This is a genomic window from Rhizobium sp. 11_C7_N12_5 (assembly GCF_051811145.1).
GTDB classification, from domain to species: domain Bacteria; phylum Pseudomonadota; class Alphaproteobacteria; order Rhizobiales; family Rhizobiaceae; genus Rhizobium; species Rhizobium lusitanum.
In genome coordinates this window covers 287,540-748,912 of sequence record NZ_JBPWPY010000002.1, presented here as the reverse complement: position 1 = coordinate 748,912, position 461,373 = coordinate 287,540, and the positions used below count along the sequence as shown (strand labels likewise).

The following is a 461,373-nucleotide window of genomic DNA, read 5'->3' as shown; positions in this document are numbered from 1 at the left end:
TTTGGAACGATCCAAATTAATGGGTCGTTCAATCTTGTGAGGAGGATTGTCATGAGCCTGACTTTGAACCTGCCGAACTCCGATGGCATCATTCGCGGTTATGAACTGGTGGGAACGCCTGTCGCACGGCCGGCGGCACCCCCGCGCTTCAATCGCATCGCTTACGCCGCCGCCCATGTCGTTTCGGATCCGAGCAAGGAAACCGACCCTTGGGGCCGGCCGGCCATCGACTGGGAGGCAACGATCGCCTTTCGCCGGCATTTGTGGAGCCTCGGCTTCAAGATTGCCGAGGCAATGGATACATCGCAGCGCGGCATGGGACTGGACTGGGCCGGCGCGCAGGAACTGATCCGACGGTCGCTCGATGAGGCAAGGAACGTCGATGGAGCCGATCTCGCCTGCGGCGCCGGAACCGATCATCTCATCGCGTCCGAGGCGCGATCGCTTGATGATGTCATCAGGGCGTACGAAACACAGGTCGAATATGTGGAGAAGCATGGCGGCCGCGCCATCATGATGGCGAGCCGCGCGCTTGCCCGCGTCGCAGCCTCCACTGACGATTACGCCAAGGTCTATGGTCGCATTCTCTCGCAGGCCAGGGACAAGGTCGTCCTGCACTGGCTCGGCGACATGTTCGATCCGCAACTGGCCGGCTATTGGGGCAGCGCCCAATTTGAGCCGGCGCTCGAATGCGTCTTGAGGATCATCGACGAAAACCAAGATAAGGTCGAAGGCATCAAGATCTCGCTTCTCGACAATGCCAAGGAGGTCCAGCTTCGCACCCGGCTTCCGAACGGTGTCCTGTGCTTCACCGGTGACGATTTCAACTATGCGGAGCTGATCGAAGGGGACGGCGAGCGCTACAGCCACGCTCTTCTCGGCATTTTTGACGCCGTCGCCCCATCCGCCTCGAAGGCGCTAGCCGCACTCGCAGCCGGAGACGTAGCGACCTTCAGGTCCGTCATCGAACCCACGGTTCCCCTGTCGCGCAAGATTTTCGAGGCGCCGACGCAATATTACAAGGCGGGCGTGGTGTTTCTTGCCTGGCTGAATGGACATCAGAACCATTTCAGCCTCCCCGCCGGCATGCAATCCGCACGCGGCGTCAATCACTATGCCGAGATCTTCCGACTGGCAGACAAGGCCAATGTCCTCGACAAGCCGGATTTGGCTGTTCGCCGCATGAAGAACTTCGTGGGAGTCTTCGGTAACGAATAAAGCGCCTTCAGTCGGCTCGAGCCCACTTAGCCGGCATCACCGCATCCGTCGGCCTGAGCCAGACGACAGAAACGCGCTTTCCGGTTTGCTTGGCAAGATACATGTCGTTGTCGGCGCGTTTGACGAAGGAAGCTGACGTATCTCCCGGCCTCAAAAGCGTTACGCCGACGGCCGCCCCGACGTCCGTCAAGGCACCACCGATCGCTATCGGCTTGAAGATGCGCTCGATCGCCTCGAACAGCATGTCGCGCGCCTCGTTCAAAAGGGCAGGATCGATTTCGAACAATACGATGAACTCGTCGCCGCCAATGCGAGCTATAAAATCATGTGTTCGGAAACTGTCACGCAAACGGCTTGCAATCGTGCGGATCACTTCATCGCCGGCATCGTGGCCCATGGTGTCATTGACGATCTTGAAACCATTGAGATCGATGAAGGCAAGCGCAAGCAGCCGCTCATTCGATTCCTGCGCCGCAATCCTTTCCTTCAGCACCTCGTCGAAGCAGGCGCGGTTCGGCAGGCCGGAGAGCGCATCGGTACGTGCGGAGGCGCGAAGCGCGAGTTCGATTTCGGACTGATGGCGGACGCGCGCCGATACGTCGAGGATGATTTCCACGTCGAAAGATATGCCGTCGATCACGGTGCGCTGCGCCGATATCAAGGTCGGAATGATGTTGCCGTCCGCATGGCGGATTTCGACCTCTTCCAGCACATACGCACCATCCTCCTGCAGCAGGCGATGCCGGCGGTCGCGGGCCGGGCTGTCAATGGCTGCGCCCTTCGAGACGAGCTTCTTGCCGCGAATATCGTCCCATTTGAGCCCGGTCAGCTTGAGATAGGCGTCATTGACCTTTGCATAGCTCGACGTCTTCGCATCACTGGTCGTGATAGCGATCGCTATTGGCGCGAATTCGAACATCCGCATCAGCATTGAGGCCAGCACTTCCGGCGGCAGGATTTCGGTATCGTCCATTTGAACACCGAGAATAGTACCCAAATCGAAAGAAATGTAGACGAAAGTCCTTAAAATCTCGCTGATATCAAAGAAACATATCTAAACGCGTTCCTCGCAGCCATCGACTTCTTGCCACCGAGCGAGAAATTCGCGCCGACATCTGTTGCCTGACCGCAACAAGCGCAAAACGCGAAACTAAAAGCCAACATAAATCTCGGCAAAACGGGGAAATGAATTGAAAGAAAACAATCACTTCTTGGCGCGCGCCCCACGCACCGTGCGCCGGGCGACATCCTCACCATCGAGGCCCTGCGCCATTTATGGCCTGGATGCACATCATGCAGCATCCAGCCTCGGGCCATTCAGACCTGAATGATCGCTGACCCACATGGAAGAACGGATCGGCGTGTGCTCCCGCCGATCCCTTCCTCGGATATGCGACCCTGTGACGATCAAGTTGCTGACCGGCGCAGGAGGGGCGCCGCCTTCCATCCCAACCCAGGTGCGATAATCGTCACGAAATCATGGAGGATTTGCCGATATTCTTCGTCGTGAAATTCGTACGGCAGTTCCAGCCGGAACTCGCTGACATAGGGCAGGACCGGATCGGCGTGGAGACGTTCGAGAATCTCGTCCGACGAGCCGACCAGGTCGCGCGCGAAAAGCGTTCGGCGTTCCCCCTGCGGTGAAAGCGTTCGCTCGTAGCGGCCGGCGGCATAATCGGTATAGCGCTTGCGCGTGATGGCGTCGGCGCTGTCGAACGGAACGATGACGCGACCGAGCGCCACCCGTCTCGTCTCGCCGCCGGAAGCGCGATAGGTCTCCAGCTGCCGCGATTGCGCCACGAAGAAATCGTCGGTCTCTTCGCCCGTCGTTACATTGCCGATCAGAAGATTAAAGCCGTTCTTGCCGGCCCAGGCCGCGGAACGCAACGAGCCGCCACCATACCAGATGCGATCGATCAGTCCCTTCGCATAGGGCTGGAGACGCGGACGCTGCGGACCGAAGGGCGTCTTGATGAGTGTATGCTGATCGCCGATATAGGCCCCGCGCAGATTGCCGGCAAAGCGCAGCACCCTCTGATGGGAAAAATCGTGGCTTTCCCAATCGCCATCAAAGGCGAGAGGACCAATCAGGTCGGCATGCAAGGGGCGACCCGCGCTCAGCCCGATGTTCAATCGTCCGCGCGACAGGACATCCACGGTCGCGAGATCCTCGGCGAGACGATACGGGCTTTCGTAGCCGATCGGAATGACGGCCGTCCCGAGTTCGATATGGCGCGTCCGCTGCGTTGCCGCCGCAAGAAAAGCGCTTGCCGAGGAGATGCCGGGCTCGAGATGCCGCTGGCGCACCCAGGCGCTGTCGAATCCCCTCTGCTCGCCATGCTCGAGAAGCTGCAAGGTCTGCTCCAGGCCAGCTAAAGGATCCTCATCGGGATAGTTGCCCGGTGTGAGAAAGCCGATGTGGCTGATCGATGGGGCTGGATGGCTCATTCGGCTATCTCCTCAATATTTCGGCAGGCCGGGCGGATTGGTTTCCGACTTCGCGAGGGCTTCCTCGGAGAGATGCCAGTGGTCTAGAATCTTGGCATAGGTGCCGTCGTTGATCAGCCCGTTCGTGGCAGTGGTGAGCGCTGCCGCAAGGCCGCTGCCCTTGCGCGTGGTAATCGCGACGTCCGAACGATCCGGCCAGCCCGCGCTCAAGGTGCCCACGCGTTTGATGTTCTTGTCCCGGGCAGCGATGTAGACGAGCTGGGCATGTGGCTGCACGATGACGTCGGCCCGGTTCGACTGGAGAGCCAGAAGGCTCGCGGCATCGTCGTCGTAATATTGCAATTCGATCGGCTTCAGGCCGGCCTGGACGTCCTCATCGCTCCATTTCAGCAGGATCCGTTCCTGATTGGTGCCTGCGCCGACGATGATCCTGAGGCCGGCAGCATCCTTGGGTTCATTGATCGACGCGACCTTGCTGTCGGTCTTGACGAAGAAGCCGTGCAGACCCTGGCGATAGGTGGAGAAATCGAACTTCTCCTTGCGCTGCTCGGTGACGCCGACATTGGAGATGACAGCATCGTATTTGCCCGAGGTCAGACCGAGCGGCCAGTCGATCCAGGCAACGGGTACGAGTTCCAGCTTCAGGCCGAGCGTATCGGCAATGGCGGAGGCGTAGTCAGGATCGGCACCGACGACGGTCTTGGCATCCGTCGCGTAGGTCGCAAGCGGTGGCCCGCCGGGGGCGACAGCCACGGTGAATGTGCCCGGCGTCACAAACTTGAAGCCCCTGGGAATGGCGGCAATCGCCGCATCGTTCTTTGCCGCACGGACACGTCCGGGCTGTTGTGGACTGAGGTCGAAGTCGTCGGATGCCTTCACCGGGCCAAAGCCGATCAAGGCAGTCGCCACCAAGGCGGCAAGCATGGTTCTGAAGCTGGGATGGATCGTCACGAACTCTGTATCTCCATAACAGATGAATGGGGGGCGGACCGGCGCGGGCCCCACCAACGCCGGTCCGCTCGACCAACATTACGAACCGCTTTTCGGCAGGCCCGCAGGGTTGGTCTTGGATTGATCGACCGCCTCGGCGGTCAGGCTCCAGTGCTTCAACACTTCGCCGTATTTGCCGTCCTTGATCCGATCATTGATAGCGAGCGTGAGGGCGTCGCCGAGACCAGCGCCCTTCTTAGTCGTGACAGCGATTTCAGCCGTGAGCGGCCAACCGCCCGAGACGGTGCCGACGAGCTTCCTTGTGCCGTTGATGGCGGCCTTGTAGGCCTGCGTCGCGTTCGGATTGAACTCGACATCGGCACGACCCGACTGCAGGGCGAGATCGGCGGCGGCGCGATCGTCGTAATACTGCACGTCGATCGGCTTCAAGCCGGCCGCCACGTTCTGCCGGTCCCATTCGAGAATGATCTTCTCCTGGTTGGTGCCGGCTCCGGTGATCACCTTGAGACCCGCGACATCCTTGGGCTCCTTGATCTCGGTGATCTTGCTGTCGGCCTTCACGTAGAACCCGAGCACGTCCCTGCGATAGGTGGAAAAGTCGAATTTCAGCTTGCGCTCCTCGGTAACCGTCACGTTGGAGATCACGGCATCATACTTGCCGGAGGAGACGCCGAGCGGCCAATCCTCCCAGGCAACTGGCACGAGCTCGAGCTGGAGACCAAGGGAATCGGCGAGCAGTTGTGCTATGTCCGGGTCAGCGCCGACAACGGTCTTCGCATCGGTGGCGTAGGTTGCGATTGGTGGATCCCAGGGGTTGATCGCCACCGTGAATTTGCCGGGATTGACGAATTTGAAGCCGGGTGCGATCGCCTTGATTGCCGCTTCATCCTTCTCCGCCCTGACGCGATTTGATGTATCCGGGCTCAGGTTGAATTTTTCGGCCGCACTGGCGACCGCGCCGCTCATCACTACAGCGGTGATGGCCCCGGCAAACACGTACTTTGCTCTATCAAAGAATGCCATACCTCTTCTCCATTTCATCTTAAAGTTGTTGTTTTTGTCGTTATCATCCGAGTGCCCGTCACGGCCCGGCATTTTTCACCAGCTTGTGTCTGCTAGAGAACCTTGGCGAGGAATTCGCGCGTGCGCGGATGCCTCGCATCGTTGATGATCTGCGTCGGCGATCCCGCCTCGATAATGTGGCCGCCTTCCATGAAGACGACGGTATCGGCAACCTCTCGGGCAAAGCCGATCTCGTGGGTGACGATGACCAATGTCGTCCCGGTGCGGGCGAGCTCCTTGATCACGTCGAGCACTTCGCCGACAAGTTCCGGGTCAAGCGCCGAAGTCGGCTCATCGAACAGCAACACCTTCGGGCGAAGCGCCAGGGCGCGGGCGATGGCCACACGCTGCTGCTGGCCGCCGGAAAGCTGGCGGGGATAAGCATCGATCTTGTCGCTGAGGCCGACCCGTGCCAACAGTTCCCGGGCAAAGGCCACGGCCTCGTGCCGGCTCTGACCACGCACCTGGATCGGCGCCTCAATGAGGTTTTCCAGAACGGTCAGATGCGGGAAGAGATTGAAGCTCTGAAAGACCATGCCGATATCGGTCCGGCGCTTCAGGATGTCCTTCTCCTTCAGCTCGTAGAGCACCTCGCCCTTCTGGGTATAGCCGACAAGCTCGCCGTCCACCGAGATGAAGCCATTATCGACACGCTCCAGATGATTGATGGAGCGCAACAGCGTCGACTTTCCCGAGCCGGATGGGCCGATAATGGCGGTCACGCTTCCGGCCGGCAGGCTGAGCTCGATATTGTCGAGCACTTTCAACGTGCCAAAGCTCTTCGATATGCCGTGAATACGCACCGCACCGCCCTTGGCGCGAAGACCCGTTACGCTCCGAAAAGTGGTCAGCGTCCCGGTGTCCACCCCGGCGCTCGTGGCAGCGACAGGCAGCGGGCGGCGGAAGCGCTGGAAGAAAGCCTGGAATGGCAATGGGGTCGGATTGCGCAGCGCGCCGCGGGAAAAATAGCGCTCGATATAGTGCTGGGCGATCGACAGAACCGTCATGATGACGAGATACCAGACCGTCGCCACCATCAGCAGCGGGATGACCTCCAGATTGCGGCGGTAGATGACCTGCACCGTGTAGAAGAGTTCCGGCAGGGCCAGCACGTAGACCATGGATGTGCTCTTGGCGAGACCGATGATCTCGTTGAAGCCTGTGGGAAGGATGGAGCGCATGGCCTGCGGCAGAACGATGCGGAACGCCTGACGTCGGCGCGGCAGGCCAAGCGCGGCCGCGGCTTCCAGCTGCCCCTGGTCGACCGACAGGATGCCGCCGCGAACGATTTCTGCGAAGAAGGCCGATTGGTTCAGTGTCAGCCCGAGGAAGGCCGCCGCAAACGGCGTCAGGAGTTGCGTCGTTGGATAGTCGAACAACACCTTGTCGGTAAAGGGGATGCCGACGGAGATCGTCTCGTAGAGATAGCCGAGATTGTTGAGCACGAGCAGCAGCACGATCATGGGGATCGAGCGCAACAGCCAGATATAGCCCCAGGAGAGACCGGAAAGCAGCGGCGATTTCGACACGCGGGCCAGAGCCAGGGCTGTGCCGAGGATGGAGCCGGAAACGGCCGCGAGTGCGGTCAGAAGCAACGTCCTGCCGAGGCCCACCAGCACCGGCTCGGCAAAGAACCACTCGGCGAACACCCCCCACCCCCAGCGGGGATTGGTGAAGGTGGAATAGAGGACGGCGGCAAGAACGAAGGCGGCAAAGATCGTCCCGGCGGTACGTCCGGGATGCCGTGCCGGCACGATACGATAGCGGGCATAATCAGTCTGCGTCTCGTTTGTTCCGGCGGCGGGATCGATACCCGCAAAATCCGTTGTCAATGCCATGATGCTTGCCCCTTGTGATTATCGTTGCTTCAATCCGCCGTCAGCGTCCGGTGGCGGCCAGCCGCTGCTGCGATCCGGAGGTCTTGGCTGAATAGGATGGCGCCAGATGGCTGACGTCCTTCTCGAAAGGCAGGCTCTTGTAGATTTCAGGATCGACTGACGTATCGAAGAGAGCGGTGTAGCCGTTGTTCAGATAGAGGCCAACGGCCTCCGGTTGGCGGAAACCGGTCGTCAGGTAGATGCGCTTATAGCCTTGCCGCGCGGCCTGCTCCTCAAGCTCGACCAGGAGCTTGCGCGCCAACCCCTGACGCCGGAGGTCATGCCGCGTCCAGATACGCTTGAACTCGGCGGTCCGGTCGTCATAGCGCTTGAATGCCCCGCCGCCGATCGTCTCGCCGTTACGCACGAGAAGCAGGAAATTGCCGTTCGGCGGCGCGAAGGCCTCCGGCGGATAGCGGTTCAATTCGGCGGCTGCGCCGTCGGCGTTGAAATAGTTGCCGTAACGGCTGTCATATTCGAAAATCAATTCGTCGATCAGCGGCTTGGCGCGCGGGTCCAGCGTGGTCGTATAAAGAAACGTGTCGCTCATGTCGTTCGTCACCTGTTGTCATCCGCGAGGAAAGTTTCGGCGAGCCGCACCCAGTAGCGGGCGGCGGGCGCGATGATGGCGTCATTGAAATTGTATTGGGCGCTGTGCAGCGGGGCGCTGTCGCCATTGCCAACGAAGAGGTAGCTTCCGGGTTTGGCCTCCAGCAGGAACGCAAAATCTTCGCTTGCCGTGCGCGGCCGGAAATCCGCTTCGACGGCAGCCGGGCCAAGCGCCTGCACTGCCACGCCGCGGGCAAAAGCAGTCTCGTCGGCATGGTTGACCAGCGCTGGAAAGCCCAGGCGATAGTTGACCTCCGCCACCGCGCCAAAACTTTCCGCCTGCGCGCGGGCAAGCGCGGGGATACGCTCCTGAAGCGTCACGCGCACCTGTTCGCTGAAGGCGCGCATGGTGAGCTTCAACTCCACGCTTTCCGGAATGACGTTCGATGCGGAGCCGGCATGAATCGAGCCCACAGTCGCAACAGCCATGTCCTGCGGGTCGATGTTGCGCGAGACCACGCTCTGCAGAGCCGTGATGAAGGAAGCCGACGCCAGCACGGGGTCGACAGCCCTATGCGGCTCGGCGCCATGACCGCCCTTGCCGACGATCTTGATCACAGCCTGGTCGACGGAGGCCATGGCAGGACCGGCAACGAAGCCGAACTGCCCCTCGGGAACACCGGGCCAATTGTGCAGGCCAAAGACGGCCTCGACCGGAAAGCGATCGAAAAGCCCTTCCGACAGCATCTTGCGGGCGCCCGCGCCGATCTCTTCAGCCGGCTGGAAGATCAGCCGAAGCGTGCCGTTGAACTGGCTGCTTTCGGCGAGATAGCGCGCGGCGGCGAGCAGGATGGACGTGTGTCCGTCATGGCCGCAGGCATGCATGACACCGGGATTGCTGCTCGCATAGTCAAGCCCTGTCGCCTCATCGATCGGCAGGGCATCCATGTCGGCGCGGATGCCGAGACTGCGCTGCCCATTGCCGCGCTTCAGGGTGGCGACGACACCGGTTCCGGCTATGCCGGTGGCGACCTCATAGCCCCAGTCGGTCAGCAGCGATGCCACCCGCTTGGAGGTGCGGTGCTCCTGAAAGGCCAGTTCGGGGTATTGATGGAGATCGTGCCGCAGCGCGATAACCTCGTTGAGATAAGCGGCAATCCCTTTCTCGACGGGATCATTGAGCGAAGCGGTATTGACGATGGCGTTCATGGGGATCGGTCCGGGCTCAGGCGCCAACGGCCTTTGCAGGTTCGATATGATCGGATTGCGCCACATGACGACTCTCGCGGAACGGCAGGCCGAGATGGTCGCGCAGCGTCTCGCCCTTCAGCTCTGGATCGAAATAGCCGCGCCTCGTCAGGATCGGCAGGACATGCTTGGCGAAGTCGTCGAAGCCTTCCCCGATGACCGGGAAGCCGAGGATGAAACCGTCGGCACCTTCCTGATCCACCCAGCGGATGATCTCATCGGCAATGTGTTCGGCAGTCCCGATGAAGGCGGTGCGGGGCGTTGCGGCGTCGAGCGCCACTTCGCGAAGCGTGAGCCCTTTCTCCCGCGCCGTTTTCTTGATGCGATCGGTCGTGGCGCGGAAGTTGTTGCGGCCGATATCGCCGAGATCCGGAAATGGCTCGTCCAGCGGATAGGCGCTGAAATCATGGTGGTCGAAGAAGCGACCGAGATAGGCCAGCGCCTCTTCGACTGTAACGAGATTGCGGATTTCCTGATACTTGGCCTCCGCCTCCTCCTGCGTCGCACCGACGATCGGGCCGATGCCGGGAAAAATGCCGACCTTGGCCGCGCTGCGGCCATGGGCGATCGCGCTCTGCTTGACTTGCTTGTAGAAGACCTTGGCATCCTCAAGCGGGCCGCCATTGGTAAAGACGGCATCGGCGTGCTTGCCGGCAAGCTTGATGCCGGAATCGGACGCACCGGCCTGGAAGACCACGGGCTGTCCTTGCCTGGATCGGCCGATATTCAGCGGTCCTTCGATACGGAAGAAGCGCCCCTTGTGATTCAGGCGATGCAGCTTGGCCTTGTCGGCGTAAACGCCCGTTTCGCGGTTGCGCGGGAAGGCATCGTCATCCCAGGAGTCCCACAGGCCCTTGGTGGCATCGAGATATTCGTCTGCGATCTCATAGCGCAGCTCGTGTTCGGGGTGCTCTCGGCTGTAGTTGCGGCCGGAGCCTTCGAGCGGCGAGGTTACGGCATTCCAGCCGGCGCGGCCGCCGCTGATGAGGTCGAGCGAGGCGAACTGACGGGCAATGGTGAAGGGGTCGCTGTAGGACGTCGAAACCGTGCCGACCAGGCCGAGCTTCGTCGTAAAGGCCGCAAGCGCCGACAGGATGGTCAGCGGCTCGAACCGGTTGAGGAAATGCGGGATCGACTGCTCGTTGATGTAAAGGCCGTCGGCGACGAAGGCGAAGGCGATGCCGGACTCTTCCGCCTTACGGGCCGTCTTGACGAAAAAGTTGAGATTGGTGCTGGCATCAGCTGGGACGCTCGGATGCTTCCAGGCATTCATGTGGCCGCCTGGGCCTTGCAGCATGATACCGAAGGTGACGTGTTTTTGAGCCATGATTGATCCTCCTGGGACAGGCTGTTCAGGCAACGAGGGAAAGCCGCTCTTTGGCGAGCAGTTCAATTGAGGTGAGCCGTTCCGCCGCCGTCAGCGCCGGCGTATCGAGCACGAACTCCTCGACGCCGTAACGGCGGTGCAGCGCATCGAGTTCGTCACGGATCTGCGCGGCCGTGCCATGCAGCACGCTCGGGACCTTTTCTTCCGTGCGATAGTCCGTGACACCGGCTTGACGAGCGAATTCCGCCGCCTGCTCCAGGCTGCCGACATTGACGCTTTGGCCGTTGGGCAGGAAAAGCTTGACGATGCGAAGCTGGCCGACGCGCTCGCGAGCATGGGCCTCGCTTTCAGCGGCAAAGGCTGCGAGCGCCAGGATCGGAACCTTGCCACCTGTCGCACGCCCATATGCCTCGAAGGTCTTATTCAGATTCTCGGGATCGCCGTTCAGATGGCCGGCGAAAACCAGCTTCCAGCCCTTCTCCGCCGCAAGCTCGGCGCTCTCGACGCTGGCGCCGAGCAGGAAGCGTTCCGGCGAGCGCGGCGGAAACGGTGTCGCCAAAGCGCCATCAGAATGGGGATCGGCAGCGAGATAGCCATTCAGGTCGGAGAGCTGCTCGGCAAAACTCGGCTTCCGTTCCGGATCGATGGCGACCTGCAATGCGCGTGTCGACAGCGGAAAGCCGCCTGGCGCCTTGCCGACACCGAGATCGATGCGGCCGGGCGCGAGCGAGGCCAGGAGATTGAATGCCTCGGCGACCTTGTAGGAACTATAGTGTTGCAGCATGACGCCGCCGGAGCCGATGCGGATCTTCGAGGTTCTGGCGAGAAGATAGGCGATCAGCACTTCCGGTGCCGAACTTGCAAGGCTCGCCATGTTGTGATGCTCGGCGACCCAGAAGCGGTGATAGCCGAGTTCTTCGGCTCTGACGGCCAATCGCGTCGTGGCGCCGAGCGCATCGGTGGCGCTGAGCCCCTGCTCGATCGGGCTCTTGTCGAGAAGGCTGAGGAGATAGGACATGCCGTTTCGTTTCATCCATGTTTGCGCCGAATGACGATCATTGGCGCCATAATCTATAAAAAACATAGATTTTGCTGAATTTAAGAAACAGCTTTCTTTTTCTTCATGCGGATGCGGAAAAAATAAGCAGCCGATTAAAGGGGCGGCAAGCGGATTTGCAGAGGTCGACTGGGGCAACATCCATGGGAAGCGAGGCTCCCATCAACCCGCGCTTTTGCTTTCGGAAAGATGCCAACGCTGCAGCGCCGGTCATTTCAGACAAACAATTCCCCTTATAGTCTATAAAAATAGTTTGTTATTTCTATCGATATTCCACCCTTCTTCGCTAGGCTCGGATCATTGAACTCAGGGAGCGCCGGAAAGTATGGTCCGGCCAAAGGGATAAACATGAACCTCAAGAATCTGTTCGCCGCGGCCGTCGTCGGCCTCGCCAGCATTTCAACGGCAACGGCTGCAGCCGCAGCCGACAAGAAAGTCGTCGTCGGCTATCAGACTGATGCTCTGCCTTCTTCCGTCGCCATCGCCAACGGCGATTTCGCCAAGGCAGCCGGATATCAGATCGATTTCCGCAGGTTCAATTCCGGCGCGGAAATCTTTGCGGCTATCGCCTCGGGTGATGTTCAGATCGGCTACGTGGGCTCCAGCCCGTTTGCGGCGGCCGCATCGCGAGGCCTCGAGGTCAAGGCCTTCTACCTGTCGTCGATCTCGGGCGTCGACGAAGCGCTTGTGGTGCGTAACGGCTCGGCCATCAATACGCTCGCCGATCTCAAGGGCAAGAAGCTAGCGGCGGCACCAGTTTCCACCGACCATTACCAGCTGCTCGCCCTTATCAAGTCTCTCGGCCTGACGGAAAAGGACGTGCAGGTCTTCGCCATTCCGCAGCCGGAAATCGTCGCAAGCTACAATCGCGGCGATATCGATGGCGGCTTTGTCTGGGACCCGGCGCTGACCGAGCTGAAGAAGAACGGCAAGGTGCTGGTGACCTCCAAGGATGTGGCAGACAAGGGCGCACCCACCTTTTCCGCCTGGGTGGCAACGTCGAAATTTGCCGCAAGCGATCCGCAATTTCTGAAAGCCTTCGCTTCCGTGATCAACAAGTACTACGCTTCCTTCGCAGCCGACAAAGCGGCATGGGGGCCGGACAGCGACAACACCAAGGCCCTTGCCAGGCTTCTTGGCGGAACGGCGGAACAACAGGCTGCGGCGCTGAAGAACCTCACCTTGCTGACACCAGACGTTCAGGCATCGGCAGCCTGGCTCGGTGGCGGCGACCAGTCGGGAGCCGCAAAGATCCTGAAGGACACCGCCACCTTCCTGAAGGGCCAGGGCAAGGTCTCCGAAGTTCTGCCGAACTACAGCGCCTTCGTCACGCCCGACGCGCTTGTCAGCGCCAGCAACTGATCCTCCCCAACGCCGGTGCGGCGGGCGTGCCGGCGTCGAACGTCCGAGAGAAGACATGCTTCAAGTCGATCATGCCAGCGTATTTTTTGCAGCGCGCGACGGCCGAACCGTTCACGCGCTCGATCGCGTATCCTTCAATATTCCGGAGCGCGGTATCGTCGTTGCGCTGGGTGCATCGGGATGCGGCAAGTCCACCTTGCTGAATGCGATCGCGGGTTTCCTGCCGCTTTCAGAAGGAACAATCACGCTCGACGGCAGATCCGTTTCCCGCCCCGGAGCCGATCGCGGCGTCGTCTTCCAGAAGGATTCGCTGCTCCCCTGGAAATCCGTGGTCGATAACGTGGCTCTTGGTTTGCAGTTTGCGGGGTTGGGACGACGAGAACGCCGAGATCGCGCCTTCGAGTTGCTGCGGCTCGTTAGATTGACCGACTTCGCCAATGCCTTTCCCTACGAACTTTCGGGCGGCATGCGGCAGCGTGTCGGCATTGCCCGTGCGCTCGCCCCCGATCCCGACATATTGCTGATGGACGAGCCCTTCGGCGCGCTCGACAGCTTGACGCGCGAGCAGATGCAGGAGCTGCTGGTCTCGGTTTGGGCTAGAACTGACAAACGTATTTTCTTCATAACCCATTCGATCGAGGAGGCCTTGTTCCTCGGTACCGAGCTGCTGGTCATGTCTCCGCGACCGGGCCGCGTCGTTGCCCGCTTCGAGCTTGATTTCGTGCATCGCTTTGCCGCCAGCGGCGACACGAAGTCGATCCTCGCATCGCCCGAATTTACCAATCTGCGCGAAGAAATTCGCGCTATCCTTCACAATGCGGATGATTTCAGGAGCGCGGCATGAGCGATATCATCGAGGCGCGCCCAATCACGGCTTCTCAGCGGGAGGCGGAACCGAAGCTCGTGCGAATGCCGAGCTTCGGTTCCGCCGACAAGCCGACCATTGCCATCAGCATCGGTGCCGCCATCGCCTGTCTTGGTCTGTGGTGGCTTGTCTCCAGGCTCGGTCTGGTTTCCCATCTCTTCCTGCCGCGGCCCGACGAGGTATGGACGCAGATCGGCGTCGTCTATCGTGACGGCTACGCCGGCGCGTCACTATCCGAGCATATTTTCGCAAGCCTGTTTCGCATCGTCGTCGCCGCGGCAATCGCAATTGTGGTCGGCATCCCCGTCGGTCTGCTGATGGGTCTCAATCGTTGGGCAAAAGGCATCCTTGACACGCCGATCGAGTTCTATTGGCCGTTGCCGCCTTTGTCCTACCTGCCGCTCATGATCATTTGGCTCGGCATAGGCGAGACCTCGAAAATCACGCTTCTGGTTCTCGCCATGTTCGCGCCGATCTGCCTCTCGGCCCAGGCCGGCGTCCGGTCGCTTCCGCTCGAGCGCGTCAACGCGGCCCGTTCGCTCGGCGCCAGCCGGTTGCAGCTCTTCATCTCCATCGTCCTGCCCTCAGCCCTGCCGGAAATCCTGACGGGTGTCAGGATCGCCTTCGGCATCGGCTGGGGCACGCTTGTCGCTGCCGAGCTCATCGCCTCGACCCGCGGCATCGGTTTCATGATCATGTCGGCATCGCAGTTCCTCGCCACCGACGTCGTCTTCGTCGGCATCGGCATCATCGCGATCTGCGCCTTCGCCTTTACGGCTGGCATCCGCATTCTGGAGGCCGTTCTCGTTCCGTGGAAAGGCAAGCTCTAACCGAATGATCTCGGCACGATCAAAGGACTGATCCATGGCAGCCCTCACCGGGGATCTCCCATCCAATCCATACAGACCTGCAGGCCCAGACATGAGCAGCAATAGCGAGTTTCTTTGGTATATTCCCAATGACGTCAAACCCGGCCACCGTGGCGATTCAGCAGTCGAAAACCACAACAGCCTGCAAACGCTGACAGCCCACGCAAAGGCACTGGAAGACCACGGCTGGAAAGGCGCGCTGATCGGCACCGGCTGGAGCCGGCCCGATACGTTTACCGTCGCGACCGCACTTGCCGCAGCCACAACCACCTTTGAACCTCTTATCGCAATCCGTCCTGGTTATTGGCGGCCAGCGCACTTTGCCTCCGCCGCTGCCACGCTCGACCACCTGAGCGGTGGCCGCGTCCGCGTCAACATCGTGTCGGGCAAGGACAATCTTTCCGCCTATGGTGACAGCGAGGGCGACCAGGTGCATCGCTACGCCCGCACCAAGGAATTCATGCGGCTGGTTCGCAGACTCTGGACCGAAGAGAACGTCACCTATGAGGGCGAACATTTTGGTGTCACCGAATCCACAGTAGCACCGCGTATCCAAAGTCGCGGTGATCGTCGACATCCCAAGCTCTATTTCGGTGGCGCCTCGGAGGCAGCCGAGCGGGTTTCCGCCACCGAGGCCGACGTCCAGCTCTTCTGGGGCGAGCCGCTGGACGATGTTCGCGAGCGGATCGAGCGGCTGAAAATATTAAGCAGGCAGTTGGACCGCGACCTCGCTCCGCTGGAATTCGGATTGCGGATCACCACGCTGGTGCGCGACACCACCGAACAGGCTTGGGCCGACGCCGAGACGAAAGTCGCCGAAATGGCAAAGATCAAGGGGGCCGGCTGGAACGATCATCGGCAGTCGATCGCCGTCGGCCAGCGGCGGCTGCTCGATCTGCATGCGCGCGGCGATGTCCTCGATGACAATCTCTATACGGCGCCTGGCAAATTCGGCGGCGGTGGTGCCGGCACCACCTGGCTGGTCGGTTCGGCCGCCGACGTCGCCCGTTCGCTGCTCAAATATCGGGACCTCGGCATCACCCATTTCGTCCTCTCCGACACACCGTATTTGTCGGAGATTGCTCGGCAAGGCGATCAACTCCTACCGCTGCTGCGTGACTGACGCGACGAGACGACATCAATTTTTGGATAGTGCGTTCTGACGGCTGAACTGTCGTCCGACGGACATGGATTTGACCATTTCGGAGAGTGAATTGCTCAGGGAGGTTGTTCAGCGCGGAACATCTCCCCCGAGCAATGTTCCGATTCCTGTACCGGATAGTCGTTGATCGCATGCCGGTCGGGGTTTCATAACGAATGTGATTTATTTATAGTCGAGGCTAAACATTATCACGTTGCTCTTAATCTTCTGGAGGTGAGCCGCCTTGACGAAACTGCCCGCAACCCCGGAAAGCCGACTTGCATCGACAGAAATCGAGTCGCATGCCGAGGCCTTCCAGAAAAGCCGTGAAGACCGACGTACGGAATTGATGGAGGACTACGTCGAACTGATCGCCGATCTGATAGAGCATGCGGGCGAAGCGCGCCAGACCGATATCGCACAGCGTCTTGGGGTCACGCAGCCGACGGTCGCCAAGATGCTCAAGCGTCTGGCAGAGGAAAATCTGATCACCCAACGCCCTTATCGCGGCGTCTTTCTGACAGAAGAGGGACAACGTCTCGCGGCGGCCACCCGTCGCCGCCATGAGGTCGTCGAGGCCGTGCTATGCCGTCTCGGCGTCGATCCCGATACCGCAAGAAACGATGCTGAAGGCATTGAACATCATGTCAGCGAGAAGACGCTCGAGGCATTCGAACGCTTTCTCAAGACTCAACAGGCCGTAGTGCGGCCGCCGATCGCCTGAGTTTGGCAAGCCATGGGGTTGAATTCCCTTCCCTGCCCGTTCCGGCGGGAATGAGCTGAGATGGGTGTGAAAATAGCTTGCCCGCGATCTGCAGGCTTGACCAATCATCCAGTGTCAACGCAAGCTTTACAAATGGTCGCTAAGCAGAACTTGGTGAATTGCCGGTCTTCGTGCTTGATATACTGATTTTATTGCCGGCGCAGGGAATTACAAATGAACGCCCAGAATTTCAGCGCCACCGTATTCGATCTTGCTCCCGTCGCCATGTGGTTGGAAGACTTCAGCGGCGTCAAGGAACAGTTCGAACTCTGGCGCACGGAGGGCGTGACTGACCTGCGCGCCCATCTGCTCGCCGATATCAGGCGCGTCGAGGCATGCTCGCAAAAGATACGGGTCCTTGCGGTCAACGCCAAGACACTGGAATTGTTCGAGGCGCAGTCTTTCGAGGCACTGGTCGGCGGGCTTTCGAACGTCTTCCGGGACGAAATGCTCGAAAGCCATGTGAACGAACTGCTCGCGCTTTGGGAGGGCAAGAGCGAATTCTCCGGCACGGCCGTCAACTACACGCTGGCAGGCCGCAGACTCGACATCCAGCTTCGCGGCATCATTCTGCCGGGACACGAAACGTCATGGAACAGATTGCTGCTGACGACCGAGGACGTGACCGCACGCGAAGAAGCACGGCGACAGGAAGAACGGCAGCGCCGTTACGCGGAAGGGATGTTCGAACATTCGCCGGTATCCTTGTGGGTCGAGGATTTCAGCCGCATCAAGATCCTGCTCGACGAAATCCGCGGCCGCGGCATCGTCGATTTCCAGGTATTTCTCGACGTTCACCCGGAATTCGTCCGGCAATGCATGAGCGAGATCAGCGTGCTTGATGTCAATCAGGCGACGCTCGATCTTTTCTGCGCACCGGATCGCCAAACCCTGCACCAGCGGATCGGTGAAGTGTTCCGTGACGACATGGAAAAACACTTTCGCGGTCAATTGGTGGAATTGTGGAACGGGCACCTGTTCCATCAGCGTGAAGTCCTGAATTATGCCCTTGATGGCTCGGAACGCCACGTTCTCCTCCAGTTTTCCGTCTTTCCGGGCTATGAACGCGACTGGTCGCTGGTTCAGGTCGCCCTGACCGACATCACCGCCCGCAAGAAGGCGGAAGCCTATCTCGAATATCTCGGCAAGCACGATGTTCTGACCAAGCTCTATAACCGCGCCTTCTACACGGAGGAGCTTAATAGGCTGGAACGCAAATCGCTTCGGCCGGTGTCGGCCGTCATCATCGACCTGAACGGACTGAAGGAGGCCAACGACGAGAGCGGGCACGATGCCGGCGACTCCCTGCTGCGTCGCATGGGAGAAGTGCTGAGCAGCGTCGTCTCCCTGCCGAACCATGCCGCTCGGATCGGCGGCGACGAATTTGCCGTTCTCATGCCTGGCGCGGACGAAGTCGCGGCTGCCTCGATGGTCGAGACGATCAATGAGCTGTTGAAAATCAACAATCAGTTCTATTCCAGCGCGCCGTTGAGCGTTGCCGTTGGCGTCGCAACGAGTCAGAGCGGAGAGACCATGGAAGCGATGATCAAGCGCGCGGATCTCGGCATGTATGAGGATAAGAAGACCCACCACGCCGCCGCAGCCGTTCGCAGTGCTCATCGCGCAAAGCATGGCGTCTAGCGTAACGGCGTCGATTTCCCCTCCGCAGTGCTGGCCGAGGGCGCCCATCCCGGAGCCGTCGATCGCTCAGGAACAAAAGCCGCCACGCGTCATTTGGCTTTTTGGAAAAGATGGAGCTCTCAAATGGAAGATCAAACGGCCAACGTTGTCGTCGCCGCTCGAACTGCCCTTAACCAGGCCTCGGCACTTGCCGTTCAGTATGGCTTTTCGATCCTGGGCGCGATCGTTCTCTTGATTGGGGGCTGGATTCTCGCCGGAGCCATCAGCCGCTCGGCCTATCGCGTTATCTCGCGTGTCCGTGGCATCGATGAAACGCTGGCGAGCTTCTTCCAGAACCTCCTGCACTACAGCCTGCTTATACTGGTGTTCATCACCGTCCTTGGTCAGTTCGGCGTTCAGACCGCTTCCATTATCGCCACTCTCGGTGCCGCCGGTCTGGCGATCGGCCTGGCGCTTCAGGGCACGCTTCAAAACATTGCCGCGGGTATCATGCTGTTGGTGCTGCGTCCGTTTCGGGTCGGCGAATATATCGAGACGGTTAACGTCAAGGGATTCATCAGGGACATCGGGCTCTTCGCAACGGAGATGAAGACGGCCGACGGTCTCTATCTCATGGCGCCGAACTCCACGCTCTGGAACACACCCATCATCAATCATAGCCGTGAGCCTAATCGCCGTCAGGAATTGTCGCTCGCTTTTGGCAATGAGGTCGACACGGATCTCGCTCGCAAAACCATTTTCGATGTTCTGAAGGCGGATCAACGCATCCAGACCAAGCCTGCGCCAGTGGTCTATTTCGACGATTTCGCCGCCGATCAAACGGTGATGAAAATCGAATATTGGACCATCACCGCCGTCTGGACGCAAACGCGCCATGACATCATCGCGCATCTCAAATCACGGCTTGCGGCGGCGGATATCCCGATCAAATAGCGAAAGCCCGGCGCAGGCGGCCTGCCAATCAGATCCGCGGTTTTTCGGGTCGGTTGTTTTACGACTGAGCCTGCCGCCGGCAGGGAGTTGAACCAACGGCAGGCTCTAATAGGGCAAATGCGCCCCGTGCAGGATCAAGCGATCTTGCTGTCCCTAAACTGCAGCACGAGATATTTGTTCCCGTCGCACTCAAAATCCGCAGGTGTCGCCAATTCCACGGCGCACGTCCTTGCCTACCACTTGATGCGGTAGTCGAAACGCACATCGCCAGTTGGCGCCATCGTCAGCGGATTCGTGAAGGAAGCGGAGAAATTGAGGTTCGATGCCAGCGGCTGCTGGAACACAACCGTGCTCGAGAAGACGCTGTCGCCATCCATCAGATTGCCGCTCGCCGAGATGGACGTCCCCGTCCAGGGAACGGCAATCGCCACCGCCTGCGTCGCGGTGATCGACGTCGGCCCATTCCTTGCGCCCACATAGTTCACGTTCAGAGACCTCGATGTGCGCATGTCCAGATTGTCTGACACAATCCAATTTCGCGAGCGGCCGAGATAGAGCATGCCACTGCCATTGAGCGCATCCACCCGCAAGGCGACTTCACGCCGCGAGACGGTGGCGAAGCGGCTGCGATCGTCGACCGCTCTTCCCCAGAGGGTTGCAAGCTCGCTGCTGCGCAAGATCGTTCCGCCTGCCGTGCCGCCCAAGCCAAGATCGACACCTGCACTCATTTCCCACGCCATCGGCAGTCGAAAGCCCAGCGTCGTCTTGTAGGTCTGAGGTGCAACCTTTACCGGCGACCAGATCATAAGATCACTGGCATTGGCGGCCTGCGACAGCGCCATCACGCTTGCAAGAACGCCAAGAAAGGCGCGCTGTGCAAAAAAACTCATTCATAAACCCATTTATCTCTGCCCCGGCGCAACGACGCTGAGGGCGCACTAAGACAACAGCCGAACGCGCAGCAGATGCCGCATTCCAGCCTCGGATTGATTTTCTCGGTTAAGCGCCCGGAATCAAAGCGCAGCGGAGCCCATAGCTTAGGCGTCCGGTCGAAGGAACGTCGCCACTGCAAACCAGCAGCACCTTCGCTTAAACGATCCCATCCACCACCACGCTTGTAAACCCCTTGGGCTCATGTTTTTCGCTGCGGTGCACATTTGCCGCACATCATGACAATGCCTGGGATCGCCGATGCTCTCCAGGGCGACTGCGATCGAAAGCTGGCTCCGCCGCTCTATTCCGCCCGAAGCCCGGCCCTCTTCAGCAACGGAAGCACCCGATCGCAAAAATAGGGGAGCTCCTGGGTGTAGTTGACGAACGACAAGGCGATGCCTGCATAGCCTTGCTCGGCAATCGCGATCATCTCGTCCGCGATCCGCTCCGGCTTGCCGATGAGAGGATAGCTGCCGGCCCCGCCGGCGAAGCGCTGTCGATAGCGCTCATAGGCCTCGCGATCATGAGATTGCGAAAACTCCTTCTTGCCGGCCATGTGCTGGTCGACGGCGGCATGATCGGCCATGGTGACGGCATAGCGGGTGTAATAGTCCTCTGCCTCAGCCTGTGTCTCACGGCAGACGACATGGCATACCGTATAGACGCCGACCTGCCTGCCGTTCCTTTCCGCGCGCTCGCCGATATCGGCCACATGCCTTCCGGCCTCGGCGATCTCGGTAAAGGTGGTGAAGAGATAGTCGCAATGGCTGGCAGCGAAATCCCGGCCGGGACCGCCGAATGCGGCATTCATCGTCACGGGGCGCGGCGTCTGCAGGCTCGCCGGCCGGCTGACGGCCTCCTTCAAACTGTAGTAGGTTCCGGCATAATCGAGCGGCTCGTCGGAGGCATAGAGCTTTTCGACGATCTCAAGCCATTCCGCCGCCTGATCGTAGCCCTTCTCGACCAGCGGCACGCCGAACATGCCGAACTCCTTCGGGTTCCAACCGCAGACAATATTGAGCCCTGCCCGCCCCTGGCTGATGTGATCGACCGTCGCAAGCGACTTTGCCGCATAAAGCGGGTGGACGAGCGGTACATGCACCGTCATGAACAGGCCGATCCGCTCGGTTGCGGCCGAAAGTGCCGCGGCCCAGGTGAAGGTTTCGAACGACCATTCCCGCACCCGGTTCTTGCCGCCGAAGCCACGCCAGCGGGCGATCGGCAGGAAGAATTCGAGGCCGGCCCGGTCGGCGATCTGTGCGGCGGTCAGATTGTCCTGCCAGCCAGCCGTCCAACGCTCCGGTACGTCGGTAATCGCCAGGCCGCCATCGGCGTTCGCCGAAAACACGCCAAGCTTCAGCCGGTTCGGTCCCTTCAGCGGATGCGTCTTCATGCTGGCCTCTCCTCCGACCTCATCTTGCAGCGCCCCGGCAGCCGGCAACGATGCGACAAGCAAAGGTGTGACGCGCGCCGAAAAGAATTTCAAGCCTAAAATTTATTGAGCGATGACGACCTGAGACTACACCCTATTGCCGGCCGCTTGGGACCGTGGTGTTACCTGACTTACCAGCCAATTCTGGAAAAGCATCGCGATCTCGTTGGTCTGCTTCTTCTCCGGCATGACGATATAATAGCTGTTCTCGGTCGGCATCGGCAGATCGAACAAAGGTAAAAGCACGCCCGTCTTCAATTCCTCTTCGATCAGATAGGTGGGCAGGAGCGCGACACCGAGCCCGGAAATGGCTGCGGCGATGATCATCGAAAACTGATCGAACCGGGCGCCGGGATAGGCATGCTCCGTCGGCAATCTCTGCAGATCGAACCACTGCGCCCAGAGCTTGGGGCGCGTCGTCAGATGCAGCAGCGGCGCATGCGACAGATCCTCCAGACCGCCGAGATTCAATCGTTCGGCAAGCTGCCGGCCAGCGACTGGCAGAACGGTCTCGTTGCAAAGAAATGTCGCAACAGCGCCAGCCCAGGCCGGCAGACCGTAATGAATAGCGAGGTCGAAACTATCCTCGTCGAAGCTGAAGGGCTTGGAGCGCGATTCCACCGTGATCGCGACATCGCGATGCTCCTCGAGAAAATGGCCGAGGCGTGGCACCAGCCATCGCGTGCCGAAGGTCGGCAAGGTCGCAACCTTCAGCGACAATTTCATCTGGCCTGCCGCGACGGCGCCGATCATCAGACGCTCCGAGCGAAGGAGCAGGTCCTTGACCTCAGGCAGCAGACGAAGCCCGGCTTCCGAAAGCACGACACGCTGCCTCACGCGTTCGAAGAGCTTTAACCCGGTCTGCTGCTCGAGATCGCTGATCTGCCGGCTGACGGCGCTTTGGGTTAGATTCAGTTCTTCGGCGGCACGCGAAAAATTCTGATGCCGCGCCGCACATTCGAACGCCTGCAGATTGACGATATCGGGGACGAGGCGTCGGCGCACGATCATTCCATTTCAGCATCAAGTTAGAATTTTCTCTCACAAGACTGGCCGCCAGACAAGAGTTATCCTGCGAGATAGGAATGATATAGCCTTTCAGGAAGACATCGCCCATGAAGTCTGATCACGTCTCGACCAGCGATATACGCAGCGCCTTTTCGGCCGCCATGTCCGCCATGTATCGCGACGAAGTTCCCGCCTATGGCACGCTCATGGAGCTGGTGGGCCGCGTCAACGACGAAACGCTGGCTGCCCAGCCCAAATTGAAGGAACGCCTGCAGGCGACCGACTATCTCGACCGCATCTCCGAGGAACGACACGGCGCAATTAGGCTCGGGACGGCAGCGGAACTCGCAATGATGGCGCGCGTATTCGCCGTCATGGGCATGTATCCCGTCGGCTACTATGATCTTTCCACAGCAGGCGTGCCCGTGCATTCAACGGCATTCCGGCCCATTGGCGATGCCGAACTGAAGCGCAACCCTTTCCGCGTCTTCACCTCGCTGCTGCGGCTCGATCTCATCGCCGACGAAGACCTGCGTGAGGCATCGGCACAGATTCTCTCGAAGCGCCGAATCTTCACCGAAGACGCCATCGCTCTCACCGAAAAGGCCGAACGCGCCGGCGGCTTGACCATGGCCGATGCCAGCCGTTTCGTGGACGAAGTGCTGGAGACCTTCCGCTGGCACGACGAAGCCAATGTCGATGCCGCCATGTACCATCGCCTCCATGACGCCCATCGCCTGATCGCCGACGTTGTGTCGTTCAAGGGCCCGCATATCAACCATCTGACGCCGCGCACGCTGGATATAGACCAAGTGCAGGCGCTGATGTCCGATTACGGCATCGCGCCGAAGGCGATCGTCGAAGGCCCGCCGACGCGCGCCTGCCCGATCCTGCTGCGCCAGACCTCGTTCAAGGCGCTCGAAGAGCCGGTATCCTTCCGCAATGCCGACGGCGTATGGGAAAGCGGCTCGCACACCGCCCGCTTCGGCGAGATCGAGCAGCGTGGCATCGCGCTGACACCCAAGGGTCGCGCGCTCTATGATCGCCTGCTTGATCAGTCACGCAAGATCGTGCGGCCCGCAGCCGACGGATCGAACGCACGCGACTACGAGGCCGCGCTCGCGCAGAGCTTTGCCGAATTCCCTGACGATTGGGCAGCGATCCGTGGCGAAGAACTTGGCTACTTCGCCTATTCGCTGACGGCCAAGGGGAAGACCGCAGCCGCAAGGGGCGATCTCTCCCTCGAAACCCTGATCGAAGAAGGGTACATCCAGTTCGACCCGATCGTCTACGAGGACTTCCTGCCCGTCAGTGCCGCCGGCATCTTCCAATCCAACCTCGGCGACAGCGCGCAGCAGGAATTCGTTGCCAGCCCGAACCAGAAGCGGTTCGAAACCGACCTCGGAATGAAGGTCTTGAACGAATTCGACCATTATGCCGGCATCGAGCAGGCATCGATCGACGCCTGCCTGCGGGCACTATCCCAACGAGACGCGGCCGAGTGAGATCGCGCAACCTTTACGGTCGCGCCGCAGGCCCGGATCAGAGACAAGTGGAGTTATGAGATGAACATCGCAGCAAAGAACCTTTCCGTCGCGGCCGAGACCGCCGCCATCCTCGAAAAGCTCGGCGTCGACAAGGCGCTCTATACGCAGGGCAACATGCCCTCCTACTCGCCGGTGACTGGCGAAAAGATTGCCGACGTTAAGACCGTTTCGGCAGACGAGGCCGCCCAGCGGATCGAGAAGGCGCACGCCGCGTTCCGTGAATGGCGACTGGTGCCGGCACCCAAGCGCGGCGAACTCGTCCGCCTGCTCGGCGAAGAACTGCGTGCCGCCAAGGACGACCTCGGCCGTCTGGTCTCGATCGAGGCCGGCAAGATCCGTTCCGAGGGTCTCGGCGAAGTGCAGGAAATGATCGACATCTGCGACTTCGCCGTCGGTCTTTCCCGCCAGCTTTACGGCCTGACGATCGCCACCGAGCGCCCGGGCCATCGCATGATGGAAACCTGGCATCCGCTCGGCGTTGTCGGCATCATCTCGGCTTTCAATTTCCCGGTTGCGGTCTGGTCGTGGAATGCGGCTCTGGCGCTGATCTGCGGCGACGCCGTCATCTGGAAGCCCTCGGAAAAGACACCTCTGACGGCGCTGGCCTCGCAGGCAATCCTCGACCGCGCCCTCGCCCGTTTCGGCGATGCGCCGGAAGGCCTGTCCCAGCTTCTGATCGGCGACCGCGCGATCGGCGAAGTTCTGGTCGATCATCCGAAGGTGCCGCTGGTCTCAGCGACCGGCTCGACCCGCATGGGCCGCGATGTCGGGCCGCGGCTTGCCAAGCGCTTCGCCCGCGCCATCCTCGAACTCGGCGGCAACAATGCCGGCATCGTCTGCCCGTCGGCCGATCTCGACATGGCGCTGCGCGCCATCGCCTTTGGCGCCATGGGCACCGCCGGCCAGCGCTGCACGACGCTGCGCCGACTTTTCGTGCATACGAGCGTCTACGACCAACTCGTACCGCGCCTGAAAAAGGCCTATCAGAGCGTTTCGGTCGGCGATCCCCTGCATTCCTCGGCCTTGGTCGGGCCTCTTGTCGACAAGACAGCATTCGACGCCATGCAGAAGGCGATTGCAGAAGCAAAGTCGCATGGCGGCACTATCACCGGCGGCGAGCGCGTCGATGTCGGCCATGCCGATGGCTATTATGCCAAGCCGGCACTGGTCGAGATGCCGAAGCAGGCCGGCCCGGTCTTCGAGGAAACCTTCGCTCCCATTCTCTACGTCATGCCCTATGACGATTTCGATGCTGTTATAGACGAACACAATGCCGTCTCGGCCGGCCTGTCGTCGTCGATCTTCACCCGCGACATGCAGGAATCCGAGCGCTTCCTTGCGGCTGATGGATCCGATTGCGGCATCGCCAACGTCAATATCGGCACGTCTGGTGCCGAAATCGGCGGCGCGTTCGGCGGCGAGAAGGAGACCGGCGGCGGCCGCGAATCCGGATCGGATGCCTGGAGAGCCTACATGCGCCGGGCGACCAATACCGTCAATTATTCCAAGGCCCTGCCGCTGGCGCAGGGCGTTTCCTTCGACATCGAGTAAGACTCATGACGGTCGCCACCAACACCGAGGAGGCGGGTTTTCGGCCCGCTTCGCGCATCGCCTCCATCGGCGTTTCGACGATCCTGCAGATCGGCGCGCGCGCCAATGCGATGAAGCGGGACGGTCTGCCTGTCATCATCCTCGGAGCGGGGGAACCTGATTTCGATACGCCTGATAATGTCAAAGAGGCTGCGAAAGCCGCCATCGATCGCGGCGAAACGAAATACACCGCCCTTGACGGCACGCCGGAGCTGAAGAAGGCGATCGCCGGCAAATTCCTGCGTGAGAACGGCATCGACTACGCCCTCGATGAAATCACCGTGGCGACAGGTGCAAAGCAGATCCTGTTCAATGCCTTCATGGCATCAATCGATCCGGGCGACGAGGTCATCATCCCGACGCCCTACTGGACTTCCTATTCCGATATCGTCGAGATCTGCGGCGGCGTGCCGGTGCTGATCCCATGCGATGCCGAGGCCGGGTTCCGTCTCCAGGCGGATCAACTCGAGAAGGCAATTACCCCGAAGACGCGCTGGCTCCTGCTCAACTCGCCGTCCAATCCGTCGGGTGCGGCCTATTCGGAAGCCGATTACCATCCGCTCATCGAGGTGCTGCTGCACCATTCGCATGTGTGGCTGATGGTCGACGATATGTATGAGCATATCGTCTATGACGGCTTCCGCTTCACGACGCCGGTCGCGATAGAACCGCGCCTCAAGCGTCGGACCTTGACCGTCAACGGCGTTTCCAAGGCCTATGCCATGACCGGCTGGCGCATCGGCTATGCCGGCGGCCCGAAGGCACTGATCAAGGCCATGGCCGTCATCCAGAGCCAGGCGACGTCCTGTCCCTCCTCCGTCAGCCAGGCAGCGGCCGTTGCGGCGCTGAACGGCCCGCAGGATTTTCTGAAAGGTCGCACGGCAAGCTTCCAACGCCGGCGCGATCTGGTGGTCAACCGGCTCAATGGCATCGAAGGCCTGGATTGCCGGCTGCCGGAAGGCGCCTTCTACACGTTCTCGAGCTGCGGCGGCGTGCTGGGGAAAACAACGCCGTCCGGAAAGACGATCGCAACGGATGCGGAGTTCTGCGCCTATCTGCTCGAAGAGGCCCATGTCGCAGTCGTGCCCGGCTCGGCATTCGGACTGTCGCCCTATTTCCGAATTTCCTATGCGACCTCGGAAGCCGATCTTGTAGAGGCTCTCGATCGCATCGAGCGGGCTTGCGCGGCGTTGCGACCGTAGCTTCGTCGCCAAAACGAATGTGGCGCCCGTTGCGGCGCCACTTGTTTAGCAAGCAATGACTTCGGCTTACACCGCTTCTCTCACCCTGAGCTTCTCCAGGCCGTAGACCTGCCCGAAGCGATTGGCGAGAAAGTCGCCGAGATCGATTTCCTCCTGACGAACAAAGCCCTTGGTGGGAAGCTTGCCATGGGAAAGCAGGTCAAGCACGGTCGTAATGCCGGCAGCCGTGGTGATCTGGATGGCGCTCATCTTTTTGCCGGCAACGACACCAGCATAGACCTTATTGGCGTAGGTTTCCTGCATGTACCGCCCGTCGCGCCAGCCGCAGACGGTGACGAAGACGACGACCACATCCTGCATCGTCGCGGGCAGCGCGTTTTCGAACAGATCCTTCAACACATCGCGGCGATTCCTGAGGTTCAGGTCATTCAAGAGCGCCTTGATGATGGCCTGGTGGCCGGGGTAGCGGATCGTGCGGTAGTTCATCGTGCGCACGCGACCGGCCAGCGTCTTGGCGAGCGTTCCGAGGCCGCCGGAGGTGTTGAAAGCCTCATAGGTGATGCCGTCGAGGGAGAATTCCTCTCTCTCTTCCAAGGCCGGCACCGTCACGAGCTTGCCTTCGACGATTGCTTCGCACGGCTCGATATACTCGTTGATCAGGCCGTCCGTGCTCCAGGTCAAATTGTAGTTCAGGGCGTTGGATGGATATTGCGGCAGCGCGCCGACCCGCATGCGCACGCTGTCGAGGCTATCGAAACGCTTGGCGAGATCATTTGCGACGATCGAGATGAAGCCTGGCGCCAGGCCGCATTGCGGGATGAAGGCGGTGCGTGCGCCCTGGGCCAGCTCCTCTACCTTCCTCGTCGTGGCGACATCCTCGGTAAGATCAAGATAGTGAACGCCGGCTTCCAGCGCAGCTTCGGCGACAAAGCCGGTCAAGTGGAAGGGCGCGGCTGACAGCACGGCGAACTTCCCGGTCAGAACGGCCACCAGCCCTTCACTGTCGGCGATATCGACGGCTGCGGTGGAAATTGCAGGATGGTGGTCGATCTTGGCAAGCTGCTCCTGGCTGCGGTCGGCGACAATAACCTTGTAATCGCCGGTCTCGGCCAGCATCAGAGCGATCGCTCCGCCGATCTTGCCTGCGCCGATCACCACTATCTCTTTCATATATTTCCCCTGTGTTTCACTATAGGATTTTTATAAGTGTAGGCAGGAGCTGGACGATTCATAGCGACAGAAAACGCGTTTCGTTGTATAAATCTAAGCAATATGACTATCCATTTGAACAGAATGCAGGATGAGCCATGCAGGTAACAGGGAAGGATCGCGAGCTGCTGTCGTTGCTCGGCCAGAATGCCCGCGTGCCGGTGGCGACACTGGCCAAGAAGCTGTCGCTGTCGCGAACGACAGTTCAGGCTCGGCTCGAGCGGCTTGAGAGGGAAGGCGTAATCGCGGGTTATGGCGTGCGACTGTCGGAGGCCTATCTTTCAGGTCTCATCCGCGCCCACATTCTGATCACCATTGCGCCGAAGGCGCTCTCGGCAGTGACGGCATCGCTGGACGCGATCCATGAGGTGACGACGCTTCACTCCGTCAGCGGTACCTTCGATCTGATCGCCATCGTCGCGGCTCCGTCGATTTCCGAGCTTGACCATCTGATCGATGAGATCGGCAAGATCGACGGCGTCGAGCGGACGCTATCGTCCATCATCCTTTCGACGCGGATTGCGCGCTGAAAGCAAACCCGTGCCTGTGGGATCACACTAGCGAAGCTGGCTCCATATCCGGGCTGGCGGATAGCACCGCCTCCTTCAAGGCGCGCGAATAGGGATGCTGCGGATTGTCGAGAACGGCACGCGCCCCGCCCTCCTCGACGATCTCCCCCTTCTTCATGATGATGATCCGGTCGCTGATGTAATAGGCCGTCGCAAGGTCATGGGTGATATAGATGATCGACAGACCGAGTTCTTTCTTCAGCTGGCTGAAGAGGTTGACGATTGCCATTCTAAGGGACGCATCGACCATGGAAACGGGCTCGTCGGCCACCAGCAGTCTGGGCTGCGGTATGAGCGCGCGCGCGATCGCGGTTCGCTGCAGCTGACCGCCCGACAATTCATGCGGAAACCGGCCCTTCACTTCGGCAAGCGTCAGGCCGATATGGACAAGCGCCCTGTCGGCCATGCGTTCGATATCGGCCTGGCTTGGCCTGATACCATCAGGTGAAAAATTTCGCGCGGTTTCAAAGAGATATCGATCAACCTTCTTAAGCGGATTGAACGCTTCGAACGGATTCTGAAGGACTGGTTGAACTTCGCGCATGAAGGCGCGCCGTTCAACCTTTCCATGAACGGCAACGGGCCGGCCGCGAAAATTCAGGATGCCCGACGTTGGCGCCGTTTGGCCGAGGATCATCGCCGCGATGGTCGATTTCCCGGAGCCGGATTCACCGACGATGGAGAGAATTTCCGGCTCCTCGCCAAGCCTCAAGCTGACGTCGCGGACAGCCGTGACATGCCGGCGGCTCAGCATTCCGCCCTGACGGTAAAGCTTGGTGACATGCGAGAGGGAAAGCAGGTCGCTCAAATCTATGCTCCTGTCACGGCGAAACAGGCGACGCGACGATCCGGCTCGACGTTCACCATCGGCGGCGCTTCGCGGCTGCAGATATCCATGCGCTTGGGACACCGCGGATGAAAACGGCACCCTTCCGGCGGCATGGCGAGATTGGGCGGTCTGCCCTCGAGCGAGGGACGGGTGGAGAGATCGCCGATGCGCGGCAGGCTCGCCACCAGATGCTGCGTATAGGGATGCAGCGGCAGATGAAAGAGCTTGCGCGTCGGCGCCTCCTCGACCAGCCGGCCGGCATAGACGATGCCGATGCGGTCGGAGACGGCAGCATGCACCCCCATGTCATGGGTAACGAACAGGAAGGAGGACCCCATCTCGCGCTGTATCTCCCGGATCATCTGCAGGACATCGCGCTGCACGATGACGTCGAGCGCGGTCGTCGGCTCGTCGGCGATGATGAATTCCGGCGTCAGGATGGTGGCGAGCGCAATCGTCATGCGCTGGCGCATGCCGCCGGACAATTCATGCGGATAGGCATTCAGGAGATCGGCATCGAGTTTCAGGCGCTGCAGATGAGCGCCGACCCGATCAAAGAAGGCACCGCGATCGACTTTCATGTGGCGAAAGGCAAAATCCGTGAACGAATGGCGGATACGCCGGACGGGATTGAGCACGTTCATCGAGCCCTGCATGATATAGGACAGATGCCGCCACCGAAGCGCCGCCCGCTGCTCCGGCGCCATGGCGTAGATATCCTGCGTGCCGCTATTGAAGTGAAATTTCACCGAACCGGAAACCACCCGAAGCGGTGGACGGATGGCGCCGGCAATCGTCTTGATCAATGTCGTCTTGCCGCTGCTGGATTCGCCGGCGACGCCATAAATCTCGCCGCGACCGATCCTCAGGCTGACATCATCGACAGCGCGCACTTCACGATCGACACCATAGAGGAAGGCCCGGTAATATGCCTTGAGGTTGTTGACCTCGACCACAGGCTCCATTCCTAGCCCCCCATCCGGTTCAAGCGACTGCGCGGATCATTGTATTCGTTCATCGACATCGACAGCAGGAAGAGCGCCATGAAAAGCACGATGATGGCGGCGACGGGTGCTGCGACCCACCACCAGGTTCCGGCGATCAGCGCCGAATGGGCGTTGGCCCAATAGATCATCATGCCCATGGTCGGTGTCTCGATATCGGTGAAGCCGAGCACCGAGAGCGTGATCTCCATGCCGATCGACCAGATCATGTTGTTCATGGTCGTGGCGAAGACGATCGGCAGCACATAGGGCAGATGCTCCTGGACAAGGATCTTGGACATGCTCATGCCGGAATAGACGCTCTGCGTGGTAAAGGGGCGCGTCTTCAGGCTGATCGCCACCGAGCGGATCAGGCGCGCGTCATAGGACCAGCCGAGCGAAGCCATGACGATGATGAGCACCGTCCACGTCATTCCGTCCTTCAGCACGAAATAGAACAGGATCAGCACCGGGAACTGCGGAATGACCATGATGCTGTCATTGATCGCCATCAGCACCCGATCGACGATGCCGCCGGCATAGCCCGCCACCAGTCCCACCACCAGCGAGATGATGCGCGACAGGAACGCAACGCCAATACCGAAATAGAGCGTATTGCGGAGCGCCGTCGTGAGCTGCCAGAAGACGTCCTGGCCGCGCGAGGTCGTGCCCAGCCAATATTGCCCGTCGGGCGGCATGTCGGGCGGCAACACATAGATATCTGAAGGACCGTAGGGCGAGAAGTAGGACAGGATCACCAGCCCGACAATGATGGCAAGCAGCAGGAGGCCGGAAAGGAATTCGGTATTCTGGCGGGCAAGGTCGCGAACGATCGTCAGCATGGCCCTACTCCACCTTAATGCGTGGGTCGATCAGCGGACCCAATATGTCGATGATGAAGACTGCGGCAGCGACGCCGACGATCGACAGCGCACTAAGCCCCAGGACGAGACTGTAGTCCCCGGCATGCACGGCCGAGATCAGCAGATTGCCGATGCCCGGATAGCCGAAGACGATTTCGGTGATGACGGTGCCGTTGAAGACCGCTCCGAGCGACATGGCAAGGCCGGTAAACTGCGGCACCATGGCATTGCGGGCGATGTAGGAGCGCAGGATTTTGCGCTTCGGCACGCCGCCGAGTTCGGCGAAGACGACATAGTCCTCGGTGATGATATTGGAGACGAGCGCCCGCATGCCAATGAGCCAGCTGCCAGTCCCGACGAGGATCAGCGACAGCGCCGGCAGGATCGAGTGGCGCAGAATGTCGAGCACCAGCGAAAAGGACAGCCGCAGATCGGTGTTCATCTCATAGCCGCCATTGATCGGCAGGATCGGCCAGAGATAGCCGAAGAGGATGATAAGCACGAAGGCGAGGATATAATAAGGTATCGGCTGCATGGCGATGAAGACGAGACTGACGGCCTTCAGCACCATGCTCTTGCGGTAGTAGCCCGCAAGCGCACCGATCATGTTGCCGAGGATAAAGGTGATGATCACCGAGACGGTCATCAGGCCGATTGTCCAGGGCAGTGCTCTTGCGATGATGGTGGAAACGGGCGTTGGAAATGCCGATAGCGACGGCCCGAGATCACCCGTGGCAAGGCGGCCCCAGAAGTGAAGATATTGCTGCCAGACGGAGCCTTCGAGCCCATAGAGTTCGCGAAGCGACTGGCGCATCAAGTCAACGGCACGGGGATCGGACTGCCCCATCTGCTGTATAGCGCCGATGCTTTCCTCGACGGGATCGATCGGCGTCATATGGGTGATGAAGAAGGTCGCGGAAATGCCAAGGAAGACAACGAGCAGGAACTGACCAAATCGCTTCAATACGAAAACTGGATAGGACGTCATGCCGGCCGTCTTCCTTGCTGCTTGCGCTTCATCTTTTACTGAAAAGATTCGCCGGACGTGCCTAGTGTCCGGCGAAAGGTGCCTGACGCGGCGGCTGCCGCATCAGGGTTGGGAGATCTACGGCTGAGCCGGCTTCAGCTTGACCATCATCAACCGGGAGTTAGCCCAGTTGGGAACGGGGTCGGTGTAGGGGTCCGATATGGTCGGATAGCCCTTCCAGTAGGTCGTATCCATCGAGGTGAAGACGTTATAGGACATCAACGGGATGGTCGGCATTTCCCGGGCAACGAGCTTCAGATAGTCCTTGCCGAGTTCGACGCCCTTCGGATCATCGGCACTGACGCGGCGAACGTTCTCGATGATCTTGTCGAGTTCCGGATTGGACCAGCGCTGCCAATTGCGCGGCGCCTGGTTTTCACCCTTCTTGGCAACGAATTCCGAATGCCAGCTGTCGAGGAAGAAGGACAGATCGGGATCGCCGCCCCAGGTCTCCACGCTCCAGGCGATAGCCACCTGAAAATCGCCTGGCTGGAGCGCGACCTGCCAGAGATTGACGGTCGGAACTGCCTTGGCGTCGATGCCGAAAGCCGCCCATTGCTGGGCGATCAACGTGCCAGCTCGGGTGAAGACAGAGCGCGTATCACCTTCGACCGTCAAGCGGATCTTGAAGGGTTGTCCATCCGGCGTCATCCACTTGCCGCCGACCTTCTTGAAGCCGGCCTTTTCCAGCAGTTCGGCGGCAGCCTGCGGATCGGGCTTCCACCAGCCATAGCCGAAGGCGGCGCTGATGGCGGCCGGATCGGTCGGGATCTGATCCTTATATTTCGGCTGCTTGCGCAGCATATCGGCGATCTGCTGGCCGATCGTCGGATCATAGGGCTTGATCTTGCGCTTGCCAGTATCGATCTCGAAACTCTTCAACCAATCCTGCAGCGGCGCCTGATAGTCCGTCATGGCAATCGCCGTTGGCGGGACGCCGAGGGCGGAGAGCGTCGCGGTGCCACGATAGCTCGCCATATCCACAGCCTTGATATCGATGAGCAAGGCAAGCGCCCAGCGTACATCGGCATTCTGGAACAACGGATCCTGATTGTTGAAGATCACGGCCGGCAAGGTCGGATCGGGATGCGCGAAGGGAAAACCGGGGAACCAGCTGTCGACCGTCTTCGATTTTTCCTTCAGCGTGAACATGCCCTCCGGCGTGTTGTCGTGAATGATATCGAGATTATGCTCGAGCTGAGCGATGGTGCGCTTATCCGGCGGGCCGGGATCAACATAGGTGACGTATTTCGGAGCGGGTTCGCCGAAGCGGGCAAGCGAGGTGCGCTGCCAGTCGTCGCGCTTTTCCCAGGTATACCATTTGCCCTGCGGATCATAGGTTTTCAGCTTGTAGGCGCCAAGCGAGACCGGATTGGCGAAATCATAGCGAACCGGATCGGCAACCTTTTCGAAGACATGCTTCGGCATGATCCAGGCGCCGTTCCAGCGCACTGTGAAAATGGCGTGGAAGCGCGAGTTCGGCTTCTTCAGCTTGAAGACGACGGTATAGGGATCCGGCGCCTCAACGCTTGCGACCTGCACCGAGAAAGCCGCGCTCCAGTTCATGCCCGGATGGTCCATCTGCGTCTTGACGGTGTAGACGACATCGTCGGCTGTGAACTCGACGCCGTCGCTCCAGTACAGGCCCTTGCGCAGCTTCACCGTCATCTGGGTGAAGTCGTCATTATATTGCGGCTTGTCGGCGGCGAGCGAATTGTCCCACGCCGAGCCGCCCAACCCCTTCTCGGGGTCGATGTACCAGAGCGTGTCCATGGTCAACTGCTGCAGGCCGGTCGAAACGCCGCCGCCGCCATTGACCCAGACGTTGAACCAACCGGGATTCTTGACCGTTCCCTCCGGATTTTCGACGATCAGCGTCTCCTTGCGAGGCAAGGCGGTATAATCCTGAGCCTTGGCTGCCGCGATGAGGCCGAACGTGGCCAGTGCGACGCCGAAAGCAAGCTTCTTCCACTGTTGCATGATCTCCTCCCGTTGTTATCGATTGCGCGTTGCGCCCGGACACTGCCGGGCGGACCGCGACTTTCTTCTCCTTACGCTGCCTAGGCCGACCGGGACCGCCTCCTCGCGATCTTGCGGCCGCCAGCTGTCATACCGACAGCCGGATCACCGTGTAGGACAGCGGCTTCAATGTGGCGCGAAGCCGGCCGTCCTCGACTTTCGCATCGCTGGTGCTGGTCGGAACGACCGCATTCGGCCGCGATGCCGTGTTGACCGCCGCCAAGTCCTCATGAACCATCTCATGTTGCTCGACGACGCGGGCGCCGGCAAAGCCCTCCAGCCGGGTGTCGAGGTCGAGTGCACTGTCCGGATGCCGGTTGACGGCGAACAGCGTGACCATATTGGCCGCCACGTCGTGAACCGCGGAGACATCGAGATAGGGCACGTCGTCGGCCTCGTCGCTGTCGTAGGTCGGACCGTCGGCGACCAGGCGCAGCGCATAACCGCGACCGTATTTCGAGGCGAAATAAAGGGGATAATAAATGGTCTGCCGCCATGCCGGGCCGCCATCCTCCGTCATGATCGGCGCGATGACGTTGACGAGTTGGGCGATACAGGCGATGCGCACGCGGTCGGAGCGGCGAATGAAGGTGTTGAGGATGCCGCCGACCTGCAGCACATCCTCGAAATTATAGACATCCTCAAGCAGGTGCGGCGCATCCGGCCATTCGTCGCGCGCCAGGATATCCTTGTCCTGCTGGTTGGAATGGTACCAGACGTTCCATTCGTCGAAGGAGATGCCAATCGTCTTCTTCGAGCGCTTCTTTGCCTTGATATAGTCGATGACGCCGCCGATGGTGACGATGTAGCGGTCAAGCTTTTCAGCCTTGGCGAGATAGTTGAGCGTGTTCTTCTCGCGGTTGGCGAAATACATGTGAAGCGAGATATGGTCGGCGCTGTCGTAGCACTGTTCCAGGACCTGGGCTTCCCAATCGGGATAGGTCTTCATGTCGGAATTCGACGAGCCGCAGACGACCAGTTCCAGCGATTTGTCGAAACCGCGCATGGCTTTTGCCGTTTCATCGGCCAGACGGCCATATTCATAGGCAGACTTATGGCCGACCTGCCATGGGCCGTCCATCTCGTTACCGAGGCACCACAGTTTGACTCCATGGGGATCAGCCCAACCGTGCTTGCGCCGCAGATCCGACCAATAGGTCCCGCCGGGATGATTGCAGTATTCGAGGAAGTTGCGAGCATCATCCAGCCCGCGTGACCCCAGATTGACGGCGAGCATCGGCTTCGTATTGGCCTTCTTGCACCAATCGACGAATTCGTTGACGCCGATCTGGTTGCTCTCGCGCGTCCGCCAGGCAAGATCGAGGCGCACCGGCCGCTCCGAACGAGGTCCGACACCGTCTTCCCAATTATAGGCGGAGACGAAATTGCCGCCGGGATAGCGGCAGTAGGGTGAATTCAGCTCGCGGACCAGTTCGATGACATCTCGGCGAAAGCCGTGCTCATCGGCGGTCGGATGGCCGGGCTCATAGATGCCTCCGTAGATCGCCCTGCCCAGATGCTCCAGAAACGAGCTGTAAAGTCGATCGTCGATGTCGGCAATTCGGAAATCGCGATGGATGACCACGTCCGCCTTCACGGCTATCCTCCCTTATGTATCATATATCTCGTTCTTATACCTTGATCTTGATACAGTTTTATAGGGTCGTCAACGCCATTGAGGGAGCATTCCGCGTAAATAATCGTGTATTCGCAGTCTACGAATGCAGAAATATGATGATAAAACAATTATCTATAAAAAATATGACAAATTCGAGATTCGGCCCGATTGCGCGCTATATATCAGAAAATATGATTTCTTTTCACGTCAGGTCGATGCGCATCAGAATATCTCGGCCATAATTGCCGAAACCACGACCGAAAATGTTGACGCCACCCGTGTGGCGCGCGTCCTCGGCAATGCCGATCCTCAGACGGATTGAAGAATGCTGGCTGATGGCGAGGTCGTCGACGGTCACGTCGGACGCGACGACGCCGTCGATGAAGGTGCCCTTCTTCGAAATTCGCCAGGTCTTGAGCTTGCCGTATTGCGAGCCTTCGAGCTTCCACCAGCCCGGCGTGAAGGCCCCGCGCTTGTCGCCATAATCCCCCGGCGACGTCCAGGTGCCAACGGCAACGCCGTTGACCCAGATCGTGATGTCGGATGGCCAGTCGGGATTGGTGCCCGGCACTTCGGACGACAGCTCCATCGAGAATTCGATGGCATTGACGGCCTTGTTCAAGATCTTGGCATTGTTGGGGAATTTATATTCCACGTGGCCGCGACCGAACCAGAGAAGGCCGGCCTGCATACGCTGCGGATCGAGGAAATAGTCGGGAACGTCGAGAAGCCCGATCACCCCTTCGGTCGAGCACAGGCCGCAGGGCGCATGCGTCTCGCAGCTCGTATAGAGGCCAATCGGCATGGCAACCTCGATCACATCCTCATCATGCTTGAAGGCCGTATCCTCGAAGCTCACAAGGATTTCGTCGTAAAGCGCCGTGCAGATCTTCTGGTAACCCTTGCGCGCCTTGGCCGCCTTGGTTTCGACAAGACCGGCCTCCTCCAGGATCATGATGCCGGTGGCGACGGTCGACTGCGGCAGATCCAGCTCGCGGGCGATCTCGTTGACGTTCATGGCGCCCTTGGCGCAGAGCAGCTTCAACATGTCGACGCGCGCCGGCGCCGAAAGCGCCCGCAAAACCGCGGCATTCTCACCCGCATAAATTGTCAGAAAGCCGCGCTTCATCGAATCCTGAATGCCCCATCAATAAGCTTCATTTATATCAGGATTTTTGATTTCACAAGAGATATCGACGTAAGATCATCGCAGGCGCCTCCCCGCTCGGCATGAGGACACCATTGACAGCCGATATACCGGGACACGCTGGACGAGATTTGCCTTGCGATTTCGAATTACTGCTTGCGTCTTGCCACGTCGTTGACACCATCCAGATCCGGCGCCTGCCCATAGCTCATATTCTTCATCTGCTGGATCACGCGCGCCATTTCCTCGTCATCAAGAATGGGCGGCTCGCCGAGCGTCAGCGCCTGAACATAGAGGCGCGACAGGGTCTCGACCTCTATCGCCAAGGCGAGTGCAGCCGCGGGCGTCTTGCCAAGCGATATCTGGCCATGCTGGCCGAGCAGGCAGGCAAGCCTGTCCTGCAGGGCCTCGATCGCCGCATCCGAGAGCGCCTGGGTGCCGAAAGTGGCGTAGCGTGCGCAGCGGATCGTCGTGCCGCCGGCAACGCCCGTCATGTAGTGAAAGCTCGGAATGGTCTTGTGATGCACCGCAAGCGTGGTCGCATAGACCGAATGGCAATGCAGCACGCAATCGATGTCCTGGCGGGAAGCTAGAATGTCCCGATGAAAGCGCCATTCGGATGATGGCCGGCGCTCACCCTCGTAGCTGCCGTCGAAATACATCTGCACCAGATCATTGGGCCGCATCATGTCGTAAGGCAGGGAAGTCGGCGTGACCAGAAACCCCTTGGGATTGCGCACCGACACGTTGCCGGCCGTTCCCTGATTGATGCCGGAGGCGTTCATCCGGCGGCAGACCGCCACCATGTCCTCGCGCAGGCTATTGTCGTCATATGTCGTCACGATGCTTGCTCCATTGTCTTGACCAGGGCACGCCAGCGCCTCTGGTATGATGAAAGGTCGGGAAGGCCTGATATATCCGGCGCTTCGGCCGCCAGCGTCACGGGCGATGCCCGTGTTTCGTGCGCGGCGAGCATAGCGGCACCCGTCGCCGTTCCCGTCGTGCTGCGGCTGACCAGCACGCGCCGATCCGGCAACAGCGCCGCGACGACGGCGCCATAAAGGGGATCGACGACGAAATTGCCGTCCAGAACCACCGTTTTCGCCGGCGGCAGATCATCCACGCAGGCCGCAGTCAGAAGCGCCGAATAGAGGACAGCAAGCGTGAAGCGGATATTCTCGTCGCGGGCTAGCGGCCCCTCAAGACGGCCGCAGCCTGCCGTGCCGGGAAAGAGCCCGTCATCCGAACCGAATGTCGGCACTGCAAAAGTCCCGGATGCGACGATCTGCTGAAGGGCCGGCAGCGAGGCCGGGCCGGAGGCAGTCGCGGCGACGGCGGCGAACTCGCGCCCGCCCATGGTCAGCATGCCGGGCATCGGATTGCCGAACACATCGGCATTGCATGAGTGCCCCGGACGCTCGACATTGAAATCGACGCCGGTACGATCGGTCAGCGCCACGATCCAGGTTCCCGTCGAGATGACCGTGACGTCGGAGAGATCCGCCGCCTGGTAGCGATAGAAATTGGCCGAGGAGTCGTGCACGCCGCACAGAATGCGGGTCGTCGGCTTAAGATCGGTACGCTTGGCAATGTCCGGCCTTATGGGGCCGAGTGTCTCCCAGGCGCGTCGCATCGGCGGCATGAGCCGCTGCCAGCCGCGATTTGCTACGAGAGCAGACGGCCGCCCGTCGGCCGATGCCCAGAGATGCGATTGCGCGGCCAGGCTCGTCACCTCGCTTGCGAGAACGCCGGACAGGCGGAAGGCCCAATATTGCGGCGTGGCGAGATAGGCGGAGGCTCCAGCAAAAGTCTCGGGCCAGTGCATCTCCTGCCACAGCATCTGCCGCGCGAGATGTGCCGCACCGAGCATGACGGCGCTCGCCCTTTCGCGATGGGAGCCGACAATCTTCCTGTAGTATGCATCGACGTCGGCGGGCGTGGGCTGCTCATAGTCGATCATCGGCAACGCAGCGCCTTGCCTGTCGACCAGCACGCCGCCGGAGCCGTGGGCGCAGGTGACGATCGCGCCGATATCATGCCGGCGGCCGAGCGCGGCCAGGCTGTCGATCAGCCAGTCGTCCAGCCCGTCGAGATCATGATGGCGATAGGGCGGACCGTCCTTTACGACATTCGGCGTCGACAGAGTTTCCAAGACGCGGCCGTCGTCGCTCGCCGCCGATAGCTTCACATTCGTCTTGCCGATATCGAAGACCGCGACAATGCTCATTTCGAACCATAGAAACGTGAGGGCAGCAATCCCATGAGATAGGGGCGTACCGTCTGGGCCATGGCGACGAAGATGAGGGTGCCGCCCCATATCGCCACCGTGAGATAGTTGCTGAGGCCGAACTGGTTGAAGCCTGAGGAAATGACCTGCAGGATGGCAAGCGCCAGCATCAGGCCGCCGGCCGTGCCGAAGCCGCCGAAAGGATCGACGCCGCCAAGGACGGCCGCAAGAATCGTCACCAGCAGATAGGATTGGGCATAATCCGCGCTGGCCGAATTGAAAGTTGCCAGCATGACCAGCGCAGCAAAGAAGCAGATCAGGCTCGACATGACATAGACGCCGACCAGCACGCGACGCGTGTCGATCGCCGAATAGCGCGCGGCCTCGATGTTGGAGCCGATCATGGCGCAGGCGACGCCGAAAGCGGTGCGCCGCAAAATGATGCTGACGATCACCGCCACCACAATCAATAGCAGGAAGATCAGCGGCACGCCGACGATCGTCATCGTGCCAATACGGGCAAACCCGTCCGGTATACCCGAAAGGGCCATGCCGCGGGTCAGATAGATGCTGATGCCGTCGATCAGCGATTTCGTGCCGAGCGTGATGAGGATCGGATGGACGCCGGTATAGGCGATGAGCGTGCCGGTGACGAGGCCGATGAGAAGGCAAAGCGCCAGGCCGGCGACAAGTGCCAGAACGATGACGGCTGCGGCCGAGCCGGCGCTGCTATCGGGCGTGATCAGGCTCTGCATGATGAAGGCCATCAGAAGCGCGCACTGGTTCGTCGTGGCGATGATCGCCAGATTGAGGCCGCCTGTTATCAGGGGCGCCATCATCGCCAGCGACAGCAGCCCCAGCAGCGGCAGTTGATACATGAACGATTGCAGAGTGCCGACCGAGGCAAAGTTCGGAATAAACAGGGAAAAGCCGGCAACCAGCAGTACAAGCAGAACGACAAGCCCCGTATGTGCGCCGGGAATGCCCGCCTTCATGCGCGTCATCAGGTCGGAAAGACCGTTGTTGAGATTATAGAGAAGCGGCGGTTCAGCCATTGGATGGTGCTCCCGCGATGATACGATGGCGGCGGCCCGGCCGCGAGCTGATCACCGTGATCGAGGTCGAAATCAGAATGGTGACGCCGATGACGATCTGGAAGAAATAGGAGGAGACGCCGAGCAGGTTGAGCCCGTTCTGCAGCACGGCCAGGAGCACGATGCCGAGCAGCACGCCAGGCACGGTGCCGATGCCGCCCGTCAGGCTGGCGCCGCCGAGAACAGCGGCGGAGAGCACGGCAAGCTCGGTATTGTACATGGCATTGGGCACGCTTTCGCCGACCCGGTGGGCCTGCAGGAGCCCGGCGATCGCCGCCATCAGCCCGAGATAGCCGTAGGCGACGAATTGCAGGCGGCCGATATTCATGCCGACCCGCCGCGCGGCCTCGGCATTTCCCCCCATGGCATAGAGCTGACGCCCAACCGAAGAGCGGGTCATCCATGCCCATGTAAACAGGGTGACGACCGCCATCGCGACGATCGGAAGCGTCACCCGGACGATATCGCCCGATGCCGTCTCCATCCGCCAGAACACGATGCGATTCGTCCACCAGTCCGGCAGCGTATAGATCGACTTGCCGCCCGAGAAATACATGAGCAGCGAAAAGCTGACGCTCATCATGGCGATCGTGGCGATGATGGACGTGATGCGCACATAGTGGACGAGCAGCGCATTCAGGCAGCCGAGCGCGACACCGATCGCCAGACCGCAGAGGATGACGACAGGCGCGGGAAATCCGAGCTGCGTTGCGAGCAGCGCCGCGCAGTATTGCGCCACGGATGCCGTAGCCGCAAAGGAGATGTCGATGCCGCCGGAAACCAGGACGACGAAAAGCCCCATCGCCATGATCGCCTGCACCGAATAGGTCTCAAGCAGATCGATGATGTTCGCAAGCGTCAGGAAATCACGCGCCGTCAGCGAAAAGACGATCACCACCACGGCAATGACCGCCAGCAGCCACGCTTCCGGGCGGCGCCGCAACTGCACGAGAAAGGACGATCCGGCGGCCATTTGGCTATCCTCATGCATAGATGCGCTCCTTCATGTTGGCCTCGGTGATCTCGCCCGGCACCGCCTCGCCGACGATGCGGCCGGCGCGCATGTGCAGGATACGGTCACAGGTCGCGAAAAGTTCGGACACCTCGTCGGAGATGAGGATGACAGCAACGCCCTGGCGGGCCAGATCGGCGACCACATCGTAGATGCCCTGCTTGTTCTTGATATCGACGCCGACGGTGGGGGAATCGAGGATCAGGACCTTCGGCCGCGTGGCGAGCCACTTCGCCAGAACGACCCGCTGCTGATTGCCTCCCGAAAGCGTCTGCACGGCCCGATCGGCTGACGGGACCTTGATGGCGAGGCGCCGCACCCAATCGTCGGCGAGTTGCCTGCGTGCGTTGCCGGGGATGAGCCCAAGCCGGTTTGCCATGCCCCGCATGACCGCGAGCATGATGTTGTCGCCGATCGATTGCTGCAGGATGACGCCAAGGCTCAAACGATCCTCGGAGACGTAGGCGATGCCGGCGCGCACAGCGTCGCGGTTGGAGCGAAGCGCAAGCTGCCGGCCTTCCAGGCGAATGCTGCCGTGCTCGGCGCGATGCATGCCGAACAGCGTCAAGGCAAGCTCGGTGCGGCCCGACCCCAGCAATCCGGAGATACCCAGCACCTCGCCGCGACGAAGGGTGAAATCGATATCGGCGAATTCGCCGCGACGTGACAGACCGCTGACCTCAAGGACAGGCTCGGCCTTGCCCATATCGCGGGCGACAATCGAGTGATCGATATCGAGCCCGGTCATCAGATGCGCGATCCTCTTCTCGTTCACCTGATCGGCGGGCCAGGTGCCGACCTTGCGGCCGTCGCGCATCACGGTCACCCGCTCGGCGATCTCGACCACCTCGTCAAGCCGGTGGGAAACGAAGACGACGGCAATGCCATCGGCCTTGAGCCGCCCGACGATCCCGAGCAGACGATCGACCTCCGTCCGCGTCAGCGAGGCCGTCGGCTCGTCCATGAAGATCAGCCGCGCCTCGGCGACGAGCCCGCGCGCAATGGCGACGATCTGGCGCTCGGCAACCGAAAGGTCTGATACCACGAGATCGAGGTCGAGGGTAAAGCCGAGCCTTGCGAGGACTGCACTCGCACTCTCGCGCATCCGCTTCCAGCTGACCGGCTTCAAGAGCCGATCGAGATGGTTTTCGACGGCGATGTTTTCTGCAACGGAAAGATTGGGAAACAGGGACAGATCCTGAAAGATCACCTGGATTCCCAGAGCCTTGGCGCGAGCCGGATCAAGCGGAAGAACCGGCTTGCCTTCGATTTCGATGGTGCCGGCCGAGGGCGGATGCACCCCCGCAACGGTCTTGATGAGCGTCGACTTGCCGCAACCGTTCTCGCCGACAAGGCAATGGATCTCGCCTGGGCGAACGTCCCAGTCGATTTCCTCCAATGCACGCACGCCGCCGAACCGTTTGGACAGCCCGGTTAAACGAAGAAACGGAACATCATCGCTCATCGATCCACTCCGATTGTTTGGGTTGGCCGGCGGCGGCACTCAGGCCAACCGCCGGCCCTCGGGAGGAACGCCTAGAGACCGAGCGCGACCAGCCGGTCGATATTCTGCTTATCGAGGGATTCAAGCTTCTGCGCCTGAATGAGCCTCTTGTCCGGATAGACGCGCACCTTGCCGACGCCGGTCAGCTCCATATTGTCGGTCGGTTCCTTGCCGGCCGCCAGGATGGAAGCGAGCTGAACGAAGATCTCGCCAGCCGTCATCGGATTCCAGATGAAGCCGCCGCGGATCGTGCCGGACTTGACGTATTTGACGCCCTGCCCCGGCGAGAAGCCACCGACCAGCGCGATCGACTTGGCTTTTTCACGATCGTCGAGGACGCGGGCAGCGCCGATCGGCCCCTGCGAACCGAATGTCAGGATGCCCTTGAGATCCGGATTGGCGCGAAGCTGATCCTGAGTGGTCTTGATGCTTTCATCCAGGCTTTCGGCAACGCCGAAGCGATCGCCGAGCATCTGCATTTTCGGATATTTCTGCTTCTGATAGGCAATCGCCGCATCGGCCCAGGCGTTGTGGAGCGGAACAGTCAGCGAGCCGACATAGACGATATACTTGCCTTCCCCGCCCATCTCCTTGGCAATCAGGTCCATATGCGCCTGACCATAGCCTTCGATGGTCGTGAGCTCAAAGTCCCAATCCGCTTCCTTCTGGCTCGGGCCTTCGTGGGCCAGCACCTTGATACCAGCTGCCCGCGCGCGGCCGAGAACGGGGTCGAGCGCTGCGGAATCGTTCGGCACGATACCGATGACCGCAACCTTGCGGGCAATCAGGTCTTCGATGGCGCGGACCTGCTGAGCAGCATCCGCCTGTGTCGGCCCGACCATCCAGGCGTTCGTCTTGAATTCTGGCGCGGCCTTCTTGATGCCGACTTCCATGGCATTGAACCACGGGATGCCGCCGATCTTAACCACGACGCCGAGTTGCGGTTCAGCCGCCTGGGCTACGCCGATCGTGCCGCCAAGGGTGCCGACAACGACGGCGCCGCCTATTCCGGTGAGTATGGTTCGCCTTGTAACTTCCATTTTCTTCCTCCCAGTTTCAGTTTGCCCGCCTCCTCAAGCGGGTTCCGCGGTGTCGAACCACGGATCTCGACGGCGCAGCGCAAGCGCCGCGTGACCGGCTTGCCGGCAGAGCCGGTCATGCGCCGCAACAGCAGCGCCCAGGCCTGCTCGGCCATTTCCTCGACAGGCTGACGCACGGTCGTGATCCCGGGCGTCACCAGCCGCATCCATTCCATCTCGTCGAAGCTCGCAAAGGCGATATCGCCTGGCACGGAAAGGCCGATCTCAGCCATGGTGCAGTAGGTCAAAAGCGTCGTGCCCTGATCGAGCGAAAACAGCGCGCCGGGCAGCGGGCGATGGCGCAGACGCTCCTCCAGAAGCTGTGCGCCATGGGCGTCATCGATGCCGATTTCCAGCATCTCGACCCGCATGTGCTTGGCCGACGCACGCACGCCTTCCCAACGCTCGCGTATGTTACTGATCGAAAGACTGGTGCCGACGACGAGGCAATCCTCATAGCCCTGTTGATCGAGATGCGCAGCGATGGCACCGGCCGACGGCCCGTTGTCGACGGCAATCAGATCGAAGCCGGCGGCATCGGGTATGCGGTCGGCAAGGACAACGGGTGCAAAGAAGCCATCCGGCAGGCGCTCGGCAAAGGCGCCATCGCAGGGAATGACGATCAGGCCGGCGGGGCGCCAGGCGCGAATCTTGCGCAGCCGGTCAGCCTCCTCCTCCGCATTGTTGCGCGCTGATACGACGACCAGATCGTAGTCTGCGAGGCGCGCCAGATGCTCCAGCGTGGAAACGAAGGAGGCGAACATCGGATTGGTAAGATCCGGCACAACGACGCCGGCGAGCTGCGCCTTGCGCGAGCGGAGCCGCGACGCGCCGAGATCGACGACGTAACCAAGCTCGCGCACCGCATCATTCACGCGCCGGGCAAAATCGGGAGAAACCGTTGGCTTGCCGTTGAGGACGTTCGAGACCGTCGCGACCGAAACGCCGGCCCTGTCGGCCACCATCTTGATGGAAGGGCTTTGCTGTCTCGACATCTTGCCCTCCCCCACTACGCCCTCGCCAATGATAATATGAAAACTCTGGTGAAACGATTTATTGTAAGCTATACCTGAGCAAGTGCGGTGTCAACATGAACGCTTTCAAGTATAAAACGATTCATGTCTTCCGCACTGCAGCAATTCATTTTGCATCCACGAAACCGGGAGGAAGATCATGAACAAGCTGGGAGTTCACGCGCTGGTATGGGAAGCCGGCTGGAGCAAGGAGGAATGCGCCCGCGCAATCGCCAGTAGTGCCGAGGTGGGCTACGATTTCATCGAGGCACCGGCGCTGGATCCGAGCCTGATCGATCCGGAGTTTACCCGTCGCCAGTTGGAAAAGAACGGCATCGGCATCAACTTCTCGCTCGGCCTCGATTTCGACAGCGACATTTCAAGCGGCGACAAGGGGAAGGGACGGCGCGGCAAGGAAAAGCTCGAGCAGGCCATCGCCGTCTGCCGCGATTGCGGTGGCGAATATATCGGCGGCATCCTGCATTCGGCCTTCGGCAAATATTCCGAGCCGACCACGGCGGCAGGCGTCGCACAATCGGTCGAGATCCTGCGTCAGGTGGCCGAGACAGCGGCGCGAAGCCACATCACGCTCGTCCTCGAAGTGGTCAACCGCTACGAATCCAACGTGCTGAACACCGCCGCGCAGGCCGTCGAGATGTGCAAGCGCATCGGCATGCCAAACGTGAAGGTGCATCTGGACGTGTACCACATGAATATCGAGGAATCGGATATTCAGGCCGCCATTCTCGAGACGGGCGACCATCTCGGATATTTCCACACGGGCGATTCCCATCGTGGCTACATGGGCTCGGGCACGATCGACCTTGCCGGCGTTTTCCGCGCCCTTGTCCGCTCCGGCTACACAGGCCCGATCACCTTCGAATCCTTCTCCTCGCGCGTCGTCGGCCAGCCGCTCGAAGGCATCCTCGGCATCTGGCGCAACCTTTGGGACGATGGCCGCGACCTTGCCGAGCATGCCCTGATGTATACCAAGGCCCAGCTCAAGGCCGCTCAGGAGGCACAGCGCCAAAGCCTGCAGCGCAGCCTCCTGCCTTGATGGCGGGCGTCAACTTACGCTGAACGAGACCCTGCTCGACAGCGGGGTCTCCACTTCGGGTCGCATGCCGCGGCCCACTCCCAATTACAGGTCTCTGTTCGCTTCTGTGCGGACTGAGTAGCTCGCGGCAGTGCCGCGTTTGTCGCCGGGCGACAGGCCGACGCCACGCCTCGATCCGGGTTGCGTTTTAGCCCAAAAATGGGCCGAGCTTGGCGTGCAATATATATAGCTCACGGCCGCTGAAACGCTTAAAAAGACGCGCATCAGCTTTCACCGAAGGATCAATTCGATGACGAAATTTCGCTTCGCCCTTGCGGCGTTGGCAGCGCTTCTTTGCCTTGCCGGTGCTGCAAGCGCCGACGACCTGACGTTCACGCTCAAGAACGGCACCAAATCCGTGCTCACCAATTTCTATACGTCCCCGGTCGGCGTCAATAATTGGGAAGACGATGTCTTCGGCAAGCAGGTACTGAACCCCGGTGAGAGCATGGATATCACCATCGGCGACGGTCGGACTGTCTGCAAGTACGACATGAAGTTCGAGTTCGAGGAAGGTTCCAGCCTCGATACGACGACGGACACCCAGAACCTGTGCGAACTCGGCAGCTATACCATCCACGAATGAGGCAGGCGGGATGCGCCGGCAACCACCGTCTTCGATTGGGGCAAGTCGATCATGCCTCGAAATTACGCAATGAGACGATGGCTTTACCCGTTCTCCGGCGCCTGCCGGAATCATTATCAGCAGACCGATTGGAGACTGCGATGCGGCAAGTGCTTATATTGATTTTTGCGATGACTTTTGCTGCCGTTGCCCATGCCGATCCTCTGGCGGATTTGGCCACTGCACAAAAGGCCGTCATCGAAGCCTGGACCAAGGTGCCGTTCTCACAACAGAACGTCATCTTCGTGGCCGAGCCTTCAACGGGTTACGGGGTTTACAAGAAACGTGACTCAAACGTTTTCAAACCCGGCGAGCCCATCTTCAGCTATGCCGAACCGATCGGCTATGGCTGGAAGCAGCTTCCGGACAGTCTCTATGAACTCCACCTCGTTGCCGACCTCGACATTATCGACGCCAGCGGCGAGGTCGTGTGGAGCAAGAAGGGCTTCTTGGATAGCGACCTTCAAAGCCACAAGCAGAATTTGGAGTTCAAGCTCGACATGACCTTGAACGTCGACGGTGCACCGGCCGGCAAATACAAGCTTCACTATACGCTGTATGACATGACCTCGGGAAAGACGAGTTCCTTCGATCAGGATTTCGAGATCGCTTCGGCCGGCTGATTGCGGTCAATCATCCCCTTTTCCGGCTGTCTCCGCACTGCCGAAAACCATGCCAACCTCACGTATCCGCTGAGATTGATCGGCGACCTAAACTCAAAGACAGAATGGAAGCCCCCTATGAAAAAGATGCTGCTCATCGCCGCTGCGCTCGCAGTCTTTCCAATGCTCGCCAATGCCAAGACGCTCGCCTTTCCGAGCGAAGCGCCCGTTGCCAGCGTCACCATCCCCGACAGCTGGAAGCCGAAGGAAACCGAATCCGGCATCGACGCCAATTCGCCTGATGCCGCCATCTACTTTGCCCTCGATGTTGCCACTGGCGACAATGTCGAGAAGGTCATCGGCGATGCCGTCGATTTCCTCGACAAGAACGGCGTCAAGATCGACGCCGGCACCCGCAAGGATGACGACAGCAACGAAATCAATGGCATGAAGCTGTCGATCCTGAACTGGCAGGGCACCGATGCAGACGGAGCCGTCAACATCAATCTCGGCGTCCTTTCGCCGGCGCCCAACAAGATCCTCGTGCTCACCTATTGGGGCTCCAAGGAAGACCAGGCCAAGCACGAAAAGGAAGTGCTCGGTATCATCGGCTCGATCCAGCCAGCGAAATAACGATCTTCAGCTGGAGACCGCAGGCGCGGCGGCAGCATCGGCCTCCCGTGGGCTCGCCGGAAACGGCGGGCCTATTTATTTGGATACCGAGGGCGCGGCTCGCGCAGCCAGGATACCTTCACTCCGCTTGTATCGGCAGCCGAAATCATGTCATGAAGCAAAGCTGAGCGAACCAAACGTTGCGGAGCGGGACCATGAAGAAGATCGGATTCCTTTCATTCGGCCACTGGACACCCTCGCCCCAATCGAAAACGCGTTCGGCATCCGATACGCTCCTGCAATCCATCGATCTCGCCGTCGCTGCCGAGCAGCTGGGCGCGGACGGCGCCTATTTTCGCGTGCATCATTTTGCCCGCCAGCTCGCTTCGCCGTTTCCGCTGCTGGCGGCCGTCGGGGCCAAGACCAGCCGCATCGAGATCGGCACCGCCGTCATCGACATGCGCTACGAGAACCCGCTCTACATGGCCGAGGATGCAAGCGCAGCTGATCTGATCGCCGGAGGCCGGCTGCAGCTCGGCATCAGCCGCGGCTCGCCTGAACAGGTGATCGATGGATGGCGCCACTTCGGTTACGAGCCGGCCGAGGGCGAGAGCGACGCCGACATGGGCCGGCGGCATGCGGACGTGCTGCTCGACATCCTGCGCGGCGAGGGATTTGCGCAACCCAACCCCCGACCGATGTTTCCCAACCCGCCCGGCCTCCTGCGTCTCGAACCGCATTCGGAGGGCTTGCGCGAACGGATCTGGTGGGGGGCGAGCTCGAACGCGACCGCTGTCTGGGCAGCAAAGCGCGGCATGAACCTGCAAAGCTCAACGCTCAAAAACGATGAGAGCGGGTTGCCATTCCATGTCCAGCAGGCCGATCAGATCCGGGTCTTCCGCGAAGCCTGGAAGGAGGCCGGCCACAAGCGCGAGCCGCGGGTCTCGGTGAGCCGCAGCATCTTCGCACTGGTCAACGATCTCGACCGCGCCTATTTCGGCAGCAGCGGCAAGGACGCGGACCAGATCGGCTTCATCGACGACAAGACACGGACAATCTTCGGACGCAGCTATGCCGCTGAACCGGATCAACTGATCGAAGAACTCAGGAAGGACGAGGCTATAGCAGAGGCCGACACTCTGCTTCTGACCGTCCCCAACCAGCTCGGTGTCGAATACAACGCGCATGTGATCGAGGCGATCCTCACCCACGTCGCGCCCGCTCTCGGCTGGCGTTGATGGCGCCGGCCATTGATATTGCTTGAGTGGATAGCCCAAGCGTCAGGGCCGCCACCGCATCATATCGTCGGGACGAACACCTTCTCCGGAAAGGCTTTCTCCAGCACGTCCAGAAACGCGCGGACCTTGGCGCCGATCAGACGGCGCGAGCTTTGGAGTGCCCAGATTTCCACCGCCGGACCTCTGAGGGTTCCCCAATAAGCGAGCCGGCCCGCCGCAATATCGTCAGCGACAAGAAGCTTCGGCAACAAAGCCACGCCGGCACCCGCCAAAACGGCATCACGAACCATCAAAAGCGATGAAAGACGAAGGACAGGCTCTGGTTTCAGCACCACGTCTGGCTCTGCTCCGGAGCCAAGTCGCCAGACGGCCGTCTGTGAGGATGCACTGAGCAAGACGGCCTTCACGGCAAGCTCTTCGCCGTCTGCCGTTGGCGAGGGGCGCCGCATGCCCGGTGGCGCCACGATCAGGCGTTCGTCATTGAGGAAGCGGCGACCGACGAGCCGTTCGTCCGGTGCCGGATCGATGCGGATGATCAGGTCGTAGCCGTCTTCGACCGGGTCGGCCTTGCGATCCTCGGCGACGATCTCGAGCTGGACCTCGGGATAGGCCAGGGCAAAACGCGCGCCGATGCGACCGAGCGCGACATGGGCGAAGACCACGGGCGCGCTGACACGCAGGCGTCCTCTCGGGGTCGAGGCCCCGAGGACAACCGCCTCGCCGGCCTCGGCGATTTCAGATAGCAGCCCATCGGTGCGCTCGTGGAGCGCCCGTCCCTCATCAGTTAAGCGCAGGCTCTGCGATCCGCGTTCGATCAGCCTGACACCGAGGCTCTGCTCGAGCTCGGCAACCCGACGCGACAGCGTCGCCTTCGGCCTTCCGGTGACGCGGCTGGCGCGACCGAACCCGCCATGGGCAGCGACCAGATTGAAGTCGGACAAAGCCTGCAGATCCATACTCGTGTTCCATAATTGAGACGACCTGTCTTAATATAGCCATCTCCAAATAGAAATTGGAACGGCTATCTTTCTTCTCGAGACATCGGGTCTCTCGCAACATCTTGAGGAGTTTTTAAAATGGCTATTCTTGTTACCGGCAGCACAGGGACCATCGGGTCCCAGGTCCTGGCCCACTTGCAGGGTCACAATGTCGATGTCCGCGCCCTGACGCGCTCGCCTGAAGCTGCACAGCTTCCCTCGGGCGTAACGCCGGTCCGCGGCGATCTGGCCGACCCGGATTCATTGCGCGCCGCGCTGAAAGACGTCAGCACATTGTTCCTGCTCGCCCCGAACGTTGCCGACGAACTGACCCAGGCGATGCTCGCGCTTACCGTCGCCCGCGAGGCCGGCGTCAAAGGCATCGTTTATCTCTCGGTGTTCAAGGGCGAGGCCTATGCCGACGTTCCGCATTTCGCCGGCAAACACACGGTCGAGCGGATGATCGACGCTCTCGATCTCTCGGCCACGGTTCTCCGCCCAGCCTATTTTATCCAGAACGACCTTCGTCAGAGGGATCTGTTGCTGAATGCCGGTGCCTACGGCGTACCTGTGGGGTCGAAGGGCATCTCGATGGTCGATATTCGCGATATCGGCGAGGCGGCTGCGCTCGAACTAATCCGCCGGGAGCAAGCTTCCGCACCGCTCGGCCGCGAGACCTATACGCTGGTCGGTCCGGACAGTTTGACGGGCGAGGACATTTCCGCCATCTGGAGCGAAGCGCTCGGCCGCGTCATCCGCTATGGCGGCGATGATCTTGTTACGATGGAACAGCGTATGAAGACCATGCTGCCCGCCTGGCATGCGCTCGACCTGCGCCTGATGTTCAGCCGCTACCAGACGGATGGCGCGGTCGCCACGGCGGACGACATTCGTCGTCTCACCGGGCTGCTCGGTCGCGCACCACGCTCCTACAGCACCTTTGCCAGAGATGCCGCCGCCCAATGGGCAAAGAACTGACCGCCGTAGACTTCATCGGCCGAAGCGAAATCTCGTGGCCCAACATGGGGCCGCGAACAGGAGCAACGTCCTTCATCCCGATCCGAAACGGCGGGCAACTCCAATCCTATGACGGCAGATCCTCGATCTCGGCTGTCAGCCATTGGCGAAACGCCTTCATCGATGCGGTTTCCGCGCGCGATTTCAATCGTGTGAGCCAATAGCTTCCGGTGACAGCGGTGATCCGGAACGGCTGCACGATCCTGCCCGCCTCGATCTCATGCGAGAACATGACGACGGGGACGAGTGCCACGCCGACACCACGCGCGGCGGCCTCCACCAGTGTCAACGAAGAATCGAACATCCAACCGCGAAGATTGGGCGGCGTGAGGCCTGCCGCCCTGAACCAGAGAGCCCACTCGTCGATCCGGTAGGAGCGCAGCAGCTCGACATCGGCAAGGTCGGCCGGCGTGCGCAAACGCGCGCCGATCGAGGGCGTGCAAACCGCCGACAGCGGCGCATCCATCAGATGGATCGCCTCGGTTCCATGCCATGCCCCATCGCCGAAACGCAGGAAGAAATCGAGCCCATCGAGCACCATGTCAGCACGATTGTTGTTCGTCTTCAGACGCAGATCGACATGCGGATGCTGAGCCTTGAACGAGCTCAGCCGAGGCAAAAGCCAGCCGATCGCAAAGGTGCCGACCACGCCGACTGTCAAGATCTCGTCGAAGTTGCCTTCCTCCAGCTGGCTCAAGGTGGCGCTCATGCGGCGAAATGCATCGGTCAGCACGGGCAGCAAGGCATGGCCCTCGTCGGTCAATGCAAGTCCGCGCGGAAGCCGTTTGAACAGCGTTACCCCGAGCACATCCTCCAGCGCCTTGACCTGATGGCTGACGGCCGTCTGCGTCACCCGAAGCTCAAGGCCGGCCCGCGTGAAGCTGCAATGCCGCGCCGAGGCTTCGAAAACGCGGAGCGCGTTCAGCGGAAGTTGTGAAATGTCCATTATGTCCTAAGCCCAAGTTTTTCTCATGCCTAAGCCCAGAATTGATCGTTTGTCTAGGGCACAAGGGGGCGCCATAGTCTGCGTCGCGAGGTGATTGCAGGGGCCAAATGACCCCCAGGCGGCATCGACTGCAACCCCGACCGTGCCCATCAACCCCGGATCCATGACCTCAGGCCGCAATCGTCTGCGCGGCCTGTCCACCAATATGAGGACATTATCTTGCACATGCATCCCATCTCGCTACCGAAACTCGGCATGATCGCCAGCTGCCTTTTCTATGCGGTCAACGCCCATGCGGCAGACGGCAACGATCAGGATCGGCTGGAGCGAGCCGTCAATGATGCAATCCGGCCGGTCATGACGGAAAACGATGTCCCGGGAATGGCCGTCGCGATCACGATCAAGGGCAAGCATTACTTCTTCAACTATGGCGTCGCCTCGAAGGAGACTGGTCAGAAGGTCACAAACGACACGATCTTCGAGCTCGGCTCGATCAGCAAGACCTTCACCGCGGTTCTCGGATCTTACGCTCAGGTCAGCGGAAAACTGTCACTTTCCGATAAGGCGTCGAAGTATCTGCCCGCGCTTACCGGCGGCAGCTTCGACAAGATCAGTCTTCTGGATCTCGGCACATACACGGCAGGCGGCCTGCCCCTGCAGTTTCCGGATGATGTGACTGATCAGGATAAGATGATCGCCTACTATCGCAACTGGCACCCATCCTATGCACCGGCCACCCATCGGCTCTATTCCAATCCCAGCATCGGCTTGTTCGGTTATCTCGCCGCCGAAGCCATGGGCAAGCCATTCGATGCGCTGATGCAGGAAAAGATCTTCGCGGGCCTCGGCCTCAATCATACCTATGTCCGCGTCCCGCCGGGCGAGATGGGCAATTATGCCTACGGCTATTCGAAGCAGGACAAGCCGATCCGCGTGACGCCAGGCGTCCTGGACACGCAAGCCTATGGCGTAAAGACCACTTCGGCTGACATGGTCGGCGTTCTCGAGGCCAATATGGACGGCTCTCGGCTTGACGAAACCCTTCAGCGCGCGATCGCCGCGACCCATGTCGGCTATTACACGGTAGGAAACACGACACAGGCGCTGGGCTGGGAAATCTACGCCTATCCGACGACGCTCACCCGGCTACTGTCAGGCAATTCATCGGACATGGCGCTGAAGCCACATAAGATAACCCGGCTCGTGCCACCACAACAGCCGCGCAAGGATATCTTGCTCAACAAGACCGGCTCGACCAACGGTTTTGGCGCCTATGCGGCCTTCATTCCGGCCAGACAAATCGGGATCGTCCTGCTGGCGAACAAGAACTATCCGATCCCGGAACGCGTCAAGGCCGCATACAAGATCCTGACAGCAATCGAAAGCCTGCCCGGCTCGAACGGCGCGCAATAGGAGGCGGCACCTTCGGAACGTGTTTGATCCACAAAGGGGCCGGCTCTCGGAGAAACGTCGAGGGCCGGCCGCTTTCGTTCTATGTGTCGATTGCTATCGATTGCCGAAAGACCGGTGCGGGGCAGCATCTGCTTGGGAGGCTTCCACCCCGTTGAAGAATTCCTGCAGGAGCCGGGTAATCCGCTCGGGGGATGTGCCCTTGGCATATTCTTCCTGCATACGGCGTCTCACTAATATTTCCAAGACTGACATTTGCTTCACCTCATCAATCCGGCGCGAGGCAAATGTCGCTCTCAATGGCATGGGAGGCAAGTTACAGTTTCTTCATGGTTTTGATCGACCGAAACCGAAATAAACCGAGGGCGCCATGATCTGCCCTTGATCCCGTGCGAGAGCCGGGATGTCCGATCAGGATCAGCTCATCACTAGAGTTGCCAATTGCCAACGCATCGTAGAATTGAAAGCGGCTAAACGGTCGGTTGTTTGCGTTTCGTTAACTTCCGTGCTTTAGCGCGCACACCCCGGCCTCTGGACGAGGTCGTATGCAAGGAATGAACAATGCCCGTAAAGAAAAGCTCTGCTTCTGATGTTTTCCAACGCAAGATCTCGGATTTTTGCGACCTGAGGCTCGCACCTTTGCTGCAGCCCCGCAGCTTTGAAAACCTCAAGGGCTTCATGATCGGGCTTGTCGTCTTCCAGTCGCGTCCTCCGCTGCGGGCCGGAAGAGTGGACTGGCAGGAAATCGCAACGCTTTGCGGCATGGATGCGGAAATGAGCCCGGAGTTCAAACGCGCGGCTCAACCCGGTTTTGACGCGATTCTTCGGTGGCTGAGAGCGGGCCAAGGCAATAAGGCGGCCATCCCTCATGCCGCTCAAAAAGGGCAATTGCAGAGCGCCGGCAAAGCGGGCATCGTGGCGCGGACGGAGCGTCGAGCAATAGCGCCGCAAAGACCATAAGGCAGCCCTCATTGCGGCCCACCTGGCGTCCGTATCACTCTTTTCCTCGCTCGACAGATCGCAAAAAGCCGTACAGTATAATACCAGTATCGGACAGGACGAAATTTCGCTCCTAGTCGTGCGATCGAAGGGAAGGTTTGCCTTGGCGACTGATATCATCGACCTGGTCAGGAGGGAGTTCGCAGCCGGCGCGCCGGGGATGCCGCTGTACAAGCAGCTCAAGACGGCGATCGAAACCGCCATTCGCAACCACGCCTTCAAGTCCGGCTCGGCTCTGCCAGGCGAACGGTCACTCGCCGAGGCCCTGTCGCTGTCGCGCGTGACAGTCCGCAAGGCACTCGCCATGCTGGAAGAGGAGGGCATGGTGAGCCGGCGGCAAGGCGCACGCAGCGAAATCGGCTCCCGGGTCGAAAAATCGCTTTCCACGCTGACCAGCTTCTCAGAAGATCTGCGGGCGCGCGGAATGGAGCCTGGATGCATCTGGCTTTCCAAGCAGTTAACCCGGCCTTCCCCGGCTGAAATGATGGCGCTCGGCATCTCCGCAAACGCGCAAGTCCTGCGCATGCGCAGGGTACGGACCGCCGATGGCGCACCGATTGCGGTGGAGCACGCGGCCGTGCCCGTACGCTTTCTTCCCTCACCTTCGTCCGTTGGCGATTCCCTCTACGAAGCTCTTGCCCAGCGCGGCTTTCTGCCCCTGCGCGCCGTCCAGAGAATGCGGGCGCGGGCCGCTTCTCCTGAAGATGCACAGCATCTGCGCTGCGAGCCGGGCGCACCGATCCTGACGACGGAACGCCGCTGCTTTCTCGCCGATGGAGAGATCGTCGAATATTGCGAGACGCGCTACAAGGGTGAGGTCTACGACTTCGTCTTCGAGCTCCAGAGATAATACCAGTTTAAAACCGGTTGCTTTCTGGTGACCTTGCTCTATCGTGACCCTTCGAAAGGGGTGCCGAATGCGCAAGGAAGATCTCAATCTAAGTCTTATCGTCTCCTGCCAGCCCGTGCCCGATGGCGCGATGGACGAGGCTGTTTTCGTGGCCGGCTTTGCGCGCGCGGCACTCGCAGCCGGCGCGCGAGCCCTGCGCATCGAATCATCAGCCTATGTCGCCGCAGTCAGATCAGCCGTCGACGCGCCGATCATCGGCATCGTCAAGCGCGATCTCGATGACAGTCCGGTGCGCATCACACCCTTCATCGCCGATGTCGAGGCGCTCGCCGATGCGGGTGCCGATATTATCGCCTTCGACGCCACGGATCGGCCTCGCCCAGCAACTATCGAGGCGCTTCTGGCGGCCATCAAGGCCAGGGGCCTGCTCTCCATGGCCGATTGCTCCTGCCTGGACGATGCGAAACGGGCGCTGGCCGCCGGCGCCGATTTCGTCGGCTCGACCATGTCGGGCTATGTCGGCGGCCCCGAACCGGCGGAGCCGGATATCGCGCTGATCGCCGCCATGCGGCAACTGACACCCTATGTCATTGCCGAAGGCCGCATCCGCACCCCGCAGCAGGCGGCCGACGCCGTGCGCGCCGGCGCCTGTGCTGTTGTCGTCGGATCGGCGATCACGCGCACCGAGCACGTGACATCATGGTTCCACGACGCCGTTTCGACCGCCTTCTCGCAGCGCGACGCGGCGACGCTTGCGATCGATATCGGCGGCACGAAGACACTTACGGCCCTGGTACGCGGCGTGCAGGTGCTGGCCGAGGCAACCATTGCCACCAGTCGGGAAGCGGGTCCCGACGATTGGCTGGCTGCCATCGCCGAACAGGCCAAGCATTGGAGCGGCCGATACGAGCGTGTCGGTATTGCCGTAACCGGCCTTATCGACGAAGGGCGCTGGTCGGCACTCAATCCCGCAACGCTCGCGATCCCCGATGGCTACCCGCTCGTCGCGCAGGCAAGCAAATTGTTCGGCAAACCCGCCTTTGCCGTCAACGATGCCCAGGCCGCAGCCTGGGGCGAGCACAGGTTCGGCGCCGGCGGCAACGAGGATACGGTGTTCCTGACCATATCCACCGGCATCGGCGGCGGTGTCGTCATCAACGGAAGCCCCCTGCTCGGTCTTGCTGGCCATTTCGGCCTGCTACGCAGCCCGACGCTCGGCGAAGCTCCACTCGAGGATGTCGCTTCCGGCCGCTGGATGGCAACCGAGGCCGCTCGTAGCGGACATCAGGCCGAGGCGCCCGAGATCTTCGAGCACGCTCGCAACGGCGCGGCCTGGGCGCAGACGATCGTCGCGCAATCGGCGCTGCGCGTCGCGCTCCTGTGCCGCGACATTCAGATGATGTTTGCCCCGAAACGCATCGTCATCGGCGGCGGCATTGGTCTGTCATCCGGCTATCTCGACGCCATCAGCGCGCATCTCGTGGCGCTCCCGCCGCACCTCGCGCCGCATCTGGTCGCCGCAAGCCTCGGCCCACGCGCCGGCATCATCGGCGCGGCGGATCTTGCCAGCCGCAACGGGTAGACGGACCCAATTCGATTCAAGAAACAACGATAAAGGAAAGGGAACAATGATGAAATTCAAGCACATATCGTCCGCAGTGCTCGCCCTTGTGCTATCAGCGGCAGCGCTTCCGGGCTTGGCGAACGCCAAGGTGGTCGTACTCGGCTGGCCTGGTGGTTCGGAGGAAACGGCACTGCGCGCCACCACCGACCTTTACAACAAGACGGCGGCGGATGCCGACAAGATCGAACTTCTGTTCTTCAATCGCGACGGCTTCTTCGACAAGCTGCAGGCCGATATGGCCGCCGGCTCGAATGCCTTCGATGTCAATCTCGTGGCGACCTATTCGATCGGCCGTTATGCACCCTACATGGAGCCGATCGAACTCAATGCCGACGCGCCGAAGGTTTTCGGCGACGCCGTGCTGAAGACGATGCAGTTCGACGGCAAGCAATATGGTGTGCCGACTGACCTCTCACTGCACTTCATGTACTACCGCAAGGATCTCATCGACGCGCTTATCGCCGACCCTGATGCCAAGGCCAAATATGCCGAGATTTCAAAGAAGTATCTCGGCAAGGAGCTTGCGCCCAAGCAGCCGGATGACTGGACGTGGGATGACTGGGCGGCGACCGCACTCTATTTCAGCAAGCAGGTGAACCGCCAAAGCCCGGTGCGCTACGGCACCGTGCTGCAGATGAAGAACCTCCTCTTCAACATGATGGTGTTCCAATCCCTGCCGCGCTCCTATGGCGGCGACTGGACGGACGCGAGCGGCAACGTCACTGTCGATTCCGATGCCTACAAGACCGGCCTCACGCTCTACAAGACACTCTATGACGCCGGCGCTTCGCCGAAGGATTCACTGAGCTACGAATATGCCGAGACCAATGCCGCCTATAGTTCCGGGCAGGCAGCGACCGCGCTGCAATGGAATGCGGCCGCGGCCGAACTCACCGATGTGAAGAAGTCGCCTGTGGTGGCCGATGTCACCGGCATGGTCGCGCCGCCGGCCGGGCCGAATGGACGCGCCGACCATATCCACGGTCTCGGCCTCGGCCTGAACAAGAACGCCAGGAATAAGGAAGGCGCCATCAAGTTCCTCAAATGGCTGTCCTCGGAGGACGCGGCCCTTGCCTATGCCCGTGCCGGTGGCTCCCCCGCCCTGACGCCTGATGTCGTCACCAAGGTGGCCAAGGAACGTCCTGATCTGGTCAAGCTCGGCGAATTTGCCAGCAAATACGGCTACGTGATGACAGGCGCCACCTCCGCAAAGGCGCTTTCTGTGTACGAACTGCAGGCCAAGGAATTCACCGGCTACTGGTCCGGCCAGCAGAGCCTTGAGGATGCGCTTGCCCACACCAAGGCAGGCATGCAGGATCTGTTGAAAAAATAGGGACAGGGCCGGATGCCGGCTCTACGGCATCCGGCCGCTGCGGCTGACAATATGGCTCTCGTAAAACGCGCCGAAGGCAGGCTCTACCTGGCACCGCTTGTCGGGTTTCTTCTGCTGTTCCTCGGCTTTCCGGCACTTCTCAATCTTCTCTATTCCGTCTCCACGGTCTCATTCGAAACGCTGCGCAGCCCTCAGATCAGTGGCTTCGGCAACTATGCCGCGGCCCTGACGGACGCGGCATTTTGGCAATCGGTATGGTTCTCGCTGCGCTTTGGCATCATCACGGCGGTTTCGGAGTGCCTGCTCGGCCTTTTCCTAGCGATTTTCCTAAAGCCGCTCCTGTCGGCACGGCCGGTACTGATGGCACCCTTGATGCTGCCGCTGATGGTCGCGCCCGCCATGGTCGGCCTGATGTACCGCCTCGTGCTGCATGAATTCGCCGGACCGGTGCCCTATTACCTGTTCGAATGGTTCGGCGACAGCCCGGCCTTCCTCGATTATGCGAATGCCTTTCGCACGCTCATCGTGATCGAAGTGCTGCAATGGACGCCATTCGCCTTCCTGCTTTTTTACGTCGCCTATATCGCCATTCCCGAAGACGTCCACGAGGCGGCCGCCCTCGACGGCGCCACGGGCCTGCAGCGGCTGTGGCGCATCGACCTGCCGCTGATGCTTCCAACGCTGACGGTCGCCTTCTTCATACGCTTCATCGACGGCTTCCGCGTTTTCGACAACGTCTATGCATTGACCGGCAGCGGCGCCGGCGGATCGACGACGTCGCTTTCGATCTACATCTACCAGGCCTTCTTCAAGGAAGGCGCCATCGGCAAGGCGGTAGCGGCCTCCGTCGTGCTGTTCATCAGCTCGCTGCTGGTCCTCTACGGCTTGAACTGGCTGAGCGCCCGAAGGAAAAGATAGGATGCTTAAGTCGCTGCGCTGGATCGTCTATGGCCTCGTGGTTTTTGCCATGAACTTCCCCGTCCTCGTCACCCTTATCACCTCGTTCAAGACGACGCGCGAGATCGCCGGCAATCCCGGCCTATGGATCGAGCAACCGACCCTCGACAATTATCTGAAGGTGCTGACGGAAACCGAGCGCTTCAACATCTTCCTCTATCTCGCCAACAGCACCGCAGCTGCCCTCATCGGCACGACCCTTGCGATCCTGCTCGCCTTCCCTGCGGCCTATGTGATCGCGCGCAGCGAGACCGGCCAAAAGCTCTTGCTTCCGCTCGTCATCAACCTTCGCGCCGTTCCCCTGATCGTCTTCGCGATCCCGCTTTATATGATGTATCAATGGTTCGGCCTGCTCGACACGCAGATCGGCCTCGGCCTCATCTTCACGATCGTCAACATTCCACTGGCTCTGGTGATGCTGGTCAACGCGATATCAGACGTGCCGGTGGAGCTCGACGAGGCCGCGACCGTCGATGGAGCAAGCGTCTTCGACATCATGATCCGTATCATTCGCCCGGTGATCCGCCCGACGCTTGTAACCACCTTCATCTTCGGCTTCATCACCGCCTGGAACGAGTTTCTCTTCGGGCTGATGCTGACGACCAGCCGCGCCGTGCCTATGACCGTCGGCGCCTCCTTCTTCTTTGCCGCCAGCGGCGGCGGCGTGCAGTGGGGCATGGCATCGGCGGTCATGATCCTCGGAGCATTGCCGCCGGCGCTGCTCGGTATCGTGATGTATCGGCAGCTGTCCGGCTCGATGACGGCAGGTGCGGTCAAGGGCTAGGCGCGGCTAGAGCCCGCTTGCCAGCGAGACGAGGATATCGGCGCCCCGCGCGACCTCCTCCATGTCGACATGCTCATCGGCGGCGTGAGCCTGTTCGATCCGGCCGGGACCGAAGATCACGGTCGGCGTTCCCGCGCGCGTAAGCTTGGAGGCATCCGAGCCGAACGGCACGCCGATAGCCTCATGAGGCAGACCCGCCTTAGCGAGAACCGCCGACAGCTCCCGGACGATGCGCGCATCTCGCGAGACTTCCATCGACACGGAATCGACGAACGGAGCCTGCATAAGAATGTCGGCGCCGGCGGCATGACCCCGCGCAAAGGCGTTCACCACGTCAGCGATTTCCTGCCAGGCTTCATCACCGGTCTGATCAGGCAGGGTGCGGAAGTCGAAGGTCAAGGAAGCATGACCCGGCACGGTGTTTGCTCCTTCGCCCGCCTGCATCAGCGTGCAGGTCAGGCTGCGACGGCCAAGCAGCGGATGCGTTCGATCGGTCGCGCGCATGTAGCCACGGAGATGGTGCAGGAGATCGGCAGCAACGGCCAAGGCGTCGACGCTGTCCTCAGGCTTTGACGCGTGCCCTGCCCGCCCCCGCACATCGATGACCCAGCGAATGACACCTTTGCAGGCGCGGACGATGGCAAGGCTGGTCGGCTCGCCGGCAACGCCGAGATCATAGGGCTGGTGAGCACGCACATGGTGCTGAACGCCCCGAAAGGTCGTCTCTTCATCGATCGCGGCAACGAAGGTGAGATCGCAGCCGCAGCCGCGCCTTTTCAGCGCCCGCATAGCCAGCATGAACATGGCGAGGCATCCCTTGTCGTCGACGGAACCTCGGCCATAGAGCCTCGTGCCCTCGATGCGCGGCTGGAAGGGCGACGCCATGCCCTCCACCTGAACCGTATCGGTATGCCCTTCCCAGATCATCGCCGGCGCTCCTGGCCGGCCACGCAGATGGGCGACGACATTGGGGCGTCCAGGCAGGACCTCCTCCATCGCGACCTCGATCCCCTCGCGGCTCAACCAGTCGGCGATGAACGTGGCCAGCTTTGCCTCGCCGAACCAGCCCGCCGGCAAGCTCGGCTGAAGGAAGTCGGGATTGATGCTGGGGATCGACACCATGGCGCTCAACAGGCTCGCAACCTCTTGCGGTTCGATGCGATCATGTCCTGCAGCGGCACTCATCCGGTCGATCCTCTCTATGGCCTATCGCGTGATATCACCGACGCGACATGCCTCGACATGCATCAACCGCCAGCACCCATCTCCTTGGGCGAGCGCAGACGCGGCGAGAGCCGCGCGGAGATGCGGTCGCAGGCGGCTTGCAGGACGCTGAGCGTGGCGGCGTGGCGGCTTTCCCGCGTATGACGATTGATATAGGCGATGATAATCGACGCGATGGCATTGCCATCGGCATCGATGACGGGACAGCAAATGTCCGTAATGCCGACGAAGTCACGGCTGTTATGCAGCTCGTAGCCTCTTCGGCGTATGGCCGTCAGCTGCTTGTCCAGCGCCTTGCGGTCGATCGGTGCGGCTGAGCGCGCCTGGCATTCATCGATGATCCGTTTCGCCGTGGCGGGTGATTGGAAGGCAAGGATCACCTGGCCGGAGGTTGAATCCGTTGCGAGCCGACCGTAACCCAGCCTCAGCGTGAACGACATGTCCTCGCCGCCGGGCACGGCGGCGGTGACGACGGTCAGCCCGTGGCTGATGACGACGAGATGGGGCGACTGCTGGCTTTCCAGCGCGATCGTGGACAGCTCCGGCATCGCCGCCGTCATCAGGTCCTGGGTGCTCGGCGTATGCAGCCCGAGCTTGAAAAGCCGGTCCGTCAGCGAAAAGGCATCCGTCTCGGCATCGCGCTCTATGTATCCGCGTTCCTGCAGGGCAACGAGCATGCGAAAGATCTCATTCTTCGAACGGCCCAAGCCGTCGGCGATCGCCTTCATCGTCAGGGACGTGTCGGCCTCGGCAAGCAGTTCCAGGACTTCCAACCCCTTCGTCAGGGCTGGAGCCGAGTAGGAAAGCTTGCCGCCCTCATTGGAACCATTGCTCATGAATCGAATCCTCCATGGGTCACCAACCATAGGAACTGCAGTAGCGCTTGTCATTCGTTTCATATTCAAACTTGACACCATATATAAAACCGCCATGATACCTCCAGCAAGATAGATGAGCGGACGCCATGACAAATTTCAGTGTGGTAAAATCGGGCGCTTCGGAGCGAAAGCCGCTGACACCGCGTCGCAACAGCATCTTCACCTCAGTCGATCTCGATCGCTCCGGCAAGCAGATCGGCTATTTCTGCGTGCCGCAATCGCCGCATGACGATGCCTGGGGTGTCGTTCAGGTGCCGATCGCCGTCGTCAAGAACGGTACCGGGCCGACGGTGCTGATCGAAGCGGGCAACCATGGCGATGAATATGAAGGGCCGATCGCGCTCGGCGAATTGCTGCGCGAAATCGATCCCGCCGACGTGACCGGACGCATCATCGCGATCCCGGCCATCAACGTGCGTGCCGTCGAGGCCGGCCAGCGGACATCGCCCATCGACGGGCTCAATTTCAACCGCAGTTTTCCCGGCGATTTCAACGGCACGCTGACAAGCCAGATTGCCGCCTATGTCAACGATTGTCTGTTTCCCATCGCGGACTATTTCCTTGATCTCCACTCCGGCGGATCGTCGCTGATGATCCTCCCAAGCGCCATCATCGAGCCGTCTCCGACGACGGAGGGGCATCGGCGCAACATAAGGGCCACCCTCGCCTTCGGCGCACCGACCGTCGTCATGATCGACAATCTCGGCGACACCCGTACGTCGACTGCGGCAGCCAACCAGCAGGGCCTGATCGTCATCGGCAGCGAGATGGCCGGCGGCGGCCTCGTCAGCCAGGAAGCGCTCACCATCTGCCGACGTGGCATCCGCAATATCCTCAAGCATGCGGGCGTGCTGAAAGGCGCGCCGGATGTACCGGCCGGCGCCAATGCGCGGGTACTGAAGGTGCCGGGCACGGAGGGCTACGTACTTTCCGAGGACGACGGCGTGTTCGAGCCGATCAGCGAGCTCGGCACCGCCGTCAAGAAGGGCGAGATCGCGGGCCGGATCCATTTCCTGCGCTCGCCGGCCCGGGAACCCGTCATCCTCCATCATCCGATCGATGGTATCGTTTTCGCCAAGCGCCAGCCCGGCCGGGTCCGCCCCGGCAATTGCTGTTTCGTGCTTGCCAACGAATATCCGGAGGCGTTGAGCAATGAGCTATGAGGATATCAAGGCCGCCGCCCTTCGCATCGCCCCCTTCGTACGCCGCACGCCGACGATCAAGCTCGAGCATTGCGCCGGCTTCGATCTGCGCAACGATTTCCACCTGAAGCTCGAATGCCTGCAGGTGAGCGGCTCCTTCAAGATTCGCGGCGCGGCAAATCGCGTAAGGTCGCTGCCGCCTGAGCGAATTCAGCGGGGCCTCGTGGCGGCCTCCGGCGGCAATCATGGTCTCGCCACCGCCTACATGGCGCATCAGTCCGGCGTTCCGGCAACGATCTTTCTGCCGAGCAATGCCAGTCCCATCAAGGAAGAGAAGCTTCGTCGCTGGGGCGCGGAGGTTCGCCGTGCCGGCAACGTATGGGACGAGGCACAGGAGGCCGCACTTGCCTTTGCCGAACGGCAAGGCGCATTCTGCATGCATCCCTTTGCGGACGAGGCCATCGTTTCAGGCCAGGGAACGGTGGCTTTGGAGATGGTGGAACAATTGCCCGAGGCCGATCTCTACATCGTCGCAATCGGCGGTGGCGGCCTGATCGCCGGTATGTCCCAGGTCATCAAGACGGTCAATCCGAAGGCGCGGATCATCGGCGTCGAGCCTGTCGGCTCGCCAACGCTGCGCGCCTGCTTCGATGCCGGCCGGGTCGTGCGTCTTGCCGAGGTCACCACCAGGGTCGCAACGATGGCCTGCGGCCGCACAGACGAGGGCATCTACGAGATCGCACGGCGCAATGTCGATGATATCGTTCTGGTCGACGACGATGCCATGCAACGTGCCGCTGCACTGCTATGGTTCGAGTTCGGTATCGCTGCGGATTTGAGCGGCGCTGCCTCATTGGCCGCCGTCATGTCGGGAGCCCTCGTGCCGCCACCCGGAGCCCGCATCGCCGGCCTCGTCTGCGGCTCGGGAGTCGATGGCTTTAACGCGTAAAGGTTGAATAATTCTAGCACATTTAGAAAGTGCTGTATAAGAATGAGCGCAAAGCGCCATAGTCGCCGACAGGACGCGTCACTGGGGACGAATGCCTGATCGGCGGAATGTGAAGAAGAGGCGAGACAATCGCCCGCCATGATCACGAAAAGCCTTCAAGGCAGAGGAGAACAGAAACATGCGCGCACTTCTGAAAGCATCCGTCGCCCTGCTCGCGCTTGCGCTTGCAACACCATCGATCGCCAAGGACAAGGTTCTTGGCCTGGCAGCGATCGACCTGCAAAACTCGTTCTTCGTCCGCATGAAGGAAGCCGGCGATGTCGCCAGCAAGGACTATGGCGTAAAGGCCACCTGGCAGAGCGCCGAGGGCAGCCTGGAAAAGCAGGTAGGCATTATCGAGAATTTCGTCAACCAGGGCGTCAGCGCCATTCTGATCGACCCGATCGACAAGAATGCTGTCGTTCCTGCCATCAAGAAGGCGCTGGCTGCCGGCATCCCGGTCATCACCATGGGCAACAAGGTCGAGGCCGGCGGCAACTATTCGACGCTCTATCCCGACTATGACAATATGTCGATGGTCGCCCGTGCCGTCGGCACGTCGCTCGGCGGCGAGGGCGAAGTCGCCTTGCTTGTCGGCTCTCGCGGCAACTTCGTTTCAGATACGCGCGAGAAGGGCTTCGTCGAAACGATGAAGAAGGAGTTTCCGAAGATCAAGATCGTCGGCATCGAGCCGACCGGATGGGATGCCGCCAAGGCAACCAACGCCGCGCAGACATGGCTGACGACCTATCCGGATCTTAAAGCCATCGCATGCATTTCCGACAGCCTTTGCCTTGCCGCCGATTCCGTTGCCAGCTCGATGAACATCAACCTGATCTATGGCGGCTATGACGGCGATGCCGAGATGAAGGATCTGATCGACAACGGCAAGATGGTCATGGATGTGCTCACCGGCGCCTATCGCGTCGGCTATTGGAACATTGCGGTCGCCGCACGTCTTGCCAACGGCGAGAAAATGCCGAACGATCTCTTTATGCCGACTTATTTCGTGACCTCGGACGCGACAGCGGAAAAACTGAAGAAGGCCGGCCTCAATTTCGAGCATATCAACACCGACAAGGAAGCGGTGGAAGCCAAGAACTATACGGAGCAGCTTGGACCGAAGGTTCCGACCTCGGCAATGACCGTCGGGAAATAAGTCCGACGCAGGGCTGCCGGTACGCATCCGTACCGGCGGTCCCCACTCCATGAACATCCTGAATCCTCGCCCCTCCGGGCGATGCGCATCGTGTTCGAGAGGCGGCCGACCATGCTTCAAAACCGGATTTCATCCCTGCTCCGCCGCAACGAGCCGGTGCTGGTGATCGTTCTTGCCATTGCCGTCGTCGTCTTCGGCTGGATCGACCCGCGGTTCCTGACGGCGGGCAACTTCGTGAGCATCGCCCAGCAGAGCGCCGTCATCGCACTCATCGCCTTCGCCATGACGGCCGTTATCATTGCCCGCGGCATCGATATCTCCGTCGGCAGCACGCTGGCGTTTTCCGGTGTGGCCGCCGGTCTCGTCTATGCAGCGACCGGCTCGGCTGCGGCGACACTCCTGACCGCGATCCTGGCCGGCTCCGTCATAGGCCTGCTGAACGGCGTGTTGATCGGCTTTGCCGGCATCTCTCCCTTCATTGCAACGCTCGCGACCATGGCCTTCGCACGCGGGCTTTCGCTCAGCCTTTCGGGCGCATCGAGCATCGCGATCGACAATCCCATCGTTCTCTATGCCGGGCGCGAAAGCCTCGGTCCCATTCCAGCTGCCATCATCGTCGCAGCCGTTTGCCTGCTTGCCTGGTGGTTCGTCCTTGCCCGCACCGTCTATGGCCGCTGGATCTATGCCGTCGGCGGCAATGCCGATGCGGCGCGGGCCTCCATGGTGCCGGTCGGCCTTGTGCGCATCTCGGTTTATCTCATCGCCGGAGCCACCGCCGGGCTCGGCGCCATCCTGACGATCGGCCGTCTCGGCTCGGCCCAGCCGCTGGCCGGCACCGGCCTCGAATTCACCGCCATCACGGCAGCGATCGTCGGCGGCACCAAGCTTTCAGGCGGGCAAGGCTCCATCTGGGGCACCGCGATCGGGGCATTGCTTCTCGGCGTGATCAATACCGGGCTTTCCTTTCTCCAGGTGCCGCAGATCGTCATCTACTACATCACCGGCGCCCTTATTCTCGTTGCGGTGCTGGCCAGCCAGCCGGAGAGCATCACTGCATTCGTCAAAAGCGGCCGGCGCAAAAGCCAGGCGACAAAGGCCGCTCCGCCTCAGAATGGCGCGGCGAAAGCGCCGGCGGGTCGGCGCATAGAGCTGCGCGCCCTCGGCAAGTCATTCCCCGGCGTCAAGGCATTGGACGGCGTTTCATTCGCTATATCGTCGGGCGAGGTCGTAGCGCTCGCCGGCGAGAACGGTGCTGGCAAATCGACGCTGGTAAAGTGCATTTCCGGCGTCTACCGGCCCGATGAAGGCGATATCGCCATCGACGGTCGTCTGGTCGATTTTCATGCACCGAGCGATGCCGAGGGCATCAGCGTTATCCATCAGCATTTCAGCCTTTCGCCCGATCTGACGGTCGCCGAGAACCTCTTCGTCGGCCGCGAGCCGCATACGCGCCTCGGCCTGCTGGACCGTGGCCGCATGCGGCGCGAAGCCGCCGCGATCATGCGGGAGCTGTCGCTCGATATCGACATCGATGCCGAACTGCGGACCCTCTCCGTTGGCCGCCAGCAGATGGTGGAGATCGCCCGCGCCGTCCTGTCCGACGCCTGGCTCTTCATCATGGACGAGCCGACGAGCGCGCTTTCCAATCGCGAGCGGGATCATCTCTATGAGCTTATCGCCAAGCTCAGGCAACGCGGAGCGGGAATTCTCTACATCTCGCACAAGATGGAGGAAATCTTCAGCCAGTGCGACCGCGTGGTCGTGTTGCGCGACGGCAAGTTCATCGGCGAACGGCAGACGCGGCTGACCAACGAAGCGGAGATCGTCTCGATGATGGTCGGCCGCGATCTCGGCGACATCTTCCCCTATCTAAAGGCCGATATTCGCGAAAAAGCGGTGGAGGTGCTGGATGCCTCGAACGGCAAGCTGCTGAAATCCGCCTCGCTCTGCGTCCATCGCGGCGAGATCGTTGCGATTGCCGGACTGATGGGCAGCGGCCGTTCGGAAGTGCTGCGGTTGATCGCCGGTCTAGAAACGCTGCACGGCGGGTCCATCGAGATCTTTGGCAAGGGGCAATCCGGCGGCGACATCAAGGCGGCGAACCGCGCCGGCATCGTCTATATCCCGGAGGACCGGCACCTCGAAGGCTTTGTTGGCACCATGTCCATCCGCGACAACCTTTCGCTCGCCTGGATACGCGGCAATAGCCGCTTCGGCCTGCTGTCGCCGCGCCGGATCAGCCGCTTGGCGGGCGAATTGATTGCCTCCCTCGGTGTGCGGCCGGCACAGCCGGACAAGCGGACAATCGAGCTTTCCGGCGGCAACCAGCAGAAGGTCGTCATCGGCAAATGGCTGGCGACGAAGCCGCAGATCATCCTGCTCGACGAGCCGACGCGCGGCGTTGACGTCGGCGCCAAGTCCGAGCTGCACCACCTTATCGCCGAGCTGAAACGGCAGGGCGCCGCCATCCTGATGGTATCGAGTGAATTGCCCGAAGTGCTCGGCGTCGCCGACCGCATCATTGTCATGCGCGAGGGGCGTTCGGTCGGCGAACTCGGGCGCGGCGCCAGCGAAGAGGACGTGATGGCGCTCGCCTTCAGCGAAACTATTCAGCCCCCGAATATCAATCCGAATGACGCCCAGAGCGCACCGCAACACGTTGCGTGAGGAGGTTTTATGAGCAGACTGCGCATAGCGATCGTCGGCGCTGGCTTCATGGGACGTCTGCATGCTCGCGTGGTGGCCGATAGCGACCTTGCCGAGGTTTCCGCCATCATCGATCCGAATGTCGAACTCGGCCGACAGGCAGCGGATGAATTCGGTGTTCCTCATTTCGCAGATGTGGCGTCCGCGCTCAGCGCCGGCGCGGCGGATGCCTATATCGTCGCCGCACCCGACCGGCTGCATGAGGCCGTCACCTGCGAACTCCTCGAGGCAAGCAAACCAGTCCTTCTCGAAAAGCCGATGGCCCATACGCTCGACGCGGCCAAGACCATTGCAAGAACGGCGAAGAGAAGCGGCGCGCGCCTGCTCGTCGCCCATATTCTTCGCTTCGATCCCCGCTATTGCGAGGCAGCAGTTGCCGTGCGTGAAGGCCGCATCGGCCAGCCGATCCATGCCAGCAGCGGCCGTTTCACCAAGCGCGACGTCGGCCAGCGGATGAACGGCAAGTCGAGCGTCTGTTTCTATCTGGGCATTCATGACATCGACATGCTGCAATGGATCAGCGGCGCCGACGTCACCTCGGTTTACTCGCGCGCAGTCTCCAAGCTCATGCCCTCGCTCGGCATCGCTTCGGAGGACGCGATTTTCTCGACGGTCGAAATGTCGAACGGCATGAGCGGCCAGCTCTATTTCGGCTGGACGCTGCCGGATACCGCTCCGACCGGCATATGGGCGCGCACCGAAGTCGTCGGCACCGATGGCCTGATCGATCTCGATGTCCGCGACCATGGTCTGCGGCTGCTATCGCGCGGCTCCTGGTCTTTGCCTGATAGCCAGCACTGGCCGACGACGAACGGACATATCGTCGGCGATCTCTACGAGGAAGTCAGGCATTTCATTTCGGCGGTCCGATTCGAAAAACCCTTCGTCATGCCGGTCGAGGATGCCTTGAGGGCTGTTGCCGTCAATGACGCCATCCTGCGCAGCGTCGACACCGGCAAGCGCGAAGCGGTGGAAGACTGGCACATTTGAGGCGGGACAGATGATGACAACGACAAACAATCTGCGGCTGAGGCGTATCCTCGATCTTTCACCGGTCATCCTGCTCGCAGTGCTGCTGGCGGTCTTCTCGGCCGCTGATCCGCGCGTGATCTCGACGCAGAGCCTGATCAATATCGTGTCGCAGGCAACACCGGTTGCGGTGCTCGCCCTTGGCGCGCTGATTGTGCTCTTGACCGCCGGCATCGATCTGTCGGCCGGCGTAGGCGTTGCCTTCTGCGCCGTGCTGATCGCGACCTTGATCGATTCCGGGCTCGGCCTGCCTGCTGCCCTGGTGATCGCGCTGGTCGTCATGCTCCTCGTCGGATTGGTGAATGGCCTCGTCATCGCGCTGCTGAGAATCCCGCCCTTCGTGACGACGCTTGCCACCATGGTGGCGCTGCAGGGCGCGACGCTCGGCGTCGCCTCCAAGGGCGTGCTGGTATTGCGTGAGCCGGCCTTGAAGTTCATCGGCATCGAACGCACCCTCGGCATACCGAACGTCATCTTCGCAACGCTCGCCATCATCCTCGTCGCCGCCGTGCTGATGCGCCGCAGCGCCTTCGGGCTAAGAACCTACGCCCTCGGCTCCGATGCCGCGGCGGCAGAACTGGCCGGCATCCCGGTCACGCGACACTTTATCCTCGTCTACTGCGCATCCGGCCTTTTCGTGTTTCTGACGGCTTTCATCATGATCAGCCGGGTTCCCGTCGTCACGCCGAATATCGGCGGAACATCACTGCTGCTGGATGCGATCGCAGCGGCCGTTCTTGGCGGCACCAGCATCTTCGGCGGCCGCGGCACGGTCTGGGGCGCCGTGGTCGGCGCGCTGATCGTCAGCCTTTTGACGACGGCCCTGCGCATCTTCGGTACTGACCCATCGAGCCTGGAGCTCTACAAGGGCGCCATCATCATCGCCGCGCTTCTTGCCGACGCCGCCATGACACACGCGAAGGCTCGCCTCGTGGAGGCTTCACGATGACCTCCTCTCGTGACGATGCCACCATCAAGCACACAACCGGCTTTGCCTTCATGACCTCGCCGGACGCGAAGGCGCTGAGCAAAAGCGGACGGAAACGACAGGTCGCAATATTGCCTGTCGGCGCCGTCGAACAGCACGGCCCGCATCTGCCACTCGGCGTCGATATCTGGCTTGCCCATGCCGTCGCGCTCGCTACGGCTGAAGGCGAAGAGGGTATGCGCGTCTGCGAGCCTTTGGCCTATGGCTCCTCCCATCATCATCGCGCTTTCGCGGGAACGATGAGTCTCAGCCCCGACACATTCATCGCCGTTCTGGTCGATCTCTGCACCTGCCTTTCCGAGGACGGCTTTCTCCCCGTCATCCTCAACGGCCATGGCGGCAACCGCGCTGCCATGCAGGTGGCGATCACCAAGCTCGGGCAGCGCGGCATCACGTCAGCCGGCTTCTCTTATTTCGACCTTATCGCCGACATAGCGGCCGAGGTCCTGCCCGATGCGGCCGGCGGCACCGGCCATGCCTGTGCGCTCGAAACCTCCCTGATGATGCATGTCGTGCCGGCAAGCGTCCGCGAACCGTTGATTCCGGAGGGCACGACACCGCCCTCCTGGCCGGATCCGCATCTGTTTGCCGGCTCTGCCGTTACCGTGTGGAGGCCGTTCGAAACCATCCGGGACAATGGCGTCATCGGCACACCATCGGAAGCATCCCGGCAAGCCGGAGAAACGCTGTTTGCCGCCGCCGTCGAGCGTAGCCGCGCCACGATCCTCAGAATCCAAAAGGACTACGGTCAAAGGAGGCCTTCATGACATTCCATTTCAAATCCTCGATCGACGGTCCGCACCTGCGCGGCATGCCGATCGTCAGCGAGACGGAATCGGGCGCGCGCGTCGGCAAGAACCGGATCGGTTCGGAATGGGTTGCCGGCAGCACCGGCACCTTTCTTGCGGTCGACAGTCCGGCAACGGGCGAGAGACTGGGATATCTGGCGCTGTCGACCCGCGCCGATGTCGGGCGCGCGGTGGCAGCCGCAGAGGCCGCGCGCGAAACCATGCGCAAGATGGGCGTCTTTGCGCGCGCGGCCCTTTGCATGAAGATCGCCGACGAAATCGATCGCCGCGCCGAGGAACTCGCCCGGCTTCTGTGCCTTGAACAGGGCAAGCCTTTCCACGCCGAGGCCAAAGGCGAGATTGCCGCAGCAGCCCTCGGCTTCCGCAATGCTGCCGAGCAGATCAAATGGCTGGAAACGGCTGCCTTCCCGGTCGCAGACGCCAACAAGCGCGCCTTCAGCTTCCTGCAGCCGAAGGGCGTCTTCGCCATCATCACGCCATGGAACTTCCCCGCCGCCCTGCCCTGCCTCTATTATCTCGGCCCGGCCGTCGCGACCGGCAATAGCGTCGTCTGGGTTCCGGCGCCGACGACGTCGCTGATCGCTGTAGCGCTGATGGAATGCATGATCGAGGCCGATGTGCCTGATGGTGTCATAAACCTCGTTCTCGGCGATGGCGCGGAAGTTGGCGATGAGGCCGTCATCCACCCGGGCATACATGCCATCGGCTTCACCGGTAGCTCGGCCACAGGCGCGACAATCGCTCGCCGTGGCGCCGGCAAGCCGCTGCTGCTCGAGATGGGCGGCAATGGTCCGACCATCGTGCTTGCCGACGCCGATATCGACATGGCGGCGGCCGAGATCGGCGCGGGGTGCTTTGCCAATGCAGGGCAGATTTGCACCGCGACCGAGCGGGTTCTCGTGCATAGATCCGTGCATGATCGCTTCGTGGATGGGCTGATGAACGCGGCCGGCAAGGTGCGCATGGGCGATCCCTTCGACCCGTCGACAACGATGGGGCCGCTCAACAATGCGGCATCGCTCGACAAGATGCTGAGCCATATGGCCGATGCGCATGCTCATCAGGCACGCGTCGTGACCGGCGGTGGCATAGCCGTGGGATTGCCGACCAACCTCTATTTCGAGCCGACAGTCGTGACCGGACTGACACGCGAGAGCCTTTTGAACACCGAGGAATCCTTCGGCCCGGTCGCCCCGGTGCTGACGTTCGATACGGATGAGGAGGCTTTGGAGCTCGCGGCCTCCAGCCCATACGGCCTGTCGGCGGCAGTATTCACCAACACGATCAAGAGGGCCTTCTTCTTTACCGAAAGCCTTCGCGTCGGCATCGTCAACGTTAATGAGAAAAGCTGCTATTGGGAGCCGCATATTCCCGCCGGCGGCGCAGCCGGAACGCGGAGCGGGCTTGGCCGCACAGGCGGCCGGCACACACTCATGGAAATGTGCGATCTGAAGACGATGACGATCGATATTTCGCGATAAGCAGGAATGCTGCCGGCCCGGCAACACGCCGGGCCGCAATAAAAAAATGGCCTTCGCACACAGAGCAAACGAAGGCCAGTTGGGGAAAACAGTCAAAAATCAGTCGCGCGGCAGCACGCGCAGGATAGCCTCGATCTCCACGGTGATGCCGTTCGGCAGGGATCCCATGCCGACGGCGGAACGAGCGTGACGGCCCGCCTCACCCAGCACTTCGATGAGCAGATCCGATGCTCCATTGATCACCTTCGGATGATCGGCAAACTCGGGAACCGCATTGACCATACCGAGCAGCTTGATCACCTCGACACGGTTGAGATCGCCGACGGCATCGTGGATGACGCCGAGCAATTGCAGGCCGACGAGGCGCGCATGCTGATAGGCTTCCTCCAAGCTCACATCCTTGCCGACCTTGCCGACGCACCAGGACCCGTCAGGGCGTTGCGGCCCCTGCCCGGCGAGATAGAGCATCTCACCGCACAACTTGGCCGGAATATAATTGCCCGCCGCTTTCGGCGTCTTCGGCAGCGTGAGCCCCAGGGCACTCAGCCGTTCGTAAGCATCCATCGCCATGCGTCCGCCCTCCGCTTTCAATGGACAGCCCCTCGCAGGCTGTCAGCCATCTTCTCGCCTATCATGATGGTGGTGAGATTGGTGTTGGCCTGGCAGTCGAGCGGCATGATCGACGCATCGATGACGCGCAGACCTTCGAAGCCGTTGACGCGGCATTCCGGATCGACGACGCCGGCGCCGGCACGCCCCATGCTGCAGCCACCGATACCATGCTGTGCATCGGAAGATTGCGTCAGCAGGAAATCCTCCACCGCTACATCGCTGGCAGTGTCGAGCCAGGAGAGCGGCAGATCGGAATCACCCAGCAATATGCCTTCGGTGATGGCCTGGATCGGCGCCTGCGCTGCCATCCTGCCGAGATGGCGGTAACCGGCGCGCATGCGCGCCAGATCGAGCGGATGGGACAGCATGTTCTCCTCGACGACGGGCTGATCGAGCGGATTGACCGAGCGGAGGCTGACCGAGCCGCGGCTCTTGGCCTCCATGAGGATCAGATTGATCATTGCCTCGCCGAATTGGGCGCTGTCGGATTCGACGCCGATACCACCGTGGTTCATCGACACGAAGAGAATATCGTCGCGTTGCGCGCCTGGAAGACCCGAGCTCATGCGCACGCAGCAATTGGTATGGCGCGCGTTGACATCGGTCGCCTTAAACTCGCTCTTCAGCTTCAGTTCGATGCGGCAGTAGGGATGATCGAAGAAATTCTCGCCGACCGGCAAGTCAGCGACAACCTCGACGCCGCGTTTTCTAAGCAATGTCGCCGGGCCGATGCCGGAGCGCTGCAGAATGACGGGCGAGTGAATGGAACCGGCCGAGAGAATGACGAGCGGCGCAAGGAATGTCTTCGCCTGACCATTGACGATGGCGCTCACCCCCGTCGCCCTGCGGCCATCAAGAATGACCTTGTCGACGGTCGTCGAGCCGACGATCGTCAGGTTGGCACGGCCGCGCGCCGGCTCCAGATAGGCATCATTGACCGAAACGCGTTTGCCATTGCGGCTATTGATCGGATAGCAGCACACGCCTTCGGCTTCAGGGTCATTCAGGTCATCGTTCCAGCTATGGCCGAGAGCCAGCGCACTGTCGCGCATCGCCCTATCGACATTGCCCCATGTATCGACAGGCGCGCGATAAATCGGTGTCGGCCCGCCGCGACCATGGTAGTCCGCATCGATAGGATCGTCCTCGAGCCGGTTGAAGAATGGAAGCACATCGGTACCGGACCATCCGTTACAGCCGATATCGGCCCAACGGTCGAAGGCATGGAGCAGGCCGCGAATGGCAATCTGACCGTTGACGGCGGTCGAGCCGCCCATGCCCTTGCCGCGCCAATAGACGCGATGCGGCTGCCTTTTCGTCCGGCGCGCCATCAAATCCGGATACATGTAGGCTTCCTGGAAGCGGCGCGGCAAAAGGAGGTTGAACGGGTTCGGACTTTCCATTTCGGCTGGCTGTCCGCTGCTGCGATAGTCGGGGCCGGCCTCCAGCAACAACACCTTCTTGCTTAGGTCTTCCGTCAACCGGCCGGCAAGCACTGCGCCCGCGGCTCCGGCACCGACAATGATGACATCATAAGGCATGCGGTCATTCCCCGTTCTATTTGTGTGATATTTCGCCTGCGCGACGTACTCCCCATTGCAGCCGGCCATAAGGACACCGGCGCATCAAGATCATCACATTTCGGTTTATATGTAAATGAAATTTTGTATATGAAACCATGTACTTTCTCGTCGATTCTCGCCGAAAATCACACGTGCGCGGCAGCGACATCAACCGACCATTTTAGGGTCCATCAGCTCACGACGCTGGATTGCCTCTGCAATGCCGATGCTATCAAGGATTGGCAAAGCCTGCATCTGTCATGTCGGCAATATCGTCGAAACCAACAGGCGGCGCGGATTTGCTCAGCGCCCGCCTTCCGCGTACGTCAGGACACACCGCTTTCATCTGCAGCAAGCGAAGGCTGTTGCGCGGCTGCACGCCGCCGCCGCGGCATATCACCGAAGAGCCCGCCTGGACGCACCAACAGGATGACGCAGAGCATCACGCCGATCGCCACGATCTGCAGGGACGCTGCGCGAGCCTGCTGTTCCGGCGAGACGAGCGCGCTCGTCAGCGCGCCAGACCCTGCCCAGATCGCCCAGACAAGAATGCTGCCGACAACGGCGCCTTTGTTGCTGCCCGAGCCGCCGACGATCAGCATCACCCAGACCTGGAAGGTCAGGATCGGAACGTAATTGTCCGGCGCGATGAAGCCGACGAAATGCGCCTGTAGGGCCCCCGCAAGCCCCATGATGGCTCCGCCAACGGCAAAGGCCTGCACGCGATAAAAGCGCGCGCTCTTGCCGAGAGAAACGGCGGCACGTTCATCTTCGCGGAGCGCCTTCAGCACGCGTCCCCAAGGGCTGTGCGACAGATGCTCGAGAGCCAGGTAGACGACCAGCATCACGATCGCCACGACGCCAAGATTGGCAAAATTGAAGAGCAATGGCGTTTCGGCAAGGCTTGCGAAGGGACGCGGGATGAAGCCGATGCCGAAGGGGCCGCCCGTCAGGCTTTGTGCGTTCAACGCCACGAGCTGGACGACGACAGCAACGCCGAAGGTGGTGATCGCAAGATAGTCCGACTTCAGCCGCAGCGTGGCGACCCCGATGATAGCAGCAGCCAGACCGGCAACGATCATCCCGCCGAGCCAACCGACAGCGATCGGCAGATCGAACCCGCCGAAGCGACCGGCGGCGTCCGGAGTGGTCAGAAGCGCCGACGTATAGGCTCCGATGGCGACAAAGCCGGCAAGGCCGACGTTGAAGAGACCGGTCAGACCCCATTGCAGGTTCAGTCCGAGGGTAATGAAGGAAAAGATCAGCGCCGTCGTCAGGAAGAAGGCGCCATAGCCAAGAATGTCCATCATCGCTCCTTCACTCCGAAAAGGCCAATCGGCCGGATGAACAGCACCGCCATCAGGATGATGAAGGAGACGGCGGCGCGCCATTCGGCGCCGATAAGCTGCACCGCACCGGCCTCGGCAAGGCCGATGATCAGGCCGCCGAGAACAGCGCCCGGCACGCTGCCGATGCCGCCGAGAATGGCGGCTGCGAACATCGGCAGCAGCATGTCGAAACCCATCAGCGGACGGATCTGCACGAGAATGCCGATCATGACGCCGGCAACGCAGGCAAGACCGCCGCCAATCAGCCAGGTGACGCGAACGACCTTGGCGACATCGATGCCGACGACGCGGGCAAGCGCCGGGTTCTGGCTGAGCGCCTGCATGGAGCGGCCGGTCTGCGTCTTCGTGATCAGCAGATGCACGCCGAGAACCAGCAAAGCCGTGACGATCAGAAGCACGATCTGGTCGGGCGTGATGCGAATGCCTAAACCGACAGGCATGGCGATCTGGATGGCACGGCTGAAATAGGTCGGCCGCGAGGTGAAGAGGAATTCGAGCAAGCTGCGCAAGGCCATGGAGGCGCCGAAGCTTGCCATGACGACAATGATCGACTGCCCCTTGGAGCGAAGCCTGGAAAACAGGACCTTATCCAGCGCCAGAGCGAGAAGTCCGGTAAAGCCCATGGCAATTATTACCGCAACGATCAGCGGCCAGCCGAAGGAAAGTGGTCCGATCGGCGCGACCTTGCCGAAGATAGCGCCAATGGCGCTGACAACGGCAAGGGTCGCATAGGTGCCCCAGGCCATAAAATCGCCGTGGGCGAAATTGGAAAAGCGCAGGATCGAGTAGGTCAGTGTCACGCCGATGGCACCAAGGCCGATCATCGAGCCTGTCAGCAGACCATCGACGATGAATTGCAGGTTCATGCCGCACCTCCTGCTTTAGAGACGGTTGGGCGTTGGCCGAGATAGAGCTCGGCGACGACGGGGTCGTTCCACAGCTCGGACGCCACCCCTTCATGCCTGTCCTTGCCTTCGACGAGGACATAGGCGCGGTTGCCGATCGAAAGGGCGGCCTTCGCATTCTGTTCGACGAGGAGAATGGTGACGCCCGACTTGCGGATATCAGTCAGCATCTCGAAGACCATCGAAACGAATTTGGGCGAGAGACCTGCCGATGGCTCGTCGAGTACGAGCAGCTTTGGGCGCACGATGAGGGCACGCGCGACGGCCAGCATCTGCCGCTGACCGCCCGAGAGATTGCCGGCTGCGATGCGGCGATGACGGGCCAAATCCGGGAAGGTTGCGTACATTTCCTCGATACGAACAGGCACCTCTTTCGCCTTCAAGATGCCGCCAGCGACCCTCAGATTGTCATCCACCGACATCAGTGGGAAGACATTTTCCGTCTGCGGCACGAAAGCGAGACCGAGCCGCACCATATTGTGAGCAGGCGCGCTCGTTATATCATTGCCAGAGAGTTCCACTTTGCCGCTTTCGATCGGCACCAGGCCGGCAATCGCCTTGATGAAGCTCGACTTGCCGGCGCCATTGGGGCCGAGGACGACGACGATCTCCTTTTCAGCGACCGTGATGGAGGCGCCGCGTACGATCGGTACGCCCGGCTCGTAGCCGGCGACGAGATCGCGAACGATGAGGACAGGCTCGCTCATGCCGCGCCTCCGAGATAGGCTTCGATGACGCGCGGATCGCGGGCGACCTCGTCCGGCGTGCCCTCGCAAAGAAGCTGGCCGCTCGCCATGACGAGCACGCGGTGGCAAAGGCGCGTGACCATATCGATATTGTGCTCGATCAGAAGAAAAGTGACGCCGCGTTGGTTGATGTCGCGGATGCGGTCGATGATGGTCTCCAGGAGGGTCGCATTGACGCCGGCGGCCGGTTCGTCAAGCAGGATGAGCGCGGGATCGGCCATCATGATGCGGGCAAGCTCCAGAAGCTTGCGCTGACCACCCGAAAGCACCCTGGCCGGCTCATGCGTCAACCGCGTCAGGTGGATGAGGTCGAGCAGTTCCATGGCCTTCGCCTGAGCCGCCTTTTCCTCCGCTGCAACTTTCCAGGGACGCAGGAAATTCGACAGCAGGCGCTCGCCGGCCTGACCCTGCGCCGCCAGCATGACATTGTCGAGCAGGCTCAAATTGGGGAAAGGGCGCGGAATTTGGAACGTCCTGCCGAGGCCACGGCCTATGCGGCGATGCGCGGGCTCGCCTGCGACCGGCGCACCGTTCAAAATGATCTCGCCGCTGCTCGGGGCAACGCTGCCGGCCAGCAGATCGAACATCGTCGTCTTGCCGGCGCCGTTCGGACCAATCAAGCCGAGAATCTCGCCTTGCCGCACATGGAATGAAACGTCGTTGACTGCGGTGACGCCGCCGAAACGTCGCACCACATTCTTGGCCGTCAGAACAGGCCGGGCTTCCTCCCCATGCCGTTCAGTTGTCGTACTCATGAGATCCCTCTGGCCGGAAGCCGGTCGTTGCCGCTCCCTGATTATTTGATTTGTGATCACACTTGCATTGATCACGCTAATCAGCTTTAATCCACTCCGCAAGCCAAAAAAGGGACTTCGAATGCAAAAGGCCACCGCCGAAAAGAGCGATCCGATTGCCGCACAGCTTGCGCCCGTTGGCCGCGAGACCGTCCAGGACCGCGTCTATTCCGAGTTGCGCCGCGCGCTGATCGGCGGGTTGTTCGAGCCCAGCCAGGTACTGACGATCCGGGGGCTCGCCGATGCGCTGATGACCAGCACCATGCCGGTACGTGAAGCTCTCGGCCGGTTGATCACCGAAAAGGCGCTGGAAGCCCTTCCCAACCGTTCGGTGCGTGTACCGCCGATCACGCTCGAGCGCATGGATGACCTGTTGCGCGCCCGCATCCTGATCGAGGGCGAGGCCATTGCGTTGGCCGCAACCCGCATGACCCCGCACCTGATCTCCACCATCGAGAGCATGCTCAGCGAATGGGATGAGATGCGCGCGCTGAAGCACAAGAAGGACGTCGACCGCGAGGTGACGCTCAATCAGGCCTTCCACTTCGAAATCTACCGCGCCTGCGGCTCGGCCGTCTTGATCCCGATGATCGAGAGCCTGTGGCTGCAGTCGGGCCCGTGCATCCGCGTCGCCATCTATGCCTTTTCGGAGGCGGGCGAGGTCGATACCGCTCATTATCACCGCACGATCGTTAAGGCGATGGCTGCACAGAACGCCAGGGAAGCACGCGAAGCGCTGGTCGCCGATATCAGCCGCCCCTTCGTGTTCCTGCGCAACAAGCTGGAAGCCGATTCCAAGAAGGGCATACCCGCATGAGCCAACGCGCCATCAAGATTTCCGAACCGCGCTCCAGCCTGAGCGTTTTCGCACCGATGCTCGACGCCAAAGCGCCCGACAACGCAGCCTTTATCTGGGATTATCTCAGTGAAGCGCGCATCGTTGCCGGCATTCACGCCATGTGGACCGGCCCGGAGATCTCCTGCCCGATCCCGCCCGCACACCTGACGGGCGCCTCCTATGCCGCAGCCCTGCCAGCCGAGAATGCGACGCTGACGCCGCAGCCCGGCGACATCGTGCTGAGCTATGTGCCGCCGCGCATGTGGGGCGGCAATCCCGACGCAATCTTCGACATCGGCCTATTCTACGGACAGGGCGCTCGTCTGCTTTTCCCGATCGGCTGGCTTGCCGGCAGCGTCGTCGCACAGGTCAGGCCCGAGGAGCGCGAGCAGTTCGCCGCGGCCTGCGGCATCATCCGCCGCAACGGCGCCTGCGACGTCACCTTCGAGCGCGCGGAGATCTGAGATGGCAGCCGAAGCCGACGACAGTTTCGAGCTCTTCGACCTCAGGATCGAGGCGGTCGTTCCCGAAGGCAAGCCGATCTATTGCGGCGCCAAACCTGGCGATTATTTCGAGTTGAAGGGCGAGATGCTGTCGCTGCCGCCGGGTCAGGGCTTCTCGATCTACTCGATCTCCGCCGTGTTGCCGCTGCTCGCGGCCAAGCAGCGGCCGACCCACAAGAATGACTGGATGACCTCGGACGCGGAAATCGCCTGCCCCGACCCGAATTGCGCGAGCCGGCTGCGGATCGTCAGAACAGGTAAGCGGCGATTCAGCCATGCCGACACGACGGCCGAGCCGTTGCCTGAAGGAGAATGATCGTAAATGAGTGCCAAGACGTTCGAACTGAGCCCCGGATATTCTATCTCGCGCGTCATCCGCGGCGGCTGGCAGCTGGCCGGAGGACATGGCGCCGTCGATCGCTCCCAAGCCGTCACCGACCTGATCGCCGCCTTCGACGTCGGGATCCGCACCTATGATTGCGCCGACATCTATACCGGGGTCGAGGAGCTGATCGGCGAGGCCCGCGAGCGGCTTCGCAATGAACGTGGCGCAGAAGCGGCAAGAGCCATGAACGTCCATACCAAGCTCGTGCCGGATCTGGAGAAGCTTGCCACGATCAGCCGCGACTATATCCGCGGTATCGTCGACAAATCCTTGCGCAAGCTCAAGACCGAGCAGCTCGATCTCGTGCAGTTCCACTGGTGGGATTATGCACTGCCCGGCTATCTCGACGCGCTCGGCTGGCTCGATGAGGCACGTCGTGAAGGTAAGGTGCGGAATGTCGGCACGACGAATTTCGACACCCCGCATATCGCCGAAATCCTTGAGGCCGGCATCCCCCTGGTCAGCCAGCAGCTGCAATATTCGGTTCTCGACCAGCGACCTCTCAACGGCCTGTCGCAGCTGGCGGCCGAAAAGAACGTGAAATTCCTTTGCTACGGCTCGGTGGCGGGCGGCTTCCTCAGCGACAAATGGCTGGGCCAATCCGAACCCGACATGCCGCTCGAGAACCGGTCACTGGTCAAATACAAGCTGATCATCGACGATTTCGGCGGCTGGGATCTGTTCCAGTCGCTGCTCCGCACGCTGAAGACGATCGGCGGCCGTTATGACGTCGATATCGCCACGATTGCCAGCGCCTGGGTGCTGGAGCAGCCGCAAGTGGCCGCAGTCATCGTCGGCGCCCGCAATCAGGCACACGCGCTTGCCAACGCGAAAATCATGGACATCGCGCTTGACGACGAAGACCGCAGGCAGATCGCTGCGATTATTAGCCAAAGCCGAGGACCTGAAGGCGACGTCTACATGCTGGAGCGGGATCGCAACGGCAGGCACGGTTCGATCATGCACTACAACCTGAATGCGGGGAAGATATGAGCCAGGAATCGCCGCTCTTTCAGAAGGCCCGTGCAGAGGTCCTTGCCTTCCATCGCTTCTTCGAGGAGTGGTATGATGCAGCGACCGCCGATAGCGTCGACTTTGCCCGTTGCGATCGCACTTTTGGCCAGTCCTTCCATATGATCCCGCCGACCGGGCGCCTGTTCAACCGCGCGGAGACCATCGAACTGATCCGCGCAAATCGCGCGACCTATCGCGGCGACTTTACCATCGAAATCACCGATATCAGCGCCGGCTTCGAGACGGCGGATACGATCGTTCTGACCTATGTGGAAGCGCAGTGGCGCGCCGGCAAGCATAGCCGGCGCCAGGCAAGCGCTCTCTTCACCGCAAGTTCATCGGCACCCAACGGCGTCGAATGGCAGCATCTGCATGAAACCTGGCTGCAGATGCCGGACAACTGACAGGTTCGCAAAAACCGCAATGAAAATCGTTGACCGAACAAGGGGAACAAAGATGAAAAAGACGATATTTCAAATCACGACGGCCCTGGCTCTTCTGGCTGCGGCCAGTGCTGCCAATGCTGCCGACTGCAAGGTAACCGTCGGCCTGGTGATGGAACTCACCGGCCCGGCCGGCGAATACGGCCAGGCTGGCGCAAAATCCGTCGAGATGGCCTTCCGCGACATCAATGCCGCCGGCGGCGTGCATGGCTGCGATCTGGTGACGGATACGCGCGACAGCCAGAGCCAGGGCAATGTCGCCGTCGACGCGGCGACGCAGCTCGTGCAGGTCAAGAAGGTGCCAGCCATCATCGGCGGCATTATATCTTCCGTGACCATCCCGATCCTGACCTCGGTGACCGCGCCTGCCAAGATCGTACAGGTATCGCCCGCCGCCTCCTCGCCGACGCTGACGGCACTCGCCCGCGACGGCAAGACCAACGGCATCTTCTTCCGCACCATCACCTCGGATTCACTGCAGGGCATCGCCGCCGCCAAATATGCCATCGACAAGGGCTTCAAGAAGCTGGCGATCATCCACGTTAACAGCGACTTCGGCGTCAACATGGTCGCGGAATTCTCCAAGGCCTATAAGGCGCTCGGCGGTACGATCGTCTCCACCACGCCCTACAATGAGAAGCAGTCGAGCTACGCGTCGGAAGTCACCGCCGGCATGGCCGGCAGCCCTGATGGACTCTATCTGGTCAGCACGCCTGTTGATGGCGCAACGATCGCCCGCACCTGGATCTCCCAGGGTGGCCCGCAGAAATTCCTGCTCAATGACGGCATGAACAGCCCGGACTTCATCGATTCCGTCGGCGCCGACTATCTGAAGGATGCCTATGGCACGTCCTCGGGCACGACACCGACGCCGTCGACCGACTATTTCAACAAGAACTACAAGGATTTCTCGGGCATCGAGCCCTCCAATCCGGCCGCCGACCGCGCCTATGATGCCGGCGCCATCGTCGGACTTGCCCTCGCGATCACCGGCGACGACACGTCCAAGCTCAAGGATGCCATGTTCAAGGTCGTCGATCCGAAGGGAACGCCGATCTACGCCGGCAAGGAGGAATTCACCAAGGGCCTCGGCCTCATCAAGGATGGCAAGCCGATCCGCTACGAAGGCGTCATCGGACCGGTCTCCTTCGATCAGTATGGTGATATCACCGGTCCCTTCCGCCTTTGGAAGATCGTTGACGGCAAGGTGACGACCGACAGCCAAATGACGATGGAGGACGTCTCGGCGCTCAAGGACAAGATCAAGTAAGCCGGCGAAAGGTCATCGGCAAAACTGCGAGGTGCTCCAACCGGGCGCCTCGCCTGGAGAAAACCCTTGAGCAATCCCCTACAGCGGCTGACATATCGGGACAGCTACCAGCGCGTGCTCGACGTCGTCGATTCCCATACCTGCGGCCAGCCGACACGCGTGATCCTTGCCGGACATGGACTGGAAGCAGGCATGTCGCCGCTGGTGGCGCGCGACATGCTCCGCGATGAGCGGGATTGGGTCAGGACCGTCTCGGTCATGGAACCGCGCGGGCATCGCTCGATGTTCTCGGTCGCGCTGATCCATCCGGATCGGCCCGGCGGCGAATTCGGCGTTGTCTTCATGGATGCCGCCGCCTATCCGGACATGTGCGGGCATGCGACGATAGGGACAGCAACGACATTGCTTGAGCTCGGTCTCGTGCAGGCTCCGACACCAGACTTTACCGGCATATTTGAATTCGGCCTGCAAACGCCGGGCGGGCGGGTTCCCCTACGCGCCCGGTTGGAAACAGGCCGATGCAAATCGGTCGCCTTTGTCTTCGAGGGGGCTTATTTTCTGAAGGCGGTCGATCTCAACCTTCCCGACATCGGCGCGGTCGCGGTCGATCTCGCCTATGCCGGACAATGGTACGCTTTCCTGCCGGTCTCGGCCGCGCGGACGACCATCGATGTCGCAAAGATCAAGGCGCTCATCGCGGCGGCATCCGTCGTCAGAGCCGCCCTTGCCGAGCGACTTCCCGACCCGGATGGACGGGCAGAACCGATTATCGGCAATATCGTCTGGACAGATGCGCCGAACCATCCGCAGGCCCAGCATCGCAACGTGCCGATTTCGGCGGCCGGCTCCTTCGACCGCTCGCCGTGCGGCACGGCCACCTGCGCCCGCATGGCGACGCTGGTCGCCAAGGGCGAACTCGGCTTTGGCGAGCGCTTCGTCAAGGAAGGCCTCGTCGGAACGATCTATCACGGTGTCGCAAGGCCCGACTCCGCAAAAGCGGAGCAGCCGACCATAGTGGCAGAGGTGGAGGGTACCGCCTGGATCACCGCAGCAAGCACCCTTCTTGTCGATCCGAGCGATCCGCTCGGCAACGGCTATCTAGCGTAGACTTTGGAAGAACGCTCGCCGATGTCCAGCCATATTGCTCGCCCCATCAACCCAACGCTGTGGACGCTGACGACAGGCCCGGCTCCTGACCTCGCTCACGATGTGCCTTCACGTTGCGACGTACTCGTGATCGGCGGCGGCTTCACGGGCCTGACGGCAGCACTCCATCTTGTCCGCGCCGGCCGCTCCGTCACCGTTCTCGAAGCGGGACAGCTCGGCGCCGGCGCAAGCGGCATGAATGCCGGCTTCGTCGTTCCCAACTTTGCGAAGGCCGACCCGGCCGCTGTCCGTCAGAAACTGCCTCGCGACGAGGCCGATGCTCTTCTATCGCTCGTCGGAGCGGGAGCCGACCAGGTTTATGCGACCATCGCCGAAGAAGAGATCGCCTGTGATGCCGCGCAAACCGGTTGGCTGCAGCCAGCCTATGGCGAAGACATGGCGGATGTCCTGCGACAGCGCGCTCGCGATTGGACGGAACTCGGTCGCCCCGTCGAATTCCTCCAGGCACGCGATATCCATGCCGAAACGGGAATGGACATCTATTCCGGCGGATTGATCGACCACTCCGGCGGCACCATTCATCCGCTGAACTATATTTACGGTCTTGCGCGCGCCGTGACGAGGCGTGGCGGCATCGTCCGCGAGAATAGCAAGGTCGACAGTATCGTCCGAAATGGCCGGGCTTGGCAGGTCGCTTTAGCGGATCGGGAAATCGAGGCAGACAGCGTTCTGCTCGCCACCAACGCCTTCACCGGCGGTGTCGCGGCGCGCATAGGACGCACCGGCGTGCCACTCAGGGTCTATCAGGTGGCGACCAAGCCGCTCGACACCGAGACCGTTGCCCGTATCGCGCCGCATCGGCGCCCGGTCGGCGACACGCGTTCCAACCTTTTCACCTACCGGCTGGATCGTGACAACAGGCTGATCAGTGGCGGCATGGCCATCAATCCGATAGGCGCCTTCGATCGGGTCGGTCGCGCCGTTGTCGACCGTCTTGTGTCCGAACTCCGCCTGCCGCGCCATCCGGGCGTCGAAGTCGTCTGGACCGGCATTGCCATCATGACGCCGGACTTCCTGCCGCGTCTTTATCGTTTCGGTGACGGCTTCTTCGGCGGCATCGGCTGCAACGGTCGGGGGATCGCCATGACGGCTCAGCTGGGTCATGTACTTGCCAGACTGGCACTTGGCGAAGCAGCGGAGTCCCTGCCGATCCCGCTTCAGCCCGCCCGCTCGCTACCTTTTCACAGTTTCACGCCGCTCGTCGCCTCACTTGCCCTGGCGCATGCCCGTTTTGACGACTGGCGGAGGGGCCGCCTGTGACCGGCAGGCGCACTTAACGCGCATGTGCGACATTGCTCCGAACGCAGTTATTATCTATCTATTCTATAGATAAAGAAAACACGAACCGGACCCCTTCACAAAAACGAAATGCCTTTCCTCGAAGCCCGGCTTTGAATGCTGCATCGTGGCGCCGATGAAACCGGAGTCGGCCTATGAACGCGCAATTGCACCATCTCAACTCGACGCATCCGCAGGCAACGTTGCTTGAGACTGAGCAGCAGGCGCTGGCCGTCGCTCGCGATCTTGCCGCGCGTTTTGCCTCCACGGCATCCGATCGCGACAGCGAAAGGCAGCTTCCCTTTGCCGAGATGGATGCGCTGTCGCAATCCGGACTGCTGGCGATCACGGTTCCGGAAGAGTATGGCGGACTGGATGTCTCGAATACCGTGCTGGCGGAGATCACCGCTATCCTCGCGCAGGCCGACGGCTCGATCGGCCAGATTCCGCAGAACCATTTCTATATCCTGGAAGCATTGCGCGTCGACGGCTCGGAGGAGCAGAAGCGTTACTTTTTCGGCCGCGTGCTGGCCGGCGACCGCTTCGGCAACGCCTTGTCGGAACGCGGCACGAAGACGGTCGGACATTATAACACCCGCATCACCCGCGACGGCCCGGGCTACCGCATCAATGGGCGCAAATTCTATTCGACAGGCGTTCTCTTTGCCGATTGGGTCACGGTCTTCGCGCTCGACGAGAACGACAAGCTGGTGATGGCCTTCGTTCCGAAGGGCACCGAGGGCGTTGACGTCATCGACGACTGGGACGGCTTCGGACAGCGTACGACCGGCAGCGGCACCACTGTACTCAACAATGTCTACGTCAATGCCGACTGTGCCGTTTTCCATCACAAAGGCTTCGAGCGGCCGACGACGATCGGCTCGGTTGGCCAGATCATCCATGCCGGCATCGATCTCGGCATTGCCAGGGCCGCATTCGCCGAAACGCTGGATTTCGTGAGAACCAAGTCGCGCCCCTGGATGGACAGTGGCGTCGAGCGCGCATCAGACGATCCGCTGACGATTGCCAGGATCGGACAGATCGCCATTCGATTGGAGGCCGCAACCGCAACTCTCGAGCGCGCCGGCAGAAAGGTCGACGCGGCGCAGGTCGAAACCACGGAAAAGAAGGTCGTGGAGGCAACGCTGGCGGTCGCGGCAGCCAAAGTGCTGACGACGGAAATCGCCATCGAAGCGACGAACACGCTGTTCGAGCTTGCCGGGACCGCATCGGTCAAACTGGACCTCAATCTCGACCGCCACTGGCGCAACGCCCGCACCCATACGCTGCACGACCCGGTCCGCTGGAAATACCACGTCGTCGGCAACTATCACCTGAACGACGTCATCCCGCCGAAGAACGGCGCGCTCTGACGAAGACACAAAGAAAAGCCCCGTAGCCAAGTCGGGCAACGGGCTTTTCGTTGTTCGGTTCATTCATGATCGGCTGTAAAGGCCACGCTTATTTCCGTGGCAGTGTTCGACCTTGGGCATCACCTTTCGCTTTGCGGCGGCGCACGAGCAAAGCTTGTCGGTTATAATCCGCTTAGGCCAACAGCCTTGTTTGCACAGGAGCCGATTCTGCAACCACTTCGCGGCTTTTGTGCCCCGGCGAATTTGCACAATCTCGCCGAGGACATAGCCCGCGGAAAACGGTGACGTTTACAGCTGATCGGACGAATGCGCATGCGCCGCGTCCCATCATCCAAACCGGCATTGCTGATATCGCCCGTGCAGCTCCTTAGTAAATCGCGCCCTCCTGCAAATGACCCCTTCCTGCCTTGCCAGACAAAGATTCTGGAAATATCAATGTTTCGACAGCGGAATGGAAATCTCCGCCGAATTCTGGCGGTCCGTGGTTCTTCCGCGTCTATCGCAAGGGATTCAAGATAGGCTATCGTGAGCCATGTCTTCGGACATGACTGGCTCATCAGCAGAAATTCGAAATCACGTATGAAATATCGTCCTGTCGTTCTCTCTATTTCTCTCGTTATTGCAGTCATCATCATGAGCTCATTTGCCAGCCGCTCTGCCTTGGGGCTGGTCGTTGAAGCCTGCGAGATCAACTCTACCCTGACGGGATCGCCATATCCGTGCCTCAAAGTAGTTCAGGCGCAGGATCCATTGTCCGCCTACGTCGTTCTTCGCGAACCGGCTGACAAAGAGCGAACCATTCTTGCGCCGCTAGCCGATGTGCCCGGTATCGAAGACCCGCGCCTTCTGGCCGCGGGAGCGCCGAACTATTTTGACGCAGCGTGGAAAGAGCGAACAGCCGCAATAAGCCTGCGCGCAGGGAAGGTTTCGCCGCAGGATTTTGCGCTAGCGATAAACCCCGCCAGTTGGCGTACACAAGATCGTCTTCATGTACACATGGGATGCGAGACACCTCGCTTTCGCGCGTTGCTGAAGACCCATGCGGCAGAGATCGGAAGTGTCCGGTTTACAAACTTGAGAACCAATGCCGGTTGGTGGGCAACATTCCATGCGGCCGATGACCTCTCAAATTTGAACCCGTTGACGGCTGTCGCAGACGGTGTTGATGGAGCCCGCTCAAATATGGAAAACGTGGTCGTTGGCGTTTTTGGCTCCACGTTGCCGGACGGGCAGCATGGCTTCTATATTCTGGCGAGAATAATCGGAGCAAACAAATCCCACGGCGGGTCCGCGGAGGATATGATTGATCCTAAATGCCAACTCTAGGGCGGTCATATGGAGATCGCATGTTCCTAGCCGGCATGCCGCAGACTTCGCGCATGGATAAGGGCAACCTCGTATGCGCACACGGTGTGAACCGGTTCTGCACAACGACCCCGTTGAGATCCCCTGCAACAATTTGAAATCGACAGGAAAATCGGAACATAAACGGGGTCATGGGCGACGCCGGCATGATCGCTATTCTCTCCAAAAAATCGGAAAGAAAGCCATCATGTCCAGTCAAAACTCCTCACCCAAGATTACTCTTGTGACCGGCGGTAGCCGCGGTCTCGGCCGGAAAGCGGTCGCCGTACGCTTGATACCGCTGACGTCGGTTCTTTCGACGCCTTCGCCGCCTCTCTGCGCAGCGAATTGGGTCGGCTCGGACACGAAACATACCTGAGGTGAATGCTTTCATCGCGTCGCAGAAAGCTCTCGGGCGCGCCAGAGTACCCGACGATATCGGGCCTGTTATCGCGGCGTTGCTGTCCCCGTCCCAGCGCTATATCCGCAACGGCAACCGAGAGCGTTTTCGCAAGCCTTTCGTTGAAAAGGCTTATGCCCTTCCTCCCAATCGTTGGGCACTAAACTGCCACAGCATTGGTGCACGGATCCATTGCTGACCACAATTCAGTCTTTGACGGCGCCGATCATTTCGCCTTCGTCTTGCAGCCAACAGATTTCGGGCGGGCACAGGCCAACATACGATTGAGGACCTCCTTGCCATTGCATCCGGCAGACGGTCTCCACATCAGTGCCCTCCGGCTGGGCGTTGTATGATCGGGAACTACCGGCACGAGATGTTGAGACAGAATCCCGATGTCTGAAATCGACTTGCTCAAGGCTGCCCGCAACTCATCAACCCTGCCTAGGCAGGATAAAATTCTACTATTTCTATAGAAAAAGAATGACCTGTCTTTCTGCGACTGCGAGGTCGCGTTAGCATCCACACACGATCCGATGAGCCAAACATGGGGATAATCATATGCCGACCGAATTCATCAGCATCACGTTTCCAAACGCGTCGACCGAGATAAGTCCTCTCGAGAACCCCGCACTCGATCCGCAATATCTCGCGCGCTATGCCCGTTCGCTCGACGATTACGGCTTCAACTACACCCTCATCCCCTATGATACCGCGTCTTTCGATCCCTTCACCATTGGTGCAACTGTCGCGGCGCACACGAAGAACATCAAGATCATCATCGCTCTTCGTCCGAATACTATCTATCCGACGGTTGCGGCAAAATCGCTCGCGACGCTCGATCAACTCAGCGGCGGCCGCGTGGTTGTCCATTTCATTGCCGGCGGGAGCGATGAGGAACAGGCCAAGGAAGGCGATTTCCTCGACAAACATCAGCGCTATGAACGGCAGGAGGAGTATATCCGCATCCTGCGTCGCGCCTGGGGGGCGAGCGAACCTTTCGACTTCGATGGGCGGTATTATCAATTCAAGCAGTTTCATAGCCGAGTGCGTCCGGTCAACGGCACCATCCCGGTGTCAGTCGGCGGGTCCTCGGACGAGGCCTACCGCATCGGCGGCGAGCTTGCGGATATCTTCGGACTGTGGGGCGAACCGCTGGCGGAGACCAAGCAGCAAATCGATCGCGTCTACGCCGAAGCGGCACGGGTCGGACGTAAGGATCGCCCGAGGATCTGGGTCACCTTCCGTCCAATTATTGCGGAAACGGATGAGCTTGCCTGGGCCAAGGCTCATCGCACACTCGACTTGCTGAAGGAAAATCGTGCCAAAGGTCTTGGCAAGGTTCCGCCGACCGCCCCTTCGCCGCAGAATGTCGGCTCGCAGCGCCTTCTGGAAATTGCGTCCCGTGGCGATGTGCACGATCGGGCTCTTTGGTACCCGACGGTGACGGCGACGAATGCGCGCGGTGCGTCCACTGCCTTGGTCGGCTCGCCAAGAACGATCGCGGACTCGATCCTCGACTATGTCGATCTCGGCGCCGATCTGATTTCGATCCGCGGTTATGACAATCTGAACGATGCCATCGACTACGGCCGCTATGTCTTGCCACTCGTCAGGGCGGGTCTGGCGGAGCGAGAGGCGCCGCAGCAAGCGGTCGCCTGATCCGTCGTCACAGGCACCAACAAACACCACTCGGATTATGCCAGCAAAGATCAGCCATCGCGCGGTGAGCGCCGCGCGACGGCATTCCTCGCTGCTTCAAAGAGGCTAATGCAAAGTGTCTTATAGCACCATCGATCTGGCGGAAGTAACCAGCAAGCTTGCCGCCGCAGCACCCGCGGCGGACGCCTCGAGCGCCTTTCCCTGGCCCGGCATTGAAGCTGTTCATGCTGCCGGTCTTCTCGAAAGCACGGTGGCGACACGCTTCGGGGGCAAGGGCGCGAGCATTGCCGACGTTGGACGGATCCTTGCGGCGCTTGGCCGGGGTGATCCTTCCGTCGCCTTGATTAGTGCGATGACCATATTCACTCATCTCGGGCAGGCGGCAGCCAGCCGGTGGCCGGAGCCGCTTTACCGACGTTTGTTGGAAGACGCCCGGGATCGTCCGATCCTGTTGAACGCGGCGCGGGTAGAGCCTGACCTTGGCTCCCCCGCTCGCGGCGGACTTCCCGACACATTGGCACGCCGCACCGCCAGTGGGTGGGCGATCTCCGGTCGCAAACGTTTCGTCACGGGTGCTCTCGGCCTGACCCATTTCCTCGTCTGGGCTCGCACCGATGAAACACCGCAACGGGTCGGCACTTTCGTCGTTCCATCGAAACTTTCCGGCATCGAGGTGATCGAGAACTGGAAGAGCCTGGGAATGCGGGCCAGCGGCTCGCACGACGTAGAGTTCAAGGATGTCGAGGTGCCGCTTGAAGATGTCGTCGATCTGGTCGACGTCTCCGTTGGCGCGCAGGACAATCGTGCCCATGCCGCCGCTTCCGTCGCGCTGACCGCCATATATCTCGGAGCGGCAGAAGCTGCCCAGGAGGCGTTCATCCGCTTCGGTCACGAACGGATACCCGCCAATCTCGGCTTTCCGATTGCAAGAACGGACAGGTTCGTTTCCGCGGCCGGCGAGATCGACCTGCTCGTGGGCGGAGCAAGACAAATCCTGTTCAACGCGCTCGACCATTCACTGGATGAACCGGAAGCTCTCATCAGGGCGCGCCTTCTTGCGGCGCGCAACATACGCGACGCGGTTCAACTTGCCGTTCGCACGCTTGGCAATCCCGGCCTCAACGGTGATCTGGGAATCGAGCGGCATTTCCGCGACGTCCAATCGGTTCTCGTGCACGCGCCCCAGGAAGACACCGCGGTTTCGATCCTCGGGCGCTCATCATGCGTCCTGTGGAACCGAAAAAACGAGGAGAAACAGCCCGTCTTCACCGAGGAAAAAACTCCCGATTCAATCTCCGGCTCCCCGCAAATCGAAAACACACGAGAACTCCTGAACGCCATTCCCGGAAGACGAGCATGACGCGCTACATCATTATCGGAGCAGGCGCTGTCGGTGCCAGCCTTGCCGCGCAGTTCGAGCTTTCGGGCCTCGACTATGCCCTTGTCGGCCGTGGTGCCCAGATAAGACATATCATCGATCATGGCCTTGCCTACCAGCGCCCCCCCGGGACGCGGCAAATCCGGCTAAAAGCCTTCGATATTGCCCAGCCACCATCACTGCGGCAAGACGATATCCTGCTGCTGACGGTGAAATCGCAGGACGTTGCGGAAGCTCTTGCCTTCTGGGCCTGGCGGGCAATCGAATATTCGCAGGAGCTGACAGCATCCGATCTGCCAATCGTCACGTTTCAAAATGGCCTGGCAGCGGAAGCAGCCGCTCTCAGACTTTTTCCGAATGTCTACGGCGCCAGCATCCTGACCCCTGCCCGGTTCACCGAGACCGGTCGGGTCGTAGTCGGCGGCGACCCCCAGGTGGCCGTCGTCACCATTGGCCGTTATCCGCATGGAACGGATGAGACGGCTGCCAAACTCGTCGCGGATCTCGACCGGTCCGACTACATTGCCGAGACGACCAGTGATATTCAGCGATGGAAAGCGGCGAAGCTTCTTCACAATGTACGCAATGTGCTGGAGCTCTTCGACGGCGCCGAAGATGAGCGAGCAGCATTCAGTGCGGCCCTTGTCCAGGAGACCGAGACGGTTCTCAAGGCGGCGGGCCATACTTTCGCGTCACACTCGGAGCGTACAGTCAGCGCAGCGCACTGGAAGATCGCCGAAAACTCCGGCATTCGGGCCGGCCAGCAGTCGACCTGGCAGAGTTTCACGCGCGGCGCGTCGAGCGAAGTCGACTACCTAAACGGAGAGATCGTCCTTCTCGGACGCCTGCATGGGATAGTTACGCCCTATAACCGTGCCGCCCAGGAGATTGCCGGATCGGCGGCACGACAAGGTGGCTTCACGGCGCTCCTTCCTTTCGCTAATCTGCGCCGGCTTGCCGAGAACCACCTTTCTTTCTCCACCCTTACCCATTCGAGACCGAAAGCACATCAGACGGGTGGATCCCGGGGTTTTGCGTGAGAAGGCATCCGGACCAACACGATGAAAATAGCCGAGCATATCCTGACCACCGCTGGCGCCCTCTTCTACAGGGAAGGCATCCGCGCCGTGGGCATAGACCGTATCGTCGACGAGGCCAACGTCGCCAAAGCAACGCTCTACAGACACTTTCCCTCCAAGGATCATCTTGTCGCAGCCTATCTCGAGGAGCGTCACGAGCGCGTACTCCTTCAGCTGAGAGAGGTGACTTCCACCGCCACGCTATTGCCGCGGGACCAAATTGCCCTGATTTTCGAGCGCCTGTTCGAAAAGGCCGATAGTCCCGAGTTCCGCGGCTGCGCATTTGCCTTGGCGGTCGCCGAGCACGGCGATTCCGAGCGCGTCGTATCTGTCGCCCGCGAGCATAAGAATGCCGTGCGCAACATCTTCCGCGCCATCATGGCGGCTGCCAAGCGTTCGACGGAACAGAGTGCTGCCCACATGTCGTTGCTTTACGAAGGGGCGCTGGCGACAGTCGCCGTCGGCCGTGATCCCCAAGCCGTTCTGGTGGCGCGTGACTGCGCGCTGTCCGTCTTCGATATGGCTACCGGCCAATCTATTTCCTCTGGAGAGAAACCTTATGACCAAAACCATTGACTATTTTTTCGGGATCGGATCGCCGTGGTCGTACATAGGTCTCGATCCGTTTATCGACCTTGCGGCGCGGTTCGGCGCCAAGGTTCACCCCTACCTTATTCCGCTGATCGTCGAAAACGGAGCCATCTACTCGCGTGAACGGCCGGACGCGCGGCGCGCATATTGGGTGAAGGATCTCCAGCGCTGGGCCGCAATTCGCGGCAAAACACTCGACTTCACCAATCGATCCGCGCTCACTGACCCAACCCCTGCCGGCTTTCTTGTTTTGGCAGCCCAGCTCGAAGGGATGGATTGGGTCGCACTCACCCGGGCGCTGCAACAAGCATTCTGGAGCAACGGTGCGGATATCGGCAACGCCGATGTGCGAAAGGCAATTGCCAATGGTGCGGGGTTTGACGGTGCGGCGCTCGAAGCTCGCGCGGCATTTCCCGACATCTCCGAGTTCTGGAGCAACAATCGCGAAGTTGCAAAGGAGGCGGGCGTCTTCGGCCTTCCGACCTTCCGCTATGAAGGCGAGCTCTATTGGGGGCAGGATAGCCTCCCCTTTCTGGAGCGCCATCTGTCGGGTGAAAAACTGGTGGCCTGACCGAAATCCTCCGGCCGTCTCCAAATCAAAAAGTCAGGGCGGGATGTCGCGCAAAACCACGCACACTTTCGGTATCCTGCCCTAGCGCCAGATCTCGGTTGGGCCGGTTCGCTTGGAAAACTGCGACGAACTCGATGAGGTCGACACCATCAACAGGATCATGGTGCGGTATGTCCTGCCTGAGTGACATCGGTGGCCTGTTGAAACGCCTTGATAGCATGGAGCTTGCAGATGAATTCGTTTCGAACCCATAGCTCCCATTGGGGCGCCTTTTCGGGCCGCTACGAGGACGGGAAGCTCGAAATCCGCGCCCATCCGGCCGACCCGCATCCCTCCCCCTTGCTGGGCAATCTGCCGGCGGTCGCCCATAGCCCCGCGCGCATACGCCGTCCGGCCGTAAGACGCGGCTGGCTTGATGGCAAGAAAGGTAATGCTGAGGATCGCGGCGCGGATGATTATGTGGAAGTCAGCTGGCCACAAGCGCTTGACCTCGTTGCGAAGGAGCTTCGGCGCGTTTACGGAGACTTTGGAGCCCAGGCCATATTCGGCGGTTCCTACGGCTGGTCGAGCGCGGGACGCTTCCATCATGCACAGAGCCAGATCCATCGCTTCTTGAATGTGCTCGGCGGGTATGTGCGATCCGTCAATACTTACAGCTCCGGTGCTGCAATGGTCATCATTCCGCATGTCTTGGGGCCGTACGACCATTTCGACCGCAAGAGCGTCACCTGGGATGCCATCGAGCGGAGCAGCGAGCTGATCGTCGCCTTCGGCGGAATGGCGCTCAAGAACACGGATGTGCATGGCGGCGGCATCAGCGCGCATATCGTACGCCAGACACTCAACGGTGCGCGGGCGCGCGGTGCGCGTTTTGTCCTCGTCAGCCCGTTGAGGGACGATTTTCCCGCTGAGCTGAATGCGCAGTGGCTGCCGATCATACCAGGCACAGATGTCGCACTGATGCTCGGTATCGCGCATGCGCTCGTCAGTGAGGGATTGCACGACCGCGAATTTCTTGATCGCTACACGGTCGGTTACGAGCGTTTCGAGGATTATCTACTCGGCCGGGCCGATGGTGTCGAAAAGAGCCCGGAATGGGCCGCGGGCATCTGCGGCATCGGCGTCGACGATATCAAGAACCTCGCACGTGCCATGGCACACGCAAGGACGCTGATCACCGTCAGCCATTCCCTCCAGCGCGCCGACTATGGCGAGCAGCCTGTGTGGATGGGCATCGTGCTGGCCGCAATGCTCGGGCAGATCGGACTGGAGGGCGGCGGCTACGCCTATTCCCTCGGTGCGTTGGGCAATATCGGCAAGGCCCAGCTTGCCGTTCCACTGCCGACCCTTGGCCAGTTCAAAAATCCGGTGCCGGATTTCATTCCCGTCGCCCGTATCGCCGACATGCTCCTCAATCCCGGCGACGAATTCAATTACAACGGCCATGCGATGCGCTATCCCGATATCCGCCTCGTCTATTGGGCGGGCGGCAACCCCTTTCATCACCATCAGGATCTCAACAGGCTGCGCGCGGCGTTCAAGAGACCAGAGACCATCATCGTGCATGAGACGGCCTGGACGTCCTCCGCGCGTCACGCGGATATCGTGCTGCCTGCGACCACCACGCTTGAGCGTGACGATATCGGCGCGGCGGACCGTGATCCTCTGATGATCGCGATGAAGAAGCTGATCGAGCCGGTTGGGGAAGCGCGAGACGATTATGAGATCTTCTCCGAGATAGCGCGCCGTCTCGGAAAATTCGAAGAGTTCACCGAAAACCGCACCAGCCGGGATTGGCTCGCCTTCCTGTTCGAGACCACGCGCTCGGCGCTAGCAGCCGGTGGACACGAGGCTCCCGATTTCGAGGTGTTCTGGAAACGCGGAGAAATTCGCCTGCCGCTCAAGCCCGACGATGGCGGCCCGGCCCGCGCCTTTCGCAATGATCCGTCCGGATCCCCGCTGCAGACGCCATCCGGAAAGATCGAGATCTTTTCGCAGACGATCGAGGGCTTCGGCTACGACGACTGCCGAGGCCATCCGCGATGGTATCCTCCCAGGGCGGAGACCAAGGCGGACGAGAGCTATCCTCTGCATCTGGTCTGCAACCAGCCACATTCACGGCTACATAGCCAGTTGGACTATGGAGATTTCAGCCGTTCCACCAAAATCAAGGGTCGGGAGCCGGTTCGCATCAACCCCGCCGACGCGGCCGCGCGCGGTATCGCGGATGGCGGGATCGTAAGGTTGTTCAACGCTCGCGGCAGTTGCCTCGCCGCAGCGGTGATAAGCGAGGACGTGCGTAAGGGGGTCATGCAGTTGGCGACAGGCGCATGGTTCGAGCCGGACGACCCGACCGCCGACAACGCAATGTGCATTCACGGCAATCCGAACATCCTTACCCACGATGTTGGGACCTCGCAGTTGGCTCAGGGCTCGACCGGACAGCTTACAAGGGTGGAGGTCGAACGCTTCGTTGGCGAGGCGCCGCCGGTGCGGATATTCGACGGGCCCAAGGTACAAAACCGATCCCAATAGGATCCGTACCGAGACCCTGAACGCCAAGGAGGGTTTTGAACCCGCAGCACCCTCGCGGACACGCCCTGAAAAAAGCTGACCCTTGCGCATGCGAAAATCGGACAAAATAATCTATAAAATTAGTAGAAAAAGAACAACTGGTCTTTCTCCTTTAGGTCTGCCTGCATAGGCTCTGTTTCACGAATTCTCAGAACCCGACCATCAGGATCTCTCCATGACCGAACGCCTTTTTTCGTTGTCCCTCTCTCGGCGTCGTCTGCTGATCACCACTTCCGCCGTGGCAACCGGCGCTCTGGTGACGATGGCAGGCCTCACTCCGGCTCTAAGTGCCGGCGAGCCGACCAATGGCGGGGACATCACCTTCCTCATCGACTCATTGGGCGATACCTGGATCCCGAACAACAGTGCGATCTCCAGTTTTCAAGGCCACATCTGGGGACACGTGACCGACAAGCTTCTCTACGTCGACGCCGACGGCAATGTCAGCCCCTGGATCGCCGAGCGGTGGGAGCAGAACGACAGCGCTACCGAGTTCACCCTCCATCTCAAGACCGGCGTGACGTTCTCCGACGGTACTTCGCTCGATGCGTCGGCCGTCGTCGCCAACCTCGACATCTGGTATGCCGGCCGCAAGAACGAGGGCATCAACCCGATTGGTCTCTTCCCCAAAACCTACGACCATGCCGAGGCGGTTGACGCGACCACGGTGAAGGTCTTCTTCAAAAAGCCGGCGCTCGGCTTCATTCCGACCCTCGGCTATCACGGCTCCATCCTGATCTCCCCCAAGACCATCGCGCAGCCGGCCGCGCAGCAGGCTGACCTCAGCAAAACCTCCGGCAGCGGCTCTTACGTGGTCGATTCCTGGAAGGAAGGCGATTTCGTCAAGCTGGTCAAACGCAAGGATTACAACTGGGGTCCCGCGGCGGTCGGTCATACCGGTCCAGCCTATCTCGACACAATCACCTATAAGCTGGTGTCCGAGCCCTCGCTGCGAGTCGCCGCTGTCCAGTCCGGCCAGGCGGACGTCGCCTACAACGCCTCGCCACAGGAGTTGGAGTCTCTCAAGGCAGAGGGCTTCACCATCGCGACGCCACGTTATCTTGGCTTCGTGAACGGCTGGGCGATCAACACCAAGCTTGCGCCATACGATGACGTGAAGGTACGGCAGGCCCTCCAGGCCGGCATCAATCGCCAGGAAATCATCGACACCGTCTACACGCCGGACTGGAAGCTTGCGACGTCCTTCATCCAGAGCAACGTGCCGGGAGCGACCGACCAAAGCAACCTGCTGGCCTATAACCCCGATAGAGCCGAAAAGCTCCTCGACGAGGCGGGCTGGATAAAGGGTGCCGGCGGCATCCGCACCAAGAATGGCGAGCCGCTGTTGCTGACGCTGTATTCCAACCCCTACCTCGCAACATCGAAATCGGTCGACGAACTCATCGCCCAGCAACTCAGCAAGATTGGCTGGAAAGTCTCAATCCGTGCCTACGATGTCGTCACATTCGGCCAGAAGGTCAAATACGGCGGTCCGGCTGTGCCTGCCTACGAGGTGACGCGCAGCTTCATCGACGCAGGCACCGTCGCCAGTATCCTGACAAACGCCAACAACGGCGAGAACTGGTTTGCGCTCGACGAGAGCGACAAGACGCTCAACGAGCTGCGCGACAAGATCGCCAGCGCTGGTTCTACCGAAACCCGAAAACCGCTCCTGGACGAGTTGCAGAAATACATCCTCGATCAGGGCTACTTCATCCCGCGCACACAGATCGTCCAGCGGATCTACGTTCAGTCTCCCAAGCTCAAGGGCGCGGTCTACAACGGCGTCGCCTACGCCAGCTACTACACGGCCACGAAAAGCGCGTAACCCGCAGTTCGACCGAGCAACGCAAGAAGGTGACCGGCAATGAGCAAAGCCTATCTAAACTACGGTGCAAAGCGCCTCGTGCAGGCGATCGTCGTAATCCTGTTGGCTTATGTCTTCACCTTCGTCGTTGTCAGCATCCTGCCCGGCGACCCCATCACCAATGTCTTGAACAATCCTCAGAATGGGTTCACGCAAGAGGAGATTAAGGAGATCATCGCCGCTCAGGGTCTGGATAGGCCGATCCCGGTGCAGTTATGGACATCCTTTTCCGGCTTCGTGACCGGCGATCTGGGCCTGTCGATGCGGACCAATCGGCCTGTGACGACCCTGATCGCCGAGGTCCTCCCGTCGACGTTGGTCCTTGCTTCCGCAGGCCTCATCGTCGCGCTTCTGCTGGCGGCGGTGATCGCCTATGGCACACAGTTTGTTCCGAAACGGTTGGGCCAGGGCCTGCTGCGAGGCTTCCCGTCATTGTTCCTGTCAGTGCCAAACTTCGTGATCGGCCTGGTGCTGATCCACCTCTTCGGTTTCCAGCTTGGCGTCTTTCGCGTAATTGAGCCCGACAGCGTCTGGGCGACCCTTTTTGCGGCGATCGCCCTCGGTATCCCCATCTCCGCGCAGATCGCCGAAGTACTGATCGCGAACCTCGACCATGAGTCCGGGCAGGAATACGCCGCTGTCGCGCGAGGCCGTGGCCTCGGGCAAATGCGCCTGTTCGCCAAGCACCTGCTTAAGCCGTCCTCGCTCCCGGTCGTCACCGTCATCGCGCTGACTATCGGCGAACTGCTCGGGGGCTCGCTGATCACCGAGACGGTCTTTGGACGCACCGGTCTTGGCAGCTTGGTGCAGCGTTCGGTGAGCACTCAAGACCTGCCCGTCCTTCAGGCGGTCGTCTCGCTGGCAGCGGTGGTCTTCGTGATCGTCAACCTGATCGCCGACCTCGCCTACCCGCTACTCGACCCGCGCGTAAAGCTCCTCGGCGCTCCCGAGCGTCGTCCAACCACGGCTGATGAAGGCGCCGTCAGCGTTTCCAAGGCGGTGACATCATGACCCTCGCCTCTGCCTACTCGACCTCGCGTGTCACGGCGATCAGCCGGCTGACAACCCTCCGTATGCCGCCGGTCGTCGCGCTCTCTTTCGCAATCGTCGCGATCGCGATTGCCTGGTCGGTCGCCCCAAGCCTGTTCACGAGCTACGACCCTATCAACGGCATTCCTGCTCAAAAACTGCTCGGCCCCACCGCGGCGCACTGGTTCGGCACCGATCACCTCGGTCGCGACCTCTTCACCCGTGTCGTCTATGGCACAGCCTCCTCGGTGGCGAGCGCGCTGATCGCCGTAGTCATCGGCGTTGCCGCTGGCGGCCTCATCGGCCTGCTGGCCGGCTTCTTCGGCGGCTGGGTGGACACCGTGTTCGCCCGCCTGGTCGACGTATTGCTTGCAATTCCAAAATTCCTGCTGGCCGTCATCGTCGTCACGGCCATCGGCTTCGACACCACGAACGCCGCTATCGCAACGGGCGTTTCGGCGGTGGCCCTCTTTGCCCGGGTGATGCGCTCCGAGGTCATCAAGACCCGGCAGGCGACGTTCGTCGAGTCTTCCTTTCTGCTGGGCGGGTCGCGCTGGCACATCCTATGGCGCCACGTGCTGCCAAACGCATCGCGCTCGGTGCTGCCGCTGGCAGTGCTGCAGTTCGGCGACTCGATCCTGATAATCGCCAGTCTCGCTTTTCTCGGTTACGGCGACCCGCCGCCCGCCTCCGATTGGGGCCTGCTGATCTCGATCGGCAAGGACTATCTCAAATGGCCGTGGCTCGTTTACGCGCCCGCTTTTGTCACAATCGCGACCGTCCTCTCTGTAAACAGGATCAGCCGATGGCTCCGCAAGACAGACTGACTGAGCTTTTCACTCGCACTGACACCACCGGGTCGGCGCTGCAGCGATCGGCCTCACTGCTCCGGATCGACGGGTTGTCGGTTTCCTACGGACCGCACCAAGTCGTCAGCGACGTCGGATTTGAACTCGGCCGCGGCAAGAGCCTCGCTCTCATCGGCGAGTCGGGCTCGGGCAAATCGACGATTGCCCGAGCCGTGCTGCGACTGCTTCCCACCGGTGGGCGCGCTACCGGCCGCGTCGAGTTCGACGGCCAAGAGGTGCTGGGGCTCTCGGAGCGGCGTTTCCGGCCGTTGCGGGGACGTGCTATCGGGTTCGTCCCGCAAGACCCCGGCAACTCGCTCAACCCGGTGCGGACGATCGGCGCCCAGGCGATGGAGGCTGCCGCGCTCATCGACGAGCCCAATAAAACACTCCGCAAGGCGCTGATCTTGGAGACATTCGCTCAAGTTGGGCTCGACAATCCCCAGCGAGTTTATGACTCCCACCCGCATCAACTGTCCGGCGGCATGCTGCAGCGTGTGCTGATTGGCCTTGCAGTTCTTCCACGGCCGTTGCTGCTGGTCGCAGACGAGCCGACCTCCGCGCTCGACGTCACGATCCAGAAGCGCATCCTCGACTTGCTTTCCAAGTTGCAGCACGAGTTGGAAATCAGCCTGCTCCTCATCACCCACGATCTGGCGATCGCCTCCGAACGGGCGGACTCGCTGGTGGTGCTCAAGGACGGCGTCATCCAGGAAGCCGGCAACACCGCGGCCGTCTTCTCCTCGCCTGCTTCGGCATACGCGAAGAAGCTGCACGCCGACGTTCCGGCCCTCAACCCCGATCGCTATCGTGCACTGCGCGACCCCGCCTTCCGCTTCATCGGGGCCAAGGCTGACAAGGCGCCGAAGATCGAGGTCAGCGGCGTCACGAAGACCTTCACGGTCGACGGCAAGGTATTAACGGCCGTCGATGACGTGTCGTTTGCCGTCCAGGCTGGCACCACACACGCGCTTGTCGGCGAATCAGGTTCGGGCAAGACGACGGCAATCCGGCTGTTGCTTGGGCTCGAGCAACCCGACATCGGAAACATCACCGTCGCCGGCGAACAGCTCAACGGTCGCTCGCACGAGTCGCTGCGCGCGGTATGGCGCCACCTTCAGCTCGTCTACCAGAACCCGTTCACCTCACTGGACCCGACCTGGAAAGTCGAGCAACTGGTGCGCGAACCGCTGGACCGATTCGAGATTGGAACCCGCGAGGAGCGGGCCGCGCAGGTCCGCGAAGCGTTGGCCAATGTCGGGCTCGGCGAGCACCTGCTTGCACGCAAGCCGGAAGCCTTGTCAGGTGGCCAACGCCAGCGCGTGGCCATCGCCCGGTCGCTTGTCCTCAAGCCGGATGTGATCGTGCTCGATGAGCCGACCTCGGCGCTCGACGTCAGCGTCCAGGCCGACATCGTCGAGGTGCTGCTTTCGCTGCAAGCCAAGCTTGGCCTGACCTATGTGTTCGTCTCCCACGATTTGGCCCTGGTGCGCCAACTCGCCCACACCGTCTCGGTGATGCAGCGCGGGCGTATCGTCGAACACGGGACCGTCACCGACATCTTCGAAAACCCCCAGCAGCCCTACACCCGGTCGCTGCTGGAGTCGATTCCGTCCGGCGCCGCTCGCATCGCCCGCGTGCCACACCCGCAACCCCGGCGGATCTTCAACGAGGAAAAAATCGCATGAACGTGATTGCGCCCGCCAGAACGCTGTCCACATCGTTCCGACCGAAGACGCGACTCGGTTTCAACACTCGGGTGTCCTTCAACGATGACGCCGGGCCGGCACAGGGGCTGCGCGACGGGATCGAGCTGTTCAAGGCCGCGGAGCGGTTGGGTTATCAGTCGGGCTGGGCCTACCAGCGACACTTCGACCACTACCTGTCTTCACCGCTTCCGTTCTTCGCCGCGGCCGGCCAGCACACCAAGCATATCACACTCGGCTCGGCTGTTATCCCGATGCGCTACCAGGACCCTATCCTGCTCGCCGAGGCCGCTGGCACGACCGACCTGTTGATCGGTGGGCGCTTGGAGCTGGCCATCTCGACCGGCGCCAATGCGGCCTTCGACGCCGTCTTCGGTACAGTCGACACCGATGCCCGGACGGAGGCCAAGCGCCGCCAGTCGCGCTTCCTCGCCGCGATCACGGGCGAGGTCCTCCACACCGTCGCCGGGGCGGGCCAGGATGTCCCAGAGGGCGCCGAGCTGCGCGTGACGCCGCACAGCCCGACCCTGCGGTCTCGGATTCGGCAGGGCTCCGCCAGCCTGGGCTCCGCGGTGCAGGCTGCCGAGCTCGGGATCGGGCTCATCTCCGGAACCGTACAACACGACCACGCCGAGGGCGAGACCTTCGGAGAGTACCAGGCCCGCAGCATCGAGGCTTTCCGTTCCACCTGGCGCGAGACGTGGGGCACTGAGCCGCCGTCGGTCGCCGTCGCCGCCTCGATCCTGGTCGGCACCACTGCCGAGCTCCGGGAGAAGTACGCCGCCTACGACCTTGAGCGCCGCACCCAGGGAATCGCGGCGTCCCGTCCCAAGGGCGCGCTTGCGCCAGCCAATCAGCCGCCTGGGGCTCAGATTTCCCCGGTCTTCCATGGCTCCCCCGACGAGGTGCTTGAGGCGGTCCTCAACGACCCCGGCCTCGCCGCCGCAGACGAGATTGTGCTCTTCCTTCCGCCCGCCTTCGGTCTCGCCGAGAACGTACGGCTGCTGACCGACCTCGTGAAGACGGTGGCCCCGAGCCTGGGCTGGACGCCTGCCGCGTGACCACGCATAACCCTATGCCTTGACGGGTTCGCTATCTCGCCTTCAACGCGTTGCCCGCAACTCTTTGTGGCGGCTGGCGGGGCATCCCGGCATCGGCCCGATCACGGCAAGCGCTATCGTTGCGGCGGCACCCGATGCATCACTGTTTTCCTCGGGCCGTTCCCTTGCAGCGTGTCCTGGCCTGACACCGCGCTCGCATAGCAGTGGCGGCAAGGAGACGCTTGTGGGCATCAGCGGAGCGACAGCTTTACTCGGCGCCTACTCATTGTCGGGGCCACGGCGGTGATCCGTCGAGCAAGACAGGATAATGCCCATTTAATGTGAGATTCTCTTCATCGCGAATCTCAAATTGCCTGCCAAACGAAATCCAAACGGTCGCATTCTTACGTCCAAGTGCCACGCGACGTCAGGTTTCCAATCAATGGATCGCAACAGGCGAACCTGTCAAAAGCCTGTCATAGGACGATGAAAGCGGTCTGCTGAAGAGGTGTGATCGCGCATTTCGCCGCAATTGCTCCCCTAGATGTCAGGGCTCTTGAGAGCTGCAGTTTGGTCGTTGCCGTCAATCATCCGGTTCCGGCCAAAAGTACCCCATTTGGAAATCAACAAAAATCGAGCGTCATGACAAAATCGCAAAAATCATTCTCCAAGCTGAATCGTTACATCTGTGCCGGACTTGTTCTCGCCGTACTGGCGGTGCCGGCCGTTGCCGCTTCACTTAAGAGTATCATGGGCAGCATGGGCGATAACACGACTTCGGCCAAGGCGGTCCTTGCCAACTTCGACGGCAAAGCCGCCGAGCAGGTCCTGCGGCGCTACGCGGCGGATGCCGAGGCCGCCGACGCCATGTTTACCAACCCGGGCAGCGCCAAAGAGAAGGATCTCCATGCCCGCTTCAGCAAGATGGCCATGATTGCCAACACCGCGAGCCAGCAGGCGCAAGATAAAGCCTCGTTCCGCAAGGCATTCGCGGCGGTGGCAACCGAGTGCAAGTCCTGCCACGCGACTTACAAATAGCCGCTGCAAATTTCTCCGAACAGGACACTCCGTATGAGCGAACAAAGATCAGCCTATAAGCCTTACTCCCAGCCACCCGCCGAACATAGCGGCAAGACTTCATCCGCCAAGGGTGATGTCGTTCGTGCGTGGGACCTTCCCACGCGTCTGTTCAAATGGTCGCTCGTCGCTTTAATCCTGGTGGCCTGGGTCTCGAGCGGTTTCAACGATCCGGATATGACCGTTCACAAGGCGGCCGGTTACGGCGTTCTCGTGCTGGTGGTCTACCGCGCCCTTTGGGGTGTTTTCGGGAGTTCAACGGCTCGTTTTTCCGGTTTCGTGCGTTCTCCGGCCGCCGTATGGACTTACCTGAAGGCACTACGGCTAAACCGTGCGGGGCGCTATCTCGGCCACAATCCCGCGGGTGGTCTGATGGTTATCGGTCTCATCGTCGTTTGCGGTGTGCAAGTTCTGCTTGGGATGTTCTCCAGCGACGGAGTGACCGCTTCAGGGCCATTTGCTGGACTGGTGGGTGATACGGTTTCCAGTTGGGCTGCTTCGATCCATGCTGCGTGGTTCTATTTCGCCATCCTTGCCTTGGCCGGGCTGCATATCGTCGCGAACTTCTACTACCAGTTCGTCAAGCGTGAAAACCTCATCGGCGCCATGATCACCGGCCGCAAAAGGCGCGAAGCCTATGTCGATCATAAGGAAGCGACGGGTGGATCTCTGCCTGTAGCGGCTGTCTGTCTTCTGACAGCCTTTGGCCTGGTTTATGGCACAGTGACGCTGTTTGGCGGCAGTTTCTTCGCCTCAATCTAGGATTTTGGCTGGTCAAACAGGAGGGTCGTGGCGGTGCGACGGCCAGGATCCACCTCAATCTCCATCCGCCCGCCATGCAGCGCCATGATCCGGCGCACAATCTCAAGGCCGATACCCATATGGTCGGCCTTGAGATCGCCAAACGGGGGCTCGGCTGGTGCGTCAAAAATACCAGCATCATCCTTGACCGTCAGACGCGGGCCAGGACCTGCAACGACTTCGATGGTGGTGCCATCAGGGGTATGTTTGGTGGCGTTTTCGATAAGGTTGCGCAGCGCGTCGGCAAGCAGCGGCGCATGGCCTTCGATTGAGCCCGCGCCTAAATTGCTATAGGCGATGGTATGATCGCGGTCGTAGACCAGGGGGGCGATATCGGCGACCACCCAATCGGCTAGCTTTGCCAGGTCGACCTGCTGGAACACCGCACGGTCAGCGCTTTCGAGCCGCCCTAGCGCCGTGATCTGACCGACAAAATCCGCCAGTGCATCCAGATCGGCTTCGATTTTTCGGGCTCGCGGATGTTCGATATTGCCAAGCTCCAGCTTCATCATCGCCAGCGGCGTGCGGATTTCATGCGCAACAGCCGTGGTGAACAGACGCTGCGACTTCATGAGCGCACCAATGCGCGCAAGGCTCCGGTTCACGGCAGCAGCAAGATCGGCAATTTCGCGGGGCATGCTGGTCTGGTTGATCAGATGGCTGGGGTCGAGTGGATCGAGATGGCCGGCCTCTTGCGCCGCTTTTGCAACGGGGCGCAGAGCCTGGCGGATTGACAATAAGGTGCCGCCGAGAACGAAAAACAGCATGATCGCCATCGGGGTGGCGAGATGATCCGCAAACTCACGCCCGATCACCGCCCACATGATGCCATCGCTGTCGTGCAGGATCGCGATCTCGACAAAAATCTTGTCTCCATGGATTTCATAGGTCTTGCCGCCGGCGACGGCGAGCGGTTTGCCGTCGCTCAGCATACGAGACCAGAGGTCCGGCGGATTGACCTCCTGCGGCAGAAGGTGATTGTCGCAGCGCGCATCGCAGTTTGTATAGAGAATCTGACCGGAGGGTGTGCGGATACGGGTGATATAGAAGCCACCCCGGATGCCGTAGCGGTGGAGGTCGTGCGGCAGCTTGTAGGGCGCCTCGTCATGGCGGCGTTCGAAACCCTTCGACAGCTCTGCGGTTTCACGTTCGATCATCAACGTCGCCAACTGCTTGTTGTCGAAATAATAATCGGCAAAGACGAGTGCGGCCTGGATCGCCATGGCGAGCGCCGCAAAAAGCGCGATGCGCAGCGTGATGATGCGGATCAGCGTTGGCGGCCGGACAGACCGATCAACCATCTTGCCGCTTTTCCCGCAGCAAATAGCCGATGCCGCGTATCGTTTCGATGCTGATGGGCAAATCGAACGGGGCGAGGCGGCGGCGCAAGCGCGAAATCGCCAGTTCCACAGCATTGGTCGAGATGTCGTCGCCAAATTCGGAGAGCTTACTTTCGATTATTTGCTTAGGAGTGACCCGACCGGCGTTTCGAAGCAGCAGTTCCAAAACGGACCGTTCGCGCGGTGCGACTGCGAGCGGTTCGCCACCTGCCGCCACGACACCATTTGTGGGATCGAAAGATAGGCCGCCGAGGACAATGGATTCAATGTAGTGCGGCGCTCTGCGGCGCAGAAGGGCGCGGCAGCGCGCGAGCAATTCGATGTGATTGAACGGTTTGACGAGATAGTCATCGGCGCCGCCATCGAGGGCCGCCACGCGATCCTCGATCGAACTGCGCGCGGTGACGACGAGGATGGGCGGGATAAAGCCGTCACGGCGTAGTTCCCGTATGAGATCCAAACCGTCGCCATCGGGTAAGCCCAAGTCCACCAAGAGCAGGTCATAGCTGACAGTTTGTGTTGCCAGGAGTGCGGCGCCAACCGTCGCCGCACTATCCAGGCGCCAACCGGCCCGATGGACACTTTCGGCCAGCAAATCGCGTAGACGCGCACTATCCTCGACTAGTAACAAGCGCATACGCACCTCGATCTGCAATCATAGTGGTCACGCACCGCAACAACACATTGTCAGCACTACTTCCCGCTGGACTAGCGTTCAATCGAGACTGGTGAACCATACGATTTGAACGGGATTTTGCAAGAACACCTAATGCGGATCGGACCCTGCGCGGCGGAAGCTGTTCGCTACCCCGCTTCCCTTTCGCGCACATGAATGCATCCCGATCTACGCTTGGCACGCCGCGCGATATCGCAATATGGACGCTTGACTGGCCGCCTTCCGGCAGGTCTCCGCGACCGACGCACCTTCATCCACTTGGCTCAGGATGAGGGCCTTTTGAGTGTCCGAAATCTGTGATGCCTCCGTCGTCTTCCGTTCCCTCCAATCCCTCGCGTTCGCGCTATTCCGCTTTTCTTGCATAAATCTAATGTCCAACAACCTGATTATCCATCTCCCGCTCGGTAAATATATGCAGCATCGCAACGACGAGGAATTCAAAGATGAAGGGATTTCCGGGTATTGGCTCCGGCCCAGGCATGGGTTTCGCAACCGCCGAGGGGTTTGCCAAAGAGGGCTTCCAGAGCCGGCTCGCTGCTCTCTCTTTCACTGCTGTCGGCATCGAAATGACAGCCGCCGTTGATGCCGCGGTTGTGTTCAACGTGGAGATAGACATGGATTATCGCAAAGTCGGCCCGAGCGGCACGATCGTCACCGCCTATTGTCTCGGTACGATGAAGGCGCTGAATCGGTCGGTGGATGAGGCATGACGGGACCGGGTGCGAATGCGCGGGTCTACCTCGCCTGCGGCGTGACGGCTGCTGGGCTTCGCTTGCGATGACTCGTCTTTTTTCCGCTTCGGCCACCCTGCAACAGAGTGTCCAGCGCGGCTCAAGATAGCTCGTGCCGAATTTGTCAGAACTGGCGGCTCATGTTTCTAATATTGGTCGCGTTGCCGAGCGCGCTGTTCCAGGGCAGCTTCAAACGCTTGAAATAACTTCTTCATCACCTGCCCTTTGTAGGGAAACAGCTCCGCCGAATCCATGCAATGGACGTACATCCCAACATCGGCCTCGAACACCAGCAGGCGGCCGTCGGGCAATTCGGCGCAGTCGATGGCAAAATAGTCCAGTCCGAAACACCGACCGAGTTCGGCGAAGGCGTTTGCGTGGCGGATAGCGAAGTCCTCGTCGAACCTCGTCATCCAGGCGGCTTCCTCAGCGCGCCTGTCCTCGAAATGCGACATGCCGGCGTTCTGGTAATGCACCATCCAATGCTCGGAGACAGCCATATGGCTGGCATAGGCATTGCCGTCGATAAAGGCTATGCGCTGCTTGCGGAACTTGCCGTCCTCGCTGCTGTAATCGATGAATGAAGCAATATAAAATAACGGGTCGGGATGCGCTTCCAAGAAGCCGAGCAACTGCCGGGGGTCAACGATCTTTTCCATGCCGTGGCCGGCATGGGTGTCGAGCGGGCGGACGATGAACGGGTAGCTGGCGATACCGGCGGCAGCCTCCGGGCCCAACACACCGTCGGCGATGTCCTGAAGCACGTTTCTGGGAATTCGCGCAATGGCTGGTGTCACGACGGCAACTGCTTCCCGGAGCGACTCGGCGACGCCGTCGCGAGACAAGCCCATGACAACGCGCGGCGCATTGTTCATTATTGGGCCGCGCCAGTCCCGCAGCAATCTTTCGAGATTGAGTAGCACAGGCAGATTGTCGGTCGATTCGGCAACGGCAACAAAGGCGATGTCATGGTTCGGGATGACATCGAGGTTGGGCGTATTGGCATCGACATAGTGGAGTAGGACGTTGACGTTTGATTCTTCCAGCAGGAGCTCGATCGGCGCGTTAGCCGTGAAGTCGCCTTTTGCGACGAAGACGAGGACGTTGAGGCCGGTGCCACGACCGAATGTCAGCCGGTAGGTCTTCGAAAGCCGAAGCGCAGCCCTTTGGGCGATCGCGGCCTCGCTTTTTTGGCCTACCGAATTCATAATGATCGACAGGTCAAACAAAGCTGCTGCATCGGAATGATCGGCCGTTACCCGGGCAAGGAGGTCGTTCCACAGGGGCACGATGTCACGACCCTCGTAGATCGAGCGGATAATTTTTGCCTTGCCAATGATGTCGACCATGCCTGGCGTTCTTGAGTCAAGCGTCGGCTCGTTCGGCAAGATTTCCATCATTCGCTTTAGCTCGCGGGAAATATTCTCCCGTCTATCCTATTGGCAAATCTCATAAACGCGCTGGTTCCTTTTGAGCATAACCAACTGACAGTCATGGCTATCACCCTTCACTGACGGGACACTGAACTCGGACCAGCTCTTCACGTTTCTGAAACCTGGTCTGCCGCTGAAAAGCGATCCTTTTTTAGGTATGGCTTATGGGCCTCAGGAGCGCATTGAAATGGCAGCGACATAAAGCGGAAGAGATCGTCACGAAGCTCCGTCAGCTCCATGCACTATGATCTGGGCTATATCGATTTGAGCCAGAGGACCTTGCAAACCATCGACAACTCGACCCAGGTCGATACTCGCCGTTCGGTTCACCAGACGACGGGATGCGATTGGCCTGTGTTGACGTTGACAAGTCCTGACGGCACCTCATCGCTCGGCGCGACGAATACCCAGCGCCAGGGCAGGCAAGTCAGGGTGGCGAATATCAGCGTTTCCGGAAAGCCCGGTTTCCAGATCTTGGTAGCGGAAGGCTCGTACATCCACTCGATCTTTTCCGCGGCTGAGTATAGCTGCTGCATTTCTCGATCAAGTTCCTCGGCCGAGCGCGCCGTCATCAGGCCGCCGATCTCGTAGCAAACCTCTGCTACGATCTCACCCCGATGCACCAGCACCCATCCGCCGGCTATTTCCTGCAGGTGATTTACGGCCATCGCCATCGCACGGTCGGAGGAGCCCACCGTCCAGACATTGTGTGAATCATGGGCGACGGAGCAAGCAAGCGCAGTGTCCGGATCCGCCGGACCGCAGCCCAGCCAGAACATCGATGCCAGCTTTCCGTTGCCGCTATAGCGGTCGATGATTGCGAATTTCGTAATCTTCCGCGCCGTGTCCCGCTGGACCTCACCGTTTTCAACCTTCAGTTCCGTGGTCAGAAAGTCCTGATTCCAGTGAAAGGGGCGCAGGAGGGCGGCTTGTACGCTGTGGCGGTCGCTGGGAGCCCGAACGGCAAAATCCGCCGCAGTCAGGAGGCGTCCGATGTTCAGCGTTTCGCTCGCCCATTCCGGCCAGGAAATGTCGGGTTGCGGTCCGAGATATTGCTTGCCTTCGGAAACGAGCAAGCCGTCTGCGTAAACGGCTGAGATGGAAACGGACCCCACATCGTCGAGCAGCACGAGATCCGCATAGCGGCCGGGTGTAATGCTGCCCACCCATGCGTCGATGCGCATATGTCTGGCCGGATTGAGCGTGACGCATTGAATGGCGGTTTCGGGCGGGACGCCGTGCTCGATCGCGGACCGAAGATTGTAGTCGCTCGCGCCTATTCTCAGCGTTTCCGAGGCGCTGCGGTCATCCGTGGTAAAGGCGATATTGCACCAATCGGGAAGGCCGCGCTCAAGGAGGCCCGGCAAGACCTCGGGGAAATTATAGGGGCGGATCTCAATGAAGATGCCACGGTTTATTTTCTCCCAGCCGTCCTCGAAACTCCAGATCTCGTGGTCGGAAGAGATGCCGGACGCGGCGAAGGCACTGGTTTCATGCGCCTCGACAAGACCTGCACCATGCCCCTCGACAACGCCGCGCTGTTCGACCGTTGCGCGGATCATTCCCCATATCCGCTCATAGGCGGGGTTTTGCGGATCCCAGACCGCCGGCCAATCCATGACCTCGTCGAGACTGACCACGGACAGGTCTTCCGTCAGGAAACCGCGCTGCTCCTCATAGCCGTAATGGCCGCCGGTGCTCTCCCATCCGCTCGGAGGCACTGCGGAGCCGGGCTGGATGAAGACCTTGTGTGGTACGCCATGGCTGCGGGCCGTCTTCCAGAATGCCGTATTGTTGGGGCCGTCGACATTTGCGAATTCGTGGCTCGCCTCGCATGTCCAGGTGTTGCCTCTCGGCAGGACAAGGGCTGCCTCATATTCGGGCGTCAGGTGCGTGCTTTCGATGTGCTTGTGCACTTCGCCGAAGCCGGGAACGGCCGACAGGTCCGGATAGTGTACTCGGCCGGCAACCTCTCCCTTGTATTGGCCGGCAGGGCCGACCCAGGCGATGCGCCGTCCCTTGACGACGATCTCCTGGTCAAGAGCCCACATGCGCGTATGAACATTCAGCAGGCGGCCCACGCGGATCGCCAGATCCGCCGGTCTTTTGCCCAAGGCCACCAGGACGAGATCCTGGCGGATGGCGATATCGTCCTTTGCGCTGAGGATGAGGTCGTTTGGAAGGCTCATCGTGCGCGCTCCTTAAAAAGCCCGATGGGCGATAATGATGTAGATGATGAAGATGACATCGAGGGTTACGAGCATCGCGGTGAGTTTCTGCCACTGACGCGTCGCCAGAACGATCAGCGAGTAGACGAAGCAACCGATCGCCAATCCCATCATCAGATCGGTGGTTACGACCGTGATCAGGAGGATCAGGATAGGCGGAATGGCATTCTCCGGCCGCGACGTGTCCAGGTCGCGAATGCCTTCCATCATCAGAACGCCGACCATCACCAGGGCCGGAGCCGTCGCCTGGGCCGGAATGATGCCGATGAGCGGCCAGAAGAAAAGCGAGACGCCGAAGAGAACTGCGACGACGATGCCGGTCAGGCCCGTACGGCCGCCTGCTTCGACGCCCGCCGCCGATTCCACGTAAGCCACGACGGTCGATGTGCCTAAAGCAGCACCGATAATCGAGGCAAAGCCGTCAGCGGCGTAGGCCTGCCGGGCGCTCGGAATGTTGCCGTCCTCATCCATGATCTTGCCGCGGCGCGTCACACCGATCAGCGTGGCTGTCGCGGAGAAGAAATCGGATATGAAGAAGTAGAGCGTGATCGGCAGAACGAGCCAGAAGTGCGTGAAAAACTCATGGAAATCGAAGGCGAAGAAAAGCTCTTTCGGGATGATCGGAAAATCGATGATGCGATCGGGAAAGGCGGTCAGTGGCGCTCCATGCGCTGTGATGAACAGGCCGATCACACTCAGAGCGGCGATAGAGATCAGGAAGGCGGCCGGTATCCGCAATGCGAGCAGCATCGGCGTCGCCAGCACGCCGACGAGCGACAGCATGACGGCCGGTTCGGCGATATTGCCGAAGGAAAGACGGTCGTGGGCCAGAGACACCAAGCCGGCGTTCTTGAGGCCGAGATAGGCGATGAAAAGACCGAGGCCGCATTGTATGCCCAGCCGGATCGGCTCGGGAAAACCGCGGACAATCCGCTCGCGCCATCGGGTGAGCGACAGGATCGTAAACAGGATCCCGCCGATCAGGACCATGGTGAAGGCGGTCTGGTAGGATACTCCCATCTGCAGCACGACAACTTGTGCGAAGATCACGTTGGATCCCATACCCGGGGCGAGCGCGATCGGCAGGTTGGCCCAAAGCGCCATGATCAAGGTTCCCACCATCGAAGCGAGGGCCGTGGCGATGATGAGCGAATGCATATTCATGCCCGCGGCCGACAGGATCGCCGGATTGACCACGATGATGTAGCTCATCGCGCCGAAGGTCGTGAGACCGGCTACGACCTCGCGCGATATCGACGAATTCCGCTCCTCGATGCGAAAATATCGATTGAGGGCCGATAGTTTTGAGCCCTCCTGATCCGAAAAAACATTGCCTGTCATTACCTATCGTTCCCCTGCTTTTGACGTCGCGTTGGCAGCTTTTTGCTGTCTATCGAGCGCGATGAAACTGGATATCGTCATGAAAAGGCGGGCGCCATGACTGCGGCTTCGTGAAGTTGATTGGAACTCAGGAAGATATGCGCATTCGGACACCCGAGAGGCTTCGGTCGCTGCGTAGGGATTACTTTTGAGCGTGGCACGAATGCCCTAACCGCAGTGAGACAGGCGGGTTAGCGTTCACATAGAATGCGATGAGTTAGGCACGAATATTGCTTGTTATCGACATGGAACGCCGTCGCAAACTGGCAAAGGCCGAGGTTCTCACACCAACCCGCAGCCGACCGAGTGCAATTGGGTTCTACGCATCGGATGCGGGCTGTTCTGGAGGAAGGATCGAGTTATGGAGATTTTGAGTCGAGACTATAATTTTCACTTTCATAAGGCGACAAGCGACAACAATCCTGCCGGCACCTATTTCGGCGAACCACGTGTCGAGGTGTCGCTCATTATGAAGGGGTCGGTGCGGTTCATCGTCGACGGCCGTGTGCGTGTTGTGCATGCGCCCTGCGCCACATTGCAGGCGTATCACGTCGATCTCCACGCGCTATCGAACACCGACCAAAAGGTTCAGACAATGTGGTGCCACTTCTCCCCGGATGCGCTGTCGGAGGACGACTGGTCGGTACTGGAAAATTTGCCGGCCGCCCAGCCGATTCCTCCCTTGATGCCATCGCTCTTTGCCGGCGCTCTCTCCTTGCAGCAGGAATCCGATTCCCCGCCCGAGCATGATGTCACCAACCACATGCGCAATTCGCTCGGCCGGACGATCCTTGCGGAATATATCCGAGGCACCCAGCTTGCGGGGCGAACGAGGCCATTGCCGAAGGCGGTTAGCGTGGCAAAAAAGGCGCTCGACAGTGAATATTCACGATCGTGGACGGTTGCAAAGCTCGCGAGCCTCGCCGGGACAAACGCGAACTACCTCATTCATCTTTTCAAGACGTATCTCGGCGTGCCGCCGATGCATTATTTGTGGGAGAGAAGACTGGATGCGGGTATCCACATGCTGCAGTCCACCAGCCTGACAATCGACGAGATATCCCATCGCTGCGGATTCCGGAGCCCGGCGCATTTTTCACGACGGGTCAAGGACAGGAACGGCGCTCCACCAAGCCGTTTCCGATAGTGGCGGCATTCTCTTGCATTCGGCTTTCTGCAAGCAACAGCTTGCGACAAGGCATGGGCGGCTCAGCTATCCGGCGCCGCGAGGGGACACAGGGAGAAGGATGCCGCTCAGCGGATCACCCTATTGCCGCGGCGTCGCCGCCGGCTTCACGCGCGGCTCCCTTTGCATATGAAAATTCACCCCGGCGTACGGCGGATCGCATGCTCCGGGCGTGACATCGTTGTCGACGGCGGGGCATGCCGATGGCCGCTGCTTCCTGTCAGGACGTCGTCTCGACCGGAATACCGATGCCAACAAGCGCCTCGCCGGCGTTCACAGCCAGGGTGGTGAGTTGGTAAAGGACTTCGCCTGGCTTTTCGGCCACGATTGTCGCCAGCACGGTCCCGAACACGTCGCGAATTTCGCCGAGTCTGTCGCCGATGGCGATTGGATCGGACAGGCGTTTCGCGCTGTACCAAAGGCCGGACACGGGTGCGAGCGGCACGCTCATCGTCATGAGCCGCGGGGCAATGACTGGGTTGGTGGCGCCTTCGGTCATGTGCATGTGATGCATAATGCGCCCGATTCCATCCATCATGGCGGTAACGCTGGCCTCGTCCCAAAGACCGTTGCAGCCGATCTCGACAAGCACGCTCGGTATGCCAAGCGCGCCGGCCGCGCTGATCGTGTTGCTCTTCGATTGCGATCCAACCGAAATCGGCAGGCCGAAGGCAGCGGCCAGCGCTTCGGACGGCGCGTGGCCGCCGGGATAGATCGTGAAAGGCGTCAGGCTCTCGCTCATGTCACCGCCGTGCAGGTCGAGATAGGCGTCCGCCTTCGGGAATACCTCGGTCACGAGCCAGTGTGCAAGCCGCTGGCCCGCGCTGCCGTCCGGCTGTCCGGGAAACATGCGGTTCAGGTTGTTGCCGTCTTCCGGCATCACGTAGATGCTGCGCGCCCGGAACCCCGTGACATTGAGAATCGGGAGAACAAGAAGGGTCCCGCAGAGCTTCTGCGGGTCCGTATGCATCAGACGGACAGCAGCCTCGATTGAACAATATTCCGAAGCGTGCACGCCTGCAGTGACGATGAGGCACGGTCCCGGCTTAGCCCCTTCAACAAGGCCGAAGGGAATCTCGATCTCGGGTATCGGACGCAGGAATCCCTGCTCGATGCGTGGGCGCCCGGTCTTAAGTTCAGGTAGGTTTTGCATGCTGGTCTCCTAGCTGGCGGATATGCAGAAATCGATGAGGTGACGGCAGCCTGACGGCGATAGCGGCGGCCCGGCTTGAAGGAATTTTGTCATCCTGGAAGGGCTCTCATTTGTTATAGTTTTATATAACGATTATGTATCAATTGCTGATCTGTCAACGCACGCGACCAAAGAAACATAGCGCGCGCACGCACGCTGTGTTTCTGGATGCTTCGTCATTGACGCGCCTAATATTGTTCTATTACTGTGTAACAATGAAAACGCAGAATCCAATCCGCCTCGTGCTCGACCGCGCCCTGCCGGTGCCCCTCGGCGTCCAATTGCGGGGCTTGATTCAATGGGGAATTTCGTCTGGCGACCTGAAACCGGGCGACCGCCTTCCGTCCGTCCGCGATCTGGCGGACGAGACCGGCGTGGCACCGATGACGATCGTCCAGGTCTACCGCGAGATAAAAGAGGCCGGACTCATCGAGGGGCGGGTGGGCTCTGGCACGTTCGTCGCTCGCCCCGCGGACCCAATCGACCAGCGCCTCCAGGACTTTCACAGGCGTGTGGACGCAGTCCTGGATCAGGGCCTGGCTCTGGGCCTGAGCAACAGCGACATCGCAGGACTGATCGCGACGCGCTTGACCGCGAGGAGCGCCGGCGGGAGAACCTGGCAGCTGGTGATGGTCGGCAACTTTGCCCATACTACCGCAGCCTATGCTCGAGTGGCCACCTCGATACTCGGATCGGGCGTGATGATCGAGCCTGTCACCTTCGACGCACTCACCAAGGACGAAGGCGCGCTTCACCGGGCCGCCGCTGCCGACTTTGTCGTGGCCTCGCTCGTGCTCCAGCGGGAGGTGTCTGCTCTGCTTCCGGGGCAGCGCGTCGTCGCGATCGGCCTGATCCCATCAGAGGATACGCGCCGCGCGCTCGCGTCGATCGATCCCCGCGCCCGGGTTATCGCCGTGTCGCTCTTCCCGGACTTTCTGCCGATTTTGAGCTCCGGCGTCCGCCGGTTCGCACCTCATGTCGCAGTGCTCAATGCGGCGATGGTCGACAGCGATGAGTTGGGGGCGGCGCTCACTGACAACGACGTCGTTGTCTATTCTTCCGGTGCCGAAGCCGTCTTGGAGCTGCTTCCACCAGGCATGCCCGCCATCGAATATCGCCACACCCCCGACCCCGGCGACATCGAGCGGCTTCTTCGCCCCCTGCTCGAAGGCGCTGGCCCCATCGCTCGTCCCCGTACTTCCGGAAAGGAACCCGAAAGCCATGCCGACTGACGTCGAAGCAGTTTCCGACACCCCAGGCTTCCCCAGCGAAGTGGATGTCGTCGTGATCGGAGCAGGTATCGTTGGCGTATCCACTGCCTATGAGCTTGCCCGCAAGGGAGTGTCCGTGGCGCTGATCGACAAGGGTATCGTCGGCGGCGAGCAATCGAGCCGCAATTGGGGATGGGTCCGGCAGCAGAACCGCGACCCGTATGAGTTGGCGCTGGCCATGTACAGCTTACAGCGATGGGAGCAGCTCGGTCCAGAGCTCGGCCGCGACCTCGGTTTCCGCCGTGCCGGCATCCTATACTGCACCCGCCATCAGGCCGACCTGGATCGCTGGGAGAAATGGGGCGCAGCGGCGCGGGAACAGGGATTCCACAGCCAAATCCTCACCGCGTCCGAAATGAAGAAGCGCTCGCCCCTCAGCAGTTCGTCCTGGCTCGGAGGCGTGTGGTCGCCAACCGATGGCAAGGCCGAGCCAAGCTTGGCCGCTCCAGCCATCGCCGAAGGCGCCAAGCAGATCGGCGTCTCGCTGCATCAGAATTGCGCCGCTCGCGGCCTGGAGATTACCAACGGGCGAGTGGCAGGGGTTTGGACCGAACACGGCCTGATCAAGGCGAGCGCGGTTGTTTGCGCCGGTGGTGCCTGGACCTCCCGCTTCTGCCGCCATCACGGTATCGATCTTCCGGCCGCAAACATTGGCGGCACGGCCTTGCAGACGACGGCTGCTCCCGATGTCCTCGGTGCGGGCTGCGCCCACGTTTCGGATCTGGCACTGCGGCGACGCATCGATGGAACCTATACGCTTGCCATTCCTGGCCGCGGGACGGTCAGCATCGCTCCACAAGGCATGCGCTACGCTACCAAATTCTATCAGATGTATCGCAGCAAGATCGCAAAGAAACTCAAATATAGGCTCAATGGCAGTTTCTGGAATGGCCCCGAGGCTTGGGGCGGCTGGGACAATGATCAGGTATCGCCGTTCGAGAAAATACGGATCCTGGACCCGGCGCCGGACGCCCAACTGGTCAAGCAAGCCTTGATAACTGCCGTAAAGGAGTTTCCGGCTCTTGGAGGCATCGGTGTAGCTCGCTCCTGGGGCGGAATGATCGATACGTCGCCGGATCTGATCCCGGTCATATCGAAGGTCGACAAGGTGGCCGGCCTCGTCATCGCTTCCAGTTTCAGTGGCCACGGCTTCGGCATCGGACCAGGCGCCGGACGCCTCGCAAGCGAATTGGCTCTTGACGAAGACCCTTTCGTCGATCCGGCGCCCTACAGATTAAGCCGTTTCAGTGACGGCTCGGCTATCCGACCAGCTGAGATGATGTGAGCCGTTCACCGATCGCGCGATGATAAGGTGCTGCCGATCGGGCATCGGATCCACGGTGAATTTGATGGGAACGCCGCCGAAGTCATTATCGAACATACAGACGCTGGGCAGGCCCAAGACAAAACAACCGGTGGTGCCGCTTAAGGGCAAAGGTCTGGTCTTCGCCCAACCAACACCGATTGCGAGATCGAATTTCGTGGTTGGACCAACGCCGGCAATCTGCGCCGCCCGTCGTATAAGGGTCTATGTGCGGTTCAGAATCCGGCTTCCGTCCATGTAAAGCCGGACGCTCACGCCCCGCCAGGCCAACCCGCCCTGACGGCAAGCACGCTCCCCGGCCCGTGCACGGCGGCAAAGAACAGACCGGCTACAAAGGTAAAGTGGTCGACGAAGAAGCCGAACTCCGCCTGGTTGCCGGCCCAGTGCGACGGGCCATGGAATGAGAATCCGAGGAAGATCACATAAACGGCAGCAACGATCGCCGCCGGGGTGAAGAAGGCGCCAGTCAAGAAGGCAATGACTAGCAGCACTTCGAGGATCGCTGCACACCAGGCCAACAACGGCGAGAACGGGAAGCCGGCGGCGGCGATATAGCTGGCAGTGGCGCCCATATCCATGAATTTGAATGAGACGGCCATCATAAAGACGGCAGCGAAGATTAGGCGGGCGATGAGAATGGCGGCGGTCTGCCAAGCCGATTGAGCGTTTTCCACGATATCCCTCCGGGTTGAAGCGTTTAATGCTCCAAGGACGGCCAACAGAAGGGGGTTCCGACAGAGGCCGGGAAAATTTTTGCCGGGAGCGATCGCCTGCACCGGGGGAGCCCATCTTCACGTCATCTGCCGCTATGGAAAAGACCGCGCCGAAAACAGAGGCCTGCGTGATTTCATTCTCAGATGCAGAGGCGCTGCCATCTCCTTCCAGTTGGAAGGTTACCGTCCGTTTAGAAGAGGTTGGGGTCTGGTCAGTGGCCGCATCAGCCGCATGATGCCGAAGAACGCTGCAACGGCGACAGTGCCGAGTACGGCGGCGACAGACAGAGACCAGGATACGCCGATGTTTTCCATCATGAACGCCAGAATAAACGGTGCGGTCGATGAGATCATCAGACGAATGGCTAAGACTTGTCCCTGCCGCTTTCCGTAGCCCTCACTTCCAAATAGTGCCAGTGGCAAAGTCCCCTGCACGATGCTGTTCAGCCCCGACCCAAGACCGAAGACGACGGCAAACGCCAGTGCGCCCAGCACCGACGGCGCAGTGACTATCAAAACGACAAGAGCTGCCGGCAACAACACAGCGGAGATAAGCGCGAGCGTCAGTTGCGATAGACCACCCCCGAAGACCATGTTGGTGAAGCGGCTCAGCACCTGCGACGGGCCAAAAAGCATGCCGACCATCACGGCCATGGCTCCAAGCCCAAGTCCGGACAGCACGGGAACCATATGGACCAGCAGTGCTGCGTTGACGAAGCTCTCCAAGGCAAACCCCATGACCATCAGGATGAAGGCCGGCGTCCGGATCGACGGCGGAAGGCTTGGTTCGACATGCCTTGGCGCTTCGTTCTTCTCGCGTTTGCGGATTTCGCTGACGCTGTGCGACAACCACGCATGAATGGGAAGGCAGACCAGAAGATTGATCGCCGCGAAGATCAGATAGACGTTTTGCCAGGAGAGATGCGTATGCAACGCCGTCGTGATCGGCCAGAAGATCGTCGAAGCAAAGCCGGCGATCAGCGTCAGATAGGTAATGCTGCGCTGGGCAACCTTCGGCCTGATCTGGACGAGCAATGCGAAAGCCGCCCCATATTGCACCAGGTTGGATGCAGTCTCGATCGCGATCAGCGCGGCAACGAAGGCGACCTTGCCGGGAGCAAACGCGCAGGCGGCAAGCGCCGCAGCCGCGATCGCCGAGCCGGCCGTCATGATCCTGCCGGCGCCAAAGCGATCGATCCACTTGCCCATCGTTGGCGCGGCGAGACCGCCGATCAGGAGAGCCGCTGATAGCGCACCAAAAATCCATTCCGACGACCAGTTCAAATCCCGCGCCATATCCGGCGCGAGGATGCTGAAGCTGTAATAGAGCGTTCCGTAGCCGATGATCTGCGTGAGACCGAGGGCGAGGATTACGGCGATGGGTGGCCGTTCGTTGCTGGTGGTCATAGGGATTTCAGACTCACACGCTGCTCGAGCTTTTCTGCTTCTTCCTTCCGCTCGCTGTAACGATCGGTGAGGTAATCTGATGCGTCACGCGTCAGCCAGGTGAATTTGACCAGTTCCTCGCAGACGTCGACGACCCTGTCGTAAAAGGAGGATGGTTTCATCCGGCCGTCGGCGTCGAACTCCTGGAAGGCCTTGGCGACCGACGATTGGTTCGGGATGGTGATCATCCGCATCCAGCGCCCGAGAATCCGCAACTGATTGACGGCGTTAAACGATTGTGAGCCACCCGACACCTGCATCACTGCCAGCGTCTTGCCCTGCGTTGGCCGCACGGAGCCGACCGAGAGCGGTATCCAGTCGATCTGTGCCTTCATGATGCCAGTCATCGCACCATGGCGTTCCGGGCTGACCCAGACCTGACCCTCGGACCATGCTGACAACTCGCGCAGTTCCTGCACCTTCGGATGGCTGACCGGCGCGCCGTCGGGTAGCGGCAGACCTTCCGGATTGAATATCCGCACCTCGCAGCCGAAGTGCTCGAGCAACCGGCCGGCCTCATGCGCGAGGAAACGGCTGTAGGAGATGGCGCGCAGCGAGCCGTAGAGGATCAGGATGCGGGGCTTGTGCGTGGAGAACGGCGGCCGCAACGTCTCCAAGTCAATGTGGCACAGATGTGCCGGCGAAGCGGCTGGCAGATCAGACAATGCGCTTGCCCTCGGCATCGAGCACCTTCTCGCCGTCTTCCTTGGTGAAGGCGCCCTTGTGCGTTTCCGGCAGGATCTCGAGCACGACCTCCGATGGCCTGGACAGGCGCGTGCCGAGCGGTGTGATCACGAACGGCCGGTTGATCAGGATCGGGTCTTTCAACATTGCATCGAGCAGCTGATCGTCGGTCAAGGCAGGATTGTCGAGACCGAGCTCGGCGTAGGGCGTATCCTTCTGACGAATGGCTTCACGCACGCTGAGACGTGCGTCGGCGATCATCTTGGCGAGCTCTTCACGCGATGGCGGCGTCTTGAGATATTCAATGACGGTCGGGTCGATGCCAGCATTACGGATCATCGCCAACGTATTGCGCGAGGTGCCGCAGGCCGGATTGTGATAGATGGTGACGTTCATAGCTTTGCCTCTGACGATACGGTTGATGACGCACGTGGCTGCAGCAGCCAAGTGAACAGGATAAGGGCTGCGACCGCGCCGGCGATCTCCGCCACCCAGAAGCCCGGAAGATCGACCGGGCGAATGCCGGAGAAGGTATTGGTCAGCGAGCGGGCCAAGGCCACTGCCGGATTGGCGAAAGAGGTCGAGGCGGTGAACCAGTAGGCGGCGGTGATGTAAAGTCCGACCAACCACGGCACCGCCTTCTGTTCGAACTTGATGCCGGCAAGGATGGTCGCCACCAGCCCGAAGGTTGCAACACCTTCCGAGAACCATTGCGCGCCACCGGTGCGAACTCTGCTCGACAGCTCGATCAGCGGCAGGTCGAACATCAGATGCGCAGCCAGCGTGCCGACCACTCCTCCAGCAACCTGTGCCAGGACATACCCGCCAAAATCGCGCTTCGGCAGTACGCGCGACATTGCGAAGACCAGCGATACCGCCGGATTGAAGTGGGCGCCGGAGATCGGTCCGAGCACGGTGATCAGCACGACGAGGATGGCGCCTGTCGCCAAAGTGTTGCCGAGTAGCGCGAGCCCTACGTCCTGTGTCAGCGACGTTGCCATGATGCCCGATCCGACCACGGTCGCGACCAGCATCGCGGTGCCAAGGGTCTCGGCGACCAACCGGCGCGTCAGATCGAACCCGGCCATCAGTTTGCCTCGGCCTGCTTTTGGCTGGCGCCTTCCATCGCGCCGATCTGACGCAGGTGCGTTTCCAATGCGAGCTTGTCGATCGTAGCGAGCGGCAGGTTCACGAACAGCGATATACGGTTTTTCAGATATCTTGCGGCCTGAGCAAAGGCACGAGCCTTCTCGACTTCGTTGCCTTCGACGGCGGCGGGATCCTCGATTCCCCAGTGGGCAGTCATCGGATGGCCGATCCAGACCGGGCAGGCCTCGCCGGCGGCGCTGTCGCAGACCGTGAAGATGAAGTCCATTTCCGGTGCGCCCGGCTTGGCGAACTCGTCCCAGCCCTTCGAACGGAAGCCCGTAGACGGATAGCCCAGTGCTTCGAGTTCCTTCAATGCGTGCGGATTGACCTCGCCCTTCGGCTGGCTGCCGGCCGAATAGGCCTTGAAACGGCCCTTCCCTTCGGTGTTGAGGATCGACTCCGCCAGGATCGAGCGGGCGGAATTGCCGGTGCAGAGAAAGAGAACATTGTAAACGCGGTCGGTGGTCATCGCAGTTTCTCCTCCATTTTAGGAGTGCAGCAGGCCGCGACCTCCGCGGCGGGTGCACAAATTTCCGGGTGACCGGAGCAGCAATCTTCCATCAGGAAGCGGACCAGGCCGCCCAGGGATTCATAGTGGGCGGTGTAGATGATCGAGCGGGATTGTCGTTGCGCGGCAATCAACCCGGAATGCTCGAGCTCCTTGAGATGGAAGGAGATGTTCGACGGGGAGACCTCGACCTTCTCGGCCAAGGCGCCGGCAGCCATGCCCTCCGGACCGGCAACAACGAGCAGGCGCACGATCTGCAGGCGGGTTTCCTGAGAAAGGGCGGCGAAGGCGCCGAGGGCTTGACGCTGGTCCATATTTCAATCATCCTTGAATCATTGAAACGAGGAATACCGCAAATGAATGCGATCGACAACTCGAAAATTCAGCGCACCGATATCAGCCTTGGTTTGCTTCTCGAAACGCTGGCGACAGCGAAGGATCTGCCACTGGTGTTCCACTACGACGGTCGGTCTGTGAAGGGTGGCTATCATGTGACCGAGGTCAAAGCCGGCCAGTTCGCCGCGCTCGACTGCGGCGCCAACCCGGAAGCCTGGACGGAGATTTTCGTGCAGCTTTGGGATATTGACGAGGATGATCGCACCCATATGCCGGCCGGCAAGTTCGCGGCGATCATTCGCAAAGTGTCCGAACATGTGAAACTCGACGGCTCGGCCAAGCTGACCTTTGAGGTGAGCGATGGCGTGCAGCCGATGCAGCTTTACCAGGCAGCCTACCCTAACCTTCGCGCCGGTCAGGTCCATATCGAGCTTGCGGCACGGCCGGCAAGCTGCAAGCCCCGCGATCGCTGGCTTGCTGAGGAAACTGGAAAAGGCGTTAGCTGCTGCGGTCCTTCATCGCAAAAGAGCGCCTGCTGCGGATAAAAGTGAGAAAGACCGTATCGACGGAGCCCAGCTTATGCTCTTGCCCTCAGGGTATCGGTCGTCCCATCGCTTTAATTGGAAGGTCGACAGCCCAGTGTGAATGCCGAGAGCCCAACGAAATTGCGCTCGATTTAGATCCGAGTTTATACAGACGCCTGTACTTGTTTAAAGGCTGCTCATTTCGTGACGTAGGGGAATCTATGTTGAAATAAGCAAAGGTTGGAGGACCGGACCTCATGCATCAGCCCCGCATTGCCATCATTCTCGATGAGAACACGAGCACAGGCGGCACCCGCTACGAAGCGGCGAAGGGATATTTTCAGGCTATTCGGGATGCGGGAGGCCTACCTTTCGGCATCCCCTATCTGCCTGAAGTCGTGGATGTTGTTTTGAACGAGTTTGATGGCCTGGTGTCTGTGGGCGGCCGGTTCGCTTATCCCGACGATTGGTATATCCCCGGCGAAGTCTCCAAAGCCCCACCATCGGAACGCCTCGATGTCGAAAGAGCCATGGTTGAGGGCTACCTTGAGAGGAACAAGCCCGTCCTCGGCATTTGCGCGGGTATGCAGATGCTTGCCTGCCTGAGCGGATGTCGCCTCACACCCGACCTACGCGCATCCGTTCCTGCTGCGTCCGAGCACGACAAGCGAGGGCAACTGCATTTCGTCGATATCCTTCCAGGCTCGCGGCTGGCGGACATTATCGGCACGCTGCGCATTGAGGTGAACACTTTTCACCGCGAAGCGGTCGTGCAACTTTCGCCCGCCGTGATTGCGAGTGCCTGCGCAGAAGACGGTATCGTGGAGGCCATCGAAATCGTATCCAACGCGTTTGCGATTGGCCTTCAATGGCACCAGGAGCTATTTGCCGGAACGGACCATCCGGGAAACCGCGTTTTTCGTGGCTTCGTAGACGCGGCCTCATAAACTGTGGCCGCATCAACGGTTGAGACTGACGCTTTTTGCAACCGCTTGCTGGGCTTCCGCCACATAGCCGATCAAAAGTTCACGGCGCCTTGTAGGCGCCGTGAATATTTTCGTGTCGTTCGAGACTAATCGCACCGCAATCGCTGTGCGATTGGATTAGGCGGCGTGATAAGCCGCAATGACGGCTGCTACCTGATCAGTGTTCATAGCCTGCAGCTGTGTTGTCGTGATCGCTTGCAACTGACCGCTCGACAAGCTTCCGATATCCGTCGTCGACAGACCGGCAAGGGCTGTGGTGGTGATAGCCGCGATATCATCGGTTGAGAAGACCGCAATATCGGCCGTCGACAGCGCACCTATCTGACTTGAAGTCAAGGCTGCGGTCTGTGTCGAGCTCAAAGCCTCGACCTGTGTCGAGCTCAGTGCGCCGACCTGTGCGGTGGACAGACCCGTCACAGACTTTGTGCTGAGAGCACCAATCTGCGTGGTCGAAAGACCGGCGACGTTGTCCGTGGTCAGAGCGCCGACCTGGGCAGCGCTGAGAGTGCCAACCTGAGAGGTGCTGAGCGCACCGACCTGGGTCGAGGTCAGAGCATGGATCTGCGTGGTCTTGAGCGTCGCGACCTGAGCCGTCGTCAAGGCAGCAGCCTGATCAGACGATAGTGTCGCAACGTTGGTCTCCGACAGTCCTCCGAGAGCGGCGGTGTTGATGGCGGCGATATCCGCCGTCGACAGACCAGCGAGTTCTGCGCTGCTCAAGGCACCGATCTGAGTGGAGTTCAGGGCACCGACCTGAGCCGTGCCGAGTGCCGCGACATTGGCCGAGCCGAGTGCGCCGACCTGAGCGGTGGTGAGACCGGTGATCGACTTGGCGCTGAGGGCCGCGGCCTGCGTGGTCGACAGGCCCGCAACATTGTCCGTGGTCAGAGCACCGACCTGGGTCGAACTGAAAGCTCCAACCTGCGAGGTGCTGAGCGCACCGACCTGCGTCGAGGTCAGAGCGTGGATCTGCGTGGTCTTGAGCGTCGCGACCTGAGCCGTGGTCAAAGCGGCAGCCTGATCAGACGACAGGGCTGCGACATTGGCCTCCGACAGTCCTCCGAGAGCGGCGGTGTTGATGGCGGCGATATCCGCCGTCGACAGACCAGCGAGTTCTGCGCTGCTCAAGGCACCGATCTGAGTGGAGTTCAGGGCACCGACCTGAGCCGTGGAGAGTGCCGCGACATTGGCCGAGCCGAGTACACCGACCTGAGCGGTGGTGAGACCGGTGATCGACTTGGCGCTAAGCGCTGCGGCCTGCGTGGTCGACAGGCCCGCAACATTGTCCGTGGTCAAGGCCCCGACCTGGGCAGCGCTGAGAGTGCCGACCTGCGAGGTGCTGAGCGCACCGACCTGGGTCGACGTCAGAGCATGGATCTGCGTGGTCTTGAGCGTCGCGACCTGAGCCGTGGTCAAGGCGGCAGCCTGATCAGACGACAGGGCTGCGACATTGGTCTCCGACAGTCCTCCGAGAGCGGCGGTGTTGATGGCGGCGATATCCGCCGTCGACAGACCAGCAAGCTCAGCGCTGCTCAAGGCACCGATCTGAGTGGAGTTCAGGGCACCGACCTGAGCCGTGCTGAGTGCCGCGACATTGGCCGAGCCGAGTGCGCCGACCTGAGCGGTGGTAAGACCGGTGATCGACTTGGCGCTAAGCGCTGCGGCCTGCGTGGTCGACAGTCCGGCGACATTGTCCGTGGTCAGAGCACCGACCTGGGTTGCGCTGAAAGCTCCAACCTGAGAGGTGCTGAGCGCACCGACCTGGGTCGAGGTCAGGGCGTTGACCTGCGTGGTCTTGAGTGTCGCGACCTGAGCCGTGGTCAAGGCGGCAGCCTGATCAGACGACAGGGCCGCGACATTGGCCGTCGACAGACCGGCAAGCGCCGCGGTGTTGATCGCTGCGATGTCGGCGGTCGAGAAGGTAGCGATGTCAGCCGTCGACAAGGCCCCGATTTGTGCGGAGTTCAACGAACCGACAAGCGTGGGGCTCAAAGCCTCGACCTGTGTCGAGCTTAGGGCACCGACCTGAGCGGTCGACAGACCGGTCACGGACTTTGAGGTGAGAGCACCAATCTGCGTGGTCGAAAGACCGGCGACGTTGTCCGTGGTCAGAGCGCCGACCTGGGCAGCGCTGAGAGTGCCAACCTGAGAGGTGCTGAGCGCACCGACCTGGGTCGAGGTCAGAGCATGGATCTGCGTGGTCTTGAGCGTCGCGACCTGAGCCGTCGTCAAGGCAGCAGCCTGATCAGACGATAGTGTCGCAACGTTGGTCTCCGACAGTCCTCCGAGAGCGGCGGTGTTGATGGCGGCGATATCCGCCGTCGACAGACCAGCGAGTTCTGCGCTGCTCAAGGCACCGATCTGAGTGGAGTTCAGGGCACCGACCTGAGCCGTGCTGAGTGCCGCGACATTGGCCGAGCCGAGTGCGCCGACCTGAGCGGTGGTAAGACCGGTGATCGACTTGGCGCTGAGGGCTGCGGCCTGCGTGGTCGACAGTCCGGCGACATTGTCGGTAGTCAGAGCACCGACCTGGGTCGAACTGAAAGCTCCAACCTGAGAGGTGCTGAGCGCACCGACCTGGGTCGAGGTCAGGGCGTTGACCTGTGTGGTCTTCAGTGTAGCAACCTGCGCCGTGGTCAAGGCGGCAGCCTGATCGGACGACAGGGCTGCGACATTGGCCGTCGACAGACCGGCAAGCGCCGCGGTGTTGATTGCTGCGATGTCGGCGGTCGAGAAGCTGGCGATGTCAGCGCTGCTCAAGGCACCAATTTGTGCGGAGTTCAACGAACCGACAAGCGCGGGGCTCAAAGCCTCGACCTGTGTCGAGCTCAGTGCACCGACCTGAGCGGTGGACAGACCCGTCACAGACTTTGAGGTGAGAGCACCAATCTGCGTGGTCGAAAGACCGGCGACATTGTCCGTGGTCAGTGCACCGACCTGGGCAGCGCTGAGAGTGCCGACCTGAGAGGTGCTGAGCGCACCGACCTGGCTCGACGTCAGAGCATGGATCTGCGTGGTCTTCAGTGTAGCAACCTGTGCCGTCGTCAAGGCAGCTGCCTGGTCGGACGACAAGACCGCGACATTGGCCGTCGACAGTCCTCCGAGAGCGGCGGTGTTGATGGCGGCGATATCCGCCGTCGACAGACCGGCGATTTCGTCGCTGCTCAAAGCGCCGATCTGAGTAGAGTTCAGGGCACCGACCTGAGCCGTGGAGAGTGCCGCGACATTGGCCGAGCCGAGTGCGCCGACCTGAGCGGTGGTGAGACCGGTGATCGACTTGGCGCTGAGGGCCGCGGCCTGCGTGGTCGACAGGCCCGCAACATTGTCGGTAGTCAGAGCACCGACCTGGGTCGAACTGAAAGCTCCAACCTGAGAGGTGCTGAGCGCACCGACCTGGGTCGAGGTCAGAGCGTGGATCTGCGTGGTCTTGAGCGTCGCGACCTGAGCCGTGGTCAAAGCGGCAGCCTGATCAGACGACAGGGCTGCAACATTGGCCTCCGACAGTCCTCCGAGGGCGGCGGTGTTGATGGCGGCGATATCCGCCGTCGACAGACCAGCAAGCTCAGCGCTGCTCAAGGCACCGATCTGAGTGGAGTTCAGGGCACCGACCTGAGCCGTGGAGAGTGCCGCGACATTGGCCGAGCCGAGTACACCGACCTGAGCGGTGGTAAGACCGGTGATCGACTTGGCGCTAAGCGCTGCGGCCTGCGTGGTCGACAGTCCGGCGACATTGTCCGTGGTCAGAGCACCGACCTGGGCAGCGCTGAAAGCTCCAACCTGCGAGGTGCTGAGCGCACCGACCTGGGTCGACGTCAGAGCATGGATCTGCGTGGTCTTGAGCGTAGCAACCTGTGCCGTCGTCAACGCAGCAGCCTGGTCAGACGATAGTGTCGCAACGTTACCCGTTGAGAGACCGGCAAGCGCCGCGGTGTTGATGGCGGCGATATCGGCGGTCGACAGACCGGCAAGCTCAGCGCTGCTCAAGGCACCGATCTGAGTGGAGTTCAGGGCACCGACCTGAGCCGTGGAGAGTGCCGCGACATTGGCCGAGCCAAGTACACCGACCTGAGCGGTGGTGAGACCGGTGATCGACTTGGCGCTAAGCGCTGCGGCCTGCGTGGTCGACAGTCCGGCGACATTGTCCGTGGTCAGAGCACCGACCTGGGTTGCGCTGAAAGCTCCAACCTGAGAGGTGCTGAGCGCACCGACCTGGGTCGAGGTCAGGGCGTTGACCTGCGTGGTCTTGAGTGTCGCGACCTGAGCCGTGGTCAAGGCGGCAGCCTGATCAGACGACAGGGCCGCGACATTGGCCGTCGACAGACCGGCAAGCGCCGCGGTGTTGATCGCTGCGATGTCGGCGGTCGAGAAGGTAGCGATGTCAGCCGTCGACAAGGCCCCGATTTGTGCGGAGTTCAACGAACCGACAAGCGTGGGGCTCAAAGCCTCGACCTGTGTCGAGCTTAGGGCACCGACCTGAGCGGTCGACAGACCGGTCACGGACTTTGAGGTGAGAGCACCAATCTGCGTGGTCGAAAGACCGGCGACGTTGTCGGTCGTGAGGGCACCGACCTGAGCGGCATTCAAGGTGCCGACCTGAGAGGTGCTGAGCGCACCGACCTGGGTCGACGTCAGAGCATGGATCTGCGTGGTCTTGAGCGTAGCAACCTGTGCCGTGGTCAAAGCGGCAGCCTGATCGGACGACAAGACCGCGACATTGGCCGTCGACAGACCGGCAAGAGCGGCAGTCGTGATGGCGGCGATGTCGGCGGTCGAGAAGCTGGCGATATCGTCTGTCGACAAGGCACCGATCTGGGCAGAATTCAACGAACCGATAAGGACGGGGCTCAGCGCCTCGACCTGTGTCGAACTCAGCGCGCCGACCTGAGCGGTGGACAGACCCGTCACAGACTTTGAGGTGAGAGCACCAATCTGCGTGGTCGAAAGACCGGCGACGTTGTCGGTCGTGAGGGCACCGACCTGGGTCGAACTGAAAGTTCCGACCTGCGAGGTGCTGAGCGCACCGACCTGGGTCGATGTCAGAGCATGGATCTGCGTGGTCTTGAGCGTCGCGACCTGGGCCGTGGTCAAGGCAGCAGCCTGATCGGACGACAGGATTGCGATATTGGCCGTTGATAAGCTGCCCAGTGCTGCGGTGTTGATGGCAGCGATGTCAGCGGTCGACAGACCAGCGATCTCGGCGCTGCTCAAAGCACCGATCTGAGCAGAGCTCAGGGCGCCGACCTGAGCGGTCGTCAGGGCGGCAACCTTGTCGGAACCGAGCGCACCGACCTGGGCCGTGGTGAAGCCGGCGACCGACTTGGCGCTAAGCGCTGCAACCTGGGTGGTCGACAGGCCCGCGACATTGTCCGTGGTGAGAGCACCGACCTGGGTCGAACTGAAAGTTCCGACCTGCGAGGTGCTGAGTGCACCGACTTGGGTCGAGGTCAGAGCATGGATCTGAGTGGTTTTCAGCACAGCAACCTGTGCCGTGGTCAAGGCGGCAGCCTGATCGGACGACAAGACCGCGACATTGGCCGTCGACAGACCGGCAAGAGCGGCAGTCGTGATGGCGGCGATGTCGGCGGTCGAGAAGCCGGCAATGTCATCCGTCGACAAGGCGCCGATCTGGGCGGAGCTCAAGACGTGGACCTGTGAGGTGGTCAAAGCCTCAGCCTGCGCCGAGCCAAATCCCCCAATCTGATCCGCGCTAAAGGCGGCGACCTGCTCTGTGCTCAGGTTTTCTATTTTTGTCGTGTCGAGAACCGCCAATTGGCTCAGGCTGAGACCCTTGATCGCGCTGGCGGATACCGCGCTCATCTGATCGGTCGTCAGGGCTGCGACCTCGTCGGTCTGCAGCGCTTTGATCTGTGATGAGGAAAGCGCTTTGATTTGCGTGGTGCTCAATGCTGCCACGTCACTGGTCGTGAGAGATGCGATGACGGTGGTGGAAAGAGATTTGATCTGATTGACGGTCAAAGAAGAAATGATTGAGGTCATTGGTGTGGGGGCCCCTAATGTTAACCTATAGCTGATGCCATTTCTCTGACGTCGACAGCGTAAAAGAGCGCGCCTGTCTCTTGACCGGGGCTTCGGACGCAGGTCGCGCCGAAACCCCGACACCCACGTGGTCAGAGGCGGTTATTGCGCCTGCCACTCAAGTGTCCTGCCGGACGGAAAGAATGTTGTGAGAAACATGGCTCGCGAAAGCCGAAGCGCTGGAAGGGCTTCATGCACGCAGGGTCCGTAACGACCCTGATCCCAACGCCTTCGTATAAACGTCTCGCTAGCGCTGAGCCGTTTGATCAAAATCTTGACTTCAGCACACGCTAATGTTGCGTCATCAGCCCGTGTCTTAACCAGAGAATTAATGGGCCGCCTTTAATTTACGGTTAACGTGGCACAACTTTTACCAGAAGCCACGAAAAACAACCGGGGATATACTTATATTAATCCACAATCCGCGAGAGAGCTTGCGGACATACAAGCTTAATTCCTGTATTCCGCTCGAAGAAATCAATAATTACGGCGAAGTCAAATTAACCTTTGGGAAATACGCATTATTTTTTCAATACAACTAGTTATATCCCGCAATATATGGCATATAACATTAAAATTATGCTATAAATCTCTCATATTTACATAATGCATAAAAAATATCACATTTTAATTGCAAAAAATGCCTTGGTTTAACTGAGTTATACATATCGCGCCGCCCAATAAGATCATTTGTTCGTTATTGATACAATAATTAATTAATAAAATCGAATATTGACCGCACATGCGCGAAATAGTGACAAGCTCAAAGCAAGCTAGCATCGATACACGAGAGCAATGCCACTTCCTCCGGCTTCGAACCCGACCGGAAGACCATTTACTGCTAGGATGCATATGCTCGTTAACAATGCAGTTGCCCCGGATGTTCCGCCTCCGCTCGTAGAGCTCCTGAACAGGGCGCGAAATCAGCACCTATCCCTTTCCGAGTTACTGCAACTCGTTGAGAGCCTCAGCGAGACGGGTCAAGCACGGCTGGCGTCAGAGCTTTACAGAACGTGGATCGCGTTCAACGACACGCATCCGTTGCTGCACGTTGTCTACTTCAATTACTCCGTCATTTTGCGGCAGTTGGGGGATGTGGCTGGAGCGATTCACGCGCTGCGCGCCTGTTTGAAAATTGATCCGCGATTCGGGCAGGCACACATCAACCTTGGTCGGGCACTCGAAGATTGCGGTTCAACCGGCCAGGCAGTCCAGCAATGGTACAGTTACCTGGATGCCACGAATGAAATCACGGCGGAACGAGCAGGTCATCGTTTGATGATGCTGCAGCATGTCGGCCGCGTTCTCGAAAACGCAGGTCATTTCGAAAAGGCAGAAACGGCGCTATGGCAAGCTATCGAGTTGCGGCCGGACAAAACCGAATCAGCTCAGCATTGGACGTCACTGCGGCAGCGCCAATGCAAATGGCCAACATTGGTTGGCTCGGATCATGTTTCAACACGACAATTGCTCGACGCGATGTCTCCGTTGACGCTTGCCTGCCACGTCGACGATCCCTTGTTTCAGCTTGCCAAAGCTTATCGCTACAATAAGCAACTGGTCGGACAACCCGATCTTAAGAACTTCCCACGCAAGCAGCCACGGATGAAAACCGGAACCGAACAGCGCTTGCGTGTCGGCTATGTATCGTCAGATTTGCGGGATCACGCTGTGGGCTTCGCGCTCAGCGAGGTTCTCGAGCTACATGACAAGCGTAGCGTCGAAGTTTTCGCTTATTATTGCGGTGAGCCGCGAACGAACGATGCGACACAGGAACGGATCAAAATCGCCATCGACTCTTGGCGTGATATTACCGGGCTCAGCGATATCGATGCGGCCGCACAGATTGGTGCGGACGAAATCGACATCCTCATCGACGTCAACGGCTATACAAAGCATGCGAGAACGGGAATCTTTGCCTTCCGCCCAGCCCCGGTGATCGTCAATTTCTGCGGCTACCCCGGTTCCATGGGCAGCCCCTATCATCAATATATCATTGCGGACGACCAAATCATTCCGCCCGAAAATGAAATCTATTTCACGGAAAAGGTGCTGCGGATCGCGTGTGATCAACCTGTCGATCGCAAACGGCTCATAGGCTCCCGGCCAAGCCGCCCGGAAGCAGGACTGCCTGAGAATAATTTTATATTTGCCTGCTTTAACGGCATGCAGAAAATCACCGCCGCATGCTTTGCTCGCTGGATGACGATACTTTCGGCAGTTCCCGACAGCGTTTTGTGGTTGCTTGGCGGCGATGACGATGTCAATCAGCGCCTGCGCCAAATAGCAGCGCAACATGGCGTTGCCGCCGAACGCCTAATTTTCGCGCCTAAGGCTGCCAACCCAGACCATCTTGCTCGAATTGGGTTGGCCGACCTCTTCCTCGATACCTTCCCTTACGGCGCTCACTCTACGGCATCAGATGCTCTGACGATGGGCTTGCCGGTTCTTACCTTTCCCGGGAGAGGCTTCGCCGCGCGTTTCTGCGCCAGCATCGTTTCTGCAGCGGGCGTCGGTGAACTGATTTGTCACGGACCGGATGATTATGTGGCGAAGGCCATCGATCTTGCGCGGCAATCTGGTCGGTTAAGGGCGATCAGAGAAGCATTGCAACGCCAGCGAGACACGAGCGCCTTGCGCGACATGCCGGGTACGGCACGGCGCCTTGAACAGTTGTTCTGGCAAATGCAGGGCGAATCTGAGCGTGGTGAAACTCCAACGCCGGATTTGCGTAATCTCGACCTATACTACGAAATCGGGGCGGAGATCGTTTTGGAGAATGTGGAGTTCCAAGACGACCGAACTTACAGGCACCGATACATCGAAAAGTTGATCCAGCGGCACGACTATACACCAGTCTCGCCCGACGGCCGCCTGTGGGCAGAGCTGCCACTCCAAATCCGTAACTAACGCACTCATTTCAAGCAGTGAGAATTGTATGGCCCCTGTTGTACTTGTGACATTTGCCGGCAGGCAGAAGAGAATGGAAATTCTGAACGACTACATCCGCGAAGCGATGGATCGCGGAATAATAGACGAGTGGCATATTTGGGATTTCACGCGTTCACAGAACGACCATGAATGGATCAGCCGCGAATTTGGCCCGGCGCGCTATATGGGATCCGGCGCCCAATATCAGTTGGCGGGAGCCGTTACCAACCAGTCTTGGTTCCGCGCGAGCGCGTCGATCACCAATGATCTTCATATTGCGATCTTGCCACATGATGATAGCGACCACTTTTTCGAAATCGTCATAGGCGGCTGGGACAATCAGTATACGGCTCTGCGCAAACTTCCGCGCAGTGAATTGATGAATTCCGAACGTCCAAATGATTCGGCGACATGGACGAGGTCAACGCCTGGTATTCTCTCTCCGGGTATGCCTAATCAGATCGTTCTCAAAAGTGACGCGGGCGGTGTTCAACTACACGTCAATCACGTGCTCGTCGGCCAATGGCAGGAAATCAATTTGCCATTTGGCGCATCGATCATGGTGCGTGGAGGATGGGGTGCCGGTTTGGAGCTCGGCAACTCCGGCTCACGCATACAGCGTTTCCTCGGCAATCCGGACGAGAGGCCCCCATACTGGCAGGCCTACAATTACTACGCAACCAGGCTGCAGAGGTTTTCGGATACGGTATTTTTGAAGTGTGACGATGACATTGTCTACGTGGACGTCGATAAGCTCGACGGCTTTATAGAATTTAGACGGAGCAACCCGAACTACTTCATCGTTTCGGCCAATGTCGTGAACAATGGAGTGTGTGCGTACTGGCAGCAGGTCGCAGGATCGCTTCCTGATCGGCTCGGCCAATTTGAACATCCGCCGGGAGGATTTGGTGGAAGCTTGTGGCAGAGCGGGAAGCGCGCGACTGAGCTCCATGACTTCTTCTTGCAAAGCCATGACAAGCGACTGCCGTTGCCTGCTCAGGTTGTTGAGTGGAAAGGGCGTCAGTCGATCAATTTTATTTCCTGGCTTGGGAAGGATTTGGTGCATATGGCGCTGCCAAAGGGCGATGATGAGGCCCAGTTGACGATCGATTTACCAGAGCTTCTGGGGCGTCTTACAGCTATCTATTCTGACTTTATGGTGAGCCATCTGAGTTTCGGCCCGCAAGAAAACGGACTTGATGTCGACCGCCTGATCGATGCCTACAGTGCCTTGATGCAGGCAAGGAGAAAATAGCCCCCGCCCCTCTCCCGTGCTTGAACTACCCCAGATCACTCGGCGCGGCATCACAGTTGGTATGTTGGCGGCTTTTAAAATTTCCGCTCCAAAGAATCTCCATGTAATGCGAATCAACGTGAAGCCCGCTAGGGTAAATTTTAAATTAACGGATGCTGCAACTCTTGGGATACTCGCATTCCTAGACGCCGGAACACTCTTTCCGTCTAACGGGACGCTCAAATGGTCGATGCCAAAAGCGGCTTCTGATCATAACAGTTACGCGAACTTCAGGAGCAAGCACATCCACGGCAGTTGCCAAAAGACCCGCGTGCTCCCTTCACACCATCGGTTGCGGAGAGGTGACATTTGAAATCGGTTAATATTGCGGAGCCCACACGCTGATGACCTCAATCATTTCTTCTCTGACCGCCAACCAGATCAGATCTCTTTCCACCACGGTAATCGCGTCTCTGACCACCAATGACGTGGTCGCGCTGAACTCCACGCAGGTCAAGACGCTTTCGTCAGCTCAGATTGCTGCTTTGCGAACCGATGATATCGCAATCCTGACGACCGGGCAGATCAGTGCCATATCCGTTAGCGGGATCAAGGGCCTCAGTCTGAGCCAGTTGGCCGTTCTTGACGCGACCAGGATTGCGAGCCTTGGCACGGCACAAGTCACGGCCCTGAGCACCAATCAAATCGAGGATTTGGATTCTTCACAGATTGAGGCTTTGACATCGTCCCAATTTGGAGCCTTTGGCTCGGCGCAGGTCGCGGCCTTGTCGACCGCCGATATCGCGGAATTATCGACCGCCGATATTGCGGCGATCACTCCAACAGCAATGTCCGGACTGTCGACGGACGATGTCGCCGCGCTTTCTACTGGCCAGCTCGCCGCCCTGAAGACGGGTCAGATCGCAGCCCTGAAGACCAGCCAGGTCAAAGTGCTGACCACCCTCCAGATCACCACGTTGACCGCTGCCCAGATCGGTGCTTTCAGCTCGGTGCAGGTCGCGGCCCTGACCACCGCCGATATTGCAGAATTGACGACCGCCGATATTGCAGCGATCACTTCAACAGCAATGTCCGGACTGTCGGCGGCCAATGTCGCCGCACTTTCTACTGGCCAGTTCGCCGCCCTGAAGACAGGTCAGATCGCAGCCCTGAAAACCAGCCAGGTCAAAGTGCTGACCACCCTCCAGGTCACTAGCTTGACCACTGCCCAGATCGGTGCTTTCGGCTCTGCGCAAGTCGCGGTCCTGACCACCGACAATATTGCAGCCCTCTCGACCAGCCAGATCTCCGCCCTAAGCTCGAGGTCCGTGGCAGGGCTCACCACCGCCCAGATCGACACCTTGAGCTCCAGCCAGATTGAAGCTCTCGGCTCCGCACTTGTCGGAGTCCTCGGCTCGGCGCAGATCGCGGCCCTGACGACTGCAGATATTGCAGAATTGTCGACCACCAGTATTGCAGCGATCACTTCAGCAGCAATGTCCGGACTATCGGCGGCCAACATCGCAGCACTTTCTACTGGCCAAGTCGCCGTCCTGAAGACGGGTCAAATCGCAGCCTTGAAGACCAGCCAGGTCAAAGTGCTGACCACCCTTCAGGTCACTACGTTGACCACTGCCCAGATCGGTGCTTTCGGCTCTGCGCAAGTCGCGGCTCTGACCACCGACAATATTGCAGCCCTCTCGACCAGCCAGATCGCCGCCCTAAGCTCGAGGTCCGTGGCAGGGCTCACCACCGCCCAGATCGACACTTTGAGCTCCAGCCAGATTGGGGCTTTCGGCACAGCACAGGTCAGAGCCTTTGGCTCGGCGCAGGTCGCAGCCCTGACGACCGCAGATATTGCAGAATTGTCGACCGCCAATATCGCAGCCATCAATCGAACGGCATTATCGGGGTTGTCGACAACGGATATCGCGAACCTGAAGAGTGATCAATTGTTGGCGATCACAACTGCTCAGTTGCAAGCGCTGGATTCGGGACAGGTTGGCGCAATCATCGCGGCGTATCATGCGGTCTGATGGGCTTGTCATCTAAGCAGCTCATCAAGGTTATGCAGGATCGGTCGATAAAATGAGCTGCCACCATTCCAATGAGCCCGCGGACGTGCTGATTGGAGCAAGTTGACATCGCCGTCGATGGCACGATCTGCCGGATATCCGCCGCCGTGACCTCCGTGAAGGCGATTGCCCATCGACAAGACTCCGAAATCGTCATGAGCACTATCTGGAATTGTTATCCCTCTGGGCCGAAAATAGGCCCGGAGGGATAAGCCGCTTGGGCAGGGCCCGAAATCGGATCTGCAATCGGACCAACCAAATTCGATCTTTCCAGACAGCAGTATACCCATCGGCGGCCAATCAGCTCTGCAACCAGCACCACGCTCGCAGCCTGCGCCGCATTTGCGGTATAAATACCGGCCGCGAGCGCAATGATTGGCATTTGCTGGGGCCTTTAGAGCGTTTTGTTTCTTTACGCATTCCAGACGGAAAACCGCTTCGCACTTTTCCTGGAAATGCTCTAGTGTCGGGCCTTGCCGGAGCTAACGTTCAATTCTCGTCCACTCCTGTCCGACAGTTTACAGTTTCGTAAAGTAGCCGACGCAGTCTCGAAGGGGCCTCGGCTTGCCGCTAGGCATCCGTGGGATGATGCTGACTGCGGGCAAACGCTGAGGATTGCGCCGGGGCGTCAAGCCGATGACTGTCCGCAGACGGCCGCCTCCATCGGCTCTCCAAAATCTCCAGCACGTACCGAACGCGACGGCAATATTCGGCGGCCCGCAAAAGGTGAGTGGGCAAGCGCTTCAGACCAAAGAACTTGGCCCGGTTGTAGTCCGCCCTTTTTCCGATCTGGCTGTTGCGGCTGTGGTTCATCAAGCTCACGACGTTGCGGCGGACGCTCAAGACATTCGCGCCGTGGTGCCAGCCTCTTTCCAGCGCGACATCGAAGGGAAAGCTCATAGTGCGCAGCAACGGCAAAACCTTGGCTGCGCCTCGGCTGGTGATGACGTAACAGGCGGCCGAACCTTGCGGCCCATGCAGGCAACGGCCCATCTCGTCACCAAACACGCTTGTCGCGATACCGAGAAAGCCGCTACTTCGATGATTGAAGAGTTTGACGACGTCCGCATTTGGAACAGCCTCAAGGATAGCGATCGTCCTTTCCACCAGATCGGCCGGGATGTCGATGTCGTCCTCCATGACCAGAGCCGCATCGAAATCGCTCTCGAGAAAAATGGAGATGCATCCGATATGGCTGCGGTAGCAGCCATATTCGCCCGGGAGGAGCGCTCGCCCGCCGTGCCGAGCAAAGCCTTTCCAATCAATGTTCCGAAAATCCTTCTGTGACAGCTCGCGCCCATCCGTGGCGGCCACCCTGATGACGTCTATGCCGCATTCACCGGCTTTGGAATGCACGACAGCCCAACGATCGACCGACCTGTCCAGATTGATGACGTACACCCCCAGTTTCATCACATCTCGCTAACCTGCTTGGCCGGGTTGTTCACAAGAGACACTCCCCCTGCCTCGACCTTTTCTGTCCCGGGCAGTGAAGCTTCCATCCGCGCACTCGTGAGATGGCCAAGCAATCGAGCGAGCCGTGCCGATAACCGCATGGTCTCGATAAAGATCCGATAGGGCATTACCGTCAAATAGTGCCCTCGTGACCTGTGATAGGTTCGGCGCCGTCCCTGGATCTGCGAAGGCAGGCCCAATTGCTGATTGACCGGGATGGGAACGACGAAGGCCGATTTCAGTTGGGCGAAGAACTCAAGATCGAGCGCCAAGTCGAACGGCAGCTGCATCGGCAGGAGCCTGTCGACAAACCAATCTGCAGCCCGACGATTGATAATGTAGGCACCGGAACCCTTCTCCCGGGTTAATGCTACCGCCAGATCTCTACCTTCCGTCAGCCGGGAGAAGCGGAACTTTCGCCCGTCGCTGACCGTGGAAAGGCGCAAAATATCCCATTTTTCGGTCTGTGCGAGCGCTGCATCCAGCAACTCCACGAAGTCATCCGGAAACTCGAGATCATCTTCCAGAATAAGAGCAAACTTGCTGTTCGAGGCAAGAAGACGTCTCGCACATTCGATATGACTCAAGTAGCAGCCGACCTCCGCAGGATTTCGCCTGCGGCCATGCTTGAAACGAAAGGCAAACTCGTCGAAGCCCTGTATCGGAAATTCGATGGCCCGGCCGTCAACCGCCGCCACTCGTTCGAAGTGCAAGCCGATGCTCCCTAACTTCTGTTGCATCGCAACCAGCCGATCGGTTGCCCGATCGAGGTTAATCAGAAATATCTTAAGTGACACTTCCCCAAGCTTCGCACCGATCATGCCAGATTCACTCCAACTAGCGGCATTACCGCCGCATCGGAAGCGACCATGTTCAGCCCGACTTACGGGACACTTACGAAATCCTGGCGAAAAGATGGAATCTGGCCTCACCCGGTGGCCAACCCCATCCCATAATTCCTGTCCACGAGAGCGGCCCCAAGTGTCACCATTTCTCCAGCAGCATTGCAACCGAAGCATTTCAGGCTGGTGACAGTAACGCGCTCTAAGTTAACGCGTGGTCTGATGGTCGAAGCTTCGTCTCAGAAGGAAGGAGTTGCGCTGTCGAGGTCATTTCCATGCACGCAGCTTGCGGGAAAGCGGCCGACCTTCTTTGAGACAAAGCGCACAGGCATATGATTCAATCGATGAACATTGTCCCCGCCGGGATTTCCGGCACGACATCGCCTTTGATCCGCCGGTTTACGCAATCGCCGCCCGCTGCGGACTTTAAAGCGCCGCTCGCGCCACAATCAGACCCTTTCCCAAACGGCAGGTTGCCTGGCTCGAACGCTCCGGATGGCGTGACGAACCGGAGATTCGAATGCTTCGCCGGGCTCATAAGGCGAAAACCGCTGCTGATCCGGCGCGCCATGCGAGACGTCCGCGAGTCACGTGCAGCGGTCAATAAGAGTCCGGACCGCTTGAATGGTCTCGAAGCCCAAAGGCAGCAGGCCTATTGCCGGACCATTGTTGCCTTACGGCGCTCCGTTCTCACGGTTTCAAGATAGATAGGACATGCCATGCGTGTATTATTGGTCGAAGACAATGCAAAACTTGCCGCGGTGACCCATGATGCCATGCGCGCTTATGGCTTCACCGTCGACCACGTCTCCAACGCACATGATGCCGAAGAGGCCGCCGCAACGGTCGACTACGACTCCATCATACTGGACCTTGGTCTGCCCGATCGCGATGGCCTGACCCTGATCGAGCCGCTGCGAAGGACGGCACCGTCGGCGCCGCTTCTGATTCTAACCGCCCGCGATGCGTCGAGCTCGATTATCGATGCGCTCGACAGCGGCGCCGACGACTATCTTTGCAAGCCATTTGTCATGGGAGTGCTGATTTCTCGCCTGCGCGCGATTATGCGCCGTGGCCAACCCCGCCATGGTACCATCCTGCAGCACGGTGACATTACCTTCGATCCAAGCCAATACTCCGCCTCCGTCGGCAAGACACAGCTTGCCCTCAGCCGCCGCGAGTTTGCCGCGCTGCATCTTTTTTTGCGGCGCCCCAATCATGTGCTGTCGAAGGCGGAGGTCGAAGAGGCAATCTATGGCTTCGGCGACGAACTGAGCTCCAACGCCATTGAGGTTTTGCTGCATCGGTTACGCAAAAAGCTTCAAGGCGCTGGGTCGGTCCTCTACATCCATAACATGCGCGGCATCGGCTATATGCTTGTGGAAAAGCGTCCTTGAAGATGTGGCGTCTGACACTTCTGCAGCGGTTGATCCTGGCAATGTCGATTGTTGCCTTCGTCGCGATCGGTGCAAGCGTAGTATTTCTGTACATCCGCTTTCAAGCCTCGAATGATACATTCCGCGAGGAGACGCTTTCAACGTTTGCAGAGGATCTGCGGCGGGAACTGGCGGTAGACCCGAAACTTTCGAGCTCCCGTGCAACGACGGCCAAGGCGCGCATCCGTGCGCTGCACGGTCAGTATGCCGTTTTGGGGCGTGACGGGCGTATCATCGATTCTTCCGGCCTGCAGGAGTCATTGATTCCTTATATTGGTGATCGAGCACAATATTTTGAACTTCCACCGCATGACGACCAGAAAACGCTGTTCGGCATATCCATTCCAATTGCGTTGCCTGGCTCTGCAGGGGCCATACAGGTTGCCTTCCCTAAAACGCACGTCACCTTCGACAGTGTCCTGGAAGAGTTCGTCCGCGATATTGCCTGGATCTGGATCCCGTTCGTGATGGTGCTGTTGGCGACAAACATCGCTGTCCTGGGCTTTGCGCTAAGACCATTGCGCAAAGCGGCACAAGAGGCCGCACAAATCGGCCCGTCAAGCATTGCGACACGACTAACGGAGAGCGGTATGCCCAACGACGTTCTGGCGTTGGTCAAATCGGTAAATGCTGCCCTCGACCGGCTTCAAGGCGGATTTCTTTCTCTGGAACGCTTCTCTGGGCAATTGGCCCATGAACTGCGCACGCCGCTCGCCATCGCCAAGACCCGTTTATCCTTGTCACAGGATCAGATCGCACGCGCGGTAGAGAGGGATTTCGAAGACGTCGAACGCGTCATAACGCAACTGGTTGATCGGGTACGCGTGCGGACACTCCATTATGAAGCTGCCGACATCGTGGATCTGGGAGGAGTAGCCACCGACGTGGCCCGCTATCTGGCGCCCATGATCGTGGGAGCCGGCCGGAACATCGAGCTGAAGATCGAGAACGGACCCGTTCTCGTCAGCGGTGCCAAGGACTTCATATTTCGAGCGCTTCGCAATCTGGTCGAGAACGCGCTGCATCACAGTCCTGAGAATGGAATGATCACTATCACAGTCTTCAACGTCGGCATCAGTGTGGCCGACCAAGGTCCCGGCTTCACGAAAGGAAGACTAAGTGAAGAGATCGGACTGTTGGGAAAGACGGATCGTGAAGATGGCTTAGGCCTCGGTCTTTCCATTGTCGGGGAGACAATGGCCGCGCATGATGGACGGATCGTGCTGGCGAACTTGCCGTCTGGCGGAGCAGTCGCAACCATGGCCTTCTAGTTGCCGATACCTTCTCCATTGAATTGGAGCGTCCCGGCTTTCGCATCGCCGAAGTCCAATGCCAAGCCGGGGACAATGAACGTCAAATTGGGCGGTTGCCACGGCAACTTATCGAAGCCCACCTTCACGAGGAGTGCCGCCTGGTATATTTGCGCGAAAGCAAAGGTCGAGCTTCAATTGACTAAACGAGCGGAATGATGATGGTTCGGAAACGTACGCAGCGCCGATCGGCAGGGGAATTTGCAAGGTAGCAGCATGAACGTTCGCATCCAATCCTCCCGTCCGAGCCCATCTTTTGCAAGAGTATGGGTCTATACCGCAGATGTGCTCTGGCTCTTTGTCATGTCAGCATCCCTGGTCGAAAGCTACGCTTATCGCTACGCCGGCACGCTGCTGTTGATATTGTCGCTTATTCTGTATGCGAGATCCAAGCCAAGACCATCGATAGATTGGCAGGGTTGGCTCTGCCTAGCATGGGGAACCTACGCATTTTTGCGATATGTTCTACAGTTCGCGCTTCAAGCCGACCACCCGGTTGGCGACCATGATGTGCTTTTCTTCATGCCCTTGGTGTTTCCACCGCTGGCGTTCGTACTATTCCGGTGCTGGTCTCACCTCGAAAGGCTTGTTGCTGTCTATTTTGGCATTGCACTCATAGCTCTGCTCTTGAGCCTACGCCTCAACGCCATTCTTGAGGGTGAGACAGTTATCCCCCTGATACAGCATAATCAAATACATGGAGCGGTTTGCTGCGGTGTGATTCTCATTGGCGCCATCTTTTGGCTTCTACACTATCTTACCGAGGATACGTGCAATCGCACGATCAAGATCTATGCTTCCGTCGTGTCTCCTTGTATCTGCGCCCTCTGCCTTCTCGGGATATATGGGGCGAAATCGAAAGGTGTTTGGCTTTCGCTTCTTCCGGTATTACCCATAGTCGGTTTTATCGCTATGCGTGCTTTCAAGCATCGGTTGGTGGTCCCGGTCGCGCTCCTCCTTGTGGCGTTGCTCGGCGGCGGTTTGTATATCGTCAGGCACAATGTCGTCCACACCGCCGGACCGACGATTGCCGCGACTATCACCATGCTCAAGGACGCCGGCTCGACCGAGCAGATCGGCAGCGCAGTCTCTCATTCGATAGATAGCGGCGCCACGCCGATTGGCATGAACCAGCGCCTTCAGCTCTGGGCAAATGCTTGGGAATTGTTTTCCACCGCACCCATCTTCGGTTGGGGGAGTGAGTGGCTGGAGCTTTGGCCGCATACCTATTATCCAAATGCGGGATATACGTTCATGCACAACGGCTATCTTGAAATCCTCATTCGATATGGGCTCTTCGGAGCGGCGTTCTTAGGCGTCATGCTGGCGTGCTTTTGCTTTAACGTCCGGCGCGCGGCCAGCCTGAGGATTATCCCCAATCATGCGATGCATGCCTACTTTCTGATCATCCTTTTTTTCAGCTTCACCATCCTCAGCAACTCGAATAACCGGCTCGCCAGCGGGGAAAGCCTGTCGATTTTGACTGCCGCCTTTGCATTGGCATGTCGGTTAAAAATTCGAACATACGGGGGCACCGCGCCTTTGGGCGCATCCGGAGAGGTAGTCCCTATCGCTTGAAGGGCGCAGAGCCACCTTTCCGACAAAATCAAACCTCGCTTTCGCCGCTGTTCTATAAGCCTGTCGTAAGTCAAGGTTTTCATGGTCAGTTCCACGAGTACAAAGAGTCGTGGGCGCTTGAAACCTTATGCATCACATTGTTTGGCGGCCCGGAGCCGGTTGGCTTCAACCCAGTCAGTTCCGTCTGCAAGGCGCACGCCATTGAGCGGGTTCAACGACGACATGTGTCCTGCTCTAAGCGAACAATGGTCGAGGCGGATGAATTCGTCACAACCAGAAACGATGCATGCCCCCTTCAGCCAGGATCCGCCGGTCCGTAAAGACGCGCAGGAGGATGCAAGCCCGCCTGCTCTGTCGATCATTATCCCGACGTTCAACGAAGTGGACAATATCCGCCCCTTGGTGGGGCGCCTTCATGAAACGCTTGTTGGGATTGAATGGGAGGTCATTTTCGTTGACGACGATTCCGCAGATCATACCATTGATATCATTCGCAGGATATCGCTGCAGGACCGTCGCGTGCGGGGAATAAGACGCGTCAACCGGCGTGGTCTGGCGGGTGCATGCCTGGAAGGGATTCTTTCCAGTTCCGCTCCCATTGTCGCCGTTATGGATGCCGATCTCCAACACGACGAAACCTGCTTGCCCAAGATGTTTCGCATGATAAGCACCACATCGGCAGATCTGGTCGTTGCAACGCGATATGGCGAGCCACCCCAGCATGTTGACGGCTTCACCAGATTGCGCCAGCCCGGAAGCATATTGGCAACCGGAATTGCACAAAGACTGCTCCCGACACCCACCAGCGATCCGATGAGTGGCTTTTTCATGGTCAAGCGTGGGATTGTCGAAGCTGCAGCACCAAGGCTCTCGCTACACGGCTTCAAGATATTGCTGGATATCCTGACGTCTTCACCCTCCCCCCCGACCATCGCGGAAGTGAATTACGACTTCCGTCCGCGACTGCATGGCGAGAGCAAGCTCGATGCAATGATCGTCATGGAATACCTTGGATTGATCGTCGCAAAGCTAACTGGTGATCTCATAACGCCACGTTTTCTGATGTTCTGCATCGTGGGATCAATCGGCTTGGCTGTCCATCTGGCCGTGCTACGGCTCCTTCTGCTAGACGACCTCTCCTTTCCGGTTGCGCAGACATTCGCGATGATGAGCGCCGTTCTGTCCAACTATACGCTGAACAACGCGCTGACGTATCGAGACAGACGCCGACGTGGATGGCGCTACCTAACCGGCCTTGCAGTGTTCTCCTTGCTTTGCAGTTTTGGGGTTTTCGCCGGCGTCGGTCTATCGACGCTCATCTACGATCAGGAACCCTATTGGTGGTTGGATGGTATCGGGGGAGCTGTCATCGGCGCCGTATGGAACTATGTCACAAGCTCGGCGATTACCTGGCGTGCAAGATAAGAAAACCTTCCGGGAACTGCCTCCGCTATCCAAGATCATAACTATCCTCATCGCTCTAACTGTCTTCAGATTATGGGCGATGGCACACTTCGATCTTGTTCCGGATGAGGCCTACTACTGGCTGTGGTCGCGCGTGCCCTCTGCGGGCTATTACGACCATCCGCCGATGATTGCCTGGTGGATTTGGATCTCGACCCATCTGCTCGGAGACACCCTTCTGGGTGTTCGCGCGCTGGCGGTCGGTTCGGTTTTTGTAACCTCGATTGCCGTTTACGGGACTGCCCGCGAGCTCTTCGATGACCCGAAGATTGCCGGCGTTGCGGCCATATGGCTGAACGCCATGCTTTTGATGAGCCTTGCGGCGATGTTTGCAACGCCGGATGCGCCCTCCACTATGTTCTGGGCGCTAACGCTGTGGGCCATCGCGCGGCTTCGCAGCGTCGAGCTGCCAAGACTGTGGCTCTTGATCGGCTTGCTGGTCGGCCTGGGATGTGTCGCAAAATACACAAATCTCTTTATGGTTCCGGGAATTCTGCTTTGGTTGGCGTTGGATCCCAAGGCACGCAGGTGGCGGTTCAGCCTATGGACGCTAATGGGAGGTGTTGTTGCGCTCCTGACATTCAGTCCCGTCTTGATTTGGAACGCGAGCCACGGCTGGATCTCATTTGCCAAACAGTTCGGCCGCATAGCAGATCGGCATCCCGGCTTTTCATACTTTGGCGAGTTCATCGTTGCCCAATTCGGCCTGCTCAATCCGCTGGTCGCGATTTTTGCCACGCTTGCGATCTACCGGTGGCTGCGAGTTCCCAAATCGCACCTATCCAAGTCGGTTACCTTCCTGATTTTACTCAATGGGCCGCTCGTTGTTTACATGATATTCCACGCGCTGCATGACCGCGTGCATGCAAACTGGCCGGCCCCGGCATACCCCGCCATCGCAATCCTCGCCGCAGTTGCGGGAGCCCGAGTTACTGGTCGCAAGCATCTGAGACGACTGTCATACTGGGTTTCTCCGGTGGGTATCGGGCTCTCGTCGCTATTGCTGCTCTACTTCGCAACGCCGTGGGGAAAGACCTTCCCGCTGCATAGTCCGGCAGACACCCTTTTGGGCTGGCAGGAATTTTCTGCACGGTTGGAGACGATGCGCAAGAATTCTGGCACAGAATGGATAGCAACAACCGATTACGGGTTGACGGGGGAGCTGGCCTTCGAGCTCAGGGACGGTCGTCCCGTCATGCAGATCGTCGATCGGCAGCGGTTCTTCTTTGAAACTCCTGATCAATCCTTGATCAACAAACCTGCGTTGCTGGTGATATCGGCCAACGCAGGCCAAGTCGAGCGCTACGCAAGTTGCTTTGACGCATCCACGCAATTGGGCACCCTGACGCGTCAGGCCGGCAATCGTGTCATTCAGGACTATTTGGTTCTGAAAGTTCAGGGCGCTCCAGAAGGCATGCCGTCGGACGGTTGCGATAGAAAGCCTTAGAGCGCTTTGTTTCTTTACGCATTCCAGACGGAAAACCGCTTCGCACTTTTCCTGGAAATGCTCTAGCATTACAGTTGCATATTTCTATAAACTCTGAATCTATGGGTCTCCATGATTCGGAGGTCATGGATGATGGGTGCATCAATCGAGACGACGCTGGAACTTTGGGCATCGTCGCTGCGTGACGTCAAGGCTCGTATGCGGCGACTGTTTACGCAGGAGCGAGTTGCAGCATCCGCGAACCTTTTCCTGGACGGCTTGCTGGGTGACGAGCGGCGAAAGACAGGTTGGATGCGCGCTGAGGCGGCCGGGGATCCCGGTCCGTGGCGGCAGCAAGCCATTTTGGGTCGCGGACGCTGGGACGCGGATGGACTTCGCGACATCGTGCGAGAGTATGTTGTGGAAAACCTCGCCGCCGATGATGCGGTCCTGGTCATCGATGAGACGGGCTTCCTCAAGCAGGGCAAGACATCGTGCGGTGTTTCGCGTCAATATACAGGTTCGGCAGGCAAGATAGCGAACTGCCAGATCGGTGTGTTCGCCGCCTATGTGTCCGTTCGCGGTCATGCCTTTATCGATCGAGCCCTGTACTTGCCCAAGAGCTGGACCGGTGATCCGGCAAGGCTTGCAGCCACCCATGTTCCTGAGGCTATAGCCTTCGCTACCAAGCCAGGCCTGGCTGTCGATATGATACGGCGTGCGCTGGCAGCCGATGTGCCGTTTTCATGGGTGGCTGCAGATGCGGTCTATGGCGTCGGGGACGTTGAAGGGACCCTGCGCGGAGCCTGCAAAGGCTACGTTCTTGGGGTTAAATCGGACCACCATTTCGGCTCCTGGTCGGGCAAGCCTCCGGTCGCCGGCACAGCTCAGGAGATCGCCCGTGACCTCGATCCAAAAGCATGGCAGCGTCTTTCCGCCGGTGATGGCACCAAAGGCGCGCGGCTTCATGACTGGGCCTACTGCGAACTCGCCGATCTCCATGCCGACGAATATAACGAGACGGAAACGGGCCTTTGGACCCGTGGCCTCCTGATCCGGCGCAATATCAGCGACGGCGATCTCGCATTCTTCACCACATGGTGCCCGGCCGGAACGGGCATCCAGACGCTCGTTTCCGTTGAAGGCCATCGCTGGGCCATCGAAGATAGCTTCGAGACCGCCAAGAACGAGCTCGGACTCGATCACAACGAAACCCGGTCATGGCATGGCTGGCATCGCCACGTCTCCCTGGTCATGCTCGCCTTCGCCATGATGGCGGTGATCCGGTATCGCGCCAATGACGTGACGCCCCAAAAAAGACCGCGGATGCCGCCCATCAGGATTTAATCCGCTGGTCTATCCAGGAAGTCCGGCGCATCGCCACAAGGCTTGCCCAGCGTCGCATAAAGCCCGCCTACGTCATCGCGTGGTCATGCTGGAGGCGCGCCCATCAGGCTGCCGCTCGACGAGCGCATTTGAAAGCAAAAATGCAACTGTAATGCTAGGTGACCGACTCATAAGATCGGAGCCAAATTCGAATTGAGGCTAGCTGGACGGATGCGAGGAAGTTGTCGTCGCGTTTGTCGTATCGGGTTGCGACTGCTCTGAAGTGTTTGAGTTTGTTGAAGAACCGCTCGACCGCGTTGCGCTGTTTGTAGAGCCATGGGCTGAAGACGGGAATATTGACCCTGTTTGGCATAGGGCGAATACATCCCCATGCGCCACGGGTTTTGAGGTTTTGGCGCAACGCGTCGCTGTCGTAGGCACGATCAGCCAGAAGGATATTTCCGGCCCGAACAGTCTCGAACATATCGGCAGCCGAACGTCCATCATGCGCTTGGCCTGGCGTCAGCTTCAGCAAGATTGGACGGCCATCAGCATCGACAAGTGCATGGATTTTGGTTGTCAGTCCGCCACGCGAGCGACCCATGCAACCGGATCGCTCTTCTTTTTTTGGCCGTTGGCAGCATGTTGATGTACGCGGATTGACGAGCTGTCGATCATCTGGATGTCGCCATCGTAAGCTTCTGATATTGCGTTGAGAATACGCTCCCAGTGCCCAGCATGGCGCCACCGGTTGAAGCGATTTACGCAGGTGGTATAGGGACCATATCGAGCCGGGATATCCGCCCAGGGCGCACCCGTTCTCAGTCGCCAGAAGATACCATTCAGCACCCGCCGATCATCAACCCTCGCCTTGCCGCGTACCTTCGTTGGAAGAAGCGGTTCAATCACCGACCATTCGAAATCCGTCAAATCAAAGCGAGCCATCACTGCCTCCAAATCAACGGAAGCAGTGAATCACAATCCATTAAAAACAAAAACTATTTTATGGGTATGTGACCTAGTTCAATAGCGGCGTTACACGGAGTTGCCTATCAGCGCACCGACACCCGCGGTAACGGCCATCGCGATAGCACCCCAGAAAGCGACGCGGACTGTGGGTTTTACTATCTGGGCGCCTCCAGCCCCAGCGCCAATGGCGCCCAACAGCGCGAGAACGACAAGCGACACACCGAACACGGCGGGAACGAGTATATCCTTCGGGGCAAGCTATCCATTCGACGTCCTTTACGCGGCTGCCGCCGCAGCTCACCGGCGTTTACTACCGCACCGCCGTTACGGCCTTGCGTCACGTTACCCCCGTCCTACTGAAACGCATTGGCCGGCACACGGCAACAAGCTTTTTCGACCAACGGGACCGTTCCGACAGCTGAGCTGTCCTCGGCCGTCCTGCGGGATAGTTCGGCGAGCAGAACATCGATGAGACGAGCTGCACTCTCTTCCCATCCGGGGCAGATGATGGCCCTATCAATGTGCCACTTGTCGCCAAACCGACCGGCGGATCGCATGCGGATTTCTCCGGCAAAGTGCCGGCGGGGATTTCTCCGCTCAGAGACACATAGTCTGGTGCGATCAGTCGGAAACCGATGGTAGCGATAAAGTGGATCACCCGCGGCTTGTGTCATGCTAAAAGATTCGCGCAGATCAATCGCCGACCTGATAACTTTACGATGCCCTTCGATACTTTGATCATTGCATCGTTCCCTGGAACAAGGCAGCATATTCTTCCTTGGCGCAGCAGCAGATCAATAGATTTTCGTATTTCTTCTAATCGCTACTTATGCCGAGGGGTGCAGGGCAAAGGGGCTGACACCATAATGGTGACGCGTGCGCAGCAAATTGGCGTCGTTATCGGCCTGGCCTTCGTCACAGCATTGACGATCCTGCGGGCAAGCGATCCTCCGTTGCTAAGGCTCGCCCGCGATTTGACATTTGACCAGTATCAGCGCCTGGTGCCCCGAACTTTTGAGAACCAGCCTGTCCGGGTCATCGACATAGACGAAGCGTCACTGCGCGAGTTCGGTCAATGGCCTTGGCCGAGAAACCGGATTGCCGCCCTTGTGGACAGGCTTTCCGATATGGGCGCGTCGGCTATCGCTTTCGATATCCTCTTCGCCGAGCCCGACCGCCTGTCGCCTCGCAATGTCGTTCGCGATGTCACCGGCATTGATCCCTCACTGCTGGGCAAGCTACCGGATAATGATGAGATTTTTTCCCGATCGCTGTCGGGAAGGCCGATGGTGCTGGGTTTCGGCCTCTCCAACCAGGGAAACTATCTGCCATCGGTGAAGGCAGGCTTTGCCTATACCGGCGAAAGTCCATTCGGTGCGCCGCCCGCAATCAAGGCCGCGACGCCGCTGCAGCCGCAATTGGAAGCCAATGCCGCCGGCCTCGGTCATATCAGCCTCAATCCGGGTGCATCATCAGCAGTGGTGCGCGCAGTTCCGCTTTTCCTCAGCGACGGCAAGCAGCTCTACCCCAATCTAGCGCTCGAAGCGCTCCGTGTCGCACAGGGAGCCTCCACCTACGTACTCGACGCCGCGCCGGACAGGCCGAATACATTGACCCGGGTCAAGATCGGGGATTTCGTGGTGCCGGTAACGGCGGCGGGAGAGCTGTGGCTCTATGTCAGCCCCGACACCACAAAACGGTATATTTCGGCAAGCAAGGTACTCGCGACCGGAGACGCCTCCGCCGATATCAGAACCGCTATCGAAGGCAGTATCGTTTTCGTCGGAACCTCTGCTTCCGGGCTCCAGGATGTCCGCACGACGGCCCTTGGTGAAAACGTGCCGGGTGTCTCCATCCATGCGCAGATCGTCGAGCAGATCCTTTCAGGCCGCTTCCTTTCCCGGCCGGATTGGGCAGACGGGATGGAAATCCTGTCCATCGCCGTGTTGGGCGGCCTTCTGGTGATCCTCACCACCTTCGTCAATCCGGCCGTCGCACTTGCGTGCGGCCTGCTGATTACCTCTTTCGCCCTTGTGGCCTCCTGGCTTGCCTTTCTTTATGGGGGGCTTCTCTTCGACCCGCTGGCACCGATCGTCGCCGGATCGATCACGCATTTCGCTGCGACGGGATTCCGCTTTCTCGTGATCGATCGGGAACGGCGCGACGTGCGGCGAGCTTTTGGCCACTATCTCTCACCATCGCTGCTCCATCGCATCGAGCATACGCGCAATGCCCTGCGCCTTGGAGGAGACGAGCGCGAGCTGACCGTCATGTTCGTCGATGTGCGAAACTTCACCCAGATCAGCGAGGAGATGACACCGAGCGCCGTCGTCGCGTTTCTGAACACGCTGCTCGATGCGCTGAGCCACCATGTCATCGTCAACGAAGGCACGCTCGACAAATTCATCGGAGACTCGATCATGGCCTTCTGGAACGCTCCCGTCGATGTCTCCGACCATGCCGGCAAGGCCGTACGTGCAGCCCTGGGCATGCGGGAAACGCTCGCCCGCCTCAACAACAGCGATGCATTCGGTTTCGGAGACGCGCGGCAGGTCGGAATAGGGATCGGCATACATACGGGGCTTGCATGCGTCGGCAATATGGGCGCCGAGACACGCTTCAACTACACCGCGGTCGGCGATGCCGTGAATATTGCCGCGCGTATCGAATCTACCTGCAAGGACATCAATTTCGACATTCTGGTATCCGAACCGACAGCACGCCTGCTGCCCGATTGCGCCCTGCTCGAGGCGGGAGCGTTGATGCTGAAGGGTAAGAGTATGCGAACCAAACTTTTTGCGGTGGTCGGTGATGCGCGCCTGGCAAAATCTGCTGATTTCGTCGAACTTGAGGCCATGCACAGGCGACTTGTCGCTGCCCTGCGAACACGGTCGACGAGCAGCCGCAAACTTGTCGGCGCCGCAAAACTCAAGGCGCAGGTCGTGACGACAGGACTGTTGCAGGAGTTTTACGGCCAGATTTCGCGCCGTGCCGGACACTTCGTCGACGAGCCCGCAGACAAGGCGGCCGATATTTAGCTGATTTGCAGCCGTCGTCCGCAATTCCGCCTGTGCTACCGACGGTGGTGCCCGCCGTCGTGATCGCCATGATCGCCGTCATGGCCATCGCTGTCTCGGTCGCCCGGATTGTGATCACCCCATCCGTGGTCGCCTCTGCCATGATGATGATCGTGATGATGATCGCCGTCATCGTCGTGCTTTTGCGGTTTGTCGGGCGTGCTTGGCGGATTTGGAACATTCGGCGTGCTGGGAGTTTCCTGCGGAGCAGCAGGCGCCTCGGTGCCTGGCGATTCCGGCGTGTGGGATACGCTGGGTGTATCGGGCTGTGCCGGAGCAGGATTGTTTGCCGGAACGCTGCGTGGAGATACGCCGTTGGGCCGATCTTTCATCGCCGTCGACAGACCGCAGTTGCCGCCAAAACCCATTCGTCCCGAAAGTTGTTGATCCCCGGACAGAAACGGCAAAGCTCGCTGGTTGCCGAGCGTCTTGAGAATGTCGCGGTTGACCCGGCGGGGATCGCTTATCTGACCATTGCGTTTAGCGACAACGCAGTCGCATTGCTGCTTCAACTGCCTGCAGCCACCCGCGCCGCAAAACTGCGCGGCGCCATTCAGAAGAACGACCGCCGTCGTGCCGTTAGCCCCGACATAAAAATCAAATACCGTCCCGCGCACCCCGATCGTTCCGGCGGGCGTCACGATTTGATAGGCTGAAGAGTTTGAATGTCCGCTCATCCAGCGGAAAGTGCCCTTTGCGGCATTTATCGTAAGCTTTTTGACTGAGCCCGAGTCATCGAAAACGAATTTGTCGATGATAACCGACGAACCCGCTCCGACAGCCAGTCTCGTGCCGTCTCGAAATGTGAACTGTCCAAGGCCCGAAAGGGAGGTACGAATTTGCTCGTCCCGGTGGACGGGGTCGTCGACCGCCAGCGGACCGCCTGCGCCCGTAACTTCGGTATTAATCAGCACAGCCTGGCCGACCTTCTCGGCGGCTTTCGAAGACAACGGTGCGAGCAGCATGACGCTCAGCACAACGGTCGCGGCGTGGCGCAGATACAACATCCCACCCTCCAGGCTTATCTATGTTTTAGCATAGGCAATTCTGGAATGCTCATCATCCTTTCTGAGTATAAAGGGCGTAGACTGAGTTATTGCCAGATCGGCTTTGGCCAAAAATCGCGTGTATTTCACCGCTGGTATTCTCACTGAATCTTCTCGACGAACGGTCTACACACCCTATCCGATGGCGTGACATGCCAAAATTCTTCAGCAACGCCCGCCTGAGGAGACCTGTACTTAGCGTTTTGTCAGAACAGGGCATCAAAATTCCGATGTACCACTGATGACACTTTCTTCAATGATCCATATGCTCCCAGCGCCCTATAGGCCTTTCTTCGTTGAAGCAGATGTATCAAGCGAGAGTTCATGAGGGACCGATTTGCGAAAGCGATTTGCGCCGTCATGGAAATCGTCTCATGGATTGACCGGCACGGAAAGGATACGAGATGCGCGCGCCGTCAGGTTCTGTTACGGGACTTTGCTCCGCCTCCGCCACCATGTTCGCGGTAGGGATGGCGTTCCTTGGCTACTGGGGTGTGTATGAGCCCGGGCACTGGCGCAGCTTCGACTATGTCGTCGTGATTTTGGCGCTCATCGGATTTGCAGCGCTTGGCTCGGTGCCTTGGATTGTCACGACCCCTGTTGCCGAAGAGGGCGAGGAGAAGGTCGTAGCCGCCAGGCGAGCGTTGGCGCTGGGAGTCGTCTTGATCTGGCTGTCCGTTCTCGTCGCGGTATTTGCCTAGTCTCGGCCGCTGGTGCACGGATCGGGCCTTAAGGGGAATGGCGACCTTTGAAACGGCTGATTATGCAATCGACCCTACGACGGACGGATTTCGGGCGCGCGCAGTCAAGCATTCGGTTGAGGGCGGCGCAGCCGATGGCGATTTCGGTCTGCTCACCAGTCAGCGACCGTGCCCGCAGACGGCAACCGATGACGGACTTGTATCGCCCTATCGCCGTCTCGGGCAGCCAACGCTTTCCGTAGCCGCGGGAACCCTGCCATTTCATCTGGCCGCCTCTGCTGATAGCAGCGATATGCCGGGATATGCCGGTCCCTTTGTCCGACACGTCCGTCGTCGATTGGTTGACCACGTTGGCGCGAGGCGGAATGACGATGGCCGCCGCCCCGCTATCATCGATAACTGCGTCGTATGCCGGTTTTCCGTCATAGGCACCGTCGAACAGTAAATTGTCCGATCGGATTGCCAATCTGATCGAGTAGTGGCTCAACTTGAGAAACGTCACGGAATAATATTGATCTATTTCATAGTAAAAAATTCGAATTATTCTTAATTATATAATAAATTCAATATGCTCTATCATTTTAACCATCGAAAATTGCAATAAAATTGCACTGATGCGGTTCAATCGGCTATCTAAATTAAATCAGATCCAGACGAATAAATGGACAGATTGCAAACTTTTAGAATTCCCGGATAACGACACATTCCTTAAATATTAGTAAATTATAATCGGAAATTGAGACAATAATTTCCCGCCACGGATACATATAGGTGAAGACTATCAAGTCTTTTTTCCTGTGATCTTTGGTCGTTAGTTAAGTTTGTTGGGAGGGTTTGATGAACATCGCGTTCAAATCTACGACTTTGTCTCTGGAAAATACAGAAAGACGCACAATTCTTGTTGCAGGAGGCGCAGGGTTTCTTGGTTCGCACCTTTGCGACCACCTATTACATGCCGGTCACAAAGTCATTTGTGTAGATAATTTCTCGACCGGACGGATGGAAAATTTATGGCATCTGCTGCGCTTCGACACGTTTAGTTTCATCCGCCACGACATCATCTCGTCGTTCGATGTGCCGGTGGACGAGATCTACAATCTAGCCTGCCCGGCCTCGCCGCCGCACTATCAGGCAGACCCAATCCATACGATGAAAACATGCGTTTTCGGATCGCTGAATCTTCTGGAGCTCGCCGCGCGTCATCAAGCGCGGATATTCCAGGCTTCCACTTCGGAAGTCTATGGAGATCCGCAGGTGCACCCGCAACCGGAGAGTTACTGGGGTAACGTCAATTCCTTCGGTCCACGCTCCTGCTATGACGAAGGCAAGCGTTCTGCAGAGACGCTTTTCCGCGACTTTCACGTAAGGTATGGCGTCGATATCCGGATTGCGCGCATCTTCAATACCTATGGGCCGCGCATGCGCCCTGACGACGGCCGCGTTGTCTCCAATTTCATCGTCCAAGCCCTCAAGGGGCAGGATATTACCGTCTATGGCGACGGCTCGCAGACACGCTCCTTCTGCTACGTCGATGATCTGATCAAGGGCTTCGTCCGGTTGATGGGTGACCAGTCGGCTATTCATACCCCGGTCAATCTTGGCAATCCGGTCGAATTTACCGTGCGCGAGCTTGCCGAACAGATTGTCACGATGACGGGATCCTCGTCGAAAATTGTCTACAAGACACTGCCGATCGACGATCCCCGCCAGCGTCGCCCCGATATCACGGTTGCGAAACGGGAATTGGGCTGGGAGCCGTCGGTTGCGTTGACAGATGGCCTGAAGTCCACCGTTTCCTATTTCGAACGTCAACTGGTTCGGCCCAGCGGCGAGCTTGTCGAGGTTGCGTGATGTCCAGACGCAGAGTACTCGTTGTGGGTGGCGCCGGCTTCATCGGCAGCCACACCGCCAAGCTCCTGTACAAGCAAGGCTTCGAGCCGATTGTCTATGACAATCTTTCGACGGGCCATCTGTCGTCGGTGCGCTGGGGGCCTTTCATCGAGGGGGATATTCTCGACACGCAGTCTCTTGCCGAGACGATCGAGACCTATCGCCCTGTAGCGGTCATACATTTCGCTGCTTCGGCTTATGTCGGCGAGTCTGTCGAAAACCCGGCAAAATACTACGCTAACAACGTGAACGGCACGCATTCATTGCTGGAGGCCTGCCGGCGCGCGGGTGCGGACAAACTGATCTTTTCGTCGAGCTGCGCGGTCTACGGCACTCCTGATCATCTGCCGATCCGCGAATGCGAGACCAGACGCCCGATAAATCCCTATGGCCGGACGAAGCTGATCGCGGAGCACATGCTCGCCGATTATTCGGCGGCTTATGGGCTGCACTATGTGGCGCTGCGCTACTTCAATGCTTCCGGAGCGGATCCGGAACGGGAACTCGGTGAATGGCATGATCCGGAGACACATCTCATCCCCCGCGCACTGCTGGCGGCATCCGGCTCCATCGACGTTCTTGAAGTTTACGGTGATGACTATAACACGCCAGATGGCACATGCATCCGCGATTACATTCATGTCGTCGATCTTGCGCGGGCCCATGTGCTGGCGGTTGAATATCTGCTGGCCGGCGGCGCCGACCTTGCCGTTAATCTGGGCACCGGACACGGAACCTCCATCAAGGAAATTGTGAATGCGATCGGACGCGTTTGCGGGTACCCGGTCCCTGTCGCAATGCGTGCCCGTCGGGCAGGCGATCCACCCGCACTTTATGCAGCTTCGGACCTTGCCGCCGAGAAGCTCGGCTTCCGGGCTCTCTATTCGGATATAGAGACGATCATTCGAACTGCTGCCCCCTTCTTCGGACTGGAGGTGCGGCAATGAACCCTTACAAGACACAGGTTCAAGCCCCGCAGGACGAACCCTTGATGACGCCGGTCCTGCAAGGCTATCGACGCGCCGAATATTTGGTCGGCGCCGCATTATGGGCTGCTGCGCTCGTCTATTTCTGGCGTTGGTGGTTCGAACCAGCACATTATGTGGACCTCTCCGGCTCCATTCTGGTGACCCTGGTGTTGGCTTGGGTCACAATCATTCCCGCCTATTTTATCGTGGTATTCTATCGTGCCCGGAAGCCACACGGGCGCTTGCGCCTGCCCGCCGGCAGCCGCGTCGCCATGGTGGTGACGAAGGCACCATCGGAGCCTTTTGCCGTGGTGGCGCGGACTTTGCGCGCCATGCTGGAGCAAGAGGTGCCGCACGACACCTGGCTTGCCGACGAAGATCCTTCGCCCGCGACGCTCGATTGGTGCCATAGGCATGGCGTTCATGTTTCCACCCGCAAGGGGCGTGAAGACTATCACCGTCAGACATGGCCGCGGCGCACCCGATGCAAGGAAGGCAACCTCGCCTTCTTCTACGATCATTACGGTTATGAAGGCTATGACTTCGTCGTCCAGCTCGATGCCGATCATGTGCCCGAACAAGGGTATCTTTTCCAGATGCTGCGCCCGTTCGCCGATCCGGCGGTCGGTTATGTGTCCGCGCCCAGCATTTGCGATTACAACGCACGTGAAAGCTGGTCGGCGCGTGGGCGCCTCTACGCGGAAGCCAGTATGCATGGATCGCTCCAGGCTGGTTTCAATGGCGGGCTCTCGCCGCTTTGCATCGGCTCGCACTATGCCATTCGCACCGTCGCCCTGCAGAACATCGGCGGCCTTGGCCCTGAACTGGCCGAGGATCATTCGACCACGCTGATGATGAATGCCCACGGCTGGCGCGGCGTTCATGCGCTCGATGCCGTGGCCCATGGCGACGGTCCGCGCACCTTCGCCGATCTCATTACGCAAGAGTTCCAATGGTCGCGCAGCCTGATGATGATCTTGCTGCAATATTCGCCGAAGCTGATCGGACGACTGCCGCTGCGCCTCAAGGCCCAGTTCCTGTTTTCCCAGCTCTGGTATTCTCTTTTTTCGCTGTTCATGGGGCTGATGTTTATCCTGCCCGTGATTGCGCTTTTCCGCGGAAGGAGTTTCGTTGACGTCTCCTACCCCGGTTTTCTGCTGCACTTCGTACCGCAGTCGGTCCTGCTGATCCTGTTCGCCTATCGCTGGCGCAGCACCGGCACGTTCAGGCCGGTGGACGCCAAGATCCTCAGCTGGGAAATGACGCTGTTTCTGTTCGCCCGCTGGCCGTGGGCGCTCGCCGGAGGCCTGGCAGCCGTTCGCGACTGGGCAACGGGATCTTTCGTGGATTTTCGCGTCACGCCGAAGGGCACGTCCGAAGTTGATCCGCTGCCTCTGCGAATCCTGGCGGCTTACGGTCTGCTGTCGCTGATTTCCATCCTCCCGGTACTATCCGTCGCTACAGCGGAAGAAACCGGCGGCTTTTACATCTTCGCCACGCTGAATGCCGCCATCTACACGCTGCTCCTGCTCGTCATCATCCTACAGCACACGCGCGAAAACACCGTGTGCGTGAGCAGGCGTTTCTATCGTCCGGTGCTCGCCAGCAGTCTGCTTGCCCTGATCGCCTTGCCATGTGTGGGCACCATCGAACATGGCCATGACGGCATCCGGTCGCTGGCCTGGAATACGGACGGCTACATGCTGTTCGAAGATCGCTTCTCAGTAGCGGGCGCCGGAATCGGCGGACGCGGATTGCACAGGCTGACGTTCAATCCGCGCTGGCGGCTGAGCGACACCGACAACAACGGTTCATGACAAGAAGGACGCCATTGGCGCGAACTCAGATGAAAATAGCTGTTATTGGAACTGGATATGTAGGCTTGGTCAGCGGCACATGCTTTGCCGAATGGGGCAACAATGTCGTCTGCATGGACAAGAACGCTCAAAAGATTGCCGGCCTCCGACAAGGCAGGATGCCGATCTATGAGCCCGGCCTCGACGACCTGGTCAAACGAAACTACGCCGCGGGACGGCTGGACTTCACCTGCGACCTGGCCGAAGCAGTCAAAGGAGCCGCCATCGTCTTCATAGCCGTCGGCACGCCGACACGCGCCGGTCACGAGGATGCCGATCTTTCCTTCGTCTATATGGCAGCGCGCGAGCTCGCGTCGCTCATTGCCGACGACACGGTTGTGGTGGTGAAATCGACGGTGCCTGTCGGAACCGGGGATGTGGTGCAGAGGATCATCGGCTCGGTCCGCAAGGCCGACACCTTCTCCATTGCCTCCAATCCGGAATTCCTGCGCGAAGGCGTCGCCGTCAGTGATTTCCTCGCACCGGATCGCGTCGTCATTGGTGTCGAAGACGAGCGGGCAGGCAAGCGCCTCATCGAACTGTATGAGAGCATGGTCACGCTACAGAATACGCCCGTTATCATCACCATGCGGCGCACTGCCGAACTGATCAAATATGCCGCGAACGCATTTCTGGCCACCAAGATCACTTTCATCAACGAGCTGGCCGATCTGTGCGAACAGGTGGGCAGCAATGTGAGCGACCTGGCGCTCGGCATGGGGCTCGACAAACGCATTGGCGCGAGCTTCCTCACAGCCGGGCCCGGCTATGGTGGCTCCTGCTTTCCGAAGGATACCCTGGCGCTTCTGCGGACGGCGGAGGATTACGGGGTAACACTTGGTATCGTAGAGGAAACCGTTGCTGCCAATGACGCACGCAAGCGGCGCATGGCGCTAAAGGTAGCAGAGGCATTTGGCGGAGACATAGACGGTCTGACCATCGCTGTCCTTGGCCTCACCTTCAAACCCGACACCGACGACATGCGTGATGCACCTTCGGTGCCGCTCATCGAAGCGCTGCAGCGTATGGGAGGCCGCATCCGGGCCTACGATCCCGTCGGCATCGAGAATGCTGCAAAGGTTCTCGACGGAGTCGACTTCTTTGAAGATCCCTATGAATGCGCATGGAATGCCGATGCCGCCGTCATCGTGACGGAGTGGGAGACCATCAAGAAAATCGACCTGGTTCAGCTCAAACATCACCTGCGCCAGCCGGTCCTCATAGACCTGAGAAACGCCTTGGACGCGGACGCCGCCGAAGAACTCGGATTTCACATTTCGGCCGTGGGCCGGCCTGCCAGCACCGACGGCAGCCTACAGGAAATCGTCAAGCGACGAGACAGACGGCAGGCAGTCAAAACAGAAACGGTAGAGCTCGTCTCAATTGCAATGCGGGGGAAATAAGATGAAGCCATCAAACAACAAGACCACCTTTGCCCGTGTAACAGCGACGGCATTCGCTATCGCCATGGGAATTGCAGGGTGGAGCAATGCTACCGCCGCCGTTGCAGGCACAAAACTGCCTGAAGGTACAAGGCTCATGACGGCGTTCGAACTCTACACGCTCTATCGTGACAAAACCTGGCAGTGGCCCGATGGCGCCGGGCGAATGCAGAATACCGATCGCCGGTTTTCCGCCTGGGTCGACGGAACAGGAGGCCAATCCTGGGCTGAAGGTCGGTGGATCGTGACGGATACAGGCCTCTTGTGCTTCGAGGCGGCCTGGCATGCGACAAACGGCAAGTTTCCAGCCAAAACCTGCTTCATTCATCGAATTCAGGATGGGACTATCTACCAGAAGCGTGAGGCAGGCGGGGCCTGGTACGTGTTTCGCCATGCTGTAGCCAAACAAACCGATGAGGCGGCGAAATTAATCGCCGACGATCTGGTCTCGCAGCGACTAGAGGTGGTGAAAGCCACCTTAGACGCGCACAAGACCGAATAAGGAGGAGTCAATCCAATGAGAACCCTAACCAAACTAACGGCAGCTATGCTTGGCACCGTCGCGCTCTGCGGCGTGGTCTACGCGGCCGGCGATGTTCTTGACGCACGGGCCGAGAGCCTGTTCCACGACAAGAGGCCGATCATCACACCGCAATCGCTTGCTTCCGGTGCCTATGATCCAAATGGGGACTTTACCAATGACCCCGACCCCAAGATCGAGCATCTCTTCCTCCCTTGGGAGGATGTCGATCTCTCAACCCTGAGCACGGCAAATGACTATGCACGCAAGCGCGGCCGTTCATTGCTGATTACGGTTGAGCCCTGGTCCTGGGCCCGCGACTGGCGCGTGGCACCGGACGATCTTCTCAACGGAATTCTGGCGGGTCGCTACGATGCCAACATGGCAGCGATATGCTCCACGGCAGCCAAGCTCGACAGGCCCGTCACCATCCGCTGGGCGCAGGAAATGGATGAAAAGAACGGGCAATTCACCTGGGCCTACTGGAAGCCGGACGGCTATATAAAAGCATATCGGCACGCCATCACCGTATGCCGCCAATATCTTCCGTCGGCCAAGTACATGTGGTCGCCAATGGGAAAAGAGGGGCTCGAAGCCTACTATCCCGGCAATCAATATGTTGATGTCATCGGGCTTTCGGTGTTCGGCTACCAGCCGTTCGATCAACGCAAGCTCGGACGGGATTCGACGTTCGTGGAAGCAACCAAGCCCGGCTACAACCGCGTCAAGGCCTTCAAGAAGCCGATCGTTATTGCCGAGTTGGGTTATCAGGGAAATGAGGCCTATGTTCACGCATGGGCTGAGGAAGCCGCCAAACCGCACGCCGAATTTCCCGACCTGACAGCAGTCGTCTATTTCAACGACCGTGAAGTCTATCCCTGGCCGGATGGCCTGGGTCGGCCGGACTGGCGCGTTGCCAGCCCTCTGTTGAACTGACTGCCGCGGCGAACAGTTGAAGGAGAAACAAAATGTTTTCGTTCCGTTTCGTCATCTTAAACGCCGCGATCTCGATGTTGTTGCTGACCGGCCCGGCAAACGCCGCAACACAACATCAAATCGATAGACTGACCGCACGCGCGGCCAGTCAAGCAGATCCGATGAGCGCCGCCGCTCTAAAAAGACTCTATTCGGGGCGCTCCTGGATCTGGAAGGATGGTGCAGGGTTCTTCTCCCGTAACCACAACCATTTTACCGCCTGGTCGCACAAGGGTTCCCAAAAATCCTATGCAAAAGGCACCTGGTATGTGACCGATCGCGGCAAGCTCTGCATGAGTGCCTTATGGTACAGCGGAAAAACTGCTGCACGCAATGTTTCCTGCTTTCTGCATCGTGAGAAAGCCGGGATAATCTATCAGAAACGAGCGTCAGGCGGAAAATGGTATGTGTTCCGTCATAATCCAATCAAGCATGATGACGAGGTTCTGAAACTGCGACGGGGCGATAATGTCCGCAAACATCTGCCCGGTTGAAGTTGAATACTCAAATAGGGGCCATCGCTAGGATGGATGGACAGCCTGCTCGCTATCAGTTCTGTCCGAGTACCATCCGAGAAGCAACCCCTATTCTCTTTCGAGAGCAGTCTGAGGGAGCGCTGGGCTTACCTCAAAAAGCACTGCGATTGTGACAATGCGATGTTCTGCCGAAGCCGCTAGGCGTGCAAACATACGGCGCACCCTTAAAGTATTCCTCGGAAGAAATTTTGGTCGTCTTTGCCAGTGAACTTCCACTATAGAAGACGACATTATTCTTTTCGTATTTCTTCATATACAGTTGAATGGTCTTCTGCTTTGCATGCGCAAGTTCAGACGCGTTCGCATTGGCAGACAGAGCTAACGGGAAGGCAATCAGAAAAATTGCTGATATGGAACGTTTAATCCAATGACGATTGCGGCGTGCATTACAGAAATTTCGATTGGAATTCATAAGCTCCCCCTCGGTTAATCGCTTTTCTTCACCAATCCTGACAAAAATCATTGATGCGAACGCCATAAATACCCTGAACAAATTAATGAATTCGCCTGATTTCTTGTGTAAGCCTCAAGCTGGAAGCAATCGCAGCCGCCTGCCTCGACAGTTGCCGCGACTTCCACTGCAGTGACAGCTTTGGCATCGGTGACCACCACCAGCGCGCCTTCATCGGCCCGCCGGCGGGGAAATCGCCGACCCGATGCCACCGCCCCACTGGTCCTTACAGCAAGTTTTTCGATAAATCTCCTCATTTTCTCCGCTTCTCGAAAGTCTTGCACAGCGGGCGAACCGGCCAAACGCGGAAACGTTCAGCATGCTCAGCCGAGAGTTCGCCACAAGGGGCGGCCTGAATGAGCAGGTTCTGTCGGATCTCGAGACGAAAGCCAGAGATCGCCGCAACGCCGATATCGAGTTCCCAACACTCGGACAGCATCCCCTCTGCCATCCGTAAAATGCCGTCATCGCGGCTGGATCGGCCGTTCTTGATGAGGTAAGCAGGACCATCAAATTAGCGATTGAATTCGTCAGTTTGATAGAAGCAAGACACCTCCAGGCGGATTTCACGCTTGCCGTGTAAATCAAAATGATCTGAAAATGAAGTATGATCCGTTAGACCACGTTGCGGCACATTTTTTGCGGGATTTACAACCTAGACGGGTTGCTTCTCGCAACGAACGCGACCTGTTGCGGCTGATCTGGAAATCTCCCGGGATTGAGCGTTCTGACCTGACCGAACCGCTCGACCTTACCCAGCAATCTCTGCACAGGATTGTCGCGCGGCTTCACGACCGAGGAATGATTGCTTTTTCCCCGTCAGAGAACCGACGCCCTGGACCACCCAGTCCGGAGCTAAGCCTGCAAAAGGATTGGTGTTTGACGCTCGGCATCTCCATAAATGTCGGTTCGATCGGCCTCTGCCTCATGGGATTCGGAGAGCCTTTGGAGAACACGGAAATTCCACAGGCTGGATCCTCGCTGTCCGAGGAGATGGACCGAATTGGCGCGGCGGTCAAAGACATTCTCGCCCGCCGAAGCGCCAATCGGCGGGATGTCCTCGGCGTTGGTCTTGCCGTCGCCGGTCACCGTATGCTGGAGTCGGCGTTTAATTGCCCCCTGCCGCTCGCCCATTGGTCACTGATCGACCTGGCTCCTTTGCTTGGAGCAAAACTCGGCTTGCCGATCTGGGCGGACAATGTCGCCAGAACAGCAGCTTTAGCGGAGGCAATCTTCGGTGTCGGCCGCGAGGTTGCGGATTTCGCTTATATTGCCCATCTTCATGGCTACGGCGGCGGCCTGGTTTCCGGAGGCATGCCATTTCGCGGCAGTTTCGGAAACGCGGGCGAATTTTCCGTTCTCTTTGGGCAGCAGGATTACGAGGAGCGTCCTGCTCCTAGCCTTTTGCTTCGGCATCTTCACGCCAACGGCCGCCCGGACTTGACGCTGAAGGACTTGAAAAGCGAAGATTTGGCGCAATGGCAGGGTGTTGCGGAGTGGGTAGACCGCGTCGCACCGGCGCATAATCGCACCGTCAACGCGCTCTGCGCGGTATTTGACCCCGCCTTGATCGTCCTTGGCGGTGAACTCCCGCATTCACTGGCAAGAATGCTTATCGAACGGACTGAAATTAATAATCTACCTCGGCATGGCGCCTTACGCGACGTCCCCAAGCTTGCCGTGGCGGAGGTAATTGATGCCCCTGGCGCAATCGGAGCGGCCTTGATCCCTCTATTCGAGACCGTCTTGTGATAGGCAAGCATCGTCTTCCAGGTATCCACGCCGGAAATCGCCAGTTGTAGCAGCGCAAGAAATGATGAGTATTTAATTTTTCTAATTTAAAGAATAGGCGACAAAGGCAACAAGATTTGATAGATTTACGATAGCCGGTTGCGGTTTGGCGTGTAGATAAAAATTTGCCGGGCGTCTTTGCACCGCTAGCCGGATTATGGCGTAGGAGGAGAGACGCTATGGCGACATTCCATGTCATGGCCGGTGCGAGCGGTGAATTTACGCGCCCGGAAGTCCGGAAGATAGGTGTCGCGGATCTTGTCGATGCGCTGAAGTCGGGGCTTAATGACTTTGGAGAGAAGCCATCTCATTACGTTTTTCTCTGTCTTATGTATCCGATCGCGGGCATTTTTCTGGCCATGTGGAGTTCCGGCGCTGACCTGCTGCCGCTGCTTTATCCCTTGATATCAGGCTTTGCGCTCATTGGTCCGATTGCGGCCCTCGGCCTTTATGAAATCAGTCGACGCCGCGAGCAGGGATTGGATAGCTCATGGCATCACGCCCTGGAGGTCCGTCACTCGCCGGCGCTGCCGTCGATCATTGCGGTAGGCCTCATGCTGTTGGCGCTTTTCGTCGCCTGGCTGATTATCGCACAGCGCATCTACACCATGACCTTCGACGAGGCAGGCCTCACCTCGATCTCGACCTTCCTGTCAGACGTGCTGACGACCCCGCGAGGCCTCTCACTTATGCTTTGGGGAAATCTGGCCGGTTTCATTTTCGCAATAATAGTGCTGGCGACGACGGTAGTGACCTTCCCGCTGATGCTGGATCGGGATGTCGGCGCAATTGCAGCCGTGGACGCGAGCATACGCGCTACGCTTAGCAATCCAGGACCAGTTGCACTTTGGGGGTTGATTGTCGCGGCGCTGCTCGTCGTCGGCACTATCCCGATTTTTGCCGGCCTTGCGGTCGTCATGCCAATCCTCGGGCATTCGACCTGGCACCTGTATCGAAAATTGATTGCACCCGTCTATCCGAACCGCATGCCTTGAATTCACAAAGGAAATTTACCCAGAGATCATCGTCCGAGCCGTTGCGATCTGCATGATGGGAGTCGTGTTGGTTGGGTTAGCGATGAAGAGAATGAGGATTGCCATGTCTTACCGTTTTCTTCCGATCTGTCTGCTTTTCGCCATTGCCATCCCGCTTGACGCTACGGCGCAGGAGGGCGACGCCACCGCAGGGGCCACCGTTTTCAAGAAATGCGCCATTTGCCACATAGCCGAAACCGACCAGAACAAGGTCGGCCCTTCGCTGAACGGTCTGTTCGGCAGAACCGCTGGAACACATCCAAATTTCGCCTATTCGCCGGCGATGCAGGAGGCGGGCAAGGCCGGCCTCGTATGGAACGAGACGTCGCTCCGCGATTATTTGCACGACCCCAAGGCGAAAGTGAAGGGCACGAAAATGACTTTCGTCGGGTTGAAGGACGATACCGAGATTACCAATCTGATCGCCTATCTGAAGCAGTACTCCAAATAGCGAAATGCCAAGCGTGGACGAGCTGTTTCCCGCGTTGCCGGTTGGATCGGGGGGCTCGGCTCAGCAACCTGACGCCGCCGATCCGTTCCCGCGGCGCCGATATGCCCCGGGCGTTTTGCCGGGATGAACCGCTGCCGTTACCGCAATTGCTCGCCTGACTTGTTCATGAGATAATACTAAAACGCTTCGCGATGGGATTGTGGAAATATTCGCTGCCGGGTCACGGAGGAGACGATGGCTGTCGTAGTGATTCTCGTTCTGCTGGTGGTGGGATCGATTGCGTTCCATCTGCTTAGCCCATGGTGGTGGACGCCGATCGCGTCGAACTGGAGCTACATCGACAATACGATTGTCATCACGTTCTGGATCACCGGCTTTGTTTTCACGGCTGTCGTGTTGTTCATAGCCTATTGCGTCCTCCGCTTCAGACACCGCGCCGGAAATCAGGCGGCATACCAGCCCGAAAACAAGCGGTTGGAATGGTGGCTCGCGGCGGGGACTGCGATCGGGGTGGCTGCAATGCTCGCGCCGGGGCTCTTCGTGTGGAAACAGTTCGTTACGGTCCCGGCCGATGCCAGCGAGGTTGAAGTCGTCGCTCAGCAATGGCAATGGAGCTTCCGGCTGCCGGGCGCCGACGGGCGGCTCGGTCGGGCGGACACGCGCGATGTGACCCCGGACAATCCGCTCGGCTTGAACAAGAGCGATCCCGCCGGAATGGACGACGTCATCGTCGAAGGCGGTGAACTGCATTTGCCCGCAGACAAGCCGGTAAAAATGCTTCTGCGCTCGATCGACGTCGTGCACGATTTCTACGTGCCGGAATTCCGGGCCAAGATGGACATGATCCCTGGTACGGTCACCTATTATTGGTTCACGCCGACACGGACAGGAACATTCGAGGTTCTCTGTGCAGAATTGTGCGGCGTCGGTCATCCGCAGATGCGCGGCACCGTTATCGTCGATACCGAGACCGCCTATCAAGCCTGGCTGCAGCAGCAACCGACTTTCTCGAAATCACTGGCGTCGGCGGAAAAGTCGGCGGCCAAATAAATGCCATGCGTACTTGAGGGGAAAAGCCGCATCGGAGGGAACAGGGAGGATGGAATATGGTCGACATTGGATCCGGCGCTGGGCAGGTCATCCAGCCCGCTGAAGTCGAGGACGTGGAGCTTTATCATCCGAAAAGCTGGTGGACGAAATATGTCTTCAGCCAAGATGCCAAGATCATCGCCATTCAGTATTCCTTGACCGCTATCTCGATCGGCATGGTGGCGTTGGTGCTGTCCTGGCTGATGCGGCTGCAACTCGGGTTTCCCGGCTACTTTTCGTTTATCGACGCGGAACATTATTATCAGTTCATCACCATGCACGGCATGATCATGGTGATCTACCTGCTGACGGCACTGTTCCTCGGCGGTTTCGGCAACTATCTCATCCCCTTGATGCTCGGCGCCCGCGACATGGTGTTCCCCTATGCGAACATGCTGAGCTATTGGCTCTATCTGCTCGCAGTCATCGTCCTGGTCGTCGGCTTCTTTGCGCCCGGCGGGCCGACGGGCGCCGGCTGGACGCTGTATCCGCCGCAGGCTCTTTTATCGGGGACGCCGGGAGGGCGTGATTGGGGCATCATCCTGATGCTGTCATCGCTGATCCTGTTCATCATCGGCTTCACCATGGGTGGGCTGAATTATGTCGTCACCGTGCTGCAAGGACGCACCCGGGGCATGACGCTGATGAGAATGCCATTGACAGTATGGGGTATATTCACTGCGACCGTCATGGCGCTGCTTGCCTTCCCGGCCCTCTTCGTCGCCGCTGTCATGATGTTGTTCGACCGGTTGCTGGGTACCAGTTTCTTCATGCCCGCCATCGTCGAGATGGGCGAACAGTTGAAGCAAGGGGGCGGCAGTCCCATCCTGTTCCAACATCTGTTCTGGTTCTTCGGCCACCCTGAAGTCTATATCGTCGCACTTCCTGCCTTTGGCATCGTCTCGGATCTGATCAGCACCCATGCGCGCAAGAACATCTTCGGCTACCGGATGATGGTCTGGGCGATCGTCATCATCGCAGCACTAAGCTTCGTCGTATGGGCACATCATATGTATGTGAGCGGCATGAATCCGAACTTCGGGTTCTTTTTCGCGACCACGACGTTGATCATTGCCATCCCGACGGCGCTCAAGGTCTACAACTGGGTGCTGACGCTTTGGCGCGGCGATATCCATCTGACATTGCCGATGCTGTTTGCCCTGGCCTTCATCGTCACATTCATCAATGGCGGATTGACCGGTCTATTTCTCGGCAATGTCGTTGTGGACGTGCCGCTTTCGGATACCATGTTCGTCGTTGCCCATTTCCATATGGTGATGGGGGTCGCACCGATCCTGGTGATCTTCGGCGCAATCCACCATTGGTATCCGAAAGTCACGGGTCGCATGCTGAACGTGGTGATGGGTCATATCCACTTCTGGATCACCTTTCTCGGCGCCTATGCGATCTTCTTCCCGATGCACTATCTCGGCCTGATGGGCGTGCCGCGCCGCTATTACGAGCTGGGCGAAACTGCTTTCATTCCACCATCGGCGCACACGCTGAACATGTTCATCACCGTCGCCGCGCTGGTCGTCGGCGCCGCTCAAATTCTGTTCCTGTTCAACCTCGCCTGGAGCCTTCGCTGGGGCAGGCCAGCGGGCGGCAACCCGTGGCGGGCAACGACATTGGAATGGCAAACGCCGCAAACGCCGCCGGTTCACGGAAATTGGGGCAAGGAGCTGCCCATCGTCTATCGTTGGCCATATGATTATAGCGTTCCCGGAGCGGACCAGGACTTCCTGCCGCAAAACCAGCCGGCTTTGGGCGAGCCGTCCGAGAGAGTGTCGCCATGAGCGCCATTCTCATTTTTCTGGCCGGGGTCGCCGGCATCATTGCCTGGTGGATGGCAAGGCAGCGGCTGACCTCCAAGCCCTGGCTGGAAGTGGGTCTGGCAGGCGATGCGCCGGAGATGCAGGGATCATCGGCGACAATAGCGAAACTCGGGCTCGGCATTTTTCTTGCCGTCATCGGTGCGCTGTTCACGCTCCTTATCAGCGCCTATCTCAGCCGCATGGGCGGCGCCGACTGGTGGGCCATCCCGATCCCGCGGCTGCTATGGGTGAATACGGCGGCCCTCGCCGCCAGCAGCGTGGCGCTGCAATGGGCGAAAACCGAAGCCCGCCTTGATCGCGGCGAGATGCTGAACACAGCTCTTGCGGTGGCGTTCGTGCTGGCCGTTCTTTTTCTCGCCGGGCAGGTTTTGGCGTGGCGACAACTGGTGTCGGCAGGCTATCTGCTCGCCGACAACCCATCAAACAGCTTCTTCTACATGATCACCGGATTGCATGGTCTGCACATTCTGGGCGGGCTTTTCGTACTCGGACGGACCGTAATTCGCGCCCGGATCAGTCCTGTGCTGACTGGAGTTCGCCTGAGCGTGGATCTATGCGCCATCTATTGGCATTTCATGCTCGCTGTCTGGCTGATCCTTTTTGCGCTCTTTGCCGGCTGGGCGAATAGTTTCGTCGATCTCTGCCGTCAATTGGTCACCTGAGGAGTTTCGATGATGACCGAATCCATGGAAAGACCGGTAAGTGATCCGCATCTGCGGTCCGCGGGACTGCGAGGCGTTGCCGCTGATCTGTCATCGGACCAGCGGGCGTTCAAGAACGTCTCCTGGGGCAAGGCGATGATGTGGATCTTTCTCCTGAGCGACACCTTCATTTTCGGGTGTTTTCTGCTGGCCTACATGACGGCGCGCATGTCGACCACCGTTGCTTGGCCCAATCCGAGCGAGGTCTTCGCCCTGACGATCGGAGGCAAGGAAATTCCGCTGATCCTGATCGCCATCATGACTTTCGTCCTCATCAGCAGCAGCGGCACAATGGCCATGGCCGTCAACTTCGGATACCGCCACGATCGCCGCAAGACTGCCGCGCTGATGTTGGCGACGGCAGCCCTCGGCGCGACATTCGTCGGAATGCAGGCATTCGAATGGACCAAACTGATCAGGGAAGGCGTTCGTCCCTGGGAGAACCCTTGGGGGGCGGCGCAATTCGGGTCGTCCTTCTTCATGATCACGGGCTTTCACGGCACCCATGTTTCGATCGGGGTCCTGTTCCTCCTGATCATGGCACGCAAGGTGTGGCGGGGGGACTTCGATCAGGAAAGGCGGGGATTTTTCACCAGCCGGAAGGGTCATTACGAGATCGTGGAGATAACGGGGCTTTACTGGCACTTCGTGGATCTGGTCTGGGTATTCATCTTTGCATTCTTCTATCTGTGGTGAGGATGGCATCATGGCACAACAACAGGCGCATTCGGGACAACAGCATCCGATAAGACTTTATATGGTCGTTTGGGGGCTGCTTTTCGTCCTCAGCACCTTCTCCTACCTCGTCGACTACCTCGGCATCCAGAGCTATCTCAGATGGTCTCTGATCCTCCTCTTCATGGTCCTGAAGGCAGGGCTGATCGTTGCGATTTTTATGCACATGGCCTGGGAGCGGCTGGCGTTGATCTACGCCATCCTGCTCCCCCCAGTTCTCGTGCTTGTCTTCGCCGCATTGATGGTGTCGGAATCGCATTACACGTTGCTCACCCGACTGGCCTTTTTTGGGGGCGGTCCGTAACATGACAGACGATCCAACACACCCGTGACTGCCCCTAAAAAACAGTCTTGAATCCGATTTGTTCAGCTTTGGAAATCCCCGGAGTCCCCGTGACCTACGCGGCCACGTTGGACGCGGCCGACATCAAATCTTGCGCCGCCGGCACGCCGAACATCTGCCGACCGTTGTCGGCAACCTCCGTGAAGCACCACCTGACGACGCCATTGCGATCGAGCAGGAATTCGCCGACGAGCTGGCCTTCGCCGCCGGCGATCATCTGCCGGTCGTCCTCGGTGAATTCGTAGCCGTCGGCCTTGTCGAGATACTCGGTCGCAGCCATCACGCCCATCGGCTCGGGAAGTTCCTTCGGCATGTCGATCTTCATCGACGTCAGCACATCCATTCCCACCTTGTGCGGCCACGCGGTTTCAGATTCGGTGAATTCAACATTCGGCAGTCCGAAGGCCCTGTGCGAGATACGGTCCGGATCGGATGCGGCCAACAGGTTGGGCAACGGATGATAGCGGAAATACAGACGTGCGCGCTCGATCGGCGTGTTGACAACGGTCAGGCTGTCGATGCCCAGCTCACGCAGGTCGCCGGCAAGGCTCGCCATGGACGTGATCTGGCGCCGGCAAAACGGGCAATGAAGCCCGCGAAACAGGCCGACCAGCACGGGCCTTTGCCCGCGAAACTCGTCGATTGAGACCTTCCCCTGGCGGGTAATTGCGTCAAGTACGACGTTGGGCGCGTGATCGCCCGGCTGCAGGGGCCTATCAGTGAAGCTGTCCGGCATGTCATCCTCCCTCTCCGAGCGCCGCCTGTTCAAATGATCTTGGAAACGGCGCTCCAGCTCTTCCAATCGAGGCGAAATCATTCGCCGCGGGTGATGCCGCCCGAACGCAATGGCTCTCGACGGCGGTCTTGAGCATGATGTCGAACTCTACGAAGCGGTTTCGCACGCCACCATGCGCTATTTCTTTCATTCCAGATCCGATGAGGATTTCGGGGTCCATTCGATCCCAAGGTCCCGTCGGCTCTAGTCGAGAAACGGCAACACGACCAACGCGCCCGGGTCGAGCTGATGTCGGCTGCACACCTCCTGCGCTAGGGCAAAATACCGCTCGGCCTCGGCCATGTCGTCGTGTTCGAGATTCAATGTCGCCAGGCCATCATAGCATGGAAACAACAGTTGCGGCTCGCCAATTTCACGAGCCAGGTCGAGGGCCTCCTCGTAATACCTGCGGGCTAGATCCGGCCGGCCGTGGCATTGGTGGATTTGCCCGAGCACGATCAACGGCACTGCGAGATGGTCGCGCTGATCAAGAGCGCGGTCGATCTCGATCGCTTTCTCGGCTGCGGGGATGCCCTCCCCGGCGCAATTGTCGGTGAAGGTGCAGCAGGCAACGGCAAGATTGGCGAAGAGGCGGGCCTGGAAGCCGAGATCGCCAATGCGGATGGCGACCTCCAATCCGCGCCGGCACACGGCGATCGCTTGCTTGGGGTCCACGATCGTGTAGAGCACGCCGAGATTGGAATAGGCACGGCAGGCGGCGCTCAGCAGACCTGCAGCCTCGGCAACCACAAGGCTTTTCTCGACGGCTGCCACGGCGTCGCGATGACGGCCAAGTCTGGCCAGCGCCACGCCTTTGGTGTTCAACGCCTCGGCACCGGCCCGTGCTGCCTCGAGGCCCACGGGGCTCGAGGCCTCTGCGGATACGGCGCCGAGGCAAATCAAGGCTTCGTCCGCCCACTGCGCCGCAACCGCCTGGTCTCCCATCCGGAAGGCGAGGTGGCCGCGCTCCTGCAGCAGATGCGCGCGCTCGATCGGCTCGTCGGTGCCGTCGAGCAGGCCGGCAGCCTCGGCGAACAAGGCATCCGCCAGGTCGCGTCGACCGGTGTCGAGGTTGAGACGTCCGAGCTTGCGCAAGATCCGGGCGGCAGCGGCCCGGTCACCGGCAGCACGATGGACGGCCAGCGCAAGGCCGTAGTGATCACGAGCAGCATCGCGCTCGCCGTTGGGGCCGCAGAGATCGGCCAGCCGCTCGTCGAGCGCCGCTTGTTCGGGCATCCTCTCCGGTTGCTCGGGGAAGGCGGCGAGCGCCTGGCGATAGAGTCGCATCGCATCGTCATTCGCATAGATCTTGCGGGCCAGATCGCCGGCCGCCATCAGATAACCGGCGCCCTTGCGCGTTTGAGCGGCCTTGCAGAAATGATGGCCGAGCTGCGCCAGGTCTTCCAGCCGGTCCGGTGCCCTACCGTGCAAACGCTCCAGGCTGCTGCCGATGCGACCGTGCAGTTCCTTGCGGCGTTCGAGCAAGAGGTTGTGGTAGATGACATCGTGCAGCAGCGTCTGCGTGAAGCGATAGCCGGGCGACGATTGCGCCGAGGTCTCGGCTACCTCATCGATAATCTCGGCCTGGCAAAGGAAATCGAGCCTGGTGTCGAGCGATGCCGGGTCCGCCGCGATGGCGCCGAGGAGCTTTTTGTCGAAGCGCGGGCCGATCGCCGACGCCTGCTGCGCCAGCCGCCGCACCGCGGGCGGCAAGCGGTCCACGCGGGTCAGCAACATCGCCTGCAGGCTCATTGGGATCTCGTTGCCGATATCGGCGGCTGTCGCGCTCCAGCTTTTGCCATCGAAACGCAAGGCTTCGGTTTCGATCAATCCGCGGACGATTTCCTCGATGAACAGCGGGTTACCGCCAGCCCGATCGAGAATCCGCTTGCGCGTTGCGGCCGGGATGCCGTTCGCCCCACGGAAGAAGGCCTTCAGCAGTCCTTCGCCATCCTGATGGCGCAAGGGAGCAAGGCGCAGGAATGTCAGGCTGGTGCGGTTCGATTCAAGCCCGTCGCTTTCAAGCGTCGGCCGACAGGTCGTCAGCATCATCAGCCGGCTGCGTTCCAGCCGGTCGAGCATGAATCGCAACGCCACCAGCGATGCCGCGTCGGCCCAATGCATGTCCTCCACGATCAGCAGCAGCGGGCTGCGGGACAGGCGCCGCTCGAAAATCGTCCTTGTCGCATAGAGGATCTGCCGCCGCAGCTGTTCGGGCTCGACATGCTTGAGTGTGCCGCTCGGGTCGCCTAAGCCCAACACGTGGAAGAACAGAGGCGTCAGCCGGGCGACATCCTCCACGCCGAAGCCGAGTTCTCCAAGACCGGCCGCGAGCAGCTCTTCGGTTCTCGCCGCCGTGTCCCGTTCTGCAATGCCGTACGCGCTGCGCAGAACAGCGGCCAAGGCGCCATAGGATTGTTCGCCGAGAGGGGAGCAGATCGCGCGCCGCACCACGACCGCCTGAAAGCGCTCGTCCTGTGCCGCCGCCTCGACGAAATCGTCGACAAGCCGCGATTTGCCGATACCGGCCTCACCGATCAAGCGGACGAGTTGGGCGTTGCCGTTGCACGCAAGATCGAGGCAGCCGAGCATCCGCGCAAGCTCCGAGTCCCGCCCGATCATCGGCGCCTGGAGGCCATAGCTTTCGAGGCCGCGTGCCGTGTTCGGCGCCTCCAGGGGTGCAAGCAGGCGGTGGACGAGCACGTTGCCGCTCTTGCCCCGCAGGACTTGAGACCCGAGGCTTTCGAATGCGAAGCCATGACGGGCGAGGCGGTGCGTCAGGGGGCCGACGAGGATTTCATCCGGTCCAGCCATGGATTGCAGTCGCTGGGCCGTGTTCACCGTATCGCCCGTCACGGAATAGGAACGGGCGTTGGCGGCGCCGAAGCCGCCGGTCACCACTGGCCCGGTGTTGATCCCCACATGCAGGCGCAACGGTACGCCGGCGCGAGACTGCCAGCGATCCCCGACGCGTCCCGCCCGCACGATCATGTCGAGGCCGGCGCGCAGCGCCCGTTCCGGATCGTCTTCATGAGCAACCGGCGCGCCGAACAGGGCAAGCAATGCATCGCCGACGAACTTGTCAACGAAGCCGCCGTAGCTTTCGACCGCCTCGGTCAGCTCGTCGAAGAGTTCGTTCTGCAGAGCTCGCATGACCTCGGGGTCGAGCCTCTCGCTCAGCGTGGTGAAACCGCAGAGATCCGCAAAGAGAACGGTGAGCGGGCGCCGGTCGGCTTCCGTGTCGGACGCCGCCCGTTGCGGGGGACCAACGGACGAGGTAGGAATTGCGACCTCGGCAGGAACCACGGATTGCGCGCGTGCACCACCGGCAACGGCGTTGCCGCATTTCGGGCAGAAGGCAAAGTCCGGCAGGCAAGCTTGGCCGCAGCTGGCGCAAGAGATCGGCTGCCTTGCCCCGCATTTCGGGCAAAACGCAAAGCCGCTCTCAATCGCAAAACCGCAGGCGGAGCAGTCCATCGAAGCCAATCTCCCGAAGACCCACCGAGCGCCGGCTCAATTCCTCGGCGCCTCGGGCTGGCCTACGTCTGCATCGAGAATGAACCTCCAGCGTCGGGCTGGCAAGGATCCTGTGATGTTGTTGTGCGTGCGCGACCTGAAGGACATGATGGCCGAGCGCTGCATCGGCGTCGATCATTCGGATCCATCCCTGGGTCGTGCACTTTGCATCCCTGCTGCGAATGTGGGGGGCGGGCGTGGAGACGCGGTTGCCGAGGTGATCGCCAGTGAAGGCATGCCGGCGAAGCTGACGCGTCACGGCATCTGCGACGAATACAGCTTGATGGCGCCGCCACCCCATCTATATGCCCAGTATGAACAGGACGCCAAGGACATCCGGCAACGTGCCGCTCGACATCTTGAGAGAGCTGCGTAAAGTCGGCAAAACTTGGCAAGCACTGCATTTGATGAAGTCCGGCAAGGCTCTGGCAAACAGATTGCCGCCGCCCGGTTCATAATAGGCTCCATGGAACTGGAGCGCCCAGAGGAGGAAGAATGCTCTCTCATCTCAATGACTCATCATTGTTCCGGCAAGCTGCCTTGGTCGGCGGCGAGTGGATCGAAGCCGATCCGCTGGTTCGAGCTGATGATGGAAAACCAGGATGATCTCGGACGCATCCTGACAGCCGAACAAGGCAAGCCGCTCGCAGAGGCCAAGGGCGAGATCGCCTATGGGGCGAGCTTCATCGAATGGTTTGCCGAAGAGGCGCGCCGCGTCTATGGCGATATCATTCCCGGCCACCAGAAGGACAAGCGCATTCTTGTCATGAAGCAGCCGATCGGCGTCGTTGCCGCCATCACCCCCTGGAACTTCCCGAACGCCATGATCACCCGCAAGGCCGGTCCGGCCTTTGCCGCCGGCTGCGCCATGGTGCTGAAGCCGGCCTCGCAGACGCCGTTCTCGGCGATCGCCATCGCCATCCTTGCTGAGCGTGCCGGCCTGCCGAAGGGCCTCTTCAGCGTGCTCACGGGTTCGGCGCGTGCCATCGGCGCGGAGATGACTTCAAGCCCCGTTGTGCGCAAGCTGACCTTCACCGGCTCGACCGAAGTCGGTGCCGAGCTCTACAAGCAGAGCGCGCCGACCATCAAGAAACTCGGGCTGGAGTTGGGCGGCAACGCGCCTTTCATTGTCTTTGACGACGCCGATCTCGATGCCGCCGTCGAAGGCGCGCTGATTGCCAAGTTCCGCAACAATGGCCAGACCTGCGTTTGCGCCAACCGCCTCTATGTTCAGGACGGCGTCTACGACGCCTTTGCCGACAAGCTCTCGAAGGCCGTCGCCACGCTGAAGACCGGCAACGGTTTCGACGAAGGCATCAATCTCGGCCCGCTGATCGACGAGGCGGCTCTCACCAAGGTCGAGGAGCATGTCGCCGATGCGCTCGCCAAGGGCGGCCGCATCGTTGCCGGCGGCCATCGGCACCAGCTCGGCGGACGCTTCTATGAGGCGACCGTACTTGCCGACGTCACGCCGGCCATGGCCGTCGCGAAGGAAGAAACCTTCGGGCCGGTCGCTCCCCTCTTCCGCTTCAAGGACGAGGCCGATGTGATCACCCAGGCCAACGATACCGAGTTCGGTCTCGCCTCCTATTTCTACGCCAAGGACCTTGCCCGTGTCTTCCGGGTCGCCGAGGCACTGGAATACGGCATGGTCGGCGTCAATACCGGGCTGATCTCGACTGCCGAGGCCCCCTTCGGCGGCGTCAAGCTCTCCGGCCTGGGCCGCGAGGGCTCCCGCTACGGCATCGAGGAATTCATCGAAATCAAATATGTCTGCCTCGGCGGCATCGCCTGAATCTAAGGCTGGCTAATCTTCACCCGCAATACGGCTCGAAATAGCTTCCAACCGCCGGGATCGTGGCACTTTTGGATGCTTTTTCACAACGAACCGGGCTCGGTCCTTTTAGGGCAGGCTCGCCATTTTACTCGGGCACTGCTTGAGCCGCTCGACGAGCCAGCGGCCGGCAGGCCCTGGCGGTGCGGATGTCGGATAGACGGCAGACATCGGCAAGTTGAGACTGCCCTGCGGCACGTCCTCGATCGACAGCTCCACCAAACGGCCTTCGCGATATCGCGCTGAACGGTATGCAGCGGCATGCCGCCCCAACCCAGCCCATTGAGAAGAAAAGCGTTCTTGGCGAAAAGGTCGGCGAGGCGCCATGTCGCTGACGACATGACGCCGAACTCGCGACCCGCCGACAGCTCTGATCTATCGGTGAGAACGAGGTGGACGCATCGTCGATCCGAAGGATTTGGCCACTATCCGGGACGATGTGCCGGGTCGTTTCCGAAAAGGCAATCAGTCGTTAAACTTTTATGTAAATTATAAAACACTAATCAATGCGGGCATTCTATTTTGAGCGTGTCTGGCCGATACAAGTTCGGCGGCATCATGATTGTGCCTAGGCGCCCTTAAGCAGGGTTGCCTCAGTCGGCTGCACTTTTGACCGGATAATCTCAAAAGAGGTCCAGGTGTTTTCCATGCCTCTATCAGGCTATTTTCGCGCAGCCACAGCCGTGCGCGTGCACGACACTCTGTATATGTTCGTTGACGGAACCATTGTCGCTCGCGCGGACAATTGGCGACCGCTCGGCAAAACCCACGATAAGCGCCGTGCCTTCGGTCACTCCTCATATCGCGGCGAATTGGTACCGGTCTATGACTTGGCGGTCATGCTGGGCCGGGAGCCCTCGAACAGTTGTCAGATCGTCATCGTGAAAATGAAGGAAGGATATGTTGCGTTTGTGGTTGACGAATATATCGGAAGCATTTCGGCCGTCGACGACACCATCCGTCTTTCGCACCTCGACATTTTCCACCGCGTGCAAGAGGCGGCGTGAGGCCGCCTCGGCAACTACCGACGCGCAGGCGGCCGAGCGGTGGGCTCTGATATCCGCGACTTGAGCGGAGATGAGCTTGGCTAGCGCCAGGCACCATCAATCGGGAGCTCTGTCAAACACGAAGGGTCTGGCTTCGGGCAGATCCAACTTGGCGTGTTACCCTCTGGGGCGGCGATAGGACGCGCCTATATGCCGATCCGGCAACCGGTCGCCTTCGCTAAAGAGTTTTCGCCGAAGCGCGCCTTCCGCATAGGCTGTCTTGTAGATACCGCGATCCTGCAGGGCCGGCACGACGATATCGATGAAATCCTCGAAGCTTTCCGGCACTACGGTGCGGGTAAGATTGAAGCCATCGATTTCGCCCTCGTCGATCCATGCCGAGAGCTCGTCGGCGACCGTTGCGGCATCGCCGACAACAACCGGATAGCGACCACCGATGGCGAGCTCTTGCAGCAGCTGCCGCTTCGTCCAGCCGCGCTGCTGCGCGATTTGCGTAGCCGACTGGCTGGCGTTGGACGCTCCGTAGGCGATGGTCTCATCAAGATCGTAGCGCGAGAAATCGATGCCCGTGCTCGCCGAAAAATGTGCAAGACCCGCCTCCGGATTGGCGTAGCGCACATACTCGGCATGTTTTTCCTGCGCCGCGGCGGCAGAATGGTCGGTTATGACGGTCATGCCGAGAAATATCTTCACGTCGTCAGGCTTTCGTCCGGCAGCTGCGACCGCTTCGCGCAATGTGCGGGTGGTTGCGCGCGCCGCATTCTTGTCGGTCGCGGTGATGAAGATGCATTCGGCATGACGGGCGGCAAACTGCCGACCGCGACCGGAGGTACCGGCCTGATAGAGAATCGGGGTGCGCTGCACCGACGGCTCGGCGAGGTGATAGCCTTGTGAGCGATAGAATTGCCCTTGATGGTCTATCGGATGGACCTTTGTCGGGTCGGCATAGACACGCTTCTGCTTATCCGCCAGAACCGCATCGTCCTCCCAGCTACCCTCCCAGAGCTTGTAGAGGACGGTGAGATAGTCATCGGCGCGATCATAGCGGCTGTCATGCTCGACTTGGGCGTCCAGGCCCAGTCCTCGCGCTGCACTATCGAGATAGCCGGTAACGATATTCCAGCCTATGCGCCCATTCGTCAGGTGATCGAGCGTCGACATGCGTCTGGCAAAGATATAGGGCGCATCGGCGCTGGCATTGACGGTAACGCCGAAACCGAGATGTTGCGTCACCGCCGCCATCGCGGAAACGAGCAACAATGGATCGTTGACCGGCAGCTGGATGGACTCGCGCAATGTCAGATCGACCGAGCTCTGGTAGACGTCATATACGCCGAGTATGTCGGCGAGGAATATGCCGTCGAAGAGGCCGCGCTCCAAGGTCGTGGCGAGCGAGGTCCAGTAATTCAATGTCTTATAGTGATCGGAGTGATCCCGTGGGTGAGCCCATAATCCGTGATTGATGTGACCAACGCAGTTCATGTTGAAGGCGTTGAGCAGGATCTGTTTCTTCTTGGTCACCATATTGTCCGTCATTCCGATCTGGATCGCCGCATGGCGCGGGTCTCTTCTCGGCAATCGCTAGCGTCTTGAGGAGCGGCTCGCTTTATGTCTTGTTGGCTGGTGCCAATTGCCCGAGTTTGCCGGTAAGGAGAGCGTTGCATAAGTTTTGGCATCAACGGCTTTCGAATAAAGATATCCTTGCGCCAGCTTGCATCCCATCTCTTTCAACAGCGCAGCGTCCACAGATGTCTCGACACCTTCTGCGATCACATCGATATCCATACGTCGTGCGATGCCGACCATTCCTTCGACGATTGCAGCAGCACCGTTGTCACTCTGCATTAGCTTGGTGAATGATCGGTCGATCTTGATGATGTCAACCTTGACCTTCAACAGGTGTGAAAGCGCCGCATATCCCGTCCCGAAGTCGTCGAGAGCAATCTTGAAGCCTATCGCCCTCAGATCGATGATGGCGTTGCGAATAGATTCCGCCCTTTGTTCGAGATAGACGGTCTCCGTCACTTCGACGATTACTTTTTGCGGCTCAAGCCCGGCCCGATCAGCGAAACGCAATAGTCGTTCCTTGAGAACGCCTGCCTGAAAATCGGCCGCGGTTACGTTGATGGCAATGTGGCCGATGTCAATGCCTCCCCTGCGCCAGCCGACGAGATCGGACACCATCTGATCAAGCATGCGACTCGTGATTTCCGAGGCGATATGAGCATCATGCATCGCCTCAAAGAATTCGGCGGCTGATGCGTGGCTTCCGTCAGGCCGTCTGATGCGACAGAGCGCCTCTGCGCCGACAAACGTCCCGGTCTCCAGGTCCACGACAGGCTGATAAAACGGTACGATTCTGTTCTCTGCGAGAGCGAGCGTAACATCACGGATCGCGTCAAAGCGGGCGGTGATTGCCGTTGCAACCGTATCGTCGAAGATCTGAAACAGTCCCTTCGCGACGTCCTTGGCATGATAAAGTGCAATGTCCGCTTGATGTCGCGTAACATCCATTCTCATGCCTGCCTGGCACAAGGCTCCGCCGGCGGTCGCGAGCGGCAGCACGGTGTGCCCGCCGCAGCATGCCGGCGCCTTGAGAACCTGGAGGCATGCTTCAGCTACCTGCCTGAGGTCGTTGGCGTTACGGGCCCGGCATATAATTGCGAACTCATCGCCTCCGACGCGGAACAGACGGTGGGCAACGCCTCGCAATCTTACTGCCACTTCCTTGATCAAATCGTCGCCGGCGCGATGGCCAAAGGTGTCGTTCGTAAATTTCAGATTATCGAGATCAAGCAGTATGAGGCCCAGCCCGTCTCGGGTGGTCTGGCTCGCATGGCGATCGAAGGCCGCTCTGTTCGGCAGGCCGGTCAAAACATCGTGGTAGGCAAGCCGATGCCGCTCCATCGCTCGAGTATGACGCTCTATGGCAATGGCACAGAGATGAACCGAGGCTTCAACGAGCTTCTCTTCCATCTTGGATGGGCCGCGTGCCTCCTCATAATAAAAGGCAAAGGTGCCAACAACGGCTCCATCACTCTTCTTTATCGGGCTCGACCAGCACGCTCTATAGCCGAGCGGTTCGATCAAATCCCTGAACGCCTCCCACTTTTCATCCAGGAAAACGTCATGGACCGCCACTGGTCGCCCAAGATATGCGGCTGTTCCACAGGAGCCTACATTTGGGCCGATTTCGACACCGTCGAGGGCGCGCGTATAGGCCGCCGGAAGCTTCGGACCGGCGAGCGGACGAACCACACCGTCCTCCACGAGCAAGACCGAACAAGCGATACCAGGAACCTGCTCTTCGATCAGGCGGCACAGACGGTCAAGCGTGGTATCCAGTCGCCGACCGGAAGCAATCATCTCAAGTATTTGGTTCTGCAGCTTGACGAGCATCGGGGGCGTTCCTCCACACAATCCAATACAGCCAAAGCCTTAAGCCGCTGTAGATCGAGAGGTTAGTATTCTACCTATCCGTTCGTTTCTCAGCGTTCGTGCGACAAGGTACAGGAGAGATCTAGACGCCCAAATGTTCGGCAATGCAAGCAGCAGCAACGGATCCGGCACTGCCGGGCAGGACCCTCGACGATCGATAGAGTCCAATGCTCGATGCGCGGATACATCCCGCTGTTTTATCTCCGTTGACATTTGCTAAGCTAAGCTTACTATTAGCGTGCTGAATTTGATTAACCTCCAGTCCAGCAGAAGGCGGCCCAGTTATTTCCCTAAACTGGACCGCTTTTGCTTTTTATTGGATGCCTCCCTGCCCTACCCGGCAACGCTGCACCCGTGCGCGAGAACTGATCTCGGCGGCGACCGTCTTTGAAGCGTCAATGGTGCTTGAAAGCCGACTCGGAGAGCAGGGGGAAGTGAGCTGGATCTTTGGCTCCATCGGCTCAACGCCGAGATCGTGGCGGTCTCTGCCGACCATAGCCCTAGCCAAGCTGACCAGCGAGCCCTTGCCGTTCAAGGGCAATGATTTTTCCGAAACAGACATTCGAGCGGCAACAGAAAACAACCGCTGGCATCCTGCCATCGGAACACATCACGACTGCGGCGCGTGCGACGCCCATCGAACGCTTGCCGGCTCCGCGGTTCTCTATTTTGATGCGCGAAATACGGCGATTCAGGCTAGCGCAACAAATCCCGCATACTTCTCTGCGATAGCCTTGCTTAGAATGGAAGAATAGACCGCGTGATTTTGGTCGCTGGTCGAAACGCGACCATAGGACGGTTTCTCAAAGGTCGATATCGGCAACAGGGCCAGTGGCGTTGAGACAGGAGTGAGGTGGGAGCCCTGCCCGGCGCGCAACGTCGTCAGGAGACCGAACATCTCGCCGGTGATGCTGGGGCGGGACAATATCGCCATACGATACTGCCCGGACGAATTCGTGACGAGATAGATATGCCCCGATAGATGCGGAACCGATACCGAGCCCTGCTGTGAAAATGAGGCGTCGCTGCGCTCGCGCTCCCTGAAACTCAGGCGCGTGCTTTCGCTATCCCAGGCGATCTCGGTGCAATAGGCAAAAATCGCATTCTGATCCCCGAAGGATGGCCGAAGCGTGAGATAGACCCCCTCGAGCCATGAAACCGAAGCACGCGAATAGGCACCAAGCTCTTCCGGGGCATGCCCGGACTTCTCGTTGCCCGATGCCGGCTGCGCTCCTGCCGGCTCGCGCAAAACAACGCCCATCGCTTGCTCCAGGCGAATGATGGTCGCAAGCGTGAAAGGGCGATGTCCGGAAAGAGCCTTCTCCAATGTCGAAAGACTGATGCGTGCATCGTTGGCCAGGCGCTGCCTGGAAATGCGCCGTCGGGCAATTTCTTCGCGAACCCGCGCCGCCACGGCACTATTTTGACTGTCCGACAAATACGGGTCGCCCTGGACCATTCGTTCATTTCCTGATTGCGTAATTTTCTTCACAATTCCACACATACCCGCCACCGACAATACCGTTTACGGCAAGATGCGGACGAAACAGGGCAAAGCTTACGCTGGCAAGAAAATAGCCTTTATTCACAATGGCTTCTGTCATTCCACAGCGAATAAGGAGCCTGTCATGTCAGCCTCGCTAAGCATTTCATCTCGCCGACACCGGGAGACTGTCCTCACAAGATTCGGCCAGCTATTATGGTTCAGCCATGCGATCCTGCTGCCGGTGCTTGCGGTCATCTTCGCGCTGCTGCACCCCTTAGAGTCACATGCTCAGCCGGCAGCATTCGTCACGCCGAACGAGGTGGGTGCAGGCAGCCTGCTCCTTCAGGCGACGCAAGCCGGGCAGTATGTCGAGGCGCCGCGGCTTGCGACCGATGTCGACATCGACGTCAATGGTCCGACGGCGCGGGCGGTTCTGACGCAGGCTTTCGAAAACCCGAGCGACAAGTGGGTCGAAGCCCTCTATGTCTTCCCGCTTCCGGAAGATAGTGCCGTTTATTCCCTCAAGATGATCGTCGGCAATCGGGTTGTTGTCGCCGACATCAAGGAAAAGCAGGCGGCGCGCGCCGTCTACGAGCAAGCCCGCAGGCAGGGCAAGAAGGCGGCTCTCGTGGAGCAGCAGCGACCGAACGTGTTCACCAACACGGTCGCAAACATAGGTCCCCATGAAAAGGTCGTCGTCCAGATCGAATATCAACAGGCGGTGCGCCTGACGGATGGCCGCTTTTCCCTGCGGGTTCCGCTGGTCGTTGCGCCGCGTTACTCCCCGCAGGATGCCTCTGCCATCACACAGCATGCTGACCTGAAAGCCGGCTGGGGACGGACGGAGAACAGCCCATCGCGCAACTCCGCCGATACGCCCGTCTCTGCGCCGTTGATGGCACCGGGCAGCAACCGCACCAATTCTGTCACGCTGAAGATCAATCTCAATGCCGGTTTTCCGGTTGACGATGTCAAAAGCCTCTACCACACGGTCAAGATCGATAGGCTGAACGATACTGCGCGGCGGATCGTTCTTGACGGTGACGCGACGGCCGACCGCGACTTCGTGCTCGAATGGAACGCCATCGCGAGTAATGTGCCGAGCGTCGGCCTGTTTCGCGAGCATGTCGGCAAGGATGATTACGTGCTCGCCTACGTGACGCCGCCGGCAGTGACGACACCGCAAAAGGCCGGCCGAGAAGTGGTCTTCGTCATCGACAATTCCGGCTCCATGGGCGGTACCTCCATCGAGCAGGCAAGGGCGAGCCTCGACTACGCTCTGTCCCGGCTCGAAACGAATGATCGTTTCAACGTCATTCGTTTCGACAATACGATGACCAAGTTCTTCCCGGATTCGGTCATGGCGACGGCTGACAATGTCGCCGCGGCACGCCGCTTCGTTACCGGCCTGGAGGCTGCCGGCGGAACGGAAATGTTGCCGCCGCTCCATGCCGCGCTCGATGACAGCCATCAGGCGGGCGGATTGCGTCAGGTCGTTTTCCTCACCGATGGCGAGGTCAACAATGAGCAGCAGCTTCTCGATGCGATCGCTGCATCGCGCGGACGCTCGCGCATTTTCATGGTCGGCATCGGCTCCGCGCCCAACACCTATCTGATGAGCCGTGCCGCTGAACTTGGTCGCGGCAGCTTCACCCACATCGGATCAGTGGCCGAGGTGAACGAACGCATGCGCGCACTCTTTGACAAGCTGGAGAACCCTGCCGTCACCGATATAGCGGCGGTCTTTCCGGAAAAGAATGTCAGCCTGTCGCCGAGCCTCCTTCCCGATATCTATCACGGTGAACCGCTTGTCTTGGCTGCCCGTGTGGGGAAGGCAGAGGGCACTTTGACCGTCAGCGGGATGGTTGGCGATCGTCCGTGGACACTTTCGCTGCCGCTTGACCAGGCAAGCAGTGCCAAGGGCATTTCCAAGATCTGGGCGCGTCGCCAGATCGATGATGCGGAGGTCAATCAGACCCTTGGCAAGATCACGCAGGCAGACGCCGACAAGCGCATCCTTCAACTGGCCCTGGAGCATCACCTGGTCACGCGCCTGACCAGCCTTGTTGCGGTCGATACCAAGCGTCTGCGCCCGACAAACGCACCGCTGGCTGAGGCCAACATTCCATTGCAGCTTCCCGCCGGCTGGGATTACAAGACGCTTCTCGGCATCGGGACTACCCGCGATGCGAACGTGGACACCAAGCGCCATCAGGCCGCCGACAAGCCACGCAGCCTCGACGGCGATGCGGACATCGAGGCGATCTCGGCACCGGCTTCGGCGAATGTTCCGCTGCCACAGACCGCAACGCCCGCGACGCTTCTCATTCTTCAAGGGTTGTTTACTCTGTTGCTCGGCGCTTCGCTTCTGGCCTGCGCGTCACGAAGGAGCAAAGCATGAACACCGGTACTCGCCAAGCCTTGGGGAGCGCGCCAGCGCGCTCCCTTTCCGCCTTCGCAGCATGCATCCTCATCGCGACAGGTCTGTTCCTCGCGGCCCAGGGAGGATGGATATATGCCAAGGCGGGTATTGCGCAGATCCTGCTGGAGCGCGCCTTTGCGCAAACCCTCACGTCAGGTTCGCCGGTCAAACCCTGGAGCTGGGCCGACACCTGGCCCGTGGCTCGCATCAAGGTTCCACGGCTTGGAGCTTCCGCGATAGCGCTCAAGGGTGCAAGCGGCCAGGCGCTGGCCTTCGGTCCCGGCCATCTCGACAATACGCCGGAGGCGGGCGAGGAGGGCACGGCGGTCTACGCCGCACATCGTGACACGCATTTCGCCTTCCTGAAAAACATAAAGGAGAACGATCGCATCCGCATCACGCGCAGTGACGGTCAGGTTTTCACGTTCCGCGTCACCCGCATGGCCGTCGCGCGTTGGGATGAAGCTGAGATCGACCCGAACGCGCGCGGCGTTCATCTCGTTCTCACGACGTGCTTTCCCTTCGATGCCATGACATCGGGTCCGCTGCGCTATCTGGTTTATGCCGATCTTGACCATACTGCCGCGCCGTCTGTCGACTAGAGAAAGGCCGTGCACGGGTCGAGGCGACGCCGTATGTCGCAATCAAATGCTCGCGGACTTTGTCTCGACGATCGAGTTCGCGATTAACCGCGCCTCGATACCTATCTGGCGTAGGAGGCCCGTTGTGGCGGCATTGAAGCCACAGAAATACAAGCCATCCTTTGCCGGGTGTAGCTCGCTCCTTGCCGGCTTGCCCCCATCTGGAAGTCGTTCAGCCAGGTCGGGCAATAGCGTGTCGAGAGACGGCGTGTAGCCCGTCGCCTGCACAATCGCATCGAATTCCGCGGATTGGCCGTTCGTGAAGAGCACGCTCGAACCGTCCGATATTTCGATGCTGGGGAACACCTTTATCCGGCCATCTCTCATCTTTGCAATCGTACCGATGTCGATCAAGGGCGTTCGGCCTCGCTCTATCATCGTGGTCAGAGGTCCCTGCTTGGAGCGCGTGAGCCCCATTCCCTCGATATCGCGGTAGCGCAAATGCAGAAGAGGCGCATTGACTGCATCGACCAATCTGTACGGCAGGTGTTGTTGAGCAATGGCGATTGTCGCGGTCGACACGCCGAACATTTCCCTCGGAACGATATTGACCGGACCGCGAACCGACATGGCGACCTCAAGACCCGCTTCGGCGCATTCGAGCGCGATCTCTCCCGCCGAGTTTCCAAAGCCGACCACCAGTATTCGACCTGCGTTGAGGTCAAACGCATTCCGGTATTCACAAGAGTGGATGATATTCCCCTTGAACGTGTCCTGGCCAGTCCAGTGTGGTCGGACTGGCGAGTTTGACAGTCCGGTAGCGATTATGACGGTTCTCGCTTCGAGTACATCGCCGTCCGCGGTCTCGACGATCCAATTCGCTTTCTTGCGAACGCATGTGACCATCTTTCCAGCAATTACGTGAAGGTCATTCGCACGCGCGTAGTCCTCGAGGTAGTCGATGATCTGCAGTCGTGACGGATACTTTGGAAAACCCGTCGGCATCGGCCTTCCCGGAAGTGCCGAGTGCCTTTTTTCCGTATGTAGATGGAGCCGATCGTAGTGCCTTCGCCACGAAGCTGCGAGCTTGTCAGCGGCTTCAAGGACGACCGAAGGACAGCTCTTTGCGCGAAGTGCCGAGGCACATGCCAGCCCCGCCGGGCCTGCACCGATGATGATTGTCTCCTCGATAGCCATGCACAGTTCCTCCGTATGAGTCCTTGCACTCATCGTCGGAGGCTACATCATCGTCTGAGTACCAGACAGGGGTTCCCATGACCGCCGCGCAATGTGCTCTCCCGGTGCGGATCGCCGGCAAGGTCCACGGCATCAGCTATCGCGGCTGGACACGACGCCAATGATCATGGCGGTGACAGAGAGGATTCCATTGCTGCGCCCAAAGACAAGACTTGTTCGTCCGCAAAGCGTCGGCCGACGATTTGAAGCCCGACCGGCAAGCCGTTGGACGCGCGTCCGGCAGGCAGCGATAGAGCGGGAGGCTGGGGCAGCAGGTTGAATAGACAGGTCATATCAAGGCCCGCGAAGCTGCCGTCCGGCAATGTCGCGACATAGTCGTCGTCGCATTCGTTCAATGGTGGAGCGGTGATCGAGCAGGTCGGACACAGCAGCGCGTCGTAGCTTTCGAAAAGCTTTGCCATATCCCGCCACATCGAGGTGCGGAGCAGCTCCACTCGCTTGTAGTCCCGGTCAAAAGACGCGTAGTCAGCGCAGGGCCAATCCCTTGACGCGTTTGCACTTATCCGAGGGATCGGCGCATCATCGAACGAGCAATCAGATTTTGATGCAGCACGCCGCAAACATATGAACGGCGGAACCCGAAGCACTAGGTCACATACCCATAAAATAGTTTTTGTTTTTAATGGATTGTGATTCACTGCTTCCGTTGATTTGGAGGCAGTGATGGCTCGCTTTGATTTGACGGATTTCGAATGGTCGGTGATTGAACCGCTTCTTCCAACGAAGGTGCGCGGCAAGGCGAGGGTTGATGATCGGCGGGTGCTGAATGGTATCTTCTGGCGACTGAGAACGGGTGCGCCCTGGGCGGATATCCCGGCTCGATATGGTCCCTATACCACCTGCGTAAATCGCTTCAACCGGTGGCGCCATGCTGGGCACTGGGAGCGTATTCTCAACGCAATATCAGAAGCTTACGATGGCGACATCCAGATGATCGACAGCTCGTCAATCCGCGTACATCAACATGCTGCCAACGGCCAAAAAAAGAAGAGCGATCCGGTTGCATGGGTCGCTCGCGTGGCGGACTGACAACCAAAATCCATGCACTTGTCGATGCTGATGGCCGTCCAATCTTGCTGAAGCTGACGCCAGGCCAAGCGCATGATGGACGTTCGGCTGCCGATATGTTCGAGACTGTTCGGGCCGGAAATATCCTTCTGGCTGATCGTGCCTACGACAGCGACGCGTTGCGCCAAAACCTCAAAACCCGTGGCGCATGGGGATGTATTCGCCCTATGCCAAACAGGGTCAATATTCCCGTCTTCAGCCCATGGCTCTACAAACAGCGCAACGCGGTCGAGCGGTTCTTCAACAAACTCAAACACTTCAGAGCAGTCGCAACCCGATACGACAAACGCGACGACAACTTCCTCGCATCCGTCCAGCTAGCCTCAATTCGAATTTGGCTCCGATCTTATGAGTCGGTCACCTAGAGGGTAAATGCATCGCCCGTCTCCTGCCAACCGCAAAGCAGCGCGAACAACTCCTCGCGATCCTTTTGGTCGAGGCGCGGCAATCCCGGAACGCGGACTGGGCCGACATCAAGGCCGGAATAGGTGACCGCCTCCTTGACGACCGTGACGTTGGCGCCGTTGCGGAACTTCGTGCGCATGCGCTCGAAGGGCTCGAGCTTGTTGACGATCGCGCGCGCACCGGCGAAATCGCCTTTGGCCAAAGCCGCATGAACTGCGAGCGACAGTCGCGGCGCGACGTTGACGAGGCCGGAGGTGAAGCCGCGCGCTCCCGCCGCCGTAAAGCTCGGCGCCCAGCTTTCGGCGAGGCCGCAAACGAAGAGCGCGCCGTTCGGATCGGAAGCTGCAATCGCCCTTGAAAGCAGCATGAGATCCGTCGTGGCGAATTTGATGCCGACGATGTTGCCGTGACCGGCCAGGCGAACCATGTCGTCGACGCTGAAGCCGTCGGCACGGACATAGGCGACCAGCGGCAGCGGCGAGGCTTCCGCCAGGTTGCGAAAATAGTCGATCTGCGAAGCAGGGGCGGCGAAAGGGTCCACCGGCTGATGAGACATGACGGCGGTGGCGCCGATCGCGGCCGCGTCCTTGGCCATGCGGATCGCCTCGTGCAGGGAGCGGCCGATCGCCGCCGTCACCGGCGCCTTGCCGTCGACGCCCGATATGGCAGCTTCGTGGACGCGGCGGATCTCTTCCGGCGTCAGCGCATAGAACTCGCCGGTATTTCCAGCCGCGACGATATTGTGAATGCCGGCGACGGCAACCCGCTCATAGACCTTGGCGGTCACGCGTGGCTCCACCTCGCCGTTTCCATCATAGGCCGTCACGGGGACTCCAGACACACCGGTCAGCGCCTGGCGCATGATTGCAATACTCATGGTCCTACCCTTTACCTCTTCATCGTCAATCGAAGCTCTAAGGGGGCGTCAACCGCCTCACCTTCCTCGCTTCGAACATCCCATCAAACGCCCTGGAACATACGGGCGCGTGCATTCAAAATATGCCTCTTCATGGCGTCATGGGCCTCGGCCTCCTGCCGTGCGAAAATCGCCTCCACGATCACCGCATGCTCGTCCTGCACGCTGCGGATCTGCTCCGGCGTGCGCTTGAGGCTCAGACTGCGCGTCACAGAGTGCCCGATGGCGAAATGCGGCTTGAACCATTCGCGAACGGTAATGTGAAACTGATTGCCGGTCGCGATCGCAATGGCATCGTGCAGCCCCTGATCCTCCTCGGCACCAAGCCTGCCTTCACCAAGACATTGCTCAAGCTTCTGGAGCGCCGCTGTGATGCGCTCTTTATCGGCAGGCTGCCAATTGCGCGCGGCAAGCTCGGCTGCCTCCGCTTCAAGCCCTGCCCGGAATTCGAAGAAGCGCTGGACATCCGCGAGCGACCCCACAGGCACCATGTTCAACACCGACGAATCCGGTCGTTGTCGAACGTAGGAACCTGATCCCTTACGAGAGACGATCAGGCCGTCGGCACGCAGACGCTCCAGCGCATCGCGCACCACGGGCCTTGACGCGCCGAAGGTTTCGGCAAGCTTGGCCTCGGACGGCAAGCGCTCGTTCACCGGAAATTTGCCATCGGCGATCATGGCGACGATCCTCTCGTAGATGATGTCGCCAAAACGGGTCGGGCCCGCGCTGGAATCGTTGGCGACCGAGAGTGTCATTATCGTCCTTCTTGATGTTGCCGGATGGCAAGCAATAGCGCACTTCCTGCGCGTTAGGGCTATATAATCTGTAAATATCTGTCAACTCTTGTAATTATCTGAGAACGAACTTATGGTCGTGCCGCTGCGCCAGGACGGTGCATTGCGACGGGTTGGGAGCTTGTCGCGCCGGTTCAGACAAAGTCGGGCCGGCGTTCAACGGGAGGGATTCGATGCGCGATAAGATATTGTCTCGCGGTGTGAGCAGGCGTGCTGTTCTTGGAGGCATGGCGGGTATGGCAGCCTTGTCTTTAGCTGGCCGCGTCAGCGCCGCCGATGGCGGTGAAGCTCCGGCACTGGCTGATCTGGTCAAGGCAGGCAAACTGCCGCCACTCGCCGACCGGCTGCCGAAAAAGCCCATGGTCGTCACCCCTTACGAAAAGGTCGGAACCTATGGTGGCACGCTGCGGCGCGGCCTCAGGGGCTCGTCTGATCATAACGGCATTCTGCGCATGGTGGGCAACCAGAGCCTGGTGCGCTGGAACCTCGATTTCACCGAAGTCCTGCCCAATCTTGCCGAACGCTGGGACGTCAATGCCGACGCCTCGCAGTTCACCTTCCACCTGATCCAGGGTGTCCGCTGGTCGGACGGCCATCCGTTTACCGCCGACGACGTCGTTTTCGCGATCGAGGATTGCGTCAAGAACACAGATCTTTACAGCGCGACGCCGGCACAACTCTCCGTCGCCGGCAAGGCCGTTGATGTCACGAAGATCGATGATTATACGGTGAAATTCACCTTTGCGGCGCCAAATGCGCTCTATCTGGAAAACCTGGCGACCCCGCTTGGCCAGCATCCGACACTGTTTCCCAAGCACTATTGCAGCCAGTTCCTGCCGAAATACAATCCGAATGTCGCTGACGACGCCAAGAAGGCAGGTTCCAACAGCTGGCCCGAACTTTTCCGCGCCCGCTGCGGCGATATCGAGATCCCGTCGCGCTGGGGCAATCCGGACAAGCCGACGCTCGATCCCTGGGTCGTCAAGGAACCTTATACCGGCGGCGCCACACGCGTCGTCATGACCCGCAACCCGTACTTCTGGCAGGTCGATACATCAGGCAACCAGCTTCCCTATGTCGATGAGATCAACTTCGGCATCTCACAGGATGTGGAATCGCTGATGTTGAACGTCATCTCCGGCAAGATCGATATTCAGGAGCGTCATATCAGTGTGCTCGCGAACAAGCCGACGCTGTCGCAAAACATGAAGAAGGGCGACTATCGCCTTCTAACCTTGATCCCTTCGACCTCGCAGCAGTGCCAGATCTACTTCAACATCACCCACAAAGATCCGGCCATGCGCAAGATGTTTGCCGACAAATCGGTCCGGCAGGCGCTCTCGCTCGGCATCAATCGGCAGGAGATAATCGACATCGTCTATTTCGGCCAGAGCCAGGGCTATCAGGCCGGCCCCCGGCCTGAGCATCCCTGGTACAATGAAAAGCTGGCACGTCAATTCACCGACTACGATCCCGACAAGGCCGGCGCCATGCTGGATCAGGCCGGCTACGGCAAGAAGGATGCGAACGGCTTTCGCCTGCGGCCCGACGGCCAGAAGATCTTCTTTGCCGTCGACGTCATTCCGACCCTCTATCCCGACCTTGTCGACGCGCTGGAACTCGTCAAGGCGCATTGGGCGCAGATCGGCGTCGACATGAAGGTCAATACGATCGAGCGGGCGCTGTATTACACGCGCGGCGACGACAATGCCCATGACGCCCAGGTCTGGCCAGGACCCGGTGGTCTCGATCCGATGCTCGATCCGCGCGATTTCTTCGCCTTCCATCCGCAAGGCTCGCGCTACGCCATTCCTTGGTCGGTCTGGTACACCTCGAACGGCAAGCAAGGCGAAGAACCGCCGGAAAGCCAGAAGAAGCGCATGAAGCTCTTCGACGAAGCGCGCTCGACGGCTGATCTCAATAAGCGCGGCGCCGTCATGAAGCAGATCTTCGACATCGCCGCAGATGAATTCGAAACCGTTGGGCTTTGCCTTGCCGTCGGCGGCTTCGGCATCATCCGCAACAATCTGCGCAACGTTCCGGAAAAGCAGCCGGACAGCTGGTCATGGCCCAATCCGGGACCTGCCATGCCACAGCAGTTCTTCTTCACCAGCTGATCGGACTGATCAAGCGCCGCCTTCCGTGGGCGGCGCTTTCCTTCGTGCGGCGCTGCCTGCGACCGCGCTCAATGCGAGAGATTGCTATGCTCGTCTTCATCGGAAAACGCCTTTTGTGGATGATCCCATCCCTTTTTGCCATCAGCTTCCTCGCCTTCGTGCTGATCCAGCTGCCGCCCGGCGATTATGTGACGACCTATATCGCCACCCTCGCCTCTTCGAACGAGGTCGTCGACCAGAACACGGCAGCACAGCTGCGCGAACGCTTCGGTCTCGATCAGCCGATGCTCGTTCAATATCTGAAATGGATGTGGGGCATTCTTTCGCGCGGCGATTTCGGTATTTCGTTCGAATGGCAGCAGCCCGTCTCCGGCCTCATCTGGGAGCGCATGGCGCTGACGCTCATACTGGCGCTCGCCGCCCTGATCGCCACCTGGGCGATCGCGCTACCGATCGGCGTCTATTCCGCAGTCAAGAAATACTCGATCGGCGATTACCTCTTCACCGCCTTCACCTTTCTCGGCCTTGCCATCCCGTCTTTCCTGCTGGCGCTGGTGCTGATGTATGTCGCCGCGGTGGAATTCGGCCAGGATGTGGGCGGCCTGTTTTCCTCCGAATACGAGACCGCGCCCTGGAGCATCGCCAAGATGCTGGATCTGCTGTCGCATCTCTGGCTGCCCGTCATCATTCTCGCCGTCTCGTCGACCGCAAGCCTCATCCGCGTCATGCGCGCCAACATGCTCGATGAGCTGCCGAAGCCCTATGTGACGACGGCGCGGGCAAAGGGCCTGTCGGAGTTCAGGCTTCTGGTGAAATATCCCCTGCGCATCGCGCTCAACCCATTCATCTCGACGATCGCCTGGCTGCTGCCCAATCTCATCTCGGGGTCCGTCGTCGTCGCAATCGTCCTTAACCTGCCGACGGCAGCACCGCTGCTGCTACAGGCCCTGATGGCACAGGACATGTACCTCGCCGGCGCCTTCGTGCTGTTGATCTGCGCGTTGACGCTGGTCGGGTCGCTGATCAGCGACATCCTGCTTGCTCTCGTCGATCCCCGCATACGGTTGGAGTAGGAGCAGCCCATGGCCGACATCGCCGTCACAAACCTCCGCCCTGATCGTGCTGCGGTGGCATCGCAATGGCAGCTGATCTGGTGGGCATTCCGCCGCCACCGGCTCGCCATGGTCGCTCTCATCGTCACAGTACTGATGTACATCGTCGCCCTCGTGCCAGGGTTTTTCGCCATCAACGATCCCACTCTGCAGAATGCGCGGGCAACCTTCCATCCGCCGCAGAGGGTGCATTTCATCGACACCGACAACGGCTTCTCCCTCGGCCTGCATTACTATCCGCTGAAGCTTACCCGCGATCCGGAAACGCTCGCGGCGATCTTCAAGGAGGATACGACCAAGCGGGTCTCCATCAGCCTGTTTGGACGCGGCTACGACTATTCGGTGCTGGGCCTCTTTACGACAAACATCCATCTGCTCGCATCCTCCGACAAATCGACGCCTCTGCTGCTGTTCGGAGCAGACCGGCTCGGGCGTGACGTCTTCAGCCGCACGATACAGGGCGCGCAGATTTCGCTGTCGATCGGCCTTGTCGGTGTATTTTTCTCGCTGTTGCTCGGCATCGTTCTCGGCGGCATCTCAGGTTATTACGGCGGAAAGCTCGATTTCTTCATCCAACGCCTTATCGACTTCGTGCTGTCGCTGCCGACGATCCCGATCTGGCTCGCCATGGCTGCCGCACTGCCGCAGGGCTGGCCGGCCGCACTTCAATATATGATGATCACCATCATCCTGTCGCTGACGGGCTGGGCGCAGCTTGCCCGCGTCGTGCGTGGCCGTTTCCTGTCGCTGCGCACCGAGGAATTCGTGGCAGCCGCCAGACTGGACGGCGCGAGCGAAGGACGCATCATCTTCCGCCACATGCTGCCGAGCTTCGCCAGCCATATCATCGCCTCCATCACGCTTGCCGTGCCGGCGATGATCCTCGCCGAAACATCCCTCTCCTTCCTGGGGCTCGGCCTGCAGCCGCCGACCATTTCCTGGGGCGTGTTGCTGCGCGAGGCGCAGAACATCCGCTCGATTGCCACGGCGCCATGGCTGTTCCTGCCCGGCGTCGCCGTCGTCGTCGCCGTCATGGCGCTGAACCTTCTTGGCGATGGCCTGCGCGACGCGGCCGATCCCTACAACAAATGAGGCGGGTATGACCGATATCGTTTCCATGGCCACCACCCGCCCGCTGCTGCAGGTCAGGAACCTAACCGTCGACTTCCCTTTGCGAACAGGCACCTTTCGCGCAGTCGACAACCTCTCCTTCGCCATTGAACCGGGCAAGACACTGTGCGTCGTCGGCGAAAGCGGCTCCGGCAAGTCGGTAACCGCACGCTCGATCCTGCAGATCGTCGATGCTCCGGGGCGCATCAGCAACGGCTCGATCATCCTGAATACCGCGAACGGCACCTCCATCGATCTCGTCAAGCTCAATCCGCGCGGCCGCGAGATCAGGGCAATCCGCGGGCGCGACATCGCCATGATCTTCCAGGAGCCGATGGCCTCGCTCTCGCCGGTCCACACGGTCGGCGACCAGATCATGGAAGCGCTTCGCCTGCATACGAGAATGAGCAAGAAGGAGGCCCGCGCCGAGGCGATCTCGCTGCTGAAACAGGTGGAAATCCCGGCACCGGAAAAGGCCATCGACCGCTATGCCTTCCAATATTCCGGCGGCATGCGCCAGCGCGCGATGATCGCCATGGCGCTCGCCTGCAAGCCGCAGCTTCTGATCGCCGACGAGCCCACGACTGCGCTCGACGTGACGACCCAGGCCGAGATCCTCGACCTGATCGCCCGCCTGCAAAAAGCCTATGGCATGGCCGTGCTGTTCATCACCCATGACATGGGCGTCGTTGCCCAGATCGCCGACGATGTGCTCGTCATGCATAATGGCCTCGTCAAGGAGTACGGCCCGGTCGAACAGATTTTCCATGCGCCGAAGGACGACTATACGCGCATGCTGATCGGCTCCGTCTTGAAGCTCGAGGAGAAGGCCGAAATCCGGCTGGCGCGGCCACCGCTCGACCGGACCGTCGCCCCCATTCTCGAACTGCGCAACGTATCGATGGCCTTCGGCGAAGTCCGCGCCCTGAACGACGTCTCGATATCGCTTCTGCCGCGCGAAACGCTCGGGATCGTTGGCGAGAGCGGTTCCGGCAAGACGACGATGGGGCGCTCGATCATGCGCCTCATCGACCCCAGCGCCGGAGAAATCCTCTATCGTCGTACGGATGGCGAAGTCATCGATCTGGCAACGGCCAGGGGATCCGCGCTTGCGGCGGCGCGACGCGAATTGCGCATGGTCTTCCAGGACCCGTTCGGCTCGCTCAATCCGCGCATGACAGTCGCGCAGATCATCGGCGAACCGCTGCTCGTCAACGGCATTGCCCGCGGCCGGGCGCTCGATGAGCGGGTCTGCCACCTGATGGAGCAGGTCGGTCTCGACCCGAAGACGCGCGAGCGCTATCCGCATGCCTTCTCCGGCGGGCAGCGCCAGCGCATCGGTATCGCCCGCGCAATTACGCTCAACCCCCGCATCATCGTCGCCGACGAGGCGACGTCGGCGCTCGATGTCTCCGTCCGTTCGCAGGTGCTCGATCTGCTGATGCGGCTGCAGGATGAGCTCGGCCTCGCCTATATCTTCATCAGCCACGATATCGGCGTCATCCGTTACATGTGCGACCGCGTCGGGGTGATGTACAAAGGCCGCCTTGTTGAGGTCGGCGATGCCGAGAAGGTCTGCAACGCCCCGGAACACGCCTACACCCAGGCACTGATATCGGCCATCCCCCGCCCCGATCCGCGCGATCGGGATCGCTCAGGACGCTTCCGCTATGTCGAGCCGGAAGTCCTGAAAAATGGAAGCTTGGCGTGATGATGATCAGTCGGGCACCGGATCGCCACGGCGACGATTTCCAAACCTGCGGCACGTCCCACGCCGCATCCATAAGCATCGATAGAAGGAAATAGAGATGAAAATCGATCGCATGCGGGTGTTCATGACCCGCGACAAGGACCGCCCGCGCGTCATCGTCGCGCTCGACACGGATGATGGGCTGACGGGCTGGGGCGAATGCTACAATCACGGCCCTGACAAGGCGCTTCCGCCGCTGCTCGACTATCTCTATGCCTTCATCGCCGGTCAGGATCCGACCCGCATCGACTATCTCGTCAACCTGTTGATCCAGCAAAGCCGGTTCCCGCCCGGCGCGCTGGGCTTGGCCGCGATCTCCGCGCTGGACCATTGCCTGTGGGATCTTTCGGCCAAGGCCGTCAACGTTCCGGTCTACAAGCTGCTCGGCGGCGCGGTGCGTGATCGCATCAAGGTCTATGCCGGCGTCTATACCGCACCGGATGCGCCGGCGGCGCGGGACGAATTCGACCGCCTGAACGCCGAATGGGGCTTTACCGCCTTCAAGCTCAGCCCGTGGCGCATCGACATGCATGCCCATCGCTGGGGCAATGTCGTCAAGGCTTCGGCCGACTACTTCCGCTCGCTTCGCGAAACGGTGCGCGACGATTACGAGATCGCCTTCGACGCCCATGCGAAGATCTTCGAGCCGGTTGCCGCGCGCCAGCTCGGCAATGCGCTGGCCCCTTACGATCCGCTCTTCTACGAAGAGCCGCTGCGTCCTGAAAACATCGAAATGTGGGGTGAGCTGAAACAGGGGCTCAACTGCGTGTTGGCGACGGGCGAGTCGCTCTATAATCGCAACGAGTTCCTGCGCCTGCTGCAGGTGAAGGGTGCGGATCTCATCCAGCCCGATATCTGCGTCGTCGGCGGCATCAGCGAGATGCGGCGCATCGCAACGCTTGCCGAGGCTCACTTCGTCGGCGTCGCCCCGCACAATCCGATGGGGCCGCTGGCAACCGCCGTCAACGTCCACTTCTCGGCCGCCGCCCAGAACTTCAAGATCCTCGAATACCGACTGCCGAAGGGGCAAGCCTATGTCTATGGCGGCAACGATATCGAAAAGCGCCAGGGCGAGACCCGCTATGTCGTCGATCCCTATCTGCCGAAGGACGGCTACCTCGAGCTGCGCCCCGACAGGCCCGGCTGGGGCGTCGACATGGACGAGAAGGCGATGGAGGAAGAGGGCTATATTCACTGGCAGCGGCGCGTGCCCAAGCGCCCGGACGGCTCCTACGCTTTCGCCTGACCGTTCGTCGGAGAGCGGCTCTTCGGATGCAGTGACGACAATTCGCTCACCTTAAACGAGACGGGCGGCTCTATGGCCGCCCGTCTCAGTCAACAAGCAGTGCAGCCACTGCGATTACTTGACCCGTGCGGCACCTGGACTGCCAAGGTCGTGCGACTTCGGCGTGCTTGGCGCCATGCGCCCGATCACGAGAACCAACAGAGCCGCCGCAAACAGACAGGCGGCAAGGAAGAACATCGGCGCAATGGTACTCCCGGTGGAATCCTTGATCCAGGGAACGACGTTCTGGGCGACGAAACCGCCGAGATTGCCGACGGAGTTGATGGCGGCGAGGCCTGCCGCGGCACCTGCGCCCTGCAGGAAGCGCGACGGCAGGCTCCAGAACACCGGCTGACCTGCGAAGATGCCGGCTGCTGCAATGCACAGGAAGGTGAACTGCAATGTATGGTCGGGGACAACAGCTGAGAGAACCAGGCACGCGGCGCCGACGAGAGCAGGAATGACGATGAACGGCGTCTTCGAGGTCGCCTTGTCAGCCGCAGCTGGCACGGCATAGAGCGCAATGGCAACGAGGAGCCAGGGGATGATGTTCAGGAAGCCGTTGGTCGTGTTGCTGACGCCGAAATTCTTGACGATGGTCGGCAGCCAGTAGCTTAGCCCATAGGCGGCCAGCGGGAAACCGACATAGCAAAGAGCCATCAGCAGCACGCGGGGATTGATGAGCGCGCGGAAACCGTCGGAAGCGTTTTGCTCCATGCCTGAATTTTCCGCCGCGAGCCTGTCCTTGAGCCAGGTCTTTTCCGCATCGCTCAAAAACGAAGCCTTCAGAGGCAGATCGGGCAGATAGAAAAACGTGATGATGCCGGCAATGATGGCGGGAATGCCGGTGACGAGGAAAACCCATTGCCATCCGGCGAGGCCATAGAGCCCATTCAGATCCAGGAGGACGCCGCCGAGCGGCGCGCCGATCGCATTGGCGAATGCGCTGAAGATCATGAAAAGGCCGACCATGGTGCCGCGATAGGCCGAGGGATACCAGAGGGTCAGCAGATAGAGCACGCCGGGAAAGAAGCCCGCTTCGCAGGCGCCGAGCAGGAAGCGCAGGATGTAAAACATGGTCGCGTTCTGCGTATAGGCCAAGGCGACCGTGACGATCCCCCAGGACACCAGAATGCGGGCGAACCATTTGCTGGCACCGTACCTGTCGAGAAGCAGGTTGCTCGGGACTTCGAACAAGAAATAACCGATGAAGAACAGCGACGCGCCAAGGCCATAGGCATATTCGCTCATCCCAAGGTCACCGACCATTTCCAGCTTTGCGTAGCTGACATTCTGGCGATCGATGTAGGCGATCAGATAGAGGATCCCCAGAAAGGGCATGAGCCTCCAGGTAATCTTGGAGATAAGCTGCTTCTCATCAACCACGTCTCTTCCTCCCTGCAAGACGATATCGAGGGATGTAGATAGTGCAACTCAGCGTTTATCAATGCAGGTTTCGGCGAAAAGTCGGCAAGAGCGCTATGGAAGCATTGGCCGCCAACAGGCGGCAGCCCATGCTTTGCCATCCGAAAGAAGTCCACCGAGAGTACCACGCTCATGAAGCGGCGAACGCATCATGGTTCCATCGTCCATACCGGCAGGAAAGCCTAAGCGACGCGCTCGAACTGCGTGCGGATATGCTCGATATAGTGCTGGCCGGGCGAAGGTGCCTTCACCATGGCGGCCACAGCCTTTTGCGGCACACCGGTGAACTGGCGCTCCTCGCCATTCTTGAAGCGAATGAAAAGGCGCCCGTCATCGGGGCGGAAGAAGACGGATTTAATGATCTTTGACGAAACTGGAAGCTCTTGCATGGGTCACCTACCTTTGTTTCGCTTTGTTGCACAAAAACTGAAAACATTGAGTGAAATGACCTAGTTAACGAAAGATAGAATTGCTTCGACGGATTTTATACATTGCGGTTTACCCGCCCTATTCCCCCTTCGGCAAGGCGTCATCCGCATAGAGCGCCGCAAACTCGGCGCTCGGCGGTATAGGCTTGATGATGTCGATCAGCACACCATTCGGATCGGCGGTAATGAAATGGCGTTGACCGAAAGCTTCGTCGCGTATGGCAAGAAGGATCGGCAGGCCGGCTTCGCGTGTGCGCTCATAAACAGCGTCCACATCTTCCACTTCGAAATTAAGCAATAGCCCGGCGACCCGACCACGCCCTTCCGCCGGGATCGTCTCGTGCCGCCCGTCCAGGATGGCAAGGTTGATACCACTGTCCTGCGCTGACTGCAGATGCACATACCAGTGGCTGGCGAAATTTTGCTGGAAACCGAAATGCTCGATGTAGAAGGCTGCGGTCTCCTCAACGCGCTCCGTCATGATGACAGGATAATAGCTCGTCACCTTCATGCTTCCCATCTCCCTTAAAATAACATACAGTCTGCCTGTATTTCAGCAAATAACATACAGGCTGCATGCATGCAAGACTATCGCTCCAATCGGGAAAGAACCGAGAAGACCAAGGCGGCGCTGATCGCAGCCGCGCGGACGCTCTTCGTGGAAAAGGGCTATGCCGAAACATCGACGCCGGAGATCGTCACCGCGGCCGGCATCACCCGCGGCGCGCTCTATCATCATTTCGAAGACAAGCGCGCGCTGTTTCGCGCCGTCGTGCGGGAGGAAGCCCTTGCGGTGACTCGTGAGATAGAGCGGGCCGCCCCGAAGCGCCTCGCGCCGCTCGACGCGCTGATTGCCGGCGGCAACGCTTATCTCGACGCGATGCGGGTTGTCGGCCGCACCAGGCTTCTCCTGATCGAGGGACCGACCGTGCTTGGCTTTGTGGAAATGAAGCAGCTGGACGAGGAAACCACCGCCCTCACCTTGAAACATGGCCTTGAAGCCGCGCTCGGCCCGGGGAACGGCTCGCGCATTCCCGTCGATGCATTGGCAGACATTCTTTCTGCCGCGTTTGATCGTGCGGCCCTCGCCGTGGATGCCGGCGGGGACGCGGCGCGCTATCGTGCCGCCATTGCCCATATGATCGAGCATATAACTGGCTGACTTTACTCGCGTCGGCCGTCCCATCGGATACCACAGTGCCGGGTGGATATAAGCTGTCTCAGAGGGTCGGAAACTGATCGTGACAAGAAGGCGCTGGTTGCGCGCATATTATTTAAGCATGCCGATTGCTTGACACATTTTTAGCCCCCACCTATGATTTTTACCAAATGATCAAAAAGCAGGGGATCAAAAAAATGACCAATGAAATCATACTGTCACGTCGTGCCGTCATCGCTTCGGGCATCGCGCTGGGGGTAAGCGCGCTTGCGCCGGCCGCTCGTGCCGCCGCGCCGCTCAAAGTGGCCGGCATTCATGCCTCTCCCGTCGAAAACGCCTGGAATTCCTGTCTTCACAAGGCGCTCCAGGACGCGGCCAAGGAGGGTGTTATCGAATACGTCTTTTCCGAAGGCGTTTCGGGCACCGATTATCCTCGCGCCATGCGCGAATATGCCGAGCAGGGCAACAAGCTGATTATCGGCGAGGCTTATGCGGTGGAGAAGGAAGCACGCCAGGTCGCCGCAGACTACCCGGACACGGCCTTCGTGCTTGGATCGAGCGGCGAAGCGGCCGGCAGCAACTTCGGCGTCTTCGGCACATGGAACCATGACGGTGCCTATCTCGCCGGCATGCTGGCGGGCAAGATGACCAAATCCAACGTCGTCGGCTCCGTCGGCGCGATCCCGATCCCCGAGGTCAACATGCTGATCAACGCCTTTGCAGCAGGCGTCAAGGCGGTCAATCCCGACTGCAAGCATCTGGTCTCCTTCATTGGCACCTTCTTCGATCCACCCAAGGCGCGCGAGGCAGGCCTTGCGCAGATCGATGCGGGCGCCGACGTTCTCTTCGGCGAGCGCATCGGCACAGCCGACGCCGCCAAGGAGCGCCACATCAAATCCGTGGGGTCGCTCATCGACTACACGCCGCGCTATCCGGACACGGTTTTCGCCAACGCCATGTGGTACTTCCGTCCCATTCTCAATGCCGCCATCGCCGATGCCGCCGCCGGCAAGCCGGTCGGCCGCAGCTACACGGCCTATGGCCTTATGAAGGAAGGCGGCAGCGATATCGTCTACGTCAAGGGTGTCGCGCCGGCGGACGCCGAAGCCGCGATGGAGAAGGTCCGCACCGACATCAAGGCCGGCACTTTTGAAGTGCCGAAGATGATGGATCAGCCGAAGTAATTCGGCCTGGTCATGAGCAGCCCGTCATCGGCCGACGCCACGGACCTCGCCGACGCCATCAAATCCGGCAAGCTCACCTGCACGGAAGCCATGCAGGCCTCTCTTGCCGCTTGCGCAGTCCATGAGGATCTCGGTGCCATAGCCTATCTCGACGCCGGGATGGGTCTTGCTGCCGCGCAAGTGATGGATGGAGAAGCGTTGGAGCGGCCCGAGCGTTTTGCGGCGCGATCATTCGCGGGCGTGCCGACCATCGCCAAGGATCTCGGTGGCCCCTTTGCAGGGCTGCAGGTGACGGCCGGCTCACGTCTTTTCGAGCGTAAAGGCAGTGAGGCCGACAGCGATCTGGCAAGACGATTTCGCGAGGCTGGCCTCTGCGCGTTCGGGCTGAGCACCAGCCCCGAGTTCGGCTTATCGCTCGCCTCCGAGCCGGCCATGGGTCCGATCTGCCGAAATCCGTTGGATCCGAGCCGCACCGCAGGCGGTTCCTCCGGCGGTGCGGCGGCCGCCGTTGCCGCCGGCATCGTGGCGATTGCCCATGCCACGGACGCGGGCGGATCGATCCGCGTGCCTGCCGCGTGCTGCGGCTTGGTTGGCCTGAAGCCGACCCGGGGTGCTATGCCCGCCGGCCCGGCCTTCGGCAATCATCTCGGCGGCATTGCCAGCGAGCTTGCCATCACCCGTTCCGTACGCGATACAGCCCGAATCTTCGCTGCCCTGCGCGGCATGACGAAGGGACCCTTTGCCGACATCGCGGAGCCTGCCGCCAAGCCGGGGAGCCTTCGCATCGGTCTGCTCGCAGATACCGGCGAGCGTTACCCGACCGCGGCCGATCGGCTGGAGGCGGTCGAAGCGGCCGCCGGCTTCCTCGAAAAGCAGGGGCACCGGCTTGTCCCGCTCGCCTGGGCTGATGTCGACGAAGCGGTCGCAGCCGGCGCCCGCGCCTTCGGCCACATCGTTTCCGTCAATATCGCTGGCCTGATGGACGACCTCAAACTGGATATTCTGGCGACAGAGGCAATGACGCAGGCCTTCATCATGCGCGGACGCGCCATGCCGGCGACGGCACTTTGGAGCGCCCTCAATGGCGCGGTAAGAGCAAGCCGCACATTGTGGGACCTCTTCGAGAAGGTCGATGTCATCGTCATGCCGATGCTGGCTAAGGCAGCTCCACCGATAGGATCCTTTCCAACGGATCATGGCGATACGGACCTGCATCTCGAGCGGATGACGGCTTTCGCGCCGCTTGCGTCGCTTGCCAACGTCTCCGGCTTTCCGGCCATTACGCTTCCCTTCGGCGCCGATGCCAATGGCCTGCCATTGCCGATCCAGCTCGTGGCGCCGATGGGCGAAGACGCGCTGCTTCTCTCGCTTGCGGCTCAGCTTGAAGCCGATGGGCGCTGGCAACACCGCCATCCGATCGCGGGGCTGGCCGCATGAACACGCCTGTTCTGACGATCGAAGGTGTCAGCAAACGGTTCGGCAATACCGTTGCCAATGACAATATCTCGCTGACGCTCGCCAAAGGCGAAATTGTCGCCCTGCTCGGGGAGAACGGTGCCGGCAAGACGACACTGATGAGCATTCTCTTCGGCCATTATGTGCCGGACTCCGGGCGCATCCTTGTCGATGGCGCCGAGCTGCCGCGCGGCAAGCCTCGCGCCGCAATTCGCGCCGGGGTCGGCATGGTGCACCAGCATTTTTCACTCGCACCCAATCTGACCGTGCTCGAAAACGTCATGACCGGCACGGAGACGCTCTGGTCCCTGCGATCGCAGACCGGAGCCGCGCGCAAGAAACTGATGGCGATTGCCGAGCGCTTCGGCCTGAAGGTCGATCCGGACGCACGCCTCGGTGACCTCTCGGTCGGCGAGCAACAGCGAGTGGAAATCCTGAAGGCGCTCTATAACGATGCGCGTATCCTGATCCTCGACGAACCGACGGCAGTGCTCACACAAATCGAAGCGGAACGGCTGTTCGCAACGCTGAAGGAGATGGCAGCACAGGGCCTGTCATTGATCTTCATCTCGCATAAGCTCGATGAAGTCATGGCGACAGCCGATCGTATCGTCGTCCTGCGTGGCGGCAAGGTTGAGGCCGAACGACGGGCGACCGAGACCAACAAGGCGGAGCTTGCGGAACTCATGGTCGGCCACCGGGTCACTCGGCCAACCCGCGAAGCGAGCACGCCGGGCGAAATTGCGCTGGAGGCGCGCGATATCACCGTGAAGATCGGCGATGTCGAGCGATTGAAGAAGATCAGTTTCCGCCTGCGCGCCGGCGAGATTCTCGGCATTATCGGCGTATCCGGCAATGGCCAGGCGGCGCTGGGACAAATCTTGTCCGGCACGCTGGCCCGCACAGCAGGCGAGCTTCTGCTCTTTGGCGAGCCCATCGATAATCCAGATGTGGCCGAGATCATTGGCGCCGGCATCGGGCGTATTCCCGAAGACCGAAACCGGGACGGCGCGATCGGCGAAATGGCGATCTGGGAAAATGCCGTGCTGGAGCGCCTGCCATCTTTCTCGAAGCACGGGCTGGTCGACCGCAGGGCCGGCATGGCCTTTGCGCAGGAGATCATCGATACATTCGATGTGCGCGTCGGCAACCCGGCGAGCCGCACCCGGCTTCTGTCCGGCGGCAACATGCAGAAGCTGATCCTCGGCCGCAATCTACATGAACGGCCGCGCGTCCTTGTCGCCGCCCAGCCGGCACGCGGCCTGGACGAAGGGGCGGTGGCGGCCGTTCACGGCCGCATATTGGAGGCGCGCCGGCAGGGCACGGCCGTGCTTCTGATTTCTGAGGACCTGGATGAAGTCATTGCCCTGGCCGACCGCATTCAGGCGATCGTCGGCGGCAAGCTCTCAGCGCCCATCGATGCGGACGAGGCGAATGCGCGCGCGTTGGGGTTGATGATGGCCGGAGAATGGAAAAGCGGGAGCGAGGCCGGCCATGCGGTTTGAACGGCGCGAACATCGCCCTCTTTACATGATGGTCCTCGCGCCGTTGCTGGCGATCGTCGCGGCTCTGGCGCTGGCGGGGATACTCATCGCCATTGCCGGCGCGCCCGTTCTCGAAGCCTATTGGCGCATCCTGATGGGTGCCTTCGGCTCGCGGCTTTCCGCGACCGAGACGTTGACACGCGCGACGCCGCTGATCCTGACGGGGCTGGCGGCCGCAGTCGCCTTTCGCGCCCGCCTTTGGAATATCGGCGCCGAGGGACAGTTCTATTTCGGCGCGATCGCGGTCGCAGCCTTTGGCTCGAAACTGCTCGCCAGCCTGCCGGCTCCGATCCTGATTCCGCTGCTTCTGGTCATCGGCGCCATTGCCGGCATGGTATTGATCCTCATTCCCCTGTGGCTGAGACTTCGCTTTTCCGTCGATGAGGTCGTTACCAGCCTCATTCTCAATTTCATCGCCGTGCTTTTCGTGTCCATGCTGATCGATGGCGTGCTGAAGGATCCGACCGCTTTCGGCTGGCCGCAATCCCAGGCCGTCGTCGATCATGCCATGCTGCCGAAACTGATCGCCCGCTCCCGCCTGCATATCGGTTTTGCGATCGCCATCGCGCTTGCAGCACTCGTCTATTTCATCCAGTCACGCACCGTCTTCGGCATGCAGTCTCGTGCCGCCGGCCTCAATCCGTCGGGTGCCGTCTTTGCCGGCGTCCGGCTTGGATCGACGCTGGTCAAGGTCGCCTGCCTTTCGGGCGGCCTCGCGGGCCTTGCCGGCGCGATCGAGGTGCTGGGCGTCAAGGGTTATGTCACGACGGATCTGTCGCCGGGTTTCGGCTATGCCGGTATTGTCGTCGCCATGCTTGCCAATCTCAATCCGCTCGGCGTGGTGCTGGCCGCGATCTTCACGGCGATGATGTTCGTGGGCGCCGATGGGATGAGCCGCAGCCTCGGCATTCCCACCTATATCGCTGACGTCACGGTTGCCTTGTCGCTGCTGACCATGCTGATCGCGCTGTTCTTCACGCAATACAGGATCCGCCGATGAGCACGCTGGTCGACATCATCGCTTCCGCCGGGCTCTGGGCAGCCGTACTGCGCATAGCCACGCCGCTGATCTTCGGCACGCTCGGAGCGCTCCTGTGCGAGCGCGCCGGCGTCCTCAATCTCGGCATCGAGGGCATCATGACCTTCGGCGCAATGATCGGCTGGCTCTCGGTCTATCACGGCGCCGATCTCTGGACCGGACTTCTGATCGCCGCGCTCGCCGGCGGCATTTTCGGCCTGCTGCATTCGGCGCTGACGGTGACGCTCGGCCTGTCGCAGCATGTGTCCGGCCTTGGTGTGACGCTCTTCGCCTCCAGCTTCAGCTATTATGTCTTCCGGCTGATCGTGCCGGTCGCCGGGACGCCGCCGACGATCACGCCGTTCCAGCCGATCGCTATTCCGGGGCTCTCGACCCTGCCCTTCATCGGCCCTGCCCTTTTCACGCAGACCGCGCCGACTTATCTTGCGATCCTCCTGGCGCTCGTAATGGCCTACATCATCTTTCGCACGCCGGTCGGGCTTGCCATCCGGATGACAGGCGAAAATCCGCATGCCGCCGAAGCCCAGGGCGTCAACCCGATGAAAGTTCGCTACGGCGCCGTTGTTGCCGGCAGCGCCTTGATGGGAATGGGCGGTGCATTCCTGACACTTTCGGCCTTCAACAGCTTCTTTCCAACCATGGTGCAGGGGCGCGGCTGGATCTGCATCGCGCTCGTCGTCTTTGCGTCGTGGCGGCCGGGTCGAGCGCTGTTCGGAGCGCTGCTTTTCGCCTTCTTCGATGCCTTCCAGCTACGCTTGCAGACTGCAGTGCAGGGCGTGCCTTACCAGATCTTTTTGATGACACCCTATATCCTATCCATCGTTGCGCTCGCCGTCATGAGCCGGCGCGCCCGTGTGCCGCAGGCACTGATGCAGCCCTACCGCCGCGGCGAAAGATAATCCGAGGAGCTTTTCATGTTCGACCTGATCATTCGCAAAGCCAATCTGCCAGATGGCCGCAAGGGCTTCGATATCGCGGTGAAGGATGGCAAGATCGCCACCATCGAAGCCTCGATTGCCGCCGAGGCGAAGGACGAGATCGATGCGACCAATCGGCTGGTGAGCCCGCCCTTCATCGATCCGCATTTCCATATGGACGCGACCCTGTCGCTCGGCCTGCCGCGCATGAATGTGTCAGGCACGCTTCTGGAAGGCATCGCCCTCTGGGGAGAGTTGCGTCCGATCGTCACGAAGGAAGAGCTTGTTGAGCGCGCTCTGCGCTATTGCGACCTTGCCGTGACGCAAGGTCTGCTCTTCATCCGCAGCCATGTCGATACCTCCGACCCGAAGCTGGTGACGGCCGAGGCGCTGCTCGAGGTCAAGGAGAAGGTGAAGCCCTATATCGACCTGCAACTCGTCGCCTTCCCGCAGGATGGCTATTATCGCGCCAAGGACGGTGTGGCGTCGCTGGCGCGCGCCCTCGACATGGGCGTCGACATCGTCGGCGGCATCCCGCACTTCGAGCGCACAATGGACGAAGGCAAGGCCTCGGTGGAAGCGCTTTGCAGGATTGCCGCCGACCGCGGCCTTCCCGTCGATATGCATTGCGACGAAACCGACGATCCGATGTCACGCCACATCGAGACGCTGGCGGCCGAAACCATTCGCTTCGGCCTACAGGGCCGGGTCGCCGGCTCGCATCTGACCTCGATGCATTCGATGGACAATTACTATGTCTCCAAACTCATCCCGCTGATGGCGGAAGCGAGGATCAACGTCATCCCCAATCCGTTGATCAACATCATGCTGCAGGGCCGGCACGACACCTATCCGAAGCGCCGCGGCATGACGCGCGTGCGCGAACTGATGGACGCCGGCCTCAACGTTTCCTTCGGCCATGATTGCGTGATGGATCCCTGGTACTCGATGGGCTCGGGCGACATGCTGGAAGTCGGTCACATGGCGATCCATGTGGCCCAGATGGCCGGCATCGAGGACAAGAAGAAAATCTTCGACGCGCTGACTGTGAACTCCGCCAAAACGCTCGGCCTCGAAGGCTACGGGCTGGAAAAGGGCTGCAACGCCGATCTCGTGATGCTGCAGGCGGTCGACACGGTGGAGGCGCTGCGCCTGAAGCCCAATCGTCTGGCCGTCATCAAGGGCGGCAAGGTGATCGCCCGCTCGGCGCCACGCATTGGCGAACTCTTCCTCGACGGCAGACCGTCGCGGATCGACGGCGGGCTCGACTACGTGCCCGTTCAGAAGTAGCGCGCTAGCCGCATCGCGGCAGGCGTGGGAAACCTTACTTTCCGACGCGCCTCCTGCTGCTCACAAATCGGATCGCCGAAATCCCTGGCCGAATTCGTATAGTCGGCGCTGGTATTCGCATGCTTATTCACAAAGTGAAACTCAGCCATGACCAACTGACCAAACTTTGCTTTACAACTAACATGTCAGCGTGATACGCCTGATCTCACAAGATCGGGAGGATTGGATGAGAGAGAGTTTTGGCCTGTCGGCCGCCTTGGCAACGCCCTTTGACGCCGATGGCGAGATTGCCGTTTCGGGCGTGATCGCGCAGGCCAGGCACTGCCTTTCCAATGGTTGCAAGAGCGTCACCCTTTTCGGCACAACCGGCGAAGGCGCCTCGATCGGCATGCAAGAGCGCCAGCAGGTGCTGGCTGCGATGATGGCTGCAGGCATCGCTCCCTCGCAGATCGTCATGGGTGTGTTGGTCGATGCAGCCGAGGATGCTGCCGCGCAGGCAAGGGAGGCTCTTGCACATGGTGTCCGCAACATTCTTTTGGCACCCCCCTCCTATTTCAAGAACGTCAGCGACGATGGGCTTTTCAAGTGGTTCGCGGCCGTCTTCGCCATGCTGGGCACACATGCACGCGACGTGATCGTCTACAACATTCCTTCCGTGACGATGGTGCCGCTCTCCATTTCTCTCGTCGGCCGTCTGCGCGCCGCCTTTCCGGATACCGTCGTCGGCGTCAAGGATTCCTCCGGCGACTGGCCCTATACCGAAACACTGCTGAAGACCCATGGCGCTCTCATTATTCTCATTGGCGATGAGCGGCATCTAGCCCGCGGGGTACGTCTCGGCGGACAGGGCGCCATCTCCGGCATGGCGAACCTGCTTCCCCGCGAAGTGCAGGCCATGGCGGAAAAGGGTATCGATGATGCCAATGTCGAACGTTTCGTTGGGGAGTTGCTGCACTATCCCGTCATCCCGTCCATCAAGGCGATCCTCGCCCGCATGACGGGTGACGAAAGCTGGCTTGCCGTGCGCCCGCCCCTTGTGCCAATGAGCAAGGACGATTGTGACAAGCTCTTTGCTGTCTTCGGCGCCTTGTTTCGCGCTAAGGCCGCCTAGCCGAACTGCCCGGAGCCGCCGATGGATGGAACTGGCGAACAGCCGACGTTGAGAGAGAAGGCCTATGAGAGCTTCACGCGCCATCTGCTGGCGCGCGACGTTCGGCCGGGCCAGTTCATCTCGCAGCGACGGCTCGTCGAGCTGACGGGACTGACGCTCGGAGCGATCCGCGAGCTGATCCCCCGACTGGAGGCGGAAGGGTTGATCAAGACGGTTCCACAGCGCGGGCTGCAGATCGCCCACATCGATCTCGACCTCATCCGCGAGGCCTTCCAGCTTCGCATCTTCCTGGAGAAGGAAGCGGTCGCACTTTTCACCTATTCGGCTTCGGACGAGACGATTGCCAAGCTTATGAAGGAACATCGCGACATCGCCGACGCCATCCGGGCCGGCGACGCGTCGCCGGAGCTCGAATTGCATGCGCAGTCGGTCGATTGGGGCATGCACGACGCCTTCATCGACGCACTCGGCAATACCATCATTTCGAACGCCTACCGGGTCAATTCCATCAAGATGCGCCTGATCAGCCAGGACAGGTTCCGCATCAACGGACATGTGGGCCCCGTGATGCACGAACATCTGAAAGTGCTCGAAGCGATCCAGCGACGCTCGGCCGAGGAGGCGGTTGCCGCTCTCGCTTCCCACATCAACGGAGCACGGGACCGCGCATTGAAGATTTGAATAAACAAGGCCGCAAATGAGGAGATTTTCGGCCAAAGGAGGAGGAACAGGATGTCATCATCATTTTTCAATCCGACGCGTCGCGGCTTCATGGCCGGCACGGCTGCCCTTGGAGCGGCAAGCCTTCTGGGCGTGCGCTCCGCATCGGCGGCCGTCGACTGGAAGCGCTTTTCCGGCACGACGCTCGAAGTCAACCTGATCAAAAGCCCGCGCAGCGACACGATCCTCAAATATCTGAGCGAGTTCGAAGCGCTGACGGGGATCAAGGTCAACGCCGAGGCGACGCCTGAGCAGCAGCAGCGCCAGAAGACGACGATCGAACTCAGCACCGGCAAGCCAAGCTTCGACGTCGTCCATCTGAGCTATCACGTCCAGAAACGGCAGTTCGAAAAAGGCGGCTGGCTTGCCGATATCAGCGGCTTCCTGAAGGACCCGTCGCTGACCGATCCGTCGCTCACGGAAAGCGATTTTGCCGAGGCCGGCCTGAAATTCGCCAAGGACCCCGCCGGCGTCATGCGCTCCTTGCCCTTCTCGGTGGACTACTGGATCGTCTACTGGAACAAGACCCTGTTCGAAAAGAAGGGCCTTGCCTATCCCGAAACCTTCGAGGACATGGCGAAAGCCGCGGAGGCGCTGACCGATAAGTCGACCAATACCTACGGTTTCGTCGCCCGCGGCCTGAAGAATGCCAATGCGCCGGTCTGGACGACCTTCATGCTCGGCTATGGCGCAACGCCGCTCTCGGCCGACGGCAAGTTGCAGACGACATCGCAGGGAGCAGTGGACGCTGCGACGCTCTATCAGCGCCTGATGACGAAATCGGCTCCTCCCGGCGTTTCCGGCTTCAACTGGGCCGAGGCACAGTCGGCCTTCCTGCAGGGCAAGATCGGCATGTGGCTCGATGGCGTCGGCTTCGCGCCGCCGATCGAAAATCCGGAAAAGTCCCGCGTGGTCGGCCAGGTCGGCTACGGCGTCATGCCGAAGGGACCGAGCGCGCAGGCTGCGGCAACCACCGGCGACGGTATCGGCGTGACCGCCGCCAGCCAGAAAAAGGAAGCCGCCTATCTCTTCTGCCAATGGGCGATCTCCCATGACATGGGCGCACGCCTGCTGCAGGCCGGCGCCGGCGTTCCGTTCCGCCAGTCCATTCTGGAGGATCAGAAGGTCCGCGAGGGCGTCAAGATGCCTGGCCCATGGCTGGACGCTGTCGCCGGCTCCGCCAAGGTCTCGCAGCTCGCCCTGCCCGTCATCATTCCGGTCACGGAATTTCGCGACATCTATGGCGTGGCGCTGACCAACATGATCGGCGGCGCCGACCCGGCAAGCGAACTGAAAACGGCAACGGCGCAATTCGAGCCGGTACTGGCACGAAGCGAGGGATAATGGCCTCCGTGAGCATCGAAGATACGAGGGCGACGAAGGCTGAGAAGAGGAGCAAGCCGAAAAGGCTTGTTCCAAATTATTGGCCCTTCGTCATTCCCGCACTGATCGTGATCGCCGCCGTCATCGTCTTCCCCTGGGTCTTCACCCTGTGGATGAGCGTGAACAAGTGGACGCTCGGCCAATCGCAGAGCTTCATCGGCTGGGACAACTACGTCCGGCTGGCGACCGATCTGCGCTTTTGGGAATCGCTCTGGCACACGGTCCTCTATACCGTACTCTCCGTCGTCGCTCCGCTGATATTCGGAACGCTGGCGGCCCTGATCTTCGATACGAATTTTCCGCTGCGCGGCTTCCTGCGCGGCGTCTTCGTCATGCCGATGATGGCGACGCCGGTCGCCGTGGCGCTGGTCTGGACGATGATGTTTCATCCGCAGCTCGGCGTGCTCAACTACCTGCTGTCGCTTGTGGGCATTGGGCCGCAGGAATGGATCTACAATCAGGTGAGCGTCATTCCTTCGCTCGTTCTGGTCGAGGTCTGGCAATGGACGCCGCTGGTCATGCTGATCGTGCTCGGGGGTCTCGCCTCCGTGCCGCGCGAACCCTATGAGAGCGCCGAGATCGACGGCGCCAACGCCTGGCAGAAGTTCCGCTATCTGACGCTGCCGATGATATCACCCTTCCTGATGATCGCCGTCATCATCCGCGGCATCGATGCGATCAAGAGCTTCGACATCATCTATGCAATGACGCAAGGCGGCCCGGGAACGGCGTCCGAGACCATCAACATCTATCTCTACAACACCGCCTTTGCCTATTACGACATCGGCTACGGCTCGGCCATGGCGGTGGTGTTCTTCATCGTCATCGTCGCGCTCTCCTTCATGCTTCTGATGATGCGCCAGCGCACAAAATGGACCGACGCGGAGGGGCATTGACATGAAACGCTCGACACTCAACCGCATCGGCCTACTCTTCGTGGCCCTGGTCATGGTTTCGCCGGTCGTCCTGTTCTTCCTCTGGATGATCTCGCTGTCGCTGAAATACGAGATCGACAACGGCGCCTATCCGCCGATCCTCATCCCGGATCGCTTCGCCTGGTCGAACTACGTCCAGGTATTCCAGGAAAACAACTTCTTCCTCTACTTCTGGAACTCGGTATTGGTGACGGGTGCGGCCACCCTGCTCGCGCTCATCATCGGCGTGCCGGCAGGCTATGGCATCGCGCGGCTGAAGGCGGAAAAATCCGCGATCGTCATCATGATCGCCCGCATGACGCCGGGCCTTTCCTTCCTCATTCCGCTGTTTCTGCTATTCCAATGGCTCAATCTGTTGGGAACGCTCTGGCCGCAAATCATCATCCATCTCGTCGTCACCGTACCGATCGTCGTCTGGATCATGATCGGCTATTTCGAGACCACCCCGATGGAATTGGAGGAGGCCGCAAGCATCGATGGCGCCACCCCCTGGCAGGTCTTTCGCCTCATCGCCTTGCCGATCGCGCGGCCCGGCATCGTCGTTGCCTTCATCCTCTCGGTCATCTTCTCCTGGAACAACTTCGTCTTCGGCATCGTGCTTGCCAGCCGCGAAACCCGGACGCTGCCTGTCGCCGTCTACAACATGCTCTCCTTCGAACAGGTGAGCTGGGGACCGCTTGCGGCCGCCGCCTTGATCGTGACGCTGCCGGTCCTTGTCCTCACAATGTTCGCACAACGGCAGATCATCGCGGGCCTGACCGCCGGTGCCGTCAAATGACCTACCTTCCTTTTGACAGCATTCCGTTCCTGGCATCCGCAGACATAGGGAGCGGGAAGCGGCCTTGACGTCCTCATCTGTTTTCGATCCGCCGGCGGGCGCCCCGAAGCATGTCCTCTGTGTCGGCGCCGCGGTTCTCGACACCCTCTTTCGCGTCCACACGCTTCCAACCGGCCAGGGTAAGGTGCTGCCGTATGATATGCTGCAGATTGCCGAGGGCATGGCCTCGAGTGCTGCTTATGCAGTCGCACGCCTCGGCGGCAAGGCGAGCCTATGGGGAGCCGTCGGCAATGACGAGACCGGCGAACGGATCATTCGCGAACTCGCGAGTGCCGGGATTGTCACCGGAGGCATGCTGTGCGTCGAAGGCACCCGCTCCGCTGTCTCGACAATTCTGATCGATGACGACGGGGAAAGGCTGATCGTCCCTTTCTACGATCCGAAACTGCACCACATGACGAAAGCCTTCACGCCGGAAGATTTGGCCGACGTCGATGCCGTCCTCGTCGATGTCCGCTGGCCGGCATTGGCGCTGAGGGTTTTGAAAGCGGCAAGAAGCATGGGTAAGCCAGCCATCCTCGACGGCGATGTCGCGCCGGATGGCATCATCGAGCGGTTGGCGCCTGAAGCCACTCACATCGTCTTTTCCGAACCCGCAGCACAACGCCTCACCGGAATCGAAGATTTCGCTGAGATGGTGCGTCTGTTGAAGCGAAGGTTCGGCCATTCCTTCATCTGCGTCACGGCGGGTGCGGCCGGCAGCTTCTGGTGCGACGATCACAGCAATGACGTCAGACACAGCCCGACAATTCCCATAAGGGCGGTCGACACGCTGGCCGCCGGCGACATCTTCCACGGCGCCTTCGCTCTTGCCATCGCCGAGGGGAAAACGCCCGCGGAGGCCATCCAGCTTTCTTCCATAGCTGCGGCTATCAAATGCGAGGCATTTGGAGGGCGATCAGGGGCGCCGACCCGCACTGATGTCATCGCGCGCTTGGGCTCACATGAGGCATCAAGCCTCTAGTAGATCGCAACGCTCACTTCTTGAGATAGAGCTCCGCCACCCCTTGTTTATGGAGTGACACCGATGCACGCGTGGATTATATAAATCCTGCGACTCAAGCAGGAGGATCGCCAGATGAGAAATTTCAGCACCCACTAGCGCTGAACGGCGACGCCGAATTCGGGCTGCTGTTCAGTCCCTTCTTGTCCTTTCATATCCTCCTCAGTGCCCATGGAGGGCATTCATGCTTCGTCGCTTCTTTTCCTATTATGCGCGCTATAGAAAGCTGTTTTTCCTCGACTTCGGCTGCGCCGTGCTTGCCGGCCTGCTGGAACTCGGCTTTCCTTTGGCGGTCAAGCTTTTCATCGATCAGCTGCTGCCAAGCCGTGACTGGGGCCTGATCTTCGGCACCGCCGCGCTGCTGCTTGTCGTCTACGCGATGAACACCGGCCTCTCGGCAGTGGTCAATTATTGGGGCCATGCGCTCGGCATTTCGATCGAGTCCGATATGCGCCGCCAAGCCTTCGACCATATCCAGAAGCTCTCCTTCCGCTATTTCGACAACAACCGCACCGGTCACCTGATCACCCACGTCACCAAGGATCTCGAGGAAGTTGGCGAAATCGCCCATCACGGCCCCGAGGACCTGTTCATCGCGATCATGACCTTCGTCGGCGCCTTCCTGCTGATGTTCAGCGTGCACTGGAAGCTCGCGCTGCTGACGACGACCATCGTGCCGTTCATGACCTGGCTGGTCAGCCGCTACGGCTCCAAGATGACCGTGAATTCGCGCAGCCTGTTCGGCAAGGTCGGCAACTTCAATACGCGGATGCAGGAAACCGTAGGCGGCATCCGCGTGGTCAAGGCTTTCGCCAATGAGAGATACGAAAGCCAGCTGTTTGCCAGCGACAACGAGGATTACAAGGCGACCAAGCTCGATGGCTATGCCTATATGACGGCGAGCATTGCGCTCAGCTATTTCAGCACGCGCCTGGTGCAGCTCGTCGTCATGATGGCAGGAACCTGGTTTGTCATATCGGGAGAGCTGAGCTATGGCGGCTTCGTCAGTTTCCTGTTGCTGATCAACGTCTTCTTCCGCCCGATCGACAAGATCACGTCTGTTATCGAGACCTATCCCAAAGGCATTGCCGGCTTCAAACGCTTCCTCTCCTTGATCGACACGGAACCGGACCTTGCCGACAGACCAAATGCGATTGCGGTTGACCATCTGAAGGGCGATATCGCCTATAGCAGCGTCGCCTTCGGCTATTCCGATCAGACCACGATCTTCAAGGATCTCAATCTGACGATCGCGGCTGGCGAGACCGTGGCATTCGTCGGCGCCTCCGGCACTGGCAAGACGACCATCTGCTCGCTGCTGCCACGCTTTTACGACGTGACGGCTGGCAGCATCACCATCGATGGCGTCGATATCCGCGACATGACCCAGGCCTCGCTGCGCAGCCAGATCGGCATCGTGCAGCAGGACGTCTTCCTGTTCGGCTCGACCATTCGCGAGAATATTGCCTATGGAAGGCTCGGCGCGACAGACGAGGACATCATGAAGGCGTTGCAGCGCGCTTCGCTCGACGAGTTCGTCCGGTCCTTGCCCGCTGGGCTCGATACGCCGACGGGCGAGCGCGGCGTCAAACTTTCGGGCGGACAGAAGCAGCGCCTGGCGATTGCCCGCATATTCCTCAAGGATCCGCCCATCCTGATCCTCGATGAGGCGACCTCGGCGCTGGATACGGCGACGGAATATGCGATCCAGCAGGCGCTTTTGGAGCTGGCGAAAGGCCGCACGACGCTGGTCGTCGCGCACCGGCTGTCGACCATCCGCAATGCGGACCGCATCATCGTCATGGGCGACAATGGGATTATCGAGCAGGGCTCGCATGATGAGCTACTGGCCCGTCGCGGCGCCTATGCCCGACTGCATAACGCGCAGTTTGGCCTCTATGCCTGATTTGTCGATGTAACCTGGAGCCGAGGCTTTATGCCTCGGCGACCGTCACGCCCAAGCAGGCCGTGTGAGACCGAGATGATCGCGTAGCGTCGTACCTTCGTATTCGCGGCGGAAGAGGCCTCTGTCCTGCAGGATCGGCACAACCTCGCGCGTGAAATCCTCAAGGCCGGCCGGGAAGAATGGCGGCATGACGTTGAAACCGTCCGCAGCGCCGCTTTCGAACCATAGCTGCATGCGGTCAGCGATCTCTTCGGCCGTGCCGAGCACGATGTGATGGCCGCGGCCGGCCGCAACGCGCAGCGCCAGTTCGCGGATCGTCAGCTTTTCGCGGCGGGCAAGCTCGGTCAAAAGCTCGGCGCGGCTGCGCAGCTGATCCGAGATCGGCAGGTCGGGCAGCGGGCCATCAAGATCATACTCGGCCAGACTATGGCCAATCCGTTCTTCCAGCAGCGGCATGGCGCTCTTGATGTCAGTCCAGCGGTTTAGCACGTCGAGCTTTTCACGCGCTTCGGCAACGGTCCTGCCGATGACAGGCAGGAAGCCCGGCATGACGGCGACGTCATCGGGGCTGCGCCCAAAGCCGACCACCCTGCTCTTCAGGCTCTTGTAGAAGGCCTGCGCCTCGTCGAGGCTCTGCTGGGCGGTGAAGACGATATCGGCAGTGCGGGCGGCAAGATCCTGGCCTGGACCCGAGGATCCGGCCTGGATCAGGATCGGATGGCCCTGCGGCGAGCGCGGGATGTTGAGAGGACCCTTGACCGAATAATATTTGCCGGCGTGATCGAGCATGCGCACCTTGGCGGGGTCGGCATAGACGCCGCTTTCCTTGTCCTTCGGAAAGGCATCGTCTGCCCAGCTGTCCCAGAGGCCACGCACGACGTCGACGAACTCTTCGGCCACCGCATAGCGCTCGTCATGCTCCGGGTGGCTCTTGGAGAAATTGGCGGCCGTGCGCGCATAGGACGTCGTCACGATATTCCAGGCGGCGCGACCATGGCTCAGATGATCGATCGAGGCAAAGGCGCGAGCCAGATGGTAGGGTTCGCCGTAGGTGGTCGACGCGGTCGCCGCAAGGCCGATCTTGTCAGTGACCATGGCGAGCGAGGCAAGCAGGGTCAGCGGCTCGAAACGGGCGATCATCGACGGATGGGCATCGAGGCCGCTCGTCAGGCCGTCGGCCAGGAACAGCATGTCGAACTTGGCAGCCTCGGCAATCTGCGCGACCCGGCGCAGGAGATCGAAGTTCTCGCTGCCGGCTTCCGCCTCCGGGTGGCGCCAGCCGGACACGTGATGGCCAGCACCTTGCAGGAAAAGGCCGAGATGGATCTTGCGTGTCGTGCTCATGGATACATGCCTTGCGTTTCTTGGAAGAAGATCAATTCAGACTGTGGGCCAAAAGCGCGATAAGGCGATGAAGATCGTCCTCGCTGCGCATCGTCCTCACAAGATCGGGAATAGCCGATACGGACGGATGGTTATCGGTCGCATCGCGGAATTTCTCGGTCGCATCGCTCAAGCCCGGCAAGCCCTTGAACTCGCGGACCAGACGGCTTCCGTCCTTGAGCTTGATCTCGGCAATCACGAAACGTGTCTTCGGATCGCTCGACATGCGCGGGGCCGCCTCATCGTGCCGGCGGCGAACACGCCGCGCGATCGCAATCAGGTCGTCGCGCACCGGCGTCTCACCGAAATGGCTGATCTTCAGCGCACCATCAACCAATGCCGTGGCAAAGACGTATTCGGCGCTGAAGCGGGCATCGATGCCAGTGGTAGGGGTTGTGACGACCAGCGCCGCATCACCGCCCGGCGGAAAGGTGAGGACGACTTCGTCGATCAATCCGGCATCCAGTTTTTCCCCATGAAGCTGAAGACCGATCATGCCGACGGGATGGCTTGCGGTGCAGCATGGGAACGCCTTGAGCGTCAGACCCGGAGCGACGATCTGCCATGGCGAACCCCATCCCTCCACCGCCATCCGCGGCCGCTCTTCGCCAAACGCGAAGGCCGAAAAGAAGCCGATCGGATTGTCGAGGAAATCCCTGGCGCCGCCAAAGCCGGCCTTGGCAAACCTGGCCGACAGCAGGCCCGAGCGAGCCGCCATGCCGGCGTGATAGGGCTTGGCATCATGGCCGAACTGCAGGCGCAGGCCGCTCGAATGGGTGGCGGCAAGTCCCAGTGCGGTGGCAGTCTCGGCGACCGAGTAGCCAAGTACGTGGGCAACGGCCGCCGCAGCGCCGATGGTGCCGAGCGTCGCGGTCGCGTGGAAACCGTTCTCGTAATGGCGCATCCCGAGCGAGAGGCCGAGGCGCGCCATGGCTTCCAGACCAACGATATAGCCGGCGATCAATCGGTCGGCCGACAGGCGCTCTTCCGATGCCAGCGCAAGCAGCACAGGCACGATGACCGTCGTCGGATGACCTCGGACGCTGGCATGCACATCATCATAATCGAGCACATGGCCGGCATGGGCATTGATCAACGCCGCCGTCAGCGCATCGGTGCGACGCCCCTGCCCGATAATGACGGCCTCGCCCGCACCCGCCGGCAGCTGCTCCAGCAGGATGCGCGTCGTGCGATCGGATGCGCCGCCGAAAGCGCAGGCCAGCCAATCGACGATCGCCTTGCGTGCCGCCGCAACGGCGGCTCCATCGCTCAGCGGTTCGGCTGATACGATGGCCTCGGCGAAAGCTGTGGTCAGCGGAAAGGTCTTTTCCATCATCGATCCCTTCAGATGCCTTCGCCGTCTTCCAGCGAGGCACGCCCGCCGGCAAGTCCGTTGACGAAACGGCGGATACGCGCATTCGTGGACTTCTGGAAGATATCCTCCGGAGACCCCTGATCAACGATCAGGCCGTTCTCGGTGAAAACAACGACATCACTGATCTCTTCGGCAAAGCGCATTTCATGCGTGACGAGGATGCTGGTCATGCCCTCCTTGACGAGATCGCGAATGACGGCAAGCACCTCACCGACGGTTTCAGGATCGAGCGCGGAGGTTACCTCGTCGAACAGGACGAGATCCGGCCGCATCGCAAGAGCCCGCGCGATCGCCACGCGCTGCTGCTGCCCGCCGGAAAGCTGCCCCGGAAACATCTGCGCCTTTTCGGATAGGCGCACGCGCGCCAGAAGATCCCTGGCGTGACGTTCGGCCTCTGCCCGATCGACGCCGAGGATGCGGATCGGCGCGATCGTGATGTTGTCGAGCACGGACAGATGCGGGAAGAGATTGTACTGCTGGAAGACGATCCCGATCTTCTGCCGCAGCTTGATGCGCTCGGCCTCGTTGCGCATCTGATCGACGCGCATGCCGTTGACCGTAATGTGTCCGGTCTGTGGCGCAACCAGCGCGTTGATGCAGCGCAGGATCGTCGATTTGCCGGATCCGGACGGACCGATGATCGAAACAGTCTGTCCCCGGGCGACCGTCAGGTCGATGCCTTTCAGGACCTCGGTGGATCCAAAGGCGAGATGCACGTTGGCCAGTTCGACGATCGGATTGGTCTGAGCTTGGCTCATGCCGGCTCCTTATGCTTTGAGGCGACGCTCGAGGCGGCGCGTCAGGCTGGAAATGGGATAGCAGAGGGCAAAGAAAGCCGTCATCACTACTAAATAGGCGAGTACGGTAAAATCCAACCGGCGCACGGCAGTACTGGCGTCTGTCGCGGCATGCAGCAACTCATGCACGCCGACCAGCGAGGCGAGCGCGCTCGCCATCGTGATCGAGGCAAAGAGGTTCATCCAGGGTGGCAGCGAGCGGCGGGCGCATTGCGGCAGGATGATCCAGCGCAGCGCCTGCAGCCGGGAAAAGCCGAGCCCCTTTGACGCTTCCCATTGCGTCGTCGGGATCGATTGGATGGCCCCGCGCGTGATCTCGGCGACATAGGCGCTGGCCGGAATGGCAAGTCCGATCACCGCCTTTAGCCAGTCGGGAAAGGGCAGGTAGTGGCCGAACACGACGATTTCGAAAGGAAAGATATAGGTCGTAGCAAAGATCAGCACCAAGTGCGGCGCGTTGCGGAAGACCTGCACATAGAGAACGACCGGATAGCGGACGATCTTCAGCGGCGTCAGCTCGAGAATGCCGAGCGCCACGCCCAATAAGGTCCCACCCGCCATGGCGAGTAGGCTGATGAGGATATTCATCAGGAAGCCGCTGCCGAGGTAGGGCAGCCATTCGATCAGCACATGCAGCAGCGAGAGATCGGCAAGCAGCCAAACGACAGCCGCCACGACCAGAGCGCCAAACGCCCAGACCAACCAGTTGCTCGAAGGAGCGGAGGAGAGTTTTGCGACGCTCATGTGCCGACCCCGAAGCCCGGCACAGCGAGCCGCTTCTCGACCCAGCTCCCGATCCTGGCTACCGCAAGATTGATGGCGCTGAAGAACAGCAGAATGACGATCATCAGCTCGACGACGTTGTCGCGCTGCGTCCAGACCATGATCGAGGCATAGGTGATCTCGCTCACCGCGATCGCATTGCCGACGGTGGTCAGCTTCACCAGATTGATCATGTTGTTGACGATTGCCGGCAGCGAGGCCCTGACGGCAAGCGGTATGGCCACGAAGCGCAGGATCTGCAGGCGGGTGAAGCCGATCGCGCGGGCTGCCTCCACCGTCTGCTCCGGCACCGCCTCGATGCCGGCGCGAAGCGCATCGGCATGAAGCGCTGCCACATGCAGCCCAACGACCGCGACCACCCAGAAGAACGGCGTCAAAGGATTATGCTGCGCACCGCCGAGCCCATTGGAAACGAGCGTGTTCAGCACGAGAAAGCTGAACATCAGCTGCACCAGTGTCGGCGTATTGCGGGTGACTTCGATGAAAGCTCTGACCGGCGCGGACAAGGCCTTGCGGCCGGACGTCAGCATGGCGGCAAAAATCAGGCCAAAAAGCAGGCTGATCGGAATGAGCAGCACAATCAGATAAAGCGTGGTGATGAAACCACCACGCCAGATCTGCGATTCATAGCCGCTGGCCAGGAACTCGTAGTGGAGCCCAATCTTGCCAGTCCAGTCGATGAAGGTCTGAAGAATCGATTTCCCCATGCAATCAGCTCCTCAAGCGACCGACAAGGTCACTTGGCCTCGAGCTTCTTGTGTTCTTCTTCCAGGAAGGTCGTGTTGAGCAGGCGGTTCGCCTTGGCATAGTCGAGAAGCTTGCCGTTGGCATGCAGCTCAAGGATTGCCTTGTCGAGCGCAGCGCTCGTATCGCCTTCGCCCTTGCGCAGCCAGATCACCGAATCCGACGGAACGAGCTCAGTGGGGAACAGGATCTTGTAGTCCTTCCAGTCTTCCGGACGATCCTGAAGAAGCAGGCCGACCGTCGCACCGACATGCACGGCCGCAACGCAATTGCCGCCCTGCAGCGCCAGAAGCGATTCCGGCTGGCTTGGCAGCGCCTTCACTTCGGCGCCGTATTGTTCGATCAGCGGCTGGGTGTAGTTCGAGCCCTGAGAAACACAGACCGGCTTGCCCTTCAGGTCGCTCCAGTCCTTCAAACCGCTGTCCTTGCGGCCAACGGCGGCGCCGCCGCTTCGGTCATAGGGCGTCGGCACGTAATCAAGGATCTTGGCGCGCTCTTCCGTGTACTGCATGTTGGCAATCAGGATGTCAACCTTGCCCTGCTGCAGAAACTGCACCCGGTTCGGCGGCGTCACCGTCACCGTTTCCAGCTTGACGCCGAGCTTGTCGGCGAGCGCCTTGGCGATGTCGAGGTTATACCCCTTCTGCTCCTGGCTTGCCGGATCGATATAGCCGAAAGGCGCACCTGACAGGATGACGCCGACCGTCAGCGCGCCGCGCCCCTTGATGCGATCGAGCGTCGCATCAGCGTGGGCGATCGTGGTAAAAAGCGCGCCGCAGGAAAGAGCAGCGGCAAAAATGGCAGCAGATGTTCGCTTGGCAAAATTCATGAATGTCAGGCTCCTTGTCTGCGCGGAACCTAGAGAGGGCGAGCGCACCACGCGAGGAATCAAATGCTATTTATAGAGGGATCGGCGCAACAATTGCCTATATAAACCATAGATTTTAACATGCTTCATTTGCCATTACACCGGCGCCGATAACGACAGCCAACGCGATCATTGAAAATCAAAGACACTGAGGCCCGCCGCCATTTCGTCGAGGCCAAGCGGGCGCGTCACAGGTGGTTCGGCTCTCGCCAGACAGCCCTGACGCTCACACAATCGACAGGCCGGACCGATCGTCACCGGTGTCGAACCGAGCGCCTTGCCATAGATGACCTCATCGCGATGGGCAATGTCGCAGCCGATGAGAAGTGCCGTGCGGCGCACCCTTTCGCCAAAGTCCGCCTGAGGACCTTCAACGGTGCGCGATATCGTCAGAAAGCCTGCACCATCGGGCATTTCCGTCGCCTCGACCAGTATCTGCCCTGACTGGGCGAAGGCGGCGTGAATATTGAGCTTGGGACAGCCTCCGCCGAAACGAGCCTGCGGAAAGCCCTGCGCACCCGCCTTGCGCAGGCGATGGCCGGCGCTGTCGATTTCCATCAGGAAGAAGGCGACGCCCGAGGCGCCGGGGCGCTGCAAGGTCGTCAGACGCGTGGCGGCCTGCTCGTAGGAAACCCCGAAGCGGGTGCCGAGCCCATCGATGTCATAATGCAGGCGCTGCGCTGCCGAAAGATAGGCGCCATAAGGCATCAGCAGAGCATGCGAAGCATAGCGCGCCAGCTCGAAACGGGCGATCCGCTTGGCTTCAGGCGTCGAGAGAGCGAGCGAGTCCAGTTCAGCGGCAATCTCGTCACGCAATGCCAGCAGGGAGACCTCGGTTGCGATCTCCCGTAGCTGGTCGAAAGGCGACAAGCGCTCGGAAAGAAACAGGCGCATCGAATGGCGGTCGTAACGCCGGCGCAGGCCCGGCATGGCGCGCACCGGCAGCAGGCGCACCGCAATGCCGTGCTCGCTTTTCAGCCACGTTTTCAGGGCGCCCGCCATGTCGTCGCCGGGCGCAAGACGTGAGTGGAACGCTTCTGAGGCATCCTCGATGCGGGCAAAGAAATTTGGCCGCCCCTGCAACCGGTCGTGCACCTCGTCGAGCGGCAGACGCGGGCCGGCGACATCAGCAACCCGGCCTTCGCGGGCCAGGAGTTCGGCGAGATCGGACAGCCTGGCCGCCTGCTCGCGATAGGCGCGATAGAGCCGGATCATACCGTTTGCCGCGTTTGGCGCGGCCTCAGCAAGCTCGATCAGCTCCTGATCGGCGGGGATCTCGCCGACCAGCAGCGGATCGGCAAAGATCTCGCGCAATTGCCCGGCATTACCGCCCTGCTCGCCCTGTAATTCGTCAAGGTCGATCTTGTAGACACCAGACAGCTTCAAAAGCAGCTGCACGGTCAGCGGCCGCTGATTGCGCTCGATGAGATTGAGATAGGACGGCGAAATATCCAGCGCCTGCGCCATGGTCGTCTGCGTCAGGCCGAGACCCATGCGGATGCGCCGAACCCGCGGCCCGGCAAAGATCTTGCGCTCAGCCATTTGTCATTCCCTTTACAAATTTTCGCTTCGCCTAAATTTTACAAAATTTACAACTTTACTGACGGCCGCCGTCAACAATAGCACATCATAACCCTTTTATCTAATGCGTTCTTCTCGTTCTTCTGGTGTCTGGCGCTACTATCTTGTAAAAATAGTCACGCAATCCACATCGATCAAACGATCAGCAGAACAGCCTTGGGAGATTCGCATGACAGATTTTTACAAACTGGTTCCGAACGCGCCTGGCGGACGCTTCGATGGTGTTGAGCGGCCCTATACGGTCGAGGATGTGAAGCGGCTGCGCGGATCGATCACCATTCGCCATTCCCTAGCAGAGATGGGAGCGAACCGCTTGTGGCAGCTCATTCATGAAGAGGATTTCGTCAACGCGCTCGGCGCGCTCTCGGGCAATCAGGCCATGCAGATGGTCCGCGCCGGGCTGAAGGCGATCTATCTCTCGGGCTGGCAGGTCGCAGCCGATGCCAATACTGCCTCGGCCATGTATCCCGACCAGTCCCTCTACCCCGCCAATGCAGGCCCGGAACTGGCCAAGCGTATCAATCGGACCCTGCAACGGGCAGACCAGATCGAGACCGCCGAGGGCAAGGGTCTTTCTGTCGACACCTGGTTCGCACCGATCGTTGCCGATGCCGAGGCAGGCTTCGGTGGTCCCCTCAACGCCTTCGAGATCATGAAGGCCTATATCGAGGCGGGTGCTGCCGGCGTCCATTTCGAGGATCAGCTGGCGTCGGAGAAGAAATGCGGCCATCTCGGCGGCAAGGTTCTCATTCCAACGGCAGCCCATATACGCAATCTCGACGCCGCTCGCCTGGCTGCCGACGTCATGGGCGTGCCGACATTGGTCGTTGCGCGTACCGACGCTGAGGCCGCCAAGCTTCTGACTTCGGATATCGACGAGCGCGATCAGCCCTTCGTCGACTACGATGCCGGCCGCACGGTCGAAGGCTTCTATCAGGTCAGGAACGGCATCGACCCCTGCATCGCCCGCGCCGTCGCCTACGCACCGCATTGCGATCTCATCTGGTGCGAGACGTCGAAGCCGGATCTCGAGCAGGCGCGCAGGTTCGCCGAAGGGGTGCATCGCGCCCATCCGGGCAAGCTTCTCGCCTATAATTGCTCGCCGTCCTTCAACTGGAAGAAAAACCTGGACGACGCAACGATCGCCAAGTTCCAACGCGAACTCGGCGCGATGGGCTACAAATTCCAGTTCATCACGCTTGCCGGCTTCCACCAGCTGAACTTCGGCATGTTCGAACTCGCCCGCGGCTACAAGGCCCGCCAGATGGCCGCCTATTCCGAACTGCAGCAGGCCGAATTCGCCGCCGAGGCCAATGGCTACACCGCAACCAAGCATCAGCGAGAAGTGGGCACCGGTTATTTCGATGCGGTGTCGCTGGCAATCACCGGCGGCCAGTCATCGACCACGGCCATGCACGGATCGACCGAACACGCCCAGTTCAAGCCGGCAGCAGAGTAATATTGAGCTCAACAGGAGGAGAATGACATGCCATCCATAGCACGCGTTCGCGAGAGAGCCGAGGAGCAATCTCTCACCATGAATGCCGACCAGCAGGCCGTTATCCGCATGCTGGCCAACGAGCTGCATCGCCTCAACCAGGCGGTCATGAATGCGGTCGACGCCGGCGTCTCCGTTGAGCTGGTTCGCTCGGCCCGCCACCATGGCGGCGATGGCAACTGGGGTGACCTGCTGATCCCCGTCGTCGTCGCCAACGCGGCACGGCCGGCTTAGGCAGGAGCATCGGTCAACCATCTGCGGGCTGTGACCTCATCCGAGGGCCGGCCCGCCTACCATTGGCGCCCTATACGGTTGCGCCCGGATTGAAATCATCGAATGCCTGCGCCGTGAATTCAGCCGTTGCGCCGGAAGCGATAAGAGCGGCAAGCAAGATCCTGGCCTGACCGGGTCTCAACGTCGAGGAATGGATAGCTCCGGCTTCGACAAGATCATGTCCGCCACCGCCGCCGCCATAGCTCGACATCAGCAGGCCATCCGGCACCCGGCTCGACACGACAACGGGAACGCCGGCGCTCTCGCAACGCTTGACGGCTTCGACCAGGCGGGAATTGGCATTGCCCGAGCCGAGGGCCGCAAGCACGATGCCGTCGGCCCCTGCCCTCAGGCTCGCATCCACGTGCACGGAATCGCAACCCGGATAGATCGCTACCATGTCGACGCGAACTTTGCCGAGCGATGTCGCCAAGCGCGGACTTGCCGGATTGTCGATTGGTCGCGCCTGCCGGAAAGCATCCACGACATCGGAGGAATATTTATAGAGCCCCCAGGCCGGCAGCAGCCTGCCGCCAAAACAGACGAGTACGCCGCGCCCCATATTGGCCTGATCGGCGGCGGCCGCAATGGCGGCTGTGAGATTGGCAGGCCCGTCAGCTTTGGGATGGTCCGCCGTGAATTGCGCGCCGGTGAACAGGACGGGCTTGTTCAACTCATGCTGCAAATGGACGAGCAGCGCCGTTTCCTCCATCGCATCGGTGCCGTGCAGGACGACGATGCCGCTCACATCGGCGTCGTCAAGCAAATCGCCGACCCTGTCGCTGATCTCCTGCATGTCGGCGAGCGTGAGGCTCGCCGAATCCTTCGCCATCAGCTCGATGGGCCTCAGCATCACCGGCATGTCGGGCAGCAGCGACAGCAGGCTTTCTCCCGTCAGAGACGGCTTGCTGGCGCCGTTGTCGGCACGCTCGCTTGCGATGGTGCCGCCGGTGGCAATGACCGCCACCAGCGGATTGGTCTTTCCTGCGGTCACGCCTCACCCCGCTCGACCGCCAGCTGCTGGATACGGTCGCGCAGCAGATACCATCCGATCACCAGGGCCGGGGCGATCAGGACAAGCGAGGCGATCGTCCAGGTGCCAACCGGATAATCCAGCGCCATCAGCACCAGCACGGCAAACAGGAATACGAGGGCCAAAATGCCGGTATAGGGCGCACCGAACATGCGGAAATCCGGCCGCGCCATCTCGCCGCGCTGCGAAAGCTTCCACAGCTTGAGCTGACACAACACGATGACGCCCCATGCGCAGATGATGCCCAGAGCCGAAAGGTTCAGCGCGATCTCGAAAGCCGACGACGGAACGACGGCATTGAGCGCGACGCCGATGACGGTGACGGCGGCGGTGACCGCGATGCCGCCATAGGGCACGCCGGCCTTGTTCATCTTGGCAAGCGCTGCCGGCGCCGAACCGGAGACGGCCATCGAATGCAGGATGCGGCCGGTCGAATAGAGGCCGGCGTTCAGCGAGGAAAGCACGGCCGTCAGTACGACGAGATTCATGATGATATCGGCACCTTCGACACCGATGGCGCCGAAGAAGGTGACGAAGGGGCTCTCGCCTGCCTTATAGGCCGTATAGGGCAGAAGCAGCGATAGGAGCAGCACCGAACCGACGTAGAAGACGAGAAGGCGGGCGACCACCGTGCGGATCGCACGCGGCATGACCTTGCGCGGATCCTCCGTCTCGCCCGCAGTCGTGCCGATCAGTTCGATCGAGGCATAGGCGAAGACCACGCCCTGGATGATGACGAAGGCCGGCAGAATGCCGCTCGGGAAGAAGCCTCCGCTATCGCGGATGATGCTGAAGCCTGCCGAATGACCGGCAATCGGGGTTCCGGAGACGACGAAATAGATGCCGACGATCAGGAAGCTGACGAGCGCCAGGACCTTGACCAGGCTGAACCAGAATTCCAGCTCGCCGAAGACCTTGACCGACAAAAGGTTCATGAACAGCACGACCATCAGTGCAATCAGCGCAAATACCCATTGGTCGATGCCGGCCAGCCAGGGCACATAATGCTTGAAGAAATTCATATAGAGGGCAACGGCCGTAACATCGGCAACCGAGGTCATGGCCCAGTTCAGCCAATACATCCAGCCGACCGCAAATGCCATCTTCTCGCCGTAGAACTCGCGGGCATAGGAAACGAAGGAGCCGGAGCTCGGACGGTGCATGATCAATTCACCGAGCGCACGCAGCACCAGGAAAGCGAAGAAGCCGCAGATCGCATAGACGAAGATCAGGGCCGGACCGGCCGCGGCGAGCCGGCCGCCAGCACCGAGGAAAAGCCCTGTGCCGATCGCGCCGCCGATGGCGATCATCTGGATCTGCCGCGGCTTCAGCGCCTTGTGGTAGCCGAGATCTTCATCGACCGGTGGCCGGCGGTCCGCCGGCACATTCTGAATAGGTTCGACTGACATTGCTCCTCCCTTGAGCCATTTTTTCCGTAGACAGTTCCGGGTCTCGTACCCGACAGGATGCCTTTCAGTTGATCAGACCATCGATCGGCAGGTTATGATCGCCAGCCTTCCTGTAATGCTGTATGACAGATTTTTCCTCATAGACATTTTGTGGGGCGGAGGTCAAGTCGCGCACTGGCTTATTGACGTTGTTTGCCGCAGCAGATAACAGCTCCTTAAATCTGTCATACAGCTTGACAGATTTAGCTCGATCTACGCCATAGGAGGATAATGTGGACACGACGCGAAGCGAGTATGATTTGCTGGGTTCGAAGGATATTCCGGCCACTGTCTATTGGGGGGTGCATACCGCCAGAGCCTTGGAAAACTTCCAGGTGACGGGCACGCCGATCGGACGTTACACGCATCTCATCCGTGGCCTTGCCTTCGTCAAGGAGGCCGCCGCCCTTGCCAATCACGAGCTTGGCCTGCTCGACAAAGAAAGGCTCGACGCCATCGTGCGGGCCTGCCGCGAGATTCGTGCCGGCGAGCTTCATGAGCAATTCGTGGTGGATGTCATCCAGGGCGGCGCTGGCACATCGACCAACATGAATGCCAACGAGGTCATTGCCAACCGGGCGCTCGAACTGCTCGGCCACGCCAAAGGCGACTATGCCCGCCTTCATCCGAACGATCACGTCAATCTCAGCCAGTCGACCAACGACGCCTATCCGACGGCGGTCAATGTCGCGCTGATCGAAGCGATCGACGGGCTTGCGGCGGCGATGCAGATGCTGCAGGAGGCTTTCGAACGCAAGGCCAAGGAATTCGACAGCATCCTGAAGGTCGGTCGCACCCAATTGCAGGATGCCGTGCCGATGACGCTCGGCCAGGAGTTCCGGACCTTTGCCGTGATGCTTGGCGAAGACAGATCCCGCCTCATCGAATCCGCTGCCCTTCTGCACGAAGTCAACCTCGGCGCGACCGCCATCGGCACCGGCCTCAATGCGCCGGCCGGCTATGCAGCACTTGCCTGCGCTCATCTCGCGCGATTGACCGGACGTCCACTTGTGACAGCTAGCGACCTGATCGAAGCCACGCAGGATCCCGGCGCATTCGTCCATCTGTCGGGTGTGCTGAAGCGCGTGGCCGTCAAATTGTCGAAGACCTGCAATGATTTGCGTCTGCTGTCTTCCGGCCCTCGAGCTGGCATCGGCGAGATCAACCTGCCGGCCATGCAGGCCGGATCGAGCATCATGCCGGGCAAGATCAATCCGGTGATCCCGGAGATGGTCAATCAGGTCGCCTTCTCGGTGATCGGCAACGACATCACCGTGACCATGGCTGCAGAGGCAGGTCAGCTGCAGCTCAATGCCTTCGAACCGATCATCGTGCGCTCGCTGTCGGAGAGCATCACGCATCTGACGGCGGCCTGCCATATCCTTGCCGAACGTTGCGTCGACGGCATCACCGCCAATCCCGCCATCATGGCACAGCGTCTGCAGGAATCGCTCGGCCTTGCGACAGCGCTCAACCCACTAATCGGCTATCAGGCGGCGACACAGGTTGCCCGTGAGGCGCTGGCAACCGGCCGTACCGTGCCGGAAATCGTGCTGCAGCATGGCCATTTGACCGCCGAGCAACTTTTCGAGGCGCTCCGGCCGGAAAGGCTCGCCAACCTGCCCATTGTGGTCAACGCTGCGGCTGATCCTCGCCGATGATGGTCGTCACCACGCGCTCGACCTGACCGAGATGGGCCTCCATCGCTGCGATGGCCGCCTGCTCCGAGCCCGCCACGATCGCCTCGACGATCTGGCGGTGCTCGACATTCGAGGCCACACGCCGCTGCGCCATCATGTTGACCAGTTCCGATTGGCGCATCAGCGCGTCGCGGGCATCCGCAACGATCTTTGCAAACACGGCATTACCGGAGGCCTCTGCGATCATGCTGTGAAATTCAGAGTCGAGCTGCACCCATTTATAGGGGTCTTCCTGCCTGTCCATCTCGTCGCATAGTCCCAGCAATCGCGCCAATTGCGCGTCCGTGCGCCGCAGCGCCGCCCAACCGGCCGCCGGCACCTCGATGAAAGGCCGCGCCTCGATCAGATCACGCGCCGAATAGCCGCCATAGTGCAACTCCGGACTGGGCGTGGACGTGACCACGAAGGTGCCGCTGCCGGTGCGGGTTTGCGTGAAGCCCAAGGTCTGCAGCGAGCGGAGCGCCTCGCGGACGATGGGGCGGCTCACCCCATAGTGTCCGGCAAGCTGCGACTCGGCGGGCAGCCGCGTCCCGACCGCCAACCGTCCCGATGTAATTGCCGAACGAATATCGTCGAACACCGCCTCAGCGGCGTTCTTCCGACTGATCGGCCTTGTATAAGATAACCAATCAGCCACCTCACTCATGACACCCAACCTTTATAAACATTCCATGCTTGTCAACAAACGAGGCTTGGAAAGACAGCCCCTGTCCCGGCGCGCCAGCCTCAACCCGAACTGTCGCCGGCATAGACGCGTTTCAGAAAGCCGACAAAGGTTTTCAGCTCCTCTTTGGAGAAGCGCCCGGTGAATTTCCGCTCGTGGGCCGCGATCAGATCGCGGCACGCTGCAAGGATCTCCTGACCCTCGCCCGTCAGGATCAGCTGCTGGCGACGGCGGTCGACGGGAGACGGGCGGCGCGCAACCAGGTTGCGATCCTCCAACCTATTGACGAGCGACATCATCGTCGCACGATCCATGCCGAGAGTTGCCGCTATATCGATCTGGCTCGCCCCCTCGTTCTGCGCGATCAGTTCCAGCACGGCGACCTGCTTCTGCGTCAGGCCAAGGTCTTCCATGGCTCGCGAGAAATCATGATAAAGCGCAACATTGGCCATGCGCAGGTGAAATCCGAGGATGTCCTCCAAGGAGCTGGTGTCAATCCGGCGCATGTCGTCAGCGCCATCCTGCCTCTGCGCCTTTTCCCCACGATTTCCGACCGCCATCACTCCTCCCTGCCCGGCACAGTCAATGCGCCTGGCAGTCTTAGAAGCACAATTCCATGCCGGCAGCAAATTTCCCTTGAGGAGAGCAGGTAAAATATTGTATGTGTTGCATACAAATTTCGCTATGGGAGTGGCGAGGTGGAGGAGCAAATGCAACAGGTCTCGCAGCACATAGGTGAGGCAATCGGCGCGGTGGGGTTGGAGACCGACGATCCGCTTGTCTTTCGGGCCAAAGTCAGCCCGAACCGGCCGGCGGTGATCGAGGTGGCGACAGGCCGGCATTTGAGCTATGGCGAGCTGAATGAACTGGCCTCACGCTGCGCCGGGTGGCTGGCAAAGGTCCTGCCGGGCGGCGAGGATCATCCGCGCATCGCTTATCTTGGCCGCAACTCGATTGCCGAAATCATCGCATGCCTCGGTTGCCAGCGCCTCGGCGCGGTCTTCGTGCCGCTCAATTGGCGTTTGAGCGCAACCGAACTTCAGCAGATCCTCGCCGATTGCCGCCCGCACATGCTGATCGTGGATCGGGAATTCAGCGAAATCGCCGGCGAAACCGGTCCCCTCCTGCCACCACAGCTGATCGTGGAGGGTGAGGCTGGGTTTCTTGCTCGTCTGCAGGGCGCGCGCCCTCGTGCCGGCGGGCGAATTGCGGCGGATACGCCTTGCATCATCCTCTACACGTCAGGCACGACCGGCACTCCGAAGGGCGTGATCATCACCAGGCGCAACGCCTTCTTCTCGGCAATCAATTTCGCGCTGGTCGGAGAAGTGACGTCGCAATCCGTCACCCTCTGCGACCTGCCGCTCTTCCACACGATCGGCATCATCGCGATCGCACGAACGACGCTTCTCATGGGCGGACGGCTGGTCATCTCGGACCGCTTCCAGCCTGAGCGAACCCTCTCTGTCCTCGGCGATACGGCCCTCGGCATAACGCATTATTTCGCCATTCCCCAGATGGCCTCGGCATTGCGCGCATCGCCCCATTGGAATCCCGCTGCCTTGAAGGCTCTGAAAGCGATCTTCATCGGCGGCGCTCCGCTTTCGCCGGCCCTGATTGAGTCTTTCCTCGAAGACGGCGTTGCCCTCGTCAACGGCTATGGCATGAGCGAGGCCGGCACCGTCCTGCACATGCCGCTCGACAAGGACCTGATATCGGCCCATCCCGGCAGCGTCGGCTTCGCCGCCCCGCTCACCGAGATCCGCCTCATGGCATCGGATGGAACCGATGCCGCCGATGGCGACGTCGGCGAGATCTGGCTGCGCGGGCCGGCTGTGACGCCGGGCTACTGGAACAAGCCGAAGGAAACGGCCAGCGCCTTCGTCGACGGATGGTATCGAACCGGCGATCTCGGCAGGCGCGACGAAACCGGTCTGCTTTACATACCCGACCGGCTGAAAGACATGTATATCAGCGGCGGCGAGAATGTCTTCCCGGCCGAGGTCGAAGCTGTCATCGCAACGCATCCGGCCGTGCGTGATGTCGCCGTCATCGGCATCCCCGATCCGCGATGGGGCGAGAGCGGCGTGGCCTTCGTCGTACCGGCCTCCCCCGAAGTGCTTGCCGAGGACATCCTCAGCCATTGCGCAGCCCGCCTTGCTACCTACAAGCGCCCGCTACGCGTCATCTTCCTTGAAGCCATTCCGCGCACCGCATCCGGCAAGGCGCAAAAGCATATCCTCAGACAATCACATACCGACACCGATCCGAAGCCGTTTTGACGGTCGGCAGGCATGACTGAAACACTAAAGATGAGCAGGAGAGACAGATGACGGAAATTGAGAAGACCACGGCCGATCCGGTGCTTGTCGAATTCGACAATGGCATCGCCTTCGTGACGTTGAATCGCCCCGATAAACGCAACGCGATGAATCCTGCGCTCAACACGCGCATGCTCGAAGTCCTGGACGATCTTGAAGGCGATGAGCGGTGCGGCGTTCTGGTCCTGCGCGGAGCAGGCTCATCCTGGTCGGCCGGCATGGATCTCAAGGAATACTTCCGCGACAATGACGGCAAGCCGCGCGATGCGACGCTGAAGAGCCGCCGGCAATCCGGCGGCTGGTGGAGCCGGCTGATGTATTTTGAAAAGCCGACGATCGCCATGGTCAACGGCTGGTGCTTCGGGGGCGCCTTCACGCCGCTGGTCGCCTGCGATCTCGCGATATCAGCCGACGAAGCAACCTTCGGCCTCTCCGAAATCAACTGGGGCATCCTGCCCGGCGGCAACGTTACCCGCGCCGTTGCCGAAGTAATGAACCACCGCGACTCCCTCTACTACATCATGACCGGAGAAACCTTTGGCGGACAGAAGGCCCGCGACATGGGCCTCGTCAACGAATCCGTGCCGCTGGAACAGCTCGAAATCCGCGTGCGCGCTATTTGCGCTATCCTCCTCGAGAAGAACCCGGTCGTGCTCAAGGCCGCCAAGGACACGTTCAAGCGCGTGCGCAATCTGCCCTGGGATCTGGCCGATGATTACATCTATGCCAAGCTCGAGCAGATGCTGTTTCTCGACAAAACGGGAGGACGCGACGAGGGCCTCAAGCAGTTCCTCGACGACAAGGCCTATCGGCCGGGTCTTGGTGCCTACAAGCGGTAGCCGTTGTCGGCGCGAATACATGGATTGATGCTATAATTCGCGGCGGCCAGCGGGAACTGGCCGCCGCAACGTCGTTTGATCAGAAGGGATAGTGCTGCGCGGAATCTTCGATGGTGATCCAGCGCAGATCGGTGAATTCGGCGATCGCAGCCTTACCGCCGAAGCGGCCGTAGCCGCTGCCCTTGACGCCGCCGAACGGCATCTGCGCTTCATCGTTTAAAGTCGGGCCGTTGATATGGCAAATACCGGACTGAATGCGTCCGGCAACGGCAAGCGCGCGCTGTACGTCGCGGCTGAAGACGGCCGACGACAGGCCGTATTCGGTGTCGTTGGCAATCCGTACCGCCTCATCCTCGCTTGCCACACGAATGATCGGCTTCACCGGCCCAAAGGATTCTTCCGCATAGACGCGCATATCCGGTGTGACGAAATCGAGCAACGTCGCCTCCACCACCGTTCCGCTGCGCTTGCCGCCGGCTATCAGTTTGGCTCCCTTGGCCTGTGCGTCGGCGATCAGCTCCTCCATCTTCTTGGCTGCATCGAGGCTGATCAGCGAACCCAGCACCACATGGCCGCGCGGATCGCCCGCCGGCAGCGCGCTGGCGCGCGCCGCAAGCTTGGCGACGAAGGCGTCGGCGATCGCCTGATGCACGATGATGCGCTCGGTCGACATGCAGATCTGGCCTTGGTGCATGAAGGCGCCGAAGATTGCCGCGTTGACGGCACCATCGATATCGGCATCCTCCAGCACCACCAGCGGCGCCTTGCCGCCGAGTTCCAGCAGAGCCGGTTTCAGATGCTTGCCGCTGAGTTCAGCGATGATCTTGCCCACCTTGGTCGAGCCGGTGAAATTGACACGGCGCACTGCGGGATGCGCGATCAGTGCCTCGACGATCCGGGGCGCATCCTCGGGCGCATTGGTGATGACGTTGATGACGCCAGCCGGCAGGCCTGCTTCCGTCAGGGCCGTCGCGATCAGCCGCTGCGTGCCGGGGCATTGTTCGGAAGCCTTCAGGATCACCGTGTTGCCACAGGCGATCGGCATGGCAATGGCCCGCGTCGCCAGGATGACAGGCGCATTCCAGGGCGCGATCGCCAGGCAAACGCCGGCCGCCTGGCGGATGCCCATGGCGAGCGTGCCGGGCTTGTCGGAAGGAATGATCTCGCCGCCGATCTGCGTCGTCATGGCGGCCGCTTCGCGCAGGATATTGGCGGCAAGCATGACGTTGAAGCCGGCCCAAGGCGCGGTCGCTCCCGTCTCCTCCATCATCAGCGTCGTGAACTCGCCGACCTTGGCATCCATGATATCGGCCGCTTTTGCCAGGATCGCGCGGCGCTGGCCGGGGCCGGTGCTCGCCCAGGCTGGGAAGGCGTTGGATGCGGCTTCGATCGCAGCCGCCACGTCCTCGAGGCCGACCGCCGGCGCCCGGCTTGCCAGCTTTTCGGTAAAGGGGTCCAGACGGTCATAGGTCCGGCCGCTGGCGGCCGGCCTGTCGACGCCGTTAATGAGAAGGGAAATGTTCATCTCTTGTCTCCTGATGCGAATAATATCTAGAAGCCGAGCACGTCGGCATTGATGGAGGCTTCAAGCCCGCCATCGGTGGGGAGATTGGCGCCATTGATCCAGCGCGCACCGTCCGAGCACAAGAACAGGATGGCAGGGGCGATGTCGGCTGAGGTACCCGCCCGGCCGACGCGCGTGATATCGCTGTCGACGCGGGCGTCGCCAAGCACGGCGCGGAACTGCTTGAGGATCCGCGTTTCGACGGGACCAGGGCTGACGGCGTTGACGCGAATGCCGCGATCCTTGAAGAGCGCTTGATGTGCGGCCCGCATGGTCCAGAGCAGCAGCAGCTCCTTGGACAGCGGATAGCCCTCTTCGTTCTTCAAACCATGCTCCGCGACGAGACCGGCGACATCAGGAAAGCCTTCGATTGCCGTCAGCTTCTTTGCTCGCTCCAGATTGGCGCGCCAGCCATAGCCCGCGATCGAGGCGACATTGACGATCGCCCCGCCCTCGCGCAGGCGGGGTGCGACCGCCTCGGAAAGCGTACGCAAACCGTAGAAATTGACTGCAAGCGTTGCCGCGACGCCGGTGCTTCCGGAAAGCCCTGCGACATTGGCCAGAGCATCGACGCGGTTGGGCAATTGGCGGACGATGTCCGCTACGCCTTCGGCGGTCGAGATATCGCCCTTGATGAAGGAACTGATGCCCGACGACGGCTCGCGGACATCGACGCCGATAATGTCAGCGCCCATCTGCCCCGCAAGTTCGGCGGTGCGCGCGCCGATACCCGAAGCGACCCCAGTGACGAGGATGGTCTTGCCGAAAAGCATGATTTCACCTTTCTCATGAAATGCGACGACGGACGTCGCCGCTACTGTTTGGCCTTGAAGAGATCTGAAAACGTCAGCCGGTAGCCGACGGGCAGCAGTTGCAGATCGAACCGTCGCTCGATCGCGCCCCAGAGGCCCTGTGGCAGATAGAGGGAGAAGAGCAGCGCTGCGGCCCCGAGGCCAACCAGATACCAGACCCCCGTTCCGCCGAAGACGGTCTCGATGACGAAAAAGAGCACAGCGCCGAGGATTGCCCCCTCGAATTTGCCGATGCCGCCGACGAGCACCATAAAGATCATATAAGCGGTCCACTGCACGCTGAAATAGGTCTTCGGCTGGAAGGTGGTGGCCGTTGCCAGCCAGAGGCCGCCGGCGACGGCGATGCCGAAGGCAGCCAGCACAAAGAGCAATCTCTTGGTGGCCGCAACCCGCACGCCGACGGAGGTTGCCGCATCCTCGTTGTCACGGATCGCCTGCATCGCAGCGCCGGCGCGGCTGCGCATGAGGGCAAAGAGGGCGCCGAGCAGGGCAATCATCGCGGCAAGCGCCAGCCAGTAGATCGTCACCCGCCGCGTGCCGCTGTCATAGGCGTTCAGTGCAATGAGCGAGGTGCCCGTTTCCCCCTGGATGAGCCGGTCGAGATTGACGAGCAGATGGGCGAGCTCGGCGATCACCCACATGCCTATCGCAAACTCCCCGCCCTTCAGCCGCAGCATGAACCATGAAAGCGGAACCGAAAGAATGCCGGTGACGATCGCGGCGACGAAGAGCGAAACGAAGGGATCGAGCCCTGCATCAGCCAGGCGGATGGTGAAATAAGCGCCGAGACCGAAGAAGACCTGCTGGCCGACGGAAACGAGGCCGCCGAAGCCCGCCAGGGCATTCCACATGGCGGCGAGGATCACGTAGATGAAGAGAGCCGTCATCCGGTCGATGACACCGGCTCCCATGAAGGCAGGCGAGGCCGCCAGCAGGATCGCCACGACTGTCATCACAGCCAATGTCAGGCGGGACGAAGCCGTCCAGCGTTCGACGGATATTCCGGGTGCGATCACGGTCATGTCGGGCTCCGAAGAAGAGCGCGGATCCTGCCGAGTCCGGGCATGCCGAACTGATGGAGCCGAACGAAGAGGACGAGCAGGAAGGCGATGTGGCCGCCGATCAGGAAGCCTTGCGGATGAATCTGGGCGCCGATCGATTGCGCCAGACCGAGAACGATGCCGCCGAGCAGGGTTCCCCATAGCGAGCCGGCGCCACCGATGACAGCCGCTTCGAAGGCAAACAGCAATTGCGGCCCGCCCGAATAGGGATTGAAGGTCGCCCGCATCGCCAGGAATGCGCCGGCGATGCCGACCGTGACCATGGTGATCGCGGTCGCAACCGCGTTGACCCTACGGGCATCGATACCGACAAGCCCTGCGGTATCCGGATCTTCCGCCGTGGCCCGGATCGAACGGCCGAGCGCGAAACGGCTGAGGAAGAACTGAAGGCCACCGAGGATGACGATGGCGGTCACCATCATCAGCACGGCAAGCTTGCCGACGAAGATATGGCCGGGCAATTGCCAGGAGGCATAGGAGAGATTGCCGATGAACGGCGCGAGTGAGCGCGTGTCGGCTCCGAACTGTTCGAACAGCAGATTGTCGATCACGATCGACAGACCGAAGGTCGTCAGGATCGGCAGCAGCGTGCCGCCGCGCGCGCTGCGCTCCAGCACGAACCTCTGCAACAGCCAGCCAAGCATGGCCATGACGGGCAGTACGATCAGCAGGCCGGCAAAGGGTGGGATCGCGAGTTTGGACGCCAGCAGCCAAAGACCGTAGGCGGCAACGACGGCAAGACTGCCATGCGCGAGATTGATGATGCGCATGACCGAGAACATAAAGGACAGTCCGCAGGCGATGACGGCGTAGTAGCCGCCGAGCAGGACGCCTTGAAGCAAGGTGTTGATCACGACGCGCTCCTTTCAGCGGTTGCCCGATGCAGTCCGAAATAGGCCCGGGTGACATCCTCGCGCGTCACGCCGGCTGCCGGCCTGTCGAGCACGATGCGGCCTTCGAGCATGCAGATGACACGGCTTGCGACGCTCATTGCCCGCGTCAGATCCTGTTCGACGAGAATAATCGTCGTGCCCGACGACAACAGGCTTTGCAGCTGCTGATAGACGCGGTCGACCACCAGCGGCGACAGGCCGAGCGATACTTCGTCAAGCAGCAGAATGTCGGGATTGCTCATCAGCGCCCGGCCGATCGCGGTCGCCTGCTGCTCACCCCCGGAGAGATGTCCGGTCTTGGCATGGCGGCGCGGCTTCAGGTTCGGAAAGGCGTCGAAGACCCGCTCGACCGTCCACTCCCCCTTGCGGCCGGCGCTTTTGCCGAGCAGCAGATTTTCCTCCACCGTCATCTGCGAAAACAGCCGCCGTCCCTCCGGCACCAGGGCAATGCCCCTGACGATGCGCTTGTGTGAGGGAACGGCGGTGACATCCTCGCCGTCGAGAAGGATCTGGCCGCCGGCCGGAAGATGAGCACCGGCGATGGAGCGCAGCAATGTCGTCTTGCCGGCGCCATTGGCACCCACGAGCGCGAGCACGTCGCCCTTGGCAAGGTCGAAGCTCACGCCGCGCACCGCCTGCAACAGACCATGGCGAACATCCAGATCTCGAATGGAAAGCGTGCTCATACGGGCGCTCCTCCAAGATAGGCGCGCACGACTTCGGCATCGCTCATGACAGTCTTCGGATTGCCGTCGGCAATAATCTTGCCGGCATCCATGCAGATCAACCGTTCGACGACCTGCAGCAAGATATGGACGATATGCTCGATCCAGACGATGCCGATGCCGCGGCGGCGCAATTCGAGAATGGTCTCCACCAGCTCACTCGCCTCGCCATCGGTCAGCCCGCCGCCGATCTCGTCGAGCAGCAGCAGCCGTGGGCCGGTCGCAAGCGCCCTGGCAAGCTCCAGGCGCTTGCGATCGAGCAGGCCAAGCGTATCGGCGCGGCGATTGGCAACGCCGAGCATGCCGCAAAGCCGCAGGGAATCGACGACGCGTCCATAGGCCTCGTCGCGACCGGATGTCTTGCCGTGCGAAGCAGCGACAAAGACGTTCTCGAACGTCGTCATGCCGCTGAAGGGCTTCGGGATCTGGTGTGTCCTGACGAGACCGGAGCGGCAGCGGTCGGCCGCCGTCAGCGCCGTGACGTTCTGTCCGCCGAAGGTGATGGTTCCGGCATTCGGTGGAAATGCACCGGCCAGCACGCTGAGAAGCGTCGTCTTGCCAGCCCCGTTCGGGCCGACGATGCCAACGGCATCGCCATCGCCCATTGAAAAATCGAGATTTTCCAGAACCACAAGCGCCCCGAAGCGCTTGTGGATCCCCTTGGCCGCCAGAAAGTCCTGTCCCGGCCGCTGTTGCTCTTTGACCTGCACGATGCCGTTACCCGTTGTAAGCGATGAGTTTGGCGCCGACGGGCACGTTCGGATCGGTAGCGTGCTCGGTCACGACATAGTCGAGTGCGAATTTCGAGCCGGCCGGCGCCTTGACCCATTGCGTGCCGATGATCGGCCCCGGAGAGACGTTGGCGACTGGGCCGCTGGTGAAATCCACCTTGCCGGCGATCGTCGTGGTCTTCAGCGTGCTCATCGCCTTGGCAACCGCTGCCTTGCTCTTGACGTCGGACGCTGCCTTCAGCACATCGAAGCCGGCGTCGAGCAGCGACAGGCTGGCGCCGAGCTGCTGCGTCCACTGCTTGCCGCTTGCCGCCTCATAGCCATCGGCCAGCTCATTGCCGGAAACACCCGTCAGCGACGACTTGTAAGGAAAGGCCTTGTGCCAATAGGCGGCGCTGCTGACGTTCATGCCGAGGTCGCCCAGCGCCTCAATGTCAGATGGAAAGAGGCCTGTTTTGGCAACCTGGCAGATCTTGATCTGCTGGGTAAGACCCTGCTGCGCCGCCTGCCGCCAGAAGGCTGCGAAATCCGGCGGGATCGGGAAGCTGTTGAAGATCTCCACGCCCTCCTGCCGGAAGAGCGCGATCTGCGAGGAGAAGTCGGTCGTTCCGGTTTCATAGGCACCGGGGTCGACGATGGTGAAGCCCGCCTTGGCAAGCGCCGGTGCCAGATTGGCGCGGATCGCGTTGCCGTCGGCATCGTTCGGATACATGACGCCGACCTTCTTGTTGGTCTCGATGAGGTTCCACTGCGAAATATAGGTCTTGAGGAATTCACCGACGCCGAAGCCGAAGTGATAGGTCCACTTGAACGGCGACGGCGCGCCGGGCTTGGCGCCACGGCCGAAATACCAGGCCTCCCACGGCATGACCGTCGACAGGCAGGGCACGCCCGCCGCCTCGCAGGCATCGGCGACTGGATTGATCGTCTCCGGCGTCGAGACCGCCAGCATCAGATCGACAGCCTGATTGTTGATCAGGTCCTTCGCCAATTGCCCGGCGCGCGACGGATCGGATTGCGTGTCGCGATCGAGGATTTCCACCTTCCACGTCTTGCCGCCGGCCTGCAATCCGCCTGCCAGCGCCTTGCGCGCCAACTCCAGAACGTAGCCGTCCGTCTCACCGAAGCCACCAAGCGGTCCCGTGCGGGGGCTGATGAAGCCGACCTTCAGCGTATCGTCGGCGGCAAATGCCGACCGTCCGCCGAAGGCCAGCGCGGCGGTGCCCGCTGCCGTGGCGGTCATGAATCTGCGACGCGTCAGTGCGGCGCCGGATATAGGTCTGTTGAAATTACCAGTCATGAAATAGTCCTCCCTTTTTTGTCGGAGCCCTCTTACTCCGCATGCCTTTGTCTTTGCCGACCTGCCGTCTTGCGACCGTTCAGATCGGATACTCCCGTTTGCCGGATGCAAGCGTGATCCAGCGCAACTCGGTGAATTCATCGATGGCCGCCTTGCCGCCGAAGCGGCCGTAGCCGCTCGATTTGACACCGCCGAACGGCATTTGCGGCTCATCCGCGACAGTTGCCTCGTTGATGTGGCAAATGCCGGTCTCGATGCGCCTTGCGACTGAAAGTGCCTGATTGATGTCGCGGCTGAACACCGCCGATGACAGGCCATATTCATTGTCGTTGGCGACCGTCACAGCCTCATCGACGCTGTCGACCCGGATGATGGCGGCGAGCGGTCCGAAACTCTCCTCGCGGTAAATCCGCATCGCCGGCGTCACGTGATCGATGATCGTGGCATCGATCTGCGTGCCCCGCGCCTGGCCGCCACAAACCACGACTGCACCCTTCTGCATCGCATCCTCCACCAGCGCACGAACACGTCTGGCGGCCTCCGCGCTGATCATCGTGCCGAGCGGTGTATTGCCGTCGAGTGGATTGCCGGCAACGAGCGTCTCGGCCTTCACCCTGAACTTCTCGACGAATTCGTCGGCAATCTCCTCCATGAGGATGATGCGCTCGGTCGACATGCAGATCTGGCCCTGGTTCATGAAGGCGCCGAAGGCGGCGGCGCGCACCGCCTCGTCGATATCGGCGTCGGCGAGCACGATGAACGGCGCCTTGCCGCCAAGCTCCAGCAGGCAACGCTTAAGGTGGCGTGCTGAAGCCTCGGCAACGAGGCGCCCGACACGCGTCGAGCCGGTGAAATTGATCCGGCGCACGGCCGGATGTGCAATCAAGGCTTCAACAATCGCGGCCGCATCCTTCGGCGCGTTGGTGATGACGTTGACGACACCGGGCGGGAAGCCTGCCTCACGCAGGACCTCGCCGATCAGGCAATGAGTCCTGGGGCAGAGTTCGGATGCCTTCAGAATGACGGTATTGCCGCAGGCTAGCGGCATGGCGATGGCGCGCACGCCAAGGATGATCGGCGCATTCCACGGGGCGATCCCGAGGCAGACCCCGGCCGGCTGACGCACCGCCATGGCAAGGCTGCCCGGCTCGCTGGAAGGAATGATCTCGCCGGCGACCTGTGTCGTCATGGCAGCTGCCTCGCGCAGCATGTCGGCGCCGAGACCGCAATTAATCCTCGCCCAAAGCGCGGTCGCGCCGGTCTCGCCGACCATTGCTTCGACAAAGTCGGCTGCGCGAGCGGTCAGAATGTCCGCAGCTTTGTTCAGAAGCGTGCGCCGTTCGCCCGGCCCGGTCTGCGACCACACGGGAAAGGCGGCCGCTGCGGCGCAGGCGGCGCGGGCAGCGTCTGCCGCCGAAGCGGCCGGCGCGATGGTCGCGACATCGCCGGTCGCCGGATCGACGCGCTCGAAGGTGGATGCATCAGACGCATCCAGCGTTTCGTCATCGATCAGCAGTTTTGCCACGAACATGCGATCATCCGCTCTTTGGCAGGCCATGCCTGCAGTCATCCAAAATGGGAGAAAGCGCGCATGGTCGAGCGCCGCCGGGATGCAGCCGCAACAACCATATCTTTTGCGTGGAGACCTCCTCCCAAAGGCTCATGAGAAGAGATTACGTCGTTGCGACGAGGATTGAATGCGATTTTCTGGGTTAATATTGCAAATATCTGGCAATCATGCCACGTTCTCGTCATGCCATGCGAAGGAGGACTCGTTGGTTTTCGACAGCGGCATCCATCTTCATGCGCGCGGAGATTGGCACGAGCCCTCGCTGACACCTCGCACGATCCGTTTCCAAAAGGGCCTCTACGCCCAATTCCACCACCTTTTCCTGCTGCAGGTGGGGACAGCAAAACTTATTCTCGAGGGCGAAGACCAAAGGGCTTTTCTTGGGCCGACCATTGCTTATCTGCCGCCGCAGTCGCACTGCGAGCTGCATATGGCGGCCGGTGCTGCCGGTTTCATCATCGGCGCCTCGCCGCAGATCGTGGTCGACGCGATCGGAGACCGGGCGGAATCCTACGCGCTCAGAATCTTCAGCGAACAGCCCTGGTTCATGGCCGCGCCGGATGCCGATGCCGTCGGTGAGGCGCAGCCGCTCGTCGCCGGCTTCGTTCGGGAGCTTGGCGATCCCTCCCGGGCGTCATGGATGGCGATCTCGGCCTATATGCGCCTGATCCTGATGGCGCTTTGGCGGGCAGGCGGCGCGGAAACAGCCGAACAGCGCGGGCGCGGCGGCGGCGCATCGATCCTGCAGAGATATCGGCAATTGGTGGAGACCTGGTTCCGCCAGCATCGGCCGATGACGGACTATGCCCGCGAACTCGGCGTGACCACCGATCGCCTGCATTCCATCTGCCGCAGCGCGCTTGGCCGCTCCCCCGTGCAGCTGCTGCACGAGCGGGTGGTGCAGGAAGCGAAATTGCGGCTGGAGCGCTCGGCCCGCACAGTCCAGGAGATTTCCGACGGCCTCGGCTTTCGTGACCCCACCTATTTCAGCCACTTCTTCAAGAAGAAGACGGGCTTCTCGCCGGCAACCTATCGCGACTTCGCCCGCAGGAGCGAAGTCGCGGAAAGCCATGTCCTGTCGTCGGGCTATGCAGATTGGCCGTAACGACAGCCTGTCGTCAGACGATCAGCCCCTTCATCGGCAGGACATGATCGGACCCGGGAAAGACGTCGCGGGTCAATACAACAGGCGAAGCACCGAGCAGATCGACGGCGATGCCCTTGATCACCGCGCGCAGGTCGGTCGTGGCGGCAAGATCGCGGCCATCGCGCAATTGCGCCTGCTTGAGGCCGGGCCAGTCGGCGATCACCCGGCCGCCCTTGATGGCACCACCGGCGAGAAAGGCAGTCGTGCCGGTGCCATGATCCGTACCCTCGGTGCCATTCACCTGCGCCGTGCGGCCGAACTCGGTCGCAACGACGATCGCGGTATCCTTCCAGGAGGGGCCGAGTTCTTGCTGGAACGCCGCCAACGCATTGTCGAGACCCACAAGCAGCTTGTTCAGCCGATCCACCTCGCCGGCATGGGTGTCCCATCCTTCGAAGGCGAGTGCGGCAACACGCGGGCCATCATCCTGCGCCAGCAGGCGCGCGGCGCCCCTCGCCATCTGCTCCATCCCGGTGGGATCGCCTGGGCCGCCTCGTGCCTTCACGTCGAGGCCGGCTGCGATCTTGCCGGCGGAGATGCCCTCCGCGAGGATCTTCGCGAACAAGGGATCGGTGTGGCTGTAGAGATCCATAAGGCGCGGCGGCAGGTCCTCGCTGACGGGTTGCAAGTTGGACGGCGACCAGCCCAGCACCGGCGCCTTGCCACGAATGACTAGCGGTGCGTTCGCGCCGACCGACAATCCACGGATGGCAGATGAACCGGGCGAGACCTTGCCCCCTTTGGGAAGGCCTTCCAGCATGCGGTTCAACCAGCCGGAATCGACGCGGCCTGGAGTTTCATAACCGGATTCCAGCACATCCTGACCGTCAAAATGCGAGCGGTCGCGATAGGGTGTCGCGCTCGCATGAACGACGACCGCCTGCCCTGCGCGGTAAAGGCCATTAAAGTTCGGCATCGACGGATGCAGCGCAAAGAAGCTGTCGAGCGGAAGCGCAGCATGAGGACCGCTCGTCGTCATGGCGATCGCCTGGCGAAGCGCTTGATAGTCCGGATCGCCGACGGGCGGGACGGCCGTCAGGCCATCGAGCGCACCACGCAGGATGATGGTGATGAAGCGCGGATCGCGGCCGCCGGCGGCATGGGCGAAGCGGGGAATGAAGGCCCAGGCGAACAAGGCGCCGGAAGCACCAAGAACGGCACGGCGGGTGGGAGTCATGAGTTCGCAAGTCATGGTCAGCGCCTTTGAAATTCGGGGGAAAGATAGGCGATCGCAAAGCCCTGGTTCCGGGTTTCCGCACGCGATACCGCCTGCAGCGTTTCATTTGAGAGAAGCGGGCCGAGACTGTCCGAAACGAAGCGCCTTGGATCTCCTTGCGGCGATGCCGCATTGGCGATCATATTGGCGACATCCATCCGCATGCTAAGGCTCTCGCTGGAAGCCCAGACATCGGCAGTGTCTGCAAAGCCGTTCGGGCCGGCCGGCGCCCAAAACGGTTGGCCCATGGCGGTCAGGGTGCCGAGAATGACATTCGGCTTCGGCGTCTCGCCGCTGGCCCTCAGAAGAGCGGCCATGAATTCCAGCGGTGAGCGGACCTTGGCAAGCGCCGGGTTCCAAGCCTCTTCAGAGCCGAGCAGGGCGCGATAGACCGCGGAGAGATCACCATCCGTCTTGGTGAAGGTTGCCGCAACCGTCTGCACGAGCGCCGGCGGCGGCACGTCGGCGATAAAATGCCGGACGAGCTTGGTGGCGATATGCTGCGCGGTTGCCGGATGGCGGGCAAGGTCACGCAGCGCCTCCCGCCCCTGCCCGACGCCGTTGTCGGCATAGGTCAAGCCGAGCAACGTCTGGTCGCCCGGCTCGTGGGCAGCCGCGTTGAAGACGAACGTGCCAGGCGTGCCGAGCTTCCCCTCCGCCCGCGCCACCGTCCAGCCGGTGATGATCTTCGCAAGCGTCGTCACGTCGGTCTGCGTGTAGCCACCATTGACGCCCAGCGTATGCAACTCCAGCGTCTCGCGGGCAAGATTTTCGTTGAGGCCACGCTTCTTGTTGGCATTGGCCTTCGAATTCGGCCCGATCGACTGCTGGTTGTCGAGATAGCCGAGCATGGCCGGATGGGTTTCGACCGCAAGCAGCATGTCTGAGAACCGCCCGAAGACATGTGGACGGATAACCTCCCGCTCGAACGCACCGGCAAGAATGTGGCATTCCTCGCTCTTGGAGATCGCGACGGCGAAATGGTTTGCCCAGAACATGGCCAGCCGTTCGCCGAAACCGATCAGCGGCTGCCGGATGGTGCCGTTGAAACGTGCATCCGCCTCCGCCAGCAGGATCTGCTGCGGAAGATAGGGGGCCGAAGGCTTCTCCAGCTTCTCGACCGCCTTGGTCATTGTCGCTGCCATCTCCTGGGCGCCGGGCTGGGCGCTCGTCGAGCCGGGGAGTTGAGGACCCTGCTGCGGGGCTGGCGCCGGTTTGTCCTGCTGCGGTGTAACGGCCGCAACGGCCTGCTGCCGGGCTTCCTTTCGCTGCTCCTGGAAAGCGTAGAGAGCAACGAGAAGATCGGCTGTGGACTGCAATTGCGGCCCGACCGGAACCGGGACGAAGCGTTCGGTGATCTCTTCAAGCAAAGCGCCGCGCGGATCCGACAGGATCGACGCGATGCCGTTATGGTCCGCTCCTAGCCCGAACCGGGAAAGAGCGAGCGCGGCATAAACATCATTCGATTGCTGAGCCATGTTCCTGCCAACTCCTGCATCAGACATGCTCCTTAAACGCGAGCATCTTTCCGATCCGTCGGTGGGCAAGTGTGATCATTTTGTGGCGGCGGCTTTGGGAACGCCGCGGCGGATCAGGCTTTCGGCAAGAGCGCGGCGTTCGTCATAGGAAAGCGTTGCCGCGAAATCGACGGCGCGTTCCTCGAGCTTCGTCCGCAGGGCGATGTCGGCATTGCGCGCTCGCGCCAAGGCGGCCGACAGTGCCTCCGTATCCAATGTCGGTTGCCCTAGAATGGACGCAGCATCTATTTTGGCCTGCTGCGCCTCGAGAATGGTCGGGCGCTGGTCTTTCCGCGCTTCGTTCAGCGCCGCGCGCAGCGCTTTCCTCTGCGACGAAGGCAGTTGCTCGCCTGCCAAAGGCATCATGGCGGCGCGTGCCTGCGAGTTGCGGATCCATGTCAGTCCTCCGCCTGCCAATGCTCCGATCAGGAAGGTGTTCAGCACCAGCAGAGATATGACCAATATTCGAAAGCTGCGGTCTGTCATTGGCTGTCCTGCCTTATCGCCGCATCCGGCCCGACATCGCCGAACATGGTGGCGGTCCCATCCGATGCGATGACGGTGTCCGACGTGAGGCTGGGCGCCAAAATGGCGATGGCGATACTGCCGGCGAGAGCGCCCGCAATGCCGATGCCGACAAGACCGATGCCGGCGGAACCGAAGCGAAACAAGTTCCTCATCCTCGAGCGGTGGACAAATTTTGCGACTATCCGGCCGTCCAAGCCTTCGTGGCCAGCTTTGAGGACGTATGTGTCGAGCAGCGAATCGAGGTCCGCTGCACGTTCGAGCATGCCGGCTGCCTCGGCACTCCTGGCATGGGCGCGTGCGGCCGCGCGCTCATCTTGCGGCCATCGGCCGATGTCGCCGCCATAGGCGTCGACCATTTCAGCGAACCGCTCGGCACTCATCGGACCCGCCATATGTTCAGCCATCGCTCTGTTCCTTCAATAACAGCAACTGCAAGGAGCGCCTTCCACGCGCAAGCAGGCTTTCCAGCGCATCCACGCTAACGTCCATGATCGCCGCCGCCTCCGCATTCGACAGCCCCTGATAGTAGACCAGGACGATCGCCTCGCGCTGCCGGGGAGCAATCATCTGCATGGCCCGCTCCACGCGCCGCGATGGGTCATCCTCGCTCATCAAGCCGGCGTCCGGCGCCGGACCCTCATATTCGAGGTCGGGCGGGTGCTCGGCAAACACATCCTTGCGCCGACGCAGGTGATCGTAGCAGAGGTTGATCGCCACGCGATGGACCCAAGTGCTGAAGAGGGCATCGCGCTGGCGCCAGCCTCCGGCGTTCCGCCACACACGCAGAAATGTTTCCTGCGCGATATCCTCGGCTTCGGCGGCATCGCCAAGCATGCGGGTGGCCACGGACAGAATCCGCGGCAGCTGCCGCGCGACCATCAGGCGCATCGCCGGAACGTCACCGGCAGCGATGCGACCGAGCAGATCCTCGTCCGGATCGCCACTCCTGGGCACGCGATCCCATTTCATCGACAATCGCCGTCGTCCCGGTTTCGTGAGATGATCGCATAGCACCCCCGTTCCCTGCATTTGACAAGGGTACTTAGCCTATCCGTCAGTCCCGGCGAGCGACGCCAATCCGATCGAAACGTCTCCGACAGCGTGTCTTCCCTTCGATATCGAGCATAGGTTCTCAATGGTTGAACGCTTCGCGCGACGAAATCCGTCGCTCTGATATCATCGATTTTTGCTTTTCCGTTTGCGAGCGCGGCACCTCTGTCGCGGGCAGCACTGAGAACAAGGCGGCTTTCCAGAGAATCGGAGATCGTGCGGCGTCAGGCCCTCGTCCATAAGAGGATGGGCTGCAGGAATGCCTCATTCATAGGGGAAGTTCTTTAAAAGCCGGCCCGCTTGGACAGGGAAGCCCCAACGTCTCTTGTTCAAGCGGGCGGCCCGTTCGCATGATCGGATGCGAAAGGTCACTTTCGATCAGAGGGACAGCAGTTCGTCCGTCTGCTCCTGGTCAGTGGACGCATAAAGGCCGCCGAAATCAGGCATCTGCGGCTGCTGTTGCGCCTTCATGGCCGATTCGAACTGGCTCTGCGTCAGCGATCCCGAACCGGAGGTATCGAGACTCTTGAATAGCGCTGTTGCCTGATCCTCGCTCACGTCGGACGGGCGAGTTGCAACGAACTCGGTTTCGCTGACACTGCCGTCGCCATTGGTATCCATGGAGGAGAACATGCTGGAGAGCTGGTCGTCACTCGACTGGCTGCCCTGAGGCGGCGGAGGAGGAGGCTGCTGGCCCGACTGCATGGCGCTTGCCAGCTGCGATTCGGTAAGCGAGCCGGTGTTCTTCGTGTCGAAGCTTTTGAACAACTGCGTTGCCTGGTCCTCGCTGACATCGGACGGACGAGCGGCAACGAATTCCGCCTCGCTGATATTGCCATCGCCATCGGTATCCATGGCGCGCATCATATCGCTTTGCTTGCTGCTCTGGCTGCTGGTCGCGGAAGACTGCTGAGTGCTCGACGTCGCGCTGGTGGAATCACTCTCCGAGTCTGACGTGGAGCTGTCACTGCCGTTGCCAGACTGCAAGTTGAGGATGATATTCATCAGCTGGGCAACCAGCTGCTCGGCCGAAGCGATCTGAGATTGGTCGGTTGATGACGACGAACTCGTGCTGGAAGAACTGCTGGATGAGCTGCCGGACAGTATGGACGCGACCGAATCGTCCGATGAGGACGACGTCGACTGGGATGTCCGATATGGATAGTAGTTATTTGATAAGACTGAGGTAATGCTCGTCATGGGGCCTCCGAATACGAGCGTTGAGAGGGACTTGAATGCTTTACGCGTATGCGACTTGAACAGGATGTCATGCCGGATCGCGTGACTGCGGCGGCCTGACTTCGACATCGATATGGGCGGATGGGATTGCCGAATGCTGGAGATCAAACTCGCCATGCCCCTGCGATCGGGCGAATGGGCCGTTTCCGGGAGTAATGAATTCAAGGATGTCCAAGGCGAGCGATCGCCATCATGGCGCTATCGGCATCTGCACATTTTTCGATTTTGCACTTCCCAACACGCCCAAACTGCACAAGGAAACTTGCGCGTGGCTTATAGGAGCTTGACGAATACGCCTCAGTACGTTTTCCTTCGTCGATTTTTAGGGAATATCTAAGCTTTGCTGCGTTGTGGCTGTTGCTGGTATAAGGGAGGACCAGTACCGAAACGGCGTTGATGGAGCGACATATAAAAAAGGGGCACAGCTTGAATATTGGCTTATGTGGAGAACCGAATGAGGCGCACTAAGGAGGAGGCGGCAGAAACCCGGAGCGAAATCCTACATTCCGCGAAGGCTCTGTTTCTCGACAAGGGATACGAAAATGTCAGCCTGGAGGAGATAGCCGCAGCAGCCGGTGTTACGCGGGGAGCGGTTCATTGGCATTTCAAGAACAAGCAGGGATTGATGTTCGCGATCCGGGATGAGGCACAGCAGCCATTCCAGGAATTGGCGGAGCGGATGTCGAAGGAATTGCCGCCAAATCCGCTCGATCTTGTGGCGGATGCGATTGCAACGGTGTTCGAGGATATTCAGTACGATCCGCGCAAACGCAGCATGCTGAAGGTTATGATGCATCTCGACATGGCGTTCTGCGATGGAACCACGAACCGCGCGAGTTCCTTCCGGCACGATATGCACGAACACTTCGCGAGAATATTTACCTTGATGGATGCGAACACGAAGCTACCCGCACCCTGGACGCCGGATACGGCTGCCTCCTCACTGACCGCCGTCATCGGCGGGTTGATCACGGAATGGACGCTCGACAGGGGCGATTTCCAGCTCGTCCCTTGCGGACAGATGTTTATCAAGATGGTATTGAAAACCTGGTTCCCGTCGGTCCAGACGCGCGGGATGGCGACATTGGCCCTTTAAATCAAGAAGGATCCGGAGGGAAAGCCGGATCCTTCCTCTTTGATCGGAGGTCAACCGATCAGTGTAAGAAGCCCGACGGATTGGAAACATCAGGCTTCTATTACCTGGCACGAGGCCAGGTAACTTAGGATTAGAAGCTGCGCTCGAAGCGCAGAATACCGGCCCACTGATCCTGGTTCACAGAATCGAAATCGGTATAGGAGACTTCCGGCTCGATAAGCAGGTTCTTGACCGGGTTGAACTTGAGGTTCGTGGTCGCAGCAAAGATCTTCGAGTCGGTGTAGGCGAGCTGGAGGTTCCACTTCAGCTTTTCGTTGATCGGAACGCCAACGCCGCCCCAAACTGCCCAGTCACCCCAGCCGCACTTCGACGGATCGTTAACGGGGCAAGCAGAACGATCAAGGTTAGTGCCGGCATACTTGTTGAGCTTGTCGCCGTCCGTGTTCCAGCCACCCATCAAGAAGGCCGAGAACATACCGAAGTCGGCATCGACGCGAGCCTTGACAGCGCCTTCTTCGACGATGGAGTCATAACCACCGACGACCTTGAAGCCCCATGCGCCAGACTTGAAGCCGGCACCGGCAACAACGTCGGGAGCGTAGTGGTTGGACTTGTCGTCCGTCCACCAGCTGGAGCCGTAGGAAGCGCCCGAGCCGCTGGAGTTGCTGTCTTCGACGGAGACCATAGCCGTGAAGCCGTTGCCTGCATCGTAGTTGTAGGTCAACTGGTTCAGTTCGTACGGGCCGTCATAGATCACGTCGTCGTTGATGACGTCGCCAGCATAACCAATGTAGGAGTTGTACTGCGAGTCGGCCTTACCGACGAGGAAGCCGCCGAGGCTGATGTTGGCAAACAGCAGCTTCGTGGAGGTGGAGTTGCCATCGCTCCAATCCCAACGGATAACCGTATTGGTCTTCAGCGGACCGTATTCGGTGTCGGTCGCGGTGTCGAGGCTGAGCTCGGCACGAGTGTGCCACAGCGTACCGACCTTGCTGTTCGGGTTGTAAGCATCGTACCATTCGCCTTCGGTACGGACACGGCCGCCGACCTTGAGGCAGGTTTCGGTGCCCGGAATGAAGAAGTAGCCAGCACCGTAGGCGTCGCAGATGCGAACGTATTCGAGCGGCTCCGGTTCAGCGGCAACGATAGCGTCGGCCGCATGAGCGCCGGATACTGCCGCCAGCGCAGCAGCCGAGCCGAGAAGAAGACTTTTCAGGTTCATATTAAACTCCTGGTTGTAATATGCATTTCTAGTTTTCCGCGAGTGCAGAGCTGGAATATCACCTCGAAAGCCGGTCGGTCTAAACGCGACCAAGTAGCCCGGCAAATACGCACCTGATGTTGGCTTGAGTCCCCTCTCACCTCCATAATTGATCTCGCGGCAACGGTCATGAAATGCCCCTACCGATCCGGCCGAATACTCGACCGTAAGACAGCTTATGTCCTGCATCCGATTTACAAACGGACAGTATGTTTGTCAATTATGTGAAACCGACCGTAACGTTAGTCTTGGCATCTGTTGCTTAAATGCAACTGCGGGCAGCGGGACAGGCGTGGACCCATTCATTGATGGCGGAAAGGCGCGTTTTTGGGGCCGGCGGAAGTGCCCACGGCCGAGCGCGGCATCGACATCGGTGGCCAATCCGGAAGCCCCGCGACCTAACCCGCCATTTTCGCACGCCCCCGGCAATCATCCCGGCTTCCGTCAACAACGTTCGGAAACTCTCCAGAAACAAAATTCAATAATTCGGTACACACAGAAATGTTGAATCTCCCTAGATTCTTGCGACTCGCGCGCTACCGGAAAGGGCCCAACAGCGAATGACCGAGAATCGGCTGATCTTCATAGCGACACCCTGTTTCGGCGGACTTGTTGCCAAGGATTATATGCAATCCATCTTTTCCCTGATGCAGGTCGGCGCGCAGGCCGGCATACAATTGACGCTTGCACTCCTCGGCAATGATGCGCTGATCACCCGCAGCCGCAACACGCTGGTATCCTCCTTCCTGAACGACACGGCGGCGACGCATATGCTGTTCATCGACGCGGACATCAGTTTCGAGCCCGAGCAGGTAATGCGGCTGCTGAATGCGGACAAGGATGTCGTCGCGGCCATGTACCCCATCAAGGATTACGACTGGGATAGTGCGGCGCGCGCAACCACGCGCACCGGCGAGTCACTCAATGCCGCAGCTCTGCATTATGTCGGCACGCCGCTGGTCGGCCAGAGCAGCGAACGCGATGGTGATTTTGTCAGTGCTATCTATGCGGGCACCGGCATGCTGCTCATCAAACGTGAAGTCATCAAGACGATGACCGCAGCCTATCCCGATCTGCGCTACAGCGCCATCCATGCCTATCCCGGCACCAAACGTTCGCCTGCGACTCAATACGCTCTCTTCGAATGCATGATCGAGGAAGGGACGGGCATTTATTTGAGCGAGGATTTCGCCTTCTGCCATCGCTGGCGGGCGCTTGGCGGCAAGATCTGGCTCGATACCGCCAGCAAGCTTACCCATACCGGCGCTCATCGCTTCGTTGGCAACACGGCGCCCCGCTACTAAGGCGGGTCTATGCCGGAGCGGCCGGAGGAAGATCACAGACAGCGACCGCGATCTTGGCTGCGGGGTTGACAGAGACGGAGGGGAGAGCATAGCCTCCCGATATTCACCAGGGGGGTCCCGACAAGGGGCTGAGATACTGCTGGACAATACGGCTTTGCCTGTTGTGGCGCAGTGACCCGTTGAACCTGATCCAGTTCATACTGGCGTAGGGACGGTGCAAGCGCTCGAAGGCTTCGGATTCACGCGTGGAATCCACAGCCGGCGTCTTTTCATCATTCCGGCTGATTGACTGGGTCTCCAAATGCAACTTGGAGCCTCAAACCATGACCATTGCCGCAAAAAACCTCACCCCAACCGTCACCACCGGCCCGCTGCCGGCATCCCGGAAGATCTACATTCCGGGAGACATCCATTCCGACATCCGCGTGCCGATGCGCGAGATCAGCGTTCATCCGACGGCAGGCGAGCCGCCCGTCGTCGTCTACGATTCCTCCGGCCCCTATACTGTCGAGGGGGCCGAAATCCGCATCGAGCAGGGACTTGCCGGGCTCCGTCGTGACTGGGTGCTCGCTCGTGGCGATGTCGAAGCCTATGAGGGCCGCCATGTGCGCCCTGAGGACAACGGCTTCGTCAGTGCCGATCGGCTGACCCCCGAATTTCCCGGGCGCCGCCAGCCGCTGCGCGCCAGGGACGGCAAGGCTGTCACGCAGCTTGCCTATGCGCGGGCCGGCATCATCACCCCGGAGATGGAATTCATCGCCATTCGCGAAAATCTCGGCCGCAAGGCAAAGGCCGAAGCCTTGGTCCGCGACGGCGAGAGCTTCGGCGCGCATATTCCCGATCATGTAACACCGGAATTCGTCCGGCAGGAAGTCGCCGCCGGACGGGCGATCATTCCCGCCAACATCAATCACCCGGAGGCAGAGCCGATGATCATCGGCCGGAACTTCCTGGTGAAGATCAATGCCAATATCGGCAACTCCGCCGTTACCTCCTCGATGGCGGAAGAGGTCGAGAAGATGGTCTGGGCCGCCCGCTGGGGTGCCGATACCGTCATGGATCTCTCCACCGGCCGCAACATCCACAATATCCGCGAGTGGATCATCCGCAATTCGCCGCTGCCGATCGGCACCGTGCCGCTCTATCAGGCGCTGGAGAAGGTCGAAGGCGTTGCCGAGAACCTGACCTGGGAGGTCTATCGCGACACGTTGATCGAACAGGCCGAACAGGGCGTCGACTATTTCACCATCCATGCCGGCGTGCGGCTTCACTACATCCCGCTGACAGTCAATCGCGTCACCGGCATCGTCTCGCGCGGCGGCTCGATCATGGCCAAATGGTGTCTCCATCATCACCGCGAGAGCTTCCTCTACGAGCATTTCGAGGAGATCTGCGATATCTGCCGCGCCTATGACGTCTCCTTCTCGCTGGGTGACGGCCTTCGCCCCGGCTCGATCGCCGATGCCAACGATGCGGCGCAATTTGCCGAGCTCGAGACGCTCGGTGAGCTGACGAAGATCGCCTGGGCCAAGGATTGCCAGGTGATGATCGAAGGGCCCGGCCATGTGCCGATGCACAAGATCAAGGAAAACATGGACAAGCAGCTCGCGGTCTGCGGCGAGGCGCCCTTCTACACGCTCGGGCCGCTGACGACCGATATCGCGCCGGGTTACGACCACATCACCTCTGGGATAGGCGCTGCCATGATCGGCTGGTTCGGCACGGCGATGCTCTGCTACGTCACGCCGAAAGAGCATCTCGGCCTGCCGGATCGCAACGACGTCAAGACCGGCGTCATCACCTACAAGATCGCCGCTCATGCCGCCGATCTCGCCAAGGGACATCCAGCGGCGCAACTGCGCGACGATGCCCTGTCGCGGGCGCGATTCGAATTCCGCTGGGAAGACCAGTTCAACCTTTCGCTCGATCCCGACACCGCCCGCAGCTTCCACGACGAGACCTTGCCGAAGGAAGCCCACAAGGTGGCGCATTTCTGCTCGATGTGCGGCCCGAAATTCTGCTCCATGCGGATCTCGCACGACATCCGCGCCGAGGCCCAGAAGGAGGGACTGGACGCGATGGCGGCAAAGTATCGCGAAGGCGGCGATCTCTACATGCCGATCGATAAGCCAGCGCATCCGGCCGAATGAGATGCGTATCCTTGTCAAAGGGGCCGGCGTCGCCGGCCTCACGGTCGCGCATGAATTGCGCGTTCGCGGCGCAGAAGTGACGATCTTCGACCCCCGCCCGAACTTCGATCATGCCGCTTCCTGGCTCGCCGGCGGCATGCTGGCGCCATGGTGCGAGCGGGAAAGCGCCGATGAGGCCGTGCTTACGCTCGGCCGCGATGCCGCCGACCGATGGAATGCGATCCTGCCGGGTAACGTCGTGCGCAATGGGACGCTCGTCGTCGCGCCGACGCGCGATCACGGCGAACTAAAGCGATTCGCCAGCCGCACGGCCGGCTATCGCTGGGTGGAGGAGAGCGATATCGCGACACTCGAGCCAGCCCTTGCCGGACGTTTCAGACAGGGGCTGTTCTTTCCTGAGGAAGCCCATCTCGATCCGCGCCGGGCGTTGCATTCGTTGAAAGAAGGATTATTGGCGAAGGGCGTCGCCTTTACCTGTGACGATGTGAACGAGGACGAGTTCTCCGAGATCGTCGATTGCACGGGCGCCGCCCGTATCGGACACGCCCCGGATCTGCGCGGCGTACGCGGCGAAATGCTCTATCTGCGCACGGAAGAAATCGCGCTTGCCCGGCCTATCCGCCTGCTGCATCCACGCTTTCCCGTCTATATCGTTCCTCGCGGCAACGGCCTTTTCATGCTCGGCGCGACCATGATCGAGACCGAATTCGATGGACCGGTCAGCGCACGCTCGCTGATGGAACTGCTGAATGCTGCCTACGCGCTGCATCCTGCCTTTGCGGACGCCGCCGTCATCGAAACCGGCGCCGGTATCCGCCCCGCCTTCCCCGACAATCTTCCGCGCGTGACGCGGGAAGGCAAAGTCGTCGTGATCAATGGTTTCTATCGCCACGGTTTCCTGCTCGCGCCGGCAATGGCGGCGGAGGCTGCCGATCTCGTCCTTTCCGAACAGACAAAGCAAAGGAGTTCCCGATGCGCCTGATCATCAATGGCGAAGCCCAGACGATCGCCGCAGCCACACTTTCGCAACTTCTGGCTGCACTCGACTATGAGGGCGACTGGCTGGCGACCGCCGTCAACGGCGAAGTCGTCCATCGAGAGGACCGCGATGACCATGCATTGAACGACAACGACAGGATCGAGATCCTGACGCCAATGCAGGGAGGCTGAACCATGCTTGATCTTTATGGAACCCCAATAGAGTCACGCCTTCTTCTCGGCACCGCGCGTTATCCCTCGCCCATCGTCCTCGCAGAAGCGGTCAAGCGATCGGGGACAGGGATCCTCACCGTGTCGCTGCGCCGCGAAACGGCCGGCGGGCGCAATGGCGGCGCTTTCTTCGACATGATCCGTGAGCTCGGCACTCGCGTTCTTCCCAATACCGCCGGCTGTCATGGCGCATCCGAGGCCGTGCTGACGGCGAAGATGGCGCGCGAGGTGTTTCAGACCAACTGGATCAAGCTGGAGGTGATCGGCAACCACGACACGCTGCAGCCGGACGTGTTTGCGCTCGTCGAAGCAGCTCGCATTCTCTCCGGCGAAGGTTTCGAGGTCTTTCCCTACACGACGGACGATCTGGTGGTGGCCGAACGGCTGCTCGAAGCTGGATGCAAGGTGCTGATGCCCTGGTGCGCGCCGATCGGAACGGCGGCGGGACCGCTCAATCTTTCCGCCCTTCGCTCGATGCGGGCGCATTTTCCCGATATTCCATTGATCGTGGACGCCGGTATCGGCCGGCCCTCCCACGCTGCCATCGTCATGGAGCTCGGCTTCGATGCCGTGCTGCTGAACACAGCAGTTGCCGGCGCCGGCGATCCCGCTGCCATGGCGGAAGCCTTTGCGAAGGCGATCGATGCCGGCAGGCAAGCATTCGGCGCAGGCATGCTGGAGCCGCGCGACATGGCGGTGCCGTCGACGCCCGTGATCGGAAAGGCGGTTTTCGCATGACGCTCGATCCGTTCTACCTGATCGTCGATAGTGCCGCCTGGATCGAAAGGCTGGTGCCGCTCGGCGTCAAGCTGGTGCAACTGCGCATAAAGGATCGTCCGCCGGCGGAGATACGCGCCGACATCCGGCAGGCAAAGGCCGTCTGCGCGGCACATGGATGCCAATTGATCGTCAACGACTATTGGAAACTCGCCATCGAGGAAGGCTGCGATTTCATCCATCTGGGTCAAGAGGATCTGGCGGCGGCCGATCTTGGCGCGATCCGCGCGGCCGGCTTGAAACTGGGCCTATCGACGCATGACGAGGCGGAGCTGGCGACAGCACTTGCGGCGCATCCTGATTACATCGCGCTCGGTCCGATCTATCCCACCGTGCTCAAGGCGATGGCCTGGGCGCCGCAAGGTCTGGAACGCATCGGCCAATGGAAGGCCAAATTGCGCGAGATCCCTCTTGTCGCGATCGGCGGGCTGACCGTCGCGCGCATTGCCGGCGTGTTCGAAAATGGCGCCGATAGCGCCGCCGTCGTCACCGACATCACACGCAATCCCGATCCCGAATCACGGACGCTCGAATGGATTAGGGCAACGCACGATCGCATTCCAACCAATTAATGCGGCGCGAGATCACAGCGCCGACACCGGTTTTCAAAGGCTTAGCGCCGATGAACGGCGCATTCATAAAACATTCAGGTGAACATAATCATGCTTAGAACGTTAGATAAATGACTCGCGCATTCGCTGAGCATGAAGACTGCTTTGGAGGTAGTCATGATAAAGAAAACAATTCTTACGGTTTTGCTGGCCGCTACGGTCGTAGGCGGCGCACTCGCGCCCGTCAGCAACGCACAGGCGCAGTATTATGACGGGCGCCCGCCCTATCGGGGCGACTGGCGTGGACATGACGATTGGCGCCGCCATCATCACCATGGCAATGGTGGTGCAATCGCAGGCGGCGTCGCCGCAGGTCTCCTCGGCGGCCTGATCGTCGGTGGCGCACTTGCCAACCGCGGCCCGGTTTACGAGGCACCTCCGCCGAGATGCTGGCTGGAGAACCGCGAGGTTCAAAACCAGTATGACGACGGTTGGCACTACGAGCGCGTCCGCGTCTGCAATTAAGCAATCAACTGGGCATCGGCTCCAGGCTGGTGCCCGGCTTGATAAACCAACTTGGATTGCCGGCGGCCGAAACCGCCGGCAAACTGTTTCTATAGCCTTACGGACGCAAGCCGTTTGCAGACCTAAAGGCCATGTGTTCCCGGATAGGGGCTGCGCTCGGGAAAGGCGCGGCCGGCAAGACTTTCCGGTTCCGGCTGCCAGATTTCCACGCGAAGCGGATAACACGGCGCCAAATCGCTCGAATGGCCGCTGCCGCAATCGCCGCCCGGACACGCCGATAGTGCGCCGAGAAGATCGATCTCCGCAAAGAATTCAATGAAATCGCCAGGACGCACCGGGCTCGCCTTCATAAAATATTGGTGCGTGTCGCGCGTAAAGCCCGTGCACATGAAGACGTTCAGCACGTCATGGACATGGGCCTCCGCCTCGCGGACAGGAATGTTCATTTCAGAGGCGAGCGCTCGCGACAGGTTTGAATGGCAGCAGTGGTGATAGTCGTCGCCTTTCAGCAGACGGTTGGTATAGGGATCGCAGCGCGTGCCGATGACATCGTGGATGCCGGCGCCATCGGCGTCCCAGCCATACCAGCCGAGCGTGTCATAGGTGATCGTCGCCATCGGCCGCAGATAGGGCAGAGTGCTCCACAGCCGGTCGCCGACGCCGACATGCGTGGCATGAAGCGCGCGGGTCTTGCCGCTGAAGAAGCGTTCGGAGAGGTCGGCGGCGTTCCAGAGATTGAGGTCGCCGACCTGCGAACCCTCCGTGCTGACGATGCGAAAGAAATGCCCTTTCGGCACGCGGAAGCTGCCGGCTTCGCGCGGCGGCACGATGATTTCCGCGATCTTGCTCATGCTTCGCCTTGCGGCATGCAGCACATCCAGACCGGCCGGCGGCAGCGTTTCATTCGGATAGACGACAACCGGCGGCTTGCTGCGCCGTTCTTCGGCGTCGGAGGGAGCGGGCATGTCGATAGTCCTGTGCATCACAATCCTTCATCCTTTACCGATTCACCTACCTGCTTCATTCCGCGAGCGAGGCAACGGTTTCGGCTGCACTCTAGCGAGATCAGCCCATTGCACAACGTCGATTGTCCTTGCGCTCTGGCTAAGTTTTACTTAGCCATAACCTATGCGTCATATCCCTCTCGCCTCCCTTCGCGCCTTAGAGGCGGCCGTGCGTCATGAGAGTTTCGTCAAGGCGGCCGCAGAGCTCAATCTGACGGCGGCCGGCGTCAGCCAGCATGTGCGGTCGATGGAGAACTGGCTCGGCGTTTCGCTGTTCATGCGTCATGCCCGCGGCGTGACGCTGACGGCAGCGGGCCGCGAATTCGGAGCGGCGGTGGCAAACGGCCTTGGACATATCGATATCGCCGCCAGGCAATTGAAGCTCGAGGCCCATGACCGGCCGGTCAGCGTCGCCTGCATCGCGTCCGTCGCCACCCGCTGGCTGATCCCGCAATTGCCGGCATTCAGGAGAGAGCATCCGGATATTCGCATCAACATCGTCTATGCGCTTGATGCAATGACGCCGGAGGCTGCAAGCGTCGATCTGCTGATCCGCCACGGGACGAGACCAGGAGCGGCCGCTATCGCGCTATTGAGCGGCGAGACGCGGCCGACCTGCTCGGCAGAGTTCGAGCTTCGTCATGGGCCAATCACGGCACCAACCGACCTGATCGACGCGGACCTTCTGCATGACGAAACCACAAGCTCCTGGGCGCGCTGGTTCGCGCTTGCCGGTATCCGCGCGCCTCCGAAACCCGGACCAATCTTTGCCGATTTCAGCCTGATGATCGGATCGGTTATCGGTGGGCAGGGCATCGGCCTCTGCCCGACCGCGCTGATTACCGACGAGCTGGCCAATGGAACACTCGTCACGCTCTTCGACACACCTTCGGACATGGACAAATCCTATTGGCTCATCGAAGCCAACCGCCTTTCCGCTGAAGCAGAAATCTTTCGCGACTGGCTCATTGCAGTAAGCCCGACATCCCGAAACAGTCAGGGCACCTGAGGCTCGTGCACAACGGGGCAGCGAAGCGATCGACGAGGCGCCCTTGCCGTTTCAAAGGCTTTCCGCCGTGACGGTCAGAAAGCGTACCGGCTCGGCATCGATATCGGTATCGATCAGGCCGAGGCGCTTCAACGTCAGGTCGATGGCGCGGCGCGCCTGCACTTCCGGGGCCTGATCGAGAACGATCGTCATCAAGCCTTCCTTCAGGTAGCCGCGCGTCGCATCCGAAAGTTCATGGCCGACCCAGAAGACCGATTGCTTACGGCGGCGGCGAAGAACCGTCGCGATTGCGGCGTTGTCGCCGCCGGCGCTGTAAAGACCGGCAATATCGGGATAGCGATCGAGGGCGCTGGACAACAGTTCCATCGTCTTCATCTCGTCATCCTCGTCGAACATGACTTCGGCAAAGCAATGGGATGGGTTCGCATTCGCAAGCAGATAGTCGGAAAAGCCGCGGATGCGCGCCTTGTGGTTCTCGTAGGCCCCGCTGTGACAGAGGGCGACGAAGGTGCCCGCGCACCCGGCCTGCATGCGCGCCATATAAAAGGCGGCGGTGCGTCCGGCCGCCTCGTTGTCGATGCCGACATAGGCAAGTTCCGGTGCCGGCCGCGTCATGATCTGCACGACAGGGATGCCGCCGGCGGCCGCCTTGCGGACGCTGCCGACCACATCGGGGTGATCGGGCGCGACGACGATGAGCGCCGAACGGCGGGCTTGCGGGGTGGCGATATGGCGTGAAAAATCGGCTGGGTCATTTTCACGCGCAAAGGTCCGCTGGATGAGAATATCCTTGTCGAGCAAGGCGGCGATGCGTTCGAAGGCGCGATTGAGCCTGGAGTAGAAATAGGTTTCCGGCCGAAGCAGCACAACTTCGATGCGCACCAGCCCGTGCCTTGTGCCGGCAGGCGGTGTGCGATAGCCAAGCCGTTTGGCTGCAATGAATATTTTCTCCGCCGTCTCAGGCAGCACATTGCCGCGCCCGTTCAGCGCTCGCTCCACCGTGGCAGCACCGACACCGGCAGCGGCAGCCACATCCTTCAGCGTAACTTTCGCCACGTCTCCCCCATCTTCTCCCATAGTCCATGATCAGATCTGATCATAGATTCGCGGCCGCCGAAAGAGGGCTTCGGCTTCAGCCAAAGCGGGCCACAAGGAAATCGATCGCGCTCCGCAACATCGCGGTGGGACGGCGATCCGGCGCATAGACCAGATGCATCGGTGTCGGCTTGTACGACCATTGCGGCAGCACAGGCTCCAGCCTGCCCGCATCGAGATCGGCTGCCAGGAGCAGCTCCGGCTGCAGGGCGATACCGGCGCCATGCAGGGCGGCGATGCGGAGAGCCGCCCCCTGGTTCGTGGTGAACCTGCTGCTGGTAGCGATCTCGCGCGTTTCGCCCCCGGGACCGACCAAATGCCATCGACCTTGGGTGCGCCAATAGGAATGGCCAAGGCACATATGGTTGGCGAGCTCCTCGGGCCTTTCCGGCCTGCCGCAGCGGTCGAGATAGTCGGGCGATGCCGCGAGAATCCGGCGATAGGGTTTTAGCGGGCGTGCGACCAGATTGGTATTCGTCAGGGCTCCGATATGAATGCCAAGTTCATAGCCCTCGCCGATCAAATCATGAGGGTTGTTGTCGAGCGCCAGATCGACGCTGACTTCAAGATTCTGACGCAGGTACTCGACGAGAGCCGGGACGAGACTTTGGGTCCCGAAACTGACCGGCGCGACGAGCCGCAACCGGCCACGCGGCGCCGATTGCAATTCCGACGCCGATGCCTCGGCCAGATCGACCTCCGTCAACACCGTCTTGCATCGCTCATAATAGAGCTTGCCGACCTCGGTCAGCTGGTGGCGGCGCGTGGTGCGATGGAGCAATCGTGCGCCGAGGCGCTGTTCGATCGTCCTGATATGCTTGGCGACCATGGTGGCCGATACCTGGCTGGTCTCCGCCGCAGCTGCGAAGCTCCCATGCTCGACGACCCTGACGAACATCGCCATACCAGCCAACTTATCCACGATTACATACCTATAGGTTCGGAATGAAGCGAATGGCAGCGTATTTATCGATTTCTGGTTTTGCAAGATAGTCGGAGATGCCTAATCTCAGGCTATCTTCTATCAAGGAGCCGTCATGCCCATCTTGCGCTTGGAAATGCATCCCGGACGCACACAGGACCAGAAGCGTGCCTTCGTTCGCGAAGCGACCAAGGTCGTCGTCGAAACGCTCGTTTGCCCGCCGGAATCGGTGGAAATCATCATTACCGAGATTTCGAAGGAATCCTGGGCGACGGCGGGCAAACTGAAATCGGATGGCTGAGAAGGTCCGATCTGATCATCATTGGGCCTGACGACCAAATCGGCCGTCAGGCCTCGTTCGTCGTCAAGCTCCGACGCCCCCAGCCCTCGGCCCAATCCATCAGACGGGCCAATTCCTGCTTGAGGGCATGCGAACGGATGATATCGGCGGCGTGGTCGATATTGGTGCGCGGATTGTAAAATGCGCCGATCTCCTCGCCGCTGTCCCGTCTTGCAGCCTCCAGGCGGGACTTTACTTCCTCCACTTCGGCCTTCACCGCAAAGTACCGCTTCATGACCTCAATGAGGTCGCGGTCGCTTGCATTCATTTCCATGCATACTCCACCTTACTAATTTTAGCCCTTCGCAATGATCCGATTCGAGTGGCGAAATCTAGATCCTTGTTTAGCCGGCGAGATGGTTGCGATGGATGAGGCAGGATCGCAGCGCGGCAAGCAGCGGAATTGCGGTGCGAACTACGACCAGTTTTCCTTGACCGACTGCATCACCACATTGGTCGATGTGCTCGCCACGAAAGGCAGGCTGGAAATCTTCTCGCCCAAGACGATACGGTAGCGACGAATATCTGATGTCCGCACTTTCAGAAGATAATCGAAGCGGCCGGCGATCATATGGCACTCCTCGATTTCCTTGATCTTCTTGACTGCATTGTTGAAGCTGAGCAAAGCTTGCTCGCGCGTATCCGTCAGCTTCACTTCGGCAAAGGCGACATGGTCGAGGCCGAGCTTGATTGGATTGAGCACCGCCTTGAAGCCATCGATATAGCCGGAATCGATCAGTTTCTTCAGTCGTGCCTGGCAAGGGGTCTTGGAAAGACCGACCCGCTCGGAAAGCTCGGTGATCGACATGCGGCCGTCTTCGACCAGTGCATCGAGAATCTTTTGATCGAACTGGTCTATTTCACTGGATTTTATCATTTTTGTAGGCATTCCTATTTGAAATACGGGCTATTGAAGTCCAATATGACTAGAAAGCCGCAGTTTCAAGGCGGAACGCCTTTCCAGAATGAAGTATGTTTGCATCGAAGCAACGGGAGAGCTGCAGAAGGCGAAATTGCTCGCGCCTGCCAGGCTACCGGGACCCTTGCACCTTGAGGTTATCATGACTGTCACTGCCACACTCGCCGCCGAAGAACCATCGCCAGACGCCGCCCCATTCGCGCAGTTCGCACCCCCTATCCAGCAGCAAAGCCCGCTTCGAAAGGCGATCACGGCCGCCTACCGCCGCCCGGAAACCGAATGCCTCCCTATGCTGGTCGAGGCTGCCACTCTGCCGGAGCCCGTCCGCGAGGCTGCGAAGAAGACGGCGAGGACACTGATCGAAGCGCTCCGCGCCAAGCACAAGGGCGATGGCGTCGAAGGCCTGGTGCATGAATATTCGCTATCGAGCCAGGAAGGCGTGGCGCTGATGTGCCTTGCCGAGGCGCTGTTGCGCATTCCCGATACCGCGACGCGTGACGCCCTGATCCGCGACAAGATTGCCGGGGGTAACTGGAAGTCGCATCTGGGCGGCGGTCGCTCCATTTTCGTCAATGCCGCGACCTGGGGCCTGGTGGTGACCGGCAAGCTTACGTCGACAGTCAACGACGGCGGGCTGTCGGCATCGCTGACGCGGCTGATCGCGCGCTGCGGCGAGCCTGTCATCCGGCGCGGCGTCGACATGGCCATGCGTATGATGGGCGAGCAATTCGTCACCGGCGAAACGATCGACGAGGCGCTGCGGCGCGCCCGCACGCTGGAGGCGAAGGGCTTCCGCTACTCCTACGACATGCTCGGTGAGGCCGCGACGACGCATGCCGATGCCGAGCGCTATTATCGCGACTATGAAACCGCGATCCATGCGATCGGCAAGGCTTCGGCCGGCCGCGGCATTTACGAAGGGCCGGGCATCTCCATCAAGCTTTCAGCCCTGCATCCCCGCTATTCGCGCTCGCAGGCCGACAGGGTCATGGGCGAGCTGCTGCCGAAGGTGAAAGCGCTCGCCCTCCTCTCCAAGCGATACAATATCGGCTTGAATATCGATGCCGAAGAGGCCGACCGGCTGGAGCTATCGCTCGATCTGCTGGAGGCGCTTTGCCTTGATCCCGATCTTGCTGGCTGGGATGGAATGGGCTTCGTCGTGCAGGCCTATGGCAAGCGCTGCCCCTTCGTCCTCGATTTCATCATCGATCTCGCCCGCCGCTCAGGCCATCGGCTGATGGTCCGCCTCGTCAAGGGCGCCTATTGGGACGCCGAGATCAAGCGTGCCCAGCTGGATGGCCTCGAAGGCTTCCCGGTCTACACCCGCAAGGTCTACACCGACGTCTCCTACATCGCCTGCGCCAAGAAGCTGCTCGCGGCAACCGATGTAGTCTTCCCGCAATTCGCCACGCACAATGCGCAGACGCTGGCGACGATCTATCAGATGGCCGGAAACGATTTCTCCGTCGGCAAATATGAGTTCCAATGCCTGCATGGCATGGGTGAACCGCTCTATGAGGAAGTGGTCGGCGCCGAAAACCTCGGCCGCCCGTGCCGGATCTACGCGCCCGTCGGCACGCATGAAACGCTGCTCGCCTACCTTGTCCGGCGCCTGCTGGAAAACGGCGCCAACTCCTCCTTCGTCAACAAGATCGCCGATCCCGCCGTTCCCGTCTCCGAACTGATCGCCGATCCTGTCGAACGCGTGCGCGCAATGCCCATCATGGGCGCCCAGCACGACAAGATCGCCCTGCCCGCCGACCTGTTTGACGGTGCTCGAAAGAATTCTGTCGGCATAGATCTTTCAAACGAAGCGGCGCTTTCCGATCTGTCTATTGAACTGCACTCCTCCGCTGCCAGGGAATGGATTGCAAAGCCGTCGCTCGCTGATGGCTCTGAACGCGGCGAGAAGCGCCCAATCCTCAACCCCGCCGACCATTCCGATATCGTCGGTCAGGTTGCCGAGCTTAATCCTGAGGACGCGGCCGAGGTGATGCGCCTTGCAGCCGGCGCTGCTGCCTCATGGGCCGCCGTCAGCCCGGATGCGCGGGCAACGATGCTGGAGCGTGCCGCCGAGCTGATGCAAGGCGAGATGCCGTTGCTTGTAGGCTTGGCGATCCGCGAGGCGGGCAAGTCGGCTGCGAACGCCGTCGGCGAAGTCCGGGAAGCCATCGACTTCCTTCGCTATTATGCCGCGCAAGCGCGCGAGGTGTTGAAGCCCGACAGCGTCCCGCTCGGTCCGGTCGTCTGCATCAGCCCCTGGAACTTCCCGCTGGCGATCTTCACCGGCCAGGTTGCTGCTGCACTGGTCGCCGGCAACCCGGTCGTCGCCAAGCCGGCCGGCAATACACCGCTGATTGCCGCCCAGGGTATTCGCATCCTGCACGAAGCCGGTATTCCGCACGACGTTCTTCAATTCGCGCCGGGCAGCGGCAGGATGGGCTCGGCTCTCGTCGGTGCGCCGGAGACTGCCGGCGTCATGTTCACCGGTTCGACTGAAGTCGCCCGGCTCATTCAGGCGCAGCTTTCCGAACGGCTGTCGAAATTCAACAAGCCGATCCCGCTGATCGCCGAGACCGGTGGCCAGAACGGCATGATCGTCGACTCCTCGGCGCTCGCCGAACAGGTGGTCGGCGATGTGATCGCTTCTGCCTTCGACAGCGCCGGACAGCGCTGCTCGGCTCTGCGCGTGCTGTGCCTGCAGGAGGAAATCGCAGATCGCACGCTGACCATGCTGCGAGGCGCGCTTCGCGAACTGTCCGTTGGCCGAACCGACAGGCTCGCCATCGATATCGGCCCTGTCATCGACGACAGCGCCAAGCGCGGCATCGATGAACATATCGAACGCATGCGCAAGCTCGGCTGCGCCGTCGAGCAACTCGACCTTCCCGCAAGTGCCGACAAGGGCACATTCGTCGCCCCGACGATCATCGAGCTGAAGAAGCTGAGCGACCTCAAGAAAGAGGTGTTCGGACCTGTCCTCCACATCATTCGCTACAAGCGCAAGGGGCTCGACAAGCTGATCGACGATGTCAATGCATCCGGCTACGGCCTGACTTTCGGCCTGCATACGCGGCTCGACGACATGATCGCCCATGTCACCGGGCGCGTGCGGGCGGGCAATCTCTATGTCAACCGCAACATCATCGGCGCCGTTGTCGGCGTCCAGCCCTTTGGCGGCCGCGGCCTTTCCGGCACAGGCCCGAAAGCGGGTGGACCTATGTATCTGCGCAGGCTCGTCGCCTCTTCGACAGAACCCTTGCGCGACGCCACTGTACAAGTCGATCCGGCCGCCCTGGAATTTCTCGCCTGGCTTGAGAGCAAGGGAGCAGCAAAGCAGGCGCGCGCCGTCGCCGGCCAATCATCATTGGGCTTCAACGCCGAGCTGACAGGCCCCGTCGGCGAATTGAACCTCTATGCGCTGCATCCCCGCGGCAGGATCCTGCTTATTCCCCAGACCGCACTTGGCCTGCATGTCCAGATCGCTGCCGCGCTTGCGACTGGCAATTCGATCGCCATCGACGCTTTATCCGGCCTGCAGGACGAGCTTCAGAACCTGCCGGCCGCCGTCACAAGCCGCATCTCCTGGACAAAGGACTGGGCTGCGGACGGACCTTTCGCCGGCGCGCTCATCGAAGGTAATGCCGAGCGCATCGCACAGGCCGTCAAGACCATCGCCACACTGCCCGGCCCGCTGGTGCTGACGCAGGGCGCCTCGAGCGAGGAAATCGCCAACAGCACGGACGCTTATTGCCTGAACTGGCTATTGGAAGAAGTGACGACCTCGATCAACACCGCCGCAGCCGGCGGCAATGCAAGCCTGATGACCATCGGATAACGTCTTTCGTAACCTTGATGCATGCGGCAGTCGAACCCTTGCCGAGGGTTGGCTGCCGCCTTTTTTATTGATCTGCCTTCGATCGTAAACCCTCCCAAACTCGCCCCGGCGCAATCGCCGCCACGCGCTCTTCTTGCGCCTCGAGCGCCATGAACCGGTGCGCTCAAAAATATTTGAGAAAAGCTTTTCTCATCTTGACTCTCATAGTGAGAAAAGCTTTTCTCATGAAAAATCGAACGGGAGAAAACATCTGGAAAACCAGCGTGCGAGAGGCGGCCGGGCAACGATTCACGATGTTGCAGCGGCTGCGGGCGTGAGCATTTCCACGGCATCGAAAGCCCTGAACAATACCGGTCGCATGGGTGACGACACTCGCGAGCGGGTCAAACGCATCGCCGCCGAGATCGGCTTTCGCCCGAACGCATTGGCAAAGGGACTGCTCAGCAATCGCACCTTCACGATCGGTCTTCTGACCAACGATACATATGGCCGCTTCACGCTGCCTGTTATGGCCGGCATCACGGAAGCGCTCGTCGATCACGGAGTTTCGGTCTTCCTCTGCACGATCGAGGACGATCCGGCGCTCGGAAAGGTTCATGTGGACGCCATGCTGGACAAGCACGTCGACGGCATCATCGCCTCGGGGAAGCGGATCGACCGCCGCCTGCCGGTGGATCTTTCCAACCTGCCCGTGCCCGTCGTCTATGCCTTTACCGAGGGTGCGCCCGATAGCGTCACCTTCTGCGCCGATGACTTTCAGGGCGCGGCCCTTGCCGTCGAGTGGCTGAAGGGTCTTGGCCGCCACCGGATCGCCCATGTGACCGGCCCGGAGAGCTTCGTCTCGGTGCGCGAGCGTGCCCGGGCCTATCGCGAGCTTGCCGGCGACACGCTGCCGGTCATGTACGGCTCCTGGTCGGAGGCGTGGGGACATGAGGCGGTGGAGCAACTGTGGAGCACAGCCGGCGCAAAGCCGGATGGTATTTTTTGCGGCAACGACCAGATCGCCCGCGCGGTCGTGGATGCGCTGCGCGAGCGCAGCGTGCGGGTGCCGGAGGATGTCTCGGTGGTCGGCTTCGACAATTGGGAGATCGTCGCGGCGCAAACGCGGCCGCCGCTGACGACGGTCGACATGAATCTCAAGGCGCTCGGCAGAGAAGCCGGGCTGACGGTTCTGGCGCTGGCGGAGGGACGCACCGTCGAACCGGGGATCAGAACATTGCCCTGCGAACTCGTCGTGCGGCAGTCGTGCGGGGGAGACCCCAATCTTTAATTGAGGAAAAGGGGCACACGGGAGTTGCCCCATGGGAGGAGAAACATGATGAAGCGCTTTCTGGCCGCAACCGGCCTCATATCCCTATGCCTTGCATCCGCCGCATCCGCCGAAAACATCTCCATGTGGGTGCGCAGCGGCATCGGCGATTCCTTCAAGAAGGTCGTCGAGGCCTATAATGCCGGCCACGACGACAAGGTCGCGCTGACGGAAGTGCCGTTCTCGGAACTCGTGCAGAAATACGCAACCGCCATCGCCGGCGGCCAGGCCCCTGACGCGTTGTCGATGGACCTGATCTATACGCCGGCCTTTGCCGCCGCAGGCCAGCTCGCGGACCTCACTGATTGGGCCAAGAGCCTGCCCTACTTCAACTCGCTCTCGCCCTCACATGTGAAGCTCGGCACCTATGACGGCCATGTCTACGGCCTGCCGCTGTCGGTCGAGACCTCGGTCTTCGCCTGGAACAAGGATCTCTACAAGAAGGCCGGCCTCGACCCGGAAAAGGCGCCGGCCACCTGGGAGGAGATCGAGCAGAATGCCGAAAAGATCCGCGCGCTCGGTGGCGATACCTACGGCTTCTATTTCTCCGGCGGCGGTTGTGGCGGCTGCATGATCTTCACTTTCACCCCACTCGTCTGGGGTGCGGGCGCCGACATTCTTTCGGCAGACGGCAAGACCGCCACGCTCGACACGCCGCAAATGCGCAAGGCGGTCGGCATCTACCGCGACATGGTCAAGAAGGATCTGGTGCCGGCGGGAGCCGCCAGCGACATTGGCGCCAATTTCCTTAGCATCAGCAACGGCAGGATCGGCCAGCAAAGCATCGGCGCCTTTTCGATCGGCACGCTGATCACGCAATATCCCGATATCCATTTCGGCGTGACGCTGATCCCCGGCGTCGACGGCAAGCCGTCTTCCTTTGCCGGCGGCGACAATTTCGTCATCTCCAAGGGTACCAAGAAGCTCGATGCGGTGAAAAAATTCCTCGAATACACCTATTCGCTCGAGGGACAGAAGATCATGGCGAAGTACGGCAGCCTACCGACGCGTGGCGATATCGCCGATCAGGTGCTACAAGGCCTCGATCCGCGCATGCAGGTGGGCCTCAAGGCCATATCGGTCGCCAAGACGCCCTATACGCTGCAGTTCAACGATCTGATCAACAGCGCCAACGGACCCTGGGCTGGCTTCACCAATGCCGCCATCTTCGGAAGCGACGTCGACGGCGCCTTTTCCAGCGCCCAATCGGAGATGCAGTCGATCATCGACAACGCCCAGTAACATAAACGCGTGAACACCGGGAAGCCTTGGGGCTTCCCGGTCCTTCCATCGCAACATCGGGAGCATTCCATGGCTGGTCCTGGAGCTACAGCAACCGCGCGGCTTCGCAAGCGGCGAAGGCGTGCCGGCTGGCACGGATTTCTCTACATCGCGCCGGCCATGGCGCTCGTCATCGTCTTCTTCATTCTGCCCGTCATCTTCACCGTTTGGATGAGCCTGCATAACTGGCCGCTGCTCGGCAATCCCCGCTGGATCGGCTTCGGCAACTATACGCGCATGGTCTCCGACATACGTTTCATGGCGGCGCTACGGTTTACCGCCTATTACACCGTCATCGTCACCATCGCGATTTTCGCCATAGCCTTTCCGCTGGCGCTCTATGTGGAGAAGCAGCGGCCCTTCGTCGGCTTCTACCGCACCATCATCTTCCTTCCCGTCGTTGTCGGGCTTGCGACGGCCTCGCTGCTCTGGGTCTGGCTCGCCAATGTCGACAGCGGCTTTTTCGCGCCGGTGGCGCTGGCGCTCGGTCTGGCCGACAAGAGGCCGAACCTGCTGGCCGACTTCGACATGGCCTTCGCCACGATCATCGTCATGGTCGTTTGGAAAATCGCCGGTTTCACCATGATCATCCTTCTCACCGGCCTGCAGGCAATCCCCTCCGAACTCACCGAAGCCGCCCGCATCGATGGCGCAAAACGCTGGCAGCGCTTCCGGCATCTGACCCTGCCGCTGATGCGCCGCACCATCGCGCTCGCGCTGATCATTTCCATCACCGGCTCGGTGCTCGCCTTCGACCAGTTCTACATCATGACCAGCGGCGGGCCGCAAAACCGAATGATTTCCGTTGTTTACTACATTTTCAACCAGTCCTTCGTGTCCTTCAATCTCGGCTATGGCGCCGCACTCTCCATCGCACTGCTCGTCATTCTCGTGCTGATCAGCATCGTCCAGCTCTGGCTGCTGCGCGTCGGGGAGGATCGGCCATGATCAGCGCAAAGGAGCGCCGCGCAAGGCGCAAGCTTTGGGGCGGTGTCGGCTATCACGGCATCGGCGTCATCATCGTCATCTTCTTCTTCGCACCCTTTGCGATCGCGCTCCTGTCTTCGTTCCGGCACGGTAGCGAGGCGAGCCTTCCGCCGCTGCCACCCTGGCCGACGACGGGCTTCAGCTTCGATGCCTATCGTTCGCTCGATGGCTTCGGCGCCGGCATCGTGCAGCACACGCTGAATTCGCTCTTCGTCTCGCTCGGCACGGTGCTGCTGACCGTCATCGTCAGCCTGCTCGCCGGCTACGGCTTCTCGCGCTATCAATTCCCCTTCAAGGGTGCGCTGTTCATATTGGTCATCGCAACGCTGATGATCCCCTTTCAGTCGATCCTGACGCCGCTTTTCATCATCCTGGCGAAGCTTGGCCTCAACAATTCGCTGATCGGGCTGACGCTGGTCTACGTGACGCTGCAACTGCCCTTCTCGGTCTTCATGATGCGCAACGCCTTTGACGCGGTGCCCAAGGAAATCGAAGAGGCAGCCCGCATCGACGGCGCGCGCGACCTCAGGCTTCTCTTCCGCGTGCTGTTTCCGCTGGTGCTGCCTGGTGTGGCAACGGTTGCGATCTTCGCCTTCCTGAATGCCTGGAACGAGTTCCTGGCAGCGCTGATCCTTCTCTCCAGCAACGAGAAATTCACCCTGCCGGTGCTGATGATCGCCGTCAGAACCGGGCGCCTCGGCGCCGTCAATTGGGGGGCGGTCCAGGCCGGCATCGCTGTCATGACCATCCCCTGCGTCATCGTCTTCCTGCTTCTGCAACGCTACTACATGCGCGGCCTGATGGCCGGCGCGGTGAAATGACCCCTTCAAACAAATGGATGAAAGCCATGTCAGACAAGCAAAGCCGCCAGTTCCGCCCCCTGCCCGTTCCGAATGTCGAGCTCGCCGGTCTGTTCGGTGAGCGCCAGGATGCAATCTGCAATTCGACCGCAGCCACCCTGCTCGACCGCTGCGTCGAGGCCGGCATGATCCGCGCTATCGATGTCGACCAGCCGAGCCCGGGCATCATCATTCCCTTACAGACATGGTCGGGCTCGACGCAGATGTTCTGGGACAGCGATCTCGGCAAATCGATCGAGACCATCGCCTATTCGCTCTACCGCCAGCCCAATCCGGAACTGGAGGCGCGCGCGGACGCCATCATCGACATGTATGGCAAGATGCAGGACGAGGACGGCTATCTGAATGCCTGGTTCCAGCGCGTCCAGCCCGGTCGCCGCTGGACCAATCTGCGCGATCATCACGAGCTCTATTGCGCCGGCCATCTGATCGAAGCGGCCGTCGCCTATTATCAGGCGACGGGCAAGCGCAAGCTGCTCGACATCATGAGCCGCTTTGCCGACTACATGCTCACGGTCTTCGGCCACGGCGAAGGGCAGCTTCGCGGTTATTGCGGCCATGAGGAGGTGGAGCTCGCGCTCGTCAAGCTCGCCCGCGTTACGGCTGAGAAGAAGTATCTCGATCTTGCCAAATACTTCATCGACGAGCGCGGTCAGGAACCGCATTTCTTCACCGAGGAAGCGCTGCGCGACGGGCGCGACCCCAAGAAATTCGTACAGAAGACCTATGAGTACAATCAGGCCCATCAGCCGGTCCGCAACCAGACCAAGGTTGTGGGGCATGCCGTGCGCGCCATGTATCTCTATTCCGGCATGGCCGATATCGCCACGGAGTATAACGACGACACGCTGACCTCGGCGCTGGAAACGCTGTGGGACGATCTGACGACCAAGCAGATGTATGTCACCGGCGGCATCGGCCCGGCCGCCGCCAACGAAGGCTTTACCGACTATTACGACCTGCCGAACGAGAGCGCCTATGCCGAGACCTGCGCCTCTGTCGGCCTCGTCTTCTGGGCCAACCGCATGCTCGGGCGCGGCCCGAACCGCCGCTATGCAGACATCATGGAGCAGGCGCTCTATAACGGCGCGATGGCCGGATTGTCGCTCGACGGCAAGACCTTCTTCTATGAAAACCCGCTGGAGAGCGCCGGCAAGCATCACCGCTGGACCTGGCATCATTGCCCCTGCTGCCCGCCCAACATCGCCCGCCTGCTCGCTTCGGTCGGCTCCTACATGTATGCCGCCGCAGACAACGAGATCGCAGTGCATCTCTATGGCGAGAGCAAGGCCCGCGTGCCGCTGGCGAGCGGCGTGACAGCGACGCTTGTCCAGACGACGCGCTATCCTTGGGATGGGGCCATCCATTTCGAGGTCAACCCCGATCGCAACGCAGATTTCGCACTGTCGCTACGCATACCGGAGTGGGCCGAAGGCGCAACGCTTGCCGTCAACGGCAAGTCCGTCGATCTCCCGGCCGTTACCATCGACGGCTATGCCCGTATCGAACGCGAATGGCAGGCGGGCGACAAGGTCGACCTCAACATTCCGCTGATCCCGCGTACCCTGTTCGCCAATCCGAGGGTTCGCCAGGATGCCGGGCGCGCTGCCCTGATGCGCGGCCCGCTCGTCTATTGCGTCGAGACCACGGATAACGGTCACGATCTCAACGGCATTTCGCTCGCCGGCGATCCGGCATCCGCAAAGACGGCGGAAATCGCCGCCCTCGAAGGCGCCGTTGCGCTCGATATTCCGGTCACGCGTGATGAGGCTGACTGGGGATCGGATCTTTATCGGACGACACCGCCGAAGAGCCGCGCCGCCACTGCGCGCTTCGTTCCCTATCATCTCTGGGACAATCGTGAGCCGGGCGAAATGCTGGTCTGGATCCGCGCCGGTCAGAGCCATGGGGCCTGACATGACAAAGAACGGCATGAGGCTCACCGGCGTCCGCAAGAGCTTCGGCGGGCTGGAGGTCATTCACGGCATCGATCTCGATGTGCCGGAGGGCGCCTTCGTGGTCTTCGTCGGACCGTCCGGCTGCGGCAAGTCCACCCTGCTGCGGATGATTGCCGGGCTGGAGGAAGTCACCGACGGCGAGATCGCCATCAAGGGTCGCGATGTCACCGATCTCGATCCCTCCGAGCGCGGCATCGCCATGGTTTTCCAGTCCTACGCGCTCTATCCGCATATGAGCGTGCGCGACAATCTCGGTTTCGGGCTGAAAATGGCCCGGGCCGATGCGGCCGAGATCGAACAGCGGGTGGGCTCCGCCGCCGCGATCCTCAAGATCGACCATCTGCTCGATCGACGTCCGGGCCAGCTCTCGGGCGGCCAGCGCCAGCGCGTCGCCATTGGCCGGGCGATCGTGCGCAAGCCGGAGGTCTTCCTGTTCGATGAACCGCTGTCCAATCTCGATGCCGAACTTCGGGTATCCATGCGCATCGAGATTGCCCGGCTGCACCGCGAGCTCGGCAATACGATGATCTATGTTACCCACGATCAGACCGAGGCCATGACGCTCGCCGACAAGATCGTCGTCTTGAAGGACGGCCGGATCGAACAGGTGGGCAGTCCGCGCGAGATCTATGAGGATCCCGCCAACAGCTTCGTCGCCGGCTTCATCGGTTCGCCACGCATGAACATGATCGAAGCCATATGGTCTGGCGAAGGGATGGCGAAGGTCGGCAACGGCAACATCAAGGTCGATCTCGCACAGCACAGGCCGGCTCCCGGCGAAAGCCTGCTGCTCGGCATGCGCCCGGAACATTTGATCGTGGCATCCGATCGGGAGGATGCCGTACGGGTCACGGTCGACGTCACCGAATATCTGGGCGGCACCCGCTATCTCTATTGCCAGACGGAAGATGGCCAATCACTGATCGCCGAATATCGTGATGGGCCTGATATCGAGCGCGGCGATACGCTCTATCTGCGCTGCCCATCCGAGCGGCGGCGCTATTTCGACAAGCAGGGCGGGCGACTTCGCTAAGCCGCATATTTCCATCGCATCGGCACGCTAATCATTTGACGAACAAGGATGATTTGAGGAAAGTTGCTGATGGAGATTTCATGCCGTGCGCCTGTCCTGTCCAGGACGATGCGCGATATCAAGCCGGAAGGGTCTTATGGCGAAGACATATGATTTCATCATTGCCGGCGGCGGTTCGGCTGCCTGCGTCGCAGCCATGCGGCTTATACGCGATTTCGGCTTCTCCGTGCTCATCATCGAACGCGGCCCGCGCAACACTGCCAAGCTGATGGCCTTTCCCGCCGGCTACATGAAATATCTCGCCCGCGACGATTTCCTCGAAATGCATCATACGGTCGCCCAGCCGCAGCTTGGCGGACGCGGCCCGATCGTTCCCGTCGCCAAGGCGCTCGGCGGCGGCAGTGCCGTCAACGCCATGGTCTACATGCGCGGCCAAAAGGAAGACTACGACCACTGGGCCGCCCATCTCGGTAACGGTACGGAATGGTCCTATGCGGACATGCTGCCGCATTTCAAAGGCATCGAGGGCAATACCCGCTTCAACGACGACTATCACGGTATTGCCGGCAACCTACGCGTCTCTGAACCCGGTTATACGTGCGATACGACCCAGGATTTCCTGCTCGCAGCCCAGGGCCTCGGCCATCCCTACAATCCGGATTTCAACGGCGCCAGGCAAAACGGCGTCGGCATCATGCAGCACACCTATGGATTATGGGGCGGCAAGACGGAACGTTCCGATGCCAAGAAGGCCTTCCTCGATCCGCTTGCCGGCGATGAGCGGCTGGATATCGTCACCGACGCCCGCGTCGATCGCATCGTCATCGAAAGCGGCCGCGCGACTGGCGTCAGTTACACGCAGAATGGCCAAACGCACACGGTCAGGGCCGCCCGCGAAGTTCTCCTCGCAGCCGGCACCTATAACAGCGCCAAGCTGATGATGCTCTCCGGCATCGGACCGGCCGATCACCTCCGCAACCATGGTATCGACGTCGTGCGTGATCTTCCAGGCGTCGGCGCCAATCTGCAGGATCATCACGAGGTCCCGGTCATTGCCACCACCAAGGGCAAATCCGGTTATTTCGGCGAGGACAAGGGCTGGCCGATGTTGCGCAACGGCCTGCAATATCTCCTGTTCAACTCCGGCCCGGTCACGACGACGGGCATCGAATCCTGCCTGTTCTACGACCCCGATGGCGGCGAACGGCCGACGATCCAGCTCTACTGCGCGCCGATCGTCTATCTCGACCGCGATGTCTCCTCGGCAAAGCCGACCTACGGCGTCACCTTCACCTCGTGTCTGCTGCGGCCGAAAGCGCGCGGCAGCGTCAGGCTGCGCTCGGCCGATCCGGCGGATCAGCCCTTGGTCGACTGCAATTTCTTCGGCGATCCCGACGATCTGCGGCTGACGCTCGCCTCGCTGAAGGTCGCCCGTCAGCTATTGGAAACCGAACCGTTCAAATCGAAGATATCAGATGAGATCCTGCCCGGACGGGCGCTACAGGACGAAGAGTCGCTGGCCAAATTCGCCGGCCAGACGGTCAAGACCAACTACCATCCCTCCGGCAGCCTGCGCATGGGGCCAGAGAGCGATCCGATGTCAGTGGTCGACGGAACGCTGCGCGTGCGCGGCATCGAAGGTCTCAGGGTCATCGATTGCTCGATCATTCCTTTTATCCCCTCGGGCAATACCAATGCACCTGCCATGGCGATTGGCTCGAAGGCAGCTGAGATGATCGCGAGGGGTTATTGAACTTGGCGCGATACTAGAATTCCCACGGCGATATCAGTTCAAGGCCTGCAGTCTCAAATTCAGATAAATTGCGAGTCGCCAGGCGTCCGCCATTTACGCGCGCTATGGCAGCGATCATGCCATCCGCCGTCGACATCGGCCGCCCTTGTCGTTTCGCGACTCCTATGATCTCTCCATAAACCAACGCAGCCTCTTCGGTGAGGCCGAAAAGCCGATCGGCAAACCGGCGGCGCCATTCGGACAATCGTTGCGCCAGCCGTGCCGCACGTTGATCCGGTAAGATCTTCTGAATACCGAAGGCGATTTCGCCGATAACCGCGGTTGAGAGCGCAACCTCCGCATCATACCGACCAAGCCACGAGATCACAGCCGCATCAGGCAGCTTTCGGAACGCTTCCGAGACGACATTGGTATCGAGAAATATCACAGATCTATTCCGTGATTAGCTTGCCGTCCTTCGCGGATGACGGCCTCCAGATCGATATCCTCGCCATCGCTCATAGCCATACGAGCATAAAAAGACGATGCGGGTTCACGGCCGGCCTCGCGAATTTCGTAGGATTCCAGCGCGCGTTCGACGATATCGGCAATGGTGCGGTTCTCGCGCCGGGCAAGCCGATGAGCGAGGTCCCGTGCCTTGGCGCTACGAACAGATAGTTGAGGTTCAGCCATATTGGTCTCCTATCCCACCAATATAAGCCCCCTCTTATCTAGCCATCAAGATGGCATCCGATGGCTAGATGGCAACACCTAATTGATGTGTCATGCCGGCTCGAACAACGGCTCGATCACCATTTCCGGCACAAGAACGAGGCCCTTGTCGGTGATGCGGATTTCCGGAATGACGGAAAGGGGGATGAGGTTGAAGCCCATATAGGCGATGGTGCAGCCGGCCTTCTCCCATTCGACCTTCAGCGCCTTCACCTCTTCCGCAACCTCATGCACGCGCTTGTCGGAGAGCAGCCCGGCGATCGGCAGCGGCACCATCGCCGTTACCTTGCCGTCCATGACGACGCAGACGCCGCCCTGCACGGCCTCGATCGCATCGAGAGCGACCTTCATATCCGCCTCGTTGGTGCCGGCGATGATGATATTGTGGCTGTCATGGCCGACGGAGGAGGCAACCGCCCCCTTCTTCAGGCCAAAGCTGTTCAGGAGACCATGGGCCACGTTGCCCGAGGACTTGCCGTGACGCTCGACCACCGTGACGAAGCAGAGCCCGTGACGGTCGAAATGCGTCTGCCAGTCGTTTGCCGGCTCGAGCTCGACCGTGACATGCCCGAGCGTGATGCCCGGCAACTCGGTCTTGATCGTGTGGGCGATCACCGCTCCGGTCGGCAGCTCCGGCGTCAGCTTCAGCGCCTTCGGCAGCTTCACCGTGTGATAGGCCGCTTCCGGATAGCGGTAGGGATTGGACAGCGCCGCATCAAGAACCGGGGTGATCTTGCGGTCTTCGACCACCAGCTCCCCGCCATACCAGGTGCTGACCGGCTTCAGGTCATCGGTCAACAGCACCAGATCGGCGCGGCGGCCGCCGCCGAGACCGCCGATTTCGCTTTCCATGCCGAAGCGGGTCGCGCCGTGCAGGGAGCCCATCGCCCAGGCCTGCTCTGGCGTCATGCCGGCCTTGACGGCCTCTCGCGTTACCCAATCGAGACCGAAGAGCAGAAGGTCTTCGGCATCGCGGTCGTCGGTGCAGACGGCGATGCGCTTATGCGACGCGCCGAGCTCGGTGATGGTCTTGATGGCATGCGGCAGGCTGTGCCAGGGCGTTGTCGGCGGACCGCCGCGCAGGAACAGCCAGATGCCGGCCTCCAGCAGGTCGTCGGCGATTTCCCGGTCGATGGCTTCGTGCGTATCCGTCACGCCGGATGCCGCATAGGCGGCGACGAATTCGCGGCCATAGACATGACCCGAGACCGGCCGTCCTCGCTCGAGCGCCGCCGCCAGGATCGCATGGCTGCGCTCGTCGCCCATCGCCACCTGCACGAAATCCATCTTTTCGCCGAGCGCCAAGGCTTCCGGCCATTTGTCGAAGAGATCGGCGATCTTTTGCGGTGTCAGATCGCCGCCCGCCGTCTCCAGCTGCGGCGAGGTCGCAGGCACCGTGCTCGGCACCGTCAGGAAGATCGACAGGGGCGCATGGCGTGCATCCTCCAGCATCGCCTCGACACCGGCGACATCCATCACATTGCCGATCTCATGGCTGTCGCAGAAGATGGTCGTCGTCCCGTTCAAGAGAGCGGCCTCGGCATAGGCGCAGGCCGTCACCATGCTGGACTCGATATGGATATGCGGATCGACCAGGCCGGGCGCGATGATCCCTCCCCTGGCGTCATAGAGCTTGGCGCCGCTGCCCCGGTAACTGCCGGCCGGCTTGACGGCGGCGATACGGCCGCCCGCAACCCAGATTTCCTTGTCAGGCAGGATGCGCTCCGAATAGGTCGACAATACGCGCGTACCCTCGATCACCAGATCGGGCTCGCGGCGGGCCGAGGCAACATCGGCAAGCGTACGCGTCATGGTCGAAAGCGGCTTGACGGAAAAACGTGTGAGCGTCATCGGATATCCAATTCGAGATCAGTGATAATCGGGTATGCCCGGCATGGTGCGGAAGCCTTCGATGGCACGGAAACGCCGCACCCAACGGCGCAGGGCCGGATAGTCGTCGTGATCGATACCATAGTCGCGGCTGAGCGCGAAGGATGGAAACAACGTCAGATCCGCAAGCGTCGGGCCGTCGCCGACGAACCATTCGCGGCCATCGAACTGGCGCAGCGTCATGTGGTCGTCCATGATGCGGAAGGCCTTGCGCGCGCCGACATAAAGGGCTGTTTCATCGCCCGGCGTATCGAACAGGGATTTCAGCCGTGCGGCCACGGCGGCCGCAAGTGCTGTCGCCGAAAAATGCAGCCACGTCACAGTCGCGCCGAAGGCGGGCGCATCCTCCGGCAGCCAGAGGCGCGAGGGATCGTAGGCCTTGGCGAGATAGGCAAGGATAGCCTCAGTGCCATGCAGCACGAGGTCGCCGTCGCTCAGGACAGGCATCGTTCCCAGGGGATTGAGCGCCAGCATGGCCGGCTTCGTCTCTTCGTGCCCGGGAAACATATCGACGGCGACCGTCGTATAGGTGAGCTTCAGCATCGAAAGCAGCAGGCGGACGCGATAGCTTCCCTCGTCCATCTCGTAATTATAGAGCGTGATGCCGGCCATCAGGCGACCTCCGCTTTCTGCTCGAGGTCGAAACGCAACCTCTCGGCCCAGACAGCATAGTGCTTCTGCTTGGCGCCGGCATGCACGGCAGGCGCACCGGCAATAACGATATGCAGGGCGGTCTTGTTCGGCGAGATGTTTTGCAGCGCCACCAGTAAGCGATCATCGCCCACCTCGAGCAGGCCGAGATTGGCGCCCAGGTCGCTGAAGCCGCTCCTGGGCAATGCAGCAGCGACATCGTCCGGGCAGCGTTCGATATAGAGGCTGCGCACCGGGGTCACCTCGGTTACGCCGTCGATGTCAGGCAGCGCAGCCTCCCGCGCGGCCGTCGCCCAGACGATCCCGTATTTCTCCTCGGCCGCATAGGTCGGCACCTTGATGGTCTGCGGCACATCAAGGGTCGGATGCGCCGGGATATAACGACATTGCCCGGCGGTATCGTACTGCCAGCCGTGATAGAGGCAGGCGATGTGATCGCCGCGAACGAAACCGAAGCTCATGCGCATACCGCGATGCGGACAGCGATCCTCCCAGACATGAGCCTTGCCGCTATTGTCGCGCCAGACGACGATCTCGCTGCCATCGACCACGGCGCCGGCCGAGGTTCCAGCCTCGATCGACGCCGAAAGCGCCACCGGCACCCATCCTGCTTCCAGTTTCATAAGCCACTCCGCTCGATATCGAGAATAACGCAATCGTAGGGCCCGAGGCTGCAGGCCATTTCGAATGCGTCGACAAGATCATTCTGGCCCCTTACGGCAAGCGTCGCGGATCGCGCATCGCAGGCCCCGACCTCGATGTCCAGATCCAGCCGGCGCGCACGATGCCGGGCAAACTCGACGAAACTGTCGCACACCATCCGCCCCCGAAAGACAAAACGCGCCGCCTCGATCATGCCGCAGACAGTCCGCTCGTTCTATCCATGCCCACATTACGCATCAAAAATGCCCACTTTGCATAAAAAATAAACATGCTTCAGTTTTAGGCATTCTAGCCGCGCTGCCTTTTGAAATTCAAGAGGCTTTGCGGAGCGGATCGATATCGACCAACAGACATCGGACAGATCACCGCGCGGCAACTGGCATAATTGTTGCGTCGATTACACCCGGGCGCCGTTGCGCACCTAATCAAAAGAGGGGTCCCATGATCGACTTGCGTTCGCTTTCCCGTCGCGGATTTTTAAATATGAGCGCCGCTGGTGCGGCGTCCTTGATGCTGCCTGCAGGCCTTGCCGGCCAGGCCTATGCCGCAGCCTCTTTCCCGGCGATCAAGGAAGAAGATGCGGTCGTCGGCTTCGGTCATGTCGGCCCGATTTCGGACGAAGGCTGGACTTGGGCGCATCACCAGGGCCTGCTCGCGGTAAAGGCGGCCTATCCGAAGCTGAAAAAGATCCTCGAAGTCGAAAACATCCCCTACTCCGCCGATGCGACCCGCACCTATCGTCAGTTCGTCAACGAAGGCGCCAACATCATTTTCGATACCTCCTCGAACGGCGACTTCCTGCATGCCGTCGTCAAGCAGGCACCCGCCGTCGCCTTCCTCGAATGCGACGGCCGCGTCGATATGGATAATCTCGGCTGGTACTATCTGGCCCATTGGTATCCGACCTACGTCATCGGCGTTGCCGCCGGTCATCTGTCGAAGTCCGGCAAGCTCGGCTATGTCGCCTCCTTCCCGGTCGCCTCGGTGTTTGCCTCGACCAACGCCTTTCTGATGGGCGCGCGCTCGGTCAATCCGAATGCGACGCTGCAGACCATAGCCATCAATTCCTGGTTTGATCCGCAGGCGGCAACGCAGGCCGGCACGGCGCTGATCGACAATGGCTGCGATTTCCTCTTCGGCATCATGGACGAAGCCGGCTATCTGCAGGTCGCCGAAAAACGCGGCGTCTGGGCGGCCATGTGGAACACCGACATCCGCCGCTACGGCCCGAACTCCTACGTCTCGTCCGTCCTCATCGATTTCAGCAAGTATTATGTCGATCAGGTCGGCAAGCGGCTAGCCGGCACCTGGACTCCGACCAATACGCTCTTTGCCATGGGTTCCGGCGTCGACCGCGACAAATGGGGCGAAAAGGTTCCGGCCGATGTTGCCGCTGCTGCCGATGCGGTGCGTGACAAGATCGTCGGCGGCTGGTCGCCCTTTGCCGGTGAAATCAAGGATTCGACCGGCAAGGTCCGCATCGCCGCCGGGCAGACGATGACCGATAACGACCTCTATAATTGGGATTGGTCCGTCGAGGGCGTTACCGGGCTCAGCGTCTGAACAAGCCAATTGCGAATTACGCCTCGGCCGATCTGCGGCCGAGGCCTATCCCATGACTGTCTGGTATGCATTTGATGACCGAAACAGCGACACCCTTTTCCGCTCCCGCGGGCACACCGCCACTGGTCCAGCTCAAGGGCATCGCCAAGTATTTTCCAGGCGTCATCGCCAACGAGAATGTCGATCTCGAGGTTTTACCCGGCGAGATCCATGCGCTGCTTGGCGAAAACGGCGCCGGCAAATCGACGCTGATGAACATCCTCACCGGCATCTATCAGCCCGACGCCGGCGAGATCATCATCGATGGCTATGCCAAGCATTTTGCGACGCCCCTTCAGGCGATCGCCGCCGGCATCGGCATGGTGCATCAGCATTTCAAGCTGGTGCAGGCCTTCACCGTCGCCGAGAACATCCATCTCGGCTGGTCGGAGACGCCGCGGCGCGCCTCCGCACAGGTGCTGGAAGCGCGCACGGCATCCCTCGCGGAAAAATTCAATCTTCAAACCCGCCCCGGCGCGCGCATCAGCGATCTTTCGACGGGTGAGCAGCAGCGTGTCGAGATCCTGAGAGTGCTCGCGCGTCAGGCGCGTGTTCTCATTCTCGACGAGCCGACCGCCGTGCTGACGCCGGCAGAAGCCCGCGAACTCTTCAGGGCACTGCGCGAATTCGTCTCCCATGGCAACGCCATCATCTTCATCAGCCACAAGCTTGATGAGGTCATGGAGATTTCCGATCGCATCAGCGTTCTGCGCGGCGGACGCAAGGTCGCGACCGAAAGGACGGCCGATTGCAATGCCCGCATGCTTGCCAAGCTGATGGTCGGCCGCGATATCGTGCTTGCCGACATGCGCCAGCGCGCCGCCGGCGCCGCGCCGATCTCTGCGAAACCCGTGCTGAGCCTGGAAAGCGTATCTGCACAGAATGACGCCGGTACCGAGGCGCTGCATGATGTTTCGCTTGCGGTTCATGCCGGGGAAATCCTCGGCATTGCCGGTGTCGCCGGAAACGGCCAGCGCGAATTGAGCCAGGTGCTATCAGGCATGCGGCAGATCGGCAACGGGCGCATCCTTATCGATGGGCGTCCAGTCGAGCACAGCAATGCGGCTGTTTTCGCTGACAATGGCATCGGCCATATACCGGAAGACAGGCTGCATAGCGGCCTTGCCCCTGCGCTCAGCATAACCGTCAACGCCGTGATGCGCGAGTACAAGAAGTCGCCGGTATCAGCCGGCGCGGTCTATCGTCCGGGCGGAGCGACCGCACTTGCCAAGGAGATTGCGGCGGCTGCGGATGTGACCATTCCCGACTTCAACATGCCGGTCCGCAATCTTTCCGGCGGCAACCAGCAGCGCCTCGTCGCCCGACGTGAGATGCGTATCGCCAACAAGGTTCTGATCGCTGCCTATCCAAGCCGCGGCCTCGACGTCGGCGCCATCAACACGATGCTGCGCTACATCGTGGAGCTACGCGATGCCGGCGCAGGGATCGTGCTGATCTCGGAGGAACTGGAAGAACTCCTCAATCTCTCCGACCGCATCGCCGTGCTCTACGAAGGCAGGATCATGGGAATAGTCGACAACGACAGGACCGACATCGACCAGATCGGCCTGCTGATGGGTGGACGCGCCCTTGCGCGCGAGGTTGCCTGACATGAGCATGTCCTGGCGTCTTCACCGCCTACCCTCCGCCTCGCCCGCCAAGGCATTTGCCGCCCGCATCGTCGCTATCCTGCTGGCGCTCGTGTTTGCCGGGCTGGTTTTGGCGGTCACCGGCGCAAAGCCGCTCGAGCTGGCTTCCGAGGTGATCGATTCGAGCCTCGGCTCCAGTTTCGGCCTTCAGGATCTCGGTGTTCTGCTGGTCCCTCTCATCCTGACGGGACTGTCCGTCGCCGTCGGCCAGCAAATTGGCATCTGGAATATCGGTGCCGAAGGTCAGTTCTATGCCGGTGCATTCGGTGCTGCCGTGGTCGGCCTCTTCGTGCCCGGCCCGCCTGTCGTGATCCTGCCGTTGATGTTTCTTGGCGGCCTCCTCGGCGGCCTTGTCTGGATCCTTATCCCGACGCTGGCGCGCGCCTATGCCGGCGTCAATGAGCTGATCACTACGCTGCTGCTCAATTTCGTCGCTGTGCTTCTGGTGTTCTACGTCTCGACCAGCGCCTGGCGCGACCGCACGGCGAATTCGGCAACCGGGCGATTGTCGGCCGAAATACCGGAGCTTTGGGGCTCCATCCATTGGGGCTTTCCTGTCGCCATCCTTGCCGCCATCATCGTCGCCGGCCTGCTGGCTTTCTCGCGCTGGGGCTACGAAGTGCGCCTCGTCGGCTCCAACCCGGCTGCGGCCCATTATGCCGGCATACCGGCGCGGCGCCACCTGATCACGGTCATGCTTCTGTCCGGTGCCATAGCGGGGCTTGCCGGCATGCTGGAGATCGCCGGCACGGTGCATCGCCTGCAGGGCGGTATTTCCAACAATTACGGCTATCTCGGCATCATGGTCGCGGTGCTGGCGCGCAACTCCGCCATTGGCGTTATCTTTTCAGCGGCGTTGATGGCCTTCATCCTGAATTCCGGCATCGTCCTGCAAACCCAGGGGCTGACGACGTCGGCGGTGCTCGCGATCACCGGGCTCATCCTGTTCCTGACGGCGATCGGCGATGAGCTCGCCCATTATCACATCGCCCGCGACAAGGCTTGAAAGGACAAGAGACCATGGATCTTCTCACCGGCCTCCTGACCACAGCCTTTCTCGCAGGCGGCGTGCTGGCGCTGGCTGCTCTCGGCGAAGTGCTGGCCGAACGGGTCGGCGTCGTCAATCTCGGCGTCGAGGGACTGATGGCAATGGGGGCGCTGACGGGCGTTGCCGCAACGACGATCTATCCCTCGCCGACGCTCGGTTTTCTCGCGGCCTTGATCGTCGGCGCATTCTTCGGCGCGATCTTCGCCGTAGCCACCGTTCTCCTGCGTGCCAACCAGGTGCTATGCGGCCTGGCGCTGACTTTGATGGGCAACGGCATTGCCTCCAGCATCGGCCGCGCCTATTCTGGCATGCCGGTGCGCGCCACCTTTTCCGGTATCGAAATCCCGCTCCTCAGCGATCTTCCTATCCTCGGCAAGGCCTTCTTCTCGCAGAACATCCTCGTCTATCTGATCTATATCATCCTGCCGGTAGCGCTGAGCTACCTCATGTTCCGCACCCGCCACGGCCTCAATCTGCGCGCCGTCGGCGAAAATCCGGCGGCGGCGGACGCGGCCGGCATTTCGGTCAACCTCATCCGCTGCGCCTACGTCATGGCCGGCTCAGCCCTTGCCGCCGGCGCGGGTGCCTACCTGACGCTTGCTTTCGTGCCGTCCTGGTCCGACGGGGTGGTCGCCGGTCGCGGCTGGATCGCGGTGGCGCTGGTGATCTTTGCCGGCTACCGGCCGATCCCGGCCGTTCTGTCGGGCTTGCTGTTCGGCCTCATCACCGCGCTCGGCTTCGTCGGCCAGGCGCGCGGCTGGCCGATCGCACCCGCCTTCCTGTCCATGTTGCCCTATCTCGGCACGATGGCCTTCATCATCGTGCCGGTTCTGGCATGGCAGCGCATGCGCCGTATCATGGCCGCCCCGGCCGCCATCGGCCTGCCCTATTATCGCGATGTCCGCTAAGGTGCATCGACGGACAAGAAAAAGGAGCCTCGCATGAGCCAATGTTTGGACAAGGCAGCCCTCGATCAATGGTATGCGCTGGAAACGGAAAACGAGATTCCCTTCGGAACCTCGGTGAACCGTCTTCTCGGCACCGACCTTACCGTGACGCGATCGAATGACGGGACACTGGTCGTAAATGCCGAGGGACGCGCCGAGCCATTGCCGCTGATCCACCGCTTCGGCCTCGTCTGGACGACGCTCGGCACGCCGGCCGGCGGGTTGTTCGACTTGCCCGAAGCCGATGAGCCGGATCGCCGCGTGGTCAATTGCGGCACGGTGGCGGTGCGGGCCTCGGGGCTCCGGATCGTGGAAAATTTCCTCGACCTGGCGCATTTCCCCTTCGTGCACACCGATATTCTCGGCGCCGAGCCGCACACCGAAGTGGCGCAGTACAATGTCGAGATCCGCCGCGACGTCGACGAGGTCTGGGCGACCAATTGCCAGTTCTTCCAGCCGCAGGCGGCACTTTCGGCCAGCGAAGGCATCATGACGGATTATATCTATCGGGTGATGACGCCGTTTGCGACGCTGCTCTACAAGACCTGCCCGAACGCCGCCAATCGTTGGGACGTCATCTGCCTTTTCGTGCAGCCGCTGGATCCGGATCGTTGCCGCGCCCATCCGGTCATGTTCCTGATCGACGACGTCTCGACGACGACGGAACTGGTACATTTCCAGCAACTTATCTTCCTGCAGGACCGCATCATTCTTGAAAACCAGCGCCCGGTGCTGCTACCGCTGGAGCCGCGGGCGGAAATCCCGACTCGCGCCGACGCCACGTCGATCGCCTATCGGCGCTGGCTGAAGGAAAAGGGCATTACCTACGGCACCACCATGATGGCTGCCTGAAATAGAGAACAGCGATGGATTTGCGTGGCAAGACCCTGAGCGCATCGGGCTTTCATTCACCCGTGCGCGGCAAGATCGACATTCTGGATGATGTGCTGATCGAGATCGATGTAGCCGGCGCGATCAAAGCGATCCATCGTTACGGTGACCCCAACTATCGGACCATTCGCGACGCCCGCGAAGCCACCGGTGAATTGGTGACGCTGCCGAACGGCTCCTATCTTCTGCCAGGTTTCGTCGACCTGCATGTGCATGCGCCGCAATACCCGCAGCTTGGCGACGCGCTTGACGTTCCGCTGGAAGCCTGGCTGCAGAAACACACGTTCCCGCTGGAGGCACGCTATGAGGACCTTGTCTTCGCACGCCATGTCTATGGCCTGCTGGTCGACGACCTCCTTGCCAACGGCACGACGACGGCGTTGTATTTCGCCACCATACACCAGCAGGCGACCCGGGCGCTGGTCGATATCTGCCTCGAAAGGGGCCAGCGCGCCCTGATCGGCAAGGTGGCCATGGACAATCCGCAGGAATGCCCCGACTACTATCGCGACGCCTCGAGCGATGCGGCGCTGGAAGGCACTCGCGCACTCATCGATTATGTGCGCGGCCATCCCGACAATGGCGAAAGCCGCGTCCTGCCTGTGGTAACGCCGCGCTTCATTCCCTCCTGCACGGATGCAACGCTCGAAGGGCTCGGCGCGATTGCCCGGGAATGCGGCTGCCATGTGCAGACCCATTGTTCGGAGAGCGATTGGGAGCATGGCTACGTGCTTACCCGGCACGGCATGACGGATACCGAGAGCCTGGACCGCTTCGGCCTGCTTCGGCGCGGCACGGTATTGGCGCATGCGAACTTCCTGACCGCTGGGGATATGGAGACGATCAAGGCGCGCGAAGCAGCCGTTGCGCATTGTCCGCTTTCGAACGCCTATTTTGCCAATGCGGTCTTTCCGTTGCGGGCGGCGCTGGAAAAGGGCCTGCATGTCGGCCTCGGCACGGATATTTCCGGCGGGCCCAGCGCGTCGATGCTGGAGAATGCCCGCGGCGCGATCCTCGTCTCGAGGATGCTGCAAAGCGGTGTCGATCCGAACGTGCCGGCCGAAAGCCGCTCCACATTCGGACCGGCGCAGATCGATTTTCGCGATGCCTTTCATATCGCAACGGCCGGCGGCGGCGCGGCACTCGATCTGCCGGTCGGGCAGTTTACGCCCGGCTATCAGTTCGATGCCATCGTCATCGACACCGCCCACGAGAAGGGCACGGTGCGGCTGTTCGAGGATCGCGATGCCGGAGAAGGCATCCTGCAGAAGATCATTTACACCGCCTCGCGGCCGAATATTGCGGCCACCTGGGTCGGCGGCCGCAGCGTCTAGCCCGGTTTGCGCGCAGCCTTGCTCAAGCAGCCTTGCTGATGCGCACCGGAATGGACTTGTAGGAAGGCGTGCCGCTTTCCTTGTCCTGATAGTCAAGCGGGATCAGGCAATTGGCTTCCGGATAATAGGCAGCGACGGAACCCTCCGAGATATCGTAGGAAATCGCCGTCAGCTTTAACAGCCGCTTGCCGCCGGAAGGCAGCGCCGTCTCGATCTCGACGAGATCGCCATGCTCCAATCCCTTGGCCTCAAGGTCCTTGTCGTTCATGAACAGGACATCACGACGGCCGAACACGCCGCGATAACGGTCGTCGAGGCCGTAGATCGTGGTGTTGTACTGATCATGGCTGCGGATCGTCGCGAGCTTGAGGATACTTGAATCCGAAAGCGAGATGTCCTCATTAAGGCCGGAAAACAGCTTGAACTCGGCCTTGCCGGAAGGCGTCTTCCAGACGCGCTCCGTCGCCGGGAGCGGCAGGCGAAAGCCGCCGGGCACGCGGATGCGCTCATTGTAACGGGCGAAATCAGGATAAACGATTTCGATCTTGTCGCGGATCAGGTCATAGTCGGTGACCAGTTCCATCCACGCGACCTTGCTTTCCGGCAAGGTAGCCTGCGCCATGGCCGCAACGATGGCTGGCTCTGAACGTAGCTCCCCCGATGCCGGCTTCAGCCTGCCGCGCGAGGCATGCACCATCGACATCGAGTCCTCGATGGTCACCGATTGCGGGCCGGCGGCCTGAACGTCCTCTTCGGTGCGGCCAAGCACTGGCAGCAGGAAGGATTCCTTGCCGATCAGAAGATTGGAACGGTTAAGCTTGGTGTTCATGTGAACAGCAAGGTCCAGCCTGCGCATACCCTCGGCGCACATCTCGGGATCCGGAAGCGCGATCGAAAAATTGCCGCCGAGGCTGAGCAGCACCTTCGAGCGACCTTCGGCCATCGCCTGCATGGCGGCAACCGCATCATGGCCGTGATGGGCCGGGGACTTGAAACCGAAGGCGCGCTCGATGCCCTCAATCAGCGCGGCATCCGGCTTCTCGGTGATCCCGACGGTACGATTGCCCTGCACGTTGGAGTGTCCGCGCAGCGGGCAGATGCCGGCGCCAGGTTTACCGAAATTGCCGCGCAGCAGCAGAAGATTGGCGATCTGCTGCACATTCGCAGTGCCCTTGGCATGCTGGGTGATACCCATGCCGTAGGCGACGATCGTTGCCTTGGATTTGGCATAGGCGGCGGCGACCTGCTCCAGATCGGCGCGGGAAAGACCCGATACGCGCTCTATATCAGCCCATTCCGTCTGCTTGATATCGGCAACCAGCGCGTCGAAACCGCTGGTATGCTCGGCAATGAACGCATGATCGAGCACGTCTTCCGAAGTCTCGGCAAGTGCCAGAACGCCCTTCATGATACCCTTGAGCGCAGCGGCATCGCCGCCGATCTTCACCTGGTAGTAGGAGGAGGCGATCCGGGTCGATCCGAAGGTTCCCATTTCGATCGGGCTCTGCGGGTCGGCGAAGCGCTCCAGCGCCCGCTCCTTCAGCGGATTGAACACGATGATCGGCACGCCGCGGCGCGAGCACTCGTGCAGTGTGCCCATCATGCGCGGATGGTTGGTGCCGGGATTGTGCCCCATCGAAATGATCAGGTCGCACTGATCAAAATCGTCGAGCGATACCGTGCCCTTGCCCATGCCGATCGATTGCGGCAGACCGACACTGGTGGCCTCATGGCACATGTTCGAGCAATCGGGGAAATTGTTGGTGCCGTATTCCCTCGCGAAGATCTGGAAGAGGAAAGCCGCCTCGTTGGAGGCGCGGCCCGACGTGTAGAATTCGACCATATCCGGATTGGGCATGCTGCGCATGACTTCGCCGATGCGGGTGAAGGCATCTTCCCAAGCAATCGGCTTATAAGTGTCGCTTGCGCGATCGTAGACCATCGGATGCGTCAGCCGACCGGAATTCTCCAGATCATAGTCGCTCCAAGTCAGGAGTTCGCTGACCGTATGCTCGGCGAAGAAATCCGGCGTCACGCGCTTGTTTGTCGCTTCCCAAGTGACTGCTTTCGCACCATTTTCGCAGAATTGGAAGGTGGAGGTATGCTCCTTGTCGGGCCATGCACAGCCGGGGCAATCGAAACCCGTCGGCTTGTTGGTGCGCAGGAGCAGGCCGGGCGCCTCGGTGACTTCCATCTGGTCACGGACCGCCTTGGCGGTGGCCTTGAGCGCTCCCCAGCCGCCGGCCGGGCTGTTGTAGGCACGGATCCCAGGGACTTCACGCTTATGCGCCATTGCACGCTCCTTTGGTTATCCCGCGGCTTCCTCCCAAAGGTCGGGCCTTAACGAATAAGCGCGAGCCAAGAGGGAGTAAAGTCCAATCAGTGGGCACTCGATCAGACAAGCGCGGCGCGATGCGACGATGGCATGCCTCCGGCATTCGAGATCGGCATCTGAGGTCAGCAAGAAACTCAATTCTTGAACACCAGGCAAGTGCCGCCCTGTTGCCGGACCTGCGTGCAAACGGCATCCGCCTCGGCACGCGTCTGCCTGCCGATACGCGCGGCAAAGCGGATGCGCCGGCCGAAATCCGCATTACGCTGACGCACGATCAGCGGCTTTTCCGCGTTCAAGGGAGACTGCAACTTTCGGACATTTGTCGCGAAAAGGTTGCGGGCGGCATTAACCTGGAAATGCTCTGCCAATTGAGCGCCCCAGGGTGCCCATGGCCGCTCTTGCTCCAAGGCGACCTGCTTCAGCCGCCGACTTCCAGCAAGGGCAACACAGGATTGAACAAAGGGCTTGCCCTTGTCCAAGTCCGGCGCGGCGACGTCGGGCGGTCCATCGCGCCACTCCTCGACCGTATGCGCGGTGATCGCGCTCACATAGCTGCGCGTCTCATAGGGAAGATCGCCGGAATTCAGAAAATTCGCCAGGCCCGCCTCGCCGGCATTGTAGGCGGCGGCGGCCAGCCCGAGATTGCCGAACCGGTTGCGCAATTCGTCGAGATAGGAAGCTGCCTTGCCCAGCGCTTCGAGCGCATCATAGCTGTCGCGGACGCCGCGAAGCTTTGCCGTCCCAGGCATGAACTGGGCAATGCCTTGAGCGCCTTTCGGGCTGACGGCATCCGGCCGAAACGTGCTCTCGCGCCAGACCAGCCGAGCCAGATAATCCGGCGGCAGACGGTTGATGCGGGCGAAGTAATCGATAGCCGCACAGAGATCCCTGTTATAACTTTCCTTGCGAATGCAGAGCGTCTCGCCCGTGCGCGTGATCATCGGGCCGGAGACGCAGGCCGGTGGCGCAACGCTCCATTCCGGCTGCGCGCTCGCAGGGCGAAGGGCCGAAGCCACGACGACACATATAATGGCAAAGGCGACCACGCCGCCGACAAAGCCTGCTCGATGCTGCCTGCCTGCCATCCGTGCGATATCCGTCCAAGCCAGTTCGATCGCATAATTGCGATCTCTTCATAGCATCGATGGGCTGCAGCGAAAACCTTTGACGGCGTGATGTTGCTGCCGGCGATTATCCGGCGAGACGTCCGCCGCGCATGGGCTCCGGCGCACCCGTCGTGCCGGGGAAGCTGATCGGCAAGCCGCGCAGCACACGCACGGCCAGAAATGCAAAACATTCCGCTTCAACGGCATCGCCACGCCACCCGAGGTCTTCGGCAAAGATCGGCTCTACACCGGCGCGGCTTTGCATCATCGACATGATCGTCGGATTGTGACGGCCGCCGCCACTGACGACAACCTTCTTCGGCCGGCGCGGCAACAGATCGAGCGCCTTGCCCACGGCGCCCGCCGTGAAGGCCGAAAGCGTTGCAGCACCATCTTCAGGGCTGAGCCCATCCGCCATCGAAGCACCGAAATCGAAACGATCCAGCGACTTCGGATAGGGTTTGCTGAGATAGGGGTGCTGCAGCAACTTCTCGAGCCGCGCCTCGTCCACTTTGCCAGCCCGACCGAGCGCGCCGTCGCGGTCCATCTCGCCGAGACCATGGGACTTGATGAAATCATTGAGCGGTGCATTGGCAGGGCCGGTGTCGAAGGCGACGAAATTGCCCTCGCCGTCCCACCACGTGATATTGGCGACGCCGCCAAGATTGAGGATAGCGGTCTCGCCAGCCGCGCCCGCGCCGCGCAGCAAGGCGGTGTGGTAGACGGCGGCAAGCGGCGCACCCTGGCCACCGGCGCGCATATCGGCCGAGCGGAAATCATAGGCGACCTTGGTGCCGAGGATGGACCGCATCAACTCGCCATCGCCGAGCTGGCGCGTCTGCCCCAGCCGATCTTTCTGTGGTGCCCGATGCAGCACGGTCTGGCCGTGGAACCCGACAACGCCGATGTCTGCCATGGTCATGCCGTTGCTCTCGACCAATTGCCTGACAGCCTCCGACTGCGCCCGCGTCAGGGCCTCTTCCGCCTCCTTGAAGATCGCCGGCTCGGGGCCGTCGAAATTCCATGCCCGCGCTTGCCGCAGCGTCTCCTCCAGAAGCGTCCGGATCCAGTCGGGATAGGGAGCCAGAACATAGGGGCCGAATTCCTCGATCCGCTCGCCATCCGTCTTCAGCATGGCAACATCGATATTGCCGTCGAGAACGGTTCCGGTCATCAGACCGACTGCCCATATTGGTTCCATGATCAGGCTCCTAAGCTGCGTTGACGCGATCGCCGACAGTTTGACGAAGCGTCAGGATGCCACTGTCGAAATGGCGTGTCGGATGAATGCGGTTGGTGAGCAAGGTCCAGGCCCTGCCCTTGTCGAAATCGATCCAGAGGCCGGTGCCGGTGAACCCTGTGTGGCCGATCGTCTCCGGCGAGCACAGCGTCCCACCGGACCAACCGTCATGGGCGCGCTCCCAGCCATGCGTGCGTGTGGCCGAAAGCGGTGCGCGCATCAATGCGATCGAGCGGGCTGATGCGCCGCTGCCATCGAGCAAGCCCCCGGCAAAATCGAGGATTGCCGCTGCCGTTCCGAATAGCCCGGCATGGCCCGCACCCCGAAGAGCGGAGCAATTATCGTCATGGACTTCGCCCGACAAGACGCGATGACGCCACGTGCAGTCTTCCGTCGCGGCCGCCTGATCGGGCTCGGCGGAAAAGGCAAAGCCCCGCCCCGGGTCCATGGCGCGGATCGTCTGGCCGGTCAGGCGTTCGAGCGCGAAGCCGAGAAGAATGAAATTGATATCGGAATAGACGGGTGGGCCGGCCCGCCATTCGCGCTGCAGGATGAAAGCGCGCAATAGGTCCGGATCGTGGCCGTAGGTATAGATCGGCTCGACCGCCGGAAAAGGCGTCTGATGACCGAGGCATTGGCGAAAGGTCACCTTTCGCTCCCATGCCTCGGCGCTGTACTGACGCAGATCGGGCAGAAGTGTCGTCAGCGGCGCATCGAGATCGATGGTGCCGGCCTCCGCCAGCGCCAGGATGCGCGATGTGGTGAAAATGACCTTGGTGAGCGATGCGAGATCGAACCATGTATCGACCAGCATGGGCCTGACGCTCGGGACCTTCTGCGCCGAACCGACGGCACGTACCAGCCGGTTGCCGTCGAGATCGACCATGCCCAGAACGCCGCCCGGAATGCGCGTTGACGCGACGGCCTGTTCGAGCGGCGAAAAGGCCCGATCGAAACGCTCCTCAAACTGCATACCCTCTCCCGTCATATCTCGCCTTCCCGCCGGCTTGCTTCAGGCTTCCGCCAGAGCGATGTGATCCGGCGCGAACCGGCGCCATTCCGGTGTTGCCGGCTCGAAACCGAGAGGACGCACCAGCGAAGGAACCTGACGCGTGTCGAGCGCGAAATTCTCCTTTCGCCGCGCGACCGTCGGGACTGCCGAGATCAACCGCCTGGTATAGGAATGCTTTGGCTGCGACAAGATCGAGGCCGCATCGCCGATCTCGACGATCTGGCCGGCATAGAGCACGGCGATGCGATGGGCGATCCGCTCCACCACTGCCATGTCATGCGAGATGAACAGATAGGCGAGCCCATATTCGCGCTGGAGCTCTATCAACAGGTTCAAGACCTGCGCCTGAACGGAGACGTCGAGTGCGGAAACCGCCTCGTCGAGCACCAGCACGGACGGGTTCAGCATCAGAGCGCGCGCGATGCACAGTCTCTGGCGCTGGCCACCGGAAAACTCGTGCGGGTAGCGTTCAAGGGCATTTTCCGGCAAACCGACACGCTTCAGCAGCATGACCATCCGCTCCCGCGTGCCTCCCGACAGACGGCCACCGGCCGCGATCACCGGTTCGGCGAGAATGCTGTCGACCCGAAGTCTCGGGTTGAGCGAGGCGTAAGGATTCTGGAAGACCATCTGCACCGCGCTCGTGCGGTCGGCAGCCTTGCCGCCACTAGTCGTGAACGTGCCGCGCGTCGACTTGACCAATCCAAGGACCGCCCGCGCGGTCGTGGATTTGCCGGAGCCGCTCTCGCCGACGATCGCCAGCGTCTCGCCCGGCATCAGATCGAAGCCGACCCCTTCCACGGCATGAACCGCGCCGGTCGCACGACGCAGGAAGCTGCTCGACACCGCGAAACGGACGGTCAAGCCATCGACCTTCAGCGCCGGTTTGGTCTGAGATTCATCGCGCTGAAAATCCGTGCGCGCGGCACTCCCGGCAGCGAAATGCGGAACCGAATGCAGCAGATGCTGTGTATAGGGATGGATGGGATTATCGAGGATCTGGTTAAGTTCGCCCTGCTCGACCGCCTCTCCGGCCTGCATAACCATGACCTTGTCGGCAATGCCGGCGACGAGGCCGATATCGTGGGTGATGAAGATCATCGACATGCCGGTCTCGCGCTTCAGCTCGGCGAGCAACGCCATGATCTGCGCCTGCACGGTCACGTCGAGCGCGGTCGTCGGCTCGTCGGCGATCAGCAGGCGCGGATTGCAGGCAAGTGCCGTCGCGATCATCACACGCTGAAGCATGCCGCCGGAAAGCTGGTTCGGACAATAGGTCAGGCGTCGCGCGGCATCGGGAATGCGCACACGATCCAAGGCATCCTTGGCGGCGGCCGTCGCTTGGCGGCCGGTCAGACCGCGATGCAGCCGAAACGATTCCTCGATCTGCGTGCCGATCGTCAGCACTGGATTAAGGGACGTCATCGGTTCCTGGAAGATCATGCCGATCTCGGCGCCGCGGATCTTCGTCAGCTGTGCCTCGCCGGCCGTGGTCAGGTCGAGAACGCTGTTATCCGCACGTTTCAGCCGGATCGAGCCGCCAGTAATGCGACCGCCGCCGAAATCGACGAGGCGATTGATCGAAAGCGCCGTGACGGATTTGCCCGACCCACTCTCACCGACGATCGCCAGCGTCTCGCCGGCTTCGAGCTCGAAGCTGACTCCGCGAACGATGGGATTTGCTTCCGGGTTGCGTCCGAAACCGACGCGCAGATCCGAGACCGACAGCAGTGGGCTCATACGGTGGACCTCCGCATTTTCGGATCGAGAATATCGCGCAGGGCATCGCCGAGCAGGTTGAAGCCGAGAATAGAGATCATAATGGTTATGCCGGGGAAGATCAGCAGCCAGGGCGCTGTTTCCATAAGGTTGCGGCTGTCACTCAGCATCAGCCCGAGCGAGGAGGCCGGCGGCTGCGTTCCCAAACCGAGAAAGCTCAGGCCCGCTTCGGTCAACAGCGACCAGGCGAGCGCCAGCGTCACCTGCACCGTCAGCGGCGCAACAAGATTGAGCAACAAATGCCGCGTCAGGATGTAAGACCTGCTGCTGCCGAAGGTGCGGGCGGCATCGACGAAGTCGCGTCCCTTCAAAGACAGCGCCGGACCGCGCACGACGCGGGTAAAGATAGGCGTGTAGACGATCGCGATCGCCGCGACGCTGGTCCAGGTGCCCGGCCCGACGATGGCGATAATCAGGAGCGCTAGAAGGATCGCCGGGAAGGCCAGAAGCACGTCCATCGTCCGCATAATCACGCCGTCCCAGCGCTTTCCGGACCAGGCTGCGGTCAAACCGAGCACGGTGCCGATCAGGCTTGCGGCGGCCACGGACAGGAAGGCGACGGTGAAGGATTCTCCGATGCCGTTCATCAGCCGGCTTGCGACATCGCGGCCGAAGAGATCGGTGCCCATCCAATAGGTGAGATTGGGGGCATGCAGGCGGTCGATCCGGTTCTGCATCAATGGATCGTGCGGGGTAAGCCCCAGCATGCCGAGAATGGCAAGCACGATATAGATGAGAACGATGATGCCGCCGATCCGGCCGCTCATATGTCCCAAAATGGCCTTGACGATCCGCATCAACCCTCTCCCAGACGGACGCGCGGATCGAGCGCGACATAGGCGAGATCGACGAGCAGGTTGACGATCATGAAGTTGAAGGCGATGAACAGCACGCTACCCTGCACCAGGGCATAATCGCGCTGCAGGATGGCGTCGAGCACCATGCGGCCGAGTCCGGGCAGAGCATAGATCTGCTCGACGAGAACCGCGCCGCCGAGAAGATAGCCGAACTCGACGCCACTGAGCGTCACCACCGGGATCAGCGCATTCGGCAACGCATGCCGCCAGATGACGCCACGCGCCGGCACGCCGCGACTGCGGGCCGTGCGGACATAATCATCACTCAGAACATCGAGCATGGCCGAGCGTACGACGCGCGTGACCGAGGCGGCGAAGGCGAAGCCAAGCGTCAATGCCGGCAGGATCATCTGGCCGAGATTGCCGAGCGGATCCTGCCAGATGGGCGTGAACTCCCCCATGGTCGGCAAGACACCGAAACCGGCCGACAAGGCATAGATCAGCAGAAGCCCGAGAACGAAATTCGGCGTCGATTGCCCGATCATGGCGACGATGCGCACGGCAAGATCGGAGAACCTCTCGTTTCGTGTCGCGGCAAAGACGCCCGCCGGCAGGCCGATGGCAAGCGCGATCACCATGGAGAGCAACGCAAGTTCGAGCGTCAGCGGGAAACGCTCGAGGATGATGTCGAGCACCGGCTTGCCGTAGGTGACGGAAATGCCGAGATTGCCCTGGAATATGCCCAGGAGCCAATGCCAATACTGAACAGGCCAGGACTGGTCGATGCCGAAATAGGTGGCAAGGGCCTGCCGCTGCTCCGGCGTCAGCAGGCCCGCATTGGTTCCGAGCATCGCCGTGATCGCGTCACCCGGCACCAGCCGGATGGCGACGAAGACGAGGATGGATACGCCCAGCATGATCAGCGGGAATGTCATGAGCCGGCGCGTCAGGTATCCCATGGCACTTCCTCTAAATCTCGACTGCCGTCACTTGATCGAGACTTTGGCGAGGCCGAACAGCGAGCCCGTCGGCGTCGGCACAAAGCCCTGAACATTCTTCTGTTCAGCCGTGTAGCCATAAGCCGTGTAGAGCCAGATCCAGGGCGAGACTTCGGCGATGTGCTTCTCGAATTCGGCAAAGATCGCTTTGCGCTTGGCCGGGTCGGTTTCGACGCGCCCCTTCTGCATCAGGCTATCGAGCGTGTCGTCGATGTAATTGGCGACCTTCTGCAGATTGCCGGTCTTCGTCCAGTACCGGTTGTACATGGAGTAAGGATCGGCGCTGCCGCCGTTGAGCGCGACCGCCATGTCGAAATTGCCCTTCAGCCAGGTATCGACATAGACGTTGAGCTCCATCACCTTGATATCGAGCTTGATGCCGATTTCGGCGAGCTGCGACTGGATGACCTGCGCTTCGGCTGTCGCCGTCGGCGGCTCGCCGGTGGCGGCGATCACGGTCGCGGAGAAGCCATTGGCAAAACCGGCATCGGCCATCAGCTTCTTTGCCTTCGCTACGTCGCGTGTATAGCAGAAAAGCTGGCCGGGATCGGTGGCGTAGAGCGGCATCGTCAGCGGCCCGGTCACCTTGCCCTCGCCGAGCGCGGCCGTATCCATCACGTCCTTGCGGTCGATGGCGCAAGAGATCGCCTGGCGCACCGCAAGCTGATCCATCGGCTTGCGGGAGGGATTGAGCTGCAGGACATTGTAGGAAAGCACCGGCGTGCGGGTGAGCTGCAGCTTCGGCTCCTTAGGCACCAGTGTCGCCACGAGCGGATCGTTCAGGAGAGCGAAATCGATTTGGCCGGTGCGCAGCGAGGCGAGGATGGCCGTTTCATCGGGCAGTACGCTGATGTTGATGCCGTCGACGCCGATGGCGCCGCCTGCCCAATCCTTGTTGGCGCTCAACACTTCCTTGGAATTCGGAACCCAGCTGTCGAGCTTGAAGGGGCCGGAACCGATCGCCTTCGTGCCGATGGTGCCGGCGGCAATTTCGCTCGCCGGAACAACCGCCGCATTGAGGCTGGTCATCGCCGTCAGGATCGGAACGTCAGGCTGCGACAGGTTGAACACAACGGTATTGGCGTCGGGCGTATCGATGCTCGCGATCGACAAGAAGTTGGCGCGGGCGACGGCGCCGGTCGCCTGGTCGAGGATGCGCTGGAAGGAAGCCTTCACGTCGGCCGAGGTCACCGGGGCGCCATTCTGGAACTTCGCCTTGGCGTTGAGCTTGAAAGTCAGCTGCTTGCCGTCGGGTGAAAACTGCCAGCTGTCGGCAATGCCGGGCACGATCTGCAGACTGCCATCGAGGCGAACGAGCGGCTCATAGATCAGTTCCAGCAGCCGGATGGAGGAAAAGGCCGTCTGCTTGTGCGGGTCGAGCCCGGTCGCATCCTGCGACCACGCCATGCGCAGCGTCGCTGCCTCAACCGGCATCGCGACCACCGCCATGCCAAGCCCCGCCGCCAGCACGACCCCCGAAATCAGTTTCCTTGCAAAATGCCCTTCCATTCCCAGCCCTCCGATTTTTTCAAATGTCCCCGGCCGATTTTGGCCAATTGATTGCTATCGCGGCGCGCCGCGATCTTCCCTTAAGCAGTCCTAGCGTTGATGGCCTTGCGCAAGAATCCATCAGCGTTTTGCAATGCCGCGCGGGCTTCTTCAATGCCCATCCCGGTTATTTCCATGAGAATGGCAAGCTTGACGTCATTGCCTGTCAGATCGAGAACGCGGCGTGCCTCCTGCTGCGAGCAGCCGGTCGCCTGCATGACGATGCGCGCGGCGCGCGCCACCAGCTTCTTGTTGCTCGCGCTGACGTCGACCATCAGATTCTGATAGCTCTTGCCGATGCGGATCATGCTTGCCGTCGTCAGCATGTTAAGAATGAGCTTCTGCGCTGTGCCGGACTTCAGGCGCGTCGAGCCTGTCAGGATTTCCGGACCGACAACCGGAGAAATCGCCAGATCGGCGATGCCGGCAATAATGGAATTGGGATTGCAGGACAGGGCGACCGTAAAGGCGCCGATGCTCTTCGCATAGTTCAAGCCGCCGATGACATAGGGCGTGCGACCGCTGACGGCGATGCCGACAACGACATCGGCTGCCGTCAGATTGATGTCCCGCAGCGCCTGGCGTCCCTGCTCGGGATCATCCTCGGCTCCCTCGATCGAGCGCCGCAGCGCATCCGGCCCGCCTGCAATCAGGCCGATGACCATCTCCGGCGGCACGCTGAAGGTCGGCGGGCATTCGGAGGCGTCGAGCACGCCGAGCCGGCCGCTGGTCCCTGCCCCCATGTAGATCAGCCGGCCACCCTTCTGGAAGGCGGCGACGATCTGGTTGACGGCGGCGGCGATGGCCGGAATGACCTTTTCGACGGCGACCGGCACCGTCTGATCCTCATAATTGATCTCGCGCAGGATATCGAAGGTCGGCAGCAGATCGATATGCATCGTATTCGGATTGCGGCCTTCGGAAACCAACTGCTCCAGTTCGGATATCAACTTCTGCTCTGTCATGGGCCTGTTCTCGAACTAACGCTTCGACATCAATAGGTCAGGAGATGACAAGCCCGACCAATGAAGCATCGGACCCGCCTCAGCAAAATTCGGTTTTTCAACAAAACGGAAGACTGAAATCAGCCAGGATGCAGCCGGCCTTTTCGGCTTCGTTCTGCGCCCATTCCCTGTTTACCTTTATTAACACTATGTCCGTTTATTCCTTCAGTCAATCACAAAAGGAATAAAATATTCCATTTTTTCGCGCGAAAAACCGCTGCGCCAACCTTCCCGTCAACGCTGGCGGATTGCCCTTCTGGCAAGGATGATGGCGCCCGAGACCGCATCGCCATCGATGGGCTTGAGGCTGCGGCGCACATCCGGCGCAAGCCAGGGCTCGAGCGGACTCGCCAAGCCGCCAAGCAGGCAGACGCGCGGCGCACCCTTCTCGAACAGGGTGCGAACCAATGTGTCGATATGCCCTGCCGCGCTTTGCACGATGCGCCGCGCCACGGCATCGCCCTGGTCGGCATGACGCAGAACCATCGGCGCAAGTGTCGCATAGTCGGTGGCGGATGCGCGATCCATCCAGGCCACCGCTTCCATGGTATCGTTCTGGAATCGCTGCATGATCTCGGCCAGCAATGCCGTCTTCTGCTCGCGGCCATCATGGGCGCGAAGCGCGAACTGCACCGCATTCAGCCCGAGGTAAGCGCCACTACCCTCGTCCGAGATCGGAAAACCATAACCACCGACCCGCAATTGCCGGCCCTCGACGAGACCGAGCCCGATCGACCCCGTGCCGGCAATGACGATTGCCCCATCCCGGCCGGAATGGGCGCCGAGGCAGGCTCCCTCGCCGTCGCTGACGAAGTCGATGCTGGCAAAGGGATGTTCTATGGCCCTGAGGGCTGCAAGCGCGCCCTTGCGGCTGATGCCGGCCAGCCCGACGCCTGCATGGATACGCTTGATATGCACGGCGCTCAGACCCGCCTCTTCGATTGCGGCATCGAAGGCCCTGACGATGGAAGCCCAGGCTTCCTCGACACCGAGCCGCGTCGTCGCGGGACCGGACAATCCCTGCCCCAGTATCGTGCCGGCGGTATCCTCGATGCGAGCGCGGCAACCGGTGCCGCCGCCATCGACGCCGAGGAAATAAGGAGAGGTTTCTGCTGCAGCGGTCATGACGTCAGCCGTTCGATATCGGCGCCGCAGAGGCGAAGCTTGCGATCAAGCTGCTCATAGCCGCGATCGAGATGATAGACGCGATTGACGATGGTTTCGCCTTTCGACACGAGCGCCGCCAGCACCAGCGAAACGGAGGCGCGAAGATCCGTCGCCATCACCTGCGCCCCCTTGAGCGGCGCACCACCCCGCACCAGGGCCGTTGTGCCCTGCAGGGTGATGTTGGCTCCCAGCCGCATCAGCTCCGGCACATGCATGAAGCGATTTTCAAACACCGTCTCGCGGATCAGCGAGGCGCCCTCGGCGCAGCAGGCAAGAGCCATGAATTGCGCCTGCAGATCGGTCGGGAAGCCCGGATAGGGTTCGGTGGTGAGGTCGGCGCCCTTGAGCGGACGGTCTCTGGAGACGACCAAGCCGCGATCGCTCGGCCAGACACTGACGCCCATGGCCTCCAGCGCCTGTACGACCGAGGCAAGATTTTCCAACCGGGCATGGATGAGCTCGAGCTGTCCACCGGTGATGGCGGCGGCCACGGCATAGGTTCCCGCCTCGATACGGTCGGGGATGCCGTGGTGTTTGGCGGGACGCCAGCTGGTGTCGCCATCGATGAGGATGCGATGCGTGCCCGCCCCTTCGATCCGCGCACCCATGGCGCTGAGGCAGGCGGCGAGATCGGCAACTTCCGGCTCACGCGCGGCGTTCAAAATCTCCGTTTCACCCTTGGCTGCGCAGGCGGCCATCATGGCCGTCTCCGTCGCGCCGACGGACGGCGAGCTCAGCACGATGCGGGCACCCTTCAGCCCATTGGCAGCCGAAGCGACGATTAGGCCGCTTTCGATCGCGATATCGGCTCCCAGGGTCGCAAGCGCCTTGATATGCATATCGACAGGTCGGGCACCGATGGCGCAACCACCGGGAAGGGAGACGCATGCTTGACCGAAACGGGCAAGCAGCGGCGCCAACACCAGGACGGTCGCTCGCATGCGCCGCACCGTATCGTAGGAGGTCTCCTTCGAGACGATGGCGCTCGGATCGATCGTCGTGCCGTGCGCCGCACGCGTGATCTTCGCCCCATGAAGGGCAATGACGCCAAGCATGTTCTCGACATCGCTGACGACAGGCAGGTTGGTCAGCTCGAGTGGATGCGGGCTCAAAAGGGCAGCCGCGATCTGCGGCAGGGCCGCATTCTTGGCGCCCGAAATCGTCACGGCGCCCTGCAACCTTTTGCCGCCAGAGATGCGAAGTCTATCCATGATCAGAACCCGTTGAAGAGAGGTGCGACGTCCCAGAGACTCCGCCGCCTGCTTCCTGCAGAAGATTATTCGACCATTCCAACCTGTCAACGGAAATTGGAATTTTTTATTCCAATTCTCTATGGTAACCTCTATCGCTCAAAGCATGGTTGCCCGGCTTCATCCGAATGCTATTTTTGGTCTGCTCGTGATGATGCGTGAATCGGCCCCGACGGCCCGAAGGGACAGATGTCTATCTTGAAGAAAATCAGTGCGCAGCTCGAGACCATGGCGCCTGCCGATCGCCAGATCGGGCAATTCATCGTCGAAAATCCCGACCAGATGTTGCGCCTCTCATCGGCGGCGCTTGCGGTCGAGACAGGCCGCAGCCAGTCGAGCGTCGTCAAGTTCAGCCAGAAGCTTGGCTATGCCGGCTACCAGGAACTGAAGCTTGCCGTCAGCGAGGCGAAAGCCCAGGAATGGCCAGCCCCGGCCGGCATGATCCACGGCACGATCGAAGTGGGTGACGGCTATCTCACGATCCTGCAGAAGCTGTTGGGCAGTAAATTGCAAGCCATGCAGCAGACCATCTCGGTCAACAATGAGGGCGATATCGACAAGGCGCTCGAAGCCCTTCACGATGCACGGCGCATCCATCTGGCCGGCGTCGGCGCCTCATCGCTGGTCGCCCGCGACTTTTCCTACAAGCTGATGAAGCTCGGCCGCAACGTCCTGCATGACAGCGACAGCCACGTGCAGATGGCCAATGCGTCGACGCTCGGCCCGGACGATCTGCTCTTCGCCCTTTCCTATTCCGGCACCAGCATCGAGACGCTGCGGATCGCCGAGCTCGCAAGCCAGCGCAAGGCGACCGTCATTGCCGTCACCGGACTTCAGGACAACCCGCTTGCCCGCGTTGCCGATATCCGCCTTCACACCGTCGGCGACGAGGATCGCGTCCGCTCCTCGTCGATCACGGCGCGCGATGCCCAGCTGATGTTGACGGATTTGCTGTTCATTCTGCTGGTGCAAAAGCAGCCCGATGCCCACGACTATGTCCACAACAGCGAAACCGCCGTTTCCGTGCTGAAGGCCAAACGCCTTTCGTAGAGACCGGTAAACAAGCTGTGACGGCTGCCACTCTGTACTGCAGGGATTTCCGGACGTAGCTTGCGAGCCCTTTCGCAACGCACCCGGAGACAATCTCATGGACCTTGGCCTCAAGGATAAAGTCGTTCTGATCACAGGCGGCTCTAAGGGCATCGGCTACGCCTGCGCCGAACTCTTCCTGTCGGAAGGCGCGCGTGTCGCCATATGTTCGCGCGCGCAAGCCAACATCGACAAGGCGCTTTCGAAGCTCTCCGGAGCGCAAGGCTATGCCGCCGACCTGATATCCGATGAGCAGGCACTCGCGGTCGTCGACAAGGTCGAGGCCGAAATCGGCCCCATCGATATTCTCGTCAACAGCGCAGGGGCTGCGGCGCGCACGCCGGCAGACGAACTGACCCCTGCGATCTGGCGCGCCGCGATGGATGCGAAGTATTTTTCCTATATCAACGTGATCGATCCCGTCATCAAACGCATGGGTACGCGTGGCTCGGGCGCCGTCATCAATATCATCGGCAATGGCGGCAAGATCGCCTCGCCCTTCCATCTGGCCGGCGGGTCGGCCAATGCCGCCCTGATGCTCGCAAGCGTCGGGCTCGCCAACGCCTATGCCGGCAAAGGCGTGCGTGTCGTCGGCCTCAATCCCGGCCTGACAGAAACGGATCGCGTCGCCGAAGGCCTGAAGGCGGCGGCGAAAGCTACCGGCTCGACAGAGGAGGAGGCGCTCGCCGACGCGCTGCGGCGCATCCCGATCGGCCGCATGGCAGATCCTACCGACATTGCCAATGTCGTTGCCTTCCTGAGCTCGACCAAGGCAAGTTACGTTACCGGCGTCGTCATCAGCATGGACGGCGCACAAGTGCCGATCGTTGTCTGAGCTTGCAATCGGCGGCGTTAAGCCGCCGACTTCCAGTCCAGGCCGATATCGAGCGTCGGCGCGCTATGTGTCAGCCATCCGACGGAAATGAGATCGACACCGGAGGCCGCGATTGCTGCAGCGGTTGCCGGCGTGATGCGGCCCGACGCTTCGGTAATGGCTCGTCCGGCGACAATATCGACCGCCTCGCGCAGCTGATCCGGCGCCATATTGTCGAGCAGCACGGCATCCACACCTTCGGCCATGGCTTCGCGAAGCTGTTCCAGCGTATCGACCTCGACTTCGATCTTGACCATATGGCCGACGCCCGCCTTGGCTCGACGGATCGCCTCGACGACACCGCCCGCAATGGCAACATGATTGTCCTTGATCAGCACAGCGTCATAGAGCGCGAAGCGATGGTTCATGCCGCCGCCAGCGCGGACTGCATATTTCTCCAGCGCCCTCAGGCCCGGCGTCGTCTTGCGGGTGCAGACGATCGAAGCCTTGGTGCCCGCGATCGCCTCGACGATGCCGCCCGTCACGGACGCTATACCCGAGAGATGGCCGAGGAAATTCAAGGCGGTGCGTTCCGCCGTCAGCAGGCCGCGCGATGGCCCCTCGATCGTTGCAATCACCTCGCCTGCCTCTACCTTCGTGCCGTCAGGCACGTGGCGGGTCATGGTGATGCCGGGATCGACGAGCTGGAAGGCGAGTTCGGACGCATCGAGGCCGGCGACCACACCCGGCTGGCGCGTCACCATTGCCACGCGGGACCGATGCGTCGCGAGGATCACGGCAGCGGACGTGACATCGCCGGCAAGGCCGAGATCCTCAAGCAGGGCATTGCGCACCAACGGCTCGACGATGAGGCGCGGAAGGGGAACGAGGGTCATGTCAGGCGCTCCTGGCGAAGGAATAGGGAATGACGGATCTCGCGATGTCCAAGGCATCGGACAGACGCATCATGCGACGCTGCACATGCTGCAGCTTCAGCGGAAAATCCGTGCGGGCGTGGGCACCGCGCGATTCCCTCCTGAGGCTGGCGAAGACGGCGATCAGCAGCGCGACGAGGGCCGGATCGGCCGCCGGACCCTCACTGTCGAACAACGGCAGGAGGGCTGCGATCGCGCCATGAATCGCGCCAGCATTGCGCAGTACGCCGAGATGGCGCGAGACAACAGGCCGAACAAGCGACGGATCGGGTGCCACGAGACGCGCATGATCGTGCAGCAGCCTTGTCGGGCCTGCATCGATGCCGGCGATATCATGCGCCGCTCGCATGCCCATCACGGCAGCTTCCAGCAGGGAATTGCTGGCAAGGCGGTTGGCCCCGTGCAGGCCGGTGGATGCCGCCTCGCCAACGACCCATAGGCCGGGCACGGAACTGCGGCCATTCTCGTCCGTCGCCACGCCACCCATATGATAGTGGACAGCCGGACGCACCGGAATGAGATCACGCGATGGATCGACGCCGGCCTCGCCGCAAAGCGCGTCGATGACAGGGAAACGCGCCGCGAAGCGGTTGCCGAGCGCCTCACGGGCATCGAGAAAAACCCGGCCTCCGCGCGCGATTTCCGCGCTGATGGCGCGCGCAACGACATCGCGGGCGGCCAACTCGGCGCCATCGACCTCAGCCATGAAGCGCTCGTTATTCTCATTGACGAGCAAGGCACCCTCGCCACGAACCGCCTCGCTGACGAGCGCCAGCGGTCGCCTGCGGCTGTCGAGCGCCGTCGGATGGAACTGCACGAATTCCATGTCGGCCAGAAACGCGCCGGCCCGCGCGGCAAGCGCGATCCCCTGCCCGAAATTGCCGACAGGATTGGTCGTGGCCTCGTAGAGGCCGCCTATGCCGCCCGTCGCGAGCACGACGCGGCAGGATGGCAGGATGACGGTACCCTTCTCCGTAGCACACAGCAGACCGGCGATATGGTCGCCGTCCAGCAACAGCCGTCGCGCCTCATAGCCTTCAAGCACCCTGATCGACGGCGCGCGGGCGACCGCCTCTGTAAGCGCACGGACTATGGCCGCACCCGAGCCGTCGCCTTTCGCATGCACGATACGGCGACGTGAATGAGCCGCTTCGAGGCCCAATGATAGGACGCCGGCGCCATTGCGATCGAACTGAACGCCGGCCCGCTCCAGCGCGGCGATGGCAGCGGGCGCTTCGGCGACGATGCTCGCAGCCACCTTCAAATCGCAAAGCCCGTCGCCGGCGGCAAGCGTATCGGCCAGGTGCAACGCAGCACTATCGTCGTCACCCATGCTGGCAGCGATACCGCCCTGCGCCCAGGCGCTCGACGTTTCCCCGCCGAGCGCGGCGCGCGTTACGATCACGGTGGGTTCCGGGGCCAAGGTCAGCGCTGTCATCAGCCCGGCAAGACCACTGCCGACGATAACGATGCGACCGCTCAGTTCTTCAAGAATCTCGCTCATATCGCCAGCATCCTTTCCACCGCGCGGCGGGCGGCGACCGCGATCGCCGGATTGATCGTCACTTCATGCTGCCCCTCTTCCAACGCCTTACGGATATTCCCGAGCGTGATGCGCTTCATATGCGGGCAGAGATTGCAGGGCCGGATGAACTCCACATCGGGATGACGCACGGCGACATTGTCGCTCATCGAACATTCCGTCAGCAGCACGACGCGCGCGGGGCGCCTTTTGCCGACATAGTCGGACATGACGGCAGTCGAGCCGGCAAAATCCGCTTCCATGACAACATCCGGCGGACATTCGGGATGCGCAAGCACCGTGACGCCAGGATAATTTTCACGCAGTTGGCGCACGTCATCGGCGGTGAAGAGTTCATGGACCTCGCAGTGTCCATGCCAGGCGATGAGCTGAACATTGGTTTCGCGCGCGACGTTGCGCGCCAGATATTCGTCCGGAAGCATCAGCACTTTCGGCACGCCGAGCGATTCCACCACCTGTTTGGCATTGCCCGAAGTGCAGCAGATATCGGATGCCGCCTTCACGGCAGCCGAGGTGTTGACATAGGTGACGACGGGAACGCCCGGATGTGCCTGTCGCAGCAAGGCGATATCCTCAGGCGTGATCGAATCCGCCAGCGAACAACCCGCGTCCATATCGGGGATCAGCACCGTCTTTTCCGGGTTCAGCAGCTTGGCGGTCTCGGCCATGAAGTGCACGCCGGCAAGGACGATGATGTCGGCGTCGACCTCGATGGCCTTGCGCGCCAGCGCCAGGCTGTCGCCGACAATATCGGCAACGCCGTGGAAGATCTCCGGCGTCTGGTAGTTGTGGGCGAGAATGACGGCGTTGTGCCGCCGCTTCAGCTCGAGGATGGCCTCGACATCATCCTGAAACGTCAGCCATTCGGCTTTCGGGATGACGCGGCTGACACGATCATAGAGGGAGGATGCGGATACGGGAAGATTCATGACCGGCTCCTTGTTATACTCATTTTGAGCATATTATGCGCAAATAGATATTCTCGATATGAGCATATGTCAATTGCGGGAGAGCGGTAATTTCGTTCCGGCGAATTCGCGTTCTTCGAGGATGGCGTGACGGAAGCGGAAGAGCTTCGCCGGGCGGCCGCCGGTCTCGCTTTCGGAGCCGCCGGTCTCTTCCACCAAGTCCTGCTGTTCGATCAGCCGTCGGAAATTCTGCTTGTGCAGCGTCAGGCCTGCCAGCGCCTCGACTGTTCGCTGCAATTGCAGAAGCGTGAAGTTCTCAGGCATGAGCTCGAAGACGACCGGGCGGTACTTGATCTTGGCCCGCAGCCGCGCCATGCCGGTGGCGAGGATACGACGGTGATCGGCAAACATCGGCCGTCCGAAAGTTCGCGACTGCTCGCAGCCCGCCTCGGCGACGATACCGGCCTCGTAGAGCAGCTCATAGCGCTGCAGAACGAGATCTTCGTTCCATGCGGCCCCGTTTAATCCAAAGGCGAAATCGATACGGCGCCGGCGTTGATCACGCCTCGCAGCGTCACCATCGACCCAGAGCGCAACGCGGGCGGCGATGTCATCGAGGACCGCCGGCCGACCTTTGCGATGGTCTTCCCAAGGGAAATATTCGTACCAGCCATGCCATCCCGGCAGGCCGCCGCCGGGGGCTGCCTGTTCGCGCACCAGGCCGAGATAGCTGATCGAGATCGTTCGTCCGCCGAGGATCTCGTTGTTTCGGTCACGATCGGCGAAGGTATAAAGCTGCTCCAGATAGCCGACGGGATGAGCCGTCTGCTCCCTGATCCACTCACGAAGCCCGCTTTGCAGCGTGCGATGCCCAAGCTCGAACGGACCGGACGGCAAAGCTTCGCCCGACCGCACCGTCATCACCCTGGGATCATTGCCCGTGACAGCCGTCAGGACCGCGATCAGCTCGGCATGCGCAAGTCCGATGGTCAAGCAAACTCCATGATCTGTTTCATCACATGCTTTCTCGCATGAAGCGAGGCGCAAGCCAATGCGCGCGCTTGCGCGCTCCACATGTCCAAGCAATCCTGAGATGACCGATGGCGTTTAACGGCTCACATAATCCGGATATTGCTCGCAGATCAGATCGATGATCGATAATGTGCCGGAGAGATGCTTGCGCAAGGCGGCAACGGCCGCCTCCGGATCGCCCAAGCGAACGGCATCGACGACGGCCTGATGATCGACGATGATCTGCTCCAGTTTGCCCGGCATCGGCAGATTGAGCATCCGCAGCCGGTCGATATGTGCGCCCTGACGCCGAACTGTCGCCCACAGGCCGAGAATGTCTGCCCTCTCGTAAAGTACCCGATGAAAATCCTTGTCGAGCATATCAAAGAGATCGTAGGTCTCCGGCGACACGACACGTTTTTGGCGAGACAGAACCGTCTCCAGAGCCGCTGACGTCTCATCCGGCGCTTCCAGCGTCAGCCGGCGGATCGCCTCAAGCTCGATCGACAGTCGCAGGAAATGCGCTTCGGTGGCATTACGAATATCGATCCGCGAAACGACGGTTGCATATTGCGGATAGACCTCGACCAGCCCCTCCTCTTCCAACCGAATCAAGGCATCGCGCACGGGCGTCTGGCTGACGTTAAATTCGCTCTGCAGCGAGATGCGCGATAGCACCGTCGTCGGTGGCAGGCTCATGGAAAGAATACGTGACCGCAGGATTTCCAGGATCTGCGGCGCGACCTGACGGGAGCGGTCCAGGGCGAATTCTTTCGGGTTGAGCTTCACTGGCAGCCTTTCTGATCGAGAGCGTCGAACCATTAAGCACAGTTTAGGGCTTGATGCACTGATACATTAGTGCTTTAGTCCAACCAAGCCAACTCCATTTCTCAAGGGTTGGATCAATGGGAGGAGTAGATGAGAGGATTTCTTCGCTGTCTGACCGCGGTCGGCGTGATGCTTGCCGGCACTTTTTCAGCCGGCGCCGCTGAAAAGACCGACATTTCGATCACGCGCCAGCCGGGCATTCTTTATCTCGCCAGCCACGTCATGGAGACGCAGAAGCTGATCGAGAAACACGCGGCGGCCGATGGCCTGCCCGGCGTCACGGTGGAATGGCGCACCTTCAGCGGCGGCGGCGCGCAGACCGATGCACTGCTTTCCGGCAGCGTCGACATCGTCAATACCGGCACCGGCAACCTCCTGCTGCTTTGGGATCGCACCAGGGGCAAGGTCAAGGGCATCGTCACCAATTCGGCCCAGCCGGTCATCATGGTCTCGCGCGATCCGCGGGTTCAGTCGCTGAAGGATATCCAGCAGGGCGACAAGATCGCCGTGCCGACGGTCGGCGTTTCGACGCAGGCTATCCTGTTGCAGATGGCTGCCGCGCAGATGTATGGCGACGACCAGGTGCACAAATTCGATGCCAATACGGTACAGCTCGGCCATCCCGATGCCATGGCAGCGCTTGCCAACCAGACGCATGAGGTGAAGAACCACTTCTCCGCCCCACCCTTCCAGTATCTGGAGCTGAAGCAGCCGGGCGTTCATAAGGTCATCGATTCCCGCGACATCATCGGCGGCGAGCTGACCCAGGGCACCTTCTTCACCACGACCCAGTTTGCCAGCGCCAACCCGACGATCATCAAGGCGGTGCGCGAAGCGACGGCGGAAGCGATCGATTTCATCAAAAAGGACCCGAAATCGGCGGTGGAAGCCTATAAGACGGTCAGCGGCGACAAAACTGGTGTCGACGACCTGCTGGCGATCCTCAATGAGCCGCACATGATGGAATTCCGCATGGACCCACAGGGAACCATGAAGTTCGCGGCCCATCTCTGCAAGACCGGCACACTGAAGACGATGCCCAAGGCCTGGACCGACTACTACCTGCCGGAAGCAGCCGATCTCAACGGCAACTGACGCCTGCGGGCGGCGCGAATGCCGCCTTCAAGCCATTTCGTGGAGGAGCCCTCATGCTTCAGACAAAAATTGCCGCCGACAAGCCCACAACAGAAACGGCAACCGCAAAGCCGCTGTTGAATGTCGATAAGGTGACGCTGCGCTACAAGACGCCGAATCTCCTCATCACCGCGACGGAAAACGTCAGCTTCTCGGTTGCCCAGTCCGATCGCTTCGTTCTCCTCGGACCCTCGGGCTGCGGAAAATCGACCCTGCTGAAGGCCATCGGCGGCTATATGACGCCAACGGCGGGCCGGATCGAAATCAAGGGACAGCCGGTCAAGAAGCCCGGCGCCGACCGCATGATGGTCTTCCAGGAATTCGACCAGTTGCTGCCGTGGAAGACAGTGCTCGAAAACGTCATGTTTCCGCTGACGACGGCACGCCGCCTGCCACGCAGGGAAGCCGAGGCCATCGCCCGCGACTATATCGAGAAGGTAAAGCTCACCCGGGCGGTGGACACTTATCCGCATATGCTTTCCGGCGGCATGAAGCAGCGCGTCGCAATCGCCCGCGGCATGGCCATGCAGCCCGATATCCTGCTGATGGACGAGCCCTTTGCCGCACTCGATGCGCTGACCCGCCGCCAGATGCAGGATGAGCTGCTGCAGCTCTGGGAAGATACCCGCTTCACCGTCATCTTCGTCACCCATTCGATCGCCGAGGCGATCAAGATCTCCAACCGCATCCTGCTGCTGTCGCCGCATCCCGGCCGCGTCAAGGCCGAAGTGCGCGATGTGGAATCGGTCCGCAATGACGCCGCGGCCGCCGCAAAGCTGGAGCAGGAAATCCATCACATGCTGTTTGCCGAACAGGGACACAGGGAGTGAGACCATGAGCGCACCGCAGATCATCCTTGCCCCCGAGACAGCCGAAACGGTCGGCCATATCGCCGCCGTCGAACAGAAGCTCGGCCCGCTGGAGCTCCTCTGGCAATCCGGTCTCTTTCGCAAATCACTGCTGATCGTCGCCCTTGCCATCATCTGGGAGACCTATGCCCGGCATCTCGACAATCCCCTCCTGTTCCCGACGCTCAGCGACACGCTGACGGCGCTCTACGATCGGTTCGCCGACGGCGTCCTGCCAGCCCGCATCTGGACCACCTTGAAGGTGCTGGTGACGGGTTACGTCTCGGGAACGGTGCTTGCCGCCATCCTCACGGTCGTCGCGATCAATACCCGCATCGGCACCGATTTTCTTGAAACCATGACGGCGATGTTCAACCCGCTGCCGGCAATTTCGCTGCTGCCGCTCGCCCTCATCTGGTTCGGTCTCGGACCGGCAAGCCTCGTCTTCGTACTCATACATTCGGTACTTTGGGCTGTCGCGCTCAACACTCATGCCGGTTTCCTCGGCGTCTCGCGCACGCTGCGTATGGTCGGCGCCAATTATGGGCTGACCGGACTTTCCTATGTCTTCCGCATATTGATCCCGGCCGCCTTCCCCTCGATCCTGACCGGACTAAAGATCGGGTGGGCCTTTTCGTGGCGTACGCTGATTGCCGCCGAACTTGTGTTCGGCGTCTCCTCCGGCCAGGGCGGCCTTGGCTGGTTCATCTTCGAAAACCGCAATCTTCTCGACATACCCTCGGTCTTCGCCGGCCTGCTGACTGTGATCGTCATCGGGCTTATTGTCGAGAACCTGGTCTTCCAGACGATCGAGCGTCGGACCCTGCAAAAATGGGGCATGAAGGAATGATGCGGCGCATCGACTTATCGCTTCCACCAACATTCGGATACGAGGCTGGAATACAATGAGCAGCAGGAAAATACCGTCGGAACTGCGCAGCGCCAGATGGTTCGCCCCGGACGATCTCAGAAGTTCGGGGCATCGTTCGCGCACCATGCAGATGGGTTATGCGCCCGAAGAATGGACCGACAAGCCGGTCATCGCCATCCTAAATACCTGGTCCGATGCCAACCCTTGCCACGCTCATTTCAAGCATCGCGTCGAGGATGTGAAACGCGGCATCCTGCAGGCCGGCGGCTTTCCGTTGGAACTGCCCGCCCTGTCGCTGTCGGAAAGCTATGTGAAGCCAACGACCATGCTCTATCGCAACATGCTGGCGATGGAAGCTGAAGAGCTGCTGCGCTCGCATCCGGTCGACGGCACTGTCTTGATGGGCGGCTGCGACAAGACTACGCCCGGCCTCGTCATGGGCGCGCTCTCCGCGGGGCTGCCAATGATCTACCTGCCGGCCGGCCCGATGTTGCGCGGCAATTACCGCGGCGAATATCTGGGCTCCGGCTCGGATGCCTGGAAATTCTGGGACGAGCGCCGCGCCGGCACCATTTCGGAGAAGGAATGGGTCGACGTCGAAGCCGGTATCGCCCGCTCCTACGGCCACTGCATGACCATGGGCACGGCAAGCACCATGACGGCGATCGCCGAGGCGCTCGGCCTGACATTGCCCGGCGCCAGCTCCATTCCGGCACCGGATGCCAACCATATCCGCATGTCCTCGGCCGTCGGCCGTCGCATCGTCGAGATGGTATGGGAAGATCTCATTCCCTCCAAGATCGTCACGGAAGCCGCGGTTAACAATGCCGTCGCGGTGGCAATGGCGACGGGCTGTTCCACCAATGCCGTCGTCCATTTGATCGCCATGGCGCGGCGGGCCGGCGTCAATCTCTCGCTTGACGATCTCGACACGGCTGGCCGCACCACGCCGGTGCTCGCCAACATCAGGCCGACCGGCAAGACCTATCTGATGGAGGATTTCTATTACGCCGGCGGCCTCAGAGCGCTGATGGCGAAGCTCTCTTCCAAGCTCGACCTGTCGGCACTCACCGTATCCGGCGTTACGCTCGGCGAAACGCTGGAAGGTGCCAAATGCTACAATGACGACGTCATCCGCTCGCTCGACAATCCGGTCTATCATGAAGGCTCGCTCGCGGTGCTGAAGGGCAACCTTGCTCCAACAGGCGCCGTCATCAAGCCGGCCGCCTGCGATCCGCGCTTCCACAAGCATCAGGGGCCGGCGCTGGTGTTCGACAGCTATCCGGAGATGAAAGCGGCGGTGGACGATGAAAATCTCGACATCACGCCAGACCACGTCATGGTGCTGCGCGGTGCTGGCCCACAGGGCGGGCCGGGCATGCCGGAATGGGGCATGCTGCCGATCCCCAAGGCGCTCTTGAAGCAGGGTCATCGCGACATGCTCCGCCTCTCCGACGCCCGTATGAGCGGCACCAGCTACGGCGCCTGCATCCTGCATGTATCCCCGGAATCCCATGTCGGCGGCCCGCTGGCCTTGCTGCGCAACGACGATATCGTTCGTCTCGATCTCGAAGCGCGGCGCATCGACATGCTTGTCGACGAAGGCGAATTGCAACGGCGGCGCAAAGCATGGGTCAAGCCGGCCGAGAAATTCGGCCGCGGCTATGGCTGGATGTTCTCGCGCCATGTGGCGCAGGCCGATACGGGCTGCGACTTCGACTTCCTGGAAACCAGCTTCGGCCCGACACCGGGCGAACCCGACATCTATTGATCGCAAAGGATATTCTGTATGAGCAACTACGTGCTGAGCAACGAGACGCGCAACAAGCTGATGGGGGTCGCAACACCGACGATCGCCACGGCCCTCTTCAAGCGCGGCTTGCGCAACCAGTTCATCCAGGATGTCCGGCCGCTCTCGCCGAAGAAGGCGAACATGGTCGGCCAGGCCTTCACCCTGCGCTATATTCCGGCGCGCGAAGACCTCAACACGCTCGAAGTCTTCCGTAATCCGGAACATCCGCAGCGTGCCGCCGTCGAACAGTGCCCGCCCGGCGCCGTTCTGGTCATGGACAGCCGCAAGGATGCTCGCGCCGCATCGGCGGGCTCGATCCTGATCTCGCGCCTGCAGGTGCGCGGCGTGGCCGGCGTCGTCACCGACGGCGGTTTCCGCGACAGCCCGGAAATCGCCGCACTCAATATCCCCTCCTATCATCACCGCCCCTCAGCGCCGACAAATCTGACGCTGCATCAGGCCATCGAGATCAACGGTCCGATCGGCTGCGGCGACGTCGCCGTTTTCCCCGGCGACGTTCTTGTCGGCGACAATGAAGGCGTCATCGTCATTCCCGCACATCTGGCAGATGAAATAGCAGACGAGACCGTGGAGATGACGGCTTACGAGGACTTCGTGACCGAGGAGGTCATGAACGGCGCCACCATCATCGGTCTCTACCCAGCAACCAGCGACGCCCCGAAGCTCAAATTCGCCGAATGGCGAAAGAAAAAGGGCCGCTGACGGCGGCCCTCACGCAACAGCGTAGCCACGGGAATGTCCGTTACTCCTCGATTCCGGCTGCGCTTCTCGCCAGCATGCACAGGAAATCCACGTCGTCGCCGATCAGGGCGTCGATAATGCCGTCCTTGACGCAATGCCGGATCATGGGAAGCAGGTCCCTGCCGCCTTGCCAGAAAACGGCGAGTTTTTCCGGTAGCGGCAGGCTCAATCGCACAGCGATCCCAGCCTCCTGCAGGGCCTCGGCATCGGCTCGATGAAAGCGATTGAGCTCCAGCGACACGCCATCTATCCCGCCTGATCGCATGGAGGCGACGATATCGACCGGACGATGATGAAGGATCGCTTCCGTCTGCAGGCGGGGCTCGATCTCCTTCACCCGCCGCAGATCGAGGTGATCGAAGGAGGAGATGGCGACGTGCTCGAAGGCATCCATGTCCCTCAGCGTCCCGATCATGATGTCGGCCAGCCTGTCGGGCCGCTCCTGCTCCTTCATCTCGATGGCGAGGCGCGTGTCCGTCCGCTTCGCCCAGGAGACCACCTCGGCGAACGCCGGCGCGCGCGTGCCGGCAAAACGCGCATCGAATTTCGCGCCCGCATCGAGCGTCAGAATATGGTCGAGATCATGATCGGCGACGAAGCCTCGGCCGCTCGTGGTGCGATCCAGCGTCTTGTCGTGCATCACGACGATCTTGTCGTCGCGCGTCAGCATCAGGTCGATCTCGGATTCGTTGGCGCCGGCGTCCACCCCTTTCTGGAAGGCAAGGATGGTATTTTCCGGGAAATGTCGGCTGAAGCCGCGATGGGCTGCGATGCGCAGCAGGCCGTGACGAGCGGCATGAAGAGGTAGAGGCAATGGAAGTCTCCTTGGATTATCGAATGTTTTCAGCAAAAGCTTAGTGCAGCGTCGGGTCGAAGGCGTCGCGCAGATAGTCGCCGATCAGGCTGATCGACAGCGACAGCAGGAAGATCACGATGCCCGGCAGCGTCGAAATCCACCATTCGGTCATGATGTAATCGCGCCCTGCGCCGACCATGCTGCCGAGGCTGACGAGCGGCGGCTGGATACCGAGGCCCAGGAAGCTCAGCGCCGATTCCTGCATCAGGATTTCGGGCAAGATCACTGTGAGATTGACGAGAACCACCGAGAGGATATTCGGCAAGACATGCAGGAAGGCGATGCGGGGTGTGCCGGCGCCGTTGCGCTTCAGGGCAGCGACATAGCCCCGCTCCAGTTCCAGGCCGGCCATGGTGCGAACCAGCCGGGCGTAACGCTCCCAGCCGTAGAGGCCGAGCAGCGCCATGAAAAGCCAGAGGTTGTCGCCGAAGAAGGCGAGAACGGCGAGCGCGATGATCAGAAACGGCATCGATGCCTGGAAGTCCACCGCGACCCGGATCAGCATGTCGGCAAAGCCGCGGCGAAACGCGGCGAGCAGTCCGAGCGTCGTTCCGAGCGCCAGGCTGATCACTGAGGCGCCGAGCGCGATCAGCAGGCTGGTCCGCACGCCATAGAAGACACGGCTTAGAATATCGCGGCCAAGCTCGTCCGTGCCGAGAACGTGCTTGAATGTGCCGCCGAACAGGAGCGGCGGCGCCTTGCGGGCATGGAGATCGATCTGCGCAAAGCCATAGGGCGCAAGCGCATTGGCAAAGATCGCAACCAGAATGAACGTGACAAGCACGATCGCGCAAACCGCCGTCGTGAGATCGAGACGCGGGCTACGCGACGCTTTCTCGGACTTGATCTTGGGGAGCGCATCGGCGCCGGTCGCGGCGTTCGTCATGATGATGACCTTTCGAAGTGGCCGATCAGGCCGATGCCCGATGCCGCAGGCGCGGATCGGCGAGAATGTAGAGACAATCGATGAGGAGATTGGCGCTCACCATCGTCGCCGTGATGAGGATGACGATGGTCTGCACGATGTTGAGGTCGCGCTGCGCCACCGACGAAACGAGAAAGCGGCCGACGCCGGGCCAGGCATACACGGTCTCGACAACAGCCGCGCCGCCGATCATGCCGCCGACGAGAAAGCCGAGCATGGTCAGGAGCGGCAGGGCCGCATTCGGCATGACATGCTGCCAGAGCACCGCGCTCTCGCCGATCCGCTTGGCGCGGGCGGCCAGGATATAGCGCTGGCCCAGCACTTCCAGCACGCTCGAACGAACGAAGCGGGCGATGATGCCGGCATTGTAAAGACCGATCACCAGAACAGGCATGACCAGATGCGCCGCCGTCGATCCGCCGCCGCTTGGCAGCAGCCGCAGCGACACGGCGAACAACTGAATAAGCAGGATTGCGATCAGAAAATTCGGCAGGGAATGCATCAGCACCGCCAGCATCATCACGAAACGGTCGATCAGACCGCCGCGATTGCGCGCGGCCAGAATGCCAAGCGGCACGCCGGCGCCAAAAGCCAATATCAGCGCCGCGCCCATCAACTCCAGCGTCGCCGGCACCTTCGAAAGGACCAGCGTCAAGGCATCCTGCCCGTTCAGCAGCGACTTGCCGAAATCCCCGCGCAATAGATGGCCGAGATAGGAGAAATACTGGATGTAGAGCGGTTGATCGAGACCCCATTGCTGCCGCATCAGCGCCACCACTTCCGGCGGCGTCTCGACGGGCAACAGCGAATGCAGGGGATCGCCGCTGATACGCAGGATGATGAAGGTAAAGGTGATCGCCAAGAAGAGCGTGACGAGGGCCCTGAAGAGCGCACGCAGAATGGATTGAAGCATGGCCCGTTCCTTCAGAGCGTTTCGAGAACGGCGGCTGCCTGCCGCATCTTGTGGCGACGTCCGCGCGGAACGGCAGACAGAAGCTTTGCCGTGTAGGGATGATCTGGGTTTGCGAAGACCTCCTCGGTCGGGCCGGTCTCGACGATCTGCCCAGCCTCCATGATCGCTACGCGATGCGAGACATGGCGGACCACCCGCACGTCGTGGCTGATGAAGAGCAGCGACAGGCCGCGGGCGCGCTGCAGATCGAGCAGGAGATTGAGAACCTGAGCCTGCACCGAGACATCGAGCGCCGAGACCGGCTCGTCGCAGAGCAGGATCTTCGGCTCGACGATTAGAGCACGCGCGATGGCCACGCGCTGGCGCTGGCCGCCCGAAAGCTGATGCGGGAACTTCTGCAGGGCGGAGACCGGCAGGCTGACGGCCTTGAAGGTCTCGGCGGCGCGGTCGGACCGGCTCGACGGATGACCGATGCGGTGGATCGCCAGTGTCTCCAGCATCTGGTGGCCGACGCTGCGCCGCGGATCGAGCGCGCCCAGCGTATCCTGTGAAATCACCTGCAAATGCCTGGCCAGCCCGCGCCGGTTCGGCTTCATTAAGTCGTCAAAGGATTGGCCGAACAATTCGATGGCGCCTGATGTCGGCATCCGGTCACCGCAGAGAAGGGAGGCGAGCGTGGATTTGCCGCAACCGGACTCCCCGACCAGACCCAGCGTCTCGCCGGGCTTCAATTCCAGGCTCACATCCTTGATCGCGTGAAATCCCTGGGCTCGCCCAGGCCAGAGGGAGAAGCCGGGCGAATAGGAAAATTGCAGATTGCGGGCGGCGAGCGCGAGGCCGGCTTCATCCCCATTCGATGGGATTGTTTTCTCAAGCGTCATGGGAGCTCCATGGATTGAAGCAGGCAAGCGAAGCCCTGCCGGCGATCAGCGGCGGAACGGCCGTCGCGCAATGGGTCTCGACCCGCGGGCAACGTGGAGCGAAGGCGCAGGCCAAAGGCTTGGCATCGTGCAGCTTCAGCTCGCCTGGAATATCGGCGAGCTTCTCGAGCGGCTTGCCGCGGCCCGGCATCGCCTCCAGCAGCAACCGCGTATAGGGATGGCGCGGATTGTCGTAGAGATCGTCCGTCCGGTTGATCTCGACCAGCGAGCCCGCATACATGACCGCGATACGGTCGCAGACCTCGGAAACCAGATCGAGATCGTGGCTGATGAAGATCATCGGGATGCCGCGCTCGCGCACTGCCTTGACCAGCAATGCCACGACCTGCGCCTGAACGGTGACGTCAAGCGCGGTGGTCGGCTCGTCGGCAATGATCAGCCGCGGCTGCATGGCAAGCGCCATGGCAATCATCACGCGCTGGCACATGCCACCGGAAAATTGCGCGGGATAGGCATTGTAACGCGTTTCCGGCTGCGGAATGGCGACCTCCGCCAGCAGCCGCAGCGCCTCGGCCCTGGCTTCGCTTGCGGACAGGCCGGCGCTGACAGCCGCTTCGGCGATCTGGGAGCCGATCGTGCGGACCGGATCGAGACAGGAGACGGGCTCCTGAAAGATCAGGCCGATGGGCGGCAGCTTTGCGCGCGCCATCCCGCTAAGCTCCGCAGCATCGTACATGGCATCTTCGAAGGAAATATAGCCGGTGGCACTCGCCGTCGGACCCAAGAGGCCTGCAAGGGCAAGACAAGTCATGCTCTTGCCCGACCCGCTCTCCCCAACGATGCCGAGGATTTCACCCTCGGCAAGGTCAAAGGAGACATTGTTGATCGGATGAACCCGGCCCGCGCCCATTCTGAACGAGACACTCAGATTGTCGACCGAAAGAATGGGCGTTGCCATCGCGACGATGCTCAGCTCTTCTGCTCTTCGAAGGCAAGGCTGCCGGCACCAAGATCCATCTGGAAGGCCGGCAGCGGCTGCCACTTGATGCCTTTGCGGATACCGAAGAAGACGGCATTCTGGTGCAGGACAGTCACACCCGGATCCTGCCACTCGATCAGATGCAGCATGTCGCGGAAGATCTTGGCACGTTCGGCCGGATCGACGGCCTGCTCCATCTTCGCGCCCAGGGCGTCGAAATCCGCATTTTGCCAGATCTTGAACGAGTTCAACGAGCCGGCCGAGCTGAACTGCGTGAAGAAGGAAATATAGGGGTCGGGGACCTGCCCGGTGCTCGACCAGTTGCCAGTGGCCCGGGTCGACGAGTTTTCGAACAGCTTGCCGCTTTCGACGAACTTCATCTTGGCGTTGACGCCGACGGCCTGCCACATGGCGACGACGGCCTGCGTAACGGGATTTTCCGCCGTATAATAATTGTTCTGCGAGCGAATCTCGATTTCTTCGCCGTTATAGCCGGCATCCTTCAGGAGCTGCATCGCCTGATCCGGATCGTACTTGTAAGCCGGATAGTCCTTGAGATAGACGGGACCGTAGAGTTCGAACTGCAGGCCGTTCGGCACTCTGGTGCGGCCGTTCCAGATCGTATCGACGATCGCCTGACGGTCGATAGCGAGAATGAGTGCCTGGCGTACGCGCGGGTCCTTGAGCGCCGGATTGTTCTTGTCGAAAAACAGGATGCGGTGATTGGGAACCGGACCGCCGACGATCTCATGGCCGGCGCTGGCGGTCACGACCGCAAGCTGATCCGGCGGCAGGTCCGTCGCGATGTCGTAGTCGCCGGCGAGCAGTCCGGCGATGCGCGAGGAGACTTCCGGGACGATGCGCAATGTCACGCGCTTGGCGGCCGGCTTGCCGCGATAAGCCTGATCATGCGACGCGAGGATCACATTTTCATTGGTCGCATAGCTCTCGACCTTGTAGGGGCCGGCGCCGACCGGCTTCTGGCGCCATGTGGTCCAGTTGCCGCCGTTCTTCTGCCAGGCGTCCTTGCTGATGACGACGGCGGCATAGGATGCCAGGCGCTGCAGGAAGATCGGATCCTGGAATTTCGTGATGAAGCGAACCGTCAGCGGATCGACCACCTCGACATGATCGAGGCTGGTGAAATTGGTGCGATAGACGGGGTAGCCCGGCGCATCCTTGTTCAGGAGCCGCTCGGGGCCGAAAGAGAAGGCGACATCCTCAGCCGTCATCTCGCGGCCGTCGTGGAAGATCACGCCCGGACGCAGCTTCATTTCCAAAATGGTCGGCGAGACCCAGGTCCAGGATACCCCAAGATTGGGCTTCACCGAGAAGTCGCCGCGCATGTCGAGCGCAAGAACCGTCTCGTGAATGGAATAATTGTTGCGGAAGGCGACGTTGCTGGCCGCATCGACAGGCTCTTGCGATACCGGATTCTGCTGAACCGCGATGCGAAGCTCGGGTCTTTTGTCATCGCCATCCCCAGCGGAAGCAGACAGTGCCGGCACGAAGACGGAGAGTCCTGCCGCCGCTCCCATGAAAAGCGTCGTGCGGCGGGTAATGGCCATATTGAGGCCGGTGAGCAGGGTATCGGACATCGGCACGCTCTCCTGTTAAGGGCTTGCACAAACGTTTGCGCAAATAAGAAAGGACCACTTGCGCTCAAAACTGTCGTTTCAACTACGCAAGGGAGAATGGCCGCAAACTAGGGGAGCACGATGACGCACGTATGACAAGTTCAGGCGGTACGAAGCGCATCGGGCGCTTTGTAATGCGTGCTTCCAGTGGAAGATTCGACAGCTCAACCAGAAGGTCAAGCGAGGCTTCGCACAGCGAATCCGTCGGTTGTGCCACTGTCGTAAGCGGCGGCGCCCAATAGGCTGTGTCGGGCACGTTGTCATAGCCTACAACGGATATATCGGCGGGAATCCGCAGCCCGATGTCGCGCAGAAATGCAACGACCTCGATCGCAAGGCCATCGCTCCCACAGATGAGGGCCGTCGGATGCGTCATGGGCGAAGCCAGGATGCTCTTGAACGCGTCACGATCGCTATCATTCCTCTCGAAGGAGATGACATCGCCGACGATGGCACCCGCGCTGCCGCCAACCACGTCCTGATAGATCGACAGGCGATCACGAAGCGCGCTGCGGCTCACGCGGTAGACGAAGGAGATGCGGCTGTGTCCCAATCCCGTCAGATGGTCGAACAGCAGGGTCATGCCATGACGGTCGTCCGTCACGACTGCAGGCAACGGACCGGTCAACCCCGCGCCTAGCGTCACATGCGCCTTGCCCATGCGATCCAGATGATCGCAAAGGGCCTGCTGACCGGGGAGATCGCTGACCATGATCACGCCGTCGAAGAAATCCTCCTGGAACAGGCGTAGCTGGCCGGCGACCTCGCCAGCCTCCGCCTTCGCCTGCGCGACCAGCAGTTCCACCCCTCGCCGCTGAGCCGCCGCCTGAAGGCGGCTTGTCAGATGCGGCTGATAGTGACCCGAAAGACTGTTGACGATGGCACCGAACACACCGGTTCTGTGCGTTCTGAGCGATGTCGCCAGCCGGTTGACGACATAACCGACACTGTTTGCCGTCGCCCTGACGCGTTCCTGTGTCTCCAGGCTGATGCGGCTATCGGCATGACCGTTGAGGACGCGGGAAACCGTCGTAGCGGAAACGCCGGCCAGCCGCGCAACCTCAAGAATACCGATTCTCCTGGGTGTTTTCATATCGCCTTGCACAACCTCTTCCGCCCCGGGCGTGACAATGGCGAAAGGTCGATATCGGGGCAAGCGGCGGAGACGACAATAGCGTTGCGAGCTTCGATATCTCTGTCGCCGCCTATTCTTCCCTCACCAGTTTCAGAACGAGCTGCTGGAGATTGCCGCCGTCGCTGAATTCGACCTTGTCGAAGTCGACGTTGCGCTGCCGCTCTTTCTTGGAAATCTCGCCAAGCCGCTTCGTCAACTCCACGCGAATCCTGCTGCATTTCGGGTCGTCGGGCACGGAGAAGTCGACGCTCATGGTCTCGATTTCCTTGACCATATCCTTGATGAACCCACCATGCACCCGCTCATGCGCCTCGACGCCGGCAATGAACTTCTGCCAGCTTCTGCGCGTCGAGGCCGGCAGTCGTGCCGAGGGTTTCGGCAATGTGTAGGTGATGATCACCTTGGGAATGTTGACGGTGATCATGCAGGCGCCATCCGGCTGCGGCTCGTATTTGCGGGTCCAGGTGAGCTTGAAATCGGTATGGGCGATCGCCCGCACCTTGGGGCCGAGCAACGGACCCCGCTCGCCGATCGAATCATAAAGTTCGGCGCCGGACGTTCCAGTAATTGCATAGGTCTTGATGATCTCGACAGGCTGCCAATCGGCATAGGCAGGCATGGGCAGAAAAGCGATGCATAAGGCCATCGCGGACAATCGAATAGCTGATCTCACAAACTTCCCCGTGCACGCTGCTCTCAAGCGCGGCAAGCTAGCCGGTGACCCCGGCTATTTCAATGAGTGTCAGGCCTCAGAATGCAGAGGTCGACTGCAGCACCTCTTCGGCGTCCTGACGCTCCATATCGAAAACCTTCTTGCCGACCGCAAAGCTGAAGCCGTTGCGGGCGAAGGCGGACAATTCCTTTGACTTGCGCCTCTCATCCAGATCACCGCGTCGAAAGGGGCCGAAGCCGCGCTTTCTGGCAAAGATCACGGCCGCGTGGAGATCGTCGACCTCCTCCACTGCGGCGACGACCGTTTCACTATGTATCCCCTTGGACGCGAGCTTGAAGGCGATGGCTTTCTTCGATTTGCCGGAGCGAGCTGCGGAGCGCGTGCTGATCTCGGCGTAAACGACATCATCGAGTACTTTCAGCTCATAGGCGAATTTGACGGCAAAATCGGCAAGCGCTTTGATCTGCGCATCACTGATACCCTCGAATTTCTGTTTCGCCTTTCTGGCGATCGCATCGAACAGCTGCTTCTCGGTCATCATCCGGCGTTCGAGGCGATAGATCGTGGAGTTGCGCGCCCAGGAGAGCATGCGGCTTGTCGGCGTTTCATCCATGAAGGAAGACATTCGGCGAAAGAGGAATCATCACGGAGAATTTTACGCAAGCCAAGTCGTCCAGGCAATGAATGCGCTTGGTTATCATGGGATGATTGGCTATTGTATTGCTGTGGCCTCGACGCTGGAGTGTCGGGCGCCATACGTCATCGACGGTGGAGGCCGTCTCAACCACGACATCGCTATGGATATCGGAGCCCCCGGCTCTGCCGCTCGCTTTTGCGAATCGGGTGCCGTCGCTCCGTCAGAGGAGACAGGAATGGATTATCGCAAGCTCGGCCCAAGCGGGGCCGTCGTAACCGCCTACTGCCTTGGCACCATGACTTTCGGCGCGGAAGCGGACGAAGCCGCATCGCACAAACTGCTGGACGATTACTTCGCCTGGGGCGGAAATTTCATCGACACCGCGACGTCTATAGCGCCGGCAAGTCGGAAGAGATCATCGGGCGCTGGCTCAAGGCGCGTCCGACCGAGGCACGACAGACCGTCGTCGCCACCAAGGGCCGTTTTCCGATGGGCAACGGCCCGAACGACATCGGCCTCTCGCGCCGGCACCTCGGGCAGGCTCTGGACGACTCGCTGCGCCGTCTCGGCATCGACCACATCGATCTCTATCAGATGCATGCCTGGGATGCCTTGACCCCGATCGAGGAGACGCTGCGCTTTCTCGACGATGCGGTGCGCGCCGGCAAGATCGGGTATTACGGCTTCTCCAACTATGTCGGCTGGCACATCGCCAAGGCCGTCGAGATCGCCAAGGCGCACGGATACACGCGGCCGGTCACGCTGCAGCCGCAATATAATCTGCTCGTACGCGATATCGAGCTTGAGATCGTCGACGCATGCCTGGATGCCGGCATGGGCATGCTGCCCTGGTCACCGCTGGGCGGGGGCTGGCTGACCGGCAAATACAGGCGCGACGAGGCGCCGACCGGTGCTACCCGGCTTGGCGAGAACCCCAATCGCGGCAGCGAATCCTATGCACCGCGCAACGCGCAGGAGCGGACCTGGGCAATCATCGCTGCCGTGGAAGAGATCGCCAAGGCACGCGGCGTCACCATGGCGCAGGTCGCACTGGCCTGGACGGCTGCGCGGCCGGCGGTGACCTCCGTCATCCTCGGTGCCCGCACGCGGGAGCAGCTTGCAGACAATCTCGGCGCTGGCGAGCTGAAGCTGTCGGAGGCGGAGATGGATAGGCTGAACGAGATCAGCGCACCGCAACCCGCCGCCTATCCCTATGGCGAGAGCGGCAGGAACCAGCGCCATCGCAAGATCGAAGGCGGCCGGTAAAATATAGTTTGGCGGCGAAGAGAGATCGTTCTTCGCCGCCAGCTTTTTCCTTGTCCCAGTCTCGGGCAAGCACAAGGGCTGCCGGTCAGACCAGCGGCGGATTGAGCCTGGCAAAGCCCTCCTGCCGTCGATATGGGAAATAAGGATAGGGCGCGGCCACGGCGCTGACCCGGTCCAGCTTTTCGATTTGCTGCTTGGAAAGCGCCCAGCCGACCGCACCGAGATTTTGTCGCAGCTGCTCTTCGTTGCGCGCGCCGATGATGACGCTCGCAACGGTCGGCCGGCTCAGCAACCAGTTGATTGCGATCTGCGGCACGCTCTTGCCGGTTTCGGCAGCGATCTCATCCAGAGCATCGACGATATCGAACAGCTTTTCGTCATCGACCGGCGGCCCGAAGGATGCTGTTTCGTGCAGACGGCTTTTCTCCGGCAGCGGCTGACCACGGCGGATCTTGCCCGTGAGCCTGCCCCACGCGAGCGGGCTCCAGACCAGCGCGCCGACATTCTGATCCGCGCCGAGCGGCATCAGCTCCCATTCATAGTCGCGGCCTGCAAGCGAATAGTAGACCTGATGGGCGACATGGCGCGCATATGAATGCCTGTCGGAGACGGAAAGCGATTTCATCAGCTCCCAGCCGGCAAAATTCGAAGCGCCGATATAGCGGATCTTGCCCGCCTTCACGAGACCGTCAAGGGTGGAAAGCGTCTCCTCGATGGGCGTCGAGGCATCGAAGGCGTGCAACTGCAGCAGGTCGATATAGTCAGTGCCGAGACGATGCAACGCAGCGTCGACCGATTTGATCAACCGGGAACGCGAAGCGCCCCAATCACCCGGTCCATCCCCCATCGGCAGTGCAGTCTTGGTCGAAATCAACACGGCGTCGCGCCGGCCCCGGATCGCCTGACCGAGCACCTCTTCGGAGGCGCCGGCCGAATAGACATCGGCGGTGTCGAAGAGATTGACGCCCGCCTCGAGGCAGATATCGACGAGACGCCGCGCCTCCGTCGCGTCCGTCGAACCCCAGGCACTGAAGAGCGGCCCGCTGCCGGCAAATGTGCCGGCTCCGAAACTGAGCACGGGCACTCTCAAGCCGGAAGCACCAAGATTTCTGTAATCCATCGTCTGTCTCCTTTGGTTCTCCTCATAGATAGACGCTTCGGCAGTGATGATATAGATTGTCGGAAAGAAACTAATTTGTGATTTCAATTCATCATGAGCCGTCAGGACATCAATCGTTCCGGTGAAATGGAGGTCTTCGTCCGCGCCGTCGAGCTCGGCGGCTTCACCGCCGCCGCTAAGGCCTGCGGCATGACCCCTTCAGCCGTGAGCAAACTCGTCGCGAGGCTAGAGAAGCGTCTCGGCGCGCGTCTCATCAATCGCTCAACGAGGCGCCTGCAGCTGACGCCCGAGGGTTGCGGCTTCTATGAGCGCAGCGTGACGATCCTCGCCGATATTGGCGAGGCCGAACGCCATGCTTCGGCAGGCGAGCAGGTTGTAGGGCATATCCGCATCAACACCAGCGGCTCCTTCGGCAATCATGTGCTCGCTCCACTCGTTCCCGCCTTCATGGCGCTATATCCTGATGTCTCGCTCGAGGTCTTTCATACCGATCGGATCGTGGATCTGATGGAAGAGCGGGCAGATGTCGCAATCCGCGCCGGCCCGCTGAAGAGTTCCAGCCTCACCGCCCGCAAGCTCGGCGCGACGCGTAAGATGATCGTTGCATCGCCGGATTATCTACGGCGGCATGGTGTGCCGCGCTCACCCGCAGAGCTTGAAAGGCACTGCCGCATCGGCTTTTCCTATTCGCGGGCGATCGAAGACTGGCCCCTTCAGTCCGGCAGCCAAATGATGACACTTCCGGCGACGCGCAACCTGCTGGTTGGCGACGGCGAAGCCATGCGCCACCTTGCGCTTGCGGGCGCCGGGATTGCGCGCCTCGCCGCCTTCACGGTCAAGGCCGATCTTGATGCCGGCCGGCTGCTTCCGGTGTTGGAAGAGCTCAACCCGGGCGATGTCGAGGAATTCTACGCCGTCTATATCGGCCAGGGTGGCCCCCTGCCGGCGCGGGTGCGGGCGCTCCTGGAGTTCCTGCGCGAGAATGTCAGGCTATGAAAAGGCGATGCGGCCCCTGAGGTCGCATCGCATCGATTGGTAGTCGCGCCAACGTGGCGACTTAGGCAGTCGGCTGCCGGGTCTTGCGCAGATAGGGCAATACCGTATCGAACGAGCCGAACCGGCTGATGGCGTCCTCGTTGGAAACGGCGGCGGTGATGATGACATCTTCGCCCTGCTGCCAGTTTGCCGGCGTCGCGACCTGGTGCTTGGTCGTCAGCTGGATGGAGTCGATGGCGCGGAGAATTTCGCCGAAATTGCGCCCGGTCGTCATCGGGTAGGTAAGGATCAATTTGATCTTCTTGTCCGGGCCGATGACGAAGACCGAGCGAACAGTGGCGTTGTCGGCGGGGGTGCGCCCCTCGGAGCTTTCGCCGGCACCGGCCGGCAACATGTCATAGAGCTTGGCGACTTTGAGGTCCTTGTCGCCGATCAGCGGATATTCGACCTCGAAGCCGGTCGCCGTCTTGATATCGCTCTTCCACTTTTCATGACTTTCGACCGGATCGACGGAAATGCCGATGACCTTGACGCCGCGCTTGGCGAATTCCCGCTCCAGGCCTGCCATCGCTCCGAGTTCGGTCGTGCAGACGGGCGTGAAGTTCTTCGGGTGGGAGAACAGAACAGCCCAGCCGCTGCCGATCCAGTCGTGGAAGTGAATTTCCCCTTGCGTCGTCTCTGCGGTGAAATCGGGAGCAATATCGTTGATACGCAAGCTCATTACCCTACCTCCAAAATGTGATCCTCGTCGCATGCCTTGGATTGCGAGCAAAGGAAACGGTCAAAAAGTCGACCGCACAATGGCGTCGAATGGCTCTCATGGGAAGCCCCTCTTTCAAGGGAGCGCCGTGATTGCAAGCGGAAGTCCTTGCGGCCGGCGATGCCTCGTGCGCGCCTTCAGCATTTCCAGAAACCCGTAGCCGCTTGGCCATCGTCCAAACCCGCTGGCGATATTGATGTGCCCGGCAAGGCCGATGTTGCGGACATCGGAATTCCAGAGCCGGCCGAACATGGTCAGGCGGTCGAGCCTCATATAGATGTCGTTGAGGCTGCCGATCGTGATACTAGGGAAAGGCAGCGCCTCCGTCGGCATCGTGCCGAAGGAAAGATGGCCGGCGTGAAGCGTCTCGGTTGCGGGAATATCGCAAGGAGCGACGAGAAGTGCTCCTTTGACCCTTCGCGCAGCCGGGCGACCGGCCAATCTCGCGGTCAGCAGGCAGCCCAGGCTATGGGCAACGATATAGGCTTCGCCGGCCTCTTCCAGCGCCGCCTCGAGGCTTTCCATCCAATTGCCGAGATTGGGATGGTCCCAATCGTCTTGCTCCACGAGCCGAACATCAGGATGATCCTGCAGCCAATAGCGTTGCCAATGCCCCTCGCCCGATCCGAACAATCCGGGCACGATCAGCACTCTGCTCATGATACCCTCGCAGCCGATTTCAGCGAGAACCGCAATCCGCGACACAAAACCAAGGGCGTGTCCCTTCAATACCAGGGCGCCAGCGTGGAGCACCAATAATAGAGCTCATACTCGCGCGCGGAAGGCTCCCGGCCGTCGCTTGCGATCGGCGCCCCTTGTACGGGCACAAGCCCATCCCTCTTTCTATCCAACGGAAAGAAGCCGAAAATCGTCTTCAGGCGACTGATGATACTAGATCTCATGCAACCCTCCATCTCGTTGAATTCCAGGCTTAGCGCTTGCAGATCGAACCGCCTTTCAGGCACTATTCCGCGGCAACAAGCACCCTCACCGGATGCGGAAAGAAGGCGGCAAGCTCGCCGACGACTTCATTGATCCGGTTGGCGAGCGGCTCCGAGGAAACCTTGTAATCGGTGAAATCGCGATCCGAGGCATAGACCGCAGTCGGCAGCGTATGGGCCATGAAGAAGCCGAAGAGCGGCCGTAGTTGGTGCTCCACCATCAGCGCATGCCGGTCGCCTCCGCCCGTCGCCGTGATGATGATCGGCTTGGCGCGCAGTTCATGAGGATCGATAAGGTCGATGAGATGCTTGAAGAGCCCCGGATAGGATCCCTTGAAGGTCGGCGAACCGATGATCAGCGCATCCGACGAGACGATATCGTCGATGACGCTCTTGGCTTGATCGTCAAGATCCTTGCGCCATTGCGCTGCGCCGAGCGAGGGACCGACATCGTGCAGGTCGTAGACCTTGCTGGCAAACCCATATCGGTCGCTCGCCAGACCGGCGACGGTCCGAACCAGCGCGTAGGTCTTTGATGGCCGATTGAAGCTGCCGGCGATGCCGACGAGTTTAGGGGCGCTCATTCTTATTCCTTTCCGAACGTCGGGCACGCTTTCGATAATGCGAATATTGTCCACAAAATTGATAGATTAAAAGAAACGACGATCTCTCGTTGGTCGCAAAACCGAAAATCTCTTCCCTGCTTGTAGGGGCTGCCCGTCCCGGGTGATCCAAAATGCGCGATGCCCAGCCATTTCACTCATATCGCCGAAAAACTTGTCGCGCGGGGCTGGGCGAAAAAACAAAGCACGCTATCTGAGGCACATGAGCGTGGAGGAATATAATATCAGGTCTGTGGAGGAGACAGCCCGGCACAAAGGAAGAGGTTTGCGATGCCCAATTCGGTTCTGAATGCCCTAGGACAGCCGCTTTACTACAGCGATACGTCGACGGGTTTCTTTTCGGCCACCGGCTCCGGCCCTACGCTCCACGGCACCGCCGGAAATGATTCCATGTGGGGTGACAACACCGTCAACGTGACGATGATGGGTGGCACCGGCGACGATATCTACTATCTCTATTCAAGCATCAACCACGCCTACGAGGCGCCCAATGCCGGTGTCGATACCATCAACACCTGGATGGACTACACCCTGCCGGACAATTTCGAAAATCTCACGGTGACCGGCAACAACCGCCATGCCTATGGCAATAGCGCCGACAACATCATCACAGGCGGCAGCGGCAGCCAGACCATCGACGGCGGCGCCGGCAACGACGTGCTGACAGGCGGCGGCGGTGCCGATACCTTCATCGTCACCAAGGGCAACGGCAGCGATCTCATTACCGACTTCAGCGCTGACGACAAGGTGCGCCTCAACCAATACGGTCTGACTTCCTTCGATCAGGTCGTCAGCCATACCAGCCAGGATGGCGCCAACCTGCATCTCGATCTCGGTAACGGCGAAAGCCTGGTCTTCGCCAACAAGACGGTTGCCGATCTGCACGAAAATCAGTTCCAGCTCGGATTGGACAGATCCTTGCTGACGCAAACCTTTTCAGACGATTTCAACGCGCTCTCGCTGCATGAGGGAACACAGGGCACCTGGGACGCGAAATATTCCTGGGCACCGGACAAGGGCAGCAGCCTGAACGACGAGCTGCAATGGTACATCAACCCGTCCTATGCGCCGACGGCATCGGCAAATCCGTTTTCAATTTCATCCGACGGTGTTCTCACCATCACCGCGAAACCGACGCCCGACGCATTGAAGACAATCACCGAGAACCATAACTACACGTCCGGCGTACTGACCACCCATTCCTCCTTCTCCCAGACCTACGGGTATTTCGAAATGCGCGCCGAGATGCCGCATGACCAGGGCGTCTGGCCGGCCTTCTGGCTGCTGCCGGAGGATGGCTCCTGGCCGCCGGAACTCGACGTGGCGGAAATGCGTGGCCAGAACCCGAATACGGTCAACGTCACGGTTCATTCGAATGCCACCGGCGAGCACACGATGACGTCCATTCCAGTGGAAGTGCCGAGCACCGACGGCTTCCACAATTACGGCGTGCTCTGGGACAAGGATCAGATCACCTGGTATTTCGACGACGTCGCCGTCGCCCATGCCGCCACGCCCGCCGATATGCATGGTCCGATGTATATGCTTGTCGATCTCGCCGTCGGAGGCCTGGCGGGCACGCCGTCGGACGGGCTCCAGCACGGATCCGAAATGAAGATCGACTACATCAAGGCCTATTCGCTGGACGACCATGCAGCGCAACTCGCCGCCTCGGCCCAAACAGCCCATACGTCGGATTGGCATATCTGAGAAGATCAAGGGTGCCTCACGGCGGCACCCTAATCCTCCTTGAATGCCCGCCGGATCTGATCGGTCATCGGCTTCGTCAGATAGGCCAGAATGCTTCTTTGGCCTGTCTGCATGAAAGCCTCCACCGGCATGCCGGGCAGCGGCGTCAGTTTCCCCAGCCGGTCCCATTCCTGTTTCGGCGCCCTTGCCCGCACGATATAATAGCTCTGGCCCGAACGCTGATCGATCGCCAGATCCGCCGAGACCGTCTCCACATGCCCGTTCAGCTCCGGCGTAATCCGCTGATTGAAGGCGGGAAATCGCAATGAGACCGGCTGCCCGACAGCGATCTGATCGATATCCTGCGGCGCGAGCTTCAGCTCGGCCACGAGCGCATCCTTGTCGGGGACGATCTGCAGGATCGCTTCGGCCGGCGAGATGACCGCGCCTTCGGCATGGATGCCCAGCTGATCGACGATGCCCGCCTGCGGCGCCCTGATGTCGATCCGCTTCAGATCGTCCTCGGCGGCGACCAGGCGTTCCGAAAACTGGCCGGTATCACTCTCCGCCTGGCGCAATTGATCGGAGACCTGCGAGCTCTGATCGGCATCGATCTGAAGGATCTGCAGTTCGGTTTCCGCGATCTTGCCCCTGGTCTGGGCAATCGACGATACGAGATTGCCGAGATCGCCGTTCAGCGAGGCGCTTTCCCGCTGCAGAGAATAGACCTTCGTCGCCGAAATGATGCCCTGGTTGAGCAGCCCCTCGAGGCTGCCAAGCTCCTTGCCGATCAGCGCAATCTCGCTCCGCTTGCCCTGCTCCTGCGCCGTAAGCCCCTCGATCTCCTGCTTCAGCTGCTGAATTCGTTCGCGCAGCTGCGATTTCTGGCCCTCGCGTGAAGCCTCCCGGTCTCGAAAAAGCCGCCGCTCACCGTCCAGAATGGCCCCGACATCCTCGTTGCCGACAGCAGTGAGCAGATCGGCCGGAAAGGCGATCTCATCCTTGCCGTCGCGCTCGGCGACCAGACGCGCCGTGCGCGCGGACAGTTCGCTGAGGCGCTTGCGGATGATGGCGAGATTGGCTCTGGTTTGCGTATCGTCTAGCCGCAGGAGCACCTGGCCTGCACCGACATGATCGCCGTTCTTCACGAAGATCGCGCTCGCGATACCGCCCTTCAGATGCTTCACCGGCTTCACGTAGCTGTCTACGACCAGGCTGCCGGAAGCAATCACCGCGCCGGAAATCTTCGTTGCGGCCGCAAGGCCGCCCATGACGCCGAACAATAGCAGGATGGCGGCCACCACGAGCAGCGACAGACGGCGGATGGCGCGTTCGGTTGAAGGTGATGCGCTGTCGTTCATCCTCATACTTCTCCGCCAGCAATCGCAAGGGCTGCCGTCTCGACCTGCTTGGGCGGGGCGCCGAGTATCTCCTTCTTCGGCCCGAATGCCTGCATCTGGCCGCCGGCAACGATCATCACCTTGTCGGCGGCGGCAAGCGCACTCGGCCTGTGAGCGATGACGATGGCGATGCCGCCCCGCTCCCGCACGCCCGTCAGCGCGGCGGTCAGGCCCGTCTCTCCTTCGGCATCCAGGTTAGAATTCGGCTCGTCCAGGACCACCAGGAATGGATCCCCGTAAAGCGCGCGCGCCAATGCGATGCGCTGCCTCTGGCCGGCCGAAAGCCGTGAGCCGCCCTCGCCGATCACCGTATCGAATCCATCGGGAAGCTTGACGATCATGTTGTAGACGCCAGCAGCCTTTGCAGCTGAGATGACCGGCTCGGGCTCCATATTCTTATCGAAACGGGAAATGTTGTCCGCAATCGAGCCGTCGAAGAGAGTGACATCCTGCGGCAGATAGCCGATATGCCGGCCAAGTTCGTTCGGCTCCCATTGCGATAGCGCTGCCTTGTCGAGCCTGATGGTGCCGATCGCAGCTGGCCAGAGACCCGTGATCGCGCGCGCCAGCGAAGACTTGCCCGATGCACTCGGACCGATGACGCCCAGCACCGTTCCCGCCGGTACTTTGAACGAGACGTTGCGCAGGATGAGATCGCGGCCGCCCGGAGAGGCAACACTGATATTCTCGACGCTGAGTTCGCGCGCCGGTGCCGGGAGGGTGAGAGCATGCTGCTCGGCAGGTGCGACATCGAGGAGCGTCGCAAGCCGCGTCCAGCCCTGGCGCGCGGCAACGAAACCCTTCCATTGACCGATCGCAAGCTCGACGGGTGCCAGCGCCCGCGTCACCAGGATCGAGCTCGCGATGATGATACCGCCCGTCGCCTCCTGACGGATGACAAGGATCGCGCCGACCGCCAGCACCGCGGATTGAAGCATCATGCGCGCCATCTTTGCCGCGATCGTCAGCGCTCCGACGATGGAGCCGGCAGCCGCCTGATGCTTCAGGTAATCGTCATTCATGACAACCCATTTCTCGGTCAGCCGGCCGGCAAAACCCATTGATATCGCCGCCTCCCAGTTCCGCCGTGCCGCCTGGGCAAAGCCGAGACGCAGGGCGGAGGACTTGGCGGCATCCAAGGCCGGCCGTCGCGACAATATTTCCGCGAGCAAGGTTATGCCGACGAGCAGGATGGCGCCGCATAGGGCCGTGACGCCGATCCAGACGTGGAACAGGAAGCAGAGGATCAGGTAGAAAGGCATCCAAGGCAGGTCGAAAAGCGCCGTCGAGCCGCTGCCGGACAGAAACGAGCGGATCTGCTCGAGATCGCGAACCGATTGCAACCCGTCATCCGATGTCTGCCTTTGAGTCGGCAGGAACAGAAGCGAGCGGAAGACCTTTCGGTTCAACCGCTCATCCAGCGACGTGCCGATGCGCGCAAGCAGCATCGAACGCAGCAGTTCCAACACTCCCTGGAAGAGGAACAGGGTTGCGACGATGATGACGAGTCCCGATAGCGTCGGCAGGCTGCGGCTGGGAATAACCCGGTCGTAGACCTGCAGCATGAAGAAGGAGCCGGTCAGCGCCAGCACGTTGATACCAACACTCGCAAGCGCAATGCTGAAGAAGGCCTTGCGCAGAGACGACAACATCAGCGAGGCGAATGTTTGCGGCGGTTCTTTCGGGACGGCAGGCACTTCGCTTTGATCCTCAATATCGGCCGTCGCGTGCGGCAGGGGTTTGCGCGACGTTCGTCGGCACCGCCTCCCGCTCGGCGCCTCGAACCTGTAAATTGGCCGGCGATGACTTCGTCACCATTTCCGCTTCGCGCCTAACCTTCGGCGATTCCACGCAATTTAGGAAGTCGAAATCTGCCCCGGCTTCAGTCTCGGTGAACTCAATCTTAGCATTGAGCCCCTTGTCCTTTTACGGGACAGCTGTGCCATCAGATGGGGCAGGAACATCTGCCGGCAAGATGAGCCGGCCTTCATATCAGGATTGGCAGGCGGTTTCTTGCAGCCGCCTGCCATATCGACACCTAGTCGAATTTCTCGGTCGCGTCCGCCTTGCCCTTGACCCAGTAGCCGGATGCCTTGATCCAGCTCAGCGGATAGCCGCGTTCTTCGACGAAATAGGTCCGCAGCGCACGCGTCACCGAGGCTTCAGCGGCAATCCAGACGAAGGTGCCGGGCGCAAGCTCGACCGATTGGAGAACGGCCATCAGCGCAGACGCGTCGGTCGCCTCCGACAGGGGCCGATGCGCCCAATGAGTCTCCAGCTGGGCGTCGGTTTGAAAGATCTGGTGCTCGGCAGCGTCCGCAACCGCCATGATGGCCGTGATCCGCACATCGCTGCCTGCCTCCTCTATGCGACGGCCGATGGCCGGCAACGCCGTCTCGTCGCCGACGAGCAGCCAATTCTTGACGTCGTCGGAGATTACCGCAGAGCCGCGGGGACCGCCGATCTCCAGGCTGTCACCGGGGCGGGCGCCGAGTGCCCATTGAGTGACAGGTCCTGCTTCATGAATGGCAAAATCAATGACGAGCGTGCGGGCATCGGTATCGTAGCGGCGAGGCGTATAGTCGCGCCGCACCATCTCTTCGCCAGGGCCCGGCACGAGAACCTTGATGTGATCGTCGGGCGCCAGGCTGACAAAATCGGCAAGGTCTTCCCCGGCAAGCTCGATGCGCAGCATGCCGGGCGTCATCTTTTCGACGTTGGAGACGGTCAGGGTACGCCGCTTCAGCTCATGGCGCACACGCTCGATCTTCGGAACCGAACTATTCGGATTTGAGGTTTGGGGGTTATCCATCTGTGTCCCTTCGAGGCTCTTAAACCTTGATCCGCAGGACATAGCCGCGCAGACCGAAGCCGCAGAGCCGTTCGATCATACGCGTTGAGTGACGTTAACGCTTACGTGGCCGGGCGACACCCGGCCATTTCGGGTTCCTCTATAGGAGAAGAACGCGCGGCGCGCAATAAAAAGCTTCAAACGAAACTCAAGTTTATGACGTCGGAAACACGCGGCCATCGAACATTTTTCGCGCTGTCCTGACCGTTCCCGCCCCATTGACGGCCGCCCTCGTCGAGGTCCAGGAAAACCTCCATCAGGCCCGCCGGATGTTCGATAAGAGATCGCATCGGCCAGGCAGTATTTGCCTTCGTCCGTCAGGCGCAGCGGATAGTCGCCGAGGTCGAAGCTGATGAGATCGTAGACGCCGAGCGCCTTTGCCGCCTTTTCCGATTCCGCCCGTTGCGCTGCCTTGACCCGCTCCAGCGTCATGCCCGGCTGCTTCCGGAGCTTTGCCGACTCGCCGCGCTCGTCGAGGGACAGGCAGACGACGGTGACCTTATAGCCCGCTCCGCATGCAGCGCGATACGAAGTCAGCAGCATGCGCGCTGATAACAAGTGCCGTCTTTTCTTCCGACATGGGAAACTCCTTCCGAACGACAGCGATTTCACGCCGCGCGGCGCAGTTTGCCAATTCGGACCTCGTGCCCTGGCGATAAGTTTTGGCTATAGCGACCCGCTCTGTCGAACGTATTCAGCCTTCCCGACCGCACTCGAAAGATCCGGGCCGGCACGACCTCATCAAAGTCGTGCCGGCCCTTTCGATTACTGGAGAGCCTTTTCCATCACCCGCGCCAGACGCTCGGCGAAAGCGCGCGGATCGGCCGGCTTGTCACCATCAAGCACGCGCGCCTGATCGAGCAGCAGGAATGCCGCATCGTCGCGCAGCGACGGTGCATCGACCTTGGCGGCGATAGCCTTGACGACCGGGTGATCCATATTGATTTCCAGGATCGGCTTGGCGCCGGACTGCAAGCGGCCGGCCCCCTGCAGGATCTTCTCGAGCTGCCGGTCGTAACCCTGTTCGGAGGCGACCAGGCAGACAGCGCTTTCGATCAGGCGATCGGACGCGCGCACGTCCGACACCTCATCGGCAAGCTTTTCCCTGGCGAAATCGATGAAGGCCTGCACTTCGGCGGGAGCGCTTGCGCTTTCCGCCTTGTCTTCGTCCAGCTTCTTGAACTGCGCGAGATCGGCGGAGCCCTGGGTGATCGACTTGAAGCTCTTGCCCTCGAATTCCGGCGCGTTCGTCACCCAGAAGCTGTCGACGGAATCCGTCAGCAACAGCACTTCGATGCCGCGGGCGCGGAAACCTTCGAGCTGAGGCGATGCCTTCAGCTGATCCAGGCTGCCGCCGACGAGATAGTAGATCGACTGCTGGCCTTCCTTGGCGTCCTTGACGTAATCGGCAAGCGAACGGTAGCCATCGCCGGAGGCGGTGGTGCGGAAGCGCGACAGCGCCAGCAGTTGCGTGCGCCGCTCGAAATCCTCGTAGAGGCCTTCCTTGATCAGGCTGCCGAAATTTTCCCAGAGCTTCAGGAAAGCATCCTGGTCGCTTTCAGCCAGCTTCTCGATCGCCGTGATGATACGGTTGGTGACACCCTTGCGGATCGCCGACAGGATCGCGCTTTCCTGGATCATCTCGCGCGAGACGTTGAGCGGGAGGTCGTTCGTATCGACAAGACCGCGCACGAAGCGGAGATAGCGCGGCAACAATTCCGCCTCGTCGGTGATGAAGACCCGCTTCACATAGAGCTTCATGCGGCCTTTGCGATCCGGATCGGAGAGATCGAATGGCTGCGAGCCCGGCACGAAGGCGAGGGCGGAATATTCGTGGCGGCCTTCGGCGCGGAAATGCACCGTCAGCGCCGGCTCGTCATACTGGCCGGAAACGCCGCGATAGAAATCCGTATATTCCTCGCTGGTGATGTCGTTCTTCGACTTGGTCCAAAGCGCGGTGCCGTCGGTCAGCTGCGTGGGCTCGGCGCCGGGCGCCTCGACGATCTTGATCGGCACCGGCACATGGCCCGACTGCTCCTTGACGATGCGCTCCACCGTCCAGCGCGATGCATAGCTCTTGGCATCGTCCATCAGATGCAGCGTGATGCGCGTGCCGCGAGCGGGAGCCTCGGCCACATCGATCGGGGCGACGCTGTAGCCACCCTTGCCGTCGGATGACCAGAGCCAGGCTTCCTCCGCGCCGGCGCGGCGGGAGGCGACGTCAACCCGGTCGGCGACCATGAAACAGGAATAGAAGCCGACGCCGAACTGGCCGATGAGCTGGGCGCCTTCGCCCTGCTTGTTGGCCTCGATGCGCTCCATGAAGGCGCGCGTGCCCGAGCGGGCGATCGTTCCGAGCGCCTCGATCAGCTCGTCGCGGCTCATGCCGATGCCGTTGTCCTCGACGACGAGCTTGTTGCCGTCGGCATCGAGCGTCAGCAGGATGCGGCTGTCGGGGTCGTTGGCGAGCAGCGCGGGCTCGGCGATTGCCTCATAGCGCAGCTTTTCGCAGGCATCGGCCGCGTTCGAGATCAGCTCGCGCAGGAAGACGTCCTTATCCGAATAAACCGAGTGAACCATCATATGCAGAAGGCGGGCAACGTCAGCCTCAAAGACGTGGCTCTCAGCGGTGTTTTCTGCGGTGGTTGTCATGTGCGTCTAGTCTCCTGGGAATATTGAAAGTCGCGCCGAACAGGTGGCGGAAGATGAGGCAAATTTCAAGCGGGCGTTGTCGCTTCATGCGCTAGCGGCCAGATGATTTTCGCTCTCATCCGACACAACCGTCCATCCGGCAAATGTTCCGGCCGCGCGACCCGCAACGTCGCCTGCCAGCCGGTCGCGGCTCCTGCCGTACCGATACCCGCGGGATCGTCGACACATGCCTTGCGACCGCGGCCGTGGGTGTAGCGAACACCCCATCGCGATTGTAAATCAACGGTTATTTTCATTTATTGTATCGGAGCGGCTGCCGGTTAAAATCGTCGGCCATAAATGCAGCCTTGCCTTTGCCTTGTTTCAGCCCTATGTTAATAATGTCGATCTTGCTTGATGATCTTTGTTAACGCGGAAGCGTAGCCGAATTTTCTTTCAATTTTGGTCGTGATACTGCGGCAAATGGTTTGTCGCGGAGCGAAATTCTATGTCTAATTGAAAGGAAATTGTCATGAGCTCTGGAACTGTAAAGTGGTTCAATAGCGCCAAGGGTTTTGGCTTCATTCAACCTGAAGACGGCGCAACGGATGTGTTTGTTCACATTTCCGCTGTGGAGCGCGCAGGTATGAATTCTCTCGCCGAAGGCCAGAAGGTCGATTACGAACTGGTTCGCGATCGCAAGACCGGCAAGAGTTCTGCCGACAATCTCAAAGCTATCTGATTGTCATTCGTCATGCTGACCACGGATGTACCGGCAGCAAGGATCGAACTGGCAGGGAAAGGTCGGGTAATGCCCGGCCTTTTGTATTTCTGCGGCCCATCAGCGAGGGGATGCCATGAGCAGAATGAAGTTTTCGGCTGGAGACGTAGTGGTCTTGAAAGCGGATCTCACTCGGCTGAAAGCAGCCCCAAGGACATGCCGCATCATAAGCATGCTCCCCTCCGACTCCGCCGAGGCATATTATCAGGTTCGCTTCACGCATGAGAGCTTTGAACGCCGCATCTCGGAGGCGGACATCGAGCAGCTTTGCGCGGATCCAGTTGCCGACAGCCAAAACTCCACATCCGCAAGACCGGAGCCTTGGCTGAAACCCCTTACTGCGGGAGGCAAAAAACAAGCCTTCAGATAGGGCGCGGAGCGACATGCTGTGCGCTACGGAAAGGTATGATTTGCAAGTTTTTGTAAAAGACAATGATATTGATCAAGCATTGCGCGTACTGAAGAAGAAGATGATCCGTGAAGGCATTTTTCGCGAAATAAAAGTGCGTTCAGCCTTTGTGAAGCCATCCGAGCAGCGTGTTCAAGAGAAAGCGCAAGCCATTCGCCGGCACCGCAAGCTGATGCGCAAGAAGCTACAAAGAGACGGTCTGCTGCCCAAGAGCACCCGAAGCCGGACCCAAAGTCGTTAATCTTCGACAACCCTCCCCAATTTACTGCTGTGCGCGAAGGAGCGATCATGACAGCCACCAAGGACCAATTCTTCAAGAAGGCTGCGTCTCTCACCAACGACAAAGCCGCGACCACCACCAGCATGGCAAAATCCATCGTGGCGGCGGAAAACTCCGCCCGGGAAAAGAAAACCGAGGCGCTGCGAACTCTTCGCCTGCAACAAGAAGCCACGGAAGAACCGAAAACGGCCACCTTGGTAAAGGAAAGAAAAAAGCCCATCCGGCGTGGCCGGGCGTGACATTGCGGGAGAATATCGCCTAACCATTAAGGGACAAGGCAATCTCGCCTGCGCGCGCTAGAAGCCCAGGCGTTCACGTCTTTCCATGTCCTTGACATTAAGAATGGCGCAATAGGCCTTTGCTTCCTTCTCAGTCAGAACGTTCAGTATCCAATGCGTGGGCTCCGCAGCCCTTCCCGTGAAGACATCGTACACTGTCCAGGTACAATCACGCTCCTCACGAACGCTGTATCTGAATGTAAGCTTCGACATGGGCCACCGAGAAGGATGGGGCGGAGCAATTTCCGTGTCGCATCGATCTCAAGTAGTTTATCAGCCATTTAAGTTTCGGAGAAGACGGATACTCATCATCTCCTTAGCTGCATCGAAAAAACGTCCGGAAACTCCCTATGGACGCCTAATAAATCGAAATAAATTTCTCTAGTACTTGCATTCGACGGAATGACACCCCACATCTACAAAGTAACATTGCTGGTGAGCGCTAACGAAATTTGACGCTCGCGATGTTTTAGTCGTTTTCCTCTTTTGACCACGGATGTACTGGCATTGGTGCGAGGGCGATGTGAGGAAGGTCGGCGCGGTTTCGCTCCGGCCTTTTTTGTTGCCGGCAGCTCCAGGAGGCAACATGAGTGCATTTAGAGTCAATCGGTCAGAGCAGCGCTTGTCCAGAGCCGAAAAAGCGGCGATTGCCACGAATGATTCAGCACGGACCATCATTCAAAACGAAGTCGTTGCGCGTGAAAGCAAGACGGAGCGCCTTCGCCAGGCAAGATTGGCCAAGGAAGTGTCGGACCCATCCGTTGAGAAGCCGAAGCAAAAACAGGGGCGCAAGCTGAAAGGCTAGTAGACCGTCAACGTCCGAATTGGAAAAGACGACCGCGACACTCTTCTAAGCATTTGATTGGCTACGAACGTCAACCCCATTCACTGGCGTTGCAAGTCCGGGACATTCCGCAGAGCAGTCGGAATATGCTCGCCCTATATTCGGAACCCGAGAGCGCTGGGCGCTCACCGCCATAGGCTTGACTTATTGCACTCAATATGAGAACATAAAGTGAACATATGGAGATGTCCATGACCAAAGCTGAACAAGTCATTGAGCGTGCCATGACCTTTGTCGCGGTCTCGAAGGCGCTTCGGGAGCGCGAGCAGAAGCGGCTCGCCAATTGGAAACGCCGCGTCGACATCAGCCGGCCGCTACCACCCTTGCCGCGTGCCGTTCAGCTTTCATTGAAACTTGATAGCTGAAGCGGCAGGCGTGGTAACAGCACCCGGCCGGCTGTGAAGCGCCCGCCGGAAGGCGGGCGCTTCACTCTTCGGGGGATCTTTAAGCCTTGAAGAACGCCAGCAGATCCGCATTGATGATATCCGCATGCGTGGTCGCCATGCCGTGCGGAAAGCCTTTGTAGACTTTCAGCGTGCCGTTCTTCAGCAGCTTGATGGACAAAAGGGCCGCGTCCGCAATCGGGACGATCTGGTCATCATCGCCATGCATGACCAGCGTCGGCACCTCGATCTTCTTCAGATCCTCAGTGAAGTCCGTTTCCGAGAAGGCCTTGATGCAGTCGTAATGCGCCTTGGCGCCCCCCATCATGCCCTGACGCCACCAATTATCGATGACGCCCTGCGAAACCACCGCACCGGGGCGATTGAAGCCGTAAAACGGTCCTGACGGAACGTCGCGGAAGAATTGCGCGCGATTGGCGGCAAGCGCCGCGCGGAAGCCATCGAATACCTCCAGCGGCAGGCCACCGGGATTCTTGTCGGACTTGACCATGATCGGCGGCACGGCGCCAATCAGCACCGCCTTGGAAACCCGGCCATGACCGCCATACTGCGCCACGTAGCGGGCGACTTCGCCACCGCCGGTCGAATGGCCGACGTGAATGGCGCCTTTCAGGTCGAGATGCTCGGCGAGTGCGGCCACGTCGGCAGCATAGGTATCCATCTCGTTTCCGGTCGCCGTCTGGCTCGAGCGCCCGTGGCCGCGGCGATCATGGGCGATAACGCGGTAGCCCTGATTGAGGAAAAAGAGCATCTGGGCGTCCCAATCGTCCGAGCTCAGCGGCCATCCGTGATGGAAGACGATCGGCTGGCCTGTTCCCCAATCCTTGTAGAAGATCTGAGTTCCGTCCTTGGTGGTGATCGTGCTGCTGCTCATTGTGTCCTTACCTTTCGAAGATTGCTTTGCAGAGGCTTGTGCAGGTTGAGCGAAGGGCATGACGGCGGCGGCGGCAAGGCCTAGTCCGGCGGTCATAACGCCACGACGGGTAGCTTGATTGATCGACTGGCTCATTTCAATCTCCACTTATAATATATTGCGCGATTTATTATCGCAATATCATTATGCATAGAGCACTCGCCGCGCGTTGTCTACAAAAAATTTATCTTACGATTATATCGTGCGATAAATAATTATAGGATACTCCACGAAACCCAATCGGGCCGCATACGATTGTACGCCAAGACTATTGCGCGGGTTTGTCGACGAAATGCGAAATCGCGAATTCCGCCACTCTCCCATTCGACTTCCTGGCATCCTCGAGCCAGAATGGGAAAATCTGCCACTGGTGAATCATGCCAGGCCAGATTTCCAGGGCCACGTCTCCGCCCGCCTGCCGCACCTTGTCCGCCAGCCGCACACTGTCATCCAGCAGCGTCTCCCGCGAACCCACCTGGATCAGCAGGGGTGGAAAGCCGGCCAAATTGGCATAGAGCGGCGATATCTCGGGATCGACCGGTGATCGGTCGGCAACATAGGCATTGTGGATGATGGTCAATTCCTCCTTGCCCATGAACGGGTCACGGGAAGCGTTTGCAACCAGTGACGCCCCCGTCGCGGCGAAATCGGTCACCGGGCTCATGGCAACCACTGCCGCGGGAAGCGCTCCTTTGAGGCGAAGCTGGTTCAGGATAATCTCGATGGCCAGGGTTCCGCCGACCGACTCTCCCGCAATGACAATGTTTCCGGCCTTGTATCCTGACGACAGGAGCCAACGATAGGCCGCCACCGCATCGTTGATCTGCGAGGGAAAACCGTGTTCGGGCGCGAGACGATAGTCGATGAGCAGCACATCGGCAGACGCCCCCTTGGCAAGCGAGGCGGCAATATTGCGGTGTGTCCGCAGCGAGCCGCTATAAAAGCCCCCTCCATGCAGATAGAGAATGGCACGCCTGCCGATTCCATAGTGCAGCCGTGCCGGCCAGATCAGATCGCCGGCAACGCCGTTGGCGTCAACCCGGCGAATCTGCACCCGTGTCGGATCCGGCGTCGCTGCCATCAGATTCTCGAAGTCGGCACGCCGCTGCAACAGGTCCTTGTCGGCCATGGCACCGCTGTCGCGCAGCGCTTTGATCAGCTTCTCGATCTGCTCGCCCGATGCCTTCGTCTGCTGCCCGACCTCAAGCGCGTGAGCTTCTGATGCCGGCAGCATCGGCGAGAAAACCGCGGCGACCAGAATGTTCATCGCCATGGCAAAACGGGGAATGCAGCGAAATGATCGGAACTTGTTCATCAGAATAGCCTCTCGCCCACCACAAGGCCGCACACGACATCGTGATGCCACGGTCGCAGAAATGCTGTTCCTGTCAAGCATGAGAGGCTACCTGAAATCAGGATCCTGTTCGCCCGATTGGGCATCGTCACCTCGATGGGATTGTCGCTACGATCAAAAGTCAGATCGTGTCCTTATCGACGTTCCATTTCAGCGAGGTGACATCGCTTGCGCACAGGATCGGCGCTCAACCGGCCTGATGCCGGCGAGCCGCGAGACGAGCCATGATGGCCTCCCGGGCCGTCCGCGAGCCGGCAAGCCGCCGTTTCGTCTCGATCAACACATCGGCCGGCGCCTCCTCCGGCGATCCGGAGTGAAACGGCGGTGCGGGCGCGTATTCCAGCGAAAGCTGGATGGCTTCCGCCTCCGCCTGATCGCGCAGGGCCGCAACGATGGTCAGTCCGAAATCGATGCCCGCCGTCACGCCGCCCGCGGTGAAAAGGTTGCCGTCCCGGACGACTCGTCCAGGGGTCGCGATGGCGCCGAATTCCGCCAGGAAATCGCGCGCATTCCAATGGGTCGTCGCCTTCCTGCCCTTGAGCAGACCGGCGGCGCCAAGAACGAGAGAACCTGTGCACACCGAGGTTATGAAGCGTGCCTGGGCCGCCTGCGCGCGGATAAAGGAGAGAACCGTCTCGTCTTCCAGCAGCGCATTGACGCCGCTGCCCCCCGGCACGCAGATCACATCGAGGGACGGGCACGCCGCAAAGCTCGTCGTCGGCTGCAGCACCAGCTTGGTGGCGGAGACGATCGGAGACGTATCCTTCCAGACGAGGTGAACCTCCGCACCTTCCATCGACGCAAATATCTCGTAAGGGGCGGTCAGGTCGAGTTGCTGGACGCCCGGAAAGGCGAGCAGGCCGAAGCGAACGGTCATGGTGGATCTCCTATGGTTGACTTCGACCAGCCTATGCGATCACAATCTGGCGTATTTGCCAAACTCCCGTCATTTTGTGCCAATCATGCGCCACATCGAGATACTTGCCTTTGACAATGCCCAGCTGCTCGACATAGCCGGTCCGCTGCAGGTTTTCACCAGTGCCAATGAGGCGGCAATCGAAAGCGGATTGCCAAGGCCCTATGAGGCAGTCGCAGTCGCGACGGACGCGCAGACCAGGACCAGTTCAGGCCTTGTGCTGACGACTGCGCCACTCAGCGACGTTGGCGGCCCGCTCGACACCTTGATCATCGCCGGCGGCTGGGGCGTCAACAAGGCATGCGAAGATCAGGCCCTGGTCGAGTGGGTGCGCAGGCGGTCGGCAAGCACCCGGCGAACCGCCTCCGTCTGCAGCGGCGCCTTTCTTCTTGCCGAAGCGGGACTTCTGGACGGGCGACGCGCGGCGACCCATTGGAACCGCTGCGAGGAATTCTCAAAGCGCTTCCCGCAAGTGAAACTGGAGCCGGATCCGATCTTCGTCCGGGACGGCGACCTATGGAGCTCGGCGGGCGTGAGCGCCGGCATCGATCTGGCCCTCGCTTTGGTCGAAGACGACCTCGGCCGGAAACTGGCACTTTCCGTCGCCCGCGAGCTCGTCGTCTTCCTGAAGCGGCCGGGCGGCCAGGCGCAATTCAGTTCAGCATTGCGACTGCAGGAAAGCGGCGAGCGCTTCGACCAACTGCATGCCTGGATCATGAGCAATCTGCGCGCGGACCTCTCTCTGCCCGTTCTCGCCGAACGGGCGAATATGAGTGCGCGCAGCTTTTCCCGGCATTACCTCAAGGCGACCGGACGCACGCCCGCAAGGGCTGTGGAGGATATCCGCACCGAGGCGGTGCGGCGTCTGCTGGAAGAGGGCCTTACGGTTCACCAGGCGCGCATCCGTTGCGGCTTCAGCTCGGAGGAAACCATGCGGCGCAATTTCCTGAGAAAATTCGGAACCACGCCACAGGAGTTTCGCGATCATTTCGCCTAGATCAACCTGCATTCCAGGTCGCGGCCGGCGAAATCCGCAGAGCGCTGTTGTCGCTTTTCTATTATCGTCCTTGGGATCGTCCGAAGCGGTAATCCATAATATCCGCAAACGCGGTCTTTCGTGACACGGCAAAGCTGTCATAGGTTGACCGAACCAAATTCAGGATAAGGCTGTAGGCAATGGCAACGCACCGTTTTACCCCCACCGTCTATCACAACGTCATCGGCTCCCTGCCGCCGGCCTTGCATGTCGCCGATGGCGATACCGTCATTACCGAAACGCTCGACGCTGCCGGCTATGACAAGCATGATATTCGCCATGCCTCGGGTCCCAACCCGATGAACGGCCCGATCTTCGTCGAGGGTGCGGAACCGGGCGATTCCCTCAAAGTCGAAATCCTGACGATGGTGCCGACGCGCGATACGGGATTCACCCGCAGCGTCGTTGCAGGCAACGTCGTCGATCCGCAGGATGTGCGGGCACTGCCGGCCAGCGAAAAGGTGATCTGGCAGATCGACCGCGAAGCCCTGACAACGAGACTTTCCGAGCCGGTGGCCGGCCTTGAGGCCCTGACGCTGCCGCTTTCGCCGATGATCGGCTGCTTCGGTGTTGCGCCGGCGCTCGGCCAGGCCATATCGACCGCCACCAGCGGCGAATTCGGCGGCAACATGGACTATCGGCTGCTGGGGCCGGGCACGACCATCTGGTTTCCCGTATCGGCGCCAGGCGCACTTTTCTTCCTGGGCGATTGCCACGCCGTGCAGGGAGACGGCGAGATCGTCGGCACGGGAATCGAAACCACCTTCGAGGTGACGGTACGGCTGAGCGTCGAAAAGAAAAAGACGATAGTCTGGCCGCGCGGCGAGACGGTGGACGACATTTTCACCATCGGCAATGCCCGGCCGCTCGACCAGGCCCTGCAGCACGCAACCAGTGAAATGCTGCGCTGGCTCGGCTCCGACTACGGCCTCGATAAGACTGCCGCCAGCCACCTGCTCGGCCAAGTCGTGCGCTACGATGTCGGCAATGTCTTCGATCCGGCCTATACGATGGCCTGCCGCGTTTCGAAATCCTGGCTGAGGCGCCGCTAAATCCCAGATCGGGCGTCAGCTCGCATCCTCTGATTGGTCGCGCCGCTGGCGCGACACGTTGCTTTCCTGCCGTTCGCGCGCCATGTGGCTGACGGCGGCGCGCAGTTGCGGATGCCGCGACATGAACAGGTTGAAATCACGGCGCTCCAGCACGAAAAGCTGACAGAAATCGACGGCAACGACATCGGCGGTACGGCGCGCGCCGGTCAACAGGGCCATTTCGCCGAAGAATGAACCGGCGCCGAGCGGAACCTCATCGTCCTCAAGCTGCACTTCGACGGCGCCGGACGCGATGAAGAACATGCTGTCGCCGCGATCGCCCGTGCGAATGACGCGATCGCCCGGCGAAGCCGATCTCGGCCGGAAGAGCAGCAGAAGCTCCTCATGCGCATTGTCATCCAGCTCGGCAAACATCGGAAAGGTCTCGATCAGTTCCTCGATCTCGAGACTATGCTGCCGATCCCTTTCCTCCCGCTGCTTGTTGATGGCGGTCAGTTCGCGACGCAGCCCATCTTGCTTGGCCATGCCGTATTTGCTCGCGAACGACGGCCATCGGGAAAACGTCCATTTCTCCAGCTTCTCGACGGCGAAGAAGGCCAGCGGATTGAGCGTAATCGACAGGATCGCTCCTGCAAGAATGAGATCCTGTCCTTCCCGGGACAACAGACCGAGCGAAACGCCGAGCCCGGCCAGGATGAAGGAAAATTCGCCGATCTGCGCAAGGCCGGCTGCAACCGCAAAGCCCATGCTCGCCGGGTAACGCAGCAACAGCACCAGGCCGAAAGCAATCAGTGACTTGCCGATCATGATGAGCGCAAGCACGCCGACGATCATCAGCGGTTCGCGCACCAGGATAGTCGGATCGAAGAGCATGCCGACAGACACGAAGAACAGCACGGAAAAGGCATTTTGCAATGGCAGGGAGTCGGCCGCAGCCCGATGGCTGAGATGCGATTCACTCATCACGAGCCCGGCAAAGAAGGCTCCAAGCGCGAAGGAAACGCCGAATATTTCCGCCGCCCCGAAGGCGATGCCGAGCGCGATCGCCAGAACCGACAGCGTGAACAATTCGCGCGAGCCTGTGCGGGCGACCGACGTCAACAGCCAGGGTACGACGCGCGGACCGATGAAGATCGCTACAAGAGTAAATGCCGCCACCTTGACCAGCGTCATGCCGATCGTCAGCCAGATCGAGCCGGAAGCCGCATGGTCGCCGGCATTCACATGGCCGCCCATGGCGCCGGCAAAGGCCGGCAGCAGGACAAGTGCGAGCACCATCGCCAGATCTTCGACAATCAGCCAGCCGACAGCCACGCGCCCGTTGGTCGAATTCACCAGATTGCGCTCTTCCAGCGCTTTCAACAGTACAACGGTGCTGGCAACGGCAAGGCTTAGCCCGAGGACCACGCCTGCGCCGATGCCCCAGCCCCAGAGGGACGTCAAGCCGATGCCTAAAAGCGTTGCGATCGCGATCTGACCGATGGCACCGGGGATGGCGACCCCGCGCACCGCCAGCAGATCAGCGGCCGAAAAATGCAGGCCGACGCCGAACATCAGCAGGATGACGCCGATTTCCGCCAATTGCGATGCGAGTGAAACATCGGCGACAAAGCCCGGTGTGGATGAGCCGATAATGACGCCGGCAACCAGATAGCCGACCAACGGCGGCAGATGTAGCCTGTCGGCGAGATAGCCGAAAATGGCCGCGAACACGAACCCGCCGGCAATCAGTGCGATCAATGCGACGTCGTGCGGCACGGCTATCCTTCCCGTTTCACGGCGTTAAAGCCTGTTCCTCTCTTTTCAGGCTAACTAGCATCGCTTTTGCCTACCCGTCTACGGGGTCGTGCGAAACCGGAGGAAAACGTCGCCTCGCCCATGCAAGGCGACGAGGTAAACAGACGCTTACTGATCCAGGATGATCTGCAGCTTGACATCCGTTGGTCTGGCCTCGACGGCACGATCGAACGCCTCGATGGAGTCTTCAAAGGCGAATGTCTCCGAGATCAGCGGCTTCAGATCGACACGGCCGGACGCGATCAGTGCGATGGAGCGCTCATATTGATGCGCATAGCGGAAGACCGTTTCGATACGGATTTCCTTGGTCGATGCCGTCGAAACATCGAAATCGACCGGATCGACCGGCAGGCCGACGGCGACGATGACGCCGCCCGGGCGCGGCAGCGCCATGACTGTTTCCCAGGCCTTCTGCGAACCGGAGCACTCGAAGACGACGTCGGCGCCCCAACCATCCGTAAGGCGGCTGACTTCCTCGACCAGATTGTTTTCGCGAATATTGACAGGGATGACGCCCTGATATTGGGCGGCGATGTCGAGCTTCGGCTGGGCGAGATCGGCAACGATCGCCCGTGCGCAGCCGCCGGCAAGAGCCGCGATCGCGACCATGGTGCCGATCGGGCCGGCGCCGAGGATGACGGCGGTGTCACCGGGGGTAATTCTCGCCTTGGTCGCCGCCTGCATGCCGACCGCAAAGGGTTCGACCATCGCGCCCTCGGCAAAGCTGACATTATCAGGCAGTTTGAAGGTATAATTGGCCGGATGCACGACAAAGGGCGTCAACACGCCATGGACGGGCGGCGTTGCCCAGAAGATGACGGCGGGATCGACATTGTACATGCCGAGACGGCTCGCTTTGGAATTGGGATCGGGGATCCCCGGCTCCATGCAGACGCGGTCGCCGATCTTCAGATGCGTCACGCCAGCACCGACTTCGACGACAGTGCCGGCGGCTTCATGGCCAAGCACCATCGGCTCGTTGACGACGAAGGGGCCAATCTTGCCGTGCGTGTAATAGTGGACGTCGGATCCGCAGACGCCGACCGTATGGATCTTGATCTTGACTTGACCCGGCCCGACCTCCTGCGGAAGGTCTATATCGCGGATTGCCAGTTCATGCTGGCGTTCCAGCACCAAAGCGCGCATCTTACTCATCGCATTTTTCCTCTTTTCGAAGCAAACGGCGCCTGCTTGCGCAAGGCCCAAACTCTTGTTCTTCCAGCGTCCAACCGGTGTCGCGAAACGAGCTTGCGCCAATGCCGGAGAAGACGCGTTGTGCTGGTGCCCAATAGAATGGCGGTATACTACCCCATTATATTAGAATGAACTTATTATTTAACGCCCTATTGCCAATATTGACTGGAGTTCCATTTCTTGCCTTTGTAATGATTGAGGAAAAGGAGGGGCTCATTATGGCAGTATATGATTGGACCGGTCAGCGCGCCCGCCGGATGAAAATGTTGCGTGCAGCAAGCTTTGCAATGCTTCTTATCATCCTGATGGCGATACCCGCCGTGCTGTTGCATTATAATCTCATTCAGTATCCCCATTGAGCAGCACATGTCGTTCATAGCGGAGATTTTCAAGCCGCCTTTTTCGCGCCCGCCTTCTGCTTGCGCGCAACGTTGTCGCCGGCCCTGCGGTCGAGCGGCAGGCAATCCAGCACGGCAAAGAGAGCGATGATGCCGAGCAACACGAAGGCGAGGCGGAATTCGATGGCGACGATGCCGCCTACGCCAAGCGGTGCACTGACAGCCTGACCGATGCGAATGCCGATGGCACCGACAGCGATGCCCATGCCCATGGTCAGCTGAAAGACGGTGCTGAACAGCGTGTTGGCGCCTGTCATCTTCTGCGGCGGAATGTCGGCGAAGGCAATCGTATTCAATGCCGTGAAATGCATCGAGCGGCACATGCCCCCGATGAACAGCACCGGTACGACGAGCCAGACCGGCGTATCGGGCGAAAACAACGCACAGGCTGCAATGAAGACGGCATTCAGGATGCCGTTGACGATCAACACCGGTTTAAAGCCGAAACGCCGCAAAATCGGCGTCGTCCCCGGCTTCATCGCCAGGTTGCCGGCAAAGACCGCCAAGGTCAGCATGCCGGCATGAAAGGCGCTGAGCCCGAAGCCGACCTGGAACATCAGCGGCAACAGAAAGGGCACCGCACCGATAGCGGTACGAAACAGTGATCCGCCGGAGATCGTGACCGCGAAGGTCGGCAGCTTCAGCCCTGAGAGATCGATGAGCGGATGCTCCGTCCTCAGGAAATGAAACGCGGCTACGGTGAGCAAAACCAGCCCGGCGACCACATAGGCCGAGGCTTCCAGCCATATGAGGTCGGGACGGCCGACCAGCTCCAGCCCGTACATCAGGCTTGCCAGACCGATGCTGCTGACGACGAAGCCGATCCAGTCGAAAGGCGGCCGCGCAGCATTCTTGGTTTCCGGAATGAGAATAAGCGCGAAGGCAAACGCCAATATGCCGAGCGGCAAGTTGAGAAAGAAGATCCAGCGCCAGTTCGCATGGTCGGTGATGAAGCCGCCGAGTGGCGGTCCAAGAACGGGCGCCACCAGCGCCGGCCAGGTGATCGTCGCAATCGCCGAGATCAGCTTGTCCTTCGGGGTATTGTTCAAAACCACGAGCCGGCCCACCGGCACCATCATCGCGCCGCCGATCCCCTGCAGGATGCGCATAGCGACGAAGGAGCCGACACCGTTGGCAAAACCGCACAAAACGGAAGCGAGCGTGAAGACGACGACGGCCGTGGTGAATACCAGTCGCGCGCCGAAACGGTCGCTGATCCAGCCGCTGATGGGGATGAAGACGCCGAGCGTCAGAAGATAGGCACTCATGCCTATATTGAGATCCACCGGTCGGGCGCCAAAGGAAACGGCCATCTGCGGCAGCGCGGTTGCAATGACCGTACCATCCAGGTTTTCCATGAAGAAAGCACCGGCCACGAGCAACGCAATCGAGACCGACCGTGAGCCTGCCGCCTGCATTTCCTTCTCCCGCCCATGCGTGGACATGTCGTTCATCAACCAGTTACTCCGAATCCGCCTCGCATCCCCCTTTATTTAATCGGTTCGGCATCGTTTCCGATAGATCGAAATCGTCCCATCATTCGATTGGTCAATCACGTTTCGCTTAGTGGGTGGCGCAGAATTTGATTGCCGTGCTGCCACCTTCCGCCATGCGGCTGGGCCGGAAATCATGACGATCCGCCAATGCGCCTTGGTGAACGGACCGGTCAATCCGGTGCCAGTAGGCATTTGCGCACAAGACATGGTAGGGTTTTTTATCGGAAATGCCGCGCCAAGAACGACAGGATCGATATCAAAACAATATGAAACAGCCTCGAACAAGCCGAGACATCAGCATAGAGCCCGCAAAACATATCATCGGCTGAAGATTAGCTTCGCAATCGCGTATCAAAGGAATGAGAGCTCCGCATAATGAAACATGGCCTTGATGCAAAGACCACTGCGGCAACACCGGAGGCGAAACTGATCGTAACGCAGTCACCATTCGATGCCTTTGTGCGAAAATACGGTACGATCCCCCGTCGCGGCGTCTTCGGCTATTTCGTCCACGAGCTTGGTCGCCGCATCGTCGGTGGAAGTTACCCGGTAGGCGCCACGCTGCCGAACGAGCCCGATCTGGTGGAACAATTCGGCATCAGCCGCACCGTCATTCGCGAAGCGATGAAATGCCTTGCCGGCAAGGGGCTGGTGGAGATCAAGACCCGCGTCGGCACCCGCGTCAAGGAGCGCTCCAACTGGCATCACCTCGATACCGACGTCATGGTCTGGTACTACGAGACCGGACCTTCGGTGGAAATCATGCGCTCCATCAAGGATTTGCGGCTGGCGCTGGAGCCGGAGGCTACCGCGCGTGCCGCCACACGCCGCACGGACGAAGACGTCACGGCAATCAGTTCCGCTTACGGGGAAATGGTTTCCACCATCGGCGACATCAATACCAATGCCGACGCTGATCTGCGCTTCCATACCGCGATCTTCGCCGCCACGCACAACATGATCTATTCACAGCTGATCGACCTGATTGCGGTTGGGATCTACGCCAATCGCACGCTTTCGGACCATGATGAAGTGGCGGAGGGTCAGAAGCGTTCCCTGCCCTACCACAAGGCCATCCTTGACGCGATCGTCGCCCGCGATTCCGACGCCGCGATCAAGGCATCACGGAGCCTGTTGGAGTCCTGGCGCATCAGCCACTACGATTTCTGACGCAGCACGTCGCAAGCGTCACGATGAATGCCGGCGGAGGGAAGCGTGGCCCGTTGCCGGTCGCGCTCCGTCAATGCGTCATCGCATCCTGGGCATCCGCCTTGGGCACCGATCGGCGGCCGGCATCATGGGCAACGGGAATGAGCCAGACGGTTGCGAACGTCGTGATGGCGACGATGACGACGCCCCAGAAACTCCAGTGAAGCGCGGCGTCGAAAACGTTCCTGATCGCCGGATCGCCGACAAGATCGGAAAGGCCAGTCGGCTGGTTCAGAATATCGTGAAGCCTCGTTGCCAGTTCGCCGCTGCCGAAATGAGCGATACCGATATTCATGATCGCGCCGAGCGCCGTGGCGCCAAGCGTGTTGCCGAGGCTGCGCGAGAAGATGATCGAGGCCGTGGCGCTGCCGCGCATAGACCATTCGACGCTTTCCTGCACGAGCACGACGCTGGTGAGACTGATGAGACCCATGCCGAAGCCCATCAGAAACGAGCCTACGCCGGCGATGATCGGGCTGCTTTCCGGGGTCAGGAACAAAAGAAACAGCGCACCGAACGGAAACATGAAGCTTCCGGCACGCAAGGTCCGGCGGATGCCGAACATGCGAAAGAACCGGCTCGCAAGCATGACCGCCAGCGGCCAGCCGACGATCAGCATGGTCAAGGTGAATCCGGCTTCGAGCGGTGATCGGCCGAGAACACCCTGAACGTAGATCGGCAGAACTGTCGTCAGGCCGATCAAGGCCATGCCGGCAAGCAGGGTTGCCGCATTACTGGTCGCCACCAGCCGCCGGCTCCACAGCGCGATCGAGATGATCGGCTCAGGCGCCCGCCGCTCCTGCCATATGAACAGGACGCCGCTGACCACAAAGACGATCGCTAGCAAACCAAGGACGGCAAAACCGGAACCGGTTTCCGTCAGAATGACCAGCAGCGATACGATCGATATCGAAAACAGGATCGTCCCGAGATAGTCGATCTTCGCCTCGCGCGGGGTGATGCGCTCATGCAGGAAGCATACGAAGCCGGCGATGGACAGGACGCCTAACGGCAGGTTGATCCAGAAAATCCATGCCCAGGAGAGATGATCGACGATGATGCCACCGGCAAGCGGACCGATGACCGCCGAAACAGCCCAGACGCTGGCAAGGGCACCCTGCACCTTGGCACGCTCTTCCAGCTTGTAGAGATCGCCGACAACCGTCATCGTCACGGGCTGAATGGCGCCGGCGCCAAGCCCTTGAAGCAGCCGGAACGCGATCAGCGAGGCCATCGACCAGGCAAAACCCGCAAGCGTAGATCCCACGAGAAAGATCAGGATGCCAACGATAAGCATGGGCTTGCGGCCGAACATATCGGAAAGCTTGCCATAGATAACCGTCGTGGTGGACTGCGCCAGGAGAAAAGCGGAGAAGACCCAGCTGTAATAGGTGAAGCCGCCGAGCTGGCCGACGATGCGCGGCATGGCGGTCGCGACAATCGTCGCTTCCACTGCGACCATGAAGGTCGCAAGCATGATCGAGACGATGACCAACGGACGTCTCGAACGATCGACCGTGCTGGACATGGTATTCCTTTCTGACTGCCGCGCCCGATGTCGAATACGCACAGGCCGTCGAGGCGACCATGATCGAGCGTTTCATTTTTGGAATCGACGCCGGAAGACGAGGCGACTGGGGGGATTTTTGCCTAGATTGCTATGATAAGCATTGCATACTGATACAGGTCGATGTCAACTGTTTAAACGCAACTGCAGATCGCGCAGATTGACTGGAATCCGTCTGTTGTCACGTCCGCAAATAAGCCCTCAGCTAAATTTATTTCCGTTGATTTGTTCATTTTATGAACTTATTGTCGGAAAAACACGCTGAAATCCAGGCGGAACGTCGAATTGCTTACTTCTTCCCAGCAACAGCTTCTGCGCGTGATCAGTCAATCCGGACCACTGAGTCGAACAGATCTTGCGACATCTATGGGTCTTAGCAAGGCCGCCATGAGCGGAATTGCCCGCGATCTGATCTCACTTGGCGTCCTGCACGAAACGGAGACGATCTACGGCCAGGGCCGCCCCTCGATCCTGCTCGATCTGCATCCCGAAGGCGCCTTCTTCGTCGGCATTTCACTGCTCGAAGACCCGGCAGCGATGGTGCTTAGCGATTTCAACGGCAGTATCGTCGCGCGCCAGACCATGCCGCGGTCGCGCGATCCGGATGTTATCGCCGAGTTGATAGCAGAGACGCTGCCGAAGCTGCTGGCAGAACGCGAGGATGCTGTCCGCAAGCTTTACGGCATCGGCATCGCCCTCTCAGGCTTTGTCGACGAGAAGCAGGCAAACTGCGTTCAATCAACGCTGCTTGGCTGGAAGGATGTGCCGCTTGCGAGCATCGTCAGGCAGAAGACCGGTATCGACACCTTCATCGAAAACGACGCCAAGGCGGTCGCCGTCAGCGAGAAGCTGTTCGGCAGCACACGCGACGTCCAGAATTTCAGCGTCGTCTCTTTCGACGACGGCATCGGCTGCGCCCATTTCGTCGGCGGCAAGCTTTATCGCGGCAATCATGGCGGCGCCGGCGAGATTGCCCATTGCACCATCGAACCCAATGGCTCGCCCTGCCGGTGCGGCAAGCGCGGCTGCCTCGATACCGTCGCCTCGATGAAGGCAATCAAGGAAATGGCGAAAGCGGAAGGCCTTGCGTGCAGTTCCCTTGACGATCTGGAAAACGAGGCCTCGCTCGGCAACGCGGCCGCCATCCGCATCCTGCATCGGGCCGGAAATGCACTCGGTCTGGCCATCGCCCATCTGATCCAGTTCAACGATCCCGGCATGATCCTGATCACCCATGTCGAGGGACGCTTCGATGGTCTCTTCGGCACTGTCATGCGGCAGGCGGCCGAGGCGAACGTGTTGCCGCGCTATGCCGGCCAGACGCCGATCCGCAACCAGCGCGTCGATGGCGATGTCTGGGCGCGTGGCGCCGCCAGCATTGCCGCCCATAATTTCCTGATTGGTCCCAGCCCGAATTGAGGTTCCCATGCGCATTGCCGTCGGAGGCATTCACATCGAGTGCAGCACCTATAATCCCGTATTGAACGAGGAAAGGGATTTTCGCGTTCTGCGTGGCGAGGAGCTGACGGCCGCGCCCTATTTCGCTTTCCTTAGGGATTACGACGGCGAATTCCTGCCGACCATCCATGCCAGGGCAATCGCCGGCGGTCCTGTCGCACGCCATACATACGAGGCCTTCAAGGCGGAGTTTCTGGAGCGTCTCAAACCCCTGCTGCCGCTCGACGGGCTCTATCTTGCCATGCATGGCGCCATGTATGTCGAAGGCATGGAAGATGCCGAAGGCGACTGGATCAGCGCGGCACGTGCCGTCGTCGGCGACGATTGCATGATCTCGGCCAGCTATGACCTGCACGGCAACGTCACCCAGCGCATCATCGATGCGCTCGACATGTATTCCACCTATCGCACCGCGCCGCATATTGATGTCGAGGAGACCATGCGTCGCGCCGTGAAGATGCTGACGGAGAGCCTGAAGACCGGCGTGAAGCCGATCCTGCTTTGGGCACCGATCCCTGTGGTACTGCCGGGCGAACGCACCAGCACGGTCGATGAGCCGGCCAAGAGCCTCTACGATCTACTGCCCGGGATAGACGCCATCGATGGCGTCTGGGATGCCTCGCTGATGGTCGGCTATGTCTGGGCCGACGAACCGCGGGCCACCGCCGCGGCCATCATGACCGGCACGGATCGCCAAGTTCTTGAGCGCGAAGCGAAGCGCCTGGCTCAGGCCTATTGGGATGTGCGTGAGGACTTCGTTTTCGGTTGCAAGACCGGAACGATCGGGGAATGCGTCGCCAAGGCGATTGCCAGCGAGACGGTGCCCGTGGTGCTTGCCGAATCCGGCGATAATCCCACAGGCGGCGGCGTCGGCGACCGCGCTGATGTCCTTGCTGAACTTATCGCCAATAACGCAAAGGGCGTCATTTTCGCCGGCATTGCCGACAAGGCTGCCACGGAAGCCTGCTATGTGGCAGGCGTCGGCGCCACCCTCGATCTTTCGGTCGGCGCATCGCTCGACACGAAGGGCAGCAAGCCCGTGAAAGGCAGCTTCACCGTTAAATTTCTACTTGAGACCGCAGACCCGATCGACGCCCAGGCGGTTGTTTCCATCGGCGGTATCGACCTAGTGCTGTCGGCAAAGCGCCGGCCCTATCACAACCTCTCCGATTTCACGCGCCTCGGCCTCGATCCGCACAAGGCCAGGATCATCGTCGTGAAGTCCGGCTATCTCTCGCCGGAATTGGCGCCGATCGCCAATCCGAACCTGATGGCGCTTTCGCCGGGGGTCGTTGATCAGTTCGTCGAACGCCTGCCGCGGCTGCGCAAGCAGAAGCCAACCTACCCCTTCGACAAGGATTTCGATTTCACGCCCGAGACGGTAGTCTCGGCGCGCGCTATCAGTCGCTGAGCTCCAAAGCCGGCAGCGGTAGGTCGGGCAAAACTCTTCCGGAATAGCACGCGGGCGGCACCGTTTTACGGTCCGCTTTTGTGCGTCACGCACAAACATTGTGCATTGCATAAATTGCACAAAAAAGAGCTTGACGGCAGGGTTGCGTTGAACTTCTATTGAACCAATTCGAAATTGGTTCACTCCCCACTATGGCAATCAGCAGCCTTCCGGAGAATTCGATCTACGCCCTGGAAAAGCTCAGAGGGCTTTTGAATTCGGCCGATCTGCCGGCAGACGGGAAGTTGCCGACGGAACGGGTTCTGTCGGAGACATTGGGCGTCAGCCGTCGTGCCATCCGGCGAGCGTTGGAGGTGCTGGAGGCCGAAGGCCGCGTCTGGCGGCGCCAGGGCTCGGGAACCTATGCGGGGCAGCGCCCGGACGGCTGGAGCGAGCATGTCAGTTCGCTTGTCGCCCGCACGGATCTCATGGAGGTCATGGAGGTTCGTCTGCGCATCGAGCCGCAGCTGGCCCAGCTGGCGGCCATGCGCGCCAAGCCCGATGACATCGATCGCATGTATGAGCTGACCAAGAAAATCACCGCCAGCGACGATGCCGACAGTCGCGAGCTCTGGGATGGCGCGCTGCACCGGCTGATCGCCGAGAGTGCCGGCAATCAGTTCTTTCTGACCATCTTCGACGTCATCAACCATGTCCGCCAGGACGAGGCATGGCAAACCATTCGCGAATTGGCCCGCAGCATCAACAAGACGCGCCCGATCTCCTATGCCCAGCACATGGCGATCATCGATGCGATTGCGGCGCGCGACCCGATGAAGGCCGCCGAAGCCATGCGTAAGCACCTTCTAATGCTTCAGGAAAGCTTGATCCGCATCACGTCGCTCGATGCGCGACAAGCACAGGAACCGCTGACCGAAGAGGTAGGCTGACCAAAAGCTCTGCCCGCACCAGACAACGACCGGAGAGGAAACCGGTCGAGACTGCAAAAAACGAAAATCATAATTCATAATCAGGAGAACAAGATGAAGATCGCCAAATTCCTGACATCGCTTGCCGCCGGCGCATTGATCGCGCTGCCGGCTTTCGCTGTCGAGCTGAAGATCGGCCTGCAGGACGATGCCGACGTGCTGGATCCGGCCCAGTCGCGCACATTCGTCGGCCGTATCGTCTATACCGCCCTTTGCGACAAGCTGGTCGACGTGACGCCGGATTTGCAGTTCGTGCCGCAGCTCGCCACATCCTGGAAATGGTCGGCTGATGGCAAGCAGCTGATCATGGAACTGCGTCAAGGCGTAAAATTCCAGGACGAGACGCCGTTCAACGCGCAAGCGGTGGTCGATAACATCCAGCGCTACCAAACGATGCCGGAATCGCGCCGCAAGAGCGAGCTCTCCTCCGTCGCCAAGGTCGAGGCATCGGGCGAATACGAAGTCACCTTTACCCTGAAAGCGCCCGATGTCACTCTGCTTGCCCAGCTCTCCGACCGCTCCGGCATGATGGTCTCGCCGACCGCGGCAAAGGCGACCGGCGCCAAATTCGGCGATCATCCCGTTTGCTCCGGTCCGTTCAAATTCGTCGAGCGTGTGCAGCAAGACCGCATCGTACTCGAAAAATTCCAGGACTACTGGAACAAGAACACCATCTTCATCGACAAGGTGACCTATCTGCCGATCCCCGACACGACGGTTCGCCTCGCAAACCTACGCTCCGGCGATCTCGACATGATCGAGCGCGTCGCCGCATCCGATGTCGGCACGGTGAAGGGTGATCCCAATCTCGTTTATGCCGATGCAATCGGCACGGGGTGGCTCGGCGTCTATGCCAATGTCGGCAATGGTGCGCGCGCAGACAATCCGCTGGGCAAGTATAAGCGCCTGCGCCAGGCCTTCTCGCTGGCGATCGACCGCGAAGCCGCCATGCAGATCGTCTTCGACGGCACCGGGCTTGCCGGCAATCAGCCCTTTGCACCGAACAGCCCCTGGTACGATAAGGACATTCCGGTTCCTGCCCGCGACATCGACAAGGCCAAGGCATTGGTCAAGGCCGCCGGTTTCGATCGCATCCCCGTCGAACTCGCCGTCGCCAACAATCCGGTCTCGATGCAAATGATGCAAATCATTCAGTCGATGGTTGCCGAAGCCGGTTTCGACGTAACCTTGAAAACCACCGAATTCGCAACGCTGCTTGATGCGCAGTCGAGCGGCAACTACCAGCTCAGCCGCTCCGACTGGTCCGGCCGCTCCGATCCCGACGGCAATATCCAGCAATTCGTGACGACGGGTGCCGGCCTCAACGATTCCAAATACACCAATCCTGAGGTCGACAAGCTGCTGCTCGAGGCACGCCAGTCGCAGGACACTGCGGTGCGCAAGCAAAAATACGATGCGGCCGAAGCCATCCTCAACGAGGATCTGCCGATCATCTTTCTCGGTCATCAGGCCTGGATCTGGGCCTACAACAAGAAAGTGACCGGCTTCGCGCCCGCCCCGGACGGTATGATCCGTCTTGCCGGCGTGAAGAAGAGCAACTGAGCCAAAAACGCCATGCGGGCGCTCTCCCCGCATGGCATTTCCGGCATTCGATATGCGCGGCGAGGATCTGCCCATGTATAGCTATATCGGAAAGAGGTTGCTCGTCGCCATACCGACGCTGCTGATCATTTCGATCTTCGTCTTCTCCCTGCAGAAGCTCCTTCCGGGCGATCCGGTGCTGGCCATGGCAGGCGAGGAGCGCGATCCGCAGGTTCTTGAGCTGCTTCGCGAAAAATACCGGCTGAATGACCCTGTCATCTACCAATATGGCTATTGGCTGCAGGGCGTCGCGAAGGGCGATCTCGGCGTTTCGCTGCGCACCAATCAGCCGGTCTTGACGCTCATCGCGGAAAAGCTGCCGGTCACCATCCAGCTCGCCGTCATGTCGATGATCTTCGCCTTCGCCATCGGCATTCCCATGGGCATCCTCGCAGCGGTGAAGAAGAATACGCTTATCGATTTTCTCGCCAATATCGTCGCCCTCTGCGGCTTGTCCGTGCCGAATTTCTGGCTCGGGATCATGCTGATCCTGCTGATTTCGGTGAAGCTTCACTGGCTGCCCGCCTCCGGATACCAGCCGTTCTTCGAGGATCCCTGGCGCTCGATCCAGACCATGCTGATGCCCGCCTTCGTGCTCGGCAATGCGCTCGCGGCCACGCTGATGCGGCACACCCGCTCTTCGATGCTGAGCGTGCTCAGCGCCGACTATATCCGCACGGCCCGCGCGAAAGGTCTTTCCGAAGCCGCCGTCGTTTTGCAGCACACCTTCCGCAACGCCATATTGCCCATCGTCACCGTCAGCGCGCTGCTATTCGGCGAGCTGCTGGCCGGCGCGGTTTTGACCGAGCAGATCTTCACCATCCCAGGCTTCGGCAAGCTGATCGTCGATGCCGTCTTCAACCGGGATTACGCGGTGGTCCAGGGAGTCGTGCTTTGCACGGCTATCGGCTTCATCGCCATGAACCTCATCGCCGACATTCTCTATGTCCTCCTCAACCCGCGCATGAGGGCAGCGCTATGAGTACGATCGTACAGACGGCCGTAGCCGCGCCCTCGGCCAAGCGCGCTCCCAACCGCGCCTGGCGCAAGTTGAAGGCCAATAAGGGAGCATTGGTCGGGCTCGCCATCATCCTCTTCTTTGCCGTGCTCGCCGCGCTGGCGCCGATCCTGCCGATCGCCGATCCCATTGCCACCAGCTGGTCGGCGATCCGCAAGGCGCCATCAACAGCCCATTGGTTCGGCACCGACGATATCGGCCGGGACATTCTGTCCCGCATGATCTGGGGCGCGCAAGCATCGTTGATGGCAGGCATCTTTTCTGTCGCCATTGCGGTCGCCATCGGCGTGCCCTTCGGCCTGATCTCCGGCTACTACGGTGGCTGGATCGACCAGATCATCTCGCGCATCACCGAAGCCTTTCTGGCCATGCCGTTCCTGATCACAGCCATTGCTCTTGCCGCCTTTCTCGGACCGAGCCTCACCAATGCGATGATCGCGATCGGCCTTTCGGCAACGCCTGTCTTCGTACGGCTAACACGCGGTCAGGTGCTCGCGGTCAAGACGGAGGAATATGTCGAAGGCGCCCGCTCGATCGGCCTGCGCCACTTCAGCATCATCACCCGCTATATCCTGCCGAACGTCTTTGCGCCCATCCTGGTGCAGGCAACACTCACCATCGCGACCGCCATCATCGCCGAGGCCAGCCTCTCCTTCCTCGGGCTCGGCCAGCAACCGCCGGCTCCGAGCTGGGGCTCGATGCTCAACGTCGCCAAGAATTATCTGGAACAGGCGCCCTGGATGGCCATGTGGCCGGGGGCCGCCATCTTTCTCGTCGTGATCGGCTTCAACCTCCTCGGCGACGGCCTGCGCGATGCGCTCGACCCGCGCGAAGCATGAATAAACTGAAAGGATGCCCCCAATGACCGCATTCACCACACGCCCCGAGATCCTCGGCACTTTCGGCGTCGTTACGTCAACGCACTGGATCGCCTCGGCCGTCGGCATGAGCATTCTCGAAAAGGGGGGCAACGCCTTCGACGCCGCCGTCGCGACCGGCTTCGTGCTGCAGATCGTCGAGCCGCATCTTTGCGGACCGGGCGGCGATATGCCGGCTATCCTCTATTCGAAGAAAAAGGACAAGGTCGAGGTCATCTGCGCCCAGGGACCGGCGCCGGCCGGAGCGACGATCGAGCACTATACGAGCGAGGGGTTGAAGCTGATCCCTGGCGATGGCCTGCTCGCCACCGTCATCCCCGGCTCCTTCGACGGCTGGATGCTGATGCTGCGCGACTATGGCAGGCTTACGGTCCGCGATGTTCTCGAGCCGGCAATCCGCTATGCCGAGAACGGCCACCCCATCCTGCCCCGCGTTTCCGCCACCATCGCGGGACTTGCCGATTTCTATCGCAAGGAATGGCCGACTTCCTATGAGGCCTGGCTTCCCGGAGGCTCCGCCCCGGAACCTTGGTCCAACTTCAAGAACCCGGTTCTTGCCGAAACCTGGAAACGTGTCGTCGCGGAGGCGGAGGTGAAGAGCGGCCGCGAAGCGCAGATCGAGGCGGCACGCGATGCCTTTTATCGCGGCTTCGTCGCGGAGGCGATCGACAGCTATGTCGGCAAGGCCGAAGTGATGGATGCGAGCGGCCAGCGCCACAAGGGCGTCCTGACGGCTGATGACATGGCCAATTGGTCCGCCACCGTCGAGGAGCCGCAGACCTACGACTATCATGGCTGGACCGTCGCCAAGATCGGCCCGTGGGGCCAGGGACCGGTCTTCCTGCAGACTTTGTCGCTGCTCAAGGGTTTCGACCTCGCTGGCATGGATCCGGCCGGCGCGGACTTCGTCCACACGATCACGGAGGCCATGAAACTCGCCTTTGCCGATCGCGAGGTCTATTACGGCGATCCCAATTTCACGACCGTACCGCTCGATACCCTGCTATCGGACGCCTATGCCGATGAGCGCCGCAAGCTCATTTCCCCGGAGGCCTCGCTTGCGTTGCGCCCGGGCAAGCTGCCGGGCTTCGAAGACCAATACGATCTCACCATGAAGATGCTCGAAACTCCGGAAGCCAAGGGCGGCGCGGTCTACGAGCCCACCATGTCGCACCTGACCGAAAAGCGCGGCGATACCGTGCATATCGACGTGATCGACCGTGAGGGCAACATGGTCTCCGTCACCCCTTCCGGTGGCTGGCTGCAGTCCTCGCCGATCATTCCCGGTCTCGGCTTCTGCCTGAATTCGCGTGCGCAAATGTTCTGGCTGAAGCCGGGCCTGCCCTCTTCGCTTGCTCCGGGCAAGCGGCCGCGCACGACGCTGACGCCGACGCTTGCGCTGCACGAGGGCCGGCCGACGCTCGCCTTCGGCACGCCGGGCGGCGATCAGCAGGAGCAATGGCAGCTTTCCTTCTTCCTGCGCTATGTTCACCACGGACTGAACCTGCAGGAAGCGATCGATAAGCCGCTGTTTCACAGCACGCATTTCCCCAGCTCCTTCTATCCGCGCACCCGCGAGCCCGGCGGCCTGACGGCGGAGGCCAATTTCAATACCGAAGTGCTCGATGCCCTCCGCAGGAAGGGCCATCAGCTGACCGTCGCACCCGAATGGACCGTGGGGCGGCTCACCGCAGCACGGCGAGATAAAGATGGCCTCTTGCGCGCTGCAGCAACACCGCGTTTGATGCAAGCCTATGCCATTGGGAGATAGAGCCGATGACCTGGTCGATCGTTGCCCGTGAGCCGGAAACCGGCCATCTCGCCATTGCCGTCGCCACCCGCTTTTTCGCGGTCGGCAGCATCGTGCCGCATATTCGCGGCGGCATCGGCGCCGTCGCGACGCAGGCCTTCGCAAGCCCGCTCTACGGCATCGACGGACTTGCGATGCTCGCCGCCGGTCATACACCGACCGAGATTCTGCAAGCGCTGAGTGCCCGCGACGAAGGCCGCGAGCAACGCCAGTTCCATCTGATCGACAGCAAGGGCAACAACGCCGCCTTCACCGGCGCCAAGTGCATCGACTGGGCAGGCCATCTTGTCGATGACAATGTCTCGGTTGCCGGCAATATGCTGGCGGGTCCACAGGTGATTGCCGAGACGCTTGCGACCTACAGGAAGACCAAGGGAAAGCCGCTGGCCGAGCGGTTGCTCGAAGCCATGCGCGCCGGCGAGAATGCCGGTGGCGACAAGCGCGGCAAGCAATCGGCCGCGCTCGTGATTTACCGCGATCAGGATTATGCCTGGCTGAACATCCGCGTCGACGACAGCGCCGACCCGCTCACCGAACTCGAACGGCTCTATGCCGTCGCGCAGGAGCGCTATCTGCACGTCGCCGAAACCATGCCGACACGGCAGAACCCCAGCGGGATGACCGACCGCCGCGAGATCGACGAGAGGATTGCTGCTCTTGAAGCCGCAAGGATCGCCGAGGGTCGTCCTTCGGCCTCCTTCGCCACCGCGCCGGTACCATCATGAACAGCGTCGATTGATGCCCGGCCAGTGCGCAAGATCATAAAAAGGGGACGCCATGACAACCGTTACAACGCAGCAAACCAAACCGGATGCACAGCCTGTTCTCTCCGTCTCCAATCTGACGACCTCGTTTCTCGTCGATGGCCAATGGCGTCAGGTGGTCAAGAACATCTCCTTCGACGTCATGCCGGGAGAGACGGTTGCGATTGTCGGCGAAAGCGGCTCCGGCAAGAGCGTCACCTCGCTTTCGATCATGCGCCTGCTTGCCAGGGGCAGCAGCCGTATCGAAGGTTCCGTCAGGCTCAACGGCCGCGATATCCTTACTCTTCCGGAGCGGGAGATGCGCAGGGTCAGAGGCAAGGACATCGCCATGATCTTTCAGGAGCCGATGACCAGCCTCAACCCGATCTTCACCATCGGCCGGCAGATTTCCGAAGCGCTCACCTGCCACGGCGATATCTCCAAGGCAGAAGCCAGGGCAGAGACGATCCGCCTGCTGGAGAAGGTGCGCATCCCCAACGCAATCTCGCGCTTTGACGAATATCCTCATCAGTTTTCCGGCGGCATGCGCCAGCGCGTGATGATCGCCATGGCGCTCGCCAGCCGCCCGAAACTATTGATCGCCGACGAGCCGACGACGGCTCTCGACGTCACCATTCAGGGGCAGATCCTCGACCTCATCAAGGTGCTGCAGGAGGAGGAAGGCATGTCCGTTCTCTTCATCACCCACGACATGGGTGTCGTTGCCGAGATTTCCGACCGCACCATCGTCATGTATCGCGGCGAGGCGGTGGAAACCGGCAAGACCGACGACATCTTCCATCGCGGCCAGCATCCCTATACCCGCGCGCTGTTGTCGGCCGTGCCGCGGCTCGGCTCGATGAAGGATCAGGCCCAGCCGCTGCGTTTCCCCATCGTCGATATCAGCACCGGCGAGCGCAGCGAACCCAAGGCGCTTGCCGACACCGTCGATCGCGGCAAGACGCCGGTTCTCGAGGTCAAGAACCTCGTCACCCGGTTCGATCTTCGCGGTGGGCTGCTGGGGCGCCCGACCGGCGCCATCCACGCAGTTGAAAACGTCTCCTTCGATCTTGCCCAAGGAGAAACACTGTCGCTGGTGGGAGAATCCGGTTGCGGCAAGTCGACGACCGGGCGCTCCATCATGCGCCTCATCAATCCCAAATCCGGTGACGTTCGTCTCGACGGCTATGACGTGATGAAGCTCGGCGCGCTCGATCTGCGCCGCATGCGCCGCAGCATCCAGATGATTTTCCAGGACCCCTTCGCCAGCCTCAACCCGCGCATGACGATCGGAGCGGCGGTCGCCGAACCCTTCATCGAGCATCGTCTCGGTTCACGCGCGGAAGCCCGCGAAAAGGCCGCCGATCTTCTGGAGCGCGTCGGCCTCAAGGCTGATATGATGGGCCGTTACCCCCACGAATTCTCGGGCGGCCAGCGCCAGCGCATCTGTATCGCCCGCGCACTCGCCCTCGATCCGAAGGTGATCGTTGCCGACGAAAGTGTCTCGGCGCTCGACGTGTCGATCAAGGCGCAGGTCTGCAATCTGCTGATGGACCTGCAACAGAGCCTCAATCTATCCTATCTTTTCATCTCGCATGATATGGCCGTGGTCGAGCGCGTCAGCCATCGCGTTGCGGTGATGTATCTCGGCGAAATCGTCGAGATCGGCCCGCGTGCCTCGGTGTTCGAAAACCCGCAGCATCCCTATACGAGGAAGCTGATGGCGGCAGTGCCCGTGCCGGATCCGTCGCGTCGCGGCATCAAGCGCAATCTGGGCGTCGACGAGTTGAAGAGCCCTGTGCGGCCGGTCGGATACATCACGCCGACGCGACACTACCGTGAAGTGTCGAACGGCCATCTGGTCCGGATGGAGGAGGCCGCCTGAGCAGGATTTTGACCTTGACGGCCGTCAAATCCAGGCAAATATCGGCATCCTATTTTCCATCTCACTTGGAGTGAACGAAATGACCGACAACGTGCTCGATATTCCGGTAAAGAAGATCGACGGCAGTGATACGACGCTCGCCGATTATCGCGGTAAGGTCATCATGGTCGTCAACGTCGCCTCCAAATGCGGGCTGACGGTGCAATATGAGGGGCTGGAAAAGCTTTACGAGGACAAGCGCGACGAAGGCTTCGTCATTGCAGGCTTCCCGGCCAATGATTTCAAGGGCCAGGAACCCGGCACGAACGAGGACATTCTGAGCTTCTGCACGCTGACCTATGACGTGCAGTTCCCGATGTTTTCCAAGATCGCTGTCACGGGCGAAGAGCGGCATCCGCTCTACGACGGCTTGATCGCCTCCGGCGTCGAAACGACCGGCGACGGCCCGATGCGCGAACGCCTGGCGAAACACGGCCTTGAGACCGGCCAGGACGGCGGCATCGTCTGGAACTTCGAAAAGTTCCTGATAGGCCGCGACGGCAAGGTCGCCGCCCGCTTTGCACCTGATGTTACGGCCGACGATCCGCGCTTGCTCTCCGTTTTGGAAAAGGAGCTGGCGCGCGCCGGCTGAAGCAACTCGCGCGTTTCCAAAATAAGGCATTACCTCAATAGGCTGCACCTTTTCCAAGGCTGCAGCATGAGGCCTGCTCAGCCGTATGACGTAATTGCCTCCCCTCCCGCCCGAGAGTATGTTTCGGCTTCCGTATATATCTGGACGGAACGCTGCATCAATTCTGATGGGAGGATGTCATGCGCGAACCTGATATGCAGAAACTCGATGCCCTAGTCGGACGCCTGGTCGGCGATCTCGGCGCGGCGGTTTCGGGTGTGTTGGTAACGCTCGGAGATCATCTGGGCCTGTTCAAGGCCATGGCGGACGGAACACCGATGACTTCGGCTGAGTTAGCCGACAAAGTCGGCGTGAAAGAGCGCTATGTGCGCGAATGGCTTTCGGCTCAGGCGGCGGCCGATTATGTCAGCTATGACGACAAGACCGAGCGCTTCCACCTGACGCCGGAACAGGCGATGGTGTTTGCGGAGGAAAACAGTCCCGCCTTCTTCACCGGCGCCTTCGATGTCGTTCAATCCATGTGGCTTGACGAACCGAAGATCGCCAATGCCTTCAGGACCGGCAGCGGCCTCGGCTGGCATGAGCACAGCGCCTGCCTGTTCCGCGGCACGGAGCGTTTCTTCCGGCCGGGCTACAACAGCCATCTCGTCTCGGAATGGATACCGGCGCTGAAGGGTTTAGAGGAAAAGCTTCAAGCCGGCGCCGCCGTCGCCGATGTCGGCTGTGGCCATGGCGCCTCGACCATCCTGATGGCGGAAGCCTATCCAAACTCGACCTTCTTCGGCTTCGACTATCATCTTCCCTCCATCGAGCGAGCGAAAGCTGCGGCGAAGGAAGCGGGCGTCGACGGTCGCATCACCTTCGAACAGGCGAGTGCCAAGGACTTCCCGGCTGCCGGCTATGATCTCGTGACGATGTTCGATTGCCTGCACGACATGGGCGATCCTGTCGGCGCCGGCAAACATGTCAAGGACAGCCTTACCGACGACGGCACCTGGATGATCGTCGAGCCTTTTGCGCATGATTGCCTGAAGGACAATCTCAACCCGGTCGGCCGCGTCTTCTACGGCGCATCGACGATGATCTGCACGCCGGCCTCGCTGTCGCAGGAAGTCGGGCTGGGTTTAGGCGCGCAAGCCGGCGAGTTGAAACTGCGCAAGGTCGCTATGGATGCGGGCTATTCGCATTTCCGAAAGGCGACCGAAACGCCGTTCAATATGGTCTTCGAAGTCAAGGCATGAAAATGGCGCCGCGCGCTCCGCAGAACGCGCGGCGCCATCTGATCTTTTATAGACGCTGCCCGTCTTCGCCGAACAGCGACGCGAGCGCCGGCTGGAAATAGACCGGCTGCTCGCTTTCGAGCGCAACCTCCTCGTCGGCATCGATGCGCACCGATATGGTCTCGTTGCCGACCTGGCCCCAGATCAGATTGTCCGAGCCCATCGGCTCGACGATGCTGAAGGTCGCCGGCAGATTCGAGGCACGATCGCTGGCGAGCGTGAACTGCATCTGTTCCGGCCGCACGCCGAGCGTTGCCGTACGGCCCTCCCCGGGCGTGCCGGAAAACTGGTAGCCGTTGAGATCGATCGTGCGGCCATCGGTCAGCACGAAGGCAGGCAAGCCGTTGTTGCTCGTCACCTTCCCCGACAGGAAGTTCATGGAGGGCGAGCCGACGAAGCCCGCCACGAAGCGATTGACAGGGCGACGATAGATTTCCTTCGGCGTGGCGAACTGCTGGATGACGCCGCCGCTCATGACAGCGATACGATCGGCCAGCGTCAGCGCCTCGATCTGGTCGTGCGTGACGTAGATCATGGTGGAGCCGAGGCCGCTATGCAGGCGCTTCAGCTCGACGCGCAGTTCGGTTCGAAGCTTGGCATCGAGGTTGGACAGCGGCTCGTCGAACAGGAAGACATCGACGTCGCGCACCAGGGCGCGGCCGATGGCGACGCGCTGGCGCTGGCCGCCGGACAATTCTCCCGGCCGCCGCTTGCGCAGGGGGTCGATCTGCAGGATCTGCACGGCGCGGTCGACGCGCTTGGCAATCTCCTCCTTCGCCATGCCGGCGATGCGCAGCCCGAAGGAGAGATTTCCTTCGACCGTCATCGTCGGATAGAGCGCATAGGATTGAAACACCATGCCGATACCGCGATCCTTCGGCTCCTCCCAGGTGACGTTCTTGTCGCCGATCCAGATCTGGCCATCGCTGATATCGGTGAGGCCGGCAATGGCATTGAGCAGGGTCGACTTGCCGCAGCCGGACGGACCGAGCAGAACGATGAACTCGCCCGACCTCACCTCGAGATTGAGCGATTTCAGGACGCCGACGCTGCCGAAACCGATTGCAAGTTCGCGAATGGAAACATTGGCCATGAACTATCCCTTGACTGCGCCGGCGGTGATACCCCGCACGAACCAACGACCCGAACCGAAATAGACGATCAACGGAACCAGGGCGGTCAGAATGGTTGCCGCCATGTTGACGTTGTAGAGTTTCTCGCCCTGGGTGGAGTTGACGATATTGTTGAGCTGCACGGTCATGGGGAAGTTTTCCCGGCCGGCGAAGACGACGCCGAACAGGAAGTCGTTCCAGATACCGGTGACCTGCAGGATCCCCGCCACCACAAGGATCGGAATGGACATGGGGATCATCAGCCGGAAGAAGATCTGCCATAGCCCCGCGCCGTCGATGCGGGCAGCCTTGAACAGCTCCATCGGCAGGCTGGAATAATAATTGCGGAACAGCAGCGTCAGAACAGGCAGGCCGAACACCGTATGGGTGATGATGATGCAGGGCAGCGTCGAATAGATGCCGACATCGCGATAGATGAGAACCAGCGGATAGATGAAGACCTGGTAGGGAATGAAGGCCCCCAGCAGGAGGATGGCGAAAAGGACATTCGAGCCCCTCACCCGCCAGAAGGAAAGCGCATAGCCGGTCAGCGACGAGATGAAGATCGACAGGATCATGCTCGGAATCAGGATCTTTACCGAGTTCCAGAAGCCGACGCTGATACCGCCGCATTCAAGGCCGGTGCAGGCCGTGCTCCACGCCTGCACCCAGGCCTCCGTCGTCCACATCAGCGGGAAGGCAAAGATATTGCCCTGCCGGATCTCCGGCATGGATTTGAACGAGGTGACGAGCATCACATAAAGCGGCAGCAGGAAGAACATTGCCGCCATGACGAGAAAGGCGTAGAGGCCGATGCGCCCGGGAGTAAAGTGCTGCGGTTTGCGCCCGGTCGGGCCCTGCATGGCGGCTGCGACGGAAGATGGCATCGTCATCAGTTCCCCCTCGGTTTTTCACGGAAATATTCGTAGTAGAGCCAGGGCGTCACCACGATGACCACGGTGACGAACATGACGGTCGACGCCGCTGTGGCAAGGCCGATATTGCCGCGGCCGAACAGGTAATCCATGATGAATTTCCCGGGCACCTCGGTCGAAATTCCCGGGCCGCCGCCGGTGGTCGCCAGAACCAGCTCATAGACCCTGACCACGGCGATCGCCAGAAGAACGCTGGCGGTGATAATGGTCGGTCTCAGAATCGGTATGACGATGTGGAGATAGACGCGCCAGCTCGGGATGCCGTCGATGCGCGTCGCCTTCCACAGCTCGCGGTCGACGCCGCGCAATCCCGCCAGCATGATCGCCATTACGAGGCCCGTCGATTGCCATATGCCGGCAAGCACGATGACGTAGAGCGCCAGATTGCTCTGGACGATCCAGTCGAAGCGGAACCAGGTGAAGCCGATGCTGTCGGCAACCTTCTGCAGGCCGAGCGTCGGATTCATGATCCACTGCCAGACAAGGCCTGTCACGATGAAGGACATGGCGAAGGGATAGAGGAAGATCGTCCGGAACGTATTTTCGAAGCGAACCTTCTGGTCCAGCGCCACGGCAAGAAGGAAGCCGAGGATCAGGCAGCCGGCAATGAACAGAAAGCCGAAAAGCACGACGTTCTGCAGCGATATCTGCCAGCGTGCGGTGTCAAACAGCCGCTCGTACTGCTTGGTGCCGACAAAGATGTTGACCGGCAGCACCTTGCTGTCTGTGAAAGATATCCAGATGTTCCAGACAACCGTCACGACATAGGCGAGAAGGACGATGACGAAAGCAGGGAAAAGGGCGATATAGGGCGAAAAACGCATTCTCCTGCGGGTGGCGCCCGTCTTTACGACGGTCACACCGACAGTGGCGGCGCTTGTTTCAGGTGTGCTCATGACGCTCCTCCTCAGCATTCATGAAAACCGGCGGCAGGCCGGCCCTGCCGCCGCATGGATGTCGACTGAAGCTTACTTCGCCTGTTCTATGACCTTGGCAAACTGGTCGGCGAACTGATCGGGCGTCATGCTCGGTGTCGTCCAGTACTGGGCGACGAGGTCCTGTTCGGTCTGAACGATATCCTGCGATGTCAGCACGTCGGAGGTCAGGATCTGACGGCTCGGATCCTTGAGCGCGTTCAGACCCTTCTGAGCGCAGGCATCGAGCTTCGACGTATCGACGTCGAGACGAACCGGTACCGAGCCCTTCTTGGAGTTGAAGGCGAGCTGACCTTCCTTGGACATGATGACCGTTGCCAGCAGGGTCTGAGCGTCGACCGCCGCCTTGTCCTTCAGGACCGGGAAGACGAAGATGTCGCCGCCCATCATGAAGTTCGATTCGCCCGGCCCGAGGATGCAGCCGAAATCCTTGTCGGCGACGAGGCCTGCATGGATGAATTCGCCCTTGGCCCAGTCGCCCATAAACTGGATGCCGGCCTTGCCGTCGATCAGCATGCCGGTCGCGACGTTCCAGTCGCGGTTCGGGCTGCCCGGATCCTGGTAGTTGCGCAGCTTGGCGAAGACCTCGGCGACATGTTTGAACTTGTCGGACTTGACCGCATCCTTATCGAGATCCTTCCAGACCTTGCCGTAGAGATCCTTGCCGCCCTCACCGAGAAGGATGGCGTTGAACATCAACTGGAGCTGCCAGGGCTGGCCGCCAACGGCGACCGGGATCAGCCCGGCGGCCTTGATCTTGTCGAGCGCGGCAAACATTTCATCCCAGGTTTTCGGCTCCTCGGTCACGCCCGCCTTGGCGAAAACGGGCTTGGAATAGAACAGCCAGTTTTGGCCGTGGTCATTGATCGGCGCGCCATAGATATGGTCCTGGAACTGAATCGCCTGATAGAAGGCGGGCGTCAGGACGGATTTCCAATCCTGCTCCTTGGCCAGATCATCAAGCGGTCGCAGCAGGCCCTGCTGGGCCAGGTCGTTCATCTGCGTGCCGGTGTTGAACTGCATGGCCGTCGGCGGGTTGCCGCCGATGATGCGGTTGATGCCGATCGGGCGAGCGGTCGAGCCGGATCCGGCAATCGCGGTATCCACCCATTCGCCGCCGGCAGCGTTGAAGGCCTTGGCCAGTTCCTTCACGGCGGCGGCTTCGCCCCCGGATGTCCACCAATGCAAGACTTCGGCTTTCTTGCCGTCGGCCAGAGCGCCGGTCACGCTTGCCGCGACCAGCGCCGTGGCGCCGACCAATGCCATCATCAATTTACGCATACGTTCCTCCTCCTTTGATAACGTTCTCCAAACGCCCGTGCTCAGCCGCCGCCATCTTCAGACATCGGATGCCGAATTTCACGGTCCTCCAAAACCGTACCGCCGGGCCTCCATTCCCTGCGGCGAGTGGCCAATGCTCCCTTACGCATCGTCCCTTCGTCAAGCCCACAGTCCGAAAGGACTGCATTTTCCCAACCTATAGCGCAGCCTATGCGAAACGTCCCTCATTAATTGTGCGATCTATCGGATCCGGACGACCACAGCTGCTGTGGATTGCAACCACGCCGCGTGACTGGGCCGACCGCTCGAATGCCGTCATGACTTCCAGGGCGTGGAAGGCAAGTTCCGACGATACCCGATGCTGGCGTCCCGAGCGAAGGGAATCAACCATTTCAGCCGCGCCCAAACCGCGCAGCCCGAGATGGCCGGGCACACCCTCGGTATAGGGATGGTCGACCGGAACCTCCTCCCAGGCATCAGTGCCTTCGCGGAATATCTCGACCTTGCCGGTAAAGTTGTTCGGATCCGGCGTCACCATGGTTCCCTCCGAGCCATAAAGCTCGATCTGGTTGTGCTTGTGCTTGATGACATCGAAGCTGGTCGCGATGGTCACCGTCGCGCCGCTATGGAACTCCATGACGCCAGTCAGATGCGTCGGCACCAGTACCTTGATCGTCTCGCCGCGATGCGGATCGGTCTTCACCATGCGCTCGATGCGAGTGATCTTTGCGGTGCCGAAAACCTCGCGCACGGGGCCGAGCAAGGCAATGAGGTTGGTCACGTAATAGGGACCGACATCCAGCATCGGCCCACCGCCACGGCCGTAGAAGAAGGCCGGATTGGGATGCCAATGCTCATGGCCGGGCAAGAGCAGCATGGCGGTGGCCGAGATCGTCTTGCCGATGCGGCCTTCATCCAGCAGCCGCCGTGTCAATTGATGACCGCCGCCGAGGAAGGTGTCGGGCGCGCAACCGAGCCGCAGGTCACCGGCACGGGCGATCGACATGAGTTCCTCGGCCTCCGCCATGGAAACGCCTAGCGGCTTTTCGGAATAGACATGCTTGCCGGCAAGAAGCGCCTTCTTGCTGATGGCATAATGCGAGACTGGCGTCGTCAAATTGATGATCAGGCCGATTTCCGGATCGGCCAACATCGTATCCAGCGCCACGGCCTCAATACCGAACTGCGCAGCCAGCTTCTGCGCCGATGAATCATAGAGATCGTAGATCGATTTCACACGGATAAAATCGAACATATGCAGGGTTGCGACATAGGTGGCGCTGATATTGCCGGCGCCGACGATGCCGACTTTCATGGGCTCATTGCTCATTGGGATTGCCTCTAGGAAATGATGATGTCGAGTTCGGCGGCGGCGGCGCGCAGATAGCTCATGCCGCGTCGCATCTCCTCGTCGAATTCCGGTGTCGCTTCACGGAAATGCGTCCAGTGAGACGCTCCCGGCGCATCCTCCAGCTCCAGCGTGATCGGACCGGAATAGCCGATCGCCTGCAGTGCCGCGAAAATCGCCTTCCAGTCGATCTTGCCGCGCCCCGGCCGCCAGTGGGCATTGGTATGGCCCTCATTGTCGGAGAAATGGGTGTTGAAGATGCGGTCGCCGAGTGCCAGCACGACGTAGTGCGGCATGTCGCCGGCCGGAAAGAGGTGGCTCGGATCGAAATTCAGGCCGAGGTTGGGAGCGCCTGTGCGCTCGATCAGACGCTGCATGCCTTGGCCAGAGCTGACCCAGCGATAGGGATGCGGCTCGATCGCCACGCGCAGGCCCGCCGAAGCAGCGATTTCGCAAGCCTTGGCAAAACCATCGATGACCACATCATATTCGCCCGTCCAGTCCCATTGCGGCTCGACCGCCGCTGTCCACTCCTGCGAAATCGGCCGTTGCAAGATCGGCTTGACGTCGGACTGAAAGGGATAGGGCGTCATGCTGGTGACGATGGGCGTGCCGATCTCCGCCGCCACATCCATTCCGCGCTTGTAGCCATCGAGATCGACGCTTGAAGTCGCCGCTTCCGCCACGCGGCTGAAGGGCAGATTGAAGAAGAAGTTGGTGAGCACCAGCCCCTCGCCACCGGCGATCTGCTTCAGCTCGCGAATGGTCTCCTGCGTGTAATAGGCCAGCATGTCGACCGACCATGCGGTGAGCTCGAAGCCCTTGCAGCCGGTGCGGGCAAGTCGCCGCAGCGGTGCCGCGTAAGGCGGGTTCCAGTTGAACGTCCAGATTGGCGATCCGAAAAAAAGCGCGCCTTGGCTCACGTCATCCTCCCTTGGAATGTGGCTGCCCGCCTGCGGCAGGGCTTCCGTGCCCTCGTCGATATTTTTGCCAATCGGAGCCTCAAACCCCTCCGAATGACAATTCGTAACGTTACGATTGTTGGATAATCATGATGCTGTCAAGCGATCATTTTCTTGGCAACAGGCGCGGCATTTCCTATAAATGCGCGAAATTGTAACGTTACGAATATCTTCTACGGCTCGGCTGATGTTCCCGACTGCTGCGCATATCAGGCAGAGAGTAGCTGACTATTGTGATCGACGAATTCGGCCTGAACGATTTCGCGTAGCTCAGCGGGATCGTCACCGGCGATCGCCAGGGTTAGAAAGGCGGCCAACCGCTCGCCGATCGCATGATTGGAGTAATAGAAAGTACTGAGCGGTGGATTGAAGAAATCGGGCAATGCCGTGCCGCCATAGGTGATCAGCGCGAAATCCTGCCCACCCTGTCGGCCTGCGTCCCGCAAGCCGGCCAGGAAGCCCAGAGCCGCCTCCTCGCTCGCGACGAAGGCGGCGGTCGCTTCCGGATTTTGCGTGACGACGCGCTTTGCCAATTCGCGACCATTATCCGGCGTTCCCGCCGTGAAGTGGATCTGTTCGCCCGTAACATCGAGATGCCGCTCGGCAAAGGCCTTGCGCCATCCCCGGACGAACTGGAGGCTATAGGTGAATTGACTGCTGGGCGCGATCAGCAACGGCTTGCGATGGCCGGCATCCAGAAGCAGGCGCGCGGCGTGCGCGCCGATCACCTCATGATCGAGGTCTATGCTCGGATGGACGCTCAACAATTCGGTGCGGCCGAAAGTAACAAAAGGCATGCCGACCTCAAGCAGATATTTGACGCGGTCGTCCTGCGGCGTCGTATGCGTGATGATGATGCCGTCGACGGACCCTTCCTCGACGATATCGCGCACCGTCGCGAAGGGATCATCCGCCTGCAGTTGCGGCACGATGGTGGTCCGGTATCCCCGCGCCTTCATGTAGCGCGACGCACCCTCGATCAGCGAGGCGACGACAATATTCACCTCGCCCTCACGCCCGAATGGCAGCACGATGCCGATGGCGTGGGTCTTGCCGGTGCGCAGATTGATACCGCCAAGATTGGGGCGATAACCAAGCTCGCTCGCCGCTCGCTTGACCAGCTCGATCGTCTCGCGATTGACCTCGGGTCCCTCTTTCAAAGCCCGGCTGACGGTTGTGACCGAAAGGCCGAGAGCAGTCGCGACCGTTCGCAAGGTCACGCGCTGGCCAGCTTCGCGCCGCAAGCCGCGCCCTAGTCCCCATCCATGCACTTTCGACAAATCTTTCTGCTCCGTCATATCAGCCTGACAATGCCCGCCGGCGAATGGCGACGCAAGCGCGGAGCCGCGCTCATCGCAACGGAAAGACCAGCAGGCCCCGCCGGCGCATATGCTCGACAGCAAATTGCTTAATGCAACTTTTTGTAATTGACATTCATAAAAGCAATTTTAAAGTGCAAATCATTGCTCGCTACTTTTGAAAGAATAGCTCATGGACAAATATACCAAAACTGTTTTGACAATCATTGCCGTCGCGCTTGCAGCGATCGCCATCCAAAACACGATCACGCCGGCACAAGCCGTCGGTGGCGGTTGTGGTTTGGAGACTTATAGGCCCTGCTACGTAAAGCTCGTAAACTAACAAAACCCATCGTTCGCAGCCCGAGCTCGCTGACCGGATTCTCCGGATCTGCCGTTTGGGCCGATATCGGCGGATCCGAAACTGCGGATCGACATCGCAGATAGTGGCAATGGCATGCCCGGAAGTGCTCCCGGGCAGCCTCTTTGCTACCCAATCGTTTATGAACTAGCGATTTTTCGTGCAGTCTGAATGGCCGTGCGGGCACCGGCCCGCAACTGCGCCGTTTCCGCGCCGGCGATGACCAGATCGAGGCCAAGTTTCAGATATTGCCCGGCGCGATCGCCATCGCCGCCGAAGGCGCAGATCACCTTGCCATGGGCGCGGCAACGTGCAAGCACCGTCGACAGCGCCTGATCGATCGCCGCACTTTCCGGCGCCAATCGCGCACCGTTCGAAAGCGCGATGGAAAGATCGGATGGGCCGACAAAAATGCCATCGATACCATCGACAGCAAGTATCTCGTCGATGGCGTCGAGCGCCATGCGGGTTTCCACCATAGCGATGGTGACGGTCAGACTATTGGCGCTCTGCAGATAGTCTTCCGCTGAAATGCCGAAATGATTGAGCGCAAGCGAAGGCCCCCAGCTACGCTCGCCGAGCGGCGGATATTTCGTCGCCTTCACCAGAGCGCGAGCGTCATCGGCGGAATTGATCATCGGCGCGATGATGGCGGAGGCACCCGCATCCAGAAGCCGCGAGGCGGAGGCGAAATCGCCGACCGGGATGCGGGCGATCGCCGGCTTGCCGGCGAGCCTTACATGCGCAATGCCGTTGGCGGCCGACGCCATGTCCCACATGCCATGCTGCATATCCAGCACAACGGTATCGAAGTCTTCCTGCGCCAGGTGATTGACGAACAGCGGGTCGGGTGTGCCGATCCAGGCAGAGATCATACCGCCATTCTCGCGACGCTTCAGGCGCCCGGCAAAGCCGTTAATGTCAGTCGTCATATTGATTTTCCTCACCTAATCGAGCGCAAGCCCTATCTTTCGAGATGGCCTTCGACAATCAAATCAAGGCCGCCACTACCGCCGACAATACTCAATTCCGACGCCCGGGCCACTCGAAAGTGACCATCCGACGCAAGCGCGTCAAAAAAGCCGACCCTAGCGTGATTGCCACCGCACGGCGGGCCGCTTCATCCCGAACCTGACAGATGAACATGACAAATATCCGGATATTTTCGCTGCTTGGCTGGCCGATAGCACGATCGGTTGATGACAAGATGTTTGAAAATCACAACGCGGCAAGGCCATGGCTTCCATGACGGAAAAAACACCGTAAAACACTATCGACGCCGCGCCATGCGCGCGGATGCACACAAGGCAGACAGAGGACGTCGACGACATGCAGCAGCGAGACTTTTTCAAGCCCGGCCGTTCGGTCACCGTTTCGGACAAGGGCATGGCCGCCACCTCCCATCCGCTGGCAACACTCGCCGCCGTCGACATCCTGCGTGCCGGCGGCAATGCCGTCGACGCCGCGGTCGCTGCGGTCGCGCTGCAGTCGGTCATCGATCCCCACATGACCGGCATCGGCGGCGACTGCTTCGCCCTCTATAGTGCCGCCGGCGGCATGCCGGTCGCGCTCAACGGCTCCGGCCGCGCGCCACAAAAGGCAAAACTCGACTATTTCCTCGAACAGGGCTTCACCGCCATTCCCGACGACAGCCCACATGCCGTCACCATTCCCGGCGCGATCGATGCATGGTGCCGGCTGATCGGCACCTACGGCAGGCTGGATATGGGCCGCGTACTGGCTCCGGCCATCGCCGCCGCGGAAGACGGCTATTGCATCACGCCGCGTGTCGAACTCGACTGGCATCGTTACAGCGACCGCGTCGCCAAATATCAGGATTCGGCCGCCTACTTCCTGCCGAACGGCCGGGCGCCGAGAACGGGTGAACGCGTCACCAATCCCGCCCTCGCCGCGACGCTGAAGGCCATCGCCAGGGATGGCCGCAACGCCTTCTATCGCGGCCCGGTGGCCGAGGAGATCACCGCGCTTCTGAAATCGCTGGGCGGCCTGCACGAGGAAAGCGATTTCGCCGACTACAAGGCGTTCGAGACCAAGCCGATCTCCGGCAAGTTCCGCGGCCGCGATCTTCTGGAATGCCCTCCGAACGGTCAGGGCCTTGCGGCGTTGCTGATCACCCGCATCCTCGACGGTTTCGATCTTCGCGACCCGAAGCTTTCCGAAGCCGATCGCATCCACCTGCATGCCGAAGCGACCAAGGCGGGCTATGCCATGCGCGATCAACTGATCTGCGATCCCGATTATCTGACCTTCGACATAGACGAACTGCTGTCGGAGCACTCGGTCGCGGCCATGCGGGCAAAGATCAGCCTCGAGCGCGCCGCCGATGCCAAAATCTGGGATGGGCCGACGCATCGCGACACCGTCTACGTCTCCGTCGTCGATCGCGATGGCAACACCATTTCACTGATCAATTCGGTCTTCATGGCCTTCGGCAGCGGCATCTATGCCCCGCGCTCGGGTGTCCTGCTGCAAAACCGCGGCGCCGGCTTCGTCGTCAAGCAGGGCCATCCAAACGCCATCGGCCCCGGCAAACTGCCCTTCCACACGATCATCCCGGCGATGCTGATGGAAAACGGCAAGGTGCTCATGAGCTTCGGCATCATGGGCGGGCAATATCAGGCGGCTGGCCATGCCCATATGCTGACCCAGATCCTCGACCGCGATCTCGATCCGCAGCAGGCAAGCGACCAGCCACGCAGCTTCTGCTTCGGCGGCAAGCTGTCGCTGGAGCCGACGATATCGGAAGAAACCAAGCGAAATCTCGAACGCCGCGGCCATGTCGTCGAATGGGCGGACGAGCCGATCGGCGGTGCGCAAGCGATCATGATCGATCACGAGCGCGGCATCCTGCTCGGCGGATCCGACCACCGCAAGGATGGCATCGCGCTTGGCTATTGACTTCGAATATTGACGGAGCAAGAGGTGGGGCCTATATTATGACTACACTAGTCATATAGGTGACCTATGAGAGAAATTCAGTTGAAGGATGCGAAGGCAACACTTTCCGCCGTTGTCGATGACGCTCTCAGCGGCAATGCGGCCGTCATCACCCGCCATGGCGAACGCACCGCCGTCATCATTTCCTATGACGAATATCAAAAGCTGAAGCAGGTTCCGTCCTTTGGTTGGTTGCTAACCAATGCACCGCTGGAAGATGACGACCTGCCCGTGCGCAAGCCGGGCCGACTGCTGCGCGATAACGATATCTGATGTATCTTCTGGATACGAACATCATTTCCGCGACATCGCCGCTGCGTGCGCAAGATTTACTGTCACAAACGGTTCGGGCATGGGTTGCGGCCCATGCCGATCGGCTTTTCCTATCCGCGATAACCGTCGCTGAAATAGAAACTGGGATCGCGAAGGCCCATCGAACAGGTGCCAGCCAGAAAGCCAGTCTGCTTGGCGAATGGCTCGCGCTCGTCCTCCATCTCTATGGCGAACGTATCCTGGCGTTCGACGCGGCAACGGCCCGCATCGCCGGTCGCCTGTTCGACCAAGCGGTCGGGCGTGGCGGAAACCCTGGGTTCGAAGATGCAGCCATCGCCGCAACGGCGCTGCGGCATGATTACACGGTTCTCACCCGGAACCTGAGACACTTCGAGTTAATGGATGTTCGCTCGCTCGATCCGTTCGCCAATCCACCGGAACTATAAGGTCCTCAGATAATCCCGCCGCTGCCGCCAACCGAGGTCGGTCGTTCGCCGGCAACCTTGCGGCGATAGCCGCTTGCCCTGTAGGTCGCGACGGGATCGATGGCGCCGCCGGCGCGACGGCGGGCTTCGGCGAGGATCGGCTCGACATCGGCGCGATAGGCGCGCTTCAGCGTTTCCGACGCCATCAGCGCGTCGTTGGCATCCTGATAGTCCGCCAGCGCATTTCGGTCGACGATCAGCGCCTGCGCATAAGCGCGGCGGATCTCGTTGGCGCTGGAAATCAGGCTCTCGATCGGATCGGTGACATTGTGCGATTGGTCGATCATGTGCGCCGGATTGAAATCGTTGACGCCGCGCCGTTCGGCATCGACCAACTCGTTGAAGACGAGGAACAGGCGGTAGGGCTCGATGGCGCCGGCGTCGAGATCGTCATCGCCATATTTGGAATCGTTGAAGTGGAAGCCGCCAAGCTTGCCGAACTGAATGAGGCGCGCGACGATCATTTCGATGTTGGTGTTCGGCGCGTGATGGCCGAGGTCGACAAGGCAGTGGGCTTTCGGGCCCAGTGTCTGCGCGATCAGGTAGTTGGTGCCCCAATCCTGCACGATCGTGGAATAGAAGGCCGGCTCGTACATCTTGTGTTCGGAAAACAACCGCCAGTCATCAGGCAGCGCCTTGTAGATATCCGCCATGGACGCGAGATAGCGCTCGAATGCCCTCGTGAAATTGCTCTGTCCGGGAAAGTTCGAACCGTCGCCGATCCAGACGGTCAGCGCCTTCGAGCCGATCGCCTTGCCGATCTCGATACATTCGATGTTGTGCTCGACGGCCTGGGCGCGGGTTGCGGCATCGACATGGCTGAGCGAACCGAACTTATAGGAATGCGCCTGGCCGGGCGCATCGGAGAAAGTGTTGGAATTCATGGCATCGAAGCCGAGGCCGAGCGCATCGCCCTTCGCCTTCAATTCGCGGGGATCCGCCTTGTCCCAAGGGATATGCAGCGAGACCTTGGGCGTTGCGCGCGTCAATTGCTGAATGACGGCGCAATCGTCGAGCTTGTCGAAAATGCCGCGTGGCTCGCCGGTGCCAGGGAAGCGGGCAAAGCGCGTGCCGCCGGTGCCGACACCCCAGGACGGGACGGCGACGAAGAATTCCGAGACCTTCGTCGTCACGGTTTCGATATCGACGCCACGGCGGGCGAGTGTGGCGCCCAGCGCCTCGTAATCGGATTTGAGCGCAGCGGCGCGCTTGTCGTTTTCGGCAGCGACCAGATCAGGCGCAATTCTAAACTCGGCCATTCTTTCCTCCCAGATACGTCATTCGAAATGTTACAGCGTTTCGATCGTGCGGCCTCCTCTTCTCCCCAGCGGGGAGAAGATGCCCAACGGGCAGATGAGGGGGACAAGGAGCGTGGCGACGAGTATCTTGAGCACCAGCGAAAGATAAAACTGCGTTTTGCCGCGCCCCCTCATCCGACCCTTCGGGCCACCTTCTCCCCGTCGGGGAGAAGGGAGAGCGTATCCATCACCGCGTGAAGCTTTGCGCGTTGCCGGCGTCGACGTTGATGATATTGCCTGTCGACTTGGCGGAAAGGTCCGAAGCCAGGAAGTAGATCGCCTCGGCAATGTCCTCCGGAAAGACGTTGAGCTTCAGCATCGAGCGCTTGCGGTAATGTTCCTCGAGTTCGTCCACCTCGATCTTCGAAGAGGCCGCCCGCTGTTCGCGCCATTCGCCGTTCCAGATCTTCGAACCGCGCAGGACGGCATCCGGGTTGACCGTGTTGACGCGAATGCCGGCTTCGGCACCTTCCAGCGCCAGGCAACGTGCGAGATGGATCTCGGCGGCCTTGGCCGTGCAATAGGCCGCCGCATTCGGCGATGAAGCAAGGCCATTCTTCGAGGCGACGAACACGACATTGCCGCCGAGGTTCTGCCGACGGAACAGCCGGAAAGCCTCCCGTGAAACGAGGAAGTAGCCTGTCGCGAGGATGTCGATATTACGGTTCCACATCGAAAGCTCGGTGGTTTCGATCGGCGCCGAGGAGGCGATGCCGGCGTTGGATACCAGAATGTCGATGCCGCCGAATTCGACGCAGGCCTCGGCAAAGGAGGAAATGACAGCGTCTTCCTTGGTGACATCGAGCTTGACGCTGCGCACCGTATCGGCACCGAATTTCTTGGCGAAATCCTCGTGCGTCCCCTCAAGTGCCGCGTGATCGATATCCGCCAGCACCACGCAGGCGCCCTCGCCGGCCAGACGCGCCGCCGTGGCGCGACCGATACCGCCGGCACCGCCGGTGACGAAGGCAACCTTGCCGGCAAGGCTCTTCGGCTTCGGCATGCGCTGCAGCTTTGCCTCTTCCAGCAGCCAGTATTCGATATCGAAAGCTTCCTGCTCCGGCAGGCCCTGATATTCGGACACGGTGGAGGCGCCGCGCATGACGTTGATGGCGTTGACATAGAATTCGCCGGCGATACGGGCGGTCGCCTTGTCACGGGCAAAGGACAGCAGGCCGACGCCCGGCACCAGGAAGATCACCGGATTGGGATCACGCATGGCGGGCGAGTTGTCGTGCTTGCAGTCGTTGTAATAGCGGGCGTAATCGGCGCGGTAGTCTTCCAGCGCCTTGTCGAGACCGGCGATAACGGCATCGACATCGGGCTTGGCCGGATCGAAATCGACGATCAGCGGGCGGATCTTCGTGCGCAGGAAATGGTCCGGGCAGCTCGTGCCGAGCGCACCGAGCGGCCGCAAATTCCTGGAGTTGACGAATTCGAGCACGGCAGCCTGATCGTCGAAGTCGCCGAGCTTACGCTCCGCCTTGCCGATCCGGCCGCGAATTTCCGGCATCAGCCGCGCAGCGATCGCACGCCGTTCGGCCTGTGGCAGGCTCTGGACGGCCGCACCGCCGAAGATCGTCTTCCCTTCGGTCTTGGCGGCAAACCATTCGATGGCCTTGTTGATGATCTGAAGCGTCAGCTCGTAGCAGGCTTTGGCGTCATTGTCCCAGGTGAACAGGCCGTGGCTTTCGAGCACGACGCCCTTGGCATTCGGATGCGCCTTGACGAAGGCTTCGAGATCGAGGCCGAGCTGGAAGCCGGGACGGCGCCATGGCAGCCAGCCGATCTCCTCGCCGAAGATCTCCCGTGTCAGTTCGCGCGAATTCTTCGAGGCGGCGATGGCGATGATGGCATCGGGGTGCATGTGGTCGACATGGGTGAACGGCACGAAGCCATGCAGCGGCGTATCGATGGAGGCAGCGCGCGCATTGAGATTGAAGGTGCAATGCGGCAGGAAGCCGACCATGCGATCCTCATCGGCGACGCCTTGATAGATGGCCTTCAGACTATCGAGCTTTTGCTGGTAGAGCGTGGCAAACCCATCGAGCTTGATGGTGCCGACATCACCGCCGGAGCCCTTGACCCAGAGAACCCTCACCTTCTCGCCGGTCAGCGGATCGGTTTCCATGACCTTGGCCGACGTGTTGCCGCCACCGTAGTTGGTGATACGCTTGTCGGCGCCAAGCAGGTTGGACCGGTAAAGCAGTTTGCCCGGCTCATCGAGGCCGGCCGCATATGCATCATCCCAACGGTTCTTCAGAAGCTGAACGTCAGCCGCCATGTCATCCTCCCTTGAAATCAAGTCTTGCAAGCGGAACCGGAACATGCAGGTACCACTCTTTGTGAGCAGGGTATCGCTCACACACAGTCACCTTGTCAATCGAAAACGATCATATTCGATAATGCTGCGATGCAATATGAAAGTTTATGATCGTTTATGATTGACACTTTGTCATATTTGCGAAATAACCGCCAACAAGGAGGAGCCGATGCACGAACGTGAACGCCATCGCATTATTCTGAGCGCCGTACAGGAAAAGCCTGTGGTGACCATTCAGGATATTTCCGAGCTGACAGAAGCTTCGGAAGCGACGATACGCCGTGATATCGCAGCCCTGCATGTCCAAGGGAAGATCCGCCGCGTCCGTGGTGGCGCAGAATCGATCCACCCTCCGCAGCTCGGCAATCTGGCCGGCCGCCCCTTCCGTGTCTCAGAAGCGGTCAATATCGATAAGAAACGCGCAATTGCGCGCAAGGCCGCTGAATTGTGCAATCCGGGCGACGCCATCATCATCAATGGCGGCACGACCACCTTTCAGCTGGTGCATTACATTTCGGGTTTCCGGCTGCAGGTGATGACCAATTCCTTCGCCATCGCCGAACATCTGGTCAAGCATTCGAAAAATACGGTGACGGTTCCGGGCGGCGCGATCTATCGCGAGCAGAGCCTGATTCTCTCGCCCTTCGACAACGACACGACACGCAATTTCTACGCACGACGCATGTTCATCGGCGCGCAGGGCGTCGGCCCGCTCGGCATCATGGAGGCCGACGGGCTGCTGATCCAGAGCGAGCAGAAGCTGATGCGCCAGGCCGACGAACTCATCCTCATGGTCGATTCGAGCAAATTCCGTCAGCGCTCCAGCCTGATCCTTTGCCCGCTCGAGCAAGTAACGACGATCATCACCGATGACGGCATTTCGGCAGACACCGTGCGGATGATCGAGGATGCAGGCGTATCGCTGATTATTACAAGCGTTTCGGCTGAGGCCGAGGAGGAAGATTCCCCGTCGGTCGCATAAGGGACGCGGCTGTGGCGGGGTGAGCATGGCCTATCAACTTGGGAGGAAGAAACATGAACATAGCAAAGAAACTGGCGATCGGCGTCGCACTCGCTGCGGCATTGATGGCCGGCACGGCAAGCGCGAAAGACATCAAGATCGGTCTTGTGGTGAAGTCGCTGGGCAACGGCTTCTTCGAGGCCGCCAACAAGGGCGCCCAGGAAGCAGCCAAGGACCTCGGCGGCGTGCAGGTGATCTACACCGGCCCGACCTCGACCACGGCCGAAGGCCAGATCGAAGTGATCAACTCGCTGATCGCGCAGGGTGTCGATGCGATCGCCATTTCCGCCAACGATCCGGACGCTGTCGTCCCTGCCCTGAAGAAGGCAACACAACGCGGCATCAAGGTCATCTCCTGGGATTCCGGCGTCGCGCCGGCCGGCCGCATCCTGCAGCTGAACCCCTCTTCGAACGCGCTGATCGGCAAGATGTGCCTGACGCTCGCCAAGGATCATCTTGACGGCGGCAAGGGCGACTTCGCCATCCTGTCGGCCACGACGACCTCGACCAACCAGAACATCTGGATCGGCGAGATGAAGAAGCAGCTCAAGGACTTCCCGGGCCTTAACCTGGTAACCACTGTTTACGGCGACGACCTTTCGGACAAGAGCTATCGCGAAGCCCAGGGCCTCCTGACCTCGCATCCGGAAGTCAAGGTCATCGTCGCTCCGACCACCGTCGGCGTGCTGGCCGCGTCACAGGCCGTCAAGGATGCCGGCAAGATCGGCAAGGTCTACGTGACCGGTCTCGGCCTGCCGTCGGAAATGGCCGGCGCCATCAAGTCGGGCGCGACGAAGGAATTCGCGATCTGGAACCCGATCGACCTTGGTTATTCGGCAACGCAGATCGCTTACCGCCTCGTCAAGGGTGAGACCGACGGCAAGCCGGGCAGCGAGATCAATGCCGGTCGCATGGGCAAGATCAAGGTTGGCGAAAACGGCGAAGCCGCCATGGCCGATCCGTTCGTCTACAACGCCACGAATATCGATCAGTTCTCCAAGGTTTTCTGATCGAAGATCTTATCCGCAGCTCTCCGGCGGCGTCAGCCGCCGGACCTGGTTTCATTGATCCGGTACATTGCTGATGACCACAGTCCTTCAACGATCCCTAGCGGACACACCAGCCGCGAACAGTCAGGCCATCCTGGAAATGCGCGGCATTTCTCAGATCTTCCCGGGCGTCAAAGCGCTGGATGGCGTCAGCATTTCTCTCTACCCCGGCAAGGTCACCGCCCTGATCGGCGAAAACGGCGCCGGCAAATCGACCCTCGTCAAGATCCTGACGGGGATCTACCGCCCGAACGAAGGCGAGATCCTCATCGACGGCGAGCCGACGACCTTTGTCAATGCCCAGGCCGCCATCGATGCCGGCGTTACCGCCATTCATCAGGAGACCGTGCTCTTCGACGAACTGACGGTTGCCGAGAACATCTTTCTCGGACATGCGCCGCGCACGTCCTGGCGCACCATCGACTGGAAGACGATGAACAGCCGCTCCAGGCAACTGCTGGAATCGCTGGAAAGCGCCATCGATCCCTCCACCCGTCTGAAAGATCTTTCCATCGCGCAGCGCCACCTCGTCGCGATCGCGCGCGCACTCTCGATCGATGCCCGCATCGTCATCATGGACGAGCCCACCGCCGCCCTTTCCCGCAAGGAGATCGACGATCTCTTCCGCATCGTCGAGGGGTTGAAGGCCAAGGGTAAGGCCATATTGTTCATCAGCCACAAGTTCGACGAACTCTATGAAATCGCCGACAATTTCGCCGTCTTCCGTGACGGCCGCGCCGTCGGGCACGGCACGCTCAAGGAAACGCCGCAGGACGAGATCGTCCGCATGATGGTCGGCCGAGACGTCAAGGACGCTTTCCCGAAAGTCTCGGTGACGATTGGCGATACGGTGCTGGACGTCGCAAATTATTGCCACCGCACAGAATTTCGCGACATCTCCTTCAAGCTCCGCCGCGGCGAGATCCTTGGCGTCTACGGCCTGATCGGAGCCGGACGCTCCGAACTCTGTCAGTCCCTTTTCGGCATTACCAAACCGCTTTCCGGACGATTGACGCTCAATGGGCAGGAAATCCACGTCCGTTCGCCGCAGGACGCCATTCGCGCCGGTATCGTCTATGTGCCGGAAGAACGCGGACGCCACGGTCTGGCACTGCCGATGCCGATCTATCAGAACATGTCGCTGCCCTCACTCGGACGCACCTCGCGCAAGGGCTTCCTGAAGGCCGCCAACGAATTCGCGCTGGCGCGCAAATATGCCGAGCGCCTCGATCTTCGCGCCGCAGCCCTTTCCGTTCCGGTCGGCACGCTCTCCGGCGGCAACCAGCAGAAGGTGGTCATCGGCAAGTGGCTGGCGACGCAGCCGAAGATCATCATTCTCGACGAACCGACAAAAGGCATCGACATCGGCTCGAAAGCGGCCGTGCACGGCTTCATCAGCGAACTAGCGGCAGAAGGCCTCAGCATCATCATGATTTCCTCCGAGCTGCCAGAGATCATCGGCATGGCGGATCGCGTGCTGGTCATGAAAGAGGGCTTGTCGGCCGGCCTGTTCGAGCGCGAAGGGCTGACACCGGAAGCGCTGGTGCGCGCCGCCACGGGCAACGCATAGGGAGGACGGGATGCCACGCATCCTCAAAAGACGCGAAACGCTGCTTGCCATCATCATTGCCGTGATGATCGCGGGCTTCGCGACACGCGCGGCCGGTTTTGCCGAGCCCGCCAATCTCGCCAATATCTTCAATGATACGTCGATCCTCATCATCCTCGCTTTGGCGCAGATGACGGTCATCCTGACGAAATCGATAGATCTGTCGGTTGCCGCCAATCTTGCCTTTACCGGCATGGCGGTGGCGATGCTGAACGCTGCCTATCCCGATCTGCCGCTGATCGTCCTCGTGATCACGGCGATCGTCATGGGCGCGGCTCTCGGCGCCATCAACGGCTATCTCGTCTGGGCGCTGGAGATCCCGCCGATCGTCGTCACGCTCGGCACACTCACCATCTATCGCGGCATGGCCTTCGTGCTGTCGGGTGGCGCCTGGGTCAACGCCCACCAGTTCACGCCGAATTTCCTCAGCGTGCCGCGCACACCGTTGCTCGGCCTGCCCGTGCTCGCCTGGATCGGCATCGCCATCGTGCTGATCATGTATTTCGTGCTGCGCTACACGCGGTTCGGCCGCTCCACCTATGCCAGCGGCGGCAATCCGGTGGCGGCGGTCTATGCCGGCATCGACGTCGGCTGGACGCGTTTCCTCGCCTTTGTCCTCTCAGGGTCGCTTGCCGGCCTCAGCGGCTATCTCTGGGTGTCGCGCTATGCGGTCGCCTATGTCGATATCGCCAGCGGCTTCGAACTGGACAGCGTCGCGGCCTGCGTCATCGGCGGCATTTCGATTGCCGGCGGCGTCGGCTCGGTGGCGGGCGCCGTACTCGGCGCTCTCTTCCTCGGCGTCATCAAGAACGCCCTTCCGGTCATCGGCATTTCGCCGTTCACGCAGATGGCGATATCAGGCACCGTCATCATCCTTGCGGTCGTCTTCAACGCCCGGCGCGAGCGCAATCGCGGCCGTATCATCCTGCAGGATCAGGCGGCGAAGGACACCGCCAGCCATGGAGCAAGCGCATGAGCACCGTTTCTCAATCAAAGACGGAAAAGCGCGCCATTCCGGACCGGTTGGGAACACCGCTCAAACGCATTCTGGCAAGCTGGGAAACGCTGCTGTTCGGCGTCGCAGTCGCGATCTTCATCTTCAATTCGCTGGCCTCGCCCTATTTCCTCGATCCCTACAATCTCTCTGACGCGACGTTCAATTTCACCGAAAAGGCGATGATCGCCTTTGCCATGGCGCTGTTGGTCATTGCCGGTGAGATCGACCTTTCGGTCGCCGCCATCATCGCGCTCGCCTCGACGGCCATGGGCGCTGCGGCGCAGGCCGGCGTCGATACTGTCGGCCTCGTCGCCATCGGGCTTGGGGTCGGGTTGCTCTGCGGCCTGTTCAACGGCTTCCTCGTCTCCGGGATGAAGCTGCCGTCGATCGTCGTCACCATCGGCACGATGAGCCTCTTCCGCGGCATCTCCTACATCGTTCTCGGCGACCAGGCCTATGGCAACTACCCAGACAGCTTCGCCTATTTCGGCCAGGGCTATGTCGTCTGGGTCTTCTCCTTCGAATTCGTTCTCTTCATCGTGCTGGCGATCGTCTTCGCGATCCTGCTGCATGCGACGAATTTCGGCAGGCAAGTCTATACGATTGGTAACAATGATTTTGCCGCGCGCTTCTCCGGCATCCCTGTCGAGCGGGTCAAATTCATCCTGTTTCTCCTGACCGGTCTCATGAGCGGCATCGCAGCAGTGTGCCTGACCTCGCGGCTTGGCTCGACCCGCCCGTCGATCGCGCTCGGCTGGGAGCTCGAAGTAGTGACCATGGTTGTGCTTGGCGGGGTCTCGATCCTCGGTGGCTCAGGCACGATCGGCGGGGTCGTCATCGCCGCCTTCGTCATGGGCCTCGTCACCTTCGGCCTCGGCCTGCTCAACGTCCCGGGCATCGTCATGTCGATCTTCATCGGCCTCCTTCTCATCATCACCATCGCACTGCCGATCGTCGCAAGACGCATCAAGACCATGAGTTCCAGATGACCGCAGCTCTCGAACGCCACGCCTTCAAGATGAAGCTCAATCCCGGCATGGAGGCGGAATACAAAAGACGCCATGACGAGATCTGGCCCGAACTCGTGGTGCTGCTGCATGAGGCCGGCGCCAGCGACTATTCCATCCATCTCGATCGTGAGACGAACACGCTCTTCGGCGTGCTGACGCGACCGAAGGATCACACGATGGCGAGCCTGCCAGACCATCCCATCATGAAGAAATGGTGGGCGCACATGGCCGATATCATGGCGACCAATCCCGACAATTCGCCGATTCAGAGCGATCTCGTTACGGTCTTCCATCTGCCATGACCGCCGTATCAGCCTATCGCCATATCGCAGTGATCGACATCGGCAAGACCAATGCCAAGGTCGTGGTGCTCGATGCTGAGACCGGGGGCGAAATCGCCGTCGTCAAAACGAGCAACGGCGTGCTGAAGACCGGCCTCTATCCGCATTACGATATCGAGAGACTTTGGGATTTCATCATCAGTGCGCTGAAGGGCTTTGCAACGACGCCAGGCTTCGATGCCATATCGATCACCACCCACGGAGCCTCGGCGGTGCTGCTCGATGTCGATGGCGGCCTTGCCTTGCCGGTTCTCGATTATGAGCACACCTATCCGCAAGCCATACAGGACGCCTATGGGCAATTGCGCCCGGCCTTTACGGAAACCTTCTCGCCAAGCCTCTCCGGTGGCCTGAATGTCGGCGCGCAGATCCACTATCAGAAAAGCGTCTTTCCCGAAGACTTCGCCCACGTCGCGACGATCCTGACCTATCCGCAATATTGGGCGTATCGCCTGACGGGCATCGCTGCCAGCGAGGTGACCTCGCTCGGCTGCCACACGGATCTCTGGAACCCGACGACCGGAACCTATTCTTCCCTGGTCGATACGCTTGGCATTCGCACTTTGATGGCGCCGGTTCGCTCGGCTTTCGACGCGCTTGGGCCGGTACTGCCGGCACTTGCAGCTGATATCGGCCTTGCGGCGCCGGCCCCGGTCTATTGCGGCATCCATGATTCCAATGCTTCCCTACTGCCGCATCTGGTCGAGAACGAGGCACCTTTCGCCGTGGTGTCGACGGGAACCTGGGTGATCAACTTCGCCGTCGGCGGCGATCTCGAACATCTCGACCCGGCACGCGATGCGCTTGCCAATGTCGACGCTTATGGCCGCGCCGTGCCCTCGTCCCGCTTCATGGGCGGCCGCGAGTTCGAGATTTTGGCTGCAGACATCGGCGAAGCACCTCCCGAGGCGATCGAAGTCGCTCTTGAGACGGTGATCGGAAATGGCCTCATGCTGCTGCCGAACATTGTTGAGGGATCGGGACCGTTCCCTGACAGGAAGATGCAGTGGATCGGGGATGCCTCAACAAGCAATGCCGAACGTCTTGCAGCCGTCAGCCTCTATCTTGCCCTGATGACGGAAGCCTGCCTCGGCCTGATCGGCGCCAAGGGGCCGATCTTCGTCGAGGGACCTTTTGCCCTTAATCGCGCCTATCTCGTCGCGCTGTCCGCCCTGACGAGGACTGACGTCATCGCTGTGGCGGGCTCGACGGGGACCAGCCAGGGTGCGGCCTTGCTCACCGGCATCCGACCGCCGGCTGCGACGGAAAATCCGCCAGTCCACACCGACCTGCCGGGTTTGATTCGCTATCGGCAGACCTGGCGCGAGGCTTTGGCCGGGTAGGTTTGGTCAATCCGCGCCGAGTGACGGGTGGTCGGGACTGGGAACAACCCCCGACTGCAAGACTACAACAACCATCCCTCGCCGAAAATTTCCGAAAAGTCGCTAAAATTGTCTTCGCGACGGTTATTTTCTTGCGGAATCGTCGCAATATTCCTACAGAAAATACTCTTATGAGCGCTCTCGAGGTCAAAAATGTCCGAAAGCGGTCGTCAGCTTCGATGTCAGTTCTGTTCTCTTTAAGAGCACGCCTTACGGCAGTTTGCGCGTCGAGACAGGCCATTGGGCGGGTTCAAAGGGCGCTGCCGCGCCCATCCAAGGAGAGATAAAATGAGTCTGAAGACATTGACGGCCGCGACCTTCGTCGCTTCGCTGGCCTTTGCGCCTCTCGCGCACGCGGACATCACGATCGGCCTCATCGCGCCACTGACCGGCCCGGTCGCCGCTTACGGCGAACAGGTCAAGAACGGCGCGCAAACCGCTATCGAGGAAATCAACAAGAGCGGCGGCGTTCTCGGCCAGAAGCTGGTCTTGAAGCTCGGCGACGATGCCGGCGACCCGAAGCAGGGCGTATCGGTCGCCAACGGCTTCGTCGGTGACAGCATCCGCTTCGTCGTCGGCCCGGTCACGTCGGGCGTTGCCATTCCGGTTTCGGATGCGCTTGCCGAAAACGGCATCCTGATGGTGACGCCGACCGCGACCGCTCCGGACCTGACCAATCGCGGCCTGACCAACATCCTGCGCACGTGCGGCCGCGATGACCAGCAGGCAACCGTTGCGGCAGACTACGTCGTGAAGAACTTCAAGGACAAGAAGATCGCCATCCTCAACGACAAGGGCGCCTACGGCAAGGGCCTCGCGGACGCCTTCAAGGCTACCCTGAACAAGGGCGGCGTGACCGAGGTGCTGGACGATTCCCTGACGCCAGGTGAAAAGGACTACAGCGCCCTGACGTCGAAGCTGAAGCAGGCCGGTGTCGAGGTGATCTACTTCGGTGGCTATCATCCGGAAGCGGGTCTGCTGGCTCGCCAGCTGCATGACATCTCCGTCAAGGCGCAGATCATCGGCGGCGACGGACTTTCCAACACCGAATATTGGGCGATCGCCAATGACGCCGCTGCCGGCACGATCTTCACCAATGCGGCCGACGCCCTGAAGAACCCGGCTTCGCAGAGCGCCGTTGCCGCACTCAAGGCACGCAACATTCCGGCTGAAGCCTTCACCCTCAACGCCTATGCCGCCGTGCAAGTGTTGAAGGCCGGCATCGAGAAGGCCGGCAAGCCAGACGACGCCGAAGCCGCCGGCGCTGCATTGAAGAAGGGCGAGCCTGTCGATACCGCCATCGGCAAGGTCACCTATGGCGAAACCGGCGACCTCACCTCGCAGAGCTTCTCGCTCTACAAATGGGAAGGCGGTAAGATCGTTTCGGCCGAATAAGCCGTCGGATCGACGCTCTCAAAATCTCGCCGGGCCACATGCTGGCCCGGCTTTTTTATGCCTAATTCACACTATGCTGGCTAGAGCGGTTACGCGTTTCACGGAATCGCCTGACCGCTCTATGCTATTGTTTTTACGCAATTCCGGACGGAAAACCGCTACGCACTTTTCCTGGAATTGCTCTAACAAACAGTGCGGAACCGCTCGATGCAGCTGGCCAGCACCTCCTCACCCGGCCGCTTCCACCAATTGTCTTGCGAGAAGATTTCGACCTCCTGCAGGCCGAAATAGCCGGCTTTCTCGATCTCCGCGCGAATGCCCTTTAGATCGATGACGCCATCGCCCATCATGCCGCGATCCAACAACAGATCCGTGGTCGGGACCAGCCAGTCGCAGATATGGTGCGCCAGGATCCTGCCGCCGGCACCGGCGCGCGCGATCTGCTCGTAAAGCTTCGGATCCCACCAGACATGATAGACATCGATGGCGACACCGATCCCCTCGCCCAGCAGGTCGCAGATATCGAGCGCCTGCTCCAGCGTGTTCACGCAGGCGCGGTCGGCGGCATACATCGGATGCAGCGGCTCGATTGCCAAGGGAATGCCGGCGCCGCGGGCATGCGGCAGGATCGCCGCGATACCGTCGACCACCATCTCGCGGGCATGACCGATATCCCTCGAACCCTCCGGCAAACCGCCGACGACGAGGACAAGACAATCGGCATTGAGCGCGGCGGCCTCATCGATTGCGCGCTTGTTGTCGTCGATCGCCGCAGCCCGCCCATTGGCGTCCGCAGCGGGAAACATGCCGCCGCGGCAAAGGCCTGTCACCTTGAGCTTGTTGTCGGCCACAATCCTTGCGGCCTCCGCGAGGCCGATCTTGTGCACTTGATCGCGCCAGGGGGCGATCGCGACGATACCCTGCTTCAGGCAGGCCTCGACCGCCTGGCGCATGTCGTATTGCTGGCGCACCGTCGCCAGATTGATGGACAGACCCTCTACGGCCATTGCGATGATCCTCTTGTCCGTTAGTCGATGCCGACGGTGGCGAGGATCGTCTTCATCCGGCGCACCGCCAGATCCGGATCCTTCAAAACACGTGCCTCCTCCGCCAGCCGGAACAGTTCCGAAAGATGCAGAATGGAACGCGTGCTCTGCTGGCCGCCGAGCATCTGGAAGTGATCCTGGAAGCCGTTGAGATAGGCGAGGAAGACGACGCCGGTCTTGTAGAAGCGCGTCGGCGCCTTGAAGATATGCCGCGACAGCGGAACGGTCGGTGCCAGGATCTTATGAAAGGCATCGAGATCGTTCTGGGCGAGTTTCGCCAAGGCCACGCTCGCCGCCGGCGCGATGGCATCGAAGATGCCGAGGAGGGCATGCGAATAGCCTTGGTTGTCGCCGGCGATCAGTTCGGCATAGTTGAAATCGTCGCCCGTATACATCTTCACCGACGGGTCGAGCCGGCGGCGCATGACGATTTCCTTCTCGGCCGACAGCAGCGAGATCTTCACGCCATCGACCTTGGCGGCGTTCTGATTGATGATCGCGACCGCTGTCTCCATCGCCTGCAGATCGTCGGGCGATCCCCAATAGCCTGACAGCGCCGGATCGAACATCGAACCGAGCCAATGGATGATCACAGGCTCCTTTACCTGCCCGAGGATACGGTCGTAGACCCGGATATAATCGTCCGGACTTTTGGCCGCCGCGGCAAGCGCGCGGCTCGCCATCAGAATGATGCGGCCGCCCTGCCCTTCCACATAGGCAATCTGCTCCTCATAGGCGCGAATGACATCGTCGATCGTCACATCCGGGCCGGGCGGCACGTGATCGGTGCCGGCGCCATAGGCGATCAGCGCATCCGGCCGATTGCGGGCGGCCGATTGCGCATGCACAATCAGCTCCTTGGCGCCGGTCCAATCGAGACCCATGCCCCGCTGTGCTGTATCCATGGCCTCCGCCACGCCGAAACCGAGATCCCATAGGTATTCCCGGAAGGCGATGGTGCGTTCCCAGTCGATGTTGCGGTCGAGCCAGGGATCGTTGTCTGCCAAGGGGTCGACGACGACGTGGGCGGCAGCGTAGGCGACGCGGTTGAAATGATGACCGCCGGCCGGCTTTACCGGAGCGCTCAACGGCGCGCTGGTGAGCGTGAAGTCGGCAAGGCCGCCGCCGACCGTCGGCAAACGAAGGCTTCTCGTCATGAGGCCGATCTCCTACAGCGCTGTCAGTGCGGGCACATCGACCCAGCGACGCTCGGTCCAGCTCTTCTGCGCCAGCTCCGCCAGCTGCACGCCCTTGGCGCCTTCGCGAAGGGTGAACTTCCACGGCGCGTCCTCGGCGACATGGCGCAGGAAACCTTCCCATTGCACCTTGAAGCCATTGTCGAAGACCTGGGTGTCTGGCACCTCGTCCCAGGTGTCGAAGAAATTGATCGTTTGCGGCTGGTCCGGATTCCAGACCGGCTTGGGCGTGTTGACGCGATGCTGCGTCCAGCACCGCATCAGGCCGCAGACGGCGGAACCATGGGTGCCGTCGACCTGGAAGGTAACGAGATCATCACGCCGCACACGCACCGCCCAGGAGGAATTGATATGGGCGACAATGCCGCCTTCAAGTTCGAACGTGGCATAGGCCGCATCGTCTGCATCCGCGACATAGGTCTTGCCACTCTCATTGACGCGGCTCGGAATATGTGTGGCGCCGAGGCAGCTGACGGCCTTGACCTCACCGAACAGGTTGTCGAGCACGTAGCGCCAATGGGGCAGCATATCGAGGATCATGCCGCCGCCGTCGGCCTTGCGATAGTTCCACGACGGGCGCTGCGCCTGCACGCCCCAATCCCCTTCGAAGACCCAATAGCCGAACTCGCCGCGCACGGAGAGGATCTTGCCGAAGAAGCCGCTGTCGCGCAGCATGGCGATCTTGCGCAGGCCCGGCAGGAACAGCTTGTCCTGCACCACGCCGTTCTTGACCCCGCGCCGCTCCGCCGAAGCGGCGACCGAAAGCGCCTCGGCAAGCGTCTCGGAGATCGGCTTTTCGCAATAGACGTGCTTGCCGGCGGCAATTGCCCGCTCCAGCAGGTCGACGCGCATCTGCGTCGAGCCGGCATCGAAAAAGATCGTATTGTCGGGATCGGCCAAGGCGCTGTCGAGATCGGTCGTCGTTTTGGAAAGCCCATGCTTGCGGGCGATCGCCTCGATCTTCTCGGCATTGCGGCCGACGAGGATCGGCTCGGGCATCAGCTTATCGCCGTTGGCCAGCAAGACGCCGCCCTGTTCGCGGATTGCCAGAATGGAGCGCACCAGATGCTGATTATAGCCCATGCGTCCGGTGATGCCGTGCATGATGATACCGATCGGCTTCGTCACCATAAGTCATTCCTCCCGTAAATAACTATATAGTTACATAACTGACATGGCGAAGCGAGGCTGTCAACGGTCATCGTCGATGGCCGCGGCGGCAATCACCCGCAATTGCTGAGCTTGTCGCGAGAGGGCGCCTAGGGGCGCAGATAGGCGAAGATGACGTCGACGATGTGCTCGCCCCAGGCGTCGATTTCCGCCTTGTCGGAAAGATTGCGCCGGAAGATCGTCGATAGCGTCCAGCGGTTCGTCAGGAAGAACGAGCCGAGCGCTGCGATGCTCATATAGATCTTGACGGGATCGCAGCCGGGGCGGAAATCGCCGGCTGCCGCACCCCGGTCGAGCAGGTCGGAAATCTCTGAAACCAGGGGCGAATGCAGCTCGAAAATACGCGCCGAACGCTTCAGGAAGCGGGCCTTGTGCATGTTTTCCGTGCTGAGAATACCAAGGAATTCAGGGTGATCCAAGAAATATTGCCATGTGAAAACAACAAGCTCCCGCATGCCTTCCACAGGCGATCGATGCGAAAGGTCAAGCCTTGCCTCAGCCGAGCGGATGGCGATGTAGCTGCCTTCGAGAACGGCGACGTAAAGAGCGTCCTTGCCGCCGAAATAGTGGTAGAGCATCCGCTTGTTGATCTTGGCGCGCTCGGCGATCGCATCGACGCGCGCGCCGCCATAGCCGCGTTCGGCGAATTCCTTGGTCGCAGCGGCCAGGATCGCCTTGCTCGTGCGTTCCGCATCCCTGAGACGGGGCCGTTCCGGCGTTGCGCGCGATGACGCCTGATCGATATTCGCAAGGTCTGCGTTCTTTGCGCGGCGCTTCACGGTTCTGGCTTCCGACATCATGGCTCCCGGCGGCATCGTTCAAGGCTTGTGCGGCCATTCCTGACGCCGATAAGTAACCGATCATCTCATAAGTTGACAGTCCCTCGCGAATCGCTGGTCATAGTAACCAGATGGTTATATCGATTTAAATGTGGATATGTGTCAGACAAGACCCTCCCTGTGGCATGAATTTCCCTGACAAATGAATGGGCTGACCTTGCTTTCGACACCGGTCCGGCCCAAGAGAGCGGATAGGAATTGGCACCGGACGGCTTATGGCTGAGAAGCAGATCGCAATCATCGGCGGCGGCCCCGCAGGGCTCATGGCGGCAGAAGCCCTGTCTCTGTCGGGCCATCGCGTCACTGTCTATGACAGCATGCCGACGGTCGCGCGCAAATTCCTGCTGGCCGGCAAATCCGGCCTCAATATCACGCATTCGGAAGCCTATGGCCTTTTCGCCGACCGCTTTGGCGCGGCCTCGCCCCGGCTGCGCGCGGCACTCGATGGCTTCAAGCCCGACGATATCAGAACCTGGGCGGCGGGGCTGGGAACGGAGACCTTCATCGGCTCTTCCGGCCGCGTCTTCCCGAAGACCATGAAGGCGTCGCCATTGCTGCGCGCCTGGCTCGCCCGCCTGGAGGCGCAAGGTGCGCGTATCATGACACGGCACCGCTGGTCTGGCTTTGCAGACGGCGGTCTGGCATTCGAGACACCGCAGGGGCGCAGCATCGTCCATTATGATGCCGTTCTGCTCGCGCTCGGCGGTGCCAGCTATCCTCGGCTGGGTTCGGATGCGGCCTGGACCGGTTGGCTTCGAGGCAAAGCCATCGACATTGCCGATTTCCAGCCCGCCAATTGCGGTTTCGACGTCGCCTGGAGTGGGCCATTCAAGGAACGTTTTGCCGGCATGCCGCTCAAAGCCGTGACGGCAACATCCGAGGCGGGGACCTTCCCAGGCGAATTCGTCGTCTCGCAGGCGGGTATAGAAGGCAGTCTCGTCTATGCCCATGCCGCCACCTTGCGCGATCGCCTAACAAGCGAAGGCAAAGCCGCGCTCATCATCGATCTGGCGCCCGGCCGAACGGCGGCACGGCTGTCGCGCGATCTGGCTCGACAGGATCCGAAAGCCAGCCTTTCCAATCGCCTGCGCAAGGGCGCGGGGATCGAAGGCGTCAAGGTCGGCCTTCTGCGGGAGCTTGCCGATCCGGCGACCCTTTCGCATCCGGAAAGTCTGGCGCGCCTGATCAAGGCCTTGCCGATTCCGCTTTTGAGACCAAGACCCATTGCCGAGTCCATCTCGTCTGCCGGTGGCATCCGTTGGGGCGAACTCGATGACGGCTATATGCTGAAGAAGCTCCCTGGTATCTTCGTCGCCGGGGAAATGATCGATTGGGAAGCGCCGACAGGCGGCTATCTCCTGTCGGCTTGCTTTGCCACCGGCCGCGCGGCGGCCAAGGGCATCGACGCCTGGCTCAAGCGTTGAGCGATAAGGTCTGAGCTTCTCAGCCGATACGCCCGTTCGCCATCAGCCATGCCACCGATTCCTGAACAGCTTCGAGCGATGTATATCGCGGCTCGTAGCCGAGAAGTCGCTGTGCCTTGGCGATCGAGCAGTTCGGACTGCGGGCGATATGCTCCCATGTCGCCTGCGCATCTTCCGGAGTCCGATCTCTCGCCCATGTCTCATAGGGCAGGAATTCAAGCTTCGGTTCGTGACCAAACCAGCGCGACATCGCCTCAGCATAGCCTCGAAGCGTCACCGCACCGCCCGAGACGGCATGGAAGCTCTCCCCGGTCGAAGCCCGCCAATTGGCGATCGCCCCCATGAACATCTGCGCGACATCATCGGCATGGACATGGTGAACAGTCTCCAGGCCGAAATTCGGCAAGACGAGCGTTTCGCCCAGCGCCAGCGTCGAAAATGCCGACAGATTGAAATGGCCGGCCGGATTAAGGGGAGCCCAGCCAGGGCCGACAATATGGCCCGGATGGATCAGCGTCGCGGGAAAGCCCTTGCGGCGCGCCTCATCCAGCAGATGCGCCTCGATGGCTGCCTTCTGGATTCCATAGTCCCCGAAGGGTCGCTTCGGTGTCTCCTCCAGCGTCGGAACGACCATCGAGAAGCCGTGCGTCCAGATCGTGCCCGTATGCAGGAAATGGCTCACATGACCGGTCAGCGCGTCCGTCAGGTGCCTGGCGCTGTCGAGCGTGAAGCAGATCATGTCGATGACGATATCCGCCTTCAAAGCGCGGATCGCCGGACCAAAACTGCCGTCCTTTTCCATGGCGGAGCGGTCCATCGTCAACATTTCGACGTCGTCCCAGGCCCGGTTCGGCGAATAGGGCTTTGCCTGACCACGGCTGATCGCCACCACGTCATACCCTGCCTCGACCAGCCGGGGCACGAGATAGGTGCCGACATGGCCGGTTGCGCCGATTACCACTGCACGCGTCATGATGTCCTCCCAAAGTCAAAAGCCGGATCCTATCGAAATTCAAAAAGTGATCCGCCCTTGAGAATAGGAGCGCACACCGATTTGTCACCCTCCGAGAGGAAAGGAAGCGGGGATTTTCTTACGGCCGCGCCGATGCGCTGCTTTGGCCCTTCCCGTTCATCGTCGCCGTCCTCCGAACGGATAAGATCAGGACTGCGCTGAACGGTTCGTCCATAAGAATGATTTCCGGATTTGCGGCAATCGCGCGAGCCAGGCCGACACGATTACAGCTAATTTGGGAATTCTTCCTCAATATTATAATACTTGAACGTGAAGCCCCGCAGAAACAGCCGTATTCTCGCGACTAATTGCCGAGCGACATAAAAGTAGAAGAGACCACCGCTGCCAGCGTCACGCTCGCCGGCGAGGCAGAGCGGTTGCGCGAATTGGTGACGCATTTCGAATTGAGCGAAGTGCCGTCTGGCCCCCAATCCCGCCGCGCTGCTGCGTAAGCAACGCCGCCTGCTATCGACTGTAAGTAGGCGATTCTCGTTCGAACGCTTCGCAATCCTGGGGTTCATGGTTTCCAACTCGAACTTCGGGCCTTTGGCCTGCCCAATCGGGGCGCTCCGGATTCAATGTCTAATCCATTGATATTGTATTGTTATTACAATATCCGGACACTGTGGCGCTATCCGTTCTCATCCTCAGAACGGATATAGACCTGCAGCGTATAGCCGATATGCTCCGTCATCAGCGCCTTGGCGCGCTCGAGATCGCGGTCGAGGGCCGCTTCCATCAGCGCCGTGTGATGCTCGATCGCCATCGCATCCTGCAGGGCTGCGGCTGCCTTCTCATAGCCGATCGTCAGGCCGGCGGCGGCGCGCTGGGTCGGCGCCAGACCAAGGAAACGATGGTGGCGGCGAAGCTGGTCGGTGATGGTGGCCTGGAAGCGCAAAAGCCAGTTCGATGTCGCCGCGCTGACAAGCGCTGCATGAAAGGCCGTATGCTTCTCGTCCCATTCGTCAGCCATCTCGTCCGAAGCGGCGTCGGGCACGATCTTGCAGCGCGACAGGCGATAATGCGCGGTGACGACGGCCGATTCCCAATCCGGACCGCCCTTTTCGATCGATTCCAACAGCAGCGGCAGTTCGATGACCATGCGCGCCCGCATCAGGTCCTCCAGCTCCGCGCGCGATACGGGGGCGACCGCAAAGCCGCGATTGCTGACGGCCGTTACCAGCTTTTCGGCCTCCAGCCGCGACAGCGCCTCGCGAAGCGGAGTCCAGCCGACGCCATAGGCATCGCGCAGGGCGGCAAGCCGCAGGGATGCGCCGGGCCTCAGCCTGGTGTTGAGAATGTCGCGCCGCAACAGCCAATAGGCCGCCTCCGTCTTGCTCAACGCGTCCTTGTCCTGCATGACGCCCATCCCAATCCTCACATTCCCCGGATTATATATAAAACAGCTGTATCGAGAAATTATATATTAAAGTCGCCCGTGGTGCATATCATATATCGCAAATTGACAGGCTTGCAGCAGTCGCTATGATCCCGCCCAAGAAAGCCGAAAAACACGGCTCCTTGACACATGCGGGAGGGAAATATGCTGAAATCTACGTCCAAATGGCTGTCCAGCCTCGTGGTTGCCGGTGCCTTCATGGCAGGCGTCGCCTCGGCGTCGGCAGAACCCATCAAGATCGCAATCGCCAACTTCGGCGAGCATCCGCAGCTCAATGCCTCGATCGCCGGCTTCAAAAAGGCGCTCGCCGAGAATGGCTTCGTCGAAGGCAAGGATGTCGTCTATTCCGAAAGCAACACGAGCTTCGACGCCTCGCTTGTGCCGCAGATGATCGCCAAGCTGCAGTCCGAACATCCGAAGCTGATGTACACGGTCACGACGCCGGTCTCGCAGATCGCCAAGAAGGCGCTCGCAGGCTCCGGCATTCCGATCGTCTTTTCGGCCGTGACCGATCCGGTCGCCGCCAAGCTCGTCCCCTCCTGGGATGCCGGCGGCGAAGGCATCACCGGCGCCAGCGACCTGCAGGACATCGCCGCCATCATGACCTTCACCAGGAAACTGCTTCCGAATGCCAAGCGCTTCGGCGTCCCCTACAATCCGGGCGAGGCCAATGACGTTGCCCTTCTCGAAAAGGTCAAGCAGGCCGCACCGGCAGCCGGCTTCGAAGTGGTTCCCGTCGGCGTCGACAACGTCAACGACATCCAGCAGCGCATCGCATCGCTCGCCGGCAAGGCAGACGTGATCTACACGCCCGCCTCCAATCTCCTGCAGCCGGCAATCACCGCCGTTTCTTCCGCTGCCCGTCAGGCCCAGATCCCGATCGTCAATTCCGACGACGCCGCGGTTCGCAATGGCATCGTGCCCGCGAGCTTCGCCGTCAACTACGAGCAGGTCGGCGAAAATGCAGGCAAGATCGCGGCCCAGATCCTCAAGGGTGCCGATCCGAAGACGATCAAGCCTTCGCTTCCGGCCTATGCCGACCATGCGCCGCTGATCAACAAGACAGTGCTGAAGGCATTCGGCGCCGAAGTGCCGGCATCGCTTGCCGATTGCAATTGCTTCACCAAGTGATCGGCGTCATCGTCTAACGATCATTCGATCCATGGCGGCGTCACGAACGCCGCCATTTTCCAAGCCTACACTGCAGGGGAGGCACGGATGCTGGACATCAAATCCGCGCGCAAGGTTTTCTACAGGGGCCAGCCGGACGAGAAAGTCGCGCTCGACGGACTGACACTCTCCCTCAAATCCGGTGAATTCGGCGTCGTCATCGGCTCGAACGGCGCGGGCAAGAGCAGCATGCTCAACGCGATCTCGGGCGCGCTCAGCCTCGATTCCGGAGAGATACTCATCAACGGCGACGACGTCACCGACATGCCGGTGCACAAGCGCGCCGCGCGCCTTGCCCGTGTGTTCCAGGATCCGATGAAAGGAACCGCCGCCAGCATGACGGTCGGCGAGAACATGCTTCTCGCCGAACTGCGCGGCAAGAAACGCGGGTTGCGACCCGGACTGAACGCCTCCCGCCTCGCGACCTACAAGGAGCGCCTCTCCGTTCTCGGCCTCGGCCTCGAGAACCGGCTTGATACCAAGGTGGAGCTGCTTTCGGGCGGCCAGCGGCAATCGCTCTCCCTCATCATGGCAGTCGGCGGCTCCCCCGATGTGCTGCTGCTCGATGAACATACGGCAGCGCTTGATCCCCGCACCGCCGACATCGTCATGCAGGCGACGGTGCGCACCGTCGAGGCGCTGAAGCTGACGACCCTGATGGTGACGCACAACATGCAACACGCCGTCGATTTCGGCGACAGTATCATCATGCTCGACGCCGGGCGCGTCCATCTCGAAATTACCGGCGAAGGAAAGCGGCGCATCACGGTGCCCGAACTGATCGGCCATTTCGCCGTCAAGACCGACCGCATGCTGCTGGTGAGCTGAGATCATGGATTTCATTCAGACAACCTTTTCGAGCTTCGTCTCGCTCATCCCGGTCACGCTGGCGCAGAGCTTCATCCTGAGCTTCGTCGTCCTCGGTATCATGATCCCCTTCCGCATGCTGACCTTTCCGGACCTGACCAGCGAGGGCGCCTTTCCGCTTGGCGGCTGCATCAGCGGCATTCTGCTTGCAGCCGGCGTCACACCGCCGCTCGCCATCGTCGTGGCCTTCGCCGTCGGCCTTGCCGCCGGCTGCTGCACGGCGTTCATCCACCTGCGCTTCCGCATCCATACGCTGCTTGCCGGCATCCTGATGTCGACCATGCTTTACAGCATCAACCTCGCCATCATGGGCAAATCGAACCTTTCCGTCTTCGGCTCGCCGACCGTGTTCGACTGGGTGCCGTTCACGGAGGCCGGCTTTCCCGCCAGCAAGATCGTCGTTGCCGGTTTCATCGCTCTCGTCGTGCTGATTGCACTCAATCTCTACTTCAAGACGGAAAAGGGCACGGCCATGCGCGCCGTCGGCTCCAATCCCGACATGGCCGAGGCACAGGGCATCAATGTCTGGGCCGCGACCATCGGCGGCGTCGGCATCGCCAGCGCCTTTTCCGCAACAGGCGGCGCACTGATGGTGCAGTCGCAGGGATTTGCCGACGTCAACATGGGGATCGGCATCCTGATCAACGGCCTTGCCGCGCTGATGATCGGCGAAGCCTTCACCGGTAAGCAGAGCGTACTGCGTCAGCTGCTGGCCCCCTTCGTGGGGTCGATCATCTATTATCAGCTCGTGTCGCTCTGCCTTGCAGCCGGCATGCCGCCGCCGAACCTGAAGCTCGCCACCGGCCTGTTCGTGCTTGCCATGCTGGCGCTGCCGAGCATCCGCCGCAGCCGCGGGGGAGCGCCCGCGCGGGAAACCATTCGCGAATAAATCAAGAGGCAATATCATGGACAGCCTTCCCGATCTCGCCGCCGTCGAGGCCCTGGACGAGGCCGATCCGCTGCGTGTCTTCCGCGGCCGTTTTGCCCTGCCGGCCGGTGTCATCTACCTTGATGGCAATTCGCTCGGCGCGGCATCGCACGAGGTCTTTGCCGAAGTGCGCCAGGCGGCCATGGAAGAATGGGGCAACGGCCTGATCCGCAGCTGGAACAGCGCCGGATGGTTTCATCTGCCGCTCGAGCTCGGCGATCGCATCGGCCGGCTGATCGGCGCCGCCGAAGGCCAGACTGTCGTGACCGACTCCACGTCGATCAACATCTACAAGGCGCTTCATACGGCTTTGACGATGCGGCCGGACCGCAACGTCATCGTTGCCGAAGGCGACAGTTTCCCGACCGACCTCTATATGGCCGAGGGCGTGGCCTCGACCCGTCCTGGGGTTACGCTCCGTCTCGAGGGTCGCGATGCCGATACCATCGAGGAATTGATCGACGAGAGCGTCGCCGTCGTCCTCATCAATCATGTCAACTACAAGAGCGGCGAGCTGCGCGATATGGCGGCACTGACGAAGCGCATCCAGGCGGCCGGCGCACTCGTCATCTGGGACCTGTGCCACAGCGCCGGCGCCCTGCCGGTCGATCTCGATGGCGCGGGCGCCGATTTCGCCGTCGGCTGCTCCTATAAATATCTGAACGGCGGCCCCGGCGCGCCGGCCTTCATCTATGCGGCCCGCCGCCACCATGCATCTATCGTCCAGCCGCTCAGCGGCTGGTGGGGCCATGCTCGTCCCTTTGCCTTCGAGCGAAGCTTCGACGGCGACGTCGGCATCAAGCGCTTCCTCTGCGGCACGCAGCCCATTCTGTCGTTGCGGGCGCTAAAGGGTGCTCTTTCGATGTGGGACGAAGTGGACATGAATGCTCTGCGCCGAAAAAGCATAGCGCTCACCGATCTCTTCATCCGGCTGGTCGAAGCGAAGTGCGGCCGATATGGCGTCGTATTAGACACCACGCGCGACAGCGAAAGGCGTGGCAGCCAGGTCTCCTTCACCCACGGCAATGGCTATGAGGTCATGCAGGCGCTGATCGAGCGTGGCGTCATCGGCGATTTCCGCGCGCCATCAACGCTGCGCTTCGGTTTCACGCCGCTTTATGTCAGCTATCGCGATGTGTGGCTGGCAGCTTCGGTGCTGGAAGAGATTCTGAGCAGCGGATCCTGGCAGGATGCACGCTTTGCCGTGCGCTCGGCTGTAACCTGATCCATTGTTGCCGATCGCCGGAACGGAGGAGCCATAGATGAGCTATTTCAAGGTCACCGATTGGGATAGTGCCTATACCAACGGCGCCTACATCGTCGACGGCGATCGGTGGCCGGATGCATGGGTCGAGCCCGCTCGATCCTTCCGTGACAACCTGGCAACAGCCGGAGGTGCCAGACTAGACCTCGTCTACGGTCCCGCCGAGCGCAATCGCTTCGATCTCTTCCTGCCCGAAGGACATCCGAAGGGATTGGTCGTCTTCGTTCATGGCGGCTACTGGCTGCAACTGGACAAAAGCTACTGGTCGCATCTGGCAGCAGGTCCGATTGCTGCAGGCTACGCAGTCGCCATCCCGTCCTACACGCTCTGCCCTGCAATCCACATTGGCGGGATCGGCAGGGAAGTCGCAGCGGCGATCACAACGGCGGCAGGCATCATCGATGGCCCCGTGATCCTGACGGGACATTCGGCCGGCGGTCAGCTCGTGGCCCGCATGATGACGACGACATCGCCGCTGGACGAGACGATCCTCAAACGCATCCGCCATGTCCTCGCGATTTCCGGCCTGCATGATCTGCGCCCGATCATGAAGCGGAGCATGAACGCGCAGCTTCGCATCGATATGGCGGAGGCACAAAGCGAGAGCCCCGCGCTCCTGGAACCCTTAAGCAATATCCGCCTCACGTGCTGGGTCGGCGGTGCGGAGCGTGCCGAATTCGTGCGTCAGAATGCGCTGCTTGCCAATATCTGGACCGGGCTTGGCGCTGCAACGGAAGTGGTAATCGAGCCCGATCGGAATCACTATACGGTACTCGACGGCCTCACCGATGTCTCTCATCCACTGACGCGAGCCTTGCTCGCGGATTGAAGCTTGCAGTCAATGAAACATGCCCTCGGCGCGCATCGTCCGCGCCGAGGGTTGGCAGATATCACTCGTTGACGGGCGCATTCATGGCCCAGGTGACGCCGAAGGGATCGCGGAGCTGGCCCCAGCGATCACCCCAGAACATCACCTGCGGCTCGATGATGACCTCCAAGCCTGCATCGACAGCACGCTTCCACCAGGCATCGAAGTCCTCGACGACCAGCTGCATCACGAACGACTGCGGCTTTTCCAGTGCGTGGCCATACTCGGGAAAGGCATCGCCGAGCATGACCGAGCTGCCGTTGATGTAGAGATGGATGTGCATCGTCCGGCCCTTCTCGTCGACCGGGAACATGAAGGCTTCTTCGGCACCGAAGGCACGCTTGTAGAAATCGGCTGCCTTTACAGCGCCATCCACCGTCAGATAGGCCACGACGCCGCCGTGAACCGGCACGCGGGGCTGCGAGGATTGCGTCTGTTCTGCTGTATCGGTCATGTTCGTCTCCTTGCGAACGGGTTTGCATGTCACGCCCTTGCGGTGGGCCGCCCCAAGGACGTCGACCGAAAAGACTTCCCGACAAAAGGAGTTCGATCTTTTAAATTATCTTTTCGGAAGCACGGGGCATCCTGTCCGAGGATCACCCATGCGCCGGCTTTCGGGCGCGAAGCGCCTTGGCGGGATAGATCTCGCTGAAGATGCGTGCCTCCGCCTCCTCGCGCCGCATCGGCCGGCCGAGCAGGAAGCCCTGTACTTCGCTATAGCCCTCGGCGCGCAATTTCGCCAACTGCTCCTCGGTCTCGATGCCTTCCGCCAGCGTCACGGCATTGAAGCCCGAGGCAATGCCGACGACGGCACGCACGATCGCCAGATTGCCGGGATCGGTCTCCATGCCGGCGACGAAGCTGCGGTCGAGCTTGATCTTGTCGAAAGAGAAGGAGCGCAGGTAGCTGAGCGATGAGTAGCCGGTGCCGAAATCGTCAATGGCGATGCGGATGCCGAGTTCCTTCAGGGCGCGCAGCAGCGACAGGCTTTGCTCGACTTCAGAAAGCAGGACGGATTCGGTAACCTCGATCTCCAGCCGCTCGGGGAGAAGGCCGGTCTCGTCCAAAACCGAGACGACGGTCGCGAGCAGGCTCGCATGACGGAACTGATAGACGGAAAGGTTGATGGCGATTTTCAGATCGCCTGGCCATTGCCTCGCGGTCCGGCAGGCCTCCCGCAATACCCAGTCGCCGATCGGCACGATCATGCCGGTTTCCTCGGCAACGGGGATGAACTCGGCCGGCGCAATGAGCCCACGCGTGGGATGGTGCCAGCGGATCAAAGCCTCGAAACCCGACAACCCGTCATTGTCCAGCCGAATGATCGGCTGATAATAGAGCTCGAATTCGTTCCTCTGCAGGGCTTCGCGAAGCTCCAGGGTGAGTTGATAGCGCCGCTCCGCCTCAAGCCGCATATCAGTCTGATAGAAGCGATAGGTCGATCGGCCACTGCCTTTTGCCGCATAGAGCGCCAGATCGGCGTCCCGCATCAAGACGTCGGCATCGCCGCCATGTTCCGGCGCCATCGCGATGCCGATGCTGCAGGTCACGTGCTCGCGGACGCCATCGAGATCGAAAGGCACGGAGAGCGATAGCAGCAGCAGGTCGGCAAAGCGCTGGGCCCGCCCGGCATCCGTCATCTTCAGGACCAAGGCGAACTCATCACCACCGAGGCGGGCGACAAGATCGTTCTTCTCGGCAAGCTGCAGGAGACGCTGGGCGACCTGGCGCAACAGCATGTCGCCGGCGGCATGGCCCTTGCTGTCGTTGATATCCTTGAAATGATCGACATCGATGTAGAGAAGCGCAATCGGCTTCTCCGGTGTCGCGGCAGCCACCTGCTTGACGATGCTCTCTGAAAAGAAAGCACGATTCGGAAGGCCGGTCAGGGAATCGTGCATGGCAAGATGCGCAAGCTTCGCCTCGACATTGCGCTCCTCCGTGACATCCTGCGAGATGCCGAGAAGGTAGCGCGGCGCCTGTCCTTTGGGCGCTGGCAGTATCCGCTTGGCGGTCTTCACGATGCGCGGAACTCCATCCCGTGCGTGGATAGTTTCTTCGAAGCCGACGGTCGTCGCCGCGTCGAAGGCAAGCCTGTCCTGTTCGCGAAGGATCGCCGTCTGCTCGTCGGAAAATATAGCTTCGTCCGGCCTGCCGATCACGTCCTTCGCCCGCAGCCCGACAATGCCTCCGCAGGCCTCGTTGAACAGGATATAGCGGCCGCCCTTCGCCATATCCTTGACGAAAACGCCGACTGGCAGATTGTCGACGATGCTGTCGAGCAGCGACTGCGTGGCATCGACCTGTCGCCGGGCAGCGTTGACCTCGGTGCGATCCTGAACGATCGCCAGGATCGCCGCCTTGCCGTCGAAGTAAATTTCACGCCCATAGGTCAAAACCTCGAACGTCTGGCCATCGACTTTCAGATGCGTCCAGCGCTGCGCCGTTTCCATGTCGGTGCGCTGGTGAACCGCTTCGAGCATGCGCTCGCGCTCCTCCGCCGGCCGGATATCGAGCACGGTCATGACCGAAAAGGCAGCGTGGCTGTAGCCATAGAGATCGCGAGCGGCGTCATTGACGATCAGGAATTTCAACGTCTTGGGATCATAGACCCACATTGGCGAGGGATGCGTCTTGAAAAGCGACCGAAAATCGTCGTTCGGGGCGTCGGGCCAAACGGAATTCATGGACGGATCGACCTTGCAAATTCGAGTTGAACTACCAGAGAATTGGAAAGTCATATTCTAAAAAGTTAAATAAAATCAAAATGGTAGCTCGCCTAAACTTTGAGCAAAAGCCTACCGAATATGCAACCACGCGCTTTGCTTTTCTACCCTCACGGCCACGCAGTCCAACAGCGGACAAGCGTGATGCTTACAGGCCAGCCTTGCCGATGGCGTGAATGACGCCATGCAGTTCCGCCAGCCCCTTCAGGCGGCCGATCAAAGAGTACCCCGGGTTGGTCGGCTTATCGATATCGTCGCCGATGAGATGCCCGTGATCCGGCCGCATCGGGATCAGATGATCATCGCGACCCTCGGCGCGTCGGCGCGCCTCCTCGGCCAAAAGCGTTCGCAGGATGGCGTGCATGTCGCTGCACCCCTCCAGATGGGAAGCCTCGACGAAGGAACCGTCGGCCTCGATCGCGACATCGCGCAAATGGGCGAAATTGGTGCGTGGGGCAAATTCCCGCGCGATATCAAGCACATCATTGTCGGCGCGGGACCCGAGCGATCCGACGCAGAGCGTCAAGCCGTTGGCCGGATGGTCGACGCTGCCAAGGATGCGGCGCAGATCCGCCGCCGTTGAAACGACGCGTGGCAGGCCGAAAAGCGAAATGGGCGGATCGTCCGGGTGGATTGCGAGCCTCGCGCCAAGCTCGGCTGCAACGGGCGCAACCTCCTGCAGAAACATCTCGAGATTGGATTGAAGATCCCGAGCCGTCATTCCCTCGAAGAGGGCGATGGCCGAGCGGATCGCCTCGCGACCGTAGCTGTCCTCACCGCCCGGAAGCCCGGCGATGATGTTGTTTTCCAGCCGTTGCACCGCCTCCTCGGAAAGGCCCTTCAGCCGCTTCTCGGCGCTTTGCACCAGCTCCGGCGCATAATCCGCCTCGGCACTCTTCCTGCGCAGGACGAAGACGTCATAGGCGATGAATTCCACCATGTCGAAACGCAGCGCAAGCGCGGTGGTCGGCATTTCAAAGCGCAGATCCGTCCGCGTCCAATCGACCACCGGCATGAAATTATAGCAGATCGTCTTGATGCCGGACCGGGCGAGATTGACCAGGCTGTCCTTCCAGATGCCGATCGCGGCCCTGGCTCCGGCGCCGCCAAGCTTGATGGCGCTGGGCACGGGGATCGATTCACATACGCTCCAGCGCAGGCCCGCCGCCTCCACCAGGGCCTTTCGCGCTTCGATTTCAGCCGGCGTCCAGGAGCGTGAATAGGCGACCTCATGCAGCGCCGTGACAATGCCCGTCGCCCCGGCCTGACGAGCATGCTGAAGCGGAACAAGATCCTTCGGCCCAAACCAACGCCAACAGCTCTCCATGCGACACCTCCTCCATTTGTTGGTCAAAATATCGCCATATTCGCAAATGTCCACTCAGAACACATCTTTTGCCGCGCTTGACAGTCCTTATTGACCAACAATATGTTTCCGGCCATGGAGGACGAATCGTGGTGGAGACCGCTGACATCGAGGATAGAGGCTCGGCAGTGGACCAGGTGGTCGATGCGCTGCGGCGACTGATGCGCGAGCGCAATCTCGGCCTTGGGGATGCATTGCCCTCTGAGGCGGAGCTCGCCTCGATGTTCAACAGCAGCCGCAATACGGTCCGCGAGGCAATCCGCATCCTCAAGGCCTACGGCATTGTCGAAAGCCGCCAGAAGGTCGGCGCCGTCATCACCGACCGGCGTCAACAGGCACTGATGGATCAGTTCTCCTTCGCCATCGACATATCGGCGGAAAGCTTCCTCGATATCCAGGGTTTTCGCCGCCTGATCGAGGTCAATCTCTGCGATCTTCTGTTCTCAAGCATCGATGATGCCGCCATCGAAACGCTGCGATCGATCAACGACTCAATGAAAGCTGCACCGGAACTTTCGCAGGCCGCCGCGCTGGATTTCAAGTTCCACGCCACTCTCGTCGGCTTTGCCGGCAATCAAACGCTGTCACAAGTCTATGGTATTCTGCAGCCATTGTTGCAAAGGCTGATGGAGGCGGGCAAGCGGTCCCGCGAAGCCGTCGACAACGCTTATGACGAACATAGCGACATCATCGAGGCGTTGATAAAACGGGATCGAATCGCCTACGCCTATCACATGAACCGCCACCTGCAGGCCGGGCTGCAATTCATCGCGCCGAACGCCGTTTGAGACGCCCATTTCTTCACGGATCCATGACATGAAAAGACAGACGCTCGACACCGGCTGGACCATCTCGCGCCTTCGCGCACCCTCCACCGCGCCGTCCCTGCCGAATACGATCCCGGCCGCTGTGCCTGGCAACGTGCATCTCGACCTTATGGCCGCCCAGCTGATCACCGACCCCTATCTCGACGTCAATGAGATCTCGCAGGACTGGATCGGCCGCGCCGCCTGGCGCTATCGCCTCGCCTTCGATTGGGAGAGCGAAGAGGCCGAGCGTATCGATCTCTCCTGCCTCGGCCTCGATACGGCGGCGCGCCTGGAACTGAATGGCACCGTGCTCGGCGAGACCCGCAACATGCATCGCAGCTATCGCTTCGACATCGGCGACAACCTCAAGAGCGGCCGCAACGAACTAATCATCGATTTCCAATCGGCCTACGAGCATGGCGAAGCCGTGCGCAAGCAGCTCGGCAGCGCCGCCGATATACCCACAAATTATCCCGGCCCCGGCAATCTCATCCGCAAGATGGCCTGCAATTTCGGCTGGGATTGGGGTCCGACCGTCGTCACCTCGGGCATCTGGCAGCCCATCGCCATCGAGAGCTGGTCGAAGGCACGCCTCGGCAGCATCCGCCCGGAAATTACGCTGCAAGGCGGCCAGGGCGTCGCCCGCCTGCATGTCGAGATCGAATGGGCCGCGAAGGGTACGGATAGCGTGGCCCTGGTGCTGTCGGTCGGCGGCAAGCGCTCGGAAGTTCGCGTCGCGCAGGGAGAGACCCACGCGCAGATCGAATGCCGCATCGACAATCCGCAGGTCTGGTGGCCGCACGGGCTCGGCGACCAGCCGCTCTACGACCTCGATCTTCAGCTTCAGGGCTCCGATGGCGCGGTGCTGGACGGCTGGAAGCGTCGTGTCGGCTTCCGCTCCGTGCGGCTCGACACGACGCCGGATGAGATCGGCTCGGCCTTTACCCTCGTCGTCAACGACGTACCGGTCTTTGCCCGCGGCGCCAACTGGATTCCGGACGACTGCTTCCTGCCGCGCGTGACGCGGGAGCGCTATCGCGAGCGGATCGCCCAAGCCCGCGATGCCAACATGAACCTCCTGCGCGTCTGGGGCGGCGGCATCTACGAGACCGATACCTTCTACGAGGAGTGCGACGCCGCCGGCATCATGGTCTGGCAGGATTTCCTGTTTGCCTGCGCCACCTATCCCGAAGAAGAGCCCGTCTACAGCGAGATCGAAGCCGAAGCGCGCGAGGCAATCACCCGGCTGATGCCCTATGCCTCGCTGGTGATCTGGAACGGCAATAACGAGAATATCTGGGGCTATTTCGACTGGGGTTGGCAGGATGTGCTCGGCAATCGTCCCTGGGGCGCCGGCTATTATCTCGACCTCCTGCCGAAACTGGTGGCCGAGATCGATCCGACACGGCCCTATTGGGCGGGAAGCCCCTATTCCGGCTCGATGGAAATCGCGCCGAATGCCGATGAGCACGGCTGCAAGCACATCTGGGATGTCTGGAACGAGGTGGGCTACGACACCTACCGCAACTACATCCCGCGCTTCTGCTCCGAATTCGGATGGCAGGCACCTTCAACCTTCGCGACATTGACGCAATCCGTGCGCGAGAAGGATCGCGCGCCGGCTTCCCCCGGCGTCCTGCACCATCAGAAAGCGACCACCGGCAACGACAAGCTGCTGAAAGGCTTGGATGGTTGGTTCCCCCATCCGGAAAATTTCGACGACTGGCTGTTCGTCACACAGCTCAATCAGGCGCGCGCCATTGGCTTCGGCATCGACCACATGCGCTCGCACCGGCCGACCTGCATGGGCACGATCGTCTGGCAGCTCAACGATTGCTGGCCGGTGACCTCCTGGGCGGCGATCGACGGCGCGGGGCGCAAAAAGCCGCTCTGGTACGCGCTGCGCCACAGCTATGCCCCGCATCTTCTTACCATCCAGCCGCGCGGCGACGGCCTTGCCGCCGTTGCCGTGAACGATGCGACGCTATTCTGGCGCGTGCCCTTCACCGTCGAACGTTTCGATGTTAACGGCAAGCTGCTTGCACACCACTCCGTCTGGCGCGTTCTGTGCGACCGTTTCGAGAATACCGACATTCCGATCCCCAGCGACGTGGCGACGCCTGATGATCCCCGGCGGGAATTCCTGCGTGCCCGTTTGGGTGACGCCGAAGCGTGGTGGTTCTTCGAGAAGGACATGGAGCTGCATTATCCGCAGCCGCGCTTCGATATCCAGAGCGTGCAGACGGCCGATGGAGTTGCAGTCACCATTACGGCACAGACGCTGCTGCGCGACCTCTGCCTGTTCGTCGATCGCATCAGCCCGAATGCCGAGGTCGACGATATGCTCGTCAATCTGATGCCGGGGGAAAGCAGGACTTTCCACGTCAGCGGCATTTCGAAGGAAGCCTTCGACAACGCCGAGCTTTCAACCATCGTGCGCACTGCCAATCAGGTCGCGGAGACGCCGACGCATCGATGAAAGTGACAGCGTTTCCAGTCGAATGACCCGGCGCCCTTGCCGGGTCGAGTCATATGTTTTCCGTGAGCCAGCAGGCAGCTGTCACGAAAGATTGCTGTCGCGAATGGCAAAAATGCCGCCTATGATCGGGCTCAGCCTTGTGATCTAGTACCCCCATCCGATCCATGAATCAGCGAGACCTAGCTTATGTCCTCGGACTTCAATCGCAGCTTTCAGACGCCCCGTCGCGAAGAACTCGGTCTTACCACGCTTACCAATAGTGCCGGCCTTTCGGTTTCAGCGCTGCCGAACGGCACGCTGTTTTCAATCGATTTTGCCGACCAGCAGGGCGGCGTCATGATCAACCAGGTGCTTGGATCGCCCGTCTATGGCGGCATCGGCCGTCTTTATCTGCGCGTCGGCGGCGCCAAGCCGGAAACGGCCGAGATCGTCGGCCCGAAGGCCGCGGTGCGTTTCGGCCATGCCGAGAGCGGCCTTTGCTGGAGCGGCGAGACGGCCGGCGTCAAGCACACGGTCAGCCTGCGGCTGCACCCGAGCGAGGCCGCATGGTTCTGGCGGGTATCGCTCGAAAACACCACCGGCACGACGCTCGCGGCCGATCTCGTTCTCCTTCAGGACGTCGGCCTTGGCGATCGCGGCTTCCTGATGAACAGCGAGGCCTACGCGTCGCAATATATCGATCACCATATCGCCAACCATGCCGTCTTCGGACCAGTGGTCATGAACCGGCAGAACCTCAAACAGGGCGGCAAACGCAACCCCTGGCTGGCGCAAGGCTGCCTCGAGGGTGCAGCGGCTTTTGCCACCGACGCGATCCAGCTCCTCGTGCCGTCCAAGGACAATGACGGCGTCATGGTGCCGGACTTCGGCATCAGCCTGCCGAGCATGCGCCGACAGCACGAGGTCGCCTGCCCGGCGATCCAGTCGAAGCCGCTTTCTCTGGCACCAGGCGCGGCAGCTACAACGTCCTTCTTCGGTCTCTTCGTTGCCGACCATCCGGCCGCCTCGAGCGATGCCGACCTTGCGCGCCTCGATAACCTGCCAAAATTGCGGGATGAACTGGCCAAGGACGCGATTGTCGCTGCGCCGCCGGCCCGCAGCCTTGTGCAGGACGCGCCTTTCGCCGTCAGCGACACCCTCGAGCAGGCCGACATCGATGCGCTTTATCCCAAGCGCATGCTCGAGGAGCATGTCGACGGGAAGCTCATTTCCTTCTTCGTGCCGGATGGGCCGCACAACAGGCACGTCGTGCTCAGCGAAAAGGAACGTGTCGTGGCGCGCCGTCACGGCGCCATTATCCGCAGCGGGCAGAACATGCTGCTCGACGACCAGACCTTGGCGGCGACCTGCTGGATGCAGGGCATCTTTGCCGCGCAGCTGACCATCGGCAACACTTCCTTCCACAAGCTCTTCTCCGTCTCCCGCGACCCCTACAATCTGACGCGGTCGAGCGGCCTGCGCATTCTCGTCGATCTCGGCGACGGTTGGCGCCTGCTCGGCGTGCCCGCTGCCTTCGAGATGGGGCTGAGCGACACCAGCTGGATCTATCGGCTGTCCCACCGCACCATCACTGTGTCGGCAATCGCCTCCGGCGACGATCCGGCCATGCAGTGGAGCGTTTCGGTCGAAGGGGCCGCCTGCCGCTTCCTGGTATTCGGCCATATCGTACTCGGCGAACGCGATTATGAAGCAGTCGCCGATATCGCCATCGATACCGAGAACAAACGAATTTCCTTCCGCCCGCAGCCCTCGTGGCTGTGGGACCGCTACCCGCAGGCAGCCTATCACCTCGTCACCCCGACGCCGGATGCCTTCGAGGCCATCGGCGGCGACGAACTGCTCTATGACGATGGCAACTCCCGCAACGGCCCGTTCATCGCGCTGAAATCGCATCCCACGCAGGAATTGCGCTTTGCCGTCACCGGTTCGATGGCTGATGCGGCTGCCGGCGAGACCTTTTCGGCGCGCTACGCCTCGGGTGTGAAGAGCGAAGAGATGCTGGCGCCTGCGCAACGGTTCTGGAGCCATGTGACGCGCAACGCACGCATCGAAGGCGACGATCCGGATGTAACAGCCCAGGCCGTCATGCTGCCCTGGATCGCCCATGATGCGATCGTGCACTTGAGCGTGCCGCATGGACTTGAGCAATATACCGGCGCTGCCTGGGGAACGCGTGACGTCTGCCAGGGTCCGGTGGAATTCCTGCTTGCCTATGAGCATGACGAGGAAACCCGGCAGGTTCTGAGCACCGTCTTTTCCGAGCAGTATCGGGATCGGGGCGACTGGCCGCAATGGTTCATGCTGGAGCCCTACGCCAATATCCGCGCCGGCGAGGCCCATGGCGATATTGTCGTCTGGCCGCTGAAGGCGTTGTGCGACTATATCGAGGCGACGGGCAATATCGCTTTCCTTGCCGAAACCGTGCCGTGGCGTGCCGACGACACCTTGCTGCTGACCTCGGAGCGTGCGACGATTTCCGATCACGTCGAAAAGCTGCTCGAAACCGTGCGCAGCCGCTTCGTGAAGGGCACAAGCCTTATCCGCTACGGCGATGGCGACTGGAACGACAGCCTGCAGCCGGCCGACCCGCACCTGCGCGACTGGATGGTCAGCAGCTGGACCGTTTCGCTGCTTTACGAGCAGTTAGTGCGCTATGCCAAGATCCTGACGCTCGCCAGCCGCAGCGATGAGGCGCAGGCACTGCAGGAGACTGCAGCCGCCATGCGCAGCGATTTCAACCGGCTCCTGATGCGCGACGGCATCGTCGCTGGCTACGGCGTATTCGATCCGAGCCATGATGGCGTCGAACTGCTGCTGCACCCGCAGGATACCCGGACCGGCCTGCATTATTCGCTGATTGCGATGACGCAGCCGATGATCGGCGGCCTGTTCACGCCGGAGCAGCGCCATGCCCACATGAAGATCATTCGCGAGAACCTGCTGTTCCCGGATGGCGTCAGACTGATGGAAAAGCCGGCGACTTATGCCGGTGGACCCGAAACGCTGTTCCGGCGCGCCGAATCCTCGTCCTTCTTCGGGCGTGAGATCGGGCTGATGTATGTGCATGCACATCTGCGCTACTGCGAAGCCTTGGCGCTTGATGACGATGCCGAAGCGGTATGGGCCGCCCTGGCGCTCGCCAATCCAATCGCCGTCAGCGGCCGGCTCGACCATGCGTCACTGCGCCAGCGCAACACCTATTTCAGCAGCAGCGACGCCGCCTTCGACGATCGCTATCATGCTTCGTCCGACTGGGCGCGCGTCAAGGCGGGCGATATTGCTGTCGATGGCGGCTGGCGCACCTACTCGAGCGGCCCGGGCCTCTATACCAAGAGCCTGATCGGCAATGTCTTCGGCTTCAAGCGGGACTTCGGCCAGCGCATCCGCAAGCCGCTTTTGCCGGCTTCGGTTGGTGCGTGCGAGGTCAAGCTGGATTTCAAGGCTTGAACCGATAAACACATGAGGGAGCCGCTGGCGCGGCTCCCTCATTTTTAGAATTCAAGCTGCCTCATCCCAGACAGGTGCTAGGCCGTCGGGACTGACGATGCGGCCATCCGGGCGGCTAAGCGCGTGGATTGCCGCCATTTCATCCTGCGTCAGGGCAAAATCAAAGATAGCGGCATTTTCCATCGCGCGACTTTCCGACACGGTCTTCGATAGGACGACCAGACCCTGTTGCACGATCCAGCGCAGGACGATCTGGGCAACCGACTTTCCATGCCGGCTGGCGATCTCCTTCAGCGGCGTGTCAGACAGTACCTTCCCGTCGGCCATGGCATAGTAGGCGGTCACCGACATGCCCAGGCTTCTTGCCGTCTCGATGACAGCGGACTGATCGAGATAGGGGTGATACTCGACCTGATTGGTGACGAGCGGCAGTTCGCTCAACGCTGCCGCCTCGCGCATCAGCACCCGATTGAAGTTCGAGACGCCGATATGGCGCACCTTCCCTGCCCTGGCGACGTCGTTCAGCGCGCCGATCTGTTCGGCAAGCGGCACTGTAGCGTTCGGCCAGTGAAGAAGCAGGAGATCGACGTAATCGGTCTTCAGCTTCTTCAGGCTTTCGTCGACCGAGGCGACGAAAGCCACGTGGCGATAATTTTCGACCCAGACCTTCGTCGTCAGGAACAGATCGGCGCGGGCGATGCCGGAGTGCCGGATGCCGTCGCCGACTTCGGCCTCGTTGCCGTAGATCTGGGCGGTGTCGATGTGGCGATAGCCGTTGCGGAGCACATGCGCCACCATGCGTTCGGTGTCAGGCCCCGGCACACGGAAGGTGCCGAAGCCGAGAGCGGGGATGGAGGCGCCGTTGGCGCTGACGATTTGCATGGATTGTCCTTTCGATTGCAAAGTTTGATCAGGCAGCGGAGGAGACGGCCTGCGCCGTGGAGGCCGAGCGGCGGTCGAGCGCGCCGCTCCAGAGAGTGAAAAGCAAGGCAGCGACGACCAGGATCGCGCCGACCCAGGGCGTGGCACCGAGGCCAAGCGAAGATTCCACCACCAGGCCGCCGACCCACGCACCCGCGGCAATGCCGAGATTGAAGGCGGCAATATTGAGGGCAGAGGCCACATCGACGGCGGCAGGGCGAACCTCCCGGGCAAGCTGGACGACATAGAGCTGCAGCCCAGGCACATTGGCGAAGGACAGGAAGCCGAGAGCGGCCAGCGTCGGGATGGCAAGCCAGGGCGAGACAGCCGTGAAGCTGAACAGGACGAGCACCACAGCCTGGGCAATGAACAGCCAGGTCAGCGCGCGCACCGGATTGCCGTTGGCGAGGCGCCCGCCGACGACATTGCCGATGGCAATGGCGACGCCATAGAGTACCAGGATGAGGCTGACGGCGGAGGCTTCAAAGCCGGTCACGTCCTGCAGGATGGAAGCCAGGAACGTGAAGGCAACGAAAGTGCCGCCATAGCCCAGCGCCGTCATGGCGAAGACGATCAGCAAGCGGCCGCTTGCAAGCACGCGGATCTGCTCACCGATGCCGGCCGCCGGTGCCTTCTTCAGGTTCGACGGCAGCAGCAGCGCGATGGCGGCGAAGGCGATGACACCGAGAGCTGCGACGGCGGCAAAGGTGGCGCGCCAGCCGAAGGTCTGGCCGATGAAGGTGCCGAGGGGAACGCCTGTCACGATCGCAACCGTCAACCCCATGAACATCATGGCAATTGCCGAGGCACGGCGGTTTTCCGGCACGAGATCGGCCGCGATGGTCGAGCCGACGGAGAAGAACACGCCGTGGGCGAAGGCGGAAAGCACGCGCGCGACGAGCAGCGGCGCATATCCCGGGCTCAAGGCGGCCATGCCGTTGCCGACGATGAACAGCGCCATCAGGCCAAGCAGCAGCGGCTTGCGCTCGATGCGGCCGGTGAGCGCCGTCAGGATCGGTGCGCCGAAGGTGACGCCGAGCGCATAGACGCTGACGATGAGGCCGGCAAGCGGCAGGTTGATGTGGAGGTCGTTCGCCACAGTGGGGAGTAGACCGACGATGACGAATTCGGTTGTCCCGATCGCATAGGCAGCGATCGTCAACGCGAAGAGAGCGAGAGGCATGAGATCACCCGATCCAAAAGGCAGGCCGGAGAATTCCGGCTGCACAGGTTCTTGTTCGGGAGAGAATATGGGGCCAAGACATTCAAGCGATAATCGCCTATATAAACGCAACACTTGTGAATTCAATTCAAAGCCAGGAGGAAGAAGTGGACAATCGCGCCGGCGAGATGGATGTCTTCGTTCAGGTGGCGACCCTTCGCAACTTCTCGGCGGCCGGGCGGAAACTGCGCCTGTCTCCGTCCGCCGTCAGCAAGCTCATCACCCGGCTGGAAGAGCGGCTGAACACACGTCTTCTGGTGCGCACCACCCGCTCCCTGCAACTGACGCCGGAGGGAGAGATCTATCTGGAAAAGGCGCAGGCGATCCTTACGGATATTCAGGAAGCGGAGAGGATCGTGGCAGCCGGCGGGGCGGCCGTGCCACGCGGATTGCTGCGGGTCAGCGCCTCCGTCGCCTTTGGGGTAAGCTGCCTTGTGCCACTTATTCCCGATTTCCTGAGACGCTACCCCGAGATCGAACTGGACATCTCGCTCACCGACAACGTCATCGATATCGTCGGCGAGCGCGCCGACGTCGCCATTCGCTCAGGGCTATTGCGGGATAGCTCGCTGAAGGCCCGCAAGCTTCTAGAAAGCCGCCGCGTCGTCGTCGCATCGCCGGCCTATATCGAACGGAAGGGTCTTCCGAAGACGCCGGAAGAACTCGACCATCATAATTGCCTCACCTTCAATTTCCGTCCCACTGCCGAAGGCTGGCCTTTTCGCGATCCACACACCGGCGCGCAATTTGTGAAAATCGTTGAGGGCAATCTTCAAGCCAACAACGGCCCGACCGTGCGCAGCCTCTGCCTGGAGGGAATGGGGCTTGCCCGCATCGGCCAATTTCATGTGCAGCCGGACATTGATGCCGGGCGGCTGGTGACGGTGCTTGAGGACTTCAATCCGGAGGATATCGAAAACATCCATGCCGTCTATGCCGGCCATGAGCATCTGGCGGCCCGCATCCGCGCCTTTATCGACTTTCTGGTTAACCGAATCGGCTAAACCGAATCAGGACACTCCAGAGCGGAGAGCAGGATTTGGAAACGGAACTCTATCTCCCGATCAAGTCATTTCTCGAGACGGCGGGCTACGCCGTAAAGGGCGAGATCGGCGGCTGCGATCTCGTCGGGCTCAATGACGGCGAGCCGCCCGTCGTCGTCATCTGCGAGCTGAAGCTCACTTTCAATCTCGAACTGATCCTGCAGGCGGTCGATCGTGCCGCGGCCAGTGACGAAGTCTGGATTGCCGCCCGGGTCTCGGCGAAGGGCAAGGGCCGGGAAAGCGACCGGCGCTTCCGCGATCTCTGCAGGCGGCTGGGCTTCGGCATGCTGGCGGTGTCCGACAGCGGCACCGTCGACATCGTCGTCAGCCCTGTCTCGCCGATGCCGCGCAAGAATGCGCGCCGCAGATCACGGCTTGTTGACGAACATCGCCGGCGAAAGGGCGATCCGGCACTTGGCGGCAGCACGCGCAAACCGATCATGACTGCCTATCGTCAGCAGGCCCTTGCCTGCGCCGCAGCGATCGAAAACGGCGTGCAGAAACCGAAGGATATGCGTGCCGCAGCACCAAAGGCGCCGCAAATTCTGAGAGATAACGTCTACGGCTGGTTCGAACGCGTCGATCGCGGCATCTATGCGCTGACGGAAGTCGGTGCGGAGGCGCTTAAACGATGGCCGGCGCCACAGCCCTGAATATGGAGAAATTCGGGCCGCCAAACATTAAATTCATGTAATATCTTAAAATTTTGCAATAATAACATGATCAATATTTAATTTGTAAAAGTCAATTGGCGGATCATATTACATGACAGCGCCAATTCAATTTTATACTTTGCTTCCCCACAGTAAATGCGGGAAACAAGGGCTCCCGGAAAGAATTGACGCGAACCCATTCGACGCCTGTCCCGGAGATGGACAAGACGCCAATTCGCCAACAATCTCGCAAGGGACTTTTGCCATGTCATCTCTTCTTCGCAAACATCGCACCGCCGCCATTGTCGGAGCCGCCATCATTGTCGGCGCGGGCGCATTGCCTTTTGCCTTCGGCACCTCCGCAACCCCAGCAGCCGCAGCCGAGCCTGCCGGCATCATCGCGCCCGGCGGTTCCTTTGCCCCGATCGTCGACGCGGACAAGCCCGCTGTCGTCACCGTCACCACAACCATGAAGGCGACGGACACGAGCGTCGACAGTGGCGACTCGCCGATGGACGAGCAGTTCCGCCAGTTCTTCGAAAACCAGGGTGTCCCCTTCCCGAAACAGGCGCCGCACCAACAGCAGAACCAGCACGCCATGGCGCTCGGCTCCGGCTTCGTCATCAGCCCTGACGGCATCATCGTCACCAACAACCACGTCATCCAGAACGCAGTCGACATCAAGGTGACGCTCGACGACGGCACCGAACTGCCGGCCAAGCTGCTGGGCGCCGACGCCAAATCGGACCTTGCCGTCCTGAAGATCAAGGCGCCGAAGCCGCTGGCAACCATTGCCTGGGGCGATTCCGACAAGTTGAAGCTCGGTGACCAGATCCTGGCCATCGGCAATCCCTTCGGTATCGGTACAACAGTCACCGCCGGCATCGTCTCGGCCCGTGGTCGCGACCTGCACAGTGGCCCCTATGACGATTTCATCCAGATCGATGCCCCGATCAACCACGGCAATTCCGGCGGCCCGCTTGTCGACCGCGAAGGCAATGTGGTCGGCATCAACACCGCCATCTATTCGCCGAATGGCGGCAGTGTCGGCGTCGGCTTCGCCATTCCTTCCGACGAAGCCAAGACGATCGTCGCCAAGTTGGAAAAGAATGGCTCGATCGATCACGGTTATCTCGGCGTCGCGATCCAACCCGTAACCTCGGATGTCGCCAACGCCATGGGCCTGTCACAGACGCAGGGTGCGCTCGTCGCCAGCGTCAATGACGGAACCCCCGCTGCCCGTGCCGGCATCAAGAGCGGCGACATCGTCACTGCCGTCGGCAACGAGACCGTCAAGACGCCGAAGGATCTGTCGCGGCTCGTCGCCGATCTGTCCCCGGGCGACCAGCGTTCGGTCACCCTGTGGCGCAACGGCAAGAGCATGGATGTCAATGTCACCATCGGCGGCAACGACGACAGCAAGCAGGCCGCCAATGACAATGGCGATGGCAAGGTTCAGCCTTCCAACCAGCCGAGCATCGGCGTCGGCCTTGCCAACCTCACCCCCGATCTACGCCAGCAGTTGAACCTGCCGCACGGCGTCGAGGGTGCGGTCGTTGCCAGCGTCAACCCGGACAAGCCGGCCGCCGCAGCCGGCATCCAGACCGGCGACATCATCGTCTCGGTCAACGACCAGCCGGTTCGCAACGCCCACGAGGTGCAGACCGCCGTTGCACAGGCAAGCAAGGATGGCCGCAAATCCGTCCTGCTCCTCATCGAGCGTGATGGCGACAAGACGTTCGTAGCGGTACCGTTCTCGGCCGCCTGACGCCTGAACCGATAGTACAAAGCGGCCCGTCTCCCATTCCGGGAGGCGGGCCGCTTGCGTTCAGATGACCAGCAACCCCTGCCGTTCGGCAAGACCAATCCTCGCCAGGGTTCCGGCGTTGAAAGGGAGAAAATCCGTCTCGATGCCGTCGCTGAAGATGACGCCGTGCTCCGCCATTTCGGATACGACGGTCATCCCAATCTCGGCGGCGATCTGTCCCGAAACCAGGGAGACACCCGTCGTCCGGCTGGGAAAGGGTTCCCGCACGAAGTAATGCAGGAACTCGGCATCCCAGGGAAACGTAGCGTCGGCAAGCGCAGCCGGCAACTCCATGCCGAAACTGGCGGCCGCTCCCGCCCAGCCCGCGTAGAGGCTCTTCAGCCATCCGGTCGAGCCCATGCCGGTCGAGACGATGATGCCGCTCGACGATTGCCTTTCGCGTCTCTCGCCGATTTGGAGATCGTAACGAGCTGAAACGTGGCTGCGCGGACCGATAAAGAGGTCGTTGACGGCATAGAGGACCTCGCCGGTATTGAGCGAGGCCTTCGCCATGCTGACACGCTTAAGCGATCGGCGCTGCGCCAAAGCTTCCGGCACGACCTTGCGGACGTCCGCCACACGGAACGGCAGCAGCACGCCGTCCCAGCGCTTCGGATCCGGGTTGACGCCGAGCACATGCTGCCCGTCGAGATATTTCAGCGTGTTGGCGACCAGACCGTCCTGCCCCAGCACGACGACGATATCATCGACGGCGAAGATGAAATTGCCGAGATAGCGCCGATTGAGCGTCTGCACCCGGGCAACTTCGCGCAGGCTGGCTTCGACCTCGTGCACGGCTTCCCGGTAATGCAGCTGCTCCGCCAGATAATCGCCGAAATCCGCACCGAGATGCTCGACATAGAACTGCGCCTGCTGGACGGTGTTGAACCGCACAACCAGTTCATCGAGACGCGTGTCGCGCACGATCAGCACGATCTTTCTATCGTCATACTTCCCGTACTCCGAGGTCGGCATTGGCTTACCCCCTCGCTTGCGGCTGCATGATTTCGCGCAGGAGATCAGGCGAGACATTGAGCTGGCCGATCTTGGCGGCATTATCGGCGAGATCGCGGAAGGCGAGCGCCATCAGCTGGCCGGGGTCCATGCCGACAGACGCCAAGGCTTGCAGCACCTTTGGATCGGCGTCGCCGAACGACTTCATCATGACGGCGAGACCATAAGCCTTGGCATCCGCCTCTTCGCGCGCATTGGTCGAGGCGAGAGCGACAAGCGCCTTGTTCTGCTCTTCCAGGGCGATCTTGCCGGTCATCTCCTCGCGGCGGATCTGCAGCTGCCGCTCCTGAACCGAACGTTCCGCATCCATCTGCGCCTCGCGGACCTGACGCTTCTTGTTTTCGACGGCTATCTCGGTGGAGAGCTCGTTCTCCTTGATCGTACGCTCCTGCTCGACGGCGGCGTTGCGACGCGCATAAATCGCCTCGTCGGCACTGCGCAGCAGCGCTTCGCGTGCGCTTGCCTCCAAAGCCTTGGCGGTCTCCGGCTTCGGCTTTACCGCCAGGATGGACAGGCTGAGGAGTTCAAGGCCGAGCGCCTGCAGCGCCGGATGACCATGAAGCGTGGTGGCGACGCGCCCGACGAGCAATTCACTGGCCGCCAAAGCCTCCTTCAGCGTCAAGGCCTGCACCTCGGCACGCATCGCCACCTGAACCTGGTCGATCAACCGCTGCGACAGCTTCTGCGGATCCTCCGAACCGTAGGTACCCTTGGCATTGAGCGAGAAATCAAGCAGCTCCGCTGTTCGCTTCGGATCGGCAATGCGGTAGGTGATCTGGCCCTGGATCGTCACTTCCTGAAAGTCGGACGTCACCTCCGGAAAAATAAACGGTTCGTTGACGCTCGCCGTCGGCACCACGACCAGCGACGTCGAAGGCGCGAAATACCAGAAGGAAAGCCCTGCGCCCTCCCGCTGGGGCCGACCATCGCGATACTGGATCACATGCTGGGTCGGCTGCGCCTTGATGAAACGAAATCCGAACATGACTGCCTCCTGAGCGAACACGACGGCCTTCCCAGCCGCCACGTCGCGAAGAAACACCACTTAGTGTCAAATGTCAACTAAGTTAGTTGAAACTTTACACTAAGATGAAGGCGCGCTATATTCGGGAGCATGAATAGCCCCGAAGACCTTTATCAAAGGCCGATCGTTTCGGTCGATCTTGCCATTTTTGCCCTGGTACCTGCTGGGCTCGAGGTCCTGCTGGCATGTCGCGGCACGGATCCTTTTGCCGGCGATTGGGCGCTGCCGGGCGGGTGGATCCATGTCGACAAGGACCGCGACCTCGAAGCGGCGGCGCGGCGTGTCCTGGCCGACAAAGCGGGAATCACGGCGCCCTATCTCGAACAAGTCGGCGTTTTCGGCGATGCGTTGCGCGATCCGCGCGGCTGGAGCTTGAGCGTAACCTACATGGCGTTGATTTCGCCGGATGCGTTCACCTTGCGGCACGGGGGTAACGTGACTGATGTTGCCTGGCGGCCGATCAGCGGCGACGCGGTTATGGAGCCCCTTGCATTTGACCACGCCACCATTCTGAGGGCGGCGACCGCAAGGCTGCGAAGCAAGGTCGAATATTCGACGCTGCCGGTCCACCTTCTGCCGGAAGCCTTCACATTGGGCGAATTACAGGCCGTCTACGAGCGCCTTTTGGGCCGCAGTCTCGACAAATCGGCCTTCCGCAAACGCATGGCGGAAGCAGATTTCATCGAGCCAATAGAAGGAGAAATGCGCCGTGCCAGCAATCGCCCGGCCCAACTCTATCGGCTGAAGCAGGCACGCTCGACCGTCTTCTTCGATCGAACGATCTAGGAAGCCGCATTTCCACAGAAGAGACACTTCGGCTTTGACACGTGATTGTTTTTGTCCAAACTCTGCCTTTGTGATGGTACAAAGACGTCGTGGGCAGATAGGAACGACCCGATGGGGGACCTTTTTGTCTGCCGGAAAATTCAACGGCAAAGGGCTTCTGCCCTTGGGACAGGACGAAGCGGCGGCAGGAGTTGGAGTGACTGATCCATACGACATTCTCGGCGTTGCGCGCGATGCGGGCGAAGAGCAGATCAAGGCGGCCTATCGCAAACGGGCGAAGGCGGCACACCCCGATTCCGGCGGCGATACCGAGACCTTCTCGCAATTGCAGAAGGCCTATGAGCTGCTTCTGGATCCCGTGCGCCGAAAAGTCTTCGACGATACCGGCTATGATGTCGAATTGACCGATGCCGTCGATCTGCAGGCGCTGGTCGCCATCGAGAAGCTTATTACCGATATGGTTCTGGACGAACGCGAGCCCGGGACCTTCGATCCGGTTGCCAAAATGCGGGCGGCTCTTCTCGAAGAGATCCGCAAGGCGCATTTCAGCAAGAGCGAACTGGAGCGGCATTCCAATCGGATCAACCTTCATCTCGACCGTCTTGGAAAACGCCCCGGCAAGGACGTTGTCGGCCACATGCTGCGCGCCCGCATTAAGGCGATTGCCACCGCGATCAGTGAGACCGAATCAAAGATCGGCGCCAACGAACGCGCCTGCGACATGCTCGACGGCTATCTCTATGTCATGGACGAATCTCATGACGAGGCGGAATTAGCGCCCGATATCGAATGGGACGAAGTGCCTAAGGTCCGCTCCGCCGCCCAGTGATTGCGCCATTGATCATGGCTCGCATGCGGGGACATGGATAAGCCCGTCCAAGCTGATCTTTGCGGTCGATCGAAGCCACCTTGAGACGGTCGGTTTGCTCGCCCTTATCTCGATCGCCGACTCTTTTCAGCAACGCTATGTTGCAATGCAACAATCGTCCCTAGACAAATCGAAGGGCTGGCCTAGATCAAGCCTCAAGTGAGCCGTTCGATTCCATCAAAGATGACGACACGGCGATCGGCCGACGCCGGAAGACGCCTGCGCCGGTTGAAAATTTAAAACGTGGAGTATGCGATTGCTGGCTTCCCAAGCGGATGACATCGTCTTTGAACATCTGAGCGAAAACCGATCGCGGGCCGCATTGAGGGGTGCATTCTGGTCGGCACTGGACACGTTGATCCCGACGGCGCTCAACAGTCTCGTCTTCGTCGTCACGTCGCGATTTCTTCTGCCGCAAGATTTCGGTCTCGTTGCGCTCGCCTTCGCCATCGTCAGTTTCACCGCCGGCTTTGGGCCTACAGCCTTCGGCGAAGCGCTGATCCAGCAGAAGTCGATCCGGCGCAGCCATCTCGACACGGTCTTCTGGCTCTCCTTCCTTTCGGCGGCCATTCTCTATGCCGCGCTGTTTTTCCTCTCACCGACCGTTGCCCATTGGGTCGGCCACGACGAGATCGTCAGCCTGCTGATGATCATCGGATTGAAGATCTTCTTCGACATGATGATCATCGTTCCCAACGCCTTGATCGGCAGGACGATGTCCTTTCATCTGGCGGCGGCGCGTACCGCGATCGCCACCTGCGTGTCCGCAACCATCTGCCTGTCGCTGATCTTCGCCGGCTTCGGCCTCTGGGCGCTTGCGATCGCCCAGATCGCGGCGCCGGCCGCAGCCTGTGTCGCGGCTTTCTGGGGCGCCAAATGGCTGCCCGGTGTCCGGATCAAGCTCTCGAGCCTGCGCGAGTTGCTGCATTACGGCATATTCGCCTCCGGCAACCGGTTCCTGCAGACCATGAACCTCGATCAGCTGATCATCGGCACGTTGGTGAGCCCGGCAGCGCTCGGTATCTATAATTTCGCCAGACGCCTGTACGAGATGCTGAACAACGTGGTCGCCGGCGGCTTGACCTCGGTGAGCCATGTCCTGCTCTCTTCCCTGCAGCACGATCAGAACAAGGTCCGCGAAGCCTTCCTCATGGCCACCTTCGGCTGCTCGCTGATTTCCTTTCCGGCTTTCATGGGGCTCGCAGCCGTTGCCGACGATGCCATCCCGCTGATCTTCGGCCCGCATTGGGCGGCTGCCATCTGGCCGGTGCGCTTCTTCTGCGTGATCGGCCTGATGGCCGGCATCGGCGTGATCCAGGCATCCCTGATCACAAGCCAGGGTAAATCCGATTGGTGGTTCTACTACCAGCTAGTGCGCAACATCGTCACCATCCTGACCGTGCTTCTTCTTTATAAATATGGCGTTACCACCATCGTCTTTGCGCTGATGGTCGAAGTGCTGATGCTGTGGCCTGCGACGCTGTGGATGGTCTCCCGGTTGATCGGCCTGAGCATCCCGCAATATTTCGGCCAGTTCATCAGACCGATCGCCGCCTATCTCGGCATGCTTGTCGCGGTACTGGCGATATCGTCGGCCATGCGCGACTGGTCCATAGCCTCGCGTCTGGTCTGCGAAATCCTGATCGGCGGCATCACCTACTCAGCTCTGATCCTCCTCCTGTGCAGGGAAAGGATCCTCTTCCTGGTGCGCACGACGCTGCAAGGTCGTCGCGCAAAAGCTCAATAACTGCCGTCGCGGACAACGGATCGAAACAAGGCAGCAAATGCCACTTCGACCCCCGCCATGGCAGCACCAATTGTCAGAAAGGGCGCGTTTATGACGCTGGTTACCTTCATCATCCCGGTTCGTCATCAGGCCAATTCGAACGATTGGCCTTCGTTGAAGAGGAGGCTGTCGCAAACGATAGCCTCGATTTCCGGACAAACCAACGGCGACTGGCGCGCCGTGATCGTTGCCAATGAGGGTGCCGATCTGCCTGACCTGCCGCCGAAATTCTCGGCAGAGCGCGTAACCTTCCCGCCAAATCAGCTGCACGATATCAACGGCGCCGACCGCGAAAAAGTCTACGACGCATTCCGTCTGGACAAGGGTCGCCGGGTGTTGGCCGGAATGCTTTCCGCCCGCGACACGCGCTTCTTCATGATCGTCGACGACGATGATTTCGTCAGCGCCAACATCGTCGAGTTCGCCGCAAAGAACGCCGATGCCAATGGCTGGAAGATCGACCGCGGTTATCTATGGAACGAAGGCGGTCGGCTGCTGCTGCATCACAACGATTTCGCCAATTTCTGCGGGACGTCGCTGATCATCCGCTCGGATCTATACCGGCTGCCGGCAACCTTCGAAGACGCCGATATCGATTACATCAAGTCGATGCTCGGCAGCCATGTGCGCATCGGCAAGATGCTGGCCGATCAAGGTCATCCGCTGGGATCGCTCCCCTTTCGCGGCGCGATCTACCGGGTCGGACACAGCGGCGCTCATAGCAAGTCCTCCAATCTGATCCGGACCCATTTTCTGAACTCATCGGTGCTTCGCCATCCACGCCAGTTCCTGGGAAATCTCACCCGTGTCCGCCCGCTAGATCGCAACCTGCGAAGTGAATTCTTCGGCGTCCGCGCAGCCGGATAAGGCACACGCGTCGCTTTCGCTCAACGAGGTCTCGATCAATGCCGGCTGATGCAACAAGACATAGATACGCCGCCCTGGACGCCATGCGCGGCCTGGCGGCATTCGCCGTTGTCGTCTACCATCTCGACAGGCCCTATGCGCCATCAGCCTATATCGCGGTCGATTTCTTCTTCGTTCTCAGCGGATTTGTGATCGCCAGAGCCTATGGCGAAAAGCTTGCCGGTGGCATGACCGTCCTGGCCTTCATGAAGGCTCGATATATACGCCTCTATCCGCTCTTTTTGATCGGCAGCGTCTTTGGCCTTGTTCAATTGTTGTTGCACTGGCAGGCCGCAGGCGTCGGGCGCGCCGATCTCTTCGCAAGCATCTTGTCGACCGTCTTCATGCTGCCTTCGCCGAGCTTCCTGACCCGTTCGGCCGGAGACCTCTGGCCGCTCTATCCGCTGAATGGGCCGGCCTGGTCGCTGTTCTGGGAGCTGCTGGCAAATCTGGTATTCGCGCTCGTGCTTTTCAGATTGAAAACGCGAACACTTATCGCCATTGCCGCTGTTTCCCTGGCGGCGCTGATCGCTTCGGTCTTCGTTCACAGGTCGCTTGACCTCGGCTGGGAATGGCATTCGGTTGATGGCGGCCTCGCCCGCGTGTTTTTCTCATTCACCCTTGGCATGATCATCTACAGGCTCCGAAGCCTTTCCGGGCTCGGGCGAACAGCAAATACCTACTTCGCCGTCCTGCCGATCGCGGCGATTTGCATTCTGTTGTTCCTGCCCACCTCTTCGCTGAAATATGCGCTGATATTCTGCATCCTGATCTCGCCGCTCATCGTCCTTGCCGGCACGATGCTTGAGCTTCCGGCCAGTTTGCAGCGGATCGGCGTTTTCCTCGGCTATCTCTCCTATCCGATCTATATGTGCCATCGCGGCTTCACCGAGATCTACGGCCATGTTTTCCGTGCGATTCAGTCGCAGCCCCTTGCCTATATTGTTCTCTATCTCGCGTTGATTTCCATCATAGCATTTGCCTCGGCGCAGCTTGCCACTCTGCTCGTCAAATATGCATCATCCTGGAAAAGCGAGACCAAGGGAGTAAGCGCCAGCACGCCCGGCGAATAGCTCTTGGCAAAGTCAGGTGTGAACGGCGGCAAGCGCGATGGCATCGGCGACTTCATCGCGCCGCTCTGAAAGATTGGCGGTCGCAACGCGCAAGTGGCTGCTGGGCAGGATGGAGAACTTGGCGCCCGGATGCACGGCTATGCCCCGCGCCGCAAGCGTCACCATCGCGAAGGGTTCGGACGAGACTGGTATCCAGGCGCACAACCCTTCTCCGTGCAACGCTTTCACACCGCGCTCGCCGAGCGCATCGATCAGACCGGCGCGGCGCTCGCGGTAGGTTTTGCGGGCATGGTCCAGGCACGCCTCAGTCGCCGCATCCCGCAGCAGCCAGGCGGCAGCCGCCTGCAGGATACGGCTGGTCCAGCCGGAACTAAAGCTGCGATAGGACTGGATCTGGTCGATGATCGCGCGCGAGCTCGAGAGCACCGCAAGGCGCAGATCCGGCCCGTGTGTTTTCGAAAATGAGAGAATATGGATGACGCGGTCGGGGAAAAGATGTCCCATGGAATGACGCGGAGCCGTCGAGATATCGGCTACACCATCGTCTTCCACGATCAGCGTGTCCTTATCGCGAAGGACGCCGGCAAGACTTGCCATGCGCGCGGGGCTGACACTTTGGCCGGTGACGGAATGTATGCGCGGCTGAAAGACGAAGGCGACCGGCCGGTACTTCAGCGCCTCCTCCAGCGAGGACGGCAGCGGCCCTTCCTCATCGCATTTTACCGGAATGATGCGGGCGCCACGATCCTCCAGAATATCCAGCAGCCGCATGCCTGTGGGATCTTCGATGGCGACCGAGGCGCCGGGCATGACGAGAGCGTTGATCAAAGTATACACGGCGTTATAGCCGCCATTGGTCGCCAGGAAGGCTTCGGGCTCATAGGGCCAGGCCTTCCTCACCTCCTCCTCCAGCTCCGGCAGGATACGGCTGCGCTCGTAACTGTTGAGGTTCTCGGCCGAGGCGCCATAGGCCATCGCCGCCTCCAGCTTCGGCAGCAGTCGGACATCGGGAACGGCTGCGGTCAGGTTCAATGCGCCGTCGCCATAGTCACCCACGCTCGCAAGACGCACCGGCTTGGCGACGAAACGATCGCCACTGACCCATGTGCCGTTCCTACCGCGCCCACTGATGATCTTCTGGCGCCTGAGCTCGCTCCAGGCCTCCGACAGCGTCGCTGGACTGATGCCGAGCGCAAAGGCCAGATCGCGGATCGGCGGCAATTTGGTGCCGACAGGCAGCGCGCCCGCGCGGATCAGCGCACTGGTTTCGATCGCAATGCCGCGAATCGTCCGATCGTTCAATTTTTCGGCAAACCACTTCGCGTCCCGATTTTCGCCCATTTCCGCGCCATCTTTTAATGTTCAATAACGTAATAACATTTGATTGACCCATATTGAACATTTACTCATCTGGAAAACAAGTTTTCTCGTGAGTGAATATCCATGCCCCTTACTCTCCGCCTTGCCCTCCGTGACTGGGACTACATGACACCGTTGGTCCTGGGTGACGTCTCCTCCCCCAAGCTCGATCTCAAGGTCGACCGAGTCGGCACGCTCATCTCGCATGTCGGCAAGAGCGATGCCTATGACGTGGCTGAAACCTCCTTCAGCCGCTATACACAATTGCGCATCGACGGCGACGAGAGCGTCGTCGGCATCCCGAATTTCATCATGCGCGGTTTCCGCCACCGCTGCGTCATCACCACCAAGGACAGTCCGATCACGACCTTTGGGCAATTGGCCGGCAAGCGCATCGGCGTCACCGGCTGGCGCGACTCGGGCAATACCTGGACGCGCGCAGCGCTCCGCCGTGAAGGCGTCGGTGTCGAGGACGCCATGTGGTATGCCGGTCGCCTCACCGAAGCTCATCCAATCGTCGACCGTCTCGATGGCTTCGGCCGTCCCGGCCGTATCGAGCCAGCCCCCCGCGAGAGGCCGATGGTCGACCTTCTGAAAGAAGGCGGGCTCGACGCGATCTTCACGCCCTTCATGCCGGACGGCTATTTCGCCGGCGGCTCCGCTTTCCGCCAGGTCCTTTCGGATTTCCGCAGCGCCGAGCGTCGCTACTTCGATGAAGTGGGCTATGTACCGGGTATGCACCTGATCGGATTGAAGGCCGAAATCGTCGCCGAACATCCCTGGGTGATTGGCGAGCTGAGTGCGTTGATCGATGAATCGCAGCGCGTGTGGCTGAGCAAGCGGCGGAAATATGCCGACACGACGCCCTTCATGCTCGACGAACTGCTGAAATCGGCGGCCGAGCTGCCGGAGGGCTGGAATGCGAGCGGCTTTGCGGCCAATCGCAAGATGATCACAGATTTCGCCGGCGAGTTGCATGTGCAGGGGATCCTGCCGCGACTGATGACGCCGGAAGAACTCTTTCCGTTCGACGTCGACGGCAGCCGGACGAGCGCGGCGTAACCATCGACTGAGACTGAAAAATGCAAAGCAAAAAAGGGGAACACATATGTCGCTGAAGAAAATGACCTACCTTGCCGTGGCAAGCCTGATGATCTCGGGTTCCGCCTTTGCAGAGGACGCGAGCTTGCCGAAACTCTCGGTCAACGCGGACCTGCATGCCAAGCTGCCGGAAGCTCTACGGACCTCCGGCAAGATGATCTCCGTCAATAATGGTTCATTCCCTCCCTATGAAATCGTAACCGGCACCAAGCTCACCGGCGCCAGTGCCGATCTGACCGATGCTATCGGCGAGATCCTCGGGGTCAAAATCGAGCATGAGAGCGTCAGCGGCCTGCCCGCCATCCTCGCAGGCATCAATTCCGGCCGCTATCAGTTTGCCTTCGGTCCGATCGGCGATTTCAAGAGCCGCGAGGAAGCCAATGATTTCGTCGACTGGGTGCAGGAATTCGTTGTCTTCGCCGTCCAGAAGGGCAATCCAAAGGCCATTACCTCGCTCGACAGCGCCTGTGGCCAACGCATCGCCGTCATGGCTGGCGGATCGGCCGAAAAGGTGATCCAGGCCCAGGCCGAGAAATGCAAGACCGATGGCAAGGGCGCGATCGAGATCCAGTCCTTCACCGATCAGCCAAGCTCGATCCTCGCCGTCCGCTCCAAGCGCTCCGATGCCTTCTTCTCGTCGCAGGCACCGCTCACCTATTTCGTATCGCAGGCAAACGGCCAGCTGGAACTGACCGGCGTCGGCCAGAAGAACGGCTTCGAAGACCTCTATCAGGGCGCCGTGGTGCCGAAGGGCTCGCCGCTCGGGCCCGTTCTCAAGGATGCCGTCAAGCTTCTGATTGATAATGGCACCTATGCCGCCATCATGAAGAAATGGGGCCTTGAGAACAACATGATCAAGGAACCGGGTATCAATCTTGGCGGGACGTTGCCGAAATGAGCACGAACACCGGAGACATCGCATCGCCGTCCGGCGATGCGGCTGAGCGGGATGTAGCGAATGCCCATAAACCGTTCCCGAAGGGCCGCGTTGCGGCCTGGATCGTCACGCTTGCGATCGCCGCCTATTTCGCCTGGTCGGTCGCCAACAACGAGAATTTCGGCTGGCACGTCGTCGGCCAGTATTTCTTCGATCCCGTCGTCATCAGCGGCCTTTATGTCTCGCTTGGCCTGACTGTCGTCGCCATGGCGTTCGGCATCGTCCTCGGCCTGCTGCTGGCGGTCGCCCGCTTGTCTAAGGATGGGCTCGCAAGCTCGCTCGCCTCCCTGTTCATCTGGTTCTTCCGCGGCACGCCGCTGCTCGTGCAGCTGATCTTCTGGTATAATCTCTCGACGCTTTTTCCGACGCTGTCGATCGGCATTCCCTTCGGCCCAACCTTCGTCAGCTGGGACACGAATTCCGTCATCAGCCCGATGACGGCGGCCATCGCCGGTCTCGCGCTCAATGAAGCTGCCTATATGGCGGAGATCATCCGCGGCGGCCTTCTCTCGGTCGACAGGGGCCAGTTCGAAACGGCCGAAGCCTTCGGCATGACCCGGGCCCGCGCGCTCCGCCGCATCATTATCCCGCAGGCGATGCGCTCCATCGTGCCGCCAACGGGCAATCAGCTCATCAGCATGATCAAGGCGACCTCGCTCGTCAGCGTCATCGCCATGGCCGACCTGCTCTATTCCGTGCAGTCGATCTACAACCGCACCTTCGAAGTCGTCCCGATGCTGCTTGTAGCCGTCCTCTGGTACCTGCTGATCACGTCGGTGCTGAACATCGGCCAGAGCTATATCGAGCGCTACTATAGCCGCAGCGACCGCCGCACCGGCACTGCCACAGCAGCAAAGGATGACACTCCGATGCTGATTCCGGCACAGGAGGCGGGCCAATGAACGCCAACGTCAACCTGCCGCCGCTCGTGCGCGCCCGCAATGTCCACAAGTCCTTCGAGCATCTCGAAGTGCTGAAGGGCATCGACCTCGATGTCGCGCCAGGCGAGGTGGTCGTCATCCTCGGCCCTTCCGGCTCCGGCAAATCCACCTTCCTGCGCTGCATCAACCATCTGGAATCGATCAATCGCGGTTCGATCGAAGTGGATGGAGAACAGATCGGCTACCGCATGCACAAGGGCCGCCTCGTGCAGCTCTCCAACCACGCGATTGCGCTGCAGCGGCGCAAGATCGGCATGGTGTTCCAGCAGTTCAACCTCTATCCGCATATGACGGCCCTGCAGAACATCATCGAAGCACCGGTCGGCATCCACGGCGAAAGCCGGAAGCAGGCGACGGACAATGCGCGGGCACTGCTCGACCGTGTCGGCCTTTCAGCCAAGGCCGACAACTATCCGCGACAGCTATCCGGCGGCCAGCAGCAGCGCGTGGCAATTGCAAGAGCGCTGGCGATCAAGCCGAAGCTGATGCTGTTCGATGAGCCGACCTCGGCGCTCGATCCGGAACTCGTCGGCGAAGTGCTGGCAACCATGCGCGATCTCGCCAGCCAGGGCCTGACGATGATCGTCGTCACCCACGAGATCGGCTTTGCCCGCGAAGCTGCCGACCGGGTCGTCTTCATGGATGGCGGCAAGATCGTCGAGCAGGGCAAGCCGGAGGATGTCATTGGCAATCCGCAGCATCCCCGCACCAGAAGCTTCCTGTCGCGCTTTATCTAGCGCGACGGCATTCGATCCCCTTTAAAGCCGCCCCGCCGAGGCTGGACGGCGGCTCTAGCGAACCATTGGAACAGCCATGACCCTCGACAACGATTTCGCCCGCCTGTCGGATTTCGAGCCGATGAAGGCCGAATTGATCGGCATCCGGCAGCACTTTCACGCCAATCCCGAGCTTTCCTTCGAGGAGGCGGAAACCGCCTGCTTCGTCGCCGAAAAACTGGAAGCCTGGGGTTACGAGGTGACGCGCAATGTCGGCGGCCATGGTGTCGTCGCCCGGCTGACGGCCGGGGCCGGCAAGAAGAGCATCGCCATCCGCGCCGACATGGACGCCCTGCCCATCACCGAGCAGACGGGTCGCCCCTATGCCAGCAGGACGCCGGGAAAGATGCACGCCTGCGGCCATGACGGCCATACGACCATGCTGCTGGGCGCTGCCGAATATCTCGCCCGCACCCGCCGCTTCAACGGGACGGTGAACCTGATCTTCCAACCAGCCGAGGAAGCAGGCGCCTTAAGCGGCGCTCCGGCGATGATCAAAGACGGGCTGTTCGAGCGCTTTCCTTTCGACGCCATCTTCGGCCTGCACAATCATCCCGGCGCGCCGGAAGGCACCTGGCTGATACGTTCGGGACCGCTGATGGCGGCGGCGGATACGGCCGAGATCACCATAACCGGCAAGGGGGGCCATGCCTCTCGCCCGCACCTGACCATCGATCCGGTCGTAGTCGCCTGCAACCTCGTCGTCAGCCTGCAGTCGGTCGTCTCCCGCAGCATCGACCCGACGCAGACGGCCGTCGTCACCGTCGGCTCCATCCATGCCGGCGAAGCGTCAAATGTCATTCCCGAGAGTGCCAGGATGCTGCTCAGCATCCGCTCTTTCGATCCGAAGATACGCGAGCTCCTCGAAGCCCGAATCCGCAAGCTGGCGCAATCCGTTGCCGAAGGCTATGGCGCCAGCGTCGAGGTCGACTATGCCCACGGCCATCCCGTCGTCGTCAATTCCGAGAAGGAAACCGAATTCGCGCGCATGGTGGCAGAAGAGCTCGTGGGCGCCGACAAGGTCGCCACATGCAGCCTCATTCCCGGCAGCGAGGATTTCTCCCACTATCTGGAACACAAGCCCGGCAGCTTCCTGCGCCTCGGCAACGGCGTCAATTCCGCAATCCTGCACAGCGCCAAATATGACTTCGCCGATGAAAGCCTCACCGTCGGCGCCGCCATGTGGGCGCGACTGACCGAGCGCTATCTCGACGCCTAGGCAACATTGCGAACCTGCCCAGACTCTCGCAGCGGATCGGCCCTGACCATTGGTCGGGGCTGATCGATATCCAGATGCGAGATGATGGAAAAAGTGTCGGCAACAGGCGCCGTCAGAGGGACACCGTCATGTCAAAGCGATCCCTCGAAACCCGTCACTTATCCAGGGATCCGAGACTATCGGACGTGGCCGGTGCCGTGTTCTCAGGGGTCTCCGTCTGCAGCCCGGTCTTCAGCTGCGAGTCATGAGACTGCATCAGCCGCCATTCGCTTTCCAGACGATCAATCACATCCGTAGGAATCTCATTTCTTACGTTTTCGAACTCTTGCATCACGACCTCCATTGCCATGCGATAATGGCATGACATGGAAGAGATTCTTTGTAAATCAATGCATTAAAAAATTTAAACGATTAAAATTACTTTAATCGTTTGAAATCCTTTCGCTTGTGGACAACGGCTCTATCCTGATCGAACTTCAGTCAATTCCATTCATAAAGCCGCTCATTTCAGAGCAGAATCATTCGCCTTGTCCGCCGCAAAGGCGCCATTGCTGTTACGAAGCGCCGATGGCTGCCTTCGAGCGTCGAACTCGAAATCCTGTGCGCGCCAGATCGAATCGTGCTGCTCGCGCATGGCATCGGCCGATTGGCGAACGACCTCGGAAATCCGCGTGAGCTGCTTGGCCAAGGGGCTCGTCTTGCGCCAGATCATGCCGATCGTTCGTGACGGTTGCGGACTTTGGAAACGCACGGCCGACACCGATGCCGAGCGTGTCTCCACCGCCACCGCCATCTCCGGTATCAACGTGACGCCGATGCCGGCGCTGACCATCTGCACCAGCGTCGAGAGCGAACTGCCGTCCATAAGCTCTCGTGGGAGCGCCGACTGTATATTACAGAAAGATAGGGCCTGATCGCGAAAGCAATGGCCTTCCTCCAACAGCAGCAAGCGCATTTCGCGCAGCGCTTCCCGATTGGGCACCGGCTTGCCTTCGTCCTCGCTCGGTCGCACCAGCACAAAGTTTTCCGCAAACAGCGCGACCTCTGTCAAGGTCGGTTCGGAAACAGGCAGCGCGACGATGGCCGTGTCGAGCCGGCCTTCCGCCAGTTCCTCGACCAGCTTCGACGTCAGCGTCTCGCGCACATGAATGTCCAGGCCGTCATACAGGCTGGTGAGATTGCCGATGATGGTGGGCAGCAGATAGGGCGCGACCGTTGGGATCACGCCGATCCGCAGCCTCCCGACTGGCTGGTTATGGGAAGCGCGCGCCAGATCCCCCAGTTCGTCCACCGAGCGCAGAATATTGCGAACGCGCACGGCGAATGCCTCTCCAAAATTGGTCAACCGAACCTGGCGCGCGCCCCTCTCGAAGAGGTCGGTGCCGAGCTGCTCCTCCAGTTCCTTGATCTGCATCGACAAGGCGGGCTGGGAGATTGCACAGACATCGGCCGCGCGCCCGAAGTGACCATGCTTTGCCAGGGCTTCGAAATAGCGAAGCTGCTTGAGGGTGAGATTTGTCATAACTTTACCTTATCGCACCGATCAGGAAATCCAACTTAAATTAATGGAACGGCTTGGCTATAGTGCGCAAGGCGAATACGAGATGTCGCCGCATGTCATACCAAGCTCACATTGGGAGCATTGACTGCAAGAGCTCATCGATGCCCGGGTCGGTCGAAAACCTGGGCGTCGGGATTGGTCTGCTTCCGGACGGTCCGCTTCGCGGGAGGTCAGAATAACGAGAGATTCCATGCGCATGACATGTCGTCATCGCGCCGAACACGAAACCCAATTGCTGCCCAAGAGGTGACGACACCTCCACCGGGCGGCGCAGTTCAAGCCATCATAAGGGAGAAAATTATGGATACAAAAGTTGAAAACGCTGGCAAATGTCCGTTTCCGCACGGCAACACAAGCGTCTCGGCCAGATCGAATCGCGACTGGTGGCCGAACCAGCTGAACCTTAGGATTCTCCATCAGGGCTCTTCCCTGTCGAACCCGCTGGACAAGGCGTTCAATTATGCCGAGGAATTCAAGAAGCTCGACCTGAATGCGCTCAAGCAGGACCTCTTCGCCCTGATGACGGATTCGCAGGATTGGTGGCCGGCCGATTTCGGCCATTACGGCCCGCTCTTCATCCGCATGGCCTGGCACAGCGCCGGCACCTACCGCACCGGCGACGGCCGCGGCGGCGCCTCCTCCGGCACGCAGCGCTTCGCACCGCTCAACAGCTGGCCGGATAACGTCAACCTCGACAAGGCCCGCCGCCTGCTCTGGCCGATCAAGCAGAAATACGGCAACCGCATCTCCTGGGCCGACCTCATGATCCTTACCGGCAACTGCGCGCTGGAATCCATGGGCTTCAAGACCTTCGGTTTCGGCGGCGGCCGCGATGACGTCTGGGAACCGGAAGAAGACATTTATTGGGGTGCGGAAGACACTTGGCTCGGCGACAAGCGCTACAGCGGCGACCGTGACCTCGAAAATCCGCTCGCAGCGGTGCAGATGGGCCTCATCTACGTCAATCCGGAAGGCCCGAACGGCAACCCTGATCCGCTCGCGGCTGCCCGCGACATCCGCGAGACCTTTGCCCGCATGGCGATGAACGACGAGGAAACCGTCGCCCTCATCGCCGGCGGTCATACCTTCGGCAAGACGCATGGTGCCGGTGATGCCGCTCATGTCGGCCCCGAGCCGGAAGCTGCCGGCATAGAAGAACAGGGCCTCGGCTGGAAGAGCAGCTTCCGTAGCGGCAAGGGCGGCGACGCGATTGGCAGCGGTCTGGAAGTGACCTGGACCTCAACTCCGACCAAGTGGAGCAACAACTTCTTCTGGAACCTGTTCGGCTACGACTGGGAATTGACGAAGAGCCCGGCCGGTGCGCACCAGTGGACCCCGAAGCATGGCGCAGGCGCCAACTCGGTGCCGGACGCACACGACAGCTCCAAGCGTCACGCCCCGGCCATGCTGACCACGGACCTCGCCCTGCGCTTCGACCCCGCCTACGAGAAGATCTCCCGGCGCTTCTTCGAGAACCCGGATCAATTCGCGGACGCTTTCGCCCGCGCCTGGTTCAAGCTGACGCATCGCGACATGGGTCCGCGCGCCCGCTATCTCGGCCCGGAAGTTCCGACGGAAGAGCTCATCTGGCAGGATCCGGTCCCGGCCGCTAATCATGCCCTGATCGACGCCAACGATATCGACGCGCTCAAGGGCGAGATTGCTGCATCGGGCCTCACCATCCCGCAGCTGGTTTCGACCGCTTGGGCTTCGGCTTCGACCTTCCGCGGTTCCGATAAGCGCGGCGGTGCAAACGGTGCCCGTATTCGCCTTGCGCCGCAAAAGGATTGGGAGGCCAACCAGCCGGCCCAGCTTGCATCCGTGCTCCAGATGCTGGAAGGCATCCAGAAGAAGTTCAACGATGCGCACGCCGGCGGCAAGCAGGTCTCGCTCGCCGATCTGATCGTCCTCGGCGGGTCCGTCGCCATCGAACAGGCTGCGAAGAAGGCCGGGCACGATGTGGTCGTGCCCTTTACGCCGGGCCGGACCGACGCATCGCAGGAACAGACGGATGTCGAAGCCTTTGCCATTCTCGAGCCGATCGCGGACGGGTTCCGCAACTATCAGAGGGGCGTATACACCGTTTCCTCCGAAGAGCTGCTGATCGACAAGGCGCAGTTGCTGACGCTGACGGCACCTGAAATGACCGTCCTCGTCGGCGGCCTGCGCGCACTGAACGCCAATGTCGGACAGACCCAGCATGGCGTCTTCACCAAGCGCCCCGAGGCATTGACCAACGACTTCTTCGTAAACCTGCTCGACATGAGCACGGAGTGGAAGGCGGTTTCGGATGCCAAGGACGTATTCGAAGGACGCGACCGCGCAACCGGCGACGTGAAGTGGACCGGCACCCGCGTCGATCTCGTCTTCGGCTCCAACTCGCAGCTGCGCGCGATCGCCGAGGTCTACGGACAGGGCGATGCCCAGCAGAAATTCGTGCGGGACTTCGTGGCAGCCTGGACCAAGGTGATGAACGCTGATCGCTTCGACATCGCCTGATGTGAAGTAGAAGCATGCTCGGACGCGGCCAAGTTCAGGTCGCGTCCGAATATCGCATCGTGACTATCTTCGAAATTATCCCGGCAGATCGATTTCCTCGCGGCACATCCACGGCTTCAAACCATGAAGCGGACTGGAATGTTATGTTTTGGTACCCGCCAGATCAGCCCGGTACGGCAGCAGCGTCCTGGCGTCTGCCTCTTTCAATCCACGCATTCAACCGCGCGCGCGCTGGCTGTTCGACCAGATGGTAGCTGGCTGCCGCGCAGCAAATAGCCAGGACCAACGCGATAGGCTTCGGCAGCAGATCTTGTAGCATGGCGATATGGAACGGCTGTTGCCATAAATAGAGCGAGAAGGACATTCGCCCGATTTGCCGGATGACGGAGCCTTTGAACAGCGCTCGGGAAAGACGGGTAGAGTCCCCGATTGCGCAAACAGCGATCGCCAATAGCAAAGTTTTTGCACCGAAGAACAGCCACGCGACATCGCCGAACAGGCGCGCAACCAGACCACCGAAAAGTGCCAACGGCATTATCCACCTTATCGCCGGCCTTTTGAGGCGCTCACCAAATAGCAGGAAGACTGCCGCCGAAATCAGCATGGGCGCCGCAGCCACGTCGGTTGGCCAGAAGACGATAAACGGATCCCGCCCATAGATGTCATATTGCACAATGCCGTTAGCGAGCGCCGCAAGGCCCAATGCAAGAATGGTGAGCCCGATGAACCGAACAGCGGCTCCGCGAAGCAGCAAGGCCATGAGGGCAAGCAACACATAGCTATGCTCCTCGACGCATAATGACCAGATATGATCAAAAACCGGTATGAAGGTGCGACTTTCGATGATGACGTAGTTCAATGTGAAAGTGAGCGCGGACAAGACGCCGGTGACGCCGGGTGCCAGCGGCGTTTGGGAAAGGAGGACAGCGCTTGCAAGCACGAAGGCCAACAAAGCGGGATAGACCCGGCTGAAACGACGGAGGAAGAAAAGCCGCAGGGGCATTTTCCTTACAAAGAGAATTTCAGCCATGAGGCGGCCTGAAAGGACGAAGAAAAGGTCAACGCCAGCCGATCCGAGATCGGGAAGATAGCTGTCACCGCCAAAGTGCCCGATGAGCACCAGCAAGACAGCAAGTCCGCGCCAGCCGTCAAGTGCCGGAATATGAAGTTGCTTTTGAATTTCGGACATCAAAGGCTGCCGGATTGTTCATCTCTAGCGCCACCTTAAGATGTCCATATTAATAGATTTGGCATGCTCCACTATCCAAGATAAGCAAAATACCTCCTGGGAGAGAGTCTTCTCATTGCACAAATCCCGGACAGGCTTGGCTTACAAGGGCATAGCAACCTATTTCGCTGACTTTGATTGCAGGCAATGAGTGTCGAGATCATTGCCTGCAGTCTTAGCCGATCAGAGCAGGGCAGTTTGGCCTATACGACGGCGAAAGCAGCCATGCGCGAGGACGCATCGGCACGATTGCGTCGCCGGTGCCAATCATCAGGTCAGCCGGCTGGGCGCAATTGCAGGCGCGAAACGCCGGCCGCGACATTCAGCCCGGTTCCTGCCTCGGCACTCAGCGGCTGCAGCGCGAAATTCTTCGAGTTGCCGCCGACGAGGGCGTTGGCACCGAGACCGAGACCGACGGAAGCGCCGGCGGAAGCGCCGACATAGGTGCCGGCCAAAGCGCCTTCACCGACGCGGGTTGGTGCGGTATTGACGACGATCCAGCTGAGATACGTCTTGCGGGTGACCCCGATGTCGATACCAAGCTTGCCGATCGTACCCGTGTAGCGTTCGACCTTGCCTGTTCGCTGCTTGAAGGTGCAACTGATGTCCTTGCTGGATCCGATAATCATGCCGACGCCGCCCGCAACCTCGCAGGACAGCGTTCCAAGACGCTGCTTTGGCTCGGAGGCAACCTGCACTGGCTGCTTTTTGGGATGATGCGTGCTGGCGGCCGAAGCCACCGAGCCAAGAGCAACGGAAATGACCGCTGCCGCGATGATGATCTTTTTCATGACTTATCCTTTGGCGGTTTGAGCGCCGCGGTCAGCCCGGCCCGCGGCCCGGAGGTCGATGCACCGATCTCGGACCGGCCGGGCGGTCCTCGATCTGTGTGGAGGACGATATGGTTGATGATCCGAAGCCCGGCATATTCGCCGGCAATCGAGAGCGCCCGCTCACGCGCCTCATCGGATGGCGCGTCGCCCGACAGAACAATCGCGCCCTCTACGGCGCTAACGTCGATATGCGCATCTTCCAGCCCATCGGCATAGGCAATCAAGCAGCGGATGGCCGCGCAGGTCGCGCAGCTATCCGACGAAATCGTCAGCGATGAGAGCCTGGCTAGAAAGAGCATCGGAAAGCCTCGGCGAGATCGAAAGAGTGGATGTTGGCGCGCTTGTCAGCGCAGCGCGTTCCTGACAGCGTCCTTGGCCTTGCCGAACTTGGTCTGGATCTTCCCTTCGACCTTTTCGACAGCGCCTTCGGCCCTCAGCCGATCGTTACCGATCAGCTTTCCGGCGACCTCCTTGATCGATCCGCTTGCTTCCTTGGCTGCACCTTTGACACGGTTCTTATCCATTGTCTTGCCTCCTTGGTTTTTCAAAAGAAGAGGCATCGGTTTTCAACCGAGGCCGTAACAATGAAGTAGGGCGGCATGGTATGCGCTTGCAGAGCAGGAACTACTATTTGTACTAGTAGAAAATAGCCTTTTTGACGCTTGCAATGCCGATTCTTCGGTCCAGCGCCCAGACCGAAGCGGAATGACCTCGCATCAGGTCGATTTTCCAGTCTTCATGGGCATCGACATGCCTGTGAAGCCACGTTCCCTCGCCCATATGACGACAGCGGAGCGCCGGTTTACGCCGATCTTCGCGTAGAGAGACGCAACATGGTTGCGGATCGTGTTCCTGGAGAGGTGCAGCGTTTCGCTCATCTCGGCGTCGCTCTGGCCGCGGCAGATCAAAGCGAGAACTTCCCTTTCCCGTTCGCTGAGATCGAGGAGTTGCGCCGAGGGACCCTTGCCGTTCGAGACCTGCCGCAAAGTCGCGAGGCGATCGACAATGGAACGACTGAACCACGATGTATCGGTCATCACGCTCTCGATAGCCTCAATCAGCTCCGCTTCGCTGCGGCTGCGCTCGGTGACATCCTGCAACGACCAGATGACACATTGCTGGTCGCTGATCTCGACACGCTCGGCAGAGACAAGGCAGTCGGCCATCGAGCCGTCCTTCTGCTTCATGCGCAAAACCTCGTCGCGAAGCGGCATGTTATCGACAAGCTTCTTTTCCATGGCGCGGCGGGCTGCGACATCATCCCACAGGCGCAACTCGCTTGCGGTTTTTCCAATAATCTCCTGGAGGCTGTAGCCCGAGAGTTGGGCAAAGGCATCGTTGACTTCGGTGAAGACGAAATCGCCCAATCGAGAAATGGCCGCCGGCGCCGGCGAGAGCCTGAATGACTTGGAGAACCGCTCCTCGCTTTGGCGAAGTGCGTTCTGGGCCTTTCGCCGTGCATCGAGATCGGCGAAAGTGAACAACATGCACGGCTCCTCGCCGACAGCGATGGGCTCGCCCGCTATGATGACCAGCCTATCGCCGCCACTCGGAAGCGGGATCAGGGCTTCACGCTGACGGATCAGCCGGCCTTCCACCAGCTTCGCCAACGCATCCTCGCCCGTATCGCAATTGGCAAACAGGCCCATCTCATCGACAGTTTTTCCAATGACGTCTTCCTTGGCATAATTCGTCATCTCGACGAAACCCTGGTTGACGCGGATGAAACGAAGATCATCGAGACGGCAGATCAGACCGGGTGCCGGGTTGGCATTGAAGGCCCGCTCGAAACGCTCTTCCGCCTCGAAAAGCGGCGTCTCGTCACGAATGACGAGCGCAAGCACATCCGGGCGGACTCCGGCATCCGCAATGATCAGGCTGCGGACGGTGTGGACCCAGACGAGATCCAGATCGGCGGCGGGCGATATTTCGACTGTGACCTCATCGACCGTCTCGCCGCACACCAGCCGCTCGATCGGATATTGGCCCTCGTCAAGCAGATGATTGTTGCGGTAGCGCAGCGTGAAGGCCTGCCGGTAGCCGGCGGCATCGCCACCCAGCTCCTCAATCGTCGAGACCCTGTGCATCCGCAATGCGGCGCTGTTTGCCCAGGAAATAGCGCCTTCAGGGTCGATCAGGATGATGCCGTCGCTCAATCCGGCGACAAGTTCGCGCAATACGTTTCGATTGACGTTCGGCGGCTGCGGCCCATCGCTCATGAGGATCCTCATCTTGCTACTGGCAATTTAGATAGGGAGGCCAGCCGAGAAGAGAAGCTACCATGCGCTCGCAAGAGCAAGCACGGAAAATTACGAAAGCCTGCGGCTCATCATCGAGTAATCGATGCAGGCCGAAGGCGCCGCATTTTGCAGAAATAGCGGCAGAGCGAGGGAATGGACCGGGATTGTCAGCGCATCGAGCGTCGCCGTCTGCTCGGGTGAGAGCTGAACATCAAGCGCGCCGACGTCATCATCGAGCTGTTCCAAGGTATGCACACCGATAATGGTTGACGATACACCGGGCCGCGCCAATGCCCAGGCGAGGGCCACCCGGGCAGTAGTTGTGTCGAGCTCGGCCGCAATGCGGAGCAGAGCGTCGACGATTTCAAGACGCTGCGCATCGGGTTGCCGTGCCAATGGCGATGCGCGATCGGACATGAGGTTTCCGATGTTCTTGCGAGTGTATTTTCCGCTAATGAGCCCGCCATTCAGCGGCGAATGCGAGACGACGCCGAGCCCCATTCCACGTGCCATGGGAATGAGCTCGCTCTCAAACAGCCTGGCGGCCAGCGAATATTCGATCTGCAGACCGACGAATGGCGCCCAGCCATGAAATTGCGCGATCAGCTGCGCGTGCGCGACTTTCCAGGCCGGCGTATCGGAAATGCCGAAATAGCGCAATTTCCCCGATTGAATGAGGTCATTCAATCCTGCCAACACCTCGTCGAGGGGCGCCTGCATGTCCCAATTGTCAAGCCAATAAAGATCGAGATAGTCCGTGCGCAACCGCCGCAAGGTTTGTTCGCATGCCTCTATGATGGCTTCGCGACCCAGCCCCACGCCCTGCTGATCGACGCCGAACTTGGCAGCCATGACGAGCCGGTCGCGTTTGATCGAGTTCCTTGCGAGGTAATTGCCGACAACCGTCTGGGCATCCGGTTTTGCGTCACCCCTGCCCGTATCGAGATAGTTGCCGCCGAGATCGAGATAGTGATCGAGGATCGCCGCGGGCTTCTTGACGCGCGACTGCCAAGCGAAGCCTTCGCCGAAAGTCATGGTTCCCAACGCAAGCGGACTGACACGCAAGCTCGAACGGCCGAACGCGGCATAGTCATCAAGATGCATTCTTTGTCCCCCGACCCACCTGGAAGCCAATACTCAGCCTCCCTTACATATCTAATGTTACGGGAAAACAGGAATTAGACGGCAATTCACGATTTTACTATTCGGGAATCCGGATAATGGGCCGGACTCCTCCAACAAGTCGGATGGAAACGGAAGACCACGCCTCTTTTCGGGCGTCAAACTATGCCAAGGTGATGCCGCAACGCGCAAGTGTCTGCCATTCATGAACAGCGGACATGACTGCAATCGGAATTGCCCATCTTAACGCGGCGACTAGCCTCGGCTAGTCTTTCGTCCGATAATGGCAACTGCGCGCAGCGCTTATCGGTAGATGATAAACAAGGCGGACGAAACATGAAGACCATTGGCTATGCTTGCACCTCAGCGGATGCTCCGCTCGAGCCTTACAGCTTCGAACGACGTGCGCCGCTCGCAAACGACGTGGTAATGGAAATCACCTATGCCGGGATCTGCCATTCGGATATCCATATGGCGCATAATGACTGGGGCTTCACGCTCTATCCGCTGGTTCCGGGTCATGAAATCGTTGGCCGTGTCATCGAGATCGGCAGCGACGTCACCAAGTTCAAGGTCGGCGATCACGGCGCGGTCGGCTGCATGGTCGACAGCTGCCAGCATTGCGACCAGTGCCGCCGCGGCGAGGAGCAGTTTTGCCGCGAAGGCAACACCGGCACCTACAGCGTCCCAGACCGTATCGACGGTTCGATCACCAAGGGTGGCTACTCCAAGCATATCGTGGTGCGCGAAGAATTCGTCTGCACCGTGCCCGAGGGCATGGACCTGTCCCGCACCGCGCCGATCCTGTGCGCCGGCATCACCACCTATTCGCCGCTGCGCACCTGGAACGTCGGCCCGCATAGCCGCGTCGGCGTCATCGGCATGGGCGGTCTCGGCCACATGGCCGTCAAACTCGCCGCGGCGATGGGTGCAAGGGTAACAATGATCTCGCGCTCGCCCGACAAGGAAAAGGTCGCCCGCGAAATCGGCGCCGACGACTTCCTGATCTCGACCAATGCCGGGGCGATGCAAGCCGCGGCCAACGCCTTCGACCTGATCATCGATACCGTCCCGGTCAAGCACGATCTCGATGCCTACATGCCTCTGCTCGACGTCGACGGGACGCTTGTTATCGTCGGCCAGGTCGGCCCCTGGGGCGAGGTAAACGGCCTGCCTTTCCTGATGGGCCGACGTCGCGTCGCGGGCTCGCCGATCGGCGGCATGCGCGAAACGCAGGAAGTGATCGATTTCTGCGCGCGCAAGGGCATTCTTCCGGAGTGCCGGATCATCCGTCCGGAGCAGGTCAACGAAGCCTTCGCGACCCTGCAGCGGGCCGATATTCCCTTCCGCTTCGTGATCGACATGGCGTCTCTGTCGGTTCCGGAAGCAGCCTGACAGGGCGCCTCGGCGCAGCGAGCTTGGACTCTCATCCTTAAATCCCGGCCGCGTCATGGCGGCCGGGTTTGGTCATATTCGTTGATGACGGGATCAGCCTCGGTAACGCAACGCGTCGACCAACAGGGAGAACGCCGCCGAAGGCTGCCGGCGGCTCGGATAGTAGAGATGATAGCCGGAAAACGGCGTGCACCAATCGTCCAGGACGCGCACGAGCCGCCCAGCCGCCACATCCGCGGCGACATGATCTTCCATCACAAAGCCCAGCCCCAATCCCGCTCTCACGGCACGCACGATCATGCCGACATTGTTGAAGACAAGCTGACCGTCGACGCGGACGCGAACCTCGCGCCCGTCCTTTTCCAGCTCCCAGGCATAGAGGCCGCCGGCAGTGAGCAAACGCAGATTGATGCAGTTGTGATCAGCCAGATCGTTTGGCGTCTCCGGCGCAGGATGCCTGGCGAGATAGGCCGGGGAGCCGACGACGACCATGCGGATGTCGGGACTGATCTTGACCGCGATCATGTCCTTGGCGAGAGCTTCCCCAAGCCGGACCCCGGCGTCGAACCGATCGGCGACGATATCCCGCAGACCGGAATCGATGCTAAGCTCGACGCGGATATCGGGATATTGCGACAAAAGCCTTTCAAGCGCCGGCCATAGAACAGTCGTGGCGGCATGCTCCGCCGTGGTGATGCGGATGGTACCGGCGGGTTTTTCGCGCAGTTCGCGTAGAGAGGCGAGTTCGGCGCCGATGCTTTCCAGCGCGGGCCGAAGCGTGGCAAGCAGCCGCTCACCGGCTTCGGTCAGGGCCACGTTTCGGGTCGTGCGCGTCAACAGGCGCACGCCCAGCCGCGCCTCCAAACGCCGCACCGTATGGCTGAGGGAGGATTGCGACGTGCCGAGCCTGGCGGCGGCACGCGTAAAGCTCTTCTCTTCGGCCACGACAGCAAAGGCGTTCAGGTCGACCAGCTCCTCTCGCTGCATTTATGAACTCCTGATATAATTTTATGCCATTGATATCGTATGGTTCCTGCAATGCGACAAGTCTAAAGTCCCTTGAATAACGGCGATCACGCCGTAGTTTTTTATCGAGGAGTTCGAAGCCATGGACATCAAACGCAGCGGTTCCCAACCATCGGCCAAGGGACCGGAAGAGTATTTCACCGGCACGGTTCGCCTCGACGCGCCCTTCAGCGGCCGCGGCAATCTCAGTGGCGCAACCGTGACTTTCGAGCCGGGCGCCCGCACGGCATGGCACACGCATCCTTTCGGCCAGACCCTGCTCGTCGTCTCCGGTCTCGGACGTGTCCAGCGCGAAGGCGGTCCGGTCGAGGAAATCCGCCCTGGCGACATCGTCTGGTTCCCGCCAGGTGAAAAGCATTGGCACGGCGCGGCGCCCGATTGCGCCATGAGCCACATCGCGATCGCCGAGAAGGAAAACGGCTCGCCGGTAACCTGGATGGAGAAGGTGAGCGACAAGGACTATCTTGGGAAGCCGCAATCATGAAACCCCATGTCATCTGCCATATGATCTCGTCGCTTGACGGCGGGCTGCACCCCAGCCGCTGGACCGAGAGCCCAGACGGCAGCCGTGTGGATTGGACGGCACTGTACCAGTCGTGCCACGAGAAACTGGAAGGCGACGCCTGGATGGTCGGCCGCGTGACGATGGCGGAAATGAGCAAAGGCAATCCGCATCCGCCGCACGAGCACGAGCACGACAAGGTCGACCGATCCCGCCATTTCGCCAATCGGGAGGCTGCCAATTATGCGATTGCAGTCGATACGTCAGGCAAATTGCATTTCACCAAAAATGAAATCGACGGCGATCACGTCGTCGTCCTTCTTGGTGGCGACGTGCCGGACAGCCATCTTGCCGAACTGGCGGGAGACGGCATTTCCTACATCGTCTCCACACAGCCGCAGCTCGATCTTCCCGCCATGCTCGACACTCTCAATCGCGAGCTTGGCATCAAGCGCCTTCTGCTGGAGGGCGGCGCCGGCATCAACGGTTCCTTCCTCGCGGAAGGTCTGGTCGACGAAATCAGCCTGCTCGTTGCACCCGCTCTCGACGGACGCGCCGCGAGCCAGAGTTTCGTCGAATTCGGTGAAGAAGGCCTGGCGGGCAAGGTGGCACTTTCGCTCAAGAGCTGCGAAACGCTTGACCACGGCGTGATCTATCTGCGCTACACCGTCGCGCCGCGCTGAGGCTGGTCAAGGAGCACTTTGCCCAAGGCTATGCAGTCAGGTTTGGAAGGAGGCCGCCGGCGGCGGCCTCGGAAATCAACCTCAAGCTCAGCGGCCAGTCGTCTTCATCAGCTGTTCGGGATAGCGTTCGCCTTCAATGGCGATCTCTGCGGCAGCCCGCTGGATTTCGGCCAGGTCATCGGCACTCAGCTCGCGAGGCAGCATCTAACGATTAGACGGCATAATCGGCATAGAGTTATATTCATGATTCATGAGTGGGGAACGCCGAGCGCAAAATGCATGCGCGCCCTGCTGCAAATGCTGGTCGCCATGAAGCGTAAGCTCGCCTCAGACGAGCTTTGCGACGATATCCTCCAGGGCCAGCGCCGCCCCCAGCAGCCGCTCGTCCTGTTCCTTCGGAGCGGACAGCAAGAATCCCACGGGCATGCCGGCGCTGCCGGTGCCGCAAGGCAGCGATACGCCGCACCAATCGAGGAAGTTGCCGATCAAGGTATTGCGCAATGTCTTGAAGTTGACCTTGACGAACAGTTCGTCATCCGCCTCAAGCGGCGCAAGCGCGGGCGCGACATGGGCGACAGTCGGATAAGCGATGAACTCATTCGGCCCGATCATGCCGGCCACGTCCTTGATCAGCTGCTCACGCACCTGCAATATTTCCAGATAGCCGACCAGCGTGATCTTCTCGCCTAGGCGCGTGCGGGCCACGACACGCCGATCCATGGCTTCAGCCTCAGGCCCGGCCAACCGGCGATGATGCAGCGCGAAAGCCTCGGCGGTCACCAACGGGCCATGATCGGCCATCACTTGAAAGAGCCTGTCGAAAGCGGGGAAAGCGGCGCGCCGGACCTTGACGCCGGCAGCGCTCAGCCGGGCAAGCGTCGCCTCGAACGCCTCCGCCACGCCGTCCTCGACATCGTCCATGACGACAGTGGTCGGCACGACGACTGAAAGTCCGGCAGGATTCGCGCGGATGATGTCGGGTGCCGCACGGCCACGCATCGCCGCATCGACCCAGACGGCGTCCTGAACGCTGCGACACAGGGGGCCGAGCGAGTCGAGGCTGGTTGCCAGGGGAAAGACCCCCGCCATGCTGTAGCGGCCGCGACTTGCCTTATAGCCGACAAGGCCATTGAAGGCCGAGGGAATGCGCACCGAACCGCCGGTATCCGTGCCGATCGACACCGGCACCAGCCCGGAAGCGACGGCGACAGCGGAACCGGAGGAAGACCCGCCCGGTATCCGCGCGACATCCGTGGCCCGTGGATTAAGCGGCGTGCCATAATGTGGATTGAGGCCGAGGCCGGAAAAGGCAAACTCGCTCATGTTGACCCGGCCTATCGCGACCATGCCGGCTGCTTTCAGCGCCTTTACGACATCCGCATCCTCTCGCGCCGGCGCGGCATCCGCGAGCACGATCGATCCTGCCGTCGTGGGCAGGCCCCGAATAGCAAAAAGATCCTTCCAGGCCACCGGAATACCATCCAGCAACCCGCGTGAGCGCCCTTCCCGCAATCTCCTTGACGACGCAGTGGCTTCCTCGCGCGCACGCTCCTCGAGCAGGCGCGTAAAAATCGCCTGATCCTTGTGCGTACGGATCGCGTCCAGGCTCTCTTCAACCAGCGTGACAGGATCGAGACTGCCGGACTGGATCAGGACCGACAATTGCGCGATCGACTTGCCGAGATGTGTCTGTGTCATGACGCCTGCTCTCCTCTGCCGCCGACAAGCTGCATCCAGCGACGAACAAGATAGTTGTGCTCATCCATTGTCGTATTCCAAACTGCAATGCAATTGGCGCGCTGCCAATAGGACCCGCCGCTGCGCACCGAGCCCGCCTTTATCCTGATCTGCCCATCCGGTCCCGGCAGGTCTTCGGTCGCGGCGACCCCGTCATACCAGTATCCCCATTCCGCCGGCGTCATGAACTGACGCGAACGTTGCGGCGTTGAGATGTAATAGCCCTGCCGTGCGACGACGGCGCCCGGCCAGCCAGATATCCACCAGTTCAGATAGTCGTAGGCGACATCGAGAAGGCGACCGCTGAGATGTTTCGACAGGCATAAACCACCATGCCAGGCGCGATAGCCCTCGGCGGGCACAGCCTGCTCGACCGGCACGCCCCTGGAATTCAGGATGCCGATACCCGGCGACCACATGCTTTGAACGCTGGTCTCACCGGCGATCATCAGCCGGGCGGCGTCTTCGGCCGTCTTCCAGAAGTCACGGAAGAAACCGGCCTTCTTGCGCTCTTCCAGCAAGTCGATCAGCTGATCGATCTCCTGCACCGACATATTGCCGATATCGTCGAAAGACATCAGGCCGGCGGCTTGTGCGGCGAGCGCCGCATCGAAAATGCCGATGGCGGGCTCGTCCACCAAGGCCACGCGCCCGGCCCATCTCTCGTCAAAGAGTGCGCTCCAGGAATGCATGCCGACGTCATCGTGCGCCTGATCGGTTCGATAGGCGAAGCTGTCAAAATTATGGGTGGTCGGAAGCATGGAGATGAAGCGCGAAGGCGTGTCGCCCAAGGCGAGATTCGGCTGAACGAAGAGCTTGCGGGCGGGCACATCGCCGAGCCCCAGCCGCGGGTTGGGTCCGATATGGCCGGTCTTCGTCAGATCGTTGATCTCGTCCCACAAGACGATGCGCTGTGTGTCGATCGGCTGGATGGCGCGCCAATGCCAGACGATATCGAGATTATGAAAGCACTGATCGTAGATGTCGTATGTTTCCGGCTCCCGCGCCGCCTTGTACTGCGTCGTCAGGAAGTCGTTATTGTCGAAGGTCACGTCGATGCCGAGATCGGTCTGCGCGCGAAGCCGCAGTTCCTCCAGCAGCGAGATCGCGGTACCGAGAACGCGCAGACGCGGCCGCCCCGCCAGATGCAGGGCTGGAGCAGGCACGGTCTTTGCCATGGGTTGATGCTTGTTCATGAAGGGATCGATTATCCTATTGCGCCGCCATTGCCAAAGAAGATGCGGCAGATGGCGTCTGCGGCACGCGTGCCAATGTGAAAGCCTCGAAGGAGCGCTTGACCACGGCGCCATCGATCCCATCCAGGATGAAGACCAGACGTGACGTACGGTCGCCGGAGGGCCATGTGTCCATGTGAACCGGCGCGTGGACCAGATGCTGAACCCCATGCACCGCGACGGGACGCTCTTCGCCCTTGAGGTTGAGGATGCCCTTCACGCGCAGCACGCGCTCCCCGTGCCGGGTGAGCAGCATGGTCAGCCAAAGGCCGAAAGCGGTCCAATCGACAGGCCGGTCGACCATGAGCGAGACGGAGGAAATCGCCGCCTGATGGGGCACGCCCTCTGCCGAAACGAGCTGCAGCGGCTCCTCGCAATAAAAGCCGCTTTGCGACAGGCAGCTATCTGGCGAGACGCTGCCGCGCATGTCCGCAAGCGAGGACAGATCGAGATCGAGATCGGCTGCCATCAGGAGCGGGGCATCGGGATTGAGGATGCGAAGGCGCTCTTCAAGTGCCTGTCGGTCGCAATCCGCCGCGAGATCGGTCTTGGTCATCACAAGTCGGTCGGCGATCGCCGCCTGCCGGTTGGATTCGATATAGGTCTCCAGCTGGCGCAATCCGTTGACGGCATCGACAGTCGTGATCACGTTGCCGGCGCGGAAATGATGCCTGAGCACCGGATCGGCCTTGATTGTGGAGAGCACCGGAAAGGGGTCGGCAAGGCCGGTGCTTTCGATGATGACGCGGCGGAACGGCGGCAACAGCCCGCGCTCGCGTTTGGAATAGAGGTCCTTGAGTGCCGTGGCGAGCTCGCCGCGGACGGTGCAGCAAACACAGCCGGAGCGCAGCAGCACCATGTCGCCATCGACGCGTTCGACGAGATCGTGGTCCAGCCCGATCTCGCCGAATTCGTTGATCAGCACGGCCGTATCGGCAAATGCCGCATCCGCCAGGATGCGCTTCAACAGCGTCGTCTTGCCGGAGCCGAGGAAGCCGGTGAGAAGATTGACCGGTAGGAAGCCATCGGGCTCAATCACCATGCCGCACCTCCATCCTTGCAACGAATGCGATATCAAGGGGATCACACGGTCGGCCGACGAGCCTTTCGGCCGCCGGCCAGAGATGCCCGAGGTCTTCGATGATCTCGCTCGAGCCCGTTCTCGTGGATAGGACGAAGGACGCGCCCTGCCAATCGGAGAGAACGAGGCCGAAGCCGGAGAGCATTTCGTTGGCCGCACGGACGCGCTCGGCGCGTTCACGCCGCCGCTCCGGGCTGGCGTGATTGCGCGTGAAGACGCCCGGCCGGGCCGCAGCATCGGTCCAATGCTCATTGCCACCGAGAACACCGCACAGTGAGCACATGATGATCGTTCCTTCCGAAAACGGCTTCGCCCTGTCGAGATTAGCCGGCTATTTGGCGCGCGGGAAGCGGGCAGCGAAGTCGTCGGCGATCTCATTCATCGTCACGAACTTCACGCCCGGATGCTTGATCATATGCGCATAAAGCCGCTCCAGCATCATCAGCACCTGCGGCCTGCCGGCCACGTCCGGATGGATGGTGATCGGGAAGACGGCATAGTCCATTTCGCGATAGACCCAATCGAACTGATCGCGCCACATCTGCTCGATATCGTGCGGATTGACGAAGCCGTGGCTGTTGGGAGCCTTCTTGATGAACATCATCGGCGGCAGATCGTCGAGATACCAGGAAGCCGGGATCTCGATCAGATCGGTCTCCTTGCCCCTCTTCAGCGGCACCATCCATTCAGAGGGCTTGCGGGAATAGTCGATCTTCGTCCAGCTGTCTCCGACCCGCACATAATAGGGCGTGAAGTCTTTGTGCATCAGCGAGTGATCGTACTTGATGCCGCGCTCCAGCAACAGCTCGTTGGTGACGTTGGAGAATTCCCACCAGGGCGCGACATAACCTGTGGGACGCTTGCCTGAAAGCTTGGTCACGAGCTCGATGCACTTGTCGAGGATCTCGGTTTCCTGCTCGCGCGTCATGGCGATCGGGTTTTCATGGCTGTAGCCGTGAATGCCGATTTCATGGCCGGCGTCGGCCACCGCTTGCATCTGCTCGGGAAAGGTCTCGATCGAATGGCCGGGGATAAACCACGTGGTCTTGATGCCGAACCGCTCGAAGAGCTTCACCAGCCGCGGGCTGCCGACCTCGCCGGCAAACAGGCCGCGCGAGATATCGTCAGGCGAATCCTCGCCGCCATAGGAGCCGAGCCAGCCGGCCACGGCATCGACGTCGACACCAAAACTGCACAAGATTTCCTTCGCCATGGGATGACCTCCTTTGATCAGGTTTTCTATAATCAGTGAGCTGGAATGACGGTCGCGTCGGCCGGATCCCAGGTAAGCATGACCTCGGCCCCCACGGGGAAGGCGCCGGGCCTGTATTTGTCGATATGTGCTTCCAGGGCGAGACCCCGGCCATCGGGCAGGCTGACGCCGATCTGCGAGATATGGCCGACGACATCGAAGCGGTCGACGCGCGCGCCGACGACATTGCCGCCGAAAGCGCCGGCGAGGCTTTCTCGCGCCGAGGTCTCGGCCGCATGCACTTCGATCGCTTCCGACGGAATAACGATATTGACCTTGCTGGAAAGGCCACCGTTGGCCTGACCTGAGAGCATGCCGAACGATGTGGAGACGAGCGTATTATCGGCTTGAGCGCCGGCGACTTCGCCTTCGAAGATGGTATTGCGGCCGATGAACTGCGCTACGAATGGCGTGTCGGGGCGCGTGTAGAGCTGATGCGGCGGGCTGATCTGCTCCACCCTGCCCTGGTTCATCACGACGATCCGGTCGGACAGCGCCAGCGCCTCCGACTGGGCATGCGTGACGAACACGAAGGTCACGCCGAGCCTCTTCTGCAAGAGCTTAAGCTCGTTCTGGATCGCTTTGCGCAGATTGGCATCAAGGGCGCCGAGGGGTTCATCGAGAAGCAAGACGTCGGGCTCGACCACCAATCCACGTGCAAGCGCGATGCGCTGGCGCTGGCCGCCGGAGAGCTTGTCCGGCTTGCGCTCGGCAATATCCTCAAGCCCGAGCGTGGCGAGGATGCGGTCGACCCGCGCATCCCGCTCGCCCTTCACCACGCCTTTGACCTCGAGACCGTATCCGACGTTGCGCCGGACGGTCATATGCGGGAACAGCGCATAGTTCTGGAAGATCATCGATGTCGGCCGCTTCTGCGGCCGTACATCGTTCATTCGCTCGCCCTTGATCATCATGTCGCCGGAGGAAATGCTCTCGAAGCCGGCAATCATGCGAAGCGTCGTCGTCTTGCCGCAGCCCGACGGCCCCAGAAAGGCGATGAACTCCCCCTTTTTGATCGCAAGGTTGAAGTCGATGACGGCGGGAGTGCCATTGTCATAGACCTTGCCGGCATTGATGAGTTCCAAGTCATAAATCATGAGAGATCTCCGAGCGTGGGCAGAGAGGCCGGATTGGCCTCCCCGCGGGGCAAGAGGCAGATGGCCGAAGCCTGTGCCAGACCCAGATCAGGCATTGAGGAATTCATCCCATTTCTGGACGAGATGGTCGTATTCGTCCGGCCACTGGTGCCAATAGGCCACGTTCTTTGCGCGCTCCGAGAGCGAGCCGCCGTCGCGCAGGTCGCCTTCCTTGATGCCGCGCTCTGCAGCGCCCACCCATGGCTTGCCCTCGTACCAGAAGGCGTATTTTTCCGGCGCCATGACCTTCTGGATATTGGTCGAGGGCGAGTAGTAGCCCTGCTCCGATACGGTGATGCCCGGCTCGCCCGACAGCCAGTAGTCGGCATAGGCGATCACGGCTTCCTTGTTGGGCGTGCCCGATATCATCGAAGGGCCGATCGCCCAGCCGCGATAGCCTTCCTTCGGCACCGCATATTTGCACGCCTTGCCCTGGGCCTTGACGGCCATGACCGCCGGCTGCCAGGCGTCGCAGACGACCATCTCGCCCGATGCCATAAGGTTCACCAACTCACCGAAATCACCCCAAAGCGCCCGGAACTGCCCGTCCTTCTTCTTGGAGACGAGGAATTTCGCCGCTTCGTCGATTTCGGCGGCGGTCGGGTTGCCCGGGTTCTTGACGCTCGAAAGCCCGAGCGTGTTCATGGCCATGATGGCCTGGCCGAAGGCGATCAGCGGATCGGTATTGAGGCCCGACTTGCCTTTCCACTTCGGATCGAAGATCGCCGACCAGCTATTGGCCTCTTCGGCCGACAGCACGTCGGGATTGTAGCCGATGGAATCGTAGTTATAGACGGCCGGCACCATGTTCAGCGTGGTCTTGGCATCGTCGGCCCAGATCTGGCCGACGATCTGCTGTTTCGGCCCCCACTTGTCGGATGGCGTCGTGAAGGTGTCACGAATATTGGCCCAATTTTTCAGCGAGGCGGCCGGGATCGCTTCGACATTGTTGGTCATCACGATCGACGGCAGGCGTTCGCCGATGATCTCCCAGCAATCGTAGTCCTTGGAGCCAGAGAGGATCTTCGTCTGCGCATCCGGGAACGTCGCTGCCGTGCCGGAGGTTTGACCGACGCCGCTTTCCTTGCGGAAATCGGCGAGGATTCGTTCCTGAACGGTGACGGAAAGACCGATGGTGCGCAGCTGCTCCTTGGCAAGGCCACTTGCCTGTGCGTAAGCCATCCGCGACGATAGGAGTGGCGTGCCGCCCCCGATCGCCAGCGCCATCATGCCGGCCGATTGTTTCAACAGAGAGCGCCTGTTCATTTCCATTTTGGACATCTCATGTTCTCCTGTGCTGATTGCTGTTCCCTGAGCCCTTGGCGGGCCTGCTTTATTGCCGTATCGCGTGGCGCCCGGCCGCTGCCGGAGCGCCGGCGATCAGTACCGCCCCACCAGGAGGCCACCATCCACGACCAGAACCTGGCCGGTCATGTATCTCGCGCCCTTCGACGCGAGGAATGCGATCACATCGGCGATATCTTCCGGCTCGCCGAGCCGGCCCATGGGGATGAATTCGGCTGCCTTCTCGGCACCCGCAGGGCCGAGTGAATTCTCTTCCGAGAGCAGTTGCGCAGTGCGGATATAGCCCGGGGCAATGCCGTTGACCCTGACGCCGTCTTTCGCCAGCTCGACGGCAAGCCCTCGCACCAGCCCAACAACGCCGGACTTGGCGGCGGAATAATGGACATGCTCGTCCCATCCGTAGGCGACGCCCATGATGGAGGAGAGTGCGATGATGCTTCCAGATTTACGGGTGCGCATGCCGGGCGTCGCAGCACGCACCAGCTTGAAGATGCCCTTCAGGTCGACATCCATCGTCAGGTCCCACTTGTCGTCGCTGAGCTTGGCGAGCGGGGTGCGATGGGCGATGCCGGCATTGGCGACGATGACATCGATCTTGCCGAAACGCGCTTCGACATCGGCGACAAGCTGGTTGGCAGCGTCCGTCGAGCGGACATCGTAGAGGTGGAATTCAGCCGAACCGCCGGCGGTGAGAATGTCGCGAACGGTCGCCTCGCCCTCGTTTTCGAGGATATCGGTGACGACGACATAATCGCCGAGCGCGGCAAAAGCCTTGGCTGTCGCCTGGCCGATGCCGATGCCTGCGCCGGTGATGATGACAACCCGCTTTTGTAAACTGTCCATCTGCTTCTCTCCTTCAGAGCATCACGTCGCCGGAATTAGGCCCTAGCGTCTGACCGACGAAGAGGCTTGCGGCCGGCGATGCCAGGAACGCCACGGTCGCGGCCACCTCTTCAGGCTCGCCGAAGCGGCCGAGCGGCAGCTCGCGTTTCTTGCGCTCGCGCCATTCCTCGGAAAGCCCCAGTACCAGCGGCGTGTTGATCGGCCCCGGCGCCACAGCATTGACCCGCACGCCACAGCTGGAAACCTCGCGGGCAAGCGCCTTTGTCATGCCGATGATTGCCGCCTTGGCGCCGGAGTAATGGACGAGCTCGATGCCGCCGATCTGCCCGAGCTGCGAGGCGACGTTGACGATCACCCCCTCGCCGCGTCGAAGCATTGCCGGCATGACCGCCTTGGTCATCAGGAAGGTGCCGCGAACGTGCACGGCAAACATCCGGTCGAAATCCTCAAGCTCGAGATCCTCGAAAGCGGCCTGATGCGCAATGCCTGCATTGTTGACGAGAAGGTCGACGTCGCCGTGCGAGGCCTCGGCGGCAGCATGGATCGCCGCCACATCCTCGGGCCGGGCGACGTCGCCGGCGATCGCGGTCGCCATACCGCCTGCCGATATGATTTCCGAAGCGACGACCTGAGCCCGGTCGCCGGAGAGATCATTGACCAAAACCGCATAGCCGTCAGCCGCAAGCCGGAGCGCGATAGCCCGACCAATACCCGAGCCGGCGCCGGTGACGATTGCAGAAGCCCTATGCGTCATCATGCGTCCTCCTGGATGCGGATGCGCTTGGCGCGGCGAACCGACAGCCCCATCAGGATCGCGTAGGTGCCGAGAAGCGCGAAGGAAAACAGCGTCGTCAGCACACCGAAGGCAAAGACGTTCGGATGAACCTCGACGGAGAAGGTGCCGTAGATGGCGAGCGGCAGCGTCAATTCCCGGCCGGAGGCAAACAAGGTCCGCGAGAACTCGTCATAGGACAGCGTGAAGGCAAAGAGCATGGCCGAAAGCACGCCGGGGAAGATCAGCGGGAAGGTCACCTTGCGGAAGGTGCGCGCCGGGGTGACGCCAAGCGACCAGGACGCCTCCTCCATGCTGGGATCGAACCTGTTGAAGATCGCCAGCATGACCAGGAAAGCGAAGGGGAAAGTATAGACGACATGCAGGACGAAGGCCGTGCTCCACCAATGCCGGTCGATGCCGAAAGCATTGGCGACGAGCGCCATGCCGAGACCGACCAGCACGCCCGGCACCATCATGCCGAGAACGATCAGATAGAAGACGACGCCCGAGCCGCGGAACTTGCGGCGGAAGGCCTGGGCGGACATGACGCCGAGCACCGTGGAGACGATCATGGTCATCAGCGCGAGGGATAGCGAACGGATCAGCGCCTGATCGATCGGCAGGGGCGCGATGCGCGAGGGCGGCGTCAACCCGAAGAGATGACGATACCAATAGGTTGACCATTCGATGATCGGGAATTGCGGGCCGCCCTCCGGGCCAGTCTGGAACGACAGGATCGCCAGGACCGCGAGCGGCCCATAAAGGAAGATGAGAAAGAGCGCCGTATAAACACCCAGGCCGAGTTTGATGCCGCCAGCGTTCATGATCAAAGCTCCTTTCTGAGGTCGACGACCCTGAGCAATGCGGCAATGACCGCGCCCATGACGATGGTCAGGATGACGCCCGCGACCGCCGCAAAAGCCCATTTCAGCGAGCCGACCTGGGTGACGATGATATTGCCGAGCAGATTGACCTTTCGGCCGGACAGCGCGGCGGCCGTCGCGAATTCGCCGAGAACCATCACGGAGACGAAGATCGAGCCGACCACTACGCCCGGCATGGACAGCGGCAGAATGATCGTGCGGAAGATGCGCCAGAAGCCGGCACCCAGATCCTGTGCAGCCTCGATGACCGAGGCGTCGATGCGGCCCATCATGAACGCGATCGGCCCGACCATGAAGACGCAATAGATTTGCGTCATACCGATGATCACGGATAGCTCCGAAAACAAGAGCACTTCGATGGGCTGCTGCACGATGCCGAGCTTCATCAGGATCATGTTGATCGCCCCCTCGGTACCGAGCATCGGCCGCCAGGCGAGAACGCGGATCAGGAACGATGTCCAGAACGGAATGACGCAGAGGACGAGAAGCACGGTCTGCAGCGTCTTGTTCTTGACGAGCAGGCCGACGAAGAGCGCCGCCGGATAGCCGACGACGAGGGTCGATATCAGCACGAGCAGCCAGATGCGGATCGTCGTCCAGAGAGCCCCGAGATATGTGGGGCTGGTCAGGAAGGTGACCCAGCTCTGCAAGGTCAGCGTCGGCTCGATCTTGAAGGTCGTCTGCGTCCAGAAGGAAACATAGACCATCATCAGGATCGGCAGGACCAGAAAGGCGAGCATCCAGATCATGCCCGGCGCCAGCAGCCAGAATGTCTTGTTCGATGCCCTGCGCACAGTTGCGCTTTCCTCTGCGGCGTCCTCGCTTGTCGCAACCATGGTCATCTCTCGCTCTCCTTGGCGGGTCCGGGGGAAGGTTTCGGGATGCTCAGATCAACCGAAGACAAGGGCATCCTCCTTCTTCCAGACGAGCGCATAGCGATCCTTTTCGACGAAGGCCGGTGGCCGGGCGTGGCTGAGATGGGACTCGACCTCGAAGACGTGCCCGCCATCGAGCGAGAAGAAGGAATTGACCGCCGCGCCCGAATATTCGCTGGCGATGAAATCGCCCTCGATACGGACCTCATCGTCCGACAGCCGGGCATCGCGAGGACGGATCGCAACGCGGTCGTAGCGGATGGCATAGGCCGGTTGCGGCGCCTTCCGGCGCGACGCGTTCAGCGGAAAGCGGCCGGCGGGACCGACGAAGGCATCCTCGACGACAGCACCGGCAAACAGATTGTAGCAATTGAGATAGCGGGCGACGGCTGCCGAGGCCGGGCTGTTGTAGACGACATCGGAGGCAGCGGCCTGCGCGATGCGGCCGCGATCGAGAACAAGCACGAGATCCCCCATCGCCAGGGCCTCGGATTCGCTGCCCGTCACATGCAGGAAAGTCACGCCGCAGCGCTCCCTGATAATCTTGAGCTCACTTCGCATGCGGCCGCGCAAGTTGGCGTCGAGCGCGCCGAGCGGCTCGTCGAGCAGCACCATCTTCGGCTCCGTCACCAGTGTGCGCGCCAAGGCGACGCGCTGGCGCTGACCGCCGGAAATCTGCGTGACGGCGCGATCGTCAAAGCCCTTGAGACCGACCAGCGCCAACATGTCCTGAACCCTCGAGGCCAAGGCGCGCGGATCGGTGACCGGATCGACCTTGCGATTGCGCAGGCCGAAAGCGACGTTTTCGGCAACGGACAGATGCGGAAACAGCGCGAAGTTCTGGAAAACGAAACCGATGCCGCGATCATGTGGCTGAACACCATCAAGGCGCTTGCCATGAAAGAGGATCGAGCCGGAATCCGGCTCCTCGAAACCGGCGATGACACGCAGCAATGTCGTCTTGCCCGACCCGCTCGGTCCGAGCAGCGAAATATAGGCATCGTCGGGCAGAGAAAAATCCACCGCATCCAGCGCGGGCGCCGCGCCATAGGACTTGGTGACTTGCTTGATCTGAAGAACGGTCGACACCGATTTCCTGCCAGTTTCAAGGCAAGGACCATCCTTTAGGCAAAGAGCCGCCATCGCCGGATCAGCATTGATCCGGACACCAGACGTCCGTCTGCTTTCGCGCATGATCACATGCGCGTCAAAGAGATGTTCCTTGGCGTTTCAACGAGTTCCACCTGCGGCGCTTCTGATGAGCGCCTTGATGATGAAAGCATCGCATAAATGATTTTTGTATTCAATAGACTTTTTTTCAAAAGTCTGATTGCCCGGCAACAAATATCAAAACCTCAACCGACATCCAGAGCACTAGCCGCGAGAAACTCCCGTCGAAAGGCCCCAAAGTGTCGTCACCATATGATCGAAGCAAAGGCAGCCAGGTCAGTGCTTCCTACGGAAATAACTCACAAAAATGCGTATTGCATCCCGCACACTTACCCTCGCCGCGCATCGGCGCCGGCTTACGGAATGGTATTAGTTGAATTTCGTATTCAATAGTCATTTATTTTTGCGCTATATTGACGCTACAAAAAGCGTAAGAGTGAGGCATCGGAACGACATGAGTCCATTGCATCAGATGACCGAAAACGGTGCGCGGCCCAGCGCGCAGAAGCGCTACGAGATCGCGGAGGATGTACTGCGCGGCAATATCGAGGACAGCACACTGCCGCCCGGCGTCGTGCTGCTCGAGGGCCCGATCGCGGACATCCTGCAGATTTCGCGCGCGCCCGTGCAAAGGGCGCTCCAGACGCTGGAAAGCGAGGGGCTGGTCCATCGCTTCAACGGGCGCGGCTATCTCGTCGGCCCCGCCGGCCAGGGCATCGAACCGAACCGCATTGATATCAAGACGCTCGGGCTTACGATTCCGCGCCATGCCGACGAGGCGCTGCAAAGTCGTGCCTCCTGGGAGCGGATCTACAACACGGTCGAAGCGGATGTGGCCGGGTGCGTCGTCTTCGGCCAATATCGCATCATCGAGATCGAACTGGCCGATCATTTCAATGTCAGCCGCACCGTAGTGCGCGATGTGCTGACCCGGCTGCGCGAACGTGGCCTCGTGCGCAAGAACCAGTCTTCCCATTGGATCGCCGGGCCGCTGACGGCGCAGATGATCAAGGATCACTTCGTCTTGCGCGGCATGCTCGAGCCCCAGGCACTGGTTGCAGGCGCCGACCACGTCGATCGTGGGCGATTGAACGACCTGTTCCTGCGGCTTTCCGATCTGGAGCGGCACGAGCCCGCCGATCATCTCGCGGCTCTGGAAGCCATCTATGCCGATTTCATCGACGTCTGCATTCTTGCAACGCCGAATGAGCGGCTGAAGGAATCGATCCGCAACAATCTGCTGCCGGTGACGGCGACCGAACGGTTGCTGCGGCGGCTCGGCCTGCCCGGCGACCCGGCCATCATCACCGAGCTGCGCCTGGTGGCGGAGCTCTTGCTGCGGGGTGCCGTGAAGGCGGCAGCCGCAATGATGGAGAATCATCTGGAGGCCGCCGTCAACCGAACGATCGCGCAGATGAAGATCGTCGCAATCATTCCCGGCCCAAGCGTGACGGCTGCCTATCTGACGCGCGTTCTCGAATAGAAACCGGCGGAGCCGGCTGCGTGCTACCTACGCATCCAAGACGCCTATCACTGGGAAGTCTTCACCACAGATGCCGGCCAGGGATTACGGCCTTCCCGAAGCCACGTCAGCGTATCGGCCCAGAAGCCGCTCGCGTGGCTATCGTGAAACAGGGCGAAATGGCCGATTGCTTCGCGGCCAAAATCGGCAGGTTTCAGCAGCACGACCCCGTGTTGCGCGCCGGTATAATAGGTCAGCGCGCGGCGCACCGCCGGCACGGTGCCAAGCTCGTCATCCGAAACCGCGATCGCCAGGATCGGAGCCTTGACGGCCGCCATCCGGCAAAGCGCATCTTTCCGCTCGTTTCGCGGATGGTTCAATTCGAACCGGCGCCGGCGAAAACTCCACTCGTTCGCCACATTGCGGGGCAGGTCCTCCAGCCAACCAAGCCGGCGACCGGGAAAATAGCCGCAGAAGGCCGTAATCGCAGGCATGGCGACATGCCATTTGACGAGCAGACCCAGCCGCCGGCGCGGCGCGTAATCACCCCACCAGGCATATTGGGCGCCCACGGTCAGCATTCTCTCGATCATCGCGGCACTTTCGGCCAGTCCCGGCAGAAAACCGCCGATACTATGGCCGACCACCATGAGCGGGCCGCCGCGCCGATAGCCGGCCATCAGCCGCAGCGCAGCGTCAAAATCCTGCTCGCCCCAGTCCCGCCAACGATAGCCGACGCCCTTGAGGCTTTGCGGACGCGATTGGCCGATGCCGCGGTAGTCGAAGGTCAGCACATCGAAGCCATGCCTCGCCAGAAACTGCGCATAGCGATGATAGTAGCGTGCAAGAACGCCCGTTGCCGGATTGATGATCACGCTGCCCGCGGGGGTATTCGTCTCCGCGCGCCAAAGATGGCCGCCAAGGACCACACCGTCCCGACAGGAGATGGAAATTGGCCGACCGCTGATGGTCGATGGATGGATTGCCTCTTCACTCATGCCCGACAGCATGGGATGATCGCCGCGTTATGTATATTCACTACTCGGTATACTTTTGACAATGAAAGCCCAGCCCCCGCCGACACGTGATCGTATTCTTCAGGCCGCTGCGAAGCTGTTTTATCATGACGGCATCCGGGCCGTCAGCGTCGATGCGATCGCCGAGAAAGCAGGCGTGACCAAGCGCACCCTTTACTATCACTTTAGAAGCAAGGACGATCTCATCGCAGCCCATCTGGAAGCGCGTGATCAGCCGAATCTTGCTTTGTTCAAACGCTGGTTCGAGGAAACGGAAGGCAACGTGGCCACGAAAGTCGCCGGCCTCTTTCGCCAGCTTGCCCGCTCTGCGCGCAATGGAAAATGGAAAGGCTGCGGCTTTCTGCGCACGTCGGTCGAGCTGGTCAACCTTCCCGGCCATCCGGCCTTGGTTGCGGCGCGCACCCACAAGAA

The 461,373-nt window shown here is 60.6% G+C and carries 404 protein-coding genes, 9 pseudogenes and 1 riboswitch (1 of these 414 running past the window's edge); of the genes and pseudogenes, 215 read left to right on the top strand and 198 right to left on the bottom strand.

Features of this window, described 5'->3' with window-relative positions; all coding sequences use genetic code 11:
* The first annotated feature begins 51 nt into the window (after positions 1-51).
* Positions 52-1,218: a dihydrodipicolinate synthase family protein gene (locus AB8B29_RS22555; protein ID WP_037197707.1), complete on the top strand. Its 1,167-nt coding sequence runs from the start codon at positions 52-54 to the stop codon at positions 1,216-1,218.
* Positions 1,219-1,225: 7 nt separating this feature from the next.
* Here AB8B29_RS22555 and AB8B29_RS22550 read toward each other — a convergent pair whose 3' ends face one another.
* The 9 genes from AB8B29_RS22550 to AB8B29_RS22510 all read right to left on the bottom strand — a co-directional run bounded on the left by AB8B29_RS22550 (position 1,226) and on the right by AB8B29_RS22510 (position 11,698).
* On the bottom strand, positions 1,226-2,191 hold the full coding sequence (locus tag AB8B29_RS22550) for a GGDEF domain-containing protein (RefSeq protein ID WP_439006718.1): 966 nt from the start codon (positions 2,189-2,191) through the stop codon (positions 1,226-1,228).
* Positions 2,192-2,625: 434 nt separating this feature from the next.
* Complete coding sequence (locus tag AB8B29_RS22545; RefSeq protein WP_037197706.1) at positions 2,626-3,666, bottom strand: LLM class flavin-dependent oxidoreductase; 1,041 nt, start codon at positions 3,664-3,666, stop codon at positions 2,626-2,628.
* A 12-nt stretch (positions 3,667-3,678) separates the two neighbouring features.
* A complete protein-coding gene (locus tag AB8B29_RS22540; protein WP_425350020.1) occupies positions 3,679-4,590 on the bottom strand; it encodes an ABC transporter substrate-binding protein in 912 nt (303 codons plus the stop codon).
* Between the two features lie 105 nt (positions 4,591-4,695).
* Complete coding sequence (locus AB8B29_RS22535; RefSeq protein WP_037197705.1) at positions 4,696-5,640, bottom strand: ABC transporter substrate-binding protein; 945 nt, start codon at positions 5,638-5,640, stop codon at positions 4,696-4,698.
* Between the two features lie 92 nt (positions 5,641-5,732).
* The gene (locus AB8B29_RS22530) at positions 5,733-7,517 is read right to left on the bottom strand and encodes an amino acid ABC transporter permease/ATP-binding protein (RefSeq protein WP_081938743.1); all 1,785 of its coding nucleotides are present in this window, start codon (positions 7,515-7,517) and stop codon (positions 5,733-5,735) included.
* Between the two features lie 40 nt (positions 7,518-7,557).
* Complete coding sequence (locus AB8B29_RS22525; protein WP_037197704.1) at positions 7,558-8,118, bottom strand: GNAT family N-acetyltransferase; 561 nt, start codon at positions 8,116-8,118, stop codon at positions 7,558-7,560.
* A complete protein-coding gene (locus AB8B29_RS22520) occupies positions 8,115-9,314 on the bottom strand; it encodes a M20 aminoacylase family protein (protein WP_037197755.1) in 1,200 nt (399 codons plus the stop codon). The genes AB8B29_RS22525 and AB8B29_RS22520 overlap by 4 nt, the downstream gene beginning before the upstream one ends.
* 16 nt (positions 9,315-9,330) lie before the next feature.
* A complete protein-coding gene (locus AB8B29_RS22515; protein WP_037197703.1) occupies positions 9,331-10,680 on the bottom strand; it encodes an LLM class flavin-dependent oxidoreductase in 1,350 nt (449 codons plus the stop codon).
* Between the two features lie 25 nt (positions 10,681-10,705).
* Positions 10,706-11,698, bottom strand: coding sequence for an LLM class flavin-dependent oxidoreductase (locus AB8B29_RS22510; protein ID WP_037197753.1), 993 nt, complete (start codon positions 11,696-11,698; stop codon positions 10,706-10,708).
* Between the two features lie 387 nt (positions 11,699-12,085).
* Between AB8B29_RS22510 and tauA the strand changes: the two genes are divergently transcribed.
* The 7 genes from tauA to AB8B29_RS22475 all read left to right on the top strand — a co-directional run bounded on the left by tauA (position 12,086) and on the right by AB8B29_RS22475 (position 19,311).
* Positions 12,086-13,099: a taurine ABC transporter substrate-binding protein gene (gene tauA, locus AB8B29_RS22505; RefSeq protein ID WP_037197702.1), complete on the top strand. Its 1,014-nt coding sequence runs from the start codon at positions 12,086-12,088 to the stop codon at positions 13,097-13,099.
* A 55-nt stretch (positions 13,100-13,154) separates the two neighbouring features.
* Complete coding sequence (locus AB8B29_RS22500; RefSeq protein ID WP_037197701.1) at positions 13,155-13,943, top strand: taurine ABC transporter ATP-binding protein; 789 nt, start codon at positions 13,155-13,157, stop codon at positions 13,941-13,943.
* Positions 13,940-14,794 carry an ABC transporter permease subunit gene (locus AB8B29_RS22495; RefSeq protein WP_037197700.1) on the top strand — a complete coding sequence of 285 codons (855 nt, stop codon included), beginning with the start codon at positions 13,940-13,942 and terminating at the stop codon, positions 14,792-14,794. The genes AB8B29_RS22500 and AB8B29_RS22495 overlap by 4 nt, the downstream gene beginning before the upstream one ends.
* Before the next feature lie 91 nt (positions 14,795-14,885).
* Positions 14,886-15,956 (top strand): LLM class flavin-dependent oxidoreductase, encoded by a 1,071-nt coding sequence (locus AB8B29_RS22490; RefSeq protein WP_037197699.1) that lies wholly within the window; start codon positions 14,886-14,888, stop codon positions 15,954-15,956.
* A gap of 262 nt (positions 15,957-16,218) precedes the next feature.
* Positions 16,219-16,698, top strand: a complete 480-nt coding sequence (mntR, locus tag AB8B29_RS22485) for a manganese-binding transcriptional regulator MntR (protein WP_037197698.1) — start codon at positions 16,219-16,221, stop codon at positions 16,696-16,698.
* A gap of 213 nt (positions 16,699-16,911) precedes the next feature.
* Positions 16,912-18,378: a sensor domain-containing diguanylate cyclase gene (locus tag AB8B29_RS22480; protein WP_051963619.1), complete on the top strand. Its 1,467-nt coding sequence runs from the start codon at positions 16,912-16,914 to the stop codon at positions 18,376-18,378.
* Between the two features lie 123 nt (positions 18,379-18,501).
* Complete coding sequence (locus AB8B29_RS22475) at positions 18,502-19,311, top strand: mechanosensitive ion channel family protein (protein ID WP_037197697.1); 810 nt, start codon at positions 18,502-18,504, stop codon at positions 19,309-19,311.
* Between the two features lie 233 nt (positions 19,312-19,544).
* Here the strand turns inward: AB8B29_RS22475 and AB8B29_RS22470 are convergent, their stop codons facing one another.
* From AB8B29_RS22470 to AB8B29_RS22460, 3 genes are all read right to left on the bottom strand, one after another.
* On the bottom strand, positions 19,545-20,201 hold the full coding sequence (locus AB8B29_RS22470; protein ID WP_037197696.1) for a hypothetical protein: 657 nt from the start codon (positions 20,199-20,201) through the stop codon (positions 19,545-19,547).
* A 344-nt stretch (positions 20,202-20,545) separates the two neighbouring features.
* A complete protein-coding gene (locus AB8B29_RS22465; RefSeq protein WP_037197695.1) occupies positions 20,546-21,637 on the bottom strand; it encodes an LLM class flavin-dependent oxidoreductase in 1,092 nt (363 codons plus the stop codon).
* A gap of 126 nt (positions 21,638-21,763) precedes the next feature.
* Positions 21,764-22,687, bottom strand: coding sequence for a LysR family transcriptional regulator (locus AB8B29_RS22460; protein WP_037197693.1), 924 nt, complete (start codon positions 22,685-22,687; stop codon positions 21,764-21,766).
* A gap of 104 nt (positions 22,688-22,791) precedes the next feature.
* Between AB8B29_RS22460 and hglS the strand changes: the two genes are divergently transcribed.
* Genes hglS through AB8B29_RS22445 form a run of 3 tightly spaced genes read left to right on the top strand, consistent with a single transcriptional unit; the run spans position 22,792 to position 27,023 of the window.
* Positions 22,792-24,189: a 2-oxoadipate dioxygenase/decarboxylase HglS gene (gene hglS, locus AB8B29_RS22455; RefSeq protein ID WP_037197692.1), complete on the top strand. Its 1,398-nt coding sequence runs from the start codon at positions 22,792-22,794 to the stop codon at positions 24,187-24,189.
* Positions 24,190-24,249: 60 nt separating this feature from the next.
* On the top strand, positions 24,250-25,782 hold the full coding sequence (gene amaB / locus AB8B29_RS22450) for an L-piperidine-6-carboxylate dehydrogenase (RefSeq protein WP_037197691.1): 1,533 nt from the start codon (positions 24,250-24,252) through the stop codon (positions 25,780-25,782).
* 5 nt (positions 25,783-25,787) lie between these two features.
* Positions 25,788-27,023 (top strand): pyridoxal phosphate-dependent aminotransferase, encoded by a 1,236-nt coding sequence (locus AB8B29_RS22445; RefSeq protein WP_037197690.1) that lies wholly within the window; start codon positions 25,788-25,790, stop codon positions 27,021-27,023.
* Positions 27,024-27,089: 66 nt separating this feature from the next.
* On the opposite strand, the gene AB8B29_RS22440 is transcribed toward AB8B29_RS22445, so the two are convergent.
* Positions 27,090-28,193 (bottom strand): saccharopine dehydrogenase family protein, encoded by a 1,104-nt coding sequence (locus AB8B29_RS22440; RefSeq protein ID WP_037197689.1) that lies wholly within the window; start codon positions 28,191-28,193, stop codon positions 27,090-27,092.
* Between the two features lie 137 nt (positions 28,194-28,330).
* Between AB8B29_RS22440 and AB8B29_RS22435 the strand changes: the two genes are divergently transcribed.
* Entirely contained in the window at positions 28,331-28,762 is a 432-nt protein-coding gene (locus tag AB8B29_RS22435) for an Lrp/AsnC family transcriptional regulator (protein WP_037197688.1), read from the top strand.
* Between the two features lie 22 nt (positions 28,763-28,784).
* On the opposite strand, the gene AB8B29_RS22430 is transcribed toward AB8B29_RS22435, so the two are convergent.
* From AB8B29_RS22430 to AB8B29_RS22365, 14 genes are all read right to left on the bottom strand, one after another.
* On the bottom strand, positions 28,785-29,609 hold the full coding sequence (locus AB8B29_RS22430) for an ABC transporter ATP-binding protein (RefSeq protein ID WP_037197686.1): 825 nt from the start codon (positions 29,607-29,609) through the stop codon (positions 28,785-28,787).
* A gap of 2 nt (positions 29,610-29,611) precedes the next feature.
* Positions 29,612-30,595, bottom strand: coding sequence for an ABC transporter ATP-binding protein (locus AB8B29_RS22425; protein ID WP_037197683.1), 984 nt, complete (start codon positions 30,593-30,595; stop codon positions 29,612-29,614).
* A 2-nt stretch (positions 30,596-30,597) separates the two neighbouring features.
* Positions 30,598-31,455: an ABC transporter permease gene (locus AB8B29_RS22420; RefSeq protein WP_037197682.1), complete on the bottom strand. Its 858-nt coding sequence runs from the start codon at positions 31,453-31,455 to the stop codon at positions 30,598-30,600.
* 4 nt (positions 31,456-31,459) lie between these two features.
* Entirely contained in the window at positions 31,460-32,464 is a 1,005-nt protein-coding gene (locus tag AB8B29_RS22415) for an ABC transporter permease (RefSeq protein ID WP_037197680.1), read from the bottom strand.
* Positions 32,465-32,581: 117 nt separating this feature from the next.
* A complete protein-coding gene (locus tag AB8B29_RS22410) occupies positions 32,582-34,483 on the bottom strand; it encodes an ABC transporter substrate-binding protein (protein WP_037197679.1) in 1,902 nt (633 codons plus the stop codon).
* Positions 34,484-34,610: 127 nt separating this feature from the next.
* The gene (gene arfA, locus AB8B29_RS22405; protein WP_037197677.1) at positions 34,611-36,119 is read right to left on the bottom strand and encodes an arabinosylfuranosidase ArfA; all 1,509 of its coding nucleotides are present in this window, start codon (positions 36,117-36,119) and stop codon (positions 34,611-34,613) included.
* 223 nt (positions 36,120-36,342) lie between these two features.
* Complete coding sequence (locus AB8B29_RS22400) at positions 36,343-37,269, bottom strand: ArsR/SmtB family transcription factor (RefSeq protein WP_037197676.1); 927 nt, start codon at positions 37,267-37,269, stop codon at positions 36,343-36,345.
* Positions 37,270-37,436: 167 nt separating this feature from the next.
* Positions 37,437-38,093, bottom strand: coding sequence for a class II aldolase/adducin family protein (locus AB8B29_RS22395; RefSeq protein ID WP_051963631.1), 657 nt, complete (start codon positions 38,091-38,093; stop codon positions 37,437-37,439).
* A 32-nt stretch (positions 38,094-38,125) separates the two neighbouring features.
* Positions 38,126-39,514, bottom strand: a complete 1,389-nt coding sequence (locus tag AB8B29_RS22390; RefSeq protein WP_037197671.1) for an FGGY-family carbohydrate kinase — start codon at positions 39,512-39,514, stop codon at positions 38,126-38,128.
* Positions 39,511-40,569 (bottom strand): ABC transporter permease, encoded by a 1,059-nt coding sequence (locus AB8B29_RS22385; protein ID WP_113102457.1) that lies wholly within the window; start codon positions 40,567-40,569, stop codon positions 39,511-39,513. Before AB8B29_RS22385 ends, AB8B29_RS22390 begins: the two co-directional genes overlap by 4 nt.
* A complete protein-coding gene (locus tag AB8B29_RS22380; protein ID WP_037197670.1) occupies positions 40,562-41,581 on the bottom strand; it encodes an ABC transporter permease in 1,020 nt (339 codons plus the stop codon). Before AB8B29_RS22380 ends, AB8B29_RS22385 begins: the two co-directional genes overlap by 8 nt.
* Positions 41,582-41,591: 10 nt before the next feature.
* Complete coding sequence (locus AB8B29_RS22375) at positions 41,592-43,085, bottom strand: sugar ABC transporter ATP-binding protein (RefSeq protein ID WP_037197669.1); 1,494 nt, start codon at positions 43,083-43,085, stop codon at positions 41,592-41,594.
* A 71-nt stretch (positions 43,086-43,156) separates the two neighbouring features.
* On the bottom strand, positions 43,157-44,164 hold the full coding sequence (locus tag AB8B29_RS22370) for a substrate-binding domain-containing protein (RefSeq protein ID WP_037197668.1): 1,008 nt from the start codon (positions 44,162-44,164) through the stop codon (positions 43,157-43,159).
* Positions 44,128-45,198 (bottom strand): LacI family DNA-binding transcriptional regulator, encoded by a 1,071-nt coding sequence (locus tag AB8B29_RS22365; RefSeq protein WP_051963616.1) that lies wholly within the window; start codon positions 45,196-45,198, stop codon positions 44,128-44,130. Before AB8B29_RS22365 ends, AB8B29_RS22370 begins: the two co-directional genes overlap by 37 nt.
* Positions 45,199-45,376: 178 nt before the next feature.
* Between AB8B29_RS22365 and AB8B29_RS22360 the strand changes: the two genes are divergently transcribed.
* The 5 genes from AB8B29_RS22360 to AB8B29_RS22340 all read left to right on the top strand — a co-directional run bounded on the left by AB8B29_RS22360 (position 45,377) and on the right by AB8B29_RS22340 (position 49,389).
* Positions 45,377-46,273 (top strand): sugar phosphate isomerase/epimerase family protein, encoded by an 897-nt coding sequence (locus AB8B29_RS22360; protein ID WP_037197666.1) that lies wholly within the window; start codon positions 45,377-45,379, stop codon positions 46,271-46,273.
* 289 nt (positions 46,274-46,562) lie between these two features.
* Positions 46,563-46,898, top strand: a complete 336-nt coding sequence (locus tag AB8B29_RS22355; protein ID WP_037197664.1) for a hypothetical protein — start codon at positions 46,563-46,565, stop codon at positions 46,896-46,898.
* 140 nt (positions 46,899-47,038) lie between these two features.
* Positions 47,039-47,560 (top strand): hypothetical protein, encoded by a 522-nt coding sequence (locus AB8B29_RS22350; RefSeq protein WP_037197663.1) that lies wholly within the window; start codon positions 47,039-47,041, stop codon positions 47,558-47,560.
* A gap of 117 nt (positions 47,561-47,677) precedes the next feature.
* Complete coding sequence (locus tag AB8B29_RS22345) at positions 47,678-48,172, top strand: hypothetical protein (RefSeq protein ID WP_037197662.1); 495 nt, start codon at positions 47,678-47,680, stop codon at positions 48,170-48,172.
* A gap of 194 nt (positions 48,173-48,366) precedes the next feature.
* Positions 48,367-49,389 (top strand): LLM class flavin-dependent oxidoreductase, encoded by a 1,023-nt coding sequence (locus AB8B29_RS22340; protein ID WP_439006717.1) that lies wholly within the window; start codon positions 48,367-48,369, stop codon positions 49,387-49,389.
* A 59-nt stretch (positions 49,390-49,448) separates the two neighbouring features.
* Here AB8B29_RS22340 and AB8B29_RS22335 read toward each other — a convergent pair whose 3' ends face one another.
* Positions 49,449-50,345 (bottom strand): LysR family transcriptional regulator, encoded by an 897-nt coding sequence (locus AB8B29_RS22335; RefSeq protein ID WP_037197660.1) that lies wholly within the window; start codon positions 50,343-50,345, stop codon positions 49,449-49,451.
* Between the two features lie 120 nt (positions 50,346-50,465).
* Between AB8B29_RS22335 and AB8B29_RS22330 the strand changes: the two genes are divergently transcribed.
* Positions 50,466-51,344, top strand: a complete 879-nt coding sequence (locus AB8B29_RS22330) for an NmrA/HSCARG family protein (protein ID WP_037197658.1) — start codon at positions 50,466-50,468, stop codon at positions 51,342-51,344.
* 106 nt (positions 51,345-51,450) lie between these two features.
* On the opposite strand, the gene AB8B29_RS22325 is transcribed toward AB8B29_RS22330, so the two are convergent.
* Positions 51,451-52,329, bottom strand: coding sequence for a LysR family transcriptional regulator (locus AB8B29_RS22325; protein WP_037197657.1), 879 nt, complete (start codon positions 52,327-52,329; stop codon positions 51,451-51,453).
* 255 nt (positions 52,330-52,584) lie between these two features.
* On the opposite strand from AB8B29_RS22325, the gene ampC reads away from it, so the two are divergent.
* From ampC to AB8B29_RS22290, 7 genes are all read left to right on the top strand, one after another.
* Positions 52,585-53,742: a class C beta-lactamase gene (ampC, locus tag AB8B29_RS22320; RefSeq protein WP_425350019.1), complete on the top strand. Its 1,158-nt coding sequence runs from the start codon at positions 52,585-52,587 to the stop codon at positions 53,740-53,742.
* Positions 53,743-54,300: 558 nt separating this feature from the next.
* Positions 54,301-54,699, top strand: coding sequence for a hypothetical protein (locus AB8B29_RS22315; protein ID WP_037197652.1), 399 nt, complete (start codon positions 54,301-54,303; stop codon positions 54,697-54,699).
* A gap of 199 nt (positions 54,700-54,898) precedes the next feature.
* Positions 54,899-55,588 (top strand): GntR family transcriptional regulator, encoded by a 690-nt coding sequence (locus AB8B29_RS22310; protein ID WP_037197748.1) that lies wholly within the window; start codon positions 54,899-54,901, stop codon positions 55,586-55,588.
* Positions 55,589-55,655: 67 nt separating this feature from the next.
* Positions 55,656-57,170, top strand: a complete 1,515-nt coding sequence (locus tag AB8B29_RS22305) for a putative N-acetylmannosamine-6-phosphate 2-epimerase (protein WP_037197651.1) — start codon at positions 55,656-55,658, stop codon at positions 57,168-57,170.
* 49 nt (positions 57,171-57,219) lie between these two features.
* The gene (locus AB8B29_RS22300) at positions 57,220-58,545 is read left to right on the top strand and encodes an extracellular solute-binding protein (RefSeq protein ID WP_037197747.1); all 1,326 of its coding nucleotides are present in this window, start codon (positions 57,220-57,222) and stop codon (positions 58,543-58,545) included.
* 51 nt (positions 58,546-58,596) lie between these two features.
* Entirely contained in the window at positions 58,597-59,463 is an 867-nt protein-coding gene (locus tag AB8B29_RS22295; RefSeq protein WP_037197746.1) for a carbohydrate ABC transporter permease, read from the top strand.
* Position 59,464: 1 nt separating this feature from the next.
* The gene (locus tag AB8B29_RS22290) at positions 59,465-60,286 is read left to right on the top strand and encodes a carbohydrate ABC transporter permease (protein ID WP_037197650.1); all 822 of its coding nucleotides are present in this window, start codon (positions 59,465-59,467) and stop codon (positions 60,284-60,286) included.
* 6 nt (positions 60,287-60,292) lie between these two features.
* Here the strand turns inward: AB8B29_RS22290 and AB8B29_RS22285 are convergent, their stop codons facing one another.
* Together AB8B29_RS22285 and AB8B29_RS22280 are read right to left on the bottom strand one after the other, a co-directional pair.
* Positions 60,293-61,471 (bottom strand): M20 family metallopeptidase, encoded by a 1,179-nt coding sequence (locus tag AB8B29_RS22285; RefSeq protein ID WP_037197648.1) that lies wholly within the window; start codon positions 61,469-61,471, stop codon positions 60,293-60,295.
* A gap of 62 nt (positions 61,472-61,533) precedes the next feature.
* Positions 61,534-62,346, bottom strand: coding sequence for an IclR family transcriptional regulator (locus AB8B29_RS22280; protein ID WP_051963613.1), 813 nt, complete (start codon positions 62,344-62,346; stop codon positions 61,534-61,536).
* A 128-nt stretch (positions 62,347-62,474) separates the two neighbouring features.
* Between AB8B29_RS22280 and AB8B29_RS22275 the strand changes: the two genes are divergently transcribed.
* The 8 genes from AB8B29_RS22275 to AB8B29_RS22240 all read left to right on the top strand — a co-directional run bounded on the left by AB8B29_RS22275 (position 62,475) and on the right by AB8B29_RS22240 (position 72,690).
* Positions 62,475-63,551 carry a succinylglutamate desuccinylase/aspartoacylase family protein gene (locus AB8B29_RS22275; RefSeq protein WP_051963611.1) on the top strand — a complete coding sequence of 359 codons (1,077 nt, stop codon included), beginning with the start codon at positions 62,475-62,477 and terminating at the stop codon, positions 63,549-63,551.
* Entirely contained in the window at positions 63,541-64,479 is a 939-nt protein-coding gene (locus AB8B29_RS22270) for a threonine ammonia-lyase (protein WP_037197647.1), read from the top strand. Before AB8B29_RS22275 ends, AB8B29_RS22270 begins: the two co-directional genes overlap by 11 nt.
* 178 nt (positions 64,480-64,657) lie before the next feature.
* Positions 64,658-65,677: a sugar ABC transporter substrate-binding protein gene (locus AB8B29_RS22265; RefSeq protein ID WP_037197646.1), complete on the top strand. Its 1,020-nt coding sequence runs from the start codon at positions 64,658-64,660 to the stop codon at positions 65,675-65,677.
* Positions 65,678-65,788: 111 nt separating this feature from the next.
* Positions 65,789-68,344 carry an ATP-binding cassette domain-containing protein gene (locus AB8B29_RS22260; RefSeq protein WP_051963627.1) on the top strand — a complete coding sequence of 852 codons (2,556 nt, stop codon included), beginning with the start codon at positions 65,789-65,791 and terminating at the stop codon, positions 68,342-68,344.
* A 9-nt stretch (positions 68,345-68,353) separates the two neighbouring features.
* Positions 68,354-69,373, top strand: a complete 1,020-nt coding sequence (locus AB8B29_RS22255; protein ID WP_037197645.1) for a Gfo/Idh/MocA family protein — start codon at positions 68,354-68,356, stop codon at positions 69,371-69,373.
* A 10-nt stretch (positions 69,374-69,383) separates the two neighbouring features.
* Positions 69,384-70,361, top strand: a complete 978-nt coding sequence (locus tag AB8B29_RS22250; RefSeq protein WP_197072767.1) for an ABC transporter permease — start codon at positions 69,384-69,386, stop codon at positions 70,359-70,361.
* Positions 70,358-71,167, top strand: a complete 810-nt coding sequence (locus tag AB8B29_RS22245; protein WP_051963608.1) for a creatininase family protein — start codon at positions 70,358-70,360, stop codon at positions 71,165-71,167. Before AB8B29_RS22250 ends, AB8B29_RS22245 begins: the two co-directional genes overlap by 4 nt.
* The gene (locus tag AB8B29_RS22240) at positions 71,164-72,690 is read left to right on the top strand and encodes an aldehyde dehydrogenase family protein (RefSeq protein WP_037197643.1); all 1,527 of its coding nucleotides are present in this window, start codon (positions 71,164-71,166) and stop codon (positions 72,688-72,690) included. Before AB8B29_RS22245 ends, AB8B29_RS22240 begins: the two co-directional genes overlap by 4 nt.
* A gap of 99 nt (positions 72,691-72,789) precedes the next feature.
* Here AB8B29_RS22240 and AB8B29_RS22235 read toward each other — a convergent pair whose 3' ends face one another.
* The 6 genes from AB8B29_RS22235 to AB8B29_RS22210 form a co-directional block, all read right to left on the bottom strand.
* Positions 72,790-73,254 carry a RidA family protein gene (locus AB8B29_RS22235; RefSeq protein WP_051963622.1) on the bottom strand — a complete coding sequence of 155 codons (465 nt, stop codon included), beginning with the start codon at positions 73,252-73,254 and terminating at the stop codon, positions 72,790-72,792.
* Positions 73,255-73,277: 23 nt separating this feature from the next.
* Positions 73,278-74,843 carry a GMC family oxidoreductase gene (locus tag AB8B29_RS22230; RefSeq protein ID WP_037197641.1) on the bottom strand — a complete coding sequence of 522 codons (1,566 nt, stop codon included), beginning with the start codon at positions 74,841-74,843 and terminating at the stop codon, positions 73,278-73,280.
* Between the two features lie 347 nt (positions 74,844-75,190).
* Complete coding sequence (locus AB8B29_RS22225) at positions 75,191-76,174, bottom strand: branched-chain amino acid ABC transporter permease (protein ID WP_037197639.1); 984 nt, start codon at positions 76,172-76,174, stop codon at positions 75,191-75,193.
* On the bottom strand, positions 76,171-77,079 hold the full coding sequence (locus AB8B29_RS22220) for a branched-chain amino acid ABC transporter permease (RefSeq protein WP_037197637.1): 909 nt from the start codon (positions 77,077-77,079) through the stop codon (positions 76,171-76,173). Before AB8B29_RS22220 ends, AB8B29_RS22225 begins: the two co-directional genes overlap by 4 nt.
* Positions 77,076-77,825 carry an ABC transporter ATP-binding protein gene (locus tag AB8B29_RS22215; protein ID WP_092575212.1) on the bottom strand — a complete coding sequence of 250 codons (750 nt, stop codon included), beginning with the start codon at positions 77,823-77,825 and terminating at the stop codon, positions 77,076-77,078. Before AB8B29_RS22215 ends, AB8B29_RS22220 begins: the two co-directional genes overlap by 4 nt.
* Positions 77,822-78,619, bottom strand: coding sequence for an ABC transporter ATP-binding protein (locus AB8B29_RS22210; protein WP_439006716.1), 798 nt, complete (start codon positions 78,617-78,619; stop codon positions 77,822-77,824). The genes AB8B29_RS22215 and AB8B29_RS22210 overlap by 4 nt, the downstream gene beginning before the upstream one ends.
* 121 nt (positions 78,620-78,740) lie before the next feature.
* Here AB8B29_RS22210 and AB8B29_RS22205 point away from each other — a divergent pair, with 121 nt between their 5' ends.
* From AB8B29_RS22205 to AB8B29_RS22090, 24 genes and pseudogenes are all read left to right on the top strand, one after another.
* Positions 78,741-79,475, top strand: a complete 735-nt coding sequence (locus tag AB8B29_RS22205; protein ID WP_092575211.1) for a GntR family transcriptional regulator — start codon at positions 78,741-78,743, stop codon at positions 79,473-79,475.
* Positions 79,472-79,960, top strand: coding sequence for a DUF3830 family protein (locus AB8B29_RS22200; RefSeq protein ID WP_037197633.1), 489 nt, complete (start codon positions 79,472-79,474; stop codon positions 79,958-79,960). The genes AB8B29_RS22205 and AB8B29_RS22200 overlap by 4 nt, the downstream gene beginning before the upstream one ends.
* A 1-nt stretch (position 79,961) precedes the next feature.
* On the top strand, positions 79,962-80,315 hold the full coding sequence (locus tag AB8B29_RS22195) for a TIGR04076 family protein (RefSeq protein WP_037197632.1): 354 nt from the start codon (positions 79,962-79,964) through the stop codon (positions 80,313-80,315).
* A gap of 6 nt (positions 80,316-80,321) precedes the next feature.
* Positions 80,322-81,377, top strand: coding sequence for an aldo/keto reductase (locus AB8B29_RS22190; RefSeq protein ID WP_037197631.1), 1,056 nt, complete (start codon positions 80,322-80,324; stop codon positions 81,375-81,377).
* On the top strand, positions 81,374-81,802 hold the full coding sequence (locus AB8B29_RS22185; RefSeq protein WP_037197630.1) for a hypothetical protein: 429 nt from the start codon (positions 81,374-81,376) through the stop codon (positions 81,800-81,802). The genes AB8B29_RS22190 and AB8B29_RS22185 overlap by 4 nt, the downstream gene beginning before the upstream one ends.
* A gap of 52 nt (positions 81,803-81,854) precedes the next feature.
* Entirely contained in the window at positions 81,855-83,111 is a 1,257-nt protein-coding gene (locus AB8B29_RS22180; RefSeq protein WP_439006715.1) for an ABC transporter substrate-binding protein, read from the top strand.
* Between the two features lie 66 nt (positions 83,112-83,177).
* Positions 83,178-84,218, top strand: coding sequence for a proline racemase family protein (locus AB8B29_RS22175; RefSeq protein WP_439006714.1), 1,041 nt, complete (start codon positions 83,178-83,180; stop codon positions 84,216-84,218).
* Positions 84,219-84,239: 21 nt separating this feature from the next.
* Complete coding sequence (locus AB8B29_RS22170) at positions 84,240-85,538, top strand: NAD(P)/FAD-dependent oxidoreductase (RefSeq protein WP_037197625.1); 1,299 nt, start codon at positions 84,240-84,242, stop codon at positions 85,536-85,538.
* A 173-nt stretch (positions 85,539-85,711) separates the two neighbouring features.
* Positions 85,712-86,929, top strand: a complete 1,218-nt coding sequence (locus AB8B29_RS22165) for an SfnB family sulfur acquisition oxidoreductase (protein ID WP_037197624.1) — start codon at positions 85,712-85,714, stop codon at positions 86,927-86,929.
* A 525-nt stretch (positions 86,930-87,454) separates the two neighbouring features.
* Entirely contained in the window at positions 87,455-88,255 is an 801-nt protein-coding gene (locus AB8B29_RS22160) for a CDP-diacylglycerol diphosphatase (protein WP_245297560.1), read from the top strand.
* Positions 88,256-89,234: 979 nt separating this feature from the next.
* Positions 89,235-90,335, top strand: coding sequence for an LLM class flavin-dependent oxidoreductase (locus tag AB8B29_RS22155; RefSeq protein ID WP_037197622.1), 1,101 nt, complete (start codon positions 89,235-89,237; stop codon positions 90,333-90,335).
* A 115-nt stretch (positions 90,336-90,450) separates the two neighbouring features.
* Positions 90,451-91,695, top strand: coding sequence for an acyl-CoA dehydrogenase family protein (locus tag AB8B29_RS22150; protein ID WP_037197621.1), 1,245 nt, complete (start codon positions 90,451-90,453; stop codon positions 91,693-91,695).
* Positions 91,692-92,753 carry a ketopantoate reductase family protein gene (locus AB8B29_RS22145; protein WP_037197620.1) on the top strand — a complete coding sequence of 354 codons (1,062 nt, stop codon included), beginning with the start codon at positions 91,692-91,694 and terminating at the stop codon, positions 92,751-92,753. Before AB8B29_RS22150 ends, AB8B29_RS22145 begins: the two co-directional genes overlap by 4 nt.
* 21 nt (positions 92,754-92,774) lie before the next feature.
* Positions 92,775-93,368 (top strand): TetR/AcrR family transcriptional regulator, encoded by a 594-nt coding sequence (locus AB8B29_RS22140; RefSeq protein ID WP_037197618.1) that lies wholly within the window; start codon positions 92,775-92,777, stop codon positions 93,366-93,368.
* Positions 93,352-93,954 (top strand): 2-hydroxychromene-2-carboxylate isomerase, encoded by a 603-nt coding sequence (locus tag AB8B29_RS22135; RefSeq protein WP_037197617.1) that lies wholly within the window; start codon positions 93,352-93,354, stop codon positions 93,952-93,954. Before AB8B29_RS22140 ends, AB8B29_RS22135 begins: the two co-directional genes overlap by 17 nt.
* A gap of 231 nt (positions 93,955-94,185) precedes the next feature.
* Positions 94,186-96,489 (top strand): molybdopterin-dependent oxidoreductase, encoded by a 2,304-nt coding sequence (locus AB8B29_RS22130; protein ID WP_037197616.1) that lies wholly within the window; start codon positions 94,186-94,188, stop codon positions 96,487-96,489.
* Positions 96,490-96,703: 214 nt separating this feature from the next.
* Positions 96,704-98,356 (top strand): ABC transporter substrate-binding protein, encoded by a 1,653-nt coding sequence (locus AB8B29_RS22125; protein WP_092575209.1) that lies wholly within the window; start codon positions 96,704-96,706, stop codon positions 98,354-98,356.
* 39 nt (positions 98,357-98,395) lie between these two features.
* The gene (locus tag AB8B29_RS22120) at positions 98,396-99,406 is read left to right on the top strand and encodes an ABC transporter permease (protein WP_037197612.1); all 1,011 of its coding nucleotides are present in this window, start codon (positions 98,396-98,398) and stop codon (positions 99,404-99,406) included.
* Positions 99,403-100,251 carry an ABC transporter permease gene (locus tag AB8B29_RS22115; RefSeq protein WP_037197611.1) on the top strand — a complete coding sequence of 283 codons (849 nt, stop codon included), beginning with the start codon at positions 99,403-99,405 and terminating at the stop codon, positions 100,249-100,251. Before AB8B29_RS22120 ends, AB8B29_RS22115 begins: the two co-directional genes overlap by 4 nt.
* Positions 100,230-101,960, top strand: coding sequence for a dipeptide ABC transporter ATP-binding protein (locus AB8B29_RS22110; protein ID WP_037197610.1), 1,731 nt, complete (start codon positions 100,230-100,232; stop codon positions 101,958-101,960). Before AB8B29_RS22115 ends, AB8B29_RS22110 begins: the two co-directional genes overlap by 22 nt.
* Positions 101,957-103,039 carry an LLM class flavin-dependent oxidoreductase gene (locus AB8B29_RS22105; RefSeq protein ID WP_037197609.1) on the top strand — a complete coding sequence of 361 codons (1,083 nt, stop codon included), beginning with the start codon at positions 101,957-101,959 and terminating at the stop codon, positions 103,037-103,039. Before AB8B29_RS22110 ends, AB8B29_RS22105 begins: the two co-directional genes overlap by 4 nt.
* A gap of 70 nt (positions 103,040-103,109) precedes the next feature.
* A pseudogene (locus tag AB8B29_RS22100) lies at positions 103,110-103,348 on the top strand (transposase); the annotation flags it as partial.
* Between the two features lie 240 nt (positions 103,349-103,588).
* Entirely contained in the window at positions 103,589-104,056 is a 468-nt protein-coding gene (locus AB8B29_RS22095; RefSeq protein ID WP_092575208.1) for a cytochrome c, read from the top strand.
* Positions 104,057-104,089: 33 nt separating this feature from the next.
* Positions 104,090-104,857: a cytochrome b/b6 domain-containing protein gene (locus AB8B29_RS22090; RefSeq protein WP_051963606.1), complete on the top strand. Its 768-nt coding sequence runs from the start codon at positions 104,090-104,092 to the stop codon at positions 104,855-104,857.
* On the opposite strand, the gene AB8B29_RS22085 is transcribed toward AB8B29_RS22090, so the two are convergent.
* Both AB8B29_RS22085 and AB8B29_RS22080 read right to left on the bottom strand, forming a co-directional pair.
* Positions 104,854-106,197, bottom strand: a complete 1,344-nt coding sequence (locus AB8B29_RS22085) for a sensor histidine kinase (protein WP_037197606.1) — start codon at positions 106,195-106,197, stop codon at positions 104,854-104,856. The two genes, AB8B29_RS22090 and AB8B29_RS22085, sit on opposite strands and share 4 nt — an antisense overlap.
* The gene (locus tag AB8B29_RS22080; protein ID WP_037197604.1) at positions 106,190-106,873 is read right to left on the bottom strand and encodes a response regulator transcription factor; all 684 of its coding nucleotides are present in this window, start codon (positions 106,871-106,873) and stop codon (positions 106,190-106,192) included. The genes AB8B29_RS22085 and AB8B29_RS22080 overlap by 8 nt, the downstream gene beginning before the upstream one ends.
* 605 nt (positions 106,874-107,478) lie before the next feature.
* On the opposite strand from AB8B29_RS22080, the pseudogene AB8B29_RS22075 reads away from it, so the two are divergent.
* Positions 107,479-107,619: pseudogene (locus AB8B29_RS22075) on the top strand (aldo/keto reductase); the annotation flags it as partial.
* Between the two features lie 170 nt (positions 107,620-107,789).
* Here the strand turns inward: AB8B29_RS22075 and AB8B29_RS22070 are convergent.
* The 3 genes from AB8B29_RS22070 to AB8B29_RS22060 all read right to left on the bottom strand — a co-directional run bounded on the left by AB8B29_RS22070 (position 107,790) and on the right by AB8B29_RS22060 (position 112,645).
* Positions 107,790-108,992 (bottom strand): glutathione synthase, encoded by a 1,203-nt coding sequence (locus AB8B29_RS22070; protein ID WP_037197736.1) that lies wholly within the window; start codon positions 108,990-108,992, stop codon positions 107,790-107,792.
* Between the two features lie 410 nt (positions 108,993-109,402).
* A complete protein-coding gene (locus AB8B29_RS22065) occupies positions 109,403-111,265 on the bottom strand; it encodes an adenine deaminase (protein WP_037197602.1) in 1,863 nt (620 codons plus the stop codon).
* A 12-nt stretch (positions 111,266-111,277) separates the two neighbouring features.
* Positions 111,278-112,645 (bottom strand): NCS2 family permease, encoded by a 1,368-nt coding sequence (locus AB8B29_RS22060; RefSeq protein WP_052212470.1) that lies wholly within the window; start codon positions 112,643-112,645, stop codon positions 111,278-111,280.
* 400 nt (positions 112,646-113,045) lie between these two features.
* On the opposite strand from AB8B29_RS22060, the gene AB8B29_RS22055 reads away from it, so the two are divergent.
* Complete coding sequence (locus AB8B29_RS22055) at positions 113,046-113,831, top strand: AraC family transcriptional regulator (RefSeq protein ID WP_047639972.1); 786 nt, start codon at positions 113,046-113,048, stop codon at positions 113,829-113,831.
* A 259-nt stretch (positions 113,832-114,090) separates the two neighbouring features.
* Here the strand turns inward: AB8B29_RS22055 and AB8B29_RS22050 are convergent, their stop codons facing one another.
* Entirely contained in the window at positions 114,091-115,023 is a 933-nt protein-coding gene (locus AB8B29_RS22050) for a M14 family metallopeptidase (RefSeq protein ID WP_037197600.1), read from the bottom strand.
* A gap of 254 nt (positions 115,024-115,277) precedes the next feature.
* Between AB8B29_RS22050 and AB8B29_RS22045 the strand changes: the two genes are divergently transcribed.
* The 3 genes and pseudogenes from AB8B29_RS22045 to AB8B29_RS22035 all read left to right on the top strand — a co-directional run.
* The gene (locus AB8B29_RS22045; protein WP_162693776.1) at positions 115,278-116,294 is read left to right on the top strand and encodes a GntR family transcriptional regulator; all 1,017 of its coding nucleotides are present in this window, start codon (positions 115,278-115,280) and stop codon (positions 116,292-116,294) included.
* Positions 116,284-117,618, top strand: a complete 1,335-nt coding sequence (locus AB8B29_RS22040; protein WP_112442869.1) for an NAD(P)/FAD-dependent oxidoreductase — start codon at positions 116,284-116,286, stop codon at positions 117,616-117,618. Before AB8B29_RS22045 ends, AB8B29_RS22040 begins: the two co-directional genes overlap by 11 nt.
* A 97-nt stretch (positions 117,619-117,715) precedes the next feature.
* Positions 117,716-117,891: pseudogene (locus AB8B29_RS22035) on the top strand (non-homologous end-joining DNA ligase); the annotation flags it as partial.
* Positions 117,892-117,908: 17 nt separating this feature from the next.
* Here AB8B29_RS22035 and AB8B29_RS22030 read toward each other — a convergent pair.
* The 7 genes from AB8B29_RS22030 to AB8B29_RS22000 form a co-directional block, all read right to left on the bottom strand.
* On the bottom strand, positions 117,909-118,331 hold the full coding sequence (locus AB8B29_RS22030) for a DoxX family protein (protein WP_174157098.1): 423 nt from the start codon (positions 118,329-118,331) through the stop codon (positions 117,909-117,911).
* Between the two features lie 219 nt (positions 118,332-118,550).
* Complete coding sequence (arsK, locus tag AB8B29_RS22025) at positions 118,551-119,777, bottom strand: arsenite efflux MFS transporter ArsK (protein WP_112442870.1); 1,227 nt, start codon at positions 119,775-119,777, stop codon at positions 118,551-118,553.
* Positions 119,774-120,499, bottom strand: a complete 726-nt coding sequence (arsH, locus tag AB8B29_RS22020) for an arsenical resistance protein ArsH (RefSeq protein WP_162693777.1) — start codon at positions 120,497-120,499, stop codon at positions 119,774-119,776. The genes arsK and arsH overlap by 4 nt, the downstream gene beginning before the upstream one ends.
* Positions 120,474-120,896: an arsenate reductase (glutaredoxin) gene (gene arsC, locus AB8B29_RS22015; protein ID WP_037197596.1), complete on the bottom strand. Its 423-nt coding sequence runs from the start codon at positions 120,894-120,896 to the stop codon at positions 120,474-120,476. Before arsC ends, arsH begins: the two co-directional genes overlap by 26 nt.
* Positions 120,893-121,588, bottom strand: a complete 696-nt coding sequence (locus tag AB8B29_RS22010; protein ID WP_047558920.1) for an MIP/aquaporin family protein — start codon at positions 121,586-121,588, stop codon at positions 120,893-120,895. Before AB8B29_RS22010 ends, arsC begins: the two co-directional genes overlap by 4 nt.
* Positions 121,588-122,118 (bottom strand): arsenate reductase ArsC, encoded by a 531-nt coding sequence (locus AB8B29_RS22005; RefSeq protein WP_047558917.1) that lies wholly within the window; start codon positions 122,116-122,118, stop codon positions 121,588-121,590. Before AB8B29_RS22005 ends, AB8B29_RS22010 begins: the two co-directional genes overlap by 1 nt.
* Positions 122,115-122,471, bottom strand: a complete 357-nt coding sequence (locus AB8B29_RS22000) for an ArsR/SmtB family transcription factor (RefSeq protein ID WP_113109022.1) — start codon at positions 122,469-122,471, stop codon at positions 122,115-122,117. Before AB8B29_RS22000 ends, AB8B29_RS22005 begins: the two co-directional genes overlap by 4 nt.
* Before the next feature lie 42 nt (positions 122,472-122,513).
* On the opposite strand from AB8B29_RS22000, the gene AB8B29_RS21995 reads away from it, so the two are divergent.
* Together AB8B29_RS21995 and AB8B29_RS21990 are read left to right on the top strand one after the other, a co-directional pair.
* Positions 122,514-123,038, top strand: coding sequence for a DUF6428 family protein (locus tag AB8B29_RS21995; RefSeq protein ID WP_113109023.1), 525 nt, complete (start codon positions 122,514-122,516; stop codon positions 123,036-123,038).
* A gap of 236 nt (positions 123,039-123,274) precedes the next feature.
* Complete coding sequence (locus AB8B29_RS21990) at positions 123,275-123,964, top strand: gamma-glutamyl-gamma-aminobutyrate hydrolase family protein (RefSeq protein WP_113109024.1); 690 nt, start codon at positions 123,275-123,277, stop codon at positions 123,962-123,964.
* A gap of 156 nt (positions 123,965-124,120) precedes the next feature.
* On the opposite strand, the gene AB8B29_RS21985 is transcribed toward AB8B29_RS21990, so the two are convergent.
* On the bottom strand, positions 124,121-130,000 hold the full coding sequence (locus AB8B29_RS21985; protein WP_439006713.1) for a beta strand repeat-containing protein: 5,880 nt from the start codon (positions 129,998-130,000) through the stop codon (positions 124,121-124,123).
* Between the two features lie 891 nt (positions 130,001-130,891).
* Here AB8B29_RS21985 and AB8B29_RS21980 point away from each other — a divergent pair.
* The 3 genes from AB8B29_RS21980 (at position 130,892) to AB8B29_RS21970 (ending at position 136,240) form a co-directional block, all read left to right on the top strand.
* Positions 130,892-132,949, top strand: coding sequence for an O-linked N-acetylglucosamine transferase, SPINDLY family protein (locus AB8B29_RS21980; RefSeq protein WP_047640994.1), 2,058 nt, complete (start codon positions 130,892-130,894; stop codon positions 132,947-132,949).
* A 28-nt stretch (positions 132,950-132,977) separates the two neighbouring features.
* Positions 132,978-134,225 carry a hypothetical protein gene (locus tag AB8B29_RS21975; RefSeq protein ID WP_047640989.1) on the top strand — a complete coding sequence of 416 codons (1,248 nt, stop codon included), beginning with the start codon at positions 132,978-132,980 and terminating at the stop codon, positions 134,223-134,225.
* A gap of 383 nt (positions 134,226-134,608) precedes the next feature.
* Positions 134,609-136,240 carry a hypothetical protein gene (locus tag AB8B29_RS21970; RefSeq protein ID WP_113108547.1) on the top strand — a complete coding sequence of 544 codons (1,632 nt, stop codon included), beginning with the start codon at positions 134,609-134,611 and terminating at the stop codon, positions 136,238-136,240.
* A gap of 609 nt (positions 136,241-136,849) precedes the next feature.
* On the opposite strand, the gene AB8B29_RS21965 is transcribed toward AB8B29_RS21970, so the two are convergent.
* The 3 genes from AB8B29_RS21965 to AB8B29_RS21955 all read right to left on the bottom strand — a co-directional run bounded on the left by AB8B29_RS21965 (position 136,850) and on the right by AB8B29_RS21955 (position 139,147).
* Complete coding sequence (locus tag AB8B29_RS21965) at positions 136,850-137,692, bottom strand: glycosyltransferase family 25 protein (RefSeq protein ID WP_112442700.1); 843 nt, start codon at positions 137,690-137,692, stop codon at positions 136,850-136,852.
* A complete protein-coding gene (locus tag AB8B29_RS21960; RefSeq protein WP_064745837.1) occupies positions 137,692-138,555 on the bottom strand; it encodes a glycosyltransferase family 25 protein in 864 nt (287 codons plus the stop codon). Before AB8B29_RS21960 ends, AB8B29_RS21965 begins: the two co-directional genes overlap by 1 nt.
* A gap of 358 nt (positions 138,556-138,913) precedes the next feature.
* Positions 138,914-139,147 (bottom strand): hypothetical protein, encoded by a 234-nt coding sequence (locus tag AB8B29_RS21955; RefSeq protein WP_047640988.1) that lies wholly within the window; start codon positions 139,145-139,147, stop codon positions 138,914-138,916.
* A gap of 148 nt (positions 139,148-139,295) precedes the next feature.
* Between AB8B29_RS21955 and AB8B29_RS21950 the strand changes: the two genes are divergently transcribed.
* The 6 genes from AB8B29_RS21950 to AB8B29_RS21925 all read left to right on the top strand — a co-directional run bounded on the left by AB8B29_RS21950 (position 139,296) and on the right by AB8B29_RS21925 (position 147,137).
* Complete coding sequence (locus AB8B29_RS21950; RefSeq protein WP_037200454.1) at positions 139,296-139,973, top strand: response regulator transcription factor; 678 nt, start codon at positions 139,296-139,298, stop codon at positions 139,971-139,973.
* A gap of 2 nt (positions 139,974-139,975) precedes the next feature.
* The gene (locus tag AB8B29_RS21945; protein WP_112442698.1) at positions 139,976-141,283 is read left to right on the top strand and encodes an ATP-binding protein; all 1,308 of its coding nucleotides are present in this window, start codon (positions 139,976-139,978) and stop codon (positions 141,281-141,283) included.
* 255 nt (positions 141,284-141,538) lie between these two features.
* The gene (locus tag AB8B29_RS21940; RefSeq protein ID WP_112442696.1) at positions 141,539-142,900 is read left to right on the top strand and encodes an O-antigen ligase family protein; all 1,362 of its coding nucleotides are present in this window, start codon (positions 141,539-141,541) and stop codon (positions 142,898-142,900) included.
* A 201-nt stretch (positions 142,901-143,101) separates the two neighbouring features.
* The gene (locus AB8B29_RS21935) at positions 143,102-144,325 is read left to right on the top strand and encodes a glycosyltransferase family 2 protein (RefSeq protein ID WP_244655261.1); all 1,224 of its coding nucleotides are present in this window, start codon (positions 143,102-143,104) and stop codon (positions 144,323-144,325) included.
* Positions 144,315-145,811 carry an ArnT family glycosyltransferase gene (locus AB8B29_RS21930; RefSeq protein WP_162693767.1) on the top strand — a complete coding sequence of 499 codons (1,497 nt, stop codon included), beginning with the start codon at positions 144,315-144,317 and terminating at the stop codon, positions 145,809-145,811. Before AB8B29_RS21935 ends, AB8B29_RS21930 begins: the two co-directional genes overlap by 11 nt.
* Positions 145,812-145,922: 111 nt before the next feature.
* A complete protein-coding gene (locus tag AB8B29_RS21925; RefSeq protein ID WP_439006094.1) occupies positions 145,923-147,137 on the top strand; it encodes an IS701 family transposase in 1,215 nt (404 codons plus the stop codon).
* Between the two features lie 154 nt (positions 147,138-147,291).
* Here the strand turns inward: AB8B29_RS21925 and AB8B29_RS21920 are convergent.
* A protein-coding gene (locus AB8B29_RS21920) for an IS5 family transposase (RefSeq protein WP_236772135.1) occupies positions 147,292-148,061 on the bottom strand; the annotation gives its coding sequence in 2 pieces (ribosomal slippage) (positions 147,292-147,744 and positions 147,747-148,061; 768 coding nt in all).
* Positions 148,062-148,151: 90 nt separating this feature from the next.
* Positions 148,152-148,343 (bottom strand): annotated as a pseudogene (locus AB8B29_RS21915) (VIT1/CCC1 transporter family protein); the annotation flags it as partial.
* Between the two features lie 608 nt (positions 148,344-148,951).
* Between AB8B29_RS21915 and AB8B29_RS21910 the strand changes: the two are divergent.
* Positions 148,952-151,123, top strand: a complete 2,172-nt coding sequence (locus tag AB8B29_RS21910; protein WP_174157170.1) for a CHASE2 domain-containing protein — start codon at positions 148,952-148,954, stop codon at positions 151,121-151,123.
* A gap of 35 nt (positions 151,124-151,158) precedes the next feature.
* Here AB8B29_RS21910 and AB8B29_RS21905 read toward each other — a convergent pair whose 3' ends face one another.
* Positions 151,159-152,169: a FecR family protein gene (locus AB8B29_RS21905; protein WP_092573557.1), complete on the bottom strand. Its 1,011-nt coding sequence runs from the start codon at positions 152,167-152,169 to the stop codon at positions 151,159-151,161.
* A 443-nt stretch (positions 152,170-152,612) separates the two neighbouring features.
* On the opposite strand from AB8B29_RS21905, the gene AB8B29_RS21900 reads away from it, so the two are divergent.
* A complete protein-coding gene (locus AB8B29_RS21900) occupies positions 152,613-152,909 on the top strand; it encodes a hypothetical protein (protein WP_092573558.1) in 297 nt (98 codons plus the stop codon).
* Between the two features lie 28 nt (positions 152,910-152,937).
* On the opposite strand, the pseudogene AB8B29_RS21895 reads toward AB8B29_RS21900, so the two are convergent.
* Positions 152,938-153,409 (bottom strand): annotated as a pseudogene (locus AB8B29_RS21895) (transposase); the annotation flags it as partial.
* A gap of 337 nt (positions 153,410-153,746) precedes the next feature.
* Here AB8B29_RS21895 and AB8B29_RS21890 point away from each other — a divergent pair.
* The 7 genes from AB8B29_RS21890 (at position 153,747) to AB8B29_RS21860 (ending at position 161,054) form a co-directional block, all read left to right on the top strand.
* Positions 153,747-154,760 carry a UDP-glucuronic acid decarboxylase family protein gene (locus AB8B29_RS21890; protein ID WP_092573559.1) on the top strand — a complete coding sequence of 338 codons (1,014 nt, stop codon included), beginning with the start codon at positions 153,747-153,749 and terminating at the stop codon, positions 154,758-154,760.
* A complete protein-coding gene (gene galE, locus AB8B29_RS21885; protein ID WP_047638545.1) occupies positions 154,760-155,746 on the top strand; it encodes a UDP-glucose 4-epimerase GalE in 987 nt (328 codons plus the stop codon). The genes AB8B29_RS21890 and galE overlap by 1 nt, the downstream gene beginning before the upstream one ends.
* On the top strand, positions 155,743-157,584 hold the full coding sequence (locus tag AB8B29_RS21880) for a glycosyltransferase family 2 protein (protein ID WP_092573560.1): 1,842 nt from the start codon (positions 155,743-155,745) through the stop codon (positions 157,582-157,584). The genes galE and AB8B29_RS21880 overlap by 4 nt, the downstream gene beginning before the upstream one ends.
* A 29-nt stretch (positions 157,585-157,613) precedes the next feature.
* Positions 157,614-159,026 carry a UDP-glucose dehydrogenase family protein gene (locus tag AB8B29_RS21875; RefSeq protein WP_092573561.1) on the top strand — a complete coding sequence of 471 codons (1,413 nt, stop codon included), beginning with the start codon at positions 157,614-157,616 and terminating at the stop codon, positions 159,024-159,026.
* 64 nt (positions 159,027-159,090) lie between these two features.
* The gene (locus AB8B29_RS21870; protein WP_376774271.1) at positions 159,091-159,567 is read left to right on the top strand and encodes a DUF995 domain-containing protein; all 477 of its coding nucleotides are present in this window, start codon (positions 159,091-159,093) and stop codon (positions 159,565-159,567) included.
* A gap of 15 nt (positions 159,568-159,582) precedes the next feature.
* Positions 159,583-160,521, top strand: coding sequence for a glycoside hydrolase family 26 protein (locus AB8B29_RS21865; RefSeq protein ID WP_047554906.1), 939 nt, complete (start codon positions 159,583-159,585; stop codon positions 160,519-160,521).
* A gap of 32 nt (positions 160,522-160,553) precedes the next feature.
* On the top strand, positions 160,554-161,054 hold the full coding sequence (locus tag AB8B29_RS21860) for a DUF995 domain-containing protein (RefSeq protein ID WP_047554901.1): 501 nt from the start codon (positions 160,554-160,556) through the stop codon (positions 161,052-161,054).
* A 133-nt stretch (positions 161,055-161,187) separates the two neighbouring features.
* Here the strand turns inward: AB8B29_RS21860 and AB8B29_RS21855 are convergent, their stop codons facing one another.
* Together AB8B29_RS21855 and AB8B29_RS21850 are read right to left on the bottom strand one after the other, a co-directional pair.
* Positions 161,188-161,559 (bottom strand): hypothetical protein, encoded by a 372-nt coding sequence (locus tag AB8B29_RS21855; protein WP_244655269.1) that lies wholly within the window; start codon positions 161,557-161,559, stop codon positions 161,188-161,190.
* A complete protein-coding gene (locus tag AB8B29_RS21850) occupies positions 161,556-161,804 on the bottom strand; it encodes a hypothetical protein (protein WP_141694059.1) in 249 nt (82 codons plus the stop codon). Before AB8B29_RS21850 ends, AB8B29_RS21855 begins: the two co-directional genes overlap by 4 nt.
* Before the next feature lie 2 nt (positions 161,805-161,806).
* Here AB8B29_RS21850 and AB8B29_RS21845 point away from each other — a divergent pair.
* The 9 genes and pseudogenes from AB8B29_RS21845 to AB8B29_RS21805 all read left to right on the top strand — a co-directional run.
* Positions 161,807-161,935, top strand: a pseudogene (locus AB8B29_RS21845) (pyrroline-5-carboxylate reductase); the annotation flags it as partial.
* A gap of 212 nt (positions 161,936-162,147) precedes the next feature.
* Positions 162,148-163,299, top strand: coding sequence for an ROK family transcriptional regulator (locus AB8B29_RS21840; protein ID WP_092573562.1), 1,152 nt, complete (start codon positions 162,148-162,150; stop codon positions 163,297-163,299).
* 218 nt (positions 163,300-163,517) lie between these two features.
* Positions 163,518-164,333 carry a DUF2189 domain-containing protein gene (locus tag AB8B29_RS21835; protein ID WP_047554895.1) on the top strand — a complete coding sequence of 272 codons (816 nt, stop codon included), beginning with the start codon at positions 163,518-163,520 and terminating at the stop codon, positions 164,331-164,333.
* 103 nt (positions 164,334-164,436) lie between these two features.
* Positions 164,437-164,823 (top strand): c-type cytochrome, encoded by a 387-nt coding sequence (locus AB8B29_RS21830; protein WP_037200477.1) that lies wholly within the window; start codon positions 164,437-164,439, stop codon positions 164,821-164,823.
* Between the two features lie 234 nt (positions 164,824-165,057).
* Positions 165,058-165,873: a cytochrome c oxidase subunit II gene (locus AB8B29_RS21825; protein ID WP_037200479.1), complete on the top strand. Its 816-nt coding sequence runs from the start codon at positions 165,058-165,060 to the stop codon at positions 165,871-165,873.
* Positions 165,874-165,929: 56 nt separating this feature from the next.
* A complete protein-coding gene (locus AB8B29_RS21820; RefSeq protein WP_037200480.1) occupies positions 165,930-167,708 on the top strand; it encodes a cbb3-type cytochrome c oxidase subunit I in 1,779 nt (592 codons plus the stop codon).
* On the top strand, positions 167,705-168,409 hold the full coding sequence (locus tag AB8B29_RS21815) for a cytochrome c oxidase subunit 3 (protein ID WP_047554892.1): 705 nt from the start codon (positions 167,705-167,707) through the stop codon (positions 168,407-168,409). Before AB8B29_RS21820 ends, AB8B29_RS21815 begins: the two co-directional genes overlap by 4 nt.
* 12 nt (positions 168,410-168,421) lie before the next feature.
* Positions 168,422-169,144 carry a heme-copper oxidase subunit III family protein gene (locus tag AB8B29_RS21810; RefSeq protein WP_037200512.1) on the top strand — a complete coding sequence of 241 codons (723 nt, stop codon included), beginning with the start codon at positions 168,422-168,424 and terminating at the stop codon, positions 169,142-169,144.
* A 10-nt stretch (positions 169,145-169,154) separates the two neighbouring features.
* Positions 169,155-169,487: a cytochrome C oxidase subunit IV family protein gene (locus AB8B29_RS21805; RefSeq protein ID WP_092573563.1), complete on the top strand. Its 333-nt coding sequence runs from the start codon at positions 169,155-169,157 to the stop codon at positions 169,485-169,487.
* 94 nt (positions 169,488-169,581) lie between these two features.
* Here the strand turns inward: AB8B29_RS21805 and AB8B29_RS21800 are convergent, their stop codons facing one another.
* Entirely contained in the window at positions 169,582-170,262 is a 681-nt protein-coding gene (locus tag AB8B29_RS21800; RefSeq protein ID WP_037200486.1) for a peroxiredoxin-like family protein, read from the bottom strand.
* 243 nt (positions 170,263-170,505) lie between these two features.
* Positions 170,506-173,778 (bottom strand): adenylate/guanylate cyclase domain-containing protein, encoded by a 3,273-nt coding sequence (locus AB8B29_RS21795; RefSeq protein ID WP_092573564.1) that lies wholly within the window; start codon positions 173,776-173,778, stop codon positions 170,506-170,508.
* Positions 173,779-173,857: 79 nt separating this feature from the next.
* Here AB8B29_RS21795 and AB8B29_RS21790 point away from each other — a divergent pair, with 79 nt between their 5' ends.
* Positions 173,858-174,193, top strand: coding sequence for a hypothetical protein (locus tag AB8B29_RS21790; RefSeq protein WP_047638534.1), 336 nt, complete (start codon positions 173,858-173,860; stop codon positions 174,191-174,193).
* A 12-nt stretch (positions 174,194-174,205) separates the two neighbouring features.
* Positions 174,206-175,612, top strand: a complete 1,407-nt coding sequence (locus AB8B29_RS21785; protein ID WP_376774269.1) for an NAD-dependent succinate-semialdehyde dehydrogenase — start codon at positions 174,206-174,208, stop codon at positions 175,610-175,612.
* 108 nt (positions 175,613-175,720) lie between these two features.
* Here AB8B29_RS21785 and AB8B29_RS21780 read toward each other — a convergent pair.
* Positions 175,721-176,049: pseudogene (locus AB8B29_RS21780) on the bottom strand (LysR substrate-binding domain-containing protein); the annotation flags it as partial.
* 249 nt (positions 176,050-176,298) lie between these two features.
* Here AB8B29_RS21780 and AB8B29_RS21775 point away from each other — a divergent pair.
* Entirely contained in the window at positions 176,299-176,658 is a 360-nt protein-coding gene (locus AB8B29_RS21775) for a chemotaxis protein CheW (protein WP_037200491.1), read from the top strand.
* 156 nt (positions 176,659-176,814) lie between these two features.
* Here the strand turns inward: AB8B29_RS21775 and AB8B29_RS21770 are convergent, their stop codons facing one another.
* From AB8B29_RS21770 to AB8B29_RS21760, 3 genes are all read right to left on the bottom strand, one after another.
* A complete protein-coding gene (locus AB8B29_RS21770) occupies positions 176,815-178,194 on the bottom strand; it encodes an LLM class flavin-dependent oxidoreductase (protein ID WP_439006712.1) in 1,380 nt (459 codons plus the stop codon).
* A 45-nt stretch (positions 178,195-178,239) separates the two neighbouring features.
* Positions 178,240-180,057: a sensor domain-containing phosphodiesterase gene (locus tag AB8B29_RS21765; protein WP_052224164.1), complete on the bottom strand. Its 1,818-nt coding sequence runs from the start codon at positions 180,055-180,057 to the stop codon at positions 178,240-178,242.
* Between the two features lie 730 nt (positions 180,058-180,787).
* Positions 180,788-181,555, bottom strand: coding sequence for a helix-turn-helix domain-containing protein (locus AB8B29_RS21760; protein ID WP_047638533.1), 768 nt, complete (start codon positions 181,553-181,555; stop codon positions 180,788-180,790).
* A 169-nt stretch (positions 181,556-181,724) separates the two neighbouring features.
* Between AB8B29_RS21760 and AB8B29_RS21755 the strand changes: the two genes are divergently transcribed.
* Both AB8B29_RS21755 and AB8B29_RS21750 read left to right on the top strand, forming a co-directional pair.
* Positions 181,725-183,983, top strand: a complete 2,259-nt coding sequence (locus AB8B29_RS21755) for a marine proteobacterial sortase target protein (protein WP_047638532.1) — start codon at positions 181,725-181,727, stop codon at positions 183,981-183,983.
* Positions 183,980-184,606, top strand: a complete 627-nt coding sequence (locus tag AB8B29_RS21750) for a class GN sortase (protein WP_081999524.1) — start codon at positions 183,980-183,982, stop codon at positions 184,604-184,606. Before AB8B29_RS21755 ends, AB8B29_RS21750 begins: the two co-directional genes overlap by 4 nt.
* Before the next feature lie 42 nt (positions 184,607-184,648).
* Here the strand turns inward: AB8B29_RS21750 and AB8B29_RS21745 are convergent, their stop codons facing one another.
* A complete protein-coding gene (locus tag AB8B29_RS21745; RefSeq protein ID WP_092573566.1) occupies positions 184,649-185,782 on the bottom strand; it encodes a flavin-containing monooxygenase in 1,134 nt (377 codons plus the stop codon).
* Positions 185,783-185,946: 164 nt separating this feature from the next.
* Positions 185,947-186,276 (bottom strand): amidase family protein, encoded by a 330-nt coding sequence (locus AB8B29_RS21740; protein ID WP_376774267.1) that lies wholly within the window; start codon positions 186,274-186,276, stop codon positions 185,947-185,949.
* A 229-nt stretch (positions 186,277-186,505) separates the two neighbouring features.
* Between AB8B29_RS21740 and AB8B29_RS21735 the strand changes: the two genes are divergently transcribed.
* A protein-coding gene (locus tag AB8B29_RS21735) for an IS5 family transposase (RefSeq protein WP_423742918.1) occupies positions 186,506-187,275 on the top strand; the annotation gives its coding sequence in 2 pieces (ribosomal slippage) (positions 186,506-186,845 and positions 186,845-187,275; 771 coding nt in all).
* Here AB8B29_RS21735 and AB8B29_RS21730 read toward each other — a convergent pair.
* Both AB8B29_RS21730 and AB8B29_RS21725 read right to left on the bottom strand, forming a co-directional pair.
* On the bottom strand, positions 187,272-188,192 hold the full coding sequence (locus tag AB8B29_RS21730; protein ID WP_092573568.1) for a dihydrodipicolinate synthase family protein: 921 nt from the start codon (positions 188,190-188,192) through the stop codon (positions 187,272-187,274). The genes AB8B29_RS21735 and AB8B29_RS21730 overlap by 4 nt on opposite strands.
* A gap of 83 nt (positions 188,193-188,275) precedes the next feature.
* Positions 188,276-188,989 carry a FadR/GntR family transcriptional regulator gene (locus AB8B29_RS21725; RefSeq protein ID WP_047638529.1) on the bottom strand — a complete coding sequence of 238 codons (714 nt, stop codon included), beginning with the start codon at positions 188,987-188,989 and terminating at the stop codon, positions 188,276-188,278.
* A 212-nt stretch (positions 188,990-189,201) separates the two neighbouring features.
* Here AB8B29_RS21725 and AB8B29_RS21720 point away from each other — a divergent pair, with 212 nt between their 5' ends.
* The 5 genes from AB8B29_RS21720 (at position 189,202) to AB8B29_RS21700 (ending at position 196,363) form a co-directional block, all read left to right on the top strand.
* Complete coding sequence (locus AB8B29_RS21720; RefSeq protein ID WP_047638528.1) at positions 189,202-191,145, top strand: ABC transporter substrate-binding protein; 1,944 nt, start codon at positions 189,202-189,204, stop codon at positions 191,143-191,145.
* Between the two features lie 86 nt (positions 191,146-191,231).
* Positions 191,232-192,218, top strand: a complete 987-nt coding sequence (locus tag AB8B29_RS21715; protein WP_112440394.1) for an ABC transporter permease — start codon at positions 191,232-191,234, stop codon at positions 192,216-192,218.
* Positions 192,219-192,227: 9 nt separating this feature from the next.
* A complete protein-coding gene (locus tag AB8B29_RS21710) occupies positions 192,228-193,349 on the top strand; it encodes an ABC transporter permease (RefSeq protein WP_047554862.1) in 1,122 nt (373 codons plus the stop codon).
* 7 nt (positions 193,350-193,356) lie between these two features.
* Positions 193,357-195,078 carry an ABC transporter ATP-binding protein gene (locus tag AB8B29_RS21705; protein ID WP_092573569.1) on the top strand — a complete coding sequence of 574 codons (1,722 nt, stop codon included), beginning with the start codon at positions 193,357-193,359 and terminating at the stop codon, positions 195,076-195,078.
* Between the two features lie 97 nt (positions 195,079-195,175).
* A complete protein-coding gene (locus tag AB8B29_RS21700; protein ID WP_037192145.1) occupies positions 195,176-196,363 on the top strand; it encodes a galactarate dehydratase in 1,188 nt (395 codons plus the stop codon).
* Positions 196,364-196,477: 114 nt separating this feature from the next.
* On the opposite strand, the gene AB8B29_RS21695 is transcribed toward AB8B29_RS21700, so the two are convergent.
* The 3 genes from AB8B29_RS21695 to AB8B29_RS21685 all read right to left on the bottom strand — a co-directional run bounded on the left by AB8B29_RS21695 (position 196,478) and on the right by AB8B29_RS21685 (position 198,766).
* Positions 196,478-197,788 (bottom strand): MFS transporter, encoded by a 1,311-nt coding sequence (locus AB8B29_RS21695; RefSeq protein WP_037192147.1) that lies wholly within the window; start codon positions 197,786-197,788, stop codon positions 196,478-196,480.
* A gap of 221 nt (positions 197,789-198,009) precedes the next feature.
* Complete coding sequence (locus tag AB8B29_RS21690; protein WP_034506791.1) at positions 198,010-198,216, bottom strand: KTSC domain-containing protein; 207 nt, start codon at positions 198,214-198,216, stop codon at positions 198,010-198,012.
* 118 nt (positions 198,217-198,334) lie between these two features.
* On the bottom strand, positions 198,335-198,766 hold the full coding sequence (locus tag AB8B29_RS21685) for a VOC family protein (protein ID WP_037192151.1): 432 nt from the start codon (positions 198,764-198,766) through the stop codon (positions 198,335-198,337).
* A gap of 69 nt (positions 198,767-198,835) precedes the next feature.
* On the opposite strand from AB8B29_RS21685, the gene AB8B29_RS21680 reads away from it, so the two are divergent.
* The 14 genes from AB8B29_RS21680 to AB8B29_RS21615 all read left to right on the top strand — a co-directional run bounded on the left by AB8B29_RS21680 (position 198,836) and on the right by AB8B29_RS21615 (position 214,739).
* Entirely contained in the window at positions 198,836-199,417 is a 582-nt protein-coding gene (locus AB8B29_RS21680) for a TetR/AcrR family transcriptional regulator (RefSeq protein WP_037192153.1), read from the top strand.
* A 194-nt stretch (positions 199,418-199,611) separates the two neighbouring features.
* Positions 199,612-200,598: a BMP family protein gene (locus AB8B29_RS21675; protein WP_037193134.1), complete on the top strand. Its 987-nt coding sequence runs from the start codon at positions 199,612-199,614 to the stop codon at positions 200,596-200,598.
* 12 nt (positions 200,599-200,610) lie between these two features.
* Positions 200,611-202,035: an amidase gene (locus AB8B29_RS21670; protein ID WP_439006711.1), complete on the top strand. Its 1,425-nt coding sequence runs from the start codon at positions 200,611-200,613 to the stop codon at positions 202,033-202,035.
* The gene (locus AB8B29_RS21665; protein WP_439006710.1) at positions 202,032-203,558 is read left to right on the top strand and encodes an ABC transporter ATP-binding protein; all 1,527 of its coding nucleotides are present in this window, start codon (positions 202,032-202,034) and stop codon (positions 203,556-203,558) included. Before AB8B29_RS21670 ends, AB8B29_RS21665 begins: the two co-directional genes overlap by 4 nt.
* Positions 203,548-204,597 carry an ABC transporter permease gene (locus AB8B29_RS21660; RefSeq protein ID WP_037192159.1) on the top strand — a complete coding sequence of 350 codons (1,050 nt, stop codon included), beginning with the start codon at positions 203,548-203,550 and terminating at the stop codon, positions 204,595-204,597. Before AB8B29_RS21665 ends, AB8B29_RS21660 begins: the two co-directional genes overlap by 11 nt.
* Positions 204,594-205,535: an ABC transporter permease gene (locus AB8B29_RS21655; protein WP_037192161.1), complete on the top strand. Its 942-nt coding sequence runs from the start codon at positions 204,594-204,596 to the stop codon at positions 205,533-205,535. The genes AB8B29_RS21660 and AB8B29_RS21655 overlap by 4 nt, the downstream gene beginning before the upstream one ends.
* Before the next feature lie 15 nt (positions 205,536-205,550).
* Complete coding sequence (locus AB8B29_RS21650) at positions 205,551-206,843, top strand: amidohydrolase family protein (protein WP_037192163.1); 1,293 nt, start codon at positions 205,551-205,553, stop codon at positions 206,841-206,843.
* A 226-nt stretch (positions 206,844-207,069) separates the two neighbouring features.
* Positions 207,070-207,954, top strand: a complete 885-nt coding sequence (locus AB8B29_RS21645) for a dihydrodipicolinate synthase family protein (protein WP_037192166.1) — start codon at positions 207,070-207,072, stop codon at positions 207,952-207,954.
* A 21-nt stretch (positions 207,955-207,975) separates the two neighbouring features.
* Positions 207,976-208,635, top strand: coding sequence for a GntR family transcriptional regulator (locus tag AB8B29_RS21640; RefSeq protein ID WP_037192168.1), 660 nt, complete (start codon positions 207,976-207,978; stop codon positions 208,633-208,635).
* 51 nt (positions 208,636-208,686) lie between these two features.
* Complete coding sequence (locus AB8B29_RS21635; protein ID WP_037192170.1) at positions 208,687-210,018, top strand: ABC transporter substrate-binding protein; 1,332 nt, start codon at positions 208,687-208,689, stop codon at positions 210,016-210,018.
* Positions 210,018-210,953: a carbohydrate ABC transporter permease gene (locus tag AB8B29_RS21630; protein WP_037192172.1), complete on the top strand. Its 936-nt coding sequence runs from the start codon at positions 210,018-210,020 to the stop codon at positions 210,951-210,953. The genes AB8B29_RS21635 and AB8B29_RS21630 overlap by 1 nt, the downstream gene beginning before the upstream one ends.
* A gap of 1 nt (position 210,954) precedes the next feature.
* Entirely contained in the window at positions 210,955-211,770 is an 816-nt protein-coding gene (locus AB8B29_RS21625) for a carbohydrate ABC transporter permease (RefSeq protein WP_037192174.1), read from the top strand.
* A gap of 64 nt (positions 211,771-211,834) precedes the next feature.
* On the top strand, positions 211,835-212,794 hold the full coding sequence (locus tag AB8B29_RS21620; RefSeq protein WP_037192177.1) for a sugar kinase: 960 nt from the start codon (positions 211,835-211,837) through the stop codon (positions 212,792-212,794).
* Between the two features lie 223 nt (positions 212,795-213,017).
* Positions 213,018-214,739 (top strand): ABC transporter ATP-binding protein, encoded by a 1,722-nt coding sequence (locus AB8B29_RS21615; protein ID WP_037192180.1) that lies wholly within the window; start codon positions 213,018-213,020, stop codon positions 214,737-214,739.
* A gap of 45 nt (positions 214,740-214,784) precedes the next feature.
* On the opposite strand, the gene AB8B29_RS21610 is transcribed toward AB8B29_RS21615, so the two are convergent.
* The 7 genes from AB8B29_RS21610 to AB8B29_RS21580 all read right to left on the bottom strand — a co-directional run bounded on the left by AB8B29_RS21610 (position 214,785) and on the right by AB8B29_RS21580 (position 222,231).
* Entirely contained in the window at positions 214,785-216,083 is a 1,299-nt protein-coding gene (locus AB8B29_RS21610; RefSeq protein ID WP_092573570.1) for an LLM class flavin-dependent oxidoreductase, read from the bottom strand.
* 31 nt (positions 216,084-216,114) lie between these two features.
* Positions 216,115-217,455, bottom strand: a complete 1,341-nt coding sequence (locus AB8B29_RS21605; protein WP_037193136.1) for an MmgE/PrpD family protein — start codon at positions 217,453-217,455, stop codon at positions 216,115-216,117.
* Positions 217,456-217,466: 11 nt separating this feature from the next.
* Complete coding sequence (locus AB8B29_RS21600) at positions 217,467-218,255, bottom strand: amino acid ABC transporter ATP-binding protein (protein ID WP_037192185.1); 789 nt, start codon at positions 218,253-218,255, stop codon at positions 217,467-217,469.
* Positions 218,256-218,264: 9 nt separating this feature from the next.
* Positions 218,265-219,038, bottom strand: coding sequence for an amino acid ABC transporter permease (locus tag AB8B29_RS21595; protein ID WP_112440354.1), 774 nt, complete (start codon positions 219,036-219,038; stop codon positions 218,265-218,267).
* Complete coding sequence (locus tag AB8B29_RS21590) at positions 219,035-219,784, bottom strand: amino acid ABC transporter permease (RefSeq protein ID WP_112440356.1); 750 nt, start codon at positions 219,782-219,784, stop codon at positions 219,035-219,037. Before AB8B29_RS21590 ends, AB8B29_RS21595 begins: the two co-directional genes overlap by 4 nt.
* Positions 219,785-219,813: 29 nt before the next feature.
* Complete coding sequence (locus tag AB8B29_RS21585; RefSeq protein ID WP_037192190.1) at positions 219,814-220,650, bottom strand: transporter substrate-binding domain-containing protein; 837 nt, start codon at positions 220,648-220,650, stop codon at positions 219,814-219,816.
* A 168-nt stretch (positions 220,651-220,818) separates the two neighbouring features.
* Positions 220,819-222,231, bottom strand: a complete 1,413-nt coding sequence (locus AB8B29_RS21580) for a helix-turn-helix domain-containing protein (RefSeq protein WP_037192192.1) — start codon at positions 222,229-222,231, stop codon at positions 220,819-220,821.
* Positions 222,232-222,439: 208 nt separating this feature from the next.
* Here AB8B29_RS21580 and aceA point away from each other — a divergent pair, with 208 nt between their 5' ends.
* Positions 222,440-223,729, top strand: coding sequence for an isocitrate lyase (aceA, locus tag AB8B29_RS21575; RefSeq protein ID WP_037192194.1), 1,290 nt, complete (start codon positions 222,440-222,442; stop codon positions 223,727-223,729).
* 27 nt (positions 223,730-223,756) lie between these two features.
* The gene (locus AB8B29_RS21570; protein ID WP_037192196.1) at positions 223,757-224,002 is read left to right on the top strand and encodes an SMc00767 family acetate metabolism repressor; all 246 of its coding nucleotides are present in this window, start codon (positions 223,757-223,759) and stop codon (positions 224,000-224,002) included.
* 70 nt (positions 224,003-224,072) lie between these two features.
* Here the strand turns inward: AB8B29_RS21570 and AB8B29_RS21565 are convergent, their stop codons facing one another.
* Complete coding sequence (locus tag AB8B29_RS21565; protein WP_037192199.1) at positions 224,073-225,035, bottom strand: asparaginase; 963 nt, start codon at positions 225,033-225,035, stop codon at positions 224,073-224,075.
* A complete protein-coding gene (locus tag AB8B29_RS21560) occupies positions 225,032-226,483 on the bottom strand; it encodes an amino acid permease (protein ID WP_112440358.1) in 1,452 nt (483 codons plus the stop codon). Before AB8B29_RS21560 ends, AB8B29_RS21565 begins: the two co-directional genes overlap by 4 nt.
* Positions 226,484-226,755: 272 nt before the next feature.
* Here AB8B29_RS21560 and AB8B29_RS21555 point away from each other — a divergent pair, with 272 nt between their 5' ends.
* The gene (locus AB8B29_RS21555; protein ID WP_112440360.1) at positions 226,756-228,183 is read left to right on the top strand and encodes an aspartate ammonia-lyase; all 1,428 of its coding nucleotides are present in this window, start codon (positions 226,756-226,758) and stop codon (positions 228,181-228,183) included.
* Here AB8B29_RS21555 and AB8B29_RS21550 read toward each other — a convergent pair.
* Both AB8B29_RS21550 and AB8B29_RS21545 read right to left on the bottom strand, forming a co-directional pair.
* Positions 228,155-228,868, bottom strand: coding sequence for a FadR/GntR family transcriptional regulator (locus tag AB8B29_RS21550; protein ID WP_037192206.1), 714 nt, complete (start codon positions 228,866-228,868; stop codon positions 228,155-228,157). The genes AB8B29_RS21555 and AB8B29_RS21550 overlap by 29 nt on opposite strands.
* Positions 228,869-228,948: 80 nt before the next feature.
* The gene (locus AB8B29_RS21545; protein WP_092573624.1) at positions 228,949-229,392 is read right to left on the bottom strand and encodes a MarR family winged helix-turn-helix transcriptional regulator; all 444 of its coding nucleotides are present in this window, start codon (positions 229,390-229,392) and stop codon (positions 228,949-228,951) included.
* Positions 229,393-229,596: 204 nt separating this feature from the next.
* Between AB8B29_RS21545 and AB8B29_RS21540 the strand changes: the two genes are divergently transcribed.
* Positions 229,597-231,168: an AMP-binding protein gene (locus AB8B29_RS21540; protein ID WP_113108598.1), complete on the top strand. Its 1,572-nt coding sequence runs from the start codon at positions 229,597-229,599 to the stop codon at positions 231,166-231,168.
* A 47-nt stretch (positions 231,169-231,215) separates the two neighbouring features.
* Positions 231,216-232,046, top strand: a complete 831-nt coding sequence (locus tag AB8B29_RS21535; RefSeq protein ID WP_037192212.1) for a p-hydroxycinnamoyl CoA hydratase/lyase — start codon at positions 231,216-231,218, stop codon at positions 232,044-232,046.
* Between the two features lie 79 nt (positions 232,047-232,125).
* On the opposite strand, the gene AB8B29_RS21530 is transcribed toward AB8B29_RS21535, so the two are convergent.
* The 8 genes from AB8B29_RS21530 to AB8B29_RS21495 all read right to left on the bottom strand — a co-directional run bounded on the left by AB8B29_RS21530 (position 232,126) and on the right by AB8B29_RS21495 (position 240,663).
* On the bottom strand, positions 232,126-233,571 hold the full coding sequence (locus AB8B29_RS21530; RefSeq protein ID WP_037192214.1) for an aldehyde dehydrogenase: 1,446 nt from the start codon (positions 233,569-233,571) through the stop codon (positions 232,126-232,128).
* 26 nt (positions 233,572-233,597) lie between these two features.
* Positions 233,598-234,383, bottom strand: a complete 786-nt coding sequence (locus tag AB8B29_RS21525) for a coniferyl-alcohol dehydrogenase (protein WP_037192217.1) — start codon at positions 234,381-234,383, stop codon at positions 233,598-233,600.
* Positions 234,384-234,424: 41 nt separating this feature from the next.
* Positions 234,425-235,444 carry a branched-chain amino acid ABC transporter permease gene (locus AB8B29_RS21520; RefSeq protein WP_037192220.1) on the bottom strand — a complete coding sequence of 340 codons (1,020 nt, stop codon included), beginning with the start codon at positions 235,442-235,444 and terminating at the stop codon, positions 234,425-234,427.
* The gene (locus AB8B29_RS21515) at positions 235,441-236,337 is read right to left on the bottom strand and encodes a branched-chain amino acid ABC transporter permease (RefSeq protein ID WP_037192222.1); all 897 of its coding nucleotides are present in this window, start codon (positions 236,335-236,337) and stop codon (positions 235,441-235,443) included. The genes AB8B29_RS21520 and AB8B29_RS21515 overlap by 4 nt, the downstream gene beginning before the upstream one ends.
* Complete coding sequence (locus AB8B29_RS21510; RefSeq protein WP_037192224.1) at positions 236,334-237,062, bottom strand: ABC transporter ATP-binding protein; 729 nt, start codon at positions 237,060-237,062, stop codon at positions 236,334-236,336. The genes AB8B29_RS21515 and AB8B29_RS21510 overlap by 4 nt, the downstream gene beginning before the upstream one ends.
* Positions 237,059-237,811 carry an ABC transporter ATP-binding protein gene (locus tag AB8B29_RS21505; protein WP_047638507.1) on the bottom strand — a complete coding sequence of 251 codons (753 nt, stop codon included), beginning with the start codon at positions 237,809-237,811 and terminating at the stop codon, positions 237,059-237,061. Before AB8B29_RS21505 ends, AB8B29_RS21510 begins: the two co-directional genes overlap by 4 nt.
* Positions 237,812-237,818: 7 nt before the next feature.
* On the bottom strand, positions 237,819-239,132 hold the full coding sequence (locus AB8B29_RS21500) for an ABC transporter substrate-binding protein (RefSeq protein WP_037192228.1): 1,314 nt from the start codon (positions 239,130-239,132) through the stop codon (positions 237,819-237,821).
* Positions 239,133-239,211: 79 nt separating this feature from the next.
* Positions 239,212-240,663 (bottom strand): aldehyde dehydrogenase, encoded by a 1,452-nt coding sequence (locus tag AB8B29_RS21495; protein ID WP_037192230.1) that lies wholly within the window; start codon positions 240,661-240,663, stop codon positions 239,212-239,214.
* A gap of 244 nt (positions 240,664-240,907) precedes the next feature.
* On the opposite strand from AB8B29_RS21495, the gene AB8B29_RS21490 reads away from it, so the two are divergent.
* A complete protein-coding gene (locus tag AB8B29_RS21490; protein WP_037192232.1) occupies positions 240,908-241,807 on the top strand; it encodes a helix-turn-helix transcriptional regulator in 900 nt (299 codons plus the stop codon).
* Between the two features lie 13 nt (positions 241,808-241,820).
* Here AB8B29_RS21490 and AB8B29_RS21485 read toward each other — a convergent pair whose 3' ends face one another.
* The 6 genes from AB8B29_RS21485 to AB8B29_RS21460 all read right to left on the bottom strand — a co-directional run bounded on the left by AB8B29_RS21485 (position 241,821) and on the right by AB8B29_RS21460 (position 247,165).
* Positions 241,821-243,041 carry a DUF1501 domain-containing protein gene (locus tag AB8B29_RS21485; protein WP_037192235.1) on the bottom strand — a complete coding sequence of 407 codons (1,221 nt, stop codon included), beginning with the start codon at positions 243,039-243,041 and terminating at the stop codon, positions 241,821-241,823.
* Between the two features lie 2 nt (positions 243,042-243,043).
* Positions 243,044-244,543 carry a DUF1800 domain-containing protein gene (locus AB8B29_RS21480; protein WP_037192237.1) on the bottom strand — a complete coding sequence of 500 codons (1,500 nt, stop codon included), beginning with the start codon at positions 244,541-244,543 and terminating at the stop codon, positions 243,044-243,046.
* A 75-nt stretch (positions 244,544-244,618) separates the two neighbouring features.
* Positions 244,619-245,068 (bottom strand): periplasmic heavy metal sensor, encoded by a 450-nt coding sequence (locus tag AB8B29_RS21475; RefSeq protein WP_037192241.1) that lies wholly within the window; start codon positions 245,066-245,068, stop codon positions 244,619-244,621.
* Entirely contained in the window at positions 245,065-245,514 is a 450-nt protein-coding gene (locus AB8B29_RS21470) for a hypothetical protein (protein WP_037192243.1), read from the bottom strand. The genes AB8B29_RS21475 and AB8B29_RS21470 overlap by 4 nt, the downstream gene beginning before the upstream one ends.
* Entirely contained in the window at positions 245,507-246,139 is a 633-nt protein-coding gene (locus tag AB8B29_RS21465) for an RNA polymerase sigma factor (RefSeq protein ID WP_081938685.1), read from the bottom strand. The genes AB8B29_RS21470 and AB8B29_RS21465 overlap by 8 nt, the downstream gene beginning before the upstream one ends.
* 399 nt (positions 246,140-246,538) lie before the next feature.
* The gene (locus AB8B29_RS21460; protein ID WP_245297460.1) at positions 246,539-247,165 is read right to left on the bottom strand and encodes an EF-hand domain-containing protein; all 627 of its coding nucleotides are present in this window, start codon (positions 247,163-247,165) and stop codon (positions 246,539-246,541) included.
* 688 nt (positions 247,166-247,853) lie between these two features.
* On the opposite strand from AB8B29_RS21460, the gene AB8B29_RS21455 reads away from it, so the two are divergent.
* Positions 247,854-248,495: a TetR family transcriptional regulator gene (locus tag AB8B29_RS21455; RefSeq protein ID WP_037192247.1), complete on the top strand. Its 642-nt coding sequence runs from the start codon at positions 247,854-247,856 to the stop codon at positions 248,493-248,495.
* Between the two features lie 130 nt (positions 248,496-248,625).
* On the opposite strand, the gene AB8B29_RS21450 is transcribed toward AB8B29_RS21455, so the two are convergent.
* Positions 248,626-249,717, bottom strand: coding sequence for a porin (locus AB8B29_RS21450; protein ID WP_037192250.1), 1,092 nt, complete (start codon positions 249,715-249,717; stop codon positions 248,626-248,628).
* Positions 249,718-250,316: 599 nt separating this feature from the next.
* Here AB8B29_RS21450 and AB8B29_RS21445 point away from each other — a divergent pair.
* The 7 genes from AB8B29_RS21445 to AB8B29_RS21415 all read left to right on the top strand — a co-directional run bounded on the left by AB8B29_RS21445 (position 250,317) and on the right by AB8B29_RS21415 (position 256,272).
* Complete coding sequence (locus tag AB8B29_RS21445; RefSeq protein WP_037192252.1) at positions 250,317-251,060, top strand: hypothetical protein; 744 nt, start codon at positions 250,317-250,319, stop codon at positions 251,058-251,060.
* A 98-nt stretch (positions 251,061-251,158) separates the two neighbouring features.
* A riboswitch (TPP riboswitch) is annotated at positions 251,159-251,290 on the top strand.
* Positions 251,291-251,383: 93 nt separating this feature from the next.
* Entirely contained in the window at positions 251,384-253,210 is a 1,827-nt protein-coding gene (gene thiC, locus AB8B29_RS21440) for a phosphomethylpyrimidine synthase ThiC (RefSeq protein WP_037192254.1), read from the top strand.
* A 1-nt stretch (position 253,211) separates the two neighbouring features.
* Positions 253,212-254,192 carry a glycine oxidase ThiO gene (gene thiO, locus AB8B29_RS21435; RefSeq protein ID WP_037192256.1) on the top strand — a complete coding sequence of 327 codons (981 nt, stop codon included), beginning with the start codon at positions 253,212-253,214 and terminating at the stop codon, positions 254,190-254,192.
* Positions 254,183-254,380, top strand: coding sequence for a sulfur carrier protein ThiS (gene thiS / locus AB8B29_RS21430; protein ID WP_037192258.1), 198 nt, complete (start codon positions 254,183-254,185; stop codon positions 254,378-254,380). The genes thiO and thiS overlap by 10 nt, the downstream gene beginning before the upstream one ends.
* A gap of 3 nt (positions 254,381-254,383) precedes the next feature.
* Positions 254,384-255,157, top strand: a complete 774-nt coding sequence (locus tag AB8B29_RS21425; protein ID WP_037192260.1) for a thiazole synthase — start codon at positions 254,384-254,386, stop codon at positions 255,155-255,157.
* Entirely contained in the window at positions 255,154-255,768 is a 615-nt protein-coding gene (locus tag AB8B29_RS21420) for a thiamine phosphate synthase (RefSeq protein WP_037192263.1), read from the top strand. Before AB8B29_RS21425 ends, AB8B29_RS21420 begins: the two co-directional genes overlap by 4 nt.
* Before the next feature lie 156 nt (positions 255,769-255,924).
* Positions 255,925-256,272: a hypothetical protein gene (locus AB8B29_RS21415; RefSeq protein ID WP_037192265.1), complete on the top strand. Its 348-nt coding sequence runs from the start codon at positions 255,925-255,927 to the stop codon at positions 256,270-256,272.
* 122 nt (positions 256,273-256,394) lie between these two features.
* On the opposite strand, the gene AB8B29_RS21410 is transcribed toward AB8B29_RS21415, so the two are convergent.
* Positions 256,395-257,237, bottom strand: coding sequence for an urea carboxylase-associated family protein (locus tag AB8B29_RS21410; RefSeq protein WP_439006709.1), 843 nt, complete (start codon positions 257,235-257,237; stop codon positions 256,395-256,397).
* Between the two features lie 163 nt (positions 257,238-257,400).
* Here AB8B29_RS21410 and AB8B29_RS21405 point away from each other — a divergent pair, with 163 nt between their 5' ends.
* Entirely contained in the window at positions 257,401-258,285 is an 885-nt protein-coding gene (locus tag AB8B29_RS21405) for a LysR substrate-binding domain-containing protein (RefSeq protein ID WP_037192269.1), read from the top strand.
* Between the two features lie 51 nt (positions 258,286-258,336).
* On the opposite strand, the gene AB8B29_RS21400 is transcribed toward AB8B29_RS21405, so the two are convergent.
* A complete protein-coding gene (locus AB8B29_RS21400) occupies positions 258,337-259,362 on the bottom strand; it encodes a LacI family DNA-binding transcriptional regulator (protein ID WP_197072726.1) in 1,026 nt (341 codons plus the stop codon).
* Between the two features lie 55 nt (positions 259,363-259,417).
* A complete protein-coding gene (locus tag AB8B29_RS21395; protein ID WP_037193143.1) occupies positions 259,418-260,302 on the bottom strand; it encodes a LysR family transcriptional regulator in 885 nt (294 codons plus the stop codon).
* A gap of 115 nt (positions 260,303-260,417) precedes the next feature.
* Here AB8B29_RS21395 and AB8B29_RS21390 point away from each other — a divergent pair, with 115 nt between their 5' ends.
* A complete protein-coding gene (locus AB8B29_RS21390; protein WP_037192273.1) occupies positions 260,418-260,603 on the top strand; it encodes a 4-oxalocrotonate tautomerase in 186 nt (61 codons plus the stop codon).
* Positions 260,604-260,649: 46 nt separating this feature from the next.
* Here the strand turns inward: AB8B29_RS21390 and AB8B29_RS21385 are convergent, their stop codons facing one another.
* Positions 260,650-260,916: a hypothetical protein gene (locus AB8B29_RS21385; protein WP_037192275.1), complete on the bottom strand. Its 267-nt coding sequence runs from the start codon at positions 260,914-260,916 to the stop codon at positions 260,650-260,652.
* Between the two features lie 141 nt (positions 260,917-261,057).
* Entirely contained in the window at positions 261,058-261,519 is a 462-nt protein-coding gene (locus AB8B29_RS21380) for an Lrp/AsnC family transcriptional regulator (RefSeq protein ID WP_034506732.1), read from the bottom strand.
* Positions 261,520-261,703: 184 nt separating this feature from the next.
* Between AB8B29_RS21380 and putA the strand changes: the two genes are divergently transcribed.
* The 8 genes from putA (at position 261,704) to AB8B29_RS21340 (ending at position 274,580) form a co-directional block, all read left to right on the top strand.
* The gene (gene putA, locus AB8B29_RS21375; protein ID WP_092573625.1) at positions 261,704-265,399 is read left to right on the top strand and encodes a trifunctional transcriptional regulator/proline dehydrogenase/L-glutamate gamma-semialdehyde dehydrogenase; all 3,696 of its coding nucleotides are present in this window, start codon (positions 261,704-261,706) and stop codon (positions 265,397-265,399) included.
* Between the two features lie 250 nt (positions 265,400-265,649).
* Complete coding sequence (locus AB8B29_RS21370; protein WP_051963328.1) at positions 265,650-266,669, top strand: LacI family DNA-binding transcriptional regulator; 1,020 nt, start codon at positions 265,650-265,652, stop codon at positions 266,667-266,669.
* Between the two features lie 45 nt (positions 266,670-266,714).
* Positions 266,715-267,950, top strand: coding sequence for an ABC transporter substrate-binding protein (locus tag AB8B29_RS21365; RefSeq protein ID WP_037192278.1), 1,236 nt, complete (start codon positions 266,715-266,717; stop codon positions 267,948-267,950).
* Between the two features lie 69 nt (positions 267,951-268,019).
* Positions 268,020-268,937 carry a carbohydrate ABC transporter permease gene (locus tag AB8B29_RS21360; RefSeq protein WP_037192280.1) on the top strand — a complete coding sequence of 306 codons (918 nt, stop codon included), beginning with the start codon at positions 268,020-268,022 and terminating at the stop codon, positions 268,935-268,937.
* A complete protein-coding gene (locus tag AB8B29_RS21355) occupies positions 268,934-269,797 on the top strand; it encodes a carbohydrate ABC transporter permease (protein WP_037192282.1) in 864 nt (287 codons plus the stop codon). Before AB8B29_RS21360 ends, AB8B29_RS21355 begins: the two co-directional genes overlap by 4 nt.
* 26 nt (positions 269,798-269,823) lie before the next feature.
* On the top strand, positions 269,824-271,752 hold the full coding sequence (locus tag AB8B29_RS21350) for a glycoside hydrolase family 127 protein (RefSeq protein WP_037192284.1): 1,929 nt from the start codon (positions 269,824-269,826) through the stop codon (positions 271,750-271,752).
* Positions 271,742-272,827, top strand: coding sequence for an ABC transporter ATP-binding protein (locus tag AB8B29_RS21345; RefSeq protein ID WP_037192285.1), 1,086 nt, complete (start codon positions 271,742-271,744; stop codon positions 272,825-272,827). The genes AB8B29_RS21350 and AB8B29_RS21345 overlap by 11 nt, the downstream gene beginning before the upstream one ends.
* Before the next feature lie 136 nt (positions 272,828-272,963).
* Positions 272,964-274,580, top strand: a complete 1,617-nt coding sequence (locus AB8B29_RS21340; protein ID WP_037192286.1) for a GMC family oxidoreductase — start codon at positions 272,964-272,966, stop codon at positions 274,578-274,580.
* A gap of 13 nt (positions 274,581-274,593) precedes the next feature.
* On the opposite strand, the gene AB8B29_RS21335 is transcribed toward AB8B29_RS21340, so the two are convergent.
* From AB8B29_RS21335 to AB8B29_RS21310, 6 genes are all read right to left on the bottom strand, one after another.
* Positions 274,594-275,007: a type II toxin-antitoxin system VapC family toxin gene (locus AB8B29_RS21335; protein WP_037192287.1), complete on the bottom strand. Its 414-nt coding sequence runs from the start codon at positions 275,005-275,007 to the stop codon at positions 274,594-274,596.
* On the bottom strand, positions 275,004-275,252 hold the full coding sequence (locus tag AB8B29_RS21330) for a hypothetical protein (RefSeq protein ID WP_037192288.1): 249 nt from the start codon (positions 275,250-275,252) through the stop codon (positions 275,004-275,006). Before AB8B29_RS21330 ends, AB8B29_RS21335 begins: the two co-directional genes overlap by 4 nt.
* 90 nt (positions 275,253-275,342) lie before the next feature.
* On the bottom strand, positions 275,343-277,142 hold the full coding sequence (locus AB8B29_RS21325; protein WP_037192289.1) for an adenine deaminase: 1,800 nt from the start codon (positions 277,140-277,142) through the stop codon (positions 275,343-275,345).
* A gap of 18 nt (positions 277,143-277,160) precedes the next feature.
* Positions 277,161-277,793, bottom strand: coding sequence for a glutathione S-transferase family protein (locus AB8B29_RS21320; protein WP_037192290.1), 633 nt, complete (start codon positions 277,791-277,793; stop codon positions 277,161-277,163).
* Complete coding sequence (locus AB8B29_RS21315) at positions 277,793-278,455, bottom strand: Rieske 2Fe-2S domain-containing protein (protein ID WP_037192292.1); 663 nt, start codon at positions 278,453-278,455, stop codon at positions 277,793-277,795. Before AB8B29_RS21315 ends, AB8B29_RS21320 begins: the two co-directional genes overlap by 1 nt.
* A complete protein-coding gene (locus AB8B29_RS21310; RefSeq protein WP_234903846.1) occupies positions 278,452-278,688 on the bottom strand; it encodes a hypothetical protein in 237 nt (78 codons plus the stop codon). Before AB8B29_RS21310 ends, AB8B29_RS21315 begins: the two co-directional genes overlap by 4 nt.
* A gap of 248 nt (positions 278,689-278,936) precedes the next feature.
* Between AB8B29_RS21310 and AB8B29_RS21305 the strand changes: the two genes are divergently transcribed.
* From AB8B29_RS21305 to guaD, 6 genes are all read left to right on the top strand, one after another.
* Entirely contained in the window at positions 278,937-280,058 is a 1,122-nt protein-coding gene (locus AB8B29_RS21305) for a BMP family ABC transporter substrate-binding protein (protein ID WP_037192293.1), read from the top strand.
* Positions 280,059-280,132: 74 nt separating this feature from the next.
* The gene (locus AB8B29_RS21300) at positions 280,133-281,707 is read left to right on the top strand and encodes an ABC transporter ATP-binding protein (RefSeq protein WP_037193151.1); all 1,575 of its coding nucleotides are present in this window, start codon (positions 280,133-280,135) and stop codon (positions 281,705-281,707) included.
* Position 281,708: 1 nt separating this feature from the next.
* A complete protein-coding gene (locus tag AB8B29_RS21295) occupies positions 281,709-282,752 on the top strand; it encodes an ABC transporter permease (RefSeq protein WP_197072728.1) in 1,044 nt (347 codons plus the stop codon).
* A 14-nt stretch (positions 282,753-282,766) separates the two neighbouring features.
* Positions 282,767-283,702 (top strand): ABC transporter permease, encoded by a 936-nt coding sequence (locus tag AB8B29_RS21290; protein WP_037192295.1) that lies wholly within the window; start codon positions 282,767-282,769, stop codon positions 283,700-283,702.
* Positions 283,703-283,735: 33 nt separating this feature from the next.
* Positions 283,736-284,593 (top strand): aromatic ring-hydroxylating oxygenase subunit alpha, encoded by an 858-nt coding sequence (locus tag AB8B29_RS21285; protein WP_037192298.1) that lies wholly within the window; start codon positions 283,736-283,738, stop codon positions 284,591-284,593.
* Between the two features lie 14 nt (positions 284,594-284,607).
* Positions 284,608-285,966 carry a guanine deaminase gene (gene guaD / locus AB8B29_RS21280; protein ID WP_037192301.1) on the top strand — a complete coding sequence of 453 codons (1,359 nt, stop codon included), beginning with the start codon at positions 284,608-284,610 and terminating at the stop codon, positions 285,964-285,966.
* 22 nt (positions 285,967-285,988) lie between these two features.
* Here the strand turns inward: guaD and AB8B29_RS21275 are convergent, their stop codons facing one another.
* From AB8B29_RS21275 to murA, 11 genes are all read right to left on the bottom strand, one after another.
* Positions 285,989-288,259 carry an FdhF/YdeP family oxidoreductase gene (locus AB8B29_RS21275; RefSeq protein ID WP_092573573.1) on the bottom strand — a complete coding sequence of 757 codons (2,271 nt, stop codon included), beginning with the start codon at positions 288,257-288,259 and terminating at the stop codon, positions 285,989-285,991.
* 176 nt (positions 288,260-288,435) lie between these two features.
* On the bottom strand, positions 288,436-289,386 hold the full coding sequence (locus tag AB8B29_RS21270) for a lytic transglycosylase domain-containing protein (RefSeq protein WP_037192307.1): 951 nt from the start codon (positions 289,384-289,386) through the stop codon (positions 288,436-288,438).
* 106 nt (positions 289,387-289,492) lie between these two features.
* Positions 289,493-290,608, bottom strand: coding sequence for an anhydro-N-acetylmuramic acid kinase (locus tag AB8B29_RS21265; RefSeq protein WP_037192311.1), 1,116 nt, complete (start codon positions 290,606-290,608; stop codon positions 289,493-289,495).
* A gap of 10 nt (positions 290,609-290,618) precedes the next feature.
* Positions 290,619-291,635 carry a serine hydrolase domain-containing protein gene (locus AB8B29_RS21260; protein WP_037192313.1) on the bottom strand — a complete coding sequence of 339 codons (1,017 nt, stop codon included), beginning with the start codon at positions 291,633-291,635 and terminating at the stop codon, positions 290,619-290,621.
* A gap of 24 nt (positions 291,636-291,659) precedes the next feature.
* Positions 291,660-293,399: an ABC transporter ATP-binding protein gene (locus tag AB8B29_RS21255; RefSeq protein WP_037192315.1), complete on the bottom strand. Its 1,740-nt coding sequence runs from the start codon at positions 293,397-293,399 to the stop codon at positions 291,660-291,662.
* A complete protein-coding gene (locus AB8B29_RS21250; RefSeq protein ID WP_037192317.1) occupies positions 293,396-294,235 on the bottom strand; it encodes an ABC transporter permease in 840 nt (279 codons plus the stop codon). The genes AB8B29_RS21255 and AB8B29_RS21250 overlap by 4 nt, the downstream gene beginning before the upstream one ends.
* Positions 294,235-295,194: an ABC transporter permease gene (locus tag AB8B29_RS21245; protein WP_037192319.1), complete on the bottom strand. Its 960-nt coding sequence runs from the start codon at positions 295,192-295,194 to the stop codon at positions 294,235-294,237. Before AB8B29_RS21245 ends, AB8B29_RS21250 begins: the two co-directional genes overlap by 1 nt.
* Before the next feature lie 27 nt (positions 295,195-295,221).
* Positions 295,222-296,742, bottom strand: a complete 1,521-nt coding sequence (locus AB8B29_RS21240) for an ABC transporter substrate-binding protein (protein WP_037192320.1) — start codon at positions 296,740-296,742, stop codon at positions 295,222-295,224.
* A gap of 80 nt (positions 296,743-296,822) precedes the next feature.
* Entirely contained in the window at positions 296,823-297,746 is a 924-nt protein-coding gene (gene murQ, locus AB8B29_RS21235) for an N-acetylmuramic acid 6-phosphate etherase (RefSeq protein ID WP_037192321.1), read from the bottom strand.
* Positions 297,747-298,019: 273 nt separating this feature from the next.
* Complete coding sequence (locus AB8B29_RS21230) at positions 298,020-298,910, bottom strand: N-acetylglucosamine kinase (protein WP_037192322.1); 891 nt, start codon at positions 298,908-298,910, stop codon at positions 298,020-298,022.
* The gene (murA, locus tag AB8B29_RS21225; protein ID WP_037192324.1) at positions 298,907-300,163 is read right to left on the bottom strand and encodes a UDP-N-acetylglucosamine 1-carboxyvinyltransferase; all 1,257 of its coding nucleotides are present in this window, start codon (positions 300,161-300,163) and stop codon (positions 298,907-298,909) included. The genes AB8B29_RS21230 and murA overlap by 4 nt, the downstream gene beginning before the upstream one ends.
* A gap of 228 nt (positions 300,164-300,391) precedes the next feature.
* Here murA and AB8B29_RS21220 point away from each other — a divergent pair, with 228 nt between their 5' ends.
* Both AB8B29_RS21220 and AB8B29_RS21215 read left to right on the top strand, forming a co-directional pair.
* On the top strand, positions 300,392-301,252 hold the full coding sequence (locus AB8B29_RS21220) for a MurR/RpiR family transcriptional regulator (RefSeq protein WP_037192326.1): 861 nt from the start codon (positions 300,392-300,394) through the stop codon (positions 301,250-301,252).
* A 97-nt stretch (positions 301,253-301,349) separates the two neighbouring features.
* Positions 301,350-302,126: an SDR family oxidoreductase gene (locus tag AB8B29_RS21215; RefSeq protein ID WP_037192327.1), complete on the top strand. Its 777-nt coding sequence runs from the start codon at positions 301,350-301,352 to the stop codon at positions 302,124-302,126.
* A 17-nt stretch (positions 302,127-302,143) separates the two neighbouring features.
* Here AB8B29_RS21215 and nadC read toward each other — a convergent pair whose 3' ends face one another.
* The 5 genes from nadC to AB8B29_RS21190 form a co-directional block, all read right to left on the bottom strand.
* A complete protein-coding gene (gene nadC, locus AB8B29_RS21210) occupies positions 302,144-303,001 on the bottom strand; it encodes a carboxylating nicotinate-nucleotide diphosphorylase (protein WP_037192329.1) in 858 nt (285 codons plus the stop codon).
* A gap of 1 nt (position 303,002) precedes the next feature.
* The gene (locus tag AB8B29_RS21205; protein ID WP_439006708.1) at positions 303,003-304,544 is read right to left on the bottom strand and encodes an L-aspartate oxidase; all 1,542 of its coding nucleotides are present in this window, start codon (positions 304,542-304,544) and stop codon (positions 303,003-303,005) included.
* Complete coding sequence (nadA, locus tag AB8B29_RS21200; protein WP_037192334.1) at positions 304,541-305,512, bottom strand: quinolinate synthase NadA; 972 nt, start codon at positions 305,510-305,512, stop codon at positions 304,541-304,543. The genes AB8B29_RS21205 and nadA overlap by 4 nt, the downstream gene beginning before the upstream one ends.
* A gap of 69 nt (positions 305,513-305,581) precedes the next feature.
* On the bottom strand, positions 305,582-306,484 hold the full coding sequence (locus tag AB8B29_RS21195; RefSeq protein WP_037192336.1) for an NUDIX hydrolase: 903 nt from the start codon (positions 306,482-306,484) through the stop codon (positions 305,582-305,584).
* Positions 306,485-306,598: 114 nt separating this feature from the next.
* A complete protein-coding gene (locus AB8B29_RS21190) occupies positions 306,599-307,291 on the bottom strand; it encodes a GntR family transcriptional regulator (RefSeq protein ID WP_037192338.1) in 693 nt (230 codons plus the stop codon).
* Positions 307,292-307,420: 129 nt separating this feature from the next.
* Here AB8B29_RS21190 and AB8B29_RS21185 point away from each other — a divergent pair, with 129 nt between their 5' ends.
* The 5 genes from AB8B29_RS21185 to AB8B29_RS21165 are packed head-to-tail and all read left to right on the top strand — an operon-like array spanning position 307,421 to position 312,698.
* On the top strand, positions 307,421-308,425 hold the full coding sequence (locus AB8B29_RS21185) for an ABC transporter substrate-binding protein (RefSeq protein WP_439006707.1): 1,005 nt from the start codon (positions 307,421-307,423) through the stop codon (positions 308,423-308,425).
* 53 nt (positions 308,426-308,478) lie between these two features.
* Complete coding sequence (locus AB8B29_RS21180) at positions 308,479-309,294, top strand: ABC transporter ATP-binding protein (RefSeq protein WP_051963302.1); 816 nt, start codon at positions 308,479-308,481, stop codon at positions 309,292-309,294.
* Positions 309,295-309,298: 4 nt separating this feature from the next.
* Positions 309,299-310,162 carry an ABC transporter permease gene (locus AB8B29_RS21175; RefSeq protein WP_037192342.1) on the top strand — a complete coding sequence of 288 codons (864 nt, stop codon included), beginning with the start codon at positions 309,299-309,301 and terminating at the stop codon, positions 310,160-310,162.
* 55 nt (positions 310,163-310,217) lie between these two features.
* Complete coding sequence (gene araD, locus AB8B29_RS21170) at positions 310,218-311,954, top strand: L-arabinonate dehydratase (RefSeq protein WP_037192344.1); 1,737 nt, start codon at positions 310,218-310,220, stop codon at positions 311,952-311,954.
* Positions 311,955-311,972: 18 nt separating this feature from the next.
* The gene (locus AB8B29_RS21165; protein WP_037192346.1) at positions 311,973-312,698 is read left to right on the top strand and encodes a ribonuclease activity regulator RraA; all 726 of its coding nucleotides are present in this window, start codon (positions 311,973-311,975) and stop codon (positions 312,696-312,698) included.
* Positions 312,699-312,738: 40 nt separating this feature from the next.
* Here the strand turns inward: AB8B29_RS21165 and AB8B29_RS21160 are convergent, their stop codons facing one another.
* From AB8B29_RS21160 to recX, 9 genes are all read right to left on the bottom strand, one after another.
* A complete protein-coding gene (locus AB8B29_RS21160; RefSeq protein WP_037192349.1) occupies positions 312,739-313,551 on the bottom strand; it encodes a glycerophosphodiester phosphodiesterase in 813 nt (270 codons plus the stop codon).
* Between the two features lie 40 nt (positions 313,552-313,591).
* A complete protein-coding gene (locus tag AB8B29_RS21155; protein WP_037192352.1) occupies positions 313,592-314,479 on the bottom strand; it encodes an ABC transporter permease in 888 nt (295 codons plus the stop codon).
* A gap of 25 nt (positions 314,480-314,504) precedes the next feature.
* Positions 314,505-315,431, bottom strand: a complete 927-nt coding sequence (locus AB8B29_RS21150) for an ABC transporter permease (RefSeq protein ID WP_037192354.1) — start codon at positions 315,429-315,431, stop codon at positions 314,505-314,507.
* Positions 315,432-315,442: 11 nt separating this feature from the next.
* Positions 315,443-316,312 (bottom strand): ABC transporter ATP-binding protein, encoded by an 870-nt coding sequence (locus AB8B29_RS21145; protein ID WP_037192356.1) that lies wholly within the window; start codon positions 316,310-316,312, stop codon positions 315,443-315,445.
* The gene (locus AB8B29_RS21140) at positions 316,302-317,270 is read right to left on the bottom strand and encodes an ABC transporter ATP-binding protein (protein ID WP_037192359.1); all 969 of its coding nucleotides are present in this window, start codon (positions 317,268-317,270) and stop codon (positions 316,302-316,304) included. The genes AB8B29_RS21145 and AB8B29_RS21140 overlap by 11 nt, the downstream gene beginning before the upstream one ends.
* 11 nt (positions 317,271-317,281) lie before the next feature.
* Entirely contained in the window at positions 317,282-318,889 is a 1,608-nt protein-coding gene (locus AB8B29_RS21135; RefSeq protein ID WP_051963303.1) for an ABC transporter substrate-binding protein, read from the bottom strand.
* A gap of 82 nt (positions 318,890-318,971) precedes the next feature.
* Positions 318,972-320,021, bottom strand: a complete 1,050-nt coding sequence (locus AB8B29_RS21130; RefSeq protein WP_037193160.1) for a LacI family DNA-binding transcriptional regulator — start codon at positions 320,019-320,021, stop codon at positions 318,972-318,974.
* 112 nt (positions 320,022-320,133) lie between these two features.
* Complete coding sequence (locus tag AB8B29_RS21125) at positions 320,134-320,709, bottom strand: DUF922 domain-containing Zn-dependent protease (protein WP_037192362.1); 576 nt, start codon at positions 320,707-320,709, stop codon at positions 320,134-320,136.
* Positions 320,710-320,812: 103 nt separating this feature from the next.
* Positions 320,813-321,349 carry a recombination regulator RecX gene (recX, locus tag AB8B29_RS21120; RefSeq protein ID WP_037192365.1) on the bottom strand — a complete coding sequence of 179 codons (537 nt, stop codon included), beginning with the start codon at positions 321,347-321,349 and terminating at the stop codon, positions 320,813-320,815.
* Positions 321,350-321,608: 259 nt separating this feature from the next.
* Here recX and AB8B29_RS21115 point away from each other — a divergent pair.
* Positions 321,609-322,639, top strand: a pseudogene (locus AB8B29_RS21115) (aldo/keto reductase).
* An 85-nt stretch (positions 322,640-322,724) separates the two neighbouring features.
* Here AB8B29_RS21115 and AB8B29_RS21110 read toward each other — a convergent pair.
* Positions 322,725-323,759, bottom strand: coding sequence for an aldo/keto reductase (locus AB8B29_RS21110; protein ID WP_037192367.1), 1,035 nt, complete (start codon positions 323,757-323,759; stop codon positions 322,725-322,727).
* A 93-nt stretch (positions 323,760-323,852) separates the two neighbouring features.
* Between AB8B29_RS21110 and AB8B29_RS21105 the strand changes: the two genes are divergently transcribed.
* Positions 323,853-324,755 carry a LysR family transcriptional regulator gene (locus tag AB8B29_RS21105; RefSeq protein ID WP_037192369.1) on the top strand — a complete coding sequence of 301 codons (903 nt, stop codon included), beginning with the start codon at positions 323,853-323,855 and terminating at the stop codon, positions 324,753-324,755.
* A 61-nt stretch (positions 324,756-324,816) separates the two neighbouring features.
* Here the strand turns inward: AB8B29_RS21105 and AB8B29_RS21100 are convergent, their stop codons facing one another.
* From AB8B29_RS21100 to msuE, 4 genes are all read right to left on the bottom strand, one after another.
* Positions 324,817-325,476, bottom strand: coding sequence for a peroxiredoxin (locus AB8B29_RS21100; RefSeq protein ID WP_037192372.1), 660 nt, complete (start codon positions 325,474-325,476; stop codon positions 324,817-324,819).
* Positions 325,477-325,590: 114 nt separating this feature from the next.
* Positions 325,591-326,175: an RBBP9/YdeN family alpha/beta hydrolase gene (locus AB8B29_RS21095; RefSeq protein WP_037193174.1), complete on the bottom strand. Its 585-nt coding sequence runs from the start codon at positions 326,173-326,175 to the stop codon at positions 325,591-325,593.
* Positions 326,176-326,240: 65 nt separating this feature from the next.
* The gene (locus AB8B29_RS21090) at positions 326,241-326,417 is read right to left on the bottom strand and encodes a hypothetical protein (protein ID WP_439006706.1); all 177 of its coding nucleotides are present in this window, start codon (positions 326,415-326,417) and stop codon (positions 326,241-326,243) included.
* Positions 326,418-326,479: 62 nt separating this feature from the next.
* Positions 326,480-327,040, bottom strand: a complete 561-nt coding sequence (msuE, locus tag AB8B29_RS21085; protein WP_037192376.1) for an FMN reductase — start codon at positions 327,038-327,040, stop codon at positions 326,480-326,482.
* Between the two features lie 309 nt (positions 327,041-327,349).
* Between msuE and AB8B29_RS21080 the strand changes: the two genes are divergently transcribed.
* Complete coding sequence (locus AB8B29_RS21080; protein WP_037192379.1) at positions 327,350-328,789, top strand: family 16 glycosylhydrolase; 1,440 nt, start codon at positions 327,350-327,352, stop codon at positions 328,787-328,789.
* 29 nt (positions 328,790-328,818) lie between these two features.
* Here AB8B29_RS21080 and AB8B29_RS21075 read toward each other — a convergent pair whose 3' ends face one another.
* The 5 genes and pseudogenes from AB8B29_RS21075 to htpG all read right to left on the bottom strand — a co-directional run bounded on the left by AB8B29_RS21075 (position 328,819) and on the right by htpG (position 335,671).
* Positions 328,819-330,129: an HlyD family type I secretion periplasmic adaptor subunit gene (locus AB8B29_RS21075; protein WP_037192381.1), complete on the bottom strand. Its 1,311-nt coding sequence runs from the start codon at positions 330,127-330,129 to the stop codon at positions 328,819-328,821.
* Positions 330,130-330,131: 2 nt separating this feature from the next.
* Entirely contained in the window at positions 330,132-331,865 is a 1,734-nt protein-coding gene (locus tag AB8B29_RS21070; protein ID WP_439006705.1) for a type I secretion system permease/ATPase, read from the bottom strand.
* Positions 331,866-332,206: 341 nt separating this feature from the next.
* Positions 332,207-332,980 (bottom strand): siderophore-interacting protein, encoded by a 774-nt coding sequence (locus tag AB8B29_RS21065; protein WP_037192386.1) that lies wholly within the window; start codon positions 332,978-332,980, stop codon positions 332,207-332,209.
* 321 nt (positions 332,981-333,301) lie between these two features.
* Positions 333,302-333,599: pseudogene (locus tag AB8B29_RS21060) on the bottom strand (PIG-L deacetylase family protein); the annotation flags it as partial.
* A 185-nt stretch (positions 333,600-333,784) separates the two neighbouring features.
* Entirely contained in the window at positions 333,785-335,671 is a 1,887-nt protein-coding gene (gene htpG, locus AB8B29_RS21055) for a molecular chaperone HtpG (RefSeq protein ID WP_037192388.1), read from the bottom strand.
* 511 nt (positions 335,672-336,182) lie between these two features.
* Here htpG and AB8B29_RS21050 point away from each other — a divergent pair.
* The 5 genes from AB8B29_RS21050 to AB8B29_RS21030 all read left to right on the top strand — a co-directional run bounded on the left by AB8B29_RS21050 (position 336,183) and on the right by AB8B29_RS21030 (position 338,607).
* Positions 336,183-336,392, top strand: a complete 210-nt coding sequence (locus tag AB8B29_RS21050) for a cold-shock protein (RefSeq protein WP_037192391.1) — start codon at positions 336,183-336,185, stop codon at positions 336,390-336,392.
* Positions 336,393-336,841: 449 nt separating this feature from the next.
* Positions 336,842-337,081 carry a 30S ribosomal protein S21 gene (gene rpsU / locus AB8B29_RS21045; protein ID WP_037193176.1) on the top strand — a complete coding sequence of 80 codons (240 nt, stop codon included), beginning with the start codon at positions 336,842-336,844 and terminating at the stop codon, positions 337,079-337,081.
* Positions 337,082-337,128: 47 nt separating this feature from the next.
* Positions 337,129-337,359: a hypothetical protein gene (locus tag AB8B29_RS21040; protein WP_037192396.1), complete on the top strand. Its 231-nt coding sequence runs from the start codon at positions 337,129-337,131 to the stop codon at positions 337,357-337,359.
* A 661-nt stretch (positions 337,360-338,020) separates the two neighbouring features.
* Positions 338,021-338,203 (top strand): hypothetical protein, encoded by a 183-nt coding sequence (locus AB8B29_RS21035; protein ID WP_047554688.1) that lies wholly within the window; start codon positions 338,021-338,023, stop codon positions 338,201-338,203.
* Positions 338,204-338,433: 230 nt separating this feature from the next.
* Entirely contained in the window at positions 338,434-338,607 is a 174-nt protein-coding gene (locus AB8B29_RS21030; protein WP_092573627.1) for a hypothetical protein, read from the top strand.
* Between the two features lie 79 nt (positions 338,608-338,686).
* Here the strand turns inward: AB8B29_RS21030 and AB8B29_RS21025 are convergent, their stop codons facing one another.
* From AB8B29_RS21025 to AB8B29_RS21015, 3 genes are all read right to left on the bottom strand, one after another.
* On the bottom strand, positions 338,687-339,520 hold the full coding sequence (locus AB8B29_RS21025) for an alpha/beta fold hydrolase (protein ID WP_092573628.1): 834 nt from the start codon (positions 339,518-339,520) through the stop codon (positions 338,687-338,689).
* Positions 339,521-339,827: 307 nt separating this feature from the next.
* Positions 339,828-340,826: an alpha/beta hydrolase gene (locus AB8B29_RS21020; RefSeq protein ID WP_037193182.1), complete on the bottom strand. Its 999-nt coding sequence runs from the start codon at positions 340,824-340,826 to the stop codon at positions 339,828-339,830.
* Between the two features lie 274 nt (positions 340,827-341,100).
* Positions 341,101-341,790, bottom strand: a complete 690-nt coding sequence (locus AB8B29_RS21015) for a DJ-1/PfpI family protein (protein WP_037192406.1) — start codon at positions 341,788-341,790, stop codon at positions 341,101-341,103.
* An 85-nt stretch (positions 341,791-341,875) separates the two neighbouring features.
* Between AB8B29_RS21015 and AB8B29_RS21010 the strand changes: the two genes are divergently transcribed.
* Positions 341,876-342,826: a GlxA family transcriptional regulator gene (locus AB8B29_RS21010; protein ID WP_037193185.1), complete on the top strand. Its 951-nt coding sequence runs from the start codon at positions 341,876-341,878 to the stop codon at positions 342,824-342,826.
* Positions 342,827-343,005: 179 nt separating this feature from the next.
* A complete protein-coding gene (locus AB8B29_RS21005) occupies positions 343,006-343,917 on the top strand; it encodes an acetamidase/formamidase family protein (RefSeq protein ID WP_037192409.1) in 912 nt (303 codons plus the stop codon).
* A 15-nt stretch (positions 343,918-343,932) separates the two neighbouring features.
* Here AB8B29_RS21005 and AB8B29_RS21000 read toward each other — a convergent pair whose 3' ends face one another.
* Positions 343,933-345,675 carry a cation:proton antiporter domain-containing protein gene (locus AB8B29_RS21000; protein ID WP_037192412.1) on the bottom strand — a complete coding sequence of 581 codons (1,743 nt, stop codon included), beginning with the start codon at positions 345,673-345,675 and terminating at the stop codon, positions 343,933-343,935.
* Positions 345,676-345,822: 147 nt separating this feature from the next.
* Positions 345,823-346,869: an NAD(P)-dependent alcohol dehydrogenase gene (locus AB8B29_RS20995; RefSeq protein WP_037193189.1), complete on the bottom strand. Its 1,047-nt coding sequence runs from the start codon at positions 346,867-346,869 to the stop codon at positions 345,823-345,825.
* Positions 346,870-347,126: 257 nt separating this feature from the next.
* On the opposite strand from AB8B29_RS20995, the gene AB8B29_RS20990 reads away from it, so the two are divergent.
* Positions 347,127-347,267, top strand: coding sequence for a hypothetical protein (locus tag AB8B29_RS20990; protein WP_167669539.1), 141 nt, complete (start codon positions 347,127-347,129; stop codon positions 347,265-347,267).
* A 29-nt stretch (positions 347,268-347,296) separates the two neighbouring features.
* Here AB8B29_RS20990 and AB8B29_RS20985 read toward each other — a convergent pair whose 3' ends face one another.
* On the bottom strand, positions 347,297-348,760 hold the full coding sequence (locus tag AB8B29_RS20985; protein WP_081938688.1) for a DHA2 family efflux MFS transporter permease subunit: 1,464 nt from the start codon (positions 348,758-348,760) through the stop codon (positions 347,297-347,299).
* Between the two features lie 417 nt (positions 348,761-349,177).
* Between AB8B29_RS20985 and AB8B29_RS20980 the strand changes: the two genes are divergently transcribed.
* Positions 349,178-349,972: a FadR/GntR family transcriptional regulator gene (locus tag AB8B29_RS20980; protein ID WP_037192414.1), complete on the top strand. Its 795-nt coding sequence runs from the start codon at positions 349,178-349,180 to the stop codon at positions 349,970-349,972.
* Between the two features lie 70 nt (positions 349,973-350,042).
* On the opposite strand, the gene AB8B29_RS20975 is transcribed toward AB8B29_RS20980, so the two are convergent.
* The gene (locus AB8B29_RS20975) at positions 350,043-351,539 is read right to left on the bottom strand and encodes an MDR family MFS transporter (protein WP_037192417.1); all 1,497 of its coding nucleotides are present in this window, start codon (positions 351,537-351,539) and stop codon (positions 350,043-350,045) included.
* 324 nt (positions 351,540-351,863) lie between these two features.
* Between AB8B29_RS20975 and AB8B29_RS20970 the strand changes: the two genes are divergently transcribed.
* From AB8B29_RS20970 to AB8B29_RS20920, 11 genes are all read left to right on the top strand, one after another.
* Positions 351,864-352,997, top strand: a complete 1,134-nt coding sequence (locus AB8B29_RS20970) for an ROK family transcriptional regulator (RefSeq protein ID WP_037192419.1) — start codon at positions 351,864-351,866, stop codon at positions 352,995-352,997.
* Between the two features lie 7 nt (positions 352,998-353,004).
* Complete coding sequence (locus AB8B29_RS20965) at positions 353,005-354,447, top strand: M81 family metallopeptidase (RefSeq protein ID WP_037192421.1); 1,443 nt, start codon at positions 353,005-353,007, stop codon at positions 354,445-354,447.
* 191 nt (positions 354,448-354,638) lie between these two features.
* Positions 354,639-355,376, top strand: a complete 738-nt coding sequence (locus AB8B29_RS20960; RefSeq protein WP_037192424.1) for a FadR/GntR family transcriptional regulator — start codon at positions 354,639-354,641, stop codon at positions 355,374-355,376.
* 93 nt (positions 355,377-355,469) lie between these two features.
* Positions 355,470-356,978: an ABC transporter substrate-binding protein gene (locus tag AB8B29_RS20955; protein ID WP_037192426.1), complete on the top strand. Its 1,509-nt coding sequence runs from the start codon at positions 355,470-355,472 to the stop codon at positions 356,976-356,978.
* A 73-nt stretch (positions 356,979-357,051) separates the two neighbouring features.
* Positions 357,052-357,999, top strand: coding sequence for an ABC transporter permease (locus AB8B29_RS20950; protein WP_037193196.1), 948 nt, complete (start codon positions 357,052-357,054; stop codon positions 357,997-357,999).
* Complete coding sequence (locus tag AB8B29_RS20945) at positions 357,996-358,874, top strand: ABC transporter permease (RefSeq protein WP_037192429.1); 879 nt, start codon at positions 357,996-357,998, stop codon at positions 358,872-358,874. Before AB8B29_RS20950 ends, AB8B29_RS20945 begins: the two co-directional genes overlap by 4 nt.
* Before the next feature lie 22 nt (positions 358,875-358,896).
* Positions 358,897-360,684, top strand: coding sequence for a gamma-glutamyltransferase family protein (locus AB8B29_RS20940; protein WP_092573576.1), 1,788 nt, complete (start codon positions 358,897-358,899; stop codon positions 360,682-360,684).
* Positions 360,685-360,689: 5 nt separating this feature from the next.
* A complete protein-coding gene (locus AB8B29_RS20935; RefSeq protein ID WP_037192433.1) occupies positions 360,690-361,448 on the top strand; it encodes a DUF1028 domain-containing protein in 759 nt (252 codons plus the stop codon).
* Between the two features lie 52 nt (positions 361,449-361,500).
* Complete coding sequence (locus AB8B29_RS20930) at positions 361,501-363,351, top strand: ABC transporter ATP-binding protein (protein WP_037192435.1); 1,851 nt, start codon at positions 361,501-361,503, stop codon at positions 363,349-363,351.
* Between the two features lie 79 nt (positions 363,352-363,430).
* Complete coding sequence (locus AB8B29_RS20925; protein WP_037192437.1) at positions 363,431-363,982, top strand: glutathione peroxidase; 552 nt, start codon at positions 363,431-363,433, stop codon at positions 363,980-363,982.
* 179 nt (positions 363,983-364,161) lie between these two features.
* Complete coding sequence (locus tag AB8B29_RS20920; protein WP_037192440.1) at positions 364,162-365,223, top strand: class I SAM-dependent methyltransferase; 1,062 nt, start codon at positions 364,162-364,164, stop codon at positions 365,221-365,223.
* Positions 365,224-365,269: 46 nt separating this feature from the next.
* Here the strand turns inward: AB8B29_RS20920 and AB8B29_RS20915 are convergent, their stop codons facing one another.
* The 8 genes from AB8B29_RS20915 to AB8B29_RS20880 form a co-directional block, all read right to left on the bottom strand.
* The gene (locus tag AB8B29_RS20915) at positions 365,270-366,355 is read right to left on the bottom strand and encodes an ABC transporter ATP-binding protein (RefSeq protein ID WP_037192442.1); all 1,086 of its coding nucleotides are present in this window, start codon (positions 366,353-366,355) and stop codon (positions 365,270-365,272) included.
* Positions 366,356-366,358: 3 nt separating this feature from the next.
* Entirely contained in the window at positions 366,359-367,261 is a 903-nt protein-coding gene (locus tag AB8B29_RS20910) for a carbohydrate ABC transporter permease (RefSeq protein ID WP_037193198.1), read from the bottom strand.
* A gap of 5 nt (positions 367,262-367,266) precedes the next feature.
* The gene (locus AB8B29_RS20905; protein WP_037193200.1) at positions 367,267-368,133 is read right to left on the bottom strand and encodes a carbohydrate ABC transporter permease; all 867 of its coding nucleotides are present in this window, start codon (positions 368,131-368,133) and stop codon (positions 367,267-367,269) included.
* A gap of 144 nt (positions 368,134-368,277) precedes the next feature.
* Positions 368,278-369,525 carry an ABC transporter substrate-binding protein gene (locus AB8B29_RS20900; RefSeq protein ID WP_080760457.1) on the bottom strand — a complete coding sequence of 416 codons (1,248 nt, stop codon included), beginning with the start codon at positions 369,523-369,525 and terminating at the stop codon, positions 368,278-368,280.
* A 208-nt stretch (positions 369,526-369,733) separates the two neighbouring features.
* Complete coding sequence (locus AB8B29_RS20895; protein ID WP_037192444.1) at positions 369,734-370,855, bottom strand: Gfo/Idh/MocA family protein; 1,122 nt, start codon at positions 370,853-370,855, stop codon at positions 369,734-369,736.
* A gap of 11 nt (positions 370,856-370,866) precedes the next feature.
* Positions 370,867-371,796, bottom strand: a complete 930-nt coding sequence (locus AB8B29_RS20890; protein WP_037192445.1) for a sugar phosphate isomerase/epimerase family protein — start codon at positions 371,794-371,796, stop codon at positions 370,867-370,869.
* A gap of 248 nt (positions 371,797-372,044) precedes the next feature.
* Positions 372,045-373,106, bottom strand: a complete 1,062-nt coding sequence (locus AB8B29_RS20885; protein WP_245297469.1) for a LacI family transcriptional regulator — start codon at positions 373,104-373,106, stop codon at positions 372,045-372,047.
* A 528-nt stretch (positions 373,107-373,634) separates the two neighbouring features.
* Entirely contained in the window at positions 373,635-374,426 is a 792-nt protein-coding gene (locus AB8B29_RS20880) for an HpcH/HpaI aldolase family protein (protein ID WP_037192451.1), read from the bottom strand.
* 397 nt (positions 374,427-374,823) lie between these two features.
* On the opposite strand from AB8B29_RS20880, the gene ggt reads away from it, so the two are divergent.
* The 3 genes from ggt (at position 374,824) to AB8B29_RS20865 (ending at position 377,171) form a co-directional block, all read left to right on the top strand.
* Positions 374,824-376,413 (top strand): gamma-glutamyltransferase, encoded by a 1,590-nt coding sequence (ggt, locus tag AB8B29_RS20875; protein ID WP_037193204.1) that lies wholly within the window; start codon positions 374,824-374,826, stop codon positions 376,411-376,413.
* Positions 376,414-376,479: 66 nt separating this feature from the next.
* Entirely contained in the window at positions 376,480-376,725 is a 246-nt protein-coding gene (locus AB8B29_RS20870; RefSeq protein ID WP_037192453.1) for a type II toxin-antitoxin system Phd/YefM family antitoxin, read from the top strand.
* Positions 376,725-377,171, top strand: a complete 447-nt coding sequence (locus AB8B29_RS20865; protein ID WP_037192455.1) for a type II toxin-antitoxin system VapC family toxin — start codon at positions 376,725-376,727, stop codon at positions 377,169-377,171. Before AB8B29_RS20870 ends, AB8B29_RS20865 begins: the two co-directional genes overlap by 1 nt.
* 5 nt (positions 377,172-377,176) lie before the next feature.
* Here AB8B29_RS20865 and rhaI read toward each other — a convergent pair whose 3' ends face one another.
* Entirely contained in the window at positions 377,177-378,469 is a 1,293-nt protein-coding gene (rhaI, locus tag AB8B29_RS20860; protein ID WP_037192457.1) for an L-rhamnose catabolism isomerase, read from the bottom strand.
* Between the two features lie 226 nt (positions 378,470-378,695).
* Positions 378,696-380,792: a bifunctional rhamnulose-1-phosphate aldolase/short-chain dehydrogenase gene (locus tag AB8B29_RS20855; protein ID WP_037192459.1), complete on the bottom strand. Its 2,097-nt coding sequence runs from the start codon at positions 380,790-380,792 to the stop codon at positions 378,696-378,698.
* Between the two features lie 208 nt (positions 380,793-381,000).
* On the opposite strand from AB8B29_RS20855, the gene AB8B29_RS20850 reads away from it, so the two are divergent.
* From AB8B29_RS20850 to AB8B29_RS20815, 8 genes are all read left to right on the top strand, one after another.
* Positions 381,001-381,813, top strand: a complete 813-nt coding sequence (locus AB8B29_RS20850) for a DeoR/GlpR family DNA-binding transcription regulator (RefSeq protein WP_037192461.1) — start codon at positions 381,001-381,003, stop codon at positions 381,811-381,813.
* Between the two features lie 53 nt (positions 381,814-381,866).
* The gene (gene rhaS, locus AB8B29_RS20845; protein ID WP_037192463.1) at positions 381,867-382,862 is read left to right on the top strand and encodes a rhamnose ABC transporter substrate-binding protein; all 996 of its coding nucleotides are present in this window, start codon (positions 381,867-381,869) and stop codon (positions 382,860-382,862) included.
* Between the two features lie 73 nt (positions 382,863-382,935).
* Entirely contained in the window at positions 382,936-384,471 is a 1,536-nt protein-coding gene (locus tag AB8B29_RS20840; protein ID WP_037193212.1) for a sugar ABC transporter ATP-binding protein, read from the top strand.
* A gap of 10 nt (positions 384,472-384,481) precedes the next feature.
* Complete coding sequence (locus AB8B29_RS20835; protein WP_037192465.1) at positions 384,482-385,486, top strand: ABC transporter permease; 1,005 nt, start codon at positions 384,482-384,484, stop codon at positions 385,484-385,486.
* Positions 385,483-386,496, top strand: coding sequence for an ABC transporter permease (locus AB8B29_RS20830; RefSeq protein WP_037192467.1), 1,014 nt, complete (start codon positions 385,483-385,485; stop codon positions 386,494-386,496). The genes AB8B29_RS20835 and AB8B29_RS20830 overlap by 4 nt, the downstream gene beginning before the upstream one ends.
* Complete coding sequence (gene rhaM, locus AB8B29_RS20825) at positions 386,493-386,819, top strand: L-rhamnose mutarotase (protein WP_037192469.1); 327 nt, start codon at positions 386,493-386,495, stop codon at positions 386,817-386,819. The genes AB8B29_RS20830 and rhaM overlap by 4 nt, the downstream gene beginning before the upstream one ends.
* Positions 386,816-388,201, top strand: coding sequence for an FGGY-family carbohydrate kinase (locus tag AB8B29_RS20820; RefSeq protein WP_037192471.1), 1,386 nt, complete (start codon positions 386,816-386,818; stop codon positions 388,199-388,201). Before rhaM ends, AB8B29_RS20820 begins: the two co-directional genes overlap by 4 nt.
* 327 nt (positions 388,202-388,528) lie before the next feature.
* The gene (locus AB8B29_RS20815; protein ID WP_037192473.1) at positions 388,529-389,635 is read left to right on the top strand and encodes a branched-chain amino acid ABC transporter substrate-binding protein; all 1,107 of its coding nucleotides are present in this window, start codon (positions 388,529-388,531) and stop codon (positions 389,633-389,635) included.
* Between the two features lie 182 nt (positions 389,636-389,817).
* On the opposite strand, the gene AB8B29_RS20810 is transcribed toward AB8B29_RS20815, so the two are convergent.
* The 4 genes from AB8B29_RS20810 to AB8B29_RS20795 form a co-directional block, all read right to left on the bottom strand.
* Positions 389,818-390,642: a sugar phosphate isomerase/epimerase family protein gene (locus AB8B29_RS20810; protein ID WP_037192475.1), complete on the bottom strand. Its 825-nt coding sequence runs from the start codon at positions 390,640-390,642 to the stop codon at positions 389,818-389,820.
* Positions 390,643-390,662: 20 nt separating this feature from the next.
* Positions 390,663-391,838, bottom strand: coding sequence for a dihydrodipicolinate synthase family protein (locus AB8B29_RS20805; protein WP_037192477.1), 1,176 nt, complete (start codon positions 391,836-391,838; stop codon positions 390,663-390,665).
* Positions 391,839-391,850: 12 nt separating this feature from the next.
* Positions 391,851-393,008, bottom strand: coding sequence for a Gfo/Idh/MocA family protein (locus AB8B29_RS20800; protein ID WP_037192479.1), 1,158 nt, complete (start codon positions 393,006-393,008; stop codon positions 391,851-391,853).
* Between the two features lie 128 nt (positions 393,009-393,136).
* Complete coding sequence (locus tag AB8B29_RS20795) at positions 393,137-393,844, bottom strand: TetR/AcrR family transcriptional regulator (RefSeq protein ID WP_081938700.1); 708 nt, start codon at positions 393,842-393,844, stop codon at positions 393,137-393,139.
* 257 nt (positions 393,845-394,101) lie between these two features.
* Here AB8B29_RS20795 and AB8B29_RS20790 point away from each other — a divergent pair, with 257 nt between their 5' ends.
* Complete coding sequence (locus AB8B29_RS20790; protein ID WP_037192481.1) at positions 394,102-395,310, top strand: TIGR03862 family flavoprotein; 1,209 nt, start codon at positions 394,102-394,104, stop codon at positions 395,308-395,310.
* A 19-nt stretch (positions 395,311-395,329) separates the two neighbouring features.
* Here AB8B29_RS20790 and AB8B29_RS20785 read toward each other — a convergent pair whose 3' ends face one another.
* Both AB8B29_RS20785 and AB8B29_RS20780 read right to left on the bottom strand, forming a co-directional pair.
* The gene (locus AB8B29_RS20785) at positions 395,330-396,283 is read right to left on the bottom strand and encodes an NAD-dependent epimerase/dehydratase family protein (RefSeq protein ID WP_047638434.1); all 954 of its coding nucleotides are present in this window, start codon (positions 396,281-396,283) and stop codon (positions 395,330-395,332) included.
* A gap of 670 nt (positions 396,284-396,953) precedes the next feature.
* Positions 396,954-397,682, bottom strand: a complete 729-nt coding sequence (locus AB8B29_RS20780; protein WP_037193218.1) for a GntR family transcriptional regulator — start codon at positions 397,680-397,682, stop codon at positions 396,954-396,956.
* A gap of 183 nt (positions 397,683-397,865) precedes the next feature.
* On the opposite strand from AB8B29_RS20780, the gene AB8B29_RS20775 reads away from it, so the two are divergent.
* From AB8B29_RS20775 to AB8B29_RS20755, 5 genes are all read left to right on the top strand, one after another.
* The gene (locus AB8B29_RS20775) at positions 397,866-398,852 is read left to right on the top strand and encodes an ABC transporter substrate-binding protein (RefSeq protein ID WP_037192488.1); all 987 of its coding nucleotides are present in this window, start codon (positions 397,866-397,868) and stop codon (positions 398,850-398,852) included.
* An 87-nt stretch (positions 398,853-398,939) separates the two neighbouring features.
* On the top strand, positions 398,940-399,719 hold the full coding sequence (locus AB8B29_RS20770) for an ABC transporter ATP-binding protein (protein ID WP_037192490.1): 780 nt from the start codon (positions 398,940-398,942) through the stop codon (positions 399,717-399,719).
* A gap of 4 nt (positions 399,720-399,723) precedes the next feature.
* The gene (locus tag AB8B29_RS20765; RefSeq protein ID WP_092573578.1) at positions 399,724-400,647 is read left to right on the top strand and encodes an ABC transporter permease; all 924 of its coding nucleotides are present in this window, start codon (positions 399,724-399,726) and stop codon (positions 400,645-400,647) included.
* Positions 400,648-400,663: 16 nt separating this feature from the next.
* Positions 400,664-401,911, top strand: a complete 1,248-nt coding sequence (gene kynU, locus AB8B29_RS20760) for a kynureninase (protein ID WP_037192494.1) — start codon at positions 400,664-400,666, stop codon at positions 401,909-401,911.
* Positions 401,912-401,948: 37 nt separating this feature from the next.
* Positions 401,949-402,779, top strand: coding sequence for an alpha/beta hydrolase (locus tag AB8B29_RS20755; RefSeq protein WP_037192496.1), 831 nt, complete (start codon positions 401,949-401,951; stop codon positions 402,777-402,779).
* A 61-nt stretch (positions 402,780-402,840) separates the two neighbouring features.
* Here AB8B29_RS20755 and AB8B29_RS20750 read toward each other — a convergent pair whose 3' ends face one another.
* From AB8B29_RS20750 to uxuA, 3 genes are all read right to left on the bottom strand, one after another.
* Positions 402,841-403,272, bottom strand: coding sequence for a VOC family protein (locus tag AB8B29_RS20750; RefSeq protein WP_037192498.1), 432 nt, complete (start codon positions 403,270-403,272; stop codon positions 402,841-402,843).
* Positions 403,273-403,414: 142 nt separating this feature from the next.
* Positions 403,415-405,505 (bottom strand): putative bifunctional diguanylate cyclase/phosphodiesterase, encoded by a 2,091-nt coding sequence (locus AB8B29_RS20745; RefSeq protein ID WP_037192500.1) that lies wholly within the window; start codon positions 405,503-405,505, stop codon positions 403,415-403,417.
* A gap of 187 nt (positions 405,506-405,692) precedes the next feature.
* Positions 405,693-406,871 carry a mannonate dehydratase gene (gene uxuA / locus AB8B29_RS20740; RefSeq protein ID WP_037192503.1) on the bottom strand — a complete coding sequence of 393 codons (1,179 nt, stop codon included), beginning with the start codon at positions 406,869-406,871 and terminating at the stop codon, positions 405,693-405,695.
* Between the two features lie 128 nt (positions 406,872-406,999).
* On the opposite strand from uxuA, the gene AB8B29_RS20735 reads away from it, so the two are divergent.
* From AB8B29_RS20735 to AB8B29_RS20725, 3 genes are all read left to right on the top strand, one after another.
* A complete protein-coding gene (locus tag AB8B29_RS20735; protein ID WP_245297463.1) occupies positions 407,000-407,698 on the top strand; it encodes a FadR/GntR family transcriptional regulator in 699 nt (232 codons plus the stop codon).
* Between the two features lie 28 nt (positions 407,699-407,726).
* Positions 407,727-410,198, top strand: coding sequence for a glycoside hydrolase family 2 protein (locus tag AB8B29_RS20730; RefSeq protein WP_439006704.1), 2,472 nt, complete (start codon positions 407,727-407,729; stop codon positions 410,196-410,198).
* A gap of 186 nt (positions 410,199-410,384) precedes the next feature.
* Entirely contained in the window at positions 410,385-413,645 is a 3,261-nt protein-coding gene (locus AB8B29_RS20725; protein ID WP_037192509.1) for a GH36-type glycosyl hydrolase domain-containing protein, read from the top strand.
* Positions 413,646-413,696: 51 nt separating this feature from the next.
* Here AB8B29_RS20725 and AB8B29_RS20720 read toward each other — a convergent pair whose 3' ends face one another.
* Positions 413,697-414,527, bottom strand: coding sequence for an aldo/keto reductase (locus AB8B29_RS20720; protein ID WP_037192512.1), 831 nt, complete (start codon positions 414,525-414,527; stop codon positions 413,697-413,699).
* 28 nt (positions 414,528-414,555) lie between these two features.
* Positions 414,556-415,749 carry an MFS transporter gene (locus tag AB8B29_RS20715; protein ID WP_037193233.1) on the bottom strand — a complete coding sequence of 398 codons (1,194 nt, stop codon included), beginning with the start codon at positions 415,747-415,749 and terminating at the stop codon, positions 414,556-414,558.
* 146 nt (positions 415,750-415,895) lie between these two features.
* Between AB8B29_RS20715 and AB8B29_RS20710 the strand changes: the two genes are divergently transcribed.
* The 3 genes from AB8B29_RS20710 (at position 415,896) to AB8B29_RS20700 (ending at position 419,252) form a co-directional block, all read left to right on the top strand.
* Positions 415,896-416,792 carry a LysR family transcriptional regulator gene (locus AB8B29_RS20710; protein ID WP_037192515.1) on the top strand — a complete coding sequence of 299 codons (897 nt, stop codon included), beginning with the start codon at positions 415,896-415,898 and terminating at the stop codon, positions 416,790-416,792.
* A 35-nt stretch (positions 416,793-416,827) separates the two neighbouring features.
* A complete protein-coding gene (locus AB8B29_RS20705; RefSeq protein ID WP_047554612.1) occupies positions 416,828-417,484 on the top strand; it encodes a DUF2161 domain-containing phosphodiesterase in 657 nt (218 codons plus the stop codon).
* Positions 417,485-417,749: 265 nt separating this feature from the next.
* Complete coding sequence (locus AB8B29_RS20700) at positions 417,750-419,252, top strand: DegQ family serine endoprotease (protein WP_037192520.1); 1,503 nt, start codon at positions 417,750-417,752, stop codon at positions 419,250-419,252.
* A 60-nt stretch (positions 419,253-419,312) separates the two neighbouring features.
* Here the strand turns inward: AB8B29_RS20700 and AB8B29_RS20695 are convergent, their stop codons facing one another.
* Positions 419,313-420,266: a sugar kinase gene (locus AB8B29_RS20695; protein ID WP_037192523.1), complete on the bottom strand. Its 954-nt coding sequence runs from the start codon at positions 420,264-420,266 to the stop codon at positions 419,313-419,315.
* A gap of 4 nt (positions 420,267-420,270) precedes the next feature.
* Entirely contained in the window at positions 420,271-421,290 is a 1,020-nt protein-coding gene (locus AB8B29_RS20690) for an SPFH domain-containing protein (protein ID WP_037192525.1), read from the bottom strand.
* 129 nt (positions 421,291-421,419) lie between these two features.
* On the opposite strand from AB8B29_RS20690, the gene AB8B29_RS20685 reads away from it, so the two are divergent.
* From AB8B29_RS20685 to AB8B29_RS20665, 5 genes are all read left to right on the top strand, one after another.
* Entirely contained in the window at positions 421,420-422,115 is a 696-nt protein-coding gene (locus AB8B29_RS20685) for an NUDIX hydrolase (RefSeq protein WP_037192527.1), read from the top strand.
* 196 nt (positions 422,116-422,311) lie between these two features.
* Positions 422,312-422,944: a DnaJ domain-containing protein gene (locus AB8B29_RS20680; protein ID WP_037193235.1), complete on the top strand. Its 633-nt coding sequence runs from the start codon at positions 422,312-422,314 to the stop codon at positions 422,942-422,944.
* A 289-nt stretch (positions 422,945-423,233) separates the two neighbouring features.
* Positions 423,234-424,730, top strand: a complete 1,497-nt coding sequence (locus AB8B29_RS20675; protein WP_037192529.1) for a lipopolysaccharide biosynthesis protein — start codon at positions 423,234-423,236, stop codon at positions 424,728-424,730.
* A gap of 90 nt (positions 424,731-424,820) precedes the next feature.
* On the top strand, positions 424,821-425,636 hold the full coding sequence (locus AB8B29_RS20670; RefSeq protein ID WP_037192531.1) for a hypothetical protein: 816 nt from the start codon (positions 424,821-424,823) through the stop codon (positions 425,634-425,636).
* A 38-nt stretch (positions 425,637-425,674) separates the two neighbouring features.
* A complete protein-coding gene (locus AB8B29_RS20665; RefSeq protein WP_037192533.1) occupies positions 425,675-426,748 on the top strand; it encodes an acyltransferase family protein in 1,074 nt (357 codons plus the stop codon).
* A 12-nt stretch (positions 426,749-426,760) separates the two neighbouring features.
* Here the strand turns inward: AB8B29_RS20665 and AB8B29_RS20660 are convergent, their stop codons facing one another.
* A complete protein-coding gene (locus tag AB8B29_RS20660) occupies positions 426,761-428,089 on the bottom strand; it encodes a PLP-dependent aminotransferase family protein (protein ID WP_037192535.1) in 1,329 nt (442 codons plus the stop codon).
* A gap of 102 nt (positions 428,090-428,191) precedes the next feature.
* Between AB8B29_RS20660 and AB8B29_RS20655 the strand changes: the two genes are divergently transcribed.
* From AB8B29_RS20655 to AB8B29_RS20635, 5 genes are all read left to right on the top strand, one after another.
* Entirely contained in the window at positions 428,192-429,169 is a 978-nt protein-coding gene (locus AB8B29_RS20655) for a nitrate ABC transporter substrate-binding protein (protein ID WP_037192538.1), read from the top strand.
* A 46-nt stretch (positions 429,170-429,215) separates the two neighbouring features.
* Positions 429,216-430,106 (top strand): ABC transporter substrate-binding protein, encoded by an 891-nt coding sequence (locus tag AB8B29_RS20650; RefSeq protein ID WP_037192540.1) that lies wholly within the window; start codon positions 429,216-429,218, stop codon positions 430,104-430,106.
* A complete protein-coding gene (locus tag AB8B29_RS20645; protein ID WP_037192542.1) occupies positions 430,103-431,047 on the top strand; it encodes an amino acid ABC transporter permease in 945 nt (314 codons plus the stop codon). The genes AB8B29_RS20650 and AB8B29_RS20645 overlap by 4 nt, the downstream gene beginning before the upstream one ends.
* On the top strand, positions 431,044-431,823 hold the full coding sequence (locus AB8B29_RS20640) for an amino acid ABC transporter ATP-binding protein (RefSeq protein WP_037192544.1): 780 nt from the start codon (positions 431,044-431,046) through the stop codon (positions 431,821-431,823). The genes AB8B29_RS20645 and AB8B29_RS20640 overlap by 4 nt, the downstream gene beginning before the upstream one ends.
* Before the next feature lie 76 nt (positions 431,824-431,899).
* Positions 431,900-433,081, top strand: a complete 1,182-nt coding sequence (locus tag AB8B29_RS20635) for a M20 aminoacylase family protein (RefSeq protein ID WP_037192546.1) — start codon at positions 431,900-431,902, stop codon at positions 433,079-433,081.
* Between the two features lie 154 nt (positions 433,082-433,235).
* Here the strand turns inward: AB8B29_RS20635 and AB8B29_RS20630 are convergent, their stop codons facing one another.
* Both AB8B29_RS20630 and AB8B29_RS20625 read right to left on the bottom strand, forming a co-directional pair.
* Positions 433,236-433,412 (bottom strand): hypothetical protein, encoded by a 177-nt coding sequence (locus AB8B29_RS20630; protein ID WP_167669541.1) that lies wholly within the window; start codon positions 433,410-433,412, stop codon positions 433,236-433,238.
* 171 nt (positions 433,413-433,583) lie between these two features.
* On the bottom strand, positions 433,584-434,603 hold the full coding sequence (locus tag AB8B29_RS20625; protein ID WP_051963306.1) for a hydrogen peroxide-inducible genes activator: 1,020 nt from the start codon (positions 434,601-434,603) through the stop codon (positions 433,584-433,586).
* Positions 434,604-434,942: 339 nt separating this feature from the next.
* On the opposite strand from AB8B29_RS20625, the gene katG reads away from it, so the two are divergent.
* Positions 434,943-437,141, top strand: a complete 2,199-nt coding sequence (gene katG / locus AB8B29_RS20620) for a catalase/peroxidase HPI (protein ID WP_047638418.1) — start codon at positions 434,943-434,945, stop codon at positions 437,139-437,141.
* 163 nt (positions 437,142-437,304) lie between these two features.
* On the opposite strand, the gene AB8B29_RS20615 is transcribed toward katG, so the two are convergent.
* The 6 genes from AB8B29_RS20615 to AB8B29_RS20590 all read right to left on the bottom strand — a co-directional run bounded on the left by AB8B29_RS20615 (position 437,305) and on the right by AB8B29_RS20590 (position 442,546).
* Positions 437,305-438,330, bottom strand: coding sequence for an acyltransferase family protein (locus AB8B29_RS20615; RefSeq protein ID WP_047638417.1), 1,026 nt, complete (start codon positions 438,328-438,330; stop codon positions 437,305-437,307).
* 314 nt (positions 438,331-438,644) lie between these two features.
* On the bottom strand, positions 438,645-439,160 hold the full coding sequence (locus tag AB8B29_RS20610) for a DUF992 domain-containing protein (protein WP_037192556.1): 516 nt from the start codon (positions 439,158-439,160) through the stop codon (positions 438,645-438,647).
* Positions 439,157-439,501 (bottom strand): BON domain-containing protein, encoded by a 345-nt coding sequence (locus tag AB8B29_RS20605; protein WP_080760456.1) that lies wholly within the window; start codon positions 439,499-439,501, stop codon positions 439,157-439,159. The genes AB8B29_RS20610 and AB8B29_RS20605 overlap by 4 nt, the downstream gene beginning before the upstream one ends.
* 45 nt (positions 439,502-439,546) lie before the next feature.
* Entirely contained in the window at positions 439,547-439,726 is a 180-nt protein-coding gene (locus tag AB8B29_RS20600; RefSeq protein ID WP_037193245.1) for a CsbD family protein, read from the bottom strand.
* Positions 439,727-439,918: 192 nt separating this feature from the next.
* Positions 439,919-441,421 (bottom strand): helix-turn-helix transcriptional regulator, encoded by a 1,503-nt coding sequence (locus tag AB8B29_RS20595; protein WP_037192559.1) that lies wholly within the window; start codon positions 441,419-441,421, stop codon positions 439,919-439,921.
* Between the two features lie 90 nt (positions 441,422-441,511).
* Positions 441,512-442,546 (bottom strand): aldo/keto reductase, encoded by a 1,035-nt coding sequence (locus AB8B29_RS20590; RefSeq protein ID WP_037192563.1) that lies wholly within the window; start codon positions 442,544-442,546, stop codon positions 441,512-441,514.
* A 354-nt stretch (positions 442,547-442,900) separates the two neighbouring features.
* Here AB8B29_RS20590 and AB8B29_RS20585 point away from each other — a divergent pair, with 354 nt between their 5' ends.
* On the top strand, positions 442,901-443,959 hold the full coding sequence (locus AB8B29_RS20585) for an NAD(P)-dependent alcohol dehydrogenase (RefSeq protein WP_047638416.1): 1,059 nt from the start codon (positions 442,901-442,903) through the stop codon (positions 443,957-443,959).
* Positions 443,960-444,052: 93 nt separating this feature from the next.
* Here the strand turns inward: AB8B29_RS20585 and AB8B29_RS20580 are convergent, their stop codons facing one another.
* Entirely contained in the window at positions 444,053-444,946 is an 894-nt protein-coding gene (locus AB8B29_RS20580) for a LysR family transcriptional regulator (protein ID WP_047638415.1), read from the bottom strand.
* 121 nt (positions 444,947-445,067) lie between these two features.
* Here AB8B29_RS20580 and AB8B29_RS20575 point away from each other — a divergent pair, with 121 nt between their 5' ends.
* Together AB8B29_RS20575 and AB8B29_RS20570 are read left to right on the top strand one after the other, a co-directional pair.
* Positions 445,068-445,469: a (R)-mandelonitrile lyase gene (locus AB8B29_RS20575; RefSeq protein WP_037192572.1), complete on the top strand. Its 402-nt coding sequence runs from the start codon at positions 445,068-445,070 to the stop codon at positions 445,467-445,469.
* Positions 445,466-446,170 (top strand): RibD family protein, encoded by a 705-nt coding sequence (locus AB8B29_RS20570; protein ID WP_047638414.1) that lies wholly within the window; start codon positions 445,466-445,468, stop codon positions 446,168-446,170. The genes AB8B29_RS20575 and AB8B29_RS20570 overlap by 4 nt, the downstream gene beginning before the upstream one ends.
* 327 nt (positions 446,171-446,497) lie before the next feature.
* Here AB8B29_RS20570 and AB8B29_RS20565 read toward each other — a convergent pair whose 3' ends face one another.
* The 12 genes from AB8B29_RS20565 to AB8B29_RS20510 form a co-directional block, all read right to left on the bottom strand.
* Complete coding sequence (locus AB8B29_RS20565) at positions 446,498-447,868, bottom strand: amidase (RefSeq protein WP_047638413.1); 1,371 nt, start codon at positions 447,866-447,868, stop codon at positions 446,498-446,500.
* Positions 447,865-449,103, bottom strand: a complete 1,239-nt coding sequence (locus AB8B29_RS20560) for an extracellular solute-binding protein (protein ID WP_047638412.1) — start codon at positions 449,101-449,103, stop codon at positions 447,865-447,867. The genes AB8B29_RS20565 and AB8B29_RS20560 overlap by 4 nt, the downstream gene beginning before the upstream one ends.
* A 16-nt stretch (positions 449,104-449,119) precedes the next feature.
* The gene (locus AB8B29_RS20555; protein WP_439006703.1) at positions 449,120-450,184 is read right to left on the bottom strand and encodes a CobW family GTP-binding protein; all 1,065 of its coding nucleotides are present in this window, start codon (positions 450,182-450,184) and stop codon (positions 449,120-449,122) included.
* Positions 450,174-450,506, bottom strand: a complete 333-nt coding sequence (locus tag AB8B29_RS20550; RefSeq protein ID WP_047638410.1) for a hypothetical protein — start codon at positions 450,504-450,506, stop codon at positions 450,174-450,176. Before AB8B29_RS20550 ends, AB8B29_RS20555 begins: the two co-directional genes overlap by 11 nt.
* Positions 450,507-450,554: 48 nt before the next feature.
* Positions 450,555-451,436, bottom strand: a complete 882-nt coding sequence (locus AB8B29_RS20545) for a polysaccharide deacetylase family protein (RefSeq protein ID WP_037192585.1) — start codon at positions 451,434-451,436, stop codon at positions 450,555-450,557.
* A 32-nt stretch (positions 451,437-451,468) separates the two neighbouring features.
* Positions 451,469-452,572 (bottom strand): ABC transporter ATP-binding protein, encoded by a 1,104-nt coding sequence (locus AB8B29_RS20540; protein WP_037192586.1) that lies wholly within the window; start codon positions 452,570-452,572, stop codon positions 451,469-451,471.
* Between the two features lie 87 nt (positions 452,573-452,659).
* Positions 452,660-453,892, bottom strand: coding sequence for an ABC transporter substrate-binding protein (locus tag AB8B29_RS20535; protein WP_037192587.1), 1,233 nt, complete (start codon positions 453,890-453,892; stop codon positions 452,660-452,662).
* A gap of 99 nt (positions 453,893-453,991) precedes the next feature.
* Positions 453,992-454,759: an SDR family NAD(P)-dependent oxidoreductase gene (locus AB8B29_RS20530; protein WP_037192588.1), complete on the bottom strand. Its 768-nt coding sequence runs from the start codon at positions 454,757-454,759 to the stop codon at positions 453,992-453,994.
* A 13-nt stretch (positions 454,760-454,772) separates the two neighbouring features.
* Entirely contained in the window at positions 454,773-455,513 is a 741-nt protein-coding gene (locus tag AB8B29_RS20525; protein WP_037193247.1) for an SDR family NAD(P)-dependent oxidoreductase, read from the bottom strand.
* Entirely contained in the window at positions 455,513-456,358 is an 846-nt protein-coding gene (locus AB8B29_RS20520) for an ABC transporter permease (protein ID WP_037192589.1), read from the bottom strand. The genes AB8B29_RS20525 and AB8B29_RS20520 overlap by 1 nt, the downstream gene beginning before the upstream one ends.
* A 2-nt stretch (positions 456,359-456,360) precedes the next feature.
* Positions 456,361-457,260 carry an ABC transporter permease gene (locus tag AB8B29_RS20515; RefSeq protein WP_037192590.1) on the bottom strand — a complete coding sequence of 300 codons (900 nt, stop codon included), beginning with the start codon at positions 457,258-457,260 and terminating at the stop codon, positions 456,361-456,363.
* A 48-nt stretch (positions 457,261-457,308) separates the two neighbouring features.
* On the bottom strand, positions 457,309-458,382 hold the full coding sequence (locus AB8B29_RS20510) for an ABC transporter ATP-binding protein (protein WP_037192591.1): 1,074 nt from the start codon (positions 458,380-458,382) through the stop codon (positions 457,309-457,311).
* A 553-nt stretch (positions 458,383-458,935) separates the two neighbouring features.
* On the opposite strand from AB8B29_RS20510, the gene AB8B29_RS20505 reads away from it, so the two are divergent.
* On the top strand, positions 458,936-459,946 hold the full coding sequence (locus tag AB8B29_RS20505) for a GntR family transcriptional regulator (RefSeq protein WP_037193248.1): 1,011 nt from the start codon (positions 458,936-458,938) through the stop codon (positions 459,944-459,946).
* Positions 459,947-459,993: 47 nt separating this feature from the next.
* Here the strand turns inward: AB8B29_RS20505 and AB8B29_RS20500 are convergent, their stop codons facing one another.
* Positions 459,994-460,923: an alpha/beta hydrolase family protein gene (locus AB8B29_RS20500; RefSeq protein WP_037193250.1), complete on the bottom strand. Its 930-nt coding sequence runs from the start codon at positions 460,921-460,923 to the stop codon at positions 459,994-459,996.
* Between the two features lie 61 nt (positions 460,924-460,984).
* Here AB8B29_RS20500 and AB8B29_RS20495 point away from each other — a divergent pair, with 61 nt between their 5' ends.
* Positions 460,985-461,373, top strand: the 5' portion of a protein-coding gene (locus tag AB8B29_RS20495; protein WP_037192594.1) for a TetR/AcrR family transcriptional regulator. Its footprint extends 205 nt past the window's final position; only the first 389 of its 594 coding nucleotides appear in the window; its start codon is at positions 460,985-460,987; the stop codon falls past the right edge of the window.

Bases quoted from the DNA above. Each gene is read 5' to 3' on its own strand.
- AB8B29_RS22395 (WP_051963631.1), bottom strand. From the start codon at position 38,093: ATGGTGGCGGTCTGCCGCCGGATGAACGCCTCCGGCATCAATCAGGGA.
- ggt (WP_037193204.1), top strand. From the start codon at position 374,824: ATGCAGCAGCGAGACTTTTTCAAGCCCGGCCGTTCGGTCACCGTTTCG.
- AB8B29_RS21670 (WP_439006711.1), top strand. From the start codon at position 200,611: ATGAGCAGCCCGTCATCGGCCGACGCCACGGACCTCGCCGACGCCATC.
- AB8B29_RS21665 (WP_439006710.1), top strand. From the start codon at position 202,032: ATGAACACGCCTGTTCTGACGATCGAAGGTGTCAGCAAACGGTTCGGC.
- AB8B29_RS21835 (WP_047554895.1), top strand. From the start codon at position 163,518: ATGGCGACATTCCATGTCATGGCCGGTGCGAGCGGTGAATTTACGCGC.
- AB8B29_RS21750 (WP_081999524.1), top strand. From the start codon at position 183,980: ATGAACACCGGTACTCGCCAAGCCTTGGGGAGCGCGCCAGCGCGCTCC.
- AB8B29_RS20755 (WP_037192496.1), top strand. From the start codon at position 401,949: ATGAGCTATTTCAAGGTCACCGATTGGGATAGTGCCTATACCAACGGC.
- AB8B29_RS21345 (WP_037192285.1), top strand. From the start codon at position 271,742: ATGGGGCCTGACATGACAAAGAACGGCATGAGGCTCACCGGCGTCCGC.
- AB8B29_RS20820 (WP_037192471.1), top strand. From the start codon at position 386,816: ATGACCGCCGTATCAGCCTATCGCCATATCGCAGTGATCGACATCGGC.
- AB8B29_RS21330 (WP_037192288.1), bottom strand. From the start codon at position 275,252: ATGGCTGAACCTCAACTATCTGTTCGTAGCGCCAAGGCACGGGACCTC.
- AB8B29_RS22000 (WP_113109022.1), bottom strand. From the start codon at position 122,471: ATGGACCAGCGTCAAGCCCTCGGCGCCTTCGCCGCCCTTTCTCAGGAA.
- AB8B29_RS22290 (WP_037197650.1), top strand. From the start codon at position 59,465: ATGCTTAAGTCGCTGCGCTGGATCGTCTATGGCCTCGTGGTTTTTGCC.
- AB8B29_RS20900 (WP_080760457.1), bottom strand. From the start codon at position 369,525: ATGCGTAAATTGATGATGGCATTGGTCGGCGCCACGGCGCTGGTCGCG.
- katG (WP_047638418.1), top strand. From the start codon at position 434,943: ATGGATACAAAAGTTGAAAACGCTGGCAAATGTCCGTTTCCGCACGGC.
- AB8B29_RS22510 (WP_037197753.1), bottom strand. From the start codon at position 11,698: ATGTCCTATCTCCTCAGCCTTCTCGACAAGAGCCCGATCGAGCAGGGG.
- AB8B29_RS22165 (WP_037197624.1), top strand. From the start codon at position 85,712: ATGAACGCGCAATTGCACCATCTCAACTCGACGCATCCGCAGGCAACG.
- AB8B29_RS21265 (WP_037192311.1), bottom strand. From the start codon at position 290,608: ATGGAACCAATATGGGCAGTCGGTCTGATGACCGGAACCGTTCTCGAC.
- AB8B29_RS20630 (WP_167669541.1), bottom strand. From the start codon at position 433,412: ATGCAAGAGTTCGAAAACGTAAGAAATGAGATTCCTACGGATGTGATT.
- AB8B29_RS21410 (WP_439006709.1), bottom strand. From the start codon at position 257,237: ATGCCCGCTCCCTCCGACGCCGAAGAACGGCGCAGCAAGCCGCCGGTT.
- AB8B29_RS21470 (WP_037192243.1), bottom strand. From the start codon at position 245,514: ATGGCTGAACATATGGCGGGTCCGATGAGTGCCGAGCGGTTCGCTGAA.
- AB8B29_RS21705 (WP_092573569.1), top strand. From the start codon at position 193,357: ATGACCGATATCGTTTCCATGGCCACCACCCGCCCGCTGCTGCAGGTC.
- AB8B29_RS21475 (WP_037192241.1), bottom strand. From the start codon at position 245,068: ATGACAGACCGCAGCTTTCGAATATTGGTCATATCTCTGCTGGTGCTG.
- nadA (WP_037192334.1), bottom strand. From the start codon at position 305,512: ATGAATCTTCCCGTATCCGCATCCTCCCTCTATGATCGTGTCAGCCGC.
- AB8B29_RS22460 (WP_037197693.1), bottom strand. From the start codon at position 22,687: ATGATCGTGCGCCGACGCCTCGTCCCCGATATCGTCAATCTGCAGGCG.
- AB8B29_RS20800 (WP_037192479.1), bottom strand. From the start codon at position 393,008: ATGGTGACGAAGCCGATCGGTATCATCATGCACGGCATCACCGGACGC.
- AB8B29_RS21530 (WP_037192214.1), bottom strand. From the start codon at position 233,571: ATGAACATTTCCCTTCTCATTAACGGCGTCGACAGGCCGGCCGCCAGC.
- AB8B29_RS21140 (WP_037192359.1), bottom strand. From the start codon at position 317,270: ATGGCAACGCCCATTCTTTCGGTCGACAATCTGAGTGTCTCGTTCAGA.
- AB8B29_RS22280 (WP_051963613.1), bottom strand. From the start codon at position 62,346: ATGAGCAATGGTTCCAATGAGGGCGGCAAGCTTTCCTACTCGGCTCCA.
- AB8B29_RS21250 (WP_037192317.1), bottom strand. From the start codon at position 294,235: ATGCGGATCGTCAAGGCCATTTTGGGACATATGAGCGGCCGGATCGGC.
- AB8B29_RS21385 (WP_037192275.1), bottom strand. From the start codon at position 260,916: ATGGAAATGAATGCAAGCGACCGCGACCTCATTGAGGTCATGAAGCGG.
- AB8B29_RS20980 (WP_037192414.1), top strand. From the start codon at position 349,178: ATGAAACATGGCCTTGATGCAAAGACCACTGCGGCAACACCGGAGGCG.
- AB8B29_RS20850 (WP_037192461.1), top strand. From the start codon at position 381,001: ATGCACGAACGTGAACGCCATCGCATTATTCTGAGCGCCGTACAGGAA.
- AB8B29_RS21540 (WP_113108598.1), top strand. From the start codon at position 229,597: ATGCAACAGGTCTCGCAGCACATAGGTGAGGCAATCGGCGCGGTGGGG.
- AB8B29_RS21305 (WP_037192293.1), top strand. From the start codon at position 278,937: ATGATCGACTTGCGTTCGCTTTCCCGTCGCGGATTTTTAAATATGAGC.
- AB8B29_RS21080 (WP_037192379.1), top strand. From the start codon at position 327,350: ATGCCCAATTCGGTTCTGAATGCCCTAGGACAGCCGCTTTACTACAGC.
- AB8B29_RS22535 (WP_037197705.1), bottom strand. From the start codon at position 5,640: ATGGCATTCTTTGATAGAGCAAAGTACGTGTTTGCCGGGGCCATCACC.
- AB8B29_RS22060 (WP_052212470.1), bottom strand. From the start codon at position 112,645: ATGACAGGCAATGTTTTTTCGGATCAGGAGGGCTCAAAACTATCGGCC.
- AB8B29_RS21165 (WP_037192346.1), top strand. From the start codon at position 311,973: ATGAGCAACTACGTGCTGAGCAACGAGACGCGCAACAAGCTGATGGGG.
- AB8B29_RS21295 (WP_197072728.1), top strand. From the start codon at position 281,709: ATGAGCATGTCCTGGCGTCTTCACCGCCTACCCTCCGCCTCGCCCGCC.
- AB8B29_RS20645 (WP_037192542.1), top strand. From the start codon at position 430,103: ATGAGCACGAACACCGGAGACATCGCATCGCCGTCCGGCGATGCGGCT.
- aceA (WP_037192194.1), top strand. From the start codon at position 222,440: ATGACAGATTTTTACAAACTGGTTCCGAACGCGCCTGGCGGACGCTTC.
- AB8B29_RS22140 (WP_037197618.1), top strand. From the start codon at position 92,775: ATGAAAATAGCCGAGCATATCCTGACCACCGCTGGCGCCCTCTTCTAC.
- AB8B29_RS21985 (WP_439006713.1), bottom strand. From the start codon at position 130,000: ATGACCTCAATCATTTCTTCTTTGACCGTCAATCAGATCAAATCTCTT.
- AB8B29_RS21595 (WP_112440354.1), bottom strand. From the start codon at position 219,038: ATGAGCGTCGCAAAACTCTCCTCCGCTCCTTCGAGCAACTGGTTGGTC.
- AB8B29_RS21465 (WP_081938685.1), bottom strand. From the start codon at position 246,139: ATGCAGGGAACGGGGGTGCTATGCGATCATCTCACGAAACCGGGACGA.
- AB8B29_RS20895 (WP_037192444.1), bottom strand. From the start codon at position 370,855: ATGAGCAATGAGCCCATGAAAGTCGGCATCGTCGGCGCCGGCAATATC.
- AB8B29_RS20715 (WP_037193233.1), bottom strand. From the start codon at position 415,749: ATGCCTCTCGCTCTCTTCGCGTTGACGATCGCTGCCTATGCGATCGGG.
- AB8B29_RS20585 (WP_047638416.1), top strand. From the start codon at position 442,901: ATGAAGACCATTGGCTATGCTTGCACCTCAGCGGATGCTCCGCTCGAG.
- rhaM (WP_037192469.1), top strand. From the start codon at position 386,493: ATGACCGCAGCTCTCGAACGCCACGCCTTCAAGATGAAGCTCAATCCC.
- AB8B29_RS22425 (WP_037197683.1), bottom strand. From the start codon at position 30,595: ATGGAGCCTGTGGTCGAGGTCAACAACCTCAAGGCATATTACCGGGCC.
- AB8B29_RS21380 (WP_034506732.1), bottom strand. From the start codon at position 261,519: ATGATAAAATCCAGTGAAATAGACCAGTTCGATCAAAAGATTCTCGAT.
- AB8B29_RS21550 (WP_037192206.1), bottom strand. From the start codon at position 228,868: ATGAGTGAGGTGGCTGATTGGTTATCTTATACAAGGCCGATCAGTCGG.
- AB8B29_RS21150 (WP_037192354.1), bottom strand. From the start codon at position 315,431: ATGCTTCAATCCATTCTGCGTGCGCTCTTCAGGGCCCTCGTCACGCTC.
- AB8B29_RS21220 (WP_037192326.1), top strand. From the start codon at position 300,392: ATGTCTATCTTGAAGAAAATCAGTGCGCAGCTCGAGACCATGGCGCCT.
- AB8B29_RS20505 (WP_037193248.1), top strand. From the start codon at position 458,936: ATGACCGAAAACGGTGCGCGGCCCAGCGCGCAGAAGCGCTACGAGATC.
- AB8B29_RS21030 (WP_092573627.1), top strand. From the start codon at position 338,434: ATGACCAAAGCTGAACAAGTCATTGAGCGTGCCATGACCTTTGTCGCG.
- AB8B29_RS21260 (WP_037192313.1), bottom strand. From the start codon at position 291,635: ATGACGGGAGAGGGTATGCAGTTTGAGGAGCGTTTCGATCGGGCCTTT.
- AB8B29_RS20945 (WP_037192429.1), top strand. From the start codon at position 357,996: ATGAGTACGATCGTACAGACGGCCGTAGCCGCGCCCTCGGCCAAGCGC.
- AB8B29_RS21975 (WP_047640989.1), top strand. From the start codon at position 132,978: ATGGCCCCTGTTGTACTTGTGACATTTGCCGGCAGGCAGAAGAGAATG.
- AB8B29_RS21965 (WP_112442700.1), bottom strand. From the start codon at position 137,692: ATGAAACTGGGGGTGTACGTCATCAATCTGGACAGGTCGGTCGATCGT.
- AB8B29_RS20770 (WP_037192490.1), top strand. From the start codon at position 398,940: ATGCTGGACATCAAATCCGCGCGCAAGGTTTTCTACAGGGGCCAGCCG.
- AB8B29_RS21090 (WP_439006706.1), bottom strand. From the start codon at position 326,417: ATGAGATCTAGTATCATCAGTCGCCTGAAGACGATTTTCGGCTTCTTT.
- AB8B29_RS21870 (WP_376774271.1), top strand. From the start codon at position 159,091: ATGGGAATTGCAGGGTGGAGCAATGCTACCGCCGCCGTTGCAGGCACA.
- AB8B29_RS21645 (WP_037192166.1), top strand. From the start codon at position 207,070: ATGAGAGAGAGTTTTGGCCTGTCGGCCGCCTTGGCAACGCCCTTTGAC.
- kynU (WP_037192494.1), top strand. From the start codon at position 400,664: ATGGACAGCCTTCCCGATCTCGCCGCCGTCGAGGCCCTGGACGAGGCC.
- uxuA (WP_037192503.1), bottom strand. From the start codon at position 406,871: ATGGAGAGCTGTTGGCGTTGGTTTGGGCCGAAGGATCTTGTTCCGCTT.
- AB8B29_RS21105 (WP_037192369.1), top strand. From the start codon at position 323,853: ATGAGCCGTCAGGACATCAATCGTTCCGGTGAAATGGAGGTCTTCGTC.
- AB8B29_RS20880 (WP_037192451.1), bottom strand. From the start codon at position 374,426: ATGACGACTGACATTAACGGCTTTGCCGGGCGCCTGAAGCGTCGCGAG.
- AB8B29_RS21365 (WP_037192278.1), top strand. From the start codon at position 266,715: ATGATGAAGCGCTTTCTGGCCGCAACCGGCCTCATATCCCTATGCCTT.
- AB8B29_RS22515 (WP_037197703.1), bottom strand. From the start codon at position 10,680: ATGGCTCAAAAACACGTCACCTTCGGTATCATGCTGCAAGGCCCAGGC.
- AB8B29_RS20975 (WP_037192417.1), bottom strand. From the start codon at position 351,539: ATGTCCAGCACGGTCGATCGTTCGAGACGTCCGTTGGTCATCGTCTCG.
- AB8B29_RS22045 (WP_162693776.1), top strand. From the start codon at position 115,278: ATGAAAACGCAGAATCCAATCCGCCTCGTGCTCGACCGCGCCCTGCCG.
- AB8B29_RS21075 (WP_037192381.1), bottom strand. From the start codon at position 330,129: ATGAACGACAGCGCATCACCTTCAACCGAACGCGCCATCCGCCGTCTG.
- AB8B29_RS21420 (WP_037192263.1), top strand. From the start codon at position 255,154: ATGACGCTCGATCCGTTCTACCTGATCGTCGATAGTGCCGCCTGGATC.
- AB8B29_RS20965 (WP_037192421.1), top strand. From the start codon at position 353,005: ATGCGCATTGCCGTCGGAGGCATTCACATCGAGTGCAGCACCTATAAT.
- AB8B29_RS20725 (WP_037192509.1), top strand. From the start codon at position 410,385: ATGTCCTCGGACTTCAATCGCAGCTTTCAGACGCCCCGTCGCGAAGAA.
- nadC (WP_037192329.1), bottom strand. From the start codon at position 303,001: ATGACCCTCGTTCCCCTTCCGCGCCTCATCGTCGAGCCGTTGGTGCGC.
- AB8B29_RS22545 (WP_037197706.1), bottom strand. From the start codon at position 3,666: ATGAGCCATCCAGCCCCATCGATCAGCCACATCGGCTTTCTCACACCG.
- AB8B29_RS21580 (WP_037192192.1), bottom strand. From the start codon at position 222,231: ATGGCTGAGCGCAAGATCTTTGCCGGGCCGCGGGTTCGGCGCATCCGC.
- AB8B29_RS21660 (WP_037192159.1), top strand. From the start codon at position 203,548: ATGCGGTTTGAACGGCGCGAACATCGCCCTCTTTACATGATGGTCCTC.
- AB8B29_RS21720 (WP_047638528.1), top strand. From the start codon at position 189,202: ATGCGCGATAAGATATTGTCTCGCGGTGTGAGCAGGCGTGCTGTTCTT.
- AB8B29_RS20750 (WP_037192498.1), bottom strand. From the start codon at position 403,272: ATGACCGATACAGCAGAACAGACGCAATCCTCGCAGCCCCGCGTGCCG.
- AB8B29_RS20960 (WP_037192424.1), top strand. From the start codon at position 354,639: ATGGCAATCAGCAGCCTTCCGGAGAATTCGATCTACGCCCTGGAAAAG.
- AB8B29_RS22185 (WP_037197630.1), top strand. From the start codon at position 81,374: ATGAGCCAGGAATCGCCGCTCTTTCAGAAGGCCCGTGCAGAGGTCCTT.
- recX (WP_037192365.1), bottom strand. From the start codon at position 321,349: ATGGATGAAACGCCGACAAGCCGCATGCTCTCCTGGGCGCGCAACTCC.
- AB8B29_RS20520 (WP_037192589.1), bottom strand. From the start codon at position 456,358: ATGAACGCTGGCGGCATCAAACTCGGCCTGGGTGTTTATACGGCGCTC.
- AB8B29_RS20810 (WP_037192475.1), bottom strand. From the start codon at position 390,642: ATGGCCGTAGAGGGTCTGTCCATCAATCTGGCGACGGTGCGCCAGCAA.
- AB8B29_RS21970 (WP_113108547.1), top strand. From the start codon at position 134,609: ATGACCTCAATCATTTCTTCTCTGACCGCCAACCAGATCAGATCTCTT.
- AB8B29_RS21455 (WP_037192247.1), top strand. From the start codon at position 247,854: ATGAGGCGCACTAAGGAGGAGGCGGCAGAAACCCGGAGCGAAATCCTA.
- AB8B29_RS21760 (WP_047638533.1), bottom strand. From the start codon at position 181,555: ATGGTCCAGGGCGACCCGTATTTGTCGGACAGTCAAAATAGTGCCGTG.
- AB8B29_RS22005 (WP_047558917.1), bottom strand. From the start codon at position 122,118: ATGACCACCGACCGCGTTTACAATGTTCTCTTTCTCTGCACCGGCAAT.
- AB8B29_RS22310 (WP_037197748.1), top strand. From the start codon at position 54,899: ATGCCGCTGTACAAGCAGCTCAAGACGGCGATCGAAACCGCCATTCGC.
- araD (WP_037192344.1), top strand. From the start codon at position 310,218: ATGAGCAGCAGGAAAATACCGTCGGAACTGCGCAGCGCCAGATGGTTC.
- murA (WP_037192324.1), bottom strand. From the start codon at position 300,163: ATGGATAGACTTCGCATCTCTGGCGGCAAAAGGTTGCAGGGCGCCGTG.
- AB8B29_RS21340 (WP_037192286.1), top strand. From the start codon at position 272,964: ATGGCGAAGACATATGATTTCATCATTGCCGGCGGCGGTTCGGCTGCC.
- AB8B29_RS22205 (WP_092575211.1), top strand. From the start codon at position 78,741: ATGCAAAAGGCCACCGCCGAAAAGAGCGATCCGATTGCCGCACAGCTT.
- AB8B29_RS21910 (WP_174157170.1), top strand. From the start codon at position 148,952: ATGGTGACGCGTGCGCAGCAAATTGGCGTCGTTATCGGCCTGGCCTTC.
- AB8B29_RS22265 (WP_037197646.1), top strand. From the start codon at position 64,658: ATGCGCGCACTTCTGAAAGCATCCGTCGCCCTGCTCGCGCTTGCGCTT.
- AB8B29_RS22500 (WP_037197701.1), top strand. From the start codon at position 13,155: ATGCTTCAAGTCGATCATGCCAGCGTATTTTTTGCAGCGCGCGACGGC.
- rhaS (WP_037192463.1), top strand. From the start codon at position 381,867: ATGAACATAGCAAAGAAACTGGCGATCGGCGTCGCACTCGCTGCGGCA.
- AB8B29_RS21765 (WP_052224164.1), bottom strand. From the start codon at position 180,057: ATGCTCGTCAAGCTGCAGAACCAAATACTTGAGATGATTGCTTCCGGT.
- AB8B29_RS20500 (WP_037193250.1), bottom strand. From the start codon at position 460,923: ATGAGTGAAGAGGCAATCCATCCATCGACCATCAGCGGTCGGCCAATT.
- AB8B29_RS20920 (WP_037192440.1), top strand. From the start codon at position 364,162: ATGCGCGAACCTGATATGCAGAAACTCGATGCCCTAGTCGGACGCCTG.
- AB8B29_RS20675 (WP_037192529.1), top strand. From the start codon at position 423,234: ATGCGATTGCTGGCTTCCCAAGCGGATGACATCGTCTTTGAACATCTG.
- AB8B29_RS22340 (WP_439006717.1), top strand. From the start codon at position 48,367: ATGAAGAAGATCGGATTCCTTTCATTCGGCCACTGGACACCCTCGCCC.
- AB8B29_RS20990 (WP_167669539.1), top strand. From the start codon at position 347,127: ATGGCAGTATATGATTGGACCGGTCAGCGCGCCCGCCGGATGAAAATG.
- AB8B29_RS21290 (WP_037192295.1), top strand. From the start codon at position 282,767: ATGGATCTTCTCACCGGCCTCCTGACCACAGCCTTTCTCGCAGGCGGC.
- AB8B29_RS22230 (WP_037197641.1), bottom strand. From the start codon at position 74,843: ATGCCTTATGATGTCATCATTGTCGGTGCCGGAGCCGCGGGCGCAGTG.
- AB8B29_RS21945 (WP_112442698.1), top strand. From the start codon at position 139,976: ATGTGGCGTCTGACACTTCTGCAGCGGTTGATCCTGGCAATGTCGATT.
- msuE (WP_037192376.1), bottom strand. From the start codon at position 327,040: ATGAGCGCCCCTAAACTCGTCGGCATCGCCGGCAGCTTCAATCGGCCA.
- AB8B29_RS22050 (WP_037197600.1), bottom strand. From the start codon at position 115,023: ATGCAAAACCTACCTGAACTTAAGACCGGGCGCCCACGCATCGAGCAG.
- AB8B29_RS22400 (WP_037197676.1), bottom strand. From the start codon at position 37,269: ATGAAGCGCGGCTTTCTGACAATTTATGCGGGTGAGAATGCCGCGGTT.
- AB8B29_RS21285 (WP_037192298.1), top strand. From the start codon at position 283,736: ATGAGCCAATGTTTGGACAAGGCAGCCCTCGATCAATGGTATGCGCTG.
- AB8B29_RS22285 (WP_037197648.1), bottom strand. From the start codon at position 61,471: ATGAGTGCCGCTGCAGGACATGATCGCATCGAACCGCAAGAGGTTGCG.
- AB8B29_RS22315 (WP_037197652.1), top strand. From the start codon at position 54,301: ATGCCCGTAAAGAAAAGCTCTGCTTCTGATGTTTTCCAACGCAAGATC.
- galE (WP_047638545.1), top strand. From the start codon at position 154,760: ATGTCCAGACGCAGAGTACTCGTTGTGGGTGGCGCCGGCTTCATCGGC.
- AB8B29_RS20515 (WP_037192590.1), bottom strand. From the start codon at position 457,260: ATGACCATGGTTGCGACAAGCGAGGACGCCGCAGAGGAAAGCGCAACT.
- AB8B29_RS22465 (WP_037197695.1), bottom strand. From the start codon at position 21,637: ATGAAGACGCATCCGCTGAAGGGACCGAACCGGCTGAAGCTTGGCGTG.
- AB8B29_RS21755 (WP_047638532.1), top strand. From the start codon at position 181,725: ATGTCAGCCTCGCTAAGCATTTCATCTCGCCGACACCGGGAGACTGTC.
- htpG (WP_037192388.1), bottom strand. From the start codon at position 335,671: ATGACAACCACCGCAGAAAACACCGCTGAGAGCCACGTCTTTGAGGCT.
- AB8B29_RS20665 (WP_037192533.1), top strand. From the start codon at position 425,675: ATGCCGGCTGATGCAACAAGACATAGATACGCCGCCCTGGACGCCATG.
- hglS (WP_037197692.1), top strand. From the start codon at position 22,792: ATGAAGTCTGATCACGTCTCGACCAGCGATATACGCAGCGCCTTTTCG.
- AB8B29_RS21525 (WP_037192217.1), bottom strand. From the start codon at position 234,383: ATGCTTTTCGGCAAGACCATCCTCGTCACTGGGGTCGCTTCGGGTATC.
- AB8B29_RS22350 (WP_037197663.1), top strand. From the start codon at position 47,039: ATGCGGCAAGTGCTTATATTGATTTTTGCGATGACTTTTGCTGCCGTT.
- AB8B29_RS20805 (WP_037192477.1), bottom strand. From the start codon at position 391,838: ATGACGAGAAGCCTTCGTTTGCCGACGGTCGGCGGCGGCCTTGCCGAC.
- amaB (WP_037197691.1), top strand. From the start codon at position 24,250: ATGAACATCGCAGCAAAGAACCTTTCCGTCGCGGCCGAGACCGCCGCC.
- AB8B29_RS22410 (WP_037197679.1), bottom strand. From the start codon at position 34,483: ATGCAACAGTGGAAGAAGCTTGCTTTCGGCGTCGCACTGGCCACGTTC.
- guaD (WP_037192301.1), top strand. From the start codon at position 284,608: ATGGATTTGCGTGGCAAGACCCTGAGCGCATCGGGCTTTCATTCACCC.
- ampC (WP_425350019.1), top strand. From the start codon at position 52,585: ATGATCGCCAGCTGCCTTTTCTATGCGGTCAACGCCCATGCGGCAGAC.
- AB8B29_RS21460 (WP_245297460.1), bottom strand. From the start codon at position 247,165: ATGAATATCATCCTCAACTTGCAGTCTGGCAACGGCAGTGACAGCTCC.
- AB8B29_RS20595 (WP_037192559.1), bottom strand. From the start codon at position 441,421: ATGAGCGATGGGCCGCAGCCGCCGAACGTCAATCGAAACGTATTGCGC.
- AB8B29_RS21205 (WP_439006708.1), bottom strand. From the start codon at position 304,544: ATGAGCGAGATTCTTGAAGAACTGAGCGGTCGCATCGTTATCGTCGGC.
- tauA (WP_037197702.1), top strand. From the start codon at position 12,086: ATGAACCTCAAGAATCTGTTCGCCGCGGCCGTCGTCGGCCTCGCCAGC.
- AB8B29_RS21015 (WP_037192406.1), bottom strand. From the start codon at position 341,790: ATGACCGTTCGCTTCGGCCTGCTCGCCTTTCCGGGCGTCCAGCAACTC.
- thiO (WP_037192256.1), top strand. From the start codon at position 253,212: ATGCGTATCCTTGTCAAAGGGGCCGGCGTCGCCGGCCTCACGGTCGCG.
- AB8B29_RS22010 (WP_047558920.1), bottom strand. From the start codon at position 121,588: ATGGCCGGGTTCGATCTGACGCGCCGGTTGGTCGCCGAGACCCTTGGC.
- AB8B29_RS22470 (WP_037197696.1), bottom strand. From the start codon at position 20,201: ATGAGTTTTTTTGCACAGCGCGCCTTTCTTGGCGTTCTTGCAAGCGTG.
- AB8B29_RS22415 (WP_037197680.1), bottom strand. From the start codon at position 32,464: ATGACGTCCTATCCAGTTTTCGTATTGAAGCGATTTGGTCAGTTCCTG.
- AB8B29_RS21805 (WP_092573563.1), top strand. From the start codon at position 169,155: ATGGCACAACAACAGGCGCATTCGGGACAACAGCATCCGATAAGACTT.
- AB8B29_RS22345 (WP_037197662.1), top strand. From the start codon at position 47,678: ATGAAAAAGATGCTGCTCATCGCCGCTGCGCTCGCAGTCTTTCCAATG.
- AB8B29_RS21890 (WP_092573559.1), top strand. From the start codon at position 153,747: ATGAACATCGCGTTCAAATCTACGACTTTGTCTCTGGAAAATACAGAA.
- AB8B29_RS21615 (WP_037192180.1), top strand. From the start codon at position 213,018: ATGCTTCGTCGCTTCTTTTCCTATTATGCGCGCTATAGAAAGCTGTTT.
- AB8B29_RS21650 (WP_037192163.1), top strand. From the start codon at position 205,551: ATGTTCGACCTGATCATTCGCAAAGCCAATCTGCCAGATGGCCGCAAG.
- AB8B29_RS20530 (WP_037192588.1), bottom strand. From the start codon at position 454,759: ATGGACAGTTTACAAAAGCGGGTTGTCATCATCACCGGCGCAGGCATC.
- AB8B29_RS21350 (WP_037192284.1), top strand. From the start codon at position 269,824: ATGTCAGACAAGCAAAGCCGCCAGTTCCGCCCCCTGCCCGTTCCGAAT.
- AB8B29_RS20550 (WP_047638410.1), bottom strand. From the start codon at position 450,506: ATGTGCTCACTGTGCGGTGTTCTCGGTGGCAATGAGCATTGGACCGAT.
- AB8B29_RS21270 (WP_037192307.1), bottom strand. From the start codon at position 289,386: ATGGCAGGCAGGCAGCATCGAGCAGGCTTTGTCGGCGGCGTGGTCGCC.
- AB8B29_RS20815 (WP_037192473.1), top strand. From the start codon at position 388,529: ATGAGTCTGAAGACATTGACGGCCGCGACCTTCGTCGCTTCGCTGGCC.
- AB8B29_RS21585 (WP_037192190.1), bottom strand. From the start codon at position 220,650: ATGAATTTTGCCAAGCGAACATCTGCTGCCATTTTTGCCGCTGCTCTT.
- AB8B29_RS21860 (WP_047554901.1), top strand. From the start codon at position 160,554: ATGTTTTCGTTCCGTTTCGTCATCTTAAACGCCGCGATCTCGATGTTG.
- AB8B29_RS21450 (WP_037192250.1), bottom strand. From the start codon at position 249,717: ATGAACCTGAAAAGTCTTCTTCTCGGCTCGGCTGCTGCGCTGGCGGCA.
- AB8B29_RS20915 (WP_037192442.1), bottom strand. From the start codon at position 366,355: ATGGCCAATGTTTCCATTCGCGAACTTGCAATCGGTTTCGGCAGCGTC.
- AB8B29_RS20785 (WP_047638434.1), bottom strand. From the start codon at position 396,283: ATGACGCGTGCAGTGGTAATCGGCGCAACCGGCCATGTCGGCACCTAT.
- AB8B29_RS22255 (WP_037197645.1), top strand. From the start codon at position 68,354: ATGAGCAGACTGCGCATAGCGATCGTCGGCGCTGGCTTCATGGGACGT.
- AB8B29_RS20545 (WP_037192585.1), bottom strand. From the start codon at position 451,436: ATGGCGAAGGAAATCTTGTGCAGTTTTGGTGTCGACGTCGATGCCGTG.
- AB8B29_RS21025 (WP_092573628.1), bottom strand. From the start codon at position 339,520: ATGAGCAGCAGCACGATCACCACCAAGGACGGAACTCAGATCTTCTAC.
- AB8B29_RS20650 (WP_037192540.1), top strand. From the start codon at position 429,216: ATGTCGCTGAAGAAAATGACCTACCTTGCCGTGGCAAGCCTGATGATC.
- AB8B29_RS21675 (WP_037193134.1), top strand. From the start codon at position 199,612: ATGACCAATGAAATCATACTGTCACGTCGTGCCGTCATCGCTTCGGGC.
- AB8B29_RS20780 (WP_037193218.1), bottom strand. From the start codon at position 397,682: ATGCAGGACAAGGACGCGTTGAGCAAGACGGAGGCGGCCTATTGGCTG.
- AB8B29_RS21725 (WP_047638529.1), bottom strand. From the start codon at position 188,989: ATGACACTCTCGGTCGCCAACGATTCCAGCGCGGGCCCGACCCGTTTT.
- AB8B29_RS21415 (WP_037192265.1), top strand. From the start codon at position 255,925: ATGATAAAGAAAACAATTCTTACGGTTTTGCTGGCCGCTACGGTCGTA.
- AB8B29_RS21855 (WP_244655269.1), bottom strand. From the start codon at position 161,559: ATGATTTTTGTCAGGATTGGTGAAGAAAAGCGATTAACCGAGGGGGAG.
- AB8B29_RS21125 (WP_037192362.1), bottom strand. From the start codon at position 320,709: ATGGCCTTATGCATCGCTTTTCTGCCCATGCCTGCCTATGCCGATTGG.
- AB8B29_RS21175 (WP_037192342.1), top strand. From the start codon at position 309,299: ATGAGCGCACCGCAGATCATCCTTGCCCCCGAGACAGCCGAAACGGTC.
- AB8B29_RS22170 (WP_037197625.1), top strand. From the start codon at position 84,240: ATGTCCAGCCATATTGCTCGCCCCATCAACCCAACGCTGTGGACGCTG.
- AB8B29_RS22495 (WP_037197700.1), top strand. From the start codon at position 13,940: ATGAGCGATATCATCGAGGCGCGCCCAATCACGGCTTCTCAGCGGGAG.
- AB8B29_RS21230 (WP_037192322.1), bottom strand. From the start codon at position 298,910: ATGACCGCTGCAGCAGAAACCTCTCCTTATTTCCTCGGCGTCGATGGC.
- AB8B29_RS20775 (WP_037192488.1), top strand. From the start codon at position 397,866: ATGCTGAAATCTACGTCCAAATGGCTGTCCAGCCTCGTGGTTGCCGGT.
- AB8B29_RS22380 (WP_037197670.1), bottom strand. From the start codon at position 41,581: ATGGCCGCCGGATCGTCCTTTCTCGTGCAGTTGCGGCGCCGCCCGGAA.
- AB8B29_RS21020 (WP_037193182.1), bottom strand. From the start codon at position 340,826: ATGAACATTCTGGTCGCCGCGGTTTTCTCGCCGATGCTGCCGGCATCA.
- AB8B29_RS21400 (WP_197072726.1), bottom strand. From the start codon at position 259,362: ATGGGAGAAGATGGGGGAGACGTGGCGAAAGTTACGCTGAAGGATGTG.
- AB8B29_RS21360 (WP_037192280.1), top strand. From the start codon at position 268,020: ATGGCTGGTCCTGGAGCTACAGCAACCGCGCGGCTTCGCAAGCGGCGA.
- AB8B29_RS21700 (WP_037192145.1), top strand. From the start codon at position 195,176: ATGAAAATCGATCGCATGCGGGTGTTCATGACCCGCGACAAGGACCGC.
- thiS (WP_037192258.1), top strand. From the start codon at position 254,183: ATGCGCCTGATCATCAATGGCGAAGCCCAGACGATCGCCGCAGCCACA.
- AB8B29_RS21390 (WP_037192273.1), top strand. From the start codon at position 260,418: ATGCCCATCTTGCGCTTGGAAATGCATCCCGGACGCACACAGGACCAG.
- AB8B29_RS20905 (WP_037193200.1), bottom strand. From the start codon at position 368,133: ATGCGTTTTTCGCCCTATATCGCCCTTTTCCCTGCTTTCGTCATCGTC.
- AB8B29_RS21995 (WP_113109023.1), top strand. From the start codon at position 122,514: ATGAATGCGATCGACAACTCGAAAATTCAGCGCACCGATATCAGCCTT.
- AB8B29_RS21800 (WP_037200486.1), bottom strand. From the start codon at position 170,262: ATGCCGGACAGCTTCACTGATAGGCCCCTGCAGCCGGGCGATCACGCG.
- AB8B29_RS20605 (WP_080760456.1), bottom strand. From the start codon at position 439,501: ATGCTCTTTCTAGCCAGGCTCTCATCGCTGACGATTTCGTCGGATAGC.
- AB8B29_RS22080 (WP_037197604.1), bottom strand. From the start codon at position 106,873: ATGCGCTTGTTACTAGTCGAGGATAGTGCGCGTCTACGCGATTTGCTG.
- arsK (WP_112442870.1), bottom strand. From the start codon at position 119,777: ATGACCACCAGCAACGAACGGCCACCCATCGCCGTAATCCTCGCCCTC.
- AB8B29_RS21425 (WP_037192260.1), top strand. From the start codon at position 254,384: ATGCTTGATCTTTATGGAACCCCAATAGAGTCACGCCTTCTTCTCGGC.
- AB8B29_RS21240 (WP_037192320.1), bottom strand. From the start codon at position 296,742: ATGGAAGGGCATTTTGCAAGGAAACTGATTTCGGGGGTCGTGCTGGCG.
- AB8B29_RS21130 (WP_037193160.1), bottom strand. From the start codon at position 320,021: ATGAAAACACCCAGGAGAATCGGTATTCTTGAGGTTGCGCGGCTGGCC.
- AB8B29_RS21875 (WP_092573561.1), top strand. From the start codon at position 157,614: ATGAAAATAGCTGTTATTGGAACTGGATATGTAGGCTTGGTCAGCGGC.
- AB8B29_RS20745 (WP_037192500.1), bottom strand. From the start codon at position 405,505: ATGAATTCCGTTTGGCCCGACGCCCCGAACGACGATTTTCGGTCGCTT.
- AB8B29_RS20615 (WP_047638417.1), bottom strand. From the start codon at position 438,330: ATGTCCGAAATTCAAAAGCAACTTCATATTCCGGCACTTGACGGCTGG.
- AB8B29_RS20690 (WP_037192525.1), bottom strand. From the start codon at position 421,290: ATGTTCGGATTTCGTTTCATCAAGGCGCAGCCGACCCAGCATGTGATC.
- AB8B29_RS21840 (WP_092573562.1), top strand. From the start codon at position 162,148: ATGAAGTATGATCCGTTAGACCACGTTGCGGCACATTTTTTGCGGGAT.
- AB8B29_RS21095 (WP_037193174.1), bottom strand. From the start codon at position 326,175: ATGAGCAGAGTGCTGATCGTGCCCGGATTGTTCGGATCGGGCGAGGGG.
- AB8B29_RS21185 (WP_439006707.1), top strand. From the start codon at position 307,421: ATGAGAGGATTTCTTCGCTGTCTGACCGCGGTCGGCGTGATGCTTGCC.
- AB8B29_RS21040 (WP_037192396.1), top strand. From the start codon at position 337,129: ATGACAGCCACCAAGGACCAATTCTTCAAGAAGGCTGCGTCTCTCACC.
- putA (WP_092573625.1), top strand. From the start codon at position 261,704: ATGACTGTCACTGCCACACTCGCCGCCGAAGAACCATCGCCAGACGCC.
- AB8B29_RS20835 (WP_037192465.1), top strand. From the start codon at position 384,482: ATGCCACGCATCCTCAAAAGACGCGAAACGCTGCTTGCCATCATCATT.
- AB8B29_RS21815 (WP_047554892.1), top strand. From the start codon at position 167,705: ATGAGCGCCATTCTCATTTTTCTGGCCGGGGTCGCCGGCATCATTGCC.
- AB8B29_RS21715 (WP_112440394.1), top strand. From the start codon at position 191,232: ATGCTCGTCTTCATCGGAAAACGCCTTTTGTGGATGATCCCATCCCTT.
- AB8B29_RS22090 (WP_051963606.1), top strand. From the start codon at position 104,090: ATGAGCGAACAAAGATCAGCCTATAAGCCTTACTCCCAGCCACCCGCC.
- AB8B29_RS21950 (WP_037200454.1), top strand. From the start codon at position 139,296: ATGCGTGTATTATTGGTCGAAGACAATGCAAAACTTGCCGCGGTGACC.
- AB8B29_RS21145 (WP_037192356.1), bottom strand. From the start codon at position 316,312: ATGACGCTTGAGAAAACAATCCCATCGAATGGGGATGAAGCCGGCCTC.
- AB8B29_RS20660 (WP_037192535.1), bottom strand. From the start codon at position 428,089: ATGGGCGAAAATCGGGACGCGAAGTGGTTTGCCGAAAAATTGAACGAT.
- AB8B29_RS21745 (WP_092573566.1), bottom strand. From the start codon at position 185,782: ATGGCTATCGAGGAGACAATCATCATCGGTGCAGGCCCGGCGGGGCTG.
- AB8B29_RS22520 (WP_037197755.1), bottom strand. From the start codon at position 9,314: ATGAACGCCATCGTCAATACCGCTTCGCTCAATGATCCCGTCGAGAAA.
- AB8B29_RS22250 (WP_197072767.1), top strand. From the start codon at position 69,384: ATGATGACAACGACAAACAATCTGCGGCTGAGGCGTATCCTCGATCTT.
- AB8B29_RS21485 (WP_037192235.1), bottom strand. From the start codon at position 243,041: ATGACTTGCGAACTCATGACTCCCACCCGCCGTGCCGTTCTTGGTGCT.
- AB8B29_RS22375 (WP_037197669.1), bottom strand. From the start codon at position 43,085: ATGAGCGATGATGTTCCGTTTCTTCGTTTAACCGGGCTGTCCAAACGG.
- AB8B29_RS22225 (WP_037197639.1), bottom strand. From the start codon at position 76,174: ATGATGGACATTCTTGGCTATGGCGCCTTCTTCCTGACGACGGCGCTG.
- AB8B29_RS21795 (WP_092573564.1), bottom strand. From the start codon at position 173,778: ATGGACTGCTCCGCCTGCGGTTTTGCGATTGAGAGCGGCTTTGCGTTT.
- AB8B29_RS21640 (WP_037192168.1), top strand. From the start codon at position 207,976: ATGGATGGAACTGGCGAACAGCCGACGTTGAGAGAGAAGGCCTATGAG.
- AB8B29_RS20600 (WP_037193245.1), bottom strand. From the start codon at position 439,726: ATGGATAAGAACCGTGTCAAAGGTGCAGCCAAGGAAGCAAGCGGATCG.
- AB8B29_RS20985 (WP_081938688.1), bottom strand. From the start codon at position 348,760: ATGAACGACATGTCCACGCATGGGCGGGAGAAGGAAATGCAGGCGGCA.
- AB8B29_RS20865 (WP_037192455.1), top strand. From the start codon at position 376,725: ATGTATCTTCTGGATACGAACATCATTTCCGCGACATCGCCGCTGCGT.
- AB8B29_RS22215 (WP_092575212.1), bottom strand. From the start codon at position 77,825: ATGAGCGAGCCTGTCCTCATCGTTCGCGATCTCGTCGCCGGCTACGAG.
- AB8B29_RS22420 (WP_037197682.1), bottom strand. From the start codon at position 31,455: ATGCTGACGATCGTTCGCGACCTTGCCCGCCAGAATACCGAATTCCTT.
- AB8B29_RS20765 (WP_092573578.1), top strand. From the start codon at position 399,724: ATGGATTTCATTCAGACAACCTTTTCGAGCTTCGTCTCGCTCATCCCG.
- AB8B29_RS22445 (WP_037197690.1), top strand. From the start codon at position 25,788: ATGACGGTCGCCACCAACACCGAGGAGGCGGGTTTTCGGCCCGCTTCG.
- AB8B29_RS20950 (WP_037193196.1), top strand. From the start codon at position 357,052: ATGTATAGCTATATCGGAAAGAGGTTGCTCGTCGCCATACCGACGCTG.
- AB8B29_RS22055 (WP_047639972.1), top strand. From the start codon at position 113,046: ATGGAGATTTTGAGTCGAGACTATAATTTTCACTTTCATAAGGCGACA.
- AB8B29_RS20910 (WP_037193198.1), bottom strand. From the start codon at position 367,261: ATGCCATCTTCCGTCGCAGCCGCCATGCAGGGCCCGACCGGGCGCAAA.
- AB8B29_RS21880 (WP_092573560.1), top strand. From the start codon at position 155,743: ATGAACCCTTACAAGACACAGGTTCAAGCCCCGCAGGACGAACCCTTG.
- AB8B29_RS20580 (WP_047638415.1), bottom strand. From the start codon at position 444,946: ATGCAGCGAGAGGAGCTGGTCGACCTGAACGCCTTTGCTGTCGTGGCC.
- AB8B29_RS20790 (WP_037192481.1), top strand. From the start codon at position 394,102: ATGGCTGAGAAGCAGATCGCAATCATCGGCGGCGGCCCCGCAGGGCTC.
- AB8B29_RS22240 (WP_037197643.1), top strand. From the start codon at position 71,164: ATGACATTCCATTTCAAATCCTCGATCGACGGTCCGCACCTGCGCGGC.
- AB8B29_RS22540 (WP_425350020.1), bottom strand. From the start codon at position 4,590: ATGCTTGCCGCCTTGGTGGCGACTGCCTTGATCGGCTTTGGCCCGGTG.
- AB8B29_RS20670 (WP_037192531.1), top strand. From the start codon at position 424,821: ATGACGCTGGTTACCTTCATCATCCCGGTTCGTCATCAGGCCAATTCG.
- AB8B29_RS20555 (WP_439006703.1), bottom strand. From the start codon at position 450,184: ATGGTGATTGAGCCCGATGGCTTCCTACCGGTCAATCTTCTCACCGGC.
- AB8B29_RS21520 (WP_037192220.1), bottom strand. From the start codon at position 235,444: ATGACCGTGATCGCACCCGGAATATCCGTCGAACGCTGGACGGCTTCG.
- AB8B29_RS21790 (WP_047638534.1), top strand. From the start codon at position 173,858: ATGAACCTCCAGCGTCGGGCTGGCAAGGATCCTGTGATGTTGTTGTGC.
- AB8B29_RS20625 (WP_051963306.1), bottom strand. From the start codon at position 434,603: ATGACAAATCTCACCCTCAAGCAGCTTCGCTATTTCGAAGCCCTGGCA.
- AB8B29_RS21825 (WP_037200479.1), top strand. From the start codon at position 165,058: ATGGCTGTCGTAGTGATTCTCGTTCTGCTGGTGGTGGGATCGATTGCG.
- AB8B29_RS20955 (WP_037192426.1), top strand. From the start codon at position 355,470: ATGAAGATCGCCAAATTCCTGACATCGCTTGCCGCCGGCGCATTGATC.
- AB8B29_RS22135 (WP_037197617.1), top strand. From the start codon at position 93,352: ATGACCAAAACCATTGACTATTTTTTCGGGATCGGATCGCCGTGGTCG.
- AB8B29_RS22300 (WP_037197747.1), top strand. From the start codon at position 57,220: ATGAAATTCAAGCACATATCGTCCGCAGTGCTCGCCCTTGTGCTATCA.
- AB8B29_RS20930 (WP_037192435.1), top strand. From the start codon at position 361,501: ATGACAACCGTTACAACGCAGCAAACCAAACCGGATGCACAGCCTGTT.
- AB8B29_RS22260 (WP_051963627.1), top strand. From the start codon at position 65,789: ATGCTTCAAAACCGGATTTCATCCCTGCTCCGCCGCAACGAGCCGGTG.
- AB8B29_RS21135 (WP_051963303.1), bottom strand. From the start codon at position 318,889: ATGTCCGATACCCTGCTCACCGGCCTCAATATGGCCATTACCCGCCGC.
- AB8B29_RS21690 (WP_034506791.1), bottom strand. From the start codon at position 198,216: ATGCAAGAGCTTCCAGTTTCGTCAAAGATCATTAAATCCGTCTTCTTC.
- AB8B29_RS21630 (WP_037192172.1), top strand. From the start codon at position 210,018: ATGGCCTCCGTGAGCATCGAAGATACGAGGGCGACGAAGGCTGAGAAG.
- AB8B29_RS21925 (WP_439006094.1), top strand. From the start codon at position 145,923: ATGATTCGGAGGTCATGGATGATGGGTGCATCAATCGAGACGACGCTG.
- AB8B29_RS21655 (WP_037192161.1), top strand. From the start codon at position 204,594: ATGAGCACGCTGGTCGACATCATCGCTTCCGCCGGGCTCTGGGCAGCC.
- AB8B29_RS21560 (WP_112440358.1), bottom strand. From the start codon at position 226,483: ATGTCAGTCGAACCTATTCAGAATGTGCCGGCGGACCGCCGGCCACCG.
- AB8B29_RS20995 (WP_037193189.1), bottom strand. From the start codon at position 346,869: ATGAGTAAGATGCGCGCTTTGGTGCTGGAACGCCAGCATGAACTGGCA.
- AB8B29_RS21215 (WP_037192327.1), top strand. From the start codon at position 301,350: ATGGACCTTGGCCTCAAGGATAAAGTCGTTCTGATCACAGGCGGCTCT.
- AB8B29_RS22040 (WP_112442869.1), top strand. From the start codon at position 116,284: ATGCCGACTGACGTCGAAGCAGTTTCCGACACCCCAGGCTTCCCCAGC.
- AB8B29_RS20590 (WP_037192563.1), bottom strand. From the start codon at position 442,546: ATGCATCTTGATGACTATGCCGCGTTCGGCCGTTCGAGCTTGCGTGTC.
- AB8B29_RS22190 (WP_037197631.1), top strand. From the start codon at position 80,322: ATGAGTGCCAAGACGTTCGAACTGAGCCCCGGATATTCTATCTCGCGC.
- AB8B29_RS21535 (WP_037192212.1), top strand. From the start codon at position 231,216: ATGACGGAAATTGAGAAGACCACGGCCGATCCGGTGCTTGTCGAATTC.
- AB8B29_RS21810 (WP_037200512.1), top strand. From the start codon at position 168,422: ATGACCGAATCCATGGAAAGACCGGTAAGTGATCCGCATCTGCGGTCC.
- AB8B29_RS22105 (WP_037197609.1), top strand. From the start codon at position 101,957: ATGAACGTGATTGCGCCCGCCAGAACGCTGTCCACATCGTTCCGACCG.
- AB8B29_RS21685 (WP_037192151.1), bottom strand. From the start codon at position 198,766: ATGAAGGTGACGAGCTATTATCCTGTCATCATGACGGAGCGCGTTGAG.
- AB8B29_RS22130 (WP_037197616.1), top strand. From the start codon at position 94,186: ATGAATTCGTTTCGAACCCATAGCTCCCATTGGGGCGCCTTTTCGGGC.
- AB8B29_RS20565 (WP_047638413.1), bottom strand. From the start codon at position 447,868: ATGACACAGACACATCTCGGCAAGTCGATCGCGCAATTGTCGGTCCTG.
- AB8B29_RS20540 (WP_037192586.1), bottom strand. From the start codon at position 452,572: ATGATTTATGACTTGGAACTCATCAATGCCGGCAAGGTCTATGACAAT.
- AB8B29_RS22370 (WP_037197668.1), bottom strand. From the start codon at position 44,164: ATGGAAGTTACAAGGCGAACCATACTCACCGGAATAGGCGGCGCCGTC.
- AB8B29_RS20855 (WP_037192459.1), bottom strand. From the start codon at position 380,792: ATGGCGGCTGACGTTCAGCTTCTGAAGAACCGTTGGGATGATGCATAT.
- AB8B29_RS20935 (WP_037192433.1), top strand. From the start codon at position 360,690: ATGACCTGGTCGATCGTTGCCCGTGAGCCGGAAACCGGCCATCTCGCC.
- AB8B29_RS20700 (WP_037192520.1), top strand. From the start codon at position 417,750: ATGTCATCTCTTCTTCGCAAACATCGCACCGCCGCCATTGTCGGAGCC.
- AB8B29_RS21865 (WP_047554906.1), top strand. From the start codon at position 159,583: ATGAGAACCCTAACCAAACTAACGGCAGCTATGCTTGGCACCGTCGCG.
- murQ (WP_037192321.1), bottom strand. From the start codon at position 297,746: ATGACAGAGCAGAAGTTGATATCCGAACTGGAGCAGTTGGTTTCCGAA.
- AB8B29_RS21610 (WP_092573570.1), bottom strand. From the start codon at position 216,083: ATGAGCACGACACGCAAGATCCATCTCGGCCTTTTCCTGCAAGGTGCT.
- AB8B29_RS20840 (WP_037193212.1), top strand. From the start codon at position 382,936: ATGACCACAGTCCTTCAACGATCCCTAGCGGACACACCAGCCGCGAAC.
- AB8B29_RS21245 (WP_037192319.1), bottom strand. From the start codon at position 295,194: ATGGGATACCTGACGCGCCGGCTCATGACATTCCCGCTGATCATGCTG.
- AB8B29_RS22065 (WP_037197602.1), bottom strand. From the start codon at position 111,265: ATGAGCCTTCCAAACGACCTCATCCTCAGCGCAAAGGACGATATCGCC.
- AB8B29_RS21010 (WP_037193185.1), top strand. From the start codon at position 341,876: ATGCGCCACATCGAGATACTTGCCTTTGACAATGCCCAGCTGCTCGAC.
- AB8B29_RS20720 (WP_037192512.1), bottom strand. From the start codon at position 414,527: ATGCAAATCGTCAGCGCCAACGGCGCCTCCATCCCCGCTCTCGGCTTC.
- AB8B29_RS22435 (WP_037197688.1), top strand. From the start codon at position 28,331: ATGCAGGTAACAGGGAAGGATCGCGAGCTGCTGTCGTTGCTCGGCCAG.
- AB8B29_RS21325 (WP_037192289.1), bottom strand. From the start codon at position 277,142: ATGACGCTCACACGTTTTTCCGTCAAGCCGCTTTCGACCATGACGCGT.
- AB8B29_RS21495 (WP_037192230.1), bottom strand. From the start codon at position 240,663: ATGTTCGTGGCAAAACTGCTGATCGATGACGAAACGCTGGATGCGTCT.
- AB8B29_RS20830 (WP_037192467.1), top strand. From the start codon at position 385,483: ATGAGCACCGTTTCTCAATCAAAGACGGAAAAGCGCGCCATTCCGGAC.
- AB8B29_RS21405 (WP_037192269.1), top strand. From the start codon at position 257,401: ATGCGTCATATCCCTCTCGCCTCCCTTCGCGCCTTAGAGGCGGCCGTG.
- AB8B29_RS22155 (WP_037197622.1), top strand. From the start codon at position 89,235: ATGCCGACCGAATTCATCAGCATCACGTTTCCAAACGCGTCGACCGAG.
- AB8B29_RS21900 (WP_092573558.1), top strand. From the start codon at position 152,613: ATGCGCGCGCCGTCAGGTTCTGTTACGGGACTTTGCTCCGCCTCCGCC.
- AB8B29_RS21830 (WP_037200477.1), top strand. From the start codon at position 164,437: ATGTCTTACCGTTTTCTTCCGATCTGTCTGCTTTTCGCCATTGCCATC.
- AB8B29_RS21180 (WP_051963302.1), top strand. From the start codon at position 308,479: ATGCTTCAGACAAAAATTGCCGCCGACAAGCCCACAACAGAAACGGCA.
- AB8B29_RS22210 (WP_439006716.1), bottom strand. From the start codon at position 78,619: ATGAGTACGACAACTGAACGGCATGGGGAGGAAGCCCGGCCTGTTCTG.
- AB8B29_RS22555 (WP_037197707.1), top strand. From the start codon at position 52: ATGAGCCTGACTTTGAACCTGCCGAACTCCGATGGCATCATTCGCGGT.
- AB8B29_RS21480 (WP_037192237.1), bottom strand. From the start codon at position 244,543: ATGGCTCAGCAATCGAATGATGTTTATGCCGCGCTCGCTCTTTCCCGG.
- AB8B29_RS22330 (WP_037197658.1), top strand. From the start codon at position 50,466: ATGGCTATTCTTGTTACCGGCAGCACAGGGACCATCGGGTCCCAGGTC.
- AB8B29_RS22235 (WP_051963622.1), bottom strand. From the start codon at position 73,254: ATGGATGCTTACGAACGGCTGAGTGCCCTGGGGCTCACGCTGCCGAAG.
- AB8B29_RS21680 (WP_037192153.1), top strand. From the start codon at position 198,836: ATGCAAGACTATCGCTCCAATCGGGAAAGAACCGAGAAGACCAAGGCG.
- AB8B29_RS21605 (WP_037193136.1), bottom strand. From the start codon at position 217,455: ATGGAAAAGACCTTTCCGCTGACCACAGCTTTCGCCGAGGCCATCGTA.
- AB8B29_RS22360 (WP_037197666.1), top strand. From the start codon at position 45,377: ATGAACAAGCTGGGAGTTCACGCGCTGGTATGGGAAGCCGGCTGGAGC.
- AB8B29_RS21775 (WP_037200491.1), top strand. From the start codon at position 176,299: ATGCCTCTATCAGGCTATTTTCGCGCAGCCACAGCCGTGCGCGTGCAC.
- AB8B29_RS21960 (WP_064745837.1), bottom strand. From the start codon at position 138,555: ATGATCGGTGCGAAGCTTGGGGAAGTGTCACTTAAGATATTTCTGATT.
- AB8B29_RS20570 (WP_047638414.1), top strand. From the start codon at position 445,466: ATGAAACCCCATGTCATCTGCCATATGATCTCGTCGCTTGACGGCGGG.
- AB8B29_RS21820 (WP_037200480.1), top strand. From the start codon at position 165,930: ATGGTCGACATTGGATCCGGCGCTGGGCAGGTCATCCAGCCCGCTGAA.
- AB8B29_RS22270 (WP_037197647.1), top strand. From the start codon at position 63,541: ATGAGCTATGAGGATATCAAGGCCGCCGCCCTTCGCATCGCCCCCTTC.
- AB8B29_RS22110 (WP_037197610.1), top strand. From the start codon at position 100,230: ATGGCTCCGCAAGACAGACTGACTGAGCTTTTCACTCGCACTGACACC.
- AB8B29_RS20730 (WP_439006704.1), top strand. From the start codon at position 407,727: ATGAAAAGACAGACGCTCGACACCGGCTGGACCATCTCGCGCCTTCGC.
- AB8B29_RS22220 (WP_037197637.1), bottom strand. From the start codon at position 77,079: ATGAACCTGCAATTCATCGTCGATGGTCTGCTGACAGGCTCGATGATC.
- AB8B29_RS22550 (WP_439006718.1), bottom strand. From the start codon at position 2,191: ATGGACGATACCGAAATCCTGCCGCCGGAAGTGCTGGCCTCAATGCTG.
- AB8B29_RS20940 (WP_092573576.1), top strand. From the start codon at position 358,897: ATGACCGCATTCACCACACGCCCCGAGATCCTCGGCACTTTCGGCGTC.
- AB8B29_RS21155 (WP_037192352.1), bottom strand. From the start codon at position 314,479: ATGACGAACGCCGCGACCGGCGCCGATGCGCTCCCCAAGATCAAGTCC.
- AB8B29_RS21730 (WP_092573568.1), bottom strand. From the start codon at position 188,192: ATGAGTATTGCAATCATGCGCCAGGCGCTGACCGGTGTGTCTGGAGTC.
- AB8B29_RS22480 (WP_051963619.1), top strand. From the start codon at position 16,912: ATGAACGCCCAGAATTTCAGCGCCACCGTATTCGATCTTGCTCCCGTC.
- AB8B29_RS22145 (WP_037197620.1), top strand. From the start codon at position 91,692: ATGACGCGCTACATCATTATCGGAGCAGGCGCTGTCGGTGCCAGCCTT.
- AB8B29_RS21355 (WP_037192282.1), top strand. From the start codon at position 268,934: ATGATCAGCGCAAAGGAGCGCCGCGCAAGGCGCAAGCTTTGGGGCGGT.
- AB8B29_RS21100 (WP_037192372.1), bottom strand. From the start codon at position 325,476: ATGAGCTTGCGTATCAACGATATTGCTCCCGATTTCACCGCAGAGACG.
- AB8B29_RS22530 (WP_081938743.1), bottom strand. From the start codon at position 7,517: ATGGCATTGACAACGGATTTTGCGGGTATCGATCCCGCCGCCGGAACA.
- AB8B29_RS22085 (WP_037197606.1), bottom strand. From the start codon at position 106,197: ATGGTTGATCGGTCTGTCCGGCCGCCAACGCTGATCCGCATCATCACG.
- AB8B29_RS20560 (WP_047638412.1), bottom strand. From the start codon at position 449,103: ATGAACAAGCATCAACCCATGGCAAAGACCGTGCCTGCTCCAGCCCTG.
- AB8B29_RS21955 (WP_047640988.1), bottom strand. From the start codon at position 139,147: ATGGCGCGCCGGATCAGCAGCGGTTTTCGCCTTATGAGCCCGGCGAAG.
- AB8B29_RS22245 (WP_051963608.1), top strand. From the start codon at position 70,358: ATGACCTCCTCTCGTGACGATGCCACCATCAAGCACACAACCGGCTTT.
- AB8B29_RS21500 (WP_037192228.1), bottom strand. From the start codon at position 239,132: ATGACTGGTAATTTCAACAGACCTATATCCGGCGCCGCACTGACGCGT.
- AB8B29_RS21570 (WP_037192196.1), top strand. From the start codon at position 223,757: ATGCCATCCATAGCACGCGTTCGCGAGAGAGCCGAGGAGCAATCTCTC.
- AB8B29_RS22355 (WP_037197664.1), top strand. From the start codon at position 46,563: ATGACGAAATTTCGCTTCGCCCTTGCGGCGTTGGCAGCGCTTCTTTGC.
- AB8B29_RS21710 (WP_047554862.1), top strand. From the start codon at position 192,228: ATGGCCGACATCGCCGTCACAAACCTCCGCCCTGATCGTGCTGCGGTG.
- AB8B29_RS21850 (WP_141694059.1), bottom strand. From the start codon at position 161,804: ATGAGGAGATTTATCGAAAAACTTGCTGTAAGGACCAGTGGGGCGGTG.
- AB8B29_RS22295 (WP_037197746.1), top strand. From the start codon at position 58,597: ATGGCTCTCGTAAAACGCGCCGAAGGCAGGCTCTACCTGGCACCGCTT.
- AB8B29_RS22325 (WP_037197657.1), bottom strand. From the start codon at position 52,329: ATGGACATTTCACAACTTCCGCTGAACGCGCTCCGCGTTTTCGAAGCC.
- AB8B29_RS21625 (WP_037192174.1), top strand. From the start codon at position 210,955: ATGAAACGCTCGACACTCAACCGCATCGGCCTACTCTTCGTGGCCCTG.
- AB8B29_RS20575 (WP_037192572.1), top strand. From the start codon at position 445,068: ATGGACATCAAACGCAGCGGTTCCCAACCATCGGCCAAGGGACCGGAA.
- AB8B29_RS21770 (WP_439006712.1), bottom strand. From the start codon at position 178,194: ATGACGGACAATATGGTGACCAAGAAGAAACAGATCCTGCTCAACGCC.
- AB8B29_RS21050 (WP_037192391.1), top strand. From the start codon at position 336,183: ATGAGCTCTGGAACTGTAAAGTGGTTCAATAGCGCCAAGGGTTTTGGC.
- AB8B29_RS21940 (WP_112442696.1), top strand. From the start codon at position 141,539: ATGAACGTTCGCATCCAATCCTCCCGTCCGAGCCCATCTTTTGCAAGA.
- AB8B29_RS21990 (WP_113109024.1), top strand. From the start codon at position 123,275: ATGCATCAGCCCCGCATTGCCATCATTCTCGATGAGAACACGAGCACA.
- thiC (WP_037192254.1), top strand. From the start codon at position 251,384: ATGACCATTGCCGCAAAAAACCTCACCCCAACCGTCACCACCGGCCCG.
- rhaI (WP_037192457.1), bottom strand. From the start codon at position 378,469: ATGGCCGAGTTTAGAATTGCGCCTGATCTGGTCGCTGCCGAAAACGAC.
- AB8B29_RS21110 (WP_037192367.1), bottom strand. From the start codon at position 323,759: ATGGATTACAGAAATCTTGGTGCTTCCGGCTTGAGAGTGCCCGTGCTC.
- AB8B29_RS21320 (WP_037192290.1), bottom strand. From the start codon at position 277,793: ATGGCCGGCATCACGCTCTATAATTACGAGATGGACGAGGGAAGCTAT.
- AB8B29_RS22335 (WP_037197660.1), bottom strand. From the start codon at position 50,345: ATGGATCTGCAGGCTTTGTCCGACTTCAATCTGGTCGCTGCCCATGGC.
- AB8B29_RS21315 (WP_037192292.1), bottom strand. From the start codon at position 278,455: ATGAAACTGGAAGCAGGATGGGTGCCGGTGGCGCTTTCGGCGTCGATC.
- AB8B29_RS22275 (WP_051963611.1), top strand. From the start codon at position 62,475: ATGACAAATTTCAGTGTGGTAAAATCGGGCGCTTCGGAGCGAAAGCCG.
- AB8B29_RS21255 (WP_037192315.1), bottom strand. From the start codon at position 293,399: ATGAGCCCACTGCTGTCGGTCTCGGATCTGCGCGTCGGTTTCGGACGC.
- AB8B29_RS22070 (WP_037197736.1), bottom strand. From the start codon at position 108,992: ATGGTCGACATCATTGGCAAGGCAAAAATTATCCGCTCGATCTACGAG.
- AB8B29_RS22115 (WP_037197611.1), top strand. From the start codon at position 99,403: ATGACCCTCGCCTCTGCCTACTCGACCTCGCGTGTCACGGCGATCAGC.
- AB8B29_RS20870 (WP_037192453.1), top strand. From the start codon at position 376,480: ATGAGAGAAATTCAGTTGAAGGATGCGAAGGCAACACTTTCCGCCGTT.
- AB8B29_RS22195 (WP_037197632.1), top strand. From the start codon at position 79,962: ATGGCAGCCGAAGCCGACGACAGTTTCGAGCTCTTCGACCTCAGGATC.
- AB8B29_RS21300 (WP_037193151.1), top strand. From the start codon at position 280,133: ATGACCGAAACAGCGACACCCTTTTCCGCTCCCGCGGGCACACCGCCA.
- AB8B29_RS22490 (WP_037197699.1), top strand. From the start codon at position 14,886: ATGAGCAGCAATAGCGAGTTTCTTTGGTATATTCCCAATGACGTCAAA.
- AB8B29_RS21545 (WP_092573624.1), bottom strand. From the start codon at position 229,392: ATGCGCCGGATTGACACCAGCTCCTTGGAGGACATCCTCGGATTTCAC.
- AB8B29_RS22475 (WP_037197697.1), top strand. From the start codon at position 18,502: ATGGAAGATCAAACGGCCAACGTTGTCGTCGCCGCTCGAACTGCCCTT.
- AB8B29_RS21980 (WP_047640994.1), top strand. From the start codon at position 130,892: ATGCTCGTTAACAATGCAGTTGCCCCGGATGTTCCGCCTCCGCTCGTA.
- AB8B29_RS20640 (WP_037192544.1), top strand. From the start codon at position 431,044: ATGAACGCCAACGTCAACCTGCCGCCGCTCGTGCGCGCCCGCAATGTC.
- AB8B29_RS20795 (WP_081938700.1), bottom strand. From the start codon at position 393,844: ATGTCGGAAGCCAGAACCGTGAAGCGCCGCGCAAAGAACGCAGACCTT.
- AB8B29_RS20610 (WP_037192556.1), bottom strand. From the start codon at position 439,160: ATGAAAAAGATCATCATCGCGGCAGCGGTCATTTCCGTTGCTCTTGGC.
- AB8B29_RS20635 (WP_037192546.1), top strand. From the start codon at position 431,900: ATGACCCTCGACAACGATTTCGCCCGCCTGTCGGATTTCGAGCCGATG.
- AB8B29_RS20695 (WP_037192523.1), bottom strand. From the start codon at position 420,266: ATGCCGACCTCGGAGTACGGGAAGTATGACGATAGAAAGATCGTGCTG.
- AB8B29_RS21600 (WP_037192185.1), bottom strand. From the start codon at position 218,255: ATGAGCCAAGCTCAGACCAATCCGATCGTCGAACTGGCCAACGTGCAT.
- AB8B29_RS21310 (WP_234903846.1), bottom strand. From the start codon at position 278,688: ATGATCGAGGCGGCGCGTTTTGTCTTTCGGGGGCGGATGGTGTGCGAC.
- AB8B29_RS21445 (WP_037192252.1), top strand. From the start codon at position 250,317: ATGACCGAGAATCGGCTGATCTTCATAGCGACACCCTGTTTCGGCGGA.
- AB8B29_RS22180 (WP_439006715.1), top strand. From the start codon at position 81,855: ATGAAAAAGACGATATTTCAAATCACGACGGCCCTGGCTCTTCTGGCT.
- AB8B29_RS21065 (WP_037192386.1), bottom strand. From the start codon at position 332,980: ATGGATAACCCCCAAACCTCAAATCCGAATAGTTCGGTTCCGAAGATC.
- AB8B29_RS22440 (WP_037197689.1), bottom strand. From the start codon at position 28,193: ATGAAAGAGATAGTGGTGATCGGCGCAGGCAAGATCGGCGGAGCGATC.
- AB8B29_RS22390 (WP_037197671.1), bottom strand. From the start codon at position 39,514: ATGAGCATTGTCGCGGTCTTCGATATCGGCAAGACGAATGTGAAGCTA.
- AB8B29_RS22385 (WP_113102457.1), bottom strand. From the start codon at position 40,569: ATGGCTGAACCGCCGCTTCTCTATAATCTCAACAACGGTCTTTCCGAC.
- AB8B29_RS22125 (WP_092575209.1), top strand. From the start codon at position 96,704: ATGACCGAACGCCTTTTTTCGTTGTCCCTCTCTCGGCGTCGTCTGCTG.
- AB8B29_RS21635 (WP_037192170.1), top strand. From the start codon at position 208,687: ATGTCATCATCATTTTTCAATCCGACGCGTCGCGGCTTCATGGCCGGC.
- AB8B29_RS21510 (WP_037192224.1), bottom strand. From the start codon at position 237,062: ATGAGCACGCTTTCCATTCGAGATCTGGATGTTCGCCATGGTCTGTTG.
- arsC (WP_037197596.1), bottom strand. From the start codon at position 120,896: ATGAACGTCACCATCTATCACAATCCGGCCTGCGGCACCTCGCGCAAT.
- arsH (WP_162693777.1), bottom strand. From the start codon at position 120,499: ATGCCGAGGGCAAGCGCATTGTCTGATCTGCCAGCCGCTTCGCCGGCA.
- AB8B29_RS20525 (WP_037193247.1), bottom strand. From the start codon at position 455,513: ATGACGCATAGGGCTTCTGCAATCGTCACCGGCGCCGGCTCGGGTATT.
- AB8B29_RS20925 (WP_037192437.1), top strand. From the start codon at position 363,431: ATGACCGACAACGTGCTCGATATTCCGGTAAAGAAGATCGACGGCAGT.
- AB8B29_RS21590 (WP_112440356.1), bottom strand. From the start codon at position 219,784: ATGGGGAAATCGATTCTTCAGACCTTCATCGACTGGACTGGCAAGATT.
- AB8B29_RS21005 (WP_037192409.1), top strand. From the start codon at position 343,006: ATGGCAACGCACCGTTTTACCCCCACCGTCTATCACAACGTCATCGGC.
- AB8B29_RS22120 (WP_037197612.1), top strand. From the start codon at position 98,396: ATGAGCAAAGCCTATCTAAACTACGGTGCAAAGCGCCTCGTGCAGGCG.
- AB8B29_RS22365 (WP_051963616.1), bottom strand. From the start codon at position 45,198: ATGTCGAGACAGCAAAGCCCTTCCATCAAGATGGTGGCCGACAGGGCC.
- AB8B29_RS22305 (WP_037197651.1), top strand. From the start codon at position 55,656: ATGCGCAAGGAAGATCTCAATCTAAGTCTTATCGTCTCCTGCCAGCCC.
- AB8B29_RS21905 (WP_092573557.1), bottom strand. From the start codon at position 152,169: ATGTTGTATCTGCGCCACGCCGCGACCGTTGTGCTGAGCGTCATGCTG.
- AB8B29_RS20535 (WP_037192587.1), bottom strand. From the start codon at position 453,892: ATGTCCAAAATGGAAATGAACAGGCGCTCTCTGTTGAAACAATCGGCC.
- AB8B29_RS20685 (WP_037192527.1), top strand. From the start codon at position 421,420: ATGAATAGCCCCGAAGACCTTTATCAAAGGCCGATCGTTTCGGTCGAT.
- AB8B29_RS20655 (WP_037192538.1), top strand. From the start codon at position 428,192: ATGCCCCTTACTCTCCGCCTTGCCCTCCGTGACTGGGACTACATGACA.
- AB8B29_RS22200 (WP_037197633.1), top strand. From the start codon at position 79,472: ATGAGCCAACGCGCCATCAAGATTTCCGAACCGCGCTCCAGCCTGAGC.
- AB8B29_RS21275 (WP_092573573.1), bottom strand. From the start codon at position 288,259: ATGGCGCATAAGCGTGAAGTCCCTGGGATCCGTGCCTACAACAGCCCG.